Origin of the sequence: Pseudomonas sp. TH21 (assembly GCF_016651025.1) — a bacterium.
GTDB lineage: Bacteria > Pseudomonadota > Gammaproteobacteria > Pseudomonadales > Pseudomonadaceae > Aquipseudomonas > Aquipseudomonas aylmerensis.
Map to the genome: position 1 here is coordinate 5,104,786 of NZ_JAEKEQ010000001.1, position 456,824 is coordinate 5,561,609.

General features: G+C 61.3%; 413 protein-coding genes, 8 tRNA genes, 11 pseudogenes and 1 riboswitch (2 of these 433 only partly in view). Of the genes and pseudogenes, 190 read left to right on the forward strand and 242 right to left on the reverse strand.

The genetic code is table 11. The features are described from left to right. A protein-coding gene (locus tag JFU04_RS22495; protein ID WP_065909260.1) for a response regulator crosses the window boundary here: on the reverse strand, nt 1–449 show its 5' portion. The gene continues 229 nt to the left of window position 1, outside the view; only the first 449 of its 678 coding nucleotides appear in the window; it begins with the start codon at nt 447–449; its stop codon lies beyond the left edge, outside the window. A gap of 18 nt (nt 450–467) precedes the next feature. Next, nucleotides 468–776 (reverse strand): hypothetical protein, encoded by a 309-nt coding sequence (locus JFU04_RS22500; protein ID WP_120449557.1) that lies wholly within the window; start codon nt 774–776, stop codon nt 468–470. A gap of 143 nt (nt 777–919) precedes the next feature. Here JFU04_RS22500 and JFU04_RS22505 point away from each other — a divergent pair, with 143 nt between their 5' ends. Further along, nucleotides 920–1,636, forward strand: coding sequence for a 4'-phosphopantetheinyl transferase family protein (locus JFU04_RS22505; RefSeq protein WP_106802854.1), 717 nt, complete (start codon nt 920–922; stop codon nt 1,634–1,636). Nucleotides 1,637–1,703: 67 nt separating this feature from the next. Here JFU04_RS22505 and JFU04_RS22510 read toward each other — a convergent pair whose 3' ends face one another. After that, nucleotides 1,704–3,314, reverse strand: coding sequence for an ATP-binding protein (locus JFU04_RS22510; protein WP_201145735.1), 1,611 nt, complete (start codon nt 3,312–3,314; stop codon nt 1,704–1,706). Beyond that, a complete protein-coding gene (locus JFU04_RS22515) occupies nt 3,311–4,036 on the reverse strand; it encodes a response regulator (protein WP_106802852.1) in 726 nt (241 codons plus the stop codon). Before JFU04_RS22515 ends, JFU04_RS22510 begins: the two co-directional genes overlap by 4 nt. Nucleotides 4,037–4,819: 783 nt before the next feature. On the opposite strand from JFU04_RS22515, the gene JFU04_RS22520 reads away from it, so the two are divergent. Further along, entirely contained in the window at nt 4,820–7,714 is a 2,895-nt protein-coding gene (locus tag JFU04_RS22520; RefSeq protein WP_065909250.1) for a ribonucleoside-diphosphate reductase subunit alpha, read from the forward strand. Between the two features lie 101 nt (nt 7,715–7,815). Here JFU04_RS22520 and JFU04_RS30705 read toward each other — a convergent pair whose 3' ends face one another. The 9 genes from JFU04_RS30705 to JFU04_RS22565 all read right to left on the reverse strand — a co-directional run bounded on the left by JFU04_RS30705 (nt 7,816) and on the right by JFU04_RS22565 (nt 15,183). After that, nucleotides 7,816–8,493 (reverse strand): hypothetical protein, encoded by a 678-nt coding sequence (locus JFU04_RS30705; protein WP_201145736.1) that lies wholly within the window; start codon nt 8,491–8,493, stop codon nt 7,816–7,818. A gap of 1 nt (nt 8,494) precedes the next feature. Further along, on the reverse strand, nt 8,495–8,869 hold the full coding sequence (locus tag JFU04_RS30710; protein WP_201145737.1) for a hypothetical protein: 375 nt from the start codon (nt 8,867–8,869) through the stop codon (nt 8,495–8,497). 176 nt (nt 8,870–9,045) lie between these two features. Continuing rightward, nucleotides 9,046–10,356: a flagellar hook protein FlgE gene (gene flgE / locus JFU04_RS22535; RefSeq protein WP_106802851.1), complete on the reverse strand. Its 1,311-nt coding sequence runs from the start codon at nt 10,354–10,356 to the stop codon at nt 9,046–9,048. A 31-nt stretch (nt 10,357–10,387) separates the two neighbouring features. Beyond that, nucleotides 10,388–11,113, reverse strand: a complete 726-nt coding sequence (gene flgD / locus JFU04_RS22540; RefSeq protein ID WP_065909244.1) for a flagellar hook assembly protein FlgD — start codon at nt 11,111–11,113, stop codon at nt 10,388–10,390. 15 nt (nt 11,114–11,128) lie between these two features. Then, on the reverse strand, nt 11,129–11,572 hold the full coding sequence (gene flgC / locus JFU04_RS22545; protein ID WP_015885456.1) for a flagellar basal body rod protein FlgC: 444 nt from the start codon (nt 11,570–11,572) through the stop codon (nt 11,129–11,131). 3 nt (nt 11,573–11,575) lie between these two features. Continuing rightward, the gene (flgB, locus tag JFU04_RS22550) at nt 11,576–11,983 is read right to left on the reverse strand and encodes a flagellar basal body rod protein FlgB (protein ID WP_003214246.1); all 408 of its coding nucleotides are present in this window, start codon (nt 11,981–11,983) and stop codon (nt 11,576–11,578) included. 274 nt (nt 11,984–12,257) lie between these two features. Continuing rightward, nucleotides 12,258–13,160 carry a hypothetical protein gene (locus JFU04_RS22555; protein ID WP_201145738.1) on the reverse strand — a complete coding sequence of 301 codons (903 nt, stop codon included), beginning with the start codon at nt 13,158–13,160 and terminating at the stop codon, nt 12,258–12,260. Between the two features lie 220 nt (nt 13,161–13,380). Continuing rightward, entirely contained in the window at nt 13,381–14,208 is an 828-nt protein-coding gene (gene cheR, locus JFU04_RS22560) for a protein-glutamate O-methyltransferase CheR (protein WP_016979774.1), read from the reverse strand. A 42-nt stretch (nt 14,209–14,250) separates the two neighbouring features. After that, a complete protein-coding gene (locus tag JFU04_RS22565) occupies nt 14,251–15,183 on the reverse strand; it encodes a chemotaxis protein CheV (RefSeq protein ID WP_106802849.1) in 933 nt (310 codons plus the stop codon). 93 nt (nt 15,184–15,276) lie between these two features. Between JFU04_RS22565 and flgA the strand changes: the two genes are divergently transcribed. The 4 genes from flgA to JFU04_RS22585 all read left to right on the forward strand — a co-directional run bounded on the left by flgA (nt 15,277) and on the right by JFU04_RS22585 (nt 17,870). Continuing rightward, nucleotides 15,277–16,041, forward strand: coding sequence for a flagellar basal body P-ring formation chaperone FlgA (gene flgA, locus JFU04_RS22570; RefSeq protein WP_065909238.1), 765 nt, complete (start codon nt 15,277–15,279; stop codon nt 16,039–16,041). A 140-nt stretch (nt 16,042–16,181) separates the two neighbouring features. Beyond that, entirely contained in the window at nt 16,182–16,505 is a 324-nt protein-coding gene (gene flgM, locus JFU04_RS22575; protein ID WP_201145739.1) for a flagellar biosynthesis anti-sigma factor FlgM, read from the forward strand. Between the two features lie 48 nt (nt 16,506–16,553). Then, nucleotides 16,554–17,024 (forward strand): flagella synthesis protein FlgN, encoded by a 471-nt coding sequence (locus JFU04_RS22580; protein WP_065909236.1) that lies wholly within the window; start codon nt 16,554–16,556, stop codon nt 17,022–17,024. Between the two features lie 96 nt (nt 17,025–17,120). Beyond that, a complete protein-coding gene (locus JFU04_RS22585) occupies nt 17,121–17,870 on the forward strand; it encodes a flagellar brake protein (protein WP_106802848.1) in 750 nt (249 codons plus the stop codon). A 57-nt stretch (nt 17,871–17,927) separates the two neighbouring features. Here the strand turns inward: JFU04_RS22585 and JFU04_RS22590 are convergent, their stop codons facing one another. Together JFU04_RS22590 and JFU04_RS22595 are read right to left on the reverse strand one after the other, a co-directional pair. Further along, nucleotides 17,928–19,313 (reverse strand): MFS transporter, encoded by a 1,386-nt coding sequence (locus JFU04_RS22590; RefSeq protein WP_201145740.1) that lies wholly within the window; start codon nt 19,311–19,313, stop codon nt 17,928–17,930. Between the two features lie 287 nt (nt 19,314–19,600). After that, a tRNA-Arg gene (locus tag JFU04_RS22595) sits at nt 19,601–19,677 on the reverse strand. 326 nt (nt 19,678–20,003) lie between these two features. On the opposite strand from JFU04_RS22595, the gene JFU04_RS22600 reads away from it, so the two are divergent. The 3 genes from JFU04_RS22600 (at nt 20,004) to JFU04_RS22610 (ending at nt 21,142) form a co-directional block, all read left to right on the forward strand. After that, complete coding sequence (locus tag JFU04_RS22600; protein WP_065909230.1) at nt 20,004–20,231, forward strand: hypothetical protein; 228 nt, start codon at nt 20,004–20,006, stop codon at nt 20,229–20,231. Nucleotides 20,232–20,242: 11 nt separating this feature from the next. Then, nucleotides 20,243–20,422, forward strand: coding sequence for a PA3371 family protein (locus JFU04_RS22605; RefSeq protein ID WP_106802844.1), 180 nt, complete (start codon nt 20,243–20,245; stop codon nt 20,420–20,422). 393 nt (nt 20,423–20,815) lie between these two features. Beyond that, on the forward strand, nt 20,816–21,142 hold the full coding sequence (locus JFU04_RS22610; protein ID WP_003175643.1) for an Arc family DNA-binding protein: 327 nt from the start codon (nt 20,816–20,818) through the stop codon (nt 21,140–21,142). A 153-nt stretch (nt 21,143–21,295) separates the two neighbouring features. On the opposite strand, the gene mgtE is transcribed toward JFU04_RS22610, so the two are convergent. The 8 genes from mgtE to ltaE form a co-directional block, all read right to left on the reverse strand. Then, entirely contained in the window at nt 21,296–22,738 is a 1,443-nt protein-coding gene (gene mgtE / locus JFU04_RS22615) for a magnesium transporter (protein WP_106802843.1), read from the reverse strand. Between the two features lie 339 nt (nt 22,739–23,077). Next, nucleotides 23,078–23,154: transfer RNA gene (locus JFU04_RS22620), tRNA-Arg, on the reverse strand. 72 nt (nt 23,155–23,226) lie between these two features. After that, nucleotides 23,227–23,303: transfer RNA gene (locus JFU04_RS22625), tRNA-Arg, on the reverse strand. Nucleotides 23,304–23,411: 108 nt separating this feature from the next. Further along, nucleotides 23,412–23,502 (reverse strand) — tRNA-Ser (locus JFU04_RS22630). A gap of 62 nt (nt 23,503–23,564) precedes the next feature. Next, nucleotides 23,565–23,753: a carbon storage regulator CsrA gene (csrA, locus tag JFU04_RS22635; RefSeq protein ID WP_003175645.1), complete on the reverse strand. Its 189-nt coding sequence runs from the start codon at nt 23,751–23,753 to the stop codon at nt 23,565–23,567. 174 nt (nt 23,754–23,927) lie between these two features. Further along, nucleotides 23,928–25,169: an aspartate kinase gene (locus JFU04_RS22640; RefSeq protein WP_065909223.1), complete on the reverse strand. Its 1,242-nt coding sequence runs from the start codon at nt 25,167–25,169 to the stop codon at nt 23,928–23,930. A 95-nt stretch (nt 25,170–25,264) separates the two neighbouring features. Beyond that, complete coding sequence (alaS, locus tag JFU04_RS22645; RefSeq protein WP_201145741.1) at nt 25,265–27,883, reverse strand: alanine--tRNA ligase; 2,619 nt, start codon at nt 27,881–27,883, stop codon at nt 25,265–25,267. A gap of 146 nt (nt 27,884–28,029) precedes the next feature. Further along, nucleotides 28,030–29,034, reverse strand: a complete 1,005-nt coding sequence (ltaE, locus tag JFU04_RS22650) for a low-specificity L-threonine aldolase (protein ID WP_201145742.1) — start codon at nt 29,032–29,034, stop codon at nt 28,030–28,032. 191 nt (nt 29,035–29,225) lie between these two features. Further along, nucleotides 29,226–29,395, forward strand: a riboswitch (FMN riboswitch). 113 nt (nt 29,396–29,508) lie between these two features. Here ltaE and JFU04_RS22655 point away from each other — a divergent pair. Continuing rightward, entirely contained in the window at nt 29,509–30,018 is a 510-nt protein-coding gene (locus JFU04_RS22655; RefSeq protein WP_003233516.1) for a 6,7-dimethyl-8-ribityllumazine synthase, read from the forward strand. A gap of 162 nt (nt 30,019–30,180) precedes the next feature. Here the strand turns inward: JFU04_RS22655 and astE are convergent, their stop codons facing one another. The 7 genes and pseudogenes from astE to JFU04_RS22690 form a co-directional block, all read right to left on the reverse strand. Then, the gene (gene astE / locus JFU04_RS22660) at nt 30,181–31,185 is read right to left on the reverse strand and encodes a succinylglutamate desuccinylase (protein ID WP_065909218.1); all 1,005 of its coding nucleotides are present in this window, start codon (nt 31,183–31,185) and stop codon (nt 30,181–30,183) included. An 11-nt stretch (nt 31,186–31,196) separates the two neighbouring features. After that, a complete protein-coding gene (locus JFU04_RS22665; protein ID WP_003214319.1) occupies nt 31,197–31,487 on the reverse strand; it encodes a hypothetical protein in 291 nt (96 codons plus the stop codon). A 38-nt stretch (nt 31,488–31,525) separates the two neighbouring features. Then, entirely contained in the window at nt 31,526–32,872 is a 1,347-nt protein-coding gene (gene astB / locus JFU04_RS22670) for an N-succinylarginine dihydrolase (protein WP_065909216.1), read from the reverse strand. Nucleotides 32,873–33,048: 176 nt separating this feature from the next. After that, complete coding sequence (gene astD, locus JFU04_RS22675) at nt 33,049–34,515, reverse strand: succinylglutamate-semialdehyde dehydrogenase (protein WP_065909214.1); 1,467 nt, start codon at nt 34,513–34,515, stop codon at nt 33,049–33,051. Continuing rightward, nucleotides 34,515–35,539 (reverse strand): annotated as a pseudogene (gene astA, locus JFU04_RS22680) (arginine N-succinyltransferase). Before astA ends, astD begins: the two are co-directional and overlap by 1 nt. Nucleotides 35,540–35,588: 49 nt before the next feature. Beyond that, nucleotides 35,589–36,608 (reverse strand): arginine/ornithine succinyltransferase subunit alpha, encoded by a 1,020-nt coding sequence (gene aruF, locus JFU04_RS22685; RefSeq protein WP_003175655.1) that lies wholly within the window; start codon nt 36,606–36,608, stop codon nt 35,589–35,591. 244 nt (nt 36,609–36,852) lie between these two features. Further along, nucleotides 36,853–38,073, reverse strand: coding sequence for an aspartate aminotransferase family protein (locus tag JFU04_RS22690; protein ID WP_106802838.1), 1,221 nt, complete (start codon nt 38,071–38,073; stop codon nt 36,853–36,855). Between the two features lie 304 nt (nt 38,074–38,377). On the opposite strand from JFU04_RS22690, the gene JFU04_RS22695 reads away from it, so the two are divergent. Further along, nucleotides 38,378–44,311 (forward strand): leucine-rich repeat domain-containing protein, encoded by a 5,934-nt coding sequence (locus JFU04_RS22695; RefSeq protein ID WP_201145743.1) that lies wholly within the window; start codon nt 38,378–38,380, stop codon nt 44,309–44,311. Nucleotides 44,312–44,314: 3 nt separating this feature from the next. On the opposite strand, the gene argR is transcribed toward JFU04_RS22695, so the two are convergent. The 7 genes from argR to acs all read right to left on the reverse strand — a co-directional run bounded on the left by argR (nt 44,315) and on the right by acs (nt 52,435). Further along, nucleotides 44,315–45,295 (reverse strand): transcriptional regulator ArgR, encoded by a 981-nt coding sequence (gene argR / locus JFU04_RS22700; RefSeq protein WP_065909207.1) that lies wholly within the window; start codon nt 45,293–45,295, stop codon nt 44,315–44,317. 247 nt (nt 45,296–45,542) lie between these two features. Further along, a complete protein-coding gene (locus JFU04_RS22705; RefSeq protein WP_010208310.1) occupies nt 45,543–46,307 on the reverse strand; it encodes an ABC transporter ATP-binding protein in 765 nt (254 codons plus the stop codon). A 27-nt stretch (nt 46,308–46,334) separates the two neighbouring features. Further along, the gene (locus JFU04_RS22710) at nt 46,335–47,447 is read right to left on the reverse strand and encodes a succinylglutamate desuccinylase/aspartoacylase family protein (RefSeq protein ID WP_201145744.1); all 1,113 of its coding nucleotides are present in this window, start codon (nt 47,445–47,447) and stop codon (nt 46,335–46,337) included. Between the two features lies 1 nt (nt 47,448). After that, entirely contained in the window at nt 47,449–48,147 is a 699-nt protein-coding gene (locus tag JFU04_RS22715) for an ABC transporter permease (RefSeq protein WP_065909203.1), read from the reverse strand. Beyond that, the gene (locus JFU04_RS22720; protein WP_032886746.1) at nt 48,144–48,833 is read right to left on the reverse strand and encodes an ABC transporter permease; all 690 of its coding nucleotides are present in this window, start codon (nt 48,831–48,833) and stop codon (nt 48,144–48,146) included. The genes JFU04_RS22715 and JFU04_RS22720 overlap by 4 nt, the downstream gene beginning before the upstream one ends. A gap of 91 nt (nt 48,834–48,924) precedes the next feature. Beyond that, on the reverse strand, nt 48,925–49,710 hold the full coding sequence (locus JFU04_RS22725) for an ABC transporter substrate-binding protein (protein ID WP_065909201.1): 786 nt from the start codon (nt 49,708–49,710) through the stop codon (nt 48,925–48,927). Between the two features lie 769 nt (nt 49,711–50,479). Then, nucleotides 50,480–52,435 (reverse strand): acetate--CoA ligase, encoded by a 1,956-nt coding sequence (gene acs / locus JFU04_RS22730; protein ID WP_065909200.1) that lies wholly within the window; start codon nt 52,433–52,435, stop codon nt 50,480–50,482. A 398-nt stretch (nt 52,436–52,833) separates the two neighbouring features. On the opposite strand from acs, the gene JFU04_RS22735 reads away from it, so the two are divergent. The 4 genes and pseudogenes from JFU04_RS22735 (at nt 52,834) to JFU04_RS22750 (ending at nt 55,885) form a co-directional block, all read left to right on the forward strand. Then, complete coding sequence (locus JFU04_RS22735) at nt 52,834–53,103, forward strand: DUF2790 domain-containing protein (protein ID WP_027607759.1); 270 nt, start codon at nt 52,834–52,836, stop codon at nt 53,101–53,103. Nucleotides 53,104–53,681: 578 nt separating this feature from the next. Next, a complete protein-coding gene (locus JFU04_RS22740; protein WP_032879817.1) occupies nt 53,682–54,932 on the forward strand; it encodes a ribonucleotide-diphosphate reductase subunit beta in 1,251 nt (416 codons plus the stop codon). Nucleotides 54,933–54,994: 62 nt separating this feature from the next. Continuing rightward, a pseudogene (locus JFU04_RS22745) lies at nt 54,995–55,168 on the forward strand (HNH endonuclease); the annotation flags it as partial. A gap of 72 nt (nt 55,169–55,240) precedes the next feature. Beyond that, nucleotides 55,241–55,885: an HAD-IB family hydrolase gene (locus JFU04_RS22750; protein WP_106802832.1), complete on the forward strand. Its 645-nt coding sequence runs from the start codon at nt 55,241–55,243 to the stop codon at nt 55,883–55,885. 235 nt (nt 55,886–56,120) lie between these two features. On the opposite strand, the gene JFU04_RS22755 is transcribed toward JFU04_RS22750, so the two are convergent. Then, nucleotides 56,121–57,080 (reverse strand): LysR family transcriptional regulator, encoded by a 960-nt coding sequence (locus tag JFU04_RS22755; RefSeq protein ID WP_201145745.1) that lies wholly within the window; start codon nt 57,078–57,080, stop codon nt 56,121–56,123. Nucleotides 57,081–57,273: 193 nt separating this feature from the next. On the opposite strand from JFU04_RS22755, the gene argH reads away from it, so the two are divergent. The 7 genes from argH (at nt 57,274) to JFU04_RS22790 (ending at nt 64,141) form a co-directional block, all read left to right on the forward strand. Further along, the gene (gene argH, locus JFU04_RS22760; RefSeq protein WP_106802830.1) at nt 57,274–58,701 is read left to right on the forward strand and encodes an argininosuccinate lyase; all 1,428 of its coding nucleotides are present in this window, start codon (nt 57,274–57,276) and stop codon (nt 58,699–58,701) included. 106 nt (nt 58,702–58,807) lie between these two features. Next, nucleotides 58,808–59,686, forward strand: a complete 879-nt coding sequence (locus JFU04_RS22765; RefSeq protein ID WP_017134649.1) for an amino acid ABC transporter permease — start codon at nt 58,808–58,810, stop codon at nt 59,684–59,686. A 24-nt stretch (nt 59,687–59,710) separates the two neighbouring features. Then, nucleotides 59,711–60,475 carry an amino acid ABC transporter ATP-binding protein gene (locus tag JFU04_RS22770; protein WP_016974699.1) on the forward strand — a complete coding sequence of 255 codons (765 nt, stop codon included), beginning with the start codon at nt 59,711–59,713 and terminating at the stop codon, nt 60,473–60,475. A 25-nt stretch (nt 60,476–60,500) separates the two neighbouring features. Beyond that, a complete protein-coding gene (locus JFU04_RS22775; protein WP_065909178.1) occupies nt 60,501–61,322 on the forward strand; it encodes an ABC transporter substrate-binding protein in 822 nt (273 codons plus the stop codon). A gap of 161 nt (nt 61,323–61,483) precedes the next feature. Further along, nucleotides 61,484–62,653, forward strand: a complete 1,170-nt coding sequence (locus JFU04_RS22780; protein WP_201145746.1) for an MFS transporter — start codon at nt 61,484–61,486, stop codon at nt 62,651–62,653. Between the two features lie 54 nt (nt 62,654–62,707). After that, complete coding sequence (locus JFU04_RS22785) at nt 62,708–63,655, forward strand: hypothetical protein (RefSeq protein ID WP_201145747.1); 948 nt, start codon at nt 62,708–62,710, stop codon at nt 63,653–63,655. A gap of 105 nt (nt 63,656–63,760) precedes the next feature. Next, nucleotides 63,761–64,141, forward strand: a complete 381-nt coding sequence (locus JFU04_RS22790) for a helix-turn-helix domain-containing protein (protein WP_120449597.1) — start codon at nt 63,761–63,763, stop codon at nt 64,139–64,141. A 48-nt stretch (nt 64,142–64,189) separates the two neighbouring features. Here the strand turns inward: JFU04_RS22790 and JFU04_RS22795 are convergent, their stop codons facing one another. The 3 genes from JFU04_RS22795 to JFU04_RS22805 form a co-directional block, all read right to left on the reverse strand. Beyond that, nucleotides 64,190–65,692, reverse strand: a complete 1,503-nt coding sequence (locus JFU04_RS22795; protein ID WP_201145748.1) for an amidase family protein — start codon at nt 65,690–65,692, stop codon at nt 64,190–64,192. A gap of 126 nt (nt 65,693–65,818) precedes the next feature. Continuing rightward, nucleotides 65,819–66,511, reverse strand: coding sequence for a hypothetical protein (locus tag JFU04_RS22800; protein WP_342389450.1), 693 nt, complete (start codon nt 66,509–66,511; stop codon nt 65,819–65,821). A 156-nt stretch (nt 66,512–66,667) separates the two neighbouring features. Then, on the reverse strand, nt 66,668–67,726 hold the full coding sequence (locus JFU04_RS22805) for an MBL fold metallo-hydrolase (protein WP_201145749.1): 1,059 nt from the start codon (nt 67,724–67,726) through the stop codon (nt 66,668–66,670). Between the two features lie 124 nt (nt 67,727–67,850). Between JFU04_RS22805 and JFU04_RS22810 the strand changes: the two genes are divergently transcribed. From JFU04_RS22810 to JFU04_RS22825, 5 genes and pseudogenes are all read left to right on the forward strand, one after another. Continuing rightward, a complete protein-coding gene (locus JFU04_RS22810) occupies nt 67,851–68,477 on the forward strand; it encodes a TetR/AcrR family transcriptional regulator (protein WP_106802823.1) in 627 nt (208 codons plus the stop codon). 188 nt (nt 68,478–68,665) lie between these two features. Next, on the forward strand, nt 68,666–69,724 hold the full coding sequence (locus tag JFU04_RS22815) for a diguanylate cyclase (protein WP_201145750.1): 1,059 nt from the start codon (nt 68,666–68,668) through the stop codon (nt 69,722–69,724). 263 nt (nt 69,725–69,987) lie between these two features. Next, a pseudogene (locus JFU04_RS30715) lies at nt 69,988–70,758 on the forward strand (PAS domain-containing protein); the annotation flags it as partial. Between the two features lie 111 nt (nt 70,759–70,869). Then, nucleotides 70,870–71,307: pseudogene (locus JFU04_RS30720) on the forward strand (methyl-accepting chemotaxis protein); the annotation flags it as partial. Between the two features lie 76 nt (nt 71,308–71,383). After that, nucleotides 71,384–71,905: a DUF1003 domain-containing protein gene (locus tag JFU04_RS22825; RefSeq protein WP_065909162.1), complete on the forward strand. Its 522-nt coding sequence runs from the start codon at nt 71,384–71,386 to the stop codon at nt 71,903–71,905. 6 nt (nt 71,906–71,911) lie between these two features. Here JFU04_RS22825 and JFU04_RS22830 read toward each other — a convergent pair whose 3' ends face one another. Beyond that, on the reverse strand, nt 71,912–72,805 hold the full coding sequence (locus JFU04_RS22830) for a LysR family transcriptional regulator (protein ID WP_201145752.1): 894 nt from the start codon (nt 72,803–72,805) through the stop codon (nt 71,912–71,914). A gap of 80 nt (nt 72,806–72,885) precedes the next feature. Here JFU04_RS22830 and JFU04_RS22835 point away from each other — a divergent pair, with 80 nt between their 5' ends. Together JFU04_RS22835 and JFU04_RS22840 are read left to right on the forward strand one after the other, a co-directional pair. Continuing rightward, nucleotides 72,886–73,593 carry a CTP synthase C-terminal region-related (seleno)protein gene (locus tag JFU04_RS22835; RefSeq protein WP_201145753.1) on the forward strand — a complete coding sequence of 236 codons (708 nt, stop codon included), beginning with the start codon at nt 72,886–72,888 and terminating at the stop codon, nt 73,591–73,593. Beyond that, a complete protein-coding gene (locus tag JFU04_RS22840; protein WP_201145754.1) occupies nt 73,590–73,913 on the forward strand; it encodes an antibiotic biosynthesis monooxygenase family protein in 324 nt (107 codons plus the stop codon). The genes JFU04_RS22835 and JFU04_RS22840 overlap by 4 nt, the downstream gene beginning before the upstream one ends. 887 nt (nt 73,914–74,800) lie before the next feature. On the opposite strand, the gene JFU04_RS22845 is transcribed toward JFU04_RS22840, so the two are convergent. Beyond that, nucleotides 74,801–75,124, reverse strand: coding sequence for a DUF2025 family protein (locus JFU04_RS22845; protein ID WP_201145755.1), 324 nt, complete (start codon nt 75,122–75,124; stop codon nt 74,801–74,803). 232 nt (nt 75,125–75,356) lie between these two features. Between JFU04_RS22845 and JFU04_RS22850 the strand changes: the two genes are divergently transcribed. Both JFU04_RS22850 and JFU04_RS22855 read left to right on the forward strand, forming a co-directional pair. Continuing rightward, nucleotides 75,357–76,484 carry a glycerophosphodiester phosphodiesterase family protein gene (locus tag JFU04_RS22850; RefSeq protein WP_106802816.1) on the forward strand — a complete coding sequence of 376 codons (1,128 nt, stop codon included), beginning with the start codon at nt 75,357–75,359 and terminating at the stop codon, nt 76,482–76,484. Beyond that, nucleotides 76,485–77,150: a helix-turn-helix domain-containing protein gene (locus tag JFU04_RS22855; protein WP_201145756.1), complete on the forward strand. Its 666-nt coding sequence runs from the start codon at nt 76,485–76,487 to the stop codon at nt 77,148–77,150. It abuts the gene before it with no gap. On the opposite strand, the gene JFU04_RS22860 is transcribed toward JFU04_RS22855, so the two are convergent. Beyond that, nucleotides 77,142–78,020, reverse strand: a complete 879-nt coding sequence (locus JFU04_RS22860; RefSeq protein WP_201145757.1) for a sterol desaturase family protein — start codon at nt 78,018–78,020, stop codon at nt 77,142–77,144. The genes JFU04_RS22855 and JFU04_RS22860 overlap by 9 nt on opposite strands. Before the next feature lie 154 nt (nt 78,021–78,174). Here JFU04_RS22860 and JFU04_RS22865 point away from each other — a divergent pair, with 154 nt between their 5' ends. From JFU04_RS22865 to JFU04_RS22880, 4 genes are all read left to right on the forward strand, one after another. After that, complete coding sequence (locus JFU04_RS22865; protein WP_120449618.1) at nt 78,175–78,480, forward strand: PepSY domain-containing protein; 306 nt, start codon at nt 78,175–78,177, stop codon at nt 78,478–78,480. A 182-nt stretch (nt 78,481–78,662) separates the two neighbouring features. Beyond that, a complete protein-coding gene (locus JFU04_RS22870) occupies nt 78,663–79,835 on the forward strand; it encodes a GAF domain-containing sensor histidine kinase (protein ID WP_201145758.1) in 1,173 nt (390 codons plus the stop codon). Between the two features lie 202 nt (nt 79,836–80,037). Further along, nucleotides 80,038–81,060: a transporter gene (locus JFU04_RS22875; RefSeq protein WP_065909143.1), complete on the forward strand. Its 1,023-nt coding sequence runs from the start codon at nt 80,038–80,040 to the stop codon at nt 81,058–81,060. A gap of 158 nt (nt 81,061–81,218) precedes the next feature. Further along, nucleotides 81,219–82,835 carry an inorganic phosphate transporter gene (locus JFU04_RS22880; RefSeq protein ID WP_201145759.1) on the forward strand — a complete coding sequence of 539 codons (1,617 nt, stop codon included), beginning with the start codon at nt 81,219–81,221 and terminating at the stop codon, nt 82,833–82,835. A 123-nt stretch (nt 82,836–82,958) separates the two neighbouring features. On the opposite strand, the gene JFU04_RS22885 is transcribed toward JFU04_RS22880, so the two are convergent. The 3 genes from JFU04_RS22885 to JFU04_RS22895 form a co-directional block, all read right to left on the reverse strand. Then, a complete protein-coding gene (locus tag JFU04_RS22885; RefSeq protein WP_065909138.1) occupies nt 82,959–83,933 on the reverse strand; it encodes a 5-oxoprolinase subunit C family protein in 975 nt (324 codons plus the stop codon). After that, nucleotides 83,930–84,808 carry a 5-oxoprolinase subunit B family protein gene (locus JFU04_RS22890; protein ID WP_065909136.1) on the reverse strand — a complete coding sequence of 293 codons (879 nt, stop codon included), beginning with the start codon at nt 84,806–84,808 and terminating at the stop codon, nt 83,930–83,932. Before JFU04_RS22890 ends, JFU04_RS22885 begins: the two co-directional genes overlap by 4 nt. Before the next feature lie 417 nt (nt 84,809–85,225). Continuing rightward, on the reverse strand, nt 85,226–86,002 hold the full coding sequence (locus JFU04_RS22895; protein ID WP_201145760.1) for a 5-oxoprolinase subunit PxpA: 777 nt from the start codon (nt 86,000–86,002) through the stop codon (nt 85,226–85,228). 200 nt (nt 86,003–86,202) lie between these two features. On the opposite strand from JFU04_RS22895, the gene JFU04_RS22900 reads away from it, so the two are divergent. Beyond that, a complete protein-coding gene (locus JFU04_RS22900; protein WP_065909132.1) occupies nt 86,203–87,120 on the forward strand; it encodes a LysR family transcriptional regulator in 918 nt (305 codons plus the stop codon). Here the strand turns inward: JFU04_RS22900 and JFU04_RS22905 are convergent. Further along, the gene (locus JFU04_RS22905; protein ID WP_201145761.1) at nt 87,117–88,013 is read right to left on the reverse strand and encodes a LysR family transcriptional regulator; all 897 of its coding nucleotides are present in this window, start codon (nt 88,011–88,013) and stop codon (nt 87,117–87,119) included. The two genes, JFU04_RS22900 and JFU04_RS22905, sit on opposite strands and share 4 nt — an antisense overlap. A gap of 106 nt (nt 88,014–88,119) precedes the next feature. On the opposite strand from JFU04_RS22905, the gene JFU04_RS22910 reads away from it, so the two are divergent. Next, complete coding sequence (locus JFU04_RS22910; RefSeq protein WP_106802807.1) at nt 88,120–88,878, forward strand: SDR family NAD(P)-dependent oxidoreductase; 759 nt, start codon at nt 88,120–88,122, stop codon at nt 88,876–88,878. Between the two features lie 50 nt (nt 88,879–88,928). Next, nucleotides 88,929–89,834, forward strand: coding sequence for a LysR family transcriptional regulator (locus JFU04_RS22915; protein ID WP_065909124.1), 906 nt, complete (start codon nt 88,929–88,931; stop codon nt 89,832–89,834). Here the strand turns inward: JFU04_RS22915 and JFU04_RS22920 are convergent. Then, nucleotides 89,821–90,261, reverse strand: a complete 441-nt coding sequence (locus JFU04_RS22920) for a multidrug/biocide efflux PACE transporter (protein ID WP_065909121.1) — start codon at nt 90,259–90,261, stop codon at nt 89,821–89,823. The genes JFU04_RS22915 and JFU04_RS22920 overlap by 14 nt on opposite strands. 88 nt (nt 90,262–90,349) lie before the next feature. On the opposite strand from JFU04_RS22920, the gene JFU04_RS22925 reads away from it, so the two are divergent. Beyond that, on the forward strand, nt 90,350–91,204 hold the full coding sequence (locus JFU04_RS22925; protein ID WP_106802806.1) for a LysR family transcriptional regulator: 855 nt from the start codon (nt 90,350–90,352) through the stop codon (nt 91,202–91,204). A gap of 3 nt (nt 91,205–91,207) precedes the next feature. Here JFU04_RS22925 and JFU04_RS22930 read toward each other — a convergent pair whose 3' ends face one another. Further along, complete coding sequence (locus JFU04_RS22930; protein WP_201145762.1) at nt 91,208–92,041, reverse strand: LysR family transcriptional regulator; 834 nt, start codon at nt 92,039–92,041, stop codon at nt 91,208–91,210. 111 nt (nt 92,042–92,152) lie between these two features. Between JFU04_RS22930 and JFU04_RS22935 the strand changes: the two genes are divergently transcribed. Then, on the forward strand, nt 92,153–92,878 hold the full coding sequence (locus JFU04_RS22935; RefSeq protein WP_201145763.1) for an SDR family oxidoreductase: 726 nt from the start codon (nt 92,153–92,155) through the stop codon (nt 92,876–92,878). Between the two features lie 26 nt (nt 92,879–92,904). Here JFU04_RS22935 and JFU04_RS22940 read toward each other — a convergent pair whose 3' ends face one another. The 4 genes from JFU04_RS22940 to JFU04_RS22955 are packed head-to-tail and all read right to left on the reverse strand — an operon-like array spanning nt 92,905 to nt 95,432. After that, nucleotides 92,905–94,119 carry an RNA polymerase sigma factor gene (locus tag JFU04_RS22940; protein ID WP_201145764.1) on the reverse strand — a complete coding sequence of 405 codons (1,215 nt, stop codon included), beginning with the start codon at nt 94,117–94,119 and terminating at the stop codon, nt 92,905–92,907. After that, complete coding sequence (locus tag JFU04_RS22945; protein WP_106802803.1) at nt 94,116–94,592, reverse strand: SRPBCC family protein; 477 nt, start codon at nt 94,590–94,592, stop codon at nt 94,116–94,118. The genes JFU04_RS22940 and JFU04_RS22945 overlap by 4 nt, the downstream gene beginning before the upstream one ends. A 33-nt stretch (nt 94,593–94,625) precedes the next feature. Beyond that, nucleotides 94,626–94,970, reverse strand: a complete 345-nt coding sequence (locus JFU04_RS22950; protein WP_065909096.1) for a YciI family protein — start codon at nt 94,968–94,970, stop codon at nt 94,626–94,628. Between the two features lie 42 nt (nt 94,971–95,012). Next, nucleotides 95,013–95,432, reverse strand: a complete 420-nt coding sequence (locus JFU04_RS22955) for a YybH family protein (RefSeq protein ID WP_065909093.1) — start codon at nt 95,430–95,432, stop codon at nt 95,013–95,015. A gap of 147 nt (nt 95,433–95,579) precedes the next feature. On the opposite strand from JFU04_RS22955, the gene JFU04_RS22960 reads away from it, so the two are divergent. Then, nucleotides 95,580–96,080 (forward strand): GNAT family N-acetyltransferase, encoded by a 501-nt coding sequence (locus JFU04_RS22960; RefSeq protein WP_065909090.1) that lies wholly within the window; start codon nt 95,580–95,582, stop codon nt 96,078–96,080. A 136-nt stretch (nt 96,081–96,216) separates the two neighbouring features. Beyond that, the gene (locus JFU04_RS22965) at nt 96,217–97,407 is read left to right on the forward strand and encodes a hypothetical protein (protein WP_201145765.1); all 1,191 of its coding nucleotides are present in this window, start codon (nt 96,217–96,219) and stop codon (nt 97,405–97,407) included. Nucleotides 97,408–97,448: 41 nt separating this feature from the next. Here the strand turns inward: JFU04_RS22965 and JFU04_RS22970 are convergent, their stop codons facing one another. Next, on the reverse strand, nt 97,449–97,931 hold the full coding sequence (locus JFU04_RS22970; protein ID WP_106802799.1) for a GyrI-like domain-containing protein: 483 nt from the start codon (nt 97,929–97,931) through the stop codon (nt 97,449–97,451). A gap of 196 nt (nt 97,932–98,127) precedes the next feature. Here JFU04_RS22970 and alaC point away from each other — a divergent pair, with 196 nt between their 5' ends. Continuing rightward, complete coding sequence (gene alaC / locus JFU04_RS22975; RefSeq protein WP_065909081.1) at nt 98,128–99,339, forward strand: alanine transaminase; 1,212 nt, start codon at nt 98,128–98,130, stop codon at nt 99,337–99,339. A 148-nt stretch (nt 99,340–99,487) separates the two neighbouring features. Here alaC and JFU04_RS22980 read toward each other — a convergent pair whose 3' ends face one another. Next, nucleotides 99,488–100,840 carry a GntP family permease gene (locus JFU04_RS22980; protein ID WP_065909078.1) on the reverse strand — a complete coding sequence of 451 codons (1,353 nt, stop codon included), beginning with the start codon at nt 100,838–100,840 and terminating at the stop codon, nt 99,488–99,490. Between the two features lie 83 nt (nt 100,841–100,923). After that, entirely contained in the window at nt 100,924–101,457 is a 534-nt protein-coding gene (locus JFU04_RS22985) for a gluconokinase (protein ID WP_065909076.1), read from the reverse strand. Between the two features lie 214 nt (nt 101,458–101,671). Here JFU04_RS22985 and JFU04_RS22990 point away from each other — a divergent pair, with 214 nt between their 5' ends. The 5 genes from JFU04_RS22990 (at nt 101,672) to JFU04_RS23010 (ending at nt 106,243) form a co-directional block, all read left to right on the forward strand. After that, nucleotides 101,672–102,703: a LacI family DNA-binding transcriptional regulator gene (locus JFU04_RS22990; RefSeq protein WP_162946162.1), complete on the forward strand. Its 1,032-nt coding sequence runs from the start codon at nt 101,672–101,674 to the stop codon at nt 102,701–102,703. An 88-nt stretch (nt 102,704–102,791) separates the two neighbouring features. Further along, nucleotides 102,792–103,424: a glutathione S-transferase family protein gene (locus tag JFU04_RS22995; RefSeq protein ID WP_065909071.1), complete on the forward strand. Its 633-nt coding sequence runs from the start codon at nt 102,792–102,794 to the stop codon at nt 103,422–103,424. A 10-nt stretch (nt 103,425–103,434) separates the two neighbouring features. Then, nucleotides 103,435–104,175 carry an NAD-dependent epimerase/dehydratase family protein gene (locus tag JFU04_RS23000; protein ID WP_065909068.1) on the forward strand — a complete coding sequence of 247 codons (741 nt, stop codon included), beginning with the start codon at nt 103,435–103,437 and terminating at the stop codon, nt 104,173–104,175. Between the two features lie 12 nt (nt 104,176–104,187). Then, the gene (locus JFU04_RS23005) at nt 104,188–105,597 is read left to right on the forward strand and encodes an MFS transporter (protein ID WP_065909065.1); all 1,410 of its coding nucleotides are present in this window, start codon (nt 104,188–104,190) and stop codon (nt 105,595–105,597) included. 133 nt (nt 105,598–105,730) lie between these two features. Further along, entirely contained in the window at nt 105,731–106,243 is a 513-nt protein-coding gene (locus tag JFU04_RS23010; RefSeq protein ID WP_065909064.1) for a hypothetical protein, read from the forward strand. 106 nt (nt 106,244–106,349) lie between these two features. Here JFU04_RS23010 and JFU04_RS30725 read toward each other — a convergent pair whose 3' ends face one another. The 3 genes and pseudogenes from JFU04_RS30725 to JFU04_RS23020 form a co-directional block, all read right to left on the reverse strand. Continuing rightward, nucleotides 106,350–106,808 carry a methyl-accepting chemotaxis protein gene (locus tag JFU04_RS30725; RefSeq protein WP_404940359.1) on the reverse strand — a complete coding sequence of 153 codons (459 nt, stop codon included), beginning with the start codon at nt 106,806–106,808 and terminating at the stop codon, nt 106,350–106,352. A gap of 84 nt (nt 106,809–106,892) precedes the next feature. Beyond that, nucleotides 106,893–107,714, reverse strand: a pseudogene (locus JFU04_RS30730) (PAS domain-containing protein); the annotation flags it as partial. A gap of 122 nt (nt 107,715–107,836) precedes the next feature. After that, nucleotides 107,837–108,706 carry a LysR family transcriptional regulator gene (locus JFU04_RS23020; RefSeq protein ID WP_201145767.1) on the reverse strand — a complete coding sequence of 290 codons (870 nt, stop codon included), beginning with the start codon at nt 108,704–108,706 and terminating at the stop codon, nt 107,837–107,839. A gap of 96 nt (nt 108,707–108,802) precedes the next feature. On the opposite strand from JFU04_RS23020, the gene gstA reads away from it, so the two are divergent. After that, a complete protein-coding gene (gstA, locus tag JFU04_RS23025; protein ID WP_120449640.1) occupies nt 108,803–109,402 on the forward strand; it encodes a glutathione transferase GstA in 600 nt (199 codons plus the stop codon). 37 nt (nt 109,403–109,439) lie between these two features. Here gstA and JFU04_RS23030 read toward each other — a convergent pair whose 3' ends face one another. The 9 genes from JFU04_RS23030 to JFU04_RS23070 all read right to left on the reverse strand — a co-directional run bounded on the left by JFU04_RS23030 (nt 109,440) and on the right by JFU04_RS23070 (nt 120,144). Next, nucleotides 109,440–110,828 (reverse strand): aromatic amino acid lyase, encoded by a 1,389-nt coding sequence (locus JFU04_RS23030; RefSeq protein ID WP_201145768.1) that lies wholly within the window; start codon nt 110,826–110,828, stop codon nt 109,440–109,442. Then, the gene (locus tag JFU04_RS23035; RefSeq protein WP_201145769.1) at nt 110,825–111,829 is read right to left on the reverse strand and encodes an ornithine cyclodeaminase family protein; all 1,005 of its coding nucleotides are present in this window, start codon (nt 111,827–111,829) and stop codon (nt 110,825–110,827) included. Before JFU04_RS23035 ends, JFU04_RS23030 begins: the two co-directional genes overlap by 4 nt. Before the next feature lie 72 nt (nt 111,830–111,901). After that, the gene (locus JFU04_RS23040; RefSeq protein WP_120449646.1) at nt 111,902–112,828 is read right to left on the reverse strand and encodes an aliphatic sulfonate ABC transporter substrate-binding protein; all 927 of its coding nucleotides are present in this window, start codon (nt 112,826–112,828) and stop codon (nt 111,902–111,904) included. After that, entirely contained in the window at nt 112,828–113,841 is a 1,014-nt protein-coding gene (locus JFU04_RS23045; RefSeq protein ID WP_201145770.1) for an ABC transporter substrate-binding protein, read from the reverse strand. Before JFU04_RS23045 ends, JFU04_RS23040 begins: the two co-directional genes overlap by 1 nt. A 165-nt stretch (nt 113,842–114,006) precedes the next feature. Beyond that, nucleotides 114,007–116,649, reverse strand: a complete 2,643-nt coding sequence (locus tag JFU04_RS23050; protein ID WP_201145771.1) for a TonB-dependent receptor domain-containing protein — start codon at nt 116,647–116,649, stop codon at nt 114,007–114,009. Nucleotides 116,650–116,860: 211 nt separating this feature from the next. Continuing rightward, nucleotides 116,861–117,799, reverse strand: a complete 939-nt coding sequence (locus JFU04_RS23055; protein ID WP_201145772.1) for a FecR domain-containing protein — start codon at nt 117,797–117,799, stop codon at nt 116,861–116,863. Continuing rightward, complete coding sequence (locus tag JFU04_RS23060; protein ID WP_065909044.1) at nt 117,796–118,305, reverse strand: sigma-70 family RNA polymerase sigma factor; 510 nt, start codon at nt 118,303–118,305, stop codon at nt 117,796–117,798. The genes JFU04_RS23055 and JFU04_RS23060 overlap by 4 nt, the downstream gene beginning before the upstream one ends. Nucleotides 118,306–118,413: 108 nt before the next feature. Then, nucleotides 118,414–119,205: a phosphate/phosphite/phosphonate ABC transporter substrate-binding protein gene (locus tag JFU04_RS23065; protein ID WP_201145773.1), complete on the reverse strand. Its 792-nt coding sequence runs from the start codon at nt 119,203–119,205 to the stop codon at nt 118,414–118,416. A 9-nt stretch (nt 119,206–119,214) separates the two neighbouring features. Continuing rightward, nucleotides 119,215–120,144: a fatty acid desaturase gene (locus tag JFU04_RS23070; RefSeq protein WP_201145774.1), complete on the reverse strand. Its 930-nt coding sequence runs from the start codon at nt 120,142–120,144 to the stop codon at nt 119,215–119,217. Between the two features lie 301 nt (nt 120,145–120,445). Here JFU04_RS23070 and JFU04_RS23075 point away from each other — a divergent pair, with 301 nt between their 5' ends. Both JFU04_RS23075 and JFU04_RS23080 read left to right on the forward strand, forming a co-directional pair. Further along, nucleotides 120,446–120,862: a GNAT family N-acetyltransferase gene (locus JFU04_RS23075; RefSeq protein ID WP_201145775.1), complete on the forward strand. Its 417-nt coding sequence runs from the start codon at nt 120,446–120,448 to the stop codon at nt 120,860–120,862. Between the two features lie 94 nt (nt 120,863–120,956). Then, nucleotides 120,957–121,775: a class I SAM-dependent methyltransferase gene (locus tag JFU04_RS23080; protein ID WP_120449655.1), complete on the forward strand. Its 819-nt coding sequence runs from the start codon at nt 120,957–120,959 to the stop codon at nt 121,773–121,775. A gap of 136 nt (nt 121,776–121,911) precedes the next feature. Here the strand turns inward: JFU04_RS23080 and def are convergent, their stop codons facing one another. The 3 genes from def to JFU04_RS23095 form a co-directional block, all read right to left on the reverse strand. Continuing rightward, the gene (gene def / locus JFU04_RS23085) at nt 121,912–122,451 is read right to left on the reverse strand and encodes a peptide deformylase (RefSeq protein ID WP_065909029.1); all 540 of its coding nucleotides are present in this window, start codon (nt 122,449–122,451) and stop codon (nt 121,912–121,914) included. Nucleotides 122,452–122,454: 3 nt separating this feature from the next. After that, a complete protein-coding gene (locus JFU04_RS23090; RefSeq protein WP_065909026.1) occupies nt 122,455–123,405 on the reverse strand; it encodes a YihY/virulence factor BrkB family protein in 951 nt (316 codons plus the stop codon). Nucleotides 123,406–123,573: 168 nt separating this feature from the next. Further along, the gene (locus JFU04_RS23095; protein WP_016973106.1) at nt 123,574–123,759 is read right to left on the reverse strand and encodes a CsbD family protein; all 186 of its coding nucleotides are present in this window, start codon (nt 123,757–123,759) and stop codon (nt 123,574–123,576) included. 201 nt (nt 123,760–123,960) lie between these two features. Here JFU04_RS23095 and JFU04_RS23100 point away from each other — a divergent pair, with 201 nt between their 5' ends. Next, complete coding sequence (locus JFU04_RS23100) at nt 123,961–124,338, forward strand: hypothetical protein (protein WP_003193739.1); 378 nt, start codon at nt 123,961–123,963, stop codon at nt 124,336–124,338. Between the two features lie 175 nt (nt 124,339–124,513). Here JFU04_RS23100 and fadD1 read toward each other — a convergent pair whose 3' ends face one another. Both fadD1 and fadD2 read right to left on the reverse strand, forming a co-directional pair. Next, on the reverse strand, nt 124,514–126,205 hold the full coding sequence (gene fadD1 / locus JFU04_RS23105) for a long-chain-fatty-acid--CoA ligase FadD1 (protein WP_065909023.1): 1,692 nt from the start codon (nt 126,203–126,205) through the stop codon (nt 124,514–124,516). A gap of 390 nt (nt 126,206–126,595) precedes the next feature. After that, a complete protein-coding gene (gene fadD2 / locus JFU04_RS23110; protein WP_065909020.1) occupies nt 126,596–128,284 on the reverse strand; it encodes a long-chain-fatty-acid--CoA ligase FadD2 in 1,689 nt (562 codons plus the stop codon). A 210-nt stretch (nt 128,285–128,494) separates the two neighbouring features. Here fadD2 and JFU04_RS23115 point away from each other — a divergent pair, with 210 nt between their 5' ends. After that, nucleotides 128,495–129,439, forward strand: coding sequence for an alpha/beta hydrolase (locus JFU04_RS23115; protein ID WP_120449659.1), 945 nt, complete (start codon nt 128,495–128,497; stop codon nt 129,437–129,439). A 57-nt stretch (nt 129,440–129,496) separates the two neighbouring features. Beyond that, nucleotides 129,497–129,967, forward strand: a complete 471-nt coding sequence (locus tag JFU04_RS23120; RefSeq protein WP_003175719.1) for a MaoC family dehydratase — start codon at nt 129,497–129,499, stop codon at nt 129,965–129,967. A gap of 87 nt (nt 129,968–130,054) precedes the next feature. On the opposite strand, the gene JFU04_RS23125 is transcribed toward JFU04_RS23120, so the two are convergent. Next, nucleotides 130,055–130,522: a ferritin-like domain-containing protein gene (locus JFU04_RS23125; protein ID WP_065909014.1), complete on the reverse strand. Its 468-nt coding sequence runs from the start codon at nt 130,520–130,522 to the stop codon at nt 130,055–130,057. 207 nt (nt 130,523–130,729) lie between these two features. On the opposite strand from JFU04_RS23125, the gene JFU04_RS23130 reads away from it, so the two are divergent. Then, a complete protein-coding gene (locus JFU04_RS23130) occupies nt 130,730–130,966 on the forward strand; it encodes a DUF3820 family protein (RefSeq protein ID WP_003213031.1) in 237 nt (78 codons plus the stop codon). A 10-nt stretch (nt 130,967–130,976) separates the two neighbouring features. After that, nucleotides 130,977–132,152 carry an aminotransferase class V-fold PLP-dependent enzyme gene (locus JFU04_RS23135; RefSeq protein ID WP_065909013.1) on the forward strand — a complete coding sequence of 392 codons (1,176 nt, stop codon included), beginning with the start codon at nt 130,977–130,979 and terminating at the stop codon, nt 132,150–132,152. A 91-nt stretch (nt 132,153–132,243) separates the two neighbouring features. Here JFU04_RS23135 and JFU04_RS23140 read toward each other — a convergent pair whose 3' ends face one another. From JFU04_RS23140 to zwf, 3 genes are read right to left on the reverse strand one after another with little or no spacing between them, the layout of a single operon-like run. Continuing rightward, nucleotides 132,244–132,909 (reverse strand): bifunctional 4-hydroxy-2-oxoglutarate aldolase/2-dehydro-3-deoxy-phosphogluconate aldolase, encoded by a 666-nt coding sequence (locus JFU04_RS23140; protein WP_026013852.1) that lies wholly within the window; start codon nt 132,907–132,909, stop codon nt 132,244–132,246. 17 nt (nt 132,910–132,926) lie between these two features. Next, a complete protein-coding gene (pgl, locus tag JFU04_RS23145; protein ID WP_120449663.1) occupies nt 132,927–133,640 on the reverse strand; it encodes a 6-phosphogluconolactonase in 714 nt (237 codons plus the stop codon). Next, nucleotides 133,627–135,093 (reverse strand): glucose-6-phosphate dehydrogenase, encoded by a 1,467-nt coding sequence (gene zwf / locus JFU04_RS23150; protein WP_065909010.1) that lies wholly within the window; start codon nt 135,091–135,093, stop codon nt 133,627–133,629. Before zwf ends, pgl begins: the two co-directional genes overlap by 14 nt. Before the next feature lie 219 nt (nt 135,094–135,312). Between zwf and JFU04_RS23155 the strand changes: the two genes are divergently transcribed. Next, nucleotides 135,313–136,173, forward strand: a complete 861-nt coding sequence (locus JFU04_RS23155) for a MurR/RpiR family transcriptional regulator (protein WP_169856377.1) — start codon at nt 135,313–135,315, stop codon at nt 136,171–136,173. Between the two features lie 479 nt (nt 136,174–136,652). Here the strand turns inward: JFU04_RS23155 and JFU04_RS23160 are convergent, their stop codons facing one another. The 10 genes from JFU04_RS23160 to JFU04_RS23205 form a co-directional block, all read right to left on the reverse strand. After that, a complete protein-coding gene (locus JFU04_RS23160; RefSeq protein ID WP_065909008.1) occupies nt 136,653–137,498 on the reverse strand; it encodes a D-hexose-6-phosphate mutarotase in 846 nt (281 codons plus the stop codon). A gap of 151 nt (nt 137,499–137,649) precedes the next feature. Next, on the reverse strand, nt 137,650–138,996 hold the full coding sequence (locus tag JFU04_RS23165; RefSeq protein ID WP_106802779.1) for a carbohydrate porin: 1,347 nt from the start codon (nt 138,994–138,996) through the stop codon (nt 137,650–137,652). A gap of 85 nt (nt 138,997–139,081) precedes the next feature. Further along, on the reverse strand, nt 139,082–140,242 hold the full coding sequence (locus tag JFU04_RS23170) for an ABC transporter ATP-binding protein (protein WP_106802778.1): 1,161 nt from the start codon (nt 140,240–140,242) through the stop codon (nt 139,082–139,084). Between the two features lie 2 nt (nt 140,243–140,244). Then, nucleotides 140,245–141,090: a carbohydrate ABC transporter permease gene (locus JFU04_RS23175; protein ID WP_065908987.1), complete on the reverse strand. Its 846-nt coding sequence runs from the start codon at nt 141,088–141,090 to the stop codon at nt 140,245–140,247. Beyond that, nucleotides 141,083–141,991, reverse strand: a complete 909-nt coding sequence (locus JFU04_RS23180; RefSeq protein ID WP_017253695.1) for a carbohydrate ABC transporter permease — start codon at nt 141,989–141,991, stop codon at nt 141,083–141,085. The genes JFU04_RS23175 and JFU04_RS23180 overlap by 8 nt, the downstream gene beginning before the upstream one ends. A 164-nt stretch (nt 141,992–142,155) precedes the next feature. Beyond that, nucleotides 142,156–143,442 (reverse strand): ABC transporter substrate-binding protein, encoded by a 1,287-nt coding sequence (locus JFU04_RS23185; RefSeq protein WP_065908985.1) that lies wholly within the window; start codon nt 143,440–143,442, stop codon nt 142,156–142,158. A 104-nt stretch (nt 143,443–143,546) separates the two neighbouring features. Then, complete coding sequence (locus JFU04_RS23190) at nt 143,547–144,806, reverse strand: D-mannose isomerase (protein WP_201145776.1); 1,260 nt, start codon at nt 144,804–144,806, stop codon at nt 143,547–143,549. Nucleotides 144,807–145,049: 243 nt separating this feature from the next. Continuing rightward, nucleotides 145,050–145,895 (reverse strand): ATPase, encoded by an 846-nt coding sequence (locus JFU04_RS23195; RefSeq protein ID WP_201145777.1) that lies wholly within the window; start codon nt 145,893–145,895, stop codon nt 145,050–145,052. Between the two features lie 127 nt (nt 145,896–146,022). Next, nucleotides 146,023–147,021, reverse strand: coding sequence for an NAD-dependent epimerase/dehydratase family protein (locus tag JFU04_RS23200; RefSeq protein WP_106802773.1), 999 nt, complete (start codon nt 147,019–147,021; stop codon nt 146,023–146,025). 98 nt (nt 147,022–147,119) lie between these two features. After that, nucleotides 147,120–148,016 (reverse strand): LysR family transcriptional regulator ArgP, encoded by an 897-nt coding sequence (locus JFU04_RS23205; RefSeq protein ID WP_106802772.1) that lies wholly within the window; start codon nt 148,014–148,016, stop codon nt 147,120–147,122. A gap of 99 nt (nt 148,017–148,115) precedes the next feature. On the opposite strand from JFU04_RS23205, the gene JFU04_RS23210 reads away from it, so the two are divergent. The 6 genes from JFU04_RS23210 to JFU04_RS23235 all read left to right on the forward strand — a co-directional run bounded on the left by JFU04_RS23210 (nt 148,116) and on the right by JFU04_RS23235 (nt 155,708). After that, entirely contained in the window at nt 148,116–148,517 is a 402-nt protein-coding gene (locus JFU04_RS23210; RefSeq protein WP_065908968.1) for an ACT domain-containing protein, read from the forward strand. 5 nt (nt 148,518–148,522) lie between these two features. Then, on the forward strand, nt 148,523–149,122 hold the full coding sequence (locus tag JFU04_RS23215) for a LysE/ArgO family amino acid transporter (RefSeq protein WP_065908966.1): 600 nt from the start codon (nt 148,523–148,525) through the stop codon (nt 149,120–149,122). A gap of 178 nt (nt 149,123–149,300) precedes the next feature. Beyond that, nucleotides 149,301–149,897 (forward strand): superoxide dismutase, encoded by a 597-nt coding sequence (locus JFU04_RS23220; RefSeq protein ID WP_003175739.1) that lies wholly within the window; start codon nt 149,301–149,303, stop codon nt 149,895–149,897. A 582-nt stretch (nt 149,898–150,479) separates the two neighbouring features. Further along, on the forward strand, nt 150,480–152,531 hold the full coding sequence (locus JFU04_RS23225; protein ID WP_201145778.1) for a putative bifunctional diguanylate cyclase/phosphodiesterase: 2,052 nt from the start codon (nt 150,480–150,482) through the stop codon (nt 152,529–152,531). Between the two features lie 129 nt (nt 152,532–152,660). After that, on the forward strand, nt 152,661–154,004 hold the full coding sequence (locus JFU04_RS23230) for an imelysin family protein (RefSeq protein WP_201145779.1): 1,344 nt from the start codon (nt 152,661–152,663) through the stop codon (nt 154,002–154,004). 249 nt (nt 154,005–154,253) lie between these two features. Further along, nucleotides 154,254–155,708, forward strand: coding sequence for a TrkH family potassium uptake protein (locus JFU04_RS23235; protein WP_065908958.1), 1,455 nt, complete (start codon nt 154,254–154,256; stop codon nt 155,706–155,708). On the opposite strand, the gene JFU04_RS23240 is transcribed toward JFU04_RS23235, so the two are convergent. After that, nucleotides 155,665–156,723 carry an AraC family transcriptional regulator gene (locus JFU04_RS23240; RefSeq protein ID WP_106802768.1) on the reverse strand — a complete coding sequence of 353 codons (1,059 nt, stop codon included), beginning with the start codon at nt 156,721–156,723 and terminating at the stop codon, nt 155,665–155,667. The two genes, JFU04_RS23235 and JFU04_RS23240, sit on opposite strands and share 44 nt — an antisense overlap. Nucleotides 156,724–156,883: 160 nt before the next feature. On the opposite strand from JFU04_RS23240, the gene JFU04_RS23245 reads away from it, so the two are divergent. The 3 genes from JFU04_RS23245 (at nt 156,884) to JFU04_RS23255 (ending at nt 159,039) form a co-directional block, all read left to right on the forward strand. Next, nucleotides 156,884–157,195, forward strand: a complete 312-nt coding sequence (locus JFU04_RS23245) for a DUF962 domain-containing protein (protein ID WP_065909861.1) — start codon at nt 156,884–156,886, stop codon at nt 157,193–157,195. A 361-nt stretch (nt 157,196–157,556) separates the two neighbouring features. After that, the gene (locus JFU04_RS23250; RefSeq protein ID WP_065908954.1) at nt 157,557–157,739 is read left to right on the forward strand and encodes a hypothetical protein; all 183 of its coding nucleotides are present in this window, start codon (nt 157,557–157,559) and stop codon (nt 157,737–157,739) included. Nucleotides 157,740–157,842: 103 nt separating this feature from the next. Continuing rightward, nucleotides 157,843–159,039, forward strand: coding sequence for an MFS transporter (locus JFU04_RS23255; RefSeq protein WP_065908952.1), 1,197 nt, complete (start codon nt 157,843–157,845; stop codon nt 159,037–159,039). Here JFU04_RS23255 and arfB read toward each other — a convergent pair. The 4 genes from arfB to JFU04_RS23275 all read right to left on the reverse strand — a co-directional run bounded on the left by arfB (nt 159,036) and on the right by JFU04_RS23275 (nt 163,332). Beyond that, on the reverse strand, nt 159,036–159,449 hold the full coding sequence (gene arfB, locus JFU04_RS23260) for an alternative ribosome rescue aminoacyl-tRNA hydrolase ArfB (protein WP_065908949.1): 414 nt from the start codon (nt 159,447–159,449) through the stop codon (nt 159,036–159,038). The genes JFU04_RS23255 and arfB overlap by 4 nt on opposite strands. A gap of 117 nt (nt 159,450–159,566) precedes the next feature. Continuing rightward, the gene (locus JFU04_RS23265) at nt 159,567–160,985 is read right to left on the reverse strand and encodes a hypothetical protein (protein WP_201145780.1); all 1,419 of its coding nucleotides are present in this window, start codon (nt 160,983–160,985) and stop codon (nt 159,567–159,569) included. A gap of 136 nt (nt 160,986–161,121) precedes the next feature. After that, on the reverse strand, nt 161,122–161,805 hold the full coding sequence (locus JFU04_RS23270; protein WP_106802766.1) for a pentapeptide repeat-containing protein: 684 nt from the start codon (nt 161,803–161,805) through the stop codon (nt 161,122–161,124). A 105-nt stretch (nt 161,806–161,910) separates the two neighbouring features. Beyond that, the gene (locus JFU04_RS23275; RefSeq protein ID WP_065908943.1) at nt 161,911–163,332 is read right to left on the reverse strand and encodes an amino acid permease; all 1,422 of its coding nucleotides are present in this window, start codon (nt 163,330–163,332) and stop codon (nt 161,911–161,913) included. 640 nt (nt 163,333–163,972) lie between these two features. Between JFU04_RS23275 and JFU04_RS23280 the strand changes: the two genes are divergently transcribed. Together JFU04_RS23280 and JFU04_RS23285 are read left to right on the forward strand one after the other, a co-directional pair. After that, on the forward strand, nt 163,973–164,110 hold the full coding sequence (locus JFU04_RS23280; protein WP_003175756.1) for a hypothetical protein: 138 nt from the start codon (nt 163,973–163,975) through the stop codon (nt 164,108–164,110). Between the two features lie 73 nt (nt 164,111–164,183). Continuing rightward, nucleotides 164,184–165,143 (forward strand): leucyl aminopeptidase, encoded by a 960-nt coding sequence (locus JFU04_RS23285; RefSeq protein ID WP_201145781.1) that lies wholly within the window; start codon nt 164,184–164,186, stop codon nt 165,141–165,143. 1,190 nt (nt 165,144–166,333) lie between these two features. Here JFU04_RS23285 and rluB read toward each other — a convergent pair. The 6 genes from rluB to JFU04_RS23315 form a co-directional block, all read right to left on the reverse strand. Further along, nucleotides 166,334–167,557, reverse strand: coding sequence for a 23S rRNA pseudouridine(2605) synthase RluB (rluB, locus tag JFU04_RS23290; protein WP_106802764.1), 1,224 nt, complete (start codon nt 167,555–167,557; stop codon nt 166,334–166,336). 144 nt (nt 167,558–167,701) lie between these two features. Next, nucleotides 167,702–167,893 (reverse strand): DUF1289 domain-containing protein, encoded by a 192-nt coding sequence (locus JFU04_RS23295; protein ID WP_201145782.1) that lies wholly within the window; start codon nt 167,891–167,893, stop codon nt 167,702–167,704. A 126-nt stretch (nt 167,894–168,019) separates the two neighbouring features. Further along, nucleotides 168,020–168,988, reverse strand: a complete 969-nt coding sequence (scpB, locus tag JFU04_RS23300) for an SMC-Scp complex subunit ScpB (RefSeq protein ID WP_106802763.1) — start codon at nt 168,986–168,988, stop codon at nt 168,020–168,022. Nucleotides 168,989–169,000: 12 nt separating this feature from the next. Next, on the reverse strand, nt 169,001–169,699 hold the full coding sequence (locus tag JFU04_RS23305; RefSeq protein ID WP_169851199.1) for a segregation and condensation protein A: 699 nt from the start codon (nt 169,697–169,699) through the stop codon (nt 169,001–169,003). A gap of 120 nt (nt 169,700–169,819) precedes the next feature. Further along, a complete protein-coding gene (locus tag JFU04_RS23310) occupies nt 169,820–170,449 on the reverse strand; it encodes an L-threonylcarbamoyladenylate synthase (RefSeq protein WP_065908929.1) in 630 nt (209 codons plus the stop codon). Nucleotides 170,450–170,462: 13 nt separating this feature from the next. Further along, nucleotides 170,463–171,326 carry a PHP domain-containing protein gene (locus JFU04_RS23315; RefSeq protein WP_106802762.1) on the reverse strand — a complete coding sequence of 288 codons (864 nt, stop codon included), beginning with the start codon at nt 171,324–171,326 and terminating at the stop codon, nt 170,463–170,465. A gap of 87 nt (nt 171,327–171,413) precedes the next feature. Here JFU04_RS23315 and JFU04_RS23320 point away from each other — a divergent pair, with 87 nt between their 5' ends. The 7 genes from JFU04_RS23320 (at nt 171,414) to JFU04_RS23350 (ending at nt 177,028) form a co-directional block, all read left to right on the forward strand. Next, the gene (locus JFU04_RS23320; RefSeq protein ID WP_201145783.1) at nt 171,414–172,010 is read left to right on the forward strand and encodes a septation protein A; all 597 of its coding nucleotides are present in this window, start codon (nt 171,414–171,416) and stop codon (nt 172,008–172,010) included. Between the two features lies 1 nt (nt 172,011). Further along, nucleotides 172,012–172,311: a YciI family protein gene (locus tag JFU04_RS23325; protein WP_065908922.1), complete on the forward strand. Its 300-nt coding sequence runs from the start codon at nt 172,012–172,014 to the stop codon at nt 172,309–172,311. Between the two features lie 107 nt (nt 172,312–172,418). Beyond that, entirely contained in the window at nt 172,419–172,826 is a 408-nt protein-coding gene (locus JFU04_RS23330) for a translation initiation factor 2 (RefSeq protein ID WP_201145784.1), read from the forward strand. A 7-nt stretch (nt 172,827–172,833) separates the two neighbouring features. Further along, on the forward strand, nt 172,834–173,511 hold the full coding sequence (locus JFU04_RS23335) for a response regulator transcription factor (RefSeq protein WP_003193803.1): 678 nt from the start codon (nt 172,834–172,836) through the stop codon (nt 173,509–173,511). A 251-nt stretch (nt 173,512–173,762) separates the two neighbouring features. Beyond that, a complete protein-coding gene (locus JFU04_RS23340; RefSeq protein ID WP_065908918.1) occupies nt 173,763–174,227 on the forward strand; it encodes a Spy/CpxP family protein refolding chaperone in 465 nt (154 codons plus the stop codon). Between the two features lie 67 nt (nt 174,228–174,294). Then, nucleotides 174,295–175,638, forward strand: coding sequence for a sensor histidine kinase (locus tag JFU04_RS23345; protein ID WP_120449689.1), 1,344 nt, complete (start codon nt 174,295–174,297; stop codon nt 175,636–175,638). A 40-nt stretch (nt 175,639–175,678) separates the two neighbouring features. After that, entirely contained in the window at nt 175,679–177,028 is a 1,350-nt protein-coding gene (locus JFU04_RS23350; protein WP_201145785.1) for a CoA transferase, read from the forward strand. A gap of 103 nt (nt 177,029–177,131) precedes the next feature. Here JFU04_RS23350 and JFU04_RS23355 read toward each other — a convergent pair whose 3' ends face one another. Both JFU04_RS23355 and arcD (JFU04_RS23360) read right to left on the reverse strand, forming a co-directional pair. Further along, nucleotides 177,132–177,995 carry an AlkA N-terminal domain-containing protein gene (locus JFU04_RS23355; protein WP_201145786.1) on the reverse strand — a complete coding sequence of 288 codons (864 nt, stop codon included), beginning with the start codon at nt 177,993–177,995 and terminating at the stop codon, nt 177,132–177,134. Continuing rightward, a complete protein-coding gene (arcD, locus tag JFU04_RS23360) occupies nt 177,992–179,419 on the reverse strand; it encodes an arginine-ornithine antiporter (protein ID WP_201145787.1) in 1,428 nt (475 codons plus the stop codon). Before arcD (JFU04_RS23360) ends, JFU04_RS23355 begins: the two co-directional genes overlap by 4 nt. Before the next feature lie 446 nt (nt 179,420–179,865). On the opposite strand from arcD (JFU04_RS23360), the gene arcD (JFU04_RS23365) reads away from it, so the two are divergent. From arcD (JFU04_RS23365) to JFU04_RS23420, 12 genes are all read left to right on the forward strand, one after another. Then, nucleotides 179,866–181,293 (forward strand): arginine-ornithine antiporter, encoded by a 1,428-nt coding sequence (arcD, locus tag JFU04_RS23365; protein ID WP_201145788.1) that lies wholly within the window; start codon nt 179,866–179,868, stop codon nt 181,291–181,293. Nucleotides 181,294–181,317: 24 nt separating this feature from the next. Next, nucleotides 181,318–182,574, forward strand: a complete 1,257-nt coding sequence (arcA, locus tag JFU04_RS23370; protein ID WP_201145789.1) for an arginine deiminase — start codon at nt 181,318–181,320, stop codon at nt 182,572–182,574. Nucleotides 182,575–182,642: 68 nt separating this feature from the next. Continuing rightward, nucleotides 182,643–183,653, forward strand: a complete 1,011-nt coding sequence (locus JFU04_RS23375) for an ornithine carbamoyltransferase (RefSeq protein WP_003220053.1) — start codon at nt 182,643–182,645, stop codon at nt 183,651–183,653. 173 nt (nt 183,654–183,826) lie between these two features. Further along, the gene (gene arcC, locus JFU04_RS23380; RefSeq protein WP_201145790.1) at nt 183,827–184,756 is read left to right on the forward strand and encodes a carbamate kinase; all 930 of its coding nucleotides are present in this window, start codon (nt 183,827–183,829) and stop codon (nt 184,754–184,756) included. A gap of 18 nt (nt 184,757–184,774) precedes the next feature. Beyond that, complete coding sequence (locus JFU04_RS23385; RefSeq protein WP_065908895.1) at nt 184,775–185,137, forward strand: DUF5064 family protein; 363 nt, start codon at nt 184,775–184,777, stop codon at nt 185,135–185,137. A gap of 184 nt (nt 185,138–185,321) precedes the next feature. Further along, complete coding sequence (locus JFU04_RS23390; protein WP_106802756.1) at nt 185,322–186,830, forward strand: sigma-54-dependent transcriptional regulator; 1,509 nt, start codon at nt 185,322–185,324, stop codon at nt 186,828–186,830. A gap of 382 nt (nt 186,831–187,212) precedes the next feature. After that, the gene (gene gcvH / locus JFU04_RS23395) at nt 187,213–187,596 is read left to right on the forward strand and encodes a glycine cleavage system protein GcvH (protein ID WP_065908891.1); all 384 of its coding nucleotides are present in this window, start codon (nt 187,213–187,215) and stop codon (nt 187,594–187,596) included. A gap of 10 nt (nt 187,597–187,606) precedes the next feature. Beyond that, nucleotides 187,607–190,447, forward strand: coding sequence for an aminomethyl-transferring glycine dehydrogenase (gene gcvP, locus JFU04_RS23400; RefSeq protein ID WP_201145791.1), 2,841 nt, complete (start codon nt 187,607–187,609; stop codon nt 190,445–190,447). 189 nt (nt 190,448–190,636) lie between these two features. Next, nucleotides 190,637–192,013 carry an L-serine ammonia-lyase gene (locus JFU04_RS23405; RefSeq protein ID WP_065908886.1) on the forward strand — a complete coding sequence of 459 codons (1,377 nt, stop codon included), beginning with the start codon at nt 190,637–190,639 and terminating at the stop codon, nt 192,011–192,013. A 39-nt stretch (nt 192,014–192,052) separates the two neighbouring features. Further along, nucleotides 192,053–193,177: a glycine cleavage system aminomethyltransferase GcvT gene (gene gcvT / locus JFU04_RS23410; RefSeq protein ID WP_201145792.1), complete on the forward strand. Its 1,125-nt coding sequence runs from the start codon at nt 192,053–192,055 to the stop codon at nt 193,175–193,177. Between the two features lie 389 nt (nt 193,178–193,566). Then, nucleotides 193,567–193,779, forward strand: a complete 213-nt coding sequence (locus tag JFU04_RS23415) for a cold-shock protein (RefSeq protein ID WP_027902257.1) — start codon at nt 193,567–193,569, stop codon at nt 193,777–193,779. A gap of 94 nt (nt 193,780–193,873) precedes the next feature. Further along, on the forward strand, nt 193,874–194,362 hold the full coding sequence (locus JFU04_RS23420) for an RDD family protein (protein WP_065908882.1): 489 nt from the start codon (nt 193,874–193,876) through the stop codon (nt 194,360–194,362). Between the two features lie 131 nt (nt 194,363–194,493). On the opposite strand, the gene nadA is transcribed toward JFU04_RS23420, so the two are convergent. From nadA to JFU04_RS23440, 4 genes are all read right to left on the reverse strand, one after another. Beyond that, nucleotides 194,494–195,552, reverse strand: a complete 1,059-nt coding sequence (nadA, locus tag JFU04_RS23425; RefSeq protein ID WP_016973251.1) for a quinolinate synthase NadA — start codon at nt 195,550–195,552, stop codon at nt 194,494–194,496. A 221-nt stretch (nt 195,553–195,773) separates the two neighbouring features. Further along, nucleotides 195,774–197,345 (reverse strand): lactate dehydrogenase, encoded by a 1,572-nt coding sequence (locus JFU04_RS23430; RefSeq protein WP_242485924.1) that lies wholly within the window; start codon nt 197,343–197,345, stop codon nt 195,774–195,776. 128 nt (nt 197,346–197,473) lie between these two features. Next, a complete protein-coding gene (locus JFU04_RS23435; RefSeq protein ID WP_120449711.1) occupies nt 197,474–198,760 on the reverse strand; it encodes an OmpP1/FadL family transporter in 1,287 nt (428 codons plus the stop codon). Nucleotides 198,761–198,971: 211 nt separating this feature from the next. Next, nucleotides 198,972–199,181: a hexameric tyrosine-coordinated heme protein gene (locus JFU04_RS23440; protein WP_106802751.1), complete on the reverse strand. Its 210-nt coding sequence runs from the start codon at nt 199,179–199,181 to the stop codon at nt 198,972–198,974. Between the two features lie 75 nt (nt 199,182–199,256). Here JFU04_RS23440 and JFU04_RS23445 point away from each other — a divergent pair, with 75 nt between their 5' ends. From JFU04_RS23445 to JFU04_RS23460, 4 genes are all read left to right on the forward strand, one after another. Continuing rightward, nucleotides 199,257–199,436: a hypothetical protein gene (locus JFU04_RS23445; RefSeq protein ID WP_242485925.1), complete on the forward strand. Its 180-nt coding sequence runs from the start codon at nt 199,257–199,259 to the stop codon at nt 199,434–199,436. A gap of 137 nt (nt 199,437–199,573) precedes the next feature. Beyond that, on the forward strand, nt 199,574–200,098 hold the full coding sequence (locus JFU04_RS23450; RefSeq protein WP_065908874.1) for a sigma-70 family RNA polymerase sigma factor: 525 nt from the start codon (nt 199,574–199,576) through the stop codon (nt 200,096–200,098). Between the two features lie 3 nt (nt 200,099–200,101). Further along, nucleotides 200,102–201,070: a FecR domain-containing protein gene (locus tag JFU04_RS23455; protein WP_201145793.1), complete on the forward strand. Its 969-nt coding sequence runs from the start codon at nt 200,102–200,104 to the stop codon at nt 201,068–201,070. An 87-nt stretch (nt 201,071–201,157) separates the two neighbouring features. After that, complete coding sequence (locus tag JFU04_RS23460) at nt 201,158–203,527, forward strand: TonB-dependent siderophore receptor (protein ID WP_201145794.1); 2,370 nt, start codon at nt 201,158–201,160, stop codon at nt 203,525–203,527. Between the two features lie 137 nt (nt 203,528–203,664). Here the strand turns inward: JFU04_RS23460 and JFU04_RS23465 are convergent. From JFU04_RS23465 to JFU04_RS23550, 18 genes are all read right to left on the reverse strand, one after another. Continuing rightward, nucleotides 203,665–203,740 (reverse strand) — tRNA-Lys (locus JFU04_RS23465). A 63-nt stretch (nt 203,741–203,803) separates the two neighbouring features. Beyond that, on the reverse strand, nt 203,804–204,478 hold the full coding sequence (queC, locus tag JFU04_RS23470) for a 7-cyano-7-deazaguanine synthase QueC (protein WP_162946163.1): 675 nt from the start codon (nt 204,476–204,478) through the stop codon (nt 203,804–203,806). 16 nt (nt 204,479–204,494) lie between these two features. Continuing rightward, nucleotides 204,495–205,142: a 7-carboxy-7-deazaguanine synthase QueE gene (queE, locus tag JFU04_RS23475; RefSeq protein ID WP_106802748.1), complete on the reverse strand. Its 648-nt coding sequence runs from the start codon at nt 205,140–205,142 to the stop codon at nt 204,495–204,497. Nucleotides 205,143–205,306: 164 nt separating this feature from the next. Next, nucleotides 205,307–206,137: a tol-pal system protein YbgF gene (gene ybgF / locus JFU04_RS23480; protein ID WP_120449725.1), complete on the reverse strand. Its 831-nt coding sequence runs from the start codon at nt 206,135–206,137 to the stop codon at nt 205,307–205,309. Between the two features lie 6 nt (nt 206,138–206,143). Then, nucleotides 206,144–206,644, reverse strand: a complete 501-nt coding sequence (gene pal / locus JFU04_RS23485; RefSeq protein WP_003209827.1) for a peptidoglycan-associated lipoprotein Pal — start codon at nt 206,642–206,644, stop codon at nt 206,144–206,146. Nucleotides 206,645–206,699: 55 nt separating this feature from the next. Next, nucleotides 206,700–207,980: a Tol-Pal system beta propeller repeat protein TolB gene (tolB, locus tag JFU04_RS23490; RefSeq protein WP_065908853.1), complete on the reverse strand. Its 1,281-nt coding sequence runs from the start codon at nt 207,978–207,980 to the stop codon at nt 206,700–206,702. A 17-nt stretch (nt 207,981–207,997) separates the two neighbouring features. Further along, nucleotides 207,998–209,071 (reverse strand): cell envelope integrity protein TolA, encoded by a 1,074-nt coding sequence (tolA, locus tag JFU04_RS23495; protein WP_065908851.1) that lies wholly within the window; start codon nt 209,069–209,071, stop codon nt 207,998–208,000. Then, nucleotides 209,071–209,523, reverse strand: a complete 453-nt coding sequence (tolR, locus tag JFU04_RS23500; RefSeq protein ID WP_161793227.1) for a protein TolR — start codon at nt 209,521–209,523, stop codon at nt 209,071–209,073. Before tolR ends, tolA begins: the two co-directional genes overlap by 1 nt. Nucleotides 209,524–209,546: 23 nt before the next feature. Then, nucleotides 209,547–210,242 carry a protein TolQ gene (gene tolQ / locus JFU04_RS23505; RefSeq protein ID WP_015885609.1) on the reverse strand — a complete coding sequence of 232 codons (696 nt, stop codon included), beginning with the start codon at nt 210,240–210,242 and terminating at the stop codon, nt 209,547–209,549. 1 nt (nt 210,243) lies between these two features. After that, the gene (gene ybgC / locus JFU04_RS23510) at nt 210,244–210,699 is read right to left on the reverse strand and encodes a tol-pal system-associated acyl-CoA thioesterase (protein WP_065908849.1); all 456 of its coding nucleotides are present in this window, start codon (nt 210,697–210,699) and stop codon (nt 210,244–210,246) included. A gap of 139 nt (nt 210,700–210,838) precedes the next feature. Then, a complete protein-coding gene (gene ruvB, locus JFU04_RS23515; protein ID WP_065908846.1) occupies nt 210,839–211,897 on the reverse strand; it encodes a Holliday junction branch migration DNA helicase RuvB in 1,059 nt (352 codons plus the stop codon). Continuing rightward, on the reverse strand, nt 211,898–212,509 hold the full coding sequence (ruvA, locus tag JFU04_RS23520; RefSeq protein ID WP_025854761.1) for a Holliday junction branch migration protein RuvA: 612 nt from the start codon (nt 212,507–212,509) through the stop codon (nt 211,898–211,900). It abuts the gene before it with no gap. Between the two features lie 67 nt (nt 212,510–212,576). Continuing rightward, nucleotides 212,577–213,101 (reverse strand): crossover junction endodeoxyribonuclease RuvC, encoded by a 525-nt coding sequence (ruvC, locus tag JFU04_RS23525; protein WP_065908840.1) that lies wholly within the window; start codon nt 213,099–213,101, stop codon nt 212,577–212,579. Nucleotides 213,102–213,272: 171 nt separating this feature from the next. After that, nucleotides 213,273–214,019: a YebC/PmpR family DNA-binding transcriptional regulator gene (locus tag JFU04_RS23530; RefSeq protein ID WP_065908837.1), complete on the reverse strand. Its 747-nt coding sequence runs from the start codon at nt 214,017–214,019 to the stop codon at nt 213,273–213,275. 135 nt (nt 214,020–214,154) lie between these two features. Continuing rightward, entirely contained in the window at nt 214,155–215,930 is a 1,776-nt protein-coding gene (gene aspS / locus JFU04_RS23535; protein WP_056858570.1) for an aspartate--tRNA ligase, read from the reverse strand. A gap of 107 nt (nt 215,931–216,037) precedes the next feature. Next, on the reverse strand, nt 216,038–216,259 hold the full coding sequence (locus JFU04_RS23540; RefSeq protein WP_048727052.1) for an FmdB family zinc ribbon protein: 222 nt from the start codon (nt 216,257–216,259) through the stop codon (nt 216,038–216,040). 170 nt (nt 216,260–216,429) lie between these two features. Next, nucleotides 216,430–216,771, reverse strand: a complete 342-nt coding sequence (locus JFU04_RS23545; RefSeq protein ID WP_065908831.1) for a ribbon-helix-helix domain-containing protein — start codon at nt 216,769–216,771, stop codon at nt 216,430–216,432. Between the two features lie 180 nt (nt 216,772–216,951). Then, nucleotides 216,952–217,425: a Dps family protein gene (locus tag JFU04_RS23550; protein WP_003193874.1), complete on the reverse strand. Its 474-nt coding sequence runs from the start codon at nt 217,423–217,425 to the stop codon at nt 216,952–216,954. Between the two features lie 430 nt (nt 217,426–217,855). On the opposite strand from JFU04_RS23550, the gene JFU04_RS30440 reads away from it, so the two are divergent. Continuing rightward, nucleotides 217,856–218,458, forward strand: coding sequence for a cold-shock protein (locus JFU04_RS30440; protein ID WP_065908829.1), 603 nt, complete (start codon nt 217,856–217,858; stop codon nt 218,456–218,458). 70 nt (nt 218,459–218,528) lie between these two features. On the opposite strand, the gene JFU04_RS23560 is transcribed toward JFU04_RS30440, so the two are convergent. After that, on the reverse strand, nt 218,529–218,735 hold the full coding sequence (locus JFU04_RS23560; RefSeq protein WP_015885618.1) for a SlyX family protein: 207 nt from the start codon (nt 218,733–218,735) through the stop codon (nt 218,529–218,531). 3 nt (nt 218,736–218,738) lie between these two features. After that, a complete protein-coding gene (locus tag JFU04_RS23565) occupies nt 218,739–219,164 on the reverse strand; it encodes an HIT domain-containing protein (protein ID WP_201145795.1) in 426 nt (141 codons plus the stop codon). Nucleotides 219,165–219,905: 741 nt separating this feature from the next. Here JFU04_RS23565 and JFU04_RS23570 point away from each other — a divergent pair. After that, on the forward strand, nt 219,906–221,204 hold the full coding sequence (locus tag JFU04_RS23570) for an OprD family porin (RefSeq protein ID WP_106802744.1): 1,299 nt from the start codon (nt 219,906–219,908) through the stop codon (nt 221,202–221,204). A gap of 191 nt (nt 221,205–221,395) precedes the next feature. Here JFU04_RS23570 and JFU04_RS23575 read toward each other — a convergent pair whose 3' ends face one another. Continuing rightward, nucleotides 221,396–222,238 carry a mechanosensitive ion channel family protein gene (locus JFU04_RS23575; protein ID WP_106802743.1) on the reverse strand — a complete coding sequence of 281 codons (843 nt, stop codon included), beginning with the start codon at nt 222,236–222,238 and terminating at the stop codon, nt 221,396–221,398. Nucleotides 222,239–222,372: 134 nt separating this feature from the next. Then, nucleotides 222,373–222,858 (reverse strand): YajQ family cyclic di-GMP-binding protein, encoded by a 486-nt coding sequence (locus JFU04_RS23580; protein ID WP_003193880.1) that lies wholly within the window; start codon nt 222,856–222,858, stop codon nt 222,373–222,375. 123 nt (nt 222,859–222,981) lie between these two features. Here JFU04_RS23580 and JFU04_RS23585 point away from each other — a divergent pair, with 123 nt between their 5' ends. Genes JFU04_RS23585 through JFU04_RS23595 form a run of 3 tightly spaced genes read left to right on the forward strand, consistent with a single transcriptional unit; the run spans nt 222,982 to nt 226,563 of the window. Continuing rightward, entirely contained in the window at nt 222,982–223,899 is a 918-nt protein-coding gene (locus JFU04_RS23585) for a putative 2-dehydropantoate 2-reductase (RefSeq protein ID WP_201145796.1), read from the forward strand. A 46-nt stretch (nt 223,900–223,945) separates the two neighbouring features. Beyond that, nucleotides 223,946–225,982: a sensor histidine kinase gene (locus JFU04_RS23590; protein WP_065908815.1), complete on the forward strand. Its 2,037-nt coding sequence runs from the start codon at nt 223,946–223,948 to the stop codon at nt 225,980–225,982. Nucleotides 225,983–225,984: 2 nt separating this feature from the next. Then, nucleotides 225,985–226,563, forward strand: coding sequence for a cob(I)yrinic acid a,c-diamide adenosyltransferase (locus JFU04_RS23595; protein ID WP_065908812.1), 579 nt, complete (start codon nt 225,985–225,987; stop codon nt 226,561–226,563). 128 nt (nt 226,564–226,691) lie between these two features. Here JFU04_RS23595 and JFU04_RS23600 read toward each other — a convergent pair whose 3' ends face one another. The 3 genes from JFU04_RS23600 to secA form a co-directional block, all read right to left on the reverse strand. Then, complete coding sequence (locus JFU04_RS23600; RefSeq protein ID WP_201145797.1) at nt 226,692–227,636, reverse strand: Nudix family hydrolase; 945 nt, start codon at nt 227,634–227,636, stop codon at nt 226,692–226,694. A 19-nt stretch (nt 227,637–227,655) separates the two neighbouring features. After that, nucleotides 227,656–228,873 (reverse strand): bifunctional glutamate N-acetyltransferase/amino-acid acetyltransferase ArgJ, encoded by a 1,218-nt coding sequence (gene argJ, locus JFU04_RS23605; protein ID WP_106802738.1) that lies wholly within the window; start codon nt 228,871–228,873, stop codon nt 227,656–227,658. A 123-nt stretch (nt 228,874–228,996) separates the two neighbouring features. After that, the gene (gene secA, locus JFU04_RS23610) at nt 228,997–231,732 is read right to left on the reverse strand and encodes a preprotein translocase subunit SecA (protein WP_065908805.1); all 2,736 of its coding nucleotides are present in this window, start codon (nt 231,730–231,732) and stop codon (nt 228,997–228,999) included. Nucleotides 231,733–232,037: 305 nt separating this feature from the next. On the opposite strand from secA, the gene JFU04_RS23615 reads away from it, so the two are divergent. Beyond that, nucleotides 232,038–232,493: a DUF721 domain-containing protein gene (locus JFU04_RS23615; protein WP_065908804.1), complete on the forward strand. Its 456-nt coding sequence runs from the start codon at nt 232,038–232,040 to the stop codon at nt 232,491–232,493. A 4-nt stretch (nt 232,494–232,497) separates the two neighbouring features. On the opposite strand, the gene JFU04_RS23620 is transcribed toward JFU04_RS23615, so the two are convergent. Further along, complete coding sequence (locus tag JFU04_RS23620) at nt 232,498–233,976, reverse strand: helicase HerA-like domain-containing protein (protein WP_201146441.1); 1,479 nt, start codon at nt 233,974–233,976, stop codon at nt 232,498–232,500. 204 nt (nt 233,977–234,180) lie between these two features. Here JFU04_RS23620 and JFU04_RS30735 point away from each other — a divergent pair. The 5 genes and pseudogenes from JFU04_RS30735 to JFU04_RS23640 form a co-directional block, all read left to right on the forward strand. Further along, nucleotides 234,181–235,212: pseudogene (locus tag JFU04_RS30735) on the forward strand (HAMP domain-containing protein); the annotation flags it as partial. 93 nt (nt 235,213–235,305) lie between these two features. Further along, a complete protein-coding gene (locus tag JFU04_RS30740; RefSeq protein ID WP_446739702.1) occupies nt 235,306–236,070 on the forward strand; it encodes a methyl-accepting chemotaxis protein in 765 nt (254 codons plus the stop codon). 134 nt (nt 236,071–236,204) lie between these two features. Continuing rightward, on the forward strand, nt 236,205–237,326 hold the full coding sequence (locus tag JFU04_RS23630; protein ID WP_065908800.1) for a glycosyltransferase family 4 protein: 1,122 nt from the start codon (nt 236,205–236,207) through the stop codon (nt 237,324–237,326). Further along, nucleotides 237,319–238,062 carry a DUF2334 domain-containing protein gene (locus JFU04_RS23635; protein ID WP_201145799.1) on the forward strand — a complete coding sequence of 248 codons (744 nt, stop codon included), beginning with the start codon at nt 237,319–237,321 and terminating at the stop codon, nt 238,060–238,062. The genes JFU04_RS23630 and JFU04_RS23635 overlap by 8 nt, the downstream gene beginning before the upstream one ends. Then, the gene (locus JFU04_RS23640; RefSeq protein ID WP_201145800.1) at nt 238,059–239,168 is read left to right on the forward strand and encodes a lysylphosphatidylglycerol synthase transmembrane domain-containing protein; all 1,110 of its coding nucleotides are present in this window, start codon (nt 238,059–238,061) and stop codon (nt 239,166–239,168) included. The genes JFU04_RS23635 and JFU04_RS23640 overlap by 4 nt, the downstream gene beginning before the upstream one ends. Before the next feature lie 127 nt (nt 239,169–239,295). Here the strand turns inward: JFU04_RS23640 and purU are convergent, their stop codons facing one another. Then, the gene (purU, locus tag JFU04_RS23645) at nt 239,296–240,144 is read right to left on the reverse strand and encodes a formyltetrahydrofolate deformylase (protein ID WP_106802733.1); all 849 of its coding nucleotides are present in this window, start codon (nt 240,142–240,144) and stop codon (nt 239,296–239,298) included. 349 nt (nt 240,145–240,493) lie between these two features. On the opposite strand from purU, the gene mvaT reads away from it, so the two are divergent. Further along, a complete protein-coding gene (gene mvaT, locus JFU04_RS23650; RefSeq protein ID WP_005790963.1) occupies nt 240,494–240,868 on the forward strand; it encodes a histone-like nucleoid-structuring protein MvaT in 375 nt (124 codons plus the stop codon). Nucleotides 240,869–240,958: 90 nt separating this feature from the next. Here the strand turns inward: mvaT and sbcB are convergent, their stop codons facing one another. Continuing rightward, nucleotides 240,959–242,386 (reverse strand): exodeoxyribonuclease I, encoded by a 1,428-nt coding sequence (gene sbcB / locus JFU04_RS23655; protein ID WP_201145801.1) that lies wholly within the window; start codon nt 242,384–242,386, stop codon nt 240,959–240,961. A gap of 167 nt (nt 242,387–242,553) precedes the next feature. Here sbcB and JFU04_RS23660 point away from each other — a divergent pair, with 167 nt between their 5' ends. The 6 genes from JFU04_RS23660 to JFU04_RS23685 are packed head-to-tail and all read left to right on the forward strand — an operon-like array spanning nt 242,554 to nt 249,224. Beyond that, on the forward strand, nt 242,554–243,246 hold the full coding sequence (locus JFU04_RS23660; protein ID WP_201145802.1) for an RDD family protein: 693 nt from the start codon (nt 242,554–242,556) through the stop codon (nt 243,244–243,246). Next, complete coding sequence (locus JFU04_RS23665; RefSeq protein ID WP_201145803.1) at nt 243,243–244,223, forward strand: stage II sporulation protein M; 981 nt, start codon at nt 243,243–243,245, stop codon at nt 244,221–244,223. Before JFU04_RS23660 ends, JFU04_RS23665 begins: the two co-directional genes overlap by 4 nt. After that, nucleotides 244,210–245,739 (forward strand): DUF4129 domain-containing protein, encoded by a 1,530-nt coding sequence (locus JFU04_RS23670; RefSeq protein WP_201145804.1) that lies wholly within the window; start codon nt 244,210–244,212, stop codon nt 245,737–245,739. Before JFU04_RS23665 ends, JFU04_RS23670 begins: the two co-directional genes overlap by 14 nt. Then, nucleotides 245,736–246,893 carry a DUF4350 domain-containing protein gene (locus tag JFU04_RS23675; RefSeq protein ID WP_201145805.1) on the forward strand — a complete coding sequence of 386 codons (1,158 nt, stop codon included), beginning with the start codon at nt 245,736–245,738 and terminating at the stop codon, nt 246,891–246,893. The genes JFU04_RS23670 and JFU04_RS23675 overlap by 4 nt, the downstream gene beginning before the upstream one ends. After that, nucleotides 246,890–247,885, forward strand: coding sequence for an AAA family ATPase (locus tag JFU04_RS23680; protein WP_065908789.1), 996 nt, complete (start codon nt 246,890–246,892; stop codon nt 247,883–247,885). Before JFU04_RS23675 ends, JFU04_RS23680 begins: the two co-directional genes overlap by 4 nt. A 7-nt stretch (nt 247,886–247,892) precedes the next feature. Then, nucleotides 247,893–249,224, forward strand: a complete 1,332-nt coding sequence (locus tag JFU04_RS23685) for a DUF58 domain-containing protein (protein WP_201145806.1) — start codon at nt 247,893–247,895, stop codon at nt 249,222–249,224. Nucleotides 249,225–249,293: 69 nt separating this feature from the next. Here JFU04_RS23685 and JFU04_RS23690 read toward each other — a convergent pair whose 3' ends face one another. Further along, nucleotides 249,294–249,653, reverse strand: a complete 360-nt coding sequence (locus JFU04_RS23690) for a PilZ domain-containing protein (RefSeq protein ID WP_065908785.1) — start codon at nt 249,651–249,653, stop codon at nt 249,294–249,296. A gap of 226 nt (nt 249,654–249,879) precedes the next feature. Then, nucleotides 249,880–250,254 (reverse strand): tetratricopeptide repeat protein, encoded by a 375-nt coding sequence (locus tag JFU04_RS23695; protein ID WP_065908783.1) that lies wholly within the window; start codon nt 250,252–250,254, stop codon nt 249,880–249,882. Between the two features lie 175 nt (nt 250,255–250,429). Here JFU04_RS23695 and pyk point away from each other — a divergent pair, with 175 nt between their 5' ends. Beyond that, nucleotides 250,430–251,881: a pyruvate kinase gene (gene pyk, locus JFU04_RS23700; RefSeq protein ID WP_025854788.1), complete on the forward strand. Its 1,452-nt coding sequence runs from the start codon at nt 250,430–250,432 to the stop codon at nt 251,879–251,881. 180 nt (nt 251,882–252,061) lie between these two features. On the opposite strand, the gene JFU04_RS23705 is transcribed toward pyk, so the two are convergent. Beyond that, on the reverse strand, nt 252,062–252,811 hold the full coding sequence (locus tag JFU04_RS23705) for an enoyl-CoA hydratase-related protein (RefSeq protein ID WP_065908781.1): 750 nt from the start codon (nt 252,809–252,811) through the stop codon (nt 252,062–252,064). Between the two features lie 30 nt (nt 252,812–252,841). Continuing rightward, on the reverse strand, nt 252,842–253,774 hold the full coding sequence (locus tag JFU04_RS23710) for an iron-sulfur-binding ferredoxin reductase (RefSeq protein ID WP_201145807.1): 933 nt from the start codon (nt 253,772–253,774) through the stop codon (nt 252,842–252,844). Nucleotides 253,775–253,990: 216 nt separating this feature from the next. Between JFU04_RS23710 and JFU04_RS23715 the strand changes: the two genes are divergently transcribed. From JFU04_RS23715 to JFU04_RS23735, 5 genes are all read left to right on the forward strand, one after another. Further along, the gene (locus JFU04_RS23715) at nt 253,991–255,514 is read left to right on the forward strand and encodes a fumarate hydratase (RefSeq protein WP_010208051.1); all 1,524 of its coding nucleotides are present in this window, start codon (nt 253,991–253,993) and stop codon (nt 255,512–255,514) included. A gap of 432 nt (nt 255,515–255,946) precedes the next feature. Beyond that, nucleotides 255,947–257,713: a sensor histidine kinase gene (locus JFU04_RS23720; protein WP_065908775.1), complete on the forward strand. Its 1,767-nt coding sequence runs from the start codon at nt 255,947–255,949 to the stop codon at nt 257,711–257,713. After that, complete coding sequence (locus JFU04_RS23725; protein WP_065908773.1) at nt 257,707–259,041, forward strand: sigma-54-dependent transcriptional regulator; 1,335 nt, start codon at nt 257,707–257,709, stop codon at nt 259,039–259,041. The genes JFU04_RS23720 and JFU04_RS23725 overlap by 7 nt, the downstream gene beginning before the upstream one ends. Nucleotides 259,042–259,300: 259 nt before the next feature. Further along, nucleotides 259,301–260,620, forward strand: coding sequence for an MFS transporter (locus JFU04_RS23730; protein WP_120449748.1), 1,320 nt, complete (start codon nt 259,301–259,303; stop codon nt 260,618–260,620). 180 nt (nt 260,621–260,800) lie between these two features. Beyond that, a complete protein-coding gene (locus JFU04_RS23735) occupies nt 260,801–261,433 on the forward strand; it encodes a flavin reductase family protein (RefSeq protein WP_065908770.1) in 633 nt (210 codons plus the stop codon). 161 nt (nt 261,434–261,594) lie between these two features. On the opposite strand, the gene JFU04_RS23740 is transcribed toward JFU04_RS23735, so the two are convergent. Together JFU04_RS23740 and JFU04_RS23745 are read right to left on the reverse strand one after the other, a co-directional pair. After that, nucleotides 261,595–261,873: a hypothetical protein gene (locus JFU04_RS23740; protein WP_083221491.1), complete on the reverse strand. Its 279-nt coding sequence runs from the start codon at nt 261,871–261,873 to the stop codon at nt 261,595–261,597. 71 nt (nt 261,874–261,944) lie between these two features. Next, entirely contained in the window at nt 261,945–262,286 is a 342-nt protein-coding gene (locus JFU04_RS23745; RefSeq protein ID WP_201145808.1) for an antibiotic biosynthesis monooxygenase family protein, read from the reverse strand. Between the two features lie 327 nt (nt 262,287–262,613). Here JFU04_RS23745 and JFU04_RS23750 point away from each other — a divergent pair, with 327 nt between their 5' ends. Next, nucleotides 262,614–263,543 (forward strand): AraC family transcriptional regulator, encoded by a 930-nt coding sequence (locus JFU04_RS23750; RefSeq protein WP_065908765.1) that lies wholly within the window; start codon nt 262,614–262,616, stop codon nt 263,541–263,543. Nucleotides 263,544–263,630: 87 nt separating this feature from the next. Here the strand turns inward: JFU04_RS23750 and JFU04_RS23755 are convergent, their stop codons facing one another. The 4 genes from JFU04_RS23755 to edd all read right to left on the reverse strand — a co-directional run bounded on the left by JFU04_RS23755 (nt 263,631) and on the right by edd (nt 268,756). Continuing rightward, nucleotides 263,631–265,058 (reverse strand): ATP-binding protein, encoded by a 1,428-nt coding sequence (locus tag JFU04_RS23755; RefSeq protein ID WP_201146442.1) that lies wholly within the window; start codon nt 265,056–265,058, stop codon nt 263,631–263,633. A 31-nt stretch (nt 265,059–265,089) separates the two neighbouring features. Further along, nucleotides 265,090–265,824, reverse strand: coding sequence for a response regulator (locus tag JFU04_RS23760; RefSeq protein ID WP_024077192.1), 735 nt, complete (start codon nt 265,822–265,824; stop codon nt 265,090–265,092). A 152-nt stretch (nt 265,825–265,976) separates the two neighbouring features. Continuing rightward, on the reverse strand, nt 265,977–266,933 hold the full coding sequence (locus JFU04_RS23765; RefSeq protein ID WP_065908761.1) for a glucokinase: 957 nt from the start codon (nt 266,931–266,933) through the stop codon (nt 265,977–265,979). Next, the gene (gene edd, locus JFU04_RS23770; protein WP_065908759.1) at nt 266,930–268,756 is read right to left on the reverse strand and encodes a phosphogluconate dehydratase; all 1,827 of its coding nucleotides are present in this window, start codon (nt 268,754–268,756) and stop codon (nt 266,930–266,932) included. Before edd ends, JFU04_RS23765 begins: the two co-directional genes overlap by 4 nt. Nucleotides 268,757–268,977: 221 nt before the next feature. Between edd and gap the strand changes: the two genes are divergently transcribed. The 8 genes and pseudogenes from gap to JFU04_RS30750 all read left to right on the forward strand — a co-directional run bounded on the left by gap (nt 268,978) and on the right by JFU04_RS30750 (nt 278,018). Then, a complete protein-coding gene (gene gap / locus JFU04_RS23775) occupies nt 268,978–269,979 on the forward strand; it encodes a type I glyceraldehyde-3-phosphate dehydrogenase (protein ID WP_201145809.1) in 1,002 nt (333 codons plus the stop codon). 257 nt (nt 269,980–270,236) lie between these two features. Then, nucleotides 270,237–270,755 (forward strand): RNA polymerase sigma factor, encoded by a 519-nt coding sequence (locus tag JFU04_RS23780; protein WP_065908756.1) that lies wholly within the window; start codon nt 270,237–270,239, stop codon nt 270,753–270,755. A 74-nt stretch (nt 270,756–270,829) separates the two neighbouring features. Beyond that, nucleotides 270,830–271,798 (forward strand): FecR family protein, encoded by a 969-nt coding sequence (locus JFU04_RS23785; RefSeq protein ID WP_065908754.1) that lies wholly within the window; start codon nt 270,830–270,832, stop codon nt 271,796–271,798. 117 nt (nt 271,799–271,915) lie between these two features. Beyond that, the gene (locus JFU04_RS23790) at nt 271,916–274,480 is read left to right on the forward strand and encodes a TonB-dependent receptor (RefSeq protein ID WP_201145810.1); all 2,565 of its coding nucleotides are present in this window, start codon (nt 271,916–271,918) and stop codon (nt 274,478–274,480) included. A 134-nt stretch (nt 274,481–274,614) separates the two neighbouring features. After that, on the forward strand, nt 274,615–275,223 hold the full coding sequence (locus JFU04_RS23795; RefSeq protein ID WP_065908750.1) for a biliverdin-producing heme oxygenase: 609 nt from the start codon (nt 274,615–274,617) through the stop codon (nt 275,221–275,223). Nucleotides 275,224–275,338: 115 nt separating this feature from the next. After that, on the forward strand, nt 275,339–275,740 hold the full coding sequence (locus JFU04_RS23800; RefSeq protein ID WP_065908749.1) for a YbaN family protein: 402 nt from the start codon (nt 275,339–275,341) through the stop codon (nt 275,738–275,740). Between the two features lie 280 nt (nt 275,741–276,020). Continuing rightward, a pseudogene (locus tag JFU04_RS30745) lies at nt 276,021–277,160 on the forward strand (PDC sensor domain-containing protein); the annotation flags it as partial. A 102-nt stretch (nt 277,161–277,262) separates the two neighbouring features. Then, on the forward strand, nt 277,263–278,018 hold the full coding sequence (locus tag JFU04_RS30750; RefSeq protein ID WP_371920689.1) for a methyl-accepting chemotaxis protein: 756 nt from the start codon (nt 277,263–277,265) through the stop codon (nt 278,016–278,018). Between the two features lie 135 nt (nt 278,019–278,153). Here the strand turns inward: JFU04_RS30750 and JFU04_RS23810 are convergent, their stop codons facing one another. Further along, nucleotides 278,154–278,717, reverse strand: coding sequence for an NAD(P)H nitroreductase (locus JFU04_RS23810; RefSeq protein WP_201145812.1), 564 nt, complete (start codon nt 278,715–278,717; stop codon nt 278,154–278,156). A 139-nt stretch (nt 278,718–278,856) separates the two neighbouring features. Here JFU04_RS23810 and JFU04_RS23815 point away from each other — a divergent pair, with 139 nt between their 5' ends. The 3 genes from JFU04_RS23815 to JFU04_RS23825 are packed head-to-tail and all read left to right on the forward strand — an operon-like array spanning nt 278,857 to nt 282,492. Continuing rightward, nucleotides 278,857–280,296 carry a di-heme oxidoreductase family protein gene (locus tag JFU04_RS23815; RefSeq protein ID WP_065908743.1) on the forward strand — a complete coding sequence of 480 codons (1,440 nt, stop codon included), beginning with the start codon at nt 278,857–278,859 and terminating at the stop codon, nt 280,294–280,296. Between the two features lie 31 nt (nt 280,297–280,327). After that, nucleotides 280,328–281,392: an imelysin family protein gene (locus tag JFU04_RS23820; RefSeq protein ID WP_065908742.1), complete on the forward strand. Its 1,065-nt coding sequence runs from the start codon at nt 280,328–280,330 to the stop codon at nt 281,390–281,392. 2 nt (nt 281,393–281,394) lie between these two features. Beyond that, complete coding sequence (locus tag JFU04_RS23825; RefSeq protein ID WP_201146443.1) at nt 281,395–282,492, forward strand: DUF1513 domain-containing protein; 1,098 nt, start codon at nt 281,395–281,397, stop codon at nt 282,490–282,492. Between the two features lie 55 nt (nt 282,493–282,547). Here JFU04_RS23825 and JFU04_RS23830 read toward each other — a convergent pair whose 3' ends face one another. The 5 genes from JFU04_RS23830 to colR form a co-directional block, all read right to left on the reverse strand. Beyond that, on the reverse strand, nt 282,548–282,775 hold the full coding sequence (locus JFU04_RS23830) for a hypothetical protein (protein ID WP_065908738.1): 228 nt from the start codon (nt 282,773–282,775) through the stop codon (nt 282,548–282,550). Continuing rightward, nucleotides 282,772–283,491 carry a lipopolysaccharide kinase InaA family protein gene (locus JFU04_RS23835; protein ID WP_106802715.1) on the reverse strand — a complete coding sequence of 240 codons (720 nt, stop codon included), beginning with the start codon at nt 283,489–283,491 and terminating at the stop codon, nt 282,772–282,774. The genes JFU04_RS23830 and JFU04_RS23835 overlap by 4 nt, the downstream gene beginning before the upstream one ends. Before the next feature lie 4 nt (nt 283,492–283,495). Next, nucleotides 283,496–284,176 carry a class I SAM-dependent methyltransferase gene (locus JFU04_RS23840; protein WP_065908735.1) on the reverse strand — a complete coding sequence of 227 codons (681 nt, stop codon included), beginning with the start codon at nt 284,174–284,176 and terminating at the stop codon, nt 283,496–283,498. A gap of 188 nt (nt 284,177–284,364) precedes the next feature. Beyond that, nucleotides 284,365–285,645: a sensor histidine kinase gene (locus tag JFU04_RS23845; protein ID WP_201145813.1), complete on the reverse strand. Its 1,281-nt coding sequence runs from the start codon at nt 285,643–285,645 to the stop codon at nt 284,365–284,367. Next, nucleotides 285,635–286,318 (reverse strand): two-component system response regulator ColR, encoded by a 684-nt coding sequence (gene colR, locus JFU04_RS23850; RefSeq protein WP_003175870.1) that lies wholly within the window; start codon nt 286,316–286,318, stop codon nt 285,635–285,637. Before colR ends, JFU04_RS23845 begins: the two co-directional genes overlap by 11 nt. Before the next feature lie 201 nt (nt 286,319–286,519). Between colR and JFU04_RS23855 the strand changes: the two genes are divergently transcribed. Continuing rightward, entirely contained in the window at nt 286,520–288,469 is a 1,950-nt protein-coding gene (locus JFU04_RS23855; RefSeq protein ID WP_201145814.1) for an LTA synthase family protein, read from the forward strand. A 168-nt stretch (nt 288,470–288,637) separates the two neighbouring features. Here JFU04_RS23855 and groL read toward each other — a convergent pair whose 3' ends face one another. The 5 genes from groL to JFU04_RS23880 all read right to left on the reverse strand — a co-directional run bounded on the left by groL (nt 288,638) and on the right by JFU04_RS23880 (nt 293,268). Further along, nucleotides 288,638–290,284 (reverse strand): chaperonin GroEL, encoded by a 1,647-nt coding sequence (gene groL, locus JFU04_RS23860; protein ID WP_034109202.1) that lies wholly within the window; start codon nt 290,282–290,284, stop codon nt 288,638–288,640. Between the two features lie 50 nt (nt 290,285–290,334). Next, a complete protein-coding gene (locus tag JFU04_RS23865) occupies nt 290,335–290,631 on the reverse strand; it encodes a co-chaperone GroES (protein ID WP_003175874.1) in 297 nt (98 codons plus the stop codon). A gap of 248 nt (nt 290,632–290,879) precedes the next feature. Next, on the reverse strand, nt 290,880–291,356 hold the full coding sequence (locus JFU04_RS23870; protein WP_016971150.1) for an FxsA family protein: 477 nt from the start codon (nt 291,354–291,356) through the stop codon (nt 290,880–290,882). A 66-nt stretch (nt 291,357–291,422) separates the two neighbouring features. Then, nucleotides 291,423–292,154: a HugZ family pyridoxamine 5'-phosphate oxidase gene (locus JFU04_RS23875; protein ID WP_065908730.1), complete on the reverse strand. Its 732-nt coding sequence runs from the start codon at nt 292,152–292,154 to the stop codon at nt 291,423–291,425. A 106-nt stretch (nt 292,155–292,260) separates the two neighbouring features. Continuing rightward, a complete protein-coding gene (locus JFU04_RS23880; protein ID WP_065908728.1) occupies nt 292,261–293,268 on the reverse strand; it encodes a DUF481 domain-containing protein in 1,008 nt (335 codons plus the stop codon). Between the two features lie 192 nt (nt 293,269–293,460). Here JFU04_RS23880 and JFU04_RS23885 point away from each other — a divergent pair, with 192 nt between their 5' ends. The 4 genes from JFU04_RS23885 (at nt 293,461) to JFU04_RS23900 (ending at nt 298,248) form a co-directional block, all read left to right on the forward strand. Further along, entirely contained in the window at nt 293,461–293,775 is a 315-nt protein-coding gene (locus JFU04_RS23885) for an MGMT family protein (protein ID WP_207200899.1), read from the forward strand. Between the two features lie 43 nt (nt 293,776–293,818). Beyond that, nucleotides 293,819–295,351: an AmpG family muropeptide MFS transporter gene (locus JFU04_RS23890; RefSeq protein WP_065908726.1), complete on the forward strand. Its 1,533-nt coding sequence runs from the start codon at nt 293,819–293,821 to the stop codon at nt 295,349–295,351. A 207-nt stretch (nt 295,352–295,558) separates the two neighbouring features. Next, a complete protein-coding gene (locus tag JFU04_RS23895) occupies nt 295,559–297,274 on the forward strand; it encodes a proline--tRNA ligase (protein WP_106802712.1) in 1,716 nt (571 codons plus the stop codon). 20 nt (nt 297,275–297,294) lie between these two features. Further along, the gene (locus JFU04_RS23900) at nt 297,295–298,248 is read left to right on the forward strand and encodes a hypothetical protein (protein WP_065908724.1); all 954 of its coding nucleotides are present in this window, start codon (nt 297,295–297,297) and stop codon (nt 298,246–298,248) included. A 42-nt stretch (nt 298,249–298,290) separates the two neighbouring features. Here the strand turns inward: JFU04_RS23900 and dinB are convergent, their stop codons facing one another. After that, the gene (gene dinB / locus JFU04_RS23905) at nt 298,291–299,352 is read right to left on the reverse strand and encodes a DNA polymerase IV (RefSeq protein ID WP_065908723.1); all 1,062 of its coding nucleotides are present in this window, start codon (nt 299,350–299,352) and stop codon (nt 298,291–298,293) included. Between the two features lie 279 nt (nt 299,353–299,631). On the opposite strand from dinB, the gene JFU04_RS23910 reads away from it, so the two are divergent. From JFU04_RS23910 to JFU04_RS23925, 4 genes are all read left to right on the forward strand, one after another. Further along, nucleotides 299,632–299,708 (forward strand) — tRNA-Met (locus JFU04_RS23910). Between the two features lie 243 nt (nt 299,709–299,951). Beyond that, nucleotides 299,952–300,028: transfer RNA gene (locus JFU04_RS23915), tRNA-Met, on the forward strand. Nucleotides 300,029–300,306: 278 nt separating this feature from the next. Beyond that, nucleotides 300,307–302,949 (forward strand): bifunctional lysylphosphatidylglycerol flippase/synthetase MprF, encoded by a 2,643-nt coding sequence (gene mprF, locus JFU04_RS23920; RefSeq protein ID WP_201145815.1) that lies wholly within the window; start codon nt 300,307–300,309, stop codon nt 302,947–302,949. Beyond that, on the forward strand, nt 302,949–304,235 hold the full coding sequence (locus tag JFU04_RS23925) for a virulence factor family protein (protein WP_065908719.1): 1,287 nt from the start codon (nt 302,949–302,951) through the stop codon (nt 304,233–304,235). Before mprF ends, JFU04_RS23925 begins: the two co-directional genes overlap by 1 nt. Nucleotides 304,236–304,384: 149 nt before the next feature. On the opposite strand, the gene recJ is transcribed toward JFU04_RS23925, so the two are convergent. After that, nucleotides 304,385–306,094 carry a single-stranded-DNA-specific exonuclease RecJ gene (gene recJ, locus JFU04_RS23930; RefSeq protein WP_201145816.1) on the reverse strand — a complete coding sequence of 570 codons (1,710 nt, stop codon included), beginning with the start codon at nt 306,092–306,094 and terminating at the stop codon, nt 304,385–304,387. A gap of 205 nt (nt 306,095–306,299) precedes the next feature. Next, a complete protein-coding gene (locus JFU04_RS23935; RefSeq protein WP_201145817.1) occupies nt 306,300–306,842 on the reverse strand; it encodes a YaeQ family protein in 543 nt (180 codons plus the stop codon). 148 nt (nt 306,843–306,990) lie between these two features. Between JFU04_RS23935 and JFU04_RS23940 the strand changes: the two genes are divergently transcribed. Together JFU04_RS23940 and JFU04_RS23945 are read left to right on the forward strand one after the other, a co-directional pair. Beyond that, entirely contained in the window at nt 306,991–308,190 is a 1,200-nt protein-coding gene (locus JFU04_RS23940; RefSeq protein WP_065908710.1) for a CaiB/BaiF CoA transferase family protein, read from the forward strand. Then, nucleotides 308,190–309,074: a TIGR02285 family protein gene (locus JFU04_RS23945; protein ID WP_201145818.1), complete on the forward strand. Its 885-nt coding sequence runs from the start codon at nt 308,190–308,192 to the stop codon at nt 309,072–309,074. Before JFU04_RS23940 ends, JFU04_RS23945 begins: the two co-directional genes overlap by 1 nt. Nucleotides 309,075–309,245: 171 nt before the next feature. Here JFU04_RS23945 and JFU04_RS23950 read toward each other — a convergent pair whose 3' ends face one another. Continuing rightward, nucleotides 309,246–309,530 (reverse strand): DUF3509 domain-containing protein, encoded by a 285-nt coding sequence (locus JFU04_RS23950; protein ID WP_065908708.1) that lies wholly within the window; start codon nt 309,528–309,530, stop codon nt 309,246–309,248. A gap of 312 nt (nt 309,531–309,842) precedes the next feature. On the opposite strand from JFU04_RS23950, the gene JFU04_RS23955 reads away from it, so the two are divergent. After that, on the forward strand, nt 309,843–310,064 hold the full coding sequence (locus tag JFU04_RS23955; RefSeq protein ID WP_106802707.1) for a hypothetical protein: 222 nt from the start codon (nt 309,843–309,845) through the stop codon (nt 310,062–310,064). Nucleotides 310,065–310,146: 82 nt separating this feature from the next. Here the strand turns inward: JFU04_RS23955 and thrC are convergent, their stop codons facing one another. The 10 genes from thrC to ffh form a co-directional block, all read right to left on the reverse strand. After that, nucleotides 310,147–311,556: a threonine synthase gene (thrC, locus tag JFU04_RS23960; protein ID WP_201145819.1), complete on the reverse strand. Its 1,410-nt coding sequence runs from the start codon at nt 311,554–311,556 to the stop codon at nt 310,147–310,149. 103 nt (nt 311,557–311,659) lie between these two features. After that, nucleotides 311,660–312,964, reverse strand: coding sequence for a homoserine dehydrogenase (locus JFU04_RS23965; RefSeq protein WP_201145820.1), 1,305 nt, complete (start codon nt 312,962–312,964; stop codon nt 311,660–311,662). Nucleotides 312,965–313,093: 129 nt separating this feature from the next. Then, the gene (locus JFU04_RS23970) at nt 313,094–313,825 is read right to left on the reverse strand and encodes a thioredoxin fold domain-containing protein (protein WP_064053737.1); all 732 of its coding nucleotides are present in this window, start codon (nt 313,823–313,825) and stop codon (nt 313,094–313,096) included. A gap of 141 nt (nt 313,826–313,966) precedes the next feature. Further along, on the reverse strand, nt 313,967–314,863 hold the full coding sequence (xerD, locus tag JFU04_RS23975) for a site-specific tyrosine recombinase XerD (protein ID WP_065908700.1): 897 nt from the start codon (nt 314,861–314,863) through the stop codon (nt 313,967–313,969). A 124-nt stretch (nt 314,864–314,987) separates the two neighbouring features. Continuing rightward, nucleotides 314,988–315,401: an acyl-CoA thioesterase gene (locus tag JFU04_RS23980; RefSeq protein WP_003193963.1), complete on the reverse strand. Its 414-nt coding sequence runs from the start codon at nt 315,399–315,401 to the stop codon at nt 314,988–314,990. 81 nt (nt 315,402–315,482) lie between these two features. After that, complete coding sequence (gene rplS, locus JFU04_RS23985; RefSeq protein ID WP_003175895.1) at nt 315,483–315,833, reverse strand: 50S ribosomal protein L19; 351 nt, start codon at nt 315,831–315,833, stop codon at nt 315,483–315,485. A 45-nt stretch (nt 315,834–315,878) separates the two neighbouring features. Beyond that, a complete protein-coding gene (gene trmD, locus JFU04_RS23990) occupies nt 315,879–316,652 on the reverse strand; it encodes a tRNA (guanosine(37)-N1)-methyltransferase TrmD (protein WP_177343966.1) in 774 nt (257 codons plus the stop codon). Continuing rightward, a complete protein-coding gene (gene rimM, locus JFU04_RS23995) occupies nt 316,634–317,170 on the reverse strand; it encodes a ribosome maturation factor RimM (RefSeq protein ID WP_003175898.1) in 537 nt (178 codons plus the stop codon). The genes trmD and rimM overlap by 19 nt, the downstream gene beginning before the upstream one ends. 5 nt (nt 317,171–317,175) lie before the next feature. Then, the gene (gene rpsP / locus JFU04_RS24000; protein WP_016971935.1) at nt 317,176–317,427 is read right to left on the reverse strand and encodes a 30S ribosomal protein S16; all 252 of its coding nucleotides are present in this window, start codon (nt 317,425–317,427) and stop codon (nt 317,176–317,178) included. Between the two features lie 251 nt (nt 317,428–317,678). Next, nucleotides 317,679–319,055 carry a signal recognition particle protein gene (gene ffh, locus JFU04_RS24005; RefSeq protein ID WP_003193965.1) on the reverse strand — a complete coding sequence of 459 codons (1,377 nt, stop codon included), beginning with the start codon at nt 319,053–319,055 and terminating at the stop codon, nt 317,679–317,681. Nucleotides 319,056–319,289: 234 nt separating this feature from the next. On the opposite strand from ffh, the gene JFU04_RS24010 reads away from it, so the two are divergent. From JFU04_RS24010 to JFU04_RS24020, 3 genes are all read left to right on the forward strand, one after another. Further along, the gene (locus JFU04_RS24010; RefSeq protein WP_065908699.1) at nt 319,290–320,102 is read left to right on the forward strand and encodes a cytochrome C assembly family protein; all 813 of its coding nucleotides are present in this window, start codon (nt 319,290–319,292) and stop codon (nt 320,100–320,102) included. A 12-nt stretch (nt 320,103–320,114) separates the two neighbouring features. Beyond that, nucleotides 320,115–321,353, forward strand: a complete 1,239-nt coding sequence (locus tag JFU04_RS24015; RefSeq protein WP_201145821.1) for a transporter associated domain-containing protein — start codon at nt 320,115–320,117, stop codon at nt 321,351–321,353. A gap of 367 nt (nt 321,354–321,720) precedes the next feature. Then, on the forward strand, nt 321,721–323,031 hold the full coding sequence (locus tag JFU04_RS24020) for an MFS transporter (RefSeq protein WP_201145822.1): 1,311 nt from the start codon (nt 321,721–321,723) through the stop codon (nt 323,029–323,031). 126 nt (nt 323,032–323,157) lie between these two features. On the opposite strand, the gene purT is transcribed toward JFU04_RS24020, so the two are convergent. From purT to JFU04_RS24045, 5 genes are all read right to left on the reverse strand, one after another. After that, nucleotides 323,158–324,339, reverse strand: a complete 1,182-nt coding sequence (purT, locus tag JFU04_RS24025) for a formate-dependent phosphoribosylglycinamide formyltransferase (protein ID WP_078050076.1) — start codon at nt 324,337–324,339, stop codon at nt 323,158–323,160. A 69-nt stretch (nt 324,340–324,408) separates the two neighbouring features. Next, nucleotides 324,409–324,876 (reverse strand): preQ0 transporter, encoded by a 468-nt coding sequence (locus JFU04_RS24030; protein ID WP_065908691.1) that lies wholly within the window; start codon nt 324,874–324,876, stop codon nt 324,409–324,411. A gap of 269 nt (nt 324,877–325,145) precedes the next feature. After that, nucleotides 325,146–325,361, reverse strand: a complete 216-nt coding sequence (locus JFU04_RS24035; RefSeq protein ID WP_201145823.1) for a DUF1289 domain-containing protein — start codon at nt 325,359–325,361, stop codon at nt 325,146–325,148. Further along, complete coding sequence (locus JFU04_RS24040; protein ID WP_065908687.1) at nt 325,358–325,882, reverse strand: gamma carbonic anhydrase family protein; 525 nt, start codon at nt 325,880–325,882, stop codon at nt 325,358–325,360. Before JFU04_RS24040 ends, JFU04_RS24035 begins: the two co-directional genes overlap by 4 nt. A 35-nt stretch (nt 325,883–325,917) precedes the next feature. Further along, nucleotides 325,918–326,520 (reverse strand): CoA pyrophosphatase, encoded by a 603-nt coding sequence (locus tag JFU04_RS24045; protein WP_016971944.1) that lies wholly within the window; start codon nt 326,518–326,520, stop codon nt 325,918–325,920. A 146-nt stretch (nt 326,521–326,666) separates the two neighbouring features. Between JFU04_RS24045 and JFU04_RS24050 the strand changes: the two genes are divergently transcribed. The 7 genes and pseudogenes from JFU04_RS24050 to nagE all read left to right on the forward strand — a co-directional run bounded on the left by JFU04_RS24050 (nt 326,667) and on the right by nagE (nt 335,178). After that, a complete protein-coding gene (locus JFU04_RS24050; protein ID WP_065908685.1) occupies nt 326,667–327,215 on the forward strand; it encodes an NUDIX hydrolase in 549 nt (182 codons plus the stop codon). A 37-nt stretch (nt 327,216–327,252) separates the two neighbouring features. After that, nucleotides 327,253–327,756 carry a L,D-transpeptidase family protein gene (locus JFU04_RS24055; RefSeq protein ID WP_201145824.1) on the forward strand — a complete coding sequence of 168 codons (504 nt, stop codon included), beginning with the start codon at nt 327,253–327,255 and terminating at the stop codon, nt 327,754–327,756. A 263-nt stretch (nt 327,757–328,019) separates the two neighbouring features. After that, nucleotides 328,020–328,778: a GntR family transcriptional regulator gene (locus tag JFU04_RS24060; RefSeq protein ID WP_201145825.1), complete on the forward strand. Its 759-nt coding sequence runs from the start codon at nt 328,020–328,022 to the stop codon at nt 328,776–328,778. Nucleotides 328,779–328,788: 10 nt separating this feature from the next. Continuing rightward, nucleotides 328,789–329,895, forward strand: coding sequence for an N-acetylglucosamine-6-phosphate deacetylase (gene nagA / locus JFU04_RS24065; protein WP_065908679.1), 1,107 nt, complete (start codon nt 328,789–328,791; stop codon nt 329,893–329,895). Then, entirely contained in the window at nt 329,876–330,898 is a 1,023-nt protein-coding gene (locus JFU04_RS24070) for an SIS domain-containing protein (RefSeq protein WP_107338935.1), read from the forward strand. Before nagA ends, JFU04_RS24070 begins: the two co-directional genes overlap by 20 nt. A gap of 29 nt (nt 330,899–330,927) precedes the next feature. Further along, nucleotides 330,928–333,445: pseudogene (ptsP, locus tag JFU04_RS24075) on the forward strand (phosphoenolpyruvate--protein phosphotransferase). 26 nt (nt 333,446–333,471) lie between these two features. Next, complete coding sequence (gene nagE, locus JFU04_RS24080) at nt 333,472–335,178, forward strand: N-acetylglucosamine-specific PTS transporter subunit IIBC (protein ID WP_201145826.1); 1,707 nt, start codon at nt 333,472–333,474, stop codon at nt 335,176–335,178. 244 nt (nt 335,179–335,422) lie between these two features. On the opposite strand, the gene JFU04_RS24085 is transcribed toward nagE, so the two are convergent. Together JFU04_RS24085 and JFU04_RS24090 are read right to left on the reverse strand one after the other, a co-directional pair. Beyond that, a complete protein-coding gene (locus tag JFU04_RS24085) occupies nt 335,423–335,875 on the reverse strand; it encodes a hypothetical protein (RefSeq protein WP_065908670.1) in 453 nt (150 codons plus the stop codon). Beyond that, entirely contained in the window at nt 335,859–336,497 is a 639-nt protein-coding gene (locus JFU04_RS24090; protein ID WP_065908668.1) for a DUF6036 family nucleotidyltransferase, read from the reverse strand. The genes JFU04_RS24085 and JFU04_RS24090 overlap by 17 nt, the downstream gene beginning before the upstream one ends. A 290-nt stretch (nt 336,498–336,787) precedes the next feature. Between JFU04_RS24090 and JFU04_RS24095 the strand changes: the two genes are divergently transcribed. Then, entirely contained in the window at nt 336,788–342,520 is a 5,733-nt protein-coding gene (locus JFU04_RS24095; protein ID WP_201145827.1) for a dermonecrotic toxin domain-containing protein, read from the forward strand. Between the two features lie 84 nt (nt 342,521–342,604). Here JFU04_RS24095 and JFU04_RS24100 read toward each other — a convergent pair whose 3' ends face one another. Continuing rightward, nucleotides 342,605–342,916, reverse strand: a complete 312-nt coding sequence (locus tag JFU04_RS24100; RefSeq protein WP_003193986.1) for an NIF3 1 — start codon at nt 342,914–342,916, stop codon at nt 342,605–342,607. Between the two features lie 4 nt (nt 342,917–342,920). Beyond that, nucleotides 342,921–346,817: a phosphoribosylformylglycinamidine synthase gene (gene purL / locus JFU04_RS24105; protein WP_106802697.1), complete on the reverse strand. Its 3,897-nt coding sequence runs from the start codon at nt 346,815–346,817 to the stop codon at nt 342,921–342,923. Nucleotides 346,818–347,105: 288 nt separating this feature from the next. Between purL and mltF the strand changes: the two genes are divergently transcribed. Then, nucleotides 347,106–348,566, forward strand: a complete 1,461-nt coding sequence (gene mltF / locus JFU04_RS24110; protein ID WP_065908659.1) for a membrane-bound lytic murein transglycosylase MltF — start codon at nt 347,106–347,108, stop codon at nt 348,564–348,566. Between the two features lie 877 nt (nt 348,567–349,443). Here the strand turns inward: mltF and JFU04_RS24115 are convergent. The 5 genes from JFU04_RS24115 to treP all read right to left on the reverse strand — a co-directional run bounded on the left by JFU04_RS24115 (nt 349,444) and on the right by treP (nt 356,937). After that, on the reverse strand, nt 349,444–349,722 hold the full coding sequence (locus JFU04_RS24115; protein ID WP_065908658.1) for a PTS transporter subunit EIIB: 279 nt from the start codon (nt 349,720–349,722) through the stop codon (nt 349,444–349,446). A 2-nt stretch (nt 349,723–349,724) separates the two neighbouring features. Next, on the reverse strand, nt 349,725–352,256 hold the full coding sequence (gene ptsP, locus JFU04_RS24120; RefSeq protein WP_201145828.1) for a phosphoenolpyruvate--protein phosphotransferase: 2,532 nt from the start codon (nt 352,254–352,256) through the stop codon (nt 349,725–349,727). Between the two features lie 165 nt (nt 352,257–352,421). Continuing rightward, the gene (locus JFU04_RS24125) at nt 352,422–353,642 is read right to left on the reverse strand and encodes a maltoporin (RefSeq protein ID WP_065908656.1); all 1,221 of its coding nucleotides are present in this window, start codon (nt 353,640–353,642) and stop codon (nt 352,422–352,424) included. A 156-nt stretch (nt 353,643–353,798) separates the two neighbouring features. Continuing rightward, nucleotides 353,799–355,445: an alpha,alpha-phosphotrehalase gene (treC, locus tag JFU04_RS24130; protein WP_201145829.1), complete on the reverse strand. Its 1,647-nt coding sequence runs from the start codon at nt 355,443–355,445 to the stop codon at nt 353,799–353,801. Between the two features lie 49 nt (nt 355,446–355,494). Then, a complete protein-coding gene (treP, locus tag JFU04_RS24135; RefSeq protein ID WP_065908653.1) occupies nt 355,495–356,937 on the reverse strand; it encodes a PTS system trehalose-specific EIIBC component in 1,443 nt (480 codons plus the stop codon). A gap of 254 nt (nt 356,938–357,191) precedes the next feature. Between treP and treR the strand changes: the two genes are divergently transcribed. Both treR and JFU04_RS24145 read left to right on the forward strand, forming a co-directional pair. Further along, the gene (gene treR, locus JFU04_RS24140) at nt 357,192–357,896 is read left to right on the forward strand and encodes a trehalose operon repressor (RefSeq protein ID WP_065908651.1); all 705 of its coding nucleotides are present in this window, start codon (nt 357,192–357,194) and stop codon (nt 357,894–357,896) included. Nucleotides 357,897–357,961: 65 nt separating this feature from the next. Then, nucleotides 357,962–361,018, forward strand: a complete 3,057-nt coding sequence (locus tag JFU04_RS24145; protein WP_201145830.1) for a dermonecrotic toxin domain-containing protein — start codon at nt 357,962–357,964, stop codon at nt 361,016–361,018. Nucleotides 361,019–361,089: 71 nt separating this feature from the next. Here the strand turns inward: JFU04_RS24145 and guaA are convergent, their stop codons facing one another. The 4 genes from guaA to JFU04_RS24165 all read right to left on the reverse strand — a co-directional run bounded on the left by guaA (nt 361,090) and on the right by JFU04_RS24165 (nt 365,892). Further along, nucleotides 361,090–362,667 (reverse strand): glutamine-hydrolyzing GMP synthase, encoded by a 1,578-nt coding sequence (guaA, locus tag JFU04_RS24150; protein WP_065908647.1) that lies wholly within the window; start codon nt 362,665–362,667, stop codon nt 361,090–361,092. Between the two features lie 82 nt (nt 362,668–362,749). Further along, entirely contained in the window at nt 362,750–364,219 is a 1,470-nt protein-coding gene (guaB, locus tag JFU04_RS24155) for an IMP dehydrogenase (protein WP_010207937.1), read from the reverse strand. Nucleotides 364,220–364,439: 220 nt separating this feature from the next. Continuing rightward, nucleotides 364,440–364,988: a hypothetical protein gene (locus JFU04_RS24160; protein ID WP_025859262.1), complete on the reverse strand. Its 549-nt coding sequence runs from the start codon at nt 364,986–364,988 to the stop codon at nt 364,440–364,442. A 136-nt stretch (nt 364,989–365,124) separates the two neighbouring features. Beyond that, nucleotides 365,125–365,892 carry a sulfite exporter TauE/SafE family protein gene (locus tag JFU04_RS24165; protein ID WP_106802691.1) on the reverse strand — a complete coding sequence of 256 codons (768 nt, stop codon included), beginning with the start codon at nt 365,890–365,892 and terminating at the stop codon, nt 365,125–365,127. A gap of 98 nt (nt 365,893–365,990) precedes the next feature. Here JFU04_RS24165 and JFU04_RS24170 point away from each other — a divergent pair. The 5 genes and pseudogenes from JFU04_RS24170 to JFU04_RS24190 all read left to right on the forward strand — a co-directional run bounded on the left by JFU04_RS24170 (nt 365,991) and on the right by JFU04_RS24190 (nt 372,203). After that, nucleotides 365,991–366,881, forward strand: a pseudogene (locus JFU04_RS24170) (LysR family transcriptional regulator). A gap of 10 nt (nt 366,882–366,891) precedes the next feature. Beyond that, nucleotides 366,892–368,271 carry an exodeoxyribonuclease VII large subunit gene (xseA, locus tag JFU04_RS24175; protein ID WP_201145831.1) on the forward strand — a complete coding sequence of 460 codons (1,380 nt, stop codon included), beginning with the start codon at nt 366,892–366,894 and terminating at the stop codon, nt 368,269–368,271. 3 nt (nt 368,272–368,274) lie between these two features. Next, nucleotides 368,275–369,096, forward strand: coding sequence for a M23 family metallopeptidase (locus JFU04_RS24180; RefSeq protein ID WP_106802689.1), 822 nt, complete (start codon nt 368,275–368,277; stop codon nt 369,094–369,096). Between the two features lie 324 nt (nt 369,097–369,420). Continuing rightward, complete coding sequence (leuA, locus tag JFU04_RS24185; protein WP_065908640.1) at nt 369,421–371,100, forward strand: 2-isopropylmalate synthase; 1,680 nt, start codon at nt 369,421–369,423, stop codon at nt 371,098–371,100. Nucleotides 371,101–371,438: 338 nt separating this feature from the next. After that, entirely contained in the window at nt 371,439–372,203 is a 765-nt protein-coding gene (locus tag JFU04_RS24190; protein ID WP_141697322.1) for a hypothetical protein, read from the forward strand. A 60-nt stretch (nt 372,204–372,263) separates the two neighbouring features. Here JFU04_RS24190 and JFU04_RS24195 read toward each other — a convergent pair whose 3' ends face one another. From JFU04_RS24195 to trmJ, 21 genes are all read right to left on the reverse strand, one after another. Then, complete coding sequence (locus JFU04_RS24195) at nt 372,264–373,055, reverse strand: amidohydrolase (RefSeq protein ID WP_201145832.1); 792 nt, start codon at nt 373,053–373,055, stop codon at nt 372,264–372,266. Then, entirely contained in the window at nt 373,043–374,191 is a 1,149-nt protein-coding gene (locus tag JFU04_RS24200; protein WP_201145833.1) for a pyridoxal phosphate-dependent aminotransferase, read from the reverse strand. The genes JFU04_RS24195 and JFU04_RS24200 overlap by 13 nt, the downstream gene beginning before the upstream one ends. Nucleotides 374,192–374,326: 135 nt before the next feature. Beyond that, nucleotides 374,327–375,796, reverse strand: a complete 1,470-nt coding sequence (gene der / locus JFU04_RS24205; protein ID WP_065908635.1) for a ribosome biogenesis GTPase Der — start codon at nt 375,794–375,796, stop codon at nt 374,327–374,329. A 134-nt stretch (nt 375,797–375,930) separates the two neighbouring features. After that, the gene (gene bamB, locus JFU04_RS24210; protein ID WP_065908633.1) at nt 375,931–377,082 is read right to left on the reverse strand and encodes an outer membrane protein assembly factor BamB; all 1,152 of its coding nucleotides are present in this window, start codon (nt 377,080–377,082) and stop codon (nt 375,931–375,933) included. After that, nucleotides 377,075–377,716, reverse strand: coding sequence for a YfgM family protein (locus tag JFU04_RS24215; protein ID WP_065908632.1), 642 nt, complete (start codon nt 377,714–377,716; stop codon nt 377,075–377,077). Before JFU04_RS24215 ends, bamB begins: the two co-directional genes overlap by 8 nt. A gap of 41 nt (nt 377,717–377,757) precedes the next feature. Beyond that, nucleotides 377,758–379,047, reverse strand: coding sequence for a histidine--tRNA ligase (gene hisS / locus JFU04_RS24220; RefSeq protein ID WP_065908631.1), 1,290 nt, complete (start codon nt 379,045–379,047; stop codon nt 377,758–377,760). Between the two features lie 23 nt (nt 379,048–379,070). Continuing rightward, nucleotides 379,071–380,180, reverse strand: coding sequence for a flavodoxin-dependent (E)-4-hydroxy-3-methylbut-2-enyl-diphosphate synthase (gene ispG / locus JFU04_RS24225; protein ID WP_025859271.1), 1,110 nt, complete (start codon nt 380,178–380,180; stop codon nt 379,071–379,073). Nucleotides 380,181–380,182: 2 nt separating this feature from the next. Further along, the gene (locus JFU04_RS24230) at nt 380,183–381,190 is read right to left on the reverse strand and encodes a RodZ domain-containing protein (protein ID WP_106802686.1); all 1,008 of its coding nucleotides are present in this window, start codon (nt 381,188–381,190) and stop codon (nt 380,183–380,185) included. Then, the gene (gene pilW / locus JFU04_RS24235) at nt 381,190–381,948 is read right to left on the reverse strand and encodes a type IV pilus biogenesis/stability protein PilW (RefSeq protein ID WP_065908627.1); all 759 of its coding nucleotides are present in this window, start codon (nt 381,946–381,948) and stop codon (nt 381,190–381,192) included. Before pilW ends, JFU04_RS24230 begins: the two co-directional genes overlap by 1 nt. Nucleotides 381,949–381,960: 12 nt before the next feature. After that, nucleotides 381,961–383,109 carry a 23S rRNA (adenine(2503)-C(2))-methyltransferase RlmN gene (gene rlmN, locus JFU04_RS24240; protein WP_065908625.1) on the reverse strand — a complete coding sequence of 383 codons (1,149 nt, stop codon included), beginning with the start codon at nt 383,107–383,109 and terminating at the stop codon, nt 381,961–381,963. 29 nt (nt 383,110–383,138) lie between these two features. Next, nucleotides 383,139–383,564, reverse strand: coding sequence for a nucleoside-diphosphate kinase (gene ndk, locus JFU04_RS24245; RefSeq protein WP_060754319.1), 426 nt, complete (start codon nt 383,562–383,564; stop codon nt 383,139–383,141). A 92-nt stretch (nt 383,565–383,656) separates the two neighbouring features. Then, nucleotides 383,657–383,857 (reverse strand): Fe-S cluster assembly protein IscX, encoded by a 201-nt coding sequence (gene iscX, locus JFU04_RS24250; protein WP_065908623.1) that lies wholly within the window; start codon nt 383,855–383,857, stop codon nt 383,657–383,659. A 14-nt stretch (nt 383,858–383,871) separates the two neighbouring features. Continuing rightward, the gene (gene fdx, locus JFU04_RS24255; protein WP_015885743.1) at nt 383,872–384,213 is read right to left on the reverse strand and encodes an ISC system 2Fe-2S type ferredoxin; all 342 of its coding nucleotides are present in this window, start codon (nt 384,211–384,213) and stop codon (nt 383,872–383,874) included. A 3-nt stretch (nt 384,214–384,216) separates the two neighbouring features. Then, nucleotides 384,217–386,079, reverse strand: a complete 1,863-nt coding sequence (gene hscA / locus JFU04_RS24260) for a Fe-S protein assembly chaperone HscA (RefSeq protein WP_201145834.1) — start codon at nt 386,077–386,079, stop codon at nt 384,217–384,219. A 51-nt stretch (nt 386,080–386,130) separates the two neighbouring features. Next, nucleotides 386,131–386,652 (reverse strand): co-chaperone HscB, encoded by a 522-nt coding sequence (gene hscB, locus JFU04_RS24265; protein WP_106802684.1) that lies wholly within the window; start codon nt 386,650–386,652, stop codon nt 386,131–386,133. 8 nt (nt 386,653–386,660) lie between these two features. Continuing rightward, a complete protein-coding gene (gene iscA, locus JFU04_RS24270; protein WP_003175963.1) occupies nt 386,661–386,984 on the reverse strand; it encodes an iron-sulfur cluster assembly protein IscA in 324 nt (107 codons plus the stop codon). A 28-nt stretch (nt 386,985–387,012) separates the two neighbouring features. Beyond that, the gene (gene iscU, locus JFU04_RS24275; RefSeq protein WP_003209682.1) at nt 387,013–387,399 is read right to left on the reverse strand and encodes a Fe-S cluster assembly scaffold IscU; all 387 of its coding nucleotides are present in this window, start codon (nt 387,397–387,399) and stop codon (nt 387,013–387,015) included. A 99-nt stretch (nt 387,400–387,498) separates the two neighbouring features. Then, nucleotides 387,499–388,713, reverse strand: coding sequence for an IscS subfamily cysteine desulfurase (locus JFU04_RS24280; RefSeq protein WP_017530022.1), 1,215 nt, complete (start codon nt 388,711–388,713; stop codon nt 387,499–387,501). Nucleotides 388,714–388,763: 50 nt separating this feature from the next. Continuing rightward, a complete protein-coding gene (gene iscR, locus JFU04_RS24285) occupies nt 388,764–389,255 on the reverse strand; it encodes a Fe-S cluster assembly transcriptional regulator IscR (protein ID WP_003194020.1) in 492 nt (163 codons plus the stop codon). Nucleotides 389,256–389,556: 301 nt separating this feature from the next. Then, entirely contained in the window at nt 389,557–390,342 is a 786-nt protein-coding gene (cysE, locus tag JFU04_RS24290; protein WP_065908617.1) for a serine O-acetyltransferase, read from the reverse strand. A 2-nt stretch (nt 390,343–390,344) separates the two neighbouring features. Then, nucleotides 390,345–391,115, reverse strand: a complete 771-nt coding sequence (gene trmJ / locus JFU04_RS24295; protein ID WP_003210307.1) for a tRNA (cytosine(32)/uridine(32)-2'-O)-methyltransferase TrmJ — start codon at nt 391,113–391,115, stop codon at nt 390,345–390,347. A gap of 145 nt (nt 391,116–391,260) precedes the next feature. Between trmJ and suhB the strand changes: the two genes are divergently transcribed. Then, nucleotides 391,261–392,076, forward strand: coding sequence for a type III secretion system regulator SuhB (gene suhB / locus JFU04_RS24300; RefSeq protein ID WP_003175971.1), 816 nt, complete (start codon nt 391,261–391,263; stop codon nt 392,074–392,076). 202 nt (nt 392,077–392,278) lie between these two features. Here suhB and JFU04_RS24305 read toward each other — a convergent pair whose 3' ends face one another. The 6 genes from JFU04_RS24305 to queA form a co-directional block, all read right to left on the reverse strand. Next, nucleotides 392,279–392,821 carry a glycine zipper 2TM domain-containing protein gene (locus JFU04_RS24305; RefSeq protein WP_065908615.1) on the reverse strand — a complete coding sequence of 181 codons (543 nt, stop codon included), beginning with the start codon at nt 392,819–392,821 and terminating at the stop codon, nt 392,279–392,281. A gap of 123 nt (nt 392,822–392,944) precedes the next feature. Further along, nucleotides 392,945–393,859 (reverse strand): protein translocase subunit SecF, encoded by a 915-nt coding sequence (gene secF, locus JFU04_RS24310; protein WP_065908613.1) that lies wholly within the window; start codon nt 393,857–393,859, stop codon nt 392,945–392,947. Nucleotides 393,860–393,868: 9 nt separating this feature from the next. Next, nucleotides 393,869–395,737 (reverse strand): protein translocase subunit SecD, encoded by a 1,869-nt coding sequence (gene secD, locus JFU04_RS24315; RefSeq protein WP_106802682.1) that lies wholly within the window; start codon nt 395,735–395,737, stop codon nt 393,869–393,871. Nucleotides 395,738–395,799: 62 nt separating this feature from the next. Continuing rightward, nucleotides 395,800–396,138, reverse strand: coding sequence for a preprotein translocase subunit YajC (yajC, locus tag JFU04_RS24320; protein ID WP_003175975.1), 339 nt, complete (start codon nt 396,136–396,138; stop codon nt 395,800–395,802). A gap of 43 nt (nt 396,139–396,181) precedes the next feature. Beyond that, nucleotides 396,182–397,297: a tRNA guanosine(34) transglycosylase Tgt gene (gene tgt / locus JFU04_RS24325; protein ID WP_003175976.1), complete on the reverse strand. Its 1,116-nt coding sequence runs from the start codon at nt 397,295–397,297 to the stop codon at nt 396,182–396,184. A 5-nt stretch (nt 397,298–397,302) separates the two neighbouring features. Further along, nucleotides 397,303–398,352 carry a tRNA preQ1(34) S-adenosylmethionine ribosyltransferase-isomerase QueA gene (queA, locus tag JFU04_RS24330; RefSeq protein ID WP_065908609.1) on the reverse strand — a complete coding sequence of 350 codons (1,050 nt, stop codon included), beginning with the start codon at nt 398,350–398,352 and terminating at the stop codon, nt 397,303–397,305. A gap of 108 nt (nt 398,353–398,460) precedes the next feature. On the opposite strand from queA, the gene JFU04_RS24335 reads away from it, so the two are divergent. The 4 genes from JFU04_RS24335 to JFU04_RS24350 all read left to right on the forward strand — a co-directional run bounded on the left by JFU04_RS24335 (nt 398,461) and on the right by JFU04_RS24350 (nt 401,289). Further along, nucleotides 398,461–398,545, forward strand: a tRNA-Leu gene (locus tag JFU04_RS24335). Between the two features lie 254 nt (nt 398,546–398,799). Then, the gene (locus tag JFU04_RS24340; protein WP_201145835.1) at nt 398,800–400,350 is read left to right on the forward strand and encodes a J domain-containing protein; all 1,551 of its coding nucleotides are present in this window, start codon (nt 398,800–398,802) and stop codon (nt 400,348–400,350) included. Beyond that, entirely contained in the window at nt 400,347–400,721 is a 375-nt protein-coding gene (locus JFU04_RS24345; protein WP_201145836.1) for a hypothetical protein, read from the forward strand. Before JFU04_RS24340 ends, JFU04_RS24345 begins: the two co-directional genes overlap by 4 nt. Before the next feature lie 25 nt (nt 400,722–400,746). Continuing rightward, nucleotides 400,747–401,289, forward strand: coding sequence for a CbrC family protein (locus JFU04_RS24350; protein ID WP_120449822.1), 543 nt, complete (start codon nt 400,747–400,749; stop codon nt 401,287–401,289). Between the two features lie 45 nt (nt 401,290–401,334). Here JFU04_RS24350 and JFU04_RS24355 read toward each other — a convergent pair whose 3' ends face one another. Together JFU04_RS24355 and JFU04_RS24360 are read right to left on the reverse strand one after the other, a co-directional pair. Next, complete coding sequence (locus tag JFU04_RS24355; protein ID WP_120449825.1) at nt 401,335–401,619, reverse strand: hypothetical protein; 285 nt, start codon at nt 401,617–401,619, stop codon at nt 401,335–401,337. Nucleotides 401,620–401,648: 29 nt separating this feature from the next. Next, entirely contained in the window at nt 401,649–402,545 is an 897-nt protein-coding gene (locus JFU04_RS24360) for a hypothetical protein (RefSeq protein WP_201145837.1), read from the reverse strand. A 211-nt stretch (nt 402,546–402,756) separates the two neighbouring features. Here JFU04_RS24360 and JFU04_RS24365 point away from each other — a divergent pair, with 211 nt between their 5' ends. Beyond that, nucleotides 402,757–403,086 (forward strand): hypothetical protein, encoded by a 330-nt coding sequence (locus JFU04_RS24365; RefSeq protein ID WP_106802679.1) that lies wholly within the window; start codon nt 402,757–402,759, stop codon nt 403,084–403,086. A gap of 6 nt (nt 403,087–403,092) precedes the next feature. Here JFU04_RS24365 and JFU04_RS24370 read toward each other — a convergent pair whose 3' ends face one another. Beyond that, complete coding sequence (locus JFU04_RS24370) at nt 403,093–403,728, reverse strand: LysE family translocator (protein ID WP_120449830.1); 636 nt, start codon at nt 403,726–403,728, stop codon at nt 403,093–403,095. A gap of 157 nt (nt 403,729–403,885) precedes the next feature. On the opposite strand from JFU04_RS24370, the gene JFU04_RS24375 reads away from it, so the two are divergent. The 4 genes from JFU04_RS24375 to JFU04_RS24390 all read left to right on the forward strand — a co-directional run bounded on the left by JFU04_RS24375 (nt 403,886) and on the right by JFU04_RS24390 (nt 406,574). Then, nucleotides 403,886–404,257, forward strand: coding sequence for a PH domain-containing protein (locus JFU04_RS24375; protein WP_065908583.1), 372 nt, complete (start codon nt 403,886–403,888; stop codon nt 404,255–404,257). Nucleotides 404,258–404,602: 345 nt separating this feature from the next. Next, nucleotides 404,603–405,766, forward strand: a complete 1,164-nt coding sequence (locus JFU04_RS24380; protein ID WP_201145838.1) for an S-type pyocin domain-containing protein — start codon at nt 404,603–404,605, stop codon at nt 405,764–405,766. Nucleotides 405,767–405,781: 15 nt separating this feature from the next. After that, complete coding sequence (locus JFU04_RS24385) at nt 405,782–406,069, forward strand: colicin E3-like toxin immunity protein (protein ID WP_106802676.1); 288 nt, start codon at nt 405,782–405,784, stop codon at nt 406,067–406,069. A 4-nt stretch (nt 406,070–406,073) separates the two neighbouring features. Beyond that, nucleotides 406,074–406,574: a hypothetical protein gene (locus tag JFU04_RS24390; RefSeq protein ID WP_242485926.1), complete on the forward strand. Its 501-nt coding sequence runs from the start codon at nt 406,074–406,076 to the stop codon at nt 406,572–406,574. A gap of 10 nt (nt 406,575–406,584) precedes the next feature. Here the strand turns inward: JFU04_RS24390 and JFU04_RS24395 are convergent, their stop codons facing one another. From JFU04_RS24395 to JFU04_RS24405, 3 genes are all read right to left on the reverse strand, one after another. Further along, nucleotides 406,585–407,157 carry a hypothetical protein gene (locus tag JFU04_RS24395; protein ID WP_201145839.1) on the reverse strand — a complete coding sequence of 191 codons (573 nt, stop codon included), beginning with the start codon at nt 407,155–407,157 and terminating at the stop codon, nt 406,585–406,587. Nucleotides 407,158–407,450: 293 nt separating this feature from the next. After that, nucleotides 407,451–408,803: a sensor histidine kinase gene (locus JFU04_RS24400; RefSeq protein ID WP_106802673.1), complete on the reverse strand. Its 1,353-nt coding sequence runs from the start codon at nt 408,801–408,803 to the stop codon at nt 407,451–407,453. Continuing rightward, nucleotides 408,800–409,462: a response regulator gene (locus tag JFU04_RS24405; protein WP_120449838.1), complete on the reverse strand. Its 663-nt coding sequence runs from the start codon at nt 409,460–409,462 to the stop codon at nt 408,800–408,802. The genes JFU04_RS24400 and JFU04_RS24405 overlap by 4 nt, the downstream gene beginning before the upstream one ends. Nucleotides 409,463–409,609: 147 nt before the next feature. Here JFU04_RS24405 and JFU04_RS24410 point away from each other — a divergent pair, with 147 nt between their 5' ends. The 5 genes and pseudogenes from JFU04_RS24410 to JFU04_RS24430 all read left to right on the forward strand — a co-directional run bounded on the left by JFU04_RS24410 (nt 409,610) and on the right by JFU04_RS24430 (nt 414,412). Then, nucleotides 409,610–409,876 (forward strand): PepSY domain-containing protein, encoded by a 267-nt coding sequence (locus tag JFU04_RS24410; protein WP_201145840.1) that lies wholly within the window; start codon nt 409,610–409,612, stop codon nt 409,874–409,876. Beyond that, nucleotides 409,876–410,421 (forward strand): cytochrome b/b6 domain-containing protein, encoded by a 546-nt coding sequence (locus JFU04_RS24415; protein ID WP_201145841.1) that lies wholly within the window; start codon nt 409,876–409,878, stop codon nt 410,419–410,421. The genes JFU04_RS24410 and JFU04_RS24415 overlap by 1 nt, the downstream gene beginning before the upstream one ends. Before the next feature lie 22 nt (nt 410,422–410,443). After that, complete coding sequence (locus JFU04_RS24420) at nt 410,444–411,712, forward strand: sialidase family protein (RefSeq protein WP_201145842.1); 1,269 nt, start codon at nt 410,444–410,446, stop codon at nt 411,710–411,712. Continuing rightward, nucleotides 411,712–412,323: a hypothetical protein gene (locus tag JFU04_RS24425; protein WP_201145843.1), complete on the forward strand. Its 612-nt coding sequence runs from the start codon at nt 411,712–411,714 to the stop codon at nt 412,321–412,323. Before JFU04_RS24420 ends, JFU04_RS24425 begins: the two co-directional genes overlap by 1 nt. A 68-nt stretch (nt 412,324–412,391) precedes the next feature. Then, nucleotides 412,392–414,412: pseudogene (locus JFU04_RS24430) on the forward strand (LTA synthase family protein). Here JFU04_RS24430 and JFU04_RS24435 read toward each other — a convergent pair. Together JFU04_RS24435 and JFU04_RS24440 are read right to left on the reverse strand one after the other, a co-directional pair. Next, on the reverse strand, nt 414,413–414,787 hold the full coding sequence (locus tag JFU04_RS24435) for a c-type cytochrome (protein WP_065908559.1): 375 nt from the start codon (nt 414,785–414,787) through the stop codon (nt 414,413–414,415). A gap of 43 nt (nt 414,788–414,830) precedes the next feature. Next, nucleotides 414,831–415,373 (reverse strand): demethoxyubiquinone hydroxylase family protein, encoded by a 543-nt coding sequence (locus JFU04_RS24440; protein WP_240435270.1) that lies wholly within the window; start codon nt 415,371–415,373, stop codon nt 414,831–414,833. Between the two features lie 197 nt (nt 415,374–415,570). Here JFU04_RS24440 and JFU04_RS24445 point away from each other — a divergent pair, with 197 nt between their 5' ends. From JFU04_RS24445 to JFU04_RS24470, 6 genes are all read left to right on the forward strand, one after another. After that, entirely contained in the window at nt 415,571–415,951 is a 381-nt protein-coding gene (locus JFU04_RS24445) for a response regulator (protein ID WP_065908558.1), read from the forward strand. Nucleotides 415,952–416,145: 194 nt separating this feature from the next. Further along, entirely contained in the window at nt 416,146–416,760 is a 615-nt protein-coding gene (locus JFU04_RS24450) for a biliverdin-producing heme oxygenase (RefSeq protein WP_201145844.1), read from the forward strand. After that, entirely contained in the window at nt 416,757–419,000 is a 2,244-nt protein-coding gene (locus JFU04_RS24455) for an ATP-binding protein (protein ID WP_201145845.1), read from the forward strand. Before JFU04_RS24450 ends, JFU04_RS24455 begins: the two co-directional genes overlap by 4 nt. A gap of 287 nt (nt 419,001–419,287) precedes the next feature. Beyond that, the gene (locus tag JFU04_RS24460) at nt 419,288–419,491 is read left to right on the forward strand and encodes a hypothetical protein (RefSeq protein WP_201145846.1); all 204 of its coding nucleotides are present in this window, start codon (nt 419,288–419,290) and stop codon (nt 419,489–419,491) included. A gap of 109 nt (nt 419,492–419,600) precedes the next feature. After that, nucleotides 419,601–421,499 carry an alkaline phosphatase D family protein gene (locus JFU04_RS24465; protein ID WP_201145847.1) on the forward strand — a complete coding sequence of 633 codons (1,899 nt, stop codon included), beginning with the start codon at nt 419,601–419,603 and terminating at the stop codon, nt 421,497–421,499. A 264-nt stretch (nt 421,500–421,763) separates the two neighbouring features. Continuing rightward, nucleotides 421,764–422,777 carry a sensor domain-containing diguanylate cyclase gene (locus JFU04_RS24470; RefSeq protein ID WP_201145848.1) on the forward strand — a complete coding sequence of 338 codons (1,014 nt, stop codon included), beginning with the start codon at nt 421,764–421,766 and terminating at the stop codon, nt 422,775–422,777. Nucleotides 422,778–422,786: 9 nt separating this feature from the next. On the opposite strand, the gene JFU04_RS24475 is transcribed toward JFU04_RS24470, so the two are convergent. After that, nucleotides 422,787–423,815 (reverse strand): amino acid ABC transporter substrate-binding protein, encoded by a 1,029-nt coding sequence (locus JFU04_RS24475; protein WP_201145849.1) that lies wholly within the window; start codon nt 423,813–423,815, stop codon nt 422,787–422,789. A 144-nt stretch (nt 423,816–423,959) separates the two neighbouring features. Between JFU04_RS24475 and JFU04_RS24480 the strand changes: the two genes are divergently transcribed. Beyond that, entirely contained in the window at nt 423,960–424,853 is an 894-nt protein-coding gene (locus JFU04_RS24480) for a LysR substrate-binding domain-containing protein (RefSeq protein ID WP_065908545.1), read from the forward strand. A gap of 89 nt (nt 424,854–424,942) precedes the next feature. Continuing rightward, nucleotides 424,943–426,193 (forward strand): 2-aminoadipate transaminase, encoded by a 1,251-nt coding sequence (locus tag JFU04_RS24485; RefSeq protein WP_201145850.1) that lies wholly within the window; start codon nt 424,943–424,945, stop codon nt 426,191–426,193. On the opposite strand, the gene JFU04_RS24490 is transcribed toward JFU04_RS24485, so the two are convergent. Further along, complete coding sequence (locus JFU04_RS24490) at nt 426,190–428,214, reverse strand: c-type cytochrome (RefSeq protein ID WP_201145851.1); 2,025 nt, start codon at nt 428,212–428,214, stop codon at nt 426,190–426,192. The genes JFU04_RS24485 and JFU04_RS24490 overlap by 4 nt on opposite strands. A 252-nt stretch (nt 428,215–428,466) precedes the next feature. Here JFU04_RS24490 and JFU04_RS24495 point away from each other — a divergent pair, with 252 nt between their 5' ends. Beyond that, nucleotides 428,467–429,174, forward strand: a complete 708-nt coding sequence (locus JFU04_RS24495) for a hypothetical protein (RefSeq protein WP_065908539.1) — start codon at nt 428,467–428,469, stop codon at nt 429,172–429,174. Between the two features lie 171 nt (nt 429,175–429,345). On the opposite strand, the gene ptaA is transcribed toward JFU04_RS24495, so the two are convergent. From ptaA to cyoA, 6 genes are all read right to left on the reverse strand, one after another. Then, entirely contained in the window at nt 429,346–430,434 is a 1,089-nt protein-coding gene (gene ptaA / locus JFU04_RS24500; protein ID WP_201145852.1) for a pyoverdine biosynthesis transaminase PtaA, read from the reverse strand. 146 nt (nt 430,435–430,580) lie between these two features. Continuing rightward, nucleotides 430,581–431,468 carry a heme o synthase gene (gene cyoE, locus JFU04_RS24505; RefSeq protein ID WP_003194050.1) on the reverse strand — a complete coding sequence of 296 codons (888 nt, stop codon included), beginning with the start codon at nt 431,466–431,468 and terminating at the stop codon, nt 430,581–430,583. 11 nt (nt 431,469–431,479) lie between these two features. Continuing rightward, nucleotides 431,480–431,821, reverse strand: a complete 342-nt coding sequence (gene cyoD / locus JFU04_RS24510) for a cytochrome o ubiquinol oxidase subunit IV (RefSeq protein ID WP_010206434.1) — start codon at nt 431,819–431,821, stop codon at nt 431,480–431,482. Beyond that, on the reverse strand, nt 431,821–432,447 hold the full coding sequence (locus JFU04_RS24515) for a cytochrome o ubiquinol oxidase subunit III (protein WP_010206435.1): 627 nt from the start codon (nt 432,445–432,447) through the stop codon (nt 431,821–431,823). The genes cyoD and JFU04_RS24515 overlap by 1 nt, the downstream gene beginning before the upstream one ends. Before the next feature lie 3 nt (nt 432,448–432,450). Then, nucleotides 432,451–434,469, reverse strand: coding sequence for a cytochrome o ubiquinol oxidase subunit I (gene cyoB / locus JFU04_RS24520; protein WP_065908533.1), 2,019 nt, complete (start codon nt 434,467–434,469; stop codon nt 432,451–432,453). 3 nt (nt 434,470–434,472) lie between these two features. Then, nucleotides 434,473–435,414, reverse strand: a complete 942-nt coding sequence (gene cyoA / locus JFU04_RS24525) for a ubiquinol oxidase subunit II (RefSeq protein ID WP_053132079.1) — start codon at nt 435,412–435,414, stop codon at nt 434,473–434,475. A gap of 27 nt (nt 435,415–435,441) precedes the next feature. On the opposite strand from cyoA, the pseudogene JFU04_RS30480 reads away from it, so the two are divergent. Further along, nucleotides 435,442–435,732, forward strand: a pseudogene (locus tag JFU04_RS30480) (hypothetical protein). 472 nt (nt 435,733–436,204) lie between these two features. Here the strand turns inward: JFU04_RS30480 and JFU04_RS24530 are convergent. Beyond that, nucleotides 436,205–436,711: a disulfide bond formation protein B gene (locus JFU04_RS24530; protein ID WP_065908531.1), complete on the reverse strand. Its 507-nt coding sequence runs from the start codon at nt 436,709–436,711 to the stop codon at nt 436,205–436,207. 213 nt (nt 436,712–436,924) lie between these two features. After that, a complete protein-coding gene (hmpA, locus tag JFU04_RS24535) occupies nt 436,925–438,106 on the reverse strand; it encodes an NO-inducible flavohemoprotein (RefSeq protein WP_120449864.1) in 1,182 nt (393 codons plus the stop codon). Nucleotides 438,107–438,253: 147 nt separating this feature from the next. On the opposite strand from hmpA, the gene norR reads away from it, so the two are divergent. Further along, nucleotides 438,254–439,798 (forward strand): nitric oxide reductase transcriptional regulator NorR, encoded by a 1,545-nt coding sequence (norR, locus tag JFU04_RS24540; RefSeq protein WP_201145853.1) that lies wholly within the window; start codon nt 438,254–438,256, stop codon nt 439,796–439,798. A 37-nt stretch (nt 439,799–439,835) separates the two neighbouring features. Here norR and JFU04_RS24545 read toward each other — a convergent pair whose 3' ends face one another. Next, nucleotides 439,836–440,738, reverse strand: a complete 903-nt coding sequence (locus JFU04_RS24545; protein WP_106802657.1) for a DMT family transporter — start codon at nt 440,736–440,738, stop codon at nt 439,836–439,838. Nucleotides 440,739–440,876: 138 nt separating this feature from the next. On the opposite strand from JFU04_RS24545, the gene JFU04_RS24550 reads away from it, so the two are divergent. Further along, nucleotides 440,877–441,752, forward strand: coding sequence for a helix-turn-helix domain-containing protein (locus JFU04_RS24550; RefSeq protein ID WP_201145854.1), 876 nt, complete (start codon nt 440,877–440,879; stop codon nt 441,750–441,752). On the opposite strand, the gene JFU04_RS24555 is transcribed toward JFU04_RS24550, so the two are convergent. The 8 genes from JFU04_RS24555 to JFU04_RS24590 form a co-directional block, all read right to left on the reverse strand. Then, complete coding sequence (locus JFU04_RS24555) at nt 441,749–444,250, reverse strand: LuxR C-terminal-related transcriptional regulator (RefSeq protein ID WP_201145855.1); 2,502 nt, start codon at nt 444,248–444,250, stop codon at nt 441,749–441,751. The two genes, JFU04_RS24550 and JFU04_RS24555, sit on opposite strands and share 4 nt — an antisense overlap. 222 nt (nt 444,251–444,472) lie before the next feature. Then, on the reverse strand, nt 444,473–445,840 hold the full coding sequence (locus JFU04_RS24560; RefSeq protein WP_065908516.1) for a DUF1329 domain-containing protein: 1,368 nt from the start codon (nt 445,838–445,840) through the stop codon (nt 444,473–444,475). 24 nt (nt 445,841–445,864) lie between these two features. Beyond that, the gene (locus JFU04_RS24565; RefSeq protein WP_201146445.1) at nt 445,865–447,631 is read right to left on the reverse strand and encodes a DUF1302 domain-containing protein; all 1,767 of its coding nucleotides are present in this window, start codon (nt 447,629–447,631) and stop codon (nt 445,865–445,867) included. Between the two features lie 497 nt (nt 447,632–448,128). Further along, nucleotides 448,129–449,040, reverse strand: coding sequence for an SDR family oxidoreductase (locus JFU04_RS24570; protein ID WP_201145856.1), 912 nt, complete (start codon nt 449,038–449,040; stop codon nt 448,129–448,131). Nucleotides 449,041–449,188: 148 nt separating this feature from the next. Next, entirely contained in the window at nt 449,189–450,094 is a 906-nt protein-coding gene (locus JFU04_RS24575) for an alpha/beta fold hydrolase (RefSeq protein ID WP_065908510.1), read from the reverse strand. Then, the gene (locus JFU04_RS24580) at nt 450,094–450,876 is read right to left on the reverse strand and encodes a class II aldolase/adducin family protein (RefSeq protein ID WP_201145857.1); all 783 of its coding nucleotides are present in this window, start codon (nt 450,874–450,876) and stop codon (nt 450,094–450,096) included. The genes JFU04_RS24575 and JFU04_RS24580 overlap by 1 nt, the downstream gene beginning before the upstream one ends. A gap of 150 nt (nt 450,877–451,026) precedes the next feature. Further along, entirely contained in the window at nt 451,027–451,713 is a 687-nt protein-coding gene (locus JFU04_RS24585; protein WP_201145858.1) for an LrgB family protein, read from the reverse strand. Further along, nucleotides 451,703–452,089 (reverse strand): CidA/LrgA family protein, encoded by a 387-nt coding sequence (locus JFU04_RS24590; protein ID WP_065908504.1) that lies wholly within the window; start codon nt 452,087–452,089, stop codon nt 451,703–451,705. Before JFU04_RS24590 ends, JFU04_RS24585 begins: the two co-directional genes overlap by 11 nt. A 112-nt stretch (nt 452,090–452,201) precedes the next feature. On the opposite strand from JFU04_RS24590, the gene JFU04_RS24595 reads away from it, so the two are divergent. Beyond that, nucleotides 452,202–453,098, forward strand: a complete 897-nt coding sequence (locus JFU04_RS24595; protein ID WP_201145859.1) for a LysR substrate-binding domain-containing protein — start codon at nt 452,202–452,204, stop codon at nt 453,096–453,098. Here the strand turns inward: JFU04_RS24595 and JFU04_RS24600 are convergent. Continuing rightward, nucleotides 453,079–453,534, reverse strand: a complete 456-nt coding sequence (locus JFU04_RS24600) for a flavodoxin (RefSeq protein WP_065908500.1) — start codon at nt 453,532–453,534, stop codon at nt 453,079–453,081. The genes JFU04_RS24595 and JFU04_RS24600 overlap by 20 nt on opposite strands. A gap of 128 nt (nt 453,535–453,662) precedes the next feature. Between JFU04_RS24600 and JFU04_RS24605 the strand changes: the two genes are divergently transcribed. Beyond that, nucleotides 453,663–454,130, forward strand: coding sequence for a PAS domain S-box protein (locus JFU04_RS24605; protein ID WP_201145860.1), 468 nt, complete (start codon nt 453,663–453,665; stop codon nt 454,128–454,130). Between the two features lie 57 nt (nt 454,131–454,187). Then, nucleotides 454,188–454,793: a hypothetical protein gene (locus JFU04_RS24610; RefSeq protein WP_065908496.1), complete on the forward strand. Its 606-nt coding sequence runs from the start codon at nt 454,188–454,190 to the stop codon at nt 454,791–454,793. Between the two features lie 2 nt (nt 454,794–454,795). Here JFU04_RS24610 and JFU04_RS24615 read toward each other — a convergent pair whose 3' ends face one another. Continuing rightward, on the reverse strand, nt 454,796–455,752 hold the full coding sequence (locus JFU04_RS24615) for a MerR family transcriptional regulator (RefSeq protein ID WP_201145861.1): 957 nt from the start codon (nt 455,750–455,752) through the stop codon (nt 454,796–454,798). A 211-nt stretch (nt 455,753–455,963) separates the two neighbouring features. Here JFU04_RS24615 and JFU04_RS24620 point away from each other — a divergent pair, with 211 nt between their 5' ends. After that, nucleotides 455,964–456,524, forward strand: coding sequence for an antibiotic biosynthesis monooxygenase (locus JFU04_RS24620; RefSeq protein WP_201145862.1), 561 nt, complete (start codon nt 455,964–455,966; stop codon nt 456,522–456,524). 57 nt (nt 456,525–456,581) lie between these two features. Continuing rightward, a protein-coding gene (folM, locus tag JFU04_RS24625) for a dihydromonapterin reductase (RefSeq protein ID WP_106802647.1) crosses the window boundary here: on the forward strand, nt 456,582–456,824 show its start. The gene runs 468 nt beyond the window's last position; the window shows 243 of its 711 coding nt (coding positions 1–243); the start codon lies at nt 456,582–456,584; its stop codon lies beyond the right edge, outside the window.

Consider the following 456,824-nt stretch of genomic DNA (forward strand, 5'->3'; position numbering starts at 1 on the left):
AGTGCCAGCGGCTGTTCGTCGAGGGACGCCTGCTTGCGATTGAGGTCCAGCAGCAACGGCCCGGCGACGATGGTCGATTGGGTAAAGCCGCTGGAGCGGCGCAACAAGGCATTCATCCGCGCCTCCAGCTCTTCGAACTGGAACGGCTTGACCACGTAGTCGTCGGCGCCCGCCGCCAGGCCTTCGACCTTGTCCTGCCAGTTGCCGCGCGCGGTGAGGATCAGGATCGGGAAGGTCTTGGCCTGGGCGCGCAATTGGCGGATCAGGTCCAGGCCGCCCATGCCGGGCAGGCCGAGGTCGATGATCGCCAGGTCATGATTGAATTGGCCGGTCTGGTACAGGGCCTCTTCGGCGTTGGCCACGGCCTCGACCACATGTCCACTGTCGGTCAGGCGGGTAAACAGGTGATGACGCAGCAGCGCCTCATCTTCCACCACCAGCAATTTCATAAGGCTCTCCAAAGCAAATCAACTGTCCGACAGGGGGATATCATAGCGGCCCTGCAAGTCTTGCTGGCGCATTTTAATGCCATTGTACTGGCCGGTCAGGTGTTGATAACCGGCGCGATAGCCCTGCTGCGGGGCCGCAAGGCCCAGGGACTGGCCCCAGGGCGTGGGCTGGCTGCCCGCATCTTCGAAACTCACACGCTGGATCAGCGTGCTGGTTTTCTTGGTTTTCTCACGACCGAATCCTGCAAAGGCGCCATCGGAGGCCTGGACCCCGGCAGTGGCACTCAGCATGGTCAACGCCAACATCAGCTTTTTGATCGCAGTCATGGTGTTACCTCATACGCGCAGGGCTGTGGTGTGTTGAGACCAGCCTACGCAAACGCCCCTGAACTCCCCCTGAACAGGCTCTGAACCTCGCCTGAACCGTTGCGGGCTATCCGGCGGCGCAGCAACTCGGCAAAATACCGCCCATGAATCCCCTACCCGCTTGCTGCACCCCACTCGATGCCCACTGGCCGCTGCCCGCCCCCTTGCCGGGCACGGTATTTCTCAGCACCCGGTTTGACCCGGCCTTGCTGGCGGACGGGGATTTCCAGCGCAGCGCCGTGCCGCCACCGCCGAGCATCCAGCGCTCGGTGGCCAAGCGCCAGGCCGAGTTTCTTGCCGGTCGACTGTGTGCACGCGCCGCCCTGCAAAGGCTGGATCACCTGGATTGTGTGCCGGCGATTGGCGACGACCGCGCACCGGTGTGGCCGGCGCATATCAGTGGCTCGATCACCCACAGCACCGGGCATGCCGCCGCGATTGTCGGGCACAAGGCGCAATGGCGCGGGCTGGGCATGGACCTGGAGAACATCCTGAGCCTGGAACGCGCGGAACGCCTGGCCGGGGAAATCCTGACCGCCGATGAACTGCAGCGCATGGCCGCCCTCCCTCGCGAACAGGTCGCCTTGCTGGTGACGCTGACGTTTTCGGCCAAGGAGAGTCTGTTCAAGGCGCTTTATCCGATCGTGCAGAAGCGCTTCTATTTCGAGCATGCCGAGGTGGTGGAGTGGTCAGAGGCCGGTCACCTGCGGCTGCGGCTGCTGACGGATTTGTCCGAAGAGTGGTGCCATGGCAAGGAATTGACGGGGCAGTTTGCGCTGGATGACGGACAGCTGTTGAGCCTGGTGGCGGTAGGCGCCTGATAGGGCGCTGGCGCCGGCAAGGGAATGCACTGCAAATGCACGATCCGGCTTGCCGGCGATAGCACTATCAAGGCTTATCCTGGTCTCGCGGCCAACTGAGGCTAAAGCAAGCCCCACCCAAGTTGTTGCTCTTGCTGATCAACGCCCGCCCGCCGTGCCAATAAATGATCCGCCGCACAATCGACAACCCCAACCCATGCCCGCCAGAGGCGCGGGTGCGGCTGTCATCCAGGCGCAGGAACGGCGTGAAGATGCGCTCCCAGGCACTCTCCGGCACACCGGGGCCATCATCTTCCACATCGATACGGCAGCGCACCTGCCCCACCTGGTAACTGATCAGGACCTGGCCCTGGGCGTGGCGCATGGCATTGCTCACCAGGTTTTGCAGGGCGCGGTGCAGATAGCGCGGTTCGGCGTCGACCCAGGCGTCATCCCAATGCGCCGAAGACAGGCAAATGCCCCGACTCACCGCGACTTGAGGGCGCAGTGGCGATAATTCGCCGATGACCTGATTGAGCAGCGCATCGAGGTCGACCCGTTGGAAATTCAGCTCCGGCGCGCCCTGTTCCAGGCGCGCATACGTGAGCATCTCATCCACCAGGCCATCGAGGTCCTGGATATCGCTGTCCATGCCTTCCAGGTATTTGCGCCGGGCTTCAGCGGTAGTCGCGTCGCCGAGCATCTCCAGGCCAAAGCGCAGGCGCGCTACCGGGGTGCGCAGCTCGTGGGACACCGCGCGCACCAGTTCGCGCTGGATGGCGAGCAATTGCTGCAAGTGCTCGGCCATGCCATTGAACGCCGCGGCCAGGCGCCCTACCGAGTCAGCACCCCGGGCTGGCACGCGCACCTCCAGGTTGCCCTTGGCGATACGCGTCGCGGCCGCTTCCAGGCCTTTGAGGCGCCGCTCCAGTTGACGCACCAATAGATAGACGATCAGGCCAATCAGGCTCAGGCCGATCAAGGCGATCAGGATCAGCCATTGCGCCGGGTAAGGGTTCATTTGAAACAGTGGGCCGATTTCCAGCACCCAGGGCGTGCCGACCATGCCGGCGAAGACGCGGATCGAATCGCCGCCCTTGCCCAGGGCCATCACCGTATCGCCTTCCGACACGCGGCGACGCTGGTCTTCGTCCATGTCGGCCTGGTCGAGGGCCATCAGGTGCATCTCGAAGCCAAAACCCTTGGCTTCTTTTATAGCGGCCAGGCGTTGCGGCTGTTCGGCCACCGGGAAGCGCACCAGTTCGTCGGCCAAGAGGTAAATCGTCGCACGGGCCAGTTGTTCGCTGATCTGCTGCACTTCGCCGGTCAACACCAGTTGCTCCCGCTCACTGACCAGGCGCAGCACGCGTGCCGCATGGGGGCCGGTCTGTTCTACCAGGACCTGACCGCGTTGCAGGCGATTGCGCTGACTGAGGTCCAACTGGGCGTCGCTGAGGGTGCGCAATTGCAGCGGGATACCGAGCAGGCGCTCCCACACCGCCAGGGCGCGCTGACGCTCGATGGCGCTCATCGGCTGCAGGTTGTCACCCATCAGCGCGAAGGTGCCATGGGCCAGGCGCTCGCGGTATTGGCCGCTGCGCACCTCGTTGAGCAGGTGCAATGCCAGCACGCCGAGCAACGCCACCAGGATCAGCGCCGCACACATGCCGCCATAGATGCGCAGGAAGATCGAGTTCACAGCGGCAGATCAGCGGCGGCTTCGGGGACGAACAGGTAGCCTTTGCTGCGAATGGTCTTGATCAGGCGCGGGTGGATCGGATCGTCGCCGATTTTCGGGCGGATCCGCGAGATGCGCACGTCGATGGAGCGGTCCTGGCCGTCATAGCCGATGCCGCGCAGGGCGATAAAGATTTCTTCGCGGGACAGGATGCGCCCGGCATTCGCCACCAACAGCCACAGCAGGTCGAATTCGGCGCTGGTCAGTTCGATTTCGCCCGCGTGCAACCAGGCTTCGCGCAGGGCGTTGTCGACCACCAGCGGGCCGAACTGCAGGCGGCGCTGGTTCTCCACGGCGGCAGGTTCCGCCGGTTCGCTGCGCCGCAGCAGGGCCTGGATGCGGGCCAGCAACAGGCGCGGCCGCACCGGTTTGCACACATAGTCGTCGGCGCCCATGTCCAGGCCGAGCACCTGGTCCATGTCGTCGGTACGCGCGGTGAGCATCAGGATCACGCCATCGTAGCGCTCGCGGACTTTACGGCAGATGCTCAGGCCGTCTTCCCCAGGCAGCATCAGGTCGAGGATCACCAGGTCGGGTTGTTCGGCGATGATGCGTGCCGCCGCCAGGGCGCCGTCACTCTCGACCGAAACCCGCAGGCCATTGCTCTCCAGGTAATCACGGGTCAACTCGGCCAATCGCTCGTCGTCCTCGACAATCAATACCTGCCAGGCTTCCTGCTCCATGCGTGATCCTCGTTTTTTATCAAGGGATTCGTCAGCCAGTGCGGTCAAAGGGGGAGCGAGATTGCCCGCTCCGCCTGTTTGATCTTCGCCCGGCATACCTTATTTGTAATGTTTTGAGGGCATAACAAACCCCGATTGTAGCCATGCCCCAACCCTCAAGCACAAGCCGGGAAATCCATTCGGTGATCGCATTTTTTTGTGATAGGGTTCGCGCCCTCAAAAATCCAATCGGCTGTTTTTATCTTGGAATATTCGGTGACAAACGGCTGAATCCAGCAGTACTGCGGCCTACACGGCTGTTCCACGTTTCATACACATTTTACCCACAGCGTTATCCACAGGTAGTGCGTTGCTAAGCCCCCCAAAACGCATTATCTTGTAGCTCGGCGCTAAAAAACCCTACATGTAGGGTTTTGAGCGAAAAGACCCAACACAAATCAGACAAGAAACTCAAGCCCTTTCTTGCTCCTGTTTGGTCTAGCCAAAGCATTTTTTGAAAGCCCACACCGCGCACGCGGATGGCAACCGTTTCACGCTTCAACAGCGCAAAACGGTACGGGTGTTGCAGCGCTTGAACCGGGCGACTGTCACCCAACAGGAATACGGCCAGAGGCTTTTACGCCTTGAACCGAAGACTTCGGCATGGAAGCGGCGCGAATAGCTCCCTTCCTCCTGTCCCGAAGTTGTTATGCCAGGCCAAAGGCCTGTTGTAAGTGCTTCAGGACGGAACGGTGGGCACCGAGATGGTGCCCAAATAAATATAGAATGTGGAGACAACCCCCCATGCAAACCGACACAACTCGCGAGAACCCGCAAGGCTCCGTGCCGCAGGCCGCTGATTCGAACCTGGATCTGTCCGCCACCGCGCCCGGCCAATTGCGTGTGATCAAGCGTAACGGCACTGTCGTTCCTTACACCGATGACAAAATCACCGTCGCCATCACCAAAGCGTTTCTTGCAGTTGAAGGCGGCACCGCTGCCGCTTCGTCGCGCATCCACGACACCGTTGCCCGCCTGACCGAACAAGTCACCGCGACCTTCAAGCGTCGCATGCCATCGGGCGGCACCATCCACATCGAAGAAATCCAGGACCAGGTCGAACTGGCCCTGATGCGTGCCGGCGAGCAGAAAGTCGCCCGCGACTACGTGATCTACCGTGACTCGCGCGCAAAGGAACGTGCCGTACGTTCCCCGGCTGAAGAAGCTGCCGTGCAAGCGCACCCGTCGATCCGCATCACCCTGGCCGACGGCAGCTTTGCCCCACTCGACCTGGGCCGCCTGAATACCATCATCACCGAGGCCTGCGAAGGCCTGGAAGAAGTCGACGGTGACCTGATCCAGCGCGAAACCCTGAAGAACCTGTACGACGGCGTGGCCCTGACCGACGTCAACACCGCCCTGGTGATGACCGCCCGTACCCTGGTTGAACGCGAGCCGAACTACTCGTTCGTGACCGCGCGCCTGCTGATGGACACCCTGCGTGCCGAAGGCCTGGGCTTCCTGAAAGTCGCCGACAGCGCCACCCACCACGAGATGGCCGACCTGTACGCCAAGGCCCTGCCGGCCTACATCGCCAAGGGTATCGAATTCGAATTGCTGAACCCGGTCCTGGCCACCTTCGACCTGGAAAAACTCGGCAAGGCGATCAACCACGAGCGCGACCAGCAGTTCACCTACCTGGGCCTGCAAACCCTGTACGACCGTTACTTCATCCACAAGGACGGTATCCGCTTCGAACTGCCGCAAGTGTTCTTCATGCGCGTGGCCATGGGCCTGGCGATTGAAGAGAAGCAGAAAGAAGACCGCGCCATCGAGTTCTACAACCTGCTGTCGTCCTTCGACTACATGTCTTCGACCCCGACCTTGTTCAACGCCGGCACCCTGCGTCCACAGCTGTCCAGCTGCTACCTGACCACCGTGCCGGATGACCTGTCGGGCATTTACCACGCGATCCACGACAACGCCATGTTGTCCAAATTCGCCGGCGGCCTGGGCAACGACTGGACCCCGGTGCGCGCACTGGGTTCGTACATCAAGGGCACCAATGGCAAGTCCCAGGGCGTTGTACCGTTCCTGAAAGTGGTGAACGACACCGCCGTCGCCGTGAACCAGGGTGGCAAGCGCAAAGGCGCTGTGTGTGCCTACCTGGAAACCTGGCACATGGACATTGAAGAGTTCATCGAGCTGCGCAAGAACACCGGTGATGACCGTCGTCGTACCCACGACATGAACACCGCCAACTGGATCCCTGACCTGTTCATGAAGCGCGTCTTCGATGACGGCAAGTGGACCCTGTTCTCGCCCTCCGAAGTTCCGGACCTGCACGACCTGACCGGCAAGGCCTTCGAAGAGCGCTACGAGTACTACGAAGCCCTCACCGAGTACCCAGGCAAGGTCAAGCTGTTCAAGACCATCCAGGCCAAAGACCTGTGGCGCAAAATGCTGTCCATGCTGTTTGAAACCGGCCACCCATGGCTGACCTTCAAAGACCCGTGCAACCTGCGCAGCCCGCAGCAGCACGTCGGCGTGGTCCACAGCTCGAACCTGTGCACCGAGATCACCTTGAACACCAACAAGGACGAGATCGCCGTTTGCAACCTGGGCTCGATCAACCTGCCGAACCACATCGTCAACGGCAAGCTGGACACCGCCAAGCTGGAACGCACCGTCAACACCGCTGTACGCATGCTCGATAACGTGATCGACATCAACTACTACTCGGTGCCACAGGCGCAGAACTCCAACTTCAAGCACCGTCCGGTTGGCCTGGGCATCATGGGCTTCCAGGATGCGCTGTACCTGCAGCACATTCCTTACGGCTCGGATGCTGCGGTCGAGTTCGCCGACAAGTCCATGGAAGCGGTCAGCTACTACGCGATCCAGGCCTCCTGCGACCTGGCCGACGAGCGCGGTGCCTACGAGACATTCCAGGGTTCGCTGTGGTCCAAAGGCATCCTGCCGCTGGACTCGCAACAGATCCTGATCGAAGCCCGTGGCCAGAAGTACATCGATGTCGACCTGAACGAATCCCTGGACTGGGCGCCGGTACGTGCCCGTGTGCAGAAAGGCATTCGTAACTCCAACATCATGGCCATCGCACCGACCGCAACCATCGCCAACATCACCGGCGTATCGCAGTCGATCGAACCGACCTACCAGAACCTGTATGTGAAATCGAACCTGTCGGGCGAATTCACCGTGATCAACCCGTACCTGGTTCGCGACCTCAAGGCCCGCGGCCTGTGGGACTCGGTCATGATCAACGACCTGAAGTACTACGACGGTTCGGTGCAGCAGATCGAGCGCATCCCGCAAGAACTCAAAGAGCTCTACGCGACTGCCTTCGAAGTGGACACCAAGTGGATCGTGGACGCCGCCAGCCGTCGCCAGAAGTGGATCGACCAGGCTCAGTCGCTGAACCTGTACATCGCCGGCGCATCGGGCAAGAAGCTCGACGTGACCTACCGCATGGCTTGGTACCGTGGCCTGAAAACCACTTACTACCTCCGTGCCCTGGCCGCGACCAGCACCGAGAAGTCGACCATCAACACCGGCAAGCTGAACGCTGTGTCCAGCGGTAACCACGGTGATGATTCGGTGCTCGCCGCCCCGGCCGGCCCGGCGCCAGTGCCAAAGGCCTGCGCGATTGACGAGCCGGATTGCGAAGCTTGCCAATAAGCTGAGCCCGCCCTGGGGCTAACCCCCAAGGCTGAAAAGCCCCCGATACACTTAACGTGTATCGGGGGCTTTCTTTTGCCCGGTAAAAACCCCGTACGAGACTAGATCAACACGGTAGCTATACCCGATGCAGGCACGCCGCCCCGCTGCCCCCACAACTCAATGCGACCGTTAATCACCGCCATCGAATGACCGTTGTACTCCACTGTCCCGACTTTGCTGTTTCTCAAGTCGGCATCGGTCGCCGGCCTGTAAAGTCCCTTCAATCCCAAGCGGTCCAAGCCTTCCCGAGAGTACTCCCCATCGTTGAGGCTCTTCATGGCAGCCATGAAACTGCCCCCTGCCGTGCCGTCGTTGTTTTCCATCTGGGCCCGCTTGGCACTCGCGGCAAACATGAAGTTGGCAGACGTTATCATCGAAGGATCATCGCCCTCGAATCGGGCCTCCTTTGCCGCCAACTTGAATTCTTCCTTGGAAAAATGAACCTTGTATCCATCGCGCATCGTCACGTCATAGCCATCGCCCGCCTCTTTTACCTCCTTGAATACATCTGTAGGCTCCTTGCCATACCGCATCATGGCGGCCTTAATTGCGGAAACCGTCACACAATTGCCGTCAGGCCCTTGCTTGAAACCCGTCCAGATATTGCCCTGTTCTTTTCCAGTTCCCGGCTTTTGCCCGGGGTTACTGTTATCAGGCTTGTAGTTGAAATAATTCTGCCCTTTTGTGTAAGGCCGATTGCCCATTTGCTCGGCAGGACCAAACCCCGCAGGGTCCACTCTACCGCCGCCCCTCCCCCCCTCCGCCACCTCCCGGCGGTGGCGTGTTCGGTGGTGGGACATCATCCGCATCGGGAAACCACTCCTTCAGCAGCCGCTTGAGAAGCTCAAGGTACTTGCTATCGGATTCTTCGATGAGCTTCTTGAGGATCTCCTTGAATTTTTCATCACCCAAATTCTCACGCAGTTCACTCAATTTGTTGCGCAAGTCCTGGACCGACTGGGTTTTGCCGTCTTTCTCGGCGTCGAACAACTGTTGGAGGAACGACTTGACCGTCGATGCGTGATCCACAGGTTTAACGGGCGGCGAATCACCTCGCGCAACTCCAGCCACAGAGGCGGTACGCCGCGCCCCCGATACTCCTGAACTTCCCATCTTCGGCACTCCCACTGATTGGTGAGCCGACAAGGCTCTTGACCATCAGTGGCAAGACAGAAATGGAGTGTTCCTTCCCCAGAAATTCAACGCGTAACCTGTAGTGTCATGGGTTATTTTCCTACGCCCACAAAAAAGCCCCTCTTACGAGGGGCTTCTTGTCGAGCGCTTTTGCATCAGGTCATCTGAATGATGGTCTGCATGATGGTGCTCTGGGTGGAGATGGTCTTGGCGTTCGCCTGGTAGTTGCTCTGGGCCTTGATCAGGTCCACCAGCTCGTTGGTCAGGTTGACGTTGGAGTTCTCCAGCGAGTTGGCCACGATCGAACCCAAGGTCCCGGCTTGCGGGCTGTCATAACCCGGCTGGCCCGAGGCGAAGGTCTCTCTCCAGGTGGTGCCGCCGGAGGGCTGCAGGCCCTGTTCGTTGTTGAAGCTGGCCAGGGAGATCTGGCCGATAGCCTTGCTCTGCTGGTTGCTGAACGTGGCGAACAGTACACCGCTGCCGTCGATTTTCAGGCCGGTGATCTGGCCGGTGGCGTAGCCATCGGTGACCGGCGGGTTGCGGTAGCTGGCGGAGTTGTACTGGGTGATGTTACCCATGTTGACGGCAATACCGCCGGTGTTGGCAGCAGCACCGTTGTCCTTCCAAACGCCATCGACCAGGCCGCCCGGCTTCCAGTCGTCAATGGTCATGGTAGTGTCCTTGACGTTGGCGCCGACAATTTTTTCGAGCTTGCCAGAGGTATCAAAGGTCAGCGTAGACGGCACTGGGGCAACGGCACCGCTACCGCTGATCGGCGTGCCATCCGGGTTACGGCCGTCAATCAGCGTGTAGGACTGCCAGACGTTGCCATCGGTTTTAACCATGTACTGCACCATCGAGTGGGCGTTGCCCTGGGTATCGTAGAGCGTGGTGGAGTACTGGGTGTTGAAGCTGTCGGTCTTGGTCGGATCGAACGGGTGGTCCGTCTGATTGATCGGCAGGTCCGAAGAATTCAGGTTACTGGTGGAGTCCACTTTGGTGGACGCCTTCGGCGGCAGGTTCGCCAGGTTCAGTTGCAGGTCGACCAGGCCACCCTTGACGATTTTGCCATCGGCGTCCGCTGCGTAGCCTTGCAGGCGCGAAGTACCGGTGTTGTTAGTGATGTAGCCATCTTTGTCGGCACGGAACGCACCGCTGCGAGTGTATTCCAGCGAGCCGTCGCTGCCCTTCTGCACGAAGAAGCCGCCACCCTGGATCGCCATGTCCAGGATACCGCCGCTGTTGTTGACGTCACCCTGGGTGAACTGCTGCGACACAGCCGCCAGGTTCACACCATTGCCGATGCTGTTCTGGCCGGTGCCCAGTTTGGAGGCGGCGTAGATGTCCGCGAATTCCGCACGGGACGACTTGAAGCCAGTGGTCGCGACGTTGGCGATGTTGTTGCCGGTCACGTCCAGTTGTTTGTTGGCCGCATAGAGGCCGCTAAGGCCGATATTAAAAGACATGTTTCTCTCCCTCTGCCGTATTTAGCCGGCTCTATGTACCGATAGTCTGAATTTGCGACAGCTTGACGCTGCCCATGCCACCTGCAAGGTTCAACAGCATTTCGCCGCCGGTCTTGCTCAACGTCACGCTGGTCACCGTCGCGGGCAGCGAGGTCGCCAGGGCTACCGAGTCGCCCTTGTCATTTTTGGTGGTGGCCGCGAAGGTGTAGGTACCTGCGGGGGCCACTTCACCTTTGTCGTTCTTGCCGTCCCAGATGAAGTCGGAGTTACCCGCGCTCTGGGCGCCCATGTCGATGGTGCGCACCACGTTGCCATCTTTGTCAGTGATCTTGATGGAGACGTTACCCACCGCAGAGGTCACCGCGACCGAACCGGTCATGCTCTTGCTTGTGTCCACCAGGGCCTTGTCGGTCTGGGTGATGATCGAGCGCCCGACCAGCGACGATGCCTGCAGCGCTTGCGAGGAGCTGAAGTTGCTCGAGATCGCATTCACCGAGTCGTTCAGGGTGTTGATGCCTTCCAGGCTGCTGAACTGCGCCAGCTGGGCCACGAACGCGCCGTTGTCCTGGGGCGACAGCGGGTTCTGGTTTTTCAGCTGGGTCACCAGCAGTTGCAGGAATGCGTCCTTGCCCAGCGACTGGTTGCCCGTCGCCGCCTTGGAGGCGTCACCGACGCTGCTGTTATCTGTGGCGGTCTTGACCTTGGAGTTGAAAAGGTCCTGGACTGCCGTGTTGTTTGTCGTATCAACGATGGCCATTAGTGGCGCCCCTTATCACTGACCCAGGGTCAGGACCTTCTGCATCATGGTTTTGGCGGTGTTCATCATTTCCGCGTTGGTCTGGAACGAGCGGCTGGCGGAGATCATGTCTGCCATTTCCTCGACCACATTGACGTTCGGGTAGTAGACGTAGCCTTTTTCGTTCGCCGCCGGGTGATTCGGCTCGTAGCGGGCCTCCAGGTTGCTCTGGTCTTCCACCACACCGAGCACCTGCACGCCGGAACCTGCAGCGCCCTGGTCCTGGAACAGCGAATCGCTGCCGCCGCTCTGGCCGCCCTGGAACATGGTGGCGAACACCGGGTGACGGGCGCGGTAGGTCTGGTCAATGCTCGACGACACGGTCTCGGCGTTGGCGATGTTACTGGCGACGGTGTTCAAACGCGTGGTCTGCGCGCTCATGCCACTGCCGGCAATATTGAAAACACTGGACAGGGACATGGCTTACTCTCCACGCAGGGCTGACATCAGCCCTTTGAATTTACTGTTGAGCAGGGTGAAGCTGGCCTGGAAGTTCACCGAGTTCTCGGCGTAGGCCGATTGCTCCAGCTGGGCGTCGACGGTGTTCTGGTCGATCGATGGCTGCATCGGCGTGCGATACAGCAGCGACTCGTCACCATTGCCCAGGCCTTGCGCTTCGATATGACGGCTGTTGGTCATGTTCAAGGCGAAGGTGCCGTTCTTGGTCTTGTCCTGCTGTGCCGCGAGCACGGCGGAGAAGTCCAGGTCCCGAGCCTTGTAGTTCGGGGTGTCGGCGTTGGCAATGTTGTTGGCCAGGACTTCGGCACGCTGGGCGCGGAAGCCCAGGGCTTGTTCGTGGATACCGAGCGCTTTATCGAAGCTGATGCTCATGGCGGAAACCTTTAGGCTGACCTGCTGTTCGTTAACAGGGTTATAGCAAGGCTCATGCCAATAATTGAAAGCCCCTTAAATCAAGGGTTTAGAGGAAGGTTGCCGGTGGCAACAGCGCAAAAGCGGCAATGGATTTCCGCGAAGCGTCAGGAAAGCGGCAATGAGCATTGCCGTTTTTGCAGGGCCGAACAGCCGGGCGGTCAAAAAGCCGCCCGTGCACTGCGTGTCTGCGAGGCTTGGAGATACCCCGCGCGCGCAATGCGGCAAGCAGTGATCAAGTCAAAACCAGTACATTGTCCGACCACTGGTTGCCGTTGGTGTCTGTGATTTTTCCGTGTGTAACAAGATTCCCCCTTTTTCCCCAGCGCTCTTCGACGCCCGCAATCACGGCCATCGAATGCCCCGTACCTGCTCCCCCAACATCTTTTTCTATAATGCCCACGCTGCCATTTCTCAATTCCTCAACGGTTCCTTTCCTGTAAAGCCCCTTGAAGCCCAGTCGGTCGAAAAGATCCTTGGTATATTCGCCGTTTTTCAGAGACGCCAGGGCTTTGGTGAAGTTTCCTTTCGAGCCTTCGTGATTATCGTACTCAGCCTGCTTGGCAGCGACTGCATACGCAAAGGCCGCGTTATCGCGCGCAATAGGGTCACTGCCGTCAATCCCCGCGTCCTTCCTAACCTGCATATACTCCTCGTGGGTAAACTCCACGACCTTCCCATCGCGTTTGGTAACGCGATACCTGTCGCCGAGATCTTCCACCTTCGAAAAGAGGTCGGTTGGTTTCGAACCATAACGCGCGCTCAATGCCTTAATGCCTGAGATAGTGGCGCAGTTGCCATTTTGGCTCTGAAAAAACCCTCCAAAAATATCCTTTGCCTTGTTCCAGATTCCTCCGCGCGCTTTACCAGTGAGGATAGCCGCGGGCGCGTCAGCAATTGAAGAGGATATGCCGTTAGACAAATAGGCCCCGTAGCTATAGGGCTGCTGAGATGAACCATAGTCGCTTGGGGAAAAATTGATGACTGGCGGCCTGGCGTCCTGAACGCCAAACACAGGCCCCGAACCAGTTTGTTGTGTTGCTGAACGCGCTACACGCGCAGCGGAAGGCTGTTGTTGAACAGCAGGATCAAAACCAGACCGTGCCGCAACGCGAGACTCCACCCAAATATTGTCCATAGACCTTCCCTCTACTATGAGCCGAAGAGGAATATTCAATCCCACTCGCACACCTGAAGTTTTGGAGGCGTACGCACTTCACCCCCTTCCACAGGTTCGTGGAAAATGGCGAAACATGAGTTCCGGAAGGCTTACGCTCACCCGGGTATTCAGACTTGGCGCACAAAAAAAGAGAGCCCTTTGCGGGGCTCCCTTTTTTGTCGAAGCACACTTCAAACCGTCACTTGGCCTGGTAGATGATCCCAGGACTGCACTGCACCATCTGGTAATGATCGGGCAGGCCGTTCAGCGCTTCGGATGCGCCGAGGAACAGATAGCCACCGCGCTTGAGCGTGCCGTGGATGCGCAACAGGATGTCTTTCTTCACTTCGGCCGAGAAGTAGATCAGCACGTTGCGGCAGAACACCATGTCGAACTTGCCCAGGCTGGCGTAGCTGTCGAGCAGGTTGAACGAGCGAAACTCCACGCGGCTCTTGATCGGCGCCTTGACCGCCCAACGCCCGGCCCCTTTCGGGTCGAAGTAACGTTGCAGGCGCTCCTGGGACAAGCCACGGCCCAGGGCCAGGCTGTCGTACTCGCCGGTCTTGCAGTTGGTGAGCATGGTGCCGGACAGATCAGTGGCGACAATTTGCGCACCAGCCTTGAGCTGGCCCATGTTTGTCCGCTCGAACTCATCGATGGACATCGAGATCGAGTACGGTTCCTGCCCCGAGGAGCAGGCCGCCGACCAGATGCGCAGGCGCTGGCCCGGGCTGGCCTTGATGGCTTCCGGCAGCACCTTGCTCTTGAGCACTTCAAACGGATAGGTGTCGCGAAACCACAAGGTTTCGTTGGTGGTCATGGCATCGACCACCATTTCCTTGAGCCCGCTGCGCGGCTGGCCCTGGATGCGCTGGACCAACTCGCCCAGCGACTTGATGCCCTGCTGTTCCATCAGTTTGTTGAGACGGCTGGATACCAGGTACTGCTTGTTCTCACCGAGCAATATGCCACAGGCTTTTTCCAGGAAGACCCGGAACTGTTCGAAATCCAAATTACCCGTAGACAATGATACCGCCTCTTAAATCGTGTGACCGCCAGGGGACATCCCCTAGCCGTGATCTGCTGCCTTGATCCGGTCGACTACCCGGGCTGCCAGGTCATCAGGGCGGAATTTGGCCAGGAAGTCATCGGCACCGACCTTCTTGACCATCGCCTGATTGAATACACCCGACAACGAAGTATGCAGGATGATATGCAATTTTTGCATGCGTGGGTCATTGCGTATCTCGGCCGTGAGGGTGTAGCCGTCCATTTCCGGCATCTCGATGTCAGAGATCATCATCAAGAATTCTTCTTCCGGCTTCTTGCCTTCGTCCACCAGCTTGCGCAGGTAATCCAGCGCCTGGCGACCATCATTGAGCGCCACCACTTCCACACCGACGGTCTGCAGGCAACGGGTCACCTGCTTGCGCGCCACCGAGGAGTCGTCCACCGTCAGCACACGCAAGGAAATCGCCTTGTGTGCCGTCTCGGCGTCCACCACGCCCACGGAAATCGATTCCGAGGTCGGCGCCACTTCGGCGAGGATCTTCTCCACGTCGATGATTTCCACCAACTGGTTATCGACCCGCGTCACCGCCGTGAGGTAGTGATCGCGGCCGGTGCCCTTGGGCGGCGGATGGATCTCTTCCCAGTTCATATTGACGATGCGCTCCACCGAGCGCACCAGGAAACCCTGGGTCTTGGTGTTGTACTCGGTAATGATCACGAACGGATTCTCGCGGTCCTGCAGGGCCGGCGAACCGGTGGCCAGCGCCAGGTCGAGAATCGGGATGGTCGCGCCGCGGATGTTGGCGACGCCGCACACCACGGGACTGGACTTGGGCATGATCGTCAGCTTGGGGCACTGCAACACTTCCCGCACCTTGAACACGTTGATGCCATACAACTGTTTGCCATCCAGGCGAAAAAGCAACAACTCCAGGCGATTCTGCCCTACCAGCTGTGTCCGCTGGTTTACTGAATCCATTACTCCTGCCATGCCTTTACTCCTACGCTAAAACCTTTGGCCTGTTCCCTAAAGGGCAGACGCGCACCCAACACTAAACGGCACGGGCTTTGCAATTTACAGATCATGGATATTAAAACGACAGTTTCCCGACGCCCCGGCTTCCCACGGTACTGCAGATTGCTCTGCGTCTCGATGGCATTGCTCGCCTTGAGCCTGGGAACCACGGCCCGCGCCGATAACGTCACCTTGCCTGATCTACTTATCGGCGTCACTCAGGGCTTTCTTGAGTTCACTGTAGAAGATTATCTGGCGACCACCCAGACACCCGGGCGTTATGAAATCCAGGTCAGCCAGCTCGATCCGCGCCTGCGCATGCCAATGTGCGACAAGGAATTGACAGCCACCCTGGAAAGTCCCGCCCAGCCCATCGGCCGCGTGACGGTGAAAGTTCGCTGCGAAGGCGCCTCGCCCTGGACCGTGTTCGTGCCGGCGCAGGTCAAACTGTTCCGCGATGTGGTGGTGGTGGCCCGCCCGCTGAAGCGCACCGGCATCATCGGTTTCGAGGACGTTGTCCTGCGCGAACGCGACATCAGCATGATCAATCAAGGCTACCTGACCTCCCTCGACCAGGCCGTCGGACAGAAATTGACCCGACCAGTGGTCACCGACCAGGTCATTACCCTGGTGCACCTGGAGCAGGCGGAGGTGATCCGCAAGGGCGACCAGGTGGTGATTTCCGCCAGCAGCGGCGCGCTGCAGGTAAAGATGCCAGGCGAGGCGCTGTCCAATGGCGGCATGAGCGAGCAGATCCGGGTGAAGAACCTCAACTCGAACCGGGTGATCAAGGCGCGGGTGACGGCACCCGGCCAAGTGGAGGTGGCTTTATAGACCGCTGGTATCGGACGCCGGCTTTTCCTACACTGTGGGTTGGGTGCCGGCCTGTGCAGTTTATTGTCAATTGCGCCTAAAGTTTGTCCGGGTATGGCCGAAAACATGGCAAGCGTCCAAATACCCAGAGGTTTTTTATCATGGTCATCGATTTCAGTCGTTTGAATAACACCCCGGCAACGTCAGGCCCTACGCGTACCACCGGTACCAAGGACAGCGTAGAAGCCAAGGCCCAGCCACTGCCCGCGAAGGCAGAACAGGCGAGCGCCAGCCAGAGCGGGGAATCCGTACACCTGAGCAATGAGGCTCAACAGTTGCAGAAGGTCACTGACTCGCTGCGCGATCAACCGGTAGTCAATAAAGCCCGTGTGGCCGAATTGAAACAGGCAATCGCCGATGGCAGCTATAAAGTCGACAGCAACCGTGTAGCCAGCAAGCTGCTTAATTTCGAAGCCGAGCGCTAGGCACAGGCCTGCGCCGGGCTTTTGGACGCTTAAACCCCAAGGCCAGCCATGCATCACGACGAACATTTGCTTCAACTGATCATTGATGATCTAGCGCCGACGCAACACTTGCTCGAGCTGCTGAAAGAAGAATCCCTGGCACTCTTCGGCCGGGACATGCCCTTGCTGGAAGAAATTCTGGCGCGCAAACAATCGCTGATTGTCCTGCTGGAACAGCACGGCAAAAAACGCAGCGAAATCCTCATCAGCCTCGGCCTGCCGGCAGACCATGATGGCCTGGCACAATTGGCCAGCCACTCCTCGGTCGGCGATCAATTGCTGGCCCAGAGCAAAGAACTCAATCAATTGCTCGCCCAGTGCCAGGAAGCCAACCTGCTCAACGGTCAGTCGATCCAGCTTCAGCAAGCTACGACCGCCAACCAGTTGCGTATACTTCACGGCGGTGAGCCTCCGGCGCTTTACAACGCCCAGGGATCCACCTCGCGCCTGGTCAAGCCAAGCACCCGCAGCCAAGCCTGATGCCCGTTTACCGCGCGGCCTATCCAAGTCGCGCCACATACTGGCAAAATGCCTGCTCTTGCGTGTAGTCGTATTTTGTCTGGAGATGGAAGAACCGTGTTCAACGCCCTTAATGCGGAAGATGCCCCGCAGCCACCCAAGGTCCTCACCACGCCTCTGGAAATCGCCGGCACCTTGCGGATGCTGCAAGAAAGCCATGACCCGCTGATCATCACCTTCCACGAACGCAGCCAACGCTTCCAGAGTTACCTGGTGGATGTCGACCGCGAGGGCGGCACCCTGGCCCTGGATGAAATGATCCCGCGTGACGGCGAACGCCACCTTGAAAACGGTGAGCCGTTCCGCATCGAAGGCTTCCACGACGGCGTGCGCGTTGCGTGGGAAAGCAACGGCGCCATGAGCATCAGCGAAAAGGACGGCCACCGCATCTACACCGGCAGCTTGCCCGACGAGGTGGTTTACCATCAGCGTCGCAACGCTTTCCGGGCCGCCTTGAAGCTGGCCCAACTGGTCAACATCGAACTGGGCGGCGAGAAACTCAAGGCGCCGATCAGTGGCAAATTGCTGGATATTTCCGCCACCGGCTGCAAACTGCGCTTTGAAGGCGATATTTCCGAGCGCCTGCAACTGGGCCAGGTCTACGACCGCTTCATCGCCGCCCTGCCCTTTGGCAGCATGACCACCTCGGTCGAGCTGCGTTACCTGCACTTCGAAGAGAAGATCAACACCACCTTCGCCGGCGTGCGTTTTCACAACATGAGTGGCTTGGTGCAGCGCCAGGTCGAGCGTTTCGTCTACCAACTGCAACGCGAAGCACGCCGCTTCGACAAAGACGACGACTTTTAAAGCTTGGCGTCATAAAAAAACGGGCAGATCCTGATGGGATCTGCCCGTTTTTTGTTTTCAGGGGCGTGCCCTGCTCAAATCATGGGGATGCTCGTCCGGGTCGAGCGGATCGACTGGTGCCTCGACCACCGGCTCATCAGCGGGAGCCTCGGGCTCGATTTCAGGCTCTGGTTCAGGTACGGATACCTGCATCTGCTCCTGCACCACTTGCTCATCCACCCGCGGATCAAGGGCAGCCACCAATGGCGAGCTGGACATGCTGTCGGGCATCGCCACGTGGTGCAAGGGTGCGTCGTCCACCTGGTGCAGGTTGGTCACGGCTTTTGGCCGGATACGCCATACCAGGATCAGCGCACACAAGCTGAAAAACGCGTACAGCATGTGGCTGCCGAACATCTTCATCACCACACCCGCCAGCAGCGGCCCGACACTGGCGCCGACGCCGTAGGTCACCAGCAACATGGCGGTGAGCGACACGCGACGATCGCCTTCCACATGGTCATTGGAGAACGCAACAGCCAGCGGGTACAGGCAGAACTGCACCAGGGAACACACGAAGCCTGCCACGAACAGCACTTCCAGCGGCACCTGGGTCATTACCGCCAAGGGCAACGCCGCCACCGCCAGGCACAACGCAAAGCAACGGATCAACAGCGCGCGGTCGTAGCGGTCCGACAGCCAACCCAGCGGCCACTGCACCACCAGGCCGGCAAAAATGCAGCTACCCATGAACAGGCCCACCTGCTCTGTCGTCAGCCCTTGCTGAGAGGCATAGAGCGGCGCCAGGCCGTAGAACGAACCGACGATCAACCCGGCGCCGAGCACGGTACTCAGCGACTGCGGCACGCGCTTGATAAAGAAGCGCGGCTCCATCGGCGCCGGATGCAGGGGCGCCGGGTGAATGCGGCGAGTCATGGCCACCGGCACCAGGCACAAGGCAAAACACAGCGCGACCAGCATCAGCAACTCGAGGCCGAGCTGGGGGTGCATGACCAGGATCAGTTGACCGAGGACCAGCCCCAGGTAGGACGCAATCATATAGCCGCTGAACACCACGCCACGCTGCTTGGCGTCCGCCTGCTCGTTGAGCCAGCTCTCGATGACCATGTACTGGCACATCATCCCCAGGCCCACGATCGTACGCAGCACGATCCAGGCCGGCAGCCAATCGATCAGGCCATGGCCCAGCACCGCCGCCCCGACGATCCCGGCACAGGTGGCATAGGCACGGATATGCCCGACCCGGCCGATCAGGCGATGCCCGATCTTGCCGCCCAGCACCAGGCCAAAGTAGTTGGCTGCCATCAACGCACCCACCCACAGGCTGTCGACATGGTCGGCCGCCAGGCGCAGGGCCAGGTAAGTACTGAGCAGGCCGGAGCCGATCAGCATCATCAAGGAGGCGAAATAAAGGGCTCGAAAAGATTTCCAGATCTGGCGCATCGGCGTTCCGAGCGGCTCCTTGCGGTAAGAGACAGGGCTATCGGCATGATAGTCCGGGGTTGCAGGTTCCGGACAGGCGAAAGGCGCTGTTTCCGGGGATTATTTTGCTTCACGGTTCAGACGCTGCCGGAGGGTATGCAAGGTACAGCGTTGCGAAAAATAGCCGGCGGCACCTGCTGTGAACCTCGATCGGCGGCAAGGTTCGACTCAAGTGTGAAAAGCCCCGGCGCGCACAAAAAAGCCCCGCCAGCAGGTGCTGTACGGGGCTTGTTTGTGAACTGCGAATCTGGTGTCCCAGGGCCGGTTCGAACGGCCAACCTTCCCCTTAGGAGGGGGATGCTCTATCCAATTGAGCTACTGGGACCAATGACATCCATCAGGCCAGGGGCGCTGCGACGGACGGCGTGCATGTTAACGGCCGAGGTAGGTTTTGTCATGTCGTCCGTTGGCTTTTTGAATGTAGGCCAATCCTTGCCTGACGCAATGCAGTTTCGGCCCGTAAACACGGGCACTTGGGCGCCATCGTGCAAAATGCACTCCCTCAAAATGCCAGCATTGCAAATTGCAACCTTTCAGCGTTTTAAAGTAGACTCAAGCCATTGATTTTATTGAAATAATAGATTGGCACGAGACCTGCAATACTTCTCCTACAAACCCCTTCAGCCACGGCGTTAAGCGGAGAACATGACCATGAACAGTGCCCTTCTGTTAGCCCTCAACACCGTAGCCCTGGCTGCACTGGTGATGTTTCATTTCCAATCGACCGGCAGCAACGACCCGGCCCAGATCAGCCAGGCGGTGCCACACCATCTGCAGCAACGTCCGCAATTGGCGGTCATGACACCCAACGCGCAATCGCCAGTGCGCCTGACCCAAGGCACCCAAGCGGCGCCTGCCTCCGAACACTGGGTTTTCTGAGGAAACAACTGATGACCAAATCTGCCTGGCTGTTCCTGTGCTTGACCGTCGCCACTGGCATCCTGGGTCTGGGTGCCGAGTCCCAGGACGGGCAAACCACCGCCTTTGTTGCGGCTGGCATCTGCGCAAGCCTGCTGCTGCTGACGCTCATCGTCGGCCGCAAAATCAAGTTTGACCCGGTTCTACGCTGACCCCCTCTCGCATCACCCCCCGCCTACCTTATGTCGCCTCGTCCTAGTAAATCGGCAAATTGCCACTAGTCTTAAAGATAAGGGCAAAAGGCCACTTTGCTATACGATGTGCGGCCTTAAACCCTGTGGTGGCCTGGACTTACGGGAAGTTCCCTGGCGGGATCACTCGTGCAGAAGTTTTCCAACCAGTCCGCAAAAATGCAAATGAGTGCTGGCATAAAGCCTTTAGGCAGTTCAATATTTGTCACAGAATTGACGCCAAGGAAATGTCAAATCTGAGGCATGATGCGGCCTCTTTGCAATTAGGGTTGAACTTTGGTCGTGAGTCTTGTCTTAACACTCATCTTGCGGCCAATTCCAAAAACCGCTCCCCTGAACTAACCGGTTAAATATATGCGCCCATTGAAACAGGCAATTTATTCCAGCCGTACGGCTGACAAGTTCGTCGTACGTCTGCCAGACGGAATGCGGGAACGCATTGCCGAGGTGGCTCGCAATCATCACCGCAGCATGAACTCCGAAATCATCGCGCGCCTGGAACAGAGCCTCATTCAGGAAGGTGCGTTGGGCGACGAGTTGAGCATGCGCCTGGACAGCCCCGAGCTGTCGCTGCACGAACGCGAACTGCTGCAGCGTTTTCGTCAGCTCTCCCACCGCCAGCAAAATGCTCTCGTCTCGCTTATCGCGCACGACGTTGAGGCGGCCGCAGAAGCCAATTAAGTTACAAATGAAAGCCGAAGCCAGCCATGTGCTGGCTTTTTTTTGCCTGGAATTTGTGCAGGAGCCCGCTTGGTGGCGATTCAGGCGATGCGGCCCGTGAAGGCAATCGCTGGCAAGCCAGCTCCTACAGGGGAGCCGGCGTGCCTTGGAGGATCAGAGCAGGAAGATTGTTGCCAGGCCCAGGAAGATGAAGAAGCCACCACTGTCAGTCATGGCGGTAATCATCACGCTGGCACCCATCGCAGGGTCGCGCCCCAGGCGCGCCAGGGTCATGGGGATCAACACCCCCATCAACGCAGCCAGCAGCAGGTTGAGAGTCATGGCAGCAGTCATCACCACGCCCAGTGACCAACTGCCATACAGCAAGTAAGCGACAATACCGATCACGCCGCCCCACACCACGCCGTTGATCAGCGCCACGGCCAGCTCCTTGCGCATCAGCCGCGAGGTGTTACCGGTATTGACCTGGTCGAGCGCCATGGCGCGTACGATCATGGTGATGGTCTGGTTGCCGGAGTTGCCACCAATCCCCGCCACGATCGGCATCAATGCCGCCAAGGCCACCAGCTTCTCGATAGAGCCCTCAAACAGCCCGATCACCCGCGACGCGATGAAGGCAGTGATCAGGTTGACGGCCAGCCAGGCCCAGCGGTTGCGCAACGAACGCCAGACTGACGCAAAAATATCTTCCTCTTCACGCAGACCCGCCATGTTGAGGACTTCGGTTTCGCTCTCTTCACGAATCAGGTCGACCATTTCATCGATGGTCAGACGGCCGATCAGCTTGCCGTTCTTGTCGACCACTGGAGCGGAGATCAAGTCATAACGCTCGAACGCCTGCGCGGCGTCATAGGCGTCTTCGTCCGGGTGAAAACTCACCGGGTCGCTGGCCATCACATCGGCAACTTTCTTCTCGGGGTCGTTGACCAGCAGGCGCTTGATCGGCAACACGCCCTTGAGAATGCCTTCGTAGTCGACCACAAACAATTTGTCGGTATGGCCGGGCAACTCTTTCAAACGGCGCAGGTAGCGCAGGACGACCTCCAGGCTGACGTCTTCGCGGATGGTGACCATCTCGAAGTCCATCAGGGCGCCGACCTGATCCTCGTCATAGGACAACGCGGAGCGCACACGCTCACGCTGCTGGCCATCGAGGGCTTCCATCAGCTCATGGACAACATCACGGGGCAGCTCAGGGGCCAGGTCGGCCAACTCATCAGCGTCCATCTCCTTGGCCGCAGCCAGGAGCTCGTGATCGTCCATGTCGGCGATCAGGGTTTCACGGACCGAGTCGGAGACTTCAAGCAGGATGTCGCCGTCGCGGTCGGCCTTGACCAACTGCCAGAGGGTCAGTCGATCATCCAGTGGCAAGGCTTCGAGAATATAGGCGACGTCGGCGGAGTGCAGGTCATCGAGCTTGCGTTGCAGCTCGACGAGGTTTTGCCGGTGGACCAGGTTTTCAACGCGGTCGCGGTTAGGGCCATCCTGGCGGTGCGTGAGTTCTTCGACCACACGCTGGCGCTGCAGCAGCTCGATGACTTGAGCCAGGCGATCCTGCAGGCTTTCTTGAGTTTTCTTTACTTCTACTTCGGTCATAGGCGAACTCCACTCCCAGCAGCGGGGCACGCCGGAAGGATCAATCAGTCAATTCATGATTGGTAAAACGGGGTACTGAGTAACTACTGGGTAAGTCCATGGAGGTATTCCACAAGCCCCGGCGGGGCTGACGGGCGCAATGATACACCGTGCGCTTGCTTTTAACGTTAAAAAACTGGAAAGAACAAGCGCTTGCGAGCCAAAGCTGAGCATTGGCCGCATCTATGAACTGCGACGACGCAGCCCGGAAGGAAAACACAGGAAGCAGCAGAAAAAGATAAAATCCGACACAAATCCCAGACGGCAAAAAGCCCGCACTAGGCGGGCTTTTTGTTTGTATGGTGCACTCGACAGGATTCGAACCTGTGACCGCTCGGTTCGTAGCCGAGTACTCTATCCAGCTGAGCTACGAGTGCAGATTGTGTTTTTAGACCAGATCACAACTGGTTGAAGCCGAGCTACCTGCATTGCTGCAACTAACTCTTAAATGGTGCACTCGACAGGATTCGAACCTGTGACCGCTCGGTTCGTAGCCGAGTACTCTATCCAGCTGAGCTACGAGTGCATTTGTTGCCGCGCATTATAGGCCGTTCAATCTCTATGTAAAGCTATTTTTTCGTTTAGTTTCAACAACTTAGCGAAAAAACCAGATTGCAACGTACTAAGCAAATAATGGCGGAGAACGGGGGATTCGAACCCCCGACACCCTTTTGAGGTGTACTCCCTTAGCAGGGGAGCGCCTTCGGCCACTCGGCCAGCTCTCCGCAACACGGGGCGTATATTAACCACGTTCATCCCCGTTTGCAAACATAAAAAACGATAAAAATTAAAGGCTTGGTTCTTCGTCCTTCTCTTTCTTGATCCGCAGGTAAATTTCCTCGCGGTGTACCGCTACCTCTTTCGGAGCGTTAACCCCGATACGCACTTGATTGCCTTTGACGCCGAGCACGGTCACGGTGATTTCGCCATCACCGATAATCAGGCTTTCTGCGCACCGACGAGTCAGAATCAGCATACCTTTCTCCTCACGCATTTCAGTTCAGGAACAACAGTCTGCAAAAAAAAGGCGTTCGACCTACGACCTGACAGTCATAGCCCTAACGACCTAAGTATTGTCGAGCGCACACAAAAGACCATGCGCCCTACAAAAAAATGAAAGGCGCGGTAACCGCGCCTTCCTGGCATTGCATCACTCGCCCTGTCGGGCCGGAGCATCCAGCTCAAAAGCGGTGTGCAGCGCGCGTACAGCCAGTTCCAGGTACTTCTCTTCGATCACCACCGAGACTTTGATTTCCGAGGTGGAGATCATCTGGATGTTGATGCTTTCCTTGGCCAGGGCCTCGAACATGCGGCTGGCAACGCCGGCATGGGAACGCATGCCCACGCCCACGATCGACACCTTGGCAATCTTGGTATCGCCAACCACTTCGCGAGCGCCAATCTCTTTGGCCGTGTTCTGCAGGATCCGCTCCGCCGCATCGTACTCGTTGCGGTGCACGGTGAACGTGAAATCGGTGGTGTTATCGTGCGAAACGTTCTGCACGATCATGTCGACTTCAATGTTCGCGCCGCTGATAGGGCCCAGGATCTTGAATGCCACGCCCGGGGTGTCTGGCACGCCACGGATCGTCAGCTTGGCTTCATCGCGGTTGAAAGCGATGCCGGAAATGATCGGCTGTTCCATGGATTCCTCTTCATCAATAGTAATGAGGGTGCCCGGACCCTCTTTGAAGCTGTGCAATACGCGCAGCGGAACGTTGTACTTGCCGGCGAATTCCACCGCACGGATCTGCAGCACCTTGGAACCGAGGCTGGCCATTTCCAGCATCTCTTCGAAGGTGATCTTGTCCAGGCGCTGGGCCACGGACACCACACGCGGGTCGGTGGTATAGACGCCATCCACATCGGTGTAGATCTGGCACTCATCGGCCTTCAGGGCCGCTGCCAGCGCCACGCCGGTGGTGTCCGAACCGCCACGCCCGAGGGTGGTGATGTTGCCCTGCTCGTCCACACCCTGGAAGCCCGCTACAACTACCACGCGGCCGGCTTTCAGATCACTGCGGATTTTCTGATCGTCAATCTGCAGGATGCGCGCCTTGGTGTGCGCGCTGTCGGTGAGGATGCGCACCTGGCTGCCCGTGTAGGACACCGCTGGCACGCCACGCTTGTTCAGCGCCATGGCCAACAGGGCAATGGTCACCTGCTCGCCGGTGGACACGATCACATCCAGCTCACGCGGCAGCGGTTGCTGGTCGCCGCTGATTGCCTTGGCCAGATCGATCAGGCGATTGGTCTCGCCGCTCATGGCCGACAGCACCACCACCAGGTCATCGCCGGCGTCGCGGAATTTCTTAACCTTGTCGGCCACCTGCTCGATTCTTTCGACAGAGCCGACCGAGGTGCCTCCAAATTTCTGTACGATCAAAGCCATTTCCAAGCCGCCTCAGCCCGTAAAGGGGCGCCTATTATCCAATCCATCCGCACTGCACCCGCCCGCGACTAGACCACGGGCGGGTTAACAGCGCCTTAAATACCTGCCTCGACAAACGGCACGGTCAGGGCCAGGGCCGCGTCCAGGGCACCGGCGTCTACACCACCGCCTTGCGCCATGTCAGGACGACCACCGCCCTTCCCGCCCACTGCCGCGGCGGCTTGCTTCATCAAATCACCGGCCTTGAGTTGGCCAGTCAGGTCCTTGGTTACACCGGCAACCAGAACGACCTTATCCTCATGGACACTGCCGAGCAGGATCACTGCGCGGCCGAGCTTGTTCTTCAACTGATCGACCAGCGCCAACAGCGCCTTGCCGTCCTGACCGTCCAGGCGTGCGGCCAGCACTTTCACATCCTTGACGTCCACGGCGGCGGCCGACAGATCGTCGCCCGCGGCACTGGCGGCCTTGGCCTGCAACTGCTCCAGCTGTTTCTCCAGCGCACGGTTGCGCTCCAGCACGGCGGACAGCTTGTCGATCAGGTTGTCGCGGCTGCCCTTGACCAGGGTGGCCGCTTCCTTGAGTTGTTCTTCAGCGGCGTTGAGGTAGGCCAGGGCCGCAGCACCGGTTACCGCCTCGATGCGGCGCACGCCCGAGGCCACGCCGCCTTCGCTGATGATTTTCAGCAGGCCGATGTCGCCGGTACGGTTGGCGTGGATACCGCCACACAGTTCCACCGAGAAACTGCCGCCCATGCTCAGCACGCGCACGTTGTCGCCGTACTTCTCGCCAAACAGCGCCATGGCGCCCTTGGCCTTGGCGGTCTCGATGTCGGTTTCTTCGGTTTCCACCGGGCTGTTCTTGCGAATCTCGGCGTTGACGATGTCTTCCAGGGCCTTGATCTGCTCAGGCTTGATCGCTTCAAAGTGGCTGAAGTCGAAGCGCAGGCGCTGACTGTCGACCAGCGAACCCTTCTGCTGAACGTGCTCGCCCAATACCTGGCGCAGCGCGGCGTGCAGCAGGTGGGTCGCCGAGTGGTTCAACGAAGTCGCGTGGCGCACGTCGGCGTCCACCTGGGTCTCCACCGGCGCACCGACGGTCAGGTTGCCCGAGGCCAGCACACCGTGGTGCAGGAAGGCGCCGCCAGTCTTGGTGGTGTCACGCACGTCAAAACGGCCGTTCGCAGCGTTGAGGAAACCGCAGTCGCCAATCTGGCCACCGGATTCGGCGTAGAACGGCGTCTGGTCGAGTACGACCACGCCCTCGTCACCTTCATTCAACACGTCGACCGACTGACCTTCCTTATAAAGGGCAACCACTTTGGCCGCGCCACTGGTGGCCTTGTAGCCGGTGAATTCGGTGGCCACGTCAACCTTGACCAGGCTGTTGTAGTCCATGCCGAACGAGCTGGCGGAACGTGCACGCACACGCTGGGCTTCCATCTCGCGCTCGAAACCTGCCTCGTCGAGGGTCAGGTTGCGCTCACGGGCGATGTCGCCGGTCAGGTCCATCGGGAAACCGTAGGTGTCGTAGAGCTTGAACACCACGTCGCCCGGCACCACGGTGCCCTGCAGGTTGGCGAGGTCTTGCTCGAGGATTTTCAGGCCCTGCTCCAGGGTCTTGGCGAATTGCTCTTCTTCGGCCTTGAGCACGCGCTCGATGTGCGCCTGGTTCTGCTTGAGTTCCGGGAATGCATCGCCCATCTCGGCGACCAGGGCCGCAACGATCTGATAGAAGAAGCTGCCGCTGGCGCCCAACTTGTTGCCGTGACGGCAGGCGCGACGAATGATGCGACGCAGCACGTAGCCACGGCCTTCGTTGGACGGCAGCACGCCGTCGGCAATCAGGAAGCCGCAGGAACGGATATGGTCAGCCACCACTTTGAGCGATGCCTGCTCTTCATTGGCGCAACCGATTGCCTTGGCGGCAGCCGCCAGCAGGCTCTGGAACAGGTCGATTTCGTAGTTGGAATGAACGTGCTGCATCACCGCACTGATCCGCTCCAGGCCCATGCCGGTGTCTACCGACGGCGCTGGCAGCGGATGCAACACGCCGTCGGCGGTGCGGTTGAACTGCATGAACACGTTGTTCCATATCTCGATGTAACGGTCGCCATCTTCTTCTGGCGAGCCCGGTGGGCCACCCCAGATGTCGGCGCCGTGGTCGTAGAAGATCTCGGTGCAGGGGCCGCACGGGCCGGTATCGCCCATGGTCCAGAAGTTGTCGGAGGCGTACGGTGCGCCTTTGTTGTCGCCGATACGCACCATGCGCTCGGCCGGCACGCCGACTTCCTTGGTCCAGATGTCGTAGGCTTCGTCATCGCTGGCGTAGACGGTGACCCAGAGCTTTTCCTTCGGCAGTTTCAGCACGCCGGTGAGGAAGGTCCAGGCGAAGTTGATCGCGTCTTGCTTGAAATAATCGCCAAAGCTGAAGTTGCCGAGCATTTCGAAAAAGGTGTGGTGACGGGCGGTGTAGCCGACGTTTTCCAGGTCGTTGTGCTTACCACCGGCGCGCACGCACTTCTGGCTGCTGACGGCGCGGGTGTAGGCGCGCTTTTCCTGGCCCAGGAAGCAGTCCTTGAACTGGTTCATCCCCGCGTTAGTGAACAGCAGGGTGGGGTCATTGCCTGGGATCAAGGAGCTGGAGGCGACACGGGTGTGACCTTGCTCTTCGAAGAAGCGAAGGAAGGCTTCACGGATTTCTGCGCTTTTCATTAGGTTCTTCCACGGAGGCTGCGGCCAAAGGCCAGTGCGCAACATCATCAGACGAAGCGACGGCAAAGGGCCGCATTATATCGGCCCTTTGCCGGTGGTACAGCGTGTTTATGCGATAGAGCGGCTCAATTAGACGGTCTGCACGGTCATTTGCGTGAGAATTCGACGAATGTCTCCAGCACTTGCTCGATCTGCGCCCGGCTGACGTCCAGGTGCGTGACCATGCGCAAGCGCGGTGCGGCGCTCAATTTGATCCCGCGCTCGGCGGCAAACGCCTTCAAGGCCTGGGCGCGATCGCCGATCTGCACGTAGACCATGTTGGTCTGCACCGGCTCCACTGCGTAACCGGCGTTGCGCAACGCCTCTCCCAGCCACTCGGCATTGGCGTGGTCGTCGGCCAGGCGCGCGACCTGGTGATCCAGGGCATACAGCCCTGCCGCCGCCAGTGAGCCGGCCTGGCGCATGCCGCCGCCGACCATCTTGCGCAGGCGCCGGGCCTTGGCGATCAGCGCCGTGGAACCGCACAACACCGAGCCGATCGGCGCGCCAAGGCCCTTGGACAGGCACACCGACACCGAATCGAAATGCTGGGCGATCTCGCGCGCATCCACCCCAAGCTTGACGGCCGCGTTGTACAGGCGCGCGCCGTCCAGATGCAGCGCCAGGCCGTGTTCGCGGGTAAACGCCCGCGCTTTCGCCAGGTACGCCAGCGGCAGCACCTTGCCTTGCATGGTGTTCTCCAAGGCCAACAGCCGGGTGCGCGCGAAGTGGAAATCGTCGGGCTTGATCGCTTCCAGCACCTGGGCAAGGTCCAGCGAGCCGTCCGCCTGCACTTCCAGCGGCTGTGGCTGGATCGAACCGAGCACGGCGGCGCCACCGCCCTCGTATTTGTAGGTGTGGGCCTGCTGACCGACGATGTATTCCTCGCCGCGTTCACAGTGGGCCATCAACGCCAGCAGGTTGCTCATGGTGCCGGTGGGCACGAACAACGCGGCGGCAAACCCCAGGCGCTTGGCCAGTTCGGCTTCCAGGCGATTGACGCTGGGGTCTTCACCGTAGACGTCGTCGCCACTGACGGCATGGGCCATCGCGTCGAGCATGCCGGGGGTGGGTTGGGTCACGGTGTCGCTGCGCAGGTCGATCACAGACATGAAGCACGCCTCTCAAGGGTTGAGTAAGTTCCTTTTGTGGATGATTACTGCGGGCAAAGCCGCGGAATATCAAGCCCCATGCATCTTCAATCGAATACCAACCAAACAAACCGATATAGCTTATCGACACGGCAATCGTGCAGTTTCTGAAAAACCATGTTAAAAACTCTCCGCCGCCAGGGTTCTGGCGGCAACGTTCTCAGGGCGGGGTGCAATTCCCCACCGGCGGTAATTGCACGCAATGTGCATAGCCCGCGAGCGCTTGGCGCCTCGAACTGCTCACGCAGGACGGCGACAAGGTCAGCAGACCCGGTGTGATCCCGGGGCCGACGGTCATAGTCCGGATGAAGAGAGAACGGGATTGGCACCTGAGGGCCGAACGCTGACCGCATGCTTGCATGCCGCAGCCGTGCGTACCCTTAAATCCCATTCGATTCATAACGCCCTGTTTTTTTCTTAAACAGGAGTCAGAACATGCAACCCACCGCAATCGACAGCAAAAGCAAAAACCATCACGGCGAGCGCGTCGCGTTTATCCAGGCCTGCTGGCACAAGGATATTGTCGACCAATCGCGCAAAGGCTTCCTCGCCGAAATGATCGCCCAGGGCTACCAGGAATCGGATATCGATTTCTTCGAAGTCGGCGGCGCCTTTGAAATGCCCCTGCACGCCAAGCTGCTGGCCAAGACCGGCCGCTACGCCGGTATCGTTGCCGCTGCGCTGGTGGTGGACGGCGGCATCTACCGTCACGAGTTCGTCGCCCAGTCAGTGGTCAGCGGCCTGATGCAAGTGCAGCTGGAAACCGAAGTGCCGGTGTTCTCGGTGTCCCTGACCCCGCACCACTTCCACGCGGGCAGCGAGCACCACACGTTCTTCTACGAGCACTTCGTGCACAAGGGCCAGGAAGCTGCACGTACCTGCGCCGACACCCTGCACAAAGTACGTGCGATCCGTCGCAGCGAGCCGCGTGCCGTAGCCGTCTAAGCCACACCCCAGCCCAGCCTCAGCGCTGGGCTTGTGTAGGAGCTGGCTTGTGTGGGAGCTGGCTTGCCTGCGATAGGATCAACTCGGTCCGCCAGTTGGACCGAGTCAACCCGATCGCAGGCAAGCCAGCTCCTGCATTTGGATCCCGGCAAGCCTCGGGATTCAGGCCAGGCCCGCATCCGTGGTCGGCACAATCAATATCCCTGCCCGCAAACCATTCTTCACCTTCGGGTTGGGGAAGATGATACGCGCGCCCTCCTCCTCGATGACCCAACGAGTCTTGGCCACGTCCTCGGCCAGCAGATACCCCTTCGCCAACGGCGAAAAGTTCTCAACGTCCGCCGGCAAGTGCAGCAGGAAGGCATCGCTGTGCTTGATCACTTCGCGCGACACCGCGAACAGCTGCAGGCCGTCGAGGCTGTCGGTCTCGGGCTCATTGCCCTCGATGATCTGCTTCAGGCGTGTCTCCAGGCGGGACACGTCCACGCCCTGGTTCTGCCCGAACGGCCGCGCCTTGCCCAATTCCAGGGTGAAGGCTTCGGCGTCCAGCTGCTCGTAGGTAAATGCGGTGAAGGTGATCGAAGTCTTGTTCTGCAGCAGCACCGCCTGCATGCCGGCAGCGTTGAGGCGCGCCAGTTCGTGACGTGAATGCTGGCGCCCGTCCTTCCACGGGTACAGGGCAAACTGCTCGATCTTCGAGCCGCGAATGGCGGTGTGCAGGTCGTAATGCAGGCGCGAACGGCCGGGCTGGTTGAAGAAGCTGCGGGCCAGTTGCTCAAGCTCGGCAGCACGCATGGCTTCCGGGCCGATGTTTTGCTCATGGCGGCCGTTGAACAGCCGGTTGACGTCCAGTTCGAGGTAACGCTCACCGCGACGCATGGCCTCGGGGTTGCCGAACAGGAACAGAATACGGGTGCGGGGCTTGATCTCCCCACGGGCTATGCCATGCAACAGGCGGTCGAGCAGTTCGATCGGCGCGGTTTCGTTGCCATGGATGCCCGACGACAGCAGCAGGTCGCTGCCGTTGTCCTTCGCTTGCGGTGGACGCACTTCGAGCGCGCCCTCGCTGAGCCAGCGCATCTGCACGCCGTCGACAGTCAGTTGAATTTTTTGCGCCGGTTCACGACCGGCGAGGGTCAGTTCAAGCAGTTTGCCGAGGGCGAGCATACGCAGCTTCCTTAGTGGTTGCAGCCAGGACCGTGGACGTGATCGTCGTCATCACCTTCAACGTCGGCCGGTTCCATTTCCAGTTGCAGGCTCATCAGGTTGGTGGCCAGCGGACGCATCAGCAGGTTGGCGTACTCGGCGTCGCCTTCTTCCACGTCCACACCGATCAGCAGTTGGCCACGGCCGTCGTGCTGGATCCAGATTTCCTTGCCCTGCCAGACCACGGCGACGCGGGTGCAGGAGGTTTCCAGCTGGGTGCCGTCGGTGTCTTCAAGAATCAGTTTCAGGGTGTCGGTGGTCATAAAGTAGCTCTCGGCATTGGGCGTAAAAGAAGGTGGCGTTAATTGATCTGGAAAGGATAAACCGCGCCCAGTTTAAGGATTTGCGTCAGTTCATCCAATGCCGTCCGGCACTCCAGCAACAATTGCGGGTCAGCCAGGTCGGTTTCGCGCAGGCTGTCGCGGTAGTGCTTGTTCACCCATTGGGTCAGGGTGTCGTACAACGGCGCGGTCATGATAACGCCTGGGTTCACCGCCGCCAGCTCGGTTTCGTTCAACGCCACGCGCAAGCGCAGGCAGGCCGGGCCACCGCCGTTCTGCATGCTCTGCTTGAGGTCGAAGACCTTCACTTCGCGAATCAGCCCGCCTGACGCCGTGAGGTTTTGCAGGTACTGCCACACGCGTTCGTTGGCACGGCACTCTTCCGGCACGATCAGCAGCATCGAACCGTCGGCGCGGGTCAGCAACTGGCTGTTGAACAGGTAGGAACGCACCGCGTCCTCGACGCTGACCTGGGCGCGCGGCACGCAGACCGACTGGAAGTTGCCGCCCAATTTGCCCAACTTGCCTTGCAGTTCGCCAAGCATCTGCTCGGTATTGAGGAAGGCATCCTCGTGATAGAACAGCACCTCGCCGTTACCCACCGCGATCACGTCGTTGTGGAACACGCCGGCATCGATCACCGCCGGGTTCTGCTGGGCGTAGACCACGCCTTCATCCTTCAGGCCGTGCAGGCGTGCAACCGCCTGGGAGGCTTCGAGGGTCTGGCGCGCCGGGTACTTCTGCGGGGCCGGGTAACGGGTGTCGAACGCACTGCGGCCGAACACGAAAAACTCCACGCCGGCTTCGCCATACTCACGGCAGAAACGCGTGTGGTTGGCCGCGCCTTCGTCGCCGAACTGCGCCACCGCCGGCAGCGCGGCGTGATGGGCGAAGTGTTGCGCATCGGCAAACATCGCCCCCAGCACGCGGCTGGTGGTCGGGTGTTCGATGCTGCGGTGGTACTTGCAGTTGAGGTTGGCGGCGGTGAAATGCACGCGGCCATCCGCCGTGTCGGCGCTCGGGCTGACGGTGGCGGCGTTGGCCACCCACATGCTCGACGCCGAGCAACTGGCGACCAGCAGCGGCATCGCGTGCTTGGCGGCCTGCTGGATAACCTGGGCGTCGGTGCCGCTGAACCCCAGGTTGCGCAAGGCGGCCACGTCAGGACGTTCCTGCGGCGCCAGCACCCCTTGCACAAAGCCCATGTCCATCAGGGCCTTCATTTTCTGCAGGCCCTGCAACGCCGCTTCCTTCGGGTTCGAAGACTGCTGGCTGTTGCTCTGGGACGCGACGTTGCCGTAGGACAAACCGCCGTAGTTATGGGTCGGCCCCACTAGACCGTCAAAATTGACTTCATAGGATTTCATCGGCGAGGCTCCACGAACATCTGTATTTTTATAGGCATCAAGTGCAGATCTGTATCTGTTAACCCGATCAAGTGTGGGAGCTGGCTTGCCTGCGATGCGGGCAACTCGGTCATGCAGATACACCGAGGTGATGCCTTCGCAGGCAAGCCAGCTCCCACATTAGATCGGTGTCACTTTCACTTAAGCGTTACGCCTGGGGTCAGCGACGCAGGCAACACCAGGCTCGGGGTCTCAAGGGAGGCCACCGGGTACGCGCAATAGTCTGCCGCGTAATACGCACTCGCGCGGTGGTTGCCCGACGCCCCTACCCCGCCGAACGGCGCGGTGCTGGCGGCGCCGGTCAGTTGTTTGTTCCAGTTGACGATACCGGCGCGGCTTTCCAGCCAGAACTGCTGGTAGCGCGCTTCGGAATCCGACAACAGACCAGCGGCCAGGCCGTACTGGGTGTTGTTGGCCTCGGCAATCGCGCCAGCAAAATCAGCGTAGCGGATCACCTGCAACAGCGGGCCGAACAGTTCTTCATCCTCGCGTTCGGTCACGCCTGTCACGTCGATGATGCCCGGCGTCAGCAGTGCAGCCTGATCCTGGGGCTGAGTCATTTCCAGCAGCGCCACGGCGCCATTGGCCAACATCAGTTCCTGGGCGTCCATCAAGGCTTTCGCCGCGCCCAGGGAGATGACCGAGCCCATGAACGGCGCCGGCTGCTGATCGAACGCGCCGACCGCAATCGTCGAGCTGACGGCCACCAACCGCGCCAACAGGGCATCGCCCCAGGCACCTTCCGGCACCAGCAGGCGACGCGCGCAGGTGCAGCGCTGGCCGGCCGAGATGAACGCCGACTGGATAATGGTGTAGACCGCCGCATCGACGTCGGCCACTTCGTCGACCACCAGCGGGTTGTTGCCGCCCATTTCCAGCGCCAGGATCTTGTCCGGGCGCCCGGAGAACTGCTGGTGCAGGTGATTGCCGGTGCGGCTGGAACCGGTAAAGAACAGGCCGTCGATCCCCGGGTTGGCCGCCAGGGCGATCCCGGTTTCGCGTGCGCCCTGCAGCAGGTTCAACACGCCTGCCGGCAGGCCGGCGTCGATCCAGCACTGCACCGTCAGCTCGGCGACTTTCGGGGTCAACTCGCTCGGCTTGAACAGCACGGTATTGCCCGCCAGCAGCGCCGGGACGATATGCCCGTTCGGCAAGTGCCCCGGGAAGTTGTAGGGGCCAAACACCGCCACCACGCCATGCGGCTTGTGTCGCAGCACAGCGGTGGCGTCGCCCAGCGGGCCGCTCTTCTCGCCGGTACGTTCGCGGTAGCTTTGCACCGAGATCGCGATCTTGTTGGCCATGCTGGTGACTTCAGTGGCCGATTCCCACAACGGCTTGCCGGTTTCCTCACCGATACAGCGGGCGATTTCGTCGGCGCGGCTTTTCAGGGTCGCGGCGAAGGCCTCGAGCACGCTGATGCGTTCTTCCAGCGGACGCCGGGCCCAGCCCGGAAATGCCTGGCGCGCAGCCTGCACGGCAGACTCGACCTGCTCGGCGGTGGCGCCATTGCCGGCCCACAGCACTTGCTGGGTCACCGGGTTGCGCGATTCAAACAGTTCACCCTGGCCGGCCAGCCAGCTACCTGCGATATACAGCGAATTCATTACTTGGACTCCCGGGCAGCAGACAACGGAACAGCACGCACTTGATCACCCACCACCAGTTGCAGGCGCTTGGCGGTCTGCGGATCGACCACCAGCGTACCCGCCGCCAGACGGGCCGGAGCGGCGGTGATGCGGCACTCCTCGCGCTTGCGGTTATGAATCAGGAACGGCGTAGCGTCGTCACCTGGCGTGCCGATGGCCAACACCAGCGACTGGCTGTCGCGCACGGCACGGATCTTGGTGGTCTCACACTCCACCGCCGGGCCGGCGTCGAAGATATCGACATAGCCCTGGTAGCTGAAGCCCTCGCTCTTGAGCATGCTCAACGCCGGTTCGGTATCGGGGTGAACCTTACCGATCACATTGCGTGCATCCTCGGAAAGGAAGCAGCTGTACAGCGGAAACTTCGGCATCAGCTCGGCGATAAAGGCCTTGTTGCCCACGCCGGTAAGGTAGTCGGCCTGGCTGAATTCCATCTTGAAGAAGTGCCGGCCCAGACTCTCCCAGAACGGCGAACGCCCGGCATCGTTGGACACGCCGCGCATCTCGGCAATGATCTTGTTGCCGAACAGCTGTGGGAATTCGGCGATAAACAGCAGGCGCGCCTTGGCCAGCATGCGGCCGTTGAGGCCGTTGCGGTAATCGGCGTGCAGGAACAACGAGCACAGCTCGGAGTTGCCGGTGAGGTCGTTGGCCAGAAACAGCGTCGGAATCTCACGGTAGATATTCAGTTCCTGGGATGCACTGACGGTCAGGCCGACCCGGAAGTTGTACCAGGGCTCGCGCAGGCCGACCGCGCCGGCGATGGCGGAAATACCCACCACGCGGCCTTCGTCGTTTTCGAGCACGAACAGGTAGTCGGCATCGCCGCGCCCGGCGTCGCCGCGAAAGGTTTTTCCGCCCAGCCAACCCGGTGGGTCAGGCGCTCTTCGTTGGCCGGCAAGGTGGTGAGGCCGGTGCCGGTGCTGCGCGCCAGATCAATCAGGGCCGGTAAATCGCTGCTGCGTACGGGACGAACGATCATGCTATCTCCTCGAACGGGCCGCTGTTGTCAGCCACCCGCGAAACTCTATTTAAACCGCTACCAGGCGCACGCTCGCGCCTTCGCCGACGCCCAGGGCTTCGGCCGCTGCCAGGTCCAGGGTCACCGGTTTGCCGGGCGCGTAGTCCAGCTCCAGCATCACCGCGCGGTAATCCTGCAATTGCGCGTTGCTCACCAGGTACTGGCGGCCGACGCCCTTGACCATCTCACCGATCTTCACCGGCACCACGCGGCTCTGGGCAATCGAGCGAATCCCCGACACCCGCGCGTGCAGCGTCGGGCCGCCGTCGAAGATGTCGATGTAGTGGTCGGTCTCGAAGCCTTCGCGCATCAGGATGTCGAAGGTGATCTGCGCTCGCGGGTGGACCTGGCCCATGGCTTCCTGGGCTTCGTCCGGCAACAGCGGCACATAGATCGGGTAATGCGGCATCAGCTCGGCGAGGAAGGTGCGGCTTTTCAGCCCGCACAGGCGCTCGGCGGCGGCGTAGTTGAGGTCGAAGAAGTTGCGGCCGATGGCGTCCCAGAACGGCGAATCACCGTTCTCGTCGCTGTAGCCGACAATCTCGGTCACCACCGAATCGGCAAAGCGCTCGGGGTGGCTGGCGACGAACAACAGGCGGCCACGGGAATTGAGTTCCGACCACGGCGAACCGACCAGTTCCGGCACCACGTAGAAACTGGTGAGCAGGCTGTTGCCAGTGAGGTCGTGGCATTGGGACAGCACGTGGATCTTGTTGTGGATCTTCAACTCGCGGGAAGCGTGCACGAAGGTTTCGTTACGGAAGCTGTAGAACGGCTCCGAGTAACCGGCCGAGGCGACGATGGCCGAACAGCCGGCGAGCTTGCCGGTCTCGGTGTCTTCGAGCACGAAGAAATAGCTTTCTTCACCGTTGAAACTCACCTCGGCAGCGAAGGACGCTTCGCTGGCGGCGATCTTGTCGCTGAGGCGTTCGACATCATCCGGCAAGGAGGTGACACCAATCGGGCTGTCCGCAGCCAGACGCTGTACCTCGCCCAGATCAGCCATTTGCGCGGGGCGCATCACCAGCATGGTGTCACTCCTTAACTCGAAAAACTCACAGGAAAAAATGCCAGGCACGGTCTTGAAACCAGTGAGGTCAAGTGTGGGAGCGGGCTTGCTCGCGAAAGCGGTGTGTCATTCAGCATTTCAGGTGACTGAACCACCGCTTTCGCGAGCAAGCCCGCTCCCACATTGGATCTACACCGCTCCAATTAAGAGGCCCGGCACAAAAATTTAGGTTCGATGCCCAATCGTTTGGGCACCGAACGGTCCATCAAGCGTGTGTCAGCGTCTTCACGGCACGTTCAAAACGGTCCAGGCCTTCCTGGATGTCCGCGTCTTCCACCACCAGGCTCGGGGCGAAACGCACCACGTCGGGGCCGGCTTGCAGGATCATCAGGTTTTCTTTCTCGGCGGCGTTGAACACGTCCTTGGCCTTGCCTTTGAAGGCATCGCTCAGCACACAACCGATCAGCAGGCCCATGCCGCGCACTTCGGTGAAGATGCCGTACTGCTTGCCGATCTGCTCCAGGCGCGCCTTGAACAGGTCGTGCTTGGCGTTGACACCGGCCAGCACCTCGGGCGTGTTGATTACATCGATCACCGCCTCGGCGACCGCGCAAGCCAGCGGGTTGCCGCCGTAGGTGGTGCCGTGGGTGCCGACCACCAGGTGCTTGGCGAGGTCTTCACGGGTGAGCATCGCCGCAATCGGGAAGCCGCCGCCCAGGCTCTTGGCGCTGGTGAGGATGTCCGGCACCACACCGTAGTGCTGGTAGGCGAACAGGTGGCCGCTGCGGCCCATGCCGGTTTGCACCTCGTCGAACACCAGCAGCGCGTTGTTGGCGTCGCACAACTCGCGGGCGCCTTGCAGGTAGGCCAGTTCGGCCGGCAGTACGCCGCCTTCGCCCTGGATCGGTTCCAGCACCACGGCGCAGGTCTTGTCCGAGACAGCGGCTTTCAGCGCGTCCAGGTCGTTGTAAGGCACGTGGGTGATGCCGGTGATTTTCGGACCGAACCCATCGGAATACTTCGACTGGCCACCGACGTTGACGGTAAACAGGGTACGGCCGTGGAAGCTGTTCAGTGCGGCGATGATCTCGTACTTCTCGGTGCCGAAACGGTCGAACGCGACGCGACGGGCCAGCTTGAAGGCGGCCTCGTTGGCTTCGGCGCCGGAGTTGCAGAAGAACACGCGCTCGGCAAAGGTGGCGTCGATCAGCTTGTGGGCCAGGCGCAGGGCCGGCTCGTTGGTGAAGACGTTGGAGACATGCCACAACTTGCTGGCCTGTTCGGTCAGTGCACCAACCAGCGCCGGGTGGGCGTGGCCCAATACGTTGACCGCGATGCCGCCGGCAAAATCGATCAGCTCGCGACCCGCCTGGTCCCAGACGCGGGAGCCTTCGCCACGCACGGGAATAAAGGCAGCAGGTGCATAGTTGGGAACCATGACCTGGTCGAAATCGGCACGTTGCACCGGGGCTTGCTCAACGGACATCGGAGTCTCCTGAAGAGGAACGCCTGCCTGGAACTGGCGGGCGATGCAGGGATTGTAAGGACAGTTTTCAGCGCGACCTTGTCGCCAAGCGACAACTTCTTATAGCGCCAACCCCGGTTTTACGCGGGTTTACGCCAATGCGACAAATAGCGTCGCAATGGCGCAGTTTAAACCGTGCGCGCCCTCCATGGGCAGGCTGATCGGTGGATGCGTGCAAATCCCTGCGGCACTAACTGTCTACCACCCTGCCCACTCTGCCAGCTGTTTTGCTGCAACCTCCCAAGCGATCGTCAAGGAACGACCCATGGCCGAACAGCCCAGCAGCACCGTACCGCATTACGAAATCCTCAAACATGCCCTGCCCGACTGGCTGGGCGCCGCCTCGGCCCTTAAACGCAATGCCCTGGCCCAGCCGGCGTTGATCCTCGCCGACGGCTTAAAAAATGCCAGTGAGCAACAGCACCAGGCACTTAAACGCCTCAACAGCCAGGCCTGGAGCGCACAAAACCGTGTGGACCAGGCCATGGAGCGCCTCAAAAGCCCCGAGGTTTTTGCCGCCGAAATCCTGCAAACGGCACTCAAGGATCAGTACAGCCTCGAGCCAGACGTGCGCAACACCTACCTGCAGCTCTACATTCCCCTGACGCTGGCCGGGTTTACGCTCAAACCCGGGGCCGCGCGCACCTGGAGCGTGTCGCTGCTGGATGCCGCCCTGCATAACTTCGAAGAGTCCGAAACCGCGGTCGACGGCTATGACGCCAACTCCGGTTTCATCACGCGTCCTGGCGCTGGCGGGCAGTTCCAGCCACTGCCGGCCATCGGCGCGAAACTCTCGATTGCGCAGTTCACCACCCTCTGCAGGACATTGGACATCGGCGAGCGCTACCAGCGCTATCTCAGCGACTACCTGGGGCTGGACAACCCGGTAGCCCAGGCCAGCCTGCAGCACACGATCAAGCGCAGCCACCTGGCGAGCCTCGAACTGGCGCTGTACATGGCCATGCTTAAACAAGACCTGCCCAAGGCCAGCCACGACACACTCATGGGCCTGCTGCAGGGCCAGCCGAGCAGTGCCAACAGCTGCAAGCCCCTGCTGTGTTACGAGTTGGTGATCATGTCGACGCGCCTCACCGGCATCGTGCTGTTTGCCGAAGACCTGGACGCCAGCCGGCAGGTGGTGCCGGTCATCGCCTGGATCCCGGACGACCCCGAACACCCGATCAAGCAGTACCCCAGCACCCGCGCCTTGATGCTCGCCCTCTGCGAAAAGCTGCGCACGCCCGACTACCAGCGCTTCTTCAGTCGTTTTATCGGCGCCGCAGACCTGAGCCTGTTTTTCGCCGACCTCAATCAGCGCCTCACCCAGGTGACCTGGCATGCCCATATCCCCGGCGACCCGCTGCCCAGCTGGCGCCAGACCCCGGTAGCCGGACCCAACCTGCAATTTCGCGCGGCAAAGATCGAGCGCGACCTGTTTGAACACCTCTACCAGATGAAACTCAGCAAACTGCTCGATGACGCCCGCAGCCGCGCCGTCTCCACTGCCAGCACCGACCGCAAAGCCCGCTGGGAACGCTGGGCCTTGATTGAAAAAGTCGGCAGCACGCTGTTGCAGATCATCGCCTTTATCGCCGTGCCGTTCGTGCCGCCACTGGGCGCGCTGATGCTCGGCTACACCGCCTACCAGGTGCTGGACGATGCCTTCGAAGGTGCCTTCGACTGGGTCGAAGGCCTGCAGCGCGAAGCCCTGGGGCATACCCTGGCGCTGGTTGAGCAACTGGTGCAACTGGGGATGTTTGCCATCGGCATACCCATTGCCCAGGACCTGCTGCGCGCCGCGCTACCTGCCGAGCTGAGCAGATTCTTCGAGCGCCTGAAACCCGTGACGCGGCCCGATGGCTCAGCGCGCCTGTGGCAGCCGGATCTTGCCCCCTATCGCAGGGCAATAAAACTGCCCAAGGGCGCGCGGCCCGATGAGCAGGGGCTGTATCAGCACCACGGCGAATCGATCCTGCGCCTGGGTGAGGAGCACTATGCAGTGCACCATGAGGCCGAATCTGCCCGCTACACCCTCAAGCACCCTCAGCGCGCCAGCGCCTACCGCCCACAGGTCATGACTAACGGCGAAGGCGCCTGGGTAACGGAGCTTGAACGCCCATTGAGCTGGGACAGCCCCACCCTGATGCGCCGCCTCGGCTACCGGACCGAAGGCTTCAGTGACAGCCGCCTGCAACAGGCGCGCCGGGTCAGCGACACCCACGACAACGGCTTGCGCCACCTGCACCTCAACCAGCAGCCGGCGCCACCGCTGCTGGCCGACACCCTCAAGCGTTTCAGGATCGACCAGGACCTGCAGGATTTCATTACGCAGATGAACAGCGACGACCCGGCCATTTCTCACCAGGCCGACGCGCAAACCCAGCTGCAACTGCTGGTCAGCTATGGGTTATGGCCGCAGACCAAAACCCTGCGTTTCCTCGACGCCCAGGGCCATACCCTCTGGGAATTCGCCAGGGCCGACGGCGCCAGCGTGGTGCAAGTCCACCAGGCCCAGATGAAAAACGGCGACCTGCTGCAGATCCTTCTGGAAAGCCTGGATGAACAGGAGCGCAAGACCCTGCTGGAAGAGCCTTTCGGCACACCGCCCGCCTCGGCGCAAACCCGGGCAAAGGTGTTACGCAAAAAGCTCGCGCGCCTGGCTTACGAAAAGCGCTTCTCGCTGTTCGATTCGCGCTATCGCGGTGAAGACCGCGCCCGCCATGCCCGCGTGCAAAAGATCCTCGACGCGGCGCCCGAGGCCGGGCTGCCTACCAGCGTCGGCGAAGAAATCCTTGCCAGTGCCAGTGGCGAGGAACTGCGGGCAATCGATGCCGGAACACTCCCCAAGCGCCTGCGCGACCTGGCGCATTGGGGCCAACAGGAAGTCAGGACCACCCGCGCGTATGAAGGTTTGTACCTGGAGACCGTCGAAAGCCCGGACACCGCCACGCTGGCCCTGCACTCACTGGAAAATCTACCGGGATGGCAGCCGGGCACGCGCCTTGAAGTACGCCAATACCGGATCGATGGCGCCTTGCTGGACGCCATCGGCCCGCCTGACGCGCAAATCAGCCGGACCTTGGTCGTCACGGCGGACGGCCAATACATCCCGTATGCGGACCAGACCGAACTGTTTGGCCAAAGCGACGTTTACACCGCGATTCTCCAGGCCCTGCCAGACAGCCGGCGCACTGCACTGAACCTCCATATCGGCCAAGGCGAGCGGCTCAAACAGACCCTCGCCGAACATGCATTGGGGCGCGACGCCCTGCGTCGACTACTCGACACCGACCCCGCGCAAAAACCTGAGTACGACCCAAAGTTCATGCGCCTGCGTGGCGGCGATGCGGGTTACCGCGCGGTCGCCCCTCTGGGGCTGGACGAAAACCGCGTGGTGTCCGCTGAAGAGCTTGCCCATGACCTGCTGCCGGCGCTGTCCACCGCGCAGATCCGCGAGCTGGTGCAAAGCCTCGAAAGCCAACCCGGTGGCGCGTTGGCCACCCTGCTTTCGCTGCAAACCGAATACCTGAGGATGACCCACGACCTGGCGCGCTGGGTAGGAAGTACACCTCGTCTGCACCCACAGACAGGCGCCCCGCTGAGTGCCGAGGAGTACGACTACGCACGACGTGATCGCCGTCTGTGGGCCCACGAAATCCAGCGGGCCTGGCGCCGCGAAACCGAGATCGACGATCACTTCGAAACGCCCGCGCGCAATGGCCATCGGCTTAGCCTGCCGGTCCCGCTGCAGGGCCCGCTGCCGCAACTGCGCGCGCGGTTCAGCCATGTTTCTCTGCTGGAGTTGCAAGGCAACCACAGCACGCAGCAGGTCGAAGGTTTTCTGCGTTTGTTCCCCAGGCTGCGTCACTTGACGATCCGCCACGTCGGGCTGGAGCAGCTTCCCGCCCCCGTGTTTTCGATGCCCCACTTGAACGAGCTGATCCTCAGCGACTGCCAGCTGACCCTGACCGCCGAACAGCAGACGGCACTCAGCGCCATGAGCCGCCTGGTTACGCTGGACCTGTACAAAAACCCCTTGAATCAGGTCCCCAGCGTCGAGCGCATGCCGGATCTGCGCTACCTGGACCTGAGCATGACCGGCATCAGCGCACTGCCGCGCGGCCTCCTCAACCGTCCGAGCCTGGAGCTGGCCCTGCTCTCGCAGAATCAGCTGCGCGAACTGCCAGACGCGCTGTTCAACCTGCCGGCAGCCACCAGCGATAAATTCGACCTGTCTGCGAATCCGCTGACACAGGCATCGATGGAGCGCGTCAAAGCCTATTACCATCGCACTGGCAAACGCTGGGAAATCGACGCGCCCCTGGCCGACCTCGCGCTGGCTAAACAGCTCTACCCAAGCTTCAGCAACGACGAAATCAATCATTTCGTGTTTGCCCTGCCAGGTGACCTGGAGGCCGGCAGGCTCGCCTTGATGCGCTTCCAAATCGAATACCAGGCCATTCGCACCGATATGACGCCCTGGGCAAACGACCCCCTGGCCAGTCATGCAGAACGCATCAACCGCGCGCGCTTCATCGAGGCCATTGAAGCGGGGTGGCGTCGGGAAGTGCCGCTGGATCCCCAGCATCACGGGATTGCCCCCGGTTATGCATTGACCCTCGCCATGCCCGTCAGCGGCACACTTGCAACGCTGCGCATCACACTTCCACATGTGACGGCGCTGGTGCTGGAGGGCAGTGGCGCGCCCCTGCAACCGGGGTCATTCCTGCAGGCATTTCCAGGCCTGAAGCGCCTGACTCTCGATCGTTATGCGCTGGCAGAGTTTCCCCTCGGCATCGCGTCACTGCGCCAGCTCACGTACCTGCGCCTGCGCCGCAACGGCCTCCGCCTGTCACCCACCACCGCCAATGCACTGGCTGCGATGAGCCAGCTGGAATCCCTCGACTTGAGCCACAACCCACTCGGCGAGGTGCCGGATGTGCGCCGCTTGAACAGGCTCGGCCAGGTGTCCTTGAGCAACACGGGGCTGACCCACATCCCGGCTAGCCTGCTATCGCCCGCCACGCCGAGGACGGCTATCGACTTGAGCCACAACCAGATTACCCAAGTGCCGGCGCAGCTGTTCACGTTGCGCGCCGACCTGTCGGCCGCCTTCGACCTGTCCAATAACCCGTTGTCAGCCCAAACCCTGCAACAGGTCAAAATCCACTTCCAGGGCACCGATAACGCCTGGAAAATCAGCCCGCCCTACACCGTATTGCGTCAGCTCAAGACGCTTTACCCCAGCCTCACGGATACCGAGCTGGGGCGCATCTTCTTTCAACTGCCAGGCGATATCGACGCGGCGCTACCGGCCATGGCACGACTGAAGGCCGAATACCACCAGATGAGTACCCGGCTTCAGGAATGGGTGCTCAATGTCCCCGAGCGTGACCCGATTCTGGATACGGTGCTGGACATGGGCACCCGCGCCGAGGAGCAGTTGCGACGCGCCCACTTCAAGGACCTGCTGGAACGTTGCTGGCGCCGGGAAACTGAGCTGGACGAAGGCGGCGAACTCCCGCCTCGACACAGCTACAAGCTGGTCTTTCATGCCCAGCTGCTGGGGGATCTGCCGCAACTGAATGCGCAGCTTCCTCACGTTACACTGCTGGAGCTGATCGGCGAGCGGTCCAACCAGAGCATTGACGAGCTGCTGAGGTGCCTGCCCAACCTCACGCACCTGACCGTCGAGCGTTATGCCCTGGGGGATATTCCCGAGCCCATCTTCAGCCTGCAGCACCTGCGCCAACTTTCGCTCTCCGACAACCGCATACAACTGACCCCTCGCAGCAAGGCGCTACTGGCGGGCATGGGGGGACTGGAGCATTTGGACATGAGCGACAACATGCTCGGCATGACGCCGGATGTGCGCAACCTGTCGCGCTTGAAGGCGCTGTACCTGCATAACTGCGGGCTGAGTGAAGTGCCCGAGAGCGTTTTCGGGCTGGGGCGCCTGCAAGCGCTCGACCTGAGCAGCAACCTGATCCAGCACCTGCCCAGTGATTTGCTGGAAATGCCCCTGCCACTCAACGACGACTCCGACCTGAGTGACAATCCGCTGTCGGCGCAGAGCCTTGCGTTGTTGCGCCGCTATTATCAACAGACGGGCTACGAACTGGGCGTGGAAGAAGCCATGGAGGACGAACAGGGGTTCCCGCTGGCGCCACCTGACACACCGGTAGACATGGAGGAGTAGCCCTCAGCCGCGTTCGGACGGTACCGACGACAGCTCGAACGGGCTGCTGCTGCGCCGCTGGTTGCGGTCTTCGCGCGGGGTGGCGCCAAAGAAGTTGCGGTAGGCGCTGGAGAAGTGCGGCCCCGAGGAGAAGCCGCAGGACAGGCCGATCTGGATGATCGACTTGCTGGTTTGCATGAGCATCTGGCGCGCCTTGTTCAGGCGCAACTCGAGGTAGTACTGGCTGGGAACGCGGTTGAGGTATTGCTTGAAGATCCTTTCGAGCTGTCGTCGCGACACGCACACGTGCTGGGCGATTTCGTCGGTGGTCAACGGCTCTTCGATGTTGGCCTCCATCAGCAACACCGCCTGGGTCAGCTTCGGATGGCTGGAACCCAGGCGGTTTTGCAAAGGAATACGCTGGCGTTCGCCGCCTTCGCGGATGCGCTCCACCACCAGTTCCTCGGAGACTGCACCGGCCAGTTCGGCGCCGTGGTCACGGGCCAGTACCGCCAGCAGCAGGTCGAGCACCGACATGCCACCGCAGGCGGTCAGGCGATCACGGTCCCAGTCAAACAGGTGGCTGGTAGCGATGACCTTGGGGAAGCGCTCGGCAAAATCATCCTGCCAGCGCCAGTGCACGGCGGCGCGGTAGCCGTCGAGCAGGCCGAGCTGGGCCAACGGGTAGACACCCGCCGACAGGCCACCGATCACACACCCGGCGCGCACCAGTTGCTTGAGCGCGGTGCTCAGTTGGGAGGCAATCACGGTCGGCGGTTCGTCCGCCAGCAGGAACAGCTTCTGGAAGCCTTCGAGCTTGCCCGCCCACGGCTCGCCCGGCAGCTGCCAGGCGCCATCGGTCGCAGGCTCGGCGAGCAGGAACGACAGCTCATACACCACATCCGGATGCACCCGCTGAGCAACGCGCAAGGCCTCCTCAGCCAGCGCAAGCGTCAGTGCTTTCGTGCTGGGCCAAATCAGGAAACCAATTCGATGGGCGGTCATGGAGGGCTATCCGAAGCGAGTAACAGTAATGAAGACAAGGGCCAATGCTAGCCCGGAAACCAACACAAATCTCAAAAGCGGGTGAAGATCTAAATGTGGGAGCGGGCTTGCTCGCGAATGCGGTGGGTCAGATACACATCTACTCACTGACCCACCGCTTTCGCGAGCAAGCCCGCTCCCACACTAGATGGGGACTCACTTAAGACTGCGAAGCATGCACTAAACCGGTGCACAAAAGCAGTCTTGACTATTTCAAGCTACCGGAGAGGAACTGCTGCAAACGTTCGGACTGCGGGTTCACCAGCACTTCGCGCGGGTTGCCGCGTTCTTCGACAATGCCTTTGTGCAAGAACACCAACTGGTTCGACACTTCACGGGCAAAGCCCATTTCGTGAGTCACCACCACCATGGTGCGGCCTTCCTGGGCCAGGTCCTGCATGACCTTGAGCACTTCGCCGACCAGCTCCGGGTCCAGCGCCGAGGTCGGCTCGTCGAACAGCATCACCTCAGGCTCCATCGCCAGGGCACGGGCAATCGCCACGCGCTGCTGCTCGCCACCGGACATATGGCCGGGGAACGCATCCTTGCGATGGCCCACGCCGACCTTGGCCAGGTAGTGCTCGGCCTTTTCACGCGCTTCTTTCTTCGACACGCCCAGCACATGCACCGGCGCTTCCATTACGTTTTCAATCGCGGTCATGTGCGACCACAAGTTGAAATGCTGGAACACCATCGACAGGCGCGAGCGCATGCGCTGCAGTTGTTTAGGGTCGGCGGCCTTCATGGCGCCGTCCTTGTTGGCCACCAGTTTCAGCTCTTCGTTGTTGAGCAGAATCTTGCCGGCGTGGGGTTGCTCAAGCAGGTTGATGCAGCGCAAGAAGGTGCTTTTGCCCGAACCACTGGAGCCGATGATGCTGATCACATCACCGGCCGCGGCGGCCAGGGACACACCTTTGAGCACTTCATGACTGCCATAGCGTTTATGCAGGTCTTGGACTTCAAGTTTGTACATGCGGTCGGTTCTCACAAAAACAGGTGGTCAGTCGTTGAGCAAGCGCCCGTGACGCAGCGCTTCGCGCCCCGCCACCTTGGCCAGCCAGAAACCCGCTTGGGCATAACGTAGCCGTTCAACGGCAAACAGCACCCCCGAGGTGCCCGCGCAAAGCGTGCTGACGCGGTCTTCCAGGGGGTCAATCACTTCAAAAATCGGTTCGCCCTTCTCGACCCAGTCACCGGCCTTACGCAGGTAACTGATCACCCCGGCGTGGGGCGCGAAGAGCAATTCGGTGCCTTCAAAAGGCAGGCCTTCACACGGCTCGTACTGCGGCGCCGGCCATTCGCCCTTGATCAGGCCCTGCTCGGCCAGAAACGCGAGGATACCTTCGGCATGGAAGATCGCCTCGTCGCGGCCGGTGTCGGCCTGGCCGCCCAGCTCCAGGGTGGTCGCCAGGCATGCCAGCGGCACCTGGGCCTCGGGGAACGCCTGGGACAAGCGCAACCATGGCAATGAACAGGCTTCATCGAACGAGCTGCCGCCGGAGTCTTCCGCCAGCAGGCCGACTTTCACATTCAAGTGCGCCGACAATGAGCGCCACTGCGGCCAGTGCTGGGGCAGCGCGTACATATGCAACGCGGCCTCGGCATCGCAATGCAGGTCGAGGACGATGTCGGCAGTGCAGGCATGGCTCAGCAACAGGCGCTGCATGCCTTGCAACTGGCTGCTCGGCGCCGGCAGTGCATTCAGCGTATCGGTCATGGCCTGGCGGATCATGCGCACGTTGGCGTGAGGGTCATCACCCAACTTGCCCTGGAGCAAATCGGCCACCGGCGCGCTCAACTCGACGAAATCGCGGTTGAAGTTCTTGCCGCTGCCGATTTCGAAACGCCCCTGGTGACTGCCTTGCAGCAGTTGGCCCAGGCCCATCGGGTTGGCCACCGGCACCAGTTCGATCACGCCATTGAGCGCGCCTTGCTGTTCCAGCTCGGTGAGGCGTTTCTTCAGCTCCCAGGCGGCGCGCATGCCGGGCAATTCGTCGGCGTGCAGGCTGGCCTGGATATAGGCCTTGCGCTCGCCTTTGCCGAATCGGAACACGCTCAACTGCCGCTCGCACCCCAGGTGACCCCAGGGCAGCCGGTGATCAATACGTTCCATATCAGTGCTTCCGTGGAGCCAGGTAGCTCAGCCAGCGGCGCTCGGCCAACTTGAACAGGCGCACCAGGATGAAGGTCAGGCACAGGTAGAACGCGCCGGCGGTGATATAGGCTTCGAACGGCAGGTAGAACTGGGCGTTCACCGTGCGTGCGGCACCGGTGATGTCGATCAGGGTGACAATGGACGCCAGGCTGGTGGTCTGCAGCATCATGATCACTTCGTTGCTGTACTGCGGCAGCGCGCGGCGCAGGGCCGACGGCAGCAGGATGCGGCGATACAGCTTGTAGCGCGACATGCCCATGGCCTTGGCCGCTTCGATCTCGCCATTGGGGGTGGCCTTGAGGCTGCCGGCAATGATTTCAGCGGTGTAGGCACTGGTGTTGATCGCAAAGGCCAGGCACGCACAGAACGTGGCGCTGGACAGCAGCGGCCACAGGAAGCTCTCGCGCACCGCATCGAACTGGGCCAGGCCGTAGTAGATCAGGAACAGCTGCACCAGCATCGGCGTGCCACGGATCACGTAGGTGTAGAGCCAGGCTGCGCCATTGACGATCGGCTGCTTGGACACGCGCATCAAGCCCAGGGGCAAGGCGGCAAGCAGGCCGAAGAACAGCGAAAAGGCCAGCAGTTTCAAGGTGGTCACCAAGCCGCCGAGGTACAGCGGCATGGCATCCCAGATGACGTTGTAGTCGAAGATCATAGATCAGCCGCCCTTACGCCTACCGAGTAGCGCTTCTCAAGATAACGCAAGGCCAGCAACGATACGCTGGTGATCACCAGGTACATCGCCGCCACTGCGAGGAAGAAGGTAAAAGGCTCGCGGGTGGCATCTGCCGCCTGCTTGGCCTTGAACATCATGTCTTGCAGGCCCACCACCGAAATCAGCGCGGTGGCCTTGGTCAGTACCAGCCAGTTGTTGGTGAACCCGGGGATCGCCAGCCGAATCATCTGCGGCACCATCACCCGGAAGAACACCTGGAAACTGCTCATGCCATACGCAAGGCCGGCTTCGGCCTGGCCCTTGGGAATGGCCATGAAGGCGCCCCGGAATGTCTCCGAGAGGTAGGCGCCAAAGATGAAACCCAGGGTGCCGATACCGGCGGCCAAGGGGTTCAAGTCGATATAGTCGTCATAGCCGAGCATCGGCGCGACGCGGTTCAGCAGGTCCTGGCCGCCGTAGAAAATCAGCAGGATCAGCACCAGGTCGGGGATCCCGCGGATCACCGTGGAGTACAAGTCACCCAGCCAGGCCAACCAGCGCACCGGCGACAGGCGTAACGCGACCCCGATCAGACCCAGAACAATGGCCAAGGCCATGGACGACAAGGCGAGCTGAAGCGTCAACCATGCGCCATCGAGGATGACGGCCCCGTAGCCTTTCAACATGATTCAGGTCCTCGAAAAGGGGGATGAAAAAATGGCGCAAACCTCAGGAATTCTGTTGCTTGCGCCATTCTGGACAGACAGCTGCGACGAGTTACTTAGGGTCAGCGCCGTAAATATCGAAGTCGAAATACTTGTCCTGGATTTTCTTGTATTCGCCGTTGGCACGGATCGCGGCAATGGCAGCGTTGATGCGGTCCAGGTTTTCCTTGTCGCCTTTACGGACGGCAATGCCGATGCCGTCGCCGAAGTATTTGGCGTCGGTGAACTGTGGGCCGACGAACGCGTAGCCTTTGCCGGCTGGAGTCTTCAGGAAACCGTCCTGCAGCAGGGTAGCGTCAGCCACGGTGCCATCGAGGCGACCGGCTTCCACGTCCAGGTAGATTTCGTTCTGCGAGCTGTAAGGCACAACCGTGGCGCCTTTAGGGGCCAGGACTTCCTTGGCGAAGCGATCGTGGATCGAACCGCGCTGCACGCCGATTTTCTTGCCTTTCAATTCATCCAGGCTGTCGCTGACCTTGGTGCCTTCCTTCATCACCAGCTGCGCTGGGCTCAGGTAGTAGCGGTTGGTGAAGTCCACGGACTTCTTGCGGTCTTCAGTGATGGACATCGACGACAGGATCGCGTCGATCTTGCGCACTTTGAGCGCAGGGATCAGGCCATCGAATTCCTGCTCGACCCACGTGCACTTGACGTCCATCTGCTTGCACAGGGCGTTGCCGATGTCGTAGTCAAAACCGACGATGCTGCCATCGGGAGCTTTGGAGGCAAACGGAGGGTAAGCCGCTTCGATACCAATCTTCAGTGGCTTGCCTTCAGCGAAAGCCTGCATGGACAGCACGGATAGCGCCAGGGCGCCCAACAGCACGAGTTTCTTCATCTTGGGACTCCATCGGTATAGGGCAAAACAGCAGTATGAGCCATGGCCCACGATGCGACTTAAGGGAAACCGAATTGCGGTGCTGCGTCCTACGCAGGTGACGACCTGCGACGACGAGCGAGTGATCGGCATTCTAACGACAGGCCGGAAGCCGATATTTCCTCAATGCGACAACAATTTACAGAAGCACCGAGAAAGCCGTTCCAGCACATTGACAGCCTCTGAATTTTATGCAGAGACAAAAGATATTAAACCTGTTGATGCTGCAAATTGCGGGCCTATTATTCGCAAACCCTTCTAGCACGGCAAGTCTGGCGTTTAATCTTATTTCTTGGGGTGTCTAAAACGCGCTTTTTCGGGGCAATGTTGTAGCACTTTGCCTCAGGTTAGGGCGATGGGTTACACATTTAGAGCTCTCGGTAACATTCAGAAACGTCCTACGCACGAAGTCGATATTTATTGGCCTGCGCATAGATCGTTCCCACGCTCTGCGTGGGAATACACCCTGTGACGCTCTGCGTCACGCCTCAAGAGCAGACGCGGAGCGTCCAGGGCGGCATTTCCACGCGGAGCGTGGGAACGATCAGCACTCCCGGCATGAAATACATTCCAAATGTGGGAGCTGGCTTGCCTGCGATAGCGGCCTGTCATGACACACCCTCATCGCAGGCAAGCCAGCTCCCACAGTGATCCGGTTTCGCCAGTGATAGCCAACAAAAAAGCCCCATCCAGCTCACGCCAAATGGGGCCCTGTCCCACCTACCCCGCCTTACGCGACGTTCATGGTCTTGTGCGTCTCGATCAAATGCGCCACCACACCCGGGTCCGCCAGGGTGGAGATATCCCCCAGCCCGTCATACTCAGCCGTAGCAATCTTGCGCAGGATACGCCGCATGATCTTGCCCGAGCGTGTCTTCGGCAAGCCTGGCGCCCACTGGATCACGTCCGGCGAAGCGATCGGCCCGATCTCCTTGCGCACCCAGTTTTTCAGTTCCAGGCGCAGCGCTTCGTTCGGCTCCTCGCCGTTCTTCAGTGTCACGTAGACATAGATGCCCTGGCCCTTGATGTCATGCGGCACACCGACCACCGCCGCTTCGGCGACTTTCGGGTGGGCAACCATGGCGCTTTCAATCTCGGCGGTGCCCATGCGGTGGCCGGACACGTTCAACACGTCGTCCACGCGACCGGTGATCCAGTAGTAGCCGTCCTCGTCACGACGTGCACCGTCACCGGTGAAGTACATGCCCCGGAAGGTCTTGAAGTAGGTGTCGACGAAACGGTCATGGTCGCCGTACAGCGTGCGCGCCTGGCCCGGCCACGAATCGAGGATCACCAGGTTGCCTTCGGCAGCCCCCTCGATCAGGTTGCCGAGGTTATCCACCAGCGCTGGCACCACGCCGAAGAACGGGCGTGCCGCCGAACCCGGCTTGAGCGCATGGGCGCCCGGCAGCGGGCTCATCATGTTGCCGCCGGTTTCGGTCTGCCACCAGGTGTCGACAATCGGGCAACGCGATTGGCCGACGTTCTTGTAGTACCAATCCCAGGCTTCCGGGTTGATCGGCTCGCCCACCGAACCGAGCAGGCGCAGGCTGCTGCCATCGGCACCTTCGCAGGCGGCGGTGCCCGAGGCCATCATCGCGCGGATCGCGGTCGGTGCGGTGTAGAGGATATTGACCTTGTGCTTGTCGACGATCTTCGCCACCCGCGTGATGTCCGGGTAGTTCGGCACGCCTTCGAACAGCAAGGTGGTGGCGCCGTTGGCCAGCGGGCCATAGACGATATAGGTGTGGCCGGTGACCCAGCCGACGTCGGCGGTGCACCAGTAGATTTCACCCGGGCGGTAGTCGAACACGCGCTCATGGGTCAGGGCCGCGTACAACAGGTAGCCGCCGGTGGTGTGCTGCACGCCCTTGGGCTTGCCGGTGGAACCGGAGGTGTAGAGGATAAACAGCGCCTCTTCGGCGCCCATCTCTTTTGGCGCACACACAGTGCCCGCCACTTTCATCAGGTCTTCGTACCAGATGTCGCGATGCTGGTTCCACTTGATATTGCCATTGGTGCGCTTGCACACAATGACTTTCTGGATGCTGCTGGTTTCCGGGTTGGTCAGGGCGTCGTCGACGTTGGCCTTCAACGGAATTTTCTTACCGGCGCGGATGCCTTCGTCGGCGGTGATCACTACCTTCGACTTACAGTCGATGATGCGACCGGCCAGGGCTTCCGGGGAAAAACCGCCAAACACCACCGAGTGAATCGCGCCGATGCGGGTACACGCCAGCATGGCGACCACGGCTTCGGGGATCATCGGCATATAGATAGTCACCACGTCGCCGCGGTGTACGTCCTGGCCACGCAGGGCGTTGGCGAACTTGCAGACTTCTTCATGCAGCTCGCGGTAGGTGATGGTGCGGCTCTCGGCAGGGTCATCGCCCTCCCAGATGATCGCCGCCTGGTCGCCGCGCTCGGCGAGGTGACGGTCCAGGCAGTTGTAGGAAACGTTCAGGGTGCCATCGGCGAACCACTTGATGTCGACATGGTGATCGTCGAACGAGGTCTGCTTCACCGTGGTGAAAGGCTTGATCCAGTCGAGGCGCTTGGCTTGCTCGCGCCAGAAGCCATCGGGGTTGACCACCGACTGCTGGTACATGGCCTTGTAGGTCGCCTCGTCGGTCAGCGTGTTGGCTGCTACTTCGGGGCGAACGGGGTACAGGGAAGCCGCACTCATCTTTCTTACCTCGGTGACATAGTTGTTGTTGTATGGCCCCTGTTGTAGCCGGGGCTGCCCCATAGAACCATTCGACGATGGTAGTAACAAGCCCCTACAAATTGCCCTGCTATCCCCGTTTACCGCTCTGGCCCGTGGCCTGCGGGGCTTTGCAGCTGTATGAAAAAACCTTTACCACACGATTGTTACAAAAACCGCCAATAGTGTTTATCAAAAGTACGGGTATATGAATATAACGCGCAGGCCTAAAATCAACTCCGCCAACACGGCACTGTGATTAACACCGTAACAGCCCCCACGAAGGCAACGTTAATCCGAACCCCCCAACTCTTAAGTTACACACGTGGCCTCACAAGGGCCCCGTGACCCCATTCGACCTAAAGAAGGTAAATACAGTAATGAAAGCTCTCGTAGTTATGGCCCTCAGCAGCTTGTGCGCCACCGCCGCCCTGGCCGATGAGGCCCCGACCGAGCTGGCCGGCCAGAACGCCCCGATTGTCGAAGACTACACCTATAGCACCAAGCTGGATGTGGCCAAAGTATTGTCCATGAGCACAATCCCGGAAGTTTGCGAAGTTGTGCCGGTCAAGATGGAATATGAAGATTCACAAGGTCAGCGTCATATTCTTAATTACCATGTAATGGGCAATGGTTGTTCGAACGGATAACAGGTTATTGAGTCAGGTTTAAACCCGGATCTTGGTCGCCGCAAGTAATCGTTCTTGCGGCCAAGAACCTATTTCGAACCCACCATGAAACAAATGTGGGAGCTGGCTTGCCTGCGATGGCAATTTCAGCCTTACCTACCTCCCAAAGCCCGCCACCTACCCGCCTCTCCTGCCCCCACAAAAACTATCCCACCGCCCGTCAAAAAATTCCTATCCCGGCAAAGCCTTGCAAACACGCGCCTTGGCCGAAAACCAGGCCATTTTGGCGCTCAATCGTGACCATCCGCCGCAACACAAAGCCGAATTTTTCCCTATAATGCGCGGGTAAATCGGGCCTGCAATATCCCTTTACACTGGGATGAAGAGCCAGACCTGAGGCCTCCCGCTGGAGCATGCACCAGTCGCTCCGCCCCTCAGCCTCACGCAGAGCACCCGTTACCCAATTCCGTTTAATGCCTGCGCGAGCTGTTGCAACAAACGATTCCTTAAGATCCACCGCGGCCTCAGGGCCGTGTGAACACCCAACCATCCGGTTTCACACGGGCCCCTTTGCGCCCTCACGCAGGAGACGACACGTCATGCTGAGCTGGGACGAATTCGACAAAGAAGAAGAAGGCGAAGTAGCCGCTAAAGGCGCCAACGCCGGCCACGCCACCGAAGCCAACATGGACCGCCTCGACGGTGCCGGCGCCGCTGCCGCCATCGAAGCGCGCGCCGTCACCGCCAGTGACTCCGCCGCCATCGTGCGCGCCAAGGCCGCCCTCGACAAACTCGACGTCGCCGAAGGCCTCGCCGAGCTGGAAGGCTCCGCCGCCCGCGTCGCCGTTGACGAAAAGCGCATGATCAACTGCCGCGCCGACCTCAACCAACTCGTGCCCTTCAAGTACGACTGGGCCTGGCAGAAGTACCTCGACGGCTGCGCCAACCACTGGATGCCGCAAGAGGTCAACATGACCGCCGACATCGCCCTGTGGAAAAACCCCGAAGGCCTGACCGACGACGAACGTCGCATCGTCATGCGCAACCTCGGCTTCTTCTCCACCGCCGACTCGCTGGTTGCCAACAACCTGGTCCTGGCCGTGTACCGCCTGATCACCAACCCGGAGTGCCGCCAGTACATCCTGCGCCAGGCCTTCGAAGAAGCGATCCACACCCACGCCTACCAGTACTGCATCGAATCGCTGGCCATGGATGAAGGCGAAATCTTCAACATGTACCACGAGATCCCATCGGTCGCGAAAAAAGCCGCCTGGGGCCTGAAATACACCCGTTCGATCTCCGATCCGAAGTTCGAAACCGGCACCGTCGAGACTGACAAGGAGCTGCTGCGCAACCTGGTCGCCTACTACTGCGTCCTGGAAGGCATCTTCTTCTACTGCGGCTTCACCCAGATCCTGTCGATGGGCCGTCGCAATAAAATGACCGGCGTCGCCGAGCAGTTCCAGTACATCCTGCGTGACGAGTCGATGCACCTGAACTTCGGTATCGATGTGATCAACCAGATCAAAATCGAAAACCCACACTTGTGGGATGCCGAGATGAAAGAAGAAGCGACCCAGATGATCCTGCAGGGGACTCAGCTGGAAATCGAATACGCGCGTGACACCATGCCGCGCGGCGTGTTGGGCATGAACGCGGCGATGATGGAGGACTACCTCAAGTTCATCGCCAACCGTCGCCTGTCGCAGATTGGCTTGAAGGAAGAGTATCCAGGCACGACTAACCCGTTCCCGTGGATGAGCGAGATCATGGACTTGAAGAAAGAGAAGAACTTCTTTGAGACCCGTGTGATCGAGTACCAGACTGGCGGCGCGCTGAGCTGGGATTGATTCCTTAGCCAAGCAACCCCATGAAGCCCTGACATGTTCAGGGCTTTTTTATGCCCAGTGAATTGCTACTTCTTGAAGCACATCAGGCCGGCCACCTCGCCCAGAAGGGTTCGGATCGCATCACCAATGCTGTAGCCTTGTGTCCCAATTGCCATCAGCGTTGTCACCGGTCGAGTGATCGGAACGCTTTGACTGCAGCGCTTTACAGCAAAGTTGGAAGATTGGCACGGGAGTAAACTCCTGCTGTCACACCTGATGCACACTCAAAAAATACTAGATAGGACCGAGGCCAACCCGTGAACCCAGACATGCTCGAAGCCGGCCCTGTGGATGCCAAAGTACTTTCCGTCTTTGACTTCGACGGCACCCTGACCCATCACGACAGTTTTGTGCCGTTCCTCAAGTTTGCCTTTGGCCCTGGCGAGTTCTATGGCCGGATGGTCAAGCTGGCGGTGCCTGGGCTGCGTTTTTTGCTGCGGCAGATCAGCCGGGATGAGTTGAAGGCGCAGTTGATTCGCACCTTTATGACCGGGGTCGAGAAGTCGTGGGTGCAGCAGAAGGCCGAGGAGTATTGCCAGCGCAATTGGGCGCGGTTGATGCGCCCGGCGGGCGTGCTGTCAGTGGAGCAGGAGTTGGGCTCGGGGGCGGTGGTGACGTTGTGTTCGGCGTCGCCGGCGTTGGTGTTGCAGCCGTTTGCTGACCGGCTCGGGATCAAGTTGATTGGGACTGAGCTTGAAGTGGTGGATGGGGTGTTGACCGGCAAGCTCACCGGGAATAATTGCCGCTGTGAGAATAAGGTGCTGCGCCTTGAAGCGGTGTATGGGGACCTGGGGGAGTATCGGCTGCGGGCCTGGGGCGATACGCGCGGGGATCGGGAGCTGCTGGCGGCGGCGCAGGATGCGCATTTTCGGCATTTTCATTCGAAGAAGAAGCAGGGCAAGTTGCAGCGGTGATGCGGGTGGGTGGGGTCGGCGGGTGACCGAGGCGATCCCATCGCTGCCTCGCTGGGGCTCGAGGGCTCCCGCATTTTGATCGGTTTCAGGCTGGGAAGCGCGCTAGCATGGGGTGCTGGGGGTCGATGCAGATAGATAAGGTCGGCGGATGGACCGAGGTGATCCCTTCGTAGCCTCGCTGGGGCTCGACAACTCCCACATTTGATCGATGTCGTGTCGGGATCGGCGCTTGGCGTTATGTTGCGGCCTTGAGGTCTACGCCCAGGGCGGTGGCGAAGGCTTTTACCATGGGGCTGCGCGGGGCGTTGTGGCGCAGGATCAGATTGACGGCGGTGCTCAGGTGCACGTGGTCCGGGCACAGTGCGCGTAGGCGCCCTTCCCTTACCAGCGGCGCGGCGTAGTGTTCTGGCAGGAAGCCCAGGAAGCGGCCGGTCAGGATCAGGATGGCGACGGCTTCCACTTGTGAGGCCGAGGCGGACTGGCTGTCGTAGGTGACGAAGTTGGCCTTGTCGCGGTGGATCGCGTACCGGTGGTTGACCACTTCGTATTGGCGCAACACCTCGGGGGTGATGTCGCTCGCATTGAACAGTGGATGTCCTACGGCGCAGTAAGCGTGGGCTATTTCTTCATACAGCGGGAAATAGTCGAATTCCTCACGGCGCTGGTACACCGGCACGATGCCGACAATCAGCCGCCCTTCCACGACGCCACGCTCAACTTCGTCAAGTTGCGAGGCCTGTAGGCGCAATCTTATTTTTGGCGATTCGCTGTGCAACTTCCTCAACGCGTCAATGAGCGGCGAGTTGATATCGGAGACGGTAGTATCAATAACGCCCACACTAAGGTCGCCGATCAGTTCATTTTGCGCCGAACTAAGCTTGTCGCGAAAACTGTCGACCGAGGTAAATAACTCGATGGACGCCTGATACACCAACTTGCCTTCTTCGGTCAGTCCAAAGCCCTCCCGGCCCCGCGTACACAGGCGCATACCGATGCGGATTTCGAGGTCGGAGATCTGTTTGCTGATCGCTGCCAGGCCCACGTTCAGCTCGTTTTGTGCAGCGCTGAAGCCGCCAGCCTCGACCACAGCCATAAATACCCGGAGCAATTTGAAGTCCAAACCACTGAGTTGCAGGGGCGGTCTTGTGCCGGGTTTGGGTGGCAGGTTTCCAGAAGTGGAAAGTGGAGTTTCCATAATACGCGTTGACCTCAAGTGCCATATTCAACAGGCTTTGACCCAGTCCTTGAACACAGCCAGGCGGCGATAATGAACATAAACATCCGCCCTTGGCAACCTTGAATACGGCGCGTCAGACGCTGATTCAGTCTAGTTGAAAACTTATTTTTACTGCCTCCGACTCTTCTAAAAACAAGCGTGAGGAATACCCATGTCCCAGCCCACCGACCGCCTTTGGGGCGCTCGTTTCAAGACCGGTCCGTCTGCAGCATTGGCCGCGTTGTCACGTTGCCCTGAGCGCTATTTCCGCCTGACGCCCTACGACCTGGCTGGCTCCCGTGCGCATGCCCGTGAGTTGCAGCGCGCCGGTTTGCTGGATGAGTCGGAGACCCTGCGCACCCTGGAGGCCCTGGACCGGATCGGCGAGGACTTCGCCGCCGGCCGCCTGCATCCGACGCTGGATGATGAGGATGTGCACACCTTCATCGAACGCGTATTGACCGAGCGCCTGGGCGCCCTGGGCGGCAAGTTGCGCGCCGGGCGTTCGCGTAACGACCAGACGGCCAACGACCTGCGCCTTTTCCTACGCGACCACGCACGCACCATCACCACCGAGGTACTGGCGTTGCAGCAGGCGTTGGTGGAGCAGGCTGAGCAGCATGTGGAGAGCATCTGCCCGGGCTTTACCCACTTGCAGCAGGCGCAACCGATTGTGTTTGCCCATCACCTGTTGGCGCATGCCCAGTCGATGCTGCGCGATGTGCAGCGTCTGGTCGATTGGGATGCGCGTACGGCGTTGTCGCCATTGGGCGCGGCCGCCATGGCCGGGTCGGCGATTGCGCGCCAGCCGGAGCATTCGGCCAAGGAAATGGGCTACACCGGACCGTGCGAAAACTCCATTGATGCGGTCGCCAGCCGTGACCATGTGGCGGAATTCCTGTTCGTGGCCGGCATGCTTGGGGTGAATATTTCGCGCCTGTCGGAAGAGTTTTGCCTGTGGTCTTCGCGCCAATTTCGCTGGGTGGTGTTGGACGATGCCTACGCCACCGGCAGCTCGATCATGCCGCAGAAGAAGAACCCGGACATTGCCGAATTGGCCCGGGGCAAGGCTGGGCGCTTGATCGGCAACTTGACCGGGTTGATGTCGACGCTCAAGTCGCTGCCGCTGTCGTACAACCGCGATTTGAGTGAAGACAAGCACAGCGTGCTGGACAGCGTGGACACCCTGCTGCTGGTGCTGCCGGCGATGGCCGGGATGGTTGCGACCATGAAAGTGCAGGTGCAAGAGCTGCGGCGTCAAGCGCCGATGGGCTTCACCCTGGCGACTGAGGTGGCGGATTGGTTGGCAACGCGCGGTGTGCCGTTCAAGGAGGCGCATGAGATTACCGGCGCCTTGGTGCAGGCCTGTGAGAAGCATGAGATTGAATTGTGGGAAGCCTCGCCGGCGATGTTGGCAGAGGTGGATGCTCGGTTGCTGCCGGAAGTGCGCGACTGCTTGACCCTGGAGGCGGCGATTGCGGCGCGCAGTGGCTGGGGCGGGACGGCGCCGGAGCGGGTTCGGGAGCAGATTGGGCGGTTGAAGGTGGCGTTGGCGGCTCAGCAGCAGTGGGCTGAAAGTTATCAGGGGTTTCGGATTTAAACCTGGGCCTTTGTGGTGAGTTTGCTGGCGCTTTCGCAGGCAAGCCAGCTCCCACATTCGGACCGTGTTTTAACCGTTGGATCGAGTACAGCAGTGGAGTAGCACCATGAACCAAACCCCGGCGGAGCGCTTGGAAGCCGAGCGCAAGTTGTCCGAGAACCAGTTCGATATCACGCAGTACGAGCACGTGCCGCGTCGTTATTACGGACGGATGTTTTTCGCCACGTTGATCGTGATCGCACTGGCCGCGCTGTTGCGCGCCTTCGCCAATGGCCAGATCGAATGGTCCTACATCGGTCAGTTCCTCACGTCTGAAGCCATCCTCTGGGGCCTGGTCAACACCATCGTCATGTCGATCCTGGCGATGGCGCTGGGGGTGGTGATCGGGGTCATCACGGCGATCATGCGCATGTCGGCCAACCCGATCCTGCGTTACGTGGCCATCACCTATACCTGGCTGTTTCGCGGCACGCCGCTGATTTTGCAGCTGCTGCTGTGGTTCAACCTGGCGCTGATTTTCCCGGTGATCGCGATCCCCGGCCTGTTCAGCATCGACACCGTCGACCTGATGACGCCATTCGTGGCCGCCCTGCTCGGCCTGAGTATCAACCAGGGCGCCTACACCGCTGAAGTGGTGCGCGCCGGCCTGCTGTCGGTGGACACCGGCCAGTACGAAGCCGCCAAGTCCATCGGCATGCCGAGCCTGCAAGCGCTGCGTAGGGTAATTCTGCCGCAGGCGATGCGAGTGATCATTCCGCCTGTAGGCAACGAGTTCATCAGCATGGTGAAAATGACCAGCCTGGCCAGCGTGATCCAGTATTCGGAGCTGCTGCACAACGCGCAAAACATCTACTACGCCAACGCCCGAGTCATGGAGCTGCTGATTGTTGCCGGCATCTGGTACCTGGCGGTGGTGACTGTTCTTTCATTTGGTCAAAGCCGCCTCGAGCGTCGTTTTGCCCGCGGCGCCGGCAAGCGTTCGTAAGTCTGGGTTGAGGAGATTTGCCCCATGAGAAGCATCGTCAAGGCCGTCAACCTGAACAAGTATTACGACCAGTATCACGCGCTGCGCGACATCAATATCGAGGTCGAGCAAGGCGAAGTCATGTGCATCATCGGCCCGTCCGGCTCGGGTAAAAGCACGCTGCTGCGCTGCGTCAACCAGCTGGAAAAAATCGACAAGGGCGGCCTCTGGGTCGACGGCGAACTGGTGGGTTACCGCGTCGTCGGCAACAAGTTGCACGAGATGAATGAATCGCAGATCGCGCGCCAGCGCCTGGCCACCGGCATGGTGTTCCAGCGCTTCAATTTGTTCCCGCACATGACCGTGCTGCAGAACATCATCGAAGGCCCGTGCCAGGTGCTCAAGCGCTCGCCCAAGGAAGCCACCGAGGACGCGCTGGAATTACTGGCCCGCGTCGGCCTGGCGGACAAGCGCAATGCCTACCCGGTGGAATTGTCCGGTGGCCAGCAACAGCGTGTGGCGATTGCCCGCGCGCTGGCGATGCGCCCCAAGCTGATGTTGTTTGACGAACCCACGTCAGCCCTCGACCCGGAGCTGGTAGGAGAAGTGCTGTCGGTGATGCGCGATTTGGCCACCACCGGCATGACCATGATCGTGGTCACCCATGAGTTGGGCTTCGCCCGTGAAGTCTCCAACCGCATGGTGTTTATGGACGCCGGCCAGATTGTGGAAGCCGGCAGCCCGGAAGAAATTCTAATAAGCCCACAAAACCCGCGTACCCAAAGCTTTATTTCTGCCGTTCGCACTTAACTAGAAAACTAACGAGAACGCCCCCATGAAAACATTGTTTATCCCAACGTTGCTCGCAGGCCTGATGGCCTCCTCGTGTGTATTCGCGGCATTGCCGGCGGCAATCAAGGACAAGGGTGAGATCAGCGCGGCCATCGTGCCGAACTACCCGCCGATGGACTTCAAGGACACCGCCACCAACAAGCTCACGGGCCTGGACTTCGACTTGGGCAACGCCCTCGCCGAGCGCCTGGGCGTGAAGATCAAATGGCAGGAAACCGGCTTCGAGCAGATGCTCAGCGGGCTGACCACCAAGCGCGTCGACATCGTGCTGTCCGGCATGAGCGACACCGCCGAGCGCCAGAAAGCCGTGACGTTTATCGACTACTTCACCAGTGGCCCACAGCTGTACACCCTGGCCAAGCGCGAAGACCTCAAGGAATTGACTGACCTGTGCGGTAAAAAAGTCGGCACCAGCCGCCGTACGACCTGGCCGTCGGAAATTGCCGCGTGGAGCAAGGAAAACTGCGAAGCAGCAGGTAAGCCAGCGATCGTGGTGATCGGCACTGAAGGCTCGGCGGACGCGCGTGCCCAGTTGCAGCAGAACCGTTTGGATGCGGCGATGCAGGGCAGCGAGACGATTCCTTATTTGATGTCGTTGGACAAGGGCAAGTACAAGCCGGTAGGCCTGGCGATTTCCAAGCAGTTCACCGGGTTGGGGATCGAGAAGAGCAATACCGAGCTGGTCAGCGCGATCAGTGAGGCGTTGCAGGGCATGCTCGATGATGGGACCTACGGCAAGATCCTCAAGAAGTGGGATCTGGAGCAAGGTGCGGTCGAGAAGATCACCATCAATTCCGGCCAGTAACTCGATCCAAATGTGGGAGCGGGCTTGCTCGCGAATGCAGTGTGTCAGCGACGAATGTACCGACTGACCCGCCGCATTCGCGAGCAAGCCCGCTCCCACAAGGGATCTGTTGTGTATGAAAGATCGTAACCTGCCTCAAGAATAAGGACATCCGCCCCACCGTGGCCACCTACTCCCTGGTAATCCGCCGCCTGATGATCTGCTCGGTGACCATCGTGGTCAGCCGCGCCATGACCAGCCCCTTGCTGGCCCTGCTGCTGAGCACCCGCCTGGGCCTCAACCAACAGGACATCGGCCTGCTGATGGGTATTGCCGTCTTCATCGCGACCCTGCTGGGCCTGTATGGCGGCTACATCATCGACCGCCTGGAAAAGCGCAAGCTGCTGATCCTGGCCATGCTCTCCAGCGCCATCGGCTTTCTGTTGCTGACCTTTGCCAGCAACCTCTACCTCACCACCTTGACCCTGGTGATCACCGAAGCCGCGTCGGCGCTGTTCCTGATCGGCTCCAAGGCGATCATCAGCGAGAACCTGCCGGTGGGCGACCGCGCCAAGGTGTTTTCCCTGCGCTACACCCTGACCAACGTCGGCTACGCCACCGGCCCGATGGTCGGCGTGGTGATCGCCGGACACATGCAGCTGGCGCCGTTCCTGATCGCCAGCGCCATCGCGTTTGGCAGCGTATTCCTGATGATCGGCATCCCGCCGACCCAGCGCGACGACAGCAACAAACCCCTGAGTTTCCTCAGCACCCTGCGCACCTTGCGCAGTGATCGCACGTTGATCCTGTTTACCAGCGGCAGCCTGCTGAGCACCATTGTCCACGGGCGCTATACGCTTTATCTGTCGCAATTTCTGCTGGTTGCCTACAAACCTGCCGAGGCGCTGAAGATTTTGTCGGCGGTGCTGGCCTGCAACGCCATTACCGTGATTTTGATGCAGTACCAGATCGGGCGTTTTCTCAAGCGTGAACAATTGCGCTACTGGATCGTGCTCGGCACCTTGCTGTTCATCCTCGGGTTGATCGGTTTCAGCCTGGCCAACAGCCTGCTCACCTGGTGCCTGGCGATGTTTGTGTTCACCCTGGGCGAGATGATCATCTACCCGTCGGAGTTCCTGTTCATCGACACCATCGCCCCGGATGCACTGCGCGGCAGTTACTACGGCGCGCAGAACCTGGCGGCATTTGGCGGCGCGATGAGCCCGGTGATTTGCGGCTACCTGCTGATCAATGCCGCGCCGACCAGCATGTTTTATGCGCTGGGTGCACTGACGGCCATCGGCGGCACGCTGTGCTTCTTGAGCGGGCGGCGGGTCGCAGTTTCTTGCTGATATTTACGCGGGATCCGGCTATTAATAGCGAAACCTCTCACGGACCCGAGCCCCATGAAATTCGACACGGCCTACAGCCTGAGTCTCGATGACAAGCTGTCGATCTACGACGTACGTGACCTGAATTTCGACGAAACCGTCGCCTTCGATTCCGACCAGGACAGTTTCCTCTGCCCCAACAATGACTGCCGTGCAGCCTTCGAGGCAGGCAATGTGTTGAGCACATTCAACGCAAAGAACGTCAACTACCTGCGCACCCCGCACTTCAAGAACACCCCGAGCACCCGGCATATCGACGGCTGCCGTTACGCCAGTACCCACAAGACCGCGACCGGCGAAAATGACGACGAGCGCGAGGAAAACTTCCCATCCGAATTTGTCCTGACACGGCGTACGTACGCGGCTAAAACCGCGGTTACCAGCCCTCAAGGACATCTCCCACAGGGCCCTGAGAAAACGCCGTCAAGCCGCACCAGCCCGTCCGGCAGTTCCCACGACACCACCCCGGACAAAACCAGCGTGTTTGCCCACCCCGTGGAATGCTTCGTGTCGAATATCGACGACAAGGACAAGCTCAAAAGCATGCCGCTGAAGATCGGCGACCACACCGCGACCTACTCGACGTTCTTCAAGAAAATCGAATACCTGCAGGACAACAAGGGCCTGATCTACTGGGGCAAGATCAAGGCGATCAAGGACTACACCAGCAGCTTTCGCATCGACTTCGACAAGAAGGTGTGGCTCGACAAGAAGCCCTATTCAGTCAACGTCTACCTGAGCAAAAAGCTCATCGAGAACTACCGCAAACGCTCAGTGTTCCTGGAGCAGATCAGGGCGGCGGCAGACAGTGACCGGGCGTTGTACTGCTTCTTCTACGGCGTGACGCCGGAGCTGAAACAGGTACCGAGCAAGAAAAAACCCGAGCAGACCTTCGGGGTGTTCAGCGCGAATATCGAAAACCTCGATCACCTGCTTATTCGCGAGGCGCCGGGGCTGGAATAACCGGGGGCTGAAAGCCATCAACAAAATCCAGTTGATGAGCGGTCAAAACAACTGTACAAAAACACAGTATAGTTTGTCCTCCCCGTCGAACCCTGGAGAAATTCCATGTCCTCTCTGGCAATGCGCTCTTTCGTCGATCAGCAGATCGTCCTGCATCAATTCACCGCCAAACACAGCGTACAGGCCCGCGCGATGCTGGGCTGGAGCCGCGAAGACCTGGCGCGCCAGGCCGATGTGACGGTGGAGGCCATCCAACAATTCGAAAGCCTGGGCGACGTGGGTGATGAAACCCGCCTGGCCGTGGCGTTCCGCCTGGAAGCCGAAGGGCTGGTGTTTTTCCCGGGGTTTGCGCCGGGGTGGGGCATGAGTGTGCGCAGGTTCGATACCCACCCGACCGAGCCCGCCGCACCCACCATCCTTTCGCGGCTGATGGGCTCAACTGCGGTATCCATTGACTCATCCACGCCCCAACCGAATGGCGCGTAGGGTCCAGCCGGACCACCGCAACCCTGCCGCGCGCGGCGGTGTGTAGCTTCAGAGCCTGGGGTTGACCATCGCCTGGGCCGCCTGCTCATACCCATGGGCCACCGCCAGCAAGGTCGGTTCAGCCCAGCGGGTGCCGAAAAAGTAGGCACTGGTGGGCAGGCCGTCCTCGTTCGTTCCGGAAGGCACCGTGATCCCTGGGTAACCCGCCGCGGCCACGCCGAAATAAGCGTTGGTCTCGAAGTCGGTCACCATGGCATCAAGGTTTTCTGCCTTGATCGGATCATCCACCGTGCTGCGAAAATCCTCGATCAGCTCGTCCCACAGCGGCCCTCGTTGGTCCGGCGTCAAAGTGGAGGCAGCGATTTCCTTGAGCATCGGCTGGTGATCGGTCTCGGTGCCGTCGCGGTCTTCATTGAACTTGATCAGCTCCGTCAACGACTTGACTGGCAATCCGCGGCGTTTGGCCAGGTAAGCATTCATTTCCTCCTTCACATCCGAGAGCAGCAACTCCTCATAGCGTGATGCGTCGGCCAGGCGCATGTCGACGGGCACAAGGACCGCGCCTTGATCACGCAGCACCTCAAGTGTCCGCGTGAATGACGCACTGTTGACCACAGGCAGGATTTCGCCGTTTGCACTGAACGTCGTCGGATAACCAATACGCTTGCCCGTCAACGCGCCGGGTACAAGCAACCGCGTGTAGTCCACGCCCTCGGGAGCGCCCACGCTATGCGGGTCATCAGGGTCGCGGCCTGACATGGCATTGAGCATCAGCGCCACGTCATACACCGAGCGTGCCATCGGGCCCGGCGTGTCCTGTCGCTGGCTGGCCGGAATGATGCCGTTACGGTCCAGCAAACCGACACTGGGCTTGAGCCCGACCACGCCGTTGAGTGCCGCCGGTACGATGATCGAACCATTCGTCTCCGCCCCGACTGCCAAGGGGGCCAGCCCGGCGGCGACCGCGGCCGCCGAACCGGAACTGGAGCCCCCCACGTCAGCATCTGCCTGATGCGGGTTAAGTGTTTGCCCGCCCCGGCTGCTCCAGCCATCGGGCGCGCCACGAAAGCCCGCGAGTTCCGTCATATTGGTTTTCCCCAGGATCACCACGCCCTGCTTGATCAGGTTATCCACCAGCGGGGCGTTCTTGCCGACAGCCTCACCCACCAGGCCGAATGCTCCCGCACTGGTTTGCATGCCGGTGGCTTCGAGGGTGTCCTTGAGCAGGATGGGAATACCATGCAGCGGCCCGCGCACCTTGCCACTGGCGCGCTCCTGATCCAACTCGCGAGCAGTGCGCAGCGCATCCGGATTGAGCTCAATCACGGCGTTCAATTGCGGGTCGAGCTTGAGAATGCGCTGTTGCAGGTAGTGGACCAGGCTCACCGATGTGAGTCCGCCGGGCCTGGCCATGTGCGCGCCGAGCTCACTGACACTGAGGTACTCGGTACCTGGGGCTACGGATTTTGAAACTGCGGGCACAGGGTCGACAACCCAGGACTGCGCGACTTGCCGAACGACAGCCCCTACACCGTATACAAGACCGATCATAAGACCTCTTCAGGATTAAGAAATGACGAGGGATCGACGTTGATCCATCACCAGTCTAAGAAGGCCTCGCGCCCCAGGCAGCCCGACCCAAGGCGTTCACGGCGTAGGATTAGTCAACACAACCGGTCACTGTAATTGCACCGGTGCCGGCATCAGGCCTTGCGCGCTGCGGTATTCCTGAACCAGCGCCTGCAGCGCATCCTTCGACCAACGCGCACCGTAGAACCACACCGTCGCGCCCTCTTCGAGCGGCTCGCCATGCACCGGGTAGCCGGCCCAGCAGGCCGCATGAAACGCCGCGCTGCGGCTGTCCGACACCAACGCATCCAGTCGATTTTCACTCACATGCGCGTCGATTTCGTTGCGGGTCTGCAGGTCGAACAGCAGGCTGTCATCGCTACGCTGTGCAAGCACTGGCACCAGTTGCGCCCCGGCCCGGCGAAGCACGTCCAGCGCGTTCAAGAAGGCGGCCGAGTGCTCCAGCGGCTCGCCCTGCACAAACCGCTCGGCGAAGCCGATGCGCCTGCCCGCCAATGCCTGGCTGACCGCCAAGACGTTGTTGTTCTGCACCAGGGGCACTTCCACCATGACCGGCCCCGAAGGGTCAACGCCACTCAAGGCAATCAACGATAACGACGGATCACGCACCGGTTTCAGCGGAAGAGCCGGAGAGGTGTAGCCAGGGATCGGAATGCGACCTTCAGGGTGGGCATGAGACTGCGGGTCGCTGCCAAAAGCGATACCGTGCGCACTCGCCGGTTCGTTAAGCAACTGTTTGAGGAGGGGCGCCGAGACTGCCGACTCGAGTAGCGCTGACACCGCGTGCCCGGTCGGGCACGTGCCCCCATGCCAAGATGTCCTACCTTTGCCTTCCATAAGAAGTACCCCCGAAAAACCGACTTCCGGGGATCATCGCACCCTTGGCTGGCGTCTGTCGCAGCCCTGAAACAGCTTGAAAACTCCTTTTCCCACAGCTCAGCTCAACAGGCGCTCCTGGGCACCTTGGGTTTCCACATCCAGCCACCACGCGTTGCCACGTTCCGGCTGGTTCAAACTGAACGCCCGCCCCATCGCCGGCGTTGTAATCGAGACATTGCGTTCCCAGGCCAGGGCCATGATGCGATCGAACGGTTCGTGCCAGGCATGGAATGCCAGGTCGAAAGTGCCGTTGTGGATCGGCAGCAACCAGCGGCCCTTGAGGTCGATATGCGCTTGCAGGGTTTGCTCCGGCTGCATATGCACGTGCGGCCAGTCGACGTTGTAAGCGCCGGTTTCCATCAACGTCAGGTCAAACGGACCGTACTGTTCGCCGATGCGCTTGAAGCCATCGAAGTAGCCGGTGTCACCGCTGAAAAAGATCCGCCGTGCGCCGTCGATCATCACCCAGGAACACCACAAGGTCTGGTTGGCATCGAACAGGCCGCGTCCGGAAAAGTGCTGCGCCGGCGTGGCGACAAAACGCAGGCCATCCACCTCAGTGCCTTGCCACCAATCCAGTTGCCGCACCTTGCTGGCATCCACGCCCCACTTGATCAGCAGATCGCCCACGCCCAGCGGCGCAAGAAAGTGCCGGGTCTTGTCGGCCAATTGGATGACAGCCTTGTGGTCAAGGTGGTCGTAGTGGTTGTGGGAAAGAATCACTGCCTCAAGCGGCGGCAACTCTTCAAGGGTGATGGGCGGCTGATGAAAACGCTTGGGGCCGGCCCAACTGAACGGCGAGGCACGCTCGGCGAACACCGGGTCGGTCAGCCAGAATTTGCCGCGCATTTTCAGCAGCACCGTGGAATGCCCCAGGCGGTACACGCTGTGATCCGGCGCCGCCAGCAACTGCTCGCGGGTCAGCGGCTGCACCGGGATCTGCCCCACCGGCCGCGTGCTGCGCGGTTTGTTGAACAACATGTTCCAAAAGATACGCAAGGTTTTGCCAAAACCGCCGTGCTGCACCGGGGCGTCGTTGCTGAAATGCCCCTGGTCCTGCTCGGCAGGCTTGGGCGCCGCAGGCGAAGGCTTGAGACGGCTTGAAATCGTGGCCATAACTGAGTGACTCCTACCGATCGCGCATAAAATTACACTGCACAGTGTAGTTTCTAGATTGCAACAAAACCCCGAGCAAGTAAACTACTGAGTGTAATTTACCCTGACGAGCCGAGCGCCACCCATGACTGCCCCTCTACGCCTCACTGACCGTAAACGCGAAGCCATCGTGGCTGCGGCTATTGCCGAGTTTCGCGCCAACGGTTTCGAGGTCACCAGCATGGACAAGATCGCCGCCACCGCCGGCGTATCCAAGCGCACGGTGTACAACCACTTCCCCAGCAAGGAAGAGCTGTTCGCCGAAATTCTCCACCAACTCTGGGCCAGCAGCGTCGCCCAACTCGACGTCAGCTATACCAGTGACCGCCCATTGCGTGAACAATTGCGTGGGTTGCTGGAGGCGAAGATGAAAATGATGTCGGACGCCAACTTCCTCGACCTGGCCCGCGTGGCGATCGCCGCCACCATTCATTCGCCGGAACGCGCGCAAGACATGGTCAACCGTCTGAGCAAGCGTGAAGAAGGCTTTACCCAATGGGTACGCGCCGCGCAGGAAGATGGACGGCTCAATTGCAGCGACCCGGCCTTTGCCGCCCACCAGATCCAGAGCCTGCTCAAGGCCTTCGCCTTCTGGCCACAGATCACCCTCGGCCAACCCACCCTGGATGCGGCCAACCAGGCCAGCGTCATCGAGTCCGCCATTGATCTGTTCCTGGCCGGCTATGAAGTCACTGCGCCCCGCCAGCCGTAAAACCTGTTGCGTGTGCGACATTCCAGGTCGTTTTTGACGTATTAGCCCTCTGTTTTGCGCAAATGGCCTGGAAGGACACTGATTATTCCCACGGGAATAACTGACAATATTCACAGGCATTATCCGATCAACGGTTAATCCTGCGAACGTGTGTCGTCGTATCTGCAACAGAGTTGATCCGGGAATTTATGGAAAACAGACAAGGCAAAGGGCTTTCATTTGCCAAACGTATCTACAAGCCAAGGATCATCGGCCTGGGCATTGGCTGCATCAGTGTCATCGGTGCCCTCTACCCGCTTGCGATGCCCGGCTGGGTCTGGGCCTTGCTGTTGTTCAATGGGTTCGCGTGGGCACACGTGGCGTATCAGCTGTCGACTCGTTCGCAGTACCCCTACAAGGCCGAGCAGCGCAACCTGCTGTACGACTCGTTGTTCGGCGGTTTCTGGGCCGCCGCCACGCAGTTCACCCCGCTGACGGCCGTGACCATCCTGTCGATGATGACCATGAACAACGTCGCCGCCGGCGGCAAGCGCCTGTTCCTGCGCGGCCTGCTCGCACAAGCCCTCGGGATCGGCGTGGCAGGGACGCTGTTCGGCTTCCAGTTCAATCCTGACGTCAGCCTGCTGCAGGTCTATACCTGCCTGCCGATGCTGACCCTCTACCCGATGGCCATCGGCATGGTCTGCTACCAGTTGGCAATCAAGCTGTCGGAACACAAACGCGCCCTCAGTGCCCTGAGCCGCACCGACAGTCTCACCGGCCTGCTCAATCACGGTTCCTGGAAAGACCTGCTCCACCTCATGTTTCACAAGTGCCAGCAACAACAAAGCCACGCCACCATCGCCTTGATCGATATCGACCACTTCAAGCAGATCAACGACAGCCACGGCCATATCATCGGCGATGCAGTATTGCGCCAACTGAGCGTCGAGCTGCGGCGTAACCTGCGGGAAAACGACCTGGCCGGACGTTACGGGGGCGATGAGTTCTGTGTGATTCTTCCGCAAATGCCCTTGGAACAAGCCGCGCAACTGATGGAACGCATGCGCGAAACCTTCAGTAATTACCGCAACCCGCAAATCCCCGAACTGCGGGTGAGCCTGAGTATCGGCCTGGCGGATTTCCAGCCGTACTTCACCGATGCAGCCATGTGGCTGAATGCCGCGGACCGCGCGCTGTATGCCGCCAAGGACACCGGGCGCAACCGGGTCAACATCAGCGAGGAAAAGATCGCCCATTCCGCCTGAAGTTGTCCTACGACACCTCGTCTGAATCTTCCGCGTAACAGCGCAAATGAAATCATAATGCCACCACTCGTCGACTACCAAGAAAGGTCCTGCCCATCGGGCGAACTTCTTGTCAGGCTGGTCACTCTTAACCCGTTGTTCCACCCCCGCTGTCAGCACAAGGAGGCTGACAATGAGCACGTCAACCGTACGGCATAGGCCTTACGGGGGCAGGCGCATATACATGGATACTCCCTGCAGCTTGCTTGCCCGAGCCCCCGAACATGCTATTTAACGCCCACAAGAAAACCATCAGTACCCTGCAGCACACCGTCGCCCACCAGGCCAGCCTGCTGGACGCCATCGAGCGCTCCATGGCCGTGATCGAATTCGACCTGCACGGCAACGTGCTGCGTGCCAATGACAATTTCCTCAAGACCATGGGCTACCGCGCCGAGCAGGTCGAGGGCCAGCCCCACCGCATGTTCTGCACCCCCGACTTCGCCCGCAGCGCCGAGTATGGCCAGTGGTGGTCGAACCTGCGCAGTGGTCAATTCCAGTCCGGCACCTTCGAACGGGTAGCCGGCAACGGTCAGTCGGTGTGGCTGGAGGCCAGCTACAACCCCGTGCGCGATGACGCCGGCCAAGTGGTTCGCGTGGTCAAGTACGCCATGGACGTCACGCCGCGCCTGCAGGCTGAAAGTGAAGCCAATGCCAAGCTGGACGCCATCGGCCGGGCGATGGCCGTGATCGAGTTCAACCTCGACGGCACCATCCTCACCGCCAATGCCAATTTCCTGCAGCGCATGGGCTACAGCCTGGCGCAGATCCAGGGCAAGCATCACCGCCTGTTTTGCACACCCCAGACCGCCGCCAGCTCGCAATACAGTGATTTCTGGCGACGCCTGAACCAGGGCGAAATGTTCAGCGGCCAGTTCGAGCGCGTGGATAAAAATGGCCAGCCCGTCTGGCTTGAAGCCAACTACAACCCGGTGTACGACGCCAGCGGGCGCCTGTGCAAAGTGGTGAAGTTCGCTTCGGATGTCACCGCACGCGTGCAGCAACATGCTGCCGATGCACAGAGTGCGGCCCAGGCCTATCACCTGTCCCTGCATACCCAGGACATGGCAGAAAAAGGCGCTGAAGTGATTCAGAAAACTGCCTCTGGCATGCGTGATATTTCTGCAGATATCGACGATTCGTCGCAACTGATCGCCAAGCTCGGCGAGCGCTCGCAGCAGATCACCACCATCGTCAACACCATCCGTGGCATCGCCGACCAGACCAACCTGCTCGCCCTCAACGCCGCCATCGAAGCCGCGCGCGCCGGCGAACAGGGCCGGGGGTTTGCCGTGGTGGCCGATGAAGTGCGCCAGTTGGCGGCGCGCACCAGCGGCTCGACCACGGAAATATCCAGCATGATCGCGATGATTCAGGCAGAAACCCGCCTGGCCATCGACAGCATGGACGCCACCCGCGACCGCGCCGCCCAGGGCGTGGAATTGGCCAACCAGGCCGGCACGGTGATCCTGCAGATTCGTGAAGGCACCAGCGAGGCGGTGCAGGCTGTCAGTGCGTTTGCCAATGAGCGTGGCAACGGCTGACCCGATCTTCATGTGTGCGGCCGAGGGCTCGGTCTATAGTGCTTGATTGTCTCCAAGCAGAAGATTCGAGCCCGCCATGACCCCAGACAAGCCTGCAACCGCCCCCGTCGACCACCTGCGTTTCCATCGTGTCCACGCCCACCTGGCGCCGACCTTCGGCAACGACACCTTCGCGCTCAAGGCCGAGGCGTTTGCGCGCTTCTTCGGTACGCCGACCTTTCTCGGCGCGCAAACCGCGATCGTGATCCTGTGGGTGGTGCTGAACATCACCGGCATCACCCACTTCGACGTGTACCCGTTCATCCTGCTCAACCTGGCCTTCAGCTTGCAGTCTGCCTACGCCGCGCCGTTGATCCTGCTGGCCCAGACACGCCAGGCCGCCCGCGACAAAGCCCAGTCGGACGCCGATGCGCAGCACCGTGAAGCGCTGGCCGTGGCCAATACCGAACGCCAGGCCCAGGCCGCGCAGACCACCAAGCAGTTGCTGGAACTGCTGGAGCAGAACACCCGGCTGACAGAAATGACCAAACAGCTGACTGAGCGAATCGAAACACTGACGTGCGAAATGCATGAGCAGTTTGTGCGAAAACCCAAGTAACCGCGCCTATGCAGTGTGGGACGGCTTGACCTGCACGTGTCGGCCCAACTCATCAAACAGCGTCACCACTGAGCGCAAGGCGCGGCAATCGGGACGCGTCAGCAGCCATAGCGCCGTGTCGTGCCCTGCCAATGCCGGGCCCAGCGGATGCAGGGCATCATCCAGGAGGAAATCCGGCAACGCCGCCACACCCAGCCCCGCGCGTACCAGCTCGGTGACCGACAACATGCTGTTGCAGCGATAACTGGGGCGTACACCCGGCAAATGTTCGCGACGCCAGACCACGGTGGGATGGTCGGGCAGGAAATCATCCGGCGCGATCCATGCCAGATCGGCCAGCGCCCGACCTTGATGCTGGCGCGCGTAGGCTGCACTGGCACACACCTGATAAGCCACGGAGCCCAGGCATCGACCAACCAGATGCTCAGGTGGCGTCCTGGTCAGGCGCAGGGCGATGTCGGCATCGCGGCGACTGAGGTTGGCAAAGTCATTCGAGGTACTCAGCTCCAGGGTCAGCGCCGGGAACTGCGGCATGAACTGCGCCAGCGCCGGCAGCAACAGGCCTTGCAGCACCGAGTCAGTGCAGGTGAGGCGCACCGTGCCACTGATCACTTCACCGCCCTGCTCCACGCCAACCCGCGCTGCCTCCAGCGCTTGCTCGGCGCGCTCGGCCTGTTGCGCCAGGTTGCTCGCCAAGCTGGTGGGCAGGTAACCGGCGCGGCTCTTTTCAAACAGCGTCTGGCCTAACGCGGCCTCCAGCCGGCGCACCGCGCGAAACACCGTGGACACATCCAAACGCAACAACGCCGCCGCCCGGGCCAGACTGCCGCCGCGCACCAGGGCGAGGATCAATGACAAGTCGGCGTAGTCAATTTGATAGTGCGTAGCTGCAATGAGCATGTGGATAAACGCCAATATTGATTGCGTGAACGCCAATCTATAGTGCGCACCAGGACACCACAAGCCATGGGACGCACACGATGAAAGCTACTGCTCTGCACCTCGCCCTGATCGGCGACTACAACCCCGATGTCCCCGCGCACCAGGCCATTCCCGTCGCGTTGCAGCTGGCCGCCGACAGCCTTGGGCTGAAGGTTCACCTGCAATGGATCGACACCGACACGCTCACGCCCGCCACCCCATTGCACGGTTTCGACGGTTTCTGGTGCGTGCCTGCCAGCCCTTACCGCGACACTGACGGCGCCTTGCGCGCCATCCGGTTTGCCCGCGAACAACGGCGACCTTTCCTCGGCACCTGCGGCGGCTTTCAACATGCGGTGCTGGAATATGCCCGCAACGTGCTGGGCTGGGCCGACGCGGAACATGGTGAACTGGCGCCACAGGCCCAACGCGCGGTGATCGCACCGCTGAGCTGCTCGCTGGTAGAGGCCACTGACACCGTGCGTTTGACCCCCTACACGCGCATCGCCGACTCTTATGGCACCCTCGACATCGAGGAAGGCTATCGCTGCCGCTACGGCATGAACCCCGAATTTGCCCAGGCGTTGCTGGAACGCGAGTTGATTCCCAGCGGGCACGACTCGGCGGGCGACCTGCGCGCCGTGGAGTTGCTCGATCATCCGTTCTTTGTCGCTACGTTGTTTCAGCCGGAACGCGCCGCCCTCAGGGGCATCACGCCACCGTTGGCGATCGCCCTGCTCAAGGCATGCCAGGAGACAGTGGCATGATCGCGACCACACCGACCCCGCCGTATTACGCAGTGATTTTCAGCTCACTGCGCACCGAAGGTGATCACGGCTACGGCGAGGCCGCCAACCGCATGCTGGAACTGGCACGCGAACAGCCGGGGTTTCTCGGCGTGGAATCGGCGCGTGAAAATGGCCTGGGGATTACCGTCTCGTACTGGAGCAGCGAGGCGGCGATCCTGGCGTGGAAGCAGCAGGCAGAACATCGCGCGGTACGTGAGCAAGGGCGATCCACCTGGTACTCAGCGTTTCAGACGCGGGTGTGCAAGGTGGAGCGGGCCTACGCCTTTGGAGCGGTGTGACGGTGGGGGCTGGCTTGCCTGCGATGGCATTTTTTCAGCCAATTCATGCAGTGGCTGAACCACCGCCTTCGCAGGCAAGCCAGCTCCCACATTTATCAGTGGTAGGCCTTGATTATGTGCCAGCCACAGCTCCCAATCTTGTTTGGGCCAGCCCTGAATCCCGAGTCCGACCCCACTCCAATGTAGGAGCTGGCTTGCCCGCGAAGGCGGTGAATCAGTAAAAGCTAAGCCAGCTGACCCACCGCCTTCGCAGGCAAGCCAGCTCCCACATTTATCAGTGGTAGGCCTTGATCCTGTGCCAGGCACAGCTCCCAATCTTGTTTGTGCCAGCCCTGAATCCTGTGCCAGGCACAGCTCCAATGTGGGAGCGGGCTTGCCCGCGAAAGCGGTGTATCAGTAAAAGCTAAGCCAGCTGACCCACCGCCTTCGCAGGCAAGCCAGCTCCCACATTTATCAGTGGTAGGCCTTGATCCTGTGCCAGGCACAGCTCCCAATCTTATTGGTGCCAACCCTGAATCCCGAACCCAACACCGCTCCAATGTGGGAGCGGGCTTGCTCGCGAAAGCGGTGTATCAGTAAAAGCTAAGCCAGCTGACCCACCGCCTTCGCAGGCAAGCCAGCTCCCACATTTATCATGTGGTAGGCCTTGATCCTGTGCCAGGCACAGCTCCCAATCTTATTGGTGCCAGGCCTGAATCCCGAGCCCGACACCGCTCCAATGTGGGAGCGGGCTTGCCCGCGAAAGCGGTGTATCAGTAAAAGATAAGCCAGCTGACCCACCGCCTTCGCAGGCAAGCCAGCTCCCACATTTATCAGTAGTAGGCCTTGATCCTGTGCCAGGCACAGCTCCCACATGTTGCTCTTCATAAGACTAAAAACCTGCCGACCTAGCTCACCAGGCTACGCAACGCACTGATCTGCGGAATCTCCACCCGGCGCATGTACGCCCGCAATGGCTCGGTGATGTTGATGCGGTCGTCGATGTTCTGGTCGAGCAGCAGTTGGATTCGTTCGCGCGACAGGGTCATAGTCTGCTCGGCGGCGGGCAGCCAGACGAATTCGGCGGTGGGAATGATGCCGTCATCAGCCACGTCCATGCCGAAGGCATCTTCGCTGAAACGCACGATGTACTGGCCGGTCTTGCGGTTGAGGCCGACAAAACCACGGAGTTGGTCGGCGGCCTGGCAGATAAGCTCGGAAGTGATGCGCATGGTAAACCTCACTGAAAAGTCCCACAGGGACTGGAAAGATGGTTTACACGCGTGGCAGAAAGTACTGCCCTCTAACGGAGCAGCTTCGGGCAAGAGTACTGCAATGCACGGCAAAAAAACCGAGAAAATTGGCGGGTGCGCACGTTAATGTCGGTTTGGTGATAGCGCCTTTCGCAATCAATTGTTAAAAAGGAGGCCTTCTCAAAGCTACCTCCACGAAAGGACTTCGCATATGCCTGTCACGTTTTCCAAGAGCGCCCTGCTGCTCGCCCTGGCGCTTGGCCTCGGCCAGGCACAGGCTGCCGACCCGATCAGCCCGGCTGAATTGGCGACAAACGAAGGCATTCCCTACCCTGCCGTGATCGCTCACCGTGGCGCGTCCTACGATGCCCCGGAATCCACCGCCGCCGCCTACAAGGTCGCCCGCGACCTGGGTGCCGACTACCTGGAGATGGACCTGCAGCGCAGCAAGGACGGCGTACTGTTCGCCCTCCACGACAACAACCTGCAGCGCACCACCGACGTGGCCACCAAGTTCCCCGAGCGCAAGGACGCCCCGGCCAACGAATTCACCTGGAAAGAACTGCAAACCCTCGACGCCGGCAGCTGGTTCAACACCGCCTACCCCGACCGCGCACGTCCGGGCTTCGTCGGCCTGAAAATCCAGAGCCTGGACGACATCATCAAGATCGCCGAAGGCAACCCGCAGCACAAACCCGGCCTGTACATCGAGACCAAGGAGCCCAAGCAGTTCCCGGGCATCGAAGCCGACCTGAAAAACAAGCTGCTGGATAAAGGCTGGCTGAGCTCTGCCGGCTCCAAGCTGGGCAAGAGCAACACCGGTGTCGGCCAGGGCAAGGGGCGCGTGGTCCTGCAAACCTTCGAGACGGCCAGCCTGAAAGAACTGCAGAAAGAAATGCCGAACACGCCGAAGATCCTGCTGCTGTGGGTCGGCCCTGGCAGCATCGAGCCGAAATCGACACAGACCTTCGCTGAGTCCGGCGAAACCACCAAGGCCGCCTACTACGCCAAGCAAGAGCCGAAAGACGCCGCCGAGTTCGAAAAATGGGTCGACGAAGCCAAGAGCCTCGGCGCCATCGGCACCGGCCCTTCGGCCGAGCTGACTGCCCATGGCGACCAGAGCTACACCGACCTGGTGAAGCCGGAAATGAACCAACTGACCCACGACAAAGGCCTGCTGGTGCACGTCTATACCGTCGATGAGCCGGTGGATTTCGACAAGGTGATGAAGGCCGGTGTCGACGGCATCTTCACCAACCGCGCCGCTGAACTGCTGAAGTTCTACAAGCGCTGGCCGTCGTCCAGCGTGCAGGACCTGCTGAACGACTATAAGTACTGAGTGAAACCCGAATGGTCGGGTCGCCTGTGGTTGGGCCGTGATTACGGCGTGATCCACGGCGAGCTGGGGCGCACCGCGCCCCATGCGCACTACGCCCATCAATTGATGTTCTCCCCGGGCCGGCCCATCACGGTCAGCCTTGAAGGCCGCGTGATCACGGCCGATCGCCTGTTCATTCCTTCGCGACACCGCCACGCCATCCTCCAGGCCGAGGGTGAGGTGCAGGTGCTGTATGCCGAACCCATCGTCTTTGCAGCCGAGCCGTTGCAGGCCCTGCTGCTTGCCGGCGCAGGGTTTATCGAGACGCTGCACCAGTTGCCCCGGCGGCGCCTCGACGATCCACGCATCGAGCGCGCACTCGCCAGCCTCGATCAACTTCTGGGCGGCAAAGTGTCGGCCCTGGCCCTGGCCGAGGCGGCGCACCTTTCACTCAGCCAACTGGAGCGCCTGTTCATTGATCAGCTCGGTGTCCCGGTGCGCCGCCTGGTGCTGTGGCGACGGTTGCGTGTGGCCCTGCAATTGGCCCTCGCGGGCGGCACGCTGACCGAGGCCGCCCACGGCGCGGGCTTTGCCGATTCAGCGCATTTCTCGCGGACCATGAAGCAATTGTTCGGCGTCACCGCCGGGGCGTCCCTGCGCCAACTCGAGGTGCAGTTCCTAACGTAAATCCTGCGGCAACGGCGGCTCCTTGCCCGACTTCACCGCCGCGAACGGGTCACGCAACTGCGCCACATAGTCCCGCGGAAAATCCGGCCGACTGCCAATCCCCAGGTCCCCCGGCCCCATGCGATAGCGCGGGCGATAAAACGCAGTGCCCAGCAGCCAATCCCACAGATTGAAAAACAGCCCGAAATTCACGTCCCCCGCACGCCCGTATTTCATGTGGTGAAACCGATGCACCGGCGCCCAGGCGAACACCCAGCGCAACGGCCCCAGGCGCATGGCCACATTCGAGTGCTGCAGCAACAATTGAACGGCGATGGCCAATGCCAGCAACTGCGCCACGTCCAACGGTATGCCCAAAAGGATCAGCGGCAGCAGGCCTGCCGTCGCTTCGAGCATCTGGTGCAAGGGGTGCTTCATCAAGCCATTGAAGCCATAGAGCCGCTGCACGCTGTGATGCACCGCATGCAGGCGCCACAACGGCGCAACACGGTGGCTGGCGTAATGCATCAAGGTAATCCCGGCGTCGGCCACGACAATGGCCAGCAACAATTGCTCCCACAGCGGCCAGCCTCGTGGCCAGAGGCCTTCGAACGCCAACAGCGCGGTCAGTCCGGGCAGGATCAGCAACCCCGCGGCATTCAGGCTTTCATTGACCAGCGCATGCAAGGTGTCGCGTCGACGATCACCCAGGCTGCGGTTCCATTGCCGCTCATAGGGCAGCCATTGCTCGACCAGAAATGACACCGCCACCGCGCTTACAAACACCAGCAGCAACCCTTGCGGTTGCCTGGCCTGCACGTACGCAAGTGCCCACCCGATAAACCCTGCAAAAAAGACAGGCGCATAAAGCCAACTGACCAACCGTTTCATCCGAGTCTCCCTTTAAGTGAGCCCTCAGCATGAAATCCCGCACCCTTGGCGGATTGAACAAACTGCGCAACCGCTTGAAATAATTAAGCGTGAATTAAGTTGCGCTGGATAACCTGATCCCACTTAAACAGCTCACCGAAGAAGGACACACACCATGAAAACCCTGACCGCACTGTTCGCCGCCACCGCCCTGACCGTGACTGCCGGCCTGGCCCAGGCCGATGTTCGCCCGGATCACATTGAAGGCCTGGTCAAGTCCGGCGCCGTGATGCCTTTCGACAAACTCAACGCCGCCGCCGTCGCCACCCACGCCGGTGCCAGCATCACTGACACCGAGCTGGACCACAAAAACGGCGTGCTGGTCTACGAAGTCGACCTGACCGACACCGCCGGCAAACGCTTTGAAGTGAAGCTCGACGCCAAGACCGGCGCCGTGCTGGAAAACAAGCAAGACACTTGAGTCGCCCCCTCAAGCAACCGCGCCACCTCCGGGTGGCGCGGTTTTTTTATGCCCGCGCGTCAGCGGGCGTAAGAAAATCCTCGATTTTGCGAATGAAATTACACCCACATGGCACAAGGTCGCTAAAATCCCACCCATTGGCCGGGGCATAACGCTCAGCACGTTGGGATAGAGATTGCTGCATGGGGCAAAAAGCCGCCGACATCGCCACCATTGGCCGCATCAGTGCCGTCCCCGCGATGCTCAAAGTCATCAGCGACATGACCGGCCTGCGCTTCGCAGCGGTCGCGCGGGTGACCGATGACACCTGGACCGCGTGCGCCGTGCTCGATCAGTTGGACTTCGGCCTTGGCGTCGGCGGCGAACTGGACCTGACGACCACGATTTGCCACGAGATTCGCGGCTCCCACGTGTCCGTGGTCATCGACAAAGCCAGCGAAGACCCGCTCTACCACGACCACCATACGCCGCGCCTGTATCACTTCGAAAGCTATATCTCAGTGCCGGTGTTTCGCACCAACGGGCACTTCTTCGGCACCATCTGCGCCCTCGACCCTAACCCTGCAGAGCTGCGCAGCAGCACGATCCAGTCGACCATGGAGTCATTCGCCCGGGTGCTGTCGCTGCAAATCGAAGCTGAAGAAGCCGCGCAGTTCACCCACGCGCAATTGCAGGAAGAACGCGATACCGCCGAACTGCGTGAGCAATTCATCGCTGTGCTTGGCCATGATCTGCGCAACCCGCTGTTCGCGATCAACTTCGCTGCTGAACGGCTGCTGCGCAAGCACTCGGACCCGGCCACGGACACGTTGCTGCGACATATCCTCACCAGCGGCCGCCGCGCCGCGCAGTTGGTCGAAGACGTGCTGGACTTCGCCCGTGGCCGCCTGGGCAATGGCATTCCGTTGAACATCGGCGATTGCCAGGGTCTGCAGGAGGCGCTGCAACATGTGGTGTCGGAAGTGCAGAGCGTGCACCCGCAGCGCGTGATCCAGGCCGATATCGACGACCTGCAAGGCGTGAGTGGCGACCGCGATCGCCTCGCGCAGCTGCTCTCCAACCTGGTGGCCAATGCCATTCACCATGGCAGCCACGAGGGACCGGTGGAGGTCACGGCAAAGATCGAGCAAGGCCATTTCAACCTGACCGTCAAGAACCCCGGGCAGATCAGTGCGCAAGCCTTGCCCCGGTTGTTCCAGCCCTATTCGCGTCCGACCACCGATACCCCCCAGGCCGGCCTGGGTCTGGGGTTGTATATCGTCAAGCAGATCGCCGAAGCGCATGGCGGCGAGCTGAACGTGTCGACCACCGCCGAGCACGGCACCGTGTTCACGTTCAGCCTGCCCACCCCCTGATCAGGGGCCAAAGCGTCCCTGTCAGCAGCGGTTCTTGATGCCTGGTGAGAGAGGCTTCTTGAACGGTTGCTGACAGGCGGTCAATAAAGTGTCATCGCAACGCAATAAGTCGCGAACGGTCACAAAACTGTCAAATTCCCTTGCAATGATCGCTCACGCGAACCTGTGAAACGTCCTACAGGCGCTTTCTCTGCGAGCCTCCATGAACCACAGCCTCGACTACAGCCATCAGGATTCCGACCTGTTCGGCTTGCTTTACGGTTTCCGTTTTCGCCCTGGTGAAAAGGCTGAGCAGATTGACTCGGCCACCGCCCTGCAGGCCTTGCAGCAACCCGGCGACCCCGAAGAATTCCTCTGGCTGCACCTGAACCTGGCCCACGCCGCGTGCGAGCGCTGGATGCAGGCGCACCTGGATTTGCCCGAGGAATTTTTTGAGGCCCTGCATGAAGGCTCGCGCTCCACGCGCATCGAACATGTCGACTCGGCCTTGCTCGCGGTGGTCAACGACGTGGTGTTCAACTTCAGCAGCATGGTCTCGTCGGATATTTCCACGCTGTGGGTGTGCGCGCGCAGCCGCTTGCTGATCAGCGCGCGCCTGCAACCGCTGCACTCGGTGGACAAGCTGCGCTCGTCGGTGAAAGCCGGTGAAACCTTTCGCTCGCCGCTGGAGCTGCTGGTGCACCTGCTGCGCGACCAGGGCGAAGTCCTGACGCAGATCGTGCGCAAGACCAGCATCAGCGTCGACCATATCGAAGACCAACTGCTGTCCTCGCGCCTGTCCACCAACCGGGCGGAACTGGGGGCGGCACGCCGGGTGCTGGTGCGCCTGCAACGCCTGCTCGCGCTGGAGCCCGGCTCGCTGCTGCGTCTGCTCAACCGCCCGCCGCAATGGCTGCAGAAGGAAGACGTGAAGGAGCTGCGCAAATCCACCGAGGAGTTTGCGCTGATCATCAATGACCTGATGGCCCTCGGTGAGCGGATCAAGTTGTTACAGGAAGAAATCGCCGCCAACCTCAACGAGCAAAGCAACCGCACGCTGTTCACCCTCACCGTGGTGACGGTGCTGGCGCTGCCGATCAATATCATTGCCGGCTTCTTCGGCATGAACGTGGGCGGTGTACCGCTTTCCCAGGACCCGGAAGGCTTCTGGATCCTGGTGGCGTTGGTGGCGACGTTCACCTTGATTGCCGGGCGCTGGGCCTTTCGCAAGCGCAAGGATTACTGAAATGCCCTCGACGGTGGGAGCCGGCTTGCCGGCGCCTATCAGGGGGGAGTTACAGACCGGCGGCATGGCCGATTGATTAAACACTGACCTGCCGCAGTATCTCTGTAACATTCTGCAATGAATATGGATGCCATCCTCCCCACACTGGATGCTCCGGCATGGCCACCCCTTCCCTGACTGCCTCCACCCGCTCCTCGCACAGCGAGCCCAAACCCAGGCTGGACAAGAAACCCGGCCTGGTGACGGTGATCATTTTCTTCGCCGTGCTCGCCATGGGCCTGTTGTTCACCGCCTACAGCCTGATGCACGACATGCACGAAATGGGCGCGGTGGTCACCACCTGGACGCCGTTCCTGCTGCTGGGCGTGGCGCTATTGATCGCCCTGGGTTTCGAGTTCGTCAACGGCTTCCACGACACCGCCAACGCGGTCGCGACGGTGATCTACACCAACTCGCTGCCGCCGCATTTTGCGGTGGTGTGGTCGGGTTTTTTCAACTTCCTCGGGGTGCTGCTTTCCAGCGGTGCCGTGGCATTCGGCATCATTGCCCTGCTGCCGGTCGAGCTGATTTTGCAGGTCGGTTCCTCGGCCGGTTTCGCGATGATCTTCGCCCTGCTGATCGCTGCGATCCTGTGGAACCTCGGCACCTGGTGGCTGGGGTTGCCGGCGTCTTCTTCGCACACGCTGATTGGTTCGATCATCGGCGTCGGCGTGGCCAATGCGCTGATGCACGGGCGTGACGGCACCAGCGGGGTGGATTGGAGCCAGGCGATCAAGATCGGCTATGCGCTGCTGCTGTCGCCATTGATCGGCTTCGCCTTCGCCGCCCTGCTGTTGCTGGCCCTGCGCGCGTTTGTCAAAAACCGCGCGCTGTACAAGGCGCCCAAGGGCGACACCCCGCCGCCGTGGTGGATTCGCGGCATGCTGATCGCCACTTGCACCGGCGTGTCGTTTGCCCACGGTTCCAACGATGGCCAGAAGGGCATGGGCCTGATCATGCTGATCCTGGTAGGCACCCTGCCGATGGCCTACGCGCTGAACCGCACCATGCCGGCCGAGCAATCGCTGCAGTTTGCCGCCGTGGCTGAAGTGACCCAGGTGGCCCTGGTGAAAAGCGCACCGCAGGCGCTGACGGGCGACCCGCGGCCGATCCTGTCGACCTATGTGCGCACCAAGGAAGCCACGCCGGAACTGGTACCGGCGCTCGCCGCCCTCGCCGGCCAGATCGGTGATGAAGTCAAAGGCTACGGCTCGCTGGCCAAAGTCCCCGCCGAAGCCGTAGGCAACGTGCGTAACGACATGTACCTGACCAGCGAAACCATTCGCCTGATGGACAAGGGCAAGGTCGGCAATTTCGACGCCGACACCCAGGGCAAGCTCAAGCTGTTCAAGGATCAGATCGACAAATCCACGCGCTTTATCCCGCTGTGGGTGAAGATCGCCGTGGCCATCGCCTTGGGCCTCGGGACTATGGTCGGCTGGAAACGCATCGTGGTGACCGTCGGCGAGAAGATCGGCAAGACCCACCTGACTTACGCCCAGGGCGCATCGGCCGAAATGGTGGCCATGCTGACCATCGGCGCGGCGGATATGTATGGCTTGCCGGTGTCGACCACCCATGTGTTGTCGTCGGGTGTGGCGGGGACCATGGTGGCCAATGGCGGCGGCTTGCAGATGAAGACCATCCGCAATCTGCTGATGGCGTGGGTGCTGACGCTGCCGGCGGCGATTCTGCTGTCAGGCAGCCTCTACTGGCTGTTCACCCAATTGTTCTGACACAGCACCGTTTAACCGTGAGGGAGCGGGCTTGCTCGCGAAAGCCGTCTGTCAGTCAGGGCACCTGGCGACTGACACACCGCATGCGTGAGCAAGCCCGCTCTACAGTGGCTCTATGGGTTTTCAGCTACTGAATAACCCGCCCATTATTTTCAGGCGTTTTTTGTACACCCGCCGCGCCTCCAGCGCCTCTTCCAGCGTCACCGCCACAAACCCCGCGCGCTGGTTCGGCTGCATCTGCCCGATCAGGTCCAGGTCGGCGCTGATCACCGTGCCAATCATCGCGTAGCCGCCGCCCGACACCGCATCCCGATGCAGCACGATAGGCTCCAGCCCGGCCGGTACCTGGATCGAACCGATGGGGTAGCAACTGTCGACGATATTCGACGGATCCGAGCCCGCGCCGAACGGCTGCTCGCGTGGCTGGAAGCTCAGCGCGCTGCCGCCCTTGAAGCGATAGCCGATGCGGTCGGCCTCGGAGCCGACGGTCCAGGGTTCGGCAAAAAAGCTGCTCTTTGCACCGGCCGTCAAGCGCTCGTAGTACAGCCCCGGCACCACGCGCAACGTCACATCGCCACCGACCGACCGGCGCAGCGCCATCGGCAGGCTGTTGCCCGCGCGCCCCTGTCCGCTGGCGGTACCGATGGGCAGCTCATCCCCCGCCTGCAAGCGTCGCCCGTGAAAACCACCGAGCGCACCGAGGGTGTAAGTGGAACGACTGCCGAGCACCAAAGGCACGTCGATGCCACCGGCGACCGCAAGATAAGTGCGCGCGCCCGCCTTGGGAAACTCGAAGCGCAGCACCTGCCCGGCACGCACGTGGAAGGCAGTGTCCTGGTGCACCACTTCACCGTCCAGGCGCGGTGACATCAACGCGCCGCTGAGGGCCACCAGGGCGTCCTGTTGAAACGCCAGCTCGGGGCCAATCAACGTGCATTCCAGGCCCGCTGCGCCAATGGGATTGCCCACCAGGTGGTTGGCCGCGCTCAAGGCGTACTGGTCCAACGCCCCCGAGGGCGGAATGCCCAGGTGGTAATAGCCTTCGCGGCCAAGGTCTTGCACGGAGGTGGCGAGGCCGGGTTTGAGGACCTTGATCATGCCAGCGCCTCCTGCAGGGTTTTCGGGTAGCCGATGGGGTCGGCGAGAAACGCATCGAGGGAAAATTCCACCGTACGGATGCGCAGGTCGAAACGTCCTGCGTCCACTTCGGCAACGGCCTGGTCGTAGGCGTCGCGGTCGATGGGTTTGAATTGCACGATGTCACCGGGCCGGAAGAACACCATGTGTTCTTTGAGGTAGGCCAATTGCTGCGCCGGGTCGTAGATCGGCGCCGGGGTCACGCCGAACATCTGGTAACCGCCGGCCCCGCGCACCGAGTAGATGCAGCCGAAGCAGCCGCCATGGCCGAGGGTCAACTTGGGGGTGTCGGTACGCGGGCGCAGGTACTTGGGCACCTGCAACTGCCGCTCGCGCTCGACCATCTGGAACATGAACGGCAGGCCCGCGACAAAGCCGACCATCGACACAAACCACGGCGCGCCACTGTGGGCGGCGATAAACGCGTCGACATCGGCCAGGCCATTGATGCGCGCGGCGTATTCCAGGTCGGTCGCACTGGGGTCCTGGTGGCGGTCGCGAAAACGCATCAGCGTTTCATGGGTCCAGGGGTCGTTGTAGAGCACCGGGATTTCGATGATGCGCGTGTGCAGGGTGCGTTCGGCCACGGCCTGGGCTTCGGCGGTCTGCACCGCGTCGAGCAGCACGTGTGGCGCGATGCGGTCGGGGTCGAAGCGAATCTGGAACGACGCATTGGCCAGGCACACATCCAGCACACCTTCCAGGGCCAGGCGCTCCACGGCCCGGGTCACGGCCATGCCCGTGAAAAAGGCCTCCAGCGACATGCTCTCGCTGACCTCGGCAAACAGGTGTTCATCACCGCCGAAGCTGTAGCGGATGGGGGGTGTTTGAGCCATGTCTGTTCCTCTTGGAATCGTTATAGAAAGGCAGGCAAAAAATGAATAGGGGTGAGTGGATTTATTGTGCTGGGCGGTTTTTTTTGTGGCCTATGGGATTTCTGTGGCAAGCAACCTTTGTGTGGTGAGCGGGCGTCCTGTGCCTAGCAGGCTTCCTTTGGCTAGCAAGCTTCCTGTGCCTAGCAAGCTTCCTGTGGCTAGCGCGCTTTATGTGGTGAGCGGGCTTGCCCCGCGTTGGGCTGCGCAGCAGCCCCAGTAAGCCCCCTGTGTACTTCCAGGTAGAACTCGGCCGTCTGATTTTAGGGCCGCTACGCGCCCCAACGCGGGGCAAGCCCGCTCACCACAACAAGCGCGCTCACTACAGGAATTCTGCTCACCACATAAAGTCCGCTTGCCACAGGAAGCCCGCTCACCACATCAAGCCCCGTTGGCCGCAGGCAGCCCATTGGCCACCACGATTCCTGCCTGGTCGAGGGCTTCGCGGGTGGCTTCCACCAATTCCAGGGCGCCGGGTGTGTCGCTGTGCAGGCAGATGGAATCGAATTCGATAAACAGGTCTTCGCCTTCCATCGTGCGCACCAACCCTGTCTGACAGGCGCGTAGGACTCGCGCCGCTACGGTGGCAGGATCCAGCGCGCGCACTGTGCGGGTAAACACGATGGAGCCGCTCAGATCGTACTCACGGTCGGCGTAGAACTCGCGCACCACCGGTTGCCCGAGTTCCTTGGCCACGCGCCAGATCACCGAGTTGGGCATGCAGTACAACAGCAGTGTCGGTTCGATGATCTGCAGGTTCTGCACCAGCAGCCGCGCGGCTTCTTCGTCGCGGGCCAAGTGCATGTAGAGCGCGCCGTGGGGCTTGATATGTTGCAGCGTCACGCCTTGGGCGCGGGCGATTTCGCGCAGGGCGCCGAGTTGGTAGAGAATGTCGTCGACCAGTTCCTGGGCCGGAGCGTTGATATGCCGGCGCCCGAAGCCGACCAGGTCGCGAAACCCTGGATGTGCACCGATGGCCACCCCCAGTTGCTTGGCGCGCTCGACGGTGCGGCGCATGGTGCCGGGGTCGCCGGCGTGGAAGCCGGTGGCGATGTTGGCCGAGCTGATATAGGCCATCAGCTGCGCGTCGACGCCATCGCCGATGGTCCAGGGGCCGAAGCCTTCGCCCATGTCCGAGTTAAAATCCACTGCCTGCATCGAGGTCGCTCCGCAAAGGTGATGGCGGAAAAGTAGGCCGCGTCTTGACCCCTTGGGAAGATCTATTATCAGATAGCCCATCTTCTGAAAATCAGATAACCCATGCAGGCGTCCGGCTTGCCGGCGATGGCGCCCTCTGACTGTTCACACACCTGACGGCCGCCATCGCCGATAAGCCGGGCTCCTTCGAGGAATGCAGCGTGTCATTGACCTTGCGCCAAGTGCGTTATTTCGTCGCCACCGCCGAAATCGGCCAGATTTCCCAGGCCGCCATCCACCTCAACATTTCCCAGTCGGCGGTGACCACGGCGATCAAGGAACTGGAGGCGATGCTCGGCGTGCAGCTGTTCGTGCGTTCGGCCCAGGGCATGAACCTGACCGACGCCGGCCGGCACTTTCTCAACCGTGCCTATGTGATTGTGCGCAGCGTCGACGACGCCCTCAACAGCCCATTGCCCGACTACCGCGCCAGTGGCGTGCTGCGCCTGGCCGCCAGCTACACGGTGCTCGGTTACTTCCTGCCGCACCACTTGCAGCGCATGGAACACTGGCACCCGGATGTGACCATCGAGGTGTTCGAGCAGGAGCGCCAGGCCATCGAGCAAGGCCTGCTCGACGGCCAATTCGACATGGCAGTGGTGCTCACCGCCAACCTGACTCATGCGGATATCGTCTCCGAAATCCTGTTCAACTCCGAACGCCGCCTGTGGCTGCCCAGCCATCACCCGTTGTGCGAACGCGGCGCCGTGAGCCTGGCGGATGTGGCCCGCGAACCGTACATCCTGCTCACCGTCGATGAAGCCGAACACAGCGCCATGCGCTATTGGGAACAGGCCGGGCAAACGCCCCAGGTGCGGCTGCGCACCAGCTCGGTGGAAGCAGTACGCAGCATGGTCGCCAATGGCAGCGGCGTGGCGATCCTGTCGGACCTGGTGCATCGGCCCTGGTCACTGGAAGGCAAGCGTATCGAAACCCTCACCGTGACAGACCCGGTCACGCCCATGAGTGTCGGGCTGGCCTGGCACCGCGAGCGTGCGTTTACCCCGGCGATGCAGGCCGTGCGCGATTATTTCCACGACGCCTTCCTGGCGCCGCAGCAGTTGTCGGCTCGCCGTTAGAGTCGGGCTTGCAGCGTCGCGGCCAGCCAGTCCATGAACACCCGCACACGCTGTGGCAAATGCCGTTGCCCGGCGTAGAGCAGCGACACATCGAGCGCCGGCGCCGGGTAGTCGGGCAGCACGGCAACCAGCTCGCCACTGGCGAGCAGATCGCGGATGCCCAGGACCGGCACCTGAGTGATGCCGAAGCCGCCCAGGCAGGCGGATTTGTACGCGTCGGTGCTGTTGACCGTGACCCTCCCGGCCATCGGCACGCGGTGCACTTTATCGCCCTGCTGGTATTCGAACCCCGTCGAACGTGATCCCAAGGGGCGCACGTAATGCACCAGTTGATGGTGCGCCAGGTCCTCGAGGGTCTCGGGTACGCCATGGCGCTGGCGGTAGCCGGCACTGACACAGTTGATCATCGGCATGCTGCACAACCACCGCGCGACCACCGTCTGGTCGGGCTGTGCGCCGACCCGCAGCACACAGTCGAACCCTTCGGCCAGCAGGTCGACCTGGCGGTCGGTGGTGCTGATTTCAAGCTCGATCAAGGGGTGGGCGTCCATGAACTCGGGCAGGCGCGGCAGGATCAGGTCCCGCGCCATCACGTTGGGCAAGTCCACGCGGATACGCCCGCTGAGTTGCGCCTCATCCTGGCGAAACAGGCCTTCGAGCTCGTCCATGTGGGCCAGCAGATCCTTGCTGCGCTCATACAGCACACGCCCGTCCTGGGTCGCCTGCACCTTGCGCGTGGTGCGCTGCAGCAGGCGTGTGCCGAGCAGCTCTTCCAGCACCTGGACATGCTCGGACACGCTGGAGCGCGGCAGGCCCAGGCTCTCGCCGGCGCCGGTAAAACTCGACAGTTCGGTGACGCGCACAAAGGTACGCAGCAGTTCCAGCTTGTTCATGGGATTGTTCGCCTTATCCGGCCAGTGATTCCGATATACCCCTGTTTATCACGTTATAGCCGGACAAATACACTCAGTCCCACTGACCACCTGAGAGGACTGCACCATGACCCGTAAAATCGCATTGATCACCGGCGCCAGCCGCGGCCTGGGCAAAAGCACCGCGCTGCACCTGGCGGCACAGGGCGTCGACATCATCGGCACCTACCACAGCGCCGCCGACGAAGCCCAGGCGGTGGTAGCACAGATCGAGGCCCTGGGTGGCCGCGCCGCCATGCTGCAACTGGATGTGAGCCAGAGCGCGTCCTTCAACGACTTCGTGAACCAGGTCGGCGGCGTGCTCAAGGAGGTTTTCGCCCAGCAGCAGTTCAATTTCCTGATCAACAACGCCGGCATTGGCGTCAACGCCGCGTTTGCCGAAACCACTGAAGAACAGTTCGACCGCCTGGTGGCAATCCACTTCAAGGCGCCGTTTTTCCTCACGCAAAAACTGCTGCCACTGATCAGCGATGGCGGGCGCATCATTAACATCTCCAGCGGCCTGGCGCGGTTCAGCCTGCCGGGGTACTCGGCGTATGCGTCGATGAAAGGTGCGGTGGAAGTGTTGTCGCGTTATCAGGCCAAGGAACTGGGCCCGCGCGGAATCAGCGTGAACACCCTGGCTCCCGGCGCGATAGCCACCGACTTCAGCGGCGGCGCGGTGCGCGATAACCCCAACGTGAACGCGATGGTCGCCAACAATACCGCCCTCGGCCGCGCAGGATTGCCGGAAGATATCGGCGGGGCGATCTCGACGCTGCTGGCCGACGGCAGCCACTGGATCACCGGGCAGCGCATCGAGGCCTCAGGCGGCATGTTTCTGTAGGCGTTCTGCGCTAGCATCAATGCCCTCAGATCACTGACAGGCAATCACCGATGAGTTTTGATCCAGGCTTGGCCGGCGGCATGGGCGTATTGGCGGCCGTGGTCGACAGCGGCAGTTTTGCCCGCGCCGCCGTCAGCCTGGAGATGACGCCTTCGGGCGTCAGCCGGGCGATTTCACGCCTGGAAAAACGCTTGGGGATTCGCCTGTTCGACCGCACCACGCGCTCGGTGCAACTGACCGACGAGGGTCGGCGTTTCTATCAGGAAATTGCCCCGCTGCTGGCCGGTCTCGAAGAGGCGGCCAACTCGGCGGCCGACAGCGCTCACACCGTACGCGGGCGCCTGCGGGTGAATATCGACCCGTACTTCTCGCGGCTGGTCCTCGGCCCGGTGCTGGGCGATTTCATGCGCCGCTACCCGCAATTGCAATTGGACCTGCACACCCGCGACCAACTGGGCGACCTGGTCGCCGATGGCTTCGACCTGGCGATCCGCTTTGGCATCCCACAATCCTCTTCACTGATCGCGCGCAAGTTGATGCAAGTGCGCGTGCTCACCCTGGCCTCCCCCGCCTACCTGGAACGCCATGGCCGACCGGCCACCCCGCAGGACCTGGAAAACGGGCACATGTGCCTGGATTTTCGCGACTCGCAAACCGGTCGCCCGTTTGCCTGGGAATTTCACCGCCCCGGTGAGCAATTGATCGTGCGCACCGACGGCCGCCTGGTGGTCAACGATGCCAGCACCCTGTACAGCGTGTGCGAGCACGGCCATGCGGTGGCGCAGATGCTCGACCTGGGCCTGGCGCCAGCGCTCAAGGCCGGCAGCCTGGTGGAGTTGTTCCCGGACTGGCCGGACGAGCGTTTTCCGCTGTACGCCTACTACCCCTCGCGGCATTTGCCGGCGGCCAAGGTGCGGGCGTTCCTGGATTTTGTCGCGACGCTCAAGCCCGACTAGGCACGCGCTGGCGTACGAATCTTTCCCGCAACACGTCATACCCCCAGTGATACACGTAGGTGTACGGCAGGAAAAACAGCAGCACGCCAATGTCCAGCCAAAACGCCTGCACCAGGCTGATCTTCAGCCACGCGGCAATCAGCGGGACCGCCACGATAATCAGCCCTCCCTCGAACAGCACGGCATGCAGCATGCGCGTCCACACGCCACCGGCGAGTTGCAGGCGCACCTTGAGGCGGTCGAACAGGCTGTTGAAAATGATGTTCCAGGTCAGCGCCAGCACGCTGAGGCCCAGGGTTACCGCGCCCATCTCCAGGGCCGGCCGGCCAGTGATCCAGACCAGCAACGGGGTACAGATCAATAAGGCCAGGCCTTCAAAACCCAGGGCTTGGCAAACGCGTTCAGTAATCGACTTGGTAGGGTGCATGACCCGGCTCCGTGAGTGACGATGGTTGCTATCATTACCCTTCAAGTCGATACTTCATAACTAATAACCATCGACCAAGGCGATAGTCATGGCCTCTCATGAAGTGCTGCAGGCGTTTGTCCAGGCCGCTACCCAGGGTTCGTTTTCGGCGGCGGCACGCAAGCTGGGCAAGAGCCAGTCCACCGTCAGCGCAGCGGTGGCCAGCCTGGAGATTGATCTCGACGTGGTGCTGTTCGATCGCAGCAGCCGCAAGCCGACGCTCACACCGGCCGGCCATGTGTTGCTGCAACGCGCCGAGCAGGTATTGGAGGCCAGCAGCCGCCTGGAGCTGGCGGCGAGCCAGTTGGCCCAGGGCCTGGAGCCGAAAGTGACCATCGCCATGTCCGACACTTACCAGTCGGAGCGCTTCGAACTGGCGCTCAAGGCTTTCGAACAACGTTACCCGGACCTGGAACTGGAATGGCTGATCGCCGAGTGCGAAGACCTGATCGCCCTGGTGCAAAGCGGCCGGGCGCAGATTGCGTTTGTCGAGGCCCAGGCGGTGTATCCGCCCGACCTGAGCCGCGCACCGGTGGAGGAACGCACGGAAATCGCGCTGTTCGTCGCCCCGGATCATCCCTTGGCGAGCCTGGACACCATCGACCTGCAAGCCCTGCAGCAACACCGTGAACTGCGCCTGGCGAGCATCATCAACCCGAATGAAACACGCCCCACGGGCCGTGTGTGGTCGGCGCCGAGTTTTCTGATGCTGATGGAAATGGCCCAGCTCGGTTTCGGCTGGGCCGAGCTGCCTCGCTGGCTGGTGGAACGCTTCGGCAATGCCGGGCTGGTCGAACTCAAGGTACGCAGTTGGCCGCGCTCGGTGGCCGTGGATGCGCTGTGGTCGCGGCAGTACCCGCCAGGGCCGGCGGGGAGTTGGATGCTGGGGCTGATGGTCGATTGACGCCTAGCGTTGCGGCGGTCGGTTGTTCTGGAAATACTCGTGCAGGGCGCGCAGCGCGGGTGATTCCAACGCTTGCGCGGCGAAGCACAGCCCGACCCGCCGCGTCGGCGCCGGCAGGTGCCATTCACGGCTCACCACCCCGGCGCGCTCGGCCGCCAGCGACTGCGGCAACATCGCCACGCCTACACCGGCGGCCACCATATGCAGGGCCTGGGTCAATGAGCCGGCATGCCCGGCTACCGCCTGCGGCGAGCGCCCATACAAGGCCATCAGGCGCTGATGGGAATCGTGTTGCGGGCAGGTGATCCAGTCCTCGATTGGCGCCCAGGCCTGCTCTTTGCCAGCCTGCGCCATGGGATGTGCGGCCGGTAACGCCATCACGTAGGACTCTTCCCAGATCGGCAGGAACAGTTCGTCCTCGCAGCACATTTCCTCCACCGCCAGGCGCCCTTCCCCTTCACAGCCTTCCTGCAGGGTCAGCAGCAAACCGGGCAGACCCTGGTGTGCCATGCGCAGGAAGGTTTCGATCTGGCTGTCGGCAATATCGCCCTCGACCCCCAACTCCAGCGCAATGCGATTCTCGCGGCCGCGGAACAACCGGCTCAGCGCCTCCGCTTCGGCCACCATGCGCCGCGCCTGGGGATACAGCACCCGTGCTTCGGCACTGACCTCGACCCCGCGAGGCTGACGCACGAACAGCGCCACGCCCAGCTCATCTTCCAACTGCTTGATGGTCACCGACAACGTCGGCTGACTGATGAATAAACGCTGCGCTGCAGCGGTGATATTGCGTTCTTCAAACACCGCGAGAAACGCCTTGAGGTGACGTACATCCATAGCCAGATCCGATGACAGACAGAGGAATAAGGCATTTTTCAGCCTTTAACCGGGTAAATATAATGCGCGCACGTTTCAGTTATCGATTTTTCTTATTCCAGGAGTGCACACATGAGCCAGCCACTGATCATCATCACCGGCGCCAGTTCGGGTATCGGCGAAGCTACCGCCCGCCGATTGTCCGCCGCCGGTCACCCGCTGTTGCTGCTGGCACGCCGTATTGATCGCCTCAACGACCTCAACCTGCCGAACACCCTGAACCGTGGGGTCGATATCACCGACCGCGCCGCCCTCGTCGCTGCCGTGAAGGAAGCTGAAGCGCAATTCGGCCCGGCCGATGCGTTGATCAACAATGCCGGGGTGATGCTGCTGGGCGCAGTCAGCGAGCAAGACCCGGCGCAGTGGGAGCAGATGCTCGACGTCAACGTGAAGGGCCTGCTGAATGGCATTCACGCAGTGGCCGCGAGCATGGTCGCGCGCAAGAGCGGCACGATCATCAACGTCAGCTCGGTGGCCGGGCGCAAGACCTTCCCGAACCACGTGGCGTACGTCGGCACCAAGTTTGCCGTGCATGGGATTTCAGAGAACCTGCGCGAGGAATTGTCGCCGAGCAATGTCCGCGTGATCACCATCGCTCCGGGCGCAGTGGAAACCGAGCTGCTCAGCCACACCACCGATGAGGCGATCAAGAGCGGCTACCAGGCCTGGAAACAGGACATGGGCGGCACCGTGCTGAGTGCCGACGATGTGGCCTCGGCAATTGCCTATGCCTACCAGCAACCGCAGCATGTGTGCATCCGCGAGATCGTATTGGCCGCGACTCGCCAGCAGCCCTGAGCGGCCCCTTTCAGGCGTGCCGGCTCCTACTGCTTGAGTTCGGCCAGGCGCTGCTCGAGGAAGCGCTTTTCAGGCGCTTGCTGGGTCAGCGACAGGGCTTTTTCATAAGCTGTACGAGCCGCTTCTACCCGCCCCAATTGCCGGCAGAACTCCCCGCGCGCTGAATACGCCAAGTGGTAATCGAGCAAATCGCCTCGTTGCAAAATGCCTTCCACCAGATCCAGGCCCGCCAGCGGGCCTTGCCACATGGCCACCGCCACGGCGCGGTTCAGCTCGATCACCGGCGATGGCACCTGCCTGAGCAACACATCGTAGAGCCCGACGATCTGCAGCCAGTCGGTTTGCCCTGCGTCCGGTGCTTCGGCATGCACCGCGGCTATCGCCGCCTGCAGGCAATAGGGCCCGTAGCCGCGCAAGGCCAGTGCGCGTTCCACCAAGGCGCAGCCTTCAGCCATCAAGGACGCATCCCACAGCGCACGGTCCTGTTCATTCAACAGCACCAGTTCGCCACTGGCCGAGGTCCGTGCTGCACGGCGGGATTCGTGCAACAGCATCAGCGCCAGCAAGCCCATCACTTCCGGCTCCGGCAGCAATTCCAGCAACAGGCGACCGAGACGAATGGCTTCGCGGGTCAGCTCCTCCCGGGTGAGGTCGGCGCCCATGGAGGCTGAATAGCCTTCGTTGAACACCAGGTAAACCACGCGCAGCACGCTGTCGAGGCGCTCGGGCAGCTCGGCCAGCGACGGCACCTGATAAGGGATTTTCGCTTCGCGGATCTTGCCCTTGGCGCGCACGATGCGCTGGGCAATGGTGGTCGGCGTGGCCAGGAAGGCGCGGGCGATTTCCTCGGTGGTGAGGTCACAGATCTCACGCAGGGTCAGCGCCGCCTGTGCGTCAGGTGCCAGTGCCGGGTGACAGCAGGTAAAAATCAGGCGCAGGCGGTCATCTTCCACGTCTTCCTCGCTCCAGTCCTGCGCTTGCAGCGCGTCGGCCTGAGCCTGCAGCAACGGGGTGAACCGCGCCTGGCGGCGCAAGCGGTCGATGGCTTTGAAGCGACCGGTGGAGACCAGCCACGCCCTGGGATTTTGTGGCACACCGTCCTGCGGCCAGCGCTCGACCGCGACGAAGAACGCCTCGTGCAAGGCTTCTTCGGCGAGGTCGAAATCCCCCAACAGGCGGATCAGGGTAGCGAGGACGCGCCGCGATTCGCTGCGGTAGATCGCCTCGATCGCCGGCGTCAATCGGGCATGCCCTGGGTCACCAATGTCACCAGCCGGTCCAGGCTCTGGCCCCAGCCGTCGTGAAAGCCCATGGCTTCGTGGGCCTGTTTGTCTTCAGCGCTCCAGTGCATGGCGCGGGCGGTGTAGCGGGTCTTGCCGTCGACATCTTCGAAGGTCACTTCGGCGCTCATGAACGGTTTTCCCGAGGGGATCCAACCCGGCTTGAAGGCGTCGGTAAACACCAGGCGACTGGGCGCCTCAATCTCCAGGAACACGCCCTGGGTCGGGTACTCGCTGCCGTCCGGCGCACGCATCAGGGTGCGAAACAGGCCACCGACCCACAGGTCCATTTCGCACTCGGGGGTGGTCATGCCGTGGGGGCCCCACCATTGCTGCAACAGGGCGGGCGTGGTCCAGGCGCGAAAGACTTTGCTGCGCGGCGCGTCGATCAAGCGGCTGATGGACAGTTCGAATTCGGCGGGTTGGGTTGTCATGGTAAACCTCCTCAAGTCTTGTGATTGTTGTGTTCAGAGATTCAACTCGCGCACGGGGCGCACTTCCACACTGCCGACCCGGGCGGCCGGAATGCCACCGGCCACCTGGATCGCCTCATTCAAGTCGCGTGCCTCGATCAGGTAAAACCCGGCGAGCTGCTCCTTGGTTTCGGCAAACGGCCCGTCGGTGATCGACAGCTTGCCGTTGCGCATGCGCACGGTGGTGGCGGTGCTTACCGATTCCAGCGGTTCGGCAGCGAGCATGCGGCCGCTGGCCTCGATGGACTGCGCATAGGCAAGACACTCCGGGTCTGCGGGGCTGTCGGGCGAGGTGTGCAGGACCTGTTCGTTGCTGTAGATCAGGCAGAGGTATTTCATGTGCGTCTCCGTTTTCGGACTACTGACTATAGTTCGCGGCGCTCAAGGTTTCAGGTCGAACAGTGCGGTGCCGCTGTCCATGTCGAACGGCGCCGACCAGTGTTCATGCACCACGCGCCATTGGCCATTGATCTGTTGATAGCCGGCAGTCACGCGCATCCAGCAGGCCTTGACCTCGCCGTCCGGCCCGGCGCCGCCGCAATGGGCCAGCCAGTGGGCAAATGCGCTGTCCTGGGACTCGACGATGCGCAGTTCGTGGAACTCGAAAATCCCCGGGCCGGGGCAGTGCTTCATGCATTCCTCCCAGTGCGCGCGATAGGCGGCCTTGCCCTTGAATTGCAACGCGGTCACGGCGTCGAACGCGACGATATCGTCGGCGTAAAAGCTGACAATCTTGTCGATATCCCGGGCGACGACGGCGTGTTTCCAGGCATCGATGAGGCGATTGATGGTGGTGCTCATGGCGATACTCCTGCGGGGTGTGATTCACGGAAGACACCCTTAGTCGAACGCGCCGACGCCGAATCGACAGCCGCTTGAAAAATAATTTCACCCCCGGCAAACCCGCTAGAATCCACGGCTCTTTGTAGGAATTCGGATGCGTCCCTGATGGAAACCCGCCTCGTCCCCTATGAGACGCTGAGCCTTGTGCAGAAACAGCAGCTCAACACCCTGCAAGTGCATCCCGAGCAACTGGCGTATTCCGGCGATATCGATTGCGCGCTGAACAGCCTGCTGGTCAATCCCAACCCCGCTGCGATCAAGGGCTTCGCCCTGCTTGCCGACGAGCATCCCGTGGCTTTCCTGCTGCTCAAACGCCCACCCTGCCTGCCCCACTGGGCCGACGAGCACAGCGCGACGCTGCATGCGCTGCAGGTGGATCGCCAGCAGCAAGGGCGCGGGTTCGGCAAGGCGTGTCTACAGGCGCTGCCCGCAGCGGCACTGCAGGCGTGGCCGCAGATCAAGGGCCTGGAGTTGTCCGTGGACGCGGACAATGTGGCGGCGATGACGATGTACCTGAGCGCCGGCTGGGTGGACAGCGGGGAGGCGTACAGGGGCCGCATTGGGTATGAGCGCCGGTTGAGCTGGGTGTTTGACCGGCCCCTCTGAACGGTCGTGTCTACTGTCAGATTTCACAGCTATACAGCGGTCGCCCTATGCTTTGTACTGGAATGCCCGAAGTTGTCGCTCAAGGTTTGGAACGAGCAGGCGTGGAAACTCTCAACGTCCCATCCGGAGAACACTCATGAGTATTCCGTCGAATCACACTACGGCAAACACCGCCGGCAGCCCGGACCTGTCCTTCGGGAACCAATCCCCAAAGGACGGCACGGTCATCGCCTCATCCTCCGCAGGCCTGTCACGCGTGCTCAGTGACGGTTCCACCCTGACGGTGGGATTGACGAGAGAAGGCGACACAAATCGATTAGCCGTCACCAAACATACGCCTGCGGGTGAGCTCGACACCCAGTTCGGGACCGGATACACGCGCCTTGAAGAATCCGCCGTCCTCATGGACCTGATCATTCAACCTGATGGAAAGCCCGTTTTGCTGGCGGCACTGGGAAACGAGCATCGCGCATTTATTACTCGATTCAATGCGGAGGATGGCAACGCGGACCTGCCGTTTGGCGAAAACGGCATAAGGGAACTGGATAAAGCGGTCTTTCCCGTGAGTACCAAAGGCGGTTTAGCCGTGCAGGCCGACAACAAGATTGTCGCCGTATTCAGTGACGGCACTGACACCTTTATCTACCAACTCGGTGTCAACGGCGAGGTCCTCAACTTCGGAAACGACAGACCGAATACGTTGGTTAATTCCCAACTCGACAGTGTGTTGATCACTCAAAAAGGTTTCGTAGTTGCCGGCACCACCAAGCTGGGCGACAAACGCGAGGCCTACATCGTCGGCCTGACGGATAATGGTGAACTTGACGGCAGCTTCGGTACAAATGGCTTCGCCGTACTGCCCTTCGACAATAAGCAAAACAGACAGGTCACTGCACTGGCCAAGGGTCCGGAAGGCAGAATAGCGATTGTCGGAAGTAGCTATACCACCCCGGGGGACAAGAACTTCGTGGCCATCCTGCTGGCCAACGGCCAACCCGATCCCGCCTTTAATGCAGGCAAGCCGCTGGAAAAAAACGCCGACGGTTTCCGTTTTACCAGCGTGGTGGTCCAGCCTGATCAGAAAATCGTGGCACTGGCCCGCAATGGCAATGGCAGCGTCATCCAGTTGCTCCGGTTCAACCCGGACAGTCAACCGGACGCCACCTTTGGTGTGGACGGCATCGCCAATGCATGGCGAGACCCCAACGGACGTCCCGAGCACGGCCAAATCAGCCTGGTGGAGTGGGTAACGTTCAACAGCACACTGCAAAGCAGCGGCATTCACGCGGGTCGCGAGTCCTTCATCGGGCGCCTGCTCAGCGAGTGACGGTATCGATTGAGCTGCCCAGGCAGCTCAATCGCGTTGCTTCAGGCCTTGGCTTGAACCGGCAGCCAGATCTCCACCGTCCCGATGCCCTTGCGCGCATCAAAATCCGCGCTGTAACGCTCGAAATCCGCGCCCATCACTTTGTAGCCCGAGTGCGGCAACCATTCGAACATGATGCGTTCGTAGGTCTGTTCCAGCGCCTGCACCGGGCCGTAGTGCGGGAACACGGCGTAGTTGAGCGGTGGAATTTCGATGGACTCGAAGTTGCTCGGTACGTCGCCCTTGGTGGGGACTTCAACCCCGGCCATGTAGTCGAATTCGTCATGTTTGGGGTTGTGGCACACCCCATAGGTCACGCCGCCAACGCGCTTCTTGATGTCCTTGACGCAGGTGTCGAACAACTCCCACAGCTTGGGGATATCGCCCACGGTGGCCTTCGAATAACGCCCTTGCACCCCGGCGATCACCAGGGCTTTACCGGCTTCCATGCGTGGCTCCAACGGTTGTCTTGTCTGCTGATCCATACGAACAGTCTCCTTCTTATGAGGGAACAAACCCGCATCGAGTATAGGGGCATATCCGCGCTGGACTCCATGCAGAAAATTTTCCTACGCATCTGGACAACTGGCCATCATCGACCGTATTGTCTGCCCCGCAGGCCACCGCAGTGGCCGACGTCGCTCGGACGGTTCCGGGCGCTTACGTACTCTCGAGGCAACAATGGCAGACCAAGGTTCGCCGCGCCGCTTTGCGCGCATTGATCGACTCCCCCCGTATGTTTTCAATATCACTGCCGAGCTGAAGATGGCTGCGCGTCGGCGCGGCGAAGACATCATCGACTTGAGCATGGGTAACCCTGACGGCGCCACGCCACCACATATCGTGGAGAAGATGGTCACCGTCGCCCAGCGCGAAGACACCCACGGCTACTCCACTTCCAAGGGCATTCCGCGCCTGCGCCGCGCCATTTCGCGCTGGTACAAGGACCGCTATGAAGTGGACATCGACCCCGAGTCGGAAGCCATCGTGACCATCGGCTCCAAGGAAGGCCTGGCGCACTTGATGCTGGCCACCCTGGACCAGGGCGATACCGTGCTGGTGCCGAACCCCAGCTACCCGATTCACATCTACGGTGCCGTGATTGCCGGCGCCCAGGTGCGTTCGGTACCGCTGGTGCCTGGCGTGGACTTCTTCGCCGAGCTGGAACGTGCGATTCGCGGCTCGATTCCCAAGCCGAAGATGATGATCCTCGGTTTCCCGTCCAACCCGACCGCGCAGTGCGTGGAGCTGGACTTCTTCGAGCGCGTGATTGCACTGGCCAAGCAGTACGACGTGCTGGTGGTGCATGACCTGGCCTACGCCGACATCGTCTACGACGGCTGGAAAGCCCCGTCGATCATGCAGGTGCCGGGCGCCAAGGACATTGCGGTGGAGTTTTTCACCCTGTCCAAGAGCTACAACATGGCCGGCTGGCGCATCGGTTTCATGGTCGGCAACCCGGAACTGGTCAACGCCCTGGCCCGTATCAAGAGCTACCACGACTACGGCACCTTCACCCCGCTGCAGGTGGCGGCGATCGCTGCGCTGGAAGGCGACCAACAGTGCGTCAAAGACATCGCCGAGCAGTACCGCCAGCGCCGCAATGTGCTGGTCAAGGGTCTGCATGAGTTGGGCTGGATGGTGGAAAACCCGAAGGCGTCGATGTACGTCTGGGCGAAGATTCCCGAGGCATATGCCGCCATGGGCTCGCTGGAATTTGCCAAGAAGCTGCTGCTCGAAGCCAAGGTGTGTGTATCACCGGGGATCGGCTTTGGTGAGTACGGCGACGATCACGTGCGCTTTGCGCTGATCGAAAACCAGGACCGGATTCGCCAGGCGGTGCGCGGTATTCGCGGAATGTTCCGGGCGGATGGCTTGATCACCAAGGCCTGATCCCGCAACGCGGTCACACATGTGGGAGCGGGCTTGCTCGCGAATGCGCAGTATCAGTCATGTATCTGGCGACTGATCTACCGCACTCGCGAGCAAGCCCGCTCCCACATTTGGAGGGGGTTTTCACCCCGGCATCATGGCCTGCCTGTCAGACCACCAACGACAGCAGCATGATAAAGATCAGCGCCACCACCGACAGGATGGTCTCCATCGCCGTCCAGGTCTTGAAGGTCTCGGCCACGGTCATGTTGAAGTACTGCTTCACCAGCCAGAACCCCGCATCATTGACGTGCGACAGGATCAACGAACCTGCGCCCGTCGCCAACACCAGCAACTCACGGTTGACCCCTGGAATCATGCCCACCACCGGTACCACGATGCCGGCGCCGGTAATGGTCGCCACGGTCGCCGAACCGGTTGCCACACGAATCACCGCCGCCACCAGCCAGGCCAGCAGGATCGGGTTGATCTGCGCGTTCACCGCCATGTGGCCGATCACGTCACCCACGCCGCTGGTCACCAGCATCTGCTTGAAACCGCCACCGGCGCCGATGATCAGGATGATCGCGGCGGTCGGCGCAAGGCTGGCGTCGAGCAGCTTGAGGATCTGCTTGGAATGGATGCCCTGGCGATGGCCAAAAGTGTACAGCGACAGCAGCAATGCCAGCAGCAGCGCAGTGATCGGGTGGCCGATCATGTCCATCCAGTTGCGCACCACGTGGCCTTCGACCAGGGCGATGTCGGCGAAGGTTTTCAGCAGCATCAGGAACACCGGCAGCAGCACAGTGATCAGGGTGATGCTGAAGCTCGGCAGGGTTTTCGACTCAGGTTCGCGGGCCAGTTGGTCCACCAGCTCCTGGGACGGGTTGCCCGGGATGTACTTGGCGATAAACGTACCGAAGATCGGGCCGGCAATGATGGCGGTCGGCAGTGCGACGATCAGGCCATACAGGATGGTCTTGCCGATGTCCGCGCCAAACACGCCGATGGCCAGCAGCGGGCCCGGATGCGGTGGCACCAGCCCGTGCACCGCCGAGAGGCCGGCCAGCAGCGGGATGCCGATCTTGATCAGCGACACGCCGGTGCGGCGCGCGACGATGAACACCAGCGGGATCAGCAATACAAAACCAATCTCGAAGAACAGCGGGATGCCCACCAGGAACGCGGCGAACATCATCGCCCACTGGACCTTTTCCTTGCCGAAGGCGCGGATCAGGGTCTGGGCGATCTGATCGGCGCCGCCGGATTCGGCCATCATCTTGCCGAGCATGGTGCCCAGCGCAAGGATGATGCCGACAAAGCCGAGCACCCCGCCGAAGCCGTCCTGGAACGCCTTGATGATCTTGTCCACGGGCATGCCCGAGGTCAGGCCAAGGAAGCCGGCCGCGATGATCAGTGCAATGAACGGGTGCACCTTGAACTTGGTGATCAGAAAGATCAGACCGATGATAGTGACCACTGCATCAAGCAGCAGGTAGGACTCGTGGGACATGCCAAACATGGGGGTCTCTCCTGTTTGTTGTTGTTATTAAAGCCGGTATTCAATTTGTCGCCGGGGATAGCGCTATCTTTTCCGGCAAAAAATTATTTGGATGGTTCAAAACCGTGTTTCAGCCACCAGGCATTGGTTTGCTCGGCCAATGCCTCGACGCTGTCTTCGCTGGCATTCAGGGCCAGGGTCAGCGGTTCGCCGACGGGCGATTCGAGGGTGGCGAACTGGCTGTCGATCAGGCTGGCCGGCATGAAATGGCCGGGGCGATGGGACACGCGGTCGGCGGCCACGGCACGGGTCAGCTCCAGAAAGACAAACCCCAGGCCCGGCGCGGCTTCGCGCAGGTGGTCGCGGTATTTCTTTTTCAGCGCCGAACACGTCAGCACCGGATGCTCACCGGCCTTGAGCGAACGGCGCAGCTCATCGCACAGGATGTCGAGCCAGCCGGCACGGTCGTCGTCGTTGAGAGGGTGGCCGGCGCTCATCTTCTCGATGTTCGCGGCGGGGTGAAAGCTGTCGCCTTCGATGGCGGTGGCACCGTTCAGGCGGCACAGGGCCTCGCTGACGCTGGACTTGCCACAGCCGGAAACACCCATGATGACCAGGGCGGTAACAGGTTGACTCATGAAACACCTCAGGACGCAGATAGCGCTACCTTTGCACGCTGTAAGGCTAGTGCAAAAACAGGCTTTTCCCGCGCCGTCTTGTCTTTTTTTATGGAGTGACGCGTGCATCCGCTCCAATGGTTTTGAACAGGATCAGGCAACCCTTTCTTCAAGAATTTGCAGGCCTTTGGAGACAGCGCTACCTTAGTGCCTCGATTTTTGTTTGGCAAGCCGCCTGATGACCTCCAAGAACGATAAAAATACCCGCACGACGGGCCGCCCTACCCTCAACGAAGTCGCCCGCCTGGCCGGCGTCAGCCCCATTACCGCGTCCCGCGCCCTGCGTGGCATCAGCACCGTCGCCACCGAACTGGTGGAAAAAGTGCAGCACGCCGCCGCCGAACTCAACTACGTGGTCAACCCGGCCGCCCGTGCGCTGGCCTCTGCGCAGAGCCATTCGGTGGTGGTGCTGGTGCCGTCGCTGTCCAACCTTTTATTTATCGAAACCCTCGAAGCCATCCACCAGGTGCTGCGGCCCAAGGGCTTTGAAGTACTGATCGGCAACTCGCATTATTCGCGCGATGAAGAAGAAAACCTGCTGCGCAACTACATGGCCTACCAGCCGCGGGGTTTGCTGCTGACCGGCTTCGACCGCACCGAAAGCGCCCGACGGATGGTCGAGGCCAGCAACGTGCCGTGCGTCTACATGATGGACCTGGACCCCAACGCCGGCGTCAACTGCGTGGGCTTCTCGCAGGTGGCGGCCGGCGAAACCGCTGCCGCGCACTTGCTGTCCCGTGGGCGCAAGCGACTGGCCTATATCGGCGCGCAACTGGACCAACGCACCTTGCTGCGCGGCGAAGGTTTCCGCCGTGCGCTGCAACAGGCGGGGATGTACGACCCCGCACTGGAACTGCTGACGCCACGCCCGTCCTCGGTCGGCCTGGGTGGCGAGCTGTTCTTGCAATTGCTGGCGGCCCATCCGGAGGTGGACGCGATCTTCTTCGGCAACGACGACCTGGCCCAGGGCGCGCTGCTGGAGGCCATGCGCCATGGCATCAAAGTACCCGAGCGCGTCGCGGTGCTGGGCTTCAACGACTTGCCGGCCTCCTCCTTCATGGTGCCGCGCCTGAGCAGCATCAGCACCCCGCGTGAAGCCATCGGCCGGCGGGCGGCGGAGCATTTGCTGACGATCATGGCCGGCAACAAGATCGCCAAACCCGTGGTGGACATGGGGTTTGAGCTGCAGGTGCGCGAGAGTACCTGAGCCCGAAATCATCGGTGGTCGCGTCAGGCACTCGCTGTCCTCGGCGTCGCCTGCTAGATTGGCTGCTCTCCACTGCCAGGGAAGCACCATGGGACACTCACTGAAAATCTTGGGTCGCACGTCTTCCATCAACGTGCGAAAAGTACTGTGGACCTGCCAGGAACTGGGCATCGACTACGTGCGCGAAGACTGGGGCATCGGCTTCAAGCCGACCCAGTCCGCCGAATTCCTTGAGCTGAACCCCAACGCCCAGGTGCCGGTGCTGATTGACGATCACGGTGTGTTGTGGGAATCCAACACTATCTGTCGCTACCTCGTCAGCCTCTACCAACGCACCGACCTGCTGCCCGCCGAGCCTGCGCCGCGGGCGCGTGTCGAGCAGTGGATCGACTGGCAAGCCATCGAACTCAACCGCGCCTGGGGCGACGCCTTCACCGCGCTGGTGCGCAACAACCCGGACGGCCTCGACGCAGCGCAGATTGCCGCCGCCGTGCAGCGCTGGAACGACAAGATGGGCCTCCTCGAACAACAACTTGCTCGCACCAATGCCTACGTGGCCGGGGATGAATTCACCCTCGCCGATATCCTCATCGGCCTCTCGGTGCACCGCTGGCAGATGACCCCCATGACGCGGCCGCCCTACCCCGCCATTGCCGCTTACTATCAACGCCTCGGCCAGCATCAGGGCTTCCAGACCTTTGCCCTTGCCGGTCACAACTAAGGAATTGCACGTGAAAGGAATCAATGTACTGCTCACCGGTGCCTGCGGTCGCATCGGCAAAACGTTCTTCGAAGCCTCGAAAGACCGCTACCGCTTCACCCTCACTGACCGCATCGCCCCGGACTTCAACCTCGGCGAGCACCGCTTCGTGCAGGCCGACCTCAGCGACAAATCCAGCCTCGCCGCCCTGCTCGACGGCATCGACGTGATCGTGCACCTTTCCGGCATCCCCCATGCCAGCGCCACGTTCGACGAATTGCTGCCCAACAATATCCTCGCCACCACTCACCTGTTCGAAGCCGCCGTGGCCGCCGGTGTGCAGCGCCTGGTGTTCGCCAGCAGCGCGCAAACCATCGAAGGCTACCCGGTGGATCGCCAGATCACGCCCGGCATGCAAGTCATGCCCGCCAACCTGTACGGCGTGAGCAAATGCTACGGCGAGGCACTCTGTGGCTATTACGCGGCCAAGACGCCCCTGTCGACGATTGCCCTGCGCATCGGCGCCTTCGAGTTCCCCGCGACCCATGACCTGAACAACGCGCGCGACCTCAGCGCCTGGCTCAGCCCACGTGACGCGGTGCAACTGCTGCAACGGTCGGTGGAGGCCGAGGGCGTCAAGCACCTGATCGCCCACGGCATCTCCAATAACCGTTTCAAGCGCCTGGACCTGAGCGAAACCACGCGGGTGTTGGGTTACCATCCGGTCGATGATGCCTTCCAGGAAAATTTCGAGATTCCGATCACTTACTGAGTTTCCCGCACCATGCCTGCACTCCCCGCTACAGACGGCATCGACCCAGTCCGCGCCGCCCACATCAGCGCGCGTATTGACCGCCTGCCCGCCGTCGCTACCGTCTGGCGCCTGGTGGCGTTGCTGTCTATCGGCGGCTTTTTCGAGCTGTATGACCTGTTCCAGACCGCCTACATCAGCCCCGGCCTGATCACGGACGGGATTTTCCACATCGGCAGCGAGGGCGTGTTTGGCTTCTCGGACCAGGCGGCGTTCGCCTCGGCGACCTTCCTCGGGCTGTTCCTGGGCGCCAGCCTGCTCAGCCCCATCGCCGACCGTTTCGGGCGCCGGGCGATCTTCACCTTTGCGTTGATCTGGTACACCGTGGCCACCGTGCTGATGGGCATCCAGACCTCAGCCCTGGGCATCATCTGCATGCGCTTTCTGGTCGGCATCGGCCTGGGCATCGAGCTGGTGACGATCGACGCCTACCTCTCGGAACTGGTGCCCAAGCGCATGCGCAGCTCGGCGTTCGCCTTTGCGTTTTTTATTCAGTTCCTGTCGGTGCCAGCAGTGGCGCTGATGTCGTGGTGGCTGGTGCCCCAGGCGCCGTTCGGGGTCTCGGGCTGGCGTTGGGTGGTGCTGAGCAGTGCAGTGTTTGCGCTGTTTATCTGGCAACTGCGCAAGCGCTTGCCGGAGTCACCGCGCTGGCTCGCGCAAAAAGGCCGCTTTGATGAAGCCGGCCAGATCATGGACAGCCTGGAGGCGCGCTGCCAGAAGGATCACGGCAAACCGCTGGATGCACCGGAACCCGAAGCCGTCAGCGTGCAGGGCAACGGCCGATTTGCGGATATCTGGCAACCGCCGTACCGGCGCCGCGCGTTGATGCTGATTGTGTTCCACGTGTTCCAGGCCATCGGCTTTTTCGGCTTCGGCAATTGGTTGCCGGCGCTGTTGTCGGGCCAGGGCGTGAGCGTGACCCACAGCTTGCTGTACGCCTTTATCATCACGCTCGCCTACCCGTTGGGGCCGTTGCTGTTTGTGAAGGTGGCCAACCGCTTTGAAAACAAGTGGCAGATCGTCGGCTCGGCCATGGGCGCGATGATCTTCGGCAGCCTGTTCGCCCTGCAAACCACGGCGGTGGGGCTGGTGATCTGCGGGGTGATGATCACCTTCTGCAACGCCTGGCTGAGCTTCAGTTATCACTCGTACCAGAGCGAACTGTTCCCCACCAACATCCGCGCGCGGGCGGTCGGGTTCTGCTACTCGTTCAGCCGCTTGTCCACGGTGTTCAGCAGCCTGTTGATCGGGTTTATCCTCGAGCACCTGGGCACGCCGGGCGTCCTCGCGTTTATTGCCAGCAGTATGCTGATCGTGATGATCACCATCAGTTGGTTCGGCCCGCGCACGCGCAACCTGGCGCTGGAAAACATCGCCCACTGACGGCAACGGTTGGCCGCCGGCGGGACAATGTTTGCCGCGGCGGCCAGGCCATCCCCAATAAAACCGGGGTGATGCGACCCGGCATGCTAATTGCTCCAGCACTGGCACCGACCATTTTCCCAGGTGACCGATCATGCTGGTTAACAACAACACCCAAGCGGTGTCGACCATTCAACAGATCAAGCGGCCCGACATGGACCCCGCCAATGCCGCCGCCAGCGCGCTGTACAGCGGTGCCGTGCAAGCGGCGCAGCAAAGCGTGACCGTACCGGCCGCGCAGAAGGAACTGGACAAGGCCAACGATCGCATCGACGAAGCCTTTGCCAAGACCCGCGTGCAGTTGCAGGCCACCACGGCGGCGACCACCGCAACCACCGATGTGCCGGCAGCGGGCAGCAGCACCAGCACCGCGCGGGCCGATTTCACTGACTACATGAGCAAGTCCCCGGCCGAGCGCATCCGTGAGCAACTGCTCAAGGAGCAAGGCTTGACCGAGGCGGATGTGCAGAACATGTCGCAGGAAAAGCAGGACGCCATTTCCAAGCAAGTGGCCGAGCGCCTGAAGCAGCAGCAAGAGCAGCAGGTAGCGGCGAAAACCGCTGACCCGCAGGCGCAGGCGGTGAAAGAGACCCTGGCCGCCATCTAACAGGCAACCTGATCAACGGTAGGCGCCGGCTTGCCGGCGATGCAGGTGCCTCGGTGAATCCAGGCCGAGGTGATGCTATCGCCGGCAAGCCGGCTCCTTCATGCGTTTATTGCAGTTGCAGCGTCGAATTGAACTGACTGATCGCATCCACCACATGCCGTGAGCCTTCCTGAATCTCCAGGATCACCTGCCCCGCCTCGTTCGCCAATTCCACCCCCAGCCCTGTGCGGCTCAAGCTCGACTGCATGCTCGACACCGCGCTCAGCGACAGGTCGTGGTTTTTGCGCACCACCTCGACAATCTCCACCGTCGCCTGGCTGGTCCGCGCCGCCAGGCTGCGCACCTCGTCGGCCACCACCGCAAAACCGCGCCCATGCTCGCCGGCCCGCGCCGCTTCGATGGCCGCGTTCAGCGCAAGCATATTGGTCTGCTCGGCAATGCTGCGGATGGTCTGCACGATGGCGCCGATGATGTCCGACTGTTTGCTCACCGCGTCGATACTCTGCGCCGCCTGGTTCAGGTCGTGGGAAATCTCCTCGATGATCTGCACGGTCTGCTGCACCACCTCCGAGCCCTTGCGTGCGCAGGCGTCGTTCTGTACCGAAGTGGCGTGGGCCGAGTCGGCGGCGGTGCGCAGGGTGGTGACCTGGTCGGTGATGTCGCTGGCAAACTTGACCACTTTGTACAGCCGCCCACTGGCGTCGAAGATCGGGTTGTAGGACGCCTCCAGGAACAGCGTCTTGCCGTATTTATTCCTGCGCTCGAAGCGGTGCGAGTGGTATTCGCCGCGATTGAGCGAAGCCCAGAACGCCTTGTAGGCCGGCGACTCCACCTCGCTGCGATGGCAGAACATGCTGTGGTGCTGGCCGACGATCTCATCCAGGGAGTACTGCACCGTCCTCAGGAAGTTTTCATTGGCATTGATGATCTGCCCCTGCGGGGTAAACTCGATCACCGCCATCGAGCGGCCGATGGCGTCGATCAGGCTCTGGTTTTCATGCTCGTGGTGCACCCGCGCGGAAATATCCGACGCGACTTTGATCACGCTCTGTACGTGGTTGTCCGGGCCCAGCACCGGCATATAGCTGGCTTCCAGCCACACCTCCTGGCCATGCTTGTTCAAGCGCATGAAGGTGCCACTGAGGGCCTCGCCCCGCGCCAGGTCGCGCCACAGCTTGGCGTAGGCGTCGGTGTGGGTGTAGGCCTCGTCGCAAAAGATGCGGTGATGCTTGCCGCGTATTTCCTCGGCGCTGTAGCCCATGGTTTTGCAGAAGTTGTCGTTGGCATCGAGGATCACACCTTCGCGGTCGAACTCGATCATCGCCATGGAGCGGCTGATGGCGGCGAGTTTGGCGTTGGATTCGGTGAGTGCGCAGGAGAAACGCTGGATTTCAAGCAGGTCGGATTTGTGATGGCGGTTGAACATGGTCAGATCACCCTGGATTCCCGGCGCCTCGAAGGCGCATTCCATTCATTTGTTGGACAGTGCAGCCACACCTTCATGGGGAAATAACCATCCGAAACGCTTTATATGCCAAGCGTCATCAACGGTTCTGGGTGAGCATAGACAGGGCTTGGCGCTATGCAAGGCCACTAGTCAGCAAGCATTTTCAACAATGCGCTGGTAGCGGCCGAAGGCACGCGGGCAGAGGAACCCACCAACGCGAATTCGCGGTGCAGCGGCACCGTCAGCGGCATGACGCGCAGGCCGGCGCGCTGGGCCGGCAGGGCCATTTCCGGCACCAGCGTCACGCCGACGCCTTCACGCACCAGGCTGAAGGCACTGTTCCATTCACGCACTTCCACGCGGATATCGCTGACCGTCAGCCCCGCGGCGGCCCCCAGGCTGCGGGCGTTGGCGGTGCAACCGCCGGTGGCGAGCACGAACGGTTGTTCGAGCAGCTCCGCCAGCGACACGCTGGCGTCGGCCGGGCGCTGCGCCAGTGCATGGTTGACCGGCAGCACCGCCATCCACAAATCGCGCCCCAGCACCGTGGCATTGCGCTCGGGCTTGGGGTTGAGCACCACGCCCAGGTCGATCAGGTTGGCGTCGAGCAGGGTCAGCACTTCGTTGTCGGTGACATCCAGGGTGGTGACCTCGATACCCGGGTACAACTGCGCGAAGCGTTGCAGCAGCGGTGTCAGAAAGGTCGCGAGCACCATGGGGAAACTGGCGATGCGAATCGTCCCACGCAGCATCGGGCGAGCTTCATCCACGGTGCTGCGAATCGTCTGCAAGGCCCCGAGCATCACCCGCGCCTGCTCGATCACACTCAGGCCCAAGGCAGTGGGCAAGGTCTTGCGCGGTTCACGGGTAAACAGCTGCGCACCCAGGGTCGCCTCCATGCTGGCCATGGCCTGGCTGGCGGCCGATTGCGTCATGCCCACCGCTTCGGCGGCGGCGGTGATGCTGCCGCGATCAGCCACGGCCACCAGCAGGCGCCAGTGCATCAGGTTCATCATGGCAGTAGCTGTCCTTATGGCAGGGGTCTGAAGGTTTAATTTTACGCACGGTGCCATGCCCGTGAGACTGGCGCAAATTCAACGGAGCTGCCGCAGATGAAACTGTATTTCTTCCCCAACGCCTGTTCACTCGCCCCGCATATCGTGTTGCGCGAATTGGCGCTGCCGTTCGAGCTGGTGCAGGTCGACAACCAGGCCAAAACCACCGCCGACGGCGAGGATTTCCTGCAGATCAACCCCAAGGGCTACGTCGCCGCGCTGCAGTTGGACAACGGCCAGGTACTGACCGAAGCCAGCGCGATCCTGCAGTACCTGGCGGACCTCAAGCCCGCCGCCCACCTCGCCCCCGCCAACGGCAGCTGGGAGCGTGTGCGTTTGCAGGAATGGCTGAATTTTATCGCCACCGAAATTCATGGCGGGCTGGCGGTGTTCTTCAACAGCGCGATCCAGGGCGAGGTACGTGGCCTGTTCCAGGCCACCCTGTTCAAGCGTTTCGCGGTGCTGGTAAAGACCTTCGAGCACAAGGATTACCTGCTGGGCGAGTACTCGGTGGCGGATGCGTACCTGTTCGTGGTGCTGCGTTGGGCGGCATTTCACGCTATCGACCTGGGCGACTGGCCGGCGCTGGCGGCGTTTCAACAGCGCGTGGGTGAGCGGCCGGCGGTGATTGCCGCCCTGGCCGCCGAGAATCCATAAACACACACGACCCCTGTAGCAGCCGGCTTGCCGGCGCCTACAGGGGGAAGGGGCTGGATTCGAGGAAGGTGGCAAGCGCCAGTACATCCACCGAGCCCGAGCGATCCTGATCCAGGTGCGCCACGCGGCTGCGCACCGCGGCATGAATCTGCCGCACGCCCTGCCCCAGTCGCAAGGGGCCGCGCAGGTCCACCGCCTGTGCCGCCACGATCAGCTCGATACTTGCCAGCCACAACACGCGCTCGGTCAGGCGGCGGGTCTTGTCGACCACCGCCAGCGCCTGCCCGGCGTAGTCTTCCACGCGGTCCGCCACCGGCACGCTCACGGCGGGCAACGGATTGGCCAAATGCCCGATCTCGGCGACCAGTGCCGAGCTGGTGCGCTGCAACGCCGCCATCCCCACATGCCCTGGCTGGGTGATCAGAAAACGCGGTAGATCGCTGGACGTCGGCGAAAGCAGCTTGGCAATCCGTTCGGCGCTGCACGCGGCGACGCGACTCAGCGCCAGGCCCAAGCCTTCGGCGGCCAGCGCCAAGTGAGTGCTGTCGAAATTGGCGGTGGCCAAGACCAACGCGTCTTCGCTGATCAACGCCGGGTTATCCGCACCACTGCGCAGTTCCAGTTCGACCAGTGCATGCAGTTGCTGCAACGCCTGCTGCGCCGCACCCTGGACCACCGTGGCACAGCGAAAGCTCAGCGGGTCCTGCAGGCGGCGGGGCTGGTCTGCCAGCTCGCCGCCGGCCAGCAACTGCAACAACGCGGCCGACTGTTCAGTCTGCCCTGGCGCCGGGCGCAGGCGTGACGCCCACGGCTGGAACGGGCTGAGGTTGGCGCGGTAGCCTTCGCACGCCAACGCCAGCGCCGCCATCAAGGCCTCCAACGCCTGCCGCGCCTCGAAGACCAGCAAGGCGCCCAGCCCGACACTCGCCGCATTCGCCGACACCAGCGCCAGGCCATCCTTGCCGGTCAACGGCACGTCCAGCGCCAGGCTCAGGTGTGCCAGGGGCGCCAGATCACTTTCGCCCAGCGATCCGAGCAGTGGCACCTCGGGCTCGACACCCGAGTTGAGCAACGCCAGCAAGGCGTCCGCTGCCGCAGGTGAAATCCCCGCGCGGCCCTGGGCCAATCCAGCCAGGCGCGCCGCCGTGATCGCGCGCACTTCCTGTCGATTGGCCAGGCGCCCGACGCCCACCGCACGCCCCAGGGGAATGTTCGCCTGCTGCGGTGCCACCTGCGTATCCACGGCCGCACCGAGGCCGGTGGTCACGCCATAGATCGGTGTGCCTGCGGCCGCCAACTCGAGCAGCAACCGATGGCCTGCGTCGATACGTTGTCGCGCCTGGACGGTGAAATCCGCCGGGGCATCCTGCCGGGCAATCGCCAGCAAATCGGCGAGCGCCAACCCTTGGGGATCGAAGTGAATCATGCCCAGCGCAGCCGCTGGCCAATCCCCAGGCGCTTGGCTTTTTCCAGCAACGCATGGCCCAGGGCGATGTCGCTGAGGCTCAAGCCGCGGTGCCAGAACAGGATGGTTTCCTCGGGGTTGTCACGGCCGCTTTTCAAACCGGCGACGATCTGCCCCAACTCGGCGTGCAAGGTCTCGGCGCTGAGTTTTCCGGCGTCCACGTGCGCACGCAACGCGCCAAACATACCGCCCTTGCACTGGCCCCAATCATCCACCACCAGCTTGCTCATGATGTCGGTGAGCGACAGCTCCACCGCGCTCATGGTGCCGTAGGGCACGACAAAGGCGCCGGGCTTGATCCAGTCGGTACGCAGCAACGGCTCGGGTTGCTCCAGGCGCGAAGCTTCGACCACGATGTCGGCGCCGCGCACGGTGGGCTCCCAGTCGTCGGTGACAATCACCGGTTTGCCGAGGTCGCGGCGCAGGCGCTCGGCGAAGGCTTCGCGGCTTTCGCTGCGGCGCGAATGCACGCGGATTTCCTCGAAGTCGAACAGGTGATCGAGCAGCCGCACGTTCCAGTACGCGGTGCCGCGCGCGCCGATATGCGCCAGCACTTTGCTGTCGGGCCGGGCCAGGTATTTGGCGCCAATGGCGGTGACCGCGCCGGTGCGCATGTCGGTAATCGCCGAAGCGTCGAGGATCGCCCTGGGGATGCCGGTGGCCGGGTCCAGCAGGTTGAGGATCGCCAATTCCGAGGGCAGGCCCTTGCGGTAGTTGTCGACAAAATCGCCCACCACCTTGACGCCGGCGTAGCCGATATCACCGCCGAGTACACCGCGCAGTACGTTGAAGTGGCCGTTGATACCGCCGCCGGGAATCAGGTGGGTACGTGGCTCGATCACCGCCTCGCCGCGGCCCTGGATACCCAGGCTGGCTTCGATGGCGGCGAGGATTTCATCGTTAGTAAGGCCCAGCTCGTCGATGTCGAGGCCGTTGAGAAAGTCGATGTAGATCGGTTGCATGGTCTGCTCACTGATAATGGAATAGCGCCTGCCCGCCTCCGCTGGAGCCCGGCTTGCCGGGCTCCTGCAAGGTCATGGGGCCTTGAAGACGACTTGCTGCACATCGACCTTTTTCGGGATCAGGCCGTTGGCGAAGAACAGGTCGGCGGTGCGTTGCTGAGTGGCGATGTCGCTGGCTTGCAGCGGGCGGATCGCTGTCGACGAACGGTGTTCGAAGTAGCTCTTGACCACCGCCGGAGGCAGGCCGAGGGTCTTGGCCATCAGCGCGATGCTTTCCTCGGGCTGGTCGAGGGACAGGCGCTGCGCCTTGGCCAGGGTCTGGATAATCGGGCCGATGGCTTGCGGGTGCTGTGTCACAAACGCGCTGCTGGCGACGAAGAACGTACCCGCAGGATTGAGGCCCTGGCCATCGCCGAGCACGCGGGCGGAGCCGTCGACCACGGCCGCCGAATAGTACGGATCCCACACCACCCAGGCGTCGACCTTGCCCTGTTCAAAGGCGGCGCGCCCATCCGAGGGTGACAGGTACACCACGTCGACGTCCTTCCATTGCAAGCCCGCGCGCAGCAGGCTCTTGAGGAACAGGTTGTGCGCGCTGGAGCCCTTGAGCAACGCCACGCGCTTGCCCTTGAGTTCGGCCACGCTTTGCACGTTGCTGTTCTTGGGCACCAGCACGGCTTCGGATTTGCCCTCGTTGGGCTCGACGGCAAAGTACTGCAACTCGATGCCGGCGGCCTGGGCGAAGATCGGCGGGATGTCGCCGATATTGCCGATGTCCAGGCTGCCGCCGTTGAGGGCTTCGATCAGCGGCGGGCCGCCGAGGAATTCAATCCACTGCACCTGGGTGCCCGGCAACGCCGCTTCGAAGAGTTTGTGCTCACGGGCGAGGACCATGCTCACCGAGCTTTTCTGGTAGCCGATGCGCAAGGTGGCGGGTTCGGCGGCCAACACCTGGCCGGCGATCAACGAAAGGACAACGCCAGCAAACATCTTCAGCATCACAGCGCCTCCTTGACCTTGGCGGCGACATCCGCCGGAACCCATTGCTGCCAGACCTGCGGATGGTCCTTGAGGAAGGCTTCAGCCATCTGGCGGGGCGGGGTGCGTTTCTCACTCATGTCCCCGAGGATGCCGTTGAGCAGATCAATCGGCAGGTCGACCTTCTCAAACACACTCACCAGTTGCGGGTACTGCGCCTTGAACGGCGCGGACACGCCAATCGCCAGGCGCGCCGGCATCGAACGGGTGCCGATCGGGTTGGGGTTTTTCGCGTCGGACAACGTCTTCCAGGCTTCGGCGTTGAACGGCGGTTCTTCCAGCTTGATCAGCTTGAAACGCCCCAGCAGCGGGGTCGGCGACCAGTAGTAGAACAACACCGGCTTGCCACGCCGGATCGACGACGCGACCTCGGCATCCAGCGCCGCGCCGGAGCCGGTGCGGAAGTTGACGAAGCTGTCCGTGAGCTTGTAGGCCTTGAGTTTCTGGCTGTTGACGATCTCCGAGGTCCAGCCGGTTGGGCTGTTGAGGAAACGCCCACGCGTCGGGTCTTCGGGATCGCGGAACACATCCTTGTAGCGCGCCAGGTCGGCCACCGACTTGAGGTCCGGCGCCAACGGTTTGATACCGCGTGCCGCGTCGCCCTTGATCACGTATTCCGGCACCCACCACCCTTCGGTCGCGCCCTTGACCGTGTCGCCCAGGCCGAACACTTTGCCTTCGCTTTCGGCCTTGACCCACGCCGGACTGCGCCCGGCCCACTCTTCGCCGATCACCTGGATATCGTCCTTGGCCAGGGCCGCTTCCAGGCTCACGGTGCTGCCGGGCAAAGTGTCGGTAGGCAGGCCGTAGCCTTTCTCGACAATCAGGCGCAGGACCTCGGTGATCAGGCTGCCGCTTTCCCAGGTGATGTCACCGAAGTGGATGGGTTTGGCAGGTTCGGCGGCCGTGGCTGATTGTGCCAGGACGGTGAGTGCCAATAGCGAGCCACCGAGCAGGTTTTTTAGTGTTCTCATGAGTAGCCTCTTGGAGATTCAAAACAGATCCAGAGTGGGCAGTGTCAGTGTGGGAGCTGGCTTGCCTGCGATGCAGACACCTCGGTTTTTCAGGAAGACCGAGGTGATGCAATCGCCGGCAAGCCAGCTCCCACAGTTGATCTCCACACCCTTCAAGATCAGGGTTTAAAAGTCATAACTGAGCCGCGTGTAGTAGAACGCCCCTTCCGGCGCGGTCGGCGACAGGTAGCTGTATTGCTGCCCCGGCGTCTGGCGCAGGCGGCTATTGAAGTCATCGGGCTTGCTGTCGAACAGGTTGTTCACACCGACCGACACCCGCAGCTGCTTGGTGAACGCGTAGTTCACGTCCAGGTCAGTGGTCCATTGCGCACTGAACACCTGGTCGTACTGGGCGTTGGCTTCGGCGGCCGCGTATTTGCGGTACTTGCCGTAGCGGGTCTGGTTGAGGGCAATGGTCCATTGGTTGAGTGTGTGCACCGCGCCGAACACCAGCTTGCCTTCGGGGTAGCCGTGCTCGATAAAGCCCCGGGCTTCGCGGGTCAGCACCTCGAAACCGTTGGGGTTCTCGTGGACTTTCTCGATGGTGGTGCGCGCCTTGGTATAGCCGGCCGACAGGTTCAGGTCACCGAACTGCGCCAGGTCCAGGTTGTACTTGCCGACGATGTCGACGCCCCGGGTGCGGGTGTCGGCGGCGTTGGTCATGAACTGCGCCCAGGAGTACTGGCCGTAGCCGGCATTGGTGAGGATCTGCTCAGCCAACGGTCCCGAGATACCGCCGCTGAACAACAAGCGATCGCGAATCGAAATCTGGTAGGCGTCGATGGTCAGCGAGGCATGCTCGGTAGGACGCAGTACCAATCCCAGCGAGTAGTTGGTGGACTTCTCCGGCTTGAGCGGCTGTGCGCCGAGGGCCCGCGCTGCCGGGTTGTCGGCCGGCAGCATGCGGGTCAGCACCGGGTTGCCATTGGCATCGAGGTTGGTGGTGGTGGTCCAGGACGTGCCGATCTGGCCCAGGCTTGGCGCGTGATAGGCATTGTTGATCGTGCCGCGCAGCCCCACTTGCGGGGTGAAGTCATAGCGCGCCGAGAGCTTGCCGGTGGTGGCGGAGCCGAAGTCCGAGTAGTGCTCGGTGCGCCCGGCGACGCCGACTTGCAGCTTGTCGGTGACCTGGTTTTCCAGGCCGAAATACACGCCGCCGACATCGCGCTTGAAGGTGCCGGCATCGTCCGGGGTCAAGCCCGACGCTTGCACCGCGCCCACCTGCACGTTGTCGATACCGCCGTAGGAGTAGGAATCGTAGTCCCCGGCCTCGAGGCGATATTGCTCGTGCCGGTAGGCCACGCCAGCGGAGACGGTCAGCGGGTGGCTGGACCAGTTCACGTCAAGGTCCTTGGCATAGTCGAGGGTGATGTTGGTCTGATCATTGACCAGCGTCGCGACGTTGAATTTGGTCGGGCTGTTGGCGCCATAGCTCGGGTTGACGGTGTTGAACGCCAACTCGTCGTGCTCGTCACGGCCATACGTCGCGCTCAGGTCGAAGCGGCCGATGGATTCGTCTTCATAGCGCGTGCCCACGGTGACGGCGCCGTCTTCATAGCGGTAGCGGTATTTGGGAATCGTGCCGCCGGGGTAGATCGACGCGACGTTGTTCGGGCTGCTGGCCAACAGCGGCGGCGTGTTGTTGACCGAGGTGTCCTGGCCGAAGGTGGCGAAGCTGTAGAGCCGCCATTGATCGTTCAGGCCGATCTCGGCATTCGCCGCCAGGTTGTATTTGTCGCGCCCGGCCCCGCCCCAACGCGGGTCTTGCAACTGGCCGTCGGCGACGTATTTGTCGCCGATATCGTCGGGCTTGTTGTTCAGGGTGTTGAAGCTCAGCGTGAGAAAACCATCCCCCGGCAAACCGATGCCGTACCAGCCGTCGGTAGTCTTGCTGAAGCCATCGCCCTGGGCGTACTTGCCCAATTGCGTGTTGATGCCACCGCCGCTGTCACGCTCCTTGAGCACGATGTTGACCACCCCGGCCACCGCATCCGAGCCGTACTGCGCCGAGGCGCCATCACGCAGCACTTCGACATGGTCGATGGCGCTGATGGGGATCATGTCCAGGTCCACCGGCTGCGCGCCAATGAACGGCACGCCACCGGAGATATTCACCACCGCCGAGGTGTGCCGGCGCTTGCCGTTGATCAGCACCAGGGTCTGGTCGGGTGACAGGCCACGCAGCGAGGCCCCCTTGGGATCCTGCCCGCGCGTGGCGCTGTTGTTCTGCGGAAAGTTGAACGAGGGCAGCAACTGGAACAGTGCCTGGTTAAGGCTGGTGGCGCCGGTTTGCTTGAGTTCTGCGGCGTTGATCACGTCCACCGGGGCCGCGCTGGTCAGGGCGGTGGCGTCGCTGCGGCGGGTGCCAATGGCCACCACGCGGTCCAGGGTCGGTGCCTGGGCGGCGCTGGTCTGGGCCTTGACGCTGCTGGTGGCCTGGGCACTTTTGGCCGCGCCTTCCTTGATCACAAAGGCGCCGTCCGGGCTGACCTGCACGTGCAGGCCGGTGCCCTTGAGCGCGGCGTCGACCGCCTGTTGCGCCGACAGCGAACCGTCGACACGGGCCGAGGAATAATTGCCCAGTTGCGGCGTAAACGAAATCACCTGGCCGCTCTGGCGACTGATGTCCAGCAGCACCTCATCCAGCGGGCCGGGAGCGATGTGGTAGACCTGGCGCGCCTCTTCGGCACTGGCGGCAAACGAAAAAAACAGACTGGCCAACGGCACCAGGGCAAAGGTTCGCAGCGGCACACGGTTGAACTGATTCACTTTGGCTCCCCCCAAGGAAACTCGAGAACGCTGCTCCCCGCAGCGCTTACGGGAGTGATGTGGGACGGCCGCGGGAAAACTTGCAGATCGTTTGGTTATGTCCTTAGAACCCACTTTCGAAGCGCAAACCCTGTAGGCGCTGGCGTGCCTGCGATGGCATCGACGCGGTGTAACGGGCAGGCATCGCAAGCAAGCCAACGCCCACAGCAAATCAGGCCGCACTAACGGTCACCCACAGGCCGGTGCGGCGGGTGATATGAATCGGCAAGGTGCGCGCCAGGGTGTCGAGGATCTGCTGGGGGTTGTCCAGGCGGTAGAGGCCACTCACGCGCAACTCGGCCACGGCCGGATCCAGGCGCAGCACGCCCTGGTGGTAGGGGCGCAGCGCGTCGATGACCTCAGCCAGCGGACGGTCGCGCACTTGCAGGAAGCCGTCCACCCAGGCAGTGGCGCCGGAAGAACTGGCCTGCATCGGGCCGAAGCCCGTGCGGTCGTAATGCACTTCATGGCCGGCGGCCAGTTGCAGGCGCTCGCCGTTCTGCCCATCGATTTCGACGGCGCCGTTGAGCGCGACGACCTGGCCCTGCCCTTCGCGCTCACGCACCAGAAAGCGGTTGCCGTAGGCGCGCAGGCGCGCCTGGTCGGTCTGGATCAGAAACGGCCGCAGGCGATCACTGGCGACCTTGGCCAGCAGCTCACCTTCGCGCAGGCGCACCAGGCGCCGTTGCGGGTCGAACTGAATGTCGGCCGCGCTCTGGGCGTTGAGCAGCAATTCGCTGCCGTCATCCAGGGTCACGGTGCGCCGCTCGCCGGTGCCGGTGCGCACATCCGCCGTGAGTTCCGACAGCCCCATGGGTCTGGCCAGCAGCACCGCGCCGACGGCCACGCCGGCGCCGGCCAGGGCGATCTGCAATACCTGGCGGCGACTGGACGGCGCCTCCAACGCCTGCTGCACGACTTTGCCGCTGACGCCTTGCGCCTGCGGCACCTGGAACACCCCGAGGCGGGTCTCCAACTGCCGGCACAAGGCATCATGGCGGGGGTCGGCCGCGCGCCACTGGTGATAACGCTGCCAATCCTGCGCCGTGGCCTGGCCGGAACGCAGCAGCACGTACCACTGCGTGGCGCTGTCGATCAGTTCGTCGTTCATTCCAGGCACAGCCGCAGGCATCGATTGAAGGCGCGGGTCATGTAGTCGCTGACCGAGCGCTGGGAAATGCCCAGCTCGGCGGCGATTTGCGGGTAGGTCAGGCCATTGAGCTGCGACAGCAGAAAGGTCGCCTTGACCTTCGCCGGCAAGCCGTCGAGCAACTGGTCGATGGCTTGCAGGGCTTCGAGCATTTGCGCCAGGTCTTCGGGCGACGGCGCAGTGCAGGTGTCGTCGGTATCGAGGGCGTCGAGGTAGGCGCGCTCCAGGTCACGACGGCGCCACAGCTGGTACATCAGGCGCTGGGCGATGGTGGTGAGCAAGGCGCGGGGCTGGCGGATCGGCTCCACCGACGGCGAACTCAGGAGCTGGACGAAGGTGTCGGCGGCGATGTCTTCGGCGTGCGCCCGCGAATCGAGGTGGCGGTGCAAACGGCCGCACAGCCAGTCGTAATGACTGCGGAACAATCCGCCCACGTAATCGCTGTGAGAAGTGTCGGCGCCGGACATAGTGGCTCCATCTGAGTAGGTTGCGCGTTATGTCCGGTGTTCCGGTGGGGCGATCCTAGCAAGGCTGCTTATTCTTTAATAATACTTAAAAGGTATTTTTATATAACCTTATTCAAGCACCGGGTAGCCAAGGCTGGCGGCGTGCTGCTGGTAGTCGAGGAGTACCTGATAGTCGTCTTCGCTGGCCGGCAGCACCGCATGCAAGCCGAGGGTTTCAACCACGTGCGGCAAGTCCTGCAACGCCAGGTTCATGGCCGCACGAATCGTTGCAACCTGCGCCTCACTCAAGCTGTGCGGGCCGATGTAGGGCAAGGTCGGGCTGGGCGCGCTGTGGCTCACCACGCGCAGCCCCGCCACTTCCTGCGGGGCGAAACGGGCCAGGTAGTCGTAAGTGACGCTGTCGATGGCGGCCAGGTCGGCACGGTCCTCGCGCAACCAGCGCAGGCTCTCGCGGTGGGCACCACTGATGCCGACGCTGGAAAAAAACCGACCGTCCTGCTGCAACGGCGCCAAGCGTTCGCGCAGCAGGTTCATGCCGCTGTTGGAGTCGTGGCCATTGATCACGCCACGGCTGTTGTAGAACTGCGCCAGGTCGGTGTGCGGGTTGTCCGCGCGGGCCAGCAGCAGGCTGCAATGGGCGCCGTTGCTGCTGTGCGGCAATTCATGACGTGGCCGGCCGATGACGCGCACCTGACCGCGCAGCTGGGTCATCAGCGGGTAGCCGCAGGTCTGGGTAACGAGCAGTTCAGGGGCCAGCCACAAGCCGAGCAGGTCCAGATGCGCGGCGTCGCGCCGGCCCAGGCCCAGGTGCTCCAGGATTCGCGTCAACCACTGTTGGTTGGCCTGTTGGATGGGGTCCGGCGCGACATACATCAGCAGCTCGGCGTAGTGATCACTCATGCGGGTCTCTCAGGCAAAGGGGTGGCGCGGGCTGTCGATGGCCTTGAGCCCGTGGCGGCTGATCAACTGACCGTAGCCCTGCACCAGGAACCCGCCGCTGCGCGCCACCCACTGCTCGCGACGGGCGCGGTAGACGGTGGGCAGCAAATACCAGGGCAATTGCGGCAAGTCGTGGTGCACCAGGTGCAGGTTGTTGTTCAGAAACAGCCAGGTCCACGGCCACGACGCCTCGTTGAGCACCGTGCGTTGCTCCGGTTGCGGATGCGGACGGTGCTCATAGTAGGAACGGATCGACGCCAGCGACAAGGCCGGCACGCTGACCAGCAGCAGGTACTGCACGACTGACAGCGCGCTGTAGTGGGCGATGAAACTCAGCATCAGCAGCGTCACCGCGCCGTGGGCCAGCCACATTGGCCAGACCTGTGGCAGGCGCTGCCATTCATGGCGCGCCAGGCGGGTGATCGCCAAGGGCGCGGCCAGCAGAAAACGACCGAGCACGGTTTTGGTCAGCCAATGCACGCCACGTTCGAACAGTGAGCTGTTGTCCCATTGCTGCTGGTTGAGGTAGCGGCTTTCCGGGTCGATGCCGGGCAGGGTCAGGTCGTCATCATTGTGGTGCAGCAGATGGCTGTCGCGGTACAGCGTGTAGGGGTACCACACGGCGAACGGGGCATAACCGAGGAGTTTGTTGAGCCGGCGCGAGCGGGTGGGATGGCCATGCAGCAGCTCGTGTTGCACGGACAGCCACAGCGTCACAATGGGAATCAGCAGCACGATACTCGGCCCCACACCCAGCCAGTGGCTGGCGAGGACCATGGCGAACCAGCCGGCGTAGACGCCGATCAACAACAGCCAGGTCGGCCATTCGGTGCGGGCGGTAAAACTGTGCGCCAGGGCTTCGATTTCCCGGCGTTGGGTCTCATCAAGGTAGTTGGCCATCGGCAGCTCAGAGCAGGTGTTTCCTGCTCTGTGCAATGAGGCGCAAAAATCTTGCAGATCGTTTGGTTCTAAGCTTGTAACTCAGTGACCGAACAGGCCGGTCTCGGACTTCTTGGCTTTCTTGTCAGCGCGCTTTTCATCGGCGGTCTTTGCCGGTTTTTTCTTCGCGGCTTTCTTTGAATCCATACCTTTGGCCATGATGCATGCTCCACTTACAGGGGATGTAACACTGGGTATACCACCTATTGCCCCACAGAAGGCGCTTATAATCTCCGGCCCTGGATTATGTTGCGCGAACACCATGCCCCAACTGCACCTCGAACCGCTGGCAGAGCCGCTGTGGCCGCTGCTGAACAAGTTTTACCGCCGCCACGATTCGTCGATGAAGGCACTCAAGGGCGGCCGTTTGTGGGTGGCGCGCGATGGCGAGATTGTCGCCGGCCTGTGCCTCACGCCGGTGGTCGGCGGGCAGTGGCTGACGGGGGTGTTTGTCGACCCGGCGTATCGCGGCCAGGGGCTGGCGGCGCGCTTGATTGAGCAGGCCGTGGCAGATGTGGACGGCACGGTCTGGTTGCTGTGCCATCCGGACCTGGAAGGGTTGTATCAGCGCATCGGCTTCAACCAGGACACGCGGCTGCCGCAGTCCCTCAGCGAACGACTGGTGCGGTACAAACGCAACAAGCCGATGATCGCCATGGGCTTGAAAATCGGTGCTTAGAACCTTTGGTGCGGTTCACCGCAGATAATGTGTGATCGGCCGGCAGAGGGCCCATGCTAGCCTCGGGGGCACCCTAGCCCTCTACAGGATGATCATGAAAACGACGCTTGCAGCGCTGTCCCTCACCGCCCTCCTCGTCCCCACCTTCAGCCAGGCCGCCGACGCACCGATCAGCGCCAAGCAGTACGCCAGCGTACTCGCCGGCAGTTGGCGTGACCCTGCCAACAGTGCGCGTGACGGCTATCGTCATCCGCAGCAGACGCTGGAGTTCTTTGGCCTGGGCGCCAGGCAAACCGTGATCGAAATCACCCCGGGTGGCGGTTGGTACAGCGAACTGCTGGCGCCGCTGCTCAAGGATCACGGGCATTACATTGCCGCCGTGCAGGCGGCGAGCAGCAGTGCCTATGCGCGGACCTCGGAAGAGAACCTGAAGAAGAAATTCGCTGCCGACCCGGCGCGCTATGCCAAGGCTGAAGTGGTCGAGTTCGACCCCAAGGCGCCGGTGTTGGGCAAACCCGGTTCAGCCGACGCCGTGCTGACCTTCCGTAATGTGCATAACTGGGTGGCGGCCGACACTGCCAACGCCACCTTCCGTGCGTTCTACACGGTGCTGAAACCGGGCGGCGTGCTGGGCGTGGAAGATCACCGGGCCAAGGATGGCGCGGACCTGGAAGCGATCAAGGACAGCGGTTACCTGACCACTGCGCAAGTGGTGAAGCTGGCGACCGATGCAGGCTTCAAGCTGGCGGGACAAAGTGAGGTGAATGCCAATGCGAAGGACACCAAGGACTATCCCGGCGGAGTCTGGACCTTGCCGCCGACGTTGAAGCTGGGAGAACAGGATAAGGCCAGGTACGTGGCGATTGGCGAGTCGGATCGGATGACCTTGCGGTTCGTCAAACCCGCGCAATAACCTGACGTGAAATGCCATCAACCTGTGGGAGCGGGCTTGCTCGCGAATGCGTTTTATCAGTCGATACATGCGTGACTGATACACCGCCTTCGCGAGCAAGCCCGCTCCCACCGTTTTGATGGGTTGTGCCAGGGGTTTACTCGTCAGCCGCAGGATCCATGTCCGGGAACATCACTTCGATAAACCCGAACTTGCTGAAATCCGTAATCCGCGACGGGTACAGCCGGCCGATCAAGTGATCGCACTCGTGCTGTACCACGCGCGCATGGAAGCCATCGGCAAAACGCACGATCGGCTCGCCCTTGGGATCGAAACCTTCGTAGCGAATCTGCTGGTAACGGTCCACGGCGCCGCGCAGGCCGGGCACGGAGAGGCAGCCCTCATAGCCCTCTTCCAGCACCGGGCTCAGCGGTGTGATCAACGGATTGATCAGAATGGTCTGCGGCACTGGCGGCGCGTCGGGATAGCGCTCACTGGCCTCGAACCCGAAGATCACCAGTTGCAGGTCGACGCCAATCTGCGGCGCAGCCAGGCCGACGCCTCCCACATGCTCCATGGTCTGGAACATGTCATCGATCAATTGCCACAGCTCGGGGCTGTCGAACATTTCCGGCGGCACAGGGGGCGCGATACGCAGCAGGCGCTCGTCGCCCATTTTCAGGATTTCACGGATCATCGATCAGACTTCGTCGTTAGTGGGCTTGGAGTGGTCCCGGCCAAGGCCGGAGACATGCTGTTTTTCATCGGTGGCGCCCGCTTCGTCGAACTCCTTTTCGCCTGGGTCCTTGCCTTCGGCGGACATGTGCTCGATCACCGCATTCATCTCCGCGCCCAGCAACAGCACGGCGGCCGAAATGTAGAAGTACAGGAGCAGCACAATGATCGCACCGATGCTGCCATACATGGCGTTGTAGTCGGCGAAGGTTTTGACGTAGTAGCCAAACCCCAGTGAGGCGACGATCCACACCACCACCGCCAGCACCGAGCCAGGCGTGATGAAGCGGAATTTCTGCTCGACGTCGGGCATCACGTAGTACATGAGAGCCACGGCGAACATCAGCAAGATCACAATCAACGGCCAGCGCAGGATGGTCCACAGGGTGACCACGAATTCCTGCATGCCGATCTGCCCGGCCAGCCACTCCATCACCTGCGGGCCAAGCACCATCAGCGCGGCGGCGGCCAGGAGCATGCCGGCAATGCCGACGGTGTAGAAAATCGACAGCGGGAAGCGCTTCCAGATCGGGCGACCTTCGACCACGTCGTAGGCGGCATTCATCGCGCTCATCATCAGGCGCACGCCGGCGGAAGCCGTCCACAGCGCAATCACGATACCCACCGAGAGCAGGCCACCCTTGGATTGCTGCAACTGGTCGATCACCGGGTTGACCTGCTCCAGCGCCTGGGGCGGCAACACCAGCTCCGACTGCATGCGCAGCCAGGTGAAAAAGTCCGGCAGGTGCAGGAAACCGATCAGGGCAATGAGGAACAGCAGGAAGGGAAACAACGAAAACAGCATCTGGTAGGCCAGTGCCGAGGCGTAGGTGGGCATCTCGTCATCGACGAATTCCTTGACGGTGCGCACCAGCACTTTATGAAGCTTGAGGCCTTGCAGTACCGGAAAAATCATAGCGTCTCCTTTCGCCGCAAAAGGTTGAGTTCGTGGGCGACTCAGGGGCCGTTTTCTACATCAAGGTAGCCTATTTGGCGACCTCGAAACAATTTCGAAACTTTAATCACGAGGTGTGACATAAAAACGGCCATCCGTGGATGGCCGTCAGACTGCGCGAGCGCCGTATTACTTGGTCGCTTTCTTGACCGCGTCCTTGGTGTCGCCTACGGCTTTCTCGACTTGGCCTTTCTTTTCCTGCACCACGCCTTCAGCGCGCAGTTTGTCGTTGCCGGTGACTTTGCCGACGCCTTGCTTGATGTTGCCGACGGCTTCGTCTTTCAAACCTTTTGCCTTATCCGCTGTGCTGCCCATGGTATTTCTCCGAAAGAACAATCAAAGGGTTTTGGTCATTACGTAAAGATTGACCCGAGGCGGTTCGGCAGAGTTTCAATTATTTTTGCGCGAGCATTTCATCGCCAGCCGCAGGTTTGGCTTTATGTTTTGCGGCCAACCCATGAGAATGCGCGGCACATTCAGGCTATAACGCTGAATAACAGATCTCGTAGGAAGGTTATGAAACTCAATAAAGCACAGGCCATCGCCCGCAGAAACCAGGAACTGGGCGGTGCCGTACTCGGCGTCAACAACTGCCACTTCACTGACCTGGACCGCAAACGCAACATCTGGTGGTTCGACCTGCCAGTGGGTCGGATTGCCGTGGGCCAGTACGAGTGGATTCACCTGTTGATGCATAACGCCGACACCGACCAGTTGCTGCACCTGAAGGTGCCGACGGTGTTCCTGCGTGAAAAACTCGAAGGGCTGGTGGTGCGCAATGCCGGCAAGCGCAAGCCGGAGATCACCCTGGAGCTGAGCGCGGACAAGGATTCGTTCCTCAAGGATGTACGTCCAGCCGGGGCCGGCGTCAGCTTTGCGCAGTTCGCACTGTAGGAATGCGGTTTAAAATGTGGGAGCGGGCTTGCTCGCGAATGCAGAGTGTCAGTCGCATGATAAGTCGCTGATACACCGCATTCGCGAGCAAGCCCGCTCCCACACTTTGGATTGCATTTCACCCCTGCTAACAAGCAAGCATTAAAAAACCCCGCATTCGCGGGGTTTTTTAGGGTTACTTTTTCAGGCCTAGCTTTTTCAGCTCTTCATCACGCAACTCACGGCGCAGGATCTTGCCCACGTTGGTGGTCGGCAGTGCATCGCGGAATTCCACGGCCTTGGGCACTTTGTAGCCGGTGACGTTGGCGCGCATATGCTCCATCACCTGCTCCTTGGTCAGGGTCGCGCCCGGCTTGACCACGATAAAGAGCTTGATGTGCTCCCCGGACTTTTCATCCGGCACACCGATGGCCGCGCACTGCAGCACGCCCGGCAGGCCTGCCAGCACGTCTTCCAGCTCGTTGGGATACACGTTGAAACCGGAAACCAGGATCATGTCCTTCTTGCGGTCGACAATGCGCATATAGCCGTCAGGCTGGATGATCGCGATGTCACCGGTCTTCAGCCAGCCTTCGCTGTCGAGCATCTCGGCAGTGGCGTCTTCGCGCTGCCAGTAGCCTTTCATCACTTGCGGGCCCTTGACGCACAGCTCACCGGTCTCGCCCAGCGCCAGCTCGGTGCCGTCATCGGCAATGACCTTGCACACCGTGGACGGCACCGGAATGCCGATGGTGCCGATCTGGATATGCTGGATCGGGTTCACCGTGGCCACCGGGCTGGTCTCGGTCATGCCGTAGCCTTCACAGATGCCACAGCCGGTCACGGCCTTCCAGCGCTCGGCAGCGGCCAGTTGCAGGGCCATGCCGCCCGACAGGGTGACTTTCAACGCGGAGAAATCCAGCTTGCGGAACGCCTCGTTGTTGCACAGCGCCACGAACAGGGTGTTGAGGCCGACAAAGCCGCTGAACTTCCACTTCGACAGTTCCTTGACCATCGCCGGCAGGTCGCGCGGGTTGCTGATCAGGATGTTGTGGTTGCCGATCAGCATCATCGCCATGCAATGAAAGGTGAACGCGTAGATGTGGTACAGCGGCAGCGGCGTGATCAGGATCTCGCAACCTTCATTGAGGTTGGAGCCCATCAGGGCCTTGCACTGCAGCATGTTGGCCACCAGGTTGCGGTGGGTGAGCATCGCGCCCTTGGCCACGCCGGTGGTGCCGCCGGTGTATTGCAGCACGGCCACATCGCCACTGTCCGGGCTGGCGTCGCTGACCGGTTGGCCGTGCCCCTTGGCCAGCACGTCGTTGAACTTGATCGCCTTGGGCAAGTGATACGCCGGGACCATTTTCTTCACGTACTTGATGACGCTGTTGATCAGCAGGCGCTTGAGTGGCGGCAGCAGGTCGGCGACTTCAGTGACGATGACATGCCTGACGGCGGTCTTGGGCACGACCTTTTCCGCCAGGTGGGCCATGTTGGCCAGGCAGACCAGCGCCTTGGCGCCGGAGTCGTTGAATTGGTGTTCCATTTCCCGCGCGGTGTACAGCGGGTTGGTGTTGACCACGATCAGGCCAGCACGGATGGCGCCGAACACGGCGACCGGGTATTGCAGGACGTTGGGCAGTTGCACGGCGATTCGATCGCCCGGCTTCAAGTCGGTATGCTGTTGCAGGTACGCGGCGAAGGCGCCGGACAATTCGTACAGTTCACCGTAGGTGATTGTCTTGCCCAGGTTGCTGAAAGCCGGTTTGTTGGCGAAGCGCTGGCAGGACTGCTTCAATACCGCCTGAATATTCGGATACTCGTCTGGATTGATTTCTGCAGCAATCCCGGCGGGGTACTTATCCTTCCAAAAGTCTTCGTTCATGGAAGCCCACTCCTCAGCGACGCGAATTCATCATCGCATTTGATGCGATTATTATTGGTGTATGTTTTTTTAGGTGAATCTGGCGCTTTCAAGCAGGCCTAGACGTCACAAAGCGCGCCGAGAGTAGCAGCTTTGCCAAGGGCCGCCTAGAGCCAAAAGAGGGCCCCGCGGTCATAATCACGACTGTCCTACAATAATTGGTCACGGTTTAAACGAAGCTAAAACCACCGCACCAAAGGCTCTGGAATAAGGCTTTCAGACCAATACACTGCAAATGTGGGAGCGGGCTTGCTCGCGAAAGCGGTGTTCCAGTCACCTGATACTTCGACTGTTACACCGCTTTCGCGAGCAAGCCCGCTCCCACATTTTTGATTGCATTTCAATTCATCGTCAGGCGATGTCGCGCAGCTCCCGCCGCAGGATCTTGCCCACCGGCGTCATCGGCAACGACTCCCGCAGCACAATGTGCTTGGGCACCTTGTAGCCGGTGAAGTTGGTCTTGCAGTACGCCTTCAACTCCTCAAGGCTCACCCCTTCGGCACGCGCCACCACGAACAGCTTCACCGCCTCGCCCGTGCGTTCGTCCGGCACGCCGATCACGGCACAGTTGGCCACCGCCGGGTGGGCCATGACCACGTCCTCGATCTCGTTGGGGTACACGTTGAAACCCGAGACGATGATCAGGTCTTTCTTGCGATCGACAATGCGCACAAAGCCGTCGTCATCGATCACCGCAATGTCGCCGGTCTTGAGCCAACCCTCGGCGTCCAGCGCCTCGGCGGTGGCGGCCGGTTGCTGCCAATAGCCCTTCATCACCTGCGGGCCCTTGATGCACAGCTCGCCGCGCTCGCCCAGCGGCAATTCGACGCCCTGGTCATCGATTACTTTCATTGCGGTGGCCGGCACCGGGATACCCACGGTGCCCAGGCGGGATTTATTGCCATACGGGTTGGTGCTGGCCACCGGTGAGGTTTCCGTGAGTCCGTAGCCTTCGCCGATCGCGCAACCGGTGAGCTGCTGCCAGCGCTCGGCCGTCGCCTTGATCAGTGCGGTGCCGCCGGAGTTGGTGAGCTTGAGATGGGAAAAGTCCAGGCTCTTGAAGTCCGGGTGGTCCATCAACGCCACGAACAGCGTGTTCAGCCCCAGCAGCCCGGTAAAGCGCCAGTTCTTCAGTTCCTTGATAAAGCCGCCGATGTCGCGCGGGTTGGTGATCAGCACGTTATGGTTGCCGGACACCATCATGCACATGCAATTCGCGGTGAAGGCATAGATGTGGTACAGCGGCAGCGGCGCGATCATCACCTCCTGCCCTTCCTTGATCAGCGGATGGCCGTCCTCGCCGGTCTGCGACATGCAGGCGCGCACCTGCTGCATGTTCGCCACCAGGTTGCCATGGGTGAGCATCGCGCCCTTGGCCAACCCGGTGGTGCCACCGGTGTACTGCAGCACGGCGATGTCATCGAGGGTCACCGGATGCCGGGTCACCCCCAGGCCGGCACCCAGGCGCAACGCGCGCTTGAACGACACCGCGCGCGGCAGGCTGTAGGCCGGGACCATCTTCTTCACCTTGTCGACCACGGTGTTGACCAGCCAGCCCTTGGCGGCGGGCATGAAGTCGCCCATCCGGGCTTCGATCAGGTAGTCGATCTCGGTGTCGCTGCACACTTCCTGCACGCGCGAACCGAACAGGTTGAGGTAGACCAGCGCACGCACGCCGGCGTCCTTGAACTGGTGGCGCATCTCGCGCGGGGTGTACAGCGGGTTGGTGTTGACCACGATCAGCCCGGCGCGCAACGCCCCGAACACGGCAATCGGATAATGCAGCACGTTGGGCATCTGTACCGCGATGCGCTCGCCCGGCTTGAGATCGGTGTGCTGTTGCAGGTAGCCGGCGAACGCCGCACTCTGGCGCTCAAGCTCGGCGTAGGTCAGGGTGATGCCCATGTTGCTGAATGCCGGACGGTCGGCAAAGGCCTTGCAGGAACGCTCGAAGACTTCGATCACCGACTTGTAGGCCGTCAGGTCGATGTCATTGGGGACGCCCGCCGCGCGTTTGTCATTCCAGAAATCAGGTTGCATTATTCTTGTCCTCTTACCTGAGTGTGTCCGGCCACTTTCGTGTTGCGATAGAAAGCGGAGCTTTGGGGACGTTAGCAGCTATGGCTAAACAGGCAAATAAGGGAAAGAGCGTCATTAATTGCGTGAATCTTCCTACCAGGGCCTGCACTGATCAGACGCAACCTCGAGGATGAGCTATACACTGCAACGACCCTGAGCAAAGGAATCGCCATGAACCACAGCACCTTCTGGCTGACCGCGAATGACCGCAGCCGCCTGTACGTCAATCAATGGATGCCCGAAGGCCCGCCCAAGGCCCTGGTGATGCTGTCCCATGGCATGGCCGAGCACAGCGGTCGTTATGCGCGCCTGGCCGCAGCCTTGTGCGCCGCCGGCTACGGCCTGTATGCGCTGGACCAGCGTGGCCACGGCCGCACCGCCGACGAAGGTACCCTGGGGCTGTTCGCCGAGCGCGATGGCTGGAACAAAGTGGTCGGCGACCTGGCCAGCCTCAACCAGCACATCGGCCAGCAGCAGCCGGGGCTGCCGATCCTCCTGCTGGGCCACAGCATGGGCAGCTACATCGCCCAGGCCTACTTGCTGCATCACAGCGCCAGCCTGAATGGGGTGATTCTCAGCGGCTCAAATTTCCAACCGGTGGCGCTGTACCGCGCCGCCCGGGTGATCGCCCGCATCGAACGCCTGCGCCAGGGGTTGCGCGGGCGCAGTGCGCTGATCGATTTCCTCTCGTTTGGATCGTTCAACAAGGCGTTCAAACCCAATCGCACTGCATTTGACTGGCTCAGCCGCGACCCGGCTGAAGTCGACCTCTACATCAACGACCCGCTTTGCGGCTTCCGCTGCACCAACCAGCTGTGGATCGACCTGCTCGGCGGCTTGCAGCAAATCAGCAAAGCGTCCAATCTCGCGCAGATCGATCCGGGCCTGCCGATCCTGGTGATCGGCGGCGAATGTGATCCGGTGAGTGAGGGCAAGCGTCTCAACAGCCTGGCCCAAGCCCTGCGAGAGGCCGGCAGCCAGAACCTGCACCTGATCATTTACCCGCAGGCGCGACACGAAGTGTTCAACGAAACCAACCGCGACCAAGTCACCGCGGATGTGCTGACGTGGCTCGACCAGGCCCTGACCTTGCGTCGACCGACCCGCTGCGAATAATTTTTCGTTTAAAATCAGAAAGTTAAATTACCGATTAGCCACAGGATGCACCTTTAGATGACCCAGGTAACCAACACTCCGTACGAAGCCCTCGAAGTCGGCCAGACCGCCAGCTACAGCAAGACCGTCGAAGAGCGCGATATCCAGCTGTTCGCCGCGATGTCCGGCGACCACAACCCGGTGCACCTGGATGCCGAGTACGCCAAGGCGACCATGTTCAAGGAGCGCATTGCCCACGGTATGTTCAGTGGCGCGCTGATCAGTGCGGCGGTCGCCTGCGAGCTGCCTGGGCCCGGCACGATCTACATCGGCCAGCAGATGAGCTTTCAGAAGCCGGTGAAAATCGGCGACACCCTGACCGTGCGTCTGGAAATTCTCGAGAAGCTGCCAAAGTTTCGCGTGCGCATCGCCACCCGTGTGTTCAACCAGCGCGATGAGTTGGTGGTGGACGGTGAGGCGGAGATCCTCGCGCCACGCAAGCAGCAGGTCGTGACCTTGACCGAGTTGCCGCCGATCAGCATTGGCTGATAGCCGTTACAACGTCGACACAATGCAAATGTGGGAGGGGGCAAAAGCCCCCTCCCACATTTTTTTACAGCCTGTACAGCGCAGGGCTTACGACTGAGCGCGAGCCTGGTTACGCAGGGCTTTCACCTGGTCGTGGTTGCGCTGTGCGCCGTGGAACTGACGCTCTACCAGGTCACGAATACCCAGCAGGTTGTGCTTGTTGATCTTCTCGATCGCTTCCTTGTAAGCCTTCAGTGCGTGGTCTTCACCGCGCTCGGCTTCGTTCAGCACGGCTTCTTCGTCTTTGCCGGTGACCAGCGACTTCACGTCGACCCAGCCACGGTGCAGGGCGCCGGCAACGCTGCCGGATTTTTCCGGATCGCCGCCCAGAGCTTTCACTGCAGTCTGCAGTTCTGCAGCAGCAGCAGCGCAATCAGCGGAGCGCTTGACGAACAGCGCTTTGAGTTCTGGGTGCTTGATGTCTTCGGCACAAGTTGCGAAACCTTTCTGGCCGTCTTTGCTGGTCTCGATCAGGTCGTTGAGTACGGAGATCGATTCTTTATTGATGTCAGTCATTTTCCATTTCCTTGTGCGGGTTTAAGAAGGTTGCATAAATGATTGCAGCGCCCGTGCCAGGTTATGAAAAATAACTTTTCCCTTTATTTTCAATAAGTTGAAAATTATTGAACCATCTGTATGTACGTTATTTGCATGATCTGTCATTTGGCCTTCATGCAGAATGCCTGTATTTTCCAAGGTCTCGACTTACGCCGCGCCGATCCCATGAATCCCGAAAAACTCGAACTGCTGATCACCCGCGAAATGCCCTTCGGCAAATACAAGGGCCGGATCATCGCCGACCTGCCAGGCCCCTACCTGAATTGGTTCGCCCGTGAAGGCTTTCCCCACGGCGAACTGGGCGGGCTGCTGGCCTTGATGCAGGAAATCGACCACAACGGCCTGTCCGAATTGCTCGAACCGCTGCGCGCCAAACACGGCAAACCCGCCCCTCGCCACTAAGAGCCTCGCCATGCCAAGGAATGCCGACAACGAACACCATTGGCACACTATCGCCCAGCGCTACGAGCTGGAGCCCGGTCCGATCAACCTGGAAAACGGCTACTTCGGGCGCATGAGCCGCGAGGTGCGGGGGCAGTACCTGGAGCACGTGGCGTTTATCAATCGCAGCAATTCGCTGCATGTGCGCCAACGCTTCGAGCGCGGTGAGAACGACGAAATCCGACGCCAACTGGCCGGGTTGATCGACGCCGCCCCGGAGGCAATCGCCTTCACCCGCAACGCCACCGAAGCCTTGCAGTCGTTGATCCGCAACTACAACCGCCTGCAACCGGGCGACCAGGTCCTGATCAGTGACCTGGAGTACGACACGGTCAAAGGCGCGATGCGCTGGTTGGCCGGCTACCGGGGCGTGGAGGTGATCGAGCTTTCCCACACCCATCCGGCCAGTTTCGACAGTCTGCTGCAGACGTATCGCCAAGCGTTCGAGCAGTATCCGCGCCTCAAACTGATGGCGCTCACCCACGTCACCCACCGCACCGGCCTGGTGATGCCGGTCGAAGCCATTGCCAAGGCGGCGCGCGAGCATGCGGTCGATGTGATCCTCGATGGCGCCCATGCCCTGGGCCAGATCGAGTTCAACCTCGCCCAACTGGGCATCCAGTTCGCCGGCTTCAACCTGCATAAATGGATCGGTGCGCCACTGACGCTGGGCTTCCTCTACATCGCCCCCGAGCGTCTGGCCGATATCGACCCGGACATGGGTGAATTCCACTACCCCGCCACCGACATTCGCGCGCGTACGCCCTACAGCACGCCGAACTTTCCGGCGCTGATGACCCTGCCGCTGGTGCTGCAGGAACATCAGGCCCTCGGCGGCTCGGCGGCCAAGGGCGCGCGGGTCAATTACCTGCGGGATTTATGGGTGAGCCAGGTGCGGCCATTGCCGGGAATCGAGGTGCTGACACCGGATGATCCACGGCTGTATTGCGGGATCACGGCCTTCAAGTTTGTCGGGCGGGACCAGCAGGTGATGGCGGATCGATTGCTCCAGGACTACGGCCTGTTTACCACCACGCGCACGGGCGCGGCGTTTGGTACCTGCATCCGGGTCACGCCGGGGCTGGTGACGTCGGCGGCGGACATCAATGTGCTGGTCAACGCCATTACCGAGCTGGACACACTGTAGGAGCCAATCTGCAGGCAAAAAAAGCGGTACACCGACCAAGTGCACCGCAAAAATGCCGTTAAGCACAGCAACAACGATTCGATGAATCAGATCAATCCAGCAGCGCCAGCGCCTGCGCGGTGACTTCCTGGATACGCGCCCAGTCGCCGTTCTTGACCCACTCCGGGTCGAGCATCCAGCTACCGCCCACGCACATCACGTTTTTCAACGCCATGTAGTTTTTGATGTTGGCCGGGCCGACGCCGCCGGTCGGGCAGAATTTCACTTCGCCGAACGGGCCGCCCAAGGCCTTGATGGCGGCCACGCCGCCGCTCACTTCGGCCGGGAACAGCTTGAAGCGGCGATAGCCCAGGCCATAGCCTTCCATGATCCCGGAGGCATTGCTGATGCCCGGCAGCAGCGGGATCGGGCTGTGTACCGAGGCTTCCAGCAGGTCACGGGTGATGCCGGGCGTGACGATGAATTGCGAGCCAGCCACTTCGGCCGCTTCGAGCATATGGCGGTCGAGCACGGTGCCAGCACCGGTGCACAATTCAGGACGTTGCTCGCGCAGTACCTGGATGGCCTTGAGGCCGAACTCGGAACGCAGGGTCACTTCCAATGCGGTCAAACCACCGGCTGCCAGGGCATCGGCCAGCGGCAGGATGTCCTGTTCGCGGGCGATGGTGATCACCGGCAGGATCCGCGCCTTGGCGCAGAGACTGTCGATCAGGGCAACTTTATCCGCCATGGACACGGTCGGTTGAGGGCTTTTCATAGCGGCTGATCCTTGGCTCATGGGCACCAGTAAATCTCTAATGTAGGTTGCAAAAACGCGCGAATCGGCATGGCAGCAACGTCGTCACTGGCCAGCGCGGCGCTCAAGGTGGTCAATTTCGAACTGCCGGAAATCGACAGTACGGTGTAGTGGGCCGTGGCCAGCAACGCGCGACTCATGGTCAGGCGCTGGTGTGGCACGGTCGGCGCAAGCATCGGCCAGCAACGGCGGGTACCGTTGGCCTGCAGGGCCTCGCTGAGGTTCGGGCTGTTGGGAAACAGCGATGCGGTGTGGCCGTCATCGCCCATGCCCAGTACCAGCACATCAATCGCTGGCAATTCGGCCAGCAGGCGATCAGCCTGCTCGGCAGCGTCTTCGAGGTTGGCGGCGGCGCTGTACAGGCTGAGGAACCTGGCCTTGGCCGCCGGGCCTTGCAGCAGGTGCTGCTTCAACAGGCCGGCATTGCTGTCGGCGTGCTCCACCGGCACCCAGCGCTCATCGGCGAGGGTGATGGTGACCTTGGACCAATCCAGTCCCTGCTTGGCCAGGTGCTGGAAAAACGCCACCGGGCTGCGGCCACCGGAGACCACCAGGGTCGCCGCGCCACGTGCACTGATGGCCGCGCGCAGTTGCTCGGCCACGTCCAGCGCCAGGCCTTCGGCCAGCAGCACCGGGGTGCGGAACTCATGGGGTGTCACGCCCTGAGGCAGTTTCAATTCAGATATCGCCATACCACGACCTCCCGTCCCGCGTGATCAGTGCAATCGAGCTCATCGGCCCCCAGGACCCGGCCGCGTACGGCTTGGGCGCATCGCCGGATTTTTTCCACCCGGCGATCAACTGGTCACACCACTTCCACGCGGCTTCGATTTCATCTTTGCGAACAAACAGGTTCTGATTGCCGCGCATCACTTCCAGCAACAACCGCTCGTAGGCATCCGGAATGCGGGCGCTGCGATAGGTGTCGGAAAAATTCAGTTGCAGCGGGCCGCTGCGCAGTTGCATGCCCTTGTCCAGGCCCTGCTCCTTGGTCATCACACGCAAGGAAATACCTTCGTCCGGCTGCAGGCGGATGATCAGTTTGTTGCTGATCTGCAGGCGCTGCTCGGGGGCGAAGATGTAGTGGGACGGTTCCTTGAAGTGGATGACGATCTGCGACAGCTTCTGCGGCATGCGTTTGCCGGTGCGCAGGTAGAACGGCACGCCGGCCCAACGCCAGTTGCGGATATCGGCACGCAGGGCGACGAAGGTCTCGGTGTCGCTCTGGGTGTTGGAATTCTCTTCTTCCAGGTAACCCGGCACTGCCTTGCCCGCGCTGTAGCCGGCGATGTACTGGCCACGTACCACCTGGGTCGTCAGGCCATCCGGGCTGATCGGCGCCAGGGCCTTGAGCACCTTGACCTTCTCGTCACGGATACTGTCGGCAGACAGGTCGGCCGGCGGGTCCATGGCGATCAGGCACAGCAGCTGCAGCAAGTGGTTCTGGATCATGTCACGCAGCTGGCCGGCCTTGTCGAAGTAACCCCAACGGCCTTCGATACCGACCTGCTCGGCCACGGTGATTTCCACGTGGGAGATGTAGTTCTGGTTCCACTGGGTTTCGAACAGGCTGTTGGCGAAACGCAGGGCGATCAGGTTCTGGACGGTTTCCTTGCCCAAGTAATGGTCGATGCGATAGGTGCGGTTTTCCGGGAAAAACTGCGCCACGGCATCGTTGACCTTGCGCGAAGACTCCAGGTCCGACCCGATCGGCTTTTCCAGCACCACGCGGGTGTTTTCCGCCAGGCCGACCTTGGACAGGTTCTCGCAGATCGCGCCATACACCGCTGCCGGGGTGGCGAAATAGGCAATCAGGCGCTGCTCGGTGCCGGCGATTTCAGCCAGGGCCACGTAGTCGTCGGCCTTCATGAAGTCGACGTGGACATAAGTCAGGCGGGCCAGGAAACGCTGGGCGATGCTCTCGTCCAGTTCCTTGCCGACATATTTACGCAATTCTTTTTCGATGTGGGCCAGGTGCTGCTGCTCGGAACCGGCTTCACGGGCCAGGGCCAGGATGCGCGTATCGTCGTGCAGGAGCGCGGCGCCATCGAGTTGATAGAGGGCAGGAAATAACTTGCGCAGCGCCAGATCACCCAAGGCGCCAAACAGGGCAAAGGTGCAGGGTTCTACGGTTATCGAAGGCATGATGTTTGTTCTTTTATCAAGTTAAGCTACAAATACCTTTTTTCAAGGCATCACTCAAGGAAAAATGTAGTAATAACCACAACATTTTCCCGAAATACGCATTCCGAGTGGTGGTGTTCAGCTACCCTCAGTAGGATAGGCCACCGCAAAGGGCCACTCGTCGATTGGTTGCCACCCTTTATTTGCATCGTCGCCCGAAGGAAAGACTGAATGGACCGCGTGCGAAATCTTCTGGAACAGATCCGGAACCGCCTCGAAGAATTGAACAAGGCCGAGCGTAAAGTCGCTGAAGTCATCCTGCTCAACCCGCAGCAGGCCACCCGCTTCTCGATCGCCGCCCTCGCCCAGGCCGCCTCGGTCAGTGAACCGACGGTCAACCGCTTCTGCCGTTCATTCGGCGTCAGTGGTTACCCTGAACTTAAATTGCAACTGGCGCAAAGCCTGGCCAGCGGCGCGGCCTACGTCAGCCGCGCCGTGGAGGCCGATGATAACCCTGAGGCCTACACCCAGAAGATCTTTGGCAGTGCCATTGCGTCCCTGGACAGCGCCTGCCAGGCGCTGGACCCGGCCCTGATCAGCAAGGCCGTGGATTTGTTGATCCAGGCGCGGCAGATCCACTTCTTCGGCCTGGGCGCTTCGGCGCCGGTGGCCATGGATGCGCTGCACAAGTTTTTCCGCTTCAACCTGGCCGTTACCGCCCATGCCGACGTGCTGATGCAACGCATGATCGCCTCGGTGGCGCACACAGGCGAGCTGTTCGTGATCATTTCCTACACCGGGCGCACCCGCGAGCTGGTGGAAGTGGCGCGTATCGCCCGCGAAAACGGCGCTTCGGTGCTGGGCGTGACGGCCGAGAACTCGCCCCTGGCCAAGGCCAGTACGGTGAGCCTGAACATTCCCCTGCCGGAAGACACCGACATCTACATGCCGATGACGTCGCGCATCATTCAGTTGACCGTGCTGGATGTGCTGGCTACTGGCATGACCTTGCGTCGCGGGGTGGATTTCCAACCGCACCTGCGCAAGATCAAAGAGAGCTTGAATGACAGCCGGTATCCGGTGGGGGATGAGTTCAACTAAGGCCTGCGCCCGCGGGATTGTTTTGGCATGTGGGCTTGATGTGGCATGCGGGCCTGTTGTGGCATGTGGGACTGCTGTGGCATGTGAGCTTCTTGTGGCATGTGGGACTGCTATGGCATGTGAGCTTCTTGTGGCATGTGGGACTGCTGTGGCATGTGGGCTTCTTGTGGCATGTGGGACTGCTGTGGCATGTGAGCTTCTTGTGGCATGTGGGACTGCTGTGGCATGTGGGCTTCTTGTGGCGAGCGGGCTTGCCCCGCGTTGGGCTGCGCAGCAGCCCCAGCAAGACCACCGCGATCCTTCAGGTAGATCAGGTTCTCAGGTTTCAGGGCCGCTTCGCGCCCCAACGCGGGGCAAGCCCGCTCACCACAACAAGCCCGCTCACCACAAGAAGCCTGTTCACCACTACAAGCACGCTCACCTTAAAAAACCTGTTCACCACAATTAGTCAGCTCACCACAAACACACCCGCACTCACTTCAGGCCCCAGCCCTGGCCTGCAGGCTTAAATGCGCCCGCTCCCCCGGCGCCAGGCTGGCCCCGGCCATTGCCGACTCCACACACACGAACCCCGCCGCCTCGTTGAAGCTCACCCCCAACAGCGGCCGGCTGCCTGGGTGCCACACCACGGTGTCGGCGCTGTCGCCGGTGTCGATGCACAGTTCGCGCTGCCAGGCATGGTCCTTGAGGTGCAATTCGCCCTCGTGCTGGAACACCCGCTGGCATCCGCCCTCCACGCGCAACTCGCCTTCCTGCTGGCACACCTGGCGATTGAGTTGGTCGTAACCGTGCGCGCCGTCGAGCCCAGACAGCGCTATCTCATCGACGTGACCAATACGCCAGTAAGCATGCAAAGCATGGCTCAGCTGGCACGGCAGTTCGTCCTGATGCTCGGTGCTCAGGCGCAGTTCCAGGGTGTCGCCCAGGTGCGCGTGCAGGTCGACCTGCCAGTCGCACAACTGCAATTGCCAGTGCAGGCGCACGCCGTCGTCGTCGGTGCTGCTGTCGAGCAGTTTCCAGTCGATCAACCGCGCCCAGCCATGGGACGGCCACGCGTTCTCACTGGGATGCCGGCCATACCAGGGCCAGCACACCGGCACGCCGCCACGGATGGCACCGACTTGCGGCCACTTGGCCGCGCACCACAGCCAGGGCTTCTGGCCGCGCGGCTGAAAATGTAACAGCTGCGCGCCCTGGCGACTGAACACCGCCTGGCACAGCGGATGGTCGATCACCAACACGTCGCGCATCTGAAAGCGCTCCCAGGCGAACACCGGACGTTCGCGCAGGGATTTGAAAAAACGTTGCAGCGGATGCTCATGCATGTGCCACGGTCCTGAAAATCATGTCTGAAATGCGCCCTTGCCTGTAGGCGCTGGCTTGCCGGCGCCTACAGGTGCCATCTCCCAAAAAAAAGCGGATAGCCATGGCTACCCGCAAAATGCGCACAGAGAGAAGGAGCTTATCGCAACAGCGTTAGAACGTAGACTGGATTTTCAGGCCCGCCACCAGCGCGTTGTCGACTTTGTCCACGCCACCCGGGTGGGCAACGTATTGCAGGTTGGGACGCACGGTCAGCCAGTTGGTCACGTGGAAGCCGTAGTTGATTTCGTAGTTGTACTCGGTGGTCCGCAGTGGCGAGTAACCGGCCTGGCTGTAGTCGGTGAAACCACCGTCTTCGTTCAGCAGCTCGGCGTTTTTCTTCACGTCATTGTTGACGTGCAGACGCGCAGCGCCAATGCCGACGTCATCTTTTGGACGCGCGTCGAATGGGCCCTTGTACACCAGCATGATCGACTGGTAGTTATCGACCAGGTTGGTTTCCTTGTCGTGGAAGGTCGCGTTGGCGGCGATGTTCAGGCCACGGGAGGCGTCGCCGTTATGGGTGGTGAGTTGCTGTTGCGCAACGAACCAGTAGCCTTTCTTGCTGCTGCGAGTACGGTATGGCTGGCCAGTGGTTGCAGCGTCGTTGCCATTGATGTCTTCACGGACATCCGGCGCATCGGCGGCGCTTTTGTAGTAACCCACACGGTATTCGCCCGGCAGGTTATTGACCTTCGGCGACCAGACCAATTCCACCGGAATCACGGTGCCCTTGGTGCCGCTGCCGCTGAGTTTGAAGCCGTTGCCGTGGTCCAGCTGCGATGGGTTCTGGTTGTAGGCACCGATTTGCGCATACAGCTCAGGCGTGATGTTGTACTTCACGCGGATCGCAGCCTGGCTGACGGGCCAGTTGTACCAGGTGTTCACATAGTTACCGACCTGGGAGCCACAGAACGACAGGTTCTGGAAGTCGCATGGGAAGGTGTTGAAGTCTTCGCCTTCACCGAAGTAACCGAGCTTCACATCCAGCTTGTTGTCGAACATCTGGTGCTGGATCCAGAACTGGGTCAGACGCACCATGTGGCCACGGCCATACACTTCTTGAGACGAACTCAAGGTGCCGGCACGCGGATCGCCAATGCGGTCATTGGAGATGTTGTAGCCATTACGATTGGTCAGTTGGATCTTGGCCTGGGTGTTATCCCAGCCCCACAGCTTTTGCAGATCCAGTGCTACGCCCAGACCGAACTGGTCAGCGTAACGGGCAGTTTTGTCGTTGTTGTAGCCACCGTGCAGGTTGCCACCGACTTCCCCTACGTAATCCGCCTTGATGTCGATACCTTGCTCGATCAGCTTGGTACGTTCACCGCCCCAATCACCGGTCATCCACTTGGAATCGGCGCTGAATGCATCGGCCGCCATCGCATTGGCGGACAATACAAGGGCTGCTGCTGCTGACAGTTGGCAGATCAGCCGAGTGTTGTTGTGCTGCTTTTTCATCCCTACATCCTCGTCTTTATTGTTATTAAACTGTTTTTATCTAACGCGGTTTACTTTTTTTAACAAAAACAACAACTTATATTTTTCACCGACCCTTGAACTGGGCCACGTTGTCGGCATGCCCCTGTGCTGGCAACGCAGCAGCAGTGCCCAGGCGCTCGCCCGTCTTGGCATCGAACAGCAATACCTTGGCCGGATCGAATTGCAGGGTCAGGGTCTCGCCCACCTGCGGCGCCACGTCGGGCGCCAGGCGGCAGCAGACCTTGGTGTCATTGAGCTGCACGAACACCAGGGTGTCCGGGCCGGTCGGCTCGGTCACCTGGACTTCGGCACGAATGCTCGAGGCAGCGTCGCCCTCGCCCGCCGCCAACATGATCTGCTCCGGACGCAAGCCCAGGATCACGTCGCGGTCTTCCAGGCCGACATCCGTCACGTTGAGCGCCAGCTCGCAACGGGCCTGGCCGCTGTCGAGCAGGGCTACCAGGCGACCGTCCTTGCGTTGCAGGCGCAGGGGCACGAAGTTCATCGGCGGTGAACCGATGAAGCTCGCCACGAACTGGTTGGCCGGGTTGTTGTAGATCTCTTTCGGCGTGCCGAACTGCTGGATGATGCCGTCCTTCATCACCGCGACCTTGTCGCCCAGGGTCATTGCTTCGATCTGGTCGTGGGTCACGTAGACCGTGGTGGTCTTGAGGCGCTGGTGCATCAGTTTCATTTCGGTGCGCATCTCGACGCGCAGCTTGGCGTCGAGGTTGGACAGCGGTTCGTCGAACAGGTAGATCTTCGGCCGACGCGCCAGGGCACGGCCCATCGCCACGCGCTGTTGCTGGCCGCCGGACAGTTGGCCCGGCTTGCGGTTGAGCAAGTGTTCGATCTGCAGCAGCTTGGCCACGCGCGCCACTTCAGCGTCGATATCCGCCTGGGGCATCTTGCGGATTTTCAGGCCGAACTCGATGTTCTCGCGCACGCTCATGGTCGGGTACAGCGCGTAGGACTGGAACACCATGGCGATGTCGCGATCCTTGGGGCTCATGCCACTCACGTCCTGGTCGCCGATCATGATCGCGCCGCCGGTGATGGTCTCAAGGCCGGCGATGCAGTTCATCAGCGTGGATTTGCCGCAACCCGAAGGGCCGACCAGGATCAGGAATTCGCCTTCCTTGATCGACAGTTCGATGTTCTTCAAGGTGTCGGGCAGGCCGGCGCCATAGGTCTTGTTTACATTGCGAAGTTCAAGCGTAGCCATGATTACCCCTTGACCGCGCCGGCCGTGAGGCCGCGCACGAAATACTTGCCTGCGATCACATAGACCAGCAGGGTCGGCAGCCCGGCGATCATCGCCGCCGCCATATCCACGTTATATTCCTTGGCCCCGGTGCTGGTGTTGACCAGGTTGTTCAGCGCCACCGTGATGGGCTGGGAGTCGCCGCTGGAGAACACCACACCGAACAGGAAGTCGTTCCAGATCTGGGTGAACTGCCAGATCAGGCAGACCATGATGATCGGGGTCGACATCGGCAGAATGATCTGACGGAAGATGGTGAAGAATCCTGCACCATCCAGGCGTGCGGCCTTGATCAACGCATCCGGAATGCTCACGTAGTAGTTACGGAAAAACAGTGTAGTAAACGCCAATCCGTAGACCACGTGGACAAACACCAGGCCGGTGGTAGTGCTGGCCAGGCCCATCTTGCCGAGGGTGAACGACGCCGGCAGCAGCACGGTCTGGAACGGCAGGAAGCAGCCGAACAACAGCAGGCCGAAGAACAGCTGCGAACCCTTGAAGCGCCAGAAGGACAGCACGTAGCCGTTCAACGCTCCGATGGCGGTGGAGATCAGCACGGCAGGCACGGTGATCTTGATCGAGTTCCAGAAGTAACCGTCCACCGTGGCCCAGGCCTTGACCCAGCCGATGCCGGTGACCACGGTCGGCCAGCTCAGCAGGTTGCCGGTGCTGATGTCTTCCGGGGTCTTGAAGCTGGTCAGCAGCATCACCACCAGCGGTACCAGGTACAGCAGCACGGCGAAGATCAGCACCGCGTAGATCGCGATGCGGCTCAGGCTGATGGCAGGTTTGGAAGCGAGACTAGTCATTACGCTTGGTCCTCAGCTCGGAGTAGAGGTAAGGCACGATGATCGCGAGGATCGCACCGAGCATCAGGATTGCACTGGCCGAGCCCATGCCCATCTGGCCGCGGCTGAAGGTGAACGAGTACATGAACATCGCCGGCAGGTCGGACGAGTAGCCCGGGCCGCCGGCCGTCATGGCCGCCACCAGGTCGAAGCTCTTGATCGCAATGTGCGCCAGGATCATCACCGCACTGAAGAACACCGGACGCAGGCTGGGCAGCACCACGCTCCAGTAGATGCGCGGCAGGCTCGCGCCGTCGATCTGCGCGGCACGGATGATCGATTGATCAACGCCGCGCAGGCCGGCGAGGAACATCGCCATGATGAAGCCGGAGGCTTGCCACACGGCCGCGATGACCAGGCAATAGACCACGCGGTCCGGGTCGATCAGCCAGTCCAGGCGGAAGCCTTCCCAGCCCCAGTCACGCAGGAGTTTGTCCAGGCCCATGCCCGGGTTGAGCAGCCATTTCCAGGCGGTACCGGTGACGATCATCGAGAGCGCCATCGGGTACAGGTAGATGGTGCGGATAAAGCCTTCGCGACGGATCTTCTGGTCGAGGAAAATCGCCAGGGTCACGCCGATCACCAGGGTGATGCCGATAAACATCCCGCCGAAAACAGCCAGGTTCTTGCTCGCTACCCACCAGCGGTCGTTGTCGAACAACCGCGCGTATTGCGCAAGGCCCGCCCATTTGTAGCTCGGCAGGAACGTGGAATTGGTGAACGAGAGTACAAACGTCCACAGGATGTAGCCGTAGAAGCCCACCAGCACGATGAACATGCTGGGCGCCAGCACCAGTTTGGGTAGCCAGCGCTGCAGTGCATCGAACGGCGAGGCTTTGCTGAACACAGCAACAGAACTCATGGGGAAATCCAATACAGGGAAAAAGGACTACAGGGTGAGTCTCTTGTCGAGCGCGGTTTGTGTGGGAGCTGGCTTGCCTGCGATAGCATCACTTCGGTGTAACCGATACACCGAGTTGCCTGCATCGCGGGCAAGCCCGACTCCCACAAAACCGCTCCCAGGCGTTACTTGGCTGACTTGATCGCAGCACCCAACTTCTTGGCGGTGTCGGCCGGGTCGGCTTTCGGGTCGTTGATGTAGTTGGTCACGACATCAAAGAACGCGCCTTGCACGGCCAGGGTAGTGGCCATGTTGTGCGCCATGCTTGGCTGCAGGCCGCCGGTCTTGGCGTCTGCCAGGAAGTCCTTGGCAGCGGTCTGGGCGCAGGAGTCGAAGCCGAGCTTGTCCATTTCATTGAGCATGTCGGTACGAACAGGGATCGAGCCCTTGTTGATGCTGAAGACTTTCTGGAAGTTTTCACCCAGCACGACTTTGGCGATGTCCTGCTGGCCGGCAGCAGTGCCTTTGTCTTTCTGCTTGAACACCGCCAGGGAGTCGATGTTGTAGGTGAAGGCCTTGTCGGTGCCTGGGAAGGCTACGCACTCATAGTCCTTGCCGGCGACTTTCTTGGCCGCGGTCCATTCGGACTTGGCCCAGTCACCCATGATCTGCATGCCGGCCTTGCCGTTGATGACCTTGCCCGCCTCCAGGTTCCAGTCCTGGCCTTTGCCGTCGACGTCCATGTAGGTCGCGACTTTCTTCAGCTCGGTCAGGGCCTTGACCATTTCCGGGCCGGTCAGGGCGCCGTTGTCGAGGTCAACCAGGGCTTTCTTGTAGCCATCGGCGCCCATCACCGACAGGACTACCGCTTCGAACACGGTGCTGTCCTGCCACGGTTGGCCACCGTGGGCGAGCGGAATGAAGCCGGCTTTCTTCAGCTTGTCGCCAGCGGCATAGAATTCTTCGAGGGTGGTCGGGTTTTTGGTGATACCGGCTTTCTTGAAGACTTCCGGGTTGATCCACAGCCAGTTCACGCGGTGGATGTTGACCGGGACGGCGACGTAGTCACCTTCGTACTTCACGGTATCGGAGACTTTCTTGTCGAGCAGCGAGTCCCACTTCTCTTCTTTGGCGACGTCTTTGAGCACGTCGGTGTCGAGCAGACCGGTGGAGGCCCATTCCTGGATGTCCGGACCTTTGATCTGGGCGACGCCTGGCGGGTTGCCGGCAACCGCGCGGCTTTTCAGCACGGTCATGGCCGTGGCGCCACCGCCACCTGCAACGGCACCGTCTTTCCAGGTGAAACCGTCTTTCTCGACTTGGGCCTTCAGGACATCTACAGCCGCTTTCTCACCGCCCGAGGTCCACCAATGCACAACTTCAACCGTCCCTTTCGAGTCGGCGGCAAAAGCACTGAGGGGAAACAACGAGGCAACGGAAATAGCTACGGCGAGGCGATTAATCGCGTTCATCTGAGTACCTTTTCTTGTTGTTATGCATGCAAGTCTAGAGCTTGCGCTGCACGGAGTTTAAACATGGATGTTTTAAACGCAGGTAACAAAGGGATGGACAAATGTCACCACTTGGTGACATAGCGCCCAGCCCCGATGGCACTGGCCATGCTTGGCGCCAACGGCAGCGCAGGCAGCAATACCGCTTGCCAGGCATGGTACAGGTCCGGCTTGCCACCCCAGATCGTGCTGCTGGGTTGGTTATGCGGGTTGAGTTCGTGGTGCCAACTGCCGTGGACACGGTCGATGAAGTGGGTTTCGCAAAATTCCCAGAAACGTCGGTACCAGATTTCGTAATGCAGTTCGCCCGTGCGCTTGAGCAAGGCCTGGGCGGCCGCGCTGGCTTCGGCGTGGGTCCAGTGCAGGCGTTCGCGCACCACCGGGCGCAGGTTCCAGTCCAGGGTGTAGACGATGCCCGGCGCGCCATCCACGGCCCAGGCATATTCGCAGGCGCTGGCGAACAGCCCCCTGGCATCGCTCACCAGCCAGTCCGGCGTGGCCAGCTCGGCCAACAGGCGTGCAGCTTCCAGGTGCAGCACCAGCCGCGCCCATTCAAAACCATGGCCGGGAGTGATGCCGTAGGGGCGGAAGCCATCGGCGGGGTTGTCTTCGTTGTAGCCGAGCAACGGTTGCCAATGCGCGTCGAAATGCTCGATGACCATGAACTGGTTACCGGCGGCGTGGGTGTGGATTACCCGCTCGACGATACGCAAGGCGCGGTCGAGCCAGCGGGTGTCGCCGGTGACATCGGCCAGGGCGAGAAAGGCCTCGGTGGCGTGCATGTTGCTGTTGGCGCCGCGGTAGGCTTCGACACCGCTCCAGTCCTGGGCGAAGGACTCGAGCATCACGCCCTCTTCTTCGCTCCAGAAAAACTGCTCGATGATGTGGATCGCGTCGTTCAACAAGGTCTGTGCACCCGGAGCACCGGCCACCACCGCCGAGCTGGCGGCCAGGGCGACAAACGCATGCAGGTAGGCGGCCTTGCCACGGTTGCCATCGAGGGCACCGGGCGCTGCGAACCAGCCACCGTGCTCGCTGTCGCGCAGCGGGCCGCTCAGGGCCGCAACACCGTGCTCGACGAGTTCGGCATAGCCCGGCAGGCCCTGGGCATGGGCCATGGCGAAGCTGTGGGTCATGCGCGCGGTGTTCATTGTTTCGGCGTGGGCGTTGGCCGGCAGTTGGCCGTTGTCGTCCAGGTTGCCAAAACCCTCGGGCAGGCGAGAGGCCTTGGCGAATGTCAGCAGGCGCTGGCCTTCTGCGGCAAGCCAGGCGTGATGGGCAGGTGCATTCAGCCAACTGCTGGCAGGCAGTGGTTGCGTGGTCATGGGTGGCCCTTATTGTTTTTTGTGGGATGACCGGAGTCTAAACAAGGGTGAAGGACGGGCAAGTAACGAAGGGGAAGGGAAATGTCACCAAGTGGTGACATTCACGGAAGTAGCCATCAGCCCAAGCATGGACGGTGGAAACCGGATTGCCTGCAGGGTGGCGGGTCCCTGATGCACCGCCATCGCTGGCACGCCCGTTCCTACAGTTATAACCGCTTCACAACCGACCAGCCCTGGTGGCGTCTACTGGCCCAGCGGTGTGGCAGTCGCCGGCGCGTTGAGGCGCTGGTTCAGGTTCTGCACCTGGCTCTGCAGGGTGGTGATGTTGCGCGTGGTCTGGATGCGGAACACGTCGAACTCTTTATTGGTCGGCGCATCGCTGTTGGCCGGCTGATTGTCCTGGGCACTCTTGAGCACCACCAGGTCCTGCTCGATACGCGCGATGGCGGCGCTCGGGTTGCCCTGCTTTTTCAGCGCCGCGACGTCCGCAGCGAGCTCCTTGATTTCGGCATCACGCTTGCCGGTATCGCCCTGCGCCGCCTTGAGCGTCGCCACGGCATCGGTCAGCGCTTGCACCTGGCCTTGCAGCCGGGTGTTGGCGTTGGACAGGTCGGTGGTGCTCGCGGTCATCTGTGCCAGGCGTTTGTCCAGCTCGGTGGCCTGGCCGGCCACGCCCACTTGCTGCTTGCCCTGCTCCAGCAACTGGGTTTCCAGCTGCTTGATCTGCAATTTGAGCGCTTCGCTGCCGTTGTTCACGCTGGCCTCGCTGGCCACGACCTTGCCGGAAATATCCTGCAGCCGCCCTGCCGCTTCTTCGCTGATGCGCGCAAAGCTTTCCTGGGTGGCGACCAGTTGCTGGCCCATCAATGAGATCTGCTGGAAGCTCCACCACGCCAGGCCGGCGAAGGCGATCAGCAGGGCGCCGATCAATGCCCACAACGGGCCGGTGCTGGCGCTCTTGACCTTGACCACGGGCGTGTTGCGCGAACGCACCGAGGTGGCGGGAGTCGGTTCGAAATCATCGTCATCCCCGTGATCGGCCCGCAGGCTGGGAACGTTGTCGAAGTCGTCGTTGGCATCGTTGCGCATGAATCAACCCTGAATCGGTGAGGTGGCTAGCGGGGGAGCCGAGCGTGGGGAGTATAAACCGCAGGCCCGCCGCACTGATCGACCCGGAACCACGAATTCGGTTCCCGATGTGTTGCTGGTTGTGAGCTTACTTCAACCCCGGTTCCTGGGCCTTCCACCAACTGCAGAACTCGTCGAGGGCAGTCCACAGGCTGACCTTGGGCTCGTAGTCCAGATAATGCCTGGCGCGGCTGATGTCGAGGGTGAAATCTTTGTTCATGACCTGCATGCCCAAGCGCGACAACGCCGGTTCCGGTCGACCCGGCCACATCGCGCAGAAGGCTTCATTGAGCGCGGCGACGCTGTAGGACAGGCCGTAGGAGCGATAACGCGTCACTTGGGGCAACTGCATTTGGCGCATGACGTAATTCACCACATCCCACACCGGCACCGGAGCGCCGTTGCTGATGTTGTAGGCCCTGCCCAACGCCGAACCGGGCGCGAGCAAACTGCCAAGCAGCGCTTCGTTGAGGTTGTGTACGCTGGTGAAATCGACCTTGTTGAGGCCGTCGCCGACGATGGCCAGGCGGTTCTTGCGCTGCATTTTCAGCAGGCGCGGGAAAATGCTCATGTCGCCGGCGCCGGTCACAAAACGCGGGCGCAGCGCGATGACTTCGAGGCCGAACTCCTGGGCACCGAAGACTTTTTGCTCCGCCAGGTATTTGGTCGCGGCATACGGATGCTTGAAGCGCTTGGGCACCTGCTCTTCGGTCAGCCCGAGATGGTCGCGCCCATCGAAGTAGATCGACGGCGAGGACAGGTGCACCAGGCGCCCGACCTGTTGCTTGAGGCACGCCTCGACCACGTTTTCCGTGACCAGCACATTGCCCTGGTGAAAATCCTGATATTTGCCCCACAGCCCGACGGCGCCGGCGCAATGCACCACGGCTTCGACATCGCGGCACAGGTCGCGCACCAGGTCGGCATCATTCAAATCACCCTGGATAAACTCGGCGCCGCGCCTGACCAGGTGTTCCACACCCTCGGCGCGTCGCCCGTTGACCCGCACGTCCAGGCCCTGCTCCAGGGCGAAACGCGCAAAGCGCCCGCCGATGAAGCCGCTTGCGCCGGTGACCAGAACTTTCATGGAGCCTCCTACGGATGCAACTGCAAGCTTCAAGCTATCAGTTGCAAATTAAATACGATCTGCAAGCTTTTCTCTTGCAGCTTGCAACTTGACGCCAGCTACTGCTGATAGGGCACCAACCATTGCCCACATGCCTGGGCCAGATGGTCAGTCAGCAGGCCCAACAGCTGCCCGCCACTGCGCCAATGATGCCAGTACAACGGCACATCAATGGGCTTATCTGGCAACAACTCCACCAGCACGCCCCGTTCCAACTGGTCGCGCACCTGCAATTCCGGCACCAGGCCCCAGCCAAGCCCGGCTTCAGTGAGGCGGATAAAGCCTTCGGACGACGGGCATAAATGGTGTTCGAAACCGCCGTCCACACCGAGGGACGCCAGGTAGCGATGCTGCAAAAAATCATCCGGGCCAAACACCAGCGCGGGCGTGCGCGCCAACTGGTCGGCGCGTACGCCCGTAGGAAAATGCCGCGCAATAAATGCCGGGCTGGCCAACGCCCGATAGCGCATGGCACCGAGCAACAGGCTGCGCGCACCGGCCACCGGGCGCTCGCTGGCGCAGATGCAGGCGGCCACTTCGCCGGCCCGCATGCGCTTGAGGCCGACGGTCTGGTCTTCCACCACCAGGTCCAGCAACAAGTGCTGCTCGGCACAAAACCCGCTGACCGCCTCGGCCCACCAGGTGGCCAGGCTGTCGGCGTTCAGCGCGATACGCAGACGTTCGGGCATGCCCTCCTCGTCCAGCGCCGGCACCTGGCTCTGCAGATCGCGCTCAAGCAGCCGCACCTGCTGCACATGGTTGAGCAGCCGCCGCCCGACATCCGTGGGCGTCGGCGGCGTGGCCCGTACCAGCACCGGCTGGCCGATGCGTGCCTCAAGCAATTTGATCCGCTGGGAAATCGCCGACTGCGAGAGCCCCAGCACTTGCGCGCCGCGCTCGAAGCCGGCCTGTTCCACCACCGCCGCCAGGGCGGAGAGCAATTTATAGTCGAACATCAGTTTCTCTAATGAGCGATCAGCAATATTGGTTTTTCTTATACAGCCTGCGCCATGAGAATAGCCAGCATCGCTTCTCTCTTTATAAGGAAACCTCCCATGGCCGGCGAAACCGCCCTGGCAACACTGTTGCGCAGCATGAGCCCGCACCTGAACGAGGGTGACTACGTGTTCTGCACCCTGCCCGATCACCGCATCCCGGCGGGTTGCGAGGTGATTGGCAGCTTCCGCGAGCAGGAAGGCCTGACGCTGATCCTGGAACGCCAGCAGGCCGAAACGGCTGGATTGGCCTTCGACTATGTGGCGGCATGGATCACCTTGAATGTGCACTCGGCGCTCGAAGCCGTGGGCCTGACCGCCGCGTTTGCCAGCGCCCTGGGCAAGGCCGGGATCAGTTGCAACGTGATTGCCGGCTACTACCACGATCACCTGTTTGTCGGCCGCGCGGATGCCGAGCGCGCCATGAATGTACTGCGCCAGTTGGCGACGGACGCGGAGTAAAGCGTATGTGGCAAAGCTATCTGAATGGCCTGTTGGTGGCGCTCGGCCTGATCATGGCGATCGGGACGCAGAACGCCTTTGTCCTCGCGCAAAGCCTGCGCCGCGAACATCACCTGCCCGTGGCAGCGCTCTGCATCGTGTGCGATGCCATCCTGGTTGCGGCCGGTGTCTTCGGCCTGGCCACGGTGCTCGCGCAAAACCCGCTGCTGCTGGCCATCGCCCGCTGGGGCGGCGCGGCATTCCTGTTGTGGTACGGCACATTGGCGCTGCGTCGGGCGTTTTCCAGGCAAAGCCTGGAGCAAGGCAATCACGTCAAGATGCGCTCGTTACGCGCGGTATTGCTCAGCGCCCTGGCCGTGACATTGCTCAACCCCCACGTGTACCTGGACACGGTGCTGCTGATCGGCTCATTGGGCGCTCAACAAACCGAACCGGGCGCCTACGTGGCCGGCGCCGCCAGTGCTTCATTCCTGTGGTTCGCCACGCTGGCACTCGGCGCGGCCTGGTTGGCGCCCTGGCTGGCACGCCCGGCGACGTGGCGTCTGCTGGACCTGTTGGTAGCGGTGATGATGTTCAGCGTGGCCTACCAATTGATCAGCGCTTGAGGAATATTCCAAAACGCTCTGGAACCTCTATCCCACACAGTTGTTGCGTGGTTTTGCCGCACCCCCGGTGCTATGATCCGGACCCTGCGCCGCAAAGAGTACAAACTCCCCGGCGCTTGTTTGGCCGCCCGTGATCGGCCTTGCGCTCACCGCAACTGACCTGATTAGGAGAATCATCATGGCTTTCGAATTGCCGCCGCTGCCCTACGCACACGATGCCCTGCAGCCGCACATCTCCAAGGAAACCTTGGAATACCACCACGACAAGCACCACAACACCTATGTCGTGAACCTGAACAACCTGGTGCCTGGCACCGAGTTCGAAGGCAAGACCCTGGAAGAGATCGTCAAATCCTCTTCGGGCGGCATCTTCAACAACGCCGCTCAGGTCTGGAACCACACCTTCTACTGGAACTGCCTGGCGCCAAACGCCGGTGGCCAACCGACCGGCGCACTGGCTGAAGCCATCAACGCAGCCTTCGGTTCGTTCGACAAGTTCAAGGAAGAGTTCACCAAGACGTCCGTCGGCACCTTCGGTTCCGGTTGGGGCTGGCTGGTGAAAAAGGCTGACGGTTCCCTGGCCCTGGCCAGCACCATCGGCGCCGGCAACCCGCTGACCAACGGCGACACCCCGCTGCTGACCTGCGACGTCTGGGAACACGCCTACTACATCGACTACCGCAACGTGCGTCCGAAGTATGTGGAAGCGTTCTGGAACCTGGTCAACTGGAAGTTCGTGGCTGAGCAGTTCGAAGGCAAGACCTTCACTGCCTAAGCAACCCTTGCAGTAGAAAAAGCCCGGCCCTGTGCCGGGCTTTTTTGTGGCCGTTGGTTCAAGCGCAAGGGCAGGCAAAGCCCCATGGAACTCAACGACACGCAATGACCACCCAGGCGGCAGGAGGAATGTCCCTCTTGATTGATGTTGGAGAGTGTAATCATGGCAATCGCAGGAGCAGGTGCAGCAGCATTGGCGGCCCCACTAATCGCAACCGTAGCCCCGATGGCAATAGACCTGGGTACGAAAGCCGTGGGAATGGCAATGAACTCAGTCTCGTCGCTGGCTCAATCCATGACAGACGCCCAAAAAGACAACCCAAACCAGGTACCAGCCGGGTAAAGGCCGCAGCACTCGCTTCCCTGGGATTCCAGGGAGGCGAAAAACGCAGCCCCTCCCCGTCCCCGTCACTCGCCTGATTGACCGCCTTCCATTTCCCCTCGCACCCGCCAACATCCCCCGCCCCAGGCTCCCCTAACGCCGCAAAGTACCGTCAGCCGCAATGTCCCTTTGACTGCCCTCACGGGATTGCCAATACTCATGGCATATTGAGGCCACCCGCATGGAACAAGGAATGACCCTTTGAAGCTGGAACTCAAGAACAGCTTGTCGGTGAAGTTGCTACGGGTTGTGCTGCTGTCGGCATTGATCGTGGGCGTGGCGCTGAGCGTGGCGCAGATCGTTTTCGATGCCTACAAGACGCGCCAGGCCGTGGCCGGCGATGCCCAGCGCATCCTCGACATGTTTCGCGACCCCTCGACGCAGGCCGTCTACAGCCTGGACCGCGAGATGGGCATGCAGGTCATCGAGGGGCTGTTCCAGGACGACGCGGTGCGCATGGCGTCCATCGGCCACCCCAACGAAACCATGCTGGCCGAAAAGAGCCGCGCCCTGCAGCACGCCCCCAGCCGCTGGCTGACCGACCTGATCCTGGGCCAGGAACGCACCTTCACCACGCCCCTGGTCGGCAAAGGCCCCTACAGCGAGTATTACGGCGACCTCAGTATCACCCTCGACACCGCCACCTATGGCCAGGGGTTTATCGTCAATTCGGTGATCATCTTCATTTCCGGGGTGCTGCGCGCCCTGGCCATGGGCCTGGTGCTGTACCTGGTCTATCACTGGCTGCTGACCAAGCCGTTGTCGCGGATTATCGAACACCTGACCTCGATCAACCCCGACCGGCCCAGCGAGCACAAGATCCCGCAGCTCAAGGGCCATGAGCGCAACGAACTGGGGCTGTGGATCAATACCGCCAACCAATTGCTCGAATCCATCGAACGCAATACCCACCTGCGCCATGAAGCGGAAAGCAGCCTGCTGCGCATGGCCCAGTACGACTTCCTCACCGGCCTGCCGAATCGCCAGAAACTGCAGGAGCAACTGGACAAAATCCTGATCGACGCCGGTCGTCGCCAACGCCGCGTGGCGGTGTTATGCGTGGGCCTCGATGACTTCAAAAGCATCAACGAACAGTTCACCTATCAGGCCGGCGACAAATTGCTGCTGGCCCTGGCTGACCGCCTGCGCGCCCACAGCGGCCGACTCGGCGCCCTGGCTCGACTGGGTGGCGACCAGTTCGCCCTGGTGCAGGCCGATATCGACCAGCCCTACGAAGCCGCGGAGCTGGCGCAAAGTATCCTCGATGACCTGGAGGCGGAATTCGCCCTCGATCACGAGGAAATCCGCCTGCGCGCCACCATTGGTATCACGTTGTTCCCAGAAGATGGCGACAGCACCGAGAAGTTACTGCAGAAAGCCGAACAGACCATGACCCTGGCCAAGAGCCGTTCGCGCAACCGCTATCAGTTCTATATCGCCAGCGTCGACAGTGAAATGCGCCGCCGCCGCGAGCTGGAGAAAGACCTGCGCGACGCCCTCAGTCGCGACCAGTTTCACCTGGTGTACCAGCCGCAGATCAGCTACCGCGACCACCGCGTGGTCGGCGTGGAAGCACTGCTCCGCTGGCAACACCCGGAACACGGCCTGGTCCCGCCCGACCTGTTTATCCCGCTGGCGGAGCAGAACGGCACCATCATCCCGATTGGTGAATGGGTGCTGGACCAGGCCTGCCGCCAGCTGCGCGAATGGCACGACCTGGGCTTTGTCGGCCTGCGCATGGCGGTCAACCTGTCCACCGTGCAGTTGCACCACGCCGAGCTGCCACGGGTGGTCAACAACCTGATGCAGATCTACCGCCTGCCGCCGCGCAGCCTGGAACTGGAAGTCACCGAGACCGGCCTGATGGAAGATATCAGCACTGCCGCCCAGCACTTGCTGAGCCTGCGCCGTTCCGGGGCGTTGATTGCGATTGATGACTTCGGCACCGGCTATTCATCCCTGAGCTACCTCAAGAGCCTGCCGCTGGACAAAATCAAGATCGACAAGAGCTTCGTCCAGGACCTGCTGGACGATGACGATGACGCCACCATCGTGCGGGCCATCATCCAGTTGGGCAAAAGCCTGGGCATGCAAGTGATCGCCGAAGGCGTGGAAACCGCCGAGCAGGAGGCCTACATCATCTCCGAAGGCTGCCATGAAGGTCAGGGCTATCACTACAGCAAACCCTTGCAGGCCCGGGAGTTGGCGGCTTTTTTGAAGCAGTCCGAGCGTAATAGCGAAGTGATTCTCTGAGCGCTCAAATCGATACTAAATATTTCCCGCGTATAACCCTTTACACAAAATGCAAATCTTTCGCATTATGTCGCAGCTTTTTTGCGCTCCCCCGCGCGCCCTATCAACAACCGAAGCAGGATGTTCGCCATGATTCGTATGCCCCTGGCCACCGCCAGTCTGCTGGCCATTGCCATTTCTCTCGCCGGTTGCGGCGAAGGTAAAGACAAGGCCGCAGCGCCCCAGGCGCCGACCCCGGCTGCCAGCACTACCGCTCCAGCGGCTGCCACCCCTGCCGGCCAGGTCGACGAAGCGGCCGCCAAGGCCGTGGTCGCGCATTACGCAGACATGGTGTTCGCGGTCTACAGCGATGCCGAGTCCACTGCGAAGACCCTGCAAACCGCCATCGACGCCTTCCTCGCCAAGCCGAACGCCGACACGCTGAAAGCCGCGCGCGACGCCTGGATCGCCGCCCGCGTGCCGTACCTGCAGAGCGAAGTGTTCCGCTTCGGCAACACCATCATTGATGACTGGGAAGGCCAGGTGAACGCATGGCCGCTGGACGAAGGCCTGATCGACTATGTCGACAAGTCCTACGAACACGCCCTGGGTAACCCGGGTGCGACTGCCAACATCATCGCCAACACCGAGATCCAGGTCGGCGAAGACAAGGTCGACGTGAAGGACATCACCCCGGAAAAACTCGCCAGCCTCAATGAGCTGGGCGGTTCCGAAGCCAACGTCGCTACCGGCTACCACGCCATCGAATTCCTGCTCTGGGGCCAGGACCTGAACGGCACCGGCCCTGGCGCCGGCAACCGTCCTGCCTCGGACTACCTGACAGGTGACGGCGCCACCGGCGGCCACAACGAGCGTCGCCGCGCCTACCTGAGTGCCGTGACCCAACTGCTGGTCAGCGACCTGGAAGAAATGGTCGGCAACTGGAAACCCAACGTCGAAGACAACTACCGCGCCACCCTGGAGGCAGAACCTGCCACCGACGGCCTGCGCAAAATGTTGTTCGGCATGGGCAGCCTGTCCCTGGGCGAGCTGGCCGGTGAACGCATGAAGGTTTCGCTGGAAGCCAACTCGCCGGAAGACGAGCACGATTGCTTCAGCGATAACACCCACAACTCGCAGTTCTATGACGCCAAGGGCATCCGCAACGTCTACCTGGGCGAGTACACCCGCGTCGATGGCACCAAGCTGACCGGCGCCAGCCTGTCGTCCCTGGTGGCCAAGGCTGATCCGGCTACCGACACCGCCCTGAAGGCTGACCTGGCGGCGACCGAAGCGAAGATCCAGGTCATGGTTGACCACGCCAACAACGGCGAGCACTACGACCAACTGATCGCCGCTGGCAACGAAGCCGGCAACCAGATCGTGCGTGACGCGATCGCCGCACTGGTCAAGCAGACCGGTTCGATTGAAGCAGCCGCAGGCAAGCTGGGTATCAGCGACCTGAACCCGGATAACGCTGATCACGAGTTCTGATCAGTGCGGTGCTGAAAAAGGCGACCTTCGGGTCGCCTTTTTTATGTGCGCCCTTTCTACTGACACTTATCCGTGTGGGAGCTGGCTTGCCTGCGATAGCGGTGGGCCAGTCATCCCTTGATCGACTGATACACCACTATCGCAGGCAAGCCAGCGCCCACCGTCGAACCGCGTTGCGGCGCGTACCCCGGTTTACATGCACTGCACCGCAGGTAGAATGGCGCCACCCTCAACCCCCGAGCGAACTTCATGGCGTTGCCGACCCTACGCATCATCGGTTTCATCATCGGCATCTTCCTGATCACCCTCGCGATCGCCATGGTCGTGCCAATGGCCACCCTGGTGATCTTCGAACGCACCAGTGACCTGCCCTCGTTCCTCTGGGCCAGCCTGATCACCTTTATTGCCGGTTTGGCCCTGGTGATTCCCGGCCGCCCCGAACATGTGCATCTGCGCCCGCGCGACATGTACTTGCTCACGGTCAGCAGTTGGGTGGTGGTGTGCGTGTTCGCCGCGCTGCCGTTTCTGCTGACCCAGCACATCAGCTACACCGACTCGTTCTTCGAAAGCATGTCCGGCATCACCGCCACCGGTTCCACCGTGCTGAGCGGGCTGGACACCATGTCACCGGGCATCCTGATGTGGCGCTCGCTGCTGCACTGGCTCGGCGGCATCGGCTTTATCGGCATGGCGGTGGCGATCCTGCCGCTGCTGCGTATCGGCGGCATGCGCCTGTTCCAGACCGAATCCTCGGACCGCTCGGAAAAAGTCATGCCCCGCTCGCACATGGTGGCGCGGCTGATCGTGGCGGCGTACGTGGGCATCACCATCCTTGGCAGCCTGGCGTTCTGGTGGGCCGGCATGGGCCTGTTCGACGCAATCAACCATGCAATGTCGGCGATTTCCACCGGTGGATTCTCCACCTCCGACGAATCCCTGGCCCACTGGAAACAGCCCGCGGTGCACTGGGTCGCGGTGGTGGTGATGATCCTCGGCAGCCTGCCGTTCACCCTGTACGTGGCGACCCTGCGCGGCAACCGCCGTGCGTTGATCAAGGACCAGCAGGTGCAAGGCCTGCTCGGTTTGCTGGTGGTGACCTGGCTGGTGCTCGGCACCTGGTACTGGTGGACCACCGATTTGCATTGGCTCGACGCGCTGCGCCATGTGGCGGTGAACGTCACCTCGGTGGTCACCACCACCGGCTTTGCACTGGGGGACTACAGCATTTGGGGCAACTTCTCGCTGATGCTGTTCTTCTACCTGGGATTTGTCGGCGGCTGCTCCGGCTCCACGGCGGGCGGGATCAAGATCTTCCGCTTCCAGGTCGCCTACATCCTGCTCAAGGCCAACTTGAACCAGCTGATTCACCCACGGGCGGTGATCAAGCAGAAGTACAACGGCCACCGCCTCGACGAAGAGATCGTGCGTTCGATCCTGACGTTCTCGTTTTTCTTCGCCATCACCATCTGCGCCATCGCCCTGGCCTTGTCGTTGCTGGGCCTGGACTGGATGACGGCGCTGACCGGCGCCGCCAGCACCGTGTCCGGCGTCGGCCCGGGGCTGGGCGAGACCATCGGCCCGGCGGGCAATTTCGCCAGCCTGCCGGATGCGGCCAAGTGGATCCTGTCGCTGGGCATGCTGCTGGGCCGACTGGAGATCATTACAGTCTTTGTTCTGTGCATTCCGGCATTTTGGCGTCACTGACCGTCGACGCATCCTGCAACCGCGCCCGGTATTCGCCGGGCGTGGCATCGAACCAGCGGCGAAACGCGCGAAAGAAGTTGCTCGGGTCGGCAAACCCCAACAGGTAGGCGATTTCCAGCAGGGTCATGCTCGGCTGTGCGAGGTACTGCTCGGCCAATTCGCGGCGGGTGTCATCGAGCAGGGTCTGGAAACTGGTGCCCTCTTCCTGCAAGCGCCGCTGCAACGTGCGCTGGGACAGGTGCAGGGTCTGGGCCACCACTTCACGCTTGGGCTCGCCCTGTGGCAACAGGCGGCACAGCACCTGACGCGCCTTGTGCGTCACGCGGCTTTCCGAGAAACGCGCCAGGTATTCACCGGCAAACCGATCGTGCAGCAGCGCCATGGCCTCGTTGGCCGTGGGCAGCGGCGCGTCCATGTCGGCGCGTTCGAAGATCAGCGCGTCATACGGCGCATTGAATTCCAGCGGAGCATGGAACGCTTGTTTGTAGGGGGCCAGGTCCACCGGTTGATCGCCTTGCAGCAGCACCTTGCGCGGTTGCAGGGTGCGCCCGGTCAGCCAGCCACACAGCGCCAGGGCACTCGCCAGCGAGGCTTCGGCGCTTTGCCGGGTGGGCGGCAGGTGATCGCCATGCACGGTGAGGATCAGCGCGTAACCTTCGGGGAGCAGGCGGAAACTGAGGTCGGCGCTTTCGGCGATGATCCGCTGGTAGCGCACCAGGCGCATAAACCCTTCGGCGAGGGTGTTGCTGGACATCAACGCATACCCGGCCACATGAAACGATGCCGGACGTACCACCTTGCCCATGTTCAGGCCAATCGCCGGGTTGCCCGAGACCTCCACCGCCCGCTGCCACAGCCGGGTCATGGAATCTTGTGGGAAGCGTGCATCGGGGTCGCTGAGCGCGGCGTAGTCCAGGCCGAGTTGCTTGAACAAGGCGCGGCAATCCAGGCCGTCCATTTCCAACGCCTTGACTATCCCCATCGCCCAGCTTGCAGAAGTTGTTCGTTCGCTCATGGCGTCTTCTTAATAAAGCAGGCTCAAACGGCAGCCAGGAAGCCAAGGATACTAAAGTGGCATCTATTGTCACTGGCTGTTACCACTGATCACTCTAGACTCAAATAAGCTCCCCGCCGAACATCTGTTGGGCGGCACAACAATCAAAGGGCCGGTCACCGTGGAAAACGTCAAGCGATTCAACAGCTTTGCCGAGTTTTACCCGTATTACCTGACTGAGCACGCCGACAGCACCTGCCGGCGCCTGCACTTTATCGGCACCACCCTGGTGATCGGCATCCTCGCGTATGCCATCGGCAGAGGCTCGTTGGGCTTGCTGCTGGCCGTGCCGATTGCCGGCTACAGCTTCGCCTGGGTCGGCCACTTCTTCTTTGAAAAGAACCGCCCGGCAACCTTCCAGCACCCGTTCTACAGCTTGCTGGGGGATTTTGTGATGTACCGCGACATGATTCTCGGCAAGGTGCCCTTCTGAGGTGTGACCCCGTGTCACTTGCGTAAAACAATGAAAGTTCGTTCATTGGTCGAGATTAAATTCTTTTTGTCATTTTCAGTGCTGTATCCTGCCAAGGCTTTTTGAGAGCGCGGAATCACCTGCGATTGAAAAAACAGACTTTGCGAGGAGCGACGACGATGCACGAGATACCTAATCTCCCCTTCCCAAGCCTGCACCCTACTGAGCAGCCAACACCGCAGCAGGCCAGCGACCAGCAGCCTGAGGCCAAAGAAGCACCACCAGTCGACAGCGAAAGCCAGGACTGACGCCGTACCAGACCGTGTGGAAAGCGCACCTTTGAGCGCTTTCCACACTGCCTGAATCACCCGAGATACCTGCCATGACCGATACCCTCCCCGACACCCCGGACGCCGCCGTACTCGACGCTGCCTTGCAGATGGTCGAAGTGTGGAACCGCCTCAGCGCGGACAAGCAAGCCAAGTTGCTCAAACGCTTTGGCACCCAGGAAAACGCATTGGCGGCCCTGGTTACCACGCAATTGCTGGCCCCCTCCCAAGCCTGACGCAGTGCCGACCTGACGTTTTTGCGTTTTAGCGCCCTGCGCCGGCCCAAGCCCGGTATCATTAGCCGCCTATCTTTACCTGCTGCGACAGTGGACCTCTCCCATGCCAGATACCCAGCGCCCCATGGCGGTCACGCTGCAAGTCGTTTCCATCGTGTTGTTCACCTTTATCGGCTACCTGAATATCGGCATCCCGCTGGCCGTATTGCCCGGCTATGTCCACAGTGAGCTGGGCTACGGCGCGGTCATCGCCGGCCTGGTGATCAGTGTGCAATACCTGGCCACGCTGCTGAGCCGTCCGTACGCAGGCAAAATCATCGACAACCTGGGCAGCAAGCGCGCCGTGCTGATCGGCCTGGTGGGCTGCGGCCTGAGCGGCGTGTTCATGCTGCTCGCGGCGTGGTTCTCCAGCTTGCCAGCCGTGAGCCTGGGCAGCCTGCTGATCGGCCGCCTGGTGCTCGGCAGCGCGGAAAGCCTGGTCGGCTCGGGCGCCATCGGCTGGGGCATCGGCCGCGTGGGGGCGGCGAATACGGCCAAGGTGATTTCCTGGAACGGCATCGCCAGCTACGGCGCACTGGCGGTTGGCGCACCACTGGGGGTGCTGCTGGTCAGCCACCTGGGGCTGTGGAGCATGGGCGTCAGTATCATCCTGCTGGCGGTGATTGGCCTGCTGCTGGCCTGGAACAAGGAAGCGGCACCGATCGTGGCCGGCGTGCGCCTGCCGTTCATGAATGTGCTGGGCCGGGTCCTGCCGCACGGCTGCGCGCTGGCCCTGGGCTCGATCGGCTTTGGCACCATCGCCACCTTTATCACCCTGTATTACACCACCCAGCATTGGGATAACGCGGTGTGGGCCCTGAGCCTGTTCGGCGCCAGTTTTATCGGTGCGCGCCTGCTGTTCGGCAACTTGATCAACCGGATTGGCGGCTTTCGCGTGGCGATTGCGTGCCTGTCGGTGGAAATCCTCGGGTTGCTGTTGCTGTGGCTGGCACCGGATGCGAACTTGGCCCTGGCCGGCGCGGCGTTGAGCGGCTTCGGTTTTTCCCTGGTGTTTCCGGCGCTGGGAGTCGAGGCGGTCAATCTGGTGCCGGCGTCCAGCCGCGGGTCGGCGGTGGGGGCTTACTCGCTGTTCATCGACCTGTCGCTGGGCATCACCGGGCCGCTGGCCGGGGCGGTGGCGGCAGGTTTCGGCTTTGCATCGATCTTCCTGTTCGCCGCCCTCGCCGCCCTCGGTGGCCTGCTGCTCAGCGTGTACCTGTACCGCCAGGCGCCGAAGGCCCGCGAAGCGCGCGACGCCTAGAAGTCGACCTTGCCACGCCCGGCCTTGATACTGCCGCGCTTGGTCTTGGATTCGAGTCGACGCTTTTTCGAGCCGAGGGTCGGCTTGGTCGGGCGGCGCTTCTTCTCGACTTTGGTGGCACTGAGGATCAGCTCCACCAAACGCTCCAGCGCATCCGCGCGATTCTGCTCCTGCGTCCGGTATTGCTGGGCCTTGAGAATCAACACGCCTTCGCTGGTGATACGGCTGTCGCGCAGCGCCAGCAGCCGCTCCTTGTAGAACTCCGGCAGCGACGAGGCCGGAATATCAAAGCGCAAATGCACCGCGCTCGACACCTTGTTGACGTTCTGCCCACCGGCGCCCTGGGCGCGGATGGCGGTCAGCTCGATTTCGGCATCGGGCAGGTGCACGTTGTTGGAAATTACCAGCATTGGGACAGGTCCGTTGTTCAGAACGGCCAGCATACTCGAACAAAACAAGGCCCTCGCGGTAAACCGGCGCTTGCGATGACCCCATTGAGCCGACTACAGGGCCTATAGCGCCCGATATCAAATGATCCGCCCGTCCGGCATTACCTTCGCTCGGCTCCCCCCCTGCAGGTCATGACGAAATTTTTCATAATGAGTGCTCACGGGCGCCTGCTTGTTCAGGGCATTCATAACCTCTGAATTGGAAATAGTAAAATCGCGGGCTGCAATCGGGCCGGAGAACGGTTCACGGTAGAGCGACTCCTCCCACTGGGTAGGGAGGCCATGGTTGGCGGCACCCAGGTTGACCTCGACCATGGAGTGATGATTGTCATCCACCAGGTAACCGGTAGCCATCCAACGGACCAACTCTTTCATTTCCCGCTGGGCCCTGACTTCGGCCTGCTCATTCGACTCGCCAGCCTTTGGCTGGTTAAGCCCCAACGTATTGACCAGCCCAGTGCCCAGCAACCGGGCTGCGGTCATAAATCGGTCGGTGGTTCCAGAAGGCCCCGCCACGACAGGTTTTTGCTGCAAAGCCGCGTCCTTGGCAAAGCCGGTGCCTTGCTTGACTTGCCAAACGGCGAAGCCGTTACCTCGGGGGATCACGGTATGCTCCAAGGGCAGCGCCGCCTGGCTTTTTATCGGTCCTTGATAGCCAAACTGGCCATCATCTCGATCCACACGGTTGCGTGGGTTAAAGCGCGCAAAATCAAGCTCCCGCGAACTCAGCCGGTCGTCGGCTTTCAGGTCCGCTGCCGACACCCAGACGTTGCTGCCCTGCGAAGTTGCTTCACGGAAGTCGTTCTGTACTTTAGTCAGGCTGGCACCCACGCGTGCTGGGTTGCTCAGCACAGGCCGCCCGTTTACATCCTTGATGGATTCATAAAGATGCCAATTCTGCGAGGCATCCTGAGTGTTTTCATTACTAAAAGTATAAAGCGCGAGTTGCTCCGGCAAGGGATGCTCTTTAGTGCCGCCTCGGGCAGGTCCGAACTGCTTGGACTCCAAATAAGGCACGTCGACAATCGGTGCGACACGCTCTTTCAGCTCAGTTGAACTGTGAATGCGCTCCAGGGTTTCTCGAAAATAAGCCGAGTTACTCAAGTTGAAAAAAGCCGTGGCCTTTTCACGCAATGTCAGAGGCTCGTCTCCCGAACGGTGGGCACGTGGGCCGCCCTGTCGTGCTTCATCAAGGATACGACTGAAGCCTCCGGCCCCTAACTGACCGATCACGCCGAAGCGAGGCTGATCCGAGGAGTAGCTGCTTAACAGGTTGGCCGTGGCTTTGAGTTCATTGCCCTCGACCAACGTAGATAGCTTGATCAGGCTGGCAAGCAAGCCATCAATGGTTTTATGGGCCGCAGCGCTTTCACTGGCGAGCCGTCCCAAGTTGGCTTCAATCCGGCTGTTTTCGGCGACGTTGTTGTTTTGAAGGACGCCGGGGGAAAGCACCGGCGCATTGAAAGTCTGTTGCGCAGGATGTGGCATCTCGATCATGGCGAACTCCTCATTGAGAACAGATGAAATCTCAATGTTGAGTGAATGCCCCTAAAGCATTTTTTTCTGTAGTCGCTTTCTGATTCATCGTGATACACGCGGGGCCTCGAAAAGCAGGCACGTCCCTCATAAAACCTTAGGCAACGGACAAGCCCAACTCGGATAACAGCATCGACGCCTGGGCTTTGGAAATCACGGCGCCTTTGAACAGTTTGGCATCATTGAGGCGAAACCCGCTCAAATCCGCGCCGCGCAAGTCGGCACCGGCAAAATTGGCGCCGTGGATACGGGCATGGGCGAGGCTGCAGTCGATCAGTTCGGCCTTGCGAAAATCAGCCTCCGACAAATCGCTGTCGGAGAAGTCCAGGTTATTCAACACGGTGCGCGCAAACGATAACCCGGACAGAAACGCGCTGTTCAGGCGGGTTTCACTGAAGCTCAGCCCCAGGGAGGCGCAATGGGTGAAGTTGGCGCCGGTCAATTTGCAGTGTTCAAAATTCGCCTGGGACAGCTTGCTGCGCTGCCAACGGGTGTTGTTCAGGTCACAGCTGTGGAACTGCGCCTCCAACAGGTTCGCCGCCTCGAAAATCGCGTGGCCGGCCCGGCAGCTTTTCCACTGCGTGCCTTCCAGGCGCGCACCGAGGAAAGACGTCTGGACCAGGATGCAGCGTTCGAATACCCAGTGATCCAGCGCCATGCGCGAGAGGTCAGCGCCACTCAGGTCGACGCCAATCAGGCGCAGGGGCCCGCCGTGCTGGTCGATCAGGTCTTCCAGCGCGTCACGCTGCAAGGCGCCGCCGTCGATATCAGTGAGTTGCATGGGGTCTGCGCTCCTGGAACGTTTAAACACGACGCGCGAGTCTACCCCGTCGGCGCCCACAAAAAACCCGGCACGCAGCCGGGTTTTCCGTTTGGGCGGGGCGGCTTACTTCAACGCCGCACTCGCCGTACCCAGCGCCGCTTCGGCACTGCGCTTGTTCTTGATCCAGTAGCACACCGCCATGAACGCCACCCACACCGGGATTGCGTACACCGACACCTGGATGCCTGGAATCATCAGCATGATCACCAGGATAAACGCCACGAACGCCAGGCAAATGTAGTTGCCGTAGGGGTACCACAGCGCCTTGAACAACGGCACCTGGCCGGTGCGGTTCATGTGCTGGCGGAACTTGAAGTGCGAGAAGCTGATCATCGCCCAGTTGATCACCAGCGTGGCCACCACCAGCGACATCAGCAGTTCCAGCGCATGCTGCGGGATCAGGTAGTTCATCAGCACCGCCACCAGGGTGATCGCCGCCGACGCGAGGATCGAACGCACCGGCACGCCGCGCTTGTCGATCTTGGCCAATGCCTTCGGCGCATCGCCCTGCTCGGCCATGCCCAGCAGCATGCGGCTGTTGCAGTAGGTGCCGCTGTTGTACACCGACAGCGCAGCGGTCAGCACCACGAAGTTGAGGATGTGCGCGGCGGTGTTGCTGCCCAGCATCGAGAACACCTGGACGAACGGGCTGCCGCTGTAGGCATCGCCGGAGGCGTTGAGGGTCGCCAGCAGGCTGTCCCATGGCGTCAGCGACAACAGCACGACCAGCGCGCCGATGTAGAAGATCAGGATGCGGTAGATCACCTGATTGATTGCCTTGGGGATCACGGTGCGTGGCTGGTCGGCTTCGGCGGCGGTGAAACCGAGCATTTCCAGGCCGCCGAAGGAGAACATGATGATTGCCATGGCCATCACCAACCCGCTGACACCATGGGGGAAGAACCCGCCGTGATCCCACAGGTTGCTCACCGAGGCTTGTGGTCCGCCGCTGCCGCTGACCAGCAGGTAGCTGCCCAGGGCGATCATGCCGACGATGGCCACGACCTTGATGATGGCGAACCAGAACTCGGCTTCACCGAAGACTTTGACGTTGGCCAGGTTGATCAGGTTGATCAGCACGAAGAACGCCGCTGCCGAGACCCAGGTCGGGATCTCCGGCCACCAGTAGTGCACGTATTTGCCGACGGCGGTCAGCTCCGACATGCCCACCAGGATGTACAGGATCCAGCAGTTCCAGCCCGACAGGAAGCCGGCGAAACCGCCCCAGTATTTGTGGGCAAAGTGGCTGAAGGAGCCGGCGACCGGCTCTTCGACGATCATTTCGCCGAGCTGGCGCATGATCATGAAGGCAATGAAGCCGCAAATGGCGTAGCCGAGGATCATCGACGGGCCGGCGGACTTGAGCACCCCGGCCGAGCCGAGGAACAGGCCGGTGCCGATGGCGCCACCGAGGGCGATCAACTGGATATGCCGATTTTTCAGGCCGCGTTTCAGCTCGCCTGAAGAGGAATGGGGTCCACTCATGAAAAGGGTCTCACGCAAGGTTTGATGATGTTGATTGCAGGTTGCTGCCTTGAATTACCGACTCAAGCAGCGCCGCTCAAACCCCAGCGCAGGCACCAGGAGTACAGCGTCTTTCTAACGGTCATGCGTCACCTGTTTGTTTTTATCTGTGACGAAATCGAACCCGTCCGGCTCGTGGCCAGGCGGAGTGATCAGGGTAGGTAAACCCCGAGGTCTTGGCCTTTTGCGTGGTTACGCAAGGGGGGTCACAGTAAAACGCGGCGCATTGTACACCGCTCGACAGCTTGGGGCCGCCCCTCCAGCCGGCATGCGACGATCTGTCAGGTAATCCTTACAGCGGGAAAGGGCCCAATAATGCCGCGACATTGTCGTAAATTAATCGTTACAGCATGGAAAATTCGCGTTACAGCTGTTCGGTGAAGAAAAATTGTCGGTAGGAAAATTCTCCATCATCAGCATCGCCAGCTGCTTGTATTTGCTCAAGAAAAAACCAGGCCGGAAAAACAGAAGAAAAAATCCAAATGCAACGGTGTCAATAAATATTTTGCGTTCTGAAACACTCTCTCCTAGGTTCATCCCACTTGCCCAGCGAAGCCCGTTGGCAAGCCGTCCTCAAACAACGTCCTCTAGGAGATACACCATGCAAGCACTGGAAAACGACCTGGAAACCGAACTGCAACTCGACGATTGGTTTGAAGCGCCGACCCACGAGGCCGCCGTAGAGATGATGCAAGCCGACGCCGTCGTGCCCTTCGGCACGGCGATGTGGCCATTCTGACACCCGGCAGGCAACCGGCAGGTGCTGTGCACGGCACCTGCTCCCTTACCCAAGGCACAGAAGGACACCCGTCATGGACAAGGCCCGCGCCGTCGAACACTTTCTCTACTACCTCGCCCACCACCCGGCCCTCAGCGGGCTGAGCCAGCCTACCGTGCTGCTGGGCCATACCGAGCGCTACGACGCCATCGCCCAGGCGATCACCCACAGCAGCGCCGCCCGTTTCAATTTCCAGGTGCAGCGCCTCGACCTGGCCGCCAGTGACACCCTGGCCCAGGCCATTGAAGCCTGCGACCTGTACCTGTTCCTCTACGATGCCTCCACGCTGCCCAACCCACGCGCCGAAGGCCCGGACTTTATCCGCGCACTGCACGGCGTGATGGCCGAGCACTGGCAGAAGTCCCTGCTGTTCAAGGATTACGGCGACTATTTCTACGACACTTTCAGCGTCGAGCCGCAGCGCATCGCCGACCTCAACGCCACGCTGATCCGGCGCATGTCCCAGGCCAACGTGCTGAGTTTCACCGACAAGCACGGCTCACGCCTGCAGGCGCCGCTGAGCAGCATCAAGAAGTGGACCAATATCAATGGCATCGGCAACCACGACCTGGCACCCGGCGAGATCGCCACCCACAGCGAGTCGATCAGTGGCCAGGTGCGCTTTGTCGGCACCTTCCTGAGCACCATCCCGTTTGCGCGCAAGTACGGCGTGCTGCAGTCGCCGCTGGAGCTGTGGATCGAGAACTCGACCATCTGCAGCGTGGCCAGCGACGTACCGGGGCTGGCGGATGACTTCAACAAATACCTGAACGCCAACCCGTCCAACCGGCGGGTGGAGGAGTTGGGGATCGGCACCAATGAAGGCGTGAAGGACCTGTACGCGCGCAACGCCGGGTTTGAAGAGCGCCATTGCGGGCTGCACCTGGGCCTTGGCGGCGGGCAGAAAGGCAGTCATCACCTGGACCTGATTTTCGCCAGCGGGGTCTTGGCGCTGGATGACAAGCCGGTGTTTGATGGACGGTTTGCGTTCTGATCACAAAATCCAGACACACTGGAGATCCAGATGTGGGAGCGGGCTTGGGCTTCGGCGTGCTGCACCGGCATTTGAGCGGACGGTACAACTCGGTTCCAACCTTGAAATACACCCCAAATGTGGGAGCGGGCTTGCTCGCGAAGGCGGTAGACCAGCCACCCTCTCCAGCAACTGACCCACCGCCTTCGCGGGCAAGCCCGCTCCCACAGTTTTGATTGCTGTTGGGCTTGGGATTCGGGGTGCTACACCAGCATTTGAGCGGACGGTACAACTCGGCTCCAACCTTGAAATACATCCCAAATGTGGGAGCGGGCTTGCTCGCGAAGGCGGTAGACCAGCCACCTTCTCCAGCAACTGACCCACCGCTTTCGCGAGCAAGCCCGCTCCCACAGTGGAACTGCGCCAGACACAGGAATCAGGCCAGCCCCTCCAAAACTGTGGGAGTTGAGCCAGGCACAGCGTTCAGTCCAGACACCAATCAGTGTGGGAGCTGGCTTGCCTGCGAAGGCGGTGGATCAGCTAAATCATGGTTGACTGACCCACCGCCTTCGCGGGCAAGCCCGCTCCCACAGTTTTGATTGCTGTTGGGCTTGGGATTCGGGGTGCTACACCAGCATTTGAGCGGACGGTACAACTCGGCTCCAACCTTGAAATACATACCAAATGTGGGAGCTGGCTTGCCTGCGAAGGCGGTGGATCAGCTACATCATGGTTGACTGACCCACCGCTTTCGCGAGCAAGCCCGCTCCCACAGTGGAACTGCGCCAGACACAGGAGTCAGGCCAGCCCCTCCAAAACTGTGGGAGTTGAGCCAGGCACAGCATTCAGTCCAGACACCAATCAGTGTGGGAGCTGGCTTGCCTGCGAAGGCGGTGGATCAGCTAAATCATGGTTGACTGATCCACCGCTTCGCGGGCAAGCCCGCTCCCACAGTTTTGAATGCTGTTGGGCTTGGGCTTCGGGGTGCTGCACCAGCATTTGAGCGGACGGTACAACTCGGTTCCAACCTTGAAATACATCCCAAATGTGGGAGCGGGCTTGCTCGCGAATGCGGCAGACCAGCCAACTTCTCCAGCGACTGACACAGCGTTTTCGCGAGCAAGCCCACACACACATTGGAACGGGTCAGCAAATCCAGACCAAAAAAACGCCAACCCTAGGGTTGGCGTTTGTGTGCAGCGCTTAGCGCATCACTGCGGCTTCTTGCGACCAAAACCTGGACGCTGACCCGAACCGGCCGGGGCGCCACGGCGCTTGCCAGACGGCTCGTCCGCGACCAGTTTCGGCCCTGGGCGCTTGTTTGCCGCCGGCTTGGCTGGACGCTTGGTGCTGGCGTTATCCGCTGGGCGATCGGCTTCACCACGGTTGCTGCGACCGCCGCTCGGCGCTTCACCACGGGCCGGACGCGGCGCACGTGGAGCACGCTCGCCTTCCTGACGCGACGGCGCCGTCGGGCGACGCTCGCCTTCGATGTGCGGCTCACGCGAGATGCGCCCACCGGTCGCCGGCGCATTCAGGGCCGGGCGCAAGGTGCGCGCCACGCGCTCGGTACGCGCAACAGGACGCGAGGATTTACGCTGCATACGCTCAAGCTTGTCTTTGCTCTTGGCATTCATCTGCGGCATCGCGACCGGCGTCAGGCCGACTTCGGCGCTGAGGATGTCGACTTCGTACTGGCTCATTTCGCGCCAGCGGCCCATCGGCAGGTCGGAGTTGAGGAACACCGGACCGAAACGCACGCGCTTCAGGCGGCTGACCACCAGGCCCTGGGATTCCCACAGGCGACGCACTTCACGGTTACGGCCTTCCATCACCACGCAGTGGTACCAGTGGTTGAAACCTTCGCCGCCCGGTGCCTGCTTGATGTCGGTAAATTTGGCCGGGCCGTCTTCCAGCACCACGCCGGCCTTGAGGCGTTCGATCATCTCGTCGTCGACTTCACCGCGTACACGCACGGCGTATTCACGGTCCATCTCGTAGGACGGGTGCATCAGGCGGTTGGCCAGTTCACCGTCGGTGGTGAACATCAGCAAGCCGGTGGTGTTGATGTCCAGGCGACCGATGTTGATCCAGCGGCCTTCCTTGGGCTTGGGCATCTTGTCGAACACGGTCGGACGGCCTTCCGGGTCGTCACGGGTGCAGATCTCGCCATCGGGCTTGTTGTACATGATCACGCGGCGCACCGATTCGGCGGCCTCTTCACGCTTGATGACCTTGCCATCAATGGTGATTGCATCGTGCAGGTCGACGCGCTGGCCGAGGGTGGCCTCGACGCCGTTGACCTTGATGCGCTTCTGGGTGATCCAGGCTTCGACGTCGCGGCGCGAGCCCACGCCGATACGCGCCAGCACCTTTTGCAGTTTTTCGCCTGCTGGGCCGATTTCCTGGCTGTCGTTCTGGTCTTGGTCGTTCATCTTAAGCACCTCCCGGTGGGTCGATTCAGGCGTGGCCTGAAGAGTGTTGAAAGCGGGGCTTTGGGACAATAGCGCGCCAAAGGGTCGCGAATCATACGCGCATGGCGCGCGTTGCGCATCAGAGACTAGTCGATTGGGCCGCCATCATTTGCTTTTCCGCCGACCGGTGGCCCCCAGCGCCAGCAGGCGCAGCTCGGCTTCGGCAAGCACCGTGCGCTTGTCGGCTTTGTCGAGTTTCTTCCAGGCACGGATCTCGCGCTTGCTGCGACCACAGCCGACACAGATGTCGTCGTTGAATTTGCAGATGCTGATGCACGGGGCTTTGGTGGAACTCATTGAAATCCTCCCAGGCACTGGTTTTCTGTGGGAGCTGGCTTGCCGGCGATGGCATCACCTCGCTATAGCAGAAAGACCGAGTCGCCTGCATCGCAGGCAAGCCAGCTCCCACATTTTGAAGCGGCGTCAGTCTTCGAACTGGCGCCGCTCGGCCTCGATGGCTTCGGCCAGCGCCTGGGCTTCGGCTTCTTCGTCGCTCAGCGACGGTTGTTCGAGGGCGGCGACGGCGGCCAGGAGCTTCTCGCGAGCTTCAGCGACACCGAGGATGTCTTCTTCGGGTTCAGGCTCAGCTTCTGCTTCGACTTCAGCCTCAACTTCAACGTTCACTTGGGCTTCAGCTTCAACATCAACGTCCACTTGGGCTTGCGGCTCGGCAGCCCCATCACGCAGCAAGTCGTCGAAGTCGGTCTTGATGCCCTGCTCCATGTCGTCCAGTTCCAGCAACAGGGTGTGGAAACTGGTTTCGTCCTTGGGTTCTTCCGGCTCCGCGCTGGCGTCGGCCAGTTCCTGCAGGCTCGCCGGGACCGGCGCGTCGTCGAAGTCGAGCACCGGCTCGGCCTCCATTTCGCGCAGCTCGGCCAGGGGCGGCAGGTCGTCGAGGTTCTTCAGGTTGAAGTGGTCGAGAAACACCTTGGTGGTGGCGAACATCGCCGGTTTGCCGGGCACATCGCGATAGCCGACGATGCGGATCCACTCGCGCTCCAGCAAGGTCTTGACGATATGGCTGTTGACCGCCACGCCACGCACATCCTCGATTTCGCCGCGGGTGATCGGCTGGCGATAGGCGATCAGCGCCATCGTCTCGAGCATCGCCCGTGAATAACGCTGCGGGCGCTCTTCCCACAGCCGGCCCACCCACGGGGAAAATTTCTCACGAATCTGCAGGCGATAACCCGACGCCACTTCGCGCAGCTCGAAGGCGCGGCCATCGCAGGACTTGCGCAAGATCTCCAGGGCTTTCTTGAAGACTGGCGGCTCCGGGCGCTCGGCTTCTTCGAACAGTTCGAACAGGCGCTCCAGGGATTGCGGTTTACCCGAGGCCAGGAGAAAGGCTTCCAGCAGCGGCGCCAGTTCGCGGGGTTCAGTCAGATTCATCGATTCAGCTCTTTATTCGGCTCGCGCCCGCACGTGGATAGCCGCAAAAGGCTCATTCTGGACCAGCTCGACCAAGGATTCCTTGACCAGTTCGAGGATCGCCATAAAGGTCACCACGACGCCCAGGCGCCCTTCTTCGGCAGTGAACAGCTCGACAAACGGCACAAAACCGCCGCCCTTGAGGCGTTCGAGTACATCGCTCATGCGTTCACGGGTCGACAAGGCCTCGCGGCTGACCTGGTGGCTTTCAAACATATCGCCACGGCGCAGCACCTCGGCCATGGACATCAGCAATTCTTCCAGGCTCACGTCCGGCAACAATTTGCGCGCCCGGGCCTCGGGGGCATCGAGCTTGGGCACCACCACATCGCGGCCCACGCGGCTCAAGCCGTCGATGCCTTCGGCGGCGGCCTTGAAGCGCTCGTACTCCTGCAGGCGGCGGATCAGTTCGGCGCGCGGGTCGTCCTCTTCGGCCTCGATCGTCTCCGAGCGCGGCAGCAGCATGCGCGACTTGATCTCGGCCAGCATGGCGGCCATCACCAGGTACTCGGCGGCCAACTCCAGGCGCACCGACTGCATCAACTCGACATACCCCATGTACTGACGGGTAATTTCCGCCACCGGGATGTCGAGGATGTTGATGTTCTGCTTGCGGATCAGGTACAGCAGCAAGTCCAGCGGGCCTTCGAAGGCTTCGAGGAAGACTTCCAGCGCGTCCGGCGGGATGTACAGGTCCAGCGGCATTTCCATGACCGCCTGGCCATACACCATGGCAAACGGCAGTTCCTGCTGGGCGCCCGCCTGGCTGTCGACGGTTTCCGCGGCCGACATTCAGGCCTCGGCCATGAAGGGGGCCGGGTCGCCGCAACCCACGCGGATCACTTCGGGTTCGCCGTCCGCCAGGTTGATCACGGTGGAGGCCTTGCCGCCGCCGAAGCCGCCGTCGATGATCAGGTCCACCTGTTTTTCCAGGAGTTGGCGCATTTCGTACGGATCTTCCAGGGGTTCGGCGTCGCCGGGCATGATCAGCGACACGCTCATCAGCGGTTCACCCAGCTCGGCCAACAGCGCGAGGGCGATGGGATGCTCGGGCACGCGCAGGCCGATGGTGCGTTTCTTCGGGTGCAGCAACAGGCGCGGCACTTCGCGGGTGGCGTTGAGAATAAAGGTGTAGGGCCCCGGCGTGTGGGCCTTGAGCAGGCGGAAGGTGCCGGTGTCGACCTTGGCGAACAGCCCCAGCTGGGACAGGTCGCTGCAGATCAGCGCGAAATTGTGCTTGTCATCCAGCTGGCGCAGGCGTCTTACACGCTCGACCGCGCCCTTGTCGCCGATCTGGCAACCGATGGCGTAGGACGAATCGGTGGGATAGATCACCACGCCACCGGCGCGAATGATCTCCACGGCCTGTTTGATCAGGCGCGCCTGGGGGTTTTCCGGATGAATCTGGAAGAATTGACTCACGTGTTCTACCTGTTCAGACGGTGGCAATAATGGGGTCATGCTTGAATCGCCCCCACAAGAGCGGCAAGTCTTCCGGGACGGGGCGATACTCGCCGATCTCGGACCAGCCGCCTGGGCCATGAAAATCACTGCCGGCACTGACCAGCAGACCAAATTCGCGGGCAAGAATCGCCAAGCTGCCCACCTGTTCGGCGGGTTGATAGCCGTTGACCACCTCAATCGCGTGGCCGCCCGCTCCAATATAGTCGCCAATCAGCTTGCGGCGCTTGCTGCGGGTGAAATCGTAATGCCAGGGATGCGCCAGGCTGACCCAGGCCCCGGATGCCCGCAGGGTCTCGACGGTGTCCTCCAGGGTCGGCCAGTGTTGCTTGACGTCACCCAACTTGCCGGCGCCCAGCCATTTGCGAAAGGCTTCGGCGCGGTCCTTGACGAAACCTTCGCGCACCATCCAGTCGGCAAAGTGCGGACGGGCCGGCGCATTGCCGCTGTCGCCCAGTTCCTGCTGGATGGCGCGGGCGCCGTCGAGCGCGTTGGGCATGCCCTTGAGGGCGAGTTTTCGGCTTATTTCTTCGGACCGCAGCCAGCGGCCATCGTGCAATTGGGCGATGGCCTCGACCAGGGGCGGGGCGTTTTGATCGAATCCATAGCCCAGCACATGAATGGTGGCGCCACCCCAGGTACAGGACAATTCCACCCCGTTGACCAGCTGCATGCCCAGGGCATGCGCGGTTGCGCGGGCTTCATCGAGGCCTTCGAGGGTGTCGTGGTCGGTCAACGCCAGGACTCGCACGCCTTTTTCAAACGCACGCGCAACCAATACCGCGGGCGCCAGGGCGCCGTCGGAGGCCGTGCTGTGGCAGTGCAAATCAACATTCACGGGAGTGTGTAACCTCAAGTCAGCTGGCGCTTTCGCTACCAAGGATGTTTGTTATTATGCCGCCACATCCAGCTTCTGGCTCTTACTGTGAAACAATTCATCGACTTCATCCCGCTGTTGCTGTTTTTCATCGTTTACAAACTCGACCCCAGGGTCATCGATATTGCCGGCCATGAACTGACCGTCGGGGGCATCTACAGCGCCACCGCCGTGCTGATCATCAGCTCCATCGTAGTCTACGGCGCCCTCTTCATCTCCCAGCGCAAACTGGAAAAAAGCCAATGGCTGACTCTGGTCGCCTGCCTGGTATTCGGCAGCTTGACCCTGGCCTTCCACAGCGAGACCTTCCTCAAATGGAAAGCCCCGGTGGTGAACTGGCTGTTTGCCCTGGCCTTCATCGGCAGCCATTTCATCGGTGACCGCCTGCTGATCAAGCGGATCATGGGCCACGCACTGACCCTGCCGGAGCCGGTCTGGACACGTTTGAACGTGGCCTGGATCGTGTTCTTCCTGTTCTGCGGCGCTGCCAACCTGTTCGTGGCCTTTACCTTCCAGGCCTACTGGGTCGACTTCAAAGTCTTCGGCAGCCTGGGCATGACCGTGCTGTTCCTGATCGGCCAGGGTATCTACCTGTCGCGCCACCTGCATGACACCGACCCTACTACGCCAAAAACCGAGGACTGACATGCTCTACGCCATCATTGCTACCGATGTTGCCAACTCGCTGGAAAAACGCCTGTCCGTGCGCCCGGCACACCTGGAGCGCCTGAACGAGCTGCAAGCCGCAGGTCGCCTGGTACTCGCCGGCCCGCACCCGGCCGTCGACAGCAACGACCCGGGCGCCGCCGGTTTCACCGGTAGCCTGGTGGTTGCCGAGTTCGCCTCCCTGGCCGATGCACAGGCCTGGGCCAAGGCTGACCCGTATGTTGCGGCAGGCGTCTACGCCGACGTCGTGATCAAGCCATTCAAGCAAGTCCTGCCTTGACCCAGGCGTGTGTCGAACCTAATACGTGCGGCACACTCCTAATTGCTCATTATTCTCGGTAACCTGCCGACAACGTTCTGAATATTCGTGTGGAATCAGGAGTTCCGATGCGCTTAAGTCAGTTGTGTCTGTTGGCAGTGGTAATGATCGGGGCTACGGCCCACGCTGAAGAAACCTCGAACACCGGCAGTTCCACGCCCCTGTCCTTGAGTGCCGGCGCCCAGATCACCGAGTTGCAGCAACGCTTGAAAGAAAGCGAACGGCTGCGGGAAGAACTGAGCAAGCAACTGCAGGGAGCGGATGCGACGCGCGAAAGCGCCCAATTGAGTCGTCTTCGCCAAGAGAACCAACGCCTGGCCCAGCAACTCAAAGAGACACAAGGCGGTGCCTTGACCCGATGGCTGACCGAGCAACAGCAATGGTTTGTCACCGGCGGGGCCGTCGCCCTGATCGCCTTGCTGTGCGGGATCTTCGCCAGCGGTGGGCACCGTCGCCGTCGACAATGGCTAAATTGAGTGAGTCATGAGCGAGCTGTTACTGATAGATGATGACCAGGAGCTCTGCGAGCTGCTGACCAGTTGGTTGAGCCAGGAAGGCTTCCAGGTGCGCGCCTGCCACGATGGCTTGAGCGCCCGCAAAGCCTTGGCCGACAGCGCCCCGGCAGCGGTGGTGCTGGACGTGATGCTGCCCGACGGCAGTGGCCTGGAGCTGCTCAAGCAACTGCGCAACGACCACCCGGAGTTGCCGGTGCTGATGCTCTCGGCCCGCGGCGAACCGCTGGATCGCATCCTCGGCCTGGAACTCGGTGCCGACGACTACCTGGCCAAGCCCTGCGACCCGCGCGAGTTGACCGCGCGCCTGCGCGCCGTGCTGCGCCGCAGCCATCCGGCCGCCGTGTCCACCCAGCTGGAACTCGGCGACCTGTGCTTCAGCCCGGTGCGCGGCGTGGTCAGTATCGACGAACAGGAATTCGCCCTCACCGTTTCCGAAAGCCGCCTGCTCGAAGCCTTGCTGCGCCAGCCCGGCGAACCACTGGACAAACAGGAACTGGCGCAGATCGCGCTGGGCCGCAAGCTGACCCTTTACGATCGCAGCCTGGACATGCACGTCAGCAACCTGCGCAAAAAGATCGGCCCGCACCCGGACGGCCGGCCACGGATCGTCGCGTTGCGCAGCCGCGGCTATTACTACAGCCTCTGAGTTTCACGCACTCTCCTGTGGGAGCGGGCTGGCTCGCGAATGCGGTGTATCAGTCAGCACATGCATAGGCTGACCCGCCGCATTCGCGAGCCAGCCCGCTCCCACATTTGAATACCCAAACCCCCACAGTTTTGTCAGTTCGCAACAAAACCCTCTTTACCCAAGCTTTACCCACACCTGACCGCCGCTGACCTTGATCTCCGTAATCTACTCACATCCGGACTCACCGGAATAGAGACAGGAGAATCACCATGCGCAAGACCCTTATCGCTTTGATGTTCGCCGCTGCCCTGCCGACCGTTGCCATGGCCGCCATGCCAGACGGCCCAGGCCCGATGGGTGAACCTTCCGGCCACATGATGGGTGGCCCAGGCCACGGCGGTGAACACGGTCCGCGTGGCAAAGGTGGCCCTTTCAGCCAGCTGGACCTGAGCAAGGAACAGCGCCAGCAGATCGGCAAGCTGATGGGCGACCAATGGCACGCTCGCAAAGACCTGGTCAAAAAGTACCTGGACAAACTCCCGGCCGCCGACCAGAAAGCCATGCAGGATGAAATCGCCGCCGGCAAGCAGAAAACCCAGGCGGATATCCGTGCAGTCCTCAAGCCTGACCAGCAGAAGAAGTTCGACGAGATCGTCAAGAAGCAAGCGGAGCGCCGCGCCGAGTGGAAGGAATTCCAGGCCTGGAAAGCGCAACAGCCGCAAAAAGCGCAATAATGTTCTAGCTTCACTCCCCCAGCCCAGTGGCTCGCGCCGCTGGGCTTTTCCTGTTTGAGGGTTTCCTGTGCGTTCATTGTTCTGGCGCATCCTGGCCAGTTTCTGGCTGGCCATCGCCCTGGTTGCCGGGTTGTCGATCCTGCTTGGGCACATGCTCAATCAAGATGCCTGGATTCTCAGCCGCCACCCCGGCCTCAATAACCTCGCCGAAGAGTGGACTCAACTCTACGAGACCCAAGGCGAGGATGCCGCCCAGGACTTGCTGCAACAGCGCAAGCGCCAGTACCACATCGACGTGCAAGTGCTCAACGAAAGCGGCGAGCCGGTCGTGCGGGGCACCTTTCCGCGCCGCGCCGCCGCGTTCGAAGCCCGCCAGAATGACAGCCAGGACGGCCACCTGCCCTGGCGACGCCTGACCGCCGAGTACACCAGCGAAAAGACCGGCGACACCTACCTGCTGATCTATCGCATCCCCCATCCCGAGCTGGACGCCTGGCACCGCAGCAGCCTGCTGTGGCCGTTGAGCGCGTTGGCCATCGCCCTGGTGGTGCTGACCCTGTTCAGCCTGCTGGTGACGCTGTCCATCACCCGCCCCCTCAGCCGTCTGCGTGGCGCAGTGCATGACCTCGGCCAGGCCACTTACCAGCAGAACAGCCTGGCGCGCCTGGCCAACCGCCGCGATGAGTTCGGCGTGCTGGCCACTGACTTCAACCGCATGGGCGCCCGCCTGCAAAGCCTGATCGGCAGCCAGCGCCAGTTGCTGCGCGACGTCTCCCACGAGCTGCGCTCGCCGCTGGCCCGCCTGCGCATCGCGCTGGCCCTGGCCGAACGCGCCAGCCCCGAAGAACGCGAAAAACTCTGGCCGCGCCTGACCCGCGAATGCGATCGCCTGGAAGCGTTGATCAGTGAAATCCTGGTGCTGGCGCGCGTCGATGCCGATAACGCCAGCGCCGAAGACGTCGACCTCAACAGCCTGCTCAAGACCCTGCAAAAAGACGCCCAGCTCAGCGCGCCGGAGCAGGTGGTGCAACTCACCGCCCAACCCGACCTGCGCCTAAAAGGCTGGCCGACCATGATCGAACGCGCGGTGGACAACCTGCTGCGCAACGCGCAGCGCTTCAACCCGAAGGGCCAGCCGATCGAATTGCACGCCCATCTCCACGGCGAGCACATCCTTATCAGCGTGCGCGACCACGGCCCCGGCGTGGATGCCGAACACCTCAGCCAATTGGGCGAGCCGTTCTACCGCGCCCCTGGCCAGACCGCCCAGGGTCACGGCCTGGGCCTGGCGATTGCGCGGCGTGCGGCGGAACGCCATGGCGGCAGCCTGATCCTGGCCAATCATCCTGAGGGCGGGTTTATCGCCAGCATCGACCTGCCATTGGAGCCCGGGGTTGCCACATCGGCCTGATGATCTTCTATAGTGGCCCTTCTCTTAAGGAGGGCCTTTGATGACTGACCTGCTGACTCCCATCCAAGCCGCACTCGATCTACCGCCTACTCCATTGACCGTGACCGAGGCCGGCGCCCTGCCATCGACCTTCGCCGTCACCGACCTGGCCAGTGCCAGTATCGGTGCCGCCGGCCAGGCCGTGGCCCAACTGGTGCTGGCAATGACCGGCCGCTTGCCCGCCGTGAGCGTGGACCGACGCCTCGCCTCCTTCTGGTTCTCGTCGTCCCTGCGTCCGGTGGGTTGGCAAACGCCACCGCTGTGGGACCCGGTGGCCGGCGACTACGCCAGCGCCGACGGCTGGATTCGCCTGCACACCAATGCGCCCCACCACCGGGCCGCCGCCGAGCAAGTGCTGGGCAAGGTCGCCGACCGCGCCGAAATGGCCAGCAAGGTCGCCGCATGGAACGCCGCCGAGCTGGAACAGGCGATTGTCGACGCCGGCGGCTGTGCGGCACAGATGCGTTCGTGGCAAGCCTGGCAGCAACATCCGCAAGGGCTGGCGGTGAATGCCGAGCCGCTGGTGCAGCGCCAGACCTTTGCCACCACCACCGCAAAAACCTGGACAGGCTCGGTAGCGCGCCCGCTGGCGGGTATCAAGGTGCTGGACCTGACCCGCGTATTGGCCGGTCCCGTCGCCAGTCGTTTTCTCGCTGGGCTGGGCGCCGATGTACTGCGCATCGACTCACCGACCTGGAACGAGCCGGGCGTGGTGCCGGAAATGACCCTCGGCAAACGCTGCGCGCGCCTTGACTTGAAAACGTCCGAAGGCCGGCAGGTATTCGAAGCGTTGCTCAAGGACGCCGACATCCTGTTCCACGGTTACCGTGCCGATGCCCTGGAACAGCTGGGCTATAGCGCCGCCGAGCTGCAAAGCATCGCCCCCGGCCTGATCGACGTGAGCCTCAACGCTTATGGCTGGAGCGGCCCGTGGCGCAATCGACGCGGCTTCGACAGCCTGGTGCAGATGAGCAGCGGGATTGCCGACGCGGGCATGGCCTGGAAACACGCGGATAAACCGGTGCCGCTGCCGTTGCAGGCGCTCGACCATGCGACCGGCTATCTGATGGCAGCCAGCGCGATTCAAGCCTTGAGTGAGCGGTTGAAATCCGGGCGGGGCGGATCGGCGCAGTTGTCGTTGGCGCGCACGGCCAAGTTGCTGGTGGAGGCGGGTCAAGTGCCGGAACAGGTGGCGTTGCGGGCCGAGGAACCCGGCGATCAAGGGCTGGTGGTGGAACAGACCGCCTGGGGTCAGGCCCATCGGCTGCTGGCGCCGGTGACCATCAGCGGTACGCCGTTGCAGTGGGATTTGCCGGCCGGGGAATTGGGCTCGCATCGGCCGCAGTGGTAGCCTTTCGAGCGTTATCGCAGGCAGGCCAGCTTGCACAATTTGAGTGGTAGACACCCTCAAACGTGGGCGCTGGCTTGCCTGCGAAGAGGCCTTGCCCGCCCCCTCAATCCACCCGCTGCAGCGACGTCCACAAATGCTGCGCCGCATACGCCCTCAACGGCCGCCACGCCTCGGCCCGCGCCAACAGCTGCCGCGCCGAAACCGGCCCGCCTTCCAGCGCCGCCAGCGCATTGATCAAGCCGATGTCCCCCGACGCAAACGCATCCGCCTCGCGCAGTTGGCGCATGGCGATGTACTGCGCGGTCCAGTCACCAATCCCCGGCAGCGCGACCAGCCGCGCCACCCCGTCCTTGAGGCTGGCCTTGGGCGCGAACACCTGCGGATCATCCAGCAATGCCTGGGCCATGCCGGACAAGGTGCGACCGCGCGCCTTGGGCATGCCCAGCGCAGCCAGGTCCGCCGCCGCCAACACCTGCGGCGTCGGGAACGCGTGGGTGATGCCGACGTGCGGCGTATCCAGGGGCTGGCCATATTGTGCAACCAACTTGCCCGCAAGGCGGATCGCCGCGACTACCGTGATCTGCTGACCGAGCACGGCACGGACCGCCAGTTCCAGGCCATCCCAAGTGCCCGGCACCCGCAGCCCGGGCCGCGCGGCAACCAACTGCGCCATCAACGGGTCCTTCGCCAATTGCTGGTTGATCAAGGCCGGTTGGGCGTCCAGGTCAAACATCCGGCGCAAGCGCCGCTCGATCTCGGGAAACGCCGCCGGCTCGGGAAAATCGACGCTCACCTCCAGCCAATCGCCGTCACCCGGCGCGACACTGATCCAGCCGTGTCGCCCATCCACGCTGATACTGCGCCGGTACACGCCAGCCACCACCGTCTCGAGCCCGGTGATCGCCCGCGCCGACAAAAAACCCAGCATTGCCGCCCAGTCATAAGGCGGCTGATACGCCACTTTCACAACGACAACACCCCGCTGTACAGCCCATACGCCGCCAGGCTGGCGCCGGCGATCACGCAGCTGAAGATGCCTTTTTCCACGTGGGTGAACAAGGGTTGGGCCTGCTCGCGCTTGGCCAGTGCAAACAGCACCACACCGGGCGCGTACAGCAGCGCCGACAGCAGCAGGTATTTCAAGCCACCGGCGTACAGCAGCCACACCGCGTAGCCGAGGGCGACCAGGCCCACCAGCAAATCCTTGAAACGCTGACGCTGGGCGCCCTCATAGGTTTCGCCGCGCCCGCTCAACAACACCGCATAGGCCGCCGACCACAGGTACGGCACCAGGATCATCGAGGAGGCCAGGTAGATCAGGGTGGTGTAGGTGCTGTGGGAAAACAGCGTGATGACCAGGAAAACCTGGATCATCACATTGGTCAGCCACAGCGCATTGACCGGCACCTGGTTGGCGTTTTCCTTTTTCAGGAAGGCCGGCATGGTCTTGTCATGGGCGGTGGCGTAGAGGATTTCCGCGCACAGCAGCGCCCACGACAGCAAGGCGCCGAGCAACGACACGGCCAGGCCGATGCTGATGGCCATCGCACCCCAGGGCCCGACGATGTGCTCCAGCACCCCGGCCAGGGACGGATTTTGCAATTGCGCCAACTGCGGCTGGCTCATGATCCCCAGGGACAACACATTCACCAGCACCAGCAGTGCCAGCACGCCGAGAAAGCCGATCACCGTGGCGCGGCCCACATCCGCGCGTTTCTCGGCCCGCGCCGAATACACGCTGGCGCCCTCGATGCCGATAAACACGAACACGGTGACCAGCATCATGTTGCGCACCTGGTCGACCACGCTGCCGAACTGCGGGTTGCCCAGGCCCCAGATATCGCGGGTGAAGATATCGGCCTTGAACGCCAGGCCGGCGATCACGATAAACATCAGCAACGGCACGATCTTCGCCACCGTGGTGATCTGGTTGATGAACGCCGCCTCCTTGATCCCGCGCATCACCAGAAAATGCACGGCCCACAGCAGCAATGACGCGCAGCCGATGGCCACCGGCGTGTTGCCATGGCCAAACACCGGGAAGAAGTAGCCGAGCGTGCTGAACAGCAACACGAAGTAACCCACGTTGCCCATCCACGCACTGATCCAGTAACCCCAGGCCGACGAGAACCCCATGTAGTCGCCGAACCCGGCCTTGGCGTAGGCGTACACCCCGGAATCCAACTCCGGCTTGCGGTTGGCCAGGGTCTGGAACACGAAGGCGAGGGTCAGCATGCCGACGGCGGTGATCGCCCAACCGATCAATATCGCGCCGACCTCGGCGCGCGCGGCCATGTTCTGCGGCAAGGAGAAAATCCCGCCGCCGATCATCGAGCCCACCACCAGGGCAATCAGGGTGCCAAGCCTAAGTTTCTGGGCCGGTTGAGACATGAATACTCCTGGATAATTATTAAATTGAGCTGACAACCGTGCACTCAACTAATTATCTCAGCGAGTGTAGCGTTTATTAAAGACCGCGATAAAACCGCCACGCTCATAACGCAATCGCATGACAATTTATAACGTTCAGGCTTATTTAGAATTTAAATACCGCTGGCACTTAACGTTTGCCGTGCTACTTCGCCCCGCGTCGGGAAAAGTTTGCACATACAGGAATACGGACTAGCTTCAAACGTCCATACCCCTGACTAAATGATTAACCACAACGCAGAGACCGCTCTGGAAAGCGCCTTTGCGAGGAAAAGTATTGCCCGGGCGTTTTACCCCTAAGTCATTAATTCACAATGGAATGTGCCAATGAAGTGATCTGAGTCAGCTGTTTGATTAGCGCACGGAATTATTCTGTGGTCTCTCTTCTCCTGCATTGGAGTCATGCAATGTCTGAATCTCCCGGAAAACTTCGATTGGGCGCACTGGTTGCACTCGTCGTCGGCTCAATGATTGGCGGCGGGATCTTCTCACTGCCGCAAAACATGGCCGCCAGCGCCGACGTCGGTGCGGTGTTGATCGGTTGGGTGATTACCGCCATCGGCATGCTGACCCTCGCCTTCGTGTTCCAGACCCTCGCCAACCGCAAACCTGACCTCGACGGCGGCGTGTACGCCTATGCCAAGGCCGGGTTCGGCGACTACATGGGTTTCTCGTCGGCCTGGGGTTACTGGATCAGTGCCTGGCTGGGCAACGTCGGTTACTTCGTGTTGCTGTTCAGCACCCTGGGTTACTTCTTCCCGATCTTCGGCGAAGGCAACACCCCGGCAGCGGTGATCGGTGCCTCGGTGCTGTTGTGGGCCGTGCATTTCCTGGTGCTGCGCGGGATCAAGGAAGCGGCGTTCATCAACCTGGTGACCACCGTTGCCAAGGTGGTGCCGCTGCTGCTGTTTGTGCTGATCGCGCTGTTCGCGTTCAAGCTGGAGATTTTCACCGCTGACATCTGGGGCGTGAAAAACCCTGACCTCGGCAGTGTCATGAACCAGGTGCGCAACATGATGCTGGTCACCGTATGGGTGTTCATCGGCATCGAGGGCGCGAGCATCTTCTCGTCCCGTGCGGAAAAACGCTCCGACGTCGGCAAGGCCACGGTGATTGGTTTTATCACCGTGCTGCTGTTCCTGATGCTGGTGAACGTGCTGTCCCTGGGGATCATGACCCAACCGGAACTGGCCAAGCTGCAAAACCCGTCGATGGCCGCCGTGCTGGAACACGTGGTGGGCCATTGGGGCGCCGTGCTGATCAGCGTCGGCTTGATCATTTCCCTGCTGGGCGCGCTGCTGTCGTGGGTACTGCTGTGTGCGGAGATCATGTTCGCCGCCGCCAAGGACCACACGATGCCGGAGTTCTTGCGTAAGGAAAACGCCAACCATGTGCCGGCCAACGCCCTGTGGCTGACCAACGCCATGGTCCAGATTTTCCTGGTGATCACGCTGTTTTCCGCCAGCACTTACCTGTCGCTGATCTACCTCGCCACCTCGATGATCCTGGTGCCGTACCTGTGGTCGGCCGCCTATGCGCTGTTGTTGGCGGTGCGCGGTGAGACCTACGAAAACGCCCTGCGCGAGCGCAAGAAAGATCTGTTCATCGGTGCCGTTGCGCTGATCTACGCGGTCTGGCTGCTCTACGCCGGCGGCGTCAAATACCTGTTGCTGTCCGCCCTGCTGTATGCCCCCGGCGTGATCCTGTTCGCCAAGGCCAAGCATGAGTTGGGCAAACCGATTTTCACCAATGTCGAGAAGCTGATTTTCACCGCGGTAGTCATTGGCGCCCTGGTGGCTGCCTATGGCCTCTACGACGGCTTCCTGACTCTGTAACTGTTGTTCACTGGAGGATCTGTAATGACCACGGAAAAAGTGAAGTACGGCGTACATTCCGAAGCCGGCAAACTGCGCAAAGTCATGGTGTGCTCCCCAGGCTTGGCCCACCAGCGGCTGACCCCCAATAACTGCGATGAACTGCTGTTCGATGACGTGCTGTGGGTCGCCCAGGCCAAGCGCGACCATTTCGACTTCGTCACCAAGATGCGCGAGCGCGACATTGATGTGCTGGAAATGCACAACCTGCTGACCGACATCGTCGCCATCCCCGAAGCGCTGGACTGGATCCTGGAGCGCAAGATCACTGCCAATACGGTGGGCCTGGGCCTGGTCGATGAAGTCAGCTCGTGGCTGCGCAGCCTGGAGCCGCGCAAAATCAGTGAGTTCCTGATCGGTGGCGTGTCGGCCGAGGACCTGCCGAGCAGCTTCGGCGGCAAGACCATCGAAATGTTCCGCGACTTCCTCGGCCACTCAAGCTTCATCCTGCCGCCGCTTCCCAACACCCAGTTCACCCGTGACACCACCTGCTGGATCTACGGCGGCGTGACGCTGAACCCGATGTACTGGCCGGCGCGACGCCAGGAAACCCTGCTGGCCAGCGCTATCTACAAATTCCACCCGGAGTTCACCAACGCCGACTTCCAGATTTGGTACGGTGACTCCGACCAGGAACACGGCGCCTCCACCCTGGAAGGCGGCGACGTCATGCCGATTGGCAACGGCGTCGTGTTGATCGGCATGGGCGAGCGCTCGTCCCACCAGGCCATCGGCCAACTGGCGCGCAACCTGTTCAAAAACAAAGCCGTGGAACGCGTGATCGTTGCCGGCCTGCCGAAATCCCGTGCGGCGATGCACCTGGACACGGTGTTCAGCTTCTGCGACCGCGACCTGGTCACCATCTTCCCTGAAGTGGTCAACCAGATCGTACCGTTCACTCTGCGTCCCGATGAAAGCAAGCCGCACGGTATCGATATCCAACGCGAGAAAACCAACTTCCTCGAGACCGTCGCTGCGGCCCTCAATCTCAAGGCGCTGCGCGTGGTCGAGACCGGTGGCAACAGCTTCGCCGCCGAGCGCGAACAATGGGACGACGGCAACAACGTAGTGGCCGTGGAGCCGGGTGTGGTGATCGGCTACGACCGTAACACCTACACCAACACCCTGCTGCGCAAGGCCGGTGTGGAAGTCATCACCATCAGCGCCGGTGAACTCGGCCGTGGCCGTGGCGGCGGCCACTGCATGACCTGCCCGATCATCCGCGACCCTATCGACTATTAATTTTTGGCCTTGGCCGCTGCTTATCCGGCAGTGGCCAGGGGGATAACCGAAACCCAAGGAGATCCATCATGGCTTTTAATATGCGCAACCGCAGCCTGCTCTCGCTGATGCACCACACTACCCGCGAGCTGCACTACCTGCTGGACCTGTCCCGCGACCTCAAGCGCGCCAAATATACCGGCACCGAGCGTCCGCACCTGAAAGGCAAGAACATCGCGCTGATCTTCGAGAAAACCTCGACGCGCACCCGTTGCGCCTTCGAAGTCGCAGCCCATGACCAGGGCGCGCACGTCACCTACATCGACCCGGTATCGTCGCAGATCGGCCACAAGGAAAGCATGAAGGACACCGCCCGCGTGCTCGGGCGGATGTTCGATGCCATCGAGTACCGTGGCTTTGAACAGGAAATCGTCGAAGAGCTGGCCAAGTTCGCCGGTGTGCCGGTGTTCAACGGCCTGACCGCCGAATTCCACCCGACCCAAATGATCGCCGACACCCTGACCATGCGCGAGCACAGCGACAAGCCGCTGCATGACATCAGCTACGCCTACCTGGGCGACGCGCGCTACAACATGGGCAACTCGCTGCTGATGATCGGCGCCAAGCTGGGCATGGACGTGCGCATTGGCGCGCCGAAAGCCCTGTGGCCGCACGCTGATTTCATCAAGCAGTGCCAGGCATTCGCCGAGGAAAGCGGCGCGCGCATCACCATCACCGAAGACCCGAAAGAAGCGGTCAAGGGCGTCGACTTCATCCACACCGATATCTGGGTGTCGATGGGTGAGCCGGTGGAGGCGTGGGACGAGCGCATCGAGCAACTGCTGCCGTACCAGGTCAATGCCAAGATGATGAAAGCCTCGGGCAACCCGCGCGTGAAGTTCATGCACTGCCTGCCGGCGTTCCACAACAGCGAAACCAAGGTCGGCAAGGACATCGCCGCGCGCTATCCGAACCTGGCCAATGGCGTGGAAGTGACCGAGGAAGTGTTCGAGTCGCCGGCCAACATCGCGTTTGAGCAGGCGGAGAACCGCATGCACACCATCAAGGCGATCCTGGTGTCGGCGTTGGCGGATATCTAACCCTCAACACCGTTCCCACTGTTGAAACGCGATCAAAACTGTGGGAGCGGGCTTGCTCGCGAATGCGGTGTGTCAGTCCGCACATGTATCCACTGATCCACCGCTTTCGCGAGCAAGCCCGCTCCCACTTTGGTCCTGTGTTCGCAACATAGCACTCTAGAAGGACATTGTTTATGCGCATCGTCGTAGCCCTGGGCGGCAACGCCCTGCTCCGCCGTGGTGAACCCATGACGGCGGACAACCAACGCGCCAACATCCGCATCGCCACCGAACAGATCGCCAAGATCCACCCCGGCAACGAACTGGTGATCGCCCACGGCAATGGCCCGCAGGTCGGCCTGCTGTCGTTGCAGGCGGCCGCCTACACCAGCGTTTCGCCGTACCCGCTGGACGTGCTGGGCGCCGAGACCGAAGGCATGATCGGCTACATCATCGAACAGGAACTGGGCAACCTGCTGGACTTCGAAGTGCCGTTCGCCACCCTGCTCACCCAGGTCGAAGTGGACGCCAAGGACCCGGCCTTCCAGAACCCCACCAAGCCCATCGGCCCGGTATACGCCAAGGCCGAAGCGGAAAAATTGGCCGCCGAAAAAGGCTGGGCCATCGCCCCGGACGGCGATAAATACCGCCGCGTGGTCGCCAGCCCGCGCCCCAAACGTATCTTTGAAATCCGCCCGATCAAGTGGCTGCTGGAAAAAAGCGCCATCGTGATCTGCGCCGGCGGTGGCGGTATCCCGACGATGTATGGCGAAGACGGCAAGCTGCGCGGCATTGAAGCAGTGATCGACAAAGACCTGTGTTCCTCACTGCTGGCCTCGCAGCTGGATGCCGATCTGCTGGTGATCGCCACCGACGTCAACGCCGCCTTCATCGACTTCGGCAAGCCCAGCCAGAAGGCCATCGGCCAGGCCCATCCTGACGCCATGGAAAAGCTCGGCTTCGCCGCCGGCTCCATGGGGCCCAAGGTGCAAGCCGCCTGCGAGTTCGCCCGCCAGACTGGCAAAACCGCAGTGATCGGTTCACTCTCGGACATCGAAGCCATCGTCCAGGGCAGCGCCGGTACGCGCATCAGCACGGCAACACCTGGCATCACCTACCTGTGAAGTAGAGGAGAAACGCCTATGGCCACCTTTGAACCCGGTCACTTGCATGTCGAACGTCACGCGCTCAACAAGGACGACTACAGCTACAACCTGTGCATCGACTACGAGGTCAGCCAGGACCCAAAGGAAGGCAAGGGAATGCTCTTCAAGCTGCACGGTTCGGTACAGGGCAAGGACCTCAAGGAAGAGTTCTTCCTGCCCAAGGATCAAGCGTTTGATTTTGCCCGGCATGCGATGAACATCGCGCAGAAATACGGGATGCCGAAGATCGCGGTGTTGAACGGCTCGATGCACAAGCAGTACGACTTGATGTTCGAGGACGTGCGGCATCAGCTGGATGTGAAGCCCGGGGACCCGATCAAACCTGAACACCTCGAATAACCCGACGCCCCCGACACCCACACTCAAATGTGGGAGCGGGCTTGCTCGCGAATGCAGTGTGTCAGTCAGCAATTTTTTCACTGACGCACCGTATTCGCGAGCAAGCCCGCTCCCACATTTTTGATCTCCATCACCTGTCAGGCATACTGGCCACCCTCAGTACGCCAGAACCAACATTCGCCCCATGCGTATCCACGTCAGCTTCATCGACCGCGTCGGTATCACCCAGGAAGTCCTGGCCTTGCTCGGTGGGCGCAACCTCAACCTGGATGCCGTGGAGATGGTCCCGCCCAACGTGTACATCGATGCGCCGACCCTCAGCGCCGAGGTGCTCGAAGAGCTGCGTGACGCGCTATTCAGCGTGCATGGCGTGCAGGCAGTGACCGTGGTGGACATCCTTCCCGGCCAACGCCGCCACTTGCAACTCGACGCCCTGCTGGCGGCCATGACCGACCCGGTACTGGCGCTGGACAGCGCGGGCAAGATCCTGCTGGCCAACCCGGCGTTGATCGCGCTGTACGGTCGCGAACCGGCCGGGGAAAGCATCGCCGAGCTGTTCAATGACCCGCCGCTGCTCGACACCTTGCTGGAACACGGCTTCCGCCTGCCGCTGCGCGAGATCAGCGTCAACGGCCAGACCTTGCTGCTCGACGCCACGCCGATCACCGACGCCGGCGCCCTGCTCACCCTCTATCAGCCCAACCGCATCGGTGAACAACTGTCGGCGCTGCACCATGACCACGCCGAGGGCTTTGATGCTCTGCTGGGCGAGTCCCCGGTGATTCGTACGCTCAAGGCACGCGCACAGCGGGTGGCGGCGCTGGATGCACCGCTGCTGATCCAGGGCGAAACCGGCACCGGCAAGGAGCTGGTGGCGCGGGCCTGCCACGCCATCAGCGCGCGGCACAGTGCACCGTTTTTGGCGCTGAACTGCGCGGCGCTGCCGGAGAACCTCGCCGAGAGTGAACTGTTCGGCTACGCCCCCGGCGCGTTCACCGGTGCGCAGCGCGGCGGCAAGCCGGGGCTGATGGAGCTGGCCAACCAGGGCACAGTGTTCCTGGATGAAATCGGCGAAATGTCGCCGTACCTGCAGGCCAAGCTGCTGCGTTTTCTCAATGACGGCAGCTTCCGTCGGGTCGGCGGCGACCGCGAAGTGAAGGTCAATGTGCGCATTCTCAGCGCGACCCACCGCGACCTGGAAAAGATGGTCAGCGAAGGTACCTTCCGCGAAGACCTGTTCTACCGCCTCAACGTGCTCAACGTCGAAGTGCCGCCGCTGCGCGAACGCGGCCAGGACATCCTGCTGCTGGCGCGCTACTTCATGCAGCAGGCCTGCGCGCAGATCCAGCGCCCGGTGTGCCGCCTGGCACCCGGCACTTATCCCGCGCTGCTGGGCAACCGCTGGCCGGGCAATGTGCGCCAGTTGCAGAACGTGATCTTCCGCGCCGCGGCCATCTGCGAAAGCAGCCTGGTGGATATCGGCGACCTGGACATCGCCGGCACCTCGGTCGCCCGCCAAAGCGATGGTGAAGTCGACAGCCTCGAGCAAGCGGTGGAAGATTTCGAGCGCGGGTTGCTGGAAAAGCTCTATACCAGCTACCCCTCGACCCGCCAATTGGCCAGCCGCCTGCAAACCTCGCACACCGCCATCGCCCATCGCCTGCGCAAGTACGGCATTCCCAACAAGCCCTGACTGAACGTAGTGAACAAGTGGGAGCTGGCTTGCCTGCGATAGCGGTGGGTCAGTCAACACCGCTATCGCAAGCAAGCCCCACATTGATTGCATTCCAACGCTGATATCAAAAGCGACGCCCACCTGTACTGAAAGCGCTACAGCGTAACGATATCGCTACAACCCTGTTTTTTGCGCGCCATGCAAGGCTTTGATCCACATAGGCTTTTTTTCTGGCGTCGCACTGTAGCGAAATCGCTACAGCCGATCTTTATATTGTCATCATCAATTTTATTAATTCATTGATTTATAACGACTTAATGACGTTGGCCGCGATATTGCTAAGCAACTCCCCATTATTCCAATCCCGTCCACCAGACGAATCTGGCCCCGAGGAGTTTCCATGAGCGAGTTGCGTTTCACTGAAGATCACGAATGGCTGCGCGCCGAAGCCGATGGCAGCGTCACCGTGGGTATCACCGCTTTCGCGCAGAACGCGCTGGGTGATGTGGTTTTCGTGCAACTGCCGGAGCTGCAGTCCTACGACAAGGGCGCCGAAGCGTCCACTGTTGAATCGGTCAAGGCCGCCAGCGGCGTGTACATGCCGTTGGACGGTGAAGTCCTCGAAGTGAACGACAAGCTCGACGCCAGCCCGGAATTGGTCAACGAAGACCCGATGGGCGAAGGCTGGTTCTTCCGCTTTAAACCGGCCGATGCCGAGGCGGTCGCTAAACTGTTGGATCAGGACGCGTACGACCGTCTGATCAAAGCCAACGCCCAAGCCTGAGGAGCGCGCCATGACTGTTAATTTGAGCACCGCCAACGAATTCATCGCCCGCCACATCGGCCCGCGCCAGGAAGACGAGCAGCTCATGCTGGCGAGCCTGGGCTTTGACTCCCTGGAAGCCCTGAGCGCCAGCGTGATCCCGGAAAGCATCAAGGGCACCAGCGTGCTCGGCCTGGAAGACGGCCTCAGCGAAGCCGAGGCCCTGGCCAAGATCAAGACCATCGCCGGCCAGAACCAACTGTTCAAGACCTACATCGGCCAGGGCTACTACAACTGCCACACGCCGTCGCCGATCCTGCGCAACCTGCTGGAAAACCCGGCCTGGTACACCGCCTACACCCCGTACCAGCCGGAGATTTCCCAGGGCCGCCTGGAAGCGTTGCTGAACTTCCAGACCCTGATCAGCGACCTCACCGGCCTGCCGATCGCCAATGCGTCGTTGCTCGACGAAGCCACCGCCGCCGCCGAAGCCATGACCTTTTGCAAGCGCCTGAGCAAGAACAAGGGCAGCAATGCCTTCTTCGCCTCGATCCACAGCCACCCGCAGACCCTTGACGTACTGCGCACCCGTGCCGAGCCCCTGGGCATCGACGTAGTGGTCGGCGATGAGCGCGAACTGAGCGACGTCAGCGCATTCTTTGGCGCCCTGCTGCAATACCCGGCCAGCAACGGTGACGTGTTCGACTACCGCGAGCTGACCGAACGCTTCCACGCCGCCAACGCCCTGGTGGCGGTGGCCGCCGACCTGCTGGCCCTGACCCTGCTGACCCCGCCGGGTGAGTTCGGTGCCGACGTGGCCATCGGCAGCGCACAACGCTTCGGCGTGCCGCTGGGCTTCGGCGGCCCGCACGCGGCGTACTTCTCCACCAAGGATGCGTTCAAGCGCGACATGCCGGGCAGGCTGGTCGGTGTCTCCGTCGACCGTTTCGGCAAGCCGGCGCTGCGCCTGGCCATGCAGACCCGCGAGCAACATATCCGCCGCGAGAAGGCCACGAGCAACATCTGTACTGCCCAGGTGCTGCTGGCCAACATCGCCAGCATGTACGCCGTGTACCACGGCCCCAAAGGCCTGACGCAGATTGCCCAGCGCGTGCACCAGCTCACCGCGATCCTGGCCAGCGGCCTGACCGCCCTGGGCCTGAAAGTCGAGCAGGAACACTTCTTCGACACCCTGACCCTCAACACCGGCGCCCAAACCGCGGCCCTGCACGACAAGGCGCGCGCCCAGCGCATCAACCTGCGTGTGGTGGATGCCGAGCGTGTCGGCCTGTCGGTCGACGAAACCACCACCCAGGCCGATATCGAGACCCTGTGGTCGATCTTCGCCGATGGCAAGGCCCTGCCGGACTTCGCCGCCAAGGTGGAAAGCCGCCTGCCTGCCGCGCAACTGCGCCAGTCGCCGATCCTCAGCCACCCGGTGTTCAACCGTTATCACTCGGAAACCGAGCTGATGCGCTACCTGCGCAAGCTGGCCGACAAGGACCTGGCCCTGGACCGCACCATGATCCCGCTGGGCTCGTGCACCATGAAGCTCAACGCCGCCAGCGAAATGATCCCGGTGACCTGGGCCGAGTTCGGTGCCCTGCACCCCTTCGCCCCAGCCTCGCAAAGCGCCGGCTACCTGCAGCTGACGTCCGAGCTGGAAGGCATGCTCTGCGCGGCCACAGGTTATGACGCGATCTCGCTGCAACCGAACGCCGGTTCCCAGGGCGAGTACGCCGGCCTGCTGGCGATTCGTGCGTATCACCAGAGCCGTGGCGAAGCACGTCGCGACATCTGCCTGATCCCGTCGTCGGCCCACGGCACCAACCCGGCTACCGCCAACATGGCCGGTATGCGCGTCGTGGTCACCGCGTGCGACGCACGTGGCAACGTCGACATCGAAGACCTGCGCGCCAAGGCCATCGAGCACCGCGAGCACCTCGCCGCGCTGATGATCACCTACCCGTCGACCCACGGCGTGTTCGAAGAAGGCATCCGCGAAATCTGCGCGATCATTCACGACAACGGCGGCCAGGTGTACATCGACGGCGCCAACATGAACGCGATGGTCGGCCTGTGCGCACCGGGCAAGTTCGGTGGCGACGTGTCCCACCTGAACCTGCACAAGACCTTCTGCATTCCACACGGCGGTGGCGGCCCGGGCGTCGGCCCGATTGGCGTCAAGTCGCACCTCACGCCATTCCTGCCGGGCCATGCGGCCATGGAACGCAAGGAAGGCGCGGTGTGCGCGGCGCCGTTCGGCAGCGCGAGCATTTTGCCGATCACCTGGATGTACATCAGCATGATGGGCGGCGCGGGCCTCAAGCGCGCTTCGCAGTTGGCGATCCTGAATGCCAACTACATTTCCCGTCGCCTCGAAGAGCACTACCCAGTGCTCTATACCGGCAGCAATGGCCTGGTGGCCCACGAGTGCATCCTCGACCTGCGCCCACTGAAAGACAGCAGCGGCATCAGCGTGGATGACGTGGCCAAGCGCCTGATCGACTTCGGCTTCCACGCGCCGACCATGTCGTTCCCGGTGGCGGGCACCTTGATGATCGAGCCGACCGAAAGCGAATCCAAAGAAGAGCTGGACCGCTTCTGCAACGCGATGATCGCCATCCGCGAAGAAATCCGCGCGGTGGAAAACGGCACCCTGGACAAGGACGACAACCCGCTGAAAAACGCCCCGCACACCGCAGCGGAACTGGTCGGCGAATGGAGCCACCCATACAGCCGTGAACAAGCGGTGTACCCGGTTGCTTCGCTGATCGAAGGCAAGTACTGGCCGCCGGTTGGCCGCGTCGACAACGTGTTTGGCGATCGCAACCTGGTCTGCGCTTGCCCGTCGATCGAGAGCTACGCGTAACCCGACGGTTACAACGCGGTCTTTGTGGGCGCCGGCTTTTGTGGGAGCTGGCTTGCCTGCGATGCAAGCACCTCGGTCTACCCAGTAGGCCAAGGTGATGCTATCGCAGGCAAGCCAGCTCCCACACAAGCCCGGCTCCCACATTGGGCCGCGTACATCCGATCAATAATAAGAAACCGGAGAACAACCATGTCCCTTAGCGTGTTCGACCTGTTCAAGATTGGCATCGGCCCCTCCAGTTCCCACACCGTCGGCCCGATGCGCGCCGCCGCCCGTTTCGTCGAAGGGTTGCGCCGTGACGACCTGCTGGGCGCCACCACCGGCATCAAGGTGGAACTCTATGGCTCCCTCGGCGCCACCGGCAAAGGCCACGGCAGCGACAAGGCCGTGTTGCTGGGCCTGGAAGGCGAACACCCGGACACCGTGAATACCGAAACCGTGGCCGCGCGCCTGGCGCAGATGCGCAGCGACGGCCGCTTGAACCTGCTCGGTGAACACAGCATCGCGTTCAACGAGAAAGAACACCTGGCGATGATTCGCAAACCCCTGGCCTACCACCCCAACGGCATGATCTTTCGTGCCTTTGATGCGGCCGGCATCCAGATTCGCAGCCGCGAGTACTATTCGGTCGGCGGCGGTTTTGTCGTGGATGAAGACGCCGCCGGCGCCGACCGGATCGTCGAAGACGCCACGCCCCTGACCTTCCCGTTCAAGCACGCCAAGGATTTGCTCGGCCATTGCACCACCTACGGGTTGTCCATCAGCCAGGTGATGCTGACCAATGAAAGCGCCTGGCGCCCGGAAGCGGAAACCCGCGCCGGCTTGCTGAAGATCTGGCAAGTGATGCAGGACTGCGTGGCCGCCGGTTGTCGCAACGAGGGGATTCTGCCCGGCGGCTTGAAGGTCAAGCGCCGCGCTGCGGCACTGCATCGGCAACTGTGCAAGCATCCTGAATCGGCGCTGCGCGACCCGTTGTCGGTGCTGGACTGGGTCAACCTGTACGCCCTGGCAGTCAACGAAGAAAACGCCAACGGCGGGCGTGTGGTCACCGCGCCCACCAACGGTGCGGCCGGGATCGTGCCGGCGGTGCTGCATTACTACATGCGCTTTATCCCCGGCGCGAACGAGGATGGTGTGGTGCGCTTTCTGCTCACCGCCGCCGCCATCGGCATTTTGTACAAGGAAAACGCCTCGATCTCCGGCGCCGAAGTTGGCTGCCAGGGTGAAGTCGGCGTGGCCTGCTCGATGGCCGCCGGCGCGCTGTGCGAAGTGCTGGGCGGCAGCGTCTCGCAAGTCGAAAACGCCGCCGAGATCGGCATGGAACACAACCTCGGCCTGACCTGTGACCCTATCGGCGGGCTGGTGCAGGTGCCCTGCATCGAACGCAACGCCATGGGCTCGGTCAAGGCCATCAATGCGGTGCGCATGGCCTTGCGCGGTGACGGGCAACACTTCGTCTCCCTCGACAAAGTCATCCGCACCATGCGCCAGACCGGCGCCGACATGAAAAGCAAATACAAGGAAACCGCCCGTGGCGGTTTGGCGGTCAACATTATCGAGTGCTGACGCCGACAAGCGCGCCAGCACGTTTTTCAGGAGCTGAATATGTCCACCGAAACCCTGTTGAAAACCCCGTTGCATGCCCTGCACCTCGAACTGGGCGCCCGCATGGTGCCGTTCGCCGGCTACGACATGCCGGTGCAATACCCGCTCGGCGTGATGAAGGAACACCTGCACACCCGTGACCAGGCCGGGCTGTTCGACGTGTCGCACATGGGCCAGATCCGCCTCACTGGCGCCAATGCCGCCAAGGCCCTGGAGACCCTGGTGCCAGTCGACATCATCGACCTGCCGGTGGGCATGCAGCGCTACGCGATGTTCACCAACGAGCAGGGCGGCATCCTCGACGACCTGATGGTGGCCAACCTGGGTAACGACGAGCTGTTCCTGGTGGTCAACGCCGCCTGCAAGGACCAGGACCTGGCCCACCTGCGCCAGCACATCGGCGACCAGTGCAGCATCGAGCCACTGTTCGAGGCGCGTGCCCTGCTCGCCCTGCAAGGCCCGGCGGCGGTCAAGGTGCTCGCGCGCCTGGCACCGGAAGTCACCGGGATGACCTTTATGCAGTTCGCCTCCCTGCGTTTGTTGGGCGTGGACTGCTACGTCAGCCGCTCCGGCTACACCGGTGAAGACGGCTTCGAGATTTCCGTGCCCGCCGCCAACGCCGAAAGCCTGGCCCGCAGCCTGTTGGCCGAGACCGAAGTGCAGCCGATCGGCCTGGGCGCCCGTGACTCACTGCGCCTGGAAGCCGGCCTGTGCCTCTACGGCCACGACATGAACACCGAGACCACGCCGATCGAAGCCAGCCTGCTGTGGGCGATTTCCAAGGCCCGCCGCGCCGACGGCCCGCGTGCCGGTGGTTTCCCCGGCGCCGACCGCATCTTCAGCCAGCAGCAGGCCGGAGTGAAGCGCAAACGCGTTGGCCTGCTGCCACAAGAGCGCACACCGGTGCGTGAAGGCGCCGAGATCGTCGACGAACACGGCACCGTGGTTGGCAGTGTGTGCAGCGGTGGCTTTGGCCCGACACTGGGCGGCCCGCTGGCCATGGGTTACCTGGACAGTGCATTCGTCGCACTCGACACCCAAGTATTCGCGCTGGTACGTGGGAAAAAAGTGCCACTTCGTGTAAGCAAAATGCCATTTGTGCCACAGCGTTACTATCGTGGCTGATTGACTGTTCCTATAAGTAACGCGGTTGCGTTAACGTGCACTAAACTGTAACGCAACCGCCATAAAACAGTGCATTGACGATAGTCATTGTTATCAGCACCGGGCTATAACAAGTGAACAACTCTATCGAATAAGTCAGATCCCAAATGTTGACCGAAGTGTCATACAGCCAAGCAAAACCAAGGGCTTGCCCGGGGCTTGTTTTTTCTCCAGTAGTTGGCGTAGAGTTTGTTCACTGTGTTTGCATGGGTCGCTTGGAACCTGGACCTGGGCAGTAGCCAAAGTTTGCTACAACCCGTTCGACGTCTCTTACTTTCCTGCAACCCAGCCCAGTACTCTTTCATGTGAAAGGGGCTGTCATTAATTTTTAGCGTCAAGGAAATAAGAAAATGGCTGAACGTCAGAGCGGTACCGTCAAGTGGTTTAACGACGAGAAAGGGTTTGGTTTTATCACTCCAGAAAGCGGTCCGGATCTGTTCGTGCATTTCCGCGCTATTCAGGGCAACGGCTTCAAGAGCCTGAAAGAAGGCCAGAAAGTGACCTTCGTTGCCGTGCAAGGCCAGAAAGGCATGCAGGCTGACGAAGTACAAGCAGAAGCCTGATCCCTGCTGCGACAAAAAGCCCCTGATGGTGACATCAGGGGCTTTTTTATGTGCGTTTGCTCGTAAAATGGCTTTTTTCCCAAGAGAGCCTGCCATGTCCAAACCCTTGCTGAGCCCCCAAGGCGAATTCCCCGCCGTTGGCCTGGGCCGTCGTCTGGCAGCGATGTTCTATGACTTTCTGTTGTGCACGGCGCTGCTGATCGTCACGGCTTTCATCTACAAGCTGGTGTGGATGGCGTTTATCGGCGAAGCCAAGATGCGCACCCTCACCGAGTCCGGCGCGCTGGACGGGGATCCGTTGCTGTCGACGATTCTGTTTTTTGTGCTGTTCGGGTTTTTTGCCAAGTTCTGGACCCATTCGGGGCAGACGCTGGGCATGCAGGTGTGGGGTGTGCGCGTGCAGAACGCCGACGGCTCACGCATCAGCCTGTGGCAGGCGCTGCTGCGCTTTGTGGTGTCGATTGCGTCGTGGTTGTGCGTGGGGCTGGGGTTTATCTGGTCGCTGTTCGACAAGCGCAAGCGCAGCTGGCATGACATCTATTCCGACACCCAACTGGTGCAGATTCCGAAGAAAAAGAAGTAATCCGCAACGACGAAAATCAAATGTGGGAGCTGGCTTGCCTGCGATGGCATCACCTCGGTCTGCTGGATAAACCGAGGCGCTTGCATCGCAGGCAAGCCAGCTCCCACATTTTTAACCGTGTCAGCTCAAGATCAGGCGTTGCCGGCCAGTTTCAGGCGCGCGGCCTGGGTGAAGTCCAGCATGCGCTTGAGCGGGCGCACGGCGTGGGGGATCACCGAAGGCTCGACGAAGATCTCGTTACTGCCCTCACGCAGGCATTGCAGGGTGCGCTCCAACGTGTTCATCGCCATCCATGGGCAGTGCGCGCAGCTGCGGCACGCCGCGCCATTACCGGCGGTTGGCGCTTCGACAAAGACCTTGTCCGGACACAGCTGCTGCATCTTGTAAAAGATGCCGCGATCGGTCGCCACGATAAACGTCTTGTTCGGCAAACGCTGGGCCGCCGCGATCAACTGGCTGGTGGACCCCACGGCATCGGCCAGTTCGATCACCGACGTCGGCGACTCCGGGTGCACCAGGATCGCTGCGTCCGGGTACAGCGCCTTCATGTCTTCCAGTTGCTTGGACTTGAACTCCTCGTGGACGATGCAGGCACCGTCCCACAGCAACATGTCGGCCCCGGTCTGGCGCTGGATATAGGTGCCCAGGTGTTTGTCCGGGCCCCAGATAATGGTTTCGCCGTTGTCCATCAGGCTCTCGACGATTTCCAGCGCGCAGCTGGACGTCACCACCCAATCGGCACGCGCCTTGACCGCCGCCGAGGTGTTGGCATACACCACCACGGTCCGCTCAGGGTGCTGGTCGCAGAACGCCGAAAACTCATCCACCGGGCAACCGAGGTCCAGGGAGCACGTGGCTTCCAGGGTCGGCATCAGGATGCGTTTTTCCGGTGTGAGGATTTTCGCGGTCTCGCCCATGAAACGCACGCCGGCGACCAATACGGTCTTGGCCGGGTGAGCGGCGCCGAAGCGCGCCATTTCCAGGGAATCGGAGACACAGCCACCGGTTTCTTCGGCCAGGGCCTGAATCACCGGGTCGCAGTAGAAGTGGGCAACCAGCACCGCGTCCTGAGCCTTGAGCTCGGCGGCGATGGCGGCACGCAGGCTCGCCTCCTCATCGGCGCTGAGGGCTTTAGGCTGCTTGGCGTCGAGGTGGGCTTGAACCAGTAGGCGTTCGGAAATTTGCGTCATGTTCGCAAGACCTGCAGGCGCAGTTGCGCGAAAGTCGAGTGTACCACCGGCTCTGGAACCCTACGGGCGCCGCCGGACGAAGTGATTGTGTTCATCAAGCACGGGTGAAGCTGCGCAAGGCTACAGAATATCGAATGGATTCAAAAGCCTAATCTGGGGCGGGAATGACGACGCGATTCACCTCCAGCACACGAGCCGGCAAACCGGCTCGTGCACAAGGATCAGCGAACGAGGGCGGAAGGATCGTTCTGCAGCAGAACCGAGGCCTGCATGTTGGCCAGGGCGTCCTTTAACGTGGACTCTTCCAGGGCGTCCTTGGACTTTTTGCTTTCCTTGGCCGCGTACTCCAGCAGCACCAGGTAGTCGCGCTGGACAGTGGCTTCCTTCGGCACGTTGGTCTCATCCACGAGCTTGCCCATCACGTATTGCTGCGTGCGGGTGTTCTGGCTGGCCGTTTGCGAGACCGAGGCGTTGGTCAGCAGGCCATCCTTGTAGGCGATGTTGGCAGAGCTGCTGGCCTTATCCTCCACCTGTATATAGAGATAATTCTGCGAGTTTGGATCGCCGCTCAGCTCAGGCGCCTTCCCACCCTTGAGCCCCTTGTGGAAGCTGGCGGAAAGACTCGATTGCTGGTCCTGGCTCACGCTGCGGTCCAGCGCGCTTTTGCCGCCGACGCGGGTCTTCTGCGACACGTCATAGGCGAAGCTGTCGACTTCAGAGGGGCGCATCGGGTTGGACGAATCGACCGCCTGCTTGATCGACGCCTTGAAGTCGGCCAGGCCCGTCAACAAGCCCTGGTCCGTCGGGTTGCGGGTCAGCGCCTCGGGGAGACTCGCGCCCTGTGGATAGTTGCTGTTCAGGGCGCTGAAGGCGTCCTTGAACTGGGTCATCAGCTCGGCCTTGGCGCTGCCACGTTCCTGGGCACGGTCAAACTGGGCCAGGTAGCTTTTCAGCGCCTTGGCCTGTTGCTGCGCATTGCCAAGGATCGAAGCGTTTTTCAGGTCGACGCTCAAGTTGAGCTCGCCGCTCAGGCTGCTCATGCGCGTAGTACGGCTCTGGCTGTCGGCGTGAAAGGCCAGTTTCAGGTCAGGCCCGTTCAGCGTCTTGAGCGTGGTGTTGAGGTCCACCGACGCCAATACTTTGCTGTCAAATTGGGTCAGGTTGCCCAGGTCGAGTTTCGGCGGAACAGCGGTGAGCCCATCCACCGCAGCCTGGAAGGCACTGCCCAGCTGGCCGACCGCCTTGAGTTCTTCGGCGCTCAGAGCACCGCCTTCGACGTTGGCCTGCACACCCAGGCCATCTTTCTGGCTGGACAGGCTGAACGTCACGGTCTTGCCGCTGGCCGTCTTGATACTGAGGCTGACCAGGTTGTCGGCTTTGCTGTGCAGCAAAGTTTGATCCGTCTTGATCTCGCCGGCGCTGTCCGCTAGATCGGCGCTCGCGTAGAGCACGGACTGAGAAATGCCCGCGCCATTCTTGGCGAACTGCTCAACCAGGCTGGCGCCCAGGCCATTGAAACGGTTGGCAGTGGACGGCGAATTGAAGTTGGTATTGATCGCGCGGCTGAGTGTGTCCTGGCTGTCACTTTCCCAGGCACGCACAATGTCCTGGCCCGGCAATTGGCCGCGGCGGGAATAGGTATCGGCAAGGGTGTCGGACACGACGTTGCCCAAGCTGACCACCGACGAAGGTCGTGTGCTGACAATGCTGCTCTGCGGCGGCGTGACGGGTGACGGTTCCACTGGCCGAATCGGCAGCGAATTAGCGGAACTGATAGGTAACAGCGTACTCATGACGATCCCTGTCTGCGAATGTTTACCCTCTGATTTAAGCAAAGACGCAGGATGATTGACAGGGACAGCGGGGAAATTAGTAGCAAAGAGCCACGACGTTAATCTGACTCTTTGCTGTCTGGCGCGGATTAAAAGCGGTAAGTCACTGAACCGCCGAACCCGTTGGCGCTGTTTTCATACTTGGCGTCGTAGGTCAGGCCCAGTGCAGGTTGGGTCTGACGAACCTTGATCGGCTCTTCCTTCAAGTAGGAATACGCCACATCGAAAGTCAGGTTGTCGACTGGCGTCCAACCGGCCCCCAGGCTGAAAACCGTGCGGTCTCCTGTAGGAATGCGCACGGAGCGGTCGGTGTTGTTGGTCGGGGTCTGGTCAACCGAGAACCCGGTGCGCAATACCAGTTGCTTGTTGACGCGATACGCCGCGCCGATCGCATGGGACCAGGTGTCGTGCCAATGCTGCTGTTCGGTGATGGAGTCCAGGCCGGCGAGCTCACTGGTGATGTCCGATACACCGGTATTGTTGACGGTGATTTTCTTCAACTGGCTCCAGCGGGTGTAGGTGCTGCCCACGTACAGGGTCCAGTCATCCGTCAGTTGATGAGTGACCGAGAAATCCACGGACGACGGTGTGGTGACGTTGAGCTTGGCGTCATAACGTTGCGAACCGCCGTCCAACAGATCAGAGAGCACGCCCGAGGCATTGGTATGGCCACTCAGGTGGTAGACGACTTGCGAGTGGTAGGTCACGCCGACGCGGGTAGAGTCCAGCGCCTGCACCAGGATACCGGCGTTGAAACCTGTCGCAGTGTCGTCACCCTTGATCTTGACCGCCTCGGTGCCCAGGCCAAACGCTGGCACTTTGGAGTCGAGTTCGCCGTTGATTTTGTTGAACGTCGGCCCGAAACCCACCGAGACCTTGTCATTGAATGCGTAGCTGACCGTCGGCTGTACGGTGATGACCTGGACCTTGCTCTTGTTGCCGAAGGCGTTGCCCTGGAAGCTGTGTTCGTAATCGGTTACCAGGCCAAACGGCGCGTAGATCCCGAGACCGAATGCCCAGTGCTCATCGATCGGCGTGACCAGGTAGCCCATCGGCACGGCAATCCCAGGGACCATGTCGCCTTTGTTGGTACCCGGGTTGTCGGCACCGCCTTGGGTCGAGCTGGCATCCTTGATGTTCGTCTTGGCATCGAGGTAGGTCGCCCCGATGCTCACTTCATTCTGCTTGAGGCGGGACATGCCGGCCGGGTTGCCGAACACCGTACTGGCGTCGTCGGCAGAGGAGGAACGACCGGCGTAGCCCGTGCCCATTGAACTGATGCTTTGTTCGTTGAGCGCGAAACCACCGGCGAACAGCGGGGTGGAGGCAAGTGAAACGGCGAGCGCCAAGGCGCCTTTAAGAGTTTTGTTATTCATTATTAGGACTCGAATTATGGGGCAGCGACGAGGAAGCTACCAACGTTCGAGCGAGCGGTTTATGAAGAGTTTTTCATCTGCTGGATTGTCAGACAATCCTAGGTATTTCAAAGACTTTTGTCGATTTTTCGCGTCTATTTCTGACCTCATGACCCGAATCTGACCCGCCGGTTCCGGGCAGCCAACGCGGGCCATTGGCCGCCCGGCAATCTTATGGATTCCAGTATTTGTTCGCCGCCGCAATCGTCGCAAATTCGGTGGCTACCACCTGGCCAATGCTGATCAGCATGGCGGCGTCATTGGCGTACACATCGCGCAAGCGGCCACGTACCGCCTCGTCGGGCTGCGTGGCCTTGATGGCCCGTTCGCGCCCTTCTTCAGGCGTCGCGGTGATCAGGGAATTGTTCGGTATCAAACTCATCAGGGTGTGCCTTTTTATAGGTTGCATGGACCGTGGATCAGCTTTCGCCACGCCACGGCCGAGGACGGTGGGGTCATGGTGCGCAACTTCACCTGCCCGGTGGGCAGCGTGGTGCGCGAGGAGCAGTGCGTGCGCCAGGCGATGACGGGCTTCTTTTCCGAGGCAACAGGCCGTCCGGCCACAGAACAGTGCTTGCGCGAAGATCGGCAGATCTGCGAGTACTTTATCGAGCAGATACCCACAGCGTGCCCCTGAAGTCGCGGAGGGTGCAGCGCGAGCCTGCGCGCCTTTGTACCTGGCGGTTGTGAAGGCGCGCCGCCAAGGTTAATATTGAGAATAATTCCCATTAGTCCGTTCGGGTACTGAACCCGACGACGGAGTGCGCTTGCGTCATGCCCATCTCTCCAGATCTGTCCAATGTCGGCTGGCTCTACCAAGAGCATCACGGTTGGGTGCGCGCCTGGCTGAACAAGAAGCTGGGTAATTCGAGTGATGCCGCCGAGTTGGCGCATGACGTATTCGTGCGATTGCTGAGCAAGCCCAAGGCGTTTGACAGTGAAGGCCATGCACGTGCTTACCTCAGCGCCATGTCGCGGCATGTCTGCGTGGACTTCTGGCGGCGCCAACGGGTTGAACGCGCGTGGCTGGAGGTGCTGTCCAGTCGCCCAGAGCATTGCATGCCATCGGAAGAGCACCGTGCGATGGTGCTCGAGGCCCTGCAACAGGTCCAGGCCATGTTGGAACGCTTGCCGCCGAAAGTAGCCGAGGCATTCCTGCTCGCGCAACTGCAGGGGTTGAGTTACCAGGCCATCGGTGAGCGACTGGGTGTCAGCGCGCGGACCGTCACCCATTACATGGCCAAGGCCATGTTCCAGTGCCTGCTGCTCGAAGCAGAACTGGACGAGGCCCTGAGCTGAATCATGCCCGTGTCCAAGCCCGATCATCACACGCTGCAGGAAGCCGCCGACTGGTTCGCCCGCCTGAGTAGCGCGCCCAACGATGCTGCGCAGCTGGAAGCCTGGCAACGTTGGTTGGCGCGCAGTGACAGTCATCAGCAGGCCTGGCGCTACGTGGAGCGGGTCAGCCAGCGCTTCGCGCCGCTGCAGGGTGATGCCGATACCGCCAGCCGCACCTTGCAATCACTGCAACATTCGCCCCGGTCCCGCCGCCAGGTGCTGCGCAGCTTGTCGATCATCAGCGGCGGGCTGCTGCTGGGAGGACTGGCCTGGCGCCATGGCGCATTGACCCAGCAACTGCTGGCCTGGCAGGCCGGCTATCGCACCGTCACCGGGCAAATCCTCGAACGCCGCCTGGCCGATGGCTCGCGTATCTGGCTCAACAGCGCCACCGCGCTGGACGTTGATATGAATAAAGGGCAACGCAGCATCCGCTTGTATCAGGGTGAGGTAATGATCGCGACCGCGGCCGACCCTCGCCCGTTTGTAGTGACGACCGCCCAGGGCAGCCTTACCCCACTGGGCACTCGATTCAGCGTGCGTGAGCAGGCATCACGCACTCAACTCAATGTGTATGAAGGGGCGGTGCAGGCGCGGTGCATCGACACGCCCCAGGTACGTGTGGCCGCGGCTGGCGAACGCCTGTGGTTCGATACGCAGCGCATCAGCGAAACAACACCGGCGCAGCTTGAACGCCAAGCCTGGACGCGCGGGGTGTTGCCGGCAGAAGACATGCCGTTGGAGGAGTTTATTCACGAATTGGCCAACTATCGCCGTGGGCACCTGGGCGTCGACCCGCGTGTCGCCCAGTTACGCGTGATGGGCACATTTCCCCTGCACGACACCGACCAGGCCCTGGCGATGCTCGAAGGCGTGTTGCCGGTTCGTATCGAACAGACCTTTGCGGGCTGGACGACGGTGAAGCCTCGCTAATTTTTTCCGACGCCACTTCCTGATTTTAATTCTCATTCGATTTAGCTAGTGACATGGCCGCGAGCCACCTCTACAAGGACCCTCAAGATGTCACTCAGCCCTCATCTTCCGCTGCATCTTTTCGCCTGCTCGGCCGCCCTCGCCCTGGCCAGCGTCAGCCCCATCGCCTGGGCCGAGGAGCAACATTACGAAATCGCCGCCGGGCCATTGGCGACCCAATTGAACCTGCTCTCAGCCCAGGCCGGTATTTACCTGGCTGCCGATGCCGCACTGACGGCCGGAAAAACCAGCCATGCCCTCAGCGGCAACTACTCCATCGAGCAGGCCTTGCAGATATTGCTGCTGAACACGGGCCTCACTGCGGTGCAGTTGGGCGGCCAACGCTACCAATTGCAGGCAGCGCCCAGCGAGGCCTCACGACTGGAGTTGAGCAGCACGACCATCTCCGGCAAGGCCCCCGGCTCGACCACTGAAGGCACCGGTTCCTACACCGCCTACTCCTCCAGCAGCTCGACCCGGCTTAACCTGACCCAGAAGCAAACCCCGCAATCGGTCACAGTGATGACCCGCCAGCGCCTGGATGACCAGAAACTCAACAACCTGACGGACGTGCTTGAAGCCAGCCCCGGCATCGCGGTGACTCGCGCGGGCCTGGGCACCGAGAATGACAGCTACTGGTCCCGGGGTTTCCAGATCCAGAACTTCGAGATTGACGGCGTGCCCACCTCCACGCGCATGGACAATTACACCCAAAGCACCGCGATGTACGACCGGGTAGAGATCGTACGCGGCGCTACCGGCCTGATCAGTGGGATGGGCAACCCCTCGGCGACGATCAACCTGATCCGTAAACGCCCGACAGCGCAGGCCCAGGTCAGCCTCACTGCAGAAGCCGGCAGTTGGGACCGCTATGGCACGGGCGTCGATGTCTCCGGACCACTGACTGAAACCGGCACTGTTCGCGGCCGGCTGGTGGTGGATTACAAGACCGAGCAGGCCTGGATCGACCGCTTCAAGCAAGACTCGCAATTAATCTACGGCATCAGCGAGTTCGACCTCAGCGATTCAACCCTGTTGACCGCAGGCTTCAGCTACCAGAAGACCCAAGTTGATTCGCCCCTGCGCGGCGGCTACCAGACGCTGTTCAGCAACGGCGAGAAAACCCATGCCCAACGCTCGCTCAATACCGCACCGAAATGGTCCTACAACGATCACGACCAGACCAACTACTTCACCTCCATCGAGCATCAATTCGATAACGGCTGGAGCGGCAAGATCGAGTACGGCCACACCGAGAACAAGTTCGACGAGTTTTTCTCCTTTACCATCGGCAGCCTCGACCAGGCCACTGGTTCGGGTGGCACCCTGCTGCCTGTACGTTGGTCGGGCACACCACGCCAGGACAACCTGGACGCCTACCTCACCGGCCCGTTCTCGGCATTCGGCCGTGAACACGAGCTGATCACCGGCATTACCGCGACCGACTACGAAGAACACACCCCCAACTACGGGGATTGGCTACGCGACTATGGCTTCCAGGTGCCTGACTACCGCACCTGGAACGGCGACTCGCCAAAGCCGACGACGCCGGTACTCGGCAAGGGCAGCATCCGCGAGAAGCAATATGCCGCCTACCTGACTTCACGCCTGCACATCACTGACGACTTGAGCCTGATCCTCGGCGGGCGCTTGACCGACTGGAAGCGTGACACCGACACCAACGTGTATGGTGAAGGCACCTCCTCGGTCAAGGAACGCGAAACAGGCGTCTTTATTCCCTATGCCGGCGTGGTCTACGACCTGGATGAAAATTGGGCGTTGTATGCCAGCTACACCAAGATCTTCAATCCGCAGGCGTCCTACGTGCGCGACATCAACCGCAAGGCCTTGCCGCCCCTGGAGGGCAAAGGCTATGAAGTGGGGATCAAGGGCAGCTTCTACGACGAACAGTTGAACGCCAGCCTGGCACTGTTCCAACTCGAACAGGACAACCTCGCTGTCTGGCAATCGGATACCCAGGCCTACCGCATCGAGCAAAGCGCCAAGACCCAAGGGGTCGAGCTGGAAATCAATGGGGAATTGGCCGAAGGCTGGCAGGCATCTGCCGGCTATGCCTACAGCGTCACCACCGATGCGGACGACAAACGCATCGTCACTACCCTGCCTCGGCATATGTTCAAGACGTTCACCTCATATCGCTTGCCAGGCGTGCTGGACAAAGTGACGGTGGGTGGCGGGTTCAATTGGCAGACCAAGACCGGCGAAGATTTGCACTATTACCAGCAGGGCAGCTACGCCGTGGCCAACCTGATGGCGCGTTACGACTTCTCGAAAAACCTCAGTGCCACCGTCAACCTGAACAACGTGTTCGACCGCGAGTACTACGCACGCGTTTATTCAGAAGGGATGTATGGCGCGCCGCGTAATGTCATGACCAGCCTGAAGTACAACTTCTGAGGCGTTGGCCCTCGCCTGATAGCCAGGCGAGGGCTGCTCATAAAGTGGGCTGCGAGAGAATGGGTTTCTTGCGGGCAAAAAAAAACCCGGAAATCCTCACTTGCGTGGGCCTTCCGGATTTTCTAAACCGCCAAAAATGGTGGGTCGTGTGGGATTCGAACCTACGACCAATTGGTTAAAAGCCAACTGCTCTACCAACTGAGCTAACGACCCGCTGTGTGGTGGCGCGTATAATACTGATTTCTAAGGATTATTCAACACCTTATTTGAAATAAATCAGAAATAACGCGTTGGGTCCGCAATTCCGGCCGCTTGGAAGCCTTCTGCGCGCAGTCGGCAGCTGTCACATTTCCCACAAGCACGGCCGTCATCGTCTGCCTGATAGCAGGAAACAGTCAGCGAATAATCGACGCCAAGTCCTACACCAGCCTTCACAATATCGGCCTTGCTGAGGTTTTGCAGCGGCGCGAGGATACGGAACCCCTGCCCTTCTACCCCGGCTTTGGTCGCCAGGTTGGCCATGCGCTCGAACGACTCGACGAACTCTGGGCGACAGTCCGGGTAACCGGAATAATCCACGGCGTTGACGCCGATAAAGATGTCGCGGGCGTTCAGCACTTCAGCCCAACCCAGGGCCAGGGACAGGAACACGGTGTTGCGTGCCGGCACATAAGTCACCGGAATGCCTTCGCTCGGTGCTTCTGGCACATCGATGCTGCTGTCGGTCAAGGCCGAGCCGCCGATGCCATTGAGGTTCAGGCCGATCACCTTGTGCTCGGCAACCCCCATGTCCCGCGCGACACGCGCAGCTGCGTTCAACTCGGCGCGATGGCGCTGGCCGTAGTCAAAGCTCATGGTGTAGCAGGTGTAACCTTCAGCCTGCGCCATTGCCACCACCGTGGCGGAGTCGAGGCCGCCGGAAAGCAGGATTACCGCGCGTTTTTGATCCATGGTGTGTTCAGTCATATCAGCGTCCTGGCTCGTCGTTCCAAAGGTATTTATGCAACTGCAATTGCAGGCGCACCGGTAGATTGTCCGCAACCACCCAATCGGCGAGGTCACGCGCATTCAAGTCATGGTGGCTGGGGGAGAACAGCACCTCGCCCGCGCGACGGTCCAGGCCATACTGGATCAGCTTGGAGTTCGCCCAGTCGTAATCTTCACGGGAGCAGATGACGAACTTGACCTGGTCGTTGGCCGTCAGCAGATCGATGTTCTCATAGCGGTTGCGGTGCGCTTCCTTGGAGCCTGGGGTCTTCAGGTCGACCACGCGGCTCACGCGCGGGTCCACCGCAGAGATATCCAAGGCGCCACTGGTTTCCAGGGACACCTCGTAACCGGCATCACACAGCTGTTTGAGCAACGGGATGGCATTGGGTTGCGCCAGCGGCTCGCCGCCCGTCACGCAGACGTAGCGCGGCCGGTAACCGGCAACCTGCTCAAGGATGTCTTCGAGGGTGCGCACCGTACCGCCACTGAAGGCGTAGGCGCTGTCACAGTATTGGCAACGCAACGGGCAACCGGTCAGCCGCACAAAGACTGTGGGCAGGCCAGCGGTGCGCGTTTCACCCTGCAACGAGTAAAAAACTTCGGTGATACGTAATGTGTCTTGCATAGTCGCCACGGGCGTAACAGCTAAACAGGCTGTCCGCCTCCGTCAGGCACTTCAAGGGACCCCGCCAACGCGTAGACCCCAAAAAGCGTGTTTCATAAAAGGGCGTGGATTCTAACGAAAAAACCCGCGACAGGCGCGGGTTTCTTCTAAACGGACAGCATCGCTTACAAGCGTTGCAGATCCCGTTGCGCCAACTGGGCAGCGGAAGTCCCCGGATACTGGGCGACAACCTGCTGCAGAATGCCTTTGACCTTGTCGGTATGACCCAGGCGGCGTTCTACGTCGGCGAGTTTGTACAGCGAATCAGGCACCTTGGCGTGCTTGGGGTACAGTTGGCTGACCTTGGCAAATGCCTGGCCGGCGCCCTGCAGATCACCCTTGGCCAGGTTGACCTCACCCAACCAGTATTGGGCATTGCCCGCGTACTGGCTGTTCGGATACTTGCGCAGGAATGCGGTAAAGGCCTGGCTGGCCTTATCGAAATCCTTGGCTTTGATCAGGTCGAAAGCGGCATCGTAATACAGCTTTTCCTTGGCCGGATCACCCGGTTCGCTGCTGGCGGCAGGGGCGGCAGCTGCGGCCCCTGCTGCTGCACCACCGGCAGCAGCGCTTGGCGCGCCACCGGTAGAAGAATTATCAGGAGTAGCGGCAGGTGTAACGCCGGCTCCTATACGTCGGTCAAGATCCTGGTAACGCTCCAGGCCTTCTTGCTTCAGCTGGTTCACTTGATTTTGCAGTACTTCAATCGTGCCTTGCTGCTGCGACAATTGATCCTGCATGCGTTGCAGCTGGTTGAACAGTTCGCCCTGTGCCGAGGGAGCGGACGTAGCCGCTCCCCCCGCATAGGCGCCGTTCGTGCCATAACCTGCTGGCGGATAGCTGCTCCCGCTATTGTTATAGCCAGAGTTGCTATCTTCCACAGGAACCGCAGCCCACACCGCAAGCGGGGCGAGGCTGAGAGCCAATACAGTTAGAGCACGACGGCACGTTCGCATGACGAATTACTTACGCAGTTCGACGCGACGGTTTTGAGCCCAGGACTGCTCGTCGTGGCCAGTAGCAACTGGACGCTCTTTACCGTAGGAAACCAGTTCCAGTTGGCCTGGAGCAACACCTTGCAGTACCAGGTAGCGCTGAACGGCTTTCGCACGACGCTCGCCCAGTGCCATGTTGTACTCACGAGTACCACGTTCGTCGGTGTTACCTTCCAGAACAACGCGAGCGCCGTTAGCTTTCAGGTCCTTCGCGTGAACGTCCAGAGCGCGCATGGCTTCTGGCTTCAGGTCCGAACTGTCGTATTCGAAGTAGAAAGTGGTGATAGCGCGCAGAGCAGCTTCTTCGCTCAGGGAGCCGTCAACTGCACCAGTGTTAGCGCCGTAACCAGCGTTTGGATCAACAGCTGCGCCTTCACCGGCATTGTCGCCGCCTTTAGACGAGCAACCAACGGCTACGGACAGAGCCAGAGCCAGAGCAGCAAACTTACCAAACTTCAGCATTTCCATCGTGAAACTCCTAATGAACCCCAGTGTGTTAAGTACTTCTTTTTGTAGCGCCGCGTCAGTTCAGGTAAGGGGACCAGGACGGTTCTCTGACTTCGCCTTGAGCGGTAGGAAGCGGGAGCCTTACGCGTCCATTAATGGACACGAGCATCAAGACTCCCCGGCCCTGCTGGCGGGTGGCGTAGATTACCATGGTGCCGTTGGGCGCAACAGTAGCTGACTCATCAAGGTTGGTATCCGTGAGGATTTTTACCGTTCCACGCTGCAAATCCTGGGCCGCAACCCGGAAATTAGTGAAACCATCCTGACGGTGAATCATCACCAACGTCTTTTCATCAGCCGAAAGCTTCGGATTGGCATTGTAGTTACCGATAAAAGTAACACGCTCTGCACCACCACCATTCACGTTCGCCTTGTAGACCTGTGGCTTGCCGCCGCGGTCAGAGGTGAAGTAGATGGTTGAACCATCCTTGCCCCAGAACGGTTCGGTATTGATACCCGGGCCGCTGGTTGCGCGAGTGATCTGGCGCGAAGCCATGTTCATCACGTAGATATCCGGGTTGCCGTCCTTGGACAGCACGAACGCCAGGCGCGAACCATCCGGCGACCAGGCCGGTGCACCGTTGAGGCCTTCGAAGTTGGTGATCTGCTCACGACGGCCAGTATCAATGTGCTGGACGAAGATACGCGGACGCTTCTGCTCGAAAGACACGTAGGCGATACGCTTGCCATCCGGCGCGAAACGCGGCGACAGGATAGGCTCACGCGATTGCAGCAGGGTCACGGCGCGTGCACCGTCATAGTCCGAGCGCTGCAAAGTGTAACGAGTGTTGTCTACGGAGAAACGCTCAGCCGTGACATACAACAGGCGCGTCGAGAACGCCCCCTTGATGCCGGTGAGTTTTTCAAACGACTGGTCCGAGATGTAGTGGGCCATGTCGCGCAGCTGTTCGGCAGTCCCCGAAACGCTGCCGGTCAAGACCTGCTGCTCAGTGGCCACGTTGAACAACGTGTACTGGATCTGCAGGCGACCACCCGCCGGAACGATGTTGCCGACCATCAGGTACTGGGCGCCGACGGCTTTCCAGTCACGGAAGATGACTTCGCTGGCCTGGGTAGGCTGGCTGATCATGTTGCCTTTCGGAATCGGCGCGTAGTAACCGGAATTGCGCAGGTCATCGCTGACGATCTGGGCCATGTCGTCCGGCAGCACGCTGCCGCCCTGCCAACCGAACGGTACAACTGCGATCGGGGTGGCCCGATCGCTACCGCTGGTGACCAGGATGTTCTTTTCATCCGCCGCCGCTATCCCTGCCATACAGCAAATAACGACAAGCATTCCTCGAAGAAGGTTTCTCACAAGGCTAGATCCTCAGGTGTGAATGTCATCTTGAATGAACGATAGGGAGCGAAGTCGCTTGGTTTCATTCCCTGCATCTCGGTCAACCGGCCAATGTTCTTGACCGCGGCAACCGCCGAACTGTCGAACGAACCGTCACCACTGGACTTGGCCACGCTGACCGAAGTCACCGTACCGTCCGGCAACATGCCGATCTGCAGCACTACTGTCATGCCTTTGCGTGCCGAAGGTGGACGGGTCCAGCCTTCTGCTGCGCGTGCCCGAATCAGGTCGTCGAAACTGCCCGCGACTTCATCGCCACGCTCATCGGCCAAGGCTTGCTGACGCTGCGGCGTGTCGGAGAGCAAATCTGCCAAGGCCTGGGCCTTTTTCTCTTCGGCGGATTTACGCGCTGCTTCCTGGGCCTTTTTCTTGGTGGCATCGGCGGCAGCTTTCTTCTTCGCGTCGTCGGCGATTTTCTTCTTCGCCTCGTCTGCTTCAGCTTTTTTCTTGGCGTCTTCGGCGGCTTTCTTCTTCGCGTCTTCGACTATCTTTTTCTTGGCGTCTTCAGCGGCCTTTTTCTTGGCCTCTTCTTCGGCAGCTTTCTTCGCTTCGTCTTCGGCTTTCTTCTTGGCTATATCAGCCAATTGTTTCTCTTCGGCCTTTTTCGCGTCGGCAGCTTTCTCGGCTTTCTTGGCTTCATCAGCCTTTTTCGCCTCGTCGGCCTTCTTCGCTTCGTCAGCCTTTTTCGATTCCTCGGCCTTTTGAGCCGCCTCTTCTTTCTTTTGTTCCGCAGCAGCCTTCACCGCTTCCTGCTCGACCTTCTTCTGTTCCATCTGTTCGACTTCAGTCTGGCGCGCAGCCGACTTCTGGGCCTCACCCGCAATCTTCTGATTGGTCTGGGTGGTGGCCTGGCTTTTCGATTTCAGCTGATACAGGGTCGCCTGCACGATCGGCTTGGCTGGCGGCAGATCCGGGGTCATGGCAAAGCTGACGAACAGCATGCCAAACACCAGGACGTGCAGGGCAATTGCCCAGACGCTAGGCCAGAAGAAGCTTTCCGAGGCGGACGGCTCTCGCTGTTGCTGCATCAGGGCGCCTCGGTAATCAAGCCAACGTTACCGACGCCGGCCTTCTGCAGCCCGCCCATGGCGCCCATCACAGAGCCGTAGTCGACCGACTTGTCACCCCGGATGAACACCTGGGTGTGCTTGCCGCCTTCGTTGCCGGAGCGAATGATCTTGGTCACCGCATCGGTCATCGCCGGCAGGGTCAAGGCCTTGTCTTGCTGTTTCTGAGTGTCGACTTCGCTGCCAAGGTTCCAGTAATAGGTCTTGTCAGCCTTGATCGAAATGGTCAGGACCTGTGTGTTGTTGTCTTGCGGCAAGGCTTCACTGGAAACCTTGGGCAGATCAACCTTCACGCCCTGGTTGAGCATCGGCGCGGTCACCATGAAGATGACCAGCAGCACCAGCATCACGTCGATGTAGGGCACTACGTTCATCTCGGCGACCGGCTTGCGCTTTTTGCGAGCTCGAGCGATTAAAGCCATTGGGAATTACCTGCTTATTCTTCGCTGGTGTGCACTTTACGGTGCAGGATCGCCTGGAATTCATCGGCGAAGGTGTAGTAACGGCCGATCAACGTTTCGCTGGTGGCAGCAAAGCGGTTGTAGGCGATTACTGCGGGGATAGCGGCGAACAGGCCGATCGCAGTGGCGATCAGGGCTTCGGCAATACCTGGGGCCACGGTGGCCAGGGTCGCTTGCTGGGCCTGGGCCAGGCCGCGGAAGGAGTTCATGATCCCCCACACGGTACCGAACAGGCCGATGTACGGGCTGACCGAACCGACGGTGGCGAGGAACGGCAGGCTCTGCTCCAGCTTCTCTTCTTCACGGGAGATGGCCACGCGCATGGCACGTGCCACGCCTTCCATCACGGCTTCCGGATCAACACCCGGCTGCTGGCGCAGGCGCGAGAACTCCTTGAAACCGGCACGGAAGATCTGCTCCACGCCCGAATCCGGGTCCGGGTTGCTGCCGGCCTGGCGGTACAGCTTGGACAGGTCGATACCCGACCAGAAGCGCTCTTCGAAGCTCTCCAGGGCACGTCGACCGGCGCGCAGCAGGTTGCTGCGCTGAAAAATCATGACCCAAGAGGTAACCGATGCGGCTACCAGGGTCAGCATGACCAGTTGAACCACAACACTGGCATTGCTGACCAGGCTCCACATGGAGGAATGGTCGACGACGGTAGGTTCCACGCTAAATCTCCTGCTTTGATTGTTTACCCGCGCCGCTCACGGCGGCAAAGGCCGCACGTAGAGTTTCGGGAATGGCCCGAGGTTTCAAACTGTTGGTGCGCACACACGCCACCAGGAACTGCCCCTCACAGAGCAGCGTTGCATCCGTTGCCCGCCTGACCTGTTGCTTGAAACGCAGGCTGGCACGGTTCAATTCGATTACTTCAGCGCTGACCAGCAGTTCATCGTCCAACCGCGCCGGCGCGTGATACCGCGCCTCGCTGGAATGCACGACGAACAACAGGTCCTCCCCTGCCAGCTCGGATTGGGCAAAGCCCAGCTCCCGTAGCCGCTCGGTTCGAGCCCGCTCCATGAACTTGAGGTAATTGACGTAATACACGATGCCGCCAGCATCGGTGTCCTCGTAATAAACGCGACAGCGATGTGCGAACGACTGATCCCCGTTTTGCGCGCGCATACTCTAGTGCTTACTCCTCAGGTTGCCAATCCGGCTGGGCAACTGTTTTTTCATCCACCGAAACATTTCCAGTGACTGAATGACGACGCCAGCCACTAGGACAGCACAAACATCGAATAAATCGACTTGCGTGAAGCTTTTAATCGTCCACTGCATCGAGGAATTCGTCTACCACAGGCATCTCACCCAATCGTGACGGAATGTTTAACCCGAAGTGCAGATACGCATGCCGCGTCACCACCCGGCCCCTCGGCGTACGCATGATGTAGCCCTGCTGGATCAGGTACGGCTCCAGCACATCCTCGATGGTGTGGCGCTCTTCACTGATGGCCGCCGCCAGGCTGTCGACCCCCACCGGGCCACCGTCGAACTTCTCGATCATGGTCAAGAGTAGACGCCGGTCCTGGTGATCGAAGCCATGCTCGTCCACATCCAGCAGGTTCAAGGCCAGGTCGGCCACGGCCTTGGTGATATGCCCCTTGGCCCGCACTTCGGCAAAGTCACGCACGCGGCGCAGCAGGCGGTTGGCGATCCGTGGCGTGCCGCGGGCCCTGCGGGCGATTTCAAACGCGCCTTCCGGGTCCAGCGGCAGGCCGAGAATGCTCGCCGAACGGCTGACAATGGTCGCCAGGTCTGCGGTGCTATAGAACTCCAGACGTTGAACAATGCCGAAACGGTCTCGCAGCGGGTTGGTCAGCATCCCGGCACGGGTGGTCGCGCCGACCAATGTGAACGGCGGCAGGTCGAGCTTGATCGAGCGAGCTGCCGGGCCTTCGCCGATCATGATGTCGAGCTGGAAGTCCTCCATCGCGGGGTACAGCACTTCCTCGACGATCGGCGACAGCCGGTGAATCTCGTCGATGAACAGCACATCGTGGGGCTCAAGATTGGTCAGCAATGCCGCCAGGTCGCCTGGGCGCTCCAGCACCGGGCCGGAGGTGGACTTGATCGACACGCCCATTTCCTGAGCGATGATGTTGGCCAGGGTGGTCTTGCCGAGCCCCGGCGGGCCGAAGATCAAGGTGTGGTCCAGGGACTCGCTGCGCCCGCGCGCTGCCTGGATGAACAGCTCCATCTGCTCGCGCACGGTGGGCTGGCCGATATAGTCGGCCAGGCTCAGGGGGCGGATGGCGCGGTCCTGGATTTCTTCACGGTCACGGGGGCCAGTGGCCGCGATCAGACGATCAGCTTCAATCACTTAAATCATTCCCTTCAGGGCGCGGCGGATCATGTCTTCACTGCTCAGGTTCTTGTCCTTGATGGCCGATACGGCCTTGCTGGCTTCCTGCGGCTTGTAGCCCAGGGAAATCAGCGCGCTGACCGCATCACTTTCGGCGCTGGCGACCTGGCCCGCCGGCATATCCGGTTGGTTCGGCACCAGCGCAAACATGCTCGGCACCACTTCCCAGGCTTTAAAGCGGTCCTTGAGCTCCACCAGCAGGCGCTCGGCCGTCTTCTTGCCGACCCCCGGGACCTTGGTCAGCGCCGAGGTGTCCTGGGCTGAAACGGCACGCACCAGCTCATCCACTTCCAGGCTCGACATCAATGCCAGGGCCAGTTTCGGTCCCACGCCATTGAGGCGAATCAGCTCGCGGAAGAAATCCCGGTCGCGCTTGCCGATGAAACCATAGAGTAGTTGCGCGTCTTCGCGTACCACCAGATGGGTGTGCAGCGTCAGCGGCTCACCGACCGACGGTAGGCGATACAGGGTGGTCATGGGCACTTCCAGCTCATACCCCAGCCCGTTTACATCCAGAATCAGGTGCGGCGGCTGTTTCTCAGCCAGGGTGCCGCGCAAGCGTCCAATCACGGTTCAGATCCTTAAAGCTTGGGGTCAGAGCATGGCCTGACCGGAAATAACGATTGCGCTGATGCTATCAGAGACGCAGGCGCCCGCCACGACTGCGTGCCGTACCGAGGCCGTGGGGCAGCAGGCTGGAACGGGTATGCGCGTGGCAAATCGCAATAGCCAGGGCGTCCGAGGCGTCGATCTGCGGCTTGGCGGTGAGCTTGAGCATGTGCATGACCATCATCTGCACCTGCTCTTTATTGGCCGCACCGGTCCCCACCACGGCCTGCTTGACCTGGGTCGCGGTGTATTCGGCGATTTCCATGCCCTCCTCCGCACCGGCCACGATGGCGGCGCCCCGGGCCTGGCCGAGCTTGAGGGCCGAGTCGGCATTCTTGGCCATGAAGACCTTTTCGATGCCCATGGTCACCGGCCCATAGGTCTGGATCACTTCACGCACGCCGCGATAGACGATCTGCAAGCGCTCGGCCAGCTCGCCCGCACCGGTACGAATGCACCCCGATGCAACGTAGATGCAGCCACGTGGCGTCTGCTGCACCACGCCAAAACCGGTGATGCGCGAGCCGGGGTCGATACCTAGGATTAAAGTCATAACGCCTGCGGGTTGGATTTACAGCGGTATGTGCCAGGCACACATCGTGTGTAACAGCATAGAACCCTGTGGGCGCTGGCTTGCCTGCGATGCGCGCGCCTCGGTGTGTCAGTGGCACCGCGGTGATGCTTTCGCAGGCAAGCCAGCGCCTACACTGGATTGTCTTGGATCTTAAGAGAGCTGTTCGGCTACAGATTCAGGGATGTCGGCGTTGGAGTACACGTTCTGCACGTCATCCAGGTCTTCGAGCATATCCAGCAGCTTCAACACTTTCTGCGCACCGTCCAGGTCCAGCTCGGCGCTGGTGGTCGGCAACATCACGATTTCCGCGTCGGTGCCCTTGAAGCCAGCAGCTTCCAGCGCGTTACGCACGGCATAGAAGCCAGCAAAGGAGGTGAACACGTCGATGGAGCCGTCTTCGTTGCTCACCACGTCGTCGGCATCCGCCTCCATGGCAGCCTCGATCAACGCATCTTCGTCCACACCCGGCGCGAAGGAGATCTGCCCCTTGCGCTCGAACAGGTAGGCCACCGAGCCATCAGTGCCCAGGTTGCCGCCGCACTTGCTGAACGCATGGCGCACGGCAGCAGCAGTCCGGTTGCGGTTGTCGGTCATGCACTCGACCATGACGGCCACGCCGCCCGGGCCGTAGCCTTCGTAAGTCAGCTCGACCATGTCGTCGGTATCGGCGGCACCAGCGCCACGGGCCACCGCACGATCAATGATGTCCCGGCTCATGTTGGCGCCCAGCGCCTTGTCCAGCGCCAGGCGCAGGCGCGGGTTGGAACCTGGGTCACCGCCGCCCTGGCGGGCAGCGACGGTCAGCTCGCGGATCCACTTGGTGAAGATCTTGCCTTTCTTGGCATCCTGACGCTCTTTGCGGTGCTTGATGTTCGCCCACTTGGAATGGCCAGCCATAACACAACTCCGAAATTCTGTAGAAACCTTATCAACCCCACCCCAGGTGGGATACAACCCTTGTAACGCAAAGGCGCATCCGAAGATGCGCCTTTTTAGACTGCGTAAACCTCAGTGCGCTTTCACGCAGCGGCCTTACTCAGCCTTCGGCGTCTCGCGCAGACGGATGTGCAATTCGCGCAGAGCCTTGGCATCCACCACACCTGGAGCCTGGGTCATGACATCCGCAGCACTCTGGGTTTTCGGGAAGGCAATCACTTCACGGATCGACTGGGCGCCGGTCATCAGCATCACCAGGCGGTCCAGGCCGAAGGCCAGGCCACCGTGCGGCGGCGCGCCGTATTTCAGGGCGTCGAGCAGGAAGCCGAATTTCTCTTCCTGTTCCGCTTCGTTGATACCCAACAGGCGGAACACCGCTTGCTGCATCTCTTTGCGGTGGATACGGATCGAACCGCCACCCAGCTCGGTGCCGTTCAACACCATGTCGTAAGCGCGCGACAACGCGCCTGCCGGGTTGGCTTCCAACTCTTCAGGCGAGCACTTCGGTGCAGTGAACGGGTGGTGCAAGGCGCTGAAGCTGCCGTCGTCGTTCTCTTCGAACATCGGGAAGTCGACAACCCACATCGGTGCCCACTTGCAGGTCAGCAGGTCCAGGTCGTGGCCCAGCTTGATCCGCAGCGCGCCCAGGGCTTCGCTGACGATCTTGGCTTTGTCGGCACCGAAGAACACGATGTCGCCGTCGACCGCGCCGACGCGATCGAGGATCGCATTGAGGTTGTCCAGCGGAATGTTTTTCACGATCGGCGATTGCAGGCCGTCAACGCCATTGGCGCGCTCGTTGACCTTGATGTACGCCAGCCCCTTGGCGCCGTAGATGCCGACGAACTTGGTGTAGTCGTCGATCTGCTTGCGCGGCATGCTCGCGCCGCCAGGCACGCGCAGGGCGGCGATACGGCATTTAGGGTCGTTGGCCGGGCCGCTGAACACCTTGAAGTCGACTTCCTTGAGCTGGTCGGCCACGTCCACCAGTTCCAGCGGGATACGCAGGTCGGGCTTGTCGGAACCGTAGCGGCGCATGGCTTCTTCGAAGGTCATGTGCGGGAACTCGCCGAACTCCAGGTCCAGCACTTCCTTGAACAGGTTGCGGATCATTTGCTCGGTCAGGCCCATGATCTCTTTTTCATCGAGGAAGCTGGTCTCGATGTCGATCTGGGTGAATTCCGGCTGGCGGTCGGCGCGCAGGTCTTCGTCACGGAAGCACTTGGCGATCTGGTAGTAGCGGTCGAAGCCGGCGACCATCAGCAGTTGCTTGAACAGCTGTGGCGATTGCGGCAGGGCGAAGAACGAACCCGCGTGGGTACGGCTCGGCACCAGGTAGTCACGCGCACCTTCCGGGGTAGCCCGGGTCAGGATTGGCGTTTCGACGTCAAGGAAGCCGTTTTCGTCGAGGAAGCGGCGGATGCTGGTGGTCATGCGCGAACGCAGGCGCAGCTTCTCGGCCATTTCAGGACGACGCAGGTCCAGGAAGCGGTAGCGCAGGCGGGTTTCTTCGCCGACGTCGGAGTATTCGTTGAGTGGGAACGGCGGGGTTTCCGACTCGTTCAGCACTTCCAGCTCGTAGCCCAGCACTTCGATTGCGCCGGAGGCCATGTTCGCGTTCACGGCACCGGCCGGACGCAGGCGAACCTTGCCAGTGATCTTGACGACGTACTCGCTGCGCACGCGGTCGGCGGCGGCGAAGCTCTCGGCGCGGTCCGGGTCGAACACCACCTGGGCCAGACCATCACGATCACGGATATCGAGGAAGATCACCCCGCCGTGGTCGCGGCGACGGTGAACCCATCCGCAAAGGGTGATTTCCTGACCATCCAGGGTCTCGTTCAGTTGGCCGCAATAGTGGCTGCGCATCATGGTAGTGGTTTCACTTCTCGTAATTCGAAATTCGGTGGAGGCCTGCCTCGTCACCGTACATTTAAGCAGGGGACGGATAATGCAGGAGCCTGCGCATGGAGTTCAACTCAGTCTGCTTTGTCGCCGCCGGCCAGATTCTTCTTCGAGCCGGTCTTGAAATCAGTCTCGTACCAGCCGCTGCCGCTCAGGCGGAAGCCCGGCATGGACAACATCTTCTTGAGCTCTGGCGCCTTGCAGGCCGGGCAATCGACCAGCGGCGCGGCGCTGATCTTCTGAATGGCTTCCAACTGATGACCACAGGAAGCACATTGATAGTCGTACATGGGCATGGAGATGTCTCGGCGATCAGAACGTTACTGCGCCACGCCTGCCCCAGGGATAAAGCCCCGGCATGCGCAGCAAAGCGCGGGATTATATCTGGTAAATCGAGGCAGCGCAGCCGGCTTTCTGACCAGGGCCCTGCCCACCTCGACGGCAGGCCAGCCCCGGCGCCGGCCGATTACTCAGGGTTCGGCGTACTCACCCGGTCTTTCAAGGCGTGAACGACACACACCACCCTGACCAACCCGCTGAAGTTCTTCACCCCGCCATGGCGCAAGTGCACTTCCCGATCGACATAAGACAGCAACGCACTGACCGAGCAGGCGTTGATCCTGGCTATTTCCGCCAGGATGTTCCAATACACCTGCTCAAGTCGCAGGCAAGTGGAAAACCCATTGAGGCGCACCGACCGCGACAATGGCTTGGCCAGCCCCATATCAAACCCCTTCGCAAAGGGGTCGACCGTTATCCTGTGAAAACCACCGGTTTCCATTACTCCGTTACCCACTCCACGTGACATACACCTGACACTCCATTGCCAAACAGCAGCCCACGGGTTCTCCCATTGGGCAGTGGCCCTATAAAACAGCAGGCAGAGACAGGCAGCCAGAAGACGCGGAGTTGATCGACGTAGGACAACGCCAGGAAATGCACGGAAACAAGCGAGCGGCGCCAGGACGGCGCCACTCAAGGCGGGTGTTTATTGGTTTTCGAGCAGGGAACGCAGCATCCACGCGGTTTTTTCGTGAACCTGCATACGCTGGGTCAACAGATCGGCAGTCGGTTCATCGCTGACTTTGTCCAGCAACGGGAAGATACCGCGCGCGGTGCGCGTGACCGCTTCCTGACCCGCCACCAGTTGCTTGATCATCTCTTCGGCACTGGGCACGCCTTCTTCTTCCTTGATCGAAGACAGGCGCGCGTAGATCGAATAAGCGCCCGGCGCCGGGAAGCCCAGGGCACGGATACGCTCGGCAATGGAGTCCACCGCCAGCGCCAGCTCGTTGTACTGCTCTTCGAACATCAAGTGCAGCGTACGGAACATCGGCCCCGTGACGTTCCAATGGAAGTTGTGGGTCTTCAGGTACAGTACATAGGTATCGGAAAGCAGTCGCGAAAGCCCGTCGACGATGGATTTACGATCTTCTTCACTGATACCGATATCGATTGCCATGTTTATCCCCTTCAATTGACAAGCATTCATTGATCAGGTGCAGCTCCACTCTAGCAAGAGTACCGGTGGTGCGCAGCCCGACACGCCCAGGTGAGGTGCGGCAAATCGCCCCTGCGTAACCTGCCAGCCGGTGCTGCGCAAGCCTTCGCACGCATCGGGAAAACTTCCCCGCACGCCGCTTGAAAACCCTGCACCTGTCTAGGACAAGCGTTTGACGCAGAAATGCCGTGCCCCTTGCAACACCCGGAAATGCTTGATTTGAGTAGGCACAGCCTTTGCTGTTAAATAGGCGGCGTGTCGCTGCCGTTAATTTCCGCGGCAGCCGGCATAGGCTGATACCCGCGCACGTGCCCAACGCCTCCCATTGTTCAGAAGCGAACCGTGCCAGTCAGCTCTTCCTTGTGATCCGTCTTAACGTGAGTTAATCAAAATGTTGAAAATCGTCCACCTGCTAACGGGCGTTGCAGCTTTGCTGCTGTCCTTTATACCGAGCTTGCAACAGGGAAGCCCTCCCTACCTGGAACAACACGACGCTCTGTACCTGGCCTTGTTCGGCCTTCTTAACCTGACGCTGGCACCGGTGATCCCTTACTGGAACAAAGGCACTCGTCATCAACTGCAAAACCTGGTCAGCGCGCTGCTGGTTCTGACCGTTGTCGTACAAACCCTCACCCTCCTGGCACCTATGCCTGAAGTGGGCGGCCACCCGGCCATCCTGCTCAGCCTGGTGATTGCTGTGGTCGCCATCGTTCTTCACCTGGCCATCAGCTTCTACCGTTCGTCCCCGGCGGCCGCGTCGCAAACTTATGACATGACCAATCGGGATACCGGTACCGTCAAGTGGTTCAACACGTCCAAAGGCTTCGGCTTTATTTCCCGCGATTCGGGCGACGATATCTTCGTCCACTTCCGGGCTATTCGCGGGGAAGGCCATCGCGTCCTGGTGGAAGGCCAGCGCGTGGAGTTCTCCGTGATGAATCGCGATAAAGGCCTGCAAGCCGAAGACGTGATCGCTGCCCTGCCGCGTCGCTGATTCCAGCCTTCGCAGCAAAAAAAACCGCGATCCAGCGTTGACTGGATCGCGGTTTTTTATTGCCGGCTATTTAGTAGTGAGGCGGCGGCGCTTCTTCTTCCGAGGTTTCGAACTGACCGCCCATTTCTTCCTGGCGCTTGAGCAGCGCGGTCATCTGCAATTGCAGGCGCTCGACGGCCCGCTGCTGGGTGACGAGGATGTCATTGAGGGTCTCGATGGTGTCGTCCTGGAAGGCCAGGCGGCTTTCCAGGTCGGTGACGCGGTCTTGCAGGTCCATGATTCAGCCCTGGGTAAAGATGAAGTCGGCGGGCAACAGCTCGCGCAGGCGGGTGCGAATAGCGGCGGCCTGTTCTGCAGTATAAGGCTGCGCCGGATGCTTGCCCCATACCGGCGCAGGCCAGGCGGCATCATCGCGTTTGCGCACGATCACATGCACGTGCAACTGGCTGACCACATTGCCGAGGGCGCCGATGTTCATCTTATCGGCGTTCAAGCCCTCATTGAGCAACTGCGCCAACGCCGTGGTTTCCTGCCATAGACGCTGCTGGTCGGCGACATCCAGTTGAAACACTTCACTGATACCGTTGATGCGTGGCACCAGGATGAACCACGGGTAGTTGGAATCATTGGACAGCAGCAGGCGGCAGAGCGGGAAGTCGCCAATGGCCAGTGTGTCTTGTTGCAGGCGTTGATCTAAGGCGAACACGCGGGCACTCCGTTTTTGCAGGTCGATTTCAGACGCCCAGCATACCTTCGAATGCTCAAGGCTTCACGGCGAATGCGGCGAGCCGCGATGCAAGTGGAGAAAAAGACGCACCCTTTCGAGGCAGCCAGATATTTGAGCTACGCTGATCCGGGCCTGAGCGGGATGCACCAAAATGACCCACTTGTGCATCAAAGGGATCCGCCGATTACCCACTCATGGGGGTGAACCGGTAACGTTTTGCCCGGACCGGGTGTTTTTGGGCCTTCTCACAGGTGTGACACCAAAGCGTCAAGGCCAAACAAAACGACGTAAAAAGCCCGTGCTTATGCGGTTTTTACACGGCCGTAACGTTTTTCACGAAAAAATGACATTCGGTTACCGCTTTGTGCACGCTTGTTGCATTCACACCCACATCGTCGGCAACGGCACCCGTTTGGAAGCAGGTGTTTCGCGATAAAAACACAAGCGTTTCAATACGCATCAAGGAAGACTTCAAACTTTGAAACGGGTTTGAAAACAGTATTGAAGTTGTCAGTCCGGTTACAGGTGGACTGTGAATTTGCGACACGGAGATAGCAATTTACGACAGCCTCGTAAAGAAGCTGAAAGGATAGATGGGCAAGTATCGTCAATAGAGTCTGCGTGATATAACTTTGCGCCGACACAAAAAAGAAAGAGCCGCCCAGATAAAAATACAGGTGGGACGGCAGTACTCTTCCTAAACCAAAGGAGCAAATCACGATGCGCGTGATGAAGTGGAGCATGATCGCCCTGGCTGTTTCAGCAGGCACCTCGCAGTTCGCAATGGCCTCTTCCCAGGACGACGCCAAGGGCTTTGTTGAAGACAGCACTTTCAGCATTAATACTCGCGCGCTGTATTTCAGCCGTGACAAGCGCAACAATGACACTGGCCAGAGCCGTAGCGAAGAAACCGGCCTGGGCTTCAACGGCCTGTACCAGTCGGGCTTTACCCAAGGCACCATCGGTGTGGGTGTCGACGCCATTGGCCTGCTTGGCGTCAAGCTCGACAGCGGCAAGGGTCGCGCCGGTACCGGCCTGTTCCCTGCCGGTTCTGACGGTCGCTCGCAAGACGACTACTCCAAGGGCGGCGCAGCCATCAAGTTCCGTATCTCCGATACCGTCTTGAAAATTGGCGACCAGTACACCACTGCTCCTGTATTCGCCTCTGACGACAGCCGCTTGCTTCCTGAGCTGCCACAGGGCGTGTCGATCACGAGCAACGAGATCAAAGGCCTGAAACTCGAAGCCGGTCACTTCACCTCGATCGTCGCACAGTCTCAAACCTACAAAGACAGTATCAGCGACAGCAACGACCCAAGCCATACAGGCCTGAAAGAAGCTAACTTCGTCGGTGGCGTCTACTCCTGGACCCCAGAGTTCACCACCAGCCTGTACTACTCGAAAGTCGAAGACTACTGGCGCAAATACTACGCCAACGTCAACTGGACTCACGCGCTCAGCGATGACCAGTCGTTGGCTTTCGACTTCAACATCTACGACACCAAGAGCGAAGGTGCCGGCCTGCAACGCGCAGAAAAAGACGGTACTACCAAGCTCGACAACCGTGCGTTCAGCCTGCAGGGTGCCTACACCATCGGCGCTCACACCTTCACCCTGGCAGCCCAGAAAGTTACCGGCGACGGCGACTATGGCTACGGCATCGACGGCGGCGGCTCGGTTTTCCTGGCCAACTCCATCGCTCGTTCCGACTTTAACGCCGAAGACGAGAAGTCCTACCAGGCACGTTACGACATCAACATGGCAACCTTTGGCGTTCCTGGCCTGAGCTTCATGACTCGTTACGTAACCGGTAGCGGCGCTAACACCGCCAGCACCTCGAACGGTAAAGAGTGGGAACGCGACATCGAAGCCAAATACGTGATCCAGAGCGGCCCAGCCAAAGACCTGAGCCTGCGCGTACGTCAAGCAACTTACCGTTCGTCTGACGGCGTGTACTACGGTTCGGCGTCCATCGACGAACTGCGTCTGATCGCGCAATACCCGTTGAACATCTTGTAATTGGCAGTTTGATTACAGTGATGACTTAAGGCCTCGGCCTTAACTAAAAAGCCGCTCCCCTGTTTGCAGGGGAGCGGCTTTTTTATTGCAGTTTTGTTTCACCGGAAAAATAACTAGCAAGCTAACTAACGAGATTGCAGTTTCTGCATCGAACCTGACCTATCCGCCAAGTTCGACGCTGTTGTTTGTGCTTACTTAGACGCCGTTTCCTGCATCACGCGAATAACCCGCTGTGGAAACGGAATATCAATATTCGCCGCCTTCAAACGATCGCGTGCCATTTCATTAAGCATAAACACCACGTCCCAATAATCCGCGGTCTTGGTCCAGCAACGCAGGGACACGGTGATCGAGCTGTCACCCAGGGTCGACACCACGGCCGCCGCCGCCGGATCCGCCAGTACGCGTGGATCTTTTGCCAGCTCCAGCAACACTTCACGGGCTTTCTGCAGGTCCGCGTCATAGTCCACACCCACGTCGAACACCACCTTGCGGGTTGGCTGACGGTTGGTGTTGGTGATGATGCCGTTGGACAGGATGCCGTTCGGGACGATCACCGTCTTGTTGTCGCCGGTCCGCAGCACCGTGTGGAAGATCTGGATGCTGTCGACGGTACCCGAGGTCCCTTGGGCTTCGATCCAGTCACCAATGCGGAACGGGCGGAACAACAGGATCAGCACGCCGCCGGCAAAGTTCGCCAGGCTGCCTTGCAATGCCAGGCCGATGGCCAGGGTAGCGGCACCAATCGCGGCGACGAACGAGGTGGTCGCTACGCCGATCATCGAAGCCACGCTGACAATCAGCATCACCTTCAGCGCAATGTTCGCCAGGCTGGTGATGAAGTGCTGCAAGGCCAGGTCGGCGTTACGGATGGCCAGCAAGCGCCCCACTCGGTGGGTCAGGCGGTTGATCAGCCACCAGCCGATGGCCAGGGTGATCACGGCCAGCAACACGCGGCTGCCGTATTCCATAATCATCGGGATCCAAGACTGCGAGGTCTTGATCAAGTGATCCAGTTCAGCATTCAAATCCATCTATATTCTCCTGGTTACCGGATGTTCGGCGTAGTAAGTGCCCAAAATGCAATTGAGCCCCGGAGGGCTCAAGAGTAGGCGCAGGTTCTGGGGCGTGGGACGTCAAAAACCCCCGCAGGTTCCCCAAGGGGCCATCAGTCGCGGAAGTTATTGAACTGCAGCGGCATATCGAAGGTTTTCGCACGCAAGGCAGCAATTGCCTCTTGCAAGTCATCACGCTTCTTGCCGGTAACGCGTACCTGCTCGCCCTGGATGGCGGCCTGGACTTTGAGCTTGGCATCCTTGATATGCGCAACGATCTTCTTCGCCAGCTCCTTGTCGATGCCTTCCTTGAGCACGGCTTCCTGCTTCATCAGCTTGCCGGAGGCGTAGGCGTCCTTGACTTCAAGGCACTGCACGTCGATCTTGCGCTTGACCAGGGCCAGCTTGAGGATCTCGATCATCGCTTCCAGCTGGAAATCGGCTTCAGCGGTCAGGTTGACGGTCAGTTCCTTTTCCTTGAATTCGAAGCTGCCCTTGCCTTTCAAGTCATAGCGACGGTCCAGTTCCTTGACGGCGTTCTCGACGGCGTTGGTGACTTCGTGTTTGTCCAGTTCGGATACCACGTCGAACGAAGGCATGTCATATCTCCAATATAAGGGGCGGGCTCAGTAGAGATGGAGCGCGCCCGAGCTAAAATGCCGGGGCATTATAGCGGTTCTTTCGTCCCGTTCACTGTGAGCGATCCTACGGAGCAAAAACTGATGTCGACCACCTGGCATATTCTCGGCGCCGGCAGCCTGGGCACACTCTGGGCCACCCGACTGGCGCGCGCCGGCGTGCCCGTGCGGTTGATCCTGCGTGATGAAGCACGCCTGGCGAGCTATCAGTCGAGCAATGGGCTGACCCTGGTGGAACACGGCGTAGCACATACCTACCCGGTCAGCGCAGAAACGCCCCACAGTCCGGAGCCGATTCATCGTCTGCTGGTGGCGTGCAAGGCCTACGACGCCCAGAGCGCCGTCGCACAGCTGCAGCACCGACTGGCACCCGACGCTGAGCTGATCCTGTTGCAGAACGGCCTCGGCAGCCAGGACGCGGTGGCCGCGCAACTGCCCCAGGCGCGCTGCATCTTTGCCTCCAGCACCGAGGGTGCGTTCCGCGATGACGACTGGCGCGTGGTGTTCGCCGGCCATGGCTACACCTGGCTGGGCGACGTGAGCCGGCCGACCCCGCCGCTGTGGCTGGATGACCTGCACGCTGCCGGCATCCCCCACGAATGGAGCACCGACATTCTTACGCGCCTGTGGCGCAAACTGGCGCTCAATTGCGCGATCAACCCGCTGACCGTGCTGTACCAGTGCCGCAACGGCGAACTGCAGAGCCATCAATGTGAAGTCGCAACCTTGTGCGCCGAACTCGGCGAACTGCTCGAATGCTGCGGCCAACCGGCTGCCGCGCTCGACCTGCAGCACGAAGTCGAGCGCGTGATCCAGGCCACCGCCGCGAATTACTCCTCCATGTACCAGGATGTGGCCAACGGGCGCCGTACCGAAATCAGCTTTTTGTTGGGCTATGCTTGCCAGGCGGCAACACGTCACCAGTTGAACCTGCCCCATGTGCAACAACTGCAGGTACGCCTGGTCGACCAGTTGCTTGCACGCGGATTGCCCCGCGACTGAGCCACGCGCTACCCTGCCCGCCTGTCTATCACCTGGGAAAACCCTGATGCCGCTGCGCCAGCGTCTAGAAAACCTACCGGTCGGGCAGAAACTGCTCGCCGCCTTGCTGGTGTTGCTGACCACCGTATTGCTGGTGGCCAACCTGACCTTTATCAGCGCCGCCTATTGGATCTCGCAGGAAAGCATGGCGCCCCAGGCCCTGCAGGCCATCGGCCGGCTGGTGTCCAACCCGGCCCTCGCCGCCGAAGCCCTCGAATCCCCCGCTAAAGCCGACGCGCTGCTGAATGAGCTGACCAGCTATTCGCCGTTGCGCGCCGCAGCGCTGTACGACGGCGAGGGCAACCGCCTGGCGCAGATGCAACACGGCGACCGCCTGCACCTGCCGGACAACTACCGGCATATCGAGGCCTGGCGGGTCACTGAATTTCGCAGTAACCAGATCATCACCCTGCCCCGCGCAGGCCAGCCATCAGGGCATCTGCTGCTGGTGGCCAGCAGCGAACTGCCGGTGGCCTTCTACACCGGCACGCTGACGGCCAGCCTGGGCATCCTGATTTTCAGTGTGCTGCTGTGGCTGGTCATCGCCCGGCAAATCAAACGCCTGATCACCCGGCCGATCCATGAACTGGAAGAACTTTCACGCCAGGTCACCCGCGAAGAGAACTACGCCCTGCGCGCCGGGCGCGGCAACCACGATGAAATCGGCAGCCTCGCCGAAGCCTTCAACACCATGCTGTCGCGCATCGAAGCCCGCGAGCAACAGCTCAAGCGCGCGCGCGACGACTCCCAGGCCGCCTACGATCAGGCACAGGGCCTGGCCGAAGAGACGCGCCACACCAACCGCAAGCTCGAACTGGAAGTCCAGGTTCGCAGCAAGATCGAGAAAAAGCTCACCGGCTTTCAGAATTATCTGAACAGCATCATCGACTCGATGCCGTCGGCGCTGATCGCCCTGGACGAGCAGCTCTACGTCACGCAGTGGAACCAGGAAGCCAGCGCGCTCTCCGGCACGCGCCTGGATGAAGCCTTGAACCAGCCGATCTACCTGGCCTTCCAACCGCTCAAGCCGTACCTGCCGCAGATCAAGGCCACGGTCGAACAACACACGGTGGAGCGCATCGAACGCGTCACCTGGATCAAGGACGACGAGCCCAAGCACTACGCCCTGACCTTTTACCCGCTGACCGGCGGTGCCGGGCGCGGCGTGGTGATCCGTATCGACGACATCACCCAGCGCCTGTCCCTGGAAGAAATGATGGTGCAGTCGGAGAAGATGCTTTCCGTGGGTGGCCTGGCTGCCGGCATGGCCCACGAAATCAACAATCCGCTGGGGGCAATCCTGCACAACGTGCAGAACATTCGCCGCCGGCTGTCATCCGATCTCCCCAAGAACCTGGAGCATGCGGAACAGGTGGGCATCGAGCTGGAGAGGGTCAATCGCTACCTGCAAAGTCGCGAAGTGCCACAACTGCTCGACGGCATCCAGCAAGCCGGGGCGCGGGCGGCGAAGATCGTCACCCACATGCTCAGCTTCAGCCGCCGCAGCAACCGACAAATGGCGCCTTGCGATCTACCGGCGCTGATCGACCAGGCGGTGGAAATTGCCGGCAACGACTTCGACCTGACCATCGGTTTCGACTTCAAGGGCCAGGCCATCATCCGCCAGTTCGACCCGCAACTGGGCCCGGTACCCGGCACGGCCAACGAGCTGGAACAAGTGCTGCTCAACCTGCTGAAGAACGCCGCCCAGGCCATTCACCTGCGCGAAGACGACAGCGAGCCGGGGCGCATCATCCTGCGCACGCGCCTCAACCCGCCGTGGGCGGAGATCCAGGTCGAAGACAACGGCATCGGCATGAGCGAAAACGTGCGCAAACGGACCTTCGAGCCGTTCTTCACCACCAAGGAAATCGGCCAGGGCACCGGGCTTGGGCTGTCAGTGTCATATTTCATCATCACCAACAACCACAAGGGCCAGATGGAAGTGCACTCCACCCTCGGCCAAGGCACCTGTTTCACCCTGCGCCTGCCTTTGGCCGGCAGCCAACTGCCACCTTACGAACTAACCGAACTGGAGCACTGACCATGGGCTTTCGCCTGTCGAAGATCTACACCCGCACTGGCGACAAGGGCGAGACCGGCCTCGGCGATGGCCGCCGCGTGCCCAAGGACCACCCGCGCGTGGAGGCGATTGGCGAAGTCGATACGCTCAACAGCCAGTTGGGTTTGCTCCTCGCCAGCCTGGAAGAGCAAAGCGGCCAGCACCCGGCGCTCAAGGAGGTGATCGAGGTGCTGAGCCCGTGCCAACATCGCCTGTTTGACCTGGGCGGTGAACTGGCCATGCCGGTGTACAAGGCGCTGAATGCAGCAGAGGTGGATCGGCTGGAAGCAGCGATCGATCGCTGGAACGAGGAAGTCGGGCCGCTGGAAAACTTTATCTTGCCCGGTGGCTCGGCGTTGATCGCTCAGGCCCACGTGTGCCGTAGCCTGGCGCGCAGCGCGGAGCGGCGGTGTCAGCATCTGAATGCGATGGAGCCGCTGGAGGGGGTGGGGTTGGCGTATATCAATCGGCTGTCGGATTTGCTGTTTGTGGCAGCCAGGATAATCGCCAAGCGCCAGGGGGTAGCCGAGATTCTGTGGCAGGCTGCGGCGAAGCCACACTGATGATTATCTAGCGCCTGATTGGGCCCCGTCGCATGCAAGCCCGCTCCCACATTCGAATGCACTCCAGCGTTGGAATCCGATCGAATGTGGGAGCGGGCTTGCTCGCGAAGAGGCCCGTCAGAACAGCATCAAGCCTGCGGCCAGAACGCCCGAATTCCAGCCACACCCTGAGCCCCGGCTTCCCAAGCCTGTTCCCGCTCCGCAGGCCCTACCCCGCCCAGCAGAAACACCGGCTTGCTGAACCCACGGATCAACTCTGCCGCCTGCTCCCAACCCAAAGGCTGGGCATCAGGATGCGTCTGCGTCGGCTGCACGGGCGACAGCGTGACAAAATCCACGTCCATTATTTCTGCCAGCGCCAACTCTTCGGCATTGTGGCACGAGGCTGCCAACCAGCGATCCTTCGGCAGTGGCCGCCCCTTACTGGCGTACTTGCGCAGCTGCGCCGAAGTCATGTGCCAACCGGCTGCTGGGAAATCCCCCAGCCATTCAAATGGCCCCTTGAGCATCAGTTGCGCCTTGCCCGCACACAGGCCCACCGCATCCACCGCCAGATCACGGTATTTAGGGTCGTAGCCGTTGGGTGCACGCAATTGAATCAGCTTGATGCCGCCAGCGATGGCTTTCTGGATACCGCGCAGCAACGTCGGGGTTTCCAGCTCGCCCGGGGTGATCAGGTAGTCGGCCGGCAAGCGCGCAGCAGTCACGATGGGCGCGTTCGCTGCGGGAAACTCATAGTTGAGCAAATCCCGCGGGGCCACCCACTCCAGCGGCTGCCCTTCGGCACCATGAGGCTCGCCGGTAAACGCCGAGACATCCCAGACATCCAGCAACACCTGCTTGTCCGGGTAGTCATGCTGCACCTTGATCAGCGGCCGCGCCGCGGTGACCTGGATACCCAGCTCTTCCTGCAATTCGCGCGACAACGCGGTGGCGACCGACTCATCGGCCTCCACCTTGCCCCCGGGAAACTCCCAGAGGCCGCCCTGATGCTGGGTATCGGCACGGCGCGCGAGCAGGATCCTGCCATCGACACCGCGGATCACCGCTGCTGCTACATGCACTCGTTTCACCGCGCTTTCCTCTTTGCTATCAGGTGCGGTATTCCGCATTGATCTTCACGTACTCGTGGGACAGGTCAGTGGTCCAGATGGTTTCGCTGCACGCGCCGCGCCCCAACTCGATACGGATAGTGATTTCTTCCTGCTGCATCACCGCCGAGCCCTGGGCTTCGGTGTAGGTTTCGGCGCGGGCACCACGGCTGGCAATGCACACGTCGCCGAGGAACACGTCGATCTTGCTCACGTCCAGGTCCGGCACGCCGGCACGGCCGACGGCGGCGAGGATCCGGCCCCAGTTCGGGTCGGAAGCGAACAGCGCAGTCTTGATCAGCGGCGAGTGGGCCACGGTGTAGCCGACATCCAGGCATTCCTGGTGGTTGCCACCGCCGTTGACTTCAACTGTCACGAACTTGGTCGCACCCTCACCGTCGCGCACGATGGCCTGGGCCACGTCCATGCACACTTCGAACACGGCCTGCTTCAGGGCAGCGAACAGCGGGCCTTCGGTAGAGGTGATTTCCGGCAGGTTGGCCTGGCCGGTGGCAATCAGCATGCAGCAGTCGTTGGTCGAGGTATCGCCATCGATGGTGATGCGGTTGAACGACTTGTTGGCGCCGTCCAGCATCAGGCGCTGCAGCACGTCGCGGGAGACTTTGGCGTCGGTGGCGATGTAGCCGAGCATGGTGGCCATGTTCGGGCGGATCATGCCTGCACCCTTGCTGATGCCGGTCACGGTGACGGTCACGCCATCGTGCACGAACTGGCGACTGGCGCCTTTTGGCAGGGTGTCGGTGGTCATGATGCCGGTCGCCGCTGCGGCCCAGTTATCCACAGACAGGTCGTCCAGCGCGGCTTGCAGGGCGCCTTCGATTTTTTCCACCGGCAGCGGCTCGCCGATCACACCGGTGGAGTACGGCAGCACCTGGCTGGCATCCACGCCGGTCAACTGAGCCAGCTTGGCGCAGGTACGTGCAGCGGCCACCAGGCCCGGCTCGCCGGTACCGGCGTTGGCATTCCCGGTGTTGGTGAGCAGATAACGGATCGGGCCGGCAACGCGTTGCTTGGCCAGGATCACCGGTGCAGCGCAAAAGGCGTTGAGGGTGAATACACCCGCGACAGTCGAGCCTTCGGCACAGCGCATCACCACTACATCCTTGCGCCCTGGGCGCTTGATGCCGGCCGAAGCGATACCAAGCTCAAAACCGGCAACCGGGTGCAATGTGGGCAAAGGACCAAGACCAACAGCCATGAATGCGCTCCTTAAAAATAGGTGATGTCTGTGCCGTCGCGATCGACGGTGAAATTAATGGCAAAACGCCGCGACGGCAAAAGCCGGTCGCGGCGCGAGGTGTTGCAGCGTCAGGCAAAAATCTTAGTTGATTTCGCCGTGGCAGTGTTTGAACTTCTTGCCCGAACCGCACCAGCACAGCTCATTGCGGCCCAGCTTCTGCTCGTTGCGCACCGGGGTTTGAGCCAGGGCCACATCGACCTCTTCGCCCAATACCTCAGGGGCTTCCAGGCCCGGCGCTTCGTCGTGCTGGAACTGCATGCGCGCCGCCAGTGCCTCGGCTTCCTGACGCAGGCGAGCTTCTTCCTCGATCGGGTCTTCGCGACGCACCTGAACGTGGGACAGCACGCGAATCGAATCGCGCTTGATCGAATCCAGCAGCTCGGAGAACAGCGTGAACGACTCGCGCTTGTACTCCTGCTTCGGGTTCTTCTGGGCGTAGCCACGCAGGTGGATACCGTGACGCAGGTGATCCATGGTCGACAGGTGGTCTTTCCACAGGTCGTCCAGCACGCGCAGAACGATTTGCTTCTCGAAGGTGCGCAGTGCTTCGGCACTCGCCTGCTCTTCTTTCTCGTTGTACGCGGCCAGCAATTCGGCCATCAGTTTTTCGCGCAGGGTTTCTTCATACAGGTGATCGTCTTCGTCGAGCCACTGCTGGACCGGCAAGTCGACACCGAAGTCGCTCTTCAACGCTGCTTCCAGGCCGGCGACATCCCACTGCTCAGGCAGCGATTGTGGCGGGATGTGTGCGCTGACGGTGGCGTTGAGCACGTCCTGGCGGAAATCGGCAATGGTCTCGCCAATGTTGTCGGCGGCCAGCAACGTGTTACGCATGTGATAGATCACTTTACGCTGTTCGTTGTTGACGTCATCGAACTCGAGCAGCTGCTTGCGAATGTCGAAGTTGCGGCCTTCAACCTTGCGCTGGGCCTTCTCGATGGCGTTGGTCACCATGCGGTGCTCGATCGCTTCACCGGACTGCATGCCCAGGGCCTTCATGAAGTTCTTCACCCGGTCCGAGGCGAAGATACGCATCAGGCTGTCTTCCAGGGACAGGTAGAAGCGGCTGGAACCGGCGTCACCCTGACGGCCGGCACGACCACGCAGCTGGTTGTCGATACGACGGGATTCGTGACGTTCGGACGCGATCACCTGCAAGCCACCGGATTCCAGTACGGCCTGGTGACGTTTCTGCCAGTCAGCCTTGATCTGGGCGATTTGCTCAGGGGTCGGGTTGTCCAGCGAGGCCACTTCCACTTCCCAGTTGCCGCCCAACAGAATGTCGGTACCACGACCGGCCATGTTGGTGGCGATGGTCAGTGCGCCTGGGCGACCGGCCTGGGCGATGATCTCGGCTTCTTTTTCGTGGAACTTGGCGTTGAGGACCTTGTGCTCGATGCCTTCCTTGTTGAGCAGGTTGGACACGTGCTCGGAAGTCTCGATGGTGGCGGTACCCACCAGGATCGGACGGCCCTGGGCCATGCCGTCCTTGATGTCGTTGATGATTGCCGCGTACTTCTCTTCGGCAGTCAGGAACACCAGGTCGTTGAAGTCTTTACGCGCCAGAGGCTTGTTCGGCGGAATGACCATGACGGCCAGGTTGTAGATCTGGTGGAACTCGAACGCTTCGGTGTCAGCTGTACCGGTCATGCCGGACAGTTTGTTGTACAGACGGAAGTAGTTCTGGAAGGTGGTGGACGCCAACGTCTGGCTTTCGGCCTGGATGTTGAGGTTTTCCTTCGCTTCGATGGCCTGGTGCAGGCCCTCGGACAGGCGACGACCCGGCATGGTACGACCGGTGTGTTCGTCGACCAGCACAACCTGGCCGTCCTGGACGATGTACTCGACGTTGCGATGGAACAGCTTGTGGGCGCGCAGGCCGGCATAAACGTGGGTCAACAGGCCCAGGTTGTGTGCCGAGTACAGGCTTTCACCCTCGGCCAGCTCACCGATCTGGGTCAGCATCTCTTCGACGAACTGGTGACCGGCTTCGTTGAGTTCGACCTGGCGGGTCTTCTCGTCGATGCTGAAGTGACCTTCTTTGGTCACCACGCCTTCCACTTCCTCGATGTGCTGCTCCAGGCGCGGGATCAACTTGTTGATCTCGGTGTACAGGCGCGAGCTGTCTTCGGCCTGGCCGGAGATGATCAGTGGGGTACGGGCTTCGTCGATGAGGATGGAGTCGACTTCGTCGATCACGGCAAAGTTGAGTTCGCGCTGGAATTTTTCTTCCATGCTGAACGCCATGTTGTCGCGCAGGTAGTCGAAACCGAATTCGTTGTTGGTACCGTAGGTGATGTCGGCAGCGTAGGCGGCGCGCTTCTCTTCCGGCGGCTGGAACGGCGTTACCACGCCGACGGTCAGGCCGAGGAATTCATACAGCGGGCGCATCCAGTTGGCGTCCCGGCGAGCCAGGTAGTCGTTCACCGTCACAACGTGCACGCCCTTGCCGGACAGTGCGTTGAGGTAAACGCCCAGGGTTGCCACCAGGGTCTTGCCTTCACCGGTACGCATTTCGGCAATCATGCCTTCATGCAAGGTCATGCCGCCGATCAACTGGACGTCGAAGTGGCGCATGCCCATGACACGCTTACCGGCTTCACGGGCAACCGCAAAGGCTTCGGGAAGCAGCTTGTCGAGGGTTTCACCTTTGGCTATGCGGGCCTTGAACTCTTCGGTCTTGGCGCGCAATTGCTCGTCCGAAAGGGCAACCATCTGCTCTTCGAAGGCATTGACCAGCTGCACCGTCTTGAGCATGCGTTTGACTTCGCGCTCATTCTTGCTTCCAAAAAGTTTCTTTAACAAAGGCGCAAACATATCGGCAGGTTCTTCCACACATAGGGATGGAGGGCGCACCGTCAGTGGCCCGAGCAGCCCTCACGGCCGCATGCGAACGCGCATTCTACCCGGATTCGTGGGTGAGGAAAGTGGCGTTGTTCCCCGATGCTGGCATGGGGCTGTGAGAGGGCTTGTTTAAAATAAGGGCTTTTGGCGGAACTTCAACCCATCGGATGCAGAAGTTACCTATTGATTTGCCGGGCACGGCCCCGGCGATGCATTGCCTGGGGGCGTGCAGACGCTTTCTGCTAAGATGACGGCTCTGTTACTTAAGGTGTCTAATCATGGCATTTCGCCCTCTTACAGCCCGCGCTCCCGGCGTGTTGCTTCGCGAAGCCAAGCCGTTGAAAGCCATCTTTGGCCACGCGCAACGCTTGGGCCATTTGCAACGCCTGCTCGAAAGCCAACTGCAACCAGCCGCACGTGAACATTGTCATGTGGCGTCCTGGCGCGAAGGCAATTTGCTTTTAATCGTCACCGACGGCCATTGGGCGACCCGTTTGCGCTATCAGCAAAAACGCCTGCAGCGCCAATTGATGGCGTTTGATGAGTTCGCCAGCCTGATGCGCATCCAGTTCAAGGTGCAACCGCCCACCGTCCAGCAAGGCGCGGTGGGGCATACCATGGATTTGTCGGCCAATGCCGCCGAAACCATTCAGGCAACGGCCGACGGCATCAGCGACCCGGGCCTGCGCGCAGCGCTTGAGCGCCTGGCCGCCCACGCCAAGCCCAAGGCCTGAGCCGTTACTTGCGCTTGCTGCCGCCCAGCAGCGAGCCCAACAACCCACGTACCAGCTGCCGCCCCATCTGATTGGCGGCTTGCTGCATGGCCGATTTCAGCGCCTTGCCTGCCGTGGTCCCCAGGAACGCGCCGGCCTTGTCGGTAAAGCTCGGCTCCTCGGCGGCGGGCTTGGCCTCTTCGGTCGGCCCCAGCTCCTTGCGCGCCATCAACACTTCGTAGGCAGACTCCCGGTCGATCGGCTTGTCGTAGCGCCCCAGCAGCGGTGAACTGGCGACCAGCGCGGCGCGCTCGGCCTCGCTCAGTGGTCCGATCCGCGATTGCGGCGGCGCGACCAGCACACGTTGGACGACTTCCGGCGTGCCCTTTTCCTGCAAGGTGCCCACCAAGGCCTCACCGGTGCCCAACTCCGTCAACGCCGCCAAGGCATCGAATGCCGGGTTTGGCCGGAAACCCTCCGCGACGGCGCGCAGGGATTTCTGCTCTTTGGTGGTGAACGCCCGTAAGCCATGCTGGATGCGCAGGCCGAGCTGGGCCAGCACGCTGTCCGGCAGGTCGCCCGGCGACTGGGTGACAAAATACACGCCAACGCCTTTGGAACGAATCAGTCGCACGACCTGCTCCAGGCGGTCCTGCAAGGCCTTGGGCGTATCGGCGAAGAGTAAATGCGCCTCATCGAAAAACAGCGCCAGCAGCGGTTTGTCCGCATCACCGCGTTCGGGCAGTTGCTCGAACAGTTCCGCCAGCAGCCACAACAGGAACGTCGCGTACACCTTCGGCGCCTCATGCACCAGGCGGCTGGCATCCAGCAGATGAATGCGCCCGCGCCCGTCGCCCGTGGGCTGCAGGATATCTTCAAGCTGCAGCGCCGGTTCGCCGAACAACGCCTCCGCGCCCTGCTGCTCCAGCACCGCCAGGCGCCGCAACAGGGCCTGGCTGGAACCGGTGGTCATCAATGCCGCGTCTTCGCCGAGCAGTTCCGGGTGATAACGCAGGTGGTTGAGCAGTGCCTTGAGGTCCTTGAGGTCCAGCAACAACAAGCCTTCGCGGTCTGCCACTTTAAAGGCCGCGTAAAGCGCCGACTGCTGGCTGTCGGTGAGCTCCAGCAAACTGCCGAGCAGCAACGGGCCCATTTCGCTGATGGTCGTACGCAACGGATGACCGGACTGCCCGTGGATATCCCACAACGTCACCGGATAGGCCTTGGCCGTGTAATGGAGGAACGGCATCCCGGCGATCCGCTCAGCCACCTTGCCCTGGGGGTTCGCCGCCGCACCCAGGCCACACAGGTCGCCTTTGATATCCGCGGCAAACACCGCCACGCCCGCGTCACTGAAAGCCTCAGCCAGGCGTTGCAACGTGACGGTCTTGCCCGTGCCGGTAGCGCCGGCGATCAGCCCGTGGCGGTTGGCCAGGCGCATGGCTTGGGCAATCGGCTGGCCAGACAGGTCTGCGCCAATGAGGAGTTGCGAGGAGTCAGGCATTTCGTCACCCATGGTTAATCTTTAGTGTCGCCAGGTCGATACAGGCAAGTGTGAGACCCACAAAGTCCAAAAATAGGTCAGATAGTTCCTACAGGGACCCTTAGCGCTACCGCAAGAAGTATCACACCTTTTTTGACGCTGCCATTTTGCGCCTCCCATAAGGACGCGCTTCGGATATTAAGACCTTAGCGGACCCTACAAGCCATGAATAAAAATCTGCGTTTCAGCCACAAAATCCTGCTTGCAGCCTCCCTTATCGTCATCGCCGCGTTCGCGGTGTTTACCCTCTACAACGACTACCTGCAGCGCAACGCCATTCGCGACAATCTCAACAATTACCTGCATGAGATGGGAAATGTCACTGCCAGCAACATCCAGACCTGGCTGAACGGGCGCATCGCCCTGGTGGAAAACGCCGCACAGAACATCGCCACCAACCCCGAACCATCTGTGGTCGCCAGCCTGCTGGAGCAGAAAGCACTGACAAGCGCCTTCATGGCAACGTACGTCGGCGACAGCAAGGGTGCGTTCACCATCCGCCCCGACACCAAGATGCCGGACGGCTTCGATCCGCGCGTGCGGCCTTGGTACAAAGGTGCGCAGAGCAGCAACGGCTCGACCTTGACCGAGCCCTACATCGATGCCGCCACCGGCAAGTTGATCATTTCCGTGGCCACCCCAAGTAACCGGGGCAGCCAGAGCATCGGCGTGGTCGGCGGCGACCTGAGCCTGCAGACCCTGGTGGATAACATTGGCGCGCTGAACTTCGGCGGCACAGGCTATGCGTTCCTGGTGAGTGCCGACGGCAAGGTGCTGGTGCACCCGAACAAAGACCTGGTGATGAAAACCCTGGCCGATGTGTACCCAAAAAACACGCCGAAAATCAGCAGCGATTTCAGCGAAGTCGAGGCCAACGGCAAAGACAACATCGTGACCTTCATCCCGATCAAGGGCCTGCCCTCGGTGAACTGGTACCTGGGTATTTCGGTGGATAAAGACAAATCCTTCGCCATGCTCAGCGAATTCCGCACTTCGGCGGTGATCGCGACGATCATTGCGGTGGTGATCATCATCGCCCTGCTGGGCATGCTGATCCGCGTACTCCTGCAACCGCTGCACGTGATGACCCGCGCCATGCAGGACATTGCCGACGGCGAAGGTGACTTGACCCGCCGCCTGGCGATCCAGAACAACGACGAGTTCGGCACCCTGGGTAACGCGTTCAACCGCTTCGTGGAGCGGATTCACACATCAATCCGCGAAGTGTCCTCGGCCACCGAACAGGTCAATGAAGTGGCATTGCGGGTGGTCAGCGCGTCCAACTCCTCGATGGTCAACTCCGATGAACAGGCCAACCGCACCAACAGTGTGGCCGCCGCCATCAATGAACTCGGGGCCGCCGCCCAGGAAATCGCGCGCAATGCCGCACAGGCCTCCAGCCAGGCCAGCGACGCCAGGCACCTGGCCGAGGACGGCCAACAGGTGGTGGAGCGCAATATCAAGGCGATGACTGAGCTGTCGGCGATGATCAGCGCCTCCAGCGGCAACATCGAAGCGCTCAACAGCAAGACCGTGAATATCGGCCAGATTCTCGAGGTCATCACCAGCATTTCCCAGCAAACCAACCTGCTGGCCCTCAACGCGGCCATCGAAGCCGCCCGCGCAGGCGAGGCTGGCCGTGGTTTTGCGGTGGTGGCCGATGAAGTGCGCAACCTGGCGCATCGCACCCAGGAATCGGCACAGCAAGTGCAAAAAATGATCGAGGAGCTTCAAGTCGGGGCCCGCGACTCGGTCAGCACCATGAGCCAAAGCCAGCGCCACAGTAATGACAGCGTGGACATCGCCAACCTGGCCGGTGAGCGCTTGAACAGCGTGACGCAGCGCATCGGCGAGATTGATGGCATGAACCAGTCGGTGGCCACTGCGACCGAGGAACAGACCTCGGTGGTGGAGTCGATCAATATCGACATTACCGAGATCAACACGCTTAACCAGGAGGGTGTGGAAAACCTGCACTCGACCCTGCGCGCCTGTGCCGACCTCGAACAGCAGGCGGCCAGGCTGAAACAACTGGTTGGCAGCTTCCGGATCTGACAGAAATCCTCCAACCCCTGCAGGAGCGGGCTTGCCCGCTCCTGCGTGGTCGTTGTCTGCGACGACACACTCATCCCGATCGAACATCTATCCTTACCTCAGGTCCACGTTAAGGAGAGCAATGGATCGGAGGGATGTTCATCGTGCATATCGCTGACATAACCATGTTCTACGCCCCAGCCAGCGGCGGCGTGCGGACTTATCTGGACGCCAAGCACCGACGCTTGACGCTCAAGCCCGGCATTCGGCACAGCCTGTTGATCCCCGGCGCCCACTTAAGCGAACAGGATGGGGTGTACCAGGTACCGGCCCCCGCCCTGCCCTTCGGCAAAGGCTATCGATTCCCGCTGCGCCTGGCGCCATGGCGAAACGTCCTGCACGATTTACAGCCCGATCTGATCGAAGTCGGCGATCCCTATCTCACCGCGTGGGCCGCACTGGATGCTCGACGCCAGCTGGATGTACCGGTCATCGGCTTTTATCACTCCGATCTGCCGTTGCTGGTCAGCAACCGTATGGGGCCGTGGTTTACCCCGAACGTTGAAGCCTATGTCAGCAAACTCTATGGGAATTTTGACCGGGTACTGGCTCCCAGCCAGGTGATGGCCGACAAACTCACCGGGCTTGGCGTGAAGAACGTCTTCGTTCAGCCGTTGGGCGTGGACCTGCAAACCTTCACACCCGAGGTCCGCGATCCCGGCTTGCGCGCCGAACTGGGGATCAGTGAAGACACGCGCCTGCTGATCTTCGCCGGGCGCGGTTCGAAGGAGAAAAACCTGCCGGTGCTGCTCAACTGCATGAAGCGCCTGGGCGATGGCTACCACCTGCTATTGGTCGGGTCTGGCATGCCCGCGAGCGTGCCGGACAACGTTACGGTGATCGACGGCTTCCGCCCGGCCGCACATGTCGCGCGTTTGATGGCCAGCGCCGATGCGCTGCTGCATGGCGGCGATCAGGAAACCTTTGGCCTGGTCATCCTCGAAGCGATGGCCTGCGGTATCCCGGTAATCGCCGTGGCCGCCGGGGCCTTCAATGAAATTGTCGACGAGCGCTGTGGCCTGCTGTGCACGCCGAACAATCCCAAGGCGATGGCCGACGCGGTGCGCGAACTGTTCAGCGTCGACAGCCAACGCCTGGGTGCGCAGGCCCGGCGGCATGTAGAACACCATTACGCGTGGGATACGGTGGTCGACAGCCTGCTCGGCCATTACTGCGCGGTACTCGGTACCCACAAGCCGATGCTTTGCCATGGCTGAGCGTTCGGTCTTGCTGGTATTGCACGACGTGGCGCCGCACAACTGGGTCGACTACCGCCCCTTCGTCGAAGCGGTGGACGCGCTGGGCGCGGTGCCTATCACTTGGCTGGTGGTGCCGGACTTTCATCATCAGGATGCCTTGCCCGCCGAAGGCGAGTTTCGGCGACTGCTCGACAGCCGCGTCGCCAGGGGCGATGAACTGGCGCTGCATGGCTACTCCCATAGCGACGACCAACCGTCGCCGCGCACGCCAAAAGACTGGTTCATGCGACGCATCTATACCCACGAAGGTGAGTTTTACCAGCTGTCAGAAGCCCAAGCACTGGAACGTCTGCATAAAGGTATCGAGGTATTTCGCGAAAACCACTGGCCCCTCCACGGCTTCGTCGCCCCGGCCTGGTTGATGAGCCCAGGCACCCGTGAAGCCTTGCGCCAATTACCCCTGAGCTACACCAGTGATCCGCAACACCTGTATCGGCTGCCGGATTTCACCCCGGTGGCGGCTCCCGGCCTGGTGTGGAGTGCGCGCAGCAGCTGGCGCCGGGGCGTGTCCAAAATCCTCAGCGACCGCCGCGAGCAACGCTGGCAAAACGCCCCGGTGATTCGCCTGGGCCTGCATCCGGTGGACATGCGCCACGACTTTTCCCGCCGCTATTGGCTCGAAACGCTGCAACGCCTGCTGGACGCGGGTCGCACGCCTATGACCAAAGTGGCCTGGCTGGCTTCCCAACCATGAGCCGCTTGCTCTGGCTGTTGCTGGCGCTGATCGTCGCCCTGATCATTCCGGCGTGGCTGGGCGGCGGTGAAACCCTGGCGCGCCTGGTGCAATTCCCCTGGCAACTGTTACTGGCCATGTTCGCCATGATCGTAGTGTGCTGGGTGATCAACAGCCTGCGCCTGCGCCTGCTGCTGGGTGAGCACATCGGCCAACTGAGCCGTGTGAAAAGCCTCGGTGTCGTGATGTCGACCGAGTTCGCCATGTGCGCCACCCCCGGTGGCAGTGGCGGCCCACTGACCTTGATGGCGTTGCTCGCGCGCAACGGCATACGACCAGCCCATGGCAGCGCGGTGTTTGCCATGGACCAGTTGAGCGATTTGCTGTTCTTTTTATGCGCACTGACGGGCATTGCGCTGTATGCCCTTTTCCACACCCTGAACCCGCGACTGGAATGGCTGCTGGAGCTCAGCGCTGTATCGATGGTGGGTGGGCTGTTCTGTGGCGTATTGCTGGTGCGCTTTCACCGCCAGGCCATCCGCCTGACGGGCGCGGTCCTCAAGCAAATACGGGTGCGCCCAAAGGTTCGTCGACGCTGGGCGCGCAGGCTGTTGCGCTTCCTGGCGGCATTCACCGACACGCTGAAATTGCCGTGGTCTACGTTGATAAGCGTATTTTTTCTCACGAGCGCGCACTGGACCCTGCGCTACAGCGTGCTCTATCTGGCGTTACGCGGATTAGGCGGGGATGTGCAATGGGCCTGGAGCTTTCTGATCCAGATGCTTTCATTGACGGCCGGGCAATTCAGCCTGCTGCCTGGCGGGGCGGGGGCTGCGGAATTGACCTCCGCGGCGTTACTGGCGCCCATGGTCGGCAAATCCACCGCAGCGGCGGCAATCCTGATCTGGCGGGCCGTAACGTATTACTTTTATCTGCTGGCCGGCGGGCCGGTATTTCTACTGATGGTTGGCAAGCCTTTGCTCAAGCGTCTTTTTCAGCGGGCCCAGGCGGCGCGTCCGGGGTCTGCAACTGCTCCCACAACTGGGCGGCCCCAGGAAAGTCTGTACCGTCCTCCGCATCCAGCGCGTCCGGGTCATAGCGACTCAGACAGCCTTCGCCCACGGTAGCAGGCGCCTTGGAGGTGGCTTTATCGAGTGGATCGCTCATGGTCAAAATCCTCAACGGCAGGCAAAGAAAAAGGGCCTGGGACGATTTAACGCCCAGGCCCCTCATTCTTCAATCACAACGCGTCAATCAGAACACGACGGTCTTGTTGCCGTGCACCAGCACGCGGTCTTCCAGGTGGTAGCGCAGCCCTCGGGCCAGCACCATCTTCTCGACATCGCGGCCGAAGCGCACCATGTCTTCAATGCTGTCGCTGTGGCTGACACGCACCACGTCCTGCTCGATGATCGGGCCGGCGTCCAGCTCTTCGGTGACGTAGTGGCAGGTTGCGCCGATCAGCTTGACCCCACGCAGGGAAGCCTGATGGTACGGCTTGGCACCGACGAACGATGGCAGGAAACTGTGGTGAATGTTGATCACCTTGCCAGCGTATTCGCTGCACAGTTCAGGCGGCAGGATTTGCATGTAGCGCGCCAGGACCACGACATCGGCCTCGTGCTGTTTGACCAGGCGAGACACTTCGGCGAACGCCGGCTCCTTGTCCTGCGGGTTGACCGGCACGTGGTAGTACGGGATGCCATGCCATTCGACCATGCTGCGCAGGTCGTCATGGTTGGAAATAACGCAGGCAATATCACAGTCCAACTCGTCGCTGTGCCAGCGGTGCAGCAAGTCCGCCAGGCAATGGGACTCACGACTGGCCATCAGCACCACGCGTTTTTTCTGCTCGGTGTCGGTGATGCGCCAGGTCATCGAAAACTCTTCGGCGATCGGCGCAAAGGCCTCGCGAAAAGCCTCGAGACCAAACGGCAGCGTGTCGGCACGGATTTCGTGACGCATGAAGAACCAACCGCTGAGATTATCCGAGTGATGGCTCGCCTCGGTAATCCAGCCATTGTGGGAAGCCAGAAAGTTACTGACTTTGGCAACGATGCCGACCCGGTCCGGGCAAGCAATCACCAGCCGAAAAGTGCGCATTAGGGGAAAACTCCAGAACTTCGCAAAGGCCGCCATTCTAGCGATTGCGCAGGAAAACTGCAGTATTCGTTAACGCTTATTCTGATCGCCGGCCTGGCCCTTGCCCCTTAATCGCCTAAGGTTTTACCACCTTAATATGAATCTACTGCGTCACCTTGGATTCTTCCACGGTTTGTCAGGCGATTACCTTAAGGTCTACGACCTAGTAATTAACTCGATTGCGTAGGTTTGTTAAAAACATTCAACGCAATTCACATAAATGCACGCTTAAATGTTTACTTGGGCAAACCGCCTGACTATTATTAGGTCACTGTCCCTGTCAATCAGCGCTCTACATAAGGTAGTCCACATGTCTCTGATCAACGAATACCGTGCCACCGAAGAAGCTATCAAAGAGCTGCAAGCCCGTTTGAAGAACCTGTCCCAAGACGACAAACTGCAAACCGAGCTGGAATTCGAAGGCAAATTGCGCACCCTGATGGGCGAATACTCCAAATCCTTGCGTGACATCATCGCACTGCTGGATCCAGAGTCGAAAGTTAAAGCACCGCGTGGCGCCGTGAAAACTACCGGTACCAAGCGTGCTCGCAAAGTCAAACAATACAAAAACCCGCACAACGGCGAAGTGATTGAAACCAAAGGTGGCAACCACAAAACCCTGAAAGAGTGGAAAGCCAAGTGGGGCGGTGACGTGGTTGAAGGCTGGGCTACCCTGCTGGGCTAAGCTTCGCCAGGCTTGCGCCTGATCCGCGACACATTAAAAACGCCAGCTTGCTGGCGTTTTTTATTGTCTGCAGGTTCTCCATGAAACGGACTACACATTTACCCGGGCGGCCAAATCATCGGCATATTGCTGCCACTGCTCCAGCACCTCACACTGAAACGGTGTAGCACTTACAGCCAACTCCTGCCGGGCCTGCTTAAATGCTTCGAGGGTATTCGGGGCCCCGCATTCAGGGTCGGACAAACGCTGCTGACAAAAAAGTTTCCAACGTTGTTGCTCCTCGCTATTCAAGGTCTCGGGGAAGTTACGTGCACGGTAGCGAAATAATAATTCAGGCAAACGCTGATCATCAAAAGGCCACTGCTGGCGTGCTAATTGCGCAGGCTCGGCTGCCCGGACTTGTTCACATAAACGTCGATCACGATCGCCGATAAAACCGTCATAAAGCTGCTGTTCAGGGTCGGCACTCGGGGCAAAATCTTCCTCGGCATAAATGAGCGCCAACTTATCGCGCCAAAGTTCCTGTGCGTCAGTTAGCCGCAGCGCCCGTTCCTGATAAACAGTCATATCCAAGTGCAGGCGTTCTCGATCTTCAGCCCTCAGCACATTCAGGGGGGCGACCACCGGGCAACGATTGATATGCACCAACTTGAGCGGCACCGGCAATTCGCCCTCGGCAAGCTCGTCACGCCGGGTGTAGAGGCGCTGGCGCAAGGCCTGGGCATCAAGGTCCAGCAGCCCTTGGGGGTCGAGCCCAAGGTCGCAGACGATCAACGCATTGCGATTGCGCGGGTGCCAGGCCAGCGGCAGTACAACGCCCAGGTAATGACGCTCGGCGGAAAAGCGCCCGGAGATATGGACCATGGGTTGTAACAGGCGCACCTGGTCCATCACCCGCTGTTTACTGCGCAACTGGAACAACCATTCGTAGAGCTTCGGTTGTTTTTCACGCACCAGCCGCGCCAGCGCAATCGTGGCGCGCACGTCGGACAACGCGTCGTGCGCCTGGCCATGATCGATGCCGTTGGCAGCCGTCAGGCGCTCCAACTTGAGCGTGACGCGCCCGTCCTGTTGTGGCCACTCGATACCTTCGGGGCGCAGGGCGTAAGCGGTGCGAACTACGTCGATCAAATCCCAGCGGCTGTTACCGCCCTGCCACTCGCGCGCATAAGGGTCGAAAAAATTGCGATACAGGCTGTAGCGCGTCATTTCATCGTCAAACCGCAAGGTGTTGTAACCGGCACCGCAGGTCCCTGGGGCGGCCAGTTCGGCGTGTACACGAGTCATGAAGTCAGCCTCGGCCAGGCCTTTTTCCGCGAGAATTGCCGGGGTAATGCCAGTAATCGCGCACGCGGCGGGATGTGGCAGGATATCGTCGCTGGGTTGGCAATAAAGATTGACCGGCGCGCCGATTTCGTTGAGGTCCAGGTCCGTACGGATACCGGCTACCTGAAGGGGGCGGTCATTGCGCGGGTTGATGCCGGTGGTTTCATAGTCGTACCAGAAAATGGAGGTCACGGGCTATTCCTGTACTGAAGATCGGCAAAGTCTAGGCGCTGAACCGCTTTCGAGGCCAGCACGCATTGCACTGTACAAACATCCAGCAAAACCTTGAGTGGTTGCTTCCATCGTCGACGCTGCTAGCATCCCTGTCTCTGAGCCACTCTGCACTGCCAAGGATCGCGATGCCATCAACCCCACTGGACACCCGCTACCAGATCGAGACCCCGGAGGGCATCGACCTGCCCCTGCGCCCTGCCGGCCTGGTGCCGCGTGCGCTGGCATTTGCCTTCGACCTGGGCTTGCGAGGAGTGGTCATGGGCGTCCTGCTGGTGCCATTGGCCTTGCTGGGCAACATCGGCATTGGCCTGGGTTCACTGCTGCTGTTCCTGATCAGTTGGTGGTACATGGTGCTCTTCGAGGTGCTCAACCAGGGTTGCTCACCGGGCAAACAGGTGATGGGCCTGCGCGTCGTCCAGGACGACGGCACCCCGATCGGCTGGTCCTCATCATTGATCCGCAACCTGCTGCGGTTTGTCGACATGCTGCCGTTTGGCTATTTTCTCGGCGCAATCAGTTGCCTGCAGCACCCTCACTTCAAGCGCCTCGGCGACCTGGCCGCCGGCACGCTGGTGATCTACCGCGAACAGCCACTTGCCCGCCCCCGGGTGCCTCAAGCGCCGGCATTGCGCTTGCCCTTCGCCCTGGAACTGAGCGAGCAACGGGCCATCCTTGCCTTTGCGGAACGCCAGGGAGAACTCTCCGCCGAGCGCGTTCACGAATTGGCCGCGATCCTCGCCACGCCTTTGCAGGTATCCCCGGCCCGCGCCGTCGAACAACTCAATGGCGTGGCCCGTGGCCTGTTGGGGCCCGCATGAAGCAGAGCCTGTTCGAAAGCCGTCACCAGCCCCAGTGGCAAGCCTTTGCCGAACAACTGAAACAGTTGGAACAAGGCCAGGCAAAATCCAGTGACGTGGCGGACTTCCCCCATCAATACCGGCGTCTGTGCCAGCACCTGGCATTGGCCCAGGAGCGTGGCTATAGCAGCTATCTGGTGGACCCACTGCAACAACTGGCACTGCGCGGACATCAGCAGCTGTACCGGCATCGCAGCCAGTTGGCGGCCAATATCCTGAGTTTCGTACTCGCCGACTTTCCGCGGCTGGTGCGGGAGCAATGGCGTTTCGTACTAACTGCCAGCCTGCTGTTCTTCGGTAGCCTGGCGGGCATTGCCCTGCTGGTCTTGCTGTTTCCCGACCTGATCTACAGCATCGTCACCCCCCAGCAGGTGGCCGAGATGCAAAGCATGTACGACCCCGACGCCAGCCGACTGGGTCGCGCCGCCGAACGTGCGTCCAGTGAAGACTGGATGATGTTCGGCTACTACGTGATGCATAACATCGGCATCTCGTTCCAGACGTTCGCGGCCGGCTTGCTGTTCGGCCTGGGCAGCGTGTTCTTTCTGATTTTCAACGGCCTGGTCATCGGCGCAGTCTCCGGACACCTGACCGAAATCGGCTACGGGCAGACCTTCTGGTCCTTCGTCATCGGTCATGGTGCGTTCGAACTGACCGCCATCGCCCTTGCCGGCGCTGCCGGGCTGCAACTGGGCTGGGCACTGATCGCCCCCGGGTACCTGACCCGGGGCGAATCCTTGCGGCTCGCCGCCCATAAAAGCGTGCAGATGATGTGCGGGGTCATGGTGTTCCTGCTGATCGCAGCCTTTATCGAGGCCTACTGGTCGTCCACCACGGGGATAGCCCTTTGGGTCAAGTACCTGGTGGGCGCAGCCCTGTGGCTGCTGGTGATCGCTTACCTGAGCCTTGGAGGAAGGAGCCATCATGCGCCTGAGTGATGCCAGCGTGGTGATCCGCCCACGCACCGCCTGGGAAGCCATGGACCTGGGTGCATTGATGGCCCGCGAACATCGCCAGCTACTGATGAGCAGTTGGGCGCTGATAACCCTGCCTGTGTTCGCCCTGCTCACCGCGCTGCTGTGGAACTACCCGTCTACCGCCATATTCCTGTTCTGGTGGTTCAAGCCCGCATTCGATCGCCTGCCGCTGTATATCCTGTCCAAGGCCCTGTTTGGTGAAACGCCCAGCCTCAAGCAGGCCGTTCGCCAATGGCCGCGGCTGCTCAAGGGCCAACTGCTGGCCAGCCTGACCTGGCGGCGGCTCAGCCTCAGTCGCAGCTTCGTCATGCCGGTCAGTCAACTCGAAGGCCTGGATGGCCAGGCGCGCCAGAAACGCCTGGGTGTACTGCAGCAACGTAACGCCGGTGCCGCACGCTGGCTGACCATCGTCGGGGTGCATCTGGAAATCGGCCTGTGGTTCGGCTGCATGGCGTTGTTCTACCTGTTTATCCCCCAGGACGTCGAAATGCAGTGGGACTGGCAACGCCTGGCACTGGCCTCTAGTTCGGAAGGGCTGTGGCTGACACATCTGGGCAATGCCTTCTACGCCTTGATCCTGGTGTTTTGGGAGCCCATCTACGTGGCCTGCGGATTCAGCCTCTACCTCAACCGCCGCACAGTGCTGGAAGCCTGGGACCTGGAGCTGGTGTTCCGCCGTCTTCGCCAGCGCCTGAGCAGTGCGGCCATGCTGCTCGTGCTGGTCGCCGGGCTGATACTGCTGCCTGTCAGCCCGCCCGTCATGGCCGAGACATCCCCTGCGCCAAAACCATTGAGCACCCAAGGCGCGAGTCATTCCATCCAGTCGCTGCTCGACAAGCCGCCGTTCAAAAACCCGGAAACCGTCACCCGCTACCACTTTGGCGAAGACAAACCCGTGGTTAAAAACAAGGCCCACGGCGATGGCAAGCTTCCGGCCTGGCTGCAGGCATTCCTGGATAACCTCAACAGCGACACCTTCAAGCACATCGCCCAAGGCCTGGAAGTGCTTTTATGGGGACTTTTGATCGGTGGCCTGGCCCTGCTGGCATGGCGATACCGTGACTGGCTACGCACGTTTGCCCGCCGGCGCGGGCCAGGCAAAACCAACGTGGCCAAGCCCGTACCGACACAGTTGTTCGGCCTGGCACTGGGCGCTGAGACCTTGCCCGAGGATATTGCCAGCACCGCCGAGCAACTGTGGGCGACGCGACCGAGGGACGCTCTGGGCCTTCTGTATCGCGGCCTGCTCAGCCGGTTACTGCATGACTTCAACCTGCCGCTGAAAAGCGCAGACACCGAGGGCCAGGTGCTGGAGCGTGTTCATCAGTTGCAGCAACCGCAGCTACTGGCCTTCAGCGATGAATTGACCCGGCACTGGCAAAACCTCGCCTACGGTCATCTCCTTCCGCCCACCTCGGCCCAGCAAAAACTCTGCAGTGATTGGCGTACGCTATTCAGTCCGGAGGGCCGCCCATGAACCGGCCATTAGTGTGGGTGGCGTTACTGCTGGCCTGCCTGCTGGGGGCTGGCGGTTTTTACGCGTGGAGCAAAGCGACGCCCTACGAGGTCGTGGTGGATCGCGGCCCTTCACCCGAGGCCACGGCCAACCCCTATCTGGCAGCCGAACACTTCCTGCGCCAGCAGGGCCTGGCCGTGGAACATGCCAATAGCCTGGAGCGGCTGGCTACCCTCCCCGCCAAGGGCAACAGCCTGTTGTTACTGGGCGACCGAAGCACGATGTCGCCACGCCAGGTCGAACAACTGCTGGCGTGGGCGAAGTCCGGCGGTCATCTGTTGCTGGTGGCACAGGCACTCTGGGATGAAGAGGCCGGCAAAAGCGGCGACCTGCTGCTTGATCGCCTGTCCATCCACCAGGCCTTGAGTGACGACCCTGAAGAACCGGCCCCGGCCCGCAAAAAGAAAGCGCCGGACCTGACCAAGCTCTATGTCGACAATGAAACCGCCCCGGCCTATTTCAGTTTCGACACCCACTTCAACCTGATCGACCCCAGGCACCTGGCACAATTTTCAGCCAATAGCGCCGACTCAAGCCACCTGATGCAACTTGACCTCGGGCAAGGCCGCGTCACGGTGATCACCGACAGCGACCTGTGGAAAACTCCAGCAATCGGCGAGCACGACAATGCCTGGCTGCTGTGGTACCTGAATCAGGGCACGGCCGTCACCCTGCTGTTCAACAGCGACTTCGACAACTTGTTCACCCTGCTGATAGGGTATTTCCCCCAAGCGTTGGTAGCCCTCATTGCCCTGATCGCATTAGGACTCTGGCACGCCGGCATGCGCCAAGGCCCGATCCAGGCACCCGCTCCCAAGGCGCGCCGACAGTTGCAGGAGCACTTGAAAGCCAGTGCCGACTTCCTGCTGCGCCGCAGCGGCCAGGGCACCCTGTTGCAGGCTTTGCAGCGCGATATCCTGCGCGCCGCCCGGCGCCGCCACCCTGGCTTTGAACACCTCGACAACGCAGAACAGTGGCGGGTGCTTGAGCACCTGACGCGCCAACCCTCTCACGTCATCAGCCAGGCCCTTGGCCCACCTGCGGCGAAACGGCTTTCCAGTGCCGATTTCAGCCGACAGGTGGCGTGCCTGCAAACTCTCAGGAATGCCCTATGAGCGATTTTCCAAGCGCCACTGCCGTGAACCGCGAAGCCTTGCACCGTGCCAGCCAGCTAGCCCAGGCTTTGCGCGTCGAGCTGCGCAAGGCAGTGATTGGCCAGGACCAGGTGATCGATGATGTGCTGACCGCGCTGATTGCCGGCGGCCATGTGTTGCTCGAAGGTGTGCCGGGACTGGGTAAAACCCTGCTGGTACGTGCCCTGGCGCGTTGTTTTGACGGCGAGTTCGCACGCATCCAGTTCACCCCCGACCTGATGCCCAGCGATGTTACCGGGCACGCCGTGTACGACCAGCGCACCGAACAATTCAAGCTGCGCAAGGGACCGGTGTTCACCCACCTGCTGCTCGCCGACGAAATCAACCGCGCCCCGGCCAAGACCCAGGCAGCCCTGCTCGAAGCCATGCAGGAGCGCCAAGTTACCCTCGAAGGCGAAGCGCTGCCCATCAGCCAGCCGTTCATGGTGCTGGCGACCCAGAATCCCATCGAACAGGAAGGCACCTATCCGTTGCCGGAAGCTGAGCTGGACCGTTTCATGCTGAAGGTCCGCATGGATTATCCGGATGCGCAGCAGGAGCTGGACATGGTGCGCGAAGTAACGCGCTCGTCCCGCGCCGACATGCTGGATGTGCAGCCATTGCGCAGGGTCCTGGTGGCCGACGATGTGCTGCTGTTACAGCAGATCGCCAGTGAATTGGCCCTGGATGAACAAGTTCTCGACTATGCCGTGCGCCTGGCGCGAGCCACCCGCAGTTGGCCGGGCCTCGCCATCGGTGCCGGCCCTCGGGCTTCGATTGCACTGGTCCGCGGCGCCCGCGCACGGGCACTGCTGCGCGGTGCGGAGTTCGTCACCCCGGATGACATCAAGGGGTGCGCCCTCGCAGTGCTGCGCCACCGGGTGCGTATCGCGCCCGAGTTGGACATCGACGGATTGGAGGTCGACCAGGTGCTCAAGCAACTGCTGGACCAGATCCCGGCCCCACGCCAATGACCCGCCCATGAAACCGACTCGTCTGTTACTGGCCTGGCTTGGCGTGCTGCTGGGCCTGAATATTCTGCTGGGCATCGCAGTGGCGCTGGCGCTCAAAGTGCCTGACACCCTGCACTCCATTGCATGGGGCTTGCTCCTCGCGTTGTTGCTGCTGGCCGGGCTGGACGCCCTACGCCAGCATCGACGCCCGTCCCCCCGTGTACAACGGCAGATGCCCGGCAGCCTGGCGCTCGGCCGCTGGGGCGAGGTCCGCCTGACACTGGAGCATGCCTACGCGCAGCCGTTGACGGTACAGGTATTCGATCATGCGCCGGACGGGTTGATGGTGGAGAACATGCCCCAGTCCATAGCACTGCGGCCGGGTGAGCGCAGTGAACTGGGGTATCGCCTTCGCCCCCTGCGGCGTGGGCACTTCAGCTTCAGCCGTTGCGAAATCCACCTGCCGAGCCCCTTCGGGTTATGGTCGACACGGCGTTTTGTCGAGGTCAGCGATGTCACCCGCGTCTATCCGGATTTCGCCCGTCTCTACGGCGCGCAGTTGCTGGGTGTGGATAACTGGCTGAGCCAACTGGGTGTGCGGCAACGCCAGCGGAGAGGGTTGGGGCTGGAGTTTCATCAACTGCGCGAGTTTCGCGAGGGCGACAGCCTGCGCCAGATCGACTGGAAGGCCACGGCACGACAACGCACGCCCATCGCCCGCGAATATCAGGATGAGCGCGACCAGCAGATTGTATTCATGCTCGATTGCGGCCGGCGCATGCGCAGCCAGGATGACGAGCTGTCCCACTTTGACCATGCCCTCAACGCCTGCCTGCTGCTCAGCTATGTCGCCTTGCGCCAGGGCGATGCGGTGGGGCTGTGTACCTTCGCCGGCGACCAGCCGCGCTACCTGGCGCCGGTCAAGGGCAGCAGCCAGTTGAATCTGTTGCTCAACACGGTGTACGACCTGGATACCACCCGACGCACGGCCGATTACCAGGCGGCGGCCAGCCAACTGCTGGCCCGGCAAAAACGCCGCGCATTGGTGATTGTGGTTACCAACCTGCGGGATGAGGACGATGAAGCGCTACTGTCCGCCGTCAAGCGTATCAGCCGCCAGCATCGGGTGCTGGTGGCCAGTTTGCGTGAGGAAGTACTCGATCAACTGCGCCAGTCCCCGGTACAGACCCTGCCGGAAGCGTTGGCCTATAGCGGCACCGTCGATTACCTCAATACCCGCGAAGAACTGCACGAACGCTTGAGTGCCCACGGCCTGTCGGTCATCGATACCTCACCCTCACAGCTGGGAGCGTGCCTGGTGACACGCTACCTGAGCTGGAAAAAAGCCGGGGTGTTCTAGGTCCAGCTGAAAAAGGCGCACGGCCGCGGCGGGGACAATCCCTCAAACCGGGCCGACAACGCGCTATAGCTAGGCTGAGGCCTGCAAGGGATCAAAGCTGAAGTAATGCAACAAGACATTGATCAATTGCCCATATTCCTCGGGGGCCTGCTGCACACTGAACCCCGAATCATAATGCTGAGGATTGATATCTTCATGGCTCCACAAGCAGGTCGCCGTGAGGTCGATTGCATGGAAGGTATCGTCCGCCACTGGGATTTTCAGGCGTAGCTCGAAGTCTACGCCCACCATCAAGGGCAACTGACTGATCAACATCAGCCCGTCTTCAGAGACGTTCCCTAAAAAGCCAATGGGTTTGTCGGTAAGACGGTTAAACACTTGCAGGAAGTAAGGAAGGTGATGCCGCTCGATCCGTCGGTCGGTAAACATGGTGAGATCGCCATCCAGTGGCCATGATCTGGCCGCGCCAGTGATTCGGAACGAGCAGAAATCGCTCGCTCTCCCTGAAACTCGGTGTGACAACAAACACCTTTTTGGTCACTAAACAGCTGTCGAGTCCGGGCCTTGCATTCATTCGAATAGAAACTTGTACAAATGAACATTCGAAGAATAGCCCAAGACTGGCGGCAGGCCAGTCATGACATGATGAATATCATCACAACGACGCAGGACGTGGCTGGGCGGCGCTTGCGCCGGGGTAGTGCCCCAGTTGTTGCAGGGTATCCAGCCGTGCGCGAGCCCGGTACGCATACTCACTGGAAGGGTACTGATTGATGATGAATTGATAGGTCTGCACCGCATCGACGAACAGTTTCTGGCGTTCCAGGCATTGGCCGCGCAGCATCGAGACCTCCGGTTGCACATAACGCCGGGTGCGGCTTTCGCGGTCGACCTGGGATAACTCCAGGGTGACGCGCTGGCAATCGCCGACCCCGTAGGCGCGGTAGGCGTTGTTCAAATGGTGGTCCATCGACCAGCGGGTGCAGCCGACAACACTGACGGCCAGGGCAGCAACGAGCAAAATTCGCATGAGGGTTCTCCTGTCTTGTGCAGTGTATCGACCCCTCGTCGAAAATCTTCAAGGGTCTTCGTCTATTCAACCGCAGCAAAAACAAGCCGATCGTCGATAAGTAGTGCAAACGAACAATGACTACAACGAAAGAGCATAGTAGCCTTCCTCAGCGCTTGAACTCAGGAGTCTGTGCATGTCCGTCCGTCGTACCAAAATCGTCGCCACCCTTGGCCCGGCCAGCAACTCGCCGGAAGTCCTCGAACAGCTGATTCTGGCTGGTTTGGACGTTGCCCGTCTGAACTTCTCCCACGGCACCCCGGACGAGCACAAGGCTCGCGCCAAGCTGGTGCGTGACCTGGCCGCCAAGCACGGCCGCTTCGTGGCACTGCTGGGTGACCTGCAAGGCCCGAAAATCCGCATCGCCAAATTCGCCAACAAGCGTATCGAGCTGAAGATCGGTGACACCTTCACCTTCTCCACCAGCCATCCGCTGACCGAAGGCAACCAGCAAGTCGTGGGTATCGACTACCCGGACCTGGTCAAGGACTGCGGCGTCGGTGACGAACTGCTGCTGGACGACGGCCGCGTGGTCATGCGCGTCGACACTGCCACCGGCACCGAACTGATCTGCACCGTGACCATCGGCGGCCCGCTGTCCGACCACAAAGGCATCAACCGTCGTGGTGGTGGCCTGACGGCGCCGGCACTGACTGAAAAAGACAAGGCTGACATCAAGCTCGCCGCCGAAATGGAAGTGGACTACCTCGCTGTGTCCTTCCCGCGCGACGCCGCCGACATGGAATACGCCCGCAAGCTGCGCGACGAAGCCGGCGGCACCGCCTGGCTGGTAGCGAAGATCGAACGCGCCGAAGCCGTGGCCGATGACGAGACCCTCGACGGCCTGATCAAGGCATCCGACGCCGTGATGGTGGCCCGTGGTGACCTGGGCGTGGAAATCGGCGATGCCGAGCTGATCGGTATCCAGAAGAAGATCATCCTGCACGCACGCCGCCACAACAAGGCGGTGATCGTGGCGACCCAGATGATGGAGTCGATGATCCAGAACCCGATGCCGACCCGTGCCGAAGTGTCCGACGTGGCCAACGCCGTGCTCGACTACACCGACGCCGTGATGCTCTCGGCTGAAAGTGCCGCGGGTCCGTACCCGCTGGAAGCCGTCCAGGCCATGGCGCGTATCTGTGTCGGTGCCGAGAAGCACCCGACCAGCAAGACCTCCAGCCACCGCATCGGCAAAGTGTTCGAAAGCTGCGACCAGAGCATCGCCTTGGCGGCCATGTACACCGCCAACCACTTCCCGGGCGTGAAGGCGATCATCGCCTTGACCGAAAGTGGCTACACGCCGTTGATCATGTCGCGCATCCGTTCGTCGGTGCCGATCTACGCGTTCACCCCGCACCGCGAAGCCCAGGCCCGCGCGGCGCTGTTCCGTGGCGTGTACACCATTCCGTTCGACCCGGCTTCGCTGGCACCGAACGAAGTCAGCCAGAAAGCGATCGACGAGCTGGTCAAGCGCGGCGTCGTAGAGCAAGGCGACTGGGTCATCCTCACCAAGGGCGACAGCTACCACACCACCGGTGGCACCAATGGCATGAAGATCCTGCACGTGGGCGACCCGCAGTACTGAGTGACACGCTGAAAAACAAAAGCCCCGCCATGTGAATGGCGGGGCTTTTTGCATTTCAGACCAGAGTGACCGGCTGGCTGTCACGACCTCATCGCGGGCAAGCCCGGCTCCCACAGTTGACTGCACTCCGATGTGCAAGCCGGGCTTGCCCGCGATCAGGCCAGACCAATCAACCGACCTTCAGCGCCGAGTGATGAAAGCCGACAACGCCGCAATCGCCTCCGGTGATTTCAGACGCTGCACAAACAACGCCCCCTCCTCCTCGATCACCTGCCGCAACTGCTCACGATCAACACTCTTCATCAATTGCTTGGTCACCTGCACGGCTCCCGGCGCCAGGTTTTCAAAGCGCTCGGCCATTTCCCGAGCCTTGGCCAGCGCCGCTTCGCCACTGCCCAACGCTTCGGTGGCAATCCCCCACGCCGCCGCTTGTTCGCCGCTAAAGCCCTCGCCCAACAGCAACAGTTCAGCGGCTTTCGCGTGCCCCAGCAGGCGCGGCAGGATCAGGCTCGAGCCAAACTCCGGGCACAATCCAAGGTTGACGAACGGCATGCGCAACCGCGCGTCCCGGCTGATGTACACCAGGTCGCAGTGCAGCAGCAGCGTCGTACCAATACCCACCGCCGCCCCTGCCACGGCAGCAATTACCGGCTTGCGACAGTTGAGCAGGCTTTTCATGAAGTGAAACGGAGGGCTGTCGAGGTCGCTGGGCGGCTGCTCGAGGAAGTCGGCGATGTCGTTGCCAGCAGTGAAACATTCGCTGCTGCCCTGGATGAGCACGGATCGCACATCCGCATCCGCATCCGCCTGCTCCAGCGCCTCGGCCAGCAGCGTGTACATGGCGCGGGTCAGGGCGTTTTTCTTGTCCGGGCGATTGAGCTGCAAGGTCAGCAGCCCACGTTCGCGGTGCTGCAGGATGGCATCGGTCATGGCGAATCTCGCGGCGGTAGAATTCAGCGCTCAACCACGCGGCAGGAACACGTCGGCCAGCAGTTGATTGCGCGGCAAGCCAGCCAGGAACAGACGCTTGGAAAACGCCTCGACACTGGCTGGGTGTCCGCAGAGTAAGGCCAGAGTTTGCCGCGAAACAAGCCGCAGTTGCGCCAATGCCTGGGCCGACTCAGCCGCCGTCCACAGCTCCACAGTCAGGTTGGGATGCTGCGCAGCCAGCTCCGCCAGGGGCTCGGCCAGATAATGGCTGCCGGCGTCATGAGCCAGGTGAATCACGCGGATAGCGCCCTGGTGATCCTGGCGCAGCGCCTCGCGCAACACGCCCCACAACGGTCCCAGGCCGGTGCCGGAGGCCAGCAGCCATAACGGCCGAGCCTGCCAGTCGGGATCATACTGCAGTGCCCCGCCCCGCAATTCGCCCAGTCGCAGACCATCGCCCACCTGCAACTGCCGGGCAAGATCGCTGAACTCACCGGGCTGGCGGCAATCCAGGTGAAACTCCAGGAACGGCTCCTCCTGCGGCAAGCTCGCCAGGGAATACGGGCGTGCGACGTGCCCCGCCCACAGCACCAGGTGCTGCCCGGCCCGGTAACGCAGGCCCCGCTCCGGTTGCAGGCGCAGGCGCAGCACCGTCGGGTTCAGCCAATCGACACCCACCACCTGGGCCGGCAACCCATCACGCGTCGGGTCAAACGCTTCGACGCGCAGATCCCCGCTGACCTGGCACTGGCAAGCCAACCGCCAGCCGTCCTGGCGTTGCGCGAGGCTCAAGGCCTCGGGTTGCTGGTCCTCGACCTCGCCCTGGCAACGCACCAGGCAGGCATGGCAACTGCCGGCGCGGCAACTGTAGGGCACGGCGACACCTGCCTGGTTCAAGGCGTCCAACAGGTTGCTGCCGGCAGATACCGACCAATGGCGTTCGCCGACGTACAGTTCAGGCATATAAGGACTCAATCACAAGGGGCGCGCACAGGGAATCACGCCTGCGACAGTTTGACCATAGTCGGGTGTATCGGCCACCGCGTCGGGTTATACTGCCGCGCCTTTTTAGCGTCGCGCCTGCACCACTTTGGCGTGCCTTGGAAAGGTGAGCTCAGCCGACCGATGCAACACTGAGCCCACCTTTATTGAATGTTCCCTTATAGAGGAGCGCGACTCATGACCGTGATCAAGCAAGACGACCTGATTCAGAGCGTTGCCGACGCCCTGCAATTCATTTCCTACTACCACCCCGTTGACTTCATCCAGGCGATGCACGAGGCCTACCTGCGCGAAGAATCGCCGGCAGCCCGTGACTCCATCGCGCAGATCCTGATCAACTCGCGCATGTGCGCCACCGGCCATCGCCCGATCTGCCAGGACACCGGTATCGTTACCGTGTTCGTGCGCGTGGGCATGGACGTGCGTTGGGATGGCGCCACCATGGGCCTGGACGACATGATCAACGAAGGCGTGCGTCGCGCCTACAACTTGCCGGAAAACGTCCTGCGTGCATCGATCCTCGCCGACCCGGCTGGTGCGCGTAAAAACACCAAGGACAACACCCCGGCCGTGATCCATTACTCCATCGTCCCGGGTAACACCGTGGAAGTGGATGTGGCGGCCAAGGGCGGCGGTTCCGAGAACAAGTCGAAAATGGCCATGCTCAACCCGTCCGACTCGATCGTCGACTGGGTGCTCAAGACCGTTCCGACCATGGGCGCCGGCTGGTGCCCACCGGGCATGCTCGGCATCGGCATCGGCGGCACCGCCGAGAAAGCTGCCGTGATGGCCAAGGAAGTGTTGATGGAATCCATCGACATCCACGAGCTGAAAAAGCGCGGCCCGCAGAACCGTATCGAAGAGATGCGCCTGGAGCTGTTCGAGAAGGTCAACCAACTGGGCATCGGCGCCCAGGGCCTGGGAGGCCTGACCACCGTGCTCGACGTGAAGATCATGGACTACCCGACCCACGCCGCCTCGCTGCCGGTGTGCATGATCCCCAACTGCGCCGCCACCCGTCACGCACACTTCGTGCTCGACGGCTCGGGCCCGGCGTCGCTGGAAGCGCCACCGTTGGACGCCTACCCGGAGATCGTCTGGGAAGCTGGCCCGTCGGCCCGTCGCGTCAACCTCGACACCCTGACCCCGGAAGAAGTGCAGAGCTGGAAGCCGGGCGAGACCGTGTTGCTCAACGGCAAGATGCTCACCGGTCGTGACGCCGCGCACAAGCGCATGGTCGAAATGCTGAACAAGGGTGAAACCCTGCCGGTGGACCTCAAGGGTCGCTTTATCTACTACGTCGGCCCGGTTGATCCGGTGCGCGAAGAAGTGGTTGGCCCGGCCGGTCCGACCACCGCCACGCGGATGGACAAGTTCACCCGTCAGATCCTCGAGCAAACCGGCCTGCTGGGCATGATCGGCAAATCCGAGCGCGGCCCGACCGCAATCGAAGCGATCAAGGACCACAAGGCCGTGTACCTGATGGCCGTGGGCGGCGCTGCTTACCTGGTGGCGCAAGCCATCAAGAAGTCGCGCGTTGTCGCCTTCGCCGAGCTGGGCATGGAAGCGATCTACGAGTTCGACGTGAAGGACATGCCGGTTACCGTTGCGGTGGACAGCAAGGGCGAATCCGTCCATATCACCGGTCCTGCCATCTGGCAGAAAAAGATCAGTGAAAGCCTGGCGGTAGAAGTGCAGTAAGCACCCTCCCGCAAGACTGAAGCGACCGCGGCCCATGGCCCGGTCGCTTTTTTATTGCCTGCTGTTTCACCTGTGGCAAGCGGGCTTGTCATGCCTGGCACGCGCGTCTTGGCAACTGCGTTTATTGTGGCGAGCGGGCTTGCCCCGCGTTGGGCTGCGAAGCGGCCCCATAAAGATCATCGCATTCCTTCAGGTCAAACCGCATTGCCTGGTTTTGGGGGCCGCTTCGCAGCCCAACGCGGGGCAAGCCCGCTCACCACAAGAGGCCGGATCACCACAATAAGCCCGCTCACCACAAGAAGCCTGCTCACCACAAAAAGCCCGCTCGCCGCACCAGCCCACTCTCCCCATCAGCCACTACAGCCCCTCACCACAAGATCCAAGCCGCGCATGCTATGGTGCTCTCCCCTTACTGTGCCTGCTCATCATCGTATGATCGTGATCCCTCGCCCCCTGCGACTGACCTTCTACTCTTTGCTGATCATTGCCGGTGCCGTACTGGCCGCGGCCTTGGCCACCCGTCATGCCGAGCGCCAGGCCCTGGTGGATGATGCCGCCCGTGCCAATCAGCAACTGGCGCTGTACGCCAATTCGCTGCACACCCTGATCGAACGCTACCGCGCCCTGCCCGCCGTGCTGGCGCTGGACTCGGAAATGATCAACGCCTTGAAGGGCCCGCTGCAAGCCACGACCCAAGACCTGCTCAACCGCAAACTGGAGCGCATCAACGGCGCGGCGCAGTCCTCAACCCTGGAGTTGATGGACCGCACCGGCCTGGCCGTGGCCGCCAGCAACTGGAACCTGCCGAGCAGTTATGTCGGGCACAACTACGCGTTTCGACCGTATTTCAGCCAAACCCTGAGCCAGGGCACCGGGCGGTTTTATGCGGTGGGCGTGACCACCGGCGTGCCGGGGTATTTTCTCTCCAGCGCGGTGCTGGATGAACACGAGCAGTTCCTCGGCGCGATGGTGGTCAAGCTGGAATTCCCCGAGCTGGAACGCGAGTGGGCGCAGGGCAATGACCTGCTGCTGGTCAGCGATGCACGCGGCATTGTGTTTATTGCCAACCAGCCGGGCTGGCGATATCGCAACCTGCGGCCGCTGTCGGCGAACGATCTTGTCGAACTCAAGGCCACTCGCCAATACGACAAGAAACACCTGCAGCCGCTGGAAACCCAGGTGCTGCAACGCTTTGACGAAAACAGCCACCTGATGCGCGTCAACGGCCCCGACGGCAATGCCAATTACATCTGGGAGTCGCTGCCGCTCAAGGCCGAGGGCTGGACCCTGCACTTGTTGCGCAAACCCCAGTTCGCCTTTGAAGACCAGCGCAACGCCGGCCTGGCCGCTGCCGGCTCCTGGCTGGCATTGGTGTTCCTGGTGCTGTTCCTCACGCAGCGCTGGCGCCTGGCCCGCTTGCGCCAGCGCAGCCGCGAAGAACTCGAACAACTGGTGGAGGAGCGCACCCAGGCCCTGCGAACCGCCCAGGACGGTTTGGTGCAATCGGCCAAATTGGCGGCGCTGGGGCAGATGTCGGCCGCCCTCGCGCATGAAATCAACCAGCCGCTGACCGCCCAGCGCATGCAGTTGGCGACCCTGCGCCTGCTGCTCGACCATGGGCGGGTGGACGATGCCTACAAGGCCCTGACTCCGCTCGACGAAATGCTCACGCGCATGGCCGCGCTCACCGGCCATCTCAAGACCTTCGCGCGCAAGAGCCCCAGCGGCTTGCGCGAGCGCTTGGACCTGGCCACGGTGGTCGACCAATCCTTGCACCTGCTCGATGCGCGCCTGCGCGATGAAGCCATCGGCGTGGTGCTGGACCTGACCCGCCCGGCCTGGGTGCGTGGCGATGCGATCCGTCTTGAACAAGTGCTGATCAACCTACTGCGCAATGCCCTTGACGCGATGGCCGACAAGCCGCGCAAACGCCTGGAAATCCGCCTGCACGCCGATCAGCAATTGTGGCAACTGACCGTCAGCGACAGCGGCGGTGGCATTGCCGAGGAGCACCTGAACAATGTGTTCGACCCGTTCTTCACCACCAAGCCGGTGGGTGACGGGCTCGGCCTCGGGCTGGCGGTGTCCTACGCAATCGTGCACGAATTGGGCGGGCGCTTGAGTGCCGGCAACCGTGGCGACGGCGCGGTGTTTACCTTGACCTTGCCCATCGCGCTGGAGACGCCGGACCTATGTTGAATGCAGTGATTGTGGTCGATGACGAAGCCAGTATTCGCACGGCCGTCGAACAATGGCTGAGCCTGTCGGGGTTTGACGTGCAACTGTTCAGCCGTGCCGAGGAATGCCTGGCGCGGCTACCCAAGGATTTCCCCGGGGTGATCCTCAGCGATGTGCGCATGCCCGGCCTCAGTGGCCTGGAACTGCTGGCCGAAGTGCAACGCCGCGACGCCGACCTGCCGGTCATCCTGCTGACCGGTCATGGCGACGTGCCCATGGCTGTCGAGGCCATGCGCGACGGGGCCTACGATTTTCTCGAGAAACCCTTCAGCCCCGACGCCCTGCTCAACAGCCTGCGCCGTGCGCTGGACAAGCGCGGGCTGATCCTCGAAAACCGCCGCCTGCATCAACAGGCCGATCATCGGGCGCAGTTGGAGTCCAGCCTGCTCGGTGTGTCGCGCGGCCTGCAGAATCTGCGTCGGCAAGTGCTGGACCTGGCGACGCTGCCGGTCAACGTATTGATCCGAGGCGAGACCGGCAGCGGCAAGGAGTTGGTCGCCCGTTGCCTGCATGATTTCGGCCCGCGCGCCAAGAAGCCGTTCGTGGCCCTCAACTGCGCGGCGATCCCCGAGCAGTTGTTCGAGGCCGAGTTGTTCGGCCACGAAAGCGGCGCCTTCACCGGCGCCCAGGGCAAGCGCATCGGCAAACTCGAGTACGCCCACGGCGGCACGCTGTTTCTCGATGAAATCGAAAGCATGCCCCTCGCCCAGCAGGTGAAACTGCTGCGGGTGCTGCAGGAGCAGAAGCTCGAACGGCTGGGCTCCAACCAGAGCATTCATGTGGACTTGCGCATCATCGCCGCCACCAAGCCGGATTTGCTCGAAGAAGCCCGCGCCGGACGCTTTCGCGAAGACCTGGCCTATCGGCTGAACGTCGCGCAACTGCGCCTGCCTGCGCTGCGCGAACGTCGAGAAGATATCCCGCTGCTGTTCGATCACTTCGCCCAAAGCGCTGCCGAACGCCTGGGCCGTAGCGTCGAACCCTTGAGCGGCGCGCAACTGGGACGGCTGCTCAGCCACGACTGGCCGGGCAATGTGCGCGAGCTGGCCAACTTCGCTGAACGCCAGGTGCTGGGGTTGGGCGAGCCTGAGCCGGAAGGTATCGAGGCCGGGCAATCGCTGGCGGCGCAGCAGGAAGCGTTTGAGGCGCACTGCCTGAAAGCCGCGTTGACCCGGCACAAGGGCGATATCAAGGCGGTGCTGGCCGAGCTGCAACTGCCACGGCGCACCTTCAATGAAAAGATGCAGCGCCATGGACTGACCCGGGAAATGTTTCTCTCGATCGATTGAGGGACCCTTTGAGGGCCTCATTACAGGCAAGCCAGCGCCTCCATTTTGATCTGCGAATACATTCAAGTGTGGGAGCTGGACAGCCGCCATAAGCGGATTTCCGCTCACCACTCAAAAATCATCAGCGGCTTTCCGCTCAAAAAAATCCCCCACCCCTTCTAGACCGGGCCTCACCCGGCTTGGCACAGCTCCTGCTATAGCCCCGGACAGGCTGTGCTCGCGCACGCTCCATAAAAACAACTAGATGAAGGATCCTTGAATGGATAACTCCAACACCTTGCCTCTGGGGTCGGCGGCCGCGCCGGCGAAAGAACGCACCACCTCCAGCCGGATCAAATCGATTTTCAGTGGCTCCGTCGGCAACATGGTCGAGTGGTACGACTGGTACGTCTACGCCGCTTTCTCGCTGTACTTCGCAAAAACCTTCTTCCCGAAAGGCGACACGACCGCCCAACTGCTCAACACCGCCGCAATTTTCGCCGTGGGCTTCCTGATGCGCCCGATCGGCGGCTGGCTGATGGGCCTGTATGCCGACAAAGTCGGACGTAAAAAGGCGCTGATGGCATCGGTCTACCTGATGTGCTTCGGCTCGTTGCTGATTGCCCTGAGCCCGGGCTATGAAATCATCGGCATCGGTGCGCCGATCCTGCTGGTCTTTGCCCGTCTGCTGCAGGGCCTGTCGGTCGGTGGCGAATACGGTACCTCCGCCACTTACCTCAGCGAGATGGCGACCAAGGAACGTCGCGGTTTCTACTCCAGCTTCCAATACGTGACCCTGATCTCCGGCCAGCTCATCGCCCTTGGCGTGCTGATCGTGCTGCAACAGACCCTCACTACCGAGCAGCTGTACGACTGGGGCTGGCGTATCCCGTTCGCCATCGGCGCCCTGTGTGCGGTGGTCGCGCTGTACCTGCGTCGCGGCATGGAAGAAACCGAGTCGTTCACCAAGAAGGAAAAAGCCAAGGAAAGCGCAATGCGCACCTTGATGCGTCACCCCAAGGAACTGATGACCGTGGTTGGCCTGACCATGGGCGGTACCCTGGCCTTCTACACCTACACCACCTACATGCAGAAGTACCTGGTGAACACCGTCGGCATGAGCATTTCCGACTCCACCACGATTTCCGCAGCCACCCTGTTCCTGTTCATGTGCCTGCAGCCGATCATCGGCGGGCTGTCGGATAAAGTCGGCCGCCGGCCGATCCTGATTGCCTTCGGCATCCTCGGCACCCTGTTCACTGTGCCGATCCTCACCACCCTGCACACCATCCAGACCTGGTGGGGCGCGTTCTTCCTGATCATGGCGGCATTGATCATCGTCAGCGGCTACACCTCGATCAACGCAGTGGTGAAAGCCGAGCTGTTCCCGACTGAAATCCGTGCACTGGGCGTAGGCCTGCCGTATGCCCTGACCGTATCGATCTTCGGCGGTACCGCCGAATACATCGCGCTGTGGTTCAAGAGCATCGGCATGGAAACTGGCTACTACTGGTACGTGACCGCGTGTATCGCGGTGTCGCTGGTGGTCTACGTGACCATGAAGGACACCCGCAAGCACTCGCGCATCACCACGGACTAACTGTCTGTCGCGGTAAAAAATGGTGGGAGCGGGCTTGTGTGGGAGCTGGCTTGCCTGCGATAGCATCACCTCGGCGCAATTGAAAACCGAGGTGCCTGCATCGCGGCAAGCCCGGCTCCCACACAAGCCCGCTCTCACATTGGGTATGATGCAATCCCGAAATCGAGAGCAGAACAGGTCATGTCTGACGATATCCATTTCTACGAACCCGCCAACGGCCACGGCCTGCCCCATGACCCCTTCAATGCCATCGTCGGCCCACGGCCGATCGGCTGGATTTCGTCACACGACAGCGAGGGCCGCCTGAACCTGGCGCCCTACAGTTTCTTCAATGCCTTCAACTACATTCCGCCGATCATTGGGTTTTCCAGTGTCGGGCGCAAAGACAGCCTGAACAATATCGAGCAGACCGGCGAGTTTGTCTGGAACCTTGCCACTCGCCCGCTGGCCGAGCAGATGAACCAGAGTTGCGCCGCCGTATCGCCCGAGGTGAATGAGTTCGAATTGTCCGGCCTGACGCCGGTGGCGTCGAAAATCGTTGGCGTCCCCCGCGTGGGCGAAAGTCCGGTGTCGTTCGAGTGCAAGGTGACGCAGATCATCCAACTGCAGCGCGCTGATCAGCAGTTGGTACCCAGCTGGCTGGTGCTCGGCGAAGTCGTGGCGGTGCACATCGCCAAGTGGCTGCTCAAGGACGGCATCTACGACACCGCCGCTGCCGAGCCGATCTTGCGTGGCGGTGGCCCGGCGGACTACTTCCAGTTGGGGCCGGAAGCACTGTTCAAGATGTATCGCCCAGGCGCCACGCCACGCTGACTGCCAAGCAATAAAAACTGTGCGAGCGGGCTTGTGTGGGAGCTGGCTTGCCTGCGATAGCAGCACCTCGATGCCACTGGAAAACCGAGGTGCTGCTATCGCGGACAAGCCCGGCACCCACACAAGCCCGCGCCCACATGTGGATCAGCAGCGTGCTTGAGTCAGTTGGCAGCAGAGGCCCAGCTCAGTTGACCGTCTTCGTCCACATCGACCAGGCATTCCAGTTGCAGCGTCGCTGCATCGTCGGCGTCAGAGGCGGTCTTGAACTTCTGTCCATCCAGGATCTTGTGAAACTGCGGTGCGCCCATGCCATCCAGTGCCTTGACGGCGACGGCGGCGCTGTAGCCCCCTTCGCCCGGTACTACGGCGGAAACGGCTTCGTGATGGGCAAATTGTCTACGTGCCATGTTGCAGGTCCTGGCCAATGGAAAGTTGGCCATTCTAAACCAGTGCAGTGCCTCGCCAATACGATACTTCTAGAGGAGTGCTGTTGCCGTCAGGCACGGGACGTTTAACCGGCGAGTTGCAGGTACTCGCCGTAGGCGTTGCCGGCAGAAGCGTCGGTGAAGGTCTGGAAGTCCATGCTGCGGACCACCATGTCGTTCAACAGCTCGGTAAAGATCACCAGCGCCGCAGAGTTGAAGTAGGCGCTCATCGCCTGCTCGCTGCTCCAGAAACCGGAGATCAACCACACATCGGGATCGACCTGGGAATGCTGCAACGAGAATTGCAGGCAACCCTGAGCCTGACGGCCCGGTTCGATCAAACTGCTCAAGCGTGCACCGAGTTCGGTGCTGCACCCGGTACGGGCACGGATAAAGGCCATATGGCTCGCGGGAATGGGGGTGGACATGTTCGACTCTCCCGTTGAGAAGTGATGCTCGGCAAGCACTGTGAGGGCGTGTTGCCACAGGATCAAAGATAACGGCGCGGGTGTGGGCGCGGTTAGTCAATTCCTGCAGGCTTATTGCACAATCCTGCGAGAAGCGTAGACAGGACGTTTGGCTGGCGGGTTTATTCCACGGGCGAGCGCCTTGTTTCATTGAGATGACAGCCCCGCTGCTTGCCTGATTCACGATGTGTCGCAGGATCAGGCAAGGATTGTGCAGAATCGACGTAACACTTATTCAAAGGCCACCGCTAAGCTGAGCCCATCAAAAAAGCATGCAGAGGACGCCTCATGTCGTCGCCCGAACATCAGCCCATGCCCCTCGATGCCGAGATGGAAAAACAACGCGCGGAGTTGGCCAGCATCGTCCACCGCCATACCTGGGAGGACGGCTCCTACGGCACGGCGATCACCTCGCTGTACCTGAACCGCCACAACACACCGCGCGACTTCACGCCGGTGCTGGTGGAACCGGCGCTGTGCATCCTTGCCAGCGGCAGCAAGGAAGTACGCCTGGCCGATGAAATCTTCGCCTACGACCCGCTCAACTACCTGGTGTTCTCGGTCGCGATGCCGGTGGCCGGCCGGATCATCGAAGCCACCCCGGAAGACCCCAACCTGTCGGTGCGCATCAATATCGACCCGGCGCAGCTCACCGCGCTGATTGCCGAGGCGGGCCCGATGGGCGTGCCTTCGCGGCCGACATCCCGTGGGATGTACGTCGACCGTATCGACACGCAACTGCTGGATGCCGTGTTGCGCCTGGCGCGTCTACTGGACACGCCGAAGGACATCGCGATGCTCGCGCCGTTGATCAATCGCGAAATTCTGTACCGATTGCTGCGTGGGCCGCAGGGTTATCGACTGTACGAAATTGCCGTGGCGAACAGTCAGAGCCATCGCGTCAGCCAGGCGATCACGTGGCTGAACGGCAACTACGAGCAACCGCTGCGCATCGATGACCTGGCCAAGGAAGTGAACCTCAGCGTCTCGACGCTGCACCACCGTTTCAAGGCGATCACCGCGATGAGCCCGTTGCAGTACCAGAAGCAACTGCGCCTGCAGGAAGCACGCAGATTGATGATCGCCGAAGGCCTGGAAGCCTCGGCGGCGGGGTATCGCGTGGGGTATGAAAGCCCGTCGCAGTTCAGCCGCGAATACAGCCGGTTATTCGGTGCTCCGCCGTTGAGAGACCTGGCCCGGTTGCGCCAAAGCATCTGACGCCTCTGTAGGAGCCCGGCTTGCCGGCGATGGCGATCTCACGGCCGCCAGGATTCGACAAACCGGATTCCTACAAAGGAATCGTGTTCAATCCAGGGTTCGCGGCAGCTGCAAGGTCACCCGCAACCCGCCTTCGCGCAAATTCTGCAGACTCACTTCACCACCAAGGCTATGCGCAATGTTGCGCGCAATGCCCAACCCCAGGCCGTAACCCTGCTGCTGCCCAGCGAGCCTGAAGTGCGGTTCGAAGACTTGCTCCAGGCGCTGTTCCGGCACGCCGGGGCCTTCATCGTCGACGTGCAGGATGAACTCCGCGCCGTCGTCCTCGATATGCAAATGGGCGTTCTGCCCATACTTCAACGCGTTGTCGATCAGGTTGCCGATGCAGCGCTTGAGCGCCAGCGGCTTGCCCGGATAAGTCGTCAGCGCGCGCCCATGCTGGGTGACCCGGCCGTTGCCGTTGGGCGCCAGGTACGGTTCCACCAGGCAGTCGAGCACGTGGTTCAGGTCCACCGGCTCGATGTTTTCGTGGATATCCGTGTCTTTCACACATTGCAGCGCGCCCTTCACCAGCAACTCCAGCTCATCCAGGTCGCGGCCGAATTTGGTTTGCAGGTTCTCGTCTTCCAGCAATTCCACACGCAGGCGCAAGCGGGTAATGGGGGTGCGCAAGTCGTGGGAAATCGCACTGAACAGCTGGCTGCGTTCGGTCAGGTATCGGCTGATGCGCTCACGCATTGCATTGAACGCGCGCCCCACTTCCACCACTTCACTGCCGCCGCCTTCGGCCACCGGCTCCACGTCCGCGCCCAGCGACATGTCCCGCGCGGCCCGCGCCAGGCGCTTGAGCGGCCGGCTCTGCCAGTGCACCAGCAGGCCGATGAACAGCAGCAGAAAACCGCTGGTCAGCACGATAAACCACACCTGCTGCGAGGGCAGGCCTTGCTCTTCGAGGCTGGTGTAGGGTTCGGGCAACAAGGAGGCGATGTACAACCACTCGCCGGGGGCCAGTTGAATCTGTGTGACCAGCACCGGCGGGTTCACCGGTTCCAGGGTCAGCGCGTAATGCGCCCAGGAGCGCGGCAGTTCATCGAGCTTCAGGCCGGCGTTGAAAATGCGCAGGTCTTCGGCGCTGACGAACTCCACCGAGATATGCACGTCGGCGCCCAAAGTCTGGCGCAGCACCTCATCCACCGCTTGCAGTACCGCCTGCTTGCGCGGGGTCTGCGGCAGTATCGCCATGTCCAGCGGACGGTCATTGAGGGTCACCACGAAACGCGTGCCGCCCATGCTGCGCAATTGGTCGAGGACCAACGGCCGGTAGGCCACCGGCAATGAACGGAAATAACTCACGCTGGCGGTCATCGAATGCGCCAGGCTGCGGGCGCTGGTGACCAGGCCTTCGAGCTGGGTGGCACGCAATTGCGAGACCCAGATCACGCTGGACAGCGCCTGGGCGAACAGCACCGCCAGCAACGTCAGCAGCAGCATGCGCCCCAGCAGCGAGCGCGGCACCGGGAAGCGGCGGCGGCGCTCGATCAGGTGTTCAGTGGGCATTGCCGGCAACCACGCTGGCTGCCAGTTGATAACCGCTGCCGCGCACGGTGCGGATCAGCCTCGGAGGTTTTTCGGTGTCGCGCAGGCGTTGGCGCAGGCGGCTGACGGCCATGTCGACAATCCGGTCCAGCGGCATCAGGTCACGGCCACGGGTGGCATTGCCGATGGTGTCGCGGTCGAGGATCTGTTGGGGATGGTCGAGAAACAACTTGAGCAGGGCGAAGTCGGCACCGGACAGGATCACCTCTTCACCGTCAACGTGGAACAGCCGGTGGCTGATCATGTCCAGGCGCCATTCATCGAACACCAGCACGTCGCCATTGCCGCTGCGCTCCTGGCCGAACTGGCAGCGCCGCAACAGCGCCTTGATCCGCGCCTGCAGCTCGCGGGGGCTGAAGGGTTTGCCGATGTAGTCGTCGGCGCCCAGCTCCAGGCCGATCACGCGGTCGGCTTCGTCGGAACTGGCGGTGAGCATGATGATCGGCACCTGCGCCTGGCGCGGGTGCTGGCGGATCCAGCGGCAAAGGCTGAAACCGTCTTCGTCCGGCAACATCACATCAAGGATGACCAGGTCGCAGGGCGCCTCGTTCATCGCTTGGCGGAACCCGGCGCCATCCGGCACGCCACGCACCTGGAAACCGGCGCGACTGAGGTAGGTTTGCAGCAATTCGCGGATTTCCTGGTCGTCATCGACGAGGAGAATCGATTTACTGATTACGCTCACGGGGTCCTCCTTGTTGTTATGGCCAAGCTTATGTCATTTGTTGCCCTTGAGGCCCCCTTCGCGAGCAAGTCCGCTGCCACATTTGCCGGCATTCCAACGTTGGAACTCGGTCAAAGTGGGAGCGGGCTCGCTCGCGAAGGGGCCATCAGCGCCTACGCAAAAGCCTGTTCCAATGCGACTCCAGCCCCAGTCAACCCGGAATACGGCGCGGTCACCAACCACACAGGGATGCCTTTGAAATAGTCGCTCATGCAGCCCTTGTCGCTGAAACTCTTGGCAAAACCACTGTTGATGAAGAAGTCGGCAAACCGTGGAATCACCCCACCCACGATATACACACCACCGCGTCCACCGGTGGTCAGCACGTTGTTACCGGCGACGCGGCCCAGCCAGATACTGAACTGGTTCAACACTTCCATCGCCACTGGATCGCCAGCCAGGCCGGCCGCCGTAATGGCTTCTGGGGTATCCAGCACCGGGGTATGCCCGTCGACCGCACAGATGGCGCGGTAGACACGCGGCAAACCGCCCCCGCTCAAGGCCGTCTCGGCGCTGACGTGGCCGATTTCAGTGTAGATGTGCTGCCACAGCTGGGTTTCACGCGGGCTGCTCAGGGGCAGGTCAACGTGTCCACCCTCCCCCGGCAATGCCGCGTAACGACCGGCACCGAGGTCCAGCAACGTGCCGACGCCCAGGCCGGTGCCCGGCCCGATCACCACCGCCGGGCGCAACGGTTCCGGCGTGCCTTCGCAGACCACGCGGAATTCGTCGGGCTTGAGGCGGGTCATGCCCAGGGCCATGGCGGTGAAGTCATTCACCAGCAGCAGCTCATCCACCTGCAACGCCTGGCAAAACGCAGTCTTGCTCAGGCGCCAGTGGTTGTTGGTGAATTTGAATTCATCGCCACTCACCGGCCCGGCAACCGACAGGCAGACAGCACCGATGTCACCGATTTCCAGGCCTTCCTCCTTGAGGTAGGCCTTGATCGCGTCCTCGGGACTCTGGTGATCCGCCGTGGCATGCACGCGGATCGAATGCAGAGCCTGATCCCGCCACAACGCAAAACGGGCGTTGGTACCCCCGATGTCACCGACCAGCGCAAGCTTCACTTAAGCGTCTCCAAGGCAGAGGTAAAGGCGCTGGCGCCCTGCTCTGCGGAGCTTGCGGCCAAGCGCATAAATGCAAACAGCTCGCGACCGGCCCCCACGTTGTTGCCCAACAGGCCCGTGGCAGGCGCGCGCGCTGCAAATTCTTCGGCGTCCACCTTAAGCTCCAAGGTGCCCTTCACGCCATCCACGCGAATGATATCGCCATCGCGCACGCGTGCCAGTGGCCCGCCGCTCTGGGCTTCGGGGTTCACGTGGATCGCGGCGGGGATCTTACCCGACGCGCCGGACATGCGCCCGTCTGTCACCAATGCGACCTTGAAGCCACGGTCCTGCAAGACGCCGAGGAACGGGGTCATCTTGTGCAATTCCGGCATGCCGTTGGAGCGTGGACCCTGGAAGCGCATCACCGCGACAAAGTCTTTTTCCAGCTGGCCAGCCTTGAATGCATCGGCCAGGTCCTGCTGGTCCTGGAACACCACCGCCGGTGCTTCGACGATCTGGTGCTCAAGGGCCACGGCCGAAACTTTCATCACACCACGGCCGAGGTTGCCTTCCATCACGCGCAAGCCACCTTCCGGGGAGAACGCACGGGCCACGGGGCGCAGGATGGTTTCGTCGAGGCTTTCGATGGGGCCTTCGCGCCAGATCAACTCGCCGTCGACCAGGAACGGTTCCTGGGTGTAGCGGCTCAGGCCCTTGCCAGCCACGGTGTTGACGTCTTCGTGGAGCAAGCCAGCTTCGAGCAGTTCGCGGATCAGGAACGACATCCCGCCCGCCGCCTGGAAGTGGTTGATGTCGGCCTTGCCGTTCGGATACACGTGGGACAGGGTCGGCACCACCTCGGAGAGGTCGGCCATGTCCTGCCAGGTGAGGATGATGCCCGCCGACATGGCGATGGCCGGCATGTGCAGGGTGTGGTTGGTCGAACCGCCGGTGGCGTTCAGTGCGACGATGGAGTTGACGATGGATTTTTCGTCGACGATCTCGCCGATTGGCGTGAAGTTGCCGTTGGCCTTGGTCAGGCGCGTGACCTGGTGCGCGGCTTCGCGGGTCAGCGCGTCACGCAGTGGCGTGTACGGGTTGACGAACGAGGCGCCTGGCAGGTGCAGGCCCATGACTTCCATCAGCAACTGGTTGGTGTTGGCGGTGCCGTAGAAGGTGCAGGTGCCGGGGCTGTGGTAGGACTTCATCTCCGATTCCAGCAGCTCCTCGCGGGTGGCCTTGCCTTCGGCGTAGCGCTGGCGCACATCGGCCTTCTGCTTGTTGGAGATGCCCGACGGCATCGGGCCGCCCGGCACGAAGACCATCGGCAGGTGGCCGTAGCGCAGTGCGCCCATCATCAGGCCCGGGACGATCTTGTCGCAGATGCCCAGCATCAGCGCGGCATCGAACATGTTGTGGGACAGCGCTACCGCCGTGGACATGGCGATGACTTCGCGGCTGAGCAGGCTCAGCTCCATGCCGGGTTCGCCCTGGGTCACGCCGTCGCACATGGCCGGGGTGCCGCCGGCGAACTGGCCGACCGAGCCGACTTCGCGCAGGGCTTTCTTGATTTGCTCGGGGAAATGTTCGTACGGCTGGTGCGCCGAGAGCATGTCGTTATATGACGAAACAATTGCCACGTTGGCGGCATTCATCATTCGCAGACTATTTTTATCTTCAGTGCCGCATCCGGCCACGCCGTGGGCAAAGTTGGCGCATTGCAGCTTACCGCGCATCGGGCCGTCGCTGGCCGCGCCGCGAATGAGTGCAAGGTAAGCCTCGCGGGTTGCACGACTGCGGGCGATAAGCCGTTCGGTGACCTCAATAACGCGGGGATGCATGTATAGAACTCCAGGCTAACGGATGTGGCGACCCTCGTTCCTATGCTGGTCAAACGCCCGCCGCGAAAAGGTTGGCAGGGTGTTACTTGACCACTCGGACCAGTTGATTCAGGTCACTCGTTGTAGATTGAACAAAATATTGCCACTAAAAAGGCTTGTTTTCTATTTTTATGCGAATAATCTTGTAATTCTTACAACAAATCGACGACAGGCACTTTCCAATGACTCTTCGTATCGCAATCAATGGTTTTGGCCGTATCGGCCGTAATGTCCTGCGCGCACTGTATACCCAAGGCTACCGCGAGGATTTGCAGATCGTCGCCATCAACGATCTCGGCGACAGTTCGATCAATGCCCACCTGCTCAAATACGACACCGTACATGGCACTTTCGACGCAGAGGTCGCCCACGATCAGGAAAGCCTGACCGTCAATGGCGACCGGATTGCCGTCAGTGCCATTCGCAACCCCGCCGACCTGCCGTGGGCTGCACACAAGATCGACGTAGTGTTCGAATGCACCGGCCTGTTCACCGACCGTGACAAGGCTGCCGCCCATATTACCGCCGGCGCGCGCAAGGTGATCATCTCGGCCCCCGCCAAGGGCGCAGACGCCACCGTGGTCTACGGGGTAAACCATGACATTTTGCGTCAATCCCACCAGATCATCTCCAATGCCTCCTGCACCACCAACTGCCTGGCGCCGGTCGCCCAGGTGCTGCACCGCGAGCTGGGTATCGAAAGCGGCTTGATGACCACTATCCACGCCTACACCAACGACCAGAACCTGACCGACGTCTACCACACCGACCCGTACCGCGCGCGTTCGGCCACCCAGAACATGATCCCGAGCAAGACCGGCGCCGCCGAAGCGGTCGGCCTGGTACTGCCGGAACTGGCGGGCAAGCTGACCGGCATGGCCGTGCGGGTGCCGGTGATCAACGTGTCGCTGGTCGACCTCACCGTGACGCTGAAAAAAGACGCCACCGCCGACGAGGTCAACGCACTGCTCAAGGAAGCCAGCCAGCACTCGAAAATCCTCGGCTACAACACCCTGCCGCTGGTTTCGAGTGACTTCAACCATAACCCGCTGTCGTCGATTTTCGACGCCAACCACACCAAGGTCAGTGGCAAGTTGTTGAAAGTGCTGGCCTGGTATGACAACGAGTGGGGCTTCTCCAACCGTATGCTGGATAACTGCCTGGCGCTCTGCAACGCCGAATAACCCCTTTGGCAGCTCCCCAGCATGGAAGCTCGCCTGTGTGATAGCTGGCTGATGTGGGAGCTGGCTTGTGTGGGAGCTGGCTTGCCTGCGATAGCATCACCTCGGTGCAACTGGAAAACCGAGGTGCCTGCATCGCGGGCAAGCCCGGCTCCCACACAAGCCCACACACCGGTATCCAGGCAACACCCCCAAGTGCCACTTGCCATTTGCGTTGATGATAAGCATTATCATTAACTGCAAATCGATCTGGTAGCACTGTGAGCCAATCTCGCTTCAACCACGTCTTCCTCACCCAACGGGTGATTCTGCTTCGCACGTTGCAGCGGATGGTGAATAACCACAGCACCGCCGAGGACCTCTTGCAGGAAACCTACCTGCGCGTGACCCGGGCCCTCAGCGAGCGGCCGATCGATCATCTTGAACCTTTCGTCTACCAGACCGCGCGCAACCTCGCACTCGACCACTTGCGCGCGCGTCGGATCCAGGCGCGCACGCTGCAGGAAGATGTCCCGCTGGACGTCCTGCAAAGCGTCGCCGCCCCCATCAGCACGCCCGAAGACGCGACCCAGGCCGAGCAACTGCTGGAGCACCTGAGTGTCAGCCTCGGTCAACTGAGCGCCCGCCAACAGCAGATTTTCATCCTCAGCCGCCTGCACGGCTGCAGCTACCAGGAGATTGCCGACCAATTGGAAGTGTCCTTGAGCACCGTACAAAAGGAACTGAAATTGATCATGGCCATCTGCGTAGGTGTGGCCCAAAGGCTGGATCGGCCTTAAGCTTCACCCGACAGAAATGTCACCCAAGGCTGTAGGACATTTGAATAGAACGTGGCGAAGACCCGAGGAACACCGTGACGGACCCGAATAAACTGCGCCCCCATGAGCTGGCTCATGAGGTGTTGCAAGACATGGCTATGGACCAAGCCCTCGACTGGCTGATCGCCCTGCAGTGCCCGCAGCCCGGGCAACAAGCCGAATTTGAAGCGTGGCTGGCCCAAGACCCTGCGCATGTTCACGCGTTTGGCAAAGCCCAGGCTGCCTGGGGCGCCGCGCCCGTGCACAGCGCCGCCGTCGCCCTCGCCGCGCCGCGCAAGCCCAGTGCCTGGCGTCGTATCCGGCCGCACTGGAAACCACTGGCCACCGCCGCCGTGCTGCTGATCGGCCTGTTCAGCTTCAGCAACCTGCCGGTGCGCCTGCAGGCCGACCACCTCACCGTGGTAGGAGAACGCCAGCGCCTGCAACTGGACGACGGCTCGAAAGTGTTGCTCAACACCAACTCGGCGTTTTCCAGCAGCATCAAGGATCATCAGCGCATCGCCCGCCTCTACCAGGGTGAAGCGTTCTTCGAAATCGTGCCCAACCATGGCCTGCCGCTGGAAATCGACGCCGGCCCCGTGCGCGCCAGCGTGCGTGATACCGCTTTCGCCGTGCGCTACCTCAACGGCGAAGCCCAGGTGCAGGTGCAGCGCGGCGACGTGGACCTGAGCAACACCTTCGACGATGCCCGCGTGCGCTTGAGCGCCGGCGAAAGCATCCGCATCGGGCCCAAGGGTTTCGGTCCACCGGCCAAGCTGGATGCCAACAAGGACCTGGCCTGGGTGCAGGGCCGGCTGATTTTCGAAAACTGCCCGATGAGCGAAGTGCTCGCCGAGCTGCGTCGCTATTACCCCGGCTGGATCGTCAACACCAACGACAAGCTCGCCAGCGTTGCCGTCACCGGCAACTACCGCCTCGACCAGCCCCTGGACGTGGTGCGCTCCCTGGCCCACATCACCTCGGCCAAACTGTCGGAATACCCGGCGCTGGTGATCCTCAACTAAATGAGAATTATTTTTACTCGATAGCCTTCGGCGGTACGTCTCGTCTTAGCCAATGCAACTGATTCCTATTTGATTCGGTTCGCAACTATAAGATTCGTACCTTCCGGAGCGCTCTCGATGTCCTCTCGTTTCAACCGCCGGCCCTCTTCGCCCGTCCTGTCCCTGCTGACTGCGGCCATCCTGCTGGCCGGCACGCCGGTCATGGCGGCCACCGCCGCTGAACCGGTGCAGCGCAGCCACGGCAATTACACCTTCAGCATCGAGCAACAGCCGCTGGTCTCGGCGCTCAACGCCTTCACCGCGGTGACCGGCTGGCAAGTCGGCCTGCCGGCGGAACTCGGCCAGGGTGTGTCGTCCCCGGGCGTGCGCGGCCCGTTGTCAGCGGAGAAAGCCCTGGACCGGCTGTTGGTGGGGACCAACCTGAGCTACCGCAAACTGGGCAGCAACAACATCGTGCTGGAAAAGCGCGCGGCGGGCGGCGCCCTCAACCTGCAGCAGGTCACCATCAGCGCCACCCGGAATGAGCAGAACATCAGCAGCGTGCCGAGCACCGTGACCGTGCAGGAACGCGAAGAGCTGGACCGCCAGAACGTGAATACCATTCGTGAACTGGTGCGTTACGAACCCAACGTCTCGGTGGGCGGTGCCGGTGGCCGCTCGAGCAATTCGGGCTACAACATTCGCGGCATCGACGGCGACCGCATCCTCACCCAGGTCGACGGCGTGGAAGTGCCGGACAACTTCTTCAACGGCCCCTACGCCAAGACCCGCCGCAACTACGTCGACCCCGAAATCGTCAAGCGCGTGGAGATCCTGCGCGGCCCGGCCTCGGCCCTGTACGGCAGCAGCGCGATTGGTGGCGCGGTGAGCTACTTCACCCTCGATCCCGATGACATCATCAAGCCCGGCCAGGACGTCGGCGCCCGCCTGAAGACCGGCTACAGCTCCGCCGACGACAGCTGGCTGACTTCCGGCACCGTCGCCGGCCGCGTGCAGGACGTCGACGGTTTGCTGCACCTGAGCCAGCGCAATGGCCACGAGATGGAGTCCTACGACGGCAACAATGCCACCGGCCTGGCCCGCACCGGCGCCAACCCGGAAGACGCGCGCACGACCAACGTGCTGGCCAAGCTGGGCTGGAACTATGGTGATGACAATCGCCTCGGCCTGACGTACGAGAAGTACAAGGACGATCGCGACGTCAACCTCATGAATGCCGTGGGCGGCCCGTTCACCGGCGGACGCGGCTTCAATTTCTACCGGGCTCGTTCGGGCAACGACACCATCACCCGCGAGCGTTTTGGCATCGAAAACCGCTTCGCCCTGGACTCACCGATAGCCGATCAGATCAAGACCAGCCTCAACTACCAGATCGCCAAGACGGACCAGTCCACCGCCGAGATCTACCAGCCGTCCCGCCGAGTCCTGCGCACCCGCGAGACCCTGTACGAAGAAAAGCAATGGGTCTTCGATGCCCAGCTGGACAAGGCTTTCAGCATCGGCGAAACCGATCACCAAGTGACCTACGGCACCACCCTCAAGCAGCAGAAGGTCACCGGCTCCCGCGAAGGCGCCGCGACCTGCCTGGCTGTCGGCGGCGGTTGCACGGCCATCGGCGCACCCAGCCCGATCGCCAGCGACAGCGTGAAGAAGGCCAGTGATTTCCCGGACCCGACCATCAACACGTATTCGCTGTTCGCACAGGACCAGATCACCTGGGACAAGTGGACCTTCCTGCCCGCCGTGCGCTACGACTACACCCAACTCAAGCCCAAGTTGACTGATGAGTTCCTCAACACCGTCGACCCGACGCGGATCTACGCCCACAGTGACAAGGAGAAAACCTGGCACCGCGTCACGCCGAAATTCGGCCTGACCTATGCGCTGACCGACCAGTACACCTGGTTCGGCCAATACGCTGAAGGCTTCCGCACCCCGTCGGCCAAAGCCTTGTACGGCCGCTTTGAAAACCTGCAGCAGGGCTACACCGTCGAGCCCAACCCGAATCTCAAGCCAGAAAGCAGCAAGGGCGTGGAAACCGGGATTCGCGGCAACTTCGATTCCGGCTCGTTTGATATCGCAGTGTTCTACAACAAATACCGCGACTTCATCGACGAGGACGCCTCCGTCGCCGGCGGCACCGCACAGCAATTCGAAGCCAACAATATCAAGCACGCGACCATCAAGGGGATCGAAGCCAAAGGGCGCCTGGACCTGGACGCCTTCGGCGCACCGCAAGGCCTGTACACCCAGGGCTCGGTTGGCTACACCTATGGCCGCAACGACGACAATGGCGAGCCGCTCAACAGCGTCAACCCGCTCAAGGGCGTCTTCGGCCTGGGCTATGAGCAAGAGCAATACGGGGCGCTGGTCAGCTGGACCCTGGTGAAGAAGCAGGATCGCGTCGACAGCACCACCTTCCATGCGCCCGACGGCAGCACTGGTGCGCCCTTCAAGACGCCCGGCTTTGGCATCGTCGACCTGACCGGCTTCTACAAGGTCACCAACGACGTGACCATCAACGGCGGCCTGTACAACCTGACCGACAAGAAATACTGGAACTGGGATGACGTGCGCAGCTACGACGGCGTCGGCGAAGCCGGTGTAACCGCGCCCGCCAACCTTGACCGCCTGACCCAGCCCGGTCGCAACTTCGCGATCAACGTGATCTGGGACATCTGATAACGCCCCCCTCACCTCGTCGATTTTCAGCGCCGGGGTGAGGATTTTTTACTGTGCCGCGTCTTCTTGTTCGTCTAGTTGATAACAGCTCTCTTTCAGAGCACCAAGGCGCTCCTCTTCTCAAGGACTTTTTCATGACCGCTTCCTCTACCGCAGAACGCCCGAGCCTGCGCTCCCAGCGCCTGAACCAGATCACCAACGAGCCACACACCAAGCTGGACGCACTGGTCAAGGCACACGCCCCGTTTGAAACCCAAGCCAACTTCGCCCGCTTCGTGGTCGCGCAGTACCTGTTCCAGTCGGAACTGGTGAGCCTCTACAACGATGCCGAACTGATCAAGATCGTGCCGGACCTGGCTGAGCGCTGCCGCGCCGAAGCCGCCAAGCTGGACCTGGGCGACCTGGACACCGACGTGCCGGCGCCGGTCGCCGGTGCAGTAAAGAACCCGAGCAAGGCCGAAGCCCTGGGCTGGCTGTTCGTGTCCGAAGGCTCCAAGTTGGGCGCTGCGTTCCTGATCAAGCGCGCCGTGGGCCTGGGTCTGAGCGAAACCTTCGGTGCACGTCACCTGGGTGAGCCGGCCGGCGGTCGTGCCGAAGGCTGGAAAAGCTTTACTCGTACCCTCGACGGCCTGGAATTCAGCGCCGAAGAGGAAGCCGCAGTGGAAAAAGGTGCGATCGACGCGTTTGTGCGCTTCACCGTGTTGCTGGAACAGGCGTACGCTAGCGCCCCTGAACTGGCCTGACTCGAACCCCCTCGGTAGGAACAGGCTTGCCGGCGATAGCAACTTCACGGATACCATCGCCAGCAAGCCAGTTCCTACAGAGTAAGCAACCCTTTCCTTCTGCAAATTGCTTCCCATGACCGGCAAAACCCAATCCACCTCGAAAATCGCACAGATCCTTTTCGGCCTGCTGGCCTACGTCAGCCTGGGCATCGGATTGGTCGCGATTGTCATACCGGGCTTGCCGACCACCGAGTTCATCCTGCTCGCCGCGTGGGCCGCAACCAAAAGCTCGCCGCGCCTGAGCGCCTGGCTGGAAAACCACCGCCTGTTCGGCCCGATCCTGTTCAACTGGCGCAACGGCAAGATCATCGCGCGCCGGGCCAAGGTCAGCGCCACGGTGAGCATGCTGCTGTGCGCCATCCTGATGCTGGTGATGCTCGATCATGGTTGGCCGATCTACCTGGCCATTGCCGGGATGAGCCTGGGCAACCTATGGATCTGGTCACGCCCTGAACGGCTTGCAGAGCCCGCGTAGCACTGGCTGTAGCCGTTTTCCTACCGCTCATCGCCTGCTTCTCATGAAATGATTTGTTACGCCGATGTTCCAGACATAGCGCTGAATGGACTTGGCCTGCACTGCGTGCCTTCCAACAAGTCCATTCGCGAGTGAGCCTATGTTCAACACCCTCTCCATCCGCCTGAAAATCGTGCTGTTGTCCGGCCTTTGCCTGTTGGGAGTGATTGCGCTGGTCGTCAGCATCAACCTCTACAACACCGCTCAGAATGATCAGTTGGTCAGCGATTCCAGCTCGCACATGCTCACCGCCAGTGTCGAACAACTGTTGCAGGCCAAGGCCGCCGAGCAAGCCGTGCAATTGCAGAAAACCTTCGGCGACAGCCTGGTCGCCGTGGTCGCCCTCGGCGACCAGGTCAAAGACCTGCGCACTCTGGCAGCCAAGCGCGACCTCGCGCCCGGCGCCTTGCGCGAAGAACTCAACCAGAGCCTGAAGACCGCCTTCGAACGCAATGACAAGGTGCTGGGTATCTGGCTGTCGTTCGAACCCAACGGGCTGGATGGCAAGGACAGCGAATTCGTCGACGACAAGGCACGCGCCTCCAACGAAAAAGGCCGTTTCTCCAGCTACTGGAGCCGCGCCGGTGGCGAAGGCTTGAACACCATCATGGTCGAGGACGACCTGACCAAGACCACCCTCAACCTCAGCGGCACGCCCTACAACATCTGGTACACCTGCCCACGCGATACCCGCCGTATTTGCCTGCTCGACCCGTACGAAGATACGGTGGCCGGCAAACCGGTGCTGATGACCACCCTTTCCCTGCCACTGCTGGTGGACGGCAAAGTCATCGGCGTGGTCGGCATCGACATCGCCCTCACCGCCCTGCAAGCGGCCACCGATGCGGCACAGAAAGACTTGTTCAACAGTGCCGCGCACCTGGAAATTCTCGCCAGCAGCGGCTTGATCGCGGCCTACAGCGGTGAACCGGCCAAAGTCGGGAAAAACCTGATCGATACCCTCGGTGCCGAGGGCAAGGAAATCGTGCAACTGCTGGCCAGTGACACCCGCATGATCCGCGAGCAGGACGACACGATTCGCGCGGTCTATCCGGTCAAGCCGATTGCCGATGCCAAGTCCTGGGGCGTCGTGATCAAGCTGCCCAAGGACGTGATGCTGGCCGACACCGTGAAGCTGCAGGCGCTGCTCGACAAGGCCCAGGCCTCGGGCACCCTGAAGGCGCTGCTGGTAGGCGCCGCCGCCGGCTTGCTGGGCCTGCTGCTGATCTGGCTGACGGCCACCGGTGTGACCCGGCCGATCAACGGCGTGGCCGCGATGCTCAAGGACATCGCCAGTGGTGACGGCGACCTCACCCAGCGCCTGGCCTACGCCAAGCACGATGAACTGGGCGAATTGGTGAACTGGTTCAACCGCTTCCTCGACAAGTTGCAACCGACCATTGCGCAGATCAAGCAAAGCATCACCGAGGCGCGTGGTACCGCCGACCAGTCCTCGGCCATCGCGCGCCAGACCAGCGAAGGCATGCAGGTGCAATTCCGCGAAATCGACCAGGTGGCCACGGCCTCCAACGAGATGAGCGCCACCGCCCATGACGTTGCCAACAGTGCATCGAATGCCGCCAGCGCGGCACGCGGTGCCGATCAGTCGGCACGTGAAGGCATGTCAATCATCGAGCAGAGCACCCGCGACATCACCACCCTCGCCGAGGAAGTCAGCAAGGCCGTGGGTGAAGTCGAAGCCCTGGCCGTCAACAGCGAGCAGATCGGTTCAGTGCTGGAAGTGATCCGCAGCATCGCCGAACAGACCAACCTGCTGGCCCTCAATGCGGCAATCGAAGCGGCCCGGGCCGGCGAAAGCGGGCGCGGCTTTGCGGTCGTCGCCGACGAAGTGCGCAACCTGGCCAAGCGTACCCAGGACTCCGTGGAGGAAATCCGCCTGGTGATCGAACGGATCCAGAGCGGCACCCGCGGCGTGGTGGCGACCATGCACTCCAGCCAGCACCAGGCCCAGAGCAACGCCGGGCAGATTCATCAGGCAGTGCAAGCCCTGGGCAAGATCAGCGATGCCGTGACGGTGATCAGCGACATGAACCTGCAGATCGCCAGCGCCGCCGAGCAACAGAGCGCCGTGGCCGAAGAGGTCAATCGCAACGTCTCGGCGATTCGCGGCGTGACCGAAACCCTCACCGGCCAGGCCACCGAGTCGGCGGCCATCAGCAGCCAACTCAATGCATTGGCCAGCCAGCAGATGAAGCTGATGGATCAGTTCAAGGTCTGACTCGGTGGCAAAACCACTGAGAGTCATGTGGGCGCCGGGCTTGTCCGCGATGCGGCCAACCCGGTGTCCCTGACCGAACCGAGTCGATGCTATCGCAGGCAAGCCAGCTCCCACAGAGCGCAGGTCGGCGGTGATTCAGAGACCGGTCCAGGCGCTGACAAACTGTGTCAGGTCTTCTTTAGCGGCCGTACGCGGCGGGTTCTGCGGCGTGCCCAGGTAGAGGAAACCAATCACTTCCTCCTCCGCCGTCAGCCCCAGGCCTTTGGCCACGTGGGCCGAGTAGGACAATTCGCCAGTGCGCCATACCGCGCCAATCCCCTGTGCGTACGCCGCCAGCAAGATGCCGTGGGCCGCGCAGGCGGCAGCGAGCAACTGTTCGGACTTGGGCACCTTGAAGTGTTCCTGCAGGCGGGCAATCACCACCACCACCAGCGGCGCGCGCAACGGGCCGTTCTGGGCCTTGTCGATGACCGCTTGCGCAGCGTCGGGGTCTTGCAGGCGCGCCGCTTCGGCCAGCAGGGTGCCCATCTGCTCACGGGCGGCACCCTCTACGGTGAGGAACCGCCAAGGGCGCAGTTGACCATGGTCGGGCGCGCGCATGGCCGCGGCGAACAGCACATCACGCTGCTCCTGGGTCGGTGCCGGTTCCAGCAAACGCGGCACGGAAACACGGTTGAGCAAAGCGTCGAGAGCCTGCATTGGCCACCTCCAGAAAAAAATGTGCGGTCATTCTAGCGGGAATGAATCGGATTCGAGCAAACGATAATTGCTCTTATTCATTACGCCCTGCCCTGTTAGACTTTGCGCCCATATTTTCAGCCTTCGTTCAGGAATCCTGATGTTCGGTTCGCTTTTTCGCCTGTCCGCAGCAGTGATGGCTTTAAGCCTGACAGCCTGCGATGACGCCCCACGTTTCACCCAGGCAGAGCCTGGTGAAGCGCGTGCCGGCGGCGCGACGACGGTGAACAAGCGCGACCAGAACGCGTTCTCCCTGCCATCGGCCAACCTGTCGCCCACGCGCCGCCTGGACTTCAGCGTCGGCAACAGCTTCTTTCGCAGCCCGTGGGTCATCGCGCCGTCCACCACCACCGCACGCGATGGCCTGGGCCCGCTGTTCAATACCAACGCCTGCCAGAACTGCCATATCAAGGACGGCCGTGGCCACCCGCCGCTGCCCGATGCGGCCAATGCGGTGTCGATGCTGGTGCGCCTGTCGATCCCTCTGTCTATCCAGGAGCAGCCGTCCTACGCCAAGCTCATCGAGCAGGTCGGCGTGGTGCCCGAGCCGGTGTATGGCGGGCAGCTGCAGGACATGGCCGTGCCGGGCGTCGCACCGGAAGGCAAGGTGCGCGTCGACTACACGCCGGTCAAGGTGACCTTCAAGGATGGCAGCGTGGTCGAGTTGCGCAAGCCGGACCTGCAGATCACCCAGCTCGGCTATGGCCCGATGCATCCGGACACACTTTTCTCCGCGCGCATCGCCCCGCCGATGATTGGCCTGGGCCTGCTCGAAGCCATCACCGACGCCGATATCCTGCGCAACACCGACCCGAAGACCGCCGACAAAGAAGCCATCGTCGGCCGCGCCAATTGGGTCTGGGACGACGCCGAACAAAAAACCGTACTCGGGCGCTTTGGCTGGAAAGCCGGACAACCCAACCTCAATCAACAAAATGTTCACGCGTTTTCTGGTGATATGGGCCTCACCACGTCTTTGAGACCCTTTGATGACTGCACCGACGCGCAAGTCGCCTGCAAACAGGCGCCCAACGGCAATGGCGCCGATGGCGAGCAGGAAGTCAGCGACAACATCCTGCGCCTGGTGCTGTTCTACACGCGCAACCTTGCCGTGCCGGCACGCCGCGACGTCAACGCGCCGCAGGTGCTGGCCGGGAAAAACCTGTTCTACCAGGCCGGCTGCCAGGGCTGTCACAAGCCATCATTCACCACGCCAGCCACGGCGGCCGAACCTGAGTTGGCCAATCAGGTGATCCGTCCCTACAGCGACCTGCTGTTGCACGACATGGGCGAAGGCCTGGCCGACAACCGCACCGAATTCAAGGCCGGTGGCCGCGATTGGCGCACCGCGCCGTTGTGGGGCATCGGCCTGACGCAGACCGTCAGTGGCCACACCCAGTTCTTGCATGACGGCCGCGCCCGCAACCTGCTCGAGGCCGTGCTGTGGCACGGCGGTGAAGCGCAAGCGGCGCAGCAGCATGTGTTGTCCTTCAATGCCGAGCAGCGCGCTGCGTTGCTGGCGTTCCTGAATTCTTTATAAGCTTCGCCCCAATTACAGAAGGGAGCTCGACATGTTTCGTCCCAAGTTGTTGTTCACCAGCCTGGCCGCCCTAGCCCTCGGCGCCTGCTCGCCCCAGGACCCACAAGCCGTGACCTCGGCGGCGATCGCCAAGCAAGTGATCCTGCCGACCTACAGCCGCTGGGTTGAAGCCGACCGCCAACTGGCCGTCAGCGCCCTGGCCTACTGCCAGGGCAAGGAAAGCCTGGAGACCGCCCGCGCCGACTTCCTCCATGCGCAAAAAGCCTGGGCCGAATTGCAACCGCTGCTGATCGGCCCACTGGCCGAAGGCAACCGCGCCTGGCAGATCCAGTTCTGGCCGGACAAGAAGAACCTGGTGGGTCGCCAGGTCGAGCAACTGGTCATCGCCCAACCGCAGATCGACGCCGCCGCCCTGGCCAAGTCCAGTGTCGTGGTGCAAGGCCTGTCGGCTTACGAATACATCCTCTATGACGCCAAGACCGACGTCGCCGACGAAGCCCAGAAAGCCCGCTACTGCCCGTTGCTGGTGGCCATTGGCGAACGCCAGAAAGCCCTCGCCGAAGAGATCCTGGCCAGCTGGAACAGCACCGACGGCATGCTCGCGCAGATGACCAAGTTTCCGAACCAGCGCTACGCCGATTCCCACGAAGCGATTGCCGATCTGCTGCGCGTCCAGGTGACCGCCCTGGACACCCTGAAGAAAAAGCTCGGCACGCCGATGGGCCGCCAGACCAAGGGCATCCCGCAGCCGTTCCAGGCCGATGCATGGCGCAGCCAGTCGTCCCTGCAAAGCCTCGAAGCCAGCCTCGCCGCCGCCCAGACCGTGTGGGTTGGCGTCGACAACAAGGGCTTGCGTGGCCTGCTGCCGTCCGAACAGAAGCCGTTGGCCGACAAGATCGACGCCGCCTATGCGGCCTCGCTGAAACTGTTCGCCAGCAACCAGCGCAGCCTCAACGAACTGTTGAACGATGACGCCGGGCGTCAGCAGCTCAACGATATCTACGACAGCCTCAACGTCGTCCACCGCCTGCACGAAGGCGAACTGGCCAAGGCGCTGGGCATCCAACTGGGCTTTAACGCCAACGACGGTGACTGATGATGCTCAGGCGACAGGCTTTGGCGATTGGCAGCGTGCTGCTCAGTGCTCTCACGCTGGGTGGCTGGACGCTGTTCAAGCAGAAAGACAAGGGCCCGCTGCTGCTGTCGGCGCGCGATGATGCGGACGGCAACCACTATGCCGTGGGCTATCGGCTGGATGGCAAGCCGGTATTTGCCACCCAGGTCGGCCAGCGCTGCCACGACATCATCAACCACCCGACACTGCCGATTGCACTGTTTGTCGCCCGTCGCCCGGGCACCGAGAGCTACCTGATCGACCTGCGTGATGGCACGCTGCTGCAGACCATCACCTCGAATGCCAATCGCCACTTCTATGGCCACGCGGTGATTCACAAGAGCGGCGACTGGCTGTATGCCACCGAGAACGACACCTCCGACCCGGGCCGTGGCCTGCTCGGGGTGTACGCGTTCGAAGGTGAGCGGCTGGTGCACAGCGGCGAAATCTCGACGCACGGTATCGGCCCGCATCAGGTGTCGTGGATGCCCGACGGCGAGACCCTGGTGGTGGCCAACGGCGGCATTCGTACCGAAGCCGAAAGCCGTGTGGAGATGAACCTCAATGCGATGGAGCCAAGCCTGGTGCTGATGCACCGCGATGGCAGCCTGATCAGCAAGGAAACCCTCGGCCAACAGATGAACAGCGTGCGCCATATGGGGATCGCCAGCGATGGCACCATCCTCACCGGCCAGCAGTTCATGGGCGCGTCCCAGGAGCGTTCCGAGCTGCTGGCGATCAAGCGGCCAGGGCAGCCGTTCGTGGCGTTCCCGGTGGCCGATGAGCAGTTGCAGGCGATGGGGCATTACACCGCCAGTGTCGCGGTGCACAGCGAATTGCGCCTGGTGGCGTTGACCGCACCACGGGGCAACCGCTTCTTCATCTGGGACATGGACAGCGCCGAGCTGCGCCTGGATGGGCCGTTGCCCGACTGCGCCGGGGTCGGCGCGGTGGCGGATGGGTTTGTCGTCACCTCAGGCCAGGGCCGTTGCCGTTTCTACGATTGCCGGCAGAAACAGCTGGTTGCCAAACCGCTGGAATTGCCGGCGGGGCTTTGGGATAACCATCTGCACCTGATTTGAAGCAAAAAAAAAGGGCCTCGCATCGCAAGGCCCTGTTTCGGGGGTTTGAATCGTTTCAACTCTGCGGCCTCATCCCTTGAGACATCCCAAACATGAACAACAGCAACTCATGATCAGGCTTGACCGCCACACTCGCCTTGGCGACGCGCGGCAACAGGCATTGCCCGCCACCTTGCACCGCGCTGAGTACTTGTGTGCGAGGCTGTTCCCACGCTGCCAGGGCCAGGGCTGCAACGCCCATCGCCCCAACCAGGAACAGACCTCGTGCTATTTCTAGCTTCATCTGGTTAAACCCTTGATAGCGCTGCCAAACGCCGTCTCATAAAAGTAGCTGAGTTTTTCCCAGTCTGTACTGTTCCACGACGAATGGCGGCGCAGTTGCAGCATGTCATGGGAAGCCGCGCGATAAGCGGTCAGGCGCTGGCGGCATTTCTCGAAATCCAGCAGTGCCACTTCAACATTGGCCGAGTCGCCTTCACCCGTCACGCGTACAAAAATGTGCTTGATGTACAGGCAACCATGCTGCCAGCGCCCTTTGTGCATACGCGCCAGGGTGCCAGCCAATTCCTTGAGCAGGCGCTCGTGGACCAACTCGCCATACTGTTCGCGACCACCGGCGGCGTACCAGTTTTCAATCTCGTCGAAGCCCTCCAGGGCGGCCGTGACCAGCAATGCCTTCCAACGGTGCTCGGGGTCGCGACGTGCTTCGCAAAAGACCATTTCCGGCACGCGTACATCCAGGAGGCGCAGGCCCTTGAGTGCATCCCGCTCGCGAAGCACGGTGGGGCGTCCGAAGGGGTGCAGCCAGCTGCGGTAGATGTGTCCGGTCTGGCGCTTGCTGTAGAGCAAACGGCCATTGGCACTCGTTACTCGCTGCACACCACTTTCACCACCACGCCGACGATTGGGTTCCTCGACCCACTCGCCCTGCTGGCGCCAGAAATAATCGAAGCGTTCTTCGGGCGCTACATGACTGCCTGCTACGCACTCAACTGCCATCCTGTTACCTCTTGCGCAATACATACACTCGCCACATGGCGTAGAGCGGTATGAAGTCCAGGGATTCCTGAACACGAAAACCGGCCTGCTCAAACTCTGCTTCAACAGTAGCAGCCGGTAACACAAATCTGTTTTGGTAACCTTCCTGCTCACCTTTTTCGCGACGCTGTCCTTCGAGACGCTTGCGTTTCCACGCTTTGAAATTGCCATCGACCCACAGCGAAATAATCACGCTGTCGCGGGTAACGCGTTGAAACTCCCGCAGTATCGCCAGCCGATGCGCCGGATCACCAATGTGGTGCAACAGGCGCATACAGAAAATGCTGTCGACCGAGTTGTCCGGCAAATCAATATCAAAAGCAGAGGTCTGCAAGGGCCGTACCCGTTTCACCACATCCGCCGGCTGGGCGACCGTCGCCACCTTCAACATCGAGGCCGAATTGTCGGCACCGATGATCACGCGGTTGGGTTTTTCAGCCAGCAGCGGCCAGAAACGTCCGGCACCGCACGGCAGGTCCAGCACCAGGCCAGGCTCACCGGCCATCGCCAGCGCGCCACGGGCCAATTGCTCGTCGCGTTTGTGGGACAACCGGCGAGCCAAATTGTCCTGATGCTTGAGCAAATATTCGTGGGCGTGCTGATCGTCGTACTTTTCGGAAAATTCGAGCTTGATCGGGGTAGACATCAACGGATCTCCAGTTGCTGATGCCTACAACCTTATGCAGCGAGCTGTGATCAACAGGTCAACCCGTTGTGAAAAACTTGTCCTGTCCAATCTCATACATTTCAAGACTTTACAGACACATGCAATAGCATGGGGCCACCTTCGCCGAAGTACGGGGTACTTCGGCAGGATAGCGGCAGGGGATGGGATCAGGGTTTGACCTGACTCAATTCGACATGAAAGCGGCAGCCATTCGGCTCCATGGTACTCAGGCTGACGCTCCAGCCCTGGTTCTCGCAGATGCGCTGGACCAGCGACAGACCCAGGCCCAGGCCATCGCCGCGCTTCTCGTTGCCGCGCACAAAAGGCTCGAACATGGCTTCGCGCTTGTCTTCAGGGATGCCCACGCCGGTGTCCTCGACCACGAAGCCACCCGGCTCCAGGGTCAGGCGGATGAACCCCTGCTCGGTGTAGTGCAAGGCATTGCGCAGCAGGTTGCCCATCACCGCATGCAGAAAGGTGGCGTTGTAGCGCGTGTCCAGCGGGTTGCCGCGCTGATAGATCAACTCCAGGCCCTTGCGCTCGATGGGTTCGCGCCAGATACCGAGCAAGTCGTCGGCGACCTGCTCCAGGCTGACCTGCGGCGACATGGTGCCATCGTCATGCTCGGCACGGGCCAGCATCAGGAAGGTCTGCACCAGTTCGCGCATTTCCTCACAAGCCCGGGCGATGCGCTCAACCTGATTGCGCCCGCGCTGATCGATGGCCGGGTTTTCCAGCAACAATTCGCAAGAACTGGCCAGCACCATCAAGGGCGTGCGCAATTCGTGACTGACATCGCTGGTAAACAACTGCTCGCGGGACAACGCCTGGCGCAGACGCCCCAAGGTGGCATCGAAGGCCACGGCCAACTCACCGACTTCATCGGCCGCGTAGTCCGGCGCCAGCGGCGGCGCCAGACCGAGTAACTGATCGCGATGTCGCACCTGGCGCGCCAGGCGCACCACCGGCGCCATCACCTTGCGGGCCAGCACCCAGCCGAGGAATACCGCCAGCGCCAGGCTGAGCACGAAGCCCACCAGCACCACCGCAAACAATACGCGCTCACGCTCTTCGAAATCGCTCTGATCCTGCAGCAACACATAGCGCCGGCCATCGACCACTTCGACCATGGCGTGGTACGACAGCGCCTCACGAAACACCTCGTGAAAGCCCGGTTCCAGATGCCGCAGGTCCTTGGGCAATTCGAAATCGCCCGGCCCGCCGCTGAAGTAAAACAGCTGGTCCGGTTCGGGTCGGTGCCGCCAATCTTCGACAGTGTCCATCAGCAACAGGCGTTGCAAGTCACCGCCGAGGCCTGCCGAAATCAACTTCTCTTCTACCAGGTGCACCGTCGCGACGATGCCCATGGCGAAGGCTCCCGCCACCAACGCGCTCATCAAGGCAAAGGCGATGATGATCCGCTGGGCAAGGCTTTGCTTAAACTCCATCTCGGCCCTCGGCCAGGCGATAGCCCACACCGTGTACCGTCTGCAGCAACGGCTTGGCAAACGGCTTATCGATCACTTGGCGCAACTGGTGCACGTGGCTGCGCAGGCTGTCACTGTCCGGGCAATCATCGCCCCACAGCGCCTCTTCGAGGATCTCCCGGCGCAGTACATGCGGGCTCTTCTGCATCAGCACCGCGAGCAGTTTCAGGCCCACCGGGTTGAGCTTGAGCAGGCGCCCTTCGCGCGTCACTTCGAGGGTGTCGAGGTCGTAGCTCAGGTCACCCACTTGCAGGGCACGGCGACCGCCACCCTGGGCACGGCGCAGCACGGCTTCGATGCGCGCGGCCAATTCCGACAGGGCAAACGGTTTGAGCAGGTAGTCATCGGCGCCGGACTTGAAGCCCTGCAGCCGGTCATCCAACTGGTCACGGGCGGTGAGCATGATCACCGGCGTGTCGCGACGCGCGTCTTCGCGCAGGCGTTTGCACAAGGTATAGCCATCAATGCCGGGCAGCATGATGTCGAGCACGATCAAGTCGTAATGTTCGGTGGCGGCCAGGTGCAGGCCCGACAGACCGTCCTGCGCGCAGTCGACTGTGTAGCCTTTCAGCCCCAGGTAATCCGCCAGGTTAGCCAGAATATCGCGGTTGTCTTCAACCAATAAAATTCGCATGGGCAGTGTCTCCGTACGCGGTAACGGCCGTGTTGGCTCGCGCAGCTTAAGGCCAAGTGTGGCTCAGGGATAGAGCTGAAAGGCCCGTCGATAAAGGTTTTCAACTGATTGATAGGCTGAACGAGTTTTTCACTATAGCTTCACAAACTGACTACAGTGTCAGGGCGAAGATCGCCCCCCATTGATATAAGGAACATAGACATGGGTTTTGTCAAAACAGCGCCAATGCGCTATTTGCTGTTGATAACCGGTGCCTGGTTAGTGGTATTCCTGCTCACGCGCAGCGTGCTGCTCATCGCTCACCTGGATGAAGTCGGCGGCAATCTGCTGCCGGTGTTTGGCGTGGGCCTGCTCTACGACCTGGGGTTCCTGGCCTATGCGGCACTGCCGTTGGGGCTGTATCTGCTGCTGTGCCCACCGGCCCTGTGGCGCCGCCGCGGCCACCGCTGGTTCCTGCAGGCGGTGCTCACCGTCAGCCTGTTTGCCATGCTGTTCACGTCGGCGGCCGAGTGGCTGTTCTGGGATGAGTTCGGCGTACGCTTCAACTTCATTGCCGTCGATTACCTGGTGTATTCCGATGAGGTGTTGAACAACCTGTTGGAGTCCTATCCGATCGGCAAACTGCTGAGCCTGCTGGCGATGCTTGCGATTGTCTTCAGTGTGGTGTTGCGCAAGCCGTTCAATGCCGCAATGAACGCGCCGCTGCCTGCGCTGCGTAGCCGTGTGGTGAATGCCTTGGCGCTGCTGGTTGTCGCCGGCCTCAGCCTGCAACTGATCAGCCAGGACAGCCCACGCACCCAGGGCGGCAACGCGTACAACAACGAGCTGGCGAGCAATGGCCCGTACCAGTTTTTCGCCGCCTTCCGCAACAACGAGCTGGACTATTCACAGTTCTACCAAAGCCTGCCCACCGAGGTGGTCGCCAAACAGTTGCGCGCGGAACTGAGTGAGCCCAACGCGCGCTTCATCGACCAGGACCCGCTGGATATCCGGCGCGCGATCACCAACCCTGGAACACCGCGCAAACCCAACATCGTGCTGGTGACCATCGAAAGCTTCAGCGCCAAATACATGGGCAGCAATGGCGATGGGCGCAACCTCACGCCCAACCTCGATGCGTTGCGTAAACAGAGCCTGTACTTCAGTAACTTCTATGCCACCGGCACCCGTACCGACCGTGGCCTGGAGGCGATCACCCTGGCGATTCCCCCCACGCCGGGCCGCTCGATCGTCAAGCGCATTGGCCGCGAAAGCGGCTTTGCCAGCCTCGGACAACAACTCAGTGTGATTGGCTACGACAGTGTGTTTGTCTACGGCGGGCGGGGTTACTTCGACAACATGAACGCGTTTTTCAGCGGCAACGGTTATCGGGTGGTCGACCAGAGCAGCGTGCCCGAAGCGGAAATTTCGTTTAAAAATGCCTGGGGCATGGCCGACGAAGATCTTTATCACCAAACCCTGAAACTGGCCGATGCCGATTACGCCAAGCAGCAACCGTTTTTGCTGCAACTGATGACCACCTCAAACCATCGCCCCTACACCTACCCGGATGGGCGCATCGATATCAAATCCGGCAATGGTCGTGACGGCGCGGTGAAGTACACCGACCATGCCATCGGCGAATTCCTCGAGGCGGCCCGGCAGAAGCCCTGGTTCGATAACACGATCTTTGTGTTCGTCGCCGACCACACGGCCGGCAGCGCCGGCAAGGAAGACCTGCCGATCAGCAACTACCAGATTCCGCTGTTTATCTATGCACCGAAGCTGATCGACGCCCGCGAAACCGCACAACTGGCCAGCCAGATCGACTTGGCGCCGACGCTGCTGGGGCTGATCAACCTCAGCTACGAATCAACCTTCTTTGGCCGCAACCTGTTGCAGGACAATCCGTTGCCACCGCGCGTGGTGGTCGGCAACTACCAGCACCTGGGGCTGTTTGATGGCCAGGACCTGGCGATTCTCAGTCCCCGGCTGGGTTTGCGTCGTCACTATCAAGCCTTGGCGGCGAGCCAGGAAGTCCGGGTCGGCAGTGATGATCCATTGATCCAACGGGCGATCACCTACTATCAAGCCGCCAGTTATGGGTTCAAGCAACAATTGCTGAGCTGGAAGCCGCCGAAGCCAGCGGCGCCACAGTTGAGCGAACGCTGACCCCGCAGAAGCGGGCTGGCCTGCGATTACAGTGTGACTGGCACACCTCTTGTCGCGGTCAAGCCCTCTGTCACCAGCAAGCATGAATCCAGACACCCCAGCCCCCATAAAAAAGCCCCGCCTGCATCACTGCAGGCGGGGCTTTTTCAGTACGGGGGTAAGGCTGGCTTACATCATGCCGCCCATGCCACCCATGCCGCCCATGTCTGGCATACCGCCGCCAGCCGAGCCTTCAGCCTTCGGCTTGTCAGCAATCGCAACTTCGGTGGTCAGCAGCAGACCAGCGATCGAAGCGGCTGCCTGCAACGCGGAACGGGTCACTTTGGTTGGGTCCAGGATGCCCATTTCAACCATGTCGCCGTATTCGCTGGTTGCAGCGTTGTAACCGTAGTTACCTTTGCCGTTCTTCACTTCGTTGACCACAACACTTGGCTCGTCGCCGCTGTTGGAAGCGATCTGACGCAGTGGGGATTCAACGGCGCGACGCAGAACAGCGATACCGACGTTCTGGTCAGCATTGTCGCCTTTGAGGTCAACCAGCGCTTCCAGAGCACGGATCAGCGCAACGCCACCGCCAGGTACCACGCCTTCTTCGACGGCTGCGCGGGTTGCGTGCAGGGCGTCTTCAACGCGGGCTTTCTTCTCTTTCATTTCAACTTCGGAACCAGCGCCAACCTTGATCACTGCAACGCCGCCGGACAGCTTGGCCAGACGCTCTTGCAGTTTTTCGCGGTCGTAGTCCGAGGAAGTTTCGGCAACCTGGGCGCGGATCTGGTTGATACGCGACTGGATGTCGCCGTCAACGCCAGCACCGTCAACGATGATGGTGTTTTCCTTGGAGATGGTCACGCGCTTGGCGCTACCCAGGTTTTCCAGGGTGGCGCTTTCCAGGCTCAGGCCGATCTCTTCGGAGATAACGGTACCGCCGGTCAATACGGCGATGTCCTGCAGCATGGCCTTGCGACGGTCGCCGAAGCCTGGAGCCTTGACGGCTGCGACTTTAACGATGCCACGCATGTTGTTCACAACCAGCGTTGCCAGGGCTTCGCCTTCAACATCTTCGGAAACGATCAGCAGTGGGCGGCCGGCTTTGGCAACGGCTTCCAGTACTGGCAGCATTTCGCGGATGTTGGAGATCTTTTTGTCGACCAGCAGGATCAGCGGGCTTTCCAGCTCGGCAACCATGGTTTCTGGCTTGTTGACGAAGTACGGGGACAGGTAGCCACGGTCGAACTGCATGCCTTCTACAACCGACAGTTCGTTTTCCAGGCCAGTGCCTTCTTCAACGGTGATCACGCCTTCTTTACCGACTTTTTCCATGGCTTCGGCAATGATGTCGCCGATGGAGCTGTCGGAGTTGGCGGAGATGGTGCCTACCTGAGCGATAGCCTTGGTGTCAGCGCATGGCTTGGACAGGTTTTTCAGCTCGGCAACAACGGCGATGGTGGCCTTGTCGATACCGCGCTTGAGGTCCATCGGGTTCATGCCGGCGGCGACGGCTTTCAGGCCTTCGTTGACGATCGACTGAGCCAGGACGGTAGCGGTGGTGGTGCCGTCGCCTGCGTCATCGTTGGCACGGGAGGCAACGTCTTTGACCAGCTGCGCGCCCATGTTTTCGAAACGGTCTTCGAGTTCGATTTCTTTAGCGACGGAAACGCCGTCCTTGGTGATGGTCGGAGCGCCGAAGCTCTTCTCGATGATCACGTTACGGCCTTTCGGGCCCAGGGTCGCTTTTACTGCGTCAGCCAGGATGTTGACACCGGTGAGCATTTTCTTACGGGCGGAATCGCCGAATTTAACTTCTTTAGCAGCCATGATCGATATTCCTTAAATACTTTGTAGTAACGGGAAAATGAGCGGGAAAATCAGTCTTCCAGAACAGCGAGAATCTCGTTCTCAGCCATTACCAGCAGGTCTTCGCCGTCGACTTTCACAGTGTTGCTGCCGGAGTAAGGACCAAATACAACCTTGTCACCGACTTTAACGGCCAGCGCACGTACATCACCGTTTTCCAGAGTCTTGCCTGGGCCTGCAGCGACGATCACACCGTGGTTGGCTTTTTCAGCAGCCGAACCTGGCAGAACGATACCGCCAGCGGTTTTCTTTTCTTCTTCGCTGCGACGGATAACGACGCGGTCGTGCAGAGGACGAAGCTTGCTCATTGTCGATCTCTCCTAATTGTGTTTTTCATCGGCCGGTATCGGTACCGGCGGGTTGTATTCCGGCTGTGCCGGTCGCGCCTCGCCAAGCAAGACGCGGAAGTCTGTCTGGTGTCGCCACCAGAAACCTTGCGGTGACCGTTACATAAGGGCGCATAAGCTTATTACAAGGGGCCGGGCAGGAAATTTTTTTGCATCTGCCCGCCTATAAATGCAACACGGCACCCGAAGGTGCCGTGGCAATGAAGCGGTTATTTACTGTCGCGGTGCTCGAACTCGCCTTCGATCACATCACCTTCGCGACCCAGGGGTTGGCGCGGAGCCGGGCCACCACGAGGTTGCAGGTCATCGGCGAATGCACGCTGGCGAATCGCAGCTTCTTCGGCACGCTGGCGCATCTTGCCGGCCAGCAGCTTGCGGGTGACCGGCAGCAACATGACCAGGCCGACCACGTCGCTGATAAAGCCCGGCAGGATCAACAGGCCGCCCGCCAAAGCCATCATCAGGCCTTCGAGCATGGTCTGGGCCGGCAACTCGCCGCGGTTCAGGCTTTCACGCGCACGCAGTGCGGTGGCCAGGCCGGCGACACGCAGCACCAGAACGCCGAGCATCGAGCCGAGAATGATCAGCAGCAGGGCCGGGAAAAAGCCGATTGCACTGCTGACTTGTACGAATACGAACAGCTCCAACACCGGGAACAGCAGAAAGAGCAACAAAAAAGGGCGCATCAAATGGTTCCTCAACGCAAGAATGCCTTGCCAGTCCACCTTAGATGACGTCGCCATTTCGTGAATTCAAGCGTCAGCGCTGGCTTTTTTCGGCCAGACCTCAGCATGGGCCAATGAAACCAGGGCTTCGCGTACTTGTGTCGGCGTGTTGCAAGACGTTGCGAAAGGCAACCAGTGCAGCGATTGGCCAATACGCAGGTGCATGCCTTCGCTGTCGATACCGGCCAATTGCGCAGGCTCGAAGGTGGGCAAGCCGGTCAGGGCGACGTAGTGGGCGATGGCCTTGGTGTGATCGCTGTTCATGTGTTCGATCATGCTGCGCTCGGCCTTGCCCGCGAACGGATTGGCCAGGGTCAGCTGGTCGACCCAATGAATCGCGCCAAAGCCACCTATATAACGGTGGCGTACTGGCTTGAGCACCCAGAAGTCGAAATCGTGGGCCTTGTGATAGTTGGCCGAATCGGGGAAGTAGCGGTAATAACGCTCGGCGGCCGCCTCGATGGCAGCGCCGTCTTCGAGTTTCTCGGCTTCGGCCAGGTAAGTCAGGCGCCCCACTGCCTGTACATCGTCCGCTTCGCGCTCGCCGACCAGCAGCGAGCACTTGGGGTCTTTTTGCAGGTTATGGGTGTGCTGGGCGATGCGGCTGATCAGGATCAGCGGGCGGCCCTGCTCGTCCAGGCAATAGGGCACGACCGAACCGAAGGGAAAGCCGGGCATGGCCTTGGACAATGTGGAGAGAGCCCCACGGTATTCCTTGAGCAACAGCTCTCGGGCGTTCTTGGCAACGTGCGTGCTCAACGTATGACTCCTCGGGTATGCGGCCGCCCATAGCATATGGGAATGGATCTCAACACAAGGTAATCAATATCAGCAAAGGTTGCCAAGCGGGTTTTACGCGGCCGGATTACCAGGCCACGCCGAAGCCCGCGGTGTAGCGGGTCTTGCTCAGGCTGCTTTCCGAGTCGCCGCTGATAATGTCGCGCTCGGCCTTGAGGTTGAGCGAGGCCCACTCGGTGACCTTGTAGCGCAGGCCTATTTCCGAATCCAGGGAATAGGCGGCCGGCCCGGACAGCGGCTTGCCCACCTCGCCGCTGGTGAAGAACTCGACCGTCTTGCCTACCAGGTAGCGGTTGTAGTTCCACTTCATGGCCAGGGAATAGAAGTTGTCCTTGCCGCCATCGGCGTATTCATAGTCGGTGCGGTTGACCAGCGAACCGAGGGAGAACGCGCCCAATTCGTCGTCCCAGAACTGATAGCCCGGGCCGGTACCGACAGTGCGTTGACGGGACAGGTCTTCGACCTTGTCGCGCTTGTAGGTCAGGCGGCCTTGCCAGAACCAGTGCTCGGTGATGAACCGGTCGAGGTCGTATTCCAGCGCCCAGTTGTCGGTGGTGGTCACGTCGTCCTGGAACTCGCGGTTGTATTCGCCCTGCCCGGTATGACGCCACTGGCCATGCCGCGCGGTGGTCTTGAAGTCGACGTCGTAATCGTTGGTGTCCTTGTCGGCACGCTTGTAGTCCAGCGCCAGGTCGACATTGCCCTTCCACACCAGGTCTTCGATCACAGGCTTGGGCTTGATGATCTGCTGGATGCTCGCCAACTCAACGGTCTTGGGCGCTTCGCCATTGGCCAGGACCACCTTGCCATCGTCCGCCGCTTTCAGCGACTTGGCCTTCTCGCCGGTGTAGGCATCCTGCTTGACCAGCAGTTCCTGATCGCTTTCCAGGGTTTTCACCTGTTTCCAGTCGACCGGAATGGCGCCTGCGTAATCGGTCTGGATCAGCAATTTGCCACCGTCGAAGACCTTGATCTTGCCGGTCAGGCGGTCACCGTTCTTCAACCAGACGGTATCGGCCAGCAAGGGCGAGGAGGCGCTGAAAACAGCGAGGCACAGCAGGGTTCTGGACAACATAAGCAAGTAAGAGGCTCAAGGTTGGCGAAAAGGGGCACTTATCGTGTTAGATAGCTAGGACTGACTCAAGGATTCAGGTTGAGTTCCATGCTCATCGCCATGTTCTCAGACGTTTCTTACAGATAGACCGCCACCCCCTACGGATAGACCCCAGTGAATCCAACCGCCGAAACGCCGCAAAGCCCCGCCGAAATGCGCCGCACCGCGCTGTACCTGACATTGGCGCAGGTCCCGCCAGGTTGCGTGGTGAGTTACGGCGAGTTGGCGCACTTGGCCGGCCTGGGGCGCGCGGCGCGCTGGGTGGGGCGCACCCTGAGCCAGCTTCCCGAGGACACCAAACTGCCCTGGCATCGTGTGCTGGGTGCCGGTGGTCGGATAAGTCTACCCGTGGGCAGTGCCTCGGGCGACGAACAACGCGCGCGTTTGCGCGATGAAGGCATCACAGTCCGCAACAATCGCGTGGATATTCAGCGCCATGGCTGGCGCCCGGTAGAGCACAGCGGTTAGAGTGCGCGCTTTGTTTCCGTGAATCTGAGGCAGACTCCAGCCCATGCCCCGTAAAACCTGGCGCGCCGCGCTCGCCGCCTATGCCAGCCCCTCGACGTTAGTCCTGTTGTTGCTCGGCTTTGCCGCCGGCTTGCCTTACATGTTGGTGTTCTCGACGCTTTCGGTGTGGTTGCGTGAGGCCGGTGTGGCCCGCGAGACCATCGGCTATGCGAGCCTGATCGGCCTGGCATACGCCTTCAAATGGGTGTGGTCGCCGCTGCTCGACCAATGGCGCCTGCCGCTGCTCGGTAAACTCGGACGTCGTCGTTCCTGGCTGGTGCTGGCCCAGTCGCTGGTGATCCTCGGATTGATCGGCATGGGGTTCTGCGACCCGCAGAAACACCTATCCTGGCTGATCGCCATTGCGGTGATCGTGGCCTTTGCCTCGGCGACGCAAGACATCGCAGTCGACGCCTACCGCCTGGAAATCGCCGACGACAGCCGCCAGGCCGCCCTCGCTGCCAGCTATATGTCCGGCTACCGGATCGCCGCCCTGCTGGCCACGGCCGGCGCGCTGTTTTTTGCCGAAGGCTTCGGTTCCACCGGTTTCAACTATAAGCACTCGGCATGGACCGGCACCTATGTGCTGTTCGGCGTGCTGATGATCCCGGCGCTGCTGACCACCCTGTTCATGCGCGAACCCAATGTGCCATTGCGCACCCAGCTGCAGGCCGGGCGCTACAGCTTCGTGCATCAACTGGTGTCGGTGTTCGTACTGATCGTGCTGCTGGTGTCGGTGCCCGCGATGTTTACCCAGCTGTACAACACCGACTTTGCCAGCGTGCTGTTCCACGGCATGAGCCTGTGGGAACTGCTGATGGAAGACCGCGCCTTCCTGCGCGCCATCCTCTATATCACCCTTACCGCCCTGTGCCTCTCGGCCATGGGTCGGCGTGGCCTGGCGCCGGTGCTGACGCCGGTCAACGACTTTATCCTGCGTTACCGCTGGCAGGCTTTGCTGCTGCTGGGGCTGATTGCCACCTACCGGATGTCAGACACGGTGATGGGCGTGATGGCCAACGTGTTCTACATCGACCAGGGCTTCACCAAGGACCAGATCGCCGGGGTCAGCAAGATCTTCGGCCTGATCATGACCCTGCTCGGCGCCGGCATGGGCGGCCTGCTGATTGTGCGCTTCGGCATCCTGCCGATCCTGTTCATCGGCGGCGTGGCGTCGGCCGGCACCAACCTGTTGTTCGTCGCACTCGCGGACATGGGCCCGGACCTGCAGATGTTGATTTTCACCATCTCCCTGGACAACTTCAGCTCAGGGCTGGCGACGTCGGCCTTCGTCGCGTACCTGTCGAGCCTGACCAACCTGAAGTTCTCCGCCACACAGTACGCGCTGCTCAGCTCGATCATGCTGTTGCTGCCGCGCCTGATCGGTGGGTACTCGGGGGTGATGGTGGAGAAGTTCGGGTATCACAATTTCTTCTTGATCACCTGCCTGCTGGGTGTGCCGACGCTGTTCCTGATTGCGCTGCACTGGTTTCAGGAGAATCGGCGGATTCGGTTGAATCCTCCGGCCGAGGACTGACACGACCGGTCACTGCAGGGGCTGGCCTGCCTGCGATGCGCACACCGTGGTCTACAGTGACAACGAGGTGATGCCAGCGCAGGCAAGCCAGCGCCTGCACAAAGGCTTTAACAGAAGCCTCACCACGACCTGATGCCTGTACTCCAGCAGCAAGCGCCCGTACAATCCCAAGTCATTTCAAGTCCAAGCAACCGACAACGGCCTACCATGCGTACCAGTCAATATTTGCTCGCCACACAGAAAGAAACGCCTTCCGACGCGGTCGTGATCAGCCATCAGCTGATGCTGCGCGCCGGCATGATCCGCAAACTGGCCTCTGGCCTGTACACCTGGCTGCCCATGGGCTTGAAGGTGATGCGCAAGGTCGAAGCCATCGTTCGTGAAGAAATGAACGCCGCCGGCTCTCTGGAAGTGTTGATGCCGAGCACCCAACCGGCTGAGTTGTGGCAGGAATCCGGGCGCTGGGAAGAGTACGGCCCTGAGTTGCTGCGCTTCAAGGACCGTCATGGCCGCGACTTCTGCGCCGGCCCGACCCACGAAGAAGTGATCACCGACCTGATGCGCAACGAGCTGAGCAGCTACAAGCAGCTGCCGCTGAACCTGTATCAGATCCAGACCAAATTCCGTGACGAAATCCGCCCACGCTTCGGTTTGATGCGCGGCCGCGAATTCATCATGAAGGACGCCTATTCGTTCCACGCAGACCAGGCCTCCCTGCAGGTCACCTACGACCGCATGCACCAGGCCTACTGCAACGTGTTCACGCGCCTGGGCCTGAAGTTCCGCCCGGTTGAAGCGGACAACGGCTCCATCGGCGGCGCCGGCTCCCACGAATTCCACGTGCTGGCCGAGTCGGGCGAAGACGATATCGTCTTCAGCAATGGTTCCGACTACGCGGCGAACATCGAGAAAGCCGAAGCCGTGCCACGCGAAACTTCGCGCCCTGCACCGGCGCAAGAGCTGCGCCTGGTCGACACGCCGGACACCAAGACCATCGCGGCGCTGGTGGAAAAATTCAATCTGCCGATTGAAAAGACCATCAAGACCCTGATCGTGCGTGCCGAGGAAGAAGGCAAGCTGATCGCCCTGGTGATCCGTGGCGACCACGAACTCAACGAAATCAAGGCAGCCCAGCAACCTGGCGTAGCCAGCCCGCTGGTCATGGCCACCGATGCCGAACTGCGCGACGCGATTGGCGCCGGCGCCGGCTCCCTGGGCCCGCTGAACCTGCCGTTGCCGATCATCATCGACCGCTCGGTCGAGCTGATGAGCGACTTCGGTATCGGCGCGAACATCGACGACAAGCACTACTTCGGCGTGAACTGGGAGCGTGACCTGCCGGTTCCGACAGTGGCCGACCTGCGTAACGTGGTCGCCGGTGACCCAAGCCCGGACGGCAAGGGCACCCTGGAAATCAAGCGCGGCATCGAAGTCGGGCACATCTTCCAGCTGGGCAACAAGTACAGCAAGGCGATGAAGTGCGAAGTGCTGGGCGAGAACGGCAAGCCGATCACCCTGGACATGGGCTGCTACGGCATTGGCGTATCGCGCGTGGTTGCCGCTGCCATCGAGCAGAACAACGACGAGAAAGGCATCATCTGGAGCGACGCCCTGGCGCCTTTCCAGATCGCCCTGGTACCGCTGCGCTACGAAACCGAGCAAGTACGCGAGGCTACCGACAAACTGTATGCCGAACTGACCGCCGCCGGTTTTGAAGTGCTGCTGGATGACCGCGACAAGAAAACCAGCCCGGGCATCAAGTTTGCCGACATGGAACTGATTGGCATCCCACACCGGATCGTGGTCAGTGACCGCGGCCTGGCCGATGGCAATCTGGAATACAAAAGCCGGACCGAAGCCGAAGCCCAACCGTTGCCGGTGGCTGACGTGCTGTCTTTCCTCCAGGCGCGTATTCGTCGCTGAAAACCAGATCAAGAGAAGTCATGTTCAAGCGAAACACCAGAGCCCTGGGGGGCGCCGCCTTGTGCGGCGCCCTGCTGGTCAGCGGCTGCGCCAACCAGATGTCGCAACGCAGTGAGCACGAGGAGCGGGTCGAGCGTAAATTGCTCGACCATAGCCTGCAGATCGATGTCGGCGAACCCAAAGTGCTGGAGCTGCCGCAACGCCGGGTCCGCATTCACGAGCAGAAGACCTTCGAGGTCACCGAGTTCGAAGTCACCCGTCGTTACGACCGCTACACCCCCTACCAGCCCTGGCGCAAACTCTACGAGATGCCTCTGGGCGCGGTTGCCCTGGTCGCCGGCGCGGGCGCCAACGTGGTGAATATCTTCGCCCTTGGCAACCTGCCGACCAGCATGACCCACGACTGGCTGACCTACGGCGTGGACGGCCTCAACCCGTTCATGAACGTGCAATCCCATGGCCGTGCGCAACAGAACCTTGCAGGCATCGATGAAGTCCAGCGCGACAAGCGCGTGGAGTATTCGAGCCTGCCCTGGAGCGAACGCCCGGTACAGGTGACTGCCGGCAAGCAGATCCATGAGCTGACCACCGACCGTAATGGCGTGCTGCGCCTGAACCTGTTGGACAGCCCGTTTGCCGAGCAGGACCTGAACCGTGTCACGACCTTGAAGATCAGCGTGGAAGATGGCCAGGACGACGTGCATTCCGACTCGACCCTGGCGATCAGCAACACCCTGCGCGGCAAGTTGCTCGAAGCCCATGGCCTGATCTACGACGACCTGGAAGATGACGAAGTGAGCCAGTGGGTGCACCGCGTCAAACGCCTGTCGGAGTTGGGCCTGGAAGAAGAAGCCAGCGAACTGGAACAAAGCCTGATCGAACTGACACGCAATGATCCGGAGTTGCAGCAGGAGTTTCTGCAGGCGCTGACCAAGGATGCGGGGCGACTCGTCGCAGATCCGGGCGCACGCTGAACACCGCCCTGTAGGAGAACGGCTTGCCGGTCTCCTACAGGATTAACGGGTAAACAGTTCGAGCTGTTCGTTGCCGCCGCTCAGGTCCAGCAACCGCACGCCAATCCCCAGCAACCGCACCGGCTTTGCACCGCGATTGAACGCCTGGGTCAACAGCTGTTGATAACTTTCCAGGTCCCGCCCTGCCCCGGCCTGCTCCAGGGTCGTCTGGGTAAAGTCATGAAACTTCACCTTCACAAATGGCTTGCCCGCCCGGTAGCTGCTGTCGATGCGCGCCATACGCCCGGTCAGGGTTTCCATCAGTTCGGGCAGTTTCGCCAGGCAGCTTGAAAGGTCCGGTAGATCCACATCGTAGGTGTTTTCGACACTGATCGATTGCCGTCGGCTGTCATTCTGCACCGCGCGATCATCAATCCCACGGGCCAGGCTCCACAGTCGCTCGCCAAAACTGCCGAATTCGCGCACCAACGCCAGCTTGTTCCAGTCACGTAACTGCAGGCAGTCTTCGATACCCAGGCGCGCCAGCTTGTCGGCGGTGACCTTGCCCACGCCATGCAGCTTGCTCACCGGCAATTGCGAGACAAAATCTTCGACCTGGTCCGGGGTAATCACAAACAGGCCGTTGGGCTTTTTCCAATCGCTGGCAATCTTCGCCAGGAACTTGTTCGGTGCCACGCCGGCAGACACGGTGATGTGCAATTGGTTGGACACCCGCCGACGAATATCCTGGGCGATACGCGTGGCGCTGCCGCCGAAGTGAGGGCATTCGGAAACATCCAGGTAGGCCTCGTCCAGCGACAACGGCTCGATCAGGTCGGTGTAGTCACGAAAGATCGTCTGGATTTCCTTCGAGGCTTCTTTATAGGCCTCCATGCGCGGCTTGACGATGGTCAGGTCCGGGCACAGCTTCAAGGCATGGCGGGACGACATGGCCGAACGCACGCCGTAGGCCCGCGCCTCGTAGTTGCAGGTAGCGATCACCCCACGCCGGTCTGCCGAGCCGCCGACGGCCAGGGGCTTTTGCGCCAGGCTCGGGTCATCGCGCATCTCGATGGCGGCGTAGAAGCAATCACAGTCGACGTGGATGATTTTGCGTTGCGTCATATAAACAGAGGGTTGATTCAACGGATGGCCAGTATCGCATTCACCCCTGTATATAGCACCAGTAGTTTGAATCTTCCGCTTGAGCGGTAGGAAATTTCCCAGATGAATTTATTTTCTCAATCGAATTTCGCCTGCCGATAGAGCTGAAACCCTCGGCCAGACTGGCCCGGAGCGGCCCTGCCGGCCTGAATGGAGAGCTAACCGATTGAACCACAAGCGCTTTTCTTCGATTCACAGGTTGACACACTGGCGTTCCTCTGTAGAATGCCGACACACAGACGCGGGATGGAGCAGTCTGGTAGCTCGTCGGGCTCATAACCCGAAGGTCGTCGGTTCAAATCCGGCTCCCGCAACCAAACATCAAGAAAGGCTACTCGAAAGAGTGGCCTTTTTTGTGCGCGTCAGTTTTTCATGCCTGCGATCGCATGCGCTTCACCACGAACGGCTTGGCAGTCCGGCACAGGTCAAGCCTGCTCGCCACAAAATTCGTTTTCTATCGCGAACTTAGGTGGCTTGAGCGGCTGATTCACACTTATTTGACCCGTCGGCCCATTAACGGTTGACACCTCGCCGTTGGGCTGTAGAATGCCGCCCACAGACGCGGGATGGAGCAGTCTGGTAGCTCGTCGGGCTCATAACCCGAAGGTCGTCGGTTCAAATCCGGCTCCCGCAACCAAACATCAAAAAAGGCTACTCGAAAGAGTGGCCTTTTTTGTATCCGGTGAAAAAGTTCTTCTGAAACAATGGCATGGCATCTTTCATGAAACCGTACACGGTTTGTAGAGTCCATCTCATTGCAAGCTATGCTAAGACGCAGGTACTACCCTCTACGACCAATGGCCGCAGTCGCCCCACCCGGTGATACGCGTTAATATTTGTAATTATTTTGTCCATAGGGATTGGTAACTTGGCTGGATACCTCCATCCTGTCGCGCACAATCCACGAGGTGATTGATGCGCGCCAACTCGTCTGAACCACAAGACACCGTCACAGCAGAACAACCGATCGCTCCCACCCGTTTGCGCTGGCTGGATCTGTTGAGCAAATACCGGCAACCCATTGGGTTGGCTGTCACCCTGTTGCTGTTCGCAATTGCCTTGATCGCCTGCCGCCACTTGCTGCTGGAGCTGGACCTTTACGCCCTCCACGATTCGATCCTGGAAGTGCCCAGGCCCGCATTGCTCGGCGCATTTGCAGCGGCCGTCGTGGGTTTCATCATTCTGTTGGGCTATGAGTTTTCCGGCGCGCGCTACGCCGGGGTGAAACTGCCCGCCAAGACCCTGGCCCTGGGCGGCTTCACTGCGTTTGCCATCGGCAACGCCATCGGCCTGTCGATGCTCTCGGGCGGTTCGGTGCGCTACCGTTTATATGCACGTCATGGCATCGGCGCGTCGGAAGTCGCCCACATGACCGTGTTCGCCAGCCTGGCGCTGGGCTGCGCCCTGCCACCGTTGGCGGCATTGGCCACCTTGAGTAACCTGCCGGCCGCGTCGACCTATCTGCACCTGCCGCAAACCCTGCTCGGCGGTATTGCCGGCGCCGTGCTGCTGCTGTCGGCCGTGCTGTGCATCGGCATTTATCGTCGCCGCCTGCCGGAACAGCCCTACCCCGACAACCTGCTGGTGAAAGCCGGCCGTCGTACCCTGCGCCTGCCTGGGCGGCGCCTGACCTTCCTGCAACTGATCATTACCGCACTGGATGTGGCCGCTGCTGCCACCGTCCTTTATATGCTGCTGCCTGAAGCACCGCCCTTCGGGCCCTTCCTGCTGGTGTACCTGCTGGCCCTGGCTGCCGGCGTGCTCAGCCATGTACCGGGTGGCGTGGGGGTGTTCGAAGCGATCCTGCTCGCGGCCTTTGCCGACAAGCTGGGCGCAGCGCCATTGGCTGCCGCACTGCTGCTGTATCGCATGATCTATGTGGTGCTGCCGCTGCTGATCGCCTGCGTGTTCCTGCTGGTCAATGAAGCGCAGCGCCTGTTCCAGACGCAACAAAGCCTGCGGGTGGCCTCGGGCCTGGCGGCACCGGTACTGGCCGTACTGGTTTTTTTGTCCGGCGTGGTCCTGCTGTTTTCCGGCGCCACGCCGGAAATCGACTCACGCCTGGAAAACATCGGCTTCCTGATTCCTCATCGCCTGATTGATGCCTCGCACTTTGGTGCCAGCCTGATCGGCGTGCTGTGCCTGCTGCTCGCCCAAGGCTTGCGTCGTCGCTTGTCGGCCGCCTGGATGCTGACCATGGTGCTGCTGCTGACGGGCGCCCTGCTCTCGCTGCTCAAAGGCTTCGACTGGGAAGAAGCCAGCTTGATGATCATGACGGCGGTGCTGCTGGCGATCTTCCGGCGCTCGTTCTACCGCGCCAGCCGCCTGACCGAACTGCCGTTCTCGCCGCTGTACCTGGTGGCCAGCGTCTGCGTGCTGGGGGCCTCGATCTGGCTGCTGCTGTTTGCCTATCAGGATGTGCCTTACAGCCACCAACTGTGGTGGCAGTTCACTCTGGATGCCAACGCCCCGCGCGGCCTGCGTTCGCTGCTCGGCGCCGCTGTCCTGTTGGTGATCGTATCGTTGACCTGGCTGCTGCGCACCGCGCGCCCGGTGATCCACCTGCCGACCCCTGACGAGCTGGAGCGCGCCACCAAGATCCTGATGGCCTCCTCGCAGCCCGATGGCGGCCTGGCACTGACCGGTGACAAGGCGCTGCTGTTTCACCCCAACGACGAGGCTTTCCTGATGTATGCCCGTCGCGGGCGTAGCCTGGTGGCCCTGTACGACCCGATCGGCCCGACCCAGCCGCGCGCCGAAATGATCTGGCAGTTCCGCGACCTGTGCGACATCCACCACGCGCGCCCGGTGTTCTACCAGGTCCGCGCCGAGAACCTGCCGTACTACATGGACATCGGCCTGACCGCGATCAAGCTGGGTGAAGAAGCGCGTGTCGACCTCAAGCGCTTTGACCTGGAAGCCAAGGGCAAAGAGATGAAGGACCTGCGCTACACCTGGAACCGTGGCAGCCGTGACGGCCTGTCCCTGGAGATCCATGAACCCGGCACGGCCCCCATGGATGAACTCAAGGTCATCTCCGATGCCTGGCTGACCGGCAAGAACGTGCGGGAAAAAGGCTTTTCCCTGGGACGCTTCAGCGACGACTATCTCAAGCACTTTCGCATCGCGATCATTCGCTTCGAAGGGCGCCCGGTAGCCTTCGCCAACCTGCTCGAGACCTACAACCACGACCTGGCCAGTCTCGACCTGATGCGCGCCCACCCGGAAGCGCCCAAGCTGACCATGGAGTTCATGATGGTCGGCCTGATTCAACATTATAAGAGTCACGGCTACGCCCGCTTCAGCCTCGGCATGGTGCCGTTGTCGGGCTTGCAACCGCGCCGGGGCGCCCCGCTGACCCAACGATTGGGCTCAATGGTGTTCCGCCGCGGCGAGCAACTGTATAACTTCCAAGGCTTGCGCCGCTTCAAAGACAAGTTCCAGCCTGACTGGGAACCCCGTTATATGGCCGTGCCCGCAGGACTCGATCCGCTGGTGGCACTGGCCGATACCGCCGCCCTGATCGCGGGCGGCTTGACTGGATTGGTGAAACGCTGATGATTCGACGCTCCTGGCGGTATGTATTGGCCTTTGTTGTGCTGCTCGCCCTGATCCTGGGTGGTGGCTATTGGTACTGGAACCGCCCTGCCCCACAGCCGACCCTGGAGCAACTGCCCCAGGCCGACGGTTCGGTCATGACCCGCGTAACCCCCGCCGGCACGGCAAAGGCCCGTGTGGCCGTGGCGGTGCTGGCCGATTCAACCCTGACTGACAGCCAACTGATCGCCCTGAGCCAGGGCGGCAAGGCGCAGATCGTCCAGGTAATCCTGCCCAAGGATGACTGCACGCTGCAGGAACAAGCGCTGCAAGGCGCCCTGGCCCAGCTCAAGGGCCCGGCGACCCTGGTCAGCGGGATCGGCCCGGGTGCCAGCCTGGCCTGGCGCTGGCTGGCGGCACAGAACGACGACAAGGCCAACGCCATCTCCGTTGGCTTTGCCATGACCCAGGAAGGCTGCAAGGACCCGCTGCCGAAAACGTCCGCACACGGCAGTTGGCTGGTGGCCTGGAACGACAACCCTGACGACGATGCGGCCAGTTTCGTACGCGACACACCGCGCGCCACTACCAGCATCAGCGACTACGACATCCATTACCCGCAAGTGCTGAACAACGAGTTGCGCAAGCAGTTGGTGGGTTCGGACAACGGCGGCCTGGCGATTCCCGTGGTGGAAGTACCCGCGGGCCAGGCCAAGGACACGGTGACGCTGTTCCTCTCCGGTGACGGCGGCTGGCGTGACCTGGACCGCGATGTGGCCGGCGAAATGGCCAAGATCGGCTACCCGGTGGTAGGCATCGACACCCTGCGCTACTACTGGCAGCACAAGACCCCGGAACAAAGCGCCAAGGACCTCACCGAGCTGATGCAGCACTACCGTCAGAAGTGGGGCACCAAGCGCTTCGTGCTGACCGGTTACTCGTTCGGCGCCGACGTGCTGCCGGCGATCTACAACCGCCTGCCGGAAAACGAGCAGCAGCGTGTGGACGCAATCATCCTGCTGGCATTCGCCCGTACGGGCAGCTTTGAAATCGAAGTGGAAGGCTGGCTGGGCAATGCCGGCAAAGAAGCCGCGACCGGCCCGGAAATGGCCAAGCTGCCGGCGGATAAAGTGGTGTGCATCTACGGCGCCGAAGAAGTCGACGAGAGCGGCTGCACCGACAAGACTGCGGTGGGCGAGGCAGTGAAACTGCCGGGTGGGCATCACTTCGATGAGAACTACCCGGCGCTGGCTCAGCGCTTGGTGGACATCATTGTGAAGCACCAGGCCAAGGACAAAACCGAGTAGCTTCAGGCTGTACTCAGGCCCCAATGTCGGCGGGGTTATGTGGGAGCTGGCTTGCCTGCGATAGGGGCGCCGCGATGTGACGGACACATCAGGGTGATGCTATCGCAGGCACGCCAGCTCCCATATTTGCTTTACAGTGTGGGCGACCGCTAGCGCGGCTCGATATGCGCGATCATCAACTGCACGGTTTCCTGCCCACGGAACTCGTTCACGTCCAGCTTGTAGGCCAATTCCACCCAACGCACTGTCGGGTTCGGCCAGACCTCACGGTCCACCCCAAACGCAATGCCATCGAGCTTCACCGAGCCGCATTCGCTCTTGAGCACCACCTTCAGGTGCCGCTCCCCCACCACGCGCTGTTCTACCAGCTGAAACACCCCATGGAACAACGGCTCGGGAAAGTGCTGCCCCCACGGCCCGGCATGTCGCAAGGCGCGCGCCAGTTCGAGGTGAAACTCTTCAACCGCCAGGGTGCCGTCGGACAGCAGGCGCCCGGTAAGGTCTTCTTCGCGCAGTTGCCGACGCACTTCAGCATCAAAGGCTTCGGCAAACAGTGGGAAATTCGCCTCGGGCAATGTCAGACCCGCCGCCATGGCGTGACCGCCGTATTTGGCGATCAGGTTGGGATGCTGGCTTGCGACCACCGCCAGGGCATCACGGATGTGGAAACCCGGCACCGAGCGCCCAGAGCCCTTGAGCAGGCCATCACCGGCGTCGGCGAAGGCGATGGTCGGGCGGAAGTAACGCTCCTTCATGCGCGACGCCAGAATCCCGATCACGCCCTGGTGCCACTCCGGGTCGAACAGGCACAACCCATAGGGCATCGACTCCACCGGCAGGTCTTTGAGCTGGGCCAGGGCCTCGCGCTGCATGCCTTGTTCGATGGATTTGCGGTCCTGGTTCATGCCGTCCAATTGCGCGGCCATTTCCCGCGCCGCCGCGAAATCAGTGGTGAGCAGGCATTCGATGCCCAGGCTCATGTCATCCAGGCGTCCGGCGGCGTTCAGGCGTGGCCCGAGGATAAAGCCGAGGTCGGTGGAGGTAATCCGCGCAGCATCGCGCTTGGCCACTTCGAGGATCGCCTTGATCCCCGGCCGCGCGCGACCGGCGCGAATACGCTCCAGGCCCTGATGCACGAGGATGCGGTTGTTGGCATCCAGGGGCACCACGTCGGCCACGCTGCCCAGGGCCACCAGGTCGAGCAGTTCGCCGATGTTCGGCTGGGGCTTGTTGTCGTACCAGCCCAGGCTGCGCAAACGCGCGCGCAGGGCCATCAGCACATAGAAGATCACGCCCACGCCGGCCAATGCCTTGCTCGGGAACTCGCAGCCCGGCTGGTTCGGGTTGACGATGGCGTCTGCAGCCGGCAATTGATCCCCCGGCAAGTGGTGGTCGGTGACCAGTACCTGCAACCCCGCCGCCTTCGCCGCCGCCACGCCTTCGACGCTGGAGATGCCGTTGTCCACGGTGATCAGCAACTGCGGCTCCCGCTGCAGGGCCACCGCGACGATTTCCGGGGTCAGGCCATAGCCATATTCAAACCGGTTGGGCACCAGGTAGTCGACATGCGCCGCCCCGAGCAGACGCAAGCCAAGGGTGCCCACGGTGCTGGCGGTGGCGCCATCGGCGTCGAAGTCGCCCACGATCAGGATGCGCTGGCGCTGCTCCAATGCGGTCACCAGCAGGTCCACTGCCGCGTCGATGCCCTTGAGCTGCTGGTAGGGAATCAACCGCGCCAGACTTTTGTCCAGTTCAGCCTCGGACTGCACCCCGCGCGCGGCGTAGAGACGCGTCAACAGCGGTGGCAATTCACCGAGAAACGGCAGGACAGCAGGCAACGGGCGAGGATCGATACGCATGGGGTGACGGAAGCTTCTCTTCTAGTACAACGGTTAAACAACAATGCTGAAAGCAACATGGATCAACTGTAGGAGCCGGCTTCTGTGGGAGCGGGCATATGTGGGAGCTGGCTTGCCTGCGAATGCATCACCTCGGTCTTTCAGCTATACCGAGGTGATGCATTCGCGAGCAAGCCCGCTCCCACACAACCCAGCGCCCACAGTTTCAGCCGCGCTCGCCGACCAGCCACTGCAATTGCACTTCATGTTGGCCACGGTCGTCAGTCACAAAAATGGTGCCTTCGCTGATCATCACGTCCCACTTGATCACGCGCGGCATGTCCTTGGCCAGGGTCTCGAGGACGTCCTGCGGCACCGCAGCGATGTGCACGTTCTTGAGGTTGTTGGCCACGGGCACCACTTTGCCTTCCCACACACGCAAGCTGCCGTAGGCCAGCAGGCTGGTGCGCTCGGTGCGACGCGAGCACCAGGTCAGGCGGTCGGCATCCGGCTGGCCGACTTCGATCCAGTGCAGGACCCGGTCATCCAGGCTTTTTTCCCACAGGGCTGGCTCGTCTACATCTGACAGGCCACGCCCGAACGACAACTGCTCGTTGTACCAGAGGGCGTAGGCCAGCAGACGCACGGTCATGCGCTCTTCGGTTTCCGAAGGGTGGCGGGCGATGGTCTGCTTGACGCTCTGGTACACCGAGCGGTCGAGGTCGGTGAGGTTGAGTTCGAATTTGTAGGTCGTGGACGGCTGGGCCATGAACGGACTTCTAGAGACAGGAAAAGGCGGCCAGTCTAACCGATGGCGAGGCCATTCAACGAATCCTGCGCAGCATCATCCTTATCCCTGGGCCGCTCGCCTATGTTAAAAGGCTTCACACCACCGCCCCGCGCAGAAAAGGATCCTCATGTCGTTTAATGCCAAACCGCTTGCCGGCCTGAAAGTCATCGAACTCGGCACCCTGATCGCCGGCCCGTTCGCCTCACGCATCTGCGCCGAATTCGGTGCCGAGGTGATCAAGGTGGAATCGCCGGATGGCGGTGACCCGCTGCGCAAGTGGCGCAAGCTGTATGAAGGCACGTCACTGTGGTGGTTTGTGCAGGCGCGCAACAAGAAGTCGCTGACGCTGAACCTCAAGCACCCGGACGGCCTGGCGATCCTGAAGCAGCTGCTGGCCGATGCCGACATCCTGATCGAGAATTTTCGCCCCGGCGTGCTGGAAAAACTCGGCCTGGGCTGGGAAACCCTGCATGCGCTCAACCCCAAGCTGGTCATGGTGCGTCTCTCGGGCTTTGGCCAGACCGGACCGATGAAGGACCAGCCGGGTTTCGGCGCGGTGGGCGAATCCATGGGCGGGCTGCGCTACATCACTGGTTTCGAGGACCGCCCACCGGTGCGCACCGGGATCTCCATCGGCGACTCCATCGCTGCGCTGTGGGCCGTGATCGGAGCGCTGATGGCGCTGCGTCATCGCGAAGTCAACGGCGGCCTGGGCCAGGTGGTCGACGTGGCGCTGTACGAAGCCATCTTCGCGATGATGGAAAGCATGATCCCCGAGTTCGATGTGTTCGGCTTTATTCGCGAACGTACCGGCAACATCATGCCCGGCATCACCCCATCGTCGATCCACACCAGCGCGGACGGCAAGCACGTGCAGATTGGCGCCAACGGCGATGCGATCTTCAAGCGCTTCATGTCGGCCATCGGTCGCGAAGACCTGGCCAACGATCCTGCACTTGCCAGCAACGACGGGCGGGACAGCCGCCGCGACGAGTTGTATGGCGTGATCGACCGCTGGGTCAACGCGCTGCCCCTGGAGCAGGTGGTGGAGCAGTTGAATCAGGCCGAGGTGCCCGCCAGCCGTATCTACAGTGCCGAAGACATGCTCGGCGACCCGCAATTCCTGGCCCGGGAGATGTTCCTCAAGGCCCAGCTCCCGGGCGGCAAGGACTTCAAGATGCCCGGGATCGTGCCCAAGCTGTCGGACACGCCGGGTAGTTGCGAATGGGTAGGGCCACAGTTGGGCGAACACAACGGCGTAGTGCTGGGTGAGTTGGGATACGACGCCGCTGCCATCGTCCGCTTGCGTGAGGAAGGCGCAATCTAATGGCGTCCCGGTGCAAACGCTGGCTCTTGAAACTGGGCGTCGCCACCCTGATGGCCGGCGGCTGGCTCTCGTCAGCACGGGCCGAAGACACGCTGATCTGGCTGCTGCGCGATTTGCCGCCGCTGACCATTTTCGAAGGACCGAGCAAAGGCCAGGGCGCATTGGACCAGTTGCTGCCAATCCTGGCCGTGCGCCTGCCGGAGTATCGTCACCAGGTGCTGCACGTCAACCGCGCGCGCGGCACGCAAATGTTGCGCGAACCCTCGTTCACCTGTGACCCCTCGTTGCTGTGGACGCCGGAGCGGGCCAAGTACGTGGTGTTTTCTCGCCAGGCGTTTGCAGTGCCCAGCAACGGCGTGACGATCCGGCGCAGCCAGCAGGACGCCATGGCGTCGTTTATCGTGGACGGCCAGTTCGACCTGCAAGCATTTCTCGATGCTCACAGGACGCGGGTGGGCGCCACGGCGGAGCGCAGCTACGGGCCAGTCATCGATGAGCAACTCAAACACGTCGACGCGCACAAACTCGCCCTCCACTACGGCAACGACGCCCTCGGCAGCTTGTTGCAAATGCAGCGCCTCGGACGGTTGGAAGCGGTATTGGGTTATTGGCCGGAAATCCGCTATCACGCACTGCAACAGGGGATTGCGTCCAGCGACCTGAGTTTCTATCCGATCAAAGGCACAGCGCCCTACCAACGTACGCATATCGCGTGCTCGGATACGCCCCAGGGGCGCCAGGCCATCGAACGGATCGACCAGGTGCTGCTCGACATCCCTCAGGAACGCGTGCAGCAGTCCTACGCCGCGTGGCTGGATCCGCTCATGCGCGAGCAGTACCTGCGCGACAACCCACGGTTTTTCCAGGATTCACCCGTGCCGTGACAAATCGCGGGCAAAAAGAAACCCCGAAGAGTGGGGAGACACTTCGGGGTTAAACGTGGCCTTACAAAGACCAGTACAACAAGGCACAAACACCGGAGCACAATGTTTGCTCTTGCTGTTACAAAATCTGACAGGCCCTGCAGTCGGAAGTTTCCGCGTATAAACAATTCTTCATGCGACAGCAGCGCTGCGGGTTTGGGCAGCATTGCGCAAGGCCGCGATAACCGAGGGCTCCAGACGCCCTTCGGCGATCTTGAGGTCGCGCAGCAGGCAATCCACAACATCCACCAGCACGCGTTTATCCATCAATTGCGCCTGGTCGACTTCACGCTCGACCACAATCGCGCCAGCAGGGTTTTTCACCGTCACCAGGCATTCCCCCTGCACGCCAGAGGTGGTCAGCGTAACCAGATAAGGGCTCAGTGCTTCTTCGAGCAATAGGCTGATACTTTCCATCTCGATCACCACTCAATAGTTCGGGAACAATCGTTTCAACGGGAGCTGCATCTATCCTAAGTGACTGGTTGTGACGTAGGAAAGTTCGCTTTTTCGTCTTTATGGGGCCGTCAGGGAGTGACGAGGACCAGCATGCGCCAGCAACATGACAACGAAAAAACGGCGGCACATAAGTGCTTACGCAATGGGCTGCCGTTTTGGGGTTCGCCGGGCGCGCAGGTCGGGGGTGAATCCTATACTCGGTGAGCGCTGGTCACTCTGCCACGCGGGTAAAAGCGCATGTAAAGGCCCTTATTGCGAAGGATGAAGACGATGATGGAAAACAATGAACAGCAGGCAGCAATGGAGAGAATGCATGCCGATGTCCGGCGCATCTATGCCGAAATATCACGCATGCAGGCTGAGCAAGACAAGCTCAAATCAGAATCCCTGAAGATAAACTGCGAGACTTTCTGGTACCCAATGGGTGTCGCCATGGCAGTCGTTGCGACGATCGCGTCGATCACCGGAGCGGCGATTAAATTACTTATATAGCCAGCACGCTGTCGGGCCTGCCATAAAAAAACGCCGCTGACCCAAGGATGGGAAAGCGGCGTTTTTGTCTGCGCAGTTCGCCTTACAAAGGCTTGCCGCGATTGCCATGCTGGCTGACAAACGCCTGCACAGCCTTCAGGTCATTGGCCAATACGGTGCAACGCTCTTCACGCTCGAACAGGCTAGCCAAGTGCTCCGGCAGCTCCAGCGCCTTGCCGACACCCGCCTTTTCCACCGCTTCGGGGAATTTGACCGGGTGCGCAGTGCCGAGGATCACCATCGGGATGTCCAGGCTGCGACGGCATTCGCGGGCGGCCTTCACGCCGATGGCGGTGTGCGGGTCAAGCACCTCGCCGGTCTGGGCGTAGACTTCGGCAATGGTCTCGCAGGTTTGTTCATCATCCACCGCTAGGGAGTCGAACAGCTTGCGGGTTTCGGTCCAGCGCTCTTGCTCGACGCTGAAACCGCCACCTTGCTTGAAGCTGTTCATCAACTCGGCCAGGGCCGCGCCATTGCGACCGTGCATATCGAACAGCAAGCGTTCGAAGTTCGACGAAACCATGATGTCCATGGACGGCGACAGGGTCGCGTGCAGGGTTTCCTTGACGTACTGGTTGCCGCTCATGAAGCGGTGCAGGATGTCGTTGCGGTTGGTGGCGACGATCAACTGGTTGATCGGCAGGCCCATGTTGCGGGCCAGGTAGCCGGCGAAGATATCGCCGAAGTTGCCGGTCGGCACCGAGAACGACACCGAGCGCGCTGGGCCGCCCAGCTGCAGGGCAGCGTGGAAGTAGTAGACGATCTGGGCCATGATCCGCGCCCAGTTGATCGAGTTCACGGCGACCAGGCGCGTGCCCTTGAGGAAGCTCTGGTCGGCGAAGCTGTTCTTGACCATTTCCTGGCAGTCATCGAAGTTGCCTTCGATGGCGATGTTGTGGATGTTCTCACCGAAGATGGTGGTCATCTGCCGGCGCTGTACTTCCGACACACGCTTGTGCGGGTGCAGGATGAAGATGTCGACGTTTTCGCAGTGTTTGCAACCTTCGATGGCGGCCGAGCCGGTATCACCAGAGGTGGCGCCGATGATCACCACGCGCTCGCCACGCTTCTCCAGCACGTAGTCCAGCAGGCGACCGAGCAGTTGCAGGGCGAAGTCCTTGAACGCCAGGGTCGGGCCGTGGAACAGCTCCAGCACCCACTCGTTGCCGTTCAGTTGACGCAACGGCGCGATGGCGCTGTGGGAAAACACGCCGTAGGTCTCTTCCAGGATCTTCTTGAAATCGGCATCCGGAATGCTGCCGGTGACGAACGGGCGCATCACCCGGAACGCCAGCTCGTGGTACGGCAGGCCGGCCCACGAAGCGATTTCTTCCTGGGTGAAGCGTGGCAGGTTTTCCGGCACGTACAGGCCGCCGTCGGTGGCAAGGCCTGCCAGCAGGACGTCTTCGAAATTCAGGGCCGGTGCCTGGCCGCGGGTGCTGATGTAACGCATAGGGGCAAACCTTCGGTTTGGGCTGCAAGCTTCAAGTGACAAGCTGCAAGTAACAGCAGATCTGCTTTTACTTGCAGCTTGCAGCTTGGCGCGTGCAGCTGAATTAATTTAGATGTTCGACGCGAATACGAACGACCGGCCCAACCACGCCCTGAAGAGCTTCGAGAGCCCGGATGGCATCGTTGATGTGCTGCTCGAGCACGCGGTGGGTCAGCAGGATCATCGGCACCAGGCCATCCTGTTCCTCGACTTCCTTCTGCATGATCGACTCGATGTTGATACCGCGCTCCGACAGGATGCTGGCCACCTGGGCCAACACACCCGGATGATCCTTGGCCTGGATCCGCAGGTAGTAGGCGCTTTCGCACGCCTCGATCGGCAGGATCGGATGGGCCGACAGCGAATCCGGCTGGAAGGCCAGGTGCGGCACGCGGTTTTCCGGGTCACTGGTCATGGCGCGAACTACGTCCACCAGGTCGGCGATCACCGACGAAGCGGTTGGCTCCATGCCGGCACCGGCACCGTAGAACAGCGTCGAACCGGCGGCGTCACCGTTGACCATCACGGCGTTCATCACGCCATTGACGTTGGCGATCAGGCGGTCAGCCGGGATCAGCGTCGGGTGCACACGCAGCTCGATACCGGCCGGAGTGCTGCGCGCCACGCCCAGGTGCTTGATGCGATAGCCCAGGGCTTCGGCGTAGTTCACGTCGGCAGTCGTCAGCTGGGTGATGCCTTCGGTGTAGGCCTTGTCGAACTGCAGCGGGATACCAAAGGCGATGGACGCCAGGATGGTCAGCTTGTGCGCCGCGTCGATGCCTTCCACGTCAAAGGTCGGGTCGGCTTCGGCATAACCCAGGGCCTGGGCCTCGACCAGCACGTCTTCGAAGGTACGGCCCTTCTCGCGCATCTCGGTCAGGATGAAGTTGCCAGTGCCGTTGATGATGCCGGCCACCCAGTTGATGCGGTTGGCGGACAGGCCTTCACGGATCGCCTTGATCACCGGGATACCACCGGCCACGGCGGCTTCGAACGCCACGATCACGCCCTTCTCGCGCGCCTTGGCGAAGATCTCGTTGCCGTGCACGGCGATCAGCGCCTTGTTGGCGGTGACCACATGCTTGCCGTTCTCGATGGCCTTGAGCACCAGCTCGCGGGCCACGGTGTAGCCGCCTACCAGCTCGATGACGATATCGATTTCAGGGTTGGTGGCCACGGCGAAGACATCGTTGGTAATCGCAATACCGGTCGTTTGGAACTGAGGCTTTGGCGAACGCGTGGCAATTTGCGCCACTTCAATCCCGCGACCTGCACGGCGGGAAATTTCCTCAGCGTTACGCTGAAGTACGTTAAAGGTGCCGCCACCGACGGTCCCTAACCCACAGATGCCTACTTTGACCGGTTTCACTGAAGAACTCCCCATGAAACGGCCGACGCTAGGTCGGCCGTGGAAAACAGCCGCACAACTGCGGCTTTCAATTAACGACCCGTCGACTGGTCGAAGGGCCTTGCTCGTCAAAGGTTCGACGATGCAGGTTTATTTGGCACTCAGCGCCAGTTTGGCAACTTGTGGCGCCGGCTGGTAGCCCGGAATTACCTGGCCGTCTGCCAAAACGATGGCCGGTGTACCGTTCACGCCAATGGACTGGCCAAGAGCGAACTGCTTGGAAACCGGGTTGGCGCATTTGGCCGCCTTGATTTCCTTGCCATCGACCATCTTGTCCATGGCCGCTTTCTTGTCGGCCGAGCACCACACGGCTTGCAGCTGCTCGTCACCCGGCGAGCCGAGGCCCTGGCGCGGGAACGCTACATAGCGCACTTCCACACCGAGCTTGTTCAGCGCCGGCACTTCGGCGTGCAGCTTGTGGCAGTAAGGGCATGTGGTGTCGGTGAACACGGTGATATGGGTCTTGGTCTCGCCGATGGCCGGGTAAACCACGGTTTCAGCCACCGGAATGCCGTTGATCAGCTTGGACACGCCCAGGCGCTCGGCCTTCTCGGTCAGGTTGACCGGCTTGCCGTCCTTCAACTGGAACAGGTAGCCCTGGACGATGTACTGGCCGTCGGCGCTGGCGTACAGCACACGGCTGCCCTTGAGCTTGACTTCGTACAGGCCGGCCATCGGGCTGGCGCTGATGCTTTCGATCGGGGTGTCGAGCTGCAGGTTGGCCAGGCTCTTGCGAATCGTTTGCTCGGCAGCGTCATCGGCGACAACAAAAGTGGAAACCAACGCAATGGCTGCGGCGGCAATAATCTGGGTCAAGCGCATGGGAACTCCTGAAGGCAGATGCAGGGACGGGAGCAGAACACCGATATGGAAACTCGGGCTGTGGCCGTCCCCTTTGCTAACCGGCAAAGCCTACCACAGTTGGGCCGCAGGGCAGCCCGTGGCAGGATAAATTGGCGGTTTTCAACCGCGCGGGTGGTGCTTGGCGTGCATATCCTGCAAGCGTGCACGCGCCACGTGGGTGTAGATCTGGGTGGTGGACAGGTCACTGTGCCCGAGCAACATTTGCACCACGCGTAAATCCGCGCCGTGATTGAGCAAATGCGTGGCGAACGCATGGCGCAGGGTGTGCGGCGAAAGCGCCTTGCCGATCCCGGCCACCTTGGCCTGGTGCTTGATGCGGTGCCAGAAGGTCTGGCGGGTCATCTGCTCGCCCCGCTGACTGGGAAACAGCACATCGCTGGGGCGCCCGCCAAGCAATTCACTGCGCCCATCGCGCATGTAGCGCTCGACCCATACGATCGCCTCTTCGCCCATCGGCACCAGCCGCTCCTTGCTGCCCTTGCCCATCACGCGCAGCACGCCCTGGCGCAGGTTGACCTGCTCCAGGGTCAGGCTGATCAACTCGGTCACCCGCAGGCCGCAGGCGTACAGCACCTCCAGCATGGCGCGGTCGCGCTGGCCGATGGCTTCGCTCAAGTCGGGGGCGGCGAGCAAGGCATCCACGTCCGCTTCCGACAGGGATTTGGGCAATGGCCTGCCGAGCTGTGGCATATCGATCTGCAGGGTCGGGTCGACGGCAATCAGTTTTTCCCGCAGCAAATAACGATAAAAGCCACGCACGCCGGAAAGAAATCGCGCGGTGGAGCGCGGCTTGTAGTTCTGCTCAAGGCGCCAGGCCAGGTGATCGAGGATCAGCTCGCGGCCGGCGTTGATCAGTTCGAGGTTTTTGTCCTGCAGCCAGCCATTGAACAGCGCGAGATCGCTGCGATAAGCCTGGCGCGTGTTGTCGGACAGGCCTTTTTCCAGCCACAGGGCGTCGAGGAAGCGGTCGATCAGGGGGTGGTCAATGGCGGGCATGAGGGCTCGGACGCTGAAAAAGTAGGTAGATGCTACCCTAGCTGCGCGCTCTGTAGGAGCCGGCTTGCCGGCGATGAGGCCCGCAGGCCGCCAGTGCCGGCAAGCCGGCCCCACAGGGAGTGTTTCAGTCCACGAAACCTGGAAGTACCGGCACCGGGCGCTTGTCGGCGTCAATCGCCACAAAGCTGAACACGCCCTGGATCGCCTTCTCACGGCCATCGGCACTCATGCTCTCGACGAACACTTCGACTTCAACCTTGAGGCTGGTGTTGCCGACTTTGATCACGCGGCCGATCAGCTCCACGATGGAGCCGGCCGGGATGGCGTGATTGAAGTCGATGCGGTCGGTGGAAACCGTGACCAGCGGCAGGCGGCAGAAGCGCGTTGCGGTGATGAACGAGACTTCATCCATCCAGGCCAGGGCGGTGCCGCCGAACAGCGTGTTGTGGTGGTTGGTGGTCGGCGGGAACACGGCCTTGGTCACGTGGGTGACGGACAGGTCGGTGCGGCGCTGGATTTCTTCAAGGCGAGTGGTCATGGAAAGTACCGGCAGATGGACAAATTTCAGGCACAAAAAAGCAGCCCGTAGGCTGCTTTTTTCTGCATCGGGAAGCTGGACTTAAGCCAGTTTTTCCTTGATGCGAGCTGCTTTACCGGACAGGTCACGCAGGTAGTACAGCTTGGCTTTACGTACGTCACCGCGACGCTTGACGGCCATGCTGTCGATTTGCGGGCTGTAGGTCTGGAAAGTACGCTCTACGCCAACACCGTTGGAGATTTTACGAACAGTGAAAGCACTGTTCACACCACGGTTACGCTTGGCGATTACCACGCCTTCGAACGCTTGCAGACGCGAACGGTCGCCTTCCTTCACTTTCACCTGAACGACAATGGTGTCGCCCGGGGCAAAGGTAGGGATCTCTTTGGTCATCTGCTCTGCTTCGAGTGCAAGGATGATTTTGTTAGTCATGCTGTGCTCCTAAGGTAAGTCAATGGACCTACCATCGATACGTTGTTAACTATCGTCCCGCGCGAGGATGTATTCCTCGAGCAGCTTCTTCTCTTCTCCAGAAAGCGAGCGGCTTTCCAGAAGATCGGCGCGTCGTTCATAGGTCCGACCAAGGGACTGCTGTAAACGCCAACGCCGGATGTGTGCGTGATTGCCACTTAGCAATACGTCGGGAACACGCTGATCCGCATACACCTCCGGTCGGGTGTAGTGCGGGCAATCCAGCAAACCATCCGTGAAGGAATCTTCCTCCGCGGAGTCCGCATGCCCTAAAGCTCCAGGCAGCAGTCGTGTAACCGCATCTATCAGGACCATCGCCGGCAGCTCGCCGCCAGACAGGACATAGTCCCCAATCGACCACTCTTCATCGACATGAGCTTCAATAAACCGCTCGTCAATGCCTTCATAGCGACCGGCAATCAGGATCAGTGCTTCCTCATTCGCCAGTTCGCGTACCGCAGCCTGTTTCAGCTGGCGGCCTTGAGGGGACAGGTAAATTACCTTCGCCTTCTCCCCGGCAGCTGCCTTGGCCTCAACCAACGCGTCTTCCAGGGGCTTGATCTTCATCACCATGCCCGGGCCACCGCCAAATGGGCGATCGTCCACAGTGTGATGTCGATCCGTCGTGTAGTCTCGCGGGTTCCAACAGGTAAGCTGCAACAGCCCCTGTTTCACCGCCCGACTGGTGATGCCGTACTCGCTGATGGCGGAAAACATCTCGGGAAACAAACTGATCACTTCAATGCGCAAATTAGCCACGCTTAGAAGTCCGCGTCCCATTCCACCTTCATCTCGCCCGCTGCCAGGTCGACGGCCAACACGCATTGCTCGGTATACGGCAACAGGCGTTCGCGATCATCCAGGCTGCCAGCGCAAGGCTTGACCACCATTACATCATTGGCGCCGGTTTCCAGAAGATGATCGATTTTCCCGAGCAATTGCCCCAGTTGATCGATGACCTTCAGACCTTCCAGCTGGTACCAGTAGTACTCGCCGTCGGTCAATTCAGGGAACAGGTTGCGCGGCACGCAGATCTCATAACCAGCCAGAAGACGAGCTTCTTCACGATCATCAAGACCCTTGAGCTTTGCGACCAGGAACTTGTCGCTCCCGCGTCCACTGACCAGCTCGACCTGTTTCACACTCCCTTCGCGCTTGAGCGTCCAGGTTTTGTACTGAAGCAGGTTTTCAGTCGGATCAGTAAAGGAATACACCTTCACTTCGCCGCGAACGCCATGAACCGAATAAATCTTGCCGATAACGATCAAATCATCAGCAACAGCTGGCGTCGCGTTCATATTGCTCAGGCTGCGGCCTTAGCCGAGTCCTTCAACAACTTGGCAACACGCTCAGAAGGCTGTGCACCAACGCTCAGCCAGTAGGCTACGCGCTCTTGGTTCACGGACAGGCGGACTTCTTGACCACGAGCGATCGGGTTGTAGAAGCCAACTTGTTCCTTGTGAGAGCCGTCACGTGGGTTGCGGCTGTCAGTTACGGTCAAGTGGTAAAACGGGCGCTTTTTGGAGCCGCCAAGGGCAAGACGGATTGTTAGCATGTGAACATCGTTCCTGTAGTCGGTGCTGCAAATCTAAATGCACAGCGGGCATAGGTGCCCGAAAGGCCGCATATTCTAAGGAATATCCGGACTTTTGCAAATGTCTTTTTCTGGCGCCTATCAGCGTGCCACTCAGATCTGCTATAGAGCCGTCGGTTAAAACGGCGAGTCAGCATCCGCCAATGGCGGGTTTGCTGGAGATCCCACATCCCTGTGGGTCGGAGCAGGAGCTGGGCTCCCGCGCGAATTCTTTACATCTTTGGCATGCCGCCACCGGGCAACATACCGCCCATGCCGCGCATCATCTTGGCCATTCCGCCTTTCGCGGAGAATTTCTTCATCATCTTCTGCATCTGCTTGTGCTGCTTGATCAAGCGACCGATGTCCTGCACCTGGGTGCCGGAGCCCATGGCGATCCGACGCTTGCGCGAACCGCTGATCAGCTCAGGGTCGCGGCGCTCGGCCGGGGTCATGGAGTTGATGATGGCTTCCATCTGCTTGAACTGCTTTTCTGCCGCACCCTGGGCATTGCCCATTTGCGCCAGGTTCACGCCGCCGATGTTCGGCAGTTTGTCCATCAGGCCGCCGAGGCCGCCCATGTTCTTCATTTGTTGCAGCTGGTCGCGGAAGTCTTCGAGGTCGAAGCCCTTGCCCTTCTTCAGCTTTTTGGCCAGTTTGTCGGCCTTGTCCTTGTCGAGCGTGGCTTCGGCCTGTTCGATCAGGCTGAGCACGTCACCCATGCCGAGGATGCGCGAGGCGATACGCTCAGGGTGGAACGGCTCGAGCGCTTCGCTCTTCTCGCCCATACCGATGAACTTGATCGGCTTGCCGGTGATGGCACGCACCGACAGCGCGGCACCGCCACGCGCGTCGCCGTCGACCTTGGTCAGGATCACGCCGGTCAGCGGCAGTGCGTCGCCAAAGGCCTTGGCGGTGTTGGCCGCGTCCTGGCCGGTCATGGCGTCGACCACGAACAGCGTCTCGACCGGGTTGATCGCGGCATGCAGCGCCTTGATCTCGCCCATCATCTCTTCATCGATGTGCAGGCGACCGGCGGTATCGACGATGACCACGTCGATGAACTTCAGCTTGGCTTCTTTAATTGCCGCGTTCGCAATGTCGACCGGCTTCTGGCTCAGGTCGGACGGGAAGAAGGTCACGCCCACTTCGCCTGCGAGCATTTCCAGCTGCTTGATGGCCGCCGGACGGTACACGTCGGCCGACACCACCATCACCGACTTCTTCTTGCGCTCTTTAAGGAAGCGCGCCAGCTTGCCGGCGGTGGTGGTTTTACCCGCACCCTGCAGACCGGCCATCAATACGACGGCCGGCGGCACGGCGCTGAGGTTCAGGTCTTCGTTGGCCGCGCCCATCAGGCTTTCGAGTTCGGCCTGGACAATCTTCACGAAGGCCTGGCCCGGCGTCAGGCTGCGGGACACTTCGGTGCCGACCGCACGTTCCTTGACCGAGTTGACGAAGTCCTTCACCACCGGCAAGGCCACGTCGGCTTCCAGCAACGCCATGCGCACTTCACGCAGGGTGTCTTTAATATTGTCCTCGGTCAGCTTGGCCTTGCCGGTAACGTGGCGCAGCGTCTGCGAGAGACGGTCAGTCAGGTTTTCAAACATGCGCGATCCTTTCAGGCCCTATTCATCGAAATGCATTGGTAGACCGAGGTAATGGCAGCCCAGGCTGTGGTAAATCGCTATTAAAAACAGCGCTCGGCGAGCCTGCGGCGTGGGCAGGTCGCGGATTATAGCGAAGACTGCGTCCATGCACACCCGCTGTCTGGCCCGGGAGTCTTTCGTGGAACGCAGGTGTATGCCAAACTCAGCGCCTTTCGGGCTTGTCTATCAGGATTTATGGTCCCCTTGTCACCCAGTTTGCTACCCAGCCTCGCCGCCGCCCTCTTGTATGCCGCTGCGACCCTCTATCAGGGCACTCGCCTCGCCCAAGGCACCAAGGCCGACAAACGCCTGCTGGTCGGCCTGGGCGTCCTCGCCCTGCTGGCCCATGCCGCGAGCCTGTTCACCCACCTGATGACGCCGGTCGGCCTGGGCCTGGATTTTTTCAGCGCCGCCAGCCTGATCGCTGCTGCGGTGATCGCGCTGACCTTGATGGCCTGCTATCGGATCCCCGTCGAAAACCTGCTGGTGCTGTTATTCCCGCTGGGCGTGCTGACTGTGCTGCTGGCGCAATTCGCCCCCACCGGCACTGTGCAGGTGATCGATGAAGAACCGGGCATCCTCGCGCATATCCTGCTGTCGATCCTCGCCTACGGCATGTTCACCATTGCGGTGTTCCAGGCCCTGCTCCTGCTGCTGCAGGACCACCAGCTCAAGCACAAGCACCCGTCCGGGCTGATCAAGAACTTCCCGCCGCTGCAGACCATGGAAAGCCTGTTGTTCGGCTTTCTCTGGGCTGGCTGGACGCTGCTGTCGCTGTCGCTGATTTCCGGCTGGCTGTTTGTCGAAAACCTGTTCGCCCAGCACCTGGTGCACAAGACCCTGCTGGCGTGCCTGGCCTGGGTGGTGTTCAGCGTGTTGCTGTGGGGCCGCAACCGCCTCGGCTGGCGTGGGCACAAAGCGATTCGCTGGACCCTGGCCGGTTTCTGCCTGCTGATGCTGGCCTATTTCGGCAGCAAGCTGGTCCGCGAATACATCCTGCATATCTGACGGGCTGCAATCATGGACAACTTGCCCCTGGAGCCGATGTTCGCGGTAATCGCCCTGCTGGTGTTATGGGCGGCACTGTTTACCGCCATCGAAGCCGCGCAACAGCACCTGCTGGCCCTGCGCCCCGGCACACGCCAGGGTGACAAGGCCGCCGCCCGCCTGAGTTTCCCCCGTCATAGCCTGATCCTGTGCAACAGCCTGTGCCGCGCCGCCGTGGTGATTCTGTGCACCCTGCTGGCGATCTATGCCTGGGCGCAGAACGGCCCGTGGCTCGGCTGGCTGATCTCCTGCGCCCTGTTGCTGATCCTCGCCGACTACCTGCCGCGCGCGCTCGCCACCCGCCATCCGCAAGCGGTGCTGGGCTTTGGCAACACGCTGCTGGGCATACCGTTGAAAATCCTCTATCCGCTGGCCTGGTTGCTCAATGGCATCAGCCTGTTGCTGCTGCGCCCGTTCGCGCGCAAGACCGGCGTGGTGAAAAAAAGCGACGAACCGCTGCCCGACCACGACGACGAGCCGGAACCGGACGCCGACGCAAGCCGTACCCCCGGCATGCCAGGCATCCACGCCCTGGACAACATTACCGTCAATGACATCCTGGTGCCGCGCAGCGAAGTGGACGGCATCAACCTGGATGACTCGATCGAAGCCATCATCGAACAACTGCGCACTTCGCAGCGCACCCGCCTGCCGGTTTTCCACAGTGATATCAACCAGGTCGAAGCGGTGCTCAATACCCGGCAGATCCAGCACCTGCTGCCCGACGCCAGCCTGACCAAGGAAGCCCTGCTCGCCGCCTGCCACGAGCCCTACTTCGTCCCTGAAAGCACGCCGCTGCAGCTGCAACTGCTGAACTTCCACAAACAGCAGCGACGCCTGGGCATGGTCGTGGATGAATACGGCGAAGTGCTGGGGATCGTCACCCTGGAAGATATCCTTGAAGAAATCGTCGGCGAATTCGAAAGCGATCAGGCCGCAGACAACCCGCACATCGAAGCGCAGCCCGATGGCCGCTACATCATCGACGGCGCCGCCTCGATCCGCGAGCTGAACAAGAGCCTGGGCTGGCACCTGCCCAGCGATGGCCCCAAGACCCTCAACGGCCTGGTGACCGAAGCGCTGGAGACCATCCCGGATTGCGCGGTGTGCCTGAAAATCGGGCGCTACCGCCTGGAAATCCTCGAGACCGAGGACAACCGTGTGAGCAAAGTGCTGATCTGGCACACCAGCCGCGTGCCCGTCGCCGCCTAGCTTTTCGGCACTGCGCATTCCAATGTGGGAGCGGGCTTGCTCGCGAAAGCGGTGGATCAGTCAGCCCATCTTTAACTGACCCACCGCTTTCGCGAGCAAGCCCGCTCCCACAGTTGATTTGCAGCGTTTGATAGATCGTGACTGAGCCTCTTGTTGGATCCGCAAACCCCTTCCTATAATCGGTGCGGCTTACCCAAGCCCTGCCCGACCGCGTGCTACCCGCACACAGCGCGTCCAGGCACCGTTCTATCGTGTCTGACCGGTGTTCGCTCCCATCCCGAGCCGCCCCGCGCACTGCCCTGATCCATGGGTGTTCGACCAATAATAATCCGCGTCCAAACGCGCAATGACCATCAGGGATACTTCAATGAGCACCGCCTATAACGAGGCCGCAACCGCCGCCCCGACCAACTCGACCGCCCGCGTCGCTACCGCGAGCATCGTCGGCACGGCCATCGAGTTCTACGATTTCTATATTTACGCCACCGCCGCCGCGCTGGTGATCGGCCCGGTATTCTTTCCGCAGAGCTCCGGCACCGCGCAGATGCTGGCGTCGTTCCTGACCTTCGGCATTGCCTTCATCGCCCGCCCGCTGGGCTCGGCGCTGTTCGGACACTTTGGCGACCGTATCGGGCGCAAATCCACGTTGGTTGCCTCGCTTCTGCTCATGGGCGTGTGCACCACGTTGATCGGTTTGTTGCCCGGCTATGACAGCATCGGCGCCTGGGCACCGATCCTGTTGTGTGTGCTGCGTTTCGGCCAGGGCCTGGGGCTCGGCGGAGAATGGGGCGGTGCGGCGTTGCTGGCGACTGAAAACGCACCGAAAGGCAAGCGCGCCTGGTTCGGCATGTTTCCGCAACTGGGCCCGTCGATTGGTTTTCTCGCGGCCAACGGCTTGTTCCTGATCCTGGCCATGAACCTCAGCGACGAGCAGTTCCGCAGTTGGGGCTGGCGGATCCCGTTCATCCTCAGCGCCGCGCTGGTGATGGTTGGCCTGTACGCGCGCCTGAAGCTGCATGAAACCCCGGTATTCGCCAATGCCGTCGCCAAGGAAGCGCCGGTGAAAGTGCCGTTGGTGGAACTGTTGAGCCAGCACTGGCTGCCGGTCCTGCTGGGCGCCGCCTCGATGGTGGTGTGCTATGCGCTGTTCTACATCACCACGGCGTTTTCCCTCAGCTACGGCGTATCCACCCTGGGCTACAGCCGCGAGACGTTCCTGGGCCTGCTGTGTTTTGCCGTGCTGTTCATGGGCCTGGCCACACCGTTGGCAGCCTTGGCCAGTGACCGCTACGGGCGCAAGCCGGTGCTGATCGTCGGCGCGATCCTGGCGATTCTGTCGGGCTTTACCATGGAGCCGCTGCTCACCCACGGCTCGACCTGGGCGGTTGCGCTGTTCCTGGCGTTGGAGCTGTTCCTCATGGGTGTGACCTTCGCCCCGATGGGCGCGATGCTGCCGGAATTGTTCCCGACGCGCGTGCGTTATACCGGTGCTTCGGCGGCGTACAACCTGGGTGGGATTGTCGGAGCGTCGGCCGCACCGTTCTTCGCGACCAAGCTGGTGGCGATGGGTGGGCTGAGTTATGTCGGTGGGTATGTGTCGGCGGCAGCGTTGCTCAGCCTGATTGCTGTGCTGTGCCTGAAAGAGACGCGTCACAATGATTTGAACAAGGTCGCCTGATGACGATCATTCCCACGCTCTGCGTGGGAATGCATCCGCTGACGCCCTGCGTCATGCCCTTAAGAGCGCACGCGGGGCTTCCAGCGCGGCGTTCCCACGCAGAGCGCGGGAACGCTCAGCGTGGGATTACAGCTCTACAACAACAGCCTTCGAAGCACGGGTAGCTTTAGCCCGGGCCGCCTCAATCGACTCATCTCGCGCCAACGCCACGCCCATGCGGCGCTGACCATTTACTTCCGGCTTGCCAAACAGACGCAACGCCGTGTCCGGCTCGCTCAAGGCTGCGCCCAGGTTGGCAAATGCCGTCTGGGTCGATTGCCCTTCCACCAGGATCACTGCCGACGCCGAAGGGCCGAACTGACGGATCAATGGAATCGGCAGGCCAAGAATGGCGCGCGCGTGCAGGGCGAACTGCGACAGGTCCTGGGAAATCAGGGTCACCAGGCCAGTGTCATGCGGGCGCGGCGAAACTTCGCTGAACCATACCTGGTCGCCCTTGATGAACAATTCCACGCCAAACAGACCACGGCCACCCAGCGCCTCGGTCACGGCTTTGGCAACCCGCTCGGATTCCGCCAGGGCAATCGGGCTCATGGCTTGTGGCTGCCAGGATTCCTGGTAGTCGCCCTTCTCCTGACGGTGACCGACCGGCGCGCAGAAGGTGGTGCCACCGACGTGACGCACGGTCAGCAGAGTGATTTCGTAGTCGAAGTCGATAAAGCCCTCGATGATCACCCGGCCTTTACCGGCACGCCCGCCTTCCTGGGCGTAGTCCCAGGCTTTCTGCACGTCGTCGACGCTGCGCAACAGGCTCTGCCCCTTGCCCGACGAACTCATCACCGGCTTGACCACGCACGGGAAGCCCAGGTCCTGGACGGCCTTGCTGTAGTCTTCGAACGTGTCGGCGAAGTGATACGGCGAGGTCGGCAGGTCCAGCTCTTCGGCGGCCAGGCGACGGATGCCTTCGCGGTTCATGGTCAGCGAGGTAGCCCGTGCGGTCGGGATCACGGTGAAGCCTTCGGCCTCCAATTCCACCAGGGTGGCGGTGGCAATGGCTTCGATTTCCGGCACGATGAAGTGCGGTTTTTCCGCTTCGATCACCGCACGCAGGGCCGCGCCGTCGAGCATGTTGATCACGTGGCTGCGATGCGCCACCTGCATGGCCGGCGCGTTGGCGTAGCGATCCACGGCAATCACTTCAACGCCCAGGCGTTGCAGTTCGATTACCACTTCCTTGCCCAGCTCACCGCAGCCACACAGCAAAACGCGGGTCGCGGTTGGCGACAATGGAGTTCCGATTCGGGTCATCTCAGGTCCTCAGGGGAGCGGATCATTTGGAGAAAGGCCGGCATTTTACATGAACTGTAAAAATTGGCCTCAGTTGGCGACGGCCCGCTTGCGCACACGCCAGGCCATGATCAACCACACCGCCGTGACTCCGGCGAACTTCGACACCAGCGCGGTGCCTGCCACGGCGGGTGTGAGCGCGCCGATCAGGCCGAAGAAGATAAACGTATCGAGGGGAATGCTCAGCGCCGAACTTATCCACAGGCGGTCATGCAGCGGGCGCTTGGTGATGCTGAATACCAGCCAGTCGATGCACTCCGACACCGCGAACGCCGTGGCGCTGGCCAGGGCGATGGAGGGATCGGAGGTGATATACGACAGTACCAGCGCCGCCAGCATGGCGATGATCGCACCATGGCCGAAGCGGGTCTGCACCATGTCGCGCAGGACAAACACCAGGCCACCCCAGGCCGACCAGATGACGTCCAGGTGTGGGGCGGTGGAGAAGGCGAAGTTGATCAGCACGACGCTGCTGATGTAGGCGATCAGGAAGAACATGGGGCGCGGGACCTGTAAATAATGCGCACAGGGTAATGCACCACACCCTTTGTGGCGAGCGGGGCCGTGGTGGTGAAGGGTCTCCTGTGGCGAGCGGGCTTGCCCCGCGTTGGGGTGCGCAGCAGCCCTGAAACCTGCACCGCGGTTCGTCTGATGTAACGCGGCGCGCCTATTGGGGCTGCTGCGCAGCCCAACGCGGGGCAAGCCCGCTCGCCACAAGAAGCTCGCTCGTCACAACAGCCCACAGCGCAGAGGCCACCGCAAACACTTCAGCCGCCGGACTGCCCCGGGAGCATCCACACCAACCCACTCGCCTTCGCCCGCTCATGGCACAACCCCAGCACCACCCGGCGCTCGGCGTTGTCCATGCGGCTCCAGCGCGTGATTTCATCCACGGTGCGCTGGCAGCCGGTGCAGATGTCGTCGTCATCCAGCGCGCAAATGCTCACGCACGGCGAGGCGACGGGGCGTTCTATCGGGTTCATGCGTCCTGCTCGGCCAGGTCCCGCGCGTAACGCTGCGCGTTATGCACATAGTGCGCGGCGCTGGCTTCGAGCATGCGCTTCTGGGCGTCGGTGAGTTCACGCACCACCTTGCCCGGCGAGCCCATCACCAGCGAGCCATCGGGAATTTCCTTGCCTTCGCCGATCAGCGAATTGGCGCCGATGATGCAGTGCTTGCCGATCTTGGCGCCGTTGAGGATCACCGCATTGATGCCGATCAGGCTGTAGTCGTCGACGGTGCAGCCGTGCAGCATGGCGTTATGGCCAATGGTCACGCCGGTGCCCAGGGTCAACGGGTAGCCCATGTCGGTGTGCATCACGCTGCCGTCCTGCACGTTGCTGTTCTTGCCGATCAGGATCAGTTCGTTGTCGCCACGCAATACCGCGTTGAACCAGACGTTGGCGCCCTCCTCCAGCTTGACCTTGCCCACCAGCGTGGCATTCGGGGCCACCCAGCTGTGTGGATGCGTCTCGACGCGGGCATCGCCCAGGCGGTATTTCATGGTGTGTCCTCACGGCTGGCCATTCAAGCGATGGCTTAGATATTGATGAAGCTCTTGGGTGGCTGGTGCAGGCTGATCTTGGCGTCGTCATAGAGCAGATTGATCAGCTCCACGATCATGATCGCCGTCAGCCCCCAGATCTTGTATTCGCCGAACCGATAGCTGGGCACATACCAACTGCGGCCCTGGTAATCGATTCTGTGGGTATGTTCGCGCGGGTCCTGTCGGAAAAAGTCCAACGGCACGCTGAAAACGGCAGCAATCTCGGCATCGTTGGCCAAGTATTCAACGTAATCGGGGATAACCCCTACATAGGGCGTGACCCGAATGCCATGCAGGGAAATCAGCGGGCTCAGCGGGCCGATCACCTCGACCAGGCCGGGCGGCAGGCCGATTTCTTCTTCGGCTTCACGCAGGGCGGTGAAGATCAGGTCCGGGTCTTCGGGGTCGCGACGCCCGCCGGGAAAGGCCACTTCGCCACCGTGGGTCGACAGGCCGCTGGCGCGCAGGGTCAGGATCAGCTCAGGTTCGTCACTGCGGGTAATCGGCACCAGCACGGCGGCCTCGGGGAAACGCCCGTCAGTCTCCAGCGTATGGGGTGTGTGATTGCTTACCCGGCGAAGTAGCTCGTCCAGCATGAGTCATCTCGGTCTGTTGGCTACCTTGCATCATGCACCAAAGCGTGCGGGTGCCCAACCCCAAAACCCGCGCGGTGTCGCTAAACGACAACTTGCAGGGCCCTGCCGGCCACGCCAAGATAGACGCACTTTCCAGGAACCCCAGCATGAACTTCTGCAGCCAGTGCGGTAAACCGGTTACCCAACGCATTCCCGAAGGCGACGCACGCCTGCGTTTTGTGTGTGATCACTGCTCGACCATTCACTACCAGAACCCCAATATCGTCGCCGGCACCGTACCGGTGTGGGGCGATAAGGTGCTGCTGTGCCGCCGCGCCATCGAGCCGCGCCTGGGGTACTGGACCCTGCCGGCCGGCTTCATGGAAAACGGCGAGACCGTGGAACAGGCGGCCATGCGCGAAACCCTCGAAGAAGCCTGCGCGCGTGTGCGCAACCTGAGTATCTACACGCTGATCGACGTGCCGCACATCAGCCAGGTGCATATCTTCTACCGCGCCGAACTGGTTGACCTGGACTTCGCCGCCGGCCCCGAAAGCCTTGAAGTGCAGTTGTTCGACGAAGCCGACATCCCTTGGTCCGAGCTGGCTTTCCGCACGGTCGGGCGTACCTTAGAATGCTTTTTCGCTGACCGCCGCCAACAGGCGTTCCCGGTGCGCAGCGAGTCTGTGCCACCGCTGTCAAAGCCCGCCCAATAACCATCCGGCAGATCGTCGCCCAAGGGATACCGTTTCAATGCGTTGGTTGCTTGCTCTGATCTGCCTGTCGTTCGCTACGCTGTGCTGCGCCTCCACCCTGGAAACCCTGGGCGGCAAACCTGTCGAAAAAGTCCTGGTGCTCAAATCCGCCCATCAGTTGCAACTGATCAACGACGGCAAGCCCCTCAAGACCTACCGCATCTCGCTCGGCAAAAACCCCAAGGGCACCAAGTTGTTCGAAGGCGACCGCCGCACGCCCGAAGGCTTCTACTGGATCGACTGGCGCAAGACCAGCGACCGCTTCAACCTGGCCATGCACATTTCCTATCCCAATATCAGCGACTCGGCCCGCGCCCGCCGCGAGGGCGTGAAGCCCGGCAGCATGATCATGATCCACGGCACGCCCGACAGCGAAGACTACCCCGAGCAGTGGTTCCACACCCTGGACTGGACCGACGGCTGCATCGGCATGCGCAACGTCGACATGCGCGAAGTCTGGAACCTGGTCAAGGACGGCACCATGATCGAGATTCGGCCGTAATCCTCGACCGCCGGTAAAATAATTCGAAAATAATTCCTGCCCTGCGCAGCCCCCTGCCGGTGAATACCAGTTCACCGCGCGGGCTGTGCACTTCTGCGCGCCCTAAAGACCTCTCTAATACCACTTGATACAACGCACCCTTAAGGCGCCCTGAAACCGGCACTTGCACCGGTTTGGCAGCATTGACATGGTATTTAAGTGGTATTAGCTTCCGGCCAATACCGGGCGACAACACTCCAATAACCGCATCGGAAACCTTAACGATGAACCCCATCCTGACGCTGCGTCCCGACGACAAACAATCCACGCCGCTGTACCTGCAACTGGCGCGCAAGCTGGAAGCGGCGATTCACACCGGCCAGTGGAAATCCGAGCAGGCGTTGCCCTCGGAGCGTGCCCTCAGCGAGCAGTTGAGCATTTCGCGGGTCACCGCCCGCAAGGCGCTGGAAGTGCTGTTTACCCAAGGCCTGATTCGCCGCAGCCAGGGCTCCGGCACATTTATCACGCCACGCCTGGAACAGCCGCTGTCGCGCCTGTCGGGCTTCAGCGAGATGTTGCGCCTCAAGGGGTTTGTGCCCACCTCACAGTGGCTGGAGCGCGACATCACCCCGCCGACCCACGAAGAACTGATCCGCCTGGGCCTGTCGCCGACCGACAAGGTCGCGCGGCTCAAACGCCTGCGCAAGGCCGATGATACGGTCATGGCAATCGAAATGACGACAATGCCCGCCTCCGTGCTGCCGCAGCCGCAGGCCATCGGCAACTCGTTGTACGAATACCTCGAAGGCATCGGCAAACCCGTCGTCCGCGCCTTGCAACACATCCAGGCGATCAACGCCTCGGACGAGTTCGCCAAGCTGGTGGGCATCGCCCCCGGCACCGCCATGCTGCTGATGACCCGGGTCGGCTACACCGCCGACAACACGCCGATCGAAATCACCGACACCTACTGCCGCAATGACTACTACGACTTTGTCGCAGAGCTGCGCCGCTATGACTTCGCCGCCGAGCTGCGGCCTTAGAGAACTGCCCATGTCCGAAGACAATATCCTCACGCCCCACGGCTGGATGCGCGGCCGCCTGGTGCACGAGCACGGCAAGGTCACCGCCATTGAAGGCGTGCCTTGCGACCCTGCCGACAACGAACTGCCCTACCTGCTGCCGGGCTTTATCGACCTGCATGTGCACGGCGGTGGCGGCAAGGACATCATGGAAGGTGCCGACGCCTTCGAGACCATCACCCGCACCCACGTGCGCTTTGGCACCACCTCGCTGCTGGCCACCACCATGACCGCACCGGTGGATGAAATCTCCAGCGTGCTCGGTCAGCTCGGCACCTTCTGCGAGCAGCGTCCTACAGGCAGCGCCCGTGTCCTCGGTGTGCACCTGGAAGGGCCCTACATCAATCCCGGAAAACTCGGCGCACAACCCAACTTCGCCCACACCGCATTGATGGAAGAAGTGGAAGCCTACCTGCGCCTGGCGCCGATCCGGGTGATCACCATCGCCCCGGAAATCGCCGGGCATGACGGCCTGATCCGTGCCCTCAGCCAACGCGGGGTGCGCATGCAGATCGGCCACACGCTGGGCAGCTACGAAGAAGGCGTCGCCGCCCTCGCCGCCGGCGCCACCAGTTTCACGCATCTGTATAACGCCATGAGCCCGCTGCATCACCGCGAGCCGGGCATCGTCGGCGCCGCGCTGGCACACGCGCAATATGCCGAACTGATCCCGGACTTGCTGCACGTGCACCCCGGTGCCATGCGCGTCGCCCTGCGTTCGATCCCATGCCTGTACTGCGTCACCGACTCCACCGCCGCCGCCGGCATGCCAGATGGCGAATACAAGCTGGGCAGCCACACCGTGACCAAGTGCCTGGGCGGCGTACGCCTGGCCGACGGCACCCTGGCCGGGAGCACCCTGACCATGGACCAGGCGCTGCGCAACCTGGTGAAGATCGGCCTGCCTATCAGCGAAGCCTCACAACGCCTGTCGCAATTTCCTGCGGACTACCTGGGCCTGGAAGAACGCGGCCGCCTGCAACCCGGCAGCTTCGCCGACTGCGTACGCCTGGACCGCTCCCTGCACCTCACCGACGTCATGGTCGAAGGAGAAACCATTGTCTTCAAAAATGCTTGAAGAGGCCCTGGCCTCCCGCGATGCCGTTGCGGCGCAACTGCAACGCCTGGACCCGCTGCTGGAAGAAATCGCCGGCCGCCTGCGTCGCCAGCCGCCGCAAGTGGCGATGACCATCGCGCGCGGCAGTTCGGACCACGCCGCCAGTTACTTCGCCTACCTGGCCATGCAGCACGTGGGCATCCCGGTGGCATCGTTGCCGATGTCGGTGGTGACCCTGTTGCAGGCGCCCTTGAAAGTCAGCGGCCAGGTGGCGTTCGGCTTCTCGCAATCGGGGCAAAGTCCGGACCTGGTCAACAGCCTGCGCCTGCTGCGCAAGCGGGGAGCCTTGAGCATTTCGCTGGTGAACGCCGAAGACTCGCCGCTGGAGGCTGCGTGTGAATTCCACGTGCCGCTGTGCGCCGGGCCGGAACTGAGTGTCGCCGCGACCAAAAGCTTTATCGCCACCCTCAGCGCCAGCGCGCAGTTGATTGGCCACTGGAACCAGGAAGCCGATTTGCTCCAGGCCTGCCGTGCCCTGCCCGAAGGCCTGAGCGAAGCCGCCGGGCAGGATTGGCGCCCCGCCATCGACGCCCTGCGCGACTGCCAGCAATTGATGGTGATCGGCCGTGGCGCCGGGTTTGCCATCGCGCAGGAGGCCGCGCTCAAGCTCAAGGAAACCTCGGCGATCCAGGCCGAAGCCTTCAGCAGCGCCGAAGTGCGCCACGGGCCGATGGCCTTGATCGATGAAGACTACCCCTTGCTGGTATTCGCCCCACGCGGCGCCGAGCAGGCCGGCCTGTTGAGCCTGGCCGTCGACATGCGCCAGCGCGGCGCCCGCGTGCTGTTGGCCGCACCGGACGATATCGCCGAGCGTGACCTGACCTTGAGCCGCGCCGAACACCCGAGCCTGGACCCGATCCTGGCGATCCAGAGCTTTTACGTGATGGCCGCCGGCCTGGCTGAAGCGCGGGGCATGGACCCGGACCAGCCGCGTCACCTGAGCAAAGTTACCCGCACTCACTGAGTCGCGTTTTCCTGATGAGTACCGTGCCCATGTCCTACAACAATAATGAATTGACCCTTAGCGCCCCACTCAGTGGTCCGCTGCTGACCCTGGGCAACGTTCCCGACGAAGTGTTCGCCAGCGGCGCCATGGGCGACGGTATCGCCATCGATCCGCTCAATGATTGCCTGCACGCGCCCTGCGATGGCGAGATCATTCATGTCGCCCGCACCGGGCACGCGCTGACGATCCGCGCGCAAAACGGTGCCGAGTTGCTGATGCACGTGGGCATCGACACCGTGGAACTCAACGGCGAAGGTTTTGCCTTGCTGGTCAAGCAAGGGGCACGGGTCAGCAGTGGCCAGGCTTTGGTGCAGTTCGACCTGGACCGCATTGCGCGCCAGTGCAAGAGCCTGGTCAGCTTGATTATCCTGACCAATGGCGAGCGCTTCGAACTGCGTCCGGTAGCCGCGCAAAGCGTCAAAGTCGGTGAACCTTTGCTGCACGTGCTACCGCGCTCAACCGCGCCGGGCCAAACCGCTGTGGATAACTCATTGACTGAAGCCAGCGCGAGCGTGCGCATCACCCATCGCGGCGGCCTGCACGCACGGCCGGCGGCGCTGATCCGCAAAACCGCCGAGGGCTTCAGCAGCCAGGCGCAGTTGCATTTCGGCGCCAAGTCGGCCGCCTGCAACAGTTTGATCGGCGTGCTGGGCCTGGGGGTCGGCGAAGGCGACGAGGTGCGCGTGACGTGCCGCGGCAAAGACGCCGAGGCCGCGTTGCAGGCGCTGGTCGCGGCGCTGTCAGTCGCGGTCAAGGAGGCCCCCAGCGCCCACAGCGCCGCTCGTCGCGGCGCCACGGCGGGCGAATACCGAAGCCGGTGTATTGCAAGGCGTGTGCGCGGCACCCGGGCTGGTCTGTGGCCCACTGTTCCGCCTGGCGGGTATCGAGCTGCCGGCAGACCTCGGCCAGCATCGCGCCGACGAACAACTGCAACGCCTGGACGCGGCACTGGAGCAGGTGCGCGGCGAAATCCGCAAGACCCTGGACCACGCCCGGCAACGCCAGGCCGTCGAGGAAGAAGAGATCTTCGCCGCCCACCTCGCCCTGCTGGAAGACCCGACCCTGCTGGAAGCCGCCACCGCAGCCATCGAACAGGGCAGCGCCGCCACCCATGCCTGGCGTGATGCAATCCAGGCGCAATGCGCAGTGTTGCTGGCCTTGGGCAAACCGCTGTTCGCCGAGCGCGCCAATGACCTGCGCGACCTGCAGCAGCGGGTCCTGCGCGCGCTGCTCGGCGAAGCCTGGCATGTCGAATTGCCCGCCGGGGCGATTGTCAGCGCGCACGAACTGACACCGTCGGACTTGCTGCAACTGAGCGCGCAAAACGCGGCCGGTATCTGCATGGCCGAAGGTGGCGCCACCTCCCACGTGGCGATCCTTGCGCGGGGCAAAGGCCTGCCGTGTGTGGTCGCGTTGGGCGCAGAAGTGCTCAATGTGCCGCAAGGCCAGCGCGTGGTGCTCGACGCCGGCAACGGTCGCCTGGAACTGGCGCCCAGTGAAGCGCGTCACGCCGAAGTGCACCAGATTCGCGACGTGCAGCAACGCCGTCGCCAGCAGCAACAAGCCCAGGCCGGGCAACCGGCGCACACCCTCGACGGCGTGAGCATCGAGGTAGCGGCCAATGTCGCCTCCAGCGCCGAGGCCCAACTGGCCTTTGCGAACGGCGCCGACGGCGTCGGCCTGCTGCGCACCGAATTCCTCTTCGTCGACCGCCGCACTGCGCCGGATGAACAGGAACAGCGCCAGGCCTATCAAGCCGTGCTGGATGCGATGGGCGACAAGTCGGTGATCATCCGCACCATCGACGTCGGCGGTGACAAGCAGCTCGACTACCTGCCGCTGCCTGTCGAGGCCAACCCGGTGCTGGGCCTGCGCGGGATTCGCATGGCCCAGCTGCGCCCGGAATTGCTCGACCAGCAGCTGCGCGCGTTGCTGCAAGTCAGCCCGCTGGAGCGCTGCCGCATCCTGCTGCCGATGGTCAGCGAGGTCGACGAACTGCTGCAGATCCGCCAGCGCCTGGATGAGCTGTGCGCTGAGCTGGAACTGACCCAACGCCCGGAGCTGGGGGTCATGATCGAAGTGCCCGCCGCCGCGCTGATGGCCGAGCAGTTGGCCAAGCATGCGGACTTTCTGTCCATCGGCACCAATGACCTGTCCCAGTACACCCTGGCCATGGACCGCGACCACGCCGGCCTCGCCGCGCGGGTCGATGCCTTGCACCCGGCCTTGCTGCGGTTGATCCACCAGACGTGCGTTGGCGCCGCCAAGCATGGGCGTTGGGTTGGGGTATGTGGCGCCCTGGCATCCGACCCGCTGGCGACGCCGGTCCTGGTCGGCCTGGGGGTCAGCGAGCTGTCGGTGAGTGCGCCGCAAATCGGAGAAATCAAGGACCGTGTCCGTCACCTGGACGCGGCGCAATGCCGGCAACTGAGCCAAGGGCTGCTCGACCTGAGCAGTGCCAGGGCGGTTCGCCAAGCCTGTCAACACCATTGGCCGCTGAGCTGACAACAACAAGAAAAAGGAGACCCGCCATGTACCAATTATTCATCGAAGGGCTGCAACGCCTGGGCCGCGCGCTGATGCTGCCCATCGCGATCTTGCCGATTGCCGGCCTGCTGCTGCGCCTGGGTGACACCGACCTGTTGAACATCGCCGTCATGCACGATGCCGGGCAGGCAATCTTCGCCAACCTCGCGCTGATCTTCGCCATCGGCATCGCCGTGGGCTTTGCCCGCGACAACAACGGCACCGCCGGGCTGGCCGGAGCCATTGGCTACCTGGTGATGGTCTCCACGCTCAAGGTGATGGACTCGACCATCAACATGGGCATGCTCGCCGGTATCGCCAGCGGGCTGATGGCCGGTGCGCTGTATAACCGCTTCAAGGACATCAAGCTGCCGGAGTACCTGGCGTTCTTCGGCGGGCGACGGTTCGTGCCGATTGTCACCGGGTTTTCGGCGGTGGCCCTGGGAGTGATCTTTGGCCTGATCTGGCCGCCGATCCAGCACGGCATCAACAGCTTCGGCGTGCTGCTGATGGAAAGCGGCAGTTTCGGCGCGTTTGTGTTTGGCGTGTTCAACCGCCTGCTGATCGTCACCGGCCTGCACCATATCCTCAACAACATGGCGTGGTTTGTGTTCGGCAGCTTTACCGACCCGGTAACCGGCGCGGTGGTCACCGGCGACCTGACCCGCTACTTTGCCGGCGACCCCAAAGGCGGCCAGTTCATGACCGGCATGTTCCCGGTGATGCTGTTCGGCCTGCCCGCCGCGTGCCTGGCGATGTACCGCAACGCCCTGCCGGAGCGGCGCAAAGTGATGGGCGGGATTTTCCTGTCGATGGCGCTGACCTCGTTCCTCACCGGCGTGACCGAGCCGATTGAATTCGCCTTCATGTTCCTGGCGCCGTTCCTGTACCTGATCCACGCGCTGCTCACCGGCCTGTCGATGGCGCTGACCAATATGTTGAATATCCACCTGGGCTTCACATTTTCCGGAGGGTTTATCGACATGGTGCTGGGCTGGGGCAAATCCACCAATGGCTGGCTGGTGGTCCCGGTTGGCCTGGCATATGCCGCGATCTACTACAGCGTCTTCAGTTACTGCATCCGCCGCTTCAACCTGAAAACGCCGGGCCGCGAGGATATCCAGGTGGCGCAGGCTGAAGCGATGACTGATAACCAGCGCGCCACGGCTTATATCCAGGCCTTGGGCGGCGCGGCGAACTTGCTCAGTGTCGGGGCCTGCACCACGCGCCTGCGATTGGACATGGTCGACCGCAACAAAGCCGTGGATGCCGAGTTGAAAGCCCTGGGGGCGATGGCCGTCGTGCGGCCTGGCAATGGGGGCAGCCTGCAAGTGGTGGTCGGGCCACTGGCTGACAGCATTGCCGATGAAATTCGGCTGGCCATGCCATCGTTTGTGGCCAGCGCACCGGTGGCAGGGGCACCTGTGGATAAGTCTGTCGCCGTGAATGTGCAGGAAGCCGAGCAATGGCTGAGCGCACTCGGCGGTCGCGCGAATGTGCGCCAGCTGGAAGCGGTGGCGATGACCCGGCTGCGGGTGGAACTGGGCGATGATTCGGGGTTGTCCGAAGCTCAACTGACGGCGCTCGGGTGCCAGGGGGTGAGCCAGCTGGACAGCGGTGTGTGGCACCTGCTGATTGGCGACAAGGCGTCGGGCTTGAGCGAGGCGCTTGAACGGTTGGTCAATGCCCGCGAGGTCGGCGCCAAGGTATAGCGCAGCGGTGGCAGTGCGGGCCATTCGCGGGCAAGCCGGTCCCACAGTTGATCGGTGCCCGACCAGGCAATGCGGTCGGAGCGGGCTTGCAGTCGCGGTCGCTGAATGTGCAGCGACTGCAGAAGATTCGTGAGGCGGGCTCCGACGGACAACCCGAAAGGTTCGTGGAAAATCTCCGAAAACTGGAGATATCACAGACGGCAAAAACCCGACTTAAGTCGGGTTCTTTGATAGCGATTCATGCCTAAGCAGATACCGAACGTTGCTCGGCTTCGTAATGGCGGGTCTGAAAAGGCATTAACGCTTGAGCCTTCAATCCCAGCCCTTCACTCAAACCCCACGACACCGCCAACTCATCGCGGCGACTGCCAAGCGCAACAGTACCCTGCCGTTTTACCTCTTGTTTGGACGCAGCAGCCTGAAAAAGCTCAAGCACCTTCAGCACTTCGACTACCCGACTGTCTGTCGCACACGAAAAGCGCGTGAAACGCTCCAGCAAATAACCTGCGCGACGAAGCTCCACCTCACTGGAGTGTACTTCCAGAAACGCCTTTACCTCTCCCACAAGACTAGTGTCTGAATACCAAACCGCTTTTGCCGCGCAGACAAGGGCACTGTCATCAGCCTGATTCAGCGGACTTTTGACCAGCATATCCAAGGCATCGGAGAGGACAGGACCGTTAATAGGCTTCATCAACTTCAGTTTCCAGGTAATCGTGCAAGATATTGGTCAGTACAGAGGCAGGTGGTTCCTTGTTGCCAACATACATATCAATTGCCTGCAATGCCAGCCGACGGAACTCAGTGGTCACAATGAACCCAGCCCTGAGCAGGGCCATGATGTCGCCTACATCCTGATCAGTAGCTCGACCCAGCTTGGAGATCGCAATGTCGATAGGTGCAGCAATATGCAGATGCAGTGCAGACTCAGCAGTAAACTCTGCCAGGGGAATACTTCGCTCCCAATAATCCTCGTGAAGAGGACCAAAGCCAGTGTTGTATTGAAGGTCGTAATTGAGCTCCATGACACGGCCAGACTGCTCGTCGAAAAATTGCTCTGGAAACTCTGCCAGTAACGTCTGCAGGCGCAACTTGTGGTGAATATTCGTGCAATAAATCTCCGCATCAACGTCCGTGGATACACGGTGGTGGGTATATAGGTGGACAGCACAGCCACCGAACACGATGACCTTGACTGCTCCTGGCTTTGCTCCCTCAAGGATCAATTCCACTTCAATGGATTTGAACATTGAAATCAGTGCTTGTCCGAGTGAGCTACTCGTATTGAGGCGCGGAGCGACAACATAAGGAGTTTCCATTTCTTGAATCTCAAGCCAGTGCAACACTGCTGAACGGGCCTTGAACTCAAATCCCGATCACTGAATGGTCAGTGACCAACAAAGGCTATTCAGCAGAGTTCCGAGGGACAACCCGAAAGGTTTGTGGGAAATCTCCGAGACTCGCTGTGTTCAACCCGCCGCGCTATCCATGAACGCCGGGCAAGTCACCAGGATGTGTCGGCACCTGCCTGCGCTAGTTATCTACCGCCTGGTCAACTTCCCGCCTGCGCATGCTGAGGGTTCTTACCCCCAGCATGGAGAGCGTGCCTGTGAGCACCACACCCCAGACCTTTGAAGGCATCAAGGGCCACCTCAACCAGATCGGGCATCACTTGCTCCAGGTCGAGTCGCCGTTAGTCCCCGAACACACGCCGTCCGTAGCCCTGGCTTATCTGGAGCGCATCAATCGGATCCTGACGAATTACCGCCAGCAATTCCTGGCCAAGAGCCGGCCCCTCTATCAAGGACTGACGTCAAGCAATCTGCCCACCCAAGTGACGGCGCTCAAGACCACACTGAACGCTCACCTGCTGCACCTCGATCGCTATGAGCAAATCGATGGCAAGCCCCTTAAATCCTTCATGACGTTTGACGCCGGGTACACGGCGCTGGCCAACGAAACCGCGCTGAGTGCCGAGGACCGCCTGCTGCATCCGCAGCAACGGGCCATGCTTGAGCGTGTGCCGCTGGGTATCACGTTGCGCCCAGGCTTGTATGCGTTGAGCTTCAGCTACCAGCAACGCACCGTCGAACTGGCGGGCGCCTTTGTGCTGACGGAAAAATCCAGCCCGCAGGTCGCCGACCTGACATCTGCGCCGCCGGTTGGGGAAGTGATGCTGTACACCCCTGCGCGCGGCATCGAGTGCTTCGGCTCACTGGCGCAGTTGAACAGCCAATGGCTGCAGGCGATGGACGATGCCGAGCAACGGCGCGCCTTCATGCACCTGCTGCCCGCGCGCTATGGCGATATCACGCCGGGGGCGATCTGGCCGCTGGCGCTGACGCCGATCAGTGACAAACCGCTGTTTGAACATACCTATGACGCGCTGATCGACAAGCGCACCCAGGACATCGAGCGCGCCTTGAGCCTGGAGGACAACCCGACGCACGACGCCGCCCAACTGACCGATGCACTGGACCGTGCCATCACCGCAGCGTTACCGGACTTCAACGCACGCCTGGGCTGGCGCGCCCGACAGCTACTGGAGCGCTACCTGCGCCAGAGCGCGCCGGATTGGTATCGCAGCGCCAGCGACACCCGCCGCGCCACGCTCGCCACCCACCTGGCAAGTTACAACGAGGCCCGCGAACAACTGCTCGACCTGCTGGGCCCGGTCACCACACCTGAAGACCTGGCGCACTACCAATGGCTCGAACGCTTGAGCGATGAACTGGACATCCACGACCTGGCGCCACAGGACCTGATGATCAGCACCCGGCGCTACGTCGATCCCATCGGCGAATATGAACACGAGCGCAGCCTGATCGACCTGGCCCTGCGCGGGCTGCAAACCGGCGACGCGCTGGCGGGCTCGGACTTCCTCACCAAAACCACCCTGACCTACCAGGATGCCCTCCTGCCCAAGGCCTACCGGGACCTGACACCTGCCTGGCTGGTGGAGACGCTGGGCACGTTGCAACCGCGTATCGAGTTCGCCGACCTGCAACAACAGATGCATGCCAAACCGGCCGTCAGCCAGGCGATCGAACGGATGCTCGACCAACGCATCAACGCACTGGCGTACACCGCCGTGTTGCAGGGGCATCTCAGTGACGAGGACTACGGGTTGATCACCGACCTGCGCCAGGGCAACGCCCCCCACCTCAGCGCCGCCACGCTGTCGCTGCATGAAGCGCAGTTGCAGGACCTGTGGGTGTTGCGCAAAACCGACGCCAGCGGCGCTGTAATCCGCCTGCTGCTGTGCACGCCGCAAGCGCCTCGGGACCAGCAGTTCCTGGTGTTCAACAGTGAGGGCGAGTGCCGAAGCCATATTCTTGGCTGGAGCCTGGACAACGGCACGCGGCATCCGCCAGGCACGCTCACCGACTACCTGATCAAGCGGGTTGCGCTGCGTTTTCGCGCAGCAATGACACACGTATTGACCAGCATGAGCATCGAGCCAAGTGCGCATGAATCCATAGAAATCAGCTTCGGCCACATCGGCAGCCACGCCGCGTGCCTCAAGGCCATGGCGGCGCATGTGCTGGCCACACGGGTCGATGACTATGAATTCAGCACCCCGAACTGGTTCCGCTCCACCAGCATCGACACCCGCCAGAAGCTATTGAAGCTGGTGGAAGACGGCGAGGGCGCGCTGCTCACCTATAACGAGTTTCCGCTGTCTGACGCGAAGTTCCCAAGCTTCAATGACTATCTGCATGAACAGGCCAGACAGCGCCTGAACCTGCTGTTGGGACGTAACGGCAACGATGTGGACCCCGACACCGTGTGGGCCTTCTCGCCCCCGGCATTGATTGGCTCATCGACCCCTGCGCCCATGACCTACACACAGCTGTACCGCGACGGTTACGCCGATGGCGTGGGTTTTCTCGACGAGAAATTCTCCCGCTCAGCGCGGTTCAGAGGCCCGAAGGGTGTTGACCTGAGCCCGATCACGGGGCCTACGGGCGCGCTCACGGTGGCGCGCTCGGTGACGGGCACCTGGGTCGGCCAACGCTACATCAACAAGGTCAAGGCTCAACTGCTGAACGTCGGCAGTGCCGACTATGACCTGCGACGCAATGCGACCCTGGCCATCACTCAGCGCCAGATGCAGAACGCCGGCCTTGAATGCCGCCTGCAGGGGGAGATCGCCGGAAGTGATTGGGCATGGCTGGAGCGCAGTATCGCCAGCATGGGCGAGACCGCCCCCGCCACGCGCACCACGTATGCGATCCATCGCCTGCTACTGGATGGCGAATGGGTAATGGGAAATTTCCTCTTCAGCCATCCCGGTTTCCCGACAGTGCTCTACACCCCCAATGCACCGGATGGCATCAGCTTTCGCGAGGCTCGGCAGTTCAACTACCTGCTGAAAAAAATGCCCGCCATGCTCGGTTACTTCACCCAGCGGGTGGGTACCCGATCCCAGGTCAGGGTGCGTGCCTTCCTGGATGCCGCCAAGGCACAACTGCCCGAGGGCCTGAACCGCACCGACATCAGCCTGCCACGCTATGACTCGACCCGCGAGCAAACACCGCTGCAGGATCTGCGCCGGGCCCTGTATGACATGCCGCTGCAGCGCAAGATCGACGACATTGAAGGCACCACGAACAACCGCACCCGAATGGTCACCGGCATCCTGTGGACCTGCGTGGAGTGGGTCACCGCCATCGCCACTGCGCCATTCCCGACTCTCAGCCTGAGCCTGGGCATGCTGTTGGCATTCAAGGACGGCATGCTGGCCCTGCACGCTTATCAGCAGGGTGACAACGAAGCGGCCGTGGAGCACTTGATCGGTTACGTGCTCAACAGCGCCGGCGCAGCGTTCACCGACCTGCGCCCGGCGCTGGTTTCGCTCAAGCAGCTTGCACGTCCTGGCGTACGCCAAGTCGCCAAAAGCAGCGCGCTGTCGAGCGAGCGGTTGAACCTGGTCGAGCCGCTGCAACCCAAGCCGCCGGCGCCGCAGAACATGCAACCCGTGCTGTTTGACGGTGAAGCCCTGTGGGCGAAAAACACCCCGGACCCGATCGGTCGCTATTTGCTCTACCGGCTCGACCCGGCCACCGGCAAGCTGGTTTCCACCACCCGCGTGGCAGCCCCTGACGCGCAAGGCGTGTGGCGCCGTACCGGGGTCGTCGGTGGCGCGCCCAAATATGAAAGGCTACCCGACACACCGCAGCAGCTCACACCCTATGAGATGCCGGCAAAGTACGCGAGCAAACTGGAGCCGGTCCTCAACCCGCAGGTGCGCGAAGGGATGATGCGCTGGTCTGAATGGAATTTCGACTCGCCGAACGTGGTTCTGGGCAGTGCTGCGGTGGAACTCAAACCCCTGCGCACCGCGTACCTGCAACAGGCCGAACGCCTGGCCACGGACGCCGAGGATTTTTTCAAGAACCTCGACCCGCTGCCCGTTCGCGCTGATCCACCGGCGATCGATGCCAGCATGCCGTTCTCGCAACTGCTCGCCAGCGACGCCTTCAGCGCCAACAAGAACCTGGTGATCGGCGCGATACCCGACTCCATCGCCAGCAAACAACTGCTGATCACCCAGATGGACACCTTGATCAGCAAAGGCTTCAAACACCTCTACATCGAGTACCTGCCCACCGATGTCTTCCGCTCGAAACTGCAGAAGCTCAACAGCGGCAAATCCTGGCTACACATTGAAAAGCACCTCAAGGCTGTGGATAAAGCCTTGGGCTTTGCCGAAAACGCCGAGTATTCCTACGTCAGCCTGGTGCGCAAGGCCCAGGAAAAGGGCATGAAGGTCAACGCCCTGGACGCATCCACGTCTTACCTGCTGGACGATGCCCTGCTGATGGGCGACACCCCGCCGACTCTGCCACGCAGCAACAGTGTGAGGAATTTCTACTCCCACAAGGCCATTGAGGCCGATGCGCTCAACGAGCTGGATGAGCGCTGGATAGCCTTGGTGGATCATTCCCGCGTGCGCACGTTCGAGGGCACCCCAGGCCTGGCAGACCTGCAGGACGCCGTCGCACTGCGCGTGGTGGATGTGGCCGCGGATCAGCCTGTCGGCGTGTGGCTCGACGCGCCGGGCGCCATCGCCGGTGACTCGCTGGCCAAGGGCGATTACCGCCTGACCCTGCAGACCCCGTACACAGCGCCCAAGGCTGCAGCGGCGTCCAGCGCGGTGGCGGATGCGGTGACGCATTACAGCGACTACGACATTGCCCCCGCACTACATGGCAGCATCACCCGCCAGGCCGAGGTGCCGCATGGGCTCAATCCCATCTATGTTCCGCAGAATCCGGCCCATCACGAAGCATTCCAGGCCTTCAAGGACGCCAGGCATCGCTTGAGTACAGATGCAAAAAACTACCTGGACACCCACGTACCGCCAACCCGGCCAGATCCCGCCATCCTGGCTTCGCCCAAGCCTGCGGAGGCGTTCCTGGACAACCTGCGCCAGAGCGACTTCGCAGGGCTCGTAATCGGTGAGGGTCAAACTGCACGATCCAGCAAGCGGTGGCTGCGCGAGTCGATGGGGAAACTCAAGACGCTGGGATTCAAGACGCTTTACGTGGAGCACCTGCTGACCGATATGCATCAGGCCCAGCTGGATCTGTTCTTGACCACGCAACGGCTTCCGGACGACCTCAAGCGCTACCTCAAACAACTGGATCGGGGTTACATGCCCAATTACAAAGGCAGCGACACCTATACCGAGGTTGTCCAGGCGGCGGCCAGGCACGGCCTGCGCATCCGCGCCCTGGACTGCATCGCCAGTTACAACATCAAGGGGCTGGCGGAGAAAGACCTGGCCCGCAACCGGATGTTCAGCTACTTCGCCTCCAAGGTCATCGCGGCCGACCAGGCGGCGCACGGGCCTCACAAATGGATCGCCTTCGTTGGCAGCACTCACACCAACATGAACCTGGGCGTTCCGGGCCTGGCGGAACTGCAAGGCGCGGTCAGCCTGCATGTCAGGGATACGGCGCCGGCATTGGCCAAGAACATTCGTCCGGGTGGCTGGGAGACCCTGCACGAGGGCATTAGCCCGAGGGCCTTGCGCGGCGATTTCATACTCGACGCCGGCGTTGCCGGAACCCAGGCTCCAGCCCCCTTTGTGCCTGCGGACAGGTCGCGCTTGAACCGACCCGGCTTGTACCTGATCGAACGCCCGTCGCCGTCACAGAGCAACCTGGTGCATCACTCCCGCAGCGGGGAGATCGTCTCGACACCGATCAAGATCGATAAGGATGGGCTGTTTTATGTCGACCGCTGGGCGCAGATGCAAGGCCAGCGCTTCAGCCACGAAAAGATATTGATCGACGCGTTGCATGTTGAAGTGAGGTTAGTCCCCGCACCGTAAAGTGTCAGCTGCGGCTGGATGACAGCCCACAAAAAACCCGCTGGCCAACCTGGCCCAGCGGGTTTCTTGATGACAGCTTGCGGGTCAGAAATCCGCCAACTGCCACACTTCATAAGCCGGTGTTTCATAGGGGTGGCTGAGTTTCAGCGCGGCCACAACAGCCACAATCAGCTCATCCGCCACCACCAGCTCAACCTTCCATTCCTCAACCACTTCCACCTGGCCGACTTGCCCGATAAACGGCTGGCTGCCGTCCAACGCGCGAAATTGGCCCTGGCCCAGCACTTGCCAGGCGCAGCTGTCGTAGTCGCCGATGCGCCCGCCGCCGGCTGCGAAGACGGCGGTTTTCACCGTCTCTACATGGCTGTCGGGCACAAAGAAGGCAAGCTTGTACACCGCCTTAGTTCACCCACACGCGCGCGTTGCGGAACATGCGCATCCAGGCGCCATCTTCGTTCCACTCTTCCGGGCGCCACGAGTTCTGCACGGCACGGAACACACGCTCAGGGTGCGGCATCATGATGGTCACGCGACCGTCACGGCTGGTGAGACCGGTGATCCCGCGCGGCGAGCCGTTCGGGTTGGCCGGGTAGGTTTCGGTGACCTTGCCGTGGTTGTCGACAAAACGCATGGCCACGCAACCGGACAGGTCGGCTTCGAGCAAGGCTTCTTCGCTTTCGAACTCGGCATGACCTTCACCGTGGGCGATGGCGATTGGCATACGCGAACCGGCCATGCCTTGCAGGAAGATCGAGTTGGATTCCTGCACCTGCACCATCGCAACACGGGCTTCGAACTGCTCGGAACGGTTACGCACGAAGTGCGGCCAGAACTCGCTGCCCGGGATCAGCTCGTGGAGGTTGGACATCATCTGGCAACCGTTGCACACACCCAGGGTGAAGCTGTCGTTGCGTTCGAAGAAGCCCTGGAAGGCGTCGCGGGCACGGCTATTGAACAGGGCCGACTTGGCCCAGCCTTCGCCGGCACCCAGCACGTCGCCGTAGGAGAAACCGCCGCAGGCCACCAGGCCTTTGAACTCGTTGAGATCAACGCGACCGGCGAGGATGTCGCTCATGTGCACGTCGATCGCATTGAAGCCGGCACGGTCGAACGCGGCCGCCATTTCCACCTGGCCGTTGACGCCCTGCTCACGCAGTACGGCAACTTGTGGGCGAATACCTTTCTTGATGTACGGCGCGGCGATGTCCTGGTTGACGTCGAAGCTGAGCTTGGTGCTCAGGCCCGGGTTGTCTTCTTCCAGGATCACGTCGAATTCCTGCTCGGCGCAGTCGGCGTTGTCACGCAGGCGTTGGATCTGGTAGCTGGTCTCGGACCACTGGCGTTGCAGCAAGCGGCGCTGGCCGGCAAACACGGTGTCGCCATTGAACGAGATGTTGATCTCGCCGTTGTTGATCGGCTGGCCGATCACCGCCACGCAGTCGTCCAGGCCAGCGGCGCTGAACTGTGCGAGTACGTCCGGGGTTGCGTCCTGGCGCACCTGGATCACCGCACCCAACTCTTCGTTGAACAGGATGCCGTTGATTTCGGCAGCATCCTCGGCAACGCTGTCGAGCACGATGTTCAGGCCGCAGTGACCGGCAAACGCCATCTCGACAACGCTGGTCAGCAGGCCGCCGTCGGAACGGTCGTGGTAAGCCAGCAGGTGGCCATCGGCGTTGAGGCCCTGGATCACGGCGAAGAAGGCCTTGAGGTCTTCGGCATCGTCGACGTCCGGCGCCTGCTTGCCGAGCTTGCCGTGGGTTTGTGCGAGGATCGAGGCGCCCATGCGGTTCTGGCCGCGACCGAGGTCGATCAGGATCAGGTCGGTGGTGCCCTTGTCCATGCGCAGTTGCGGGGTCAGGGTCTGGCGAATGTCGGTGACCGGGGCGAAACCGGTGACGATCAGCGACAGCGGCGAGGTGACGCTCTTGTCCACGCCTTCATCGTTCCAACGGGTGGCCATGGACATCGAGTCCTTGCCCACCGGGATGGTGATGCCCAGCTCAGGGCACAGCTCCATGCCGACCGCTTTTACGGTGTCGTAAAGACGCGCGTCTTCACCCGGGTGACCAGCAGCGGACATCCAGTTGGCCGACAATTTGATGTCGGACAGCTTGCCGATGCGCGAGGCTGCGATGTTGGTGAGGGTTTCACCAATGGCCATGCGGCCCGACGCCGGGGCGTCCAGCAGGGCCAGCGGCGTACGCTCGCCCATGGCCATGGCTTCGCCGGTGTAGACGTCGAAACTGGTGGCGGTGACGGCAACGTCGGCCACGGGAACCTGCCACGGGCCGACCATTTGGTCACGGGCCACCAGGCCGGTGATGGTGCGGTCGCCGATGGTGATCAGGAAGCTTTTGCTCGCCACGGCCGGGTGGTGCAGCACACGTTCAATGCTGTCGGCCAGGTCGAGGGTGCTTGGGTCGAAATCATCGCCCAGCTCGGCTTCACGTACCGCCGAACGGTGCATGCGCGGGGCCTTGCCCAGCAGCACTTCGAGCGGCATGTCGACCGGGCTGTTGCCGAAGTGGCTGTCGGTGACGGTCAGTTGCGGCTCGGCAGTGGCTTCGCCGACCACGGCAAACGGGCAGCGCTCGCGTTCGCAGATGGCCTGGAAGCGTGCGAAGTCTTCGGCGCCGACGGCCAGCACGTAGCGTTCCTGGGATTCGTTGCTCCAGATTTCGTGCGGGGCCATGCCCGGCTCGTCGTTTGGAATGTTGCGCAGTTCGAAACGGCCGCCGCGGTCGCCATCGTTGACCAGTTCCGGGAAGGCGTTGGACAAACCGCCGGCGCCGACGTCATGGATGAAGCTGATCGGGTTCTTGTCACCCAACTGCCAGCAACGGTCGATGACTTCCTGGCAGCGACGCTCCATCTCAGGGTTTTCACGCTGCACGGAAGCAAAATCCAGGTCTGCCGAGCTGGTGCCGGTGGCCATGGAGGAAGCGGCGCCGCCGCCCAGGCCGATCAGCATCGCCGGGCCGCCGAGCACGATCAGCTTGGAGCCGACCAGGATCTCGCCTTTCTTGACGTGTTCTTCACGGATGTTGCCCATGCCGCCGGCCAACATGATCGGCTTGTGGTAGCCGCGCACTTCATCGCCACGCGGGGTGGTGATGGATTGTTCGAAGGTACGGAAGTAACCGGTCAGCGCCGGACGCCCGAATTCGTTGTTGAACGCGGCGCCGCCCAACGGGCCTTCGATCATGATGTCCAGCGCGGTAACGATGCGCTCAGGCTTGCCGTACGGCACTTCCCACGGCTGTTCGAAGCCCGGGATCTGCAGGTTGGACACGGTGAAGCCGGTCAGGCCAGCCTTGGGCTTGGCGCCACGGCCGGTTGCACCTTCGTCACGGATCTCGCCGCCGGAACCGGTGGCTGCGCCCGGGAACGGGGCAATCGCGGTCGGGTGGTTGTGGGTTTCAACCTTCATCAGGATGTGCACCGGCTCTTGCACCGCGCCGTACTGGCGGGTCTCAGGGTCCGGGAAGAAACGGCCGGCAACGGAGCCGACGATCACCGAGGCGTTGTCCTTGTAAGCCGACAGAACGCCTTCGCTGTGCATCACGTAGGTGTTCTTGATCATGCCGAACAGGCTTTTTTCCTGGCTCTCGCCGTCGATATCCCAACTGGCGTTGAAGATCTTGTGACGGCAATGCTCGGAGTTGGCCTGGGCGAACATCATCAGTTCGATGTCGTGCGGGTTGCGCTTCAAGCCGTTGAAGGCGTTGACCAGGTAGTCGATCTCGTCTTCGGCCAGGGCCAGGCCGAGTTCGGTGTTGGCCTTCTCGAGGGCGGCGCGGCCACCGCCAAGCACGTCAATCGCGGTCAGCGGCTTGGGCTCGGCGTGGCTGAACAGACCGGCGGCCTGTTCCAGCTGGCTGACGATGATCTGGGTCATGCGGTCGTGCAGGCTGCTGGCGATCAGCTCGGCCTCGGCATCGCTGAACTGCCCGGCTACATAGAAGGCAATACCGCGTTCCAGGCGCTGGATTTTCTCCAGGCCGCAGTTGCGGGCGATGTCGCTGGCCTTGCTCGACCAGGGCGAGATGGTGCCGAACCGTGGCAGAACCAGGAACAAGCGGCCGGTCGGCTCTTGAACGGGAACGCTGGGGCCGTACTTCAGAAGGCGTGCGAGCACTTGCTGTTCGTCGGCGGTCAAGACGCCGGTAACGTCGGCGAAGTGAGCAAATTCAGCATACAAGCCTGTAACAGCTGGAACCTTCTGGCTCAGTTGCTCAAGGAGTTTGCTGTGGCGAAAGGCAGAAAGGGCAGGAGCGCCGCGCAGGATCAACATCTTCGGGACAGCCTCGGGAAGGGGGGTGTGCTTTGAGGCCGTGCATTCTAGCGTAAACCATCGCCAACGGCACCCGAAACGGCACCAGTGGCCGCTGCCGGACGTCAGTTGGCACGGTTTGCACGGTATCGGGGCGTTTTCCCGGCTATTCGGAGCAGTTATTTTAACCGTCACAATCGGCTGCCAGGCCACGTTTCTGCGGGCTGCAGCACAGTTTTGCCGGCGCTAGCAGACAAGTCCCATGCTGTCGAGATATGGCGCCGTGGGCCGTTTGCGTATACTGCGCAGATGTTCTCCCCTACTGCTTTGCGCCCGCGATGCGCCAAATGGCTCATCGCAACCGGACTCTTCCTGATGCTCAGCGCCTGTGTTGATAAACCCAGCACGCTCGAGCGAATCAAGGAGGATGGCGTATTGCGGGTGATCACCCGGAACAGCCCGGCGACTTATTTCCAGGACCGCAACGGTGAAACCGGTTTCGAATACGAACTGGTCAAGCGCTTTGCCGATGACCTGGGCGTGAAACTGGAGATCGAGACCGCCGACAACCTCGATGACCTGTTCGGCCAGTTGGGCAAGCCCAACGGTCCGGTGCTCGCCGCCGCCGGCCTGGTCAGCAGCGAGCAGCGCCAGCAGCAGGTGCGTTTCTCCCACCCTTACCTGGAAGTCACCCCGCAGATCATCTACCGCAACGGCCAGTCACGCCCGACCAACGCGGCGGACCTGGTGGGCAAGAAAATCATGGTGCTCAAGGGCAGCACCCACGCCGAACAACTGGCGGAGCTGAAAAAGCAGAATCCTGCGATTGAATACGAAGAATCCGACGCCGTTGAAGTAGTCGACCTGCTGCGCATGGTCGACGAGGGGCAAATCGACCTGACCCTGGTGGACTCCAACGAAGTCGCGATGAACCAGGTGTACTTCCCCAACGTGCGCGTGGCATTCGACCTCGGCAATGCCAGCAACCAGAGCTGGGCCGTGGCCGCCGGCGACGACAACAGCCTGCTCAACGAGATCAACAGCTACCTGGACAAGGTCGAGAAGAACGGCACCCTGCAGCGCCTGAAAGACCGCTATTACGGGCACGTCGATGTACTCGGCTATGTAGGCGCCTACACCTTCGCCCAGCATTTGCAGCAGCGCCTGCCCAAGTACGAAAAGCATTTTCGTACCTACGCCAAGGAAGAAAAGGTCGACTGGCGCCTGTTGGCCGCCATCGGCTATCAGGAATCCCTGTGGCAACCGGCGGTCACCTCCAAGACCGGCGTGCGTGGCCTGATGATGCTGACCCAGAACACCGCCCAGGCGATGGGCGTGTCCAACCGCCTGGACGCCAAGCAAAGCATCATGGGCGGCGCCAAGTACCTGGCCAAGATCAAGGATGAGCTGGACGACAGCATCGCCGAGCCGGATCGCACCTGGTTCGCCCTCGCCGCCTATAACGTCGGCACCGGGCACCTGGACGACGCGCGCCTGCTGGCGAAGAAAGAAGGCCTGAACCCGAACAAATGGCTGGACGTGAAGAAGATGCTGCCGCGCCTGGCGCAGAAGCAGTGGTACAGCAAGACGCGCTACGGCTATGCCCGGGGCGGCGAGCCGGTGCACTTCGTGGCGAACATCCGGCGCTACTACGACATCCTCACCTGGGTGACCCAGCCGCAGCTGGAAGGCAACCAGGTGGTCGAAGGCAACCTGCATGTACCGGGCGTCGACAAGACCAAGCCGCCGGAAGACACCCCGCAGCTGTAAGCCACTCCCCCAGACACCAGAAAACCAATGTGGGAGCGGGCTTGCTCGCGAAAGCGGTGTGTCAGTCGCTGAAGGTAGTGGCTGACCCACCGCTATCGCAGGCAAGCCAGCTCCCACATTTTGCAGGTATTCCAAGGTTGGAACCGGGTTGATCAGACCGCTCAAATCCCGGTGCGGCGCCCCGAATCACAAGCCCGAACAACGATCAAAACTGTGGGAGCTGGCTTGCCCGCGAAAGCGGTGTGCCAGTCACTGAAGGTAGTGGCTGACCCGCCGCTATCGCAGGCAAGCCAGCTCCCACATTTTGCAATGTATTCCAAGGTTGGAACCGGGTTGATCAGACCGCTCAAATGCCGGTGCGGCGCCCCGAATCACAAGCCCGAACAACGATCAAAACTGTGGGAGCGGGCTTGCCCGCGAAAGCGGTGTGCCAGTCACTGAAGGTAGTGGCTGACCCACCGCTATCGCAGGCAAGCCAGCTCCCACATTTTGCAATGTATTCCAAGGTTGGAACCGGGTTGATCAGACCGCTCAAATGCCGGTGCGGCGCCCCGAACCACAAGCCCGAACAACGATCAAAACTGTGGGAGCGGGCTTGCTCGCGAAAGCGGTGTGCCAGTCACTGAAGGTAGTGGCTGACCCACCGCTATCGCAGGCAAGCCAGCTCCCACATTTTGCAATGTATTCCAAGGTTGGAACCGGGTAGATCAGACCGCTCAAATGCCGGTGCGGCGCCCCGAATCACAAGCCCGAACAACGATCAAAACTGTGGGAGCGGGCTTGCTCGCGAAAGCGGTGTGTCAGTCGCTGAAGGTAGTGGCTGACCCACCGCTATCGCAGGCAAGCCAGCTCCCACATTTTTGATCTGCGCCTGGCTTCAGAGGCCAGTGAGCAGATGCACGACGCCGCCGGTCAATACCATCACTGCCGGCACACCCGCCGCCTTCAACGCCGACTCATCCAACCGTCCCGCGTCCTGCAGCTGCACGCGCACGCGCGTCAGTGCCACGCGCTGTTGCGACTTGAGGTTATCCGCGCCGCCCAGTGCACTCAGCACCTCGGCCGACAACCCACTCGGTGCTGGCGCCACCACGGTTTCGGCGATCAGATCCGGGGTCAGGGCTTTCCAGAACGCCCGCTGCAATTTCTCGAACATGCTCAGTGCTCCACGACAGGTGAGGTTTCAACAGTGGCCGCGCGATACCGGCGCACAGCCTCGCGCACCTGGCTGGCTTCCTCCAGGCCCAGCACGTGGCGGGCGAGGGTCTGGCAGCCGTCCAGGTCCAGCTCACGCACGCCGGCCTTGATGGTCGGGATCAGCGGCACGCTGACCGACAACTCATCCACGCCAAGCCCGATCAACACCGGCACCGCCAGTGCCTCGGACGCCAGCGCGCCACACACCCCGACCCACTTGCCGTGGGCATGCGCCGCCGTGACGGTGGTCGCGATCAGGCGCAGCACCGCCGGGTGAAAGCTGTCGGCCTGGCTGGCCAGGCGTGGGTGATCGCGGTCCATGGCCAGGCTGTACTGGGTCAGGTCATTGGTGCCGATCGAGAAAAAATCCACGTGCGGCGCAAACACGTCCGCCATCAGCGCCGCCGACGGTACTTCGATCATGATGCCCAGCTTCGGCAACTCGCTGAGCCCCAGCGCCAGCGCTTCTTCTTCAAGAATGCGGCGTGCCGCCTGCAGCTCCGACAGCAGGCTGACCATCGGCAACATGATATGCAGGCGTGTCAGCCCGGCACTCGCGAGGATCGCGCGAAACTGCTCGCGCAACAGCTCCGGGCGCTCCAGGCACAGGCGAATCCCGCGCAGGCCGAGGAACGGGTTGGTCTCGCTGTCCATCGGTACATACGCCAGCGGTTTGTCGCCGCCGACATCCAGGGTGCGCACCACCAGGTTGCGTTGCGGGCCCAAGGCGCGGGCGATGGCGCTGTAGGTCGCCGCCTGCTCATCCGGGCTGGGCGCGCGATTGCGATCCAGGTAGAGGAATTCCGAACGCAGCAGGCCGACGCCTTCGCCCCCCAGGGTCAGGGACTGCTCCACTTCCTGCAGCGAGGCGACGTTGGCAGTGACTTCAACATGATGGCCATCGCGGGTGATCGCGGGCAACGAGGCCTGCGCCACTTCACGCTGGCGTCGCAGGACGTGCTGCTTGCGCGTCGTTTCCAGCTGTTCGATCTCGGCCAGGTTGGGGTCCAGGTGCAACTCGCCTTTGTCGGCATCCAGCAGGACCTGCTTGCCATTTGCCAGCGCCAGTACCTGTGCGGGCACTCCACAGATCGCCGGCAAGCCAAGGGCGCGGGCGAGGATTGCCACGTGGCTCGTCGCACCGCCACCGACGGTGACAAACCCCAGCACCTTGTGGGTGTCGAGACTGGCGGTTTGCGACGGCGTCAGTTGCTCGGCGATCAGGATCGCGCGCTCAGGCAAGTCCCAGGCACTGTCCTGGATCCCGAGGATCAGTTTCAGCACACGCTGGCCCACATCCGCCAGGTCTGCCGCACGTTCGGCGAGCAACGCATTGCCCAGGCCCTGGAACAATTTGGCGGTGGCCACCGTGGCGCTGTTCCAGGCGAACGCAGCGCTCTTGCCCTCGTCCAGCAGGCGGTGGGCTTGCTCCAGCAAGGTCGGGTCTTCGAGCAGTTCCTGATGGGCAGCGAAGATCTGCGCCTGGGCACTGCCGGCAGCCTTGGCTTGCAGGGTTTGCAAGGCGTCGGTTGCCGCCTGCAGGCCCCGCGCCAACGCGGCGCGCTCGGCAGCTTGCGTGCTGCCCTGCTCAGTGATGCTCAGTTCGGGCTCAGCCACTTGAACCACCTGGCCGAACGCCGAACCCGGTGACGCACACACGCCGCGCAAGACACTCGCCGACGACACTGGCGCAACCACCTCGGCCTCTTCAGCCGGCGCCGTCACGCGCTCGCCACAGCCTTGGGCCAACAACTCGACCAAGGCCGTGATCGCCGCCTCGGCGTCCGCCCCCGCCGCACTGACCTGCAAGGTATCGCCCTGCACGGTCTGCAGCGCCATGATCGCGACCAGCGACTTGGCGTTGGCACTCTGGGTCTGCTTGTGCAGGTAAATGCTCGCGCTAAAACCTTTCGCCGCCTGGGCAAACACGGCTGCCGGGCGCGCATGCAAGCCGTTGGCATTGGGCAAGGTCAGCGGCTTGGAGAACAGCGCGTCGCCCTCTTCTTCCTCCGCACCTTCAGCCGCCTCGCCTGGGGACACCTGCAACAGCGGCTGCCCCACCGCCACCACGCCGTTGTCCGCCGCCAGCAGCGTAAACGGCTCGCCGCTGACCACCAGCATCAAGGTCAGCAGACTGCGGGCATTGAGTGCCACATAGTCGGCATCGAACTCGATCAGCACTTGCCCGGCCTCCACCCGCTGGCCTTCCACGACCCGCCGCGTGAAGCCCTGGCCCGCCAGGTTCACGGTGTCCAGGCCGATGTGCATGAGCACCTGGACGCCATTGTCGTCGGTGATGCTGACGGCATGACCACTGTCCTGGATATTGCTGATCACGCCCGCCAACGGTGCGCAGAGCGTCTGCGAGGTCGGGTCGATGCACAGGCCGTCGCCGATCAGACGGCTGGAGAACACCGGGTCGGGTACCCGGTCCAGGGCCAGCAGCACCCCGGACAGGGGCGCCAGCAGTTCCAAGGGTTGCGTTGTGGTCATGACTTCACCTGCTATTTTGTTCTGTAAAAATCATAGGGCGAACGACGGTCCAATGTGGGAGCTGGCTTACCTGCGATGCCGGCGACTCGGTTTCTCAGTAAGACCGAGGTGTTGCTATCGCAGGCAAGCCAGTTCCCACATAAAGCTCGCTCACTTGAATCCGAGCTATTTCCACCAATATTCGACTTGCACACCCACATTCGACCCATGCCGCGCCGTGCCATAGGCGCCGGTATCGGACAACGCCGAGCCCGCCGCCAGTTCATTCGCCGCACGCTTGGCCGCTTCGTTCCAGCTCGCATAGGTGTAATACAACCGCACTTCCGGCCGCGCCCAGAAATCCGGGCCGTTGGGCGACCAGGTCGGGGCGAAGGTAAATTTGCTCAGCTTGCGCGTGCCGCCGCTGGCCTCGACCTGATCATGGCCGAGTTCGGTGACCAGCTTGAACTGCTCGCTGATGGCATACGCCGGGCGCACGCCGACCGACATCCAGGTCTGGTCCTGGCTGCCTGGGCGAATGTCCTTCTGGTACACCGCCTCGATCTGCCCGCCAAAACGCGGGGTCACTTGCCAGTCGAAAAACTCGACGGCGCGATAACTTTTGCTGCTGTTATCCAGGAAGGTATTACCGGTGTAGCCCAGGCCGGTGCCGGGGCCTTCGCCGTACTGCAGGGCGAACTTGTTCTTGCCGCCGAGGAAAGGCTTCTGCACGTGTTGCGCGGTGATTGCCCAGCCGCTGTTGGTGTCGCGCCCACCGGCCTTTTCGATGTAGCTCAAGCCCAGCTCCAGCTCGCCGCCGGGGTTGGTCTTGAAACCCGCGACGTTGAAGTCGTGACGGGTGGCGTATTCCTTCTGGTACAGGTTGTCCTTGCGCGAAATGGCGTAGCTGTATTTCAGGTCGCCGATCAGCACGTCCTCGATGCCACCGCCCGTGGCGCTCTGGTTCCAGTAGTAGAAATCGGAGATATGGATGTCATTACGCTTGTAGTAACGCCGACCGGCCCACACCGAACCGCCGTTGAGCGCGGGCAGGTTCGACCATTGCGCATACATCTGCGGCATGCGCGCCGAGCCGTTGTCCTCGCCCTGGAATTTAAGCGCGCGGTCGTACTTGTTGTACAGCGAGGCCATGGCGTCGACGCTGAGTACAGAGCCGTCGTCGAGGGTCAGCAGGTCCTGGCGCAATTCCAGCTCTGCATATTGCTCACATTCGTTGCCCAGGCGGTATTTGGTTTGCGCCCCCGGCAACTGGAAACATTGCTGTTTGCCACTGCCCGTGGAAGTCCCCGCGCCGCTACGCAAGTAACCGGCAAATTCCAGCGCCTGAGCGCCCAGTGGAAGGGTCAGGCAGGATGCGACAAGGCCCAGTTTTATTGTTGTTTTCATGCAGCGCTCCTTTTATTTTTATTGTTTTCTTACTTTTTTTTACCCGACACGATCCCTTGCAGGAGCCAGCTTGCTGGCGATAGCGGTCCGCCGAGCGATAGCGGTCTGGAGGGCGCTATCGCCGGCAAGCCGGCGCCTACAGGGAATGGTGGTGTTTCAGTCTTTCAGGTGCAGGACGAACGATTCATAGGGGCGCAGTGCGACCGTGCCGGTGCGCTGCGGGCAATCGGGGTAGTTGCTGATCAGTAGGCGCTGTTCGCTGGCAGGGTTGATCACGTCATCCGGCAGCTGGATTTCGCACGGCGTGCCATAGAAGTTGTTCAGCACCAGCAAGCGCTCGCCCTCCCCCTCGCGCAGGTACGCCCAGACCTGCAGATGGTCCTGCAGCAGTTGGCGGTAAACGCCGGTCTGGATCAGCGGTTCGTGGCGACGCAAGTCGATCAGCGCACGGTAGTGATGCAGCACCGAATCCAGGTCATCCAGTTGGCTCTGCGCATTGATCTGCGCTGCATTGGCCGGGATCCCGATCCACGGTTCGCCGCGACTGAAACCGGCATTCGCCTGGGTGTCCCACTGCATCGGCGTGCGGCTGTTGTCGCGGGACTTCTGCATGATCGCCGCCATGCTCGACGCCTCGGACTCACCGGCATCGCGCTTGAGACGGAAGATGTTCAGGGTCTCGACATCGCGGTATTGCTCGATCCGGTCGAACCCCGGATTGGTCATGCCCAGCTCTTCGCCCTGATACACAAACGGCGTGCCCTGCAGGAAGTGCAACGCGGTGCCAAGCATCTTCGCCGAGACCACGCGGTGCTCACCGTCGTCACCGAAACGCGAGACCACCCGCGGCTGGTCGTGGTTACACCAGAACAGCGCGTTCCAGCCGCCACCGGCCTGCATGCCGAGCTGCCAGTCGGACAGAATCTGCTTGAGTTGCAGAAAGTCGAAGTCCGCCCTCACCCACTTCTGCAGGTTCGGGTAATCAACTTTCAGGTGATGAAAGTTAAACGTCATCGACAATTCTTTCGACGCCGGATTCGAGTAGCGGATGCAGTGTTCCAGGCTGGTGGATGACATCTCGCCGACGTTGATCAGGTCATGGCCCTCGAAGACTTCGCGGTGCATTTCCTGCAGGTATTCATGCACGTTCGGGCCGTCGGTGTAGAAACGGCGGCCGTCGCTGTGGTCTTCGGGAAAGTCCGCTGGCTTGGAGATCAGGTTGATCACGTCCAGGCGGAAGCCGCCCACGCCCTTGTCGCGCCAGAAGCGCATCAACTTGAACACCTCGGCGCGCACCTGGGGGTTGTCCCAGTTGAGGTCGGCCTGGGTGTGATCGAACAGGTGCAGGAAATACTGGCCGGTTTGCGCCTCGTATTCCCAGGCCGAGCCACCGAACTTGGATTCCCAGTTGTTCGGCTGGTCGCGCCAGATGTAGAAGTCGCGGTACGGGTTGTCGAGGCTGCTGCGCGCCTGCTGGAACCACGCATGCTCGATGGAGGTGTGGTTGACCACAATGTCGAGCATCAGCTTGATGCCGCGCTTGGCCGCTTCGCTGATCAGCAATTCGCAATCGGCCATGGTCCCGTAGCTGGGGTCGATGGCGTAGTAGTCGCTGATGTCGTAGCCGTTGTCACGTTGCGGCGAGCGCAGGAACGGGGTGACCCACAGGTAATCCACGCCCAGCCATTTGAGGTAATCGAGCTTGTCCACGATGCCGAGCAGGTCACCGGTGGCGTTACCCGCGTGGCTGTGGAAGCTTTTGGGGTAGATCTGGTAGATCACCGAGTGTTGCCAGTCTTGCATGGTGGACTCCTTTGAAATGTGTGCGGGCCTTGCCGGCGATAGCGGTCGGTCAGGCGACGCGATAACCAGGCCGAACGATCTTCATGCTCAATGCACAGGTCAGAACAAACGGCACGACCATCGCCACCACCATCCCAATCACAAAGCTTGGGATGTACTGCGGAATGATCGAGATGAATCCGGGCAAGCCGCCGACACCGATGGCCGAGGCCTGCACCTTGTTCAGCGAGAGGAAAATACTGCCCAGTGCCGAGCCGAGCAGCGCGGCATAGAACGGAAATTTGAAGCGCAGGTTCACGCCGAACATCGCCGGCTCAGTGATGCCGAAGTACGCGGAAATCGCCGAGGTCGAGGCCATGCTTTTATCCCGCGCATTGCGGGTGGTGTAGAACACCGCGAGTGCTGCGCTGCCCTGGGCCAGGTTGGACATCACAATCATTGGCCAGATAAACGTGCCGCCCTGGGTGGAGATCAGCTGCAGGTCCACGGCGAGGAACATGTGGTGCATGCCGGTGATCACCAGCGGCGCATACAACAGGCCGAAAATCGCCCCGCCGACCATCGGCGCGAGGTCAAACAGGGTGACCACGCCTTCGGTGATCAGGATCCCGAGGTGACGCGTGACCGGGCCGATGATCGCCAGCGCCAGCACACCGGTGACGACGATGGTGGTGATCGGCACGACCAGCAGTTGAATCGCGTTGGGCACGCGAGCGCGCAGCCACTTCTCGATCACGCTCATCACGTAGGCCGCCATCAGGATCGGCAGGATCTGCCCCTGGTAGCCGACTTTTTCGATCTTGAACCAGCCGAAAATATCGAAGTACGGCAGGCTCTGGCCGTCGAGCCCGGCGACCGCCTTGCCGTAGTTCCAGGCGTTGAGCAGGTCCGGGTGCACCAGCATCAGGCCAAGCACGATGCCGAGGATTTCGCTGCCACCAAAACGCTTGGCCGCCGACCAGCCGACCAGCGCCGGCAGGAACACGAACGAGGTGTTGGCCATCAGGTTGATCAGGCTCCACAGCCCATCCAGGTTCGGGTAGGCCTCGAGCAGCGTCTTGCCGTCGATGAACATGCCCTTGGCGCCCATCAGGTTGTTCACCCCCATCAGCAGGCCGGCGATGATCAGCGCGGGCAGGATCGGCATGAACACATCGGAAAAGACCCGTACCAGACGCTGCATGGCGTTGGTCTTGTCGGCGCCCTTCTTCTTCACGTCGGCGATGGTGGCAGCGGCGAGGCCGGTCTGTTCGCGCAGGGCGGCGTAGACCTTTTCCACTTCACCGGGGCCGATCACGACCTGGAACAGGCCGCCGGTGAAGAACGAGCCCTTGACCAGGTCGACCTGGTTCAGCGCGCTGCTGTTGACCAGGCTCGGGTCCTTGAGCGCCAGGCGCAGGCGGGTCACGCAATGGGCAGCTTGTTCAAGGTTATCGCTGCCACCGAGGTTCTCGAGAATCTCGCGGGCAATCGTCGAATAGTCGTGGCTCATGCTTGGTTTCCACTTTGATTTTTTTATTTGGGGGCAGTCATTGGCAGCACGCCGAGGGCAAAAGTACTCGTCTGTACGAGTTAAAGCAACAACTCGTCTGTACGAGTTACAAAATGTTTATATCTTGTAGGCTGTCATATCGCTGGAGGCCGCAGATATCCAAGGGTCTGATGGACAAACCCCACCTCTGCCACTAAGGTTCCTGCCGTGAACGCACCGTTCACTTTCATCAAGTCGGGCACAGAGCCATCCCCATGAGCAAATACAACCAGATCTATACGGATCTGCTTGCCAGCATCACCACTGAACGTTTGCAACGCGGCACGCGCCTTCCCTCCGAAACCGAATTGATGGACGCCTACCAGGCCAGCCGTGGCACCGTGCGTCGGGCTATCGAGCAGTTGCAGGAGCGCGGGTTCGCGCAAAAAATCCACGGCAAGGGCACGTTTGTGCTGTCGCCCAACCCGATTGAATTCCAACTGGGCGGCATCGTCAGCTTCCACGAAACCCACGCCGACCTGGGCGACGACGTCCGCACCGAAGTCGTCGAATTCACCCAACTGCCCCTCGACGGCCCACTGTTGCAACACATCGAGGCCGAGCCGGGCACGCTGATTACGCGTATCAAACGCGTGCGGCGCATCGGCGGCAAACGGGTGATTCTCGACATCAACCACTTCGTCGCCGACCTGATCCCAGGCCTCGACCGCTCGATTGCCGAGCAGTCGATCTACGCCTTCATCGAACAGACCCTGCAACTGCAGATCAGCTACGCCCAACGCACGATCGAAGCCCTGCCGCGTGGCAAGGACGATCAGACGCACCTGGACCTCGAAGGACAGAGCCATGTGATCGTGGTGAGCAACCAGACGTTTTTGCAGGATGGGCGGCAGTTCGAATACACCGAGTCGCGGCATACGCTGGATAAGTTTTATTTTTCGGATATTGCGCGGCGTTAATTATCTACCTGCTGCCCTTCTGAAGGGCTGGGCATGCTCCGCTCTCCCCCTTCAAGGAGAGCACCATGCCACTTGCCGACACCTCCCCCGCCGCCCAGCACCAACTCCGGGCCCTGGCCCCCGTGGTGCTGGATGCCTGCCCGAACATGCAGACGATGGCCCGCGAGGCCGCGTGTGAAATTCTCGCCAGGCATGACCTGGCAACCCTGGATCCCGATCACCTGTACTGGCACCGCTTCAAGGGCGGCTACAGCGACCCTGCCACCTTCACCGGCTGGGGCCATAACGAGAAACCGCAAGAGTCGATGACCCTCACGCAGTTGGTCATTCACCGTTTCAATGTGCACGACCAGGACAACGCCGACCTGCTCGATGGCGACGGCGGTTTTTATCGCGAGGGTGCCGAGGCGCGGCTGTTCGACCACCACAACGAAGTGCGACTGTCGGCTCGCGCAGTGCTCAATGACTTCTGGGCAATCAACTTCTGCGACCGCTACACCACGCGCACGGAGACCTTCTGGCGCACACACTTCGATCACTTCCGCACCCTTGCCAAGGTCAACTGCCTGGCCGAGGCCCTGCAAGCCCGGCAGGCCGGACAGCTCAGCGCGTCACAGTTGCAGACCGTCATCAGCGCGTGCGCTGGCAACCTGTGCTGGCCGCCGACGCTGCCCAACCTGCAAACCGAAGCACCTTCGGCACACGGGCTGCGCGTGGCGGCGCTGGATATCGGCGGGCATATCGCCACGGACCTGCTGCGCATCATCGATGCCAACGGCCGGCAAATTCTTTATATCCCCGGCGAGACGCAGACCTTCCACTGTTTCGAGACACCGGCCGACCTGCATTTCTGGCTGCTGAACCAGACCAATCACCCGGATAAACGCGCACGCTTCATGGCCCACTTCCCCCTGTCGGCCCAGGTCCAGCAGGACGACACCGACGCCGTCACCTGGAAGCAAATGCTGCTCACGCCGGTGCTGATCTATCACACCGGCCAAGCCCTGGCGGGCACCCTGCCGCCAGACTGGGTGGACAAGGGCCTGTACCACCAACTCGACCAACTGTTTATCGACTGGGGCACCTGGGATCACCACCTGATCAATCAGATCGACCAGACGATTACGGGTGATGCATTCACGTGGCTGGCACACTCCAGCCAAGCGCGCATGCGCAACGATGCCGACTTTTCCCTGCGCAGTAATGGCGACCTGCGCAAGAAACTGTGGATCGGTTACCTGAATGCATTCGGCAAAACCTTCGGCCCGATGGCCGTGGCGGGCTGGCCAGTGGCGCTGGTGGTCATGGGCGCCAGCATGGCCAATCTTGGCTTGAATCTCGACCAGGCAATCAACGGCAAAACCCCGGCTGAACGCCGCGCCGGAGAACTGGGCGCGATACTCAGCGCCATCGACACCTTATTCAACCTGAGCCTGCTGAAAGCCGACGGGGTCATGCCGGATATCATCGAAGTGGCCGACACTCGGGCAGTTGAACCGATTGCAGCGACCGAACCCGCAAAGCCTGCCGTCGTCCCTGCCGCCTATGAACCCGCAGTGCCCGCCACCTACCAGACCAACCTCATACTGGAAGGCGAAACCCTCAACACTGCCCCGGGAAAGTTTCACCAGGTCTACACCCTCAGGTCCTCCGACGACATGGCACAGCACGCGATCCTGCTGAACGATGAGGCCTATTACGTGCGCTACCAGGCTGACCCCAATGGTCGTGGTTATTGGGCCGTCGTCGACCCGGACAATCCCCACGGTTTTTCCGGCTCGCTGCCAGTGCGGCTCAATCAACTGGATAAATGGGAACGGGTGCCCGTCAACGGTTTGAAAGGCGGCGGCGGCAATTCCAGCAAAGCCGCTCGGGTGCCGGCCCCCACGCCGATCACAGCGCCCCCGGAGCCGACGATTGTGCCCGCCAACCCACTGCGCAGGGTGACCACTCCATTCGACACCCCACCCTCCACCCGTGCCGAGGTCAAACGCTGGGCATTGGGCCTGCCTGAAACCCATGTTCACAGCCGCTTCAGCCACATTGATCGCTTCACCCACTACTTCAGCGCAACACACAACAAACTGCTGCAAGCGGCGAAAGACTTCTACAACGAGCTGTCCTGGACCCCATTACCACCTCGTCCGGCTATGGCGGCTTTCGAACCCACCGCCACCCTCGATGAAGTGCTTGAACGCCTGCCTGACGCCATACCGGGCTACGCCATCGGTGAAACCCTCGACCGTATTACCAGCACCCGCCTGGTGATCGAAAAGCTCGCGTTTTTTGCACGCAAAGGCGTGAAAACCCTGTACATGCGCCGCCTGCTCAACGACTTCGTCCAGGATGACTTGAACCAATATTGGCACACAGGGGAAATGTCCGAAGACCTCGACAACTACCTGAGCCGACTGGGCACCGACCCGGCCGGGCAATTCAATGAACGGGAACTGGTCAAGGCAGCCAGGGCCAACGGCATACGCGTGCAGGCCTTCGACTGCGCAGCGCACTACAAATACCCCAACCCTATCGCCGACCTTTCAGAACAAGCGATGAGCAACTACCTCGCCCACACCGTCATGCAAACCGACAGAGCCCTGAACGGCGGCGGCAAATGGCTGGTCCTCACCGACGCGAAAAACATCAACACCTTCAACGGCTTCGCCGGTATCAGCGAGCTGGAAGGGGGGATCGGGCTGCGTATAGAAGAGGTGATGCCGGGGCAGGGTCACGACGTGCGTATCGACCCCGGCATCGCCATTGATCGCGACAGCGCCCCCAGCCATGAAAGCGTCGGCGACAGCTTCGACACCCTGCATGCCGACCTGCGCGTACAAGTGGAAGCCCCACGGGTGCACCGGACGTTGGAGCAAAACCAGCGACTGCTGTTTCGCAAGGGCATGTACGTGATCGACGAAAACCAGGGCAACTACACCTTGCTGCACCACAGCCGCGACAGGGGGATCGTCTCCACGCCCATCAATCGGCTGGTCGACGGCAGCTTCTACATCGAACGTCCCGCCTGGGTAGGCGTGCATGAGGTGCACTTCCCCACCCTGGAAAAACTCTCCAGCGCCCTTACCAATATGGGCATGAGCCTGCAAAGTCGGGTTCCTGCCTGATAGGCAATAAAAAACCTGGCCGAGGCCAGGTTTTTTACTCACTCAACGCAGGCCATTCAGGCCCGCCTTGCTTATTCCCACTCAATGGTCGCCGGCGGCTTGCTCGACACGTCGTAAGTCACGCGCGAAATACCTTCGATTTCATTGATGATACGGCCGCTGACGGTTTCCAGCAGTTCGTACGGCAGGTGTGCCCAACGGGCGGTCATGAAGTCGATGGTTTCCACCGCACGCAGGGCCACGACCCATGCGTAGCGACGGCCATCGCCGACAACGCCAACCGATTTGACCGGCTGGAACACCACGAAAGCCTGGCTGACCTTGTGGTACCAGTCAGCCTTGCGCAGTTCTTCGATGAAGATGTGGTCGGCGCGACGCAGCAGGTCGGCGTATTCCTTCTTCACTTCACCGAGGATCCGCACGCCCAGGCCCGGGCCCGGGAATGGGTGGCGGTAGACCATGTCGTACGGCAGGCCGAGTTCCAGGCCGAGACGGCGGACTTCGTCCTTGAACAGCTCGCGCAGCGGTTCTACCAGCTTGAGGTTCATTTCCTCAGGCAGGCCACCCACGTTGTGGTGGGACTTGATCACGTGGGCCTTGCCACTCTTGGCGCCGGCCGACTCGATCACGTCAGGGTAGATGGTGCCCTGGGCGAGGAACTTGATGTTGTCCAGCTTGTTGGACTGGGCATCGAAGACGTCGATGAAGGTGCGACCGATGATCTTGCGCTTCTTCTCAGGGTCGGACTCGCCGGCCAGGTTGTCGAGGAACTGGTCCTCAGCGTTGGCGCGGATCACCTTGACGCCCATGTTCTCGGCGAACATGGCCATCACTTGCTCACCTTCGTGCAGGCGCAGCAGGCCGTTGTCGACGAACACGCACGTCAGTTGGTCGCCGATGGCTTTGTGCAGCAGCGCGGCAACCACGGAGGAGTCAACGCCGCCGGACAGGCCGAGCAACACGTTGTCGGTGCCGACCTGGGCGCGCACCTGGGCAATGGCGTCTTCAGCGATTTTCGACGGAGTCCACAGGGCTTCACACTCGCAGATGTCGAGGATGAAGCGCGACAGGATGCGCCCGCCTTGCTTGGTGTGGGTCACTTCCGGGTGGAACTGCACGCCGTAGTAACGACGCTCGTCGCTGAACATGCCGGCGATCGGGCAGCTCGGGGTGCTGGCCAGGATGTGGAAGTCTTCCGGCATCTTGGTGACCTTGTCACCGTGGCTCATCCATACGTCGAGGCCGAACAGGCCGTCGGCGTCGATGTGGTCTTCGATGCCGTCCAGCAGGCGGCTCTTGCCGACCACGTCGACACGCGCGTAACCGAACTCACGCAGCTCGGAACCTTCGACCTTGCCGCCCAGTTGCTCGGCCATGGTCTGCATGCCGTAGCAGATACCGAAGACCGGCACGCCCAGGTCGAACACTGCCTGTGGGCAACGCGGGCTGTTGGCTTCGTGCACGGACTCGGGGCCGCCGGCGAGAATGACGCCTTTTGGAGCGAATTCGCGAATCGCTTCGTCATCCATGTCGAACGGATGCAGTTCGCAGTACACGCCGATTTCGCGCACGCGGCGGGCGATCAGCTGGGTGTACTGGGAACCGAAGTCGAGGATCAGGATGCGGTGGGCGTGAATGTCGAGGGCCATGAGATCAGTCTCGTCTAATGAATCAGAAACAACTCGGGGCTGAATAAGACAGCCCCGGTTACTTAACTATTTGCTGGAAGCCTCAACCTACGCGGTAGTTTGGCGCTTCCTTGGTGATCTGTACGTCGTGGACGTGGGACTCGGCCATGCCAGCACCGGTGATCCGCACGAACTCAGGCTTGGTGCGCATTTCTTCGATGTCGGCGCTGCCGGTGTAGCCCATCGAGGAACGCAGGCCGCCCATCAGTTGATGGATGATCGCGCTCAGGGTGCCCTTGTACGGAACACGGCCTTCGATGCCTTCCGGTACGAGCTTCTCGGCGCCTGCCGAAGAGTCCTGGAAGTAGCGGTCGGAGGAACCTTGCGCCTGGGACATGGCGCCCAGCGAACCCATGCCGCGGTATGCCTTGTACGAACGGCCCTGGAACAGTTCGATCTCGCCTGGCGCTTCTTCGGTACCGGCGAACATCGAGCCCATCATCACGCAGGAAGCACCGGCAACGATGGCCTTGGACAGGTCACCGGAGAAACGGATGCCGCCGTCGGCGATCAACGGTACGCCGGTGCCTTCAAGGGCCGCGGCGACGTTGGCGATGGCGCTGATTTGCGGCACGCCTACACCGGCGACGATACGCGTGGTGCAGATCGAGCCAGGGCCGATACCGACCTTGACAGCGTCGGCGCCGGCTTCGGCCAGGGCCTTGGCAGCAGCGCCGGTGGCGATGTTGCCGCCGATCACCTGTACTTCAGGGAAATTCTGCTTGACCCAGCGAACGCGGTCGATCACACCTTTGGAGTGACCGTGAGCCGTGTCGACTACCACCACGTCAACACCGGCAGCCACCAGGGCCGAAACACGGTCGCCGGTGTCTTTACCGGTACCGACTGCAGCCCCCACGCGCAGACGACCTTGGTCATCCTTGCTGGCCAGCGGGTAGGCCTTGGCTTTTTCGATGTCGTTGACGGTCATCATGCCCTTGAGGGCGAATTTGTCGTCGACGATCAGCACGCGCTCGATGCGGTGCTTGTGCAGCAGTTCGCGCACATCGTTCTTGTCGGCGCCTTCCTTGACCGTGACCAGACGCTCTTTGGGCGTCATCACTTCGCGGACGGTAACTTCAAGACGGTTCTCGAAACGCACGTCACGGGAAGTGACGATGCCGACCAGGTCGCCATCGTGCAGCACCGGAACGCCGGAGATGTTGTGCAGGCGGGTCAGGTCGAACAGGTCACGCACGGTGGCGTCGGCTTCGATAGTGATGGGATCTTTCACCACACCGGCTTCGTAACGCTTGACCTTGCGCACTTCGGCAGCTTGCTGCTCGATAGTCATGTTCTTGTGGATGATGCCGATGCCGCCTTCCTGAGCCATGGCGATGGCCAGACGGGCTTCGGTGACGGTGTCCATGGCAGCGGAAACCAGGGGAATATTCAGCTCGATGCCACGGGTTAGGCGGGTCTTGAGACTGACTTCGTTAGGAAGCACCTCGGAATAACCGGGCACTAGGAGAATGTCGTCGAATGTCAGAGCTTCTTGGCTGATACGCAGCATCGCGGGGGCTCCCGAGCGGGAAAATGGAAGCGCGCCATTATATACATGCACCCTGTCAGGCTCAATGTAAAACTCTGACAAACTTGGTAATACTGATAGATGGAGAAAAACAGCCACTGCAGGAGCCGGCTTGCCGGCGATGAAGTCCTTGAGCCTTGCGCTCGACCCTCGGGCGCCATCGCCGGCAAGCCGGGCTCCTACAGCGTTGCGCGGCGGTGGTTTAGAGCTCGACCTTGACCCAACTCATCTTCTGATCGAGCCAATCGGCAAATTCGTCGATAAAGCTCTGCTTGAACCCCGCCTCGGCCCAGTTGTTGAAGATGAATCCCAGGTTGGAAAACCCGCATTCCTGCAGGAAAAGAAACCCGTTGATGTCGTCCTCATGCCCACACAGCGGGCAGGTGAAGTTGTCGGTGTGGCCGGGCATCCAGTCTTCGAGGCTTTCGAACAGCGCCTCGCCGACTTCCTTGAGGCACTCCGGGCAGCCGGCTTCTTCGAGGAAACCCTTGGCCGGCGTGTAGATGCAGCGCTTGTAGATGATCTCCAGGCCGTTGATCGGCTCGTTGAACGGCAATGCCTCGGGGTGCAGCACCACGGCACGCGCGCCATCGGCCAGGGCGTAGCCCATGCGATTGCCGGTGCGCCCGCAGGTGGTCAGCTCTTCCTTGATGATGTTCTTGCGCACCAGCCAACGCACGATCGCCCGGGCGCGGGGTTCGTGGACGGGCAAGGTGGAGATTTTCGGGACAAGGATGCTTTGCGAGTTCATGAGAGTCCTGCGGTGTGGCTTCTGGCCTCATCGCGGGCAAGCCCGGCTCCCACAGTGATCGCTTACCTATGTGGGAGCCGGGCTTGCCCGCGATGGGGCCCTAGAGGCTGGCAGCTTAATCCCTGCCCCACACAGGTCAAGTACTCAAATACCGCCCGATCAACGCAATCCCACTCGCCAGCACCAGCCATGTCACCAAGCGCACGAACGCCTCGCGAGACATGCGCATCGTCAGCCTGCGCCCACACCACAATCCCAGGGCCATCGCCGGCAACAGGCACAGCGCCAACATCAGCAACGGCAGATCCGCATAGACCCCGGCAATCAGGAACAGAGTCAAGCGCACCACCGTGCTGCAACTGATCAGCGCGCTTTGCGTGGCGCGGGCCGCGTCCTTGGGCAAGCGACTGTTGAGGTAGATGGCATATAAGAAGCCACCACTGCCGAACAACGCACCAAACAGCCCGCCGACCGTACCCATCGGGATCGACCAGCCCGCCGCCAGTTGGGTCGGCCGCGCCTTTACCGCCAGGCTGTAAATCGCGTAGGCGCTGATAAACAGCCCCATCAACAGCAGCAACAGATCCGAATGCAGGTTGAGCAAGAACACCACGCCCAGGGTGCAGCCAATCGCCATGCAGGGCAGCAATCGCAGCAACTCCGGCTTGTTCACATCCCGGCGCGACTGCAGCAGGTTGCCAAACGCCGCGACAAAATCCAGCAGCACCAGCAACGGGATGATCTTCGACAGCGGCATGAACACGATCAGGATCGGCCCCGCCACCAGCGCCGTGCCGAAGCCGGCGATGCCAAACACGATGTAGGCCACGACAATGCCCAGGCCGATCACCAGCCAATCCACACCGCCAAACGACCACTGACTCATCAGTTCAACCGGGCCCATGATGATTCCTTGTAAGAGATGGTCATCACTTTAGCCATTCGCGAGGGTTGCGACTAATATCTTCAAAGCCCTCCACCCATCTCGAAAAGGCATGACGCGTGATCTCTACCCGCCAACTGCGCTACTTCGTCGAAATCGCCGACAGTGGCAGTTTCAGCGCTGCCGCCGAGCGCCTGTTTGTCGCGCAATCGGCACTGAGCCGGTAGATCAAGGAGCTGGAGACCCAGCTGCAAACCCCGCTGTTCGAACGCACGGCGCGCCAGCCGCGCTTGACGGCCGCCGGTGAGGCCTTCTATCCGCGTGCACGCAACCTGCTGAGCGAGTTGCTCAAAGCCAGCGAAATGGCGACGCAGGTGGGCAACGGCCAACTCGGCACGCTGCGCCTGAGCCATTCGAGCACCGTGCCGATGAGCGGGCCTTTGCTTCAGGGCATCAGTACTTGGCTCGCCCGCTGCCCCGGCGTGTCGATGGACATCGTCAAACTGTCCTCCGAAGCGCAGCTGGAAGAAATCGCCGACGGTCGCCTGGAAGTGGGCCTGTTGCGCCTGCCCGTGCTGCGCCAGCGCGAAGGCGTGCGAGTAGTGCCTTTATACAGTGAACAACTGCTGCTGGCGGTACCGCCGAACCATCCCTTGGCGCGCAGTCAGGCGCCGGTCGAATTGGCCCAACTCAAGGATCAGGCGTTTATCTCGATCCCGCATCCGCAGCGCGGCGGATTGAGTTATCTGTCAGCCGAGTTGTGCATGCGCGCAGGATTTTTCCCCAAGGCCGCGCGGGTGATGTCGCGCAAGACCACCCAGCTGCAGCTGATCCAGGCCGGCTTCGGTATTGCCTTGTTACCAAAATCCATGCAGGACATCGCGCCCGCCAACGTGCACTTTTTGCCCCTGGCCGACCCGGACTGCCTGAGCACCGTGGCCCTGGCCTGCCCGCAGTCGCCGAGTGCGCTGGTGGAGCAGTTCTGTCAAACCCTGCACGAATGCCTATAAACTGCCGCCCATGATTAAAGATCCCTTTGCCCGTCTGGGCCTGGACCGCGAAGTCCTGACTGTCAGCCAGCTCAACGGCCGCGCGCGGGTGTTGCTGGAAGACGTGTTCACCAATATCTGGGTCGAGGGCGAGATCTCCAACCTCGCGCGCCCGGCCTCCGGCCATGTGTATTTCACCCTCAAGGACAGCGGCGCCCAAGTGCGTTGCGCGTTGTTTCGCAACAACGCTGCGCGGGTGCGCCAGGCGTTGAAGGACGGCCTGGCGGTCAAGGTGCGTGGCAAGGTCTCGCTGTTCGAGGGCCGCGGCGACTACCAGTTGATCCTCGACACCGTGGAGCCGGCCGGTGATGGCGCGCTGCGCCTGGCCTTTGATGCCTTGAAGGAAAAGCTCAGCGCCGAAGGCCTGTTCAGTGCCGAACGCAAGGTGCCGCTGCCGGCGCACCCTCGACGCATTGGCATTATCAGTTCGCCGACGGGCGCGGTGATCCGCGACATCATCAGCGTGTTCCGCCGCCGGGCCCCGAACGTCGAACTGACATTGATCCCCACCGCCGTGCAGGGCCGCGAAGCCATACCGCAGATTGTGCGAGCGCTGAAACTGGCAGATGCGCGTGGCTTCGATGCGTTGATCCTGGCGCGTGGCGGCGGCTCGCTGGAAGACCTCAGGTGCTTCAACGAAGAGGCCGTGGCCCGCGCGGTGGATGCGTGCGTCACGCCGATCGTGAGTGCCGTCGGCCATGAAACGGATGTATCGATCAGTGACTTCGTCGCCGACGTGCGCGCGCCCACGCCCTCCGCCGCCGCCGAACTGCTCGCGCCCGACGCCAGCCACCTGGTGCGCCAGGTCGAAAACCTGCACCGCCGCCTGGTGATGCTGATGCGCAACCGCCTGCGCCACGACCGTCTGCGCCTGGAAGGCATGGCCCGGCGCCTGCGCCATCCCGGTGAGCGCCTGCGCCAGCAGGCCCAGCGCCTGGATGACCTGGACATGCGCCTGCGCCGCGCCTTCGAACGCAGCCTCAACACCCGGCGCGAACGCCTGATCCGCCTGGAAACCCGCCTTGCCGGTCAGCACCCGGGCCGTCAACTGGCGCTGTTGCGCCAACGCCTGGACAGCCTCGCCGAACGTCTGCCCCGCGCCATGCGCGAGGGCCTCAAGGCGCGCCGCCTGCAACTGCAAAGCCAGGTACAGACGCTGCAAGTGGTCAGCCCGCTGGCGACCCTGGGCCGTGGCTACAGCATTCTGCTCGACGAGCGTGGCCAGGCCATTCGCAATGCCGCACAGACCCACACCGGCCAGCGCCTCACCGCGCGTCTCGGTGAAGGCCAACTGCAAGTGCGGGTGGAAGACAACCACCTGACACCCGTCACCCTTTCGTTATTGGATTGATTGATGCCACGTTTTTTAAGTGTATTGATGCTGCTGTGCCTCGCCTTCAATGCCCACGCCGACAGCTACATCACCCGCACCCTGAACAAACCCGTGCCGGGCGGCGTGGCCGTGGTCGAACTGGGCCCTTCGGCCGCCGCGCCGAAAGCGACGTATCAAGGTAAACCGGTGCTGGTGGTAAAGGAGGCGGACAACTGGCTGGCGATTGTCGGCATTCCACTGACCGTCAAGCCCGGCAATGAGCGCATCAGCAGCGGTGGGCGCAACCTGCCGTTTATCGTCGGCTACAAAAAGTACCCGGAACAGCGCATCACCCTGAAAAACAAAAGCCAGGTCAACCCCGATCCCGCGCAGCTCAAGCGCATCGAGGCGGAACTGGCGGTGCAGATCAAGGCGTACCGCAGTTTCAGCCCGAACCTGCCAAGCAACCTGGTGCTGGATAAACCGGTGAACGGGCCCCTGTCGAGCAAGTTCGGCGTACGCCGTTTCTTCAACGGTGAAGAACGCAACCCTCATTCGGGCCTGGACTTCGCCGTGCCAGCCGGCACGCCGATCAAGACGCCAGCCAACGGCAAGGTGATTCTGGTCGGCAACTACTTCTTCAATGGCAACACCGTGTTCGTCGACCATGGCCAGGGCTTCATCAGCATGTTCTGCCATATGTCGAAGATCGACGTGAAAGTCGGCCAGCAACTGGCGCGCGGGGCGGTGGTCGGCAAGGTCGGTTCGACGGGCCGCGCAACGGGGCCGCACATGCATTGGAATGTCAGTCTGAACGATGCACGGGTCGACCCGGCGATCTTCATCGGCGCGTTCCAGCCCTGAAACGTGGAATTGCGCACCCGATAATGGGTGCGCAATTAAAAACAGCCGCTGACTCATTCTCAGGCATAAACTCTCGTTTCCTACGCCAATAGCAGAACTTATCTCAATTTTTCTCGACTGCTTGCCATCTTTCACCCCGGCGGTTAGGGTTGAGCTTATGAAAACCTCTCACACCCTCATTCAGCTCCGCCAGCACCGCAGCCTGTGCCTTGTCAGCGCACGACTGCCAGGCTGAATCGATCTGCCTCGTCTTTACGTTTTATCCCTAAAAACAGTTCTACGGCAGGCCGCCTTTTCTCGGCCCCTACAACAAAGGATTTCCCGATGAGCATGCTCAAAGACCCGTCTTCGAAATACCGCGCGTTCCCGACCATCGATATCCCGGATCGCACCTGGCCGTCGAAAACCATCACCGAAGCGCCGATCTGGTGCAGCTCCGACCTGCGTGATGGCAACCAGTCGCTGATCGAGCCGATGGACGCGGTGAAGAAGCTGCGTTTCTGGAAGACCCTGGTCGCGGTGGGTGTGAAAGAAATCGAAGCGTCGTTCCCGGCCGCCTCGCAGACCGACTTCGACTTCGTGCGCACCCTGATCGAAGACAACCACATCCCCGAGGACACCACCATCCAGGTGCTGACCCAGGGCCGTGAAGACTTGATCGCACGCACCTTCGAATCGCTGCGCGGCGCCAAGAAGGCCATCGTGCACCTTTACAACGCCACGTCGCCGTCGTTCCGCCGCATCGTGTTCAACCAGGACAAGGAAGGCATCAAGGCCATCGCGGTCAACGCAGCCAAGCTGTTTGTCAAATACGCGGCCCAACAGCCAGACACCCAGTGGACCTTCGAATACTCCCCGGAAACCTTCAGCGCCACCGAACTGGAATTCGCCAAGGAAGTATGTGACGCAGTGATCGAGGTGTGGAACCCAACGCCTGAGCACAAGGTGATTCTCAACCTGCCCGCCACCGTCGAGTGCGCCACGCCGAACATCTATGCCGACCAGATCGAATGGTTCGGTCGCCATATCAACCGTCGTGACAGCGTGATCATCAGCCTGCACACCCACAACGACCGTGGCACCGGCGTTGCCGCCACCGAGCTGGGCCTGATGGCCGGCGCCGATCGTGTCGAAGGCTGCCTGTTCGGCAACGGCGAGCGTACCGGCAACGTCGACCTGGTCACCGTGGCCTTGAACATGTACACCCAGGGCCTCGACCCGCAGCTGGACTTCTCCGACATCGACGGCGTGCGCAAGGTCGTTGAGGAGTGCAACCAGATCCAGGTGCACCCACGTCACCCCTATGTCGGCGACCTGGTGCACACCGCGTTCTCCGGCTCCCACCAGGATGCGATCCGCAAGGGTTTTGCCCAGCAGAAAGACGACGCCCTGTGGGAAGTGCCGTACTTGCCGATCGACCCGGCGGACATCGGCCGCAGCTACGAAGCGGTGATCCGTGTGAACAGCCAGTCGGGCAAAGGCGGTATCGCCTACCTGCTGGAGCAGGAATACGACATCAGCTTGCCACGCCGCATGCAGATCGAGTTCAGCCAGGTGGTCCAGGCTGAAACCGACCGCGTGGGCCTGGAGATGACCGCCCCGCAGATCTACGCATTGCTGCAGCGTGAATACTTGCAGGCCAACACCCCGTACGCGCTGGTCAGCCACCGCCTGCAGGAAGAGAATGGCAACAGCTTTGTCGAGGTGGAAGTGTCGGGCAAAGGCCAGGGCGAAACCAACCTGCACTGGAAAGGCAAAGGCAACGGTGCACTGGAAGCCCTGGTAGCCGGCTTGCCGGTAGCGGTCGAGATCATGGACTACAACGAACACGCAATCGGCGCGGGCACCAACGCCAAGGCTGCGGCCTACATCGAACTGCGCGTGAACGGCGAGCGTCCGGTGCACGGCGTGGGCATTGATGAAAACATCACTACGGCGAGCTTCAAGGCACTGTTCAGTGCGCTGAACCGCTCGTTGAGCCAGTTGGAAGCGAAAGCGGCGTAAACCTGATCGCGGCAATGCAAAAAGCCCCTGAGTTAAAACTCAGGGGCTTTTTTATTAAGTATTCAAAATCATACCAAATACTTTTCGAGAGACTTAACGCCTCCCTGCCTACCTGCTCCAGACATAGACCTTACGGCATGGATGGAACTTTAAACTTAGATGCAACCACCCAATAACCGCCTGCAAGGTGAGGAGCGCCCTGCATTAATCTCTAAGGGAATGCATTTGAGGTAAGTATTGAGGAATCACATGAAACAGCATTATCACTGCAAAAATCTCTCTGATGAAATCTTCCGTATTGATCCGCAAGATAATAATCACAGTGAGAGCACTCGCTCATGATTACGACCGCTCCTTCTCATCCAGCCAGCAACCCCTTTATCGCGCACACGCCTGCACAACAAGCAAGCCCCCGACAGCAAAGGCCAAACGAATGGTCAACGGACAATAAAGAAACCCTCCCGCCTACAAACAATAGTGACCCTGAACGTTTGGGTATAAAAAAAGGGCATACCAAGCTGGGAACGTTCATCTACGAAAAGATGTACACCTCGAAATCGGAAAACGATGATTTTTCCAAAAAAATAGCTAAAGATTATGGCGGCAAGTTAATTACCGCCCCGATGAAAACAATTGATCGAGCATTGACCAAAATAAATAATGACTACGGCGGCGACATGGGCAAAATCAAAGACCTCACCCGCACGACCGTCATTATCAATAGCGAAAAAGTAGACAACGTGGTTGCCGACCTGGAAAAAAAAGGCGGCATCAATATAAAAAGAATTGATGGAGATGTAGACCCACTCGGTTACAGCGGCATCAATGCCACCTATAAATCTGAGGCCGGCGGCAATTGTGAAATGCAAGTCATCACACCTGCAATGATCTTTGGAAAGATGAATCCAAGTACCGCCAAATCCATGTTGGGAGAGGATTATTGCAAGCAGCTGGAAGAAACGTCCGGACAAAAAGGAGGTTTGGGACACAAGTTTTATGAGCAATATCGAACACTTGATCCCAACAGCACAGAAGCCAAAGACATCGCCCAGCAAAGCAAGAACTACTACGCGGCCATTCGAAGCAGCGAATTTGCCCTCTAAAAGCTAATCCCCTGGTACCTCGACTGGAAGGTCGAGGTACCCGTACTCAACATCGCCCCATCAGCCCAAGTGAAACGTGTCGGCGTCCAAATTGGCAGGAAACCGAGTGCGATAATCCGCCAGCTCCCCGGCCTCAAGACGAACTTGAAAAACCCCATCCGCCTCCCCCGCACTCAGCACGGTCTCGCCCTGGAAATCCAGCACCTGGCTGTCACCGGTGTAGGCAAAACCCTTGCCGTCGGTACCAACCCGATTCACTGCCGCCACATAACACAGGTTTTCGATAGCCCGCGCCGGCAACAACCGGTTCCAGTGCTGGCGCCGCGCCCCCGGCCAATTGGCGGTGTACAGCAGCAAGTCGGTGTCCTGGGCGTCACGGCTCCACACCGGGAAACGCAGGTCGTAGCAAATCAGCGGGCGAATGCGCCAGCCTTTCAATTCGAACTGCACCTGGCGCTCGCCGGGGGTGTAGTGATCGTGCTCGCCGGCCATACGAAACAGATGACGCTTGTCGTAGTGCAACACCTCGCCATCCGGCCGCGCCCACAGCAGGCGATTGCGATGGCTGCCGTCGGCGGCCTGGATGATTACGCTGCCGGTAATTACCGCGTTGTACTTCTTCGCCTGGGCCTGGAGCCAATGATGGGTAGGGCCGTTTTCCGGTTCGGCGAGGGTGGCCGACTCCATGGAGAAGCCGGTAGTGAACATCTCCGGCAACACGATCAGGTCGGCGCCGCGCGCCTGCTCCAGCAACAGCTCGAAATGCTCGAGGTTGGCCTGACGGTCATGCCACACCAGGCTGGTCTGGACCAAGGCAATGTTCAGGTCGGGCAGTGCACTCAGATCGCGCATAGTTTTTCCGCTGCCTGCTGCAGCGTCTCCTCGCGTTTGGCAAAGCACAGGCGCACCAGGCGCTGGCCTTGGGGTGGATCCTGATAGAACACCGAGACCGGAATGGTCGCCACACCGTGTTCGCGGGTCATCCACAGCGACATGGCGACGTCATCCAGGTCCGAGCGAATCTGTGAGTAATCCACCAGTTGGAAGTAGGTGCCGGTCACCCGGGTAAAGCTCAAACGCGACGGCGCCAGCAGATCACAGAACAGGTCGCGCTTGGCCTGATAAAAGGCCGGCAGTTCCTCGACGTGCTCCGGGTGTTCGGCCATGAAGTCCGCCAGAGCGTACTGCAAAGGCGTTACGCCGCAAAAGTTGACATATTGATGCACCTTGCGCAGTTCGGCGCTAAGGGCCGGTGGCGCGACCACGTAGCCGGTTTTCCAGCCGGTGACGTGATAGGTCTTGCCGAAGGAGCTGACCACAAAGGCGCGCTGGTACAGCTCTTCATGGGCCAGCACGCTGACGTGGGGCACACCATCGAATACCAGGTGCTCGTAGACTTCATCGCTGACCAGATAGATATCGCGGTCGCGGATCAATTCGGCCAACTGGTCCAGCTCGGCGCGGCTGATCAGCGCGCCGGTGGGGTTGTGCGGGGTGTTGAGGATGATCATGCGCGTGCGCGATGAAAGCGCGGCCTTGATCTTTTCGAAGTCGAGCGCAAAGCCTTGCAGGCTCAGTTGCACATGCACGCAACGGCCACCAGCCAGTTCGACCGAGGGCTCGTAGCTGTCGTAGCAGGGATCGAAGACGATGACTTCGTCACCACTGCGAATCACCGCCTGGATCGCGCAGAAGATCGCCTCGGTGGCGCCTGGGGTGATGGTCACTTCAGTGTCCGCATTCACCGTGGCGCCGTAGCTGCGGGCGATCTTGGCGGCTACTTGCTGACGCAACACGGGCAGCCCGGTCATCGGCGCATATTGGTTATGGCCAAGGGCGATATGCTTGCCTACCGCGTCGAGCAAACCCTGGGGGCCATTGAAATCGGGAAAGCCCTGGGACAGGTTGAGCGCGCCGGTTTCGGCAGCGAGTTGCGACATGGTGGTGAAAATGGTCGTGCCGACATTTGGCAGCTTACTGGTGATCATCGGAGGCCCCTGCAGGTGAGCCCCAAGTTTTAAGCTGCAAGCTGCAAGCAGGTCAAGCGACAAACTGCCAGGCACAAAAAAGGGCTCCAAAGGAGCCCTCTCTTGCAGCCTGTAGCTGACGACTTGAAGCTGCTGCTATCGCTTGTCGCGGCGCTTCTTGTCGGCCTTCTTGTGGTGAGTCATCAAACGACGCTTCTTGTTCACCTGACGGTCAGTCAGTGTGTTCTTGTTGCCTTCGTATGGGTTCTCGCCGCCCTTGAACTCGATGCGGATCGGCGTACCGACCAGCTTCAGGACACGGCGGTAGGTGTTCTCCAGGTAACGCACATAGGACTTTGGCACCTTCTCGATCTGGTTACCGTGGATCACGATAATCGGCGGGTTGGCACCACCCAAGTGCGCGTAACGCAGTTTGATCCGGCGATTGTTGACCATCGGTGGCGCGTGTTCGCCCACCGCGTCTTCGAGGATCTGGGTCAGGCGGTTGGTCGGCCAGCGGGTGACCGCAGACTTGAACGAGTTCTGTACGGATGCGTAGAGGTTGCCCACGCCGGTACCGTGCAGTGCCGAGATGAAGTGGATGTCGGCGAACTCGACGAAGAACAGTCGGCGCTGCAGCTCGATCTTGACGAAATCGCGCTCGCTCGGCGTCATGCCGTCCCACTTGTTGATCGCGATTACCAAGGCGCGACCGGCTTCCAGGGCAAAGCCCAGCAAGTTGAGGTCGTGGTCCACCACGCCTTCGCGAGCGTCCATCACGAAGATCACCACGTTGGCGTCTTTGATCGCCTGCAGGGTTTTCACCACGGAGAACTTTTCAACTTCCTCGTGGATCTTGCCGCGCTTGCGCACACCGGCGGTGTCGATCAGCGTGTACTTCTCGTCGTTACGCTCGAACGGGATGTAGATACTGTCGCGCGTGGTGCCGGGTTGGTCATACACGATAACCCGGTCTTCACCGAGCATGCGGTTGACCAGGGTCGACTTGCCCACGTTCGGACGGCCGATGATGGCGATCTTGATACCGTCTTTTTCGCTCGGGCCAGGAATGCGCTTGGCTTCCTCACCCTCGGCGACGATCTCTTCCTCGCCCTCTTCTTCCTCAGCGTCATCCTTGGGGAAGCTGCTCAGGGCAATTTCCAGCATCTGGGTGATGCCGCGACCGTGTGCACCGGCGATCGGGATCGCGTCGCCCAGGCCCATCGGGCTGAATTCGGCACGGGCCAATTCAGGATCGATGTTGTCGATCTTGTTGGCGACCACGTATGAACGCTTGTTGCGCTTGCGCAGGTGCTCGCCAATCATCTGGTCGGCAGCGGTGTAGCCCGCACGGGCGTCCACCAGGAACAACACGACATCGGCTTCTTCAATGGCCAGCAGCGACTGCTCGGCCATTTTTTCGTCCATGCCATGCTCGTCACCGGAGATACCACCGGTGTCGACAATAATGTAGGAGCGCCCTTGCCACTTTGCCTCACCGTATTGGCGATCACGGGTCAGACCGGACAAGTCGCCGACGATGGCGTCGCGAGTCCTGGTCAGGCGGTTGAACAAGGTGGACTTGCCGACGTTAGGTCGGCCCACCAGGGCGATTACGGGAACCATGCGGCTCTCCACTTCGTTATTTCAGAAAATACAAAAGCCGCTGCAAGGCAGCGGCTGGTGCTCGGGGCAGCATATTCAAATGCCGCATGCCCCGCCGAAACGGGGCCGCCTGGGGGTTACCCCAAGCATAGTTCTTACTTGATGGTCAGGGCTTCCAGCTTGCCGCTGTTGCCAAACACATAAAGCATGTTACCCACGACCAGCGGACGGGCACGCAGGCCGTCGCTGTCGATACGCTCACGACCTACAAAGCGACCGTCTACCTGGCTCAGCAGGTGCAGGTAGCCTTCGAAGTCGCCAACAGCCACGTAGCTGGAGAACACTTCCGGTGCCGACAGTTGACGGCGGGCCAGCGAGTCGTTGCTCCACAGCGCAGTAGTGGTGCGCTCATCCACACTTTCAACGGTGCCGGATGCCAGGCTGACGTAGACGCTGCCAAACCCTTGGGCGACACCCGCGTAGCTGGAAGCATCACGCTGCCAGTTGACGCGACCGCTCTGCAGGTCCAGCGCCGCTACACGGCCCTGGTAAGTGGCGACGTAGATCGTTTCACCCGACAGCAGCAAGCCACCATCGATGTCGACCACGCGATCGAGTTCCGAACGACCTTGCGGGATGGCCACACGGGTTTCCCAGGCCGGCACGCCGTTCTGGGTATCGAGGGCGACCACTTTACCGGTCGACAGGCCTGCAACGGCCAGATTGTTGGTCACAATCGGACCACTGGTACCGCGCAACGTCAGTACCGCCGGGGTGCTGTCGTACAACCAGCGCTGTTCACCGGTGCTGGCGTCGAGGCCGATCACACGGTCGTCCTGGGTCTGCACCACGACGATATCGCCGTTGGTGGCAGGCGGTGCGAGAACCTCACTGGTCACGCGAGCGCGCCATTTCTCTTCACCGGTGCTGGAATCCAGCGCCACGACTTCGCCCTTGAGCGTGCCGAGCATCACCAGGCCATAACCCACGCCAACGGCGCCGGACACAGGCAATTCGAGGTCTTTCTTCCACTTCACGTCGCCGTTCATGCGATCCATGGAGATCACGACGCCGGTCACGTCAGCGGCCACAATGTTGTCACCGTCGATTGCCGGTACCAACATGTTGTAGGTGTCGCCCTGACCGTCACCGATGGAGCGGCTCCACTGCTTTTGCAGGACCACTTCTTCCTTGAAGCTGGTCAGCTCGGCCGGAGGCAGTTCTTTTTTACTGTTGCTGCTGCAACCCGCGGCCAGAACGGCCAGAGCCAGCAATGCTGCATGTTTCCAACGGATCACGTCACGCATCCCCTTTGGCCAAGTCGTCCAGCTTGATTTGTAAGCCACCGACCGCTGCTTCATCAGACAGCGCCGCCTTGGCTTTTTGGTACGCAGCATTGGCTTCGTCGGTACGACCCAATTGGACCAACAGGTCGCCCTTGAGCTCTTCGCGAGTGGCTACAAATGCCTTGTCAGCATCGCCGTCGAGCAGTTTGAGTGCTTCGTCAGCCTTGTTCTGTGCCGCCAATACCTGAGCCAGGCGCTGACGTGCGATTTCACCCAGGGTCGGGTTGGTCGGTTTGTCGGCGATGGCCTTCAGCTCGGTGGCGGCGTCATCCAGCTTGCCGGTGTCGACCGCGACTTTCGCGACGAACAGGCTGCCGTATTGGGCGTAGGTGGTACCGCCAAATTCGTTCTTCAGCTTGCCGGCCAGATCCGCTACTTGCGCAGGGTCGGGCTTGCCGTCAGGCGTCAACGTGGTTTCCAGCAATTGCTGATAGAGGATCGAGGCGCCCTGGGATTGGTTGGCCTGATACTTGGTCCAGGCTTGCCAGCCGAACACCACCACTAAAGCCAGCAGGCCGCCAGTAACCAGGGGCTTGCCGTTACGCTGCCACCAGTCCTTGAACTCGGCCAGTTGCTCATCATCAGTACTCGACACCCCAATACTCCTTAATCGCTAAATTCGGCTGTTCGACAGCTTCAACCCTGCACGACGCAGGTGGCCAAGTGCGCGGCGAGCGCATCAAAGGCAATGTTCTGTTGCTCGCCCTGGCCACGCAGGGGTTTGAAACCTATCACTTGCTGGGCCAGCTCGTCATCGCCGAGGATCAGTGCATACAGCGCACCGCTCTTGTCGGCCTTCTTGAACTGGCTCTTGAAGCTGCCGGCGCCGGCATTGATCTGCAGGCGCAGGTTCGGCAGTTGGTCGCGAACCTTTTCGCTCAGGGCCAGGGCTGCCAGTTCGGCCGCCTCGCCGAACGCGCACAGGTACACATCCACCTGACGGGAGATTTCTTCCGGGACCTGCTCCAGGGTTTCCAGCAGCAGGATCAGCCGCTCGATACCCATGGCAAAACCTACACCCGCGGTCGGCTTGCCGCCCATCTGTTCAACCAGGCCGTCGTAACGCCCACCGGCACACACGGTGCCCTGGGCGCCGAGCTTGTCGGTGACCCACTCGAACACGGTCTTGCTGTAGTAATCGAGGCCGCGTACCAGCTTCGGGTTGATCACGTACGGAATCCCGGCCGCCTCCAGGCGAGCCTTGAGGCCCTCGAAGTGGAGTCGGGATTCGTCGTCCAGGTAGTCGGCCATTTTCGGCGCATCAACCAGCACGGCCTGGGTGTCGGCGTTCTTGGTATCAAGGACGCGCAACGGGTTGGTTTTCAGACGGCGCTGGCTGTCTTCATCCAGTTTGTCCAGGTGGGCGGACAGGTATTCGACCAGGGCCTCGCGATAGCGACCGCGCGACTCGCTGGTGCCCAGGCTGTTGAGCTCAAGCTTGACCGCATCGCGGATGCCCAGCAGGCCCCACAGGCGCCAGGTCAGCACGATCAGCTCGGCGTCGATGTCGGGACCGTCGAGGTTGAACACCTCCAGGCCGATCTGGTGGAACTGGCGATAACGGCCTTTCTGCGGGCGCTCGTGGCGGAACATCGGGCCGATGTACCAGAGTTTCTGTGGCTGGCCGCCACCGGTGAGGCCATGCTCGAGCACGGCGCGCACGCACGCGGCTGTGCCTTCCGGACGCAGGGTCAGGGAGTCGCCGTTGCGGTCCTCAAAGGTGTACATCTCTTTTTCGACGATGTCGGTCACTTCACCGATCGAGCGCTTGAACAGCTCGGTGAACTCGACGATCGGCATGCGGATCTGCTTGTAACCGTAGTTATCCAGCAGGCGCGCGACAGTGCTCTCGAAGTAACGCCACAGGGGCGTCTGCTCAGGCAGGATGTCGTTCATGCCACGAATGGCTTGCAGAGACTTGCTCACATCAAATCCTTAAATTCGTTCAATCAGCCGCGCGCGATCAGCGCTGCGTCAGCCGCGACCTTTTCGGCCGCTTTCTCGCGGATCAGTCTTTCGAGCTCATCCACCAGATTGTCATTCGTCAACTTCTGCGACGGCTTGCCGTCGATGTAGATCAGGTTCGGTGTGCCGCCGGTCAAGCCGATGTGCGCCTCTTTGGCTTCACCCGGGCCGTTGACCACACAACCGATTACCGCGACATCCAGCGGCACCAGCAGGTCTTCGAGGCGCCCTTCCAGTTCGTTCATGGTTTTCACCACGTCGAAGTTCTGCCGCGAGCAGCTCGGGCAGGCAATGAAGTTGATGCCACGGGAACGCAAATGCAGGGATTTGAGAATGTCGTAACCGACCTTCACTTCCTCTACCGGGTCTGCCGCGAGGGAGATGCGGATAGTATCGCCAATCCCTTCGGCGAGCAGCATACCGAGACCCACCGCAGATTTCACTGTGCCTGAACGTAAACCACCGGCTTCGGTGATACCCAGGTGCAGCGGCTGCACGATTTCCTTGGCCAGCAGGCGGTAGGCTTCTACGGCCATGAACACGTCGGAGGCCTTTACGCTGACCTTGAAGTCCTGGAAATTCAGGCGTTCAAGGTGTTCAACATGGCGCAGCGCCGATTCAACCAGCGCCGCCGGGGTCGGCTCGCCGTATTTCTTTTGCAGGTCTTTTTCCAGGGAGCCGGCGTTGACGCCGATGCGGATCGGAATGCCGCGATCACGCGCCGCATCCACCACGGCACGCACACGGTCTTCGCGACCGATGTTGCCCGGGTTGATACGCAGGCAGTCCACACCCAGTTCGGCTACGCGCAGTGCGATCTTGTAGTCGAAGTGAATGTCGGCCACCAACGGCACCTTGACCAGTTGCTTGATACGACCGAAGGCTTCGGCAGCGTCCATGTCCGGCACGGATACCCGCACGATGTCCACGCCGGCCGCTTCCAGACGGTTGATCTGGGCGACGGTGGCGGCCACGTCATTGGTGTCGCTGTTGGTCATGCTCTGTACCGCGATGGGGGCATCGCCGCCCACCGGCACCGAGCCGACCCAGATCTTGCGCGATACGCGACGTTTGATTGGAGATTCGCCGTGCATGACTATTGTCCCAACTTGAGGCGAGCGGTCTCGCCACTGGTGAACGGCGCCACGTCCACAGGCTGGCCGTTGTAGGCCACTTGCGCGCCACGGGCAAAGCCCAGACGCAGCGTCAAAGGAGGCTTGCCGCCTTGGTCAAGAGTATCTCCCTTACGCTTCAGACCGCTAAACAGCACTTTGCCATTGCCATCGGTGACCTGCGTCCAGCAGTCAGCGATGAAGGTGATCTGTACGCGCCCATCACCCGCGATCAATGCCGGGGCGGTAGGCGGTGAAATCGCAGGCGCTGCCGGAGTGGCCGGCGTTGGGGCCGCTGGCGCCTGCGCCGGAGTCGCTGGAGTGTGCGCCTGGGCGGCCGGAGCTGCCGGCGTGTGAGCGGGTGCAGACGGCGTCGCAGGTGCTGGTACGGCAGCGGTTGCGGCAGGTGCGGTTTCTGCTGCTGGCGGCTCAGTGGCAACCGGCGCTTCAGGCGCGGCCTGGCTCTCAGCCACAGCCTGGTCCTCTGGCTCATCGAGCGGGTGAATCTGGGTGGTGCCGTCGGCGCTTTCGACTTCGACGTGCTCCATGGCGTTGCTGGTCAGGTCCTTGGAGCGCTGGGAAGTCTGGTCTTGCCACCAGACAAACCCGCCGCCAATGACAGCGATCAGCAGCAACAGGCTGACAATGCGTAAAATCGTGTGGGAAACCCGCACCGGCTCTTCGATGCGGCCCAGGCCGTGGACATTGCTGCCCTGGGAGTCGGTGCCGGTGAACTGGTCGAATTCCTGGACCAATACGGCTTGGTCGATCCCCAGCAGCTTGGCGTAGGCGCGGATGTAGCCGCGGGCGAAGGTATGCCCAGGCAGCTTGTCGAACGCGCCGGCTTCCAGGTTGCCCAGGGAGGTGGTGGTCAAATTGAGCTTGAGGGCCACTTCCGCCAACGACCAACCATTGCTTTCGCGGGCCTGACGCAAGGTGTCGCCTGGGTTTACGCGATTAGCTGCTACAACTTCCGGGTGCGCCGCTTTCATCATTGCTCCGACAGGTATTGCTGATATTCCGGCGTACCGGGATAGAGTCGTTCGAGTTGCTGGCCAAAACGTGCGGCCGTGTCGCGTTCTTCATGAACCGTCGCCAGGCGCACACCGAGCAATAGACTACGTGCATTTTGCCCGCTGAGCAGGCTAAAACGCTCGTAATAGTCACGTGCCGGCACATAATGCCTGTCTTCGTAGGACAACTCAGCCATTTCGAGCAACGCGCGTGGCTGACGACCGTTCAAGTGCAGGGCTTTTTCCAGTTGCTGGCGTGCGCTGTCGCGCTGGCCGAGGCGCATCGAGGTCACCCCAAGGTTCTCGAACACCCGCGAGCGTTCAGGATAGAGGGTATCGGCGCTGGCTTGCTGGAAATTAACGGCTGCCTGGTCATAACGTTGCTGCGCGAACAGGAAGCTGCCGTAATTGTTCAGCAACCTCGGATCGGCAGGCCGGACGGCCAGGGCTTTGTTGAAATACTGATCGGCCAGTTCAGGCTCGGCCTGGGCCTGGAATACCAGGGCCAATGCCGCGTTGACGTCGGCATCGTCGCTGTCCAGCGCCAGGGCCTTTTTCAATGGCACCTTGGCCTGTTCGCTCATGCCTTGCTGCAGGTACCCCAACCCCAGTTGCACATAGGCAACTCGCGCCGCGTCACGGCCTTTACCGGTTTGCAACGGGCTTTCATGTCCCGATGAAACACATCCGGCCGCAAGGCCGGTCACCAGTAAAAGCAGCGCAAGGCGCAAGGGCATAGAGATCCTCTCTCAGTTTCGATTCGCAGCGCTTTGTGGCATATCGTCGGCGGCGCTCAGTTCGCGCACCGCGATATAACGTTCGCTGCGACGGGTGCGATCCAGCACCTGTCCTACCAATTGGCCACAGGCGGCGTCGATGTCTTCACCACGGGTGGTGCGTACGGTGACGTTGTAGCCGGCCTGGTGCAGTTGATCCTGGAAACGGCGGATGGCGTTGTTGCTCGGCCGCTCGTAGCCAGAATGTGGAAACGGGTTGAACGGAATCAGGTTGATCTTGCACGGGATGTTCTTGAGCAACTCGATCATCTCGACCGCGTGTTCGACCTTGTCGTTGATGTCCTTGAGCAGGGTGTACTCAATGGTCAGCACGCGCTTTTCGCCCAGGGACGACATGTAGCGCTGGCAAGACTCGAGCAGCATCTTAAGCGGATACTTCTTGTTGATCGGCACCAATTGGTTACGCAATGCGTCATTGGGTGCGTGCAGCGACAACGCCAGGGAGACGTCGATGTGCTTGGACAACTCATCGATCATCGGCACCACGCCGGAGGTCGACAGGGTCACACGGCGCTTGGAGATGCCGTAGCCCAGGTCGTCCATCATCAGATGCATGGCCGAAACGACGTTGTCGAAGTTCAGCAGCGGCTCACCCATGCCCATCATCACCACGTTGGTGATGGCACGGTCGACGGTTGCCGGGACGCTGCCGAAAGATTTGTTGGCAATCCACACCTGGCCGATGACTTCGGCGGCGGTGAGGTTGCTATTGAAGCCTTGCTTGCCGGTGGAGCAGAAACTGCAGTCCAGGGCACAGCCTGCCTGGGACGAAACGCACAAGGTGCCGCGTTTGCCCTGGGGAATGTACACGGTCTCGACACAGCTGCCGGACGCCACGCGGACCACCCATTTACGGGTGCCGTCGCTGGAGATGTCCTCGCTGACCACTTCCGGACCACGCACTTCAGCAATAGCCTTGAGCTTGTCGCGCAAAGCCTTGCTGACGTTCGTCATGGCGTCGAAATCGTCGACGCCAAAGTGGTGAATCCACTTCATTACCTGACCGGCACGGAAACGCTTCTCCCCGATTGAGTCGAAGAATTTTTCCATTTCCTGTTGAGTCAGACCCAGCAGGTTGGTTTTAACAGTCGATGTAGTCATGGATTCACCCTCACTCTTTAAGCCGATGCTTAGCGAGCGGTTACTTCAGTAGCAGCGAAAAAGTAAGCGATTTCGCGAGCAGCAGCGGCTTCGGAGTCCGAACCGTGTACAGCGTTGGCGTCGATGGACTCAGCGAAATCAGCACGGATGGTGCCGGCAGCTGCTTCTTTAGGGTTGGTAGCGCCCATCAGCTCACGGTTCAGAGCGATAGCGTTTTCGCCTTCCAGGACCTGAACAACAACAGGACCGGAGATCATGAAGGCAACCAGGTCGCCGAAGAAGCCACGAGCGCTGTGCTCAGCGTAGAAGCCTTCAGCTTCAGCTTTGGACAGTTGCTTGAGTTTCGAAGCTACAACCTTCAGGCCGGCTTTTTCGAAACGAGTGGTGATCTCGCCGATGACGTTTTTTGCAACAGCGTCAGGCTTGATGATGGAGAAAGTACGTTGAACAGCCATGGTGTAACTCCAGAAACGGTAATTTACGAAAAATTAAACCCGCGAATTATACGCGGGTTATTGGGTATTGCCTAACTGCGTAAAAAGGCGGTTCAGTCTGCTTCTTCGATCCACAGGCCTTGAATCGCCTCCAGAACCTTTTCGCCACCCCGGTCGGGGATGTCGTCGAAGTCCGGCAGCTCCATCACCAGATTGCGCAGCTTGACGAAGTTGACCGTCAGAGGATTGACCTCCGGGTGAGCTTGCGCAAGTTGTATAGCGATCTCTTGTACATCAACCCATTTCAGGCTCATGACATTTCCTTGAATCAATGCGGCGCTTCGGCTGCATGGTTGAGGGAATATTTCGGGATTTCGACGGTGATGTCTTCAGTTCCGACCTTTGCCTGACAGCTTAGGCGAGAAGTCGCCTCCAGGCCCCAGGCGCGGTCCAGAAAGTCCTCTTCGAGCTCATCCGCTTCTTCCAGGGAGTTGAAGCCCTCGCGAATCACGCAGTGGCAGGTGGTGCAGGCGCACACACCGCCACAGGCGCTTTCGATCTCGATGTGGTTGTCATGGGCAACTTCGAGGATGGACTTGCCGGTCTCAGCCTCCACGACCATACCGTCCGGGCAATGCTCGGCGTGTGGCAGAAAAATGACCTGCGGCATTAATTATTCCTCGATTTCATTCAGGTTGCGCCCGGCCAGTGCGGCTTTCACCGTCTGATCCATGCGCCGGGCGGCAAACGCATCCGTGACCTGCGACAAGCGCTTGGTCTGCTGCTCGATGGCGTAACCATCGTTGCCTTTCATCAGTTCAGCCAGCTCCTGCATTTGCAGGTCGATGACCATGCGCTCTTCGGCATCCAACAGGCGCTCGCCATCCGCCTCAAGGGCGCCCTGCACCGCTTCGAGCAGGCGCTGGGCATCCACTTGCTGCTCACGCAATACGCGGGCGACCTTGTCGTCACCGGCATATTGGAACGAGTCCTTAAGCATCTTGGCGATTTCGCCGTCGGTCAGGCCGTAGGACGGCTTGACCTGGATGCTGGCTTCGACGCCGGACGCGAGTTCGCGCGCAGCGACACTGAGCAGGCCATCGGCGTCGACCTGGAAGGTCACGCGAATCTTCGCCGCACCGGCCACCATCGCCGGAATGCCGCGCAATTCAAAGCGCGCGAGGGAGCGGCAATCGCTGATCAACTCGCGCTCGCCTTGCAGCACATGAATCATCATGGCCGTCTGGCCATCTTTGTAAGTAGTGAAGTCCTGGGCGCGGGCAACGGGGATGGTGGTATTACGTGGAATCACCTTCTCCATCAGGCCGCCCATGGTTTCCAGGCCTAGGGACAGCGGAATCACGTCGAGCAGCAGCAATTCGCCACCATCGCGCTTGTTCCCAGCCAGGGTATCGGCCTGGATCGCAGCACCAATGGCGACTACCTGATCCGGGTCGATTTCAGTCAGCGGCTGGCGACCAAAGGCTTCGGCCACGGCCTCGCGAACGCGCGGCACACGGGTGGAACCACCCACCATGACCACGGCACCGACGTCTTCCAGCTCAATGCCGGAATCACGCACGGCGCGACGGCAAGCCTTGAGGCTGCGGGCGACCATCGGTTCGATCAACGCATCGAAGGCTTCGCGGGTCAGTTGCGCCGACCAAGTGCCGTAGGACACTTCAACGGAGGCGGCATCAGTCAGCGCTTCCTTGGCCGCACAGGCGGTTTGCAACAGGTTGCGTTGCGCGCCCGGATCCAGGTCAGCCGACAAGCCGGCGCTGGTGATGATCCAGCCCGCAATGGCGTGGTCGAAGTCATCGCCGCCCAGGGCGCTGTCGCCGCCGGTGGCCAGCACTTCGAAGACACCGCCGGTCAGGCGCAGGATCGAAATATCAAAGGTGCCGCCGCCCAGGTCATAAATAGCGACCAGGCCTTCTGCGTGCTGATCCAGGCCATAGGCCACGGCCGCCGCAGTCGGCTCGTTGAGCAGGCGCAGCACGTTGAGGCCGGCGAGTTTCGCCGCGTCCTTGGTGGCTTGACGCTGAGCATCATCGAAATACGCCGGAACGGTGATCACCGCACCCACCAGTTCGCCGCCCAAGGTGGATTCCGCACGCTGGCGCAGCACCTTGAGGATATCGGCCGACACTTCCACCGGGCTCTTCGGCCCCTGGACAGTGTCGATGAACGGCATATGGGATTCGCCACCGACAAAGCGGTACGGCAACTGGTCGCCCAATTGCTTGACGTCGGACAGACCACGACCCATCAAGCGCTTGACCGACAGCACGGTGTTCAAGGGATCGGTCGACGCGGCCAGCTTGGCCGACTCGCCCACTTCGGTGCGATCAGCGTGATAGCGCACGGCGGACGGCAGGATCACCTGGCCATCGGCGTCGGGCAGCGGCTCGGACAGGCCGCTGCGCAAGGCAGCAACCAGGGAATTGGTGGTGCCCAGGTCAATCCCCACCGCCAGGCGACGCTGGTGCGGTTGAGGGCTTTGGCCGGGTTCGGCGATTTGCAGTAGAGCCATGGTAATCAGGTCTTATCTGTCTATCAGGCGTGCATCACGGGCAGCACTGGGTTAATCGTCGAGGCGCTCTTCTAACTGGCGCACTTCGTAGGTGAGCTTGTCGAGGAACTGCATGCGCCGCATCAGGCGTTCGGCCTGTTCGCGTTGCGCAGCATCGTTCCAACAGGCTGCGAAGCTTTCGTTGAGCTCATCCTGGGCCGTTTTCAGACGACGCTTGAAGACCGCGACACCCGCCAGATCGGCTTCGTCCTGCAAGTCTTCAAGCTCTTCGCGCCACTGCATCTGCTGCATCAGGAAGTCCGGGTCGTGCACCGTGACTTCCAGCGGCAACTCGCCACCGTTCATCGCGAGCAGGTAACGCGCGCGTTTCGGAGGGCTTTTGAGCGTCTGATAGGCTTCGTTGAGGCTGGCCGATTGCTCCAGGGCCTGGCGTTGCTCACGCTCGGAAGCGTCAGCGAAGCGGTCCGGGTGCACGCCACGCGCCAATTCACGGTAGCGCGTGGCCAGCTGTTCGAGGTCCAGCCGGAAACTCGGCTGCAGCTCGAATAAAGCGAAATGACAAGGAGTACCCACGAATAGCCTCAGATGTTGAAGCTTTCGCCGCAGCCACATTCACCGCGCACGTTGGGGTTGTTGAACTTGAAGCCTTCGTTCAACCCTTCCTTGACGAAATCGAGTTCGGTGCCGTCCAGGTAGGTCAGGCTCTTGGGGTCGATAATCACTTTCTCGCCGTGACTTTCGAACACCTGGTCTTCCGCAACCACCTCGTCGACAAACTCCAGCACGTAGGCAAGGCCGGAACAGCCCGTGGTGCGAACACCCAGACGAATCCCCTCACCTTTACCGCGCCCATTCAGGGAGCGGCGAATGTGCTGCGCAGCCGCTTCTGTCATGCTGATAGCCATCGTTGACTCCTTACTCGTCGCCAAATGCTTAGATCAAGCCTTTCTTCTGCTTGTAGTCGCGAACAGCCGCCTTGATGGCGTCTTCAGCGAGTACCGAGCAGTGAATTTTCACCGGCGGCAGGGCCAGTTCTTCGGCCAGCTGGGTGTTGCTGATGGTGACAGCCTCATCCAGGGTCTTGCCTTTCATCCACTCGGTAGCGAGGGAGCTGGAGGCAATGGCGGAACCGCAGCCATATGTCTTGAATTTGGCGTCTTCGATAACGCCAGCTTCGTTAACCTTGATTTGCAGGCGCATCACATCGCCGCACGCCGGAGCGCCGACCATGCCGGTGCCGACATCAGGGTCTTCCGCGTTCATCTTGCCGACGTTGCGCGGGTTTTCGTAGTGGTCGATGACCTTTTCGCTGTAAGCCATGGTACTGAATCCTCACTCATCAGGGCCGCTCTGGAACCCTGTAAAAACGCCTGCGTTTTCCGCCACGTTCCTACAGAGCTTGGGTGGCGGCTTCTATATTTAGTGTGCCGCCCACTCGATCTTGGAAATATCGACACCGTCTTTGTACATGTCCCACAGCGGCGACAAAACGCGCAGCTTGTTGACGGCCTCGCAGACTTTCTGCGCGGCGTAGTCGACTTGTTCTTCGGTGGTGAAGCGGCCGAACGTAAAGCGGATCGAGCTATGTGCCAGTTCGTCGTTGCGGCCCAGGGCGCGCAGGACATACGAAGGCTCAAGCGAGGCCGAGGTGCAGGCCGAACCGGACGAAACCGCCAGGTCCTTGAGTGCCATGATCAGCGACTCGCCTTCGACGTAGTTGAAGCTCAAATTCAGGTTGTGCGGTACACGGGCGGTCATGCTGCCGTTGATGTACAGCTCTTCAAGGTTCTCGACCTGCTTGTAGAAGCGATCGCTGAGGGCCTTGATGCGCACGTTTTCGGCAGCCATGTCTTCCTTGGCTACGCGGAAAGCTTCGCCCATGCCGACGATCTGGTGGGTCGCCAGGGTGCCCGAACGCATGCCGCGCTCGTGACCGCCGCCGTGCATGGTGGCTTCGATACGCACACGAGGCTTGCGGCTCACGTAGAGCGCGCCGATGCCTTTAGGGCCGTAGGTCTTGTGGGCAGAGAACGACATCAGGTCGACTTTCAGTTTCGACAGGTCGATGTCGACCTTGCCGGTGGACTGGGCAGCGTCGACGTGCAGCAGGATGCCCTTGGAACGGGTCAGCTCGCCAATGGCCGCGATGTCGTTGATGGTGCCGATTTCGTTGTTCACGTGGATCACGGAAACCAGGATGGTGTCTTCACGCAGCGCGGCCTCGATCATGGCCGGGGTGACGATACCGTCGGTGGTTGGCTCGAGGTAGGTCACCTCGAAACCCTCACGCTCCAGTTGGCGCATGGTGTCGAGGACAGCCTTGTGCTCAATCTTGGTGGTGATCAGGTGCTTGCCCTTGGTCGCATAGAAATGCGCCGCGCCCTTGATTGCCAGGTTGTCGGACTCGGTGGCACCGGAGGTCCAGACGATTTCACGCGGGTCTGCACCCACCAGGTCGGCGACCTGGCGACGAGCGTTCTCGACCGCTTCCTCGGCTTTCCAGCCGAATACGTGGGAACGGGAGGCCGGGTTGCCGAAGTTTCCGTCAACCAGCAGGCATTCACTCATCTTTTGCGCGACACGCGGATCAACCGGGGTGGTCGCTGAGTAATCAAGGTAAATCGGCAATTTCATGGACTTTCTCCTAAATCAGGCTGGCTGGCGTGCCGTTAGCTCTTCGGCTGTCACTCGACGGCGGACGCTTCAATCTTGTCCAGACGCGGCGCCTTGGTGTTGCAACGGCGCTGGTCCTGACGCTGGGCTACTTCTTGCACCTCACGGCGAGTCACAAGATCAGCCAAGCTGATACCACTCAAAAACTCATGGATCTGCAGGCTCAAGTCGCACCACAGGTGGTGCGTCAGGCAGGTGTCGCCGGCGTGGCAATCACCCAGACCCTGGCATTTGGTTGCATCGACGGATTCGTTCACCGCGTCGATGACCTGGGCTACCTGGATGCCCTGCATGTCGCGGGACAGTTGATAGCCGCCGCCCGGCCCACGCACGCTGGAAACCAGGTTGCTGCGGCGCAACTTGGCGAACAGTTGCTCGAGGTAGGACAGGGAAATGCCTTGGCGCTCGGAGATATCGGCCAGGGACACCGGCCCAGTTTGCGCGTGCAAGGCCAGGTCAAGCATGGCGGTCACCGCGTATCGGCCTTTTGTAGTCAGTCTCATGGACAAGTACCAAGGTGTTTCAGAATGGGAGCAAGTATGCGATTCCCGAGTATTTAAGTCAACTATAAGACCTAGTACTTTAGTCAGGATTACCCGTAAAAAGGGCGCGCGAATCATAGCAGGATGGGGTGGGGACGACCAGCAGGAACAAGGTCAACGCCCGACCTCATGACCAATGGAGATCAAATGTGGGAGCTGGCTTGCCTGCGATTGGCGGTGGATCAGCAGCTCAAGGGGTAGCTGGCAGACCGCTATCACCGGCAAGCCAGCTCCCACAGGAGAGTTCTATCAACCGTAATATCTAGCCTGCCTTGGTGGCCGACGCTTCGTCTTTGATCTCGGCGAAGTCTTCTTCGCGCAACTCAGGCAGATCTTTCGCACAGTAAGGGCTGCCCAGATCCTTCAGCGCACCGCACATGCCCTCCAGCTTGCCATCTACGGCCTGCAGATGATCGAGCAACTGGCCGATAGCGCGCGCCACCGGGTCCGGCATGTCTTCGCTGACGCCGTAGGCATCGAAGCCGATCTTCTCGGCCATGGCCTTGCGCTTGGCTTCCTGCTCGTCACCGACTTCCGGCTTGACGATGATCCGCCCCGGAATGCCGACCACGGTTGCGCCGGCCGGTACCGCCTTGGTCACCACCGCATTGGAGCCGACCTTGGCGCCCGCGCCGACCGTGAACGGGCCCAGCACCTTGGCGCCCGCTCCGACCACCACGCCATCTTCGAGGGTTGGGTGGCGCTTGCCTTTGTTCCAGCTGGTACCACCGAGGGTCACGCCCTGGTAGAGGGTTACGTCATCCCCAATTTCAGCCGTCTCGCCGATCACAATGCCCATGCCATGGTCGATAAAGAAGCGACGCCCGACCTTGGCCCCCGGGTGGATTTCGATCCCGGTCAGCCAGCGACCGAAGTTCGACACCAGCCGCGCCAGCCATTTCCAGCCCATGCCCCACAGGGCGCCGGACAGGCGATGGATCCAGATTGCATGCATGCCCGGGTAGCACGTCAGCACTTCAAAGGCGTTGCGCGCCGCCGGGTCACGGTGGAAAACACTCTGGATATCTTCTCGCAAACGCTCGAACATTTTTAATCCTTCCGCTTAAGAAGCTCGCCACGGGCCGCTTTCTGGGTTTCCGTGAGGATGCCACGCAATATATTCATTTCCGCCCGGCTGACCGAGCTGCGTCCGTACAACCGACGCAGGCGCGCCATCAAGTGCCGTGGCTTTTCCGGATCGAGGAACTCAATGGCCACCAGGGTTTGCTCCAGGTGTTCATAGAATCGCTCCAGCTCGTCCATGGTGGCCAACTCGCCACTCTTGGTCGACGCCACTTCGTCCTTCTCGACCTTGCTCGGCTGCCCTTCTGCGGCCAGCCAGGCCATGCGCACTTCATAACTCAACACCTGCACCGCTGCCCCGAGGTTCAGCGAGCTGAACTCGGGGTCTGATGGAATGTGCACGTGGTAATGACATCGCTGCAGCTCTTCATTGGTGAGGCCGGAATCTTCACGGCCAAACACCAGCGCGATCTCAGCGCCGCCAGCCGCCTCTTCCACGACCTTGGTCCCGCACTCGCGCGGATCCAGCAGCGGCCAGGGAATGCGGCGATCGCGAGCACTGGTGCCGAGCACCAGGTTGCAACCGACCAGGGCATCTTCCAAGGTGGCGACGACCTGGGCCTTTTCGAGGATGTCATTGGCGCCGGACGCACGGGCATCAGCCTCGTGATGGGGGAACACGCGCGGTTCGACCAGCACCAGGCGCGTCAGCCCCATGTTTTTCATGGCTCGCGCCACCCCGCCGATGTTGCCGGGATGACTGGTATTGACCAAGACGACACGAATGTTTTGCAGCAAGGGAGGCGCTCTCGGACACGGGAAAGGGGAGCAAATCTTACAGAACAGCCTAAGGTTATGCCATGAAAGCTAACGTCGTCCTTCACCTGAAGAAAGTTTCTGCTAGAATGCCCGGCTTTCTTTAACAACCTTAGGTGACACATCCATGCAGCCCATGCTGAATATCGCGCTGCGCGCCGCCCGCAGCGCCAGTGAATTGATCTTCCGCTCCATCGAGCGCCTGGATACCATCAAGGTCGACGAAAAAGACGCCAAGGATTATGTATCCGAGGTGGATCGCGCCGCCGAACAGAAAATCATCGACGCCCTGCGCAAGGCCTACCCTACCCACGGCATCCTCGGTGAAGAAACCGGCCTGCACAAAGGTAGCGGCGAAGGCGAAGACTACCTGTGGATCATCGACCCACTGGATGGCACCACCAACTTCCTGCGCGGCATCCCACACTTTGCTGTGAGCATTGCCTGCAAATACCGTGGCCGCCTGGAACACGCCGTCGTACTCGACCCGGTTCGCCAGGAAGAATTCACCGCCAGCCGTGGCCGTGGCGCCCAGTTGAATGGTCGTCGCCTGCGTGTCAGCGGCCGTACCAGCCTGGACGGCGCCCTGCTCGGCACCGGCTTCCCGTTCCGTGACGACCAGATGGACAACCTGGAAAACTACCTGGGCATGTTCCGCGCCCTGGTTGGCCAGACCGCCGGCATCCGCCGCGCCGGTGCCGCCAGCCTGGACCTGGCCTATGTGGCCGCAGGTCGTTTTGATGCGTTCTGGGAATCGGGCCTGTCCGAGTGGGACATGGCTGCAGGCGCCCTGCTGATCCAGGAAGCAGGCGGCCTGGTGAGCGACTTCACCGGCGGTCACGACTTCCTTGAGAAAGGCCATGTGGTTGCCGGCAACACCAAATGCTTCAAGGCAGTACTGACGGCGATCCAGCCGCACCTGCCGGCTTCGCTGAAACGCTAAGCGAGCGGGCACAAAAAAGCACCCCGAGGGGTGCTTTTTTATGCCTGGGATTTGGGGCAAACCCAGTACCACTGACTCAACCACAATCCAATGCAGGAGCTGGCTTGCCTCCGATTGCGGTCAGCCAGCTAATCAGCTGCTGACCCAGCGCAATCGAAGGCAAGCCAGCTCCTACATCCTAGACCAGTGCCAGGCTTATGAATTACTGCTGGTTCTGACCCAGGATAAGCCGACCTTCTTTATCGACTGGAATCTGGCCACCCGGATCACGGTCCATGCGTACAGAACCTTCCTTGCCATCCAGGTTGTAACGCACGTCATAACCGACCACCTTGTCGCTGATGTCATTGACGGTGTTACAACGGGTTTGAGTGGTGGTGTAGGTATCGCGGTTCTGCATGCCTTCCTGAACCTTGTTACCGGCGTAACCGCCACCGACCGCGCCGGCTACAGTAGCCAGCTTCTTGCCATTACCGCCACCGACCTGGTTGCCCAACAGGCCACCGGCCAGTGCGCCGACTACCGTGCCGACGATCTGATGTTGATCCTGAACCGGCTTCTGCCGGGTCACTGCGACGTCCTTGCAGACCTCGCGCGGGGTTTTGATCTGGGTTTTTACCGGCTGCACCGCCAGCACTTGCGCATACTCAGGGCCGCTTTTCACCAGGCTGTAGGTGGCAACAGCACCCCCGGCAGTCACACCGACAGCACCCAATACCGCACCAACCAGCAACGACTTGTTCACGTGAACCTCCTGACCATCACAAACGGACCGAAAGATCCGCGCTATACCCAGCCTTGGAGCAAAAAAAAAGGCACGAGTTCAATACTCGTGCCTTCTTTGTAACAGCAGATCAACAAGCGCCCATCAAGGGCGGTCGTCGACCTCCTTGCCAGTCGCAGCAGGAGGGATCAGGTCTTCGCTGTTGAGGTTCAGCCAGATCAGCACCACGTTGGCGATGTAGATCGACGAGTAGGTACCCGCCAGAACGCCGATGAACAGCGCCAGGGAGAAGCCCCACAGGTTGTCGCCGCCGAAGATCATCAGTGCCGCGATCGCCAGCAAGGTGGAGATCGACGTCGCCATGGTCCGCAACAGGGTCTGGGTGGTGGAAACGTTGATGTTCTCGATCAACGACGCCTTGCGCAGTACCCGGAAGTTCTCACGAACCCGGTCGAATACCACGATGGTGTCGTTGAGGGAGTAACCAATGATCGCCAGTACCGCCGCGAGCACGGTCAGGTCGAAGGTGATCTGGAAGTACGCCAGGATGCCCACGGTCACGATCACGTCGTGGATCAGCGACACAATGGCGCCGACACCGAATTTCCACTGAAAGCGGAATGCCAGGTAGATCATGATGCCGACCAGCGCCATCAGCATGCCGAGGCCGCCCTGGTCGCGCAGCTCTTCACCGACCTGCGGGCCCACGAACTCGACGCGCTTGACCGACGCCGGGTTGTCACCGCCGACCTTCTGCAAGGCCTCGGCGACCTGGTGACCCAGTTGCGGGTCTTCGCCCGGCATACGCACCAGCAGGTCGGTGGTGGCACCGAAGCTCTGCACGATGGCTTCGTGATAGCCGGCCTTGACCAGCTCGTTGCGCACCAGGGTGACGTCGGCCGGCTTCTCGTAGGTCAGCTCGATGAGCGTACCGCCGGTGAAGTCCAGACCGTAGTTCAGACCCTTATGGAACCAGCTGAACAACGCCAGAACGGTAAGGAGCACGGTGACGCCGAACGCAACGTTGCGAACGCCCATGAAGTTGATTGTACGTAACATGGCAGCCCCTTAAATCCACAACTTCTTGAAGTCACGCCCGCCAAAGATCAGGTTGACCATTGCGCGGGTCACCATGATGGCCGTGAACATCGAGGTAAAGATACCGAGGGACATGGTCACCGCAAAACCTTTGACCGGGCCGGTGCCCATGGCAAAGAGAATCCCGCCGACCAGCAAGGTGGTCAGGTTGGAGTCGAGAATCGCGGTAAATGCCCGGCCGAAGCCTTCGTTGATTGCACGCTGCACGGTCATGCCGGCGGCGATCTCTTCACGGATCCGCGAGAAGATCAGCACGTTGGCGTCTACCGCCATACCCATGGTGAGTACGATACCGGCGATACCTGGCAGGGTCAGTGTAGCGCCCAGCAGCGACATCAGGGCCAGCAGCATCACCATGTTGCCCGCCAGGGCCACGGTGGCGATGATCCCGAAGAAGCGGTAGATGGCGATGATGAACAGCGACACGAACAGCATGCCCCACAAGGCCGCGTCGATACCCTTGGTGATGTTGTCGGCACCCAGGCTCGGACCGATGGTACGTTCTTCAGCGAAGTACATCGGTGCAGCCAGGCCACCGGCACGCAGCAACAGGGCCAGCTCCGAGGACTCACCCTGGCCGTTCAGGCCAGTGATACGGAATTGAGCACCCAGCGGCGACTGGATGGTCGCCAGGCTGATGATCTTCTTCTCTTCCTTGAAGGTCTGTACCGGCACGTCTTTCTCGACGCCGTTGACGATCTGCTTGGTGTAGGTGGTCACCGGGCGTTGCTCGATGAAGATCACCGCCATGCTGCGACCGACGTTGCTGCGCGTGGCGCGGCTCATCAGTTCGCCGCCGTGGCCATCCAGACGGATGTTCACTTCAGGGGTACCGTGCTCGCCGAAACCGGCCTTGGCGTCAGTCACCTGGTCACCGGTGATGATCAAGCCACGCTCGATCAGCGCTGGAGGACGGTTGCCTTCGCGGAACTCGAACTCTTCGGCAGTCGCGCGGGTAGCACCTGGCTCAGCCGCCAGACGGAATTCCAGGTTGGCAGTCTTGCCCAGGATACGCTTGGCTTCAGCAGTGTCCTGCACGCCCGGCAGCTCAACCACGATGCGGTTGGCACCCTGGCGCTGAACGATCGGCTCGGCCACACCCAGCTCGTTGACGCGGTTACGTACCGTGGTCAAGTTCTGCTTGATGGAGTATTCGCGGATTTCCGCCAGCTTGGCTGGGGTCATCGCCAGACGCAGTACAGCCTGGCCATTGAGGTCAGCCGGCACGATGTCGAAATCGTTGAAATTCTTGCGGATCAGCGCACGGGCCTGTTCGCGCGAAGCTTCGTCAGAGAAGCCCAGCTGGATGGCACCGTTGAGCTGCGGCAGGCTGCGATAACGCAACTTCTCTTTGCGCAGCAGGCTCTTCACGTCGCCTTCGTAGACTTTCAGGCGAGCGTCGAGGGCTTTGTCCATGTCGACTTCCAGCAGGAAGTGCACACCACCGGACAAGTCCAGGCCCAGCTTCATCGGGTGCGCGCCGATCTTGCGCAACCAGGTCGGCGTGGTCTGTGCCAGGTTGAGCGCGACGACGTAGTCATCACCCATGACCTTGCGCACAACGTCTTTGGCCGGCAATTGGTCTTCTGCCTTGGTCAGGCGCAGCAAGCCGCCCTTCGCATCAGCCGCCAACGTTGCCGCTTTAACCTGGATGCCAGCGTCGGTCAGTGCCTTGCTCGCGCGTTCCAGGTCAGCCTGATTGACTTGCAGCGAAGTGCTGGCGCCAGTGATCTGGATCGCCGGGTCATCAGGATAGAGATTGGGAGCGGAATAAATAAAACCGATCGCCAGCACCGCCAGGATCAGTACGTATTTCCACAGAGGGTATTTGTTCAGCATCACGCCGCCCGCTTATAACGCGGGGCGCCTTGCGCGCCCCGTCGATTGGTAAAGGTTGTTACTCAGATCGCTTTGAGCGTGCCTTTAGGCAGCGTGGCGGCGATGGCGCCCTTCTGGAACTTCATTTCTACGGTGTCGGAGACTTCCAGAACCACGAAAGCGTCGGAAACCTTGGTGATCTTGCCAGCGATGCCGCCGGTGGTCACAACTTCATCACCTTTCTGCAGGCTGCCGAGCAGGTTCTTCTGCTCTTTGGCGCGCTTGGCCTGTGGACGCCAGATCATCAGGTAGAAGATGACCAGGAAGCCGACCAGGAAAATCCACTCGAAACCACCGCCCATAGGACCGGCAGCGGCAGGCGCAGCGGCATCAGCCATGGCGTTAGAGATAAAAAAGCTCATTTAGCACTCCAGTTGCAAATAGTGAATCTTAGGGTCGGAAAACTCAGTCCAAGGGCGGCACAGGGAGCCCGCGCTTGGCATAGAAGGCATCGACGAAGGCGGCCAATGTACCCTGTTGAATAGCCTCGCGCAAACCAGCCATCAGGACTTGGTAGTGACGCAAATTGTGGATGGTATTCAACATGCTACCCAGCATTTCCCCACACTTGTCCAGATGGTGCAGATAAGCACGGGAGAAGTTCTGGCAGGTGTAGCAATCACAGGTGGGATCCAGCGGCGAATCATCATGGCGATGGAACGCGTTACGGATCTTCAGCACGCCTGTATCGATGAACAGATGCCCATTGCGGGCATTACGGGTTGGCATCACGCAATCGAACATGTCCACACCGCGGCGCACACCCTCTACGAGATCCTCGGGTTTGCCAACGCCCATAAGGTAACGAGGTTTGTCAGCCGGCATCAGGCCCGGCAGGTAATCCAGCACCTTGATCATTTCGTGCTTGGGCTCGCCCACCGACAAACCGCCGATGGCCAGGCCGTCAAAGCCAATCTTGTCCAAGCCTTCGAGCGAGCGTTTGCGCAGGCTTTCGTGCATGCCACCCTGGACGATACCGAACAGTGCGGCAGTGTTGTCGCCATGCGCATTCTTCGAGCGCTGGGCCCAACGCAGGGACAGCTCCATGGAAATCCGCGCGACGTCTTCATCGGCCGGGTACGGGGTGCACTCGTCGAAAATCATCACGATGTCGGAGCCCAGGTCACGCTGCACCTGCATCGACTCTTCCGGGCCCATGAACACCTTGGAACCGTCCACCGGCGAGGCGAAGGTCACGCCCTCCTCCTTGATCTTGCGCATGGCGCCCAGGCTGAACACCTGGAAACCACCCGAGTCGGTCAGGATCGGGCCTTGCCACTTCATGAAGTCATGCAGGTCGCCGTGCTTCTTGATCACTTCCGTGCCCGGGCGCAGCCACAGGTGGAAGGTGTTGCCAAGGATGATCTCGGCGCCGGTGGCGACGATGTCACGCGGCAGCATGCCCTTGACGGTGCCGTAGGTGCCCACGGGCATGAACGCCGGGGTCTCGACGGTGCCGCGCGGGAAAGTCAGGCGACCCCGACGGGCTTTGCCGTCGGTGGCGAGCAGTTCAAACGACATACGACTCATAGTTGTTCCTCTGGGCCGCGCGGCGCCGGATTACGGGTGATAAACATCGCATCACCGTAGCTGAAAAAACGGTATCCGTTATCGATGGCGGCTTGATAAGCGGCCATGGTCTCGGGATAACCGGCAAATGCCGACACCAGCATCAACAGCGTGGATTCCGGCAAATGGAAGTTGGTGACCAGGCAATCGACCACATGGAACGGCCGGCCCGGGTAAATGAAGATATCGGTGTCGCCACTGAACGGCTTGAGCACGCCATCACGCGCTGCACTCTCCAGGGAACGCACGCTGGTAGTGCCTACCGCAATCACCCGCCCGCCGCGTGCCTTGCACGCGTCAACCGCGTCCACGACTTCCTGGCTGACTTCCAGCCATTCGCTGTGCATATGGTGATCTTCGATTTTATCCACACGCACCGGCTGAAACGTGCCGGCCCCCACGTGCAGGGTCACATAGGCGGTCTCGACGCCCTTGGCGGCGATCGCATCCAGCAGCGGCTGGTCGAAATGCAGCCCGGCAGTCGGTGCAGCGACGGCGCCGAGGCGCTGGGAATACACCGTCTGATAGCGCTCGCGGTCCGAGTCTTCGTCGGGGCGGTCTATATAAGGAGGCAACGGCATATGGCCGACGCGCTCCAGCAACGGCAACACCTCTTCGGCGAACTTGAGCTCGAACAGCGCATCATGACGCGCGACCATCTCGGCTTCGCCACCACCATCGATGAGGATGCTCGAGCCCGGTTTCGGCGACTTGCTGGAGCGCACATGGGCCAGCACGCGATGGCTATCCAGCACCCGCTCCACCAGAATTTCCAGCTTGCCGCCGGACGCTTTCTGGCCAAACAACCGTGCCGGAATCACCCGGGTATTGTTGAACACCATCAGATCGCCAGGGCGCAAATGCTCAAGCAAATCAGTGAATTGACGGTGTGCGAGGGCACCGCTCACCCCGTCCAGGGTCAGCAGTCGACTGGCGCGACGCTCGGCCAAAGGATGGCGAGCGATCAGCGAATCAGGGAGCTCAAAAGTAAAGTCAGCAACGCGCATGATGGGGTTCGTCTAGCAGGGCCGGGAAGTCTAGCGGAAATAGTCAAAATTGACCATGAAACGTGATTGACCAACGGTAATCACCTCTCTATACTTCGCCGCCATTGAGCCCTGATGGCGGAATTGGTAGACGCGGCGGATTCAAAATCCGTTTTCGAAAGGAGTGGGAGTTCGAGTCTCCCTCGGGGCACCATCTTAAAAAAAGACCTTGAAATTCAAGGTCTTTTTTTTCGTCTGTAGAAAAGTGCACTCCCCCTCTCCGCCCCCGTAAACACCGAAAAAACCGCCTCGCACAACGCCGCGAACGATCTCAACGATGACGCGGTCAATCGATAACATGAACGCCCCCCTCTACCGCTATGATCGTGCACCCAGCCTCAAGGAAGAACGCGTGCATCTCCCACCTCAACACAAACTCGCTCCCCTGTTGCCGGCCGATAACTGATCATGGCCCCCACCCTCGACTGCTGGAAGGTCCTCAACCTCCCCGTGCACGCTGACGAGCGTACTCTCAAACGCCAATACGCCAAGCTACTCAAGGTCACGCGCCCGGACGATGATCCCGTTGCTTTCCAACGCCTGCGCGAAGCCTACGAGCAGGTGCTGCATAGCGTGCGCAACGTAGCAGACACACCTGATCAGGCAGAGTATGTGGCGCCTAGCCTGGCGCGTTCCGCCCTGGAGCAAGCCTATGCGCTGCTGTCCGAATTCGATGACTCGCGTGCAGCTGAATATTGGGCCAAAGCCTTGGCCCATGGGTGCGCCGCCGAGTTCGAACAGTTGCTGTTCCAGCTTTGTGTCAATGCGCCGGATGAGCACTTGGCGCTGCTGACCTGGGGCGCGGAAGAGCGTCAATGGCTGACGCCTTGGCAACAGATCAACAGCGGCGGGTTTGCGCACCAGCGATTGGTCCTGGCCCTTACCACTGCGCTGTACGCCGACCTTGAGCAGTTGATGAAACCCGGCGAGCAAGCCTTCTTTTTCACGCACCTGGAGCGGGCCTGCCGGCAGGGCTGGTTGCTGGATTTTATCCATCGCCAGGCTTTGCAGGTGCATGTGCTCAACCTGTTCACAGTGCATCAGCACTGGTCAGCGCAATTGTTTCGCCAGGTGTGCCGACTGTTCGGCTGGGATGCTGAAGGGGCGTGTGTGCCCATCGAGCCGGCGCAGTGGCAGGCATTGAACCGGCGTTGCGAGCAGCACGCCTGGCTGGATGAGTTGGGTGAACTGGCGCGACAGCGTGCGCAGGCGCCCAGTCCCACGGCCAATGCAGCGGCGTTGTTCCTGATGTGTACGAAGCCCGCGCAGCAGGCAACGCTGACCGCCACGTTCGGCGAGGCAGACTGGCAGGCGTGCGAGCAGTTGTCGGCTGAATTTTCCACACGTTTCGCCGATCTGCTGGGGTTGTTCCCCAATCATGATCCTTGGTTCTGGCAGGCCATGATCGGGTGTCGTCCGGTGCGCCATGGGGTAACACGGGCAGCCAGCGTACTCACCGCCTGCCTCGCGCTCAGGCAACTTGCCAGCGTGACCGATTGGGGTCCTTGGCTTTTGATGTTGCCGTTGTATGCATTGGGTGGTTACCTGATGGCGCAAGTCGGCAAATGGCTGCTGGACTACTGGGCCGCCCTGTCGGAAAGCCTGCATGACCTCGATCAACGCGTCAGCCGCTGGTGCGTCCGCCACCGGCTCCTCTCAGACCGTCGCCACTTGGTGATCCGTAACAGCGGTCCGCTGCTGGCACTGGCCTTGGTGATCTGGAATTGGCTGGGGTTGCTCGGGCTGGTCACGTATGTGGGCACTGGATTGATCGGCTTGTTGCGACCCGCGCGTGCCGTCGCTCGCGAACACGCGTATCGCTGGCAACGGCCATGGCAGGCGATCCAGCGGATTGCCGGCCTCAGTTGGCTGCAATGGATGTTCTGCATCGGGATGATCGGTGTCATCGCCTATGTGCAGCTTTATCGACCTGGCACCTGGCTGACGCAGGCACTGTGAACATGCACTACAGCGAGAAAACCCCACCCGCCAGCGCAGCGCAAATCGACACGACCGCTGGGCACCTGGCCTTGCCTACCGACGCTTGGATCCGCACGTTCTGGGCATTCAGTGACGGCGCAATGCTGGCGGACCTGGTGAAAATCCATGCAACCCACGAGATACTCGAACGTCAGCAAACGTATGAAATCGCCGAGTACTTTCCCGACCATGTACTGGTGGGCGACGACTCCGGAGGGCGCCTGATTTTACTGGAGCGCACCACGAGCCCGCGCTTTTATCTGCTGGACGCCGGATGCCCCTCCATCGACGATGCCGAGGTGTACTCGTCGCTGGAAGAATTGGTAGCAGCGGTCGTCGCGGGCGACTGAACCAATCAAGACAAAGGAGATGCCCATGACATTGCCACAGTTTACTTACCACCCCGACCCGGTCGGCAGCGGCTCGGTGCAACCGTCTAGCACCGTCTGCGTCTGTTGCAATCAGACGCGGGGCTACATATACGTGGGTCCGGTGTATGCCATCGAAGAGTACGAGGCCTGCATATGCCCGTGGTGCATTGTCGATGGCAGTGCCCACGAGCGCCTCGGTGCGACATTTGTCGACGAGGACAGTATCGGCCTGGACGGCGACGCCGGGCTAAGCGACGCGCAGGTCGCCGAAGTCAGCCAGCGTACGCCGGGTTTCAGCGGCTGGCAGCAGGAAGCGTGGTTCACCCACTGTAACGACGCAGGCCAATTCATCGGCAAGGCTGGTCGTGCAGAATTGCTGGCGCTGGGCGCCGAAGCGATCGCTGCGGTTCAGGACGCCACCGGATTGGAAGACGGTCCGCAGTGGCAGGCGTTCTTCGAGGCGCTGGATAAAGACCACGGTCCTACTGCGTACCTCTTCAGATGTCGCCATTGCGCCACGTTGGGCGCCTATCAGGACTGCCACTGACACACCGACATCCTTCAGCCCACCTGAATGCAGCGGTCGGTAGCCTTACTTGAGCAAGGCAATCACCGCGCAGACGACGGTGATCACCAGCGCCGGCCATTGCATCGGCATGAAAAAGAAGTGGTGACGCACCCCGTCGGCATGTGGCTCTCGGTTCAGTACAAAACCCAGCATAGTGTTGATCGCTGAGCCCGCTCCAAAGCCGATCAACACCTGCATCAGCGAGGTGTCGCCGGGTTTGACGCTGGGATCCGGCCACAGCCACATCAACAGCAGCACCATGGCCACCGGTGTAAATAACGTCAACCAGCCTGCGCCGCGATAGATCATCTTTATTCCTTATTAATGATGCCAGTGGCTCAAGCCGACTCGCGTGCCTGCTCTTCAGCCGTAAACACTGCATCGAGTGTGTTGAGGAACACGTCGTGGCTCAGGATGCCGGTGGCGATGGTCGACAGGACGGGTTTGCCGCTTTCGTCCTTGATCACCACCTTTTCGGTCCAGGCGTTGAGGTCGACAGTGCGCAGCGACGACATCGGCACTTTACGCCCCTGGTATTCGAGGAAATCCTGGCTCACCACAATCGGCGTCGTAGTGACTTTGAGGAAGTTTCCGGAAACACGCTTGCCCCAGACCTGCCCAGAACCGATGCAGTTGAACGTGACCGCCCCGCCCGATGCCAGCGTCGCCATCACCGCCGGCAGGCGTGCTCGCACGTGCAGTTCACGAACCAATTGCTGGAAGTCGTGAAATCCCTTGAGGGTCTCGATCACTCGATGAAACGGCTCGGAAGCATTACGACGGTAGGCAACGTTAGTGATCAAGCCGGTCAGCACGGTCTGCCCGGAGCCGAACAGATACAGGTCGTCAATCTCCGCGAAAGCGGTGTATTCACGCTGATCGTTGATGATGCGCTCGATGCCGCGCTCATACACCTCGTAACGCGGCGCACGCAGTTTCTTGTGCCAGGCGTAGGCAGCAAATACCCCGATCCCGAGAACCACCAGTAAAGCACTGGTGGCGTAAATCAACGTGTGTGGGTTACTGAAGCTGAGGGCCATGCCACGGGACGTCTGGAGACTGACTGGCCCCTCATTGCCCGGCGGCAGGATCGTGCCCAGATACAACACAAATACGGCGAGCCCCAGCAATACAACTGCGAATATCAAGCTGAAAATCAGAAAGCCCTTGCCGTGGCGGAAACTGGCAATCAGCTCGCCGGTGACGGAAGGCGCTTGTGAGGGGGATGGCGGCATGGGGATTGCGTCCTTGTAATGGGGGAGCCGATGAGCCGTGCGCCCATCGGGGTGGGCGTGGCACGGCGGTTGGAGCATGGCTAATTAATATCGTTCCTTGTGCATGCGGGTTAATGGGCACGGGTTCACAAAATTCGCGGCGCTCCGTCTTTTTTTTCACGCACAGAACAGTGATCATCGCCCTCCCCCAAAAAACAGAGGCACCGAAACCATGGAATTGACGCTGGAAGCGGTTGCGCTCTTTGCACTGAAACTGGTGCACGAGACGGACGGCGGCAGCCCGGTTTTGCGGGATGACCTGGTGATGGATGGGTATGAACGCGAAGTGTTTGGGCTGCTGGTGCGCCAGGGGAACCTGGCGGCTATTCAATCCAAGATAGCGGACTGTGTTGATCAGGCACTTGAGGCATTGGGCGGCGCCAATACGGTGATGGGTCGCGAACTGCAACGGTTGGCAGCTGATGTGCAAAGCGTGGGTCAGCTTGATGAACTGCCGGCACCGCTGAATGCCCTCAAGGATTACCTTAAGGACATCCAATAAAGCAACCTAGCGCCGCCCTTCAACCGCCATCCGCACCGCCAGCCCCATCAGCACCGAGCCCATCAGCCAGCGCTGCCCCACCTGCCAACCCGGCCGGGTGACGAAAAACACCGCGATGGAGCCCGCCATGGTGGCAATCGCCGCGTTGACACTCACGCTGATGAAGATCTGCGTAAAGCCCAGCACCAGGGATTGCGCCAGCACACTGCCATGGCCGTTCGGGTCGATGAACTGCGGCAGCAGCGAGAGATACATCACCGCTACCTTGGGGTTCAGCAGGTTGGTCACCAGGCCCATGGTGAACAGCTTGCGCGGGCTGTCCTGGGGCAGGCTCTGCACTTGGAACGGCGAACGACCACCCGGTTTGATCGCCTGCCAGGCCAGGTAAACCAGGTAAAGCGCACCGCCGAAGCGCAGGGCGTCGTAGGCAAAAGGCACTGCCATCACCAAGGCCGTTATCCCCAATGCCGCGCACAACATGTACACCACAAACCCCAGCGCCACGCCGCCCAACGAGATAAACCCCGCCGTTCGTCCCTGGCAGATCGATCGAGAAATCAGGTAAATCATGTTCGGGCCGGGCGTCAGCACCATGCCGAGTGAAATCAGCGCATAGGCCAGCCAGCTGGACAGTTCAGGCATTCTTCGGCTCCTGGGGTATTGTTCTGTCGACGTGAAACATTTGGCCAACGTTGCAGGGTTGGACGCCATGGTAGGGCGTTCAAAATGCGCGCGTTAGATACAGATCCGCGAGCAAAACGTCATACACCCACGGCACTACTTATCTAAGGACCGGCCCATGATCGACTTCAACAACAAAGGCTTCTTCAAGCTCAAGCAAAACAACGAATACGCCGAACGCGTCTCGGCCCTGCTGCTCGACGGTGAAGAGGTGATCGACGCCTACAAGGCCATGCGCGACGGCGTGGTGTTCACCACCAAGCGGATTATTGCGGTCAACGTGCAGGGGATTACCGGCAGCAAGAAGGACTTCACGTCGCTGCCGTATAAAAACATCGTCGCGTATTCGGTGGAGACATCCGGGACGTTTGACCTGGATTCGGAGTTGGAGATTTACTTTTCGTCGCTGGGGAAAGTGAGGTTTGAGTTCACGGGGAAGACGTCGATCGTGGAAATCTCGCGGTTGATTTCCAAGCATCTGCTGGGCTGATCCGCGGACAAAAAAGACCTTGGCGTCCCAAGGTCTTCTTCATTGCTCACGCCAAGGAAGGCAGCTACGCAGTGGTGGGCCTGCTGGCGCGCTATGACATCGACAAGCACCTGAGTGCATCGGTCACTGAATAACATGTTCGACCGCCAGTATTACAGCGGGTATGGGCGGTAAAATACCTACTTCAGCGGTGACCCATGCCATCTGATGGTGGGCTCAAGTATCAGTGCTGAAGGCCGCTGGTAAGCCGCTGAACTTTCCCACGCAACTCATCGAACAAAGCGCATATCAGGCGCTGATTCGCCTCCGTAGGCTCACTTCCTCGCACAAGGAAGTGAGCCGCTCATGTCAGAACGCTTTTATCCCCCTACCGAAGCAGAGCAACTCAAACAGCGCATCCTGATTCCGCAGCCATTGCGAATGCCGTATTCGCCGACGGTTGATTTTTTCGAGCCATCCCCTGCCCCGGTACCCACGCTGGCCAAACCTCGCGGCTGCGTTTTCATCAAGCCCTGCCAACTGCCTGACGGCGTCACCCATTACTTCAACCCTGCGGGGTATGTCCCGTTGGAGTTGGTCAAGGAGTATGGCCATTTAAGCCTGCTGGGTGGGCGTGAGGTGGACAGCCGCGGCGCAGTTGCCTTGCGCAAGATCAGCGGCAGCACATTGCCCGTTGGCCTCGGGCAGTTAGCGTTGCGTTCGGCGGTTTTGGAGTCGGCAGCCACTGCTGTCGGGTCCGTCGCCGGAGGCTTGTTGACGGGGTTGGTGGCGCTGGCCTGGCCGTCGGAGCTGGGTGATAGCGCGCTCTACAGCGAGGAGCAGTTGCGTTCGATGCAACGGGCGCGGTCGCAGATGCGGTTGCATATTGAGCAACGCGAGGACGGTACGCTCAAGGGGTATGGGTTTTACACGGGTAACCATGCCGATTGGCAGATGATTGATGTCGTGCAGTTTCAAACCCGTGGCGATCAGTTTGTGGCGGACTTGGACGAGGGCGTGGAGCTGATCTGGACGCCCGCCGTTGATCCAAGTGACACGCTGGGTATTCCAGCCTTGGAGGCTGCGCCGCAAGCGCCGGTAATCTGGATTTATCCGCCGACGCAGAAGGCCGCACAAATTCTGGTGAACCCGATTTATCCGCCGGAGTATCGGGATTTTATTCTGGTGTTCCCGGTGGATTCGGGGGTTCGGCCGCTGTATGTGGTGGTAAACCAGCCAAGGAAAGGGCTCAGAAACCCACACCATGATTACTTCTCTCCACCCGAAACGGAGGACATAACAGGCTTTCCCGGTCTGATTCCCCAAAAGCCTTTAACACCGAGAAAAGGCGGAGCCGGCTTACGTGAACGTTGGAAAGACGCAAAAGGAAGAAAAATATTTGAGTGGGATTCTAAAAAAGGCGAGCTGGAAGTCTATCGAAATAGCGATTTAACACACCTCGGCGCATTTGATCCTTACACCGCCGAGCGTCGCGGACCGGCGGACCCGAAACGTCGTATTTACAGATAAAAAGGAACTCGGAAAATGCTAATGAAAATCAGACTGCGATGGTACGAAAAACACAGCAATGACTTGAAGGCGGATGAGTATTCAGCGGATATCGCAGATCCAGACAGTGTTTTTGAAGCATTAGGTTTAGGCGAAGAAACCGCGATATACGCCGACGTATTCAACGTTCAACCTAACTGGGTAACGATTATTCAGCCGTACTTCCAGCACATGATCGAACCCGACCGCTTCGACTACCAAATTTCCTTCCGGTACCAAGGCGCCTGGCCACCGCCCCCAAAGCAACGCCAAAAGGCGTCCTAATGCGATGAAACCCACACTGCAAAAGCTCCTCCTCTACCGCTCAGTCAACACCCGAACCCACGGCGTGCGCCACGGCAGTTGTCGCGCCTACCGGTACGAGCGGCACACTAAAAGCGAAAAAGACAAACGATCAAACCGCGGTTCGATGCACAGCCATCAACGACACGGTTTTGATTACACTCCGCTGTTCCGGTTTCTCCTATCCAAAGTGGGCCACCCGTGGGATGAGGTTTTCAGTGAAGCCAAAGCCCGCTTGGATCGCCCAGAGCCCATCTTCTGGATGGTTGCGATGCATGAAAGCGACAAGGAGGAGTCCGTGAGAACGGATGAAAACAGCTACTACAGCGGCTTGTGGGTCGACGAAGCGGGCCTGCTGCAAAAGGTCAATCCAATGCTGACGCCCGAGCAGATGGGGCCCTTCTCCGACTACGACACCCACACCTTCAACGGTGTGGTATTCGCACAGTCTTCAGCACGCAAACGGTGGGCAAAACCCACCGTTTAATCAACTTCGCTTAGCCCTCTTTCGCCTCACTCCCTTCCCCTCCAATCAACACCCGATTCGCCGGATCCGTAATATCAAACACCTGCTGGGCACACGCCGCACTATTGAGCCTGAACTGGAACTCAACCAGATACACCTTGGCCTTTTCCGGGCTGAACGTGCTCATCACCGGGCCGCAGCTGTAGTAAGCGCCGTTGCCCTGGCTTCTCGCTGAACTGGAGACGGTGAGTTTCTTGCCTGGATCCGCTTGGAGTTCCAGCTGCGGAAAACGCTTGAACCCGGCGCTGGCGACGGTCTGGTTGAGCTTGGCGATCCAGTTGAAGACTTTGCCTTCGCCGGTGTCCATGACGGTGCCGAGGGTTTCCAGGCGCTGGTCGGGGTCGCCTTCGCGGCGCACGGCGAATTCGACAGGGTTGGTGCCACCGCTGGCCTTCATGATGACCTTGGCATGATCCGCATCCACGGCCACGGTTTTCTGGCGCAGTTGGATACCGTCCTTGAGCAGGCTGGGCGATGAGTCGCGTTGGTTGGATTGGCAGGCGCCCAAGGCTAGGGCGAGGGAGAGCAGCGCGATTCGCTTCACGGGAGGATGTCCTTATCAAGGTGAGAGTGAGTGATGACTGGACCCGAGTTTAAACGGATTGTTCCGCATTGAAACGGCGAGCCGTCACACTTCGGGAAGGCGGCGATGCAAATGCGCAGGTCTGGCAGGCATACCGAGGTGATCCTTTCGCAGCCTCGCTAAAGCTCGACAACTCCCACAGGGGATTGGCGGTGTCACCCTTATTTCAATCCCCTGTGTGATCGCAATATCCGACGCGATGAAGCTCACCTGTGGGAGTTGTCGAGCCTCAGCGAGGCTGCGAAAGCGGTGCATCAGCGCACGCTGAACACCAGCCGCGCACATAACCCGCCTTGCTCCAGGTTATGCAACGCCAGGCGGCAGCCGATCTTGCCGACGATCATCTCGACAATCGCCAGTCCCAGCCCCGCGCCGTTGGCATTGCCGCGGCTGTAAAAGCGTTCGAACAGGCGCGCCAACTCCGCCTCGTCGATCCCTGGCCCCTCATCCTCCACGCTCAGGCAATCGGCGCCAATCACCACTTTTACTTCGCTGCCCGCAGGGGAAAAGTTCAGCGCGTTGGTCACCAGGTTTTGCAGGGCGATGGCCAGTGCCACCGGCTCGGTTTCGACCCAGCACTCTTCATTGCCTTCGAGCACCAGTTCCACGCCGCGCTCCATGGCCAGCGGGGTCAGTTCGGCGAGTTCTTCGCGCACCAGTTCGGTGAGTTGCACGGGGATGCGCTTGGGGTTGTTCAGTTGCGGTTCGATGCGCGCCATGGTCAGCAGCTGGCTGCCAATACGGGTGGCGCGGTCGACGCCATTGACCAGGAAATCCAGGGCCTCGCGCTGTTGCTCCGGGGTCGCGGCGCTTTGCGCGTTCTGGGCGTGGATACGCAGGATCGCCAAGGGTGTACGCAGTTCATGGGCGGCATCGGCGATGAAGCGGCGCTCGCGCTCGAGCAGGTCGTCCACTTGGACCAGCAGTCGGTTGAGTGCGGTTTGCATGGGCTCAAGGTCAGTCGGCAGGGGCTTGAGGTGCAGCGGTTGCAAGGTGTCGGTATTGCGTCCACGAATCGACAAGACCATCGCACGCAGCGGTTTCAGGCCCCAGCCGATCACCAGCCAGATCAACAACGTCAGCAGCGGCACGCCGATCAATGTGGGCCACAGCGTGTGGCGCACGATGCGCTGGATCAGGTCCTGGCGAATGTCGTCGCGCTCGCCCACCCAGATCAGTAAGCCCTGTTGCGGATCGGCGAGCAGGAAAGCGCACCAGTCGTTGCCGTTGTCGAGGATGTCGTGGGAACCGAATGTGGTCGGCGGCGCTGCAAGGATCGGCGCTTCGGCGGAGCGCACCAGCAACTGGCCGTCAGTGCGCCATACCTGGAAGGTCAACCGGGTTTCATAAGGATGGGCGACGCCCTCCACGCCGACGCGGCTCATGGCCTGGTCAAACGCCTCGTACAACCGGTCCCAGTCCGCTTCGCCGGGATCGCGCTGGCGCAAGACACCTTGCAGCAGGCGCGCACTCTGGGCGAGCTGGGCGTCGTAGACTTCTTCGATTTCGTGGTGGCTATCGCGCAATACCAGCCAACTGATCAGGGCGTCACCCGCCAATATCAGCAGCAAGACGGGGATGAGGATGCGCGCGCGAACCGAGCTCATGGTTTGAGCACCAGCACATAGCCGACACCGCGCACAGTGCGGATCAGTTCGGTGGAGAGCTTTTTGCGCAGGTTGTGAATCAGCACTTCCAGGGTGTTGCTCTCGACGCGGTCCTGCCAGCCATACAGCGCGCGGGACAGCCGCTCGCGCGTCACCACCTTGCCGGGGCGCACCATCAGTTGGTGCAGCAGTTGGTATTCCATCGGTGTGACGATGATGTCTTCGTCCAGGTAGCGCACTTGCTGGGTGGCCGGGTCGAGGTGGATGCCAGCATGCTCCAGCATCGGTTGCGCACGCCCCTGGCTGCGGCGCAGCAGGGCACGTACGCGAGCCTTGAGTTCTTCTACGTCGAAGGGTTTGACCAGGTAGTCGTCGGCGCCGGCGTCCAGCCCGGCGATGCGCTCGGCGGTGCCGTCGCGGGCAGTGAGGATCAGCACCGGCACGTCGTGCTGCTCGGCGCGCAGTTGCTGCAACAGGTCGAGGCCGTCGAGGCGCGGCAGGCCGAGGTCGAGCAGCAGCAAATCGAAGTTTTCCGTGCGCAGCGCATGCAGGGCCGCGACGCCATCCTGCAGCCAATCGAGGGTATAGCCCTCGGCGCCCAACGCCACCCGAATCCCCTGGCCGAGGGCACGATCATCTTCGACAAGGAGCAGGCGCATAGCAGAATCTCTGTAGGAATCGGCGGCATCATGCCGGGTTATGACACGGGGCATTTCGGCAAAGATGTTACGGCTCGTTGCCAACTAAGGTTGCGCTAAGGTTGGTTTTGCACTGTGAAACCTCCCACTTCTGCTGAGAGCTTTTCCATGCGCAAAATTCTCCTGCTGTCCCTGATTATCGCCAGCCCCCTGGCCATCGCCGGCCCGCAGTGCACCACCGCCGAGCGCTCGCAATGGCAAGACGAAAAAGCCTTCCAGGACAAGCTCAAGACCGAAGGCTACACAATCAGCAAGTTCAAGGTCACCGACGGCAACTGCTACGAGATCTACGGTTTCGACAAAGACAAGCGCAAAGTCGAGATCTACCACGACCCGGTCACCGGCAAAGCCGTGAAGACTGAGATCAAAGGCTGATGCCAGGCGAATCCCTGCGCCTGTGGGACCCGTTGGTGAGGCTGTTTCATGTGTCGATCGCCGGGGTCTTTGTCGCCAATTACTTCTTCAATGAAGCGGGCGATGACTGGCATGTCTGGCTGGGCTACTACGCCATGGCCTGGCTGCTGGTACGGCTGGCGTGGGGATTTGTCGGACCGCGCAGTGCACGTTGGGCGGACTTTTGGCCTACGCCGAAACGACTGGGTGCCCACGCGCGCTCGCTGCTCAACCGCCGCCCGCTGCACCGGTTGGGCCATTCGCCCATTGGTGCGCTGGTGATGCTGTTGATGTTGCTGGCCTTGCTGACCCTCGGCGTCAGCGGCTTCCTGATGCAGGAAGTCGATGCGCTATGGGGCGCCGATTGGCCCCAGCAAATCCACGAGACTGCCGCCAATGTGCTTCTTGGCCTGGTCTGCGTGCATGTGCTGGCCGCGCTGTTTGAAAGTATCCAGGTGCGGGACAACCTGCCGTTATCGATGCTCACCGGTCGCAGGAAGCGCCTGCCGGATGAACGTGCGCAGTAATCCTTTTGCCGACAGGTCCCCTATGCGCTCCGCCTTATTGATTTGCAGCCTGCTGGCCGTATTCCTCGCGGCCTGGCAAAGCCATCCGCCCCATGTGCTGGCACCGTTTGCCGAGACTAGCCCGAACCCCGCAAAAGTGGCGGCGCCGGCGCAATACACCAGCCGCTTCGTGTCCACCCAACTCACTGACTTTGTGCATTCCTCGTCCGTCACCGCCCTGCCCGGCGGCGATTTGATGGCAGTGTGGTTTGCCGGCTCCCGCGAAGGCGCGGCCGATGTGCAGGTGCGCACCGCGCGCTTTGATGCGCGCAGCGGCGAGTGGGGTGCCGAGCAGGTGCTGGCCACGCGGGAAAGCACTCGCGACGGCACCCAGCGCTATATCCGCAAGCTGGGCAACCCGGTCATCGCCCTCGGGCCGGATAAACGCCTGTGGATGTTTTACGTATCGGTGTCAGTCGGTGGCTGGGCCGCCAGTGCGATCAATCTGATGGTCTCGGAGGACTTCGGCGCCAGTTGGTCGGCGCCAAGGCAGTTGGTGACCTCACCGTTCTTCAATATCAGCACCCTGGTGCGCGCCGCCCCGGTGTTCCATGCCGACGGCTCGATCGGTCTGCCGGTGTACCACGAGTTCATGGGCAAGTTTGCCGAGTACCTGTACTTGAGTGCCGATGGCGCAGTGATCGACAAATTTCGCATCAGTCGCGGCAAACACTCGCTGCAACCGACCATCGTGCCGCTGGACGGCAAGCGCGCCGTAGCGATGTTGCGCTACGCCGGCGACACCCATCACCGGGTTCTGGCCAGCCGCACCGAAGACGCCGGCCAGACCTGGAGCGAGCCGTACCCGCTGGAGCCGGCCAATCCCAACTCGTCGCTGGCTGCGGTGGGCACGGTGGACGATGGGTTGCTGGTGGCCCTGAACGACCTGGAGGATGGCCGTTTCAAACTCAGCCTCTACGGCACCGACGCCCAGCTCAGCCAATGGCGCACCGTGGTGCAACTGGATGAGTCGCCGGACCCGCTCGGCCAACCGTTCTCCCCCGAAGCCTATAAGGCGATCATCGGCGAAGGCTTCCGCGCCTCCAGCGGCGCCCGGCGCCTGCCGCTGGAGCAGCGCTTTCTCAGCAACCTCGACTACCGCGTGTGCAAACCCCAAGGCTGCGATTTCGAATACGAATACCCGTACTTCAGCCGCAGCCCGGACGGCGTGTACCACCTGGTGTATTCGTGGAATAACACCTTTATCAAACATGTCAGCTTCAACGAAGCCTGGCTGGCGGAGCGTCTCTGATGGTTTCGATGTGGCAGGCGCATTTGAGTTTTGTACTGCTGGGCTTTGTGTTGCTGTGCGCGCTGCGCTTCACCGCACCCTGGCGTCCGTGGCTGCTGCCGGTGCTGGTGGCGGTGAGTTTTATCCCTATCAACGAGCTGCCGTTGGCGGCTTACGTGCGCAGTTTTACCGATGACCTGGCGATCAGCACCCTGGTGTTGTTGGCGTGGGTGGGCTTGAGTCGCGTGGGTGTGGTACAGCCGCTCAACCGGCAGCACCACGTGCAAATGTTGCTGCTGTTTGGCCTGCTGAGCCTGGTGCTGTACCCGGCCACGCTGGGCCTGACGTATTTCGACCCCTACCGCTGGGGCTTCAATCCACGGCCGATGATTGTGCTGGTGGGCGCGGCCGCGCTGTTGATGCTGTGGCTGCGCAATGCGCTGGCGGTGTGGATGTTGGCGGTGGGCACCCTGGCGTTCGCGCTGCGGCTCAAGGCTTCGGAAAACTACTGGGATTATCTGGTGGATCCGCTCTTGGCGGTCTACTGCGTCGTGGCTGGATTAAGGCAACTCAACCTGTGGGAGCGGGCGTGCTCGCGAATGCGCAGTGTCAGGCAGCATCTCTGGCACTGAACCACCGCGTTCGCGAGCACGCCCACTCCCACATTTGATCTGTGGTGTTGTTGAGAAGAGGGAAACTAATGGGTGCGTTGCAATCACGCCGCCTGCGCTACGGCGTGGGCGCGATTGGGTTGGTATTTGCGTTGCTGGCCGCCTTGCGGCTGATATTCGTGCTGGCGTTTTCCGGCCTCGCCCTGGACACCCCGGCGCTGCTGGAAACCGTTGGCATCGGCCTGCGGTTCGACCTGCGCCTGGCGGTGCTGTTGCTGCTGCCGCTGGCGGTGCTGGCCTGGCTGCCGCGCTGGAACCTCACCACCCTGCCGGCCCTGCGCTGGCTCGCGCGGGGTTACCTGGTGATCGCACTGGCCGGGGTCGGCCTGGTGTACATCATCGACTTCGGCCACTACGCCTACCTGGGCGTGCGCATCAACGCGACGGTGTTGCGTTACCTGCAAGACGCGCAGATTTCACAACAGATGGTGTGGGAAACCTACCCGGTGCTGTGGATAACCGCCTGCTGGCTGGCGGCGGTAGCACTGTGGGTGTGGGCGTTGATCTGCCTGGAGCGGCTGACCCTGGATCGCCAGCCCACGCCCACGCGCAAATGGGCGCTGGCCTCGGTCTCGGTGATCGGCCTGGTCGCCGTGCTGCTGGCCCTGCTCGGCCGCGTCGCCAACCTCAACCTGGAGAACCCGGTGCCGTTGCGCTGGAGCGATGCATTCTTTTCCGGCAACAGCCAGGTGGCCGCCGTGGGCCTGAACCCGGTGCTGTTTTTGTATGACACGCTCAAGGTCGGCCAGTCACAGTTCGATGAAGCCCAGGTGCGCGAACATTACCCGCAAGTCGCCGCGTACTTTGGTGTTGACCAGCCGGATGCGCAGCAACTGAACTTCATCCGCGAGCAACCCGTGCAGCCGTATCGACTGGCCGGCGAGCGCGCGCCGAACGTGATCTTCGTGATGCTCGAATCCCTCGGCACCAGCGCCGTAGGAGCCTACGGCAACCCGCTCAACCCGACGCCGAACCTGGACCAGTTGGCCACGCAAAGCTGGTTCTTCAAGCACTTCTATGTGCCCGTCACAGGCACCGCCAAGACCGTGTGGGCGAGCATCACCGGCGTGCCGGATGTGACCCGCCAGGAAACGGCCACCCGCAACCCGCTGATCACGCGCCAACACACTGTGATCAACGCGTTCCAGGGCTACCAGAAGTTCTACCTGATCGGCGGCAATGCCGGTTGGGCGAATATCAACGCGCTGATCCGCCAGAGCATCGACGGCGTGCAACTCTATGACGAAAGCCACTGGCGTTCGCCGCGGGTGGACGTGTGGGGCATCTCCGACCTGGACCTGTTCAAGGAAGGCGACCAGCTGTTGCGCAGCGTGCCCAAGGACCAGCCGTTCTTTGCCTATGTGCAAACCTCCGGCAATCATCGGCCGTTCACCATTCCCCGCCTCAACGACGGTTTCCAGGTCAAGGACGTGACCCTGGAACAGGTGCAGGCCGCCGGTTCGCGCAGCGTCGAGCAATACAATGCGGTGCGCCTGCTGGACTACAACATCGGCCGCTTGATGGAAATCGCCAAGGCCGGCGGTTGGTACGACAACAGCATTTTCGTGTTCTTCGGCGACCACAACACGCGCATCAGCCAGATCCCACACATGGCCCCGGCCTTCGAACAACTGGGCCTGGAAAGCAACAACGTGCCGCTGCTGATCCACGCCCCCGGCCTGCAACCGCGCGTCATAGAAGAGGCGGTGGGCCTGGCGGACCTGCTGCCGACGGTGGCCGGCATGGCGGGCATACCCTTTCGCAACGGCGCCATGGGCCGGGACATCCAGCAACCGGCGCCGGAAGGCGAGCGCGTGGTGCCGCTGGTCTTGCAGGAGGGCACGTTCCCGATCATCGGCGGCGTGACCAAGGACTTTTACTGCAGATGCAGCATGACGGCAGCTCACCGACCCTGCATGACCTGGCTTCACCCACACCGCGCGAGGACGTCGCCGCGCAGCATCCCCAGGAGTTTCAACGCCTGCGGACGCTCACGCAGGGGCTGCATGAGAGCGCGCGGTTGATGCTGTTCCGGAATGTGCGGGAATGACTATTTATCCTGGAAGGTTTCCAGGTAGGCGAGGATGTTTTCGATTTTTTCCGGGTCGCTGATGCCCCAGAAGATCATCCGCGTGCCACTCACCACCTTCTTCGGTGCCTCGATGTAGGCGGCGAGCTTGTCGCGGGTCCAGACCACGCCGGAGTTTTTCATCGCGTCGGAGTACTGGTAATCGGTGGTGGTGCCGGCGGGTCGGCCGATGATGCCGTTGAGTTCCGGCCCGAAGCCACCGCGCGCACCTTCGCCTATGCTGTGGCAGCCGCCGCAGGTCTTGCTGAAGAGCTTGCCACCCGCCTCGGCATCGCCTGCGGCAAGGGCCGAGCCGCTGTTGAGGATCAGGGCGAGGATGAACAAGGCGTACTTCATGGTGGACTCCACAGCGGGTGATAACGGCAATTATGCCTGTTTGTCAGGAACGCATGCCCATCCAGATCACCGCTTCGGTCCATGCCGTGACCACCGGCGCCAGCGCACGGAACCATGGGTCCTGCGCATCAATCTGCGCGGCCGAGTGGTCGTGGTGGTGCTGTTCCTCCTCGACAATCGAGGCAATGGCGGCCACGGCCAGCGGATCAATGTCACGCAGCGTGTGCAGTTGGTGCGCCAGGTGCTTGAGCACGACACTTTCGACGGCGACCGTCGTGGCGACAATAGCCTTGCGCCCACAGACGCCGGTGATCAACCCCAACGCCAGCCCGCCCAGCCCACACAGCCAGTAACTGCGGCAGCGACGATAGCCGCGCCGCTGCAACTCGGCCTGGAACACCGCGCGGTGGCGACGCTCGTGAGAAAGAAACGCTTGCAACTCGGCCACCATGCCGGGCGCGAACACGCGGGCCATGAACAATTGGCCGCTGTAGATACAGATCGCGCCATGCTCGCCGGCGTGGTCGACTTTGATCATGCGGTTGCCCAGGTCCGGGTCGATCAAGGAGGCAGCGGGAGCGTTCACGGTTGACGGCCTTGTGTGTGCGCCGGTGAGAACCGGACCGGTCAGGATGGCAGAGCGCCGGTATCGTGCAGCACACCCACTCAAATGCGCAAGCCAGACCCTCCAAGTGACCACCCATCGCCTTATAAACATCCAATCGAACCTATCCGCGCCTGCCCCACTCCACCTTACTGGACCCTGATGGTGGAGTAAGGATCATGGCTCAGCCATCGATTTTAGTGCTGGAAGACGACGAGATCATTCGTTCGTTAATGGTGGATGTGCTGGAGGATTTCGGGGCGGTGGTAACGTCGTTTCCTTCGGCGGATGAGGGGATGATTTACCTGGAACGGGGCGATGATCCGGTGGACCTGATCGTCAGCGATGTGCAAATGCCGGGGCTACTCAATGGCTACGACCTGAGCCGCGTTGTCGCGCACCGCTGGCCAAGCGTGCCGGTGCTGCTGACGTCTGGAAATACCAAACTGGCCGAGCAGTTGGGTGGTTCCGTGCGGTTCCTGCCCAAGCCGTGGAGCACTGAGCATCTGCTGGAGTGTGTGCAAACCGCGTTGACCCAGCAGGGCTCGTCCTTGCATTGATAGCATGGCGATATCACCCGGACCGAACTTCACATGGGTCCGTGTGGTCATTGAAGAGCAGGGAGCGACTTTTCTGATCCGCTGGTCAGCCTTTTCGCCTTGTGCGTTCAGTTGATCGCCATGAGTTGTGTAGAATCGTCGCCCATTTCCAAGCGTCATTCATGGCCGAGAGGCCCACACTTCGAGCTCATTGAATGCATTCACCGGCCCATGACGTTAGTGCGCCCTCATTGCTGGAAGCGTTGCGTGAAGGCACCGGCCTGTTGCACGTGGCGCTGGAAAAACGCCTGCCGTTTTTCTCCGAGCGCCTGGATGCCGGCTGGTATCAGCGCCTGGTCCGGGCGTATTACGGTTTTTATGCGCCGATCGAAGCGTCGCTGTACGACCGAGATTTGATTCCCGTGGGCTACGACCAGGCCTTGCGTGTGAAAACGCCGACACTGGTGAGCGATCTTCGCGCCCTCGGCGTAAGTGATGCCGCTATCGATGCCCTGCCCCGCTGTGCCCATCTGCCCCGCCTCGACACGCCCGCCGCCTGCCTCGGTGCCCTCTATGTGCTGGAAGGCGCGACCTTGGGCGGCCAGGTATTGCGCCGCGAAATGGCCCAGCGCCTGGACGTGAATGCCGACAACGGCGGTGCGTTTCTCAATGTGTACGGTGCCGACACCGGTCGACGCTGGAGGGATTTCCTCGATTACCTGGGCCACATGCCGCTGGACGCCAAGGCCAGACAGCACGCGGTGGATGCGGCCCGTTCGACGTTCAGCTGCTTTGAGCAATGGCTCGACAGCCAGGAGGTACTGCTATGAAACCCGAAGATTTTGAAGAGCTGCTTGCCAACTGTGCCGACGAGCCGATCCGTTTTCCGGGCGCGATCCAGCCCCATGGTGTGCTGCTGACCTTGTCGGAGCCGGACCTGCGCATCATCCAGGTCAGCGCCAACGTCGCCGCCCTGTTCGGCCACGCACCCGAAGTACTGCTGGGCCAGCCGCTGCACACGCTGATTGGGGCCGAACACGCCCAGGCCGTGCAAACCGTGGCTGCGCAAAACAGCTTTGTCGACGCACCGCCGCTGCATGTCAGCCTCAACGGCGCCGAGTTCGAAGGCCTGCTGCACCGCCATCAGGACGTGCTGGTGCTGGAGTTCGAACCGCGGCTCAAAGACTTCCGCCCACGCGCGCTGAATGGTCGCACCAGTGACCTGGGCAAAATGCTGCAACGTTTGCAGTCGGCGAAAACCCTGCAGGCGCTGTACGAAATCAGCGTGACCGAAATCCAGGCCATGACCGGTTACGACCGCGTGCTGATCTATCGCTTCGAAGACGAAGGCCACGGCCAGGTGATTGCCGAAGCGTCGGCACCGTCCATGGAGCTGTTCAACGGGCTGTTCTTCCCCGCGTCCGACATCCCCGAGCAGGCCCGCGAGCTGTACCGCACCAACTGGCTGCGCATCATCCCGAACGCGGCCTACGAGCCGGTGCCGTTGTTGCCCAAACTGCGCCCGGACACCGGCCAACCGCTGGACTTGAGCTTCGCCACCCTGCGCAGCGTGTCGCCGATTCACTGCCAGTACATGCAGAACATGGGCGTGCTGTCGTCCATGAGCATCTCGCTGATGAAGGGTGACAAGCTGTGGGGCCTGATCAGCTGCGGCAACCGCGAGCCACTGCTGGTGCCCAATGACCTGCGCACCGCCTGCCAGACCATCGGCCAAGTCTTGTCGTTGCAGATCAGCGCCATGGAAGCCCTGGACCTGAGCCGTCAGCGAGAAGAGAAAGTCGAGGCCCTGGCGCTGCTGGACCAGGCGATGAAAGCTTCGCAAGACAACGTGTTCGACGGCCTCGCCCAACGCGGCCAGTTGCTGATGGACCTGACCCTCGCCGGCGGCGTGGCGATCATCGAAGACAAACAATTGCACCGCTACGGCAACTGCCCGGAACCGGCGCAGATCCGTGCCTTGCACAAGTGGCTGCAGGACAGCGGCGAGGCGGTATTTTCCAGTCATAACCTGGTGTCGGTGTACCCGCCGGCTGCCGAGTTCCAGCAGGTCGCCAGCGGCGTGTTGGCCATGAGCCTGCCCAAGCCGGTGGACAATGGCGTGATGTGGTTCCGCCCGGAGGTGAAGGAAAACATCAACTGGAGCGGCGACCCGAAAAAGCCCCTCGACCTGGAAAATTCCGACGCCGGCCTGCGCCTTCGCCCACGTACTTCATTTGAAATCTGGAAAGTCGAAATGGCCGGCATCTCCACCAAGTGGAGCCATGGCGACCGCTTCGCCGCCAACGACCTGCGCCGCTCGGCCCTGGAAAACGACCTGGCCCGCCAGGTACTGCGCGAGCAACAAGCCGTGCGCGCCCGCGATGAACTGGTGGCGGTGGTGTCCCACGACCTGCGTAACCCGATGACCGTAATCTCGATGCTATGCGGCATGATGCAAAAGGCCTTCAGCTCCGATGGCCCACACACTTCACGGCGCATTTCCTCGGCCATCGACACCATGCAACAGGCCGCCGGGCGCATGAATGTGCTGCTGGAAGACTTGCTCGACACCTCGAAAATCGAGGCCGGGCGCTACGTGGTCAAGCCGGTGGCGCTGGATGTCAGCCAGATGTTCGAAGAGGCCTACTCCCTGCTTGCCCCGCTGGCGATGGAGAAAGGCATCGACCTGTCGTTCAACACCGAGCCCGGCCTGCAGATCAATGCCGACCCGGAGCGGCTGTTCCAGGTCCTGTCGAACCTGATTGGCAATGCCATCAAGTTCACCCCGCGCCAGGGCAATATCGGTATCAGCGCCATGAGCAATGGCGAGGAAATCGTGTTTTCGGTGCGTGACTCGGGCGAAGGCATTGCGCCGGAACAACTGCCCCACGTGTTCGATCGCTACTGGACCCAGGCGGAAAACAACCCCACCGGCAGCGGCCTGGGGCTGTACATCACCCAAGGTATCGTGCAGGCCCATGGCGGCAAGATCGTCGCCGAGAGTGAATTGGGGCGTGGCAGTGAGTTCCGCTTCACCGTGCCAAAGGTAATGGAAGAGTCGCATACCTGACACGCCTCCCGTCCTGGCGCTCTGCCAGGGTCAGGGTGCCGCGCGGATTACTACAGCGCGTTACGTAACGGCGTCGCACACAACTGCGCGGCGTTTGGGCTGCACGCCAGGGAGGCCGCGACTTCGCCCGAAGCGGGCGGCTGCGCCGAAGGCCGCGTCGATGATTTCCAGCCGCGCCCCGTCACATGTTGCGGCGAGGCGTTTATAGCGCGGTTGCCGCCCCCCTCTGTAGGTTTGGCTCAGCTTCACTAAGCGGTGAGGCTTACCACTGACAGAGGACCACCTCCATGATAAGTACCCTCAATCACTCGTTGAACATGCCTATTGCATCTGTGGCTCAGCAGGATGAAGTCACGCGCTCTCGCAACAAGCGCAGCATCGAGCAGTCCCACGAACACGCCTCCTCCATTGCATCCGATCGCCCGGCCGCGAACGACAGGCGCAGGAGCACCGGCACGCTGGACAGCCTGGGCGGCGGTCGACTGCTCTAACCGGGCATGTGAAGGGCTGTGCACGGCCCTTCATACCCTCGCCTTAACAAAACACTGACATTCAATGCGCTAGAGTTTTCGGCCGACCCCGCCTGGAGCCCTTCCCTGCATGCTGCCACCCGACACATTGCCCGCCGTACTCGCCGGCCCCCTGCTACGCCGCCTGGAACCCCAGCGGTTAGTGCTGTGGCTGATGGGCACCCGGGAGCTGGTACTGACCCTGACGCTGCACATCGCCGGGCAGACCCGTAGCATCGTGCTGGATCAGGGCCAATGCCAAACCGTTGCGGTGGGGCGTGACGCCGTCATCCACTTGATCGACGTGCCGCTGGATGACGCCTTGCCCCAGGATGAGGTCATTGGCTATGACCTATTGATCGACAGCCTCGGCATCGCCGAGTGGGCGCCACACCTGTTGTATGCCGACGCCCAATACCCCAGTTTTGTGCTGCACAGCCGTATTCATCAGTTGGTCCATGGCTCGTGCCGCAAACCACACCATCACGCGGCCGAAGGCCTGCTGTGCGTCGACCGTCTGCTGGCCGAAGCCCACCTGCCCGAGCAGCGCCCGGCCCTGCTGATGATGAGCGGCGACCAGGTGTACGCGGACGATGTCGCCGGGCCCATGCTGCGGGCGATCCATGGGTTGATCGCGCGCCTGGGCCTGTTCGATGAATACCTGGCGGGAGCGGTGATAGACGACAGCGCCAGCCTCTACGGGCATCGCGCCAGCTACTACCACCGTGCCGACCTGCTCCCGGCGCTGGACAGCAATGAAACCCTGCGCGAGCGATTTTTCGGCGGGGTGAAAAAGCCGATATTCACCAGCAGCACCGCCGATAACCACTTGGTCACCTTCGCCGAAGTCATGGCGATGTACCTGCTGGTCTGGTCGCCCACGCCCTGGAACCTGCTCACGCTGGAGGAGCCTCCCCGCTTGAGCGCCGAAGAACAGCAGCGCTACGCCCGCGAGCGGGTACAGATCGAGCGCTTTCGCCAGGGCCTGCCGGGCGTCGCGCGGGTATTCGCCCACCTGTCCACGCTGATGATCTTTGACGATCACGACATCACCGACGACTGGAACCTCAGCGCCCAATGGGAAGAAACCGCCTACGGCCACCCCTTCTCCAAACGCATCATCGGCAATGCCCTGCTGGCCTATTTGCTGTGCCAGGGCTGGGGCAACCAGCCGGATGTCTTTGGTCCGCTGGTCAGCCAGGTCCAGGCGCTGACCACCCAGCCCCGGGCCAACCACCTGGACGCCAGCGCCCAGGATGCATTGCTCGAGGCCCTGCTGAAATTCCAGCAATGGCACTACGTACTGCCCACCACGCCTGCGCTGGTGGTGCTGGACACCCGCACCCGTCGCTGGCGCAGTGAGTTCACCCTCAAGCAACCTTCCGGCCTGCTGGATTGGGAAGCCTTGAGCGAACTGCAGCAGGAACTGCTTGATCACCCCTCGGCCATCATCGTCTCGCCCGCGCCGATCTTTGGCGTCAAGCTGATCGAGACCGTGCAAAAAGTGTTCAGCTGGTGCGGCCACCCCTTGCTGGTGGACGCGGAAAACTGGATGGCCCATCGCGGCGCCGCCCAGGTGATCCTGAATATCTTCCGTCACTCACGGACACCGGGGAACTACGTGATCCTGTCGGGTGATGTGCACTATTCGTTCGTCTACGAAGTACTGATCCGCCATCGCAATGCCGGCCCGAAGATCTGGCAGATCACCAGCAGCGGCATCAAGAACGAATTCCCGCCGCGCCTGCTGGAATGGTTCGACCGGCTCAACCGCTGGCTCTACTCGCCCCGCTCGCCCCTCAACTGGTTCACCCGCCGCCGCACCATGCAGGTGGTTCCGCATATTCCGGAACATGCCGAAGCGGGCGAGCGGCTATGGAACTCGGCGGGGATCGGCCAGGTGTTTTTCAACGAACAGGGCCAACCTGAAGAGATTTACCAACACAACGCGGATGGGAAGGCCAGGACGAGAATGCTGGCCCCCAAGTAACTTTTCTTCATCGACAACAAGGCCGTCCAGCTCGGATGGCCACGAGGGGTGCCTGCGGTTCGACGCTGGCTTGAAGCGCTGCGCATCGCCCAGACGCGGGGAAATCGTCGGGCGCCCCAGATAGATAGCCTATTGCCATCCTGCCAAAGGCGTACATTCGCCCTATTCAAAGCACTCAAATCCCGTTGTACAGTAGCGCCAGCCACGGAGTACCGGCATCAATATCGGCAGGCCTTGGATGCCAGCCCACGCAAGGATCGCGCAATGAACGATACTCCCGGCAACAGCCCACCGGGCACTGATTTCTCTCACTTCAACGCCGACATGCTGCACACCGTTCTGGAGTTGGTCAGCGACGGCATCTGGGATTGGAACGCCAATACCGGATTCGTGTACCGCAACCCGGGTTGGTATGAAATGCTTGGCTACCCTCGGCACGCCCTGGAAAACAGCGTGTTCACCTGGGAAAACGTGATCCACCCGGACGACTACCCCCAGGTGATGACGCTGTTTGATGACTACATCCAGCGTCGTGCCCCCTACTACCAGGCCGAATACCGCTGCCGCAAAAAAGATGGCAGCTACCTGTGGATCGAAGACCGTGGCTACGTGATTGCCCGCAACGCTGACGGTTCGGTGGCGCGGATGGTGGGCGCCCACCGTGATATCCATTCACGCAAAAGCTCCGTCGAGCAACTGGAACAGCGCAATCAATCCCTTGAAGTGCTGGTGGCCGAGCGCACGCGCGAGCTGTCACGGGTCAACCAGCAACTGCAATTGCAGCTGGATGAAAATCGCTCCCTCGCCGAACGCGACACCCTGACGCTGGTCGCCAACCGCTATCGCATGGAAAAAGCCTTGCTGGAAGAATGCGAACGCGCCCAACGCTTTCGCTTGCCGCTGGCATTGATCGCGATGGATATCGATGACTTCAAGCCGATCAACGATCAGTACGGCCACAGCGCAGGTGACGAGACGCTGGTGCGGGTGGTCGAGCGTTTGAAAGGCTGTATACGCGCCGATGACCTGCTGGCTCGATGGGGCGGCGATGAGTTTATGGTACTGCTGCCCAACACGTCGCTGGAGACGGCCAAGGCAATCGCCGAAAGCATCTGCGAGGCGTTGAGGGATAACCCGGTGAGCGACGACTTCCACGTCACCCTCAGCGTGGGCGTGGCGGCGAGCCAATCGGGTGATACCCCCGCCGCCTTGATGGCACGTGCCGACCAGGCGTTGTATCGCGCCAAGGCGGCGGGGAAAGGTGGGGTCGCCGACTGAGCCCCGGCGTTATCGCACCGGCGGCGCGTACTGGATACCGCCGTTGTTCCACAGCGCATTGAGCCCGCGCTTGATCTTCAACACGCTGCCCTGGCCGATATTGCGCTCGAACACTTCGCCGTAGTTGCCCACCTGCTTGACGATCTGCACGACCCAGTCCTTGCGCAGCTTGAGGTCCTTGCCGTACTCACCGTCGGCGCCCAGCAGCCGCGCGACATCCGGGTTCTTGCTGGTCTTGGCCTGTTCCTCGACGTTCTGCGAGGTGATGCCCATTTCCTCGGCATTGAGCATCGCGAACAGCGTCCACTTGACGATGCTGAACCACTCGTCATCGCCCTTGCGCACCAGTGGCCCCAGCGGTTCCTTGGAGATCACCTCCGGCAGCACCACGAACTCATCCGGGTGAGCCATTTTGATCCGCTGTGCATACAGTCCCGACTGGTCGGTGGTCAGCACATCACAACGCCCGGCCTCCAGGCCCTTGGCGCTCTCGTCGGCGGTGTCGAAGGTGATGGGCGTGTACTTCATGCCGTGGGTGCGGAAATAGTCGGAGACATTCAGTTCAGTGGTGGTGCCGGCCTGGATGCACACGGTCGCGCCGTCCAGTTGACTGGCACCGGTCACTCCCAGTTTGTTGTTCACCAGAAAGCCGATGCCGTCGTAGTAGGTGATGCCCGTGAACACCAGGCCCATCGCCGAATCACGCGAGCTGGTCCAGGTGGTGTTGCGCGAGATCAGGTCGATTTCGCCGGACTGCAACGCGGTGAAGCGCTCCTTGGCGGTCAATTGGGTGAACTTCACTTTCGACGCATCGCCGAACACTGCCGCCGCCACGGCGTGGCACACGTCGACATCGAGGCCGGTCATCTTGCCCTTGCTGTCGGGCACGCCAAAACCGGGCAAGCCGTCGCTGACGCCGCATTGGATAAAGCCTTTTTTCTGGATCGCATCCAGGGTCGCCCCGGCGTGCGCCGTGCCGGCGAGGCCGAATACGGCGGTGGCGCCCAGTGCGGTCAACGTGGTTTTGAATCGGTTCATGCAAGGCGCTCCCTGTCATTCCTTATTATTCGGCGCTGCACAGCCCGCGCCGGTTTATAGTGCTGCCGGGCAGTATCCACGGCTTTACGGCGCTGCCACAAACGACCTTTAGGCAAAGGCTCCTTCCGATTTGGAATGAACTGCATGATTTCAAAACGCTTGACCCCTTCGATGACGGCATTGCAATGCTTCGAAGCCGCCGCCCGCCACCTGAGTTTCACCCGCGCCGCCGAAGAGCTGCACCTGACCCAGAGTGCGGTCAGCAAGCAGGTGGCGCAGTTGGAAGAGATGCTCTGCCACAACCTGTTCGAGCGGGTTCGCCAGCGCCTGTACTTGTCGCCGGCCGGGTCGTTGTACCTGGCCGAGGTGCACAAGATCCTCACCCAGGTGGACATCTCCAGCCGCTACATCCTCACCTACGGCGGTGAAACCGAGGTGCTACGCATCGCCACCCAGCCGACCTTCGGCGATCGCTGGCTGGTGCCCAAGCTCAAGGACTTCGCGGCGAAACACCCGAATATCCACCTGGACGTGCGCAACGAGCTGGAGCCCTTCGACGTGCTGCAGGCCAAGGCCGATATCGCATTTTTCTTCGGCCAGGGCTCATGGCCGGGCGCGACCTGCATCGAGCTGTTTCGTGAAGCCGTGGTGCCGGTCTGTGCGCCGGGGTTTGTTGCCGAGGGCAGCGACGCGTCGTCGCGCCACACCTTGCTGCAATGCACCTCGCGCCCGGAGGCCTGGCACGAATGGTTCCTAGAACAAGGCCTGCACTCGCAGAACAGTTACCACGGGCCGCGTTTCGACACGTTCTACATGTGCATTCGCGCGGCGCAGTCAGGCTATGGCGTGGCGCTGGTGCCGCATTACCTGGTGGCCGAAGAACTTGCTCAAGGCAGCCTGACGATCCCGTGGGACTACGCCATGCCCAGCAGCGGCGCGCACTTTATCGCGCATGCCGAACACGCCGGCGAGATCCCCAAAGTCAAAGCCTTCCTGAACTGGATGGTCGACTACGTGAGTGCACATCGCGACTTTTAATAATGACCCGGCGACTTTATTTCGTTTGCGGCCAGGGTGGGCGCACGGCTTAGATAAAAACACGTCCGCCATTGCCGAGTCCGAGATTCATGAGCCGCGAAACCATCAGCCAGTCGATTTCCATCGTCCACCCGATCAGCCTCAGCCACGGTAAAAACGCCGAAGTCTGGGACACTGCGGGCAAACGCTATATCGATTTTGTCGGCGGCATCGGCGTGCTCAACCTTGGCCATTGCCACCCGGGGGTCGTGGACGCGATTCGCGAACAGGCGACGAAACTGACCCACTACGCCTTCAACGCTGCGCCTCACGCGCCCTATATCGAGCTGATGGATCGCCTGACCGCGTTCATCCCGGTGGACTATCCGGTCAGCGGCATGCTCACCAACAGCGGCGCCGAAGCGGCGGAAAATGCCCTGAAGATCGTGCGCGGGGCCACCGGCCGCACGGCGGTGATCGCGTTCGACGGGGCCTTTCATGGCCGCACCCTGGCCACCTTGAACCTCAATGGCAAGGTCGCGCCCTACAAGCAAAAGGTCGGCGTCCTGCCCGGCCCGGTCTATCACCTGCCCTACCCCAGCGCCGACAACGGCGTGACCTGTGCCGAAGCGCTGAAGGCCATGGACCGCCTGTTCAGCGTGGAAATCGACGTCGACGACGTCGCCTGTTTCATCCTCGAACCGGTGCAGGGCGAAGGCGGTTTCCTGGCCCTCGACATTGAATTCGCCCAGGCGCTGCGGCGTTTCTGTGATGAAAAAAACATCCTGCTGATCGCCGATGAAATCCAGTCGGGCTTCGGGCGTACCGGCCAGCGCTTCGCCTTCTCGCGCCTGGGCATCGAACCGGATTTGATCCTGCTCGGCAAAAGCATCGCCGGCGGTGTACCGCTGGGGGCGGTGGTCGGGCGCAAGGCGCTGATGGACAACCTGCCCAAAGGCGGTCTCGGCGGCACCTATTCCGGCAACCCGATTGCCTGCGCGGCGGCATTGGCCACCCTGGACGCGATGACCGATGAGCATTTGCAGGCCTGGGGTTCGCAGCAGCAAACAGCGATTGTCAGCCGCTATGAAGCCTGGCGTGCACAGCGCCTGTCGCCCTACCTCGGCCGCCTGACCGGCGTCGGCGCCATGCGCGGCATGGAACTGGCCCACGCCGACGGCACGCCCGCGCCGAAACAACTCGCCCAGTTGCTGAGCCTGGCCCGCGAGGCCGGCCTGCTGCTGATGCCCAGCGGCAAGTCACGGCACATCATCCGTTTGCTCGCACCGCTGACCATTGAGCCAGCGGTGCTCGAGGAAGGCCTGGACATCCTCGAGGCCTGCCTCAAGCAACTGGACTAGTACCGCGCATCCACCGGCTTGCCGCCGTTCGGCCAATCCTTGACCTTGTCCGGGAAGTCCGGACGCGGTTGCCCGGCAAAATACGCCGCCACGTCCACCGCGTCCTGGTCGGACAAACCGCCCTGCCCCAACGGGAATTTCTCGTGGAAGCCAATCGGCATGTTGCGTTTGACGAACGCCGCCGCGGTGTAGGTGCGCGCCATTCCCGCGCCGATGTTGAACGACTGCTCGCCCCACAGCGGCGGGTAGATCAGCTCGCCATCGGCCCGCGCCAACCCCTGGCCGTTGTCGCCATGGCAGACCGCGCATTGCTTGGCATAGACCGCCTTGCCATTGGCCAGGTCGGGCTTGATCGCCGGGTCGACCTTGCCCACGCCACGCCCGGCGACTTTGTCTTCAGGCCGTGTGTTGTTTTTCATCCAGTCAAAGTAGGCGACCATCGCCTGCATATCGGCTGACTGCGGCGGCAACGGCTTGCCGTTCATGGAGCGCCGGAAGCAGCCGTTGATGCGTTCCTCCAGGGTCACCACCTTGCCCGCACGCGGTGCGTAGCTGGGGAAAAACGCCGACACACCGACAAAGGGCGAGCCGTCTGCCACAGTGCCGGCGTTGAGATGGCAACTGGTGCAATTGAGCGAGTTGCCGACGTTGTCAGGCAGCAGCGCCTTGGTTTGCAAGTGCAGGCGCATGCCGCGCATGACTTGATCGGCGTTGGGGGCGGCCAGCAGATCGGCCAGGCGCGGGGTTTCGAAGGCGGACGAATCGGTGGTGGCCGGGTTGAGCTGGGCGCGCAGCTTTTTCACTTGGGCGGCGTCGATCGGGGTGCCCTGGTTGCCCCAGCGCGTGCGCACGAAACTGAGGATCTCGGCGATTTCCGGGTCCGCCAGCCGGGCGAAACCGGGCATGGTGTAGACCCGTGGGTGAGTCGCCGTTTGCGCGGTTTCCCAGCCGGTCAGAGTGATGTGCAGCAGCGACGTCGGGTTGCTCGCGGCGATGCTCGGGTTGCCGGCCAGGGGCGGGAACAGGCCTTTCACGCCGGCGCCGTCACTGCGGTGGCAATCGCTGCAGAACTGCATATAGCCCAGGCCGCCGCGGCTGGTGAACAGGTCGGCAGGCGGCGCGGCGGGTGCCTGGGCCACGGACGGCATCGGCAGGTCGTCTTTGCCCGGCGGCAGGGATTTGAGGTAGCTGGCGATGGCAGTCAGGTCATCGTCACTGAAATGCTGGGTGCTGTGGTGAATCACATCGGCCATATTGCCGGAGACGGTGGCAAAGCGGTTCTGCCCGGTCTTGAGCAATTGCACGGTGTCGTCCACGGTCCACAGGTTGCGCAGGCTCAGCGCGCGCCAATGCTCGACAGTTTCGCCGGCGAGGTAATGCTGGCCGCTGCGGCCGGCATCGCTCAGGGCCTTTTCCTGGAAGGCAATGCCGCGCGGCGTGTGGCACGAACCGCAGTGGCCGAGGCCCTGGACCAGATAGGCGCCACGGTTGAGCACCTCGTCGCGGCCCGGGTCTGGCTGGAACGGCTGCTTGTCGAGAAAGGCGAAGTTCCACAGCGCCAGGCCCCAGCGCTGGTTGAAGGGGAAGCCCATGTCGGCGTCGCGGTTGACCTGGGGCACGGGCTCCACCCCCTGCATCAGGTAGGCGTACAAGGCGCGCATATCCGCCTCGCTCATCTTCGCGTAGGACGGATACGGCATCGCCGGGTACAGATTCATACCCGCAGGCGTGACGCCTTCGCGCATGACCCGGTCGAATTGTTCGAAGGTGTAGTGACCGATACCGGTCTCGCGGTCCGGGGTGATATTGCTCGAAAAGATCGTGCCCATCGGCGTGCTCAGTTCGAGGCCGCCGGCCATGACCTTGCCATCTTTGGCGGTATGGCAGGCGATGCAGTCGCCCAGTTGTGCAACGTATTGGCCGTGTTCGATCAGTGCGGGGTCGAGGGTGTTGGCGTGCAGGGGAAGGGACAGACAGAACATCACCCCCACAAGGCCAAGACGTGACAGGGGAAGCGTCATCGCAATATTCCTTTAAAAACCTGGCCTGGAGCGGTCTCCTCGGCGCAGGTCTGCAATTATTTTTATACGTCATCAGGCAGATAACCCGGGGCGGGTTCGGCCCCCGTGTTGTTGTAGCGAATTTCCCCGGGGCGCCTGTTGATATGGATCAGCACAACCGTGGGGCAGAGTGCCGCCTTGACCTGATCCCCCTCCCCGCTGAAAATGCCCGACGCTTTTTTGTCCCCCGTTTACTGAAGTAGTGAAATTTCAATGTCCGATTCCTACACCACCGAAGAATCCGTAGTCGCCTTGCAATCCAAAGCGGAATACGAAAACGCCATCAATCTTTCACAGCATGTGCCGGCGGCCAAGATCATCAGCGAGATGGTGCTGGACGCGTTTCACACCTCCAAGGAAAGCGACCAGATCCGCGAGCTGCGCGTCGCCATCCGCCAGGCCCACGATGCCTTCGACGACGACAAGGCCTATGACCTGATGGGCCAGCTCAAGCAACTCAAGGACGCCGAGGCCGCTGACAGCGCCGCCCTGGAAGACCTGAGCAGCAAATTCTCGATCAGCCGCATCCTGTCCAGCTTCAAGGACGACCCCGAGTTCCAGGAGCTGGTCTACGGGCTGGCGCTGAAAGTGCTGAACCAGAGCCACCAGGCGATCAGCAACCCAAGCGCCGGCAAGAGCAAGGCATCGCGGCCCAAGAAAGAAGCCGAAGTGTTTGTGATCAGCAAGGACGGCATCAGCGTCACCCTGCCCCTGCGCACCCCGCGCTCGAAGCTCAATGTCGACCGCGAGGCGTTCGAGTTCCTGGGCTTCAGCTTTGTCGGCGAAGGCGATGAGGCGGAGCTTGAGGTCGAGAGCTTTGTGGATAACGCCGGGGCTGAACAGCCGTTGAGCCGCAAGAGCGTGATCACTGCGCTGCAACAGCAGACCGCGTTCGATGGGTACAGCATCGCGCAGCAGTAACGCATTATCCGCAACACTGCGGGGCTAGAAATGTGGGAGCGGGCTTGCTCGCGAAGGCGGTGGATCAGCGAGAAAGGTTCTGGCTGACACACCGTATTCGCGAGCAAGCCCGCTCCCACATTTGATTTGTGTCGCTCAAATAGCAGCGCGCACATGTTGAACAATGCAGGCTCAACTGCCCCGTTCAACCTGCGCAAACACCTCGCGAAACCGCGCCATCTCCCGCTTGTTCCCCACCGTCACCCGCACCCACTGCGGCCAATTCTTCCACACCCTTCCGATCATCACGCCGTGCGCCGCCAGCGTCTCGATGACCTGCTCCGCTGGTTGCTTCACGTCGATCATGAAGCAGTTGCTCTGCGACGCGGTGCAGGTAAAGCCACGGGCCTTGAGCCAGTTGACGGTCTCGTCGCGCAGTTGCGTGTTGAGCGCCTTGCGCTGGGGCAGCAGCTTGATGTCTTCGAGGCTCGCCAGCCCGCCGAGCAAGGTGGTGCCCGCCGGGACGTTGTCGCCGCCAAACACCGCCAACCGTTCCAGCAGCGCCGGATGGCCGATCGCCAGGCCCAGGCGGGCGCCGGCCAGGCCGTAGATTTTCGAGAAGGTGCGCAGCACCAGCAGGTCGTCGTGGTCCTTGACCCAATTGACAACGCTGGGCACGTCGGCAAAGTCGATGTAGGCCTCGTCCACCACCAGCACGCTGCCGGAGGGTTTGTTCGCCAGCGCCAGGCGGATGGCATCAAGCGGGGTGATGGTGCCGGTAGGGTTGTTGGGGTTGCACAGGTAGAGCATGCCGGCCTGGGGATCGGCGGCGAGCATGGCGGGGATATCGTGGGCGTGGTCGGCGCCAAGGTTCACTTCATGCACCGGCGCCTTGTTCGACTCGGCGGCCTGGCGCGGCACTTCGTAGGACGGCGTAGCCATCACCAGGCCACGAGAGGCGCTGGTGAACGCCAACACGGCGTAGCGCAGGGCGGCCATGGAGCCCGAAAACACCGCCACCTGCTCTGCGGCGAGGCCCTGCTGCTGGGCAAACAATGCGGCGAGCGCGTACATGTGCGGGTAGGGATAGCGCCCGGAGGTGGCGATACCACGCGCCATGGCTTCGCGCGCCGCCTGTGAGGGGCCGTAGGGGCTTTCGTTGTAGTTGAGCAGCACCGCGTCAGTCGGTTTCGACGGGGCCGCCACCGCCCACTCCAGGCGCCCCAGCCAGGGTAACGCAGCGCCAAAGGCAAGAAGGGACCGACGACTAACGCTGACCATGGTAACTACTCCTTGTAGACCGGGGATGGATTCGCACAGCTCGTACAGAGAGGTATGACGAGATAATTCTGGACGAATTTAAACCGGCGCCCAAGAAAAAGCCCCGCGCTTCTCTCGAAGGCGGGGCTTTTTCAACGCTGCGACACTCAGTGAGCGTAGGTCAGCAACAGCTCTTTCGGCACTTGGAAATCCAGGGACATCATCACGCTGAGCGCGGTGATGGTGAAGATCGAGAACACGAACAGCTTGCGCGCCCAGACGGTGTCATCCACCGCCTTGTAGCCGGTCCAGGCCATGTACAACCAGTACATGCCCATGGCGGCAGCGACGGCGAGGTAGCTCATGCCGGCGTAGCCACTGAAGGTCAACATCAAGGTCGCCACGAGGAAGGCCAGGATGTACAGCAGGATGTGTTTCTTGGCCACCTGGATGCCACGCTTGACCGGCAGGACCGGAATCGACGCAGCCAGGTAGTCATTGAAGCGAAAGATCGCGATGGCGTAGGAATGCGGCATCTGCCACAGGCTGAACATCACCAGTAGCGTCAGCGCGGCCATGTCGAAGCTATTGGTCACAGCTACATAACCAATCACCGGCGGCATCGCCCCCGACAGACTGCCCACCAGCGTGCCGTGAACCGACTTGCGCTTGAGGTACAGGCTGTAGAGGCCGACGTAGATGACAAAGCCGATCACGGCAAACAGCGCCGCCAACGGGTTAGCCACCTTGTACAACAGTGCCACACCGGCAACACCCAGGACGGTCGCGTAGATCAGTGCCAGCTTCAGGGAGATAAGGCCCTGGACCAGCACGCGATTCTTGGTGCGCTCCATCTTGATATCGATGTCACGGTCGATGCAGTTGTTGAAGACACAACCGGAAGCTACCACCAGGGACGTACCGATCATTGCAGCCAGGAAGATGGCCAGATCGACATGTCCCTTGGAGGCCAGGAAGAAGCCGCCCGCCACAGAAAGCACGTTACCGAAAATGATCCCCGGTTTGGTGATTTGGATAAAGTGCTTAAGCGACATCGGGTCTTACCTCACTTCGCCATCATGAACGTATGGATGCTGAACATGATCCATATCGACAGACCAACCAGCAGCAGGATTACCAGGCCTGCGAACACGAACGCGATCACGTTATCGCGCTGCTCTTTGGAACGATCCAGGTGCAGGAAGTACACCAGGTGAACCAGAACCTGAATCACCGCGAACGCCAATACGATCATCAAGGTGATCGACTTCGGCAGAGTCGGGTACATCACCAGACCAAACGGGATGAGCGTCAGGATTACCGACAGGATGAAGCCGATAGCGTAAGACTTTACGCTGCCGTGGCTCGCATCATGGCTGTCATGGTCATGGGAGTGTGCATTAGCCATTACAGAGTCCCCATCAGGTAAACAACGGTGAAGACGCAGATCCAGACCACGTCCAGGAAGTGCCAGAACAGGCTCAGGCAGCTCAGGCGAGTCTTGTTGGTGTTGGTCAGGCCGTGCTTATTGACCTGATACATCATCACCGCCATCCACAGCAGGCCGGCAGTTACGTGCAGACCGTGGGTGCCGACCAGCGTGAAGAACGCCGACAGGAAACCGGAACGGTGCGGACCGTAGCCTTCGGAGATCAGCAGGTGGAACTCGTTGATCTCCATGCCGATGAAGCCCAGGCCGAACAGGAAGGTCAGTGCCAACCAGCTCAGTACGCCCTTCTTGTTGCCCTTGTAGAAGGCCAACATGGCGAAGCCGTAGGTGATCGAACTGAACAACAGCAAGGCGGTTTCGCCGAGCACGTAAGGCAGTTCGAAGATGTCGTGGCCCGACGGGCCACCCGCTACGTTGTTTACCAGTACCGCGTACACCGCGAAGATCGACGCAAACAAGATGCAGTCGGTCATCAGGTAGAGCCAGAAACCGAAAACGGTCATCGGCCCCGAGTCGTGGTGATGGTCATCGTGCCCATGGTCATCGACATGGGCGTGTCCAGCATTGGTCACTAAGTTCGACATGATTTAAGCCTGTTCCAACGAAGTTTCTACACGGTTGGCCGGGATTTTCTTCTCGGCTACCAGGCGAGCGTGCTGCTCGGCTTCGATGCGTTCGATCGTTTCGACCGGCACCATGTAGCCTTGATCATCACGGGCAGCGTGGATGATGAAGTAACCGATAGTGCCTACCAGGCTCACGATTGCCAGCCACCAGATGTGCCAGATCATCGCGAAACCGAACACGGTCAGCAGGCCGCCCATCACCACGCCAGTGGCGGTGTTGTTTGGCATGTGGATCGGCTCGTAGTGCTTCGGTTGCTGGTACGCAGTACCGTCTTCCTTGGCTTCGGTGAACGCATCAATGGTGTTCGCAGTAGGGATCACGGCGAAGTTGTAGAACGGTGGTGGCGACGAAGTCGACCATTCCAGGGTGTGGCCATTCCATGGGTCGCCGGATTCGCAAGCGTTCTGCTTACGGTCACGGATACTCACGTACAGCTGGATCAGCTGGCAGGCGATACCGACAGCAATCATCACCGCACCGAACATGGCGACGTACAGGTACGGCACCCACTCAGGGTTGGTAGTGGCGTTCAGACGACGGGTCATGCCCATGAAGCCCAGTGCATAGAGCGGCATGAACGCGACGAAGAAGCCCGAGATCCAGAACCAGAATGCAGCCTTGCCCCAACCTTCGTGCAGCTTGAAGCCGAACGCTTTCGGGAAGTAGAAGCTGAAACCAGCGATGTAGCCGAATACCGCACCACCGATGATCACGTTGTGGAAGTGAGCGATCACGAACAAGCTGTTGTGCAGCACGAAGTCAGCACCCGGGATGGCCAGCAGTACGCCGGTCATGCCGCCGATGGCGAAGGTCACCATGAAGCCCAGGGTCCACAGGACCTGGCTGGTGATACGCAGACGGCCGTGATAGATGGTGAACAGCCAGTTGAATAGCTTCACCCCCGTCGGGATCGAAATCAGCATCGTCGCCAGGCCGAAGAAGGCGTTGACGCTGGCCCCCGAACCCATGGTGAAGAAGTGGTGCAGCCACACCATGAAGCCCAGTACCGAGATCGCGCCGGAGGCGTAGACCATCGAGTGGTGACCGAACAGGCGCTTGCCGGTAAAGGTCGAGATCACTTCAGAGAAGATACCGAACGCTGGCAGGATCAGGATGTACACCTCAGGGTGACCCCATGCCCAGAACAGGTTCACGTACATCATTGGATTGCCACCAAGTTCGTTGGTGAAAATGTGGAAATCCAGGTAACGGTCAAGCGACAGCAGCGCCATGGTAGCGGCCAGGATCGGGAACGAAGCCACGATCAGGACGTTGGCCCAGGTGCAGGTCCAGGTGAAGATCGGCATGTCCATCAGTTTCATGCCAGGAGCGCGCATCTTCAGGACGGTGGCCAGGAAGTTGACCCCCGTCAATGTCGTCCCGAGCCCTGATAACTGTAGCGCCCAGATGTAGTAGTCCACACCCACGCCAGGGCTGTACTGGATGCCCGACAATGGCGGATACGCAACCCAACCGGTCTTGGCGAATTCGCCGACGCCCAGGGACACGTTGATCAGCACCACGCCGGAAACCAGCAGCCAGAAGCTCAGGGAGTTCAGGAACGGGTAGGCAACGTCACGGGCACCAATCTGCAGCGGCAAGGCAAGGTTCATCAGGCCGGTGAAGAATGGCATCGCCATGAAGATGATCATGATCACACCGTGGGCGGTGAAGATCTGGTCATAGTGTTCAGGTGGCAGGTAGCCAGGCGAACCCTCGGTGGCCATGGCCAACTGGGTACGCATCATGATGGCGTCGGCAAAACCACGCAGCAGCATGACCATGGCAACGATGACGTACATGACGCCGATTTTCTTGTGGTCGACCGAAGTCAGCCACTCGGTCCACAGGTAGGTCCACTTCTTGAAATAAGTGATTGCTGCAAACAGTGCCAGACCACCCAGCGCGATCATGGCGATAGTCACCATTACGATCGGCTCGTGGAACGGGACCGCATCCCAACTTAATTTACCAAACATCGTTTACTCCTCTGCCCCAGCAGTTGAATGCGAGCCCGTGTCAGAACCTTCAACCGCGGCCACTTCTTTCTTCTCGTGCTTGACCGGCTTGCCTGGCTTCATACCTTCGTACTTGTCGACGATTTTCTGAAACAGGTTCGGCTCATACGTGGAGTACAGGGCGACTGGGTTGTTCTGGCTCGGTTTGGTCAGGGCATCGTATTCAGCTTGATCAAGCTGTTTAGGTGCGGCCTTGACTTCGGCTACCCAGGCGTTGAAATCTTCCTGGCTCGTCGAGATCGCTTTGAATTTCATGCCGGTGAAGCCAGCGCCGCTGTAGTTCGCGGAGATGCCTTCCATTTCAGCTTTTTCGTTGGCGATCAGGTGCAGTCGGGTCTGCATGCCTGCCATCGCGTAGATCTGACCGCCCAGGGCAGGGATGAAGAACGAGTTCATCACGGCGTCGGAGGTGATCCGGAAGTTAAGCGGGGTGTTCTCCGGGAAACGGATCTGGTTAACCGTGGCGATACCCAGGTCCGGGTAGATGAACAGCCACTTCCAGTCCAGCGCGACCACTTCGATGTTGATCGGCTTGACGTCGGACTCCAGCGGACGGTACGGGTCCAGCTCGTGGGTCGACTTATAGGTGATGTAACCCAGGGCGATGATGATGAGGATCGGAACCAGCCACACCGCGATTTCAATCTTGGTGGAGTGCGACCACTTCGGCGCGTAGGTCGCGCTGGTGTTCGACGCGCGGTATTTCCAGGCGAAGGCGAACGTCATGATGATCACAGGCACCACGACCAACAGCATCAGCAGGGTCGCGGTGATGATCAGGTTGCGTTGATCCAGACCGATCTGTCCTTTTGGGTCCATCAAGGTCCACTTGCAGCCTCCCAGCATTAACATCATGCCAAGCAGCGGCAAAAAGCCTAGTAATCGGGGGTACCTGTTTTTACTCATCTCACGACCTCTAAAGCAGCTTGCGCAATGCAGTTGGGTTTTGATCGCCAACACTTCACCCTGCCAAGGGTTGGCATTTCTCTTCGATTGAATAAGAGCCTGCCCATCACGTCATAACTCTACGTTTCACGGACCTGCGGTGAGTTCTTATTCGATTTCGTGGTTAAAGGCCTTGTTACAGACCAATTCCATTTGGTGCGGATAGTTGAAAGGCTGCCGGAACCTGGGGTCGCACAGAGCCATCCATCTGCCCCTCGACCGCTCCAATGCTCAAATATTGAACAGCACCGGACATTCAGTGCGGGCGATTGTAGTTAGCTAGCGATGTATAAACCATGTCTTATAAAGAAATAATTTTTATCGATTACAGCAATAATCCTTCACCATTATTGCAACGGTTCGCGATCTTATCGCGTTCGATTCTCAACAAAAACCACAAAAATTGCCGTGTTATTCGTCAGTGAGTCGCATCCCCTACAGGTCGTAAGGGCAAGGCAAACCGATGCAAGCCCCCATAAAACAAGGCATTCAGACATCACCGCGAGCCTCGAACAACCGAAGCTTGCGAGGCCGCTGCAAACGACGAACTGACAGCACAAATTGACCGCTCGGTGCAAATTTAAGCGGCCGATCGGCGGGTCAGAAACGTCCTGCGACAGCGTCCGTGTGACAACATGTCGCACACTGCGCGCACCTAAACTTGCCCCTCGTCACAGCCCTTTCACAAATCCCTACATACGAAAACGCCCCGGCCTTCCTTCAAGAAGGACCGGGGCGTTTGTGTAACGGTTCAGCCCTGGCGCTGACGATTCCGATAGATGCCCAGGGGCACCAGGATCACGGTCAGCACGAACGCTACCAGCGCCCATTGCGCCAGGGACAGGCCGAGGATCGGCGGGTACGGGGTGCTGCAGAAGCCGTCCACCTGGAAGCCCAGGGGGAACACCTTGGCCAGCGGCAGGTCGTCGACGATCGGTTGCAGCACGTCGATGCCGCAGCTGACCTGTGGAAAGAACTGGGTGTACACGTGATGGCCGGCAGCCGCGACGCCGCCGAGGGCGCTGAGGATCACCAGGCCTTCAAACAACGTGATCGCCCCCTTGGTGCGCATGGCCGCGCCGATGAACGCGAAGATCGCGATCAACAGCAGCGCATAGCGTTGCAGGATGCACAGCGGGCACGGCGCCTCGCCCAGCACCACCTGCATGTACAGCGCACCGCCGATCAGCGCCAGGCAGATGATGCCCAGCAACACCAGAAAGCGCCGCTCCCTGCCTAAACGCAATTCGTCACTCATCCCCGTTTCCCTTTGTTTGGTTGTGCCAATGGCCGCAAGTTTACACACAGAGAGTGGTTTAAACAGAGGGGGGTTAACGGGGGATTAATCGGGATAAATGTTGTGCGTGCAGGGACCCCATCGCGGGCAAGCCCGGCTCCCACAGGAGATCGCAATTCCCTGTGGGAGCCGGGCTTGCCCGCGAAGGTGCCGACTCGGTGCAGCGTCCTACCTTTATTCCAGCGCCGCCGCCGGCCCGAAGAACTCATAGCGCGCCTGCTTCTCAGGCACACCCAGGGCCTTCAAGTGGCGCTTGATGGCCGCCATGAAGCCCTTGGGGCCGAGGAAGTAGGCGTCGAGGTCGCGCTGCTCGGGCAGCCACGCAGCCAATTGTTCCTGGCTCAGCAGGCCGACTTTATCCGCCGCCGGGCTGACGCCGTCGTCCTCGGCGTAGCAGTAAAAGCGCTGGAGCTGCGGGTGCTGGGCAGCCAGGCCGTCGACCCAGTCGCGGAACGCATGCACCGAGCCGTTGCGCGCGCAGTGGATAAAATGCACCGGGCGCCGGGTGGCCAGGGCGGCTTCGAGCATCGGCAAGGTCGGCGTGATGCCGACACCGCCGCTGATCAGCACCAGCGGTTTGTCGCCGGCCGCCAGGGTGAACTCACCCGACGGCGGGAACAGGTCGAGGGTCGCACCGACCTGCAGTTGATCGTGCAGGTAGTTGGAGACCCGGCCACCGGCCTCGCGCTTGACGCTGATGCGGTACTGGCCGGCATCGCTCAGGGCCGACAAGGAGTAGTTGCGGCGCACTTCTTCACCGTCCAGCAGCAGCTTCATGCCAATGTACTGGCCTGGCGCAGCCTTGAGGATCGGGCCGTTATCCACAGGGGCAAAATAGAACGAGATGATCTCGGCGCTCTCCTCCACGCGCTTGACCAGCGTGAACGGCCGCGCGCCGCGCCAGCCACCCGGGGCCTGGGCTTTTTCCTCGTAGATCGCCGCCTCGGCGCCGATCAGGATGTCCGCCAGCTGGCCGTAGGCCGCGCCCCAGGCACTCATCACCTCGGGGGTGGCGATCTCGCTGCCGAGCACCTCGCTGATCGCCCGCAGCAAGCAAGCGCCGACAATCGGGTAGTGTTCCGGCAGGATCTGCAACGCCACGTGCTTGTTGATGATCTTCGCCACCAGGTCGCCCAGCTGGTCCAGCTGGTCGATATGCCGCGCGTACATCAACACGCCGTTGGCCAGCGCCCGAGGCTGGTCGCCGCTGGCCTGGTGGGCCTGGTTGAACAGCGGACGGACCTCGGGGTACTCGGACAGCATCATGCGGTAGAAATGGGTGATCAGCGCTTCACCGCCGCTTTCCAGCAGAGGCACGGTGGATTTGACGATGGCACGGTCTTGGGCACTAAGCATGGGAGCCTCCTGGGCTTCTTTACTGATTACCCTTCTCTACTCAGTATTCATGCCAACTTATTAATCGTTATTTTTCAATCACTTAAAGAATTTGTAGTCAGTTTGACCTCCTACGCCTTATAGTCATAAGGACTACAAGGAGTCATTATGACTGCGCAATCACTGCTCACCACCCTGCTCCCCCTGGTCGCCGACCTGTCTCGCGAGCTGCCCGAAGGCGAGCGTTACCGCCGCCTGTTGCAAGCCATGCGCGCACTGCTGCCCTGCGATGCCGCTGCGTTGCTGCGCCTGGATGGCGACTGGCTGGTGCCGCTGGCGGTCGACGGCTTGAGCGCCGACACCCTCGGTCGGCGCTTCAAGGTCAGCGAGCATCCGCGCTTCGCCGTGCTGCTGGGCAGCCCCGGTCCGACGCGGTTTGACAGTGACAGCGAGCTGCCCGACCCCTATGACGGCCTGGTCGATGGCCTGCACGGGCACCTGCAAGTGCATGACTGCATGGGCTGCCCGCTGTTTGTCGACGACCAGCCGTGGGGCCTGCTGACACTGGATGCGCTCGACACCGAACGCTTCGAACGCGTGGAGCTGGACGCCCTGCAGGCCTTTGCCAGCCTCGCCGCCGCCACCGTCAACGTGGCCGAACGCATCGAACGCCTGGCCTTGCGCGCCGAAGACGCACACCAGCGCGCCGAGATCTATCGCCAGGCCAGCGGCCAGCAGCACAAGGAGATGATCGGCCAGAGCAAGACCCACAAGCGCCTGGTCGAAGAAATCAAGCTGGTCGGCGGCAGCGACCTGACCGTGCTGATCACCGGCGAAACCGGGGTGGGCAAGGAATTAGTGGCCCAGGCGATCCACGCCGCTTCATCGCGTGCAGACAAACCGCTGATCAGCCTCAACTGCGCGGCCCTGCCGGAAACCCTGGTCGAAAGCGAACTGTTCGGGCACGTGCGCGGGGCCTTTACCGGCGCGCTGAACGAGCGGCGCGGCAAGTTTGAACTGGCGAACGGCGGCACGTTGTTCCTCGATGAAGTCGGCGAGCTGTCGCTGACGGTACAAGCCAAGCTGCTGCGCGTGCTGCAAAGCGGGCAGTTGCAGCGCCTGGGCTCGGACAAGGAGCATCAGGTGGATGTGCGCCTGATCGCCGCCACCAACCGCGACCTGGCTGACGAAGTGCGCAACGGCCGCTACCGCGCCGACTTCTATCACCGCCTGAGTGTGTACCCGCTGCAAGTGCCGGCACTGCGCGAACGCGGACGCGATGTACTGTTGTTGGCCGGTTTTTTCCTCGAACAGAACCGTTCACGCATGGGCCTGGGCAGCCTGCGCCTGACCAGCGATGCCCAGGCGGCGCTGCTGGCCTATAACTGGCCGGGCAATGTGCGCGAGCTGGAACATTTGATCGGACGCAGCGCACTCAAAGCCCTGGGTAACTGTCACGAGCGCCCGAAGATTCTCAGCCTCAGCGCCCACGACCTCGATTTGCCGGACGTCAGCGCAGCGGTGATCGAAGCACCGGCGCCGGTGCCTGCCGCCCTCACGAGCGACCTGCGCCAGGCGACCGAGCACTATCAGCGTGAACTGATCACTGCCTGCCTGGAACGCCACCAGCACAATTGGGCCAGCGCCGCCCGCGAACTCGGCCTCGACCGCGCCAACCTCGGCCGCCTGGCCAAGCGCCTCAACCTCAAATAACACTGCACTCCCACGGTAGGCGCTGGCTTGCCGGCGCCTACACCTGCGCTGGCTTCAGAACCGGACTCACAGGCTTGGGCTTACGAAACACCAACACATTCCCCAACATCACCAGCACCAACCCCGCCAGTGCCGGCGCCGTCCATTGGTAGCCCTCGGCAAATGCCGACACATTCAACGCCACCACGGGAAACAGCACCGTGCAATACGCCGCACGCTCCGGGCCCATGCGTCCCACGAGTGTCAGGTAGGCGGTAAAGCCAATCACCGACCCCGGAATCACCAGGTACCACAGCGCGCCGATGTACCGCGCACTCCAGTCCATGTCGAAGGGAATCCCGCGCACCGCACAGTAAGTCGCCAGCATCGTCGCCCCGTACGCCATGCCCCAGGCATTGGTGGTCAGCGGCTTGAGCCCGGCTTTCTGCTGCAGGCTCGACAACATATTGCCGGCCGAGAAACACAGGGTCCCCAGCAACGCCAGGCCCAACCCCAGCAAGGTCTGCGGGCTGGCGGTGTGGCCCACCAGCTCCGGCCAGAACAACAGACCCAAGCCCAGCAAGCCGAGGCCGCCGCCCATCAATACATTGCGCGCCACCCGCTGACCGAAAAACACTCGGGCATTCAGCGCGTTCCACAATGTCGCCGTGGAAAACACCACCGCCACCAGCCCGCTGGGGATCCACTGGCTGGCCGTAAGAAAGCACATGAAGTTGACGCAAAACAGGCACAGTCCCTGGGCCAGGCAGATCAGATGCCCGCGCCGGTTCATCACCTGCAACTTGCGGCTGAGCAGCAACAACGCAAACAACAACAGCGCGGCCAAACCGAAGCGGTAGACGATCGACACGGGAATCGCCACCACGCCCAGCTGCCACTTGAGGGCGATCCAGGTGGTGCCCCAGATCAGCACGGTGAGTAAATACAGGAAAAGGTTCATAGCGGGCTCCATCGGTTGAGCCACAGTGTCGCCTTCAACCGGTGTCGCGCTCTTGCAGATTCTTGCGCTTTTGTCGGGCGGTGGGATCACAGCGCCAGCCTCCCGGAGTAGGATGCAAGGCATCCAAGAGTACTCACCATGCCTGACCTGGAATCCCTGCAAGTCTTTCAAGCCCTTAACCGCTCGCCCAACGCACGCCTGGAAGCCTGCGCCGAGCTCGGTGACGGCTTGTCCGCGGCCTTGTGGAGCAACCACCACGACGCCCAGGATTACCAGGCGCCCAGCCATCACACCTTGTCGTGCTACATCGGCGGCGGCACCGGTACATTCCGGCGCGATCAACCGGGCACCAAGGGCGGGCCCGACAAGCTCTGCATCCTGCCCGCCGAACACCAGTCGGCATGGGTGATCAACGGCGAGATCCGCCTGGCCCATGTGTATTTCAGCCCGGAGCAGTTTGCCTTGGGCTGCGTCACCCTGCTCGACCGCGAGCCGCGCACCTTGCAACTGCGCGAAAGCACCTTCCTGGAAGACGCCAGCCAGGCCCGGCGCTTTCACCAGTTGATCGCGCTCAACTGGCACGAGCCCGCCGAGCGCCTGCTGACCAGCAGCCTGGCGCGTGAAATGCTCAGCCACACGCTGCTCAGCCAGGTCGGCGCGCGCGACGGATTGCGTTTGAAAGGCGGCTTGGCGGCGTACCAGCGGCGGCGGCTGGTGGAGTACATCGACCAGCACCTCGAAGACCCGATCAGCCTGGGACAACTGGCTGGAATGTGCGCGCTGTCCGAATACCACTTCGCGCGGATGTTCCGCCAGAGCTTCGGCCTGCCGCCACATCAATACCTGCTGGCGCGGCGCCTGACCCGTGCACAGGCCTTGCTGCGCAGCGGCGCCCTGCCCTTGGGCGAGATTGCCTTGATGTGCGGTTTTTCCAGCGCCAGCCACTTCACCCATCGCTTTCGCCAGGCCATGGGCGCCACGCCGGGTGAATACCGCCTGGCGTTCTGCGCCTAAACCATCAAGCCCAACGTTTTTGCCTTGGCCACTGCCTGAGTGCGCCGCTCCACGCCGAGCTTGCTGTGGATACGCCGCGCGTGGGTCTTGACCGTGTGCAGCGAGATAAACAGCCGGTCGGCAATTTCCAGGTTGGAGTTGCCCAGGGCAATTAACTGCAGCACTTCCAGCTCCCGTTGGCTCAGCGGATTTTCCAGCGCGCCCGGCGTGGAGGCCTGCGGCTCCATACCCAGTTCGCTGAGCAGCCCCGGCGAGCGCAAACGCAGCTCGCGAATCGCCTGCTGCACCTGGCAACGCGCGGCCAGTTCCAACCCGGTCTGCAGTGAGCGGCGCGCCAGGACCGGATCACCGACCTGCCACGCGACCTCGCCCAGCACCAGGTGCAGTTCGGTTTCCAGGCAAAGCATGCCGCGCCGGTGCGTAGTGTCCAGCAGGGCCGTCAGCCGCGCCACCGGCTGGTCGCAGCACCCCAGCTTCACCTCCGCCAGCACCAGCAGGTATTCAAGACGCGGGATCAGTTCGAGGGTGGCCGGCGGCGCCTGTTTGGCCTGCGGCCCTCGGAAATGACGGAGCACGCGGCGCACCGCTTCGACGGTCAATTCCGCACGGCCCTGCTGCAACCAGAAATGCCCGCTGACCAACAACAGCACCGCGCGGTACACCGTGTCCGGCACCAGGCGCCGCTGCATCAGCCGCTCGGCCTCGCGCAGCTGGAAAAATGCCTGGGCGTAATCGCCGCGGTTGGCGGCCAACAGCGCCAGGCCGAGAAAACCGTAGAGCACGCGTTTGTCGTGACTGTGCAGGCACATTGTCAGGCCGGTTTCAAAGCACTCGGCGGCCAGCGTGTCTTGCCCTTGGCGCAGCGCCAGGTGCCCGCGTCGCAGGGCGATACGCCCCACCAGGGGCCCAGCCGTGAGCCGCTGCTGGAGTAACATCGCCTGCACATTCTCCAGCAGGCTTTGCGCGCGATAGGGCGCGCCGCGCTGTTCGAGCAATTGCGCGTGATCCAGTTCGAGCAGCGCCTCCAGCAATAACGAACCGTGGGCGCGTGCCAGGCACAAGGCTTCGCGGCTCAGCGCCTGGGCCACGTCCAACTCACCGCGCAGCAGCGCTTGCTGGGTCAGGCCCGACAGGCACATCAGCCGCGAGGTCCAAGCGCTGTCGGGCAAGGCTTGCAGGGCTTCGAGAAAATGCACGCGCGAGCGTTCGGCATCGCCGCCCAAATGCAGCAGCCAGCCCCACTGCGCCTGCCAGCGCGCGAGCAGATAGCGCTGCTGCGCCGCCGTCGGTTGCGGGGCGAAGCGGGCCAATTGGTCGATGCACTGCGCAGCCTGGTCGAAGCGCCCGGCGAACAGCAACGCCGCCGTGACCAGGCCCACCAGCTGCGCCGAGCCCAGCATCAATTCTTCGCCATGCTGTTCATGCAGGCGCAGCAACAACGCAGCGTTCTGCTGGCGGAACAGGTCCTCGAAGCTGAAGTGCTGCAACAGGCTGACGGCGACTTCATATTCTTCGGCCAGCAGCGCCTGTTCGAAGGCGGCCTGCCAGTCCTGCTCGGCGGTGAACCACTGGCAGGCGCGCCGATGCCAGGAGCGCTTCGCCGCCCAGGGTTCGGCGCGCAGCAGTTGCGCCAGCGGCGGGAAAACCTGCAGCCAATCGGTGTCCTCCCACGGCTGGATGAAGGCACCGAGGGCCTGCAGATCCCGCAGGTACTGAACCCCATCGCCAAAGCCGAACAGGTGTTCGCACAGCCCCGCATTGAAGCGCGGCAAATGGGCCAGCACCCGCCAGGCTTCGGCGAGTTCCGGCGGCAGGGTGCTGAAGAGTTCGTGTTGCAGGTAGTCGAGCAAGGTCTTGTCGGGGTGGCCATCGCCAAGCAAGGCGATACGCACCCCGGCGCACCAACCGGCGCTGAACTGCAGCACGCTGTCGACCGACTGCCCGGACGCCTGGCAGAGCAGTTGCTGGATTTCCGCCGCACTGAACGCCAGCTCACCGCCACACTCCAGCAACTCATCGTCGAGCAGCAGGCGCGGCCAGTTGCACACTGGGCGACGTCGCGCGCCCAGCCACCAGGTCAGCGCGGGGCTGCTGGCCGTGAGCAGGCGGTCGAGCAAGGCGTCGGTGTCGGGTGTGGGCAGGCGGCAGAAATCATCGAGGAACAACCACGCAGGGGATTGCCAGCGGCTGAGGTCCAGCAGCAACGTGGCTTCATCGCTGAACGCCAGGCCGAGGTTTTGTGCCAGGCGCTGGCACAACTCGAATGGGCTGAGGGCCGCGCCATTGAGCGGCAGCCAATACACCTGACACCCCGGTGGTGCCTGCAATGCGCACTCGCCGAGCAGCGCGCTCTTGCCGCTGCCGCCCGGCGCGCAAAGCAATCTGACCCGGGCCTGCGCCGCCAGCAAAGGCTCGGCCAGGCGGGGGCGGAGCAGATGGTGGGCGGACAGCCGAGGCATGAATCCAGGACGGTCCAGGCAGCGTGTCATGGCGGTCATAGCTGCATCCTGCGTTTTTATTGTTGTGCAACCTGGCGCCTACCCTAGTCCTGTGGCCGGCGGTTGTTGAAGAAGTATTCAGCAGGGTGATTGGCAAGCATAAAAAAGCGCCGAAAACCTGCAGGAGCCGGTGTGCCGGCGATTGCGGCAGATCAGCCACCCCATCGGCAGCTGACAGACCGCTATCGCCGGCAAGCCGGCTCCTGCAGATGAAGGTGTCGGTCAGCGCACGCCTGAGGCGCGCAACGCCGCTGGCGTGTAATCCGCCGCCTTGGCATCGAAGCCGAACACGAAGCTGCTCTTCTCCTCGTTCTTCATGCCCAGGGCGATGTAGCGCCCGGCAATGATGTCGTACAGGGTTTCGACGGTGTAGGCCGGGGTCTGGTGGTTGTAGTAGAACTGCGCATGGCCTTCGGCGACACGCCATAGCTGGCCGCGACCGTCGTAGTGATCGACCAGCGCCACCTGCCAGCTGTCTTCATCGATGTACATGTGGCGCTTGGCGTAGATGTGTCGCTCGCTCGGCTTGACGGTGCCGACCACTTCCCACACGCGGTGCAGCTCATAGCGGGTCAGGTCCTGGTTGATGTGCCCGGCCTTGATGATGTCGTCGTACTTGAGTGACGGCGAATCGAGCTTGTAGCTGTTGTAGGGGATGTACATCTCCTTCTTGCCCACCAGTTTCCAGTCGTAGCGGTCGGGCGCGCCGGAGAACATGTCGAAGTTGTCGGAGGTGCGCAAACCGTCGGCGGCAGTGCCCGGCCCGTCGTAGGCCACTTGCGGCGCGCGGCGCACTCGGCGCTGGCCGGCGTTGTAGATCCAGGCCAGGCGCGGCTCCTTCACCTGGTCGAGGGTTTCATGCACCAGCAGCACGTTACCCGCCAGGCGCGCCGGCGCCGTGACCGACTGCTTGAAGAAGGTCAGCACGTTGGCGCCCTTGGCCGGGTCCATGTCCGGGATCAGTTGCGGCACCGCCACTTCTTCCTCGAAGCGGATCGGCGTGTAGCTGCCGTTGGTCTGCGGGGTGGCCTGGGTGATGATGCGGCGCAGGTTGCCGCCGTGGTAGCGAGTGATGTGGTTCCACAGCACCTCCACGCCATTCTTGGGGATCGGGAACGCGTAGTAGCGGTTGCCGGTAAAACCTTCCAGGCCGTTGCCGTCGTTGATCGCATGCACGTTCAACGCGCTGCGCTTGATCGACTCGTAGATCTCCGGCGGCAGGTTGACCGTGCGGTGGCTCGGGTACACCGGGATCTTGTAGGTGTCGGGGTAGCGCTTGAACATCGCGACCTGGCCGTCGGAGAGCTTGTCCTTGTACTTGTCGACGGTGGCGGCGGTGATCACGAACAGCGGTTTTTCACTGGCAAACGGGTCGGCGAGAAAGCCCTTGCTGTCCACCGCGCCGGCGTTTTTCGGGATGCCGCCGGTCCAGGCCGGAATCGAGCCATCGGCATTCCCGGCCTTTTCGGCACCGACCGGGGTCAGGGTGGTACCGAGCTTCGCCGCTTCTTCCGGCGACACCGCCGCCATCACGTTGGCGGCCAGCAGGCTGAGGGCCAACACGCCGCATTGCAGAATCATCTTGCGCATAAAAGCATCCTTTTCAAGCCGTGATCAGAAGTTCGCGCCGACGCTGAAGGCGAGGAAGTCGCGGTCGGTCAGGGTGTTGTAATGGCCGCCGAAAAAGTCGGTGTAGCTGAGGCTGGCGGTGTAGGTGTTGCGGTAGTCGGCATCGACGCCGATGCTCACCGCCTTGGCGCCTTCGTTGAACAGGCCATTGGGGCCGTAGCCCTTCACGTCATGGGACCAGGACAGGTTGGGCTTGAGGTTGACCCCGGCGAACACGTTGTTGTAGTCGAGGATCGCCCGGGCGCGGTAGCCCCACGAGGTCGCTGTCACAAACCCATCGGTATCGCCCTGGTAGCCGTAGACGCCATAGACCGAATCACGCCCGTAGCGCAGTTTGCTCTTGGACTCCAGGCCCGCCACGTAGGTGACGCCCGCCTCGCCCACCAGGGTCAGGCGGTCGGCGCCCATGACCTGGTCGAAAAACTGCGTGAAGGTGGTCTGCGCCTGGGTGACTTGCTTGCGGCGATAACCTTTGTTGTCGGCGCCGGCCGAAGAGCTGATCACCGAGGTACCCGGCACGGCGGGGTTGACCAGCGCCAGGGTCAGGTCGGTGGTGTTCAACTGCACCGGCGCATTGGGCCGGTAGCTGATCTCGCCGCTCCAGGCCGTGCCGGTGGGCAGGGTGGTGGAGAAGCTGGCGCCGTACAGGCGAATGTCTTCCGGGTAATCGAGGTAGTACTGGCCGCGGCCGAGCATCAGCGCGGAAACCAGTGACGGACGCAGGGCTGCCGGCGTGCCGGGCAGCAACGCGCCCAAGCCATTGAGCGTGGCCTGCCCGGCGCTGGTGGTGCCCACGGTGGGCGTACGGCTGTGGTAGTTCATGAAGTACAACGCGTACTCGGTGTCGTCCCCCAGCCAGCGCAACGCTGCACCAAACTGGCCGCCGTCGCGGGCTTCACGGTCCTTGCCGCGCTGCACCACGATCCCTTCCCGGGTGACTTCAAAACCCTGCCCGACCAGATTGGCCGCCGGCTGAAAGCCCGCCGCCGCCGCGCTGCCCACGGTGTAGTTATTGTTGCACCCGTGCGCGACCACATCGTTGCCAAAGAACGTGCCGCAGTTATCCACCACGGTGTTTTCCCAGTTCAACTGGTAGAAACCTTCCACCGTCAGCTGGTTGGTCAGGCTCTGCGAGGCGAAGAGCATGTTCACCGGGATCAGGCCTTCCTTGATCTCCGCGCCGGGGCGGCGGAAGGCGGAAACGTCGATCGGGTTGATGCTGTTGATGGAGTTACCGATAAAGGTGCTTTCGCCCCAGCTGACCACCTGCTTGCCCACCCGCACGTTGCCCGGCAGGTCGGCGATGGAATAGTTGTGATAGACGAAGGCATCGAGCAATTCGTAGCCGGAGGAGCGCGCGCCCTCGTCGCGATGGTGATTGCTGATCTGCTTGAACTCGCGGTCTTCGTCCTGCAGTTCGAAGTCGTACCAGTACTTGCCACGCACGAACACGCCGCTGTCACCGTATTTGAGTTCAAGGTCGTGGATGCCCTTGAAGATTTTCGAGAAGGTCTCGCCCTTCTTGAAGTTCAGCCGCCCGTCATCCCCGGTCGACGCCTGGCCCGTACCGCCGTTGGCCACGCCTACCAGCTTCTTGTCGGCATCGCGCATGCCCCAGCTCGCGCCGACCGACAGCGAGGAATCGAATTGCCCTTCGATCTCGCCAATGTTGAATGAAACAGCCTGTGCCTGGGCACAGCACCCCAACGCAACCGCAGCGGCCAGCGCCTGTGGCCTGAAGATGGCGCGCATTGTTGTTCTTGTCATGCGTCTTCCCCGGTGAGTGACAGAAGGCCCCACCCTACTGCCGCCTGTCAGGAGCGATAAGCGCACCAAGGAGGGATTCGTGTTGTCGCTCGAAAGGATGACGAGGCGCTCTGGCCGGGCTCCTGGCCGGGCCATGATCGCGGTGGATGGCGGCTTATCAGGCGCATGGATGGCATGGGCACTGATTATTGCCACTTCGGTAACAGTCCTTGTCATGAACCGGCATTACTCATTTTGTAACAAGCGACTATTCTTACCGGGCTTTCAGGGCAAACGGCCCGCTTCCTCGACAGGAAGAACAGCCAGCTTTAAATGGATTGATGCCTGTTTTCAATCCGTTACCCGTGTTCACTGACGTTGATTTGTCGCTCCTTGATCCAACGTCTGACTTCAGCCGCTGCGTTTGCAGCGGCTTTTTTTTGCCCGAAATAAAACGGGGCGCCATCAGCGCCCCGTGGGATTCAATCTTTTTCAGGCAACGATCAGAGGCTGTACTTCTGCAAATTGGCCATCATCTCCTTCAAGGCCTCGATATTGTCCTTGGGGTGGGCCGCACCTTCGAAGTCGCAGATCTGCGCCCAATGCGCCGCCACATCATCCGGCGAAAAACCGGCTTCGGGATCAAAGCCCACACCCAGGCTGCGCTCCCAGCGAGTCTTGCCGATCCAGCCGCCGCCCACTTCAAACAGCCCCGAGGTTTCCTGGCACGCCTCGCTGCCCAGGTACACCACCAGCGGGCTGACCAATTCAGGCTTGAGGCGCTCGAACACCTGCGGCGGGATCAGGCCTTCAGTCATGCGCGTGCCACCGGTGGGAGCGATGGCATTGACCAGGATATTGTTCTTGCGCCCTTCCAAGGCCAGGGTACGGGTGAGGCCATACAGCCCGAGCTTGGCCATGCCGTAGTTGGACTGGCCGAAGTTGCCGTAGATGCCCGAGGTGGACGCAGTGAAGATCACCCGGCCATAGCCTTGCTCACGCAGGTGCGGCCAGGCGGCGCGGGTGACTTTGTAGGCGCCTTCGACATGTACCCGGTAAACCAGGTCCCAGTCGCTGTCGTCCATTTTATGGAAGGTTTTGTCACGCAGGATGCCGGCGTTGTTGACCACCACATCGATGCGGCCAAAGGCGTCGAGGGCGTTCTGTACGATCTTGTCACCTTCGGTGACAGAGTCATGGTTGGCCTCGGCGACACCGCCGGCGGCGCGGATTTCGGCGACCACGCGATCGGCAGCGGAGGCATTGGCGCCCTCGCCCTGGGTCGAACCGCCCAGGTCGTTGACCAGCACCTTGGCCCCGTGCCGGGCGAACAGCAGCGCATGGGCGCGACCCAATCCGCCGCCGGCGCCGGTGACGATCACGATCTTATCCTGGAACTGCACTGACTCACTCATACCGAACTCCAAAGGCGACAATGGGAATGGGTCGAGTGTCCGGCAAGGCGCGCCTGGTCACAATAAATACGGCCAGGGCTGAATGGTGCTCGATAAGGCAGCGGGATGATTGCGGGTTCTGGGCGATGACTGGCCTGGGACAATGCCGCTAGCGCAGGCAAGCCAGTTCCAACACCGGATGCCCAACCTGGTCCCGAAACGCCTGGTAATGCTTGAGCACCTGCACGGGCGCCTCGATCTGCGGGTAGTGGCCGATATTGGCCAGCAGCACGGTGTCGGCGTGGGGCACCAATTGGTGGTAGCGCTCGACCATGTGCGCGCCGGAGATCGGGTCTACCTCGCCATCGATCACACGCAGCGGCACTTCGCCGCGCTGCATGGCATCCACCCAACGCTCACGCAGGCGTCGGCGCTGGGGGATGTAGGCAATCAGTTTGTGCAGGATGCGCGTGCCGTCGTTGCAGTTGATCAGGCTCCAGAAATCATCCAGGGCGCTTTCACTGGGGCGCGTATCGGGGCCGAAGATCTGGCTGAAGCTGTCGGACAAGGCGTTGCGCCCGAAGGCGCGGCCGATCATCCAGCCCAGGGGGCTGAGCAAGAGTTTTTGCACCAGCGCCGGACGATGGGTTTCGGGGAACAGCCCACCGTTGAGGAACACGCAGCTGGCCATGTGAAACCGACCTTCATAGTGCCGTGCCAGGAGTTCCTGGGCCACGCTGTCCCCGTAGTCGTGGGCCAGCACGTGAACCGGCTGCTCCACCCGCAGGTGTTCGAGCAAGGCCTGTTGCACGTCAGCCTGCTCGAGCAGGCAATAGGTATGGTTCAAAGGCTTGGCCGAGTCGCCGAAGCCGAGCATGTCGCAGGCGATCACTAGGTTGCGCTGGGCCAGCGGTTGCCACAGGTAATGCCAGTCCCAACTGGCGGTGGGGAAGCCATGGATCAGCAGCAGCGGCTCGCCCTGCCCCGCCACCCAGTAACGGATGGTGCGGCCACGAAAGACGAATTCCTGCCCGCGCTTGCGCCAGGCTCTCAGCGGGATCTCGGCGAGTGGCATCAGCTTTTATATCCAGGGTCTTGAGCATCCAACTTACGCAGCAGCGCCGGCCAGGCCAGCGCGCCCCCCATACCTAGTGCACTCTTGGTGACAGCAGCCACCATCGCCTTGGCACCGGCGAGAATCTGCGGCCCGATAGGGATCAACTCGGCGCCACCGTTTTGCGCCAGCACCTGGATATCGCAGGCGCGCTGGAAGGTGAACATCATCAGGAAAGTGTCGGCGATGGTACTGCCACAGGTCAGCAGGCCGTGGTTGTGCAGCATCAGGAAATTGTTGTCGCCAAGGTCGGCCTGCAGGCGGGCCTTCTCTTCGTGGTTCAGCGCCACGCCTTCGTAAGCGTGATAGGCCAGGCTCGACAGCACGAAGATCGATTGCTGGCTGATCGGCAGCACGCCCTGTTTCTGCGCGGCCACCGCTACACCGGCGGCGGTATGGGTGTGCAGCACGCAGGTGACATCGTGGCGAACTTCATGGATGGCACTGTGGATCGTGTAGCCCGCCGGGTTGATCTCGTAGGGGCTGTCCATCAGCTTGTTGCCGGCCTGGTCGACCTTGACCAGGCTCGACGCCGTGATTTCGTGGAACATCAGCCCGTACGGGTTGATCAGGAAATCATAGGTGCCCGGCACCTTGGCCGAGATATGGGTGAAGATCAGGTCATCCCAGCCATGCAGCGCCACCAGGCGATAGCAGGCGGCCAGGTCGACACGCGCTTGCCATTCGGCAGCACTGACCTGGTCTTTGACATTCTGTGGCGATAGAACGGGGGCTAGGCTCACGGCAATGACCTCCTTGGCGCGCTTTATTATTGTTTTTTTGGGTGAAGGGCCAGTCTAGTCAGACCTCATGGCAGGCGTAGTTGCCTTCGCAGCCAGCTTGATGACCGAGCGAGTCACTACGCAGAATAGTTGAAAGTAGCCCGTGTCGCGTCAGAGAAGTGCCGCCAACAAAGGCACGGCGAACAGGTTGAGCAAGCCCGTCAACACCATCACCAGGCCCGCCACCGAGCCTTCTTCACCGCCCACTTCATGGGCGCGGCTCACGCCGGCGCCGTGGGCACCCACGCCAAACAACGCACCACGCGCCAGCGGCGTGCGCAGCGGCAGCCACTTGAGCAGCACGCCGCCGAGCATTGCGCCGAAGACACCGGTGAACATCACAAACACGGCGGTAAGCTCCGGTACGCCGCCCAGGTCGGACGACACCGGCATGGCGAACGGCGTCGTGATCGAGCGCGGCACCAGCGACATCGTCACCGAGCTGTCCAGCGCCAGCGCCTTGGCCAACCCGAACGAGGTGCCGATGGAGGCCGCGCTGCCTGCCACCATCCCCAGCAGCAACGCCGACCAGTGCCGCGCCAGCAAGCGCCGCTGTTGCCAGATCGGCACGGCGAACGCCACGGTCACCGGGCCCAGCACCAGCATCAGCCAGTGGGTGTCGGCGGCGTATTCGGCGTAGGCGGTCTTCATCGGCACGGCCACCGCCAGCAACAGCACCGGGACCAGGATCAGCGGCGACAACAGGTAGCGACCGGTACGCCGATAGATCCAGCGGCTGAACACATACGCGCCAAGGGTCAGCGCGAGCCAGAACACCGGCATCAGCTCAAGCTTCATGGCGCAGCCTCCAGCGACACACGGCTTCCACCGTAAAGGCCGTCACCAGCATCACCGCCAGCGTGCTGAAGCCGATCACCAGCAGGATGCGCCAGCCGTCGTTGCGCAGCAGGCCGCCGTAATCGAGCAGGCTCATCAGCGCCGGAATGAAGAACAGCAGCATTTCCGCCATCAACACCCCGGCGCCCAGTTGCAGGGCTGCCGGCTTGACCAGGCCACTGGCGAAGGTCGCCAGCAACAGCCCGAGCCCCACCACGCCACCGGGGATCGGCCAGGCCAGCCACACCGCCAGTTGAGTGCCGAGCAGGTAGATAGCCAACAACACAACCAGTTCGGTCAACAAACGGCCAAGGTGTTTGAAGGTGAAACGTTTCATGGGCTTTGGATCCTCGCAGTACGCCCATTTTAGAGAGCCGCCTTCCATCCCCACAGCGAATTGTTAGACTGCCAGCTATTCCACCCTGGAATAGCGAGCGGGATGCACACCCATGGAATTCAAACAGCTGCGCAGCTTTGTCGAAGTGATCCACCGTGGCGGGTTTACCCAGGCCGGGAAAACCCTGCACATCAGTCAGTCCGCCGTCAGCAAGCAAGTGGCGCAGCTGGAGCAAAGCCTCGGTACGCCGCTGCTCGACCGCATCGGCTCGCAGGTGCGCCTGACCGCCGCCGGCCAGGTGGTGCTGCAACGCGCCGAGGCCATGCTGCGCCTGCAGACCGAACTGCTGAGCGAGCTGGACGATATGCACCAGCTCACCCGCGGCGAGTTGCGCCTGGGCCTGCCGCTGCTGGCGGGGGATACGTTGTTTGCCGGGCTGTTTGCCGAGTATCGGCGGCGCTACCCGAACGTCACCATCCAGTTGCTGGAGGGCGGCAGCCGCAATATCGAGCAGGCGATTCTCAGCGGTGAACTGGAAGTCGGCGGCAGCTTGAAGCCCAGCGACCCGGCGTTCGCCTGGCAAGCCTTCTGCGATGAGCCGCTGGATGCACTGCTGCCGATTGATCACCCACTGGCGGACAACGCCCAGGTGCGCCTGGAGGAATTGGCCGACACGCCGTTCCTGATGTACCAACGCAGCTTCGTCCTCAACGACCGGCTGATGCAGGCGTGTCACCAGTTGGGCTTTACCCCGAAGGAAATCGGGCGCAGCGGCCAGGCCGACTTTCTTGCGGCGCTGGTCGCGGCAGGCCAGGGCGTGGTGCTGTTACCCAGCGTGGTCGCCCGTGGGCTGGTGCGACCCGGCGTCGTGCGCCTGACACTGAAGGCGCCCGACTTCCTGCGCTGGGACATTGCCTTTATCTGGCGTGAAGGCGCCTATCTGTCGAGAGCCGCACAAGCCTGGCTGGCGTTGCTGCGTGAGTTTCCGGTCAAGCGCGCAGTGCTGTGACCAGCTCGGCCAGCCACGGCTCGGCGTCGGCTTCGGGGGTCACGCTTTCACTGGCGTCCAGGCGCAGCATCGGCAGCACTTCGCGCACGCCCAGCTCAGCGAACAGCTCGCGCATTTGCTCACCGCCGCCACAGAAGGTGTCGCCGTAGCTGGCGTCGCCCAGGCCGATCACCGCACCGGGCAGGCCGCGCCAGGCAGCAGGCAATTGGTCGCGAATGGTCGAATACAATGGTTGCAGGTTGTCCGGCAACTCACCCATGCCGGTGGTCGAGGTCACCGCCAGGAACGCCTCGGGGGCAAACGCCTGCACGTCCGCCAGGCTCGCGCGTGGATTGTGCCAGGCGTCAAAACCGGCCGCGTTGAGGATGCCTGCGGCGTGGCGGGCGACTTCTTCAGCCGTGCCGTACACCGAGCCGGAAAGGATGGCGACTTTCATCAATCTGATCCTGTAGTTGAGCGAAAGCGTGGGATATTAGCAGCTGTGGCAAATATTTCGGTGCACACCGTGCAACATTCGGCGCCTGTCATAAACTGCCAGCACCCCCACACACCATGGACCGCTCAATGATCAACGCCCACCTGATGCAAATGGTGATCAACGCTTCCAACGACGGCATCGTCGTCGCCGAACGCGAAGGCAAGGACAAGCCGCTGATCTACGTCAATCCGGCATTTGAGCGGATGACCGGCTATACCCTCGATGAAATCCTCTACCAGGATTGCCGCTTCCTGCAATCGGGCGACCGTGACCAGCCGGCACTGATGGCCATCCGCGAGGCCTTGGAGAGCGGCGGTTCGTGCCGTGAAACCCTGCGCAATTACCGCAAGGATGGCAGCCACTTCTGGAACGAGCTGTCAGTGTCCACAGTGCGCAACCAGGCGGACAAGCAGACCTATTTTGTCGGCGTTCAAAAGGACGTCACCGTGCAGGTCAAGGCGCAGCAGCGGGTTTCCCAGTTGGAAGCCGAGCTGGCCCAGGTCAAGGCCGAGCTGGCGGCGCTCAAAGCGACGAGCGGATCGAACAAAACTTAGAAAAACCGGCCATTAAGAGGATAATGGCGTTTTAATACCTCCCCGTGAGCACGCCTCATGCACCGCGACACACTTCTGACGCAGGACGAGCTGGATTTTATTCAGATGATGCAACACAACCCGCAGCTCAACCTGCGGGACGCGTCGTCGAGCCTGACCGTCAACGGCGGCGCGCAGATTCGCGACTTGCTCACGCGACTGGCCGCCCATGATCAACTGACCATTCAAGCGCAGTTCGACAACCAGCAACTCACCTTCCCCCTGCACCTGGTGGAAGACGAGTTTCATGCGCTGCATCTGCGCCTGGGCGTGCCGACGATTTTCGAGGACGGGCCGATGATCCGGCCTTGGCGCCTGGCCCTGGAAACTCCGGTGGCGCTGGAGAACATCAGGGGCAACCTGAGCGCCTTGTGGGTGCATGAAGTGTCATTCAAAGGCGTGCTGGTGGAGATCCGCGGGCGGATCAAGCCGCCGAAAACCTTTTCCCTGTGGTTCAGCCCTTCGGGTTATGAGCGAATCGCACTGCGCGGCACGCTGGAACGCGAAACCGCGCGTGGCCTGTTTGCCTACCGCCTGGACCAGAGCGACGTGAGTGAAACCGAGCGCCTGCGCCAGTTCATCCTGCACCAGCATCGCTTGATCCACCCCGAAGTCCACGCCTGAGATCAGGTGTCCAGGCTGCCACGCAGAAATTGCTGCAGGCGGTGCTGCATCGTGCGCCCTTCATTGCCCAGGCAGCCGATGGAAGAGCCCGCCAGGCTGGCTTCGGCCAGGTCCGAGGCGTCACCGGCAAGCAGCAACGGGCAATCGAGGGTCAGCGCCAGGCGCTGCAGCCGCAGCGGCAAATCGGCGCCGGGCGCGCGATTGGAAAACAGCACCAACGCCTGCGGCCGGGTCTTCTCGCAAACCAGGGTCAACTCGTCGAACGGCTGGCCAACGGCAAACACCTTTACCGCCAGGTCATCGGAGCCGATCAATACCCCAGCCACCAACAGCTCCAGCTCCCGACATTCACCGACAATCGCCGACAGCAGGATCCGCGGCGTTGCCGAGGCGCTGGCCAGGTGCAGGCGTTGCGCGACACGGGCGCGCAGGAAGGCGTCGAAGAACAGCCACTCACTGGCTTGGCCGAAGTGCCCCTGATGCCGCAGCAATTGCTGCCACAGCGGCATGATGATGCTCTGGAACACCACCGCGACCGGGTAGGCTGCGAAAATCTGGCCGTACAGGCGGTCGAGCTGGCGGTCGTCAAAAGCGCTGATGGCCAGGCGCAGCTGCACCTGCCATTGGCTCCATTCGCGTTCGGTATCGACGCGCGAAGACGTGGCGTGTTCGCTGCACAGGGTGTCACGGGCGAGGATCTTGCCCACTTTGCTCACGGCGACGCCGCGCTCGATCCAATCGAGAATGCGGTGCACGGTGTCGATATCGGTGCTTGAGTACAGCCGATGCCCGCTTTCAGTGCGGGTTGGCTGGATAAGACCGTAGCGACGTTCCCAGGCACGCAGGGTGACCGGGTTGACGCCGGTCAGCCGGGCGACTTCGCGAATCGGAAAAAGATCAGCGGGATCGATGACGCTGGCGTGCGCCATTTCGGCGTGAGGAGCAGTAATTTCGGGCATCAGCGTTGAAAAACATCCGTGTCGATGTGGACCTCATTTAACGCTGATTCAAGCCTCTGATTCAAGCTGTGCCGCGAGCCGACCAAAGTATCTGGCGTATTTCGCGGAAACAGGAATAATCCTTGCCTGTTTTACGTAGCCGCCCTACCCGGGCGCTACGTTTGTGCGCCGCCTACCCGGCCCAGCGCACCTGATTACTTGGAGATACACAATGTCTACCTCACCCGTCACCCTGATGGTTGCGCGCCGCGTGGCCAAAGGTCGCTATGAAGAATTGATGGCCTGGCTGCGCGAAGGCGAGCAATTGGCGACCGACTTCCCCGGTTACCTGGGTTCCGGCGTGCTCGCACCGCCGCCCAATGACGATGAATTCCAGATTATTTTCCGCTTCGCCGACGAGAAAACCCTGCATGCCTGGGAGTTTTCCGCCTCGCGCAGTGCCTGGCTGAGCCGTGGCAGCGAACTGTTTGCCGACCCGTCCGAACATCGCGTCAGCGGTATCGATGGCTGGTTCGGTGCGGTCGGCGCACGACCGCCGCGCTGGAAACAGGCGGTGGCGATCTGGCTGGCGTTTTTCCCGGTGTCGCTGCTGTTCAACTTCGTGCTCGGGCCGTTGCTCAGCGAGCTGGAGCTGGTGCCGCGCGTACTGGTGAGCACTATGGCGCTGACGCCACTGATGGTTTACTGGTTCATCCCGTTGTCCACGCATCTGCTGGCTAACTGGCTGCATCCTGCGCCCACTCCGCGCAAGGCGACTGAAGCCGCCGCGTGAGTACAGGGGCGGCCGGTCGCTGGTATAGTTTCACTCTGCCAGCGACTCGAGCCTCCCATGACATCCACCCCCGCCCCGATCCTGATCACCGGCGCCGGCCAGCGTGTCGGCCTGCATTGTGCCCAGCGCCTGCTGGACGAAGGCCATGCGGTGATTTTCAGCTACCGCAGCGAACGTCCCGGCGTGCAGGCCTTGCGCGAACGCGGTGCGATCGGCGTGTTTGCCGACTTCTCCAGCGAAGCGGGGATCCTGGCGTTCATCGATGAATTGAACACGCATACCCAGTGCCTGCGTGCGATC

What these genes read in the sequence shown, in the direction of transcription:
- JFU04_RS22500 (WP_120449557.1), bottom strand. Translation starts at nt 776, where the DNA reads ATGACTGCGATCAAAAAGCTGATGTTGGCGTTGACCATGCTGAGTGCC.
- JFU04_RS22505 (WP_106802854.1), top strand. Translation starts at nt 920, where the DNA reads ATGAATCCCCTACCCGCTTGCTGCACCCCACTCGATGCCCACTGGCCG.
- JFU04_RS22515 (WP_106802852.1), bottom strand. Translation starts at nt 4,036, where the DNA reads ATGGAGCAGGAAGCCTGGCAGGTATTGATTGTCGAGGACGACGAGCGA.
- JFU04_RS22520 (WP_065909250.1), top strand. Translation starts at nt 4,820, where the DNA reads ATGCAAACCGACACAACTCGCGAGAACCCGCAAGGCTCCGTGCCGCAG.
- JFU04_RS30710 (WP_201145737.1), bottom strand. Translation starts at nt 8,869, where the DNA reads ATGGGAAGTTCAGGAGTATCGGGGGCGCGGCGTACCGCCTCTGTGGCT.
- flgE (WP_106802851.1), bottom strand. Translation starts at nt 10,356, where the DNA reads ATGTCTTTTAATATCGGCCTTAGCGGCCTCTATGCGGCCAACAAACAA.
- flgD (WP_065909244.1), bottom strand. Translation starts at nt 11,113, where the DNA reads ATGGCCATCGTTGATACGACAAACAACACGGCAGTCCAGGACCTTTTC.
- flgC (WP_015885456.1), bottom strand. Translation starts at nt 11,572, where the DNA reads ATGTCCCTGTCCAGTGTTTTCAATATTGCCGGCAGTGGCATGAGCGCG.
- flgB (WP_003214246.1), bottom strand. Translation starts at nt 11,983, where the DNA reads ATGAGCATCAGCTTCGATAAAGCGCTCGGTATCCACGAACAAGCCCTG.
- JFU04_RS22555 (WP_201145738.1), bottom strand. Translation starts at nt 13,160, where the DNA reads ATGGACAATATTTGGGTGGAGTCTCGCGTTGCGGCACGGTCTGGTTTT.
- JFU04_RS22565 (WP_106802849.1), bottom strand. Translation starts at nt 15,183, where the DNA reads ATGGCAGGAGTAATGGATTCAGTAAACCAGCGGACACAGCTGGTAGGG.
- flgA (WP_065909238.1), top strand. Translation starts at nt 15,277, where the DNA reads ATGGATATTAAAACGACAGTTTCCCGACGCCCCGGCTTCCCACGGTAC.
- flgM (WP_201145739.1), top strand. Translation starts at nt 16,182, where the DNA reads ATGGTCATCGATTTCAGTCGTTTGAATAACACCCCGGCAACGTCAGGC.
- JFU04_RS22580 (WP_065909236.1), top strand. Translation starts at nt 16,554, where the DNA reads ATGCATCACGACGAACATTTGCTTCAACTGATCATTGATGATCTAGCG.
- JFU04_RS22590 (WP_201145740.1), bottom strand. Translation starts at nt 19,313, where the DNA reads ATGCGCCAGATCTGGAAATCTTTTCGAGCCCTTTATTTCGCCTCCTTG.
- JFU04_RS22600 (WP_065909230.1), top strand. Translation starts at nt 20,004, where the DNA reads ATGAACAGTGCCCTTCTGTTAGCCCTCAACACCGTAGCCCTGGCTGCA.
- JFU04_RS22605 (WP_106802844.1), top strand. Translation starts at nt 20,243, where the DNA reads ATGACCAAATCTGCCTGGCTGTTCCTGTGCTTGACCGTCGCCACTGGC.
- JFU04_RS22610 (WP_003175643.1), top strand. Translation starts at nt 20,816, where the DNA reads ATGCGCCCATTGAAACAGGCAATTTATTCCAGCCGTACGGCTGACAAG.
- mgtE (WP_106802843.1), bottom strand. Translation starts at nt 22,738, where the DNA reads ATGACCGAAGTAGAAGTAAAGAAAACTCAAGAAAGCCTGCAGGATCGC.
- csrA (WP_003175645.1), bottom strand. Translation starts at nt 23,753, where the DNA reads ATGCTGATTCTGACTCGTCGGTGCGCAGAAAGCCTGATTATCGGTGAT.
- JFU04_RS22640 (WP_065909223.1), bottom strand. Translation starts at nt 25,169, where the DNA reads ATGGCTTTGATCGTACAGAAATTTGGAGGCACCTCGGTCGGCTCTGTC.
- alaS (WP_201145741.1), bottom strand. Translation starts at nt 27,883, where the DNA reads ATGAAAAGCGCAGAAATCCGTGAAGCCTTCCTTCGCTTCTTCGAAGAG.
- ltaE (WP_201145742.1), bottom strand. Translation starts at nt 29,034, where the DNA reads ATGTCTGTGATCGACCTGCGCAGCGACACCGTGACCCAACCCACCCCC.
- JFU04_RS22655 (WP_003233516.1), top strand. Translation starts at nt 29,509, where the DNA reads ATGCAACCCACCGCAATCGACAGCAAAAGCAAAAACCATCACGGCGAG.
- astE (WP_065909218.1), bottom strand. Translation starts at nt 31,185, where the DNA reads ATGCTCGCCCTCGGCAAACTGCTTGAACTGACCCTCGCCGGTCGTGAA.
- JFU04_RS22665 (WP_003214319.1), bottom strand. Translation starts at nt 31,487, where the DNA reads ATGACCACCGACACCCTGAAACTGATTCTTGAAGACACCGACGGCACC.
- astB (WP_065909216.1), bottom strand. Translation starts at nt 32,872, where the DNA reads ATGAAATCCTATGAAGTCAATTTTGACGGTCTAGTGGGGCCGACCCAT.
- astD (WP_065909214.1), bottom strand. Translation starts at nt 34,515, where the DNA reads ATGAATTCGCTGTATATCGCAGGTAGCTGGCTGGCCGGCCAGGGTGAA.
- aruF (WP_003175655.1), bottom strand. Translation starts at nt 36,608, where the DNA reads ATGCTGGTGATGCGCCCCGCGCAAATGGCTGATCTGGGCGAGGTACAG.
- JFU04_RS22690 (WP_106802838.1), bottom strand. Translation starts at nt 38,073, where the DNA reads ATGTCCGTTGAGCAAGCCCCGGTGCAACGTGCCGATTTCGACCAGGTC.
- JFU04_RS22695 (WP_201145743.1), top strand. Translation starts at nt 38,378, where the DNA reads ATGGCCGAACAGCCCAGCAGCACCGTACCGCATTACGAAATCCTCAAA.
- argR (WP_065909207.1), bottom strand. Translation starts at nt 45,295, where the DNA reads ATGACCGCCCATCGAATTGGTTTCCTGATTTGGCCCAGCACGAAAGCA.
- JFU04_RS22705 (WP_010208310.1), bottom strand. Translation starts at nt 46,307, where the DNA reads ATGTACAAACTTGAAGTCCAAGACCTGCATAAACGCTATGGCAGTCAT.
- JFU04_RS22710 (WP_201145744.1), bottom strand. Translation starts at nt 47,447, where the DNA reads ATGGAACGTATTGATCACCGGCTGCCCTGGGGTCACCTGGGGTGCGAG.
- JFU04_RS22715 (WP_065909203.1), bottom strand. Translation starts at nt 48,147, where the DNA reads ATGATCTTCGACTACAACGTCATCTGGGATGCCATGCCGCTGTACCTC.
- JFU04_RS22720 (WP_032886746.1), bottom strand. Translation starts at nt 48,833, where the DNA reads ATGTTGAAAGGCTACGGGGCCGTCATCCTCGATGGCGCATGGTTGACG.
- JFU04_RS22725 (WP_065909201.1), bottom strand. Translation starts at nt 49,710, where the DNA reads ATGAAGAAACTCGTGCTGTTGGGCGCCCTGGCGCTATCCGTGCTGTCC.
- acs (WP_065909200.1), bottom strand. Translation starts at nt 52,435, where the DNA reads ATGAGTGCGGCTTCCCTGTACCCCGTTCGCCCCGAAGTAGCAGCCAAC.
- JFU04_RS22735 (WP_027607759.1), top strand. Translation starts at nt 52,834, where the DNA reads ATGAAAGCTCTCGTAGTTATGGCCCTCAGCAGCTTGTGCGCCACCGCC.
- JFU04_RS22740 (WP_032879817.1), top strand. Translation starts at nt 53,682, where the DNA reads ATGCTGAGCTGGGACGAATTCGACAAAGAAGAAGAAGGCGAAGTAGCC.
- JFU04_RS22750 (WP_106802832.1), top strand. Translation starts at nt 55,241, where the DNA reads ATGCTCGAAGCCGGCCCTGTGGATGCCAAAGTACTTTCCGTCTTTGAC.
- JFU04_RS22755 (WP_201145745.1), bottom strand. Translation starts at nt 57,080, where the DNA reads ATGGAAACTCCACTTTCCACTTCTGGAAACCTGCCACCCAAACCCGGC.
- argH (WP_106802830.1), top strand. Translation starts at nt 57,274, where the DNA reads ATGTCCCAGCCCACCGACCGCCTTTGGGGCGCTCGTTTCAAGACCGGT.
- JFU04_RS22765 (WP_017134649.1), top strand. Translation starts at nt 58,808, where the DNA reads ATGAACCAAACCCCGGCGGAGCGCTTGGAAGCCGAGCGCAAGTTGTCC.
- JFU04_RS22770 (WP_016974699.1), top strand. Translation starts at nt 59,711, where the DNA reads ATGAGAAGCATCGTCAAGGCCGTCAACCTGAACAAGTATTACGACCAG.
- JFU04_RS22775 (WP_065909178.1), top strand. Translation starts at nt 60,501, where the DNA reads ATGAAAACATTGTTTATCCCAACGTTGCTCGCAGGCCTGATGGCCTCC.
- JFU04_RS22785 (WP_201145747.1), top strand. Translation starts at nt 62,708, where the DNA reads ATGAAATTCGACACGGCCTACAGCCTGAGTCTCGATGACAAGCTGTCG.
- JFU04_RS22790 (WP_120449597.1), top strand. Translation starts at nt 63,761, where the DNA reads ATGTCCTCTCTGGCAATGCGCTCTTTCGTCGATCAGCAGATCGTCCTG.
- JFU04_RS22795 (WP_201145748.1), bottom strand. Translation starts at nt 65,692, where the DNA reads ATGATCGGTCTTGTATACGGTGTAGGGGCTGTCGTTCGGCAAGTCGCG.
- JFU04_RS22805 (WP_201145749.1), bottom strand. Translation starts at nt 67,726, where the DNA reads ATGGCCACGATTTCAAGCCGTCTCAAGCCTTCGCCTGCGGCGCCCAAG.
- JFU04_RS22810 (WP_106802823.1), top strand. Translation starts at nt 67,851, where the DNA reads ATGACTGCCCCTCTACGCCTCACTGACCGTAAACGCGAAGCCATCGTG.
- JFU04_RS22815 (WP_201145750.1), top strand. Translation starts at nt 68,666, where the DNA reads ATGGAAAACAGACAAGGCAAAGGGCTTTCATTTGCCAAACGTATCTAC.
- JFU04_RS22825 (WP_065909162.1), top strand. Translation starts at nt 71,384, where the DNA reads ATGACCCCAGACAAGCCTGCAACCGCCCCCGTCGACCACCTGCGTTTC.
- JFU04_RS22830 (WP_201145752.1), bottom strand. Translation starts at nt 72,805, where the DNA reads ATGCTCATTGCAGCTACGCACTATCAAATTGACTACGCCGACTTGTCA.
- JFU04_RS22835 (WP_201145753.1), top strand. Translation starts at nt 72,886, where the DNA reads ATGAAAGCTACTGCTCTGCACCTCGCCCTGATCGGCGACTACAACCCC.
- JFU04_RS22840 (WP_201145754.1), top strand. Translation starts at nt 73,590, where the DNA reads ATGATCGCGACCACACCGACCCCGCCGTATTACGCAGTGATTTTCAGC.
- JFU04_RS22845 (WP_201145755.1), bottom strand. Translation starts at nt 75,124, where the DNA reads ATGCGCATCACTTCCGAGCTTATCTGCCAGGCCGCCGACCAACTCCGT.
- JFU04_RS22850 (WP_106802816.1), top strand. Translation starts at nt 75,357, where the DNA reads ATGCCTGTCACGTTTTCCAAGAGCGCCCTGCTGCTCGCCCTGGCGCTT.
- JFU04_RS22860 (WP_201145757.1), bottom strand. Translation starts at nt 78,020, where the DNA reads ATGAAACGGTTGGTCAGTTGGCTTTATGCGCCTGTCTTTTTTGCAGGG.
- JFU04_RS22865 (WP_120449618.1), top strand. Translation starts at nt 78,175, where the DNA reads ATGAAAACCCTGACCGCACTGTTCGCCGCCACCGCCCTGACCGTGACT.
- JFU04_RS22870 (WP_201145758.1), top strand. Translation starts at nt 78,663, where the DNA reads ATGGGGCAAAAAGCCGCCGACATCGCCACCATTGGCCGCATCAGTGCC.
- JFU04_RS22875 (WP_065909143.1), top strand. Translation starts at nt 80,038, where the DNA reads ATGAACCACAGCCTCGACTACAGCCATCAGGATTCCGACCTGTTCGGC.
- JFU04_RS22880 (WP_201145759.1), top strand. Translation starts at nt 81,219, where the DNA reads ATGGCCACCCCTTCCCTGACTGCCTCCACCCGCTCCTCGCACAGCGAG.
- JFU04_RS22885 (WP_065909138.1), bottom strand. Translation starts at nt 83,933, where the DNA reads ATGATCAAGGTCCTCAAACCCGGCCTCGCCACCTCCGTGCAAGACCTT.
- JFU04_RS22890 (WP_065909136.1), bottom strand. Translation starts at nt 84,808, where the DNA reads ATGGCTCAAACACCCCCCATCCGCTACAGCTTCGGCGGTGATGAACAC.
- JFU04_RS22895 (WP_201145760.1), bottom strand. Translation starts at nt 86,002, where the DNA reads ATGCAGGCAGTGGATTTTAACTCGGACATGGGCGAAGGCTTCGGCCCC.
- JFU04_RS22905 (WP_201145761.1), bottom strand. Translation starts at nt 88,013, where the DNA reads ATGAACAAGCTGGAACTGCTGCGTACCTTTGTGCGCGTCACCGAACTG.
- JFU04_RS22910 (WP_106802807.1), top strand. Translation starts at nt 88,120, where the DNA reads ATGACCCGTAAAATCGCATTGATCACCGGCGCCAGCCGCGGCCTGGGC.
- JFU04_RS22915 (WP_065909124.1), top strand. Translation starts at nt 88,929, where the DNA reads ATGAGTTTTGATCCAGGCTTGGCCGGCGGCATGGGCGTATTGGCGGCC.
- JFU04_RS22920 (WP_065909121.1), bottom strand. Translation starts at nt 90,261, where the DNA reads ATGCACCCTACCAAGTCGATTACTGAACGCGTTTGCCAAGCCCTGGGT.
- JFU04_RS22925 (WP_106802806.1), top strand. Translation starts at nt 90,350, where the DNA reads ATGGCCTCTCATGAAGTGCTGCAGGCGTTTGTCCAGGCCGCTACCCAG.
- JFU04_RS22930 (WP_201145762.1), bottom strand. Translation starts at nt 92,041, where the DNA reads ATGGATGTACGTCACCTCAAGGCGTTTCTCGCGGTGTTTGAAGAACGC.
- JFU04_RS22935 (WP_201145763.1), top strand. Translation starts at nt 92,153, where the DNA reads ATGAGCCAGCCACTGATCATCATCACCGGCGCCAGTTCGGGTATCGGC.
- JFU04_RS22945 (WP_106802803.1), bottom strand. Translation starts at nt 94,592, where the DNA reads ATGACAACCCAACCCGCCGAATTCGAACTGTCCATCAGCCGCTTGATC.
- JFU04_RS22950 (WP_065909096.1), bottom strand. Translation starts at nt 94,970, where the DNA reads ATGAAATACCTCTGCCTGATCTACAGCAACGAACAGGTCCTGCACACC.
- JFU04_RS22955 (WP_065909093.1), bottom strand. Translation starts at nt 95,432, where the DNA reads ATGAGCACCACCATCAATCGCCTCATCGATGCCTGGAAACACGCCGTC.
- JFU04_RS22960 (WP_065909090.1), top strand. Translation starts at nt 95,580, where the DNA reads ATGGAAACCCGCCTCGTCCCCTATGAGACGCTGAGCCTTGTGCAGAAA.
- JFU04_RS22965 (WP_201145765.1), top strand. Translation starts at nt 96,217, where the DNA reads ATGAGTATTCCGTCGAATCACACTACGGCAAACACCGCCGGCAGCCCG.
- JFU04_RS22970 (WP_106802799.1), bottom strand. Translation starts at nt 97,931, where the DNA reads ATGGATCAGCAGACAAGACAACCGTTGGAGCCACGCATGGAAGCCGGT.
- alaC (WP_065909081.1), top strand. Translation starts at nt 98,128, where the DNA reads ATGGCAGACCAAGGTTCGCCGCGCCGCTTTGCGCGCATTGATCGACTC.
- JFU04_RS22980 (WP_065909078.1), bottom strand. Translation starts at nt 100,840, where the DNA reads ATGTTTGGCATGTCCCACGAGTCCTACCTGCTGCTTGATGCAGTGGTC.
- JFU04_RS22985 (WP_065909076.1), bottom strand. Translation starts at nt 101,457, where the DNA reads ATGAGTCAACCTGTTACCGCCCTGGTCATCATGGGTGTTTCCGGCTGT.
- JFU04_RS22995 (WP_065909071.1), top strand. Translation starts at nt 102,792, where the DNA reads ATGGGACACTCACTGAAAATCTTGGGTCGCACGTCTTCCATCAACGTG.
- JFU04_RS23005 (WP_065909065.1), top strand. Translation starts at nt 104,188, where the DNA reads ATGCCTGCACTCCCCGCTACAGACGGCATCGACCCAGTCCGCGCCGCC.
- JFU04_RS23010 (WP_065909064.1), top strand. Translation starts at nt 105,731, where the DNA reads ATGCTGGTTAACAACAACACCCAAGCGGTGTCGACCATTCAACAGATC.
- JFU04_RS23020 (WP_201145767.1), bottom strand. Translation starts at nt 108,706, where the DNA reads ATGATGAACCTGATGCACTGGCGCCTGCTGGTGGCCGTGGCTGATCGC.
- gstA (WP_120449640.1), top strand. Translation starts at nt 108,803, where the DNA reads ATGAAACTGTATTTCTTCCCCAACGCCTGTTCACTCGCCCCGCATATC.
- JFU04_RS23030 (WP_201145768.1), bottom strand. Translation starts at nt 110,828, where the DNA reads ATGATTCACTTCGATCCCCAAGGGTTGGCGCTCGCCGATTTGCTGGCG.
- JFU04_RS23035 (WP_201145769.1), bottom strand. Translation starts at nt 111,829, where the DNA reads ATGCAACCGATCTACATCGACTTTCTCAACGGCCTCGACATCGACGAG.
- JFU04_RS23040 (WP_120449646.1), bottom strand. Translation starts at nt 112,828, where the DNA reads ATGCTGAAGATGTTTGCTGGCGTTGTCCTTTCGTTGATCGCCGGCCAG.
- JFU04_RS23045 (WP_201145770.1), bottom strand. Translation starts at nt 113,841, where the DNA reads ATGAGAACACTAAAAAACCTGCTCGGTGGCTCGCTATTGGCACTCACC.
- JFU04_RS23055 (WP_201145772.1), bottom strand. Translation starts at nt 117,799, where the DNA reads ATGAACGACGAACTGATCGACAGCGCCACGCAGTGGTACGTGCTGCTG.
- JFU04_RS23060 (WP_065909044.1), bottom strand. Translation starts at nt 118,305, where the DNA reads ATGTCCGGCGCCGACACTTCTCACAGCGATTACGTGGGCGGATTGTTC.
- JFU04_RS23065 (WP_201145773.1), bottom strand. Translation starts at nt 119,205, where the DNA reads ATGAGTGATCACTACGCCGAGCTGCTGATGTATGTCGCGCCGGACCCC.
- JFU04_RS23070 (WP_201145774.1), bottom strand. Translation starts at nt 120,144, where the DNA reads ATGGCCAACTACCTTGATGAGACCCAACGCCGGGAAATCGAAGCCCTG.
- JFU04_RS23075 (WP_201145775.1), top strand. Translation starts at nt 120,446, where the DNA reads ATGCCCCAACTGCACCTCGAACCGCTGGCAGAGCCGCTGTGGCCGCTG.
- JFU04_RS23080 (WP_120449655.1), top strand. Translation starts at nt 120,957, where the DNA reads ATGAAAACGACGCTTGCAGCGCTGTCCCTCACCGCCCTCCTCGTCCCC.
- def (WP_065909029.1), bottom strand. Translation starts at nt 122,451, where the DNA reads ATGATCCGTGAAATCCTGAAAATGGGCGACGAGCGCCTGCTGCGTATC.
- JFU04_RS23090 (WP_065909026.1), bottom strand. Translation starts at nt 123,405, where the DNA reads ATGATTTTTCCGGTACTGCAAGGCCTCAAGCTTCATAAAGTGCTGGTG.
- JFU04_RS23095 (WP_016973106.1), bottom strand. Translation starts at nt 123,759, where the DNA reads ATGGGCAGCACAGCGGATAAGGCAAAAGGTTTGAAAGACGAAGCCGTC.
- JFU04_RS23100 (WP_003193739.1), top strand. Translation starts at nt 123,961, where the DNA reads ATGAAACTCAATAAAGCACAGGCCATCGCCCGCAGAAACCAGGAACTG.
- fadD1 (WP_065909023.1), bottom strand. Translation starts at nt 126,205, where the DNA reads ATGAACGAAGACTTTTGGAAGGATAAGTACCCCGCCGGGATTGCTGCA.
- fadD2 (WP_065909020.1), bottom strand. Translation starts at nt 128,284, where the DNA reads ATGCAACCTGATTTCTGGAATGACAAACGCGCGGCGGGCGTCCCCAAT.
- JFU04_RS23115 (WP_120449659.1), top strand. Translation starts at nt 128,495, where the DNA reads ATGAACCACAGCACCTTCTGGCTGACCGCGAATGACCGCAGCCGCCTG.
- JFU04_RS23120 (WP_003175719.1), top strand. Translation starts at nt 129,497, where the DNA reads ATGACCCAGGTAACCAACACTCCGTACGAAGCCCTCGAAGTCGGCCAG.
- JFU04_RS23125 (WP_065909014.1), bottom strand. Translation starts at nt 130,522, where the DNA reads ATGACTGACATCAATAAAGAATCGATCTCCGTACTCAACGACCTGATC.
- JFU04_RS23130 (WP_003213031.1), top strand. Translation starts at nt 130,730, where the DNA reads ATGAATCCCGAAAAACTCGAACTGCTGATCACCCGCGAAATGCCCTTC.
- JFU04_RS23135 (WP_065909013.1), top strand. Translation starts at nt 130,977, where the DNA reads ATGCCAAGGAATGCCGACAACGAACACCATTGGCACACTATCGCCCAG.
- JFU04_RS23140 (WP_026013852.1), bottom strand. Translation starts at nt 132,909, where the DNA reads ATGAAAAGCCCTCAACCGACCGTGTCCATGGCGGATAAAGTTGCCCTG.
- pgl (WP_120449663.1), bottom strand. Translation starts at nt 133,640, where the DNA reads ATGGCGATATCTGAATTGAAACTGCCTCAGGGCGTGACACCCCATGAG.
- zwf (WP_065909010.1), bottom strand. Translation starts at nt 135,093, where the DNA reads ATGCCTTCGATAACCGTAGAACCCTGCACCTTTGCCCTGTTTGGCGCC.
- JFU04_RS23160 (WP_065909008.1), bottom strand. Translation starts at nt 137,498, where the DNA reads ATGCATGAGCATCCGCTGCAACGTTTTTTCAAATCCCTGCGCGAACGT.
- JFU04_RS23165 (WP_106802779.1), bottom strand. Translation starts at nt 138,996, where the DNA reads ATGAAAAAGCAGCACAACAACACTCGGCTGATCTGCCAACTGTCAGCA.
- JFU04_RS23170 (WP_106802778.1), bottom strand. Translation starts at nt 140,242, where the DNA reads ATGGCTACGCTTGAACTTCGCAATGTAAACAAGACCTATGGCGCCGGC.
- JFU04_RS23175 (WP_065908987.1), bottom strand. Translation starts at nt 141,090, where the DNA reads ATGACTAGTCTCGCTTCCAAACCTGCCATCAGCCTGAGCCGCATCGCG.
- JFU04_RS23180 (WP_017253695.1), bottom strand. Translation starts at nt 141,991, where the DNA reads ATGAGTTCTGTTGCTGTGTTCAGCAAAGCCTCGCCGTTCGATGCACTG.
- JFU04_RS23185 (WP_065908985.1), bottom strand. Translation starts at nt 143,442, where the DNA reads ATGAACGCGATTAATCGCCTCGCCGTAGCTATTTCCGTTGCCTCGTTG.
- JFU04_RS23190 (WP_201145776.1), bottom strand. Translation starts at nt 144,806, where the DNA reads ATGACCACGCAACCACTGCCTGCCAGCAGTTGGCTGAATGCACCTGCC.
- JFU04_RS23195 (WP_201145777.1), bottom strand. Translation starts at nt 145,895, where the DNA reads ATGCGCAACGATGCCAACGACGACTTCGACAACGTTCCCAGCCTGCGG.
- JFU04_RS23200 (WP_106802773.1), bottom strand. Translation starts at nt 147,021, where the DNA reads ATGAAAGTTCTGGTCACCGGCGCAAGCGGCTTCATCGGCGGGCGCTTT.
- JFU04_RS23205 (WP_106802772.1), bottom strand. Translation starts at nt 148,016, where the DNA reads ATGTTCGACTATAAATTGCTCTCCGCCCTGGCGGCGGTGGTGGAACAG.
- JFU04_RS23210 (WP_065908968.1), top strand. Translation starts at nt 148,116, where the DNA reads ATGGCCGGCGAAACCGCCCTGGCAACACTGTTGCGCAGCATGAGCCCG.
- JFU04_RS23215 (WP_065908966.1), top strand. Translation starts at nt 148,523, where the DNA reads ATGTGGCAAAGCTATCTGAATGGCCTGTTGGTGGCGCTCGGCCTGATC.
- JFU04_RS23220 (WP_003175739.1), top strand. Translation starts at nt 149,301, where the DNA reads ATGGCTTTCGAATTGCCGCCGCTGCCCTACGCACACGATGCCCTGCAG.
- JFU04_RS23230 (WP_201145779.1), top strand. Translation starts at nt 152,661, where the DNA reads ATGATTCGTATGCCCCTGGCCACCGCCAGTCTGCTGGCCATTGCCATT.
- JFU04_RS23235 (WP_065908958.1), top strand. Translation starts at nt 154,254, where the DNA reads ATGGCGTTGCCGACCCTACGCATCATCGGTTTCATCATCGGCATCTTC.
- JFU04_RS23240 (WP_106802768.1), bottom strand. Translation starts at nt 156,723, where the DNA reads ATGAGCGAACGAACAACTTCTGCAAGCTGGGCGATGGGGATAGTCAAG.
- JFU04_RS23250 (WP_065908954.1), top strand. Translation starts at nt 157,557, where the DNA reads ATGACCGATACCCTCCCCGACACCCCGGACGCCGCCGTACTCGACGCT.
- JFU04_RS23255 (WP_065908952.1), top strand. Translation starts at nt 157,843, where the DNA reads ATGCCAGATACCCAGCGCCCCATGGCGGTCACGCTGCAAGTCGTTTCC.
- arfB (WP_065908949.1), bottom strand. Translation starts at nt 159,449, where the DNA reads ATGCTGGTAATTTCCAACAACGTGCACCTGCCCGATGCCGAAATCGAG.
- JFU04_RS23265 (WP_201145780.1), bottom strand. Translation starts at nt 160,985, where the DNA reads ATGATCGAGATGCCACATCCTGCGCAACAGACTTTCAATGCGCCGGTG.
- JFU04_RS23270 (WP_106802766.1), bottom strand. Translation starts at nt 161,805, where the DNA reads ATGCAACTCACTGATATCGACGGCGGCGCCTTGCAGCGTGACGCGCTG.
- JFU04_RS23275 (WP_065908943.1), bottom strand. Translation starts at nt 163,332, where the DNA reads ATGAGTGGACCCCATTCCTCTTCAGGCGAGCTGAAACGCGGCCTGAAA.
- JFU04_RS23280 (WP_003175756.1), top strand. Translation starts at nt 163,973, where the DNA reads ATGCAAGCACTGGAAAACGACCTGGAAACCGAACTGCAACTCGACGAT.
- JFU04_RS23285 (WP_201145781.1), top strand. Translation starts at nt 164,184, where the DNA reads ATGGACAAGGCCCGCGCCGTCGAACACTTTCTCTACTACCTCGCCCAC.
- rluB (WP_106802764.1), bottom strand. Translation starts at nt 167,557, where the DNA reads ATGAACGACCAAGACCAGAACGACAGCCAGGAAATCGGCCCAGCAGGC.
- JFU04_RS23295 (WP_201145782.1), bottom strand. Translation starts at nt 167,893, where the DNA reads ATGAGTTCCACCAAAGCCCCGTGCATCAGCATCTGCAAATTCAACGAC.
- scpB (WP_106802763.1), bottom strand. Translation starts at nt 168,988, where the DNA reads ATGAATCTGACTGAACCCCGCGAACTGGCGCCGCTGCTGGAAGCCTTT.
- JFU04_RS23325 (WP_065908922.1), top strand. Translation starts at nt 172,012, where the DNA reads ATGCTCTACGCCATCATTGCTACCGATGTTGCCAACTCGCTGGAAAAA.
- JFU04_RS23330 (WP_201145784.1), top strand. Translation starts at nt 172,419, where the DNA reads ATGCGCTTAAGTCAGTTGTGTCTGTTGGCAGTGGTAATGATCGGGGCT.
- JFU04_RS23335 (WP_003193803.1), top strand. Translation starts at nt 172,834, where the DNA reads ATGAGCGAGCTGTTACTGATAGATGATGACCAGGAGCTCTGCGAGCTG.
- JFU04_RS23340 (WP_065908918.1), top strand. Translation starts at nt 173,763, where the DNA reads ATGCGCAAGACCCTTATCGCTTTGATGTTCGCCGCTGCCCTGCCGACC.
- JFU04_RS23350 (WP_201145785.1), top strand. Translation starts at nt 175,679, where the DNA reads ATGACTGACCTGCTGACTCCCATCCAAGCCGCACTCGATCTACCGCCT.
- arcD (WP_201145787.1), bottom strand. Translation starts at nt 179,419, where the DNA reads ATGTCTCAACCGGCCCAGAAACTTAGGCTTGGCACCCTGATTGCCCTG.
- arcD (WP_201145788.1), top strand. Translation starts at nt 179,866, where the DNA reads ATGTCTGAATCTCCCGGAAAACTTCGATTGGGCGCACTGGTTGCACTC.
- arcA (WP_201145789.1), top strand. Translation starts at nt 181,318, where the DNA reads ATGACCACGGAAAAAGTGAAGTACGGCGTACATTCCGAAGCCGGCAAA.
- JFU04_RS23375 (WP_003220053.1), top strand. Translation starts at nt 182,643, where the DNA reads ATGGCTTTTAATATGCGCAACCGCAGCCTGCTCTCGCTGATGCACCAC.
- arcC (WP_201145790.1), top strand. Translation starts at nt 183,827, where the DNA reads ATGCGCATCGTCGTAGCCCTGGGCGGCAACGCCCTGCTCCGCCGTGGT.
- JFU04_RS23385 (WP_065908895.1), top strand. Translation starts at nt 184,775, where the DNA reads ATGGCCACCTTTGAACCCGGTCACTTGCATGTCGAACGTCACGCGCTC.
- JFU04_RS23390 (WP_106802756.1), top strand. Translation starts at nt 185,322, where the DNA reads ATGCGTATCCACGTCAGCTTCATCGACCGCGTCGGTATCACCCAGGAA.
- gcvH (WP_065908891.1), top strand. Translation starts at nt 187,213, where the DNA reads ATGAGCGAGTTGCGTTTCACTGAAGATCACGAATGGCTGCGCGCCGAA.
- gcvP (WP_201145791.1), top strand. Translation starts at nt 187,607, where the DNA reads ATGACTGTTAATTTGAGCACCGCCAACGAATTCATCGCCCGCCACATC.
- JFU04_RS23405 (WP_065908886.1), top strand. Translation starts at nt 190,637, where the DNA reads ATGTCCCTTAGCGTGTTCGACCTGTTCAAGATTGGCATCGGCCCCTCC.
- gcvT (WP_201145792.1), top strand. Translation starts at nt 192,053, where the DNA reads ATGTCCACCGAAACCCTGTTGAAAACCCCGTTGCATGCCCTGCACCTC.
- JFU04_RS23415 (WP_027902257.1), top strand. Translation starts at nt 193,567, where the DNA reads ATGGCTGAACGTCAGAGCGGTACCGTCAAGTGGTTTAACGACGAGAAA.
- JFU04_RS23420 (WP_065908882.1), top strand. Translation starts at nt 193,874, where the DNA reads ATGTCCAAACCCTTGCTGAGCCCCCAAGGCGAATTCCCCGCCGTTGGC.
- nadA (WP_016973251.1), bottom strand. Translation starts at nt 195,552, where the DNA reads ATGACGCAAATTTCCGAACGCCTACTGGTTCAAGCCCACCTCGACGCC.
- JFU04_RS23430 (WP_242485924.1), bottom strand. Translation starts at nt 197,345, where the DNA reads ATGAGTACGCTGTTACCTATCAGTTCCGCTAATTCGCTGCCGATTCGG.
- JFU04_RS23435 (WP_120449711.1), bottom strand. Translation starts at nt 198,760, where the DNA reads ATGAATAACAAAACTCTTAAAGGCGCCTTGGCGCTCGCCGTTTCACTT.
- JFU04_RS23440 (WP_106802751.1), bottom strand. Translation starts at nt 199,181, where the DNA reads ATGAGTTTGATACCGAACAATTCCCTGATCACCGCGACGCCTGAAGAA.
- JFU04_RS23445 (WP_242485925.1), top strand. Translation starts at nt 199,257, where the DNA reads ATGGTGCGCAACTTCACCTGCCCGGTGGGCAGCGTGGTGCGCGAGGAG.
- JFU04_RS23450 (WP_065908874.1), top strand. Translation starts at nt 199,574, where the DNA reads ATGCCCATCTCTCCAGATCTGTCCAATGTCGGCTGGCTCTACCAAGAG.
- JFU04_RS23455 (WP_201145793.1), top strand. Translation starts at nt 200,102, where the DNA reads ATGCCCGTGTCCAAGCCCGATCATCACACGCTGCAGGAAGCCGCCGAC.
- JFU04_RS23460 (WP_201145794.1), top strand. Translation starts at nt 201,158, where the DNA reads ATGTCACTCAGCCCTCATCTTCCGCTGCATCTTTTCGCCTGCTCGGCC.
- queC (WP_162946163.1), bottom strand. Translation starts at nt 204,478, where the DNA reads ATGGATCAAAAACGCGCGGTAATCCTGCTTTCCGGCGGCCTCGACTCC.
- queE (WP_106802748.1), bottom strand. Translation starts at nt 205,142, where the DNA reads ATGCAAGACACATTACGTATCACCGAAGTTTTTTACTCGTTGCAGGGT.
- ybgF (WP_120449725.1), bottom strand. Translation starts at nt 206,137, where the DNA reads ATGCGAACGTGCCGTCGTGCTCTAACTGTATTGGCTCTCAGCCTCGCC.
- pal (WP_003209827.1), bottom strand. Translation starts at nt 206,644, where the DNA reads ATGGAAATGCTGAAGTTTGGTAAGTTTGCTGCTCTGGCTCTGGCTCTG.
- tolB (WP_065908853.1), bottom strand. Translation starts at nt 207,980, where the DNA reads ATGCTTGTCGTTATTTGCTGTATGGCAGGGATAGCGGCGGCGGATGAA.
- tolA (WP_065908851.1), bottom strand. Translation starts at nt 209,071, where the DNA reads ATGCAGCAACAGCGAGAGCCGTCCGCCTCGGAAAGCTTCTTCTGGCCT.
- ybgC (WP_065908849.1), bottom strand. Translation starts at nt 210,699, where the DNA reads ATGCGCGCGCAAAACGGGGATCAGTCGTTCGCACATCGCTGTCGCGTT.
- ruvC (WP_065908840.1), bottom strand. Translation starts at nt 213,101, where the DNA reads ATGACTTTAATCCTAGGTATCGACCCCGGCTCGCGCATCACCGGTTTT.
- JFU04_RS23530 (WP_065908837.1), bottom strand. Translation starts at nt 214,019, where the DNA reads ATGGCTGGCCATTCCAAGTGGGCGAACATCAAGCACCGCAAAGAGCGT.
- aspS (WP_056858570.1), bottom strand. Translation starts at nt 215,930, where the DNA reads ATGATGCGCAGCCACTATTGCGGCCAACTGAACGAGACCCTGGATGGT.
- JFU04_RS23540 (WP_048727052.1), bottom strand. Translation starts at nt 216,259, where the DNA reads ATGCCCATGTACGACTATCAATGTGCTTCCTGTGGTCATCAGTTGGAA.
- JFU04_RS23545 (WP_065908831.1), bottom strand. Translation starts at nt 216,771, where the DNA reads ATGTCACGTGGAGTGGGTAACGGAGTAATGGAAACCGGTGGTTTTCAC.
- JFU04_RS23550 (WP_003193874.1), bottom strand. Translation starts at nt 217,425, where the DNA reads ATGGCAATCGATATCGGTATCAGTGAAGAAGATCGTAAATCCATCGTC.
- JFU04_RS30440 (WP_065908829.1), top strand. Translation starts at nt 217,856, where the DNA reads ATGTTGAAAATCGTCCACCTGCTAACGGGCGTTGCAGCTTTGCTGCTG.
- JFU04_RS23560 (WP_015885618.1), bottom strand. Translation starts at nt 218,735, where the DNA reads ATGGACCTGCAAGACCGCGTCACCGACCTGGAAAGCCGCCTGGCCTTC.
- JFU04_RS23570 (WP_106802744.1), top strand. Translation starts at nt 219,906, where the DNA reads ATGCGCGTGATGAAGTGGAGCATGATCGCCCTGGCTGTTTCAGCAGGC.
- JFU04_RS23575 (WP_106802743.1), bottom strand. Translation starts at nt 222,238, where the DNA reads ATGGATTTGAATGCTGAACTGGATCACTTGATCAAGACCTCGCAGTCT.
- JFU04_RS23580 (WP_003193880.1), bottom strand. Translation starts at nt 222,858, where the DNA reads ATGCCTTCGTTCGACGTGGTATCCGAACTGGACAAACACGAAGTCACC.
- JFU04_RS23585 (WP_201145796.1), top strand. Translation starts at nt 222,982, where the DNA reads ATGTCGACCACCTGGCATATTCTCGGCGCCGGCAGCCTGGGCACACTC.
- JFU04_RS23590 (WP_065908815.1), top strand. Translation starts at nt 223,946, where the DNA reads ATGCCGCTGCGCCAGCGTCTAGAAAACCTACCGGTCGGGCAGAAACTG.
- JFU04_RS23595 (WP_065908812.1), top strand. Translation starts at nt 225,985, where the DNA reads ATGGGCTTTCGCCTGTCGAAGATCTACACCCGCACTGGCGACAAGGGC.
- argJ (WP_106802738.1), bottom strand. Translation starts at nt 228,873, where the DNA reads ATGGCTGTTGGTCTTGGTCCTTTGCCCACATTGCACCCGGTTGCCGGT.
- secA (WP_065908805.1), bottom strand. Translation starts at nt 231,732, where the DNA reads ATGTTTGCGCCTTTGTTAAAGAAACTTTTTGGAAGCAAGAATGAGCGC.
- JFU04_RS23615 (WP_065908804.1), top strand. Translation starts at nt 232,038, where the DNA reads ATGGCATTTCGCCCTCTTACAGCCCGCGCTCCCGGCGTGTTGCTTCGC.
- JFU04_RS23620 (WP_201146441.1), bottom strand. Translation starts at nt 233,976, where the DNA reads ATGCCTGACTCCTCGCAACTCCTCATTGGCGCAGACCTGTCTGGCCAG.
- JFU04_RS30740 (WP_446739702.1), top strand. Translation starts at nt 235,306, where the DNA reads ATGGTCAACTCCGATGAACAGGCCAACCGCACCAACAGTGTGGCCGCC.
- JFU04_RS23630 (WP_065908800.1), top strand. Translation starts at nt 236,205, where the DNA reads ATGTTCATCGTGCATATCGCTGACATAACCATGTTCTACGCCCCAGCC.
- JFU04_RS23635 (WP_201145799.1), top strand. Translation starts at nt 237,319, where the DNA reads ATGGCTGAGCGTTCGGTCTTGCTGGTATTGCACGACGTGGCGCCGCAC.
- JFU04_RS23640 (WP_201145800.1), top strand. Translation starts at nt 238,059, where the DNA reads ATGAGCCGCTTGCTCTGGCTGTTGCTGGCGCTGATCGTCGCCCTGATC.
- purU (WP_106802733.1), bottom strand. Translation starts at nt 240,144, where the DNA reads ATGCGCACTTTTCGGCTGGTGATTGCTTGCCCGGACCGGGTCGGCATC.
- mvaT (WP_005790963.1), top strand. Translation starts at nt 240,494, where the DNA reads ATGTCTCTGATCAACGAATACCGTGCCACCGAAGAAGCTATCAAAGAG.
- JFU04_RS23660 (WP_201145802.1), top strand. Translation starts at nt 242,554, where the DNA reads ATGCCATCAACCCCACTGGACACCCGCTACCAGATCGAGACCCCGGAG.
- JFU04_RS23665 (WP_201145803.1), top strand. Translation starts at nt 243,243, where the DNA reads ATGAAGCAGAGCCTGTTCGAAAGCCGTCACCAGCCCCAGTGGCAAGCC.
- JFU04_RS23670 (WP_201145804.1), top strand. Translation starts at nt 244,210, where the DNA reads ATGCGCCTGAGTGATGCCAGCGTGGTGATCCGCCCACGCACCGCCTGG.
- JFU04_RS23675 (WP_201145805.1), top strand. Translation starts at nt 245,736, where the DNA reads ATGAACCGGCCATTAGTGTGGGTGGCGTTACTGCTGGCCTGCCTGCTG.
- JFU04_RS23680 (WP_065908789.1), top strand. Translation starts at nt 246,890, where the DNA reads ATGAGCGATTTTCCAAGCGCCACTGCCGTGAACCGCGAAGCCTTGCAC.
- JFU04_RS23685 (WP_201145806.1), top strand. Translation starts at nt 247,893, where the DNA reads ATGAAACCGACTCGTCTGTTACTGGCCTGGCTTGGCGTGCTGCTGGGC.
- JFU04_RS23690 (WP_065908785.1), bottom strand. Translation starts at nt 249,653, where the DNA reads ATGTTTACCGACCGACGGATCGAGCGGCATCACCTTCCTTACTTCCTG.
- JFU04_RS23695 (WP_065908783.1), bottom strand. Translation starts at nt 250,254, where the DNA reads ATGCGAATTTTGCTCGTTGCTGCCCTGGCCGTCAGTGTTGTCGGCTGC.
- pyk (WP_025854788.1), top strand. Translation starts at nt 250,430, where the DNA reads ATGTCCGTCCGTCGTACCAAAATCGTCGCCACCCTTGGCCCGGCCAGC.
- JFU04_RS23705 (WP_065908781.1), bottom strand. Translation starts at nt 252,811, where the DNA reads ATGACCGATGCCATCCTGCAGCACCGCGAACGTGGGCTGCTGACCTTG.
- JFU04_RS23710 (WP_201145807.1), bottom strand. Translation starts at nt 253,774, where the DNA reads ATGCCTGAACTGTACGTCGGCGAACGCCATTGGTCGGTATCTGCCGGC.
- JFU04_RS23715 (WP_010208051.1), top strand. Translation starts at nt 253,991, where the DNA reads ATGACCGTGATCAAGCAAGACGACCTGATTCAGAGCGTTGCCGACGCC.
- JFU04_RS23720 (WP_065908775.1), top strand. Translation starts at nt 255,947, where the DNA reads ATGATCGTGATCCCTCGCCCCCTGCGACTGACCTTCTACTCTTTGCTG.
- JFU04_RS23725 (WP_065908773.1), top strand. Translation starts at nt 257,707, where the DNA reads ATGTTGAATGCAGTGATTGTGGTCGATGACGAAGCCAGTATTCGCACG.
- JFU04_RS23730 (WP_120449748.1), top strand. Translation starts at nt 259,301, where the DNA reads ATGGATAACTCCAACACCTTGCCTCTGGGGTCGGCGGCCGCGCCGGCG.
- JFU04_RS23735 (WP_065908770.1), top strand. Translation starts at nt 260,801, where the DNA reads ATGTCTGACGATATCCATTTCTACGAACCCGCCAACGGCCACGGCCTG.
- JFU04_RS23740 (WP_083221491.1), bottom strand. Translation starts at nt 261,873, where the DNA reads ATGGCCAACTTTCCATTGGCCAGGACCTGCAACATGGCACGTAGACAA.
- JFU04_RS23745 (WP_201145808.1), bottom strand. Translation starts at nt 262,286, where the DNA reads ATGTCCACCCCCATTCCCGCGAGCCATATGGCCTTTATCCGTGCCCGT.
- JFU04_RS23750 (WP_065908765.1), top strand. Translation starts at nt 262,614, where the DNA reads ATGTCGTCGCCCGAACATCAGCCCATGCCCCTCGATGCCGAGATGGAA.
- edd (WP_065908759.1), bottom strand. Translation starts at nt 268,756, where the DNA reads ATGCATCCCCGCGTTATTGAGGTCACCGAACGGCTTATCGCCCGCAGT.
- gap (WP_201145809.1), top strand. Translation starts at nt 268,978, where the DNA reads ATGACTCTTCGTATCGCAATCAATGGTTTTGGCCGTATCGGCCGTAAT.
- JFU04_RS23790 (WP_201145810.1), top strand. Translation starts at nt 271,916, where the DNA reads ATGTCCTCTCGTTTCAACCGCCGGCCCTCTTCGCCCGTCCTGTCCCTG.
- JFU04_RS23795 (WP_065908750.1), top strand. Translation starts at nt 274,615, where the DNA reads ATGACCGCTTCCTCTACCGCAGAACGCCCGAGCCTGCGCTCCCAGCGC.
- JFU04_RS23800 (WP_065908749.1), top strand. Translation starts at nt 275,339, where the DNA reads ATGACCGGCAAAACCCAATCCACCTCGAAAATCGCACAGATCCTTTTC.
- JFU04_RS30750 (WP_371920689.1), top strand. Translation starts at nt 277,263, where the DNA reads ATGCAGGTGCAATTCCGCGAAATCGACCAGGTGGCCACGGCCTCCAAC.
- JFU04_RS23810 (WP_201145812.1), bottom strand. Translation starts at nt 278,717, where the DNA reads ATGCAGGCTCTCGACGCTTTGCTCAACCGTGTTTCCGTGCCGCGTTTG.
- JFU04_RS23815 (WP_065908743.1), top strand. Translation starts at nt 278,857, where the DNA reads ATGTTCGGTTCGCTTTTTCGCCTGTCCGCAGCAGTGATGGCTTTAAGC.
- JFU04_RS23820 (WP_065908742.1), top strand. Translation starts at nt 280,328, where the DNA reads ATGTTTCGTCCCAAGTTGTTGTTCACCAGCCTGGCCGCCCTAGCCCTC.
- JFU04_RS23825 (WP_201146443.1), top strand. Translation starts at nt 281,395, where the DNA reads ATGCTCAGGCGACAGGCTTTGGCGATTGGCAGCGTGCTGCTCAGTGCT.
- JFU04_RS23830 (WP_065908738.1), bottom strand. Translation starts at nt 282,775, where the DNA reads ATGAAGCTAGAAATAGCACGAGGTCTGTTCCTGGTTGGGGCGATGGGC.
- JFU04_RS23835 (WP_106802715.1), bottom strand. Translation starts at nt 283,491, where the DNA reads ATGGCAGTTGAGTGCGTAGCAGGCAGTCATGTAGCGCCCGAAGAACGC.
- JFU04_RS23840 (WP_065908735.1), bottom strand. Translation starts at nt 284,176, where the DNA reads ATGTCTACCCCGATCAAGCTCGAATTTTCCGAAAAGTACGACGATCAG.
- JFU04_RS23845 (WP_201145813.1), bottom strand. Translation starts at nt 285,645, where the DNA reads ATGGAGTTTAAGCAAAGCCTTGCCCAGCGGATCATCATCGCCTTTGCC.
- colR (WP_003175870.1), bottom strand. Translation starts at nt 286,318, where the DNA reads ATGCGAATTTTATTGGTTGAAGACAACCGCGATATTCTGGCTAACCTG.
- JFU04_RS23855 (WP_201145814.1), top strand. Translation starts at nt 286,520, where the DNA reads ATGGGTTTTGTCAAAACAGCGCCAATGCGCTATTTGCTGTTGATAACC.
- groL (WP_034109202.1), bottom strand. Translation starts at nt 290,284, where the DNA reads ATGGCTGCTAAAGAAGTTAAATTCGGCGATTCCGCCCGTAAGAAAATG.
- JFU04_RS23865 (WP_003175874.1), bottom strand. Translation starts at nt 290,631, where the DNA reads ATGAGCAAGCTTCGTCCTCTGCACGACCGCGTCGTTATCCGTCGCAGC.
- JFU04_RS23870 (WP_016971150.1), bottom strand. Translation starts at nt 291,356, where the DNA reads ATGCGCCCTTTTTTGTTGCTCTTTCTGCTGTTCCCGGTGTTGGAGCTG.
- JFU04_RS23880 (WP_065908728.1), bottom strand. Translation starts at nt 293,268, where the DNA reads ATGTTGTCCAGAACCCTGCTGTGCCTCGCTGTTTTCAGCGCCTCCTCG.
- JFU04_RS23885 (WP_207200899.1), top strand. Translation starts at nt 293,461, where the DNA reads ATGCGCCGCACCGCGCTGTACCTGACATTGGCGCAGGTCCCGCCAGGT.
- JFU04_RS23890 (WP_065908726.1), top strand. Translation starts at nt 293,819, where the DNA reads ATGCCCCGTAAAACCTGGCGCGCCGCGCTCGCCGCCTATGCCAGCCCC.
- JFU04_RS23895 (WP_106802712.1), top strand. Translation starts at nt 295,559, where the DNA reads ATGCGTACCAGTCAATATTTGCTCGCCACACAGAAAGAAACGCCTTCC.
- JFU04_RS23900 (WP_065908724.1), top strand. Translation starts at nt 297,295, where the DNA reads ATGTTCAAGCGAAACACCAGAGCCCTGGGGGGCGCCGCCTTGTGCGGC.
- dinB (WP_065908723.1), bottom strand. Translation starts at nt 299,352, where the DNA reads ATGACGCAACGCAAAATCATCCACGTCGACTGTGATTGCTTCTACGCC.
- mprF (WP_201145815.1), top strand. Translation starts at nt 300,307, where the DNA reads ATGCGCGCCAACTCGTCTGAACCACAAGACACCGTCACAGCAGAACAA.
- JFU04_RS23925 (WP_065908719.1), top strand. Translation starts at nt 302,949, where the DNA reads ATGATTCGACGCTCCTGGCGGTATGTATTGGCCTTTGTTGTGCTGCTC.
- recJ (WP_201145816.1), bottom strand. Translation starts at nt 306,094, where the DNA reads ATGCGTATCGATCCTCGCCCGTTGCCTGCTGTCCTGCCGTTTCTCGGT.
- JFU04_RS23935 (WP_201145817.1), bottom strand. Translation starts at nt 306,842, where the DNA reads ATGGCCCAGCCGTCCACGACCTACAAATTCGAACTCAACCTCACCGAC.
- JFU04_RS23940 (WP_065908710.1), top strand. Translation starts at nt 306,991, where the DNA reads ATGTCGTTTAATGCCAAACCGCTTGCCGGCCTGAAAGTCATCGAACTC.
- JFU04_RS23945 (WP_201145818.1), top strand. Translation starts at nt 308,190, where the DNA reads ATGGCGTCCCGGTGCAAACGCTGGCTCTTGAAACTGGGCGTCGCCACC.
- JFU04_RS23950 (WP_065908708.1), bottom strand. Translation starts at nt 309,530, where the DNA reads ATGGAAAGTATCAGCCTATTGCTCGAAGAAGCACTGAGCCCTTATCTG.
- JFU04_RS23955 (WP_106802707.1), top strand. Translation starts at nt 309,843, where the DNA reads ATGATGGAAAACAATGAACAGCAGGCAGCAATGGAGAGAATGCATGCC.
- thrC (WP_201145819.1), bottom strand. Translation starts at nt 311,556, where the DNA reads ATGCGTTACATCAGCACCCGCGGCCAGGCACCGGCCCTGAATTTCGAA.
- JFU04_RS23970 (WP_064053737.1), bottom strand. Translation starts at nt 313,825, where the DNA reads ATGCGCTTGACCCAGATTATTGCCGCCGCAGCCATTGCGTTGGTTTCC.
- xerD (WP_065908700.1), bottom strand. Translation starts at nt 314,863, where the DNA reads ATGCCCGCCATTGACCACCCCCTGATCGACCGCTTCCTCGACGCCCTG.
- JFU04_RS23980 (WP_003193963.1), bottom strand. Translation starts at nt 315,401, where the DNA reads ATGACCACTCGCCTTGAAGAAATCCAGCGCCGCACCGACCTGTCCGTC.
- rplS (WP_003175895.1), bottom strand. Translation starts at nt 315,833, where the DNA reads ATGACTAACAAAATCATCCTTGCACTCGAAGCAGAGCAGATGACCAAA.
- trmD (WP_177343966.1), bottom strand. Translation starts at nt 316,652, where the DNA reads ATGGGACGCGGACTTCTAAGCGTGGCTAATTTGCGCATTGAAGTGATC.
- rimM (WP_003175898.1), bottom strand. Translation starts at nt 317,170, where the DNA reads ATGAACGCGACGCCAGCTGTTGCTGATGATTTGATCGTTATCGGCAAG.
- rpsP (WP_016971935.1), bottom strand. Translation starts at nt 317,427, where the DNA reads ATGCTAACAATCCGTCTTGCCCTTGGCGGCTCCAAAAAGCGCCCGTTT.
- ffh (WP_003193965.1), bottom strand. Translation starts at nt 319,055, where the DNA reads ATGTTTGAAAACCTGACTGACCGTCTCTCGCAGACGCTGCGCCACGTT.
- JFU04_RS24010 (WP_065908699.1), top strand. Translation starts at nt 319,290, where the DNA reads ATGGTCCCCTTGTCACCCAGTTTGCTACCCAGCCTCGCCGCCGCCCTC.
- JFU04_RS24015 (WP_201145821.1), top strand. Translation starts at nt 320,115, where the DNA reads ATGGACAACTTGCCCCTGGAGCCGATGTTCGCGGTAATCGCCCTGCTG.
- JFU04_RS24020 (WP_201145822.1), top strand. Translation starts at nt 321,721, where the DNA reads ATGAGCACCGCCTATAACGAGGCCGCAACCGCCGCCCCGACCAACTCG.
- purT (WP_078050076.1), bottom strand. Translation starts at nt 324,339, where the DNA reads ATGACCCGAATCGGAACTCCATTGTCGCCAACCGCGACCCGCGTTTTG.
- JFU04_RS24030 (WP_065908691.1), bottom strand. Translation starts at nt 324,876, where the DNA reads ATGTTCTTCCTGATCGCCTACATCAGCAGCGTCGTGCTGATCAACTTC.
- JFU04_RS24035 (WP_201145823.1), bottom strand. Translation starts at nt 325,361, where the DNA reads ATGAACCCGATAGAACGCCCCGTCGCCTCGCCGTGCGTGAGCATTTGC.
- JFU04_RS24040 (WP_065908687.1), bottom strand. Translation starts at nt 325,882, where the DNA reads ATGAAATACCGCCTGGGCGATGCCCGCGTCGAGACGCATCCACACAGC.
- JFU04_RS24045 (WP_016971944.1), bottom strand. Translation starts at nt 326,520, where the DNA reads ATGCTGGACGAGCTACTTCGCCGGGTAAGCAATCACACACCCCATACG.
- JFU04_RS24050 (WP_065908685.1), top strand. Translation starts at nt 326,667, where the DNA reads ATGAACTTCTGCAGCCAGTGCGGTAAACCGGTTACCCAACGCATTCCC.
- JFU04_RS24055 (WP_201145824.1), top strand. Translation starts at nt 327,253, where the DNA reads ATGCGTTGGTTGCTTGCTCTGATCTGCCTGTCGTTCGCTACGCTGTGC.
- JFU04_RS24060 (WP_201145825.1), top strand. Translation starts at nt 328,020, where the DNA reads ATGAACCCCATCCTGACGCTGCGTCCCGACGACAAACAATCCACGCCG.
- nagA (WP_065908679.1), top strand. Translation starts at nt 328,789, where the DNA reads ATGTCCGAAGACAATATCCTCACGCCCCACGGCTGGATGCGCGGCCGC.
- nagE (WP_201145826.1), top strand. Translation starts at nt 333,472, where the DNA reads ATGTACCAATTATTCATCGAAGGGCTGCAACGCCTGGGCCGCGCGCTG.
- JFU04_RS24090 (WP_065908668.1), bottom strand. Translation starts at nt 336,497, where the DNA reads ATGGAAACTCCTTATGTTGTCGCTCCGCGCCTCAATACGAGTAGCTCA.
- purL (WP_106802697.1), bottom strand. Translation starts at nt 346,817, where the DNA reads ATGTTGATCCTGCGCGGCGCTCCTGCCCTTTCTGCCTTTCGCCACAGC.
- mltF (WP_065908659.1), top strand. Translation starts at nt 347,106, where the DNA reads ATGTTCTCCCCTACTGCTTTGCGCCCGCGATGCGCCAAATGGCTCATC.
- JFU04_RS24115 (WP_065908658.1), bottom strand. Translation starts at nt 349,722, where the DNA reads ATGTTCGAGAAATTGCAGCGGGCGTTCTGGAAAGCCCTGACCCCGGAT.
- ptsP (WP_201145828.1), bottom strand. Translation starts at nt 352,256, where the DNA reads ATGACCACAACGCAACCCTTGGAACTGCTGGCGCCCCTGTCCGGGGTG.
- JFU04_RS24125 (WP_065908656.1), bottom strand. Translation starts at nt 353,642, where the DNA reads ATGAAAACAACAATAAAACTGGGCCTTGTCGCATCCTGCCTGACCCTT.
- treC (WP_201145829.1), bottom strand. Translation starts at nt 355,445, where the DNA reads ATGCAAGACTGGCAACACTCGGTGATCTACCAGATCTACCCCAAAAGC.
- treP (WP_065908653.1), bottom strand. Translation starts at nt 356,937, where the DNA reads ATGAGCCACGACTATTCGACGATTGCCCGCGAGATTCTCGAGAACCTC.
- treR (WP_065908651.1), top strand. Translation starts at nt 357,192, where the DNA reads ATGAGCAAATACAACCAGATCTATACGGATCTGCTTGCCAGCATCACC.
- JFU04_RS24145 (WP_201145830.1), top strand. Translation starts at nt 357,962, where the DNA reads ATGCCACTTGCCGACACCTCCCCCGCCGCCCAGCACCAACTCCGGGCC.
- guaA (WP_065908647.1), bottom strand. Translation starts at nt 362,667, where the DNA reads ATGGCCCTCGACATTCACGCCCACCGCATCCTGATCCTCGACTTCGGT.
- guaB (WP_010207937.1), bottom strand. Translation starts at nt 364,219, where the DNA reads ATGCTGCGTATCAGCCAAGAAGCTCTGACATTCGACGACATTCTCCTA.
- JFU04_RS24160 (WP_025859262.1), bottom strand. Translation starts at nt 364,988, where the DNA reads ATGAACTCGCAAAGCATCCTTGTCCCGAAAATCTCCACCTTGCCCGTC.
- JFU04_RS24165 (WP_106802691.1), bottom strand. Translation starts at nt 365,892, where the DNA reads ATGGGCCCGGTTGAACTGATGAGTCAGTGGTCGTTTGGCGGTGTGGAT.
- xseA (WP_201145831.1), top strand. Translation starts at nt 366,892, where the DNA reads ATGATTAAAGATCCCTTTGCCCGTCTGGGCCTGGACCGCGAAGTCCTG.
- JFU04_RS24180 (WP_106802689.1), top strand. Translation starts at nt 368,275, where the DNA reads ATGCCACGTTTTTTAAGTGTATTGATGCTGCTGTGCCTCGCCTTCAAT.
- leuA (WP_065908640.1), top strand. Translation starts at nt 369,421, where the DNA reads ATGAGCATGCTCAAAGACCCGTCTTCGAAATACCGCGCGTTCCCGACC.
- JFU04_RS24190 (WP_141697322.1), top strand. Translation starts at nt 371,439, where the DNA reads ATGATTACGACCGCTCCTTCTCATCCAGCCAGCAACCCCTTTATCGCG.
- JFU04_RS24195 (WP_201145832.1), bottom strand. Translation starts at nt 373,055, where the DNA reads ATGCGCGATCTGAGTGCACTGCCCGACCTGAACATTGCCTTGGTCCAG.
- JFU04_RS24200 (WP_201145833.1), bottom strand. Translation starts at nt 374,191, where the DNA reads ATGATCACCAGTAAGCTGCCAAATGTCGGCACGACCATTTTCACCACC.
- der (WP_065908635.1), bottom strand. Translation starts at nt 375,796, where the DNA reads ATGGTTCCCGTAATCGCCCTGGTGGGCCGACCTAACGTCGGCAAGTCC.
- bamB (WP_065908633.1), bottom strand. Translation starts at nt 377,082, where the DNA reads ATGCGTGACGTGATCCGTTGGAAACATGCAGCATTGCTGGCTCTGGCC.
- ispG (WP_025859271.1), bottom strand. Translation starts at nt 380,180, where the DNA reads ATGCACGGCGAATCTCCAATCAAACGTCGCGTATCGCGCAAGATCTGG.
- JFU04_RS24230 (WP_106802686.1), bottom strand. Translation starts at nt 381,190, where the DNA reads ATGAAAGCGGCGCACCCGGAAGTTGTAGCAGCTAATCGCGTAAACCCA.
- pilW (WP_065908627.1), bottom strand. Translation starts at nt 381,948, where the DNA reads ATGCCCTTGCGCCTTGCGCTGCTTTTACTGGTGACCGGCCTTGCGGCC.
- rlmN (WP_065908625.1), bottom strand. Translation starts at nt 383,109, where the DNA reads ATGACTACATCGACTGTTAAAACCAACCTGCTGGGTCTGACTCAACAG.
- ndk (WP_060754319.1), bottom strand. Translation starts at nt 383,564, where the DNA reads ATGGCTGTTCAACGTACTTTCTCCATCATCAAGCCTGACGCTGTTGCA.
- iscX (WP_065908623.1), bottom strand. Translation starts at nt 383,857, where the DNA reads ATGAGCCTGAAATGGGTTGATGTACAAGAGATCGCTATACAACTTGCG.
- fdx (WP_015885743.1), bottom strand. Translation starts at nt 384,213, where the DNA reads ATGCCGCAGGTCATTTTTCTGCCACACGCCGAGCATTGCCCGGACGGT.
- hscA (WP_201145834.1), bottom strand. Translation starts at nt 386,079, where the DNA reads ATGGCTCTACTGCAAATCGCCGAACCCGGCCAAAGCCCTCAACCGCAC.
- iscA (WP_003175963.1), bottom strand. Translation starts at nt 386,984, where the DNA reads ATGGCTATCAGCATGACAGAAGCGGCTGCGCAGCACATTCGCCGCTCC.
- iscU (WP_003209682.1), bottom strand. Translation starts at nt 387,399, where the DNA reads ATGGCTTACAGCGAAAAGGTCATCGACCACTACGAAAACCCGCGCAAC.
- JFU04_RS24280 (WP_017530022.1), bottom strand. Translation starts at nt 388,713, where the DNA reads ATGAAATTGCCGATTTACCTTGATTACTCAGCGACCACCCCGGTTGAT.
- iscR (WP_003194020.1), bottom strand. Translation starts at nt 389,255, where the DNA reads ATGAGACTGACTACAAAAGGCCGATACGCGGTGACCGCCATGCTTGAC.
- cysE (WP_065908617.1), bottom strand. Translation starts at nt 390,342, where the DNA reads ATGTTCGAGCGTTTGCGAGAAGATATCCAGAGTGTTTTCCACCGTGAC.
- suhB (WP_003175971.1), top strand. Translation starts at nt 391,261, where the DNA reads ATGCAGCCCATGCTGAATATCGCGCTGCGCGCCGCCCGCAGCGCCAGT.
- secF (WP_065908613.1), bottom strand. Translation starts at nt 393,859, where the DNA reads ATGTTACGTACAATCAACTTCATGGGCGTTCGCAACGTTGCGTTCGGC.
- secD (WP_106802682.1), bottom strand. Translation starts at nt 395,737, where the DNA reads ATGCTGAACAAATACCCTCTGTGGAAATACGTACTGATCCTGGCGGTG.
- yajC (WP_003175975.1), bottom strand. Translation starts at nt 396,138, where the DNA reads ATGAGCTTTTTTATCTCTAACGCCATGGCTGATGCCGCTGCGCCTGCC.
- tgt (WP_003175976.1), bottom strand. Translation starts at nt 397,297, where the DNA reads ATGTCGTTTGAACTGCTCGCCACCGACGGCAAAGCCCGTCGGGGTCGC.
- queA (WP_065908609.1), bottom strand. Translation starts at nt 398,352, where the DNA reads ATGCGCGTTGCTGACTTTACTTTTGAGCTCCCTGATTCGCTGATCGCT.
- JFU04_RS24340 (WP_201145835.1), top strand. Translation starts at nt 398,800, where the DNA reads ATGGCCCCCACCCTCGACTGCTGGAAGGTCCTCAACCTCCCCGTGCAC.
- JFU04_RS24350 (WP_120449822.1), top strand. Translation starts at nt 400,747, where the DNA reads ATGACATTGCCACAGTTTACTTACCACCCCGACCCGGTCGGCAGCGGC.
- JFU04_RS24355 (WP_120449825.1), bottom strand. Translation starts at nt 401,619, where the DNA reads ATGATCTATCGCGGCGCAGGCTGGTTGACGTTATTTACACCGGTGGCC.
- JFU04_RS24360 (WP_201145837.1), bottom strand. Translation starts at nt 402,545, where the DNA reads ATGCCGCCATCCCCCTCACAAGCGCCTTCCGTCACCGGCGAGCTGATT.
- JFU04_RS24365 (WP_106802679.1), top strand. Translation starts at nt 402,757, where the DNA reads ATGGAATTGACGCTGGAAGCGGTTGCGCTCTTTGCACTGAAACTGGTG.
- JFU04_RS24370 (WP_120449830.1), bottom strand. Translation starts at nt 403,728, where the DNA reads ATGCCTGAACTGTCCAGCTGGCTGGCCTATGCGCTGATTTCACTCGGC.
- JFU04_RS24375 (WP_065908583.1), top strand. Translation starts at nt 403,886, where the DNA reads ATGATCGACTTCAACAACAAAGGCTTCTTCAAGCTCAAGCAAAACAAC.
- JFU04_RS24380 (WP_201145838.1), top strand. Translation starts at nt 404,603, where the DNA reads ATGTCAGAACGCTTTTATCCCCCTACCGAAGCAGAGCAACTCAAACAG.
- JFU04_RS24385 (WP_106802676.1), top strand. Translation starts at nt 405,782, where the DNA reads ATGCTAATGAAAATCAGACTGCGATGGTACGAAAAACACAGCAATGAC.
- JFU04_RS24390 (WP_242485926.1), top strand. Translation starts at nt 406,074, where the DNA reads ATGAAACCCACACTGCAAAAGCTCCTCCTCTACCGCTCAGTCAACACC.
- JFU04_RS24400 (WP_106802673.1), bottom strand. Translation starts at nt 408,803, where the DNA reads ATGAGCTCGGTTCGCGCGCGCATCCTCATCCCCGTCTTGCTGCTGATA.
- JFU04_RS24405 (WP_120449838.1), bottom strand. Translation starts at nt 409,462, where the DNA reads ATGCGCCTGCTCCTTGTCGAAGATGATCGTGCCCTCGGCCAGGGGATT.
- JFU04_RS24410 (WP_201145840.1), top strand. Translation starts at nt 409,610, where the DNA reads ATGCGCAAAATTCTCCTGCTGTCCCTGATTATCGCCAGCCCCCTGGCC.
- JFU04_RS24415 (WP_201145841.1), top strand. Translation starts at nt 409,876, where the DNA reads ATGCCAGGCGAATCCCTGCGCCTGTGGGACCCGTTGGTGAGGCTGTTT.
- JFU04_RS24420 (WP_201145842.1), top strand. Translation starts at nt 410,444, where the DNA reads ATGCGCTCCGCCTTATTGATTTGCAGCCTGCTGGCCGTATTCCTCGCG.
- JFU04_RS24425 (WP_201145843.1), top strand. Translation starts at nt 411,712, where the DNA reads ATGGTTTCGATGTGGCAGGCGCATTTGAGTTTTGTACTGCTGGGCTTT.
- JFU04_RS24435 (WP_065908559.1), bottom strand. Translation starts at nt 414,787, where the DNA reads ATGAAGTACGCCTTGTTCATCCTCGCCCTGATCCTCAACAGCGGCTCG.
- JFU04_RS24445 (WP_065908558.1), top strand. Translation starts at nt 415,571, where the DNA reads ATGGCTCAGCCATCGATTTTAGTGCTGGAAGACGACGAGATCATTCGT.
- JFU04_RS24450 (WP_201145844.1), top strand. Translation starts at nt 416,146, where the DNA reads ATGCATTCACCGGCCCATGACGTTAGTGCGCCCTCATTGCTGGAAGCG.
- JFU04_RS24455 (WP_201145845.1), top strand. Translation starts at nt 416,757, where the DNA reads ATGAAACCCGAAGATTTTGAAGAGCTGCTTGCCAACTGTGCCGACGAG.
- JFU04_RS24460 (WP_201145846.1), top strand. Translation starts at nt 419,288, where the DNA reads ATGATAAGTACCCTCAATCACTCGTTGAACATGCCTATTGCATCTGTG.
- JFU04_RS24465 (WP_201145847.1), top strand. Translation starts at nt 419,601, where the DNA reads ATGCTGCCACCCGACACATTGCCCGCCGTACTCGCCGGCCCCCTGCTA.
- JFU04_RS24470 (WP_201145848.1), top strand. Translation starts at nt 421,764, where the DNA reads ATGAACGATACTCCCGGCAACAGCCCACCGGGCACTGATTTCTCTCAC.
- JFU04_RS24475 (WP_201145849.1), bottom strand. Translation starts at nt 423,815, where the DNA reads ATGAACCGATTCAAAACCACGTTGACCGCACTGGGCGCCACCGCCGTA.
- JFU04_RS24480 (WP_065908545.1), top strand. Translation starts at nt 423,960, where the DNA reads ATGATTTCAAAACGCTTGACCCCTTCGATGACGGCATTGCAATGCTTC.
- JFU04_RS24485 (WP_201145850.1), top strand. Translation starts at nt 424,943, where the DNA reads ATGAGCCGCGAAACCATCAGCCAGTCGATTTCCATCGTCCACCCGATC.
- JFU04_RS24490 (WP_201145851.1), bottom strand. Translation starts at nt 428,214, where the DNA reads ATGACGCTTCCCCTGTCACGTCTTGGCCTTGTGGGGGTGATGTTCTGT.
- JFU04_RS24495 (WP_065908539.1), top strand. Translation starts at nt 428,467, where the DNA reads ATGTCCGATTCCTACACCACCGAAGAATCCGTAGTCGCCTTGCAATCC.
- ptaA (WP_201145852.1), bottom strand. Translation starts at nt 430,434, where the DNA reads ATGGTCAGCGTTAGTCGTCGGTCCCTTCTTGCCTTTGGCGCTGCGTTA.
- cyoE (WP_003194050.1), bottom strand. Translation starts at nt 431,468, where the DNA reads ATGTCGCTTAAGCACTTTATCCAAATCACCAAACCGGGGATCATTTTC.
- cyoD (WP_010206434.1), bottom strand. Translation starts at nt 431,821, where the DNA reads ATGGCTAATGCACACTCCCATGACCATGACAGCCATGATGCGAGCCAC.
- JFU04_RS24515 (WP_010206435.1), bottom strand. Translation starts at nt 432,447, where the DNA reads ATGTCGAACTTAGTGACCAATGCTGGACACGCCCATGTCGATGACCAT.
- cyoB (WP_065908533.1), bottom strand. Translation starts at nt 434,469, where the DNA reads ATGTTTGGTAAATTAAGTTGGGATGCGGTCCCGTTCCACGAGCCGATC.
- cyoA (WP_053132079.1), bottom strand. Translation starts at nt 435,414, where the DNA reads ATGAGTAAAAACAGGTACCCCCGATTACTAGGCTTTTTGCCGCTGCTT.
- JFU04_RS24530 (WP_065908531.1), bottom strand. Translation starts at nt 436,711, where the DNA reads ATGAGTGACGAATTGCGTTTAGGCAGGGAGCGGCGCTTTCTGGTGTTG.
- hmpA (WP_120449864.1), bottom strand. Translation starts at nt 438,106, where the DNA reads ATGCTTAGTGCCCAAGACCGTGCCATCGTCAAATCCACCGTGCCTCTG.
- norR (WP_201145853.1), top strand. Translation starts at nt 438,254, where the DNA reads ATGACTGCGCAATCACTGCTCACCACCCTGCTCCCCCTGGTCGCCGAC.
- JFU04_RS24545 (WP_106802657.1), bottom strand. Translation starts at nt 440,738, where the DNA reads ATGAACCTTTTCCTGTATTTACTCACCGTGCTGATCTGGGGCACCACC.
- JFU04_RS24550 (WP_201145854.1), top strand. Translation starts at nt 440,877, where the DNA reads ATGCCTGACCTGGAATCCCTGCAAGTCTTTCAAGCCCTTAACCGCTCG.
- JFU04_RS24555 (WP_201145855.1), bottom strand. Translation starts at nt 444,250, where the DNA reads ATGACCGCCATGACACGCTGCCTGGACCGTCCTGGATTCATGCCTCGG.
- JFU04_RS24560 (WP_065908516.1), bottom strand. Translation starts at nt 445,840, where the DNA reads ATGCGCAAGATGATTCTGCAATGCGGCGTGTTGGCCCTCAGCCTGCTG.
- JFU04_RS24565 (WP_201146445.1), bottom strand. Translation starts at nt 447,631, where the DNA reads ATGCGCGCCATCTTCAGGCCACAGGCGCTGGCCGCTGCGGTTGCGTTG.
- JFU04_RS24570 (WP_201145856.1), bottom strand. Translation starts at nt 449,040, where the DNA reads ATGAGTGAGTCAGTGCAGTTCCAGGATAAGATCGTGATCGTCACCGGC.
- JFU04_RS24575 (WP_065908510.1), bottom strand. Translation starts at nt 450,094, where the DNA reads ATGCCACTCGCCGAGATCCCGCTGAGAGCCTGGCGCAAGCGCGGGCAG.
- JFU04_RS24585 (WP_201145858.1), bottom strand. Translation starts at nt 451,713, where the DNA reads ATGAAGCTTGAGCTGATGCCGGTGTTCTGGCTCGCGCTGACCCTTGGC.
- JFU04_RS24590 (WP_065908504.1), bottom strand. Translation starts at nt 452,089, where the DNA reads ATGAAACGTTTCACCTTCAAACACCTTGGCCGTTTGTTGACCGAACTG.
- JFU04_RS24595 (WP_201145859.1), top strand. Translation starts at nt 452,202, where the DNA reads ATGGAATTCAAACAGCTGCGCAGCTTTGTCGAAGTGATCCACCGTGGC.
- JFU04_RS24600 (WP_065908500.1), bottom strand. Translation starts at nt 453,534, where the DNA reads ATGAAAGTCGCCATCCTTTCCGGCTCGGTGTACGGCACGGCTGAAGAA.
- JFU04_RS24605 (WP_201145860.1), top strand. Translation starts at nt 453,663, where the DNA reads ATGATCAACGCCCACCTGATGCAAATGGTGATCAACGCTTCCAACGAC.
- JFU04_RS24610 (WP_065908496.1), top strand. Translation starts at nt 454,188, where the DNA reads ATGCACCGCGACACACTTCTGACGCAGGACGAGCTGGATTTTATTCAG.
- JFU04_RS24615 (WP_201145861.1), bottom strand. Translation starts at nt 455,752, where the DNA reads ATGCCCGAAATTACTGCTCCTCACGCCGAAATGGCGCACGCCAGCGTC.
- JFU04_RS24620 (WP_201145862.1), top strand. Translation starts at nt 455,964, where the DNA reads ATGTCTACCTCACCCGTCACCCTGATGGTTGCGCGCCGCGTGGCCAAA.